Here is a 446,709-nt window from a genome sequence, read left to right as displayed (position 1 = left end):
GCGGATCGGTGTTGGTTGCGCGTTTGGTGCGCGAGTGCCGCGCGGTTGGCGGTGGCGATTGCCCGGTAGTGGGCGTTGCTGCGGATCGGTGTTGGTTGCGCGTTTGGTGCGCGAGTGCCGCGCGGTTAGCTGTGACGATTGCCCGATAGTGAGCGTTCCTGCAGATCGGCGTTGGTTGCGCGGTGGTGCGCACGTATCGCGCGTTGCGCGGGAGTGGGCATGGCTGCGCGTTGTGCTGGTTGCGCGCCGGCTCTTGTTCGGGTGCTGCGGCGGACCGGTTTCGCCCAGCTGGCGTGATTGCGCGGGAATGCGCGGGCTTGGCACGTTGCGCGGGAGTGGGCGTGCCTGCGTTTTGGTCGTGGTTGCACGACGTCGCGTGGGAGTGAGTGCCCCGCACGTCGGCCGCGGTTGCGCGATGGTGCGTGAAAGTGCGCGTATTGGCGACTGGTGCGCGGGGGTGGCCGTTCGTCTGCGCCGGGGATTAGGCGGTGCTCGCCCGGCTTGTGCGTGGCCGGTCGTGCAGTGCGCGACGGTCGTGCGTTTGCGGGGTTGAGCGAAGTCGCGCGCAGCGGTCGTTCACGTTTGCGGGGTTGAGCGAAGTTGCGCGCAGCGGTCGTTCACGTGTGCGTGGAGTTGCGCGTATGCGCAGTGAACGGCGTTCGCCGGTCGAACGGTGAGGCGATCTTCGCGGGTGGGTGCGTGGGCAAGGTGAGCAAAGGTGCGCATGTTGGTCGTTGCGGTGCGCGCCGGGTACGGGGGTGAGTGTGCGGGTGCGGTGCTGTCGGGCGACAGTTTGCGGTTGTTCGCGCTTGGCGGAGGTCGGGTCGCTCGGGGTGCGTACGGGGGAAGCGGGCTACGGGTTTGCGGGGCCGGGCAGCGGGGCGGGGGCTTGAGGGGCGGGGGAGGGGGCCTGGTCGACGGCGCGGGCGATCAGATACAGGGTTACGGCGTTGAGGCAGTGCCAGAGCCAGTGGGTGCCGAGGGGCAGCGTCGAGCAGAGGGGCTCGTCCAAGGTGCGGGCGGTCAGGGAGACCGTGAACACGGCCGTGGCCAAGGTCAGCGGGCGGGAGCGCAGGGTGACGGCGAAGAAGGCCAGCACCAGCAGGGCGGGCAGGTAGCCGCCGAGCGACCAGGGCAGGGCGAAGTTGACTGCCACGGTGAAAAGGACGAACGCGGGCGCGGCGAGCCAGGCGCGCTGAAGGCGTACGTGGAAACCGCGGTGAACGAGCAGGACGATGGCCACCAGCTCGTAGACCAGGATCGACAGGGAGTCGAGGGCGGCCGTCGGGATTGTGGCGAACGTGTGGAAGGCCAGGCTGCACAGGCCGACCACCGCGAGCAGCACGGGCAGCGGGCGGAGGCCGCCGCGGAGCAGCAGGAGCAGGGCGGCGATCAGGAACGCCGCGTTGGAGACGGCGTTGACGGGCTCGCCCCACAGGCCGGGGCCCAGGCGCTCGCAGTAGGCATCCACCGGCGGGACGCTAACGGGCCCTGATGAACAGGGGGCGGCACCACTACGATCGCGGGGTGACGACGGTGACCGTGCTCGACGAAGCACCTCCGGACCAGCCCCCCAAAGGCGGCATTCCGGATATCGTGCGGCGGCGGCTGGCCACGCTCGACGACTGGCTCAACCCGTACTCGTGGCTGGTCACGGCCTTCGTCGTGGTGGTCGCGGCGCTGCTGCGGTTCCCGGGGCTGAGCGACCGCAAGGGCTACATCTTCGACGAGGTGTATTACCCGACCGACGCCTGGGACATGCTGCAGCACGGCGTGGAGTGGGACGAGAAGACCAACGGCCCGGCGTACGTCGTCCATCCCCCGCTGGGCAAATGGCTCATCGCCGCGGGGGAGGCGGTGTTCGGCAACAACGAGCTCGGCTGGCGGGTCCCGGTCGCGGTGGCCGGCACCCTGATGATCCTCATCCTCGTGCGGGTGGCGTATCGGCTGTTTCGCTCGGTGTTGCTGGCCGGGGCGGCCGGGCTGCTCATGGCGTTCGACGGCTTCCAGCTCGTGCTGTCGCGCACCTCGCTGCTCGACATCTTCCTCGGCCTGTTCATTCTTGCGTCTTTCGCCGCGATGGTGCTCGACCGTGACCACTACCGGCGGCGTCTGCTGCGCGCGCTCGAGAACGGCTACGACCCGGCGATGGCGTTCCGCGCGCCCCGGATCGTGCCGTGGTGGCTGTTCGGCTCGGGCGTGCTGTTCGGGCTGGCGCTCGGCGTGAAGTGGAGCGCGCTGTTCTTCCTGCCCTTCTTCGGCGGGCTCGTGCTGCTCTGGCGCTGGCAGGCCCGCCGCTCGGCCGGCATCAAGCGGCCGATCCTGACCGGGCTCGGCCAGGACATCGGCTGGGGCGTCACCAGCGTGGCCCTGACCTTCGTGTTCTATCTGGCCACTTGGACCGGCTGGTTCGTCACGAGCACGGGCTACTCCCGCCATTATCGGGAGGCGAACGGCCTCGGCGAGCCCCCGATCCTGGGCGCGCTGCTCAACCTGTGGCATTACCACCAGCAGGCGTACGGGTTCCACAGCGGCCTGACCAAGCCGCACCCTTATCAGTCCTGGCCGTGGCAGTGGCTGCTGCTCGGCCGGCCGGTCGCGTTCGACTGGAACACGCCGACCGGCTGCGGGGCGCCGAGCTGCGCCCGCGAGATCCTGCTGCTCGGCACGCCGCTGCTGTGGTGGTCGTTCCTGCCCGCGCTGGTCGGCCTGGTCTGGTTCGGCCTGGCCCGGCGCGACTGGCGGGCGTGGGCGATCTTCGTCCCGGCGTTCGCGGGCCTCGCACCCTGGTTCTACTACGCGGTCAAGGACAGCCGGACGATGTTCTCGTTCTATGTGCTGCCCGCGCTGCCGTTCCTGATCCTGGCCGTCGTCTACGTGCTCGGCGCGATCATGACCCCGCCCGAAGGGATGGCCACCGGCAACGCCCGCAGTGACCGCCAGCTCGTCGGCACGGTCGTCGCCGGGGCCTACGTCATTCTGGTGGCGCTGTGCTTCGCCTACTTCTTCCCGATCTTCACCAACCAGACCATCCCGTATGAGGATTGGTCCGCCCGCATGTGGCTGGGGAGCCGCTGGATCTGAGGCGGGGGAGCGCCCCGGTCACGGCCGCGCCCGCCAGCCGGCCGCCCCCTCGTTGTCCGAGGCGCTCCACAATGGCCATTGTCGGCCGGTGATCGCCGCTTGTCCGCAGCACCGAGCGCACAGCCCTATGCAGCTGGCGCACGCATGACACCCTCGGGGCATGCGCACGCTGTTCGACAGCGCCACCCTGTCCGCCCCGGACCGCCTGCAAGCTTGGGAGAGCGCGACCTCGGCGTCGCTGATCCCGACCGAGATCGGCAGCGTGAACCCGCTGGCCTTCACGGCCCGGCTCGGCGCCGTCGCGCTGGGCGAGGTGCAGGTCACGGCGATGTCGTACACGTCGCTGACGTCGCGGCGGTCCCCGCGCACGATCCGCATCTCCGATCCCGAGTTCTATCAGATCGCCCTCATCCAGGCCGGGCCGCAATGCATCGATCAGGAGGGCGTGCGGGCGGTGCTGGACGGCGGCGAGTTCGTGCTCTACGACAGCTCGCGGCCGTTCGAGGCGGTCACCGGCGACGGCGTCTCGAAGTCGCTCATCCTGCAGTTCCCGCGGCGGCTGCTGCCCCTGGCGCCGGCACAGGTCGCCCGGCTCTGCGCGATTTCGCTGCCCGGCACGAGCGGCCTCGGCCGGCTGCTGGCCCAGTTCCTGCTGACCGTGCGCGACGACCACGACGACTACACCACCCGCGACGCGAAACGGCTCGGGCACACCGCCGTCGACCTCACCACGGCCCTGGTCGCCCACCACCTCGAACGGGACGACCCGCCGCTGCGATCGCCTTCGCACGTGCTTTATCTGCAGACCATGGCGTACGTGGAAACGCATTTGACCTGGACCGGCCTGACGCCCGCGGAGGTCGCCGCCGCGCACCGGATCTCGCTGCGCTACCTGCACCGGATCTTCCAGCAGCACCACCACGCCGGCATCGGCGCGCACATTCGCACCCGCCGCCTCGAACGCGCCGCCCGCGACCTGATCGACCCGCGCTTCGCCCAGCACACGGTCGCCTCGATCGCCACGCGCTGGGGTTTCGACCGGCCGTCCGACTTCAGCCGCGCGTTCCGGCGGCACACGGGCATGTCACCGCACGAATACCGCAGGGGTTGATATGCAGTGGACCAATGACGATATCGTCGCCTACATCCGCCGGTGCTACGCGGACGACAACCACGCGTACGCGGAGGTCGTGGAGAATTTCGGCGGGGATGTGCTGCTCGACAGCCACCTGCCGATGCTGGACCTGGTCGACGAGCTCGCCCGGGATTGGCAGGCCATGGACCCCGCCGACGAGCGCTACGCCGGGCTGACCTACGCGCTGCGGAGGCTGGTGCGGGCCTGGCTGCACCCGAACATCGAGATCTGACGGCCCACCGCATTTGCCCGGGGTCCGCCCGAGCTGTTAGACAGAGCCCGCCAACCGGCTCGGGCTCGAACAGCAAAGGTGATTGATGCAGCGCAACACGGGTGACGCCGGGCGGATCGCGCCGGTTTATCGGGTGGTCATGGCGGCGGCGGGGCCGGTTGTCCGGTGGTGGGGGCGGCTCGAGGTGGAGGGCCTGGAGGTCTTTCCGGCGCACGGGGCGACGATCGTGGCGGCCAACCACGACAGCTCGTGGGATCCGGTGGTCATCGCGTACGCCGCCCGCCGGCGCCGGCAGATTCAGGCGCTGGCCAAGGCCTCGCTGTGGAAGAACCCGGTGCTGCGCCGCATCCTCGACGGGATGGGGCAGATCCCCGTACGGCGGGGTCAGGCCGACACGGACGCGCTCGATGCCGCGATCCAGTGCCTCACCGACGGCGGCTGCCTCGGCATCTTCCCCGAGGGCACACGCTCGCAGGGCCGGCAGTTGCGGGCCCGGAGCGGGGCCGGACGGCTCGCTCAGGCAGTGCCGCAGGCCCGCATCGTCTGCGCGGCGGTCTCCGGCACCGTGGACATCGCTCGTTTCCCGCGGCGGCCCCGGCTGAAGGTGACGTTCTTCGAGCCCACCCCGACGTCGCCGGCGGAATCGGCGCTGGAATTGTCGACGAGGCTGACGGCCGAGCTTCGCGCCGTCGCGCCGGTTGCCGTGGCGGGCGGCCGCGCCCGAGTGTGACGCGGCCGCCCCAGTGCGGCGGTCAGGAACGCCAGGTGTCGTTCACGGTCAGGGTGCAGGCGGAGCCGGTGTTGAGGGTTCGGTTGGCGCCGGTCTCCCAGGTTGTGGTGGAGCCGTTCTTCTTGACGTACTTGTATTCGACGGCCGTGTTGGCGGGCAGGTTGACCGTGCCGCGCCAGACCGGGTAGGCCGCCGACGACAGGGCTACGCCGGCGGCAGTGTTCCAGTTCGAGAGCTCGGCCCGGTTACCCAGCAGGAACACGTTCTCGCCCCACACGGTCGTGGCGTTCGCCGCGAAGGTGACGGCCACGGTCGTGCAACCCGTCGGGGGCGGGGTGGTGCCACCCGTCGTACGGGCGTTGATGTGCAGCGCGAGCATGCTGCCGGTGGCGACGTTCGCGGTGAACTGGCCCGAGGAGTTGACGGTGTACGTCGTACCGGAACAGGTGTTGTTGCTGAAGTCACCGTTGGCGACGTCGCAGTAGGTGCCGGCCGGAAGTGACGTCTGGAACGTGCGGCTGAGCGCGCCGCCGCGGTTGAAGACGGCGTACGCGTTGGCGCCGCGGCCGAAGGCGATCTGGTTGCCGCCGTTGGACCACCAGTTGCTCACGCCCGTGCCGTACGAGGCGTTGTGGAAGCCGACCATGTTGGCGGTCGTGCGCCAGCGGTGCTCACAGGCCCAGCCCGACGAGCAGTTGACCGCGCTGGTCGTGCCGTTCGACGACGCCGGCGGGCCCGCGTCCACGTTGCTGAACGTGAAGGACGACATCACGGACGGGGTCCCGTACGGGTAGGCCAGCATGAACGCCTCGGACAGCGCGTAGTTGGTGCCGTCCTTGTAGGTCAGCTTGGCCCGGCCGTTGCGCTGCGTGTCGTGGTTGTCGATGAACGCCACCGCGTCACCGCTGGACAGGAGCATTTGCGAGGGCAGGTTCTGCAGGCCGGACAGGTTGCCGTCACGGAACGCGTTGCCGACCACATCGCCGTACCGGAATTCGGTCACGTCGCCGATCCCGGTGTATTCCGACGGTGACGGCTCACCCGCGCCGCCCTCGATCGTCTCCTGGAAGAAATACGGATTGCCGTTCAGCCGGGAGTAAATGTTTTGCAGGTCGGCCACCGGCACGTGCTTCGCGGCGTCGACCCGGAATCCGTCCACGCCGAGCGAGATCAGGTCGTTCAGATAAGCGACAAGCTTTCCCCGTACGTATTCCGCCTCGGTCTTGAGGTCCGAGAGGTCGACCAGTTCGCAGTTCTGAACTTCCCAGCGGTCCCCGTAGTTGGCGATGTCGTCGTTGCCGTTGCGGCCGCAGTGGTGGAAGTCGTCGTTGCCGTAAGGCACGGCCGGGTACGCGTAGTGGCTGTATGTCGAGCCCGCCGACCCGGTGCCGGTGGACCCGCCGCCCGCCATGTGGTTGAGCACCGCGTCGACGTAGATCTTGACGCCGGCCGCGTGACACGTGCTGACCATATTGGCGAACGCCGCCGGGTCACCGCGCCGGGTCTGCAGCTTGTAGCTGACCGGCTGATAATCCTGCCACCACGGGTAGCCCGAGCCCGGCAGCACCACGTGCTCCTGCGGCGGCGACACCTGCACACCGCCGAAGCCCTTGGGCCCGAGCACATTCGTGCATTCTGAGGCGATCGACGCCCATGGCCATTCGAAGAGGTGGACGATGACGTCGCGCGGGCCGGGATTCGCGTCGGCTTTGGCGTCGGCCTGCTGCGGCCGGCCGACGACCACGACCGCGACAATGGCCGCCATCAGGGCCACTATCAGCGGGGCGATCCGTTTCGTCGTCATGGGGACTCCTTACTTGAGGTACGGGCCGTCGGACCCGACCTTGCCGGGGGCGGAACTGCCGAGGACGTACGCGCGGAGGTTGCCCTTGCCGCTGACGGCCGCGGTGAGGGTGCCGTTGGTGACGGTCTTGACGTCACCGGTGACGGCATCGGTGTAGGTGCCGTTGGGGATGCCGGTGAAGGTGGCGTTGCCCGAGATGGTGACCAGCACAAAACTGTCGCTGCTGCCATTCGTGTAGCGGCGCTTGAAGGCCATGTTTCCGTTGACACCGTCGGTCGAGTATTGGCCCATTTGCAGGGCCGGAATCGCGCGGCGGATCTGGTTGAGGCGTTGCACGTGCTTGACCAAGGGCTTGGCCAGGGTGGTGGCCACCGCGCCGCTGGCGTTGCTGACCACGCCGTAGTCGCCCGCGGTGACCGAGCCCGCGACGTGGTCGCCGTAATACGCGCGGCCCGTGGTGGCGAGGGGGCAGGTCGGGCCGCAGTCGATGCGCTTGCCGGCCTGGAACTCGATCTCCGAGCCGTAATACAGCGTCGGAATGCCGCGGAACGTCCACATCAGGGCCATGTTCTCGGCCCAGGCGTCGGTGCCGCCGTCATAGCGTACGGAGGACTTGTTGGGGCCGTAGTCGTGCGAGTCGACATAGACCGCGTTGTAGGTCGCGTCGTTGACCGAGTCGTCGGAGTCCTTGCCGTTGTGGAACGCGTTCGAGGCCTCCCCGAAGTTCATGTGCATGCGCATGTCGATGATGTTCATGCCGCTGAACTGGCTGCGATCGGGCGCGTGATACGTGTTGCCGTTCAGGAACGCGTTGGCCGACGTCGGCTGGTTCGCCGTGCCCTGTCCGTTCTCGTAGTCGTACTGCTCCAGCGCGGCTTGCGTGTCGTTCGCGCTGTACTCCTTGCGCTCCTTCCACGTGAAGAACTGGGCCGAATGGTTGACCGAGCCGCGGTTCCACTTGTCGTGCACGAAGGCGGCCACTTCGCCGAACACGTAGAAGTCGTTGGCCTTCGTGGCGCCGTACTTCTGGGTCAGCTTCTGCTTGATGGCGGGCAGAAAACGGCGGTTCCAGGTGACGCGCGGAATGTGTACGGCGGTGTCGATGCGGAAACCGTCGACGCCCATCTCGATGTACCGGTTGTAGACGTCGATCAGGTATTGCTGGACTGTCGCGTTCTCGGTGTTGAAGTCGGCCAGGTCGTCGGCGAGCCAGCAGGAACGCGAGTCCTCGCCCTCCCAGTTGCCGATCCAGCACTGGTGATAAAGGCTCGCCGGGAACATGCCGCTGGTGGGCGAGGGCCACTGGCAGTTGTGCAGTGAGTAGCCCTCGGGGCTCTTCTGACCGGTCGGCGTGCCCCAGTTGCGGCAGGTGTTGCCGGCCGGTTCCTCGGTGCTCCACAGATCCCCGTTGTACGCCCGTCCGGCGCTGTTCTCCTCCATCGGGTCGTACGTCTTGCCTTCGGTTTTCGGGCTGTACATCCAGTCCCATTGGCCGTCGCGCGCGCCCCACACCTTGGGGACGTAAAGGCCGTTGGCGCCCCACCGGGAACTGTGGTTGTAGACGACGTCCTGATAGATCTTGATGCCCTTGGCGTGGGCCTTGTCGATCAGATCCTGATAGGTCGCGCCGGGCGACTCGAGGCGGGTGTCGACGCGGTGGAAGTCCCAGCCGTGATAACCGTGGAAGTCATAGTCCGAGCGGTTGAGCACAACCGGGGTTATCCACAGGGCGGAGAAGCCGAGACCCTTGACGTAGTCGAGCTTGTCGATCAGGCCCTTGAAGTCGCCGCGGAACATCGGGTCGTTGTTGGCCTGGTTCCCGGAGGTCGCATGCTGGCTGCCGCCGCGGTTGTTGGACGCGTCGCCGTCGGCGAATCGGGCCGTCATGACGAAGTAGATGCTCTCCTTGCGGGGGTCGCCGCCGAGCATCTCGCCGCTGGTGGCCGGGGTCGTCGGTGGTGGGCTGGTCGGCGGGGGCGTGGTCGGAGCCGGAGTAGTCGGGGCCGGAGTAGTCGGTGTCGGCGTCGGCTGTGTGTTCGTGCACGGGTTGACAGACGAAACGGCTCCGTTGTCGATGACGACGGTTCCGGCGCCGGTGGAGTAGTTGCGGCCGCCGTTGTTGTCCCAGGTGCCGGCGCCGTTGTTGAAGGTGATCTGCAAGCCGGTGGTGGCGGTGAGGTCCTTCTTGCGCCAGCCGGTGCAGGCTGCATCCATCGCGACGCCGGGAACCGTGGTCCAGGCGCCGTTGTCCGCGGCGTAGTGGATGTTGACTGTCGACCAGCTCGCGGGTGCCTTGTAGTAGACGGTTGTGGCGGCGGGCGCGGCGGCGGGGACCGCCGGAGCCAGGAGTATCAGGGCGGCCGGGGCGGCCCATCGGGGTGGGGGCACGGGTTCTCCAATTTCTTCCAACGACAGGTATCGCTGCATGGGGAACCGGGGCACCTCCACTACCAGGGGCGGAACCGGTAGCAGGGACGTAATCCCGCGTTCACATTGGAACGGACGATAGCAAGGGCTTGCAGTGGTTGGAAGTGCTTGCAGATACTTGCGGCCATAAATCTCTGCCAGGATGCCCCTCATGGCATACATCGATCTGGGTGTGGACGAGACCCGCGAGCCGGGCATCCGCGGGCTGCTGCGCTACCGCCCGTCCACCGGCAAACCCCTGAGCGACCTGGCCGAGGCGCTGCTCCGCGGCGACAGCCCCCTGACCCGGGGCGAACGCGAATACATCGCCGCGTACGTCTCCGCTCTCAACGACTGCGCCTACTGCACCGGCTCACACGGCGCGGTCGCGGCCGCCCAAGGCATGCCTTCCGACGCACCCGTCTCCGACAAGCTGCGGGCCTTGCTGGCCATCGCCGCGGCGGCGGCGTCCGGTGGCCACGCGGTCACCCCGGCCTTGATCGCGGACGCCCGCGCAACCGACGCGACCGACCTCGAGATCCACGACACCGTCCTGCTCGCGGCAGCCTTCAGCATGTTCAACCGCTACGTCGACGGCCTCGGCACTGTCGCGCCCAGCAACCCGAAGACGTACGAAATGGGCGCGGCCCGCATCGTCGCACACGGATACTCGTCCTGACCCGTTCTTGCCAGTCGTGTGGTCGCTTCGCCGGGTGTGGTAGCTCGACGCCCTGCCCGGCCGCACACTGACCGGCCACGACGGCGCTTGGCAAATCTGCGGCGACGCCTTCGCCCGGTCAGTAGAGCCGGCGGTCCAGCAGGGCTACCGTCGCCGATGGCTGGTGGTGGTATGCCTGAAGGCCGCCGGGTTTGCGGGTCAGGGGGAGGGCCGTCGGGTGCACGCGCGGATCCTGGGGGCCCGCCGGCCGGTCGGGGAGGGGACCCGGCCGGCCGGCGAGAGATCAGGCGTCGTAGTCGGGGTCGGCGGCCTCGTCGCGGACCCAGTCGCGCATGGCGCGGAAACGGTCGAGGGTGCGCCAGGGCTGCAGGCGGACGAAGTCGTCGCCGATGTCGTCGAACAGGCCGGCGGACTCGCGGAAGTAGCGGCCCCCGGCCAGGGCGTAGGCGAAGTGGTTCCACAGCTCGGGGGTCAGGATCGTGTTCTCGTAGTCGTCGTGCCAGACGGACTGCTGGGCGGCGGCCACGATCTCGGCGGAGACCTCGGGGCGTTCCAGGTAGTTCTCGTCGGGGTTGTCCGCCGACGCCCGGAAGTTCAGGTGGGCCATCGCGGTCAGCAGGGGCACGTGCGTGCCGGGGCAGGCGGCGGTGCGGTCGCGGGCGAACTGGAAGGCCGCCTCCCAGCTGCCGCTCCACTTGGGCAGCAGGCCCTCGAACATGCTCTTGTGCCCGTTGAAGTGGGCCGGGTCGAGCGCGACCAGGTGGTGGAAGCGCCGCCGGCGCTCCTCGGCCGGGAGCTGGCGGGCCCGGCCCAGGGTGATCTTGTAGTACCACGGCTCGGCCAGGCCGCGATCGCGTTCCAGGGCCATGTCCAGGCAGTCCTCGGCCAGCGCGAGCCGCTGGAACCACACGTCCCACGTCTCGCGGGCCACGGTGTCGGCCCGGCCGGTGCCCCGCGCCTCCCAGGCCCAGCTGACCGCGCGGGCGCCCCGGAGCAGGTGGGGCAGCGGGTCGCCGGGATCGTGCCGGATCACCTCGGGCAGCCACTGCTCCAGGCCGGGGACGTCGGCGGCGGTGCGGACGTAATACGAGAACTCTTCCCGGTCGGCCGCCGCGAGAAGTTTGCGGGCGACTCCCCAGTCACGCTCGCGCAGGGCCTGGTCCAGCTCCTCGGCCTCGTCGTCGAAGAACTCCATGATCTCGATGTCGTCGGCGGCGGGGGGCTTCTTCTTGAAGAACGGCACAGCGGGGGAGCGTAGGGCATCCCGCACCCGTACGGATCATGAGATCGGTCAGTCGCAGGCGATCCCGTTCCGGTCCGGGTCGAGGCGGTGACGGTCGGTTCCCCGTACGGGCAGCGCCTCGAAGCCCTGGGCGGCCAGCCAGGCGCACTTGTGGGTGACCGCGGACGGGAAGGTCCACGGCACGCACTGGGTGCGCGTGCCGTAACCGTGGTCGCAGCCGTCGACGTTGGCCGGCACCGAGACGGGCGCGGTCGGCGAGGCGAGCGGCGGCAACGGCTTGGCCCCGGGCTGGGCGGCGAAGGTCTGGACGAAAGGGGCCGGAGCCACGGGGGTGGCCGGCGGCGGAGCGGCCGAGGGGGTGGCCGAGGTGGCGGCCGCGACCACCCCCTCGGGAGGAAGGGCCGCCGGGGCCGACGGCGAGGCGACCGGCGGGACGATCGGCACGACGGGCGAAACGACGGCGGCGGGCCCGGGACCGGCCGAACCGGTCGGCCCCGGGCGGAGCGCCAGCAAAGTCACCACAGCCGCGACGACAACCAGGAAACCGGCAAGCGCGGCACCACGGCGGGCCGTCATCCGACCTTCACCCACTTCGCGACGGAGGGGACGCCGTTGGCGCCGACCACGAACAGCATGTACCAGCCCGGCGGGGCCAGATTGGGGTTGCTGGTCACGTTCAGGTCGATCGTGGTGCCGGTGACCGTCATCGGCAGGTCGACGAAGCGCTGGTTGGGGTCGCTCGAGTGGGTCACGGCGGCCGGCCGGATCAGTTCGGCCTTCACGATCGGCCCGTCGACGGTGATCGTGTTCGAGCTCCCGTACGCCCAGGTGTTGTCGGGCATCGACAGGATCTGCGGCCGTGCCCCTTTGAACAGGTACGGCGGCGAGTACACCGAGACGCGCGTGTCGAAGCTGCCGTCGCCCGGGTTGTTGCCGACCGCCATCACGCGCCCGTCGGGCAGCAGGAACGCCGACGAGTGGTAGCCGCGCGGCACCGGGTCGGTGGCCAGCCCGGCCGTGAACGTGTTGGTCACCGGGTCGAACATCGACGCCTCGTACACGGGGTCGGCCCGGTTGTGCAGCGCGCCGCCGGTCTCGAAGACCTTGCCGTCGGGCAGCAGCACCGCCGAGACGTACATCTTGCCCTGGCTCGGAGTCTGGCCGGCGCCGGTGGGCAGCAGCGGGCCGGCGGTGTAGACGGGCGCCGCCTGCTTGAGGTCGATCAGGTCGGTCAGCCGGTTCGCGTCCGGGTTGGTGTCGATGTTGCCGCCGCCGAGGGTGAGCACCCGCTGGTCCTGCGCGGGTGGCAGCAGCACGCTCATCGACTGGTCCCGCTCGTCCTTGCGTTGCAGGCCCGGTACGGGCGTGATGGTGTTCGCGTCGTAGTTGTAGATCGACGCGCCCGTGCCGGGCAGCCCGTTGCCGAAGACGTGGCTGCCCGTGTAGAAGAGCCGCCCGTCCTGCATGAGGATCATCGAGGGGTACAGGCCCCAGAAGCTCCACGTCTGGTTGGCCTCGTTGAGCCCGAGCCAGCGCTCCTGACTGGCGTCGAAGTATTGCGTGGCCACCATGCCGGACGAGTTCTCGTTGAGCCCGCCGAGCGAGATCACGTCGCCGTTGCCCAGGATCGTGGCCGACGGATACCAGGAGCCCGCGGTCATGTCGTTGACGCGCGAATAGCTGGTGGTGGCCGGGTCGAAGATGAACGAGTCGGGCATCCCCTTGTAGCCGACCGTCCCGTCGGCCGACGGATAGTCCTTGTTGCCGCCCATCACCAGCACCCGCCCGTCGGCCAGCTGCACGTGCCCGGCGCAGAACAGGTCGGCCGGCGTCGGCACGTTGACGAAGGTGCCGGTCGACGGTTTGTAGACGGCGGTCTTGAAGGTGCCGGCCGCGAAGTCGTCGAGGTTGTTGCCCGACCCGGCCACCAGCAGCACGTCCCCGTTGTGCAGAACAACGGCGTGAATTGCCCGCACGGGGGTGTCGAACGGCATCACCTGCCACGCGCCCTTGGTGCAGGCCGCCCCGGCCGTACAGGCGGTCGTGCCGGGGCTGGGCTGGGTGACGTCCTCCATCCGGTAGTCGTCGGTGCGCAGCGTGCCCGCGCCGTAGATGGTGACGCCCCAGACGATCTGGTCGGTGCCCGGCGGGACGACGGGGGTGCGTACGGTCTGCTGTTGATAGGTCGTGGTGATCGGCATGGTGGCCAGGTCGGTCCAGTAGACCCAGCCCTGCGCGACGTCGTGCCGGAAGACCGTCATCACCGTGTTGGGCGTGGTCGTCGTGTACCAGGCGCTGAGGTCGTACTGGTGGCCCGGCGTGACGTTGGGCGCGCACGACGGGTTCTCGAGCATCATCGCCTTGCGGTCGCCGGGGGTCGTCTGCGCGAGGGTGATCTGCATGGCCTTGGTGCCGGTGTGGGCCTGCGTGGTCACGTCGAACGTGTACGGCGAGTCGCCCCACCCGGAGCGTTCCCAGCACACCGGGAAGCCGTCCGCGCCGACCGCTTCCAGGCCCCCGTTCGCCACGAGGTTGGCTCCCGCGGCGGCCGGCGGGGTGGGGAGGAACAAAACAATTAAAAGCGACAAAACCAGGGTGATGCCGAGGTCGCGCCGGTTACGGCGGCTGAGCCAGGGGCGCGGCGTCGAGCGCTCCGGGCCGAAGTGGCGGGCCGTGCCGAACGGCGGGCCGGAATGGCCGGCCGTTCCGGGGGCCGCGCCCGAGAACCGGGCGGTGTCGTGCGCCGCGTGAGAGGGCCGGGTCGTCATGGGCGGCGCGCCTTGTAGATGACCCCGTCGAGGATCAGGAAGCGGACGACGAAGGAGATCAGCAGCGTGATCAGGTTGGCGATGAGCACCCCGACGTGCAGGCCGGAGACGAGCAGGGCCAGCAACGGCACGCGCAGCAGCAGGTCGGCGTTGCCGAGCAGGAAGAAGCGCGTGATCCGCCCGGTGAAGCTGCGATGCTGCCGCCGGTCGCGATAGAGCAGCGTGTCGGTCAGCGCGAAGTTCCACCCGACGGCGACCAGGTTGGCGATGATCGCGGCGGCCAGGTAGTGCACGCTCGCCACCTCGTGCAGGAACCACAGCGTGCCCTGGTTGGGCAGCAGCCCCGAGACGCCGATCAACGCGAACACGAGCATCCGGGCCCGCTTCGCCCCGAACCGCAGAATCGCCAGATGCTTGAGGAACCGTACGCCCTCGGCCAGGCTCGACTTGCTCTCGCCGGCGTGCCGCGGCTGGAACGCGTACGGGACCTCGACGATGCGGCCGGGCCGGTTGCGCACGATCAGCTCGAGCAGGATCTTGTAGCCCAGCGGGCGCAGCTCTTCGGTTTCCAGCGAACTGGCCCGGATCGCGAACAGCCCGCTCATCGGGTCGCTCACCTGGATCAGGTTGTTCCGGAAGATGACCTTGGTGACCAGCGTGGAGCCGCCCGAGACGAGCCGCCGGTAGCCGCCGTCGAGCCCCGACTTGCTGCTGCCCCCGACCGCGTAGCGGCTGCCCACCACCAGGTCGGCCCCGTCGCGCCGCCCGGCCGCGACCAGCGTGGGCACGACCTCGGGCGGGTGCTGCAGGTCGGCGTCCATCACGACGATCCACTCGCCGCGGGCCGCCTTCAACCCCTCGACCACCGCGCCGCCGAGCCCGCCGGTCGCATGCTCGCGGTGCACGACGGTGACCGGGATCGGGCAGCCGGCCACGGCCGCGCGGATCACGTCGGGGGTGTCGTCGGTGCTGTCGTCCACGAAGACGACCTCGGTGCCGTCGTGGGGCAGCGCCGCCGCCAGCCGTTCGAGCAGGGTGCTGATGTTGTCGCGCTCGTTGTAGGTGGGCACGACGATCGTCTGCTTGAGCGCCGTGGCTACCGGCAACTCGCCGATCGTCCCGCGCAGGGCCGCCCGCACCGAAGCAGGCGCCGGAATCCCGGCCGTCGCCGAAGAGCCGGCCGTCGCCGCAGAGCCGGTCGCGGTGGGGGAGCCGTGCGGGGCTGCGGTGGCATCCAAGGGAGCGATAGTGGCGGCCGGGGACGCATCCGGAGGAGCGGCAGTCGCGGTCGGAGAGGTGGATGGGGTCGACGAAGAGTCGGCGGTGATGGTCATGAGGGCTCCTTGACGACCTTGCGGATCTCGATGACGCCGTCGGCCGAGCCGAACGACTCGATCACGGTGCTGTTTCTGAGCAGGGCGGTGACGGTCGGCAGGGTGCCCGGGTCCTGACGCAGGGCCGGCGACGAGACGATGTAGTCGACGTCGCGCCACCCGCCGGGCAGCCGGGCCGCGACCTCCGAGTCCAGGTCGAGCTTGTAGAACCAGAGCACCCGGTCCTCGGCGTAGCCGGCGTTGACGCAGTCGAGCCACAGCACGTCGTCGACGACGATCGTGGACGGCGGCTGGGCCCGCAGATAGTGCGCGGCTTGCACGTACGCGGCGTTGTCGTTGGCGGTCAGCGCCCGGCGATCCCCGACGTACCACCGCGGCGCGACGACCACCGCGGCCAGCACGACCGCAAGGGCAATCGCCGTCCATTTCCACCAATGCTGAAGGCGAGAGAGCGCGTAAAAGAGCACCCCCGCGATGGCAAGGGCGAAGAACGGCAGCACCTGCACCACGTACATGGCCGGCAGATAGCCCCCGGGCCGCAACGCCACCAGGATCAGGATCGCCCCGGCCACGGTGACCGGCCGCAGCCGCCGCAGGGCCAGCCCCGCGATCGTCGCGACCGCCCCGGCGATCAGGAGCACGCTGTCGTAATACATCCACGAGTGCAGCAGCGAGTTGGCGCCCGACCCGCCCTCGAAGATGCTGCCCGAGCCCGACCGCGAGCCGAGCTGGAACTGGATCGCGCCGAACAGCGACACGTGCCCCTCGCCCGGGAACAGCTCGCCGCGCAGCAGCGCGTACAGCGGATAGAAGCAGCCGACCAGCACCAGCCCGCTCGCGAACGAGCCGAAGGCCCACGTGCGGGTGGTGCTGCGGGCGGTGTTCTGCCACAGCGCGACCAGCACGGCGGGCAGGATGACCAGGATCGTCTCCTTGGAGAGCACCCCGATCGCGGCGGCGGCCCCGGCCGCGGCGTAGTGCCACAGGTGTTTGCTCGGCGACAGCGCGAGGGCCAGGGCGGCCAGGATCCACACGACCGCGAAGCTGTCCAGATAGATCTGCCGGCCCATCGTCAGGAAGAGCGGCGAGAGCCCGTACGTGAGCAGGCCGAGCGCGGCGGCCCAGCGGGGCAGCCCGATCCGCCGCCCGATCACGTAGACGAGCAGCAGCCCGGCCGCCTGCAGGGGCAGCATGGCGATCCGGCCCGCGGCCACCGCGAGCAGGCTCGGCGCGATCAGGCCGGGCAGCCACGCGCCCACGGCCAGCTGGATCCAGGCCAGCGGCGGGTGGTCGTACCAGTAGGTGTAGTGGGCCAGTCCCTTGCCGTTCTGCACGGCCCAGGCCTGCGCGAGGTAGGTGCCCTCGTCGTCGCTGGCGGTCGGGAAGCCGGTGATGTTCCAGGCCAGCAGGGCCAGCACGACGGTCGTGAGGCTGACCGCGACGTAGAAGTCGGTGCGGTTCTTCGGCCGCTCGACCGGAACCGGAGCGGGCGCGGGCGGCTTGACGAGTTCGAGGACGGTCATGCCGCAGCCCCCTCAACAGCGGGGAGGTGCGCGCCGACGTGGGCGGTCAGTTCCCAGTTGCGGCGGCCCGTGTACTCCCGCCAGACCGCGCGCAGCGCCGCCGTCGACAGGACCAGGGCGTACGGGAAGGCTCCGAGCACCAGTTTCGCGTAGTGGTGCCAGCGGATGCGCAGCTCGTACTCGCGGCCGAAGTCGTGCAGGCCGACGATCTGGAACATCAGCGTGGCCGCCATCGGCAGCACCGGCAGGAACGTGAACAACGCGACCAGCACGGGCAGCTGGGCCCAGATCGCGATGGCCACGCCGACCGGGATGACCACGCCCGAGAACGCCTGCAGGAACGGGCTGGTCAGCGTGTACCGCGCGAGCATGCGGGACCGCCAGTTCGGCAGCCGGCGCCACTCGCCCTTGCGCAGCACCTGCAGGAAGCCCTGGTGCCAGCGGGTGCGCTGCTTGAGCAGGGCGCCCACCGAGCCCGGCGTCTCCTCGCGGGTGACGATCGTCGAGTCGTACGCGACCACGACCTTCTTGCCCCGGCTGGAGAGCCGCACGCCCAGGTCGCAGTCCTCGGCCAGGCACGTGCCGTCCCAGCCGTTGGCCTCGCGCAGCACGTCGGAGCGGACGAACACGGTGTTGCCGCCGAGCGGGATGAAGCCCTTCTTGGCGTGCAGGTGCAGCCGGCTGCGGAACCAGAAGAAGTATTCGAGGCAGTTGTGCAGGCTGTACCAGCTGGAATGGAAGTTGATCAGCTGGACGCCGCCCTGCACGACGTCGGCCCCGGTGGCCCGGAACGCGTGGTCGACGTGCTCGAGCAGCAGCGGATGCACCTGATCCTCGGCGTCGAAGACCCCTACCACATCCCCCCGTACGTAGGGCAGGGCCGTGTTGAGGGCGCGCGGCTTGTTCTTCTGCTCGTTGTGGTCGGTCACGACCAGGATCCGCGCGGGCGCCGTGGCCGCCACCCGATGCGCGACCTCGGTCGTCTCGGGGTCGTCGTGCCCGACGATGATGATGATCTCGAAGGCCTCGTGCGTGGAGCGCAGGAGCCGCTCGACGGTGTGCTCGAGCACGGCTTTCTCGTGCCGGGCGGGCAGCAGCAACGAGAAGGTCAGGTGCTGTTCCCCGTCGGGCGGGGCGAACCGCGTGCCGGCCAGGGTCTCCGGCGTGCGCCAGGCATGCATGGTCCACCACAGCGTGACCGCGGCGAACGCGGCCAGCACCAGGGACACGAAAATCATGATTGCGGCAGCCAATGTCATGGCCTCTTCCCGAGTTTCTCTGGCAGGCCCCACTCCCGCCGGACGGAAAGAGCCTAACGAGATTCGCCTCGTACCTATCAAGAGGACTGTCGGGGGTTTTACAGCTCGCCGGAAAGCGTTATCCGACCAGAAACAAAGGCGCAACGCCAAGTCGGGCATGTCCGGTCGTTCCCGGCTCATCGGTCGCCGAGATCCCTTAGCGCACAACGGGATCCCGGCGCAACGGTCCGTTTCGCCGAAGCATTGATTCCGGCGTGTTAACGCATTGCCGCAATTGTGGCTCCACGATGGACCGCTAAATGTCGGACGATTGGCCGCGGTCGAAAAGCAGTTGTGCGGCTCACAAACCGCGGCCAACATCCGGCGAATAACGCGGGCTAAGAGGCGACGAGTCGCAACGCGAAGCGACGATATCCGAGCCGTTCGAAGGTTGCCACCATCGGCGTGTTCGTGCTGTCGGTGTCGGCCCGGATCACGGTCGCCCCGCCGGCGGCCAGGATCCACGTTGTCTCGGCCAGCAGGTCGGCCGCGTAGCCGTGGCCGCGCTGCTCCGGCACCACGGCCACATAGCCGACCACCGGCCCGCCCGCGTTGGCCGACGGCAGTGCCACCCCGACCAACTTGCCTGAGAAGTCGAACGCGAGCCGCCACAGCTCCCGCGGGCCGGGCATCATCTTGTAGTCCTCGAGATCCTCGAGGGCCTGGGCCCGGGCGCCCTGCCGGGCGACGCCCTCGCGGGTGGCCACGTCGAGGCTGCCCACCGAGACCCGCTCGAAGGCGTCGGCGAACTCGTCGTCGGTGGCGGGCGCGAACCGCAGGCGGGCCGAGCGGTCCGGCAGCGGCGTCGCGCTCGTCCATTCGTACCGGAAACGCTCGTTGAACGTGGTCAGCCCCGCGTCGGCCGCGGCGCGCAGCCTGAGCACGATCTCGGGATCGTCGCGCGACTCGGGGATCGTGAAGATGTGATACTCGGCGGGTTTGGGCACCTGCCGGATGAGCTCGGCCCACATCGGCACGGGGTCGGCGACCGCGGGGGCCGCCCACAGGGCGTCGAGGGCGAGCGGGCGGTCACCGGCGGGGAAGCCCCACCAGACGGCCAGGCCGGCCAGAGAGTCGCCGTCGAAGGCGAGCCAGGTCCACTCGTGGCGATAGCTGTGCGCGGCCAGGTGGTCGAGAAAGCGGGCGTCGGTGGTCGTGTTGACCGACGGCTCGGACAGGCAGGTCAGGACAAGGTCGAGATCGGACTCGGCCATGGTGCGGAACAACAACGAAGCCTCCATGTGGGCACCGATGAGCGTGACGTGAGCATCTGAACCCTCCTTTCGTTGTCGGCTGCCCGGGATCATGCCCGGTCCGGCCGCCCCGCGCACCCCATTTAGCGGCCGTGTAGTGACCGTGTGGCGCCGGCTCCGAACGTGGGTCCCGCACCGCCGGAACGGCCGGCGGGGACGGAAGGGACACACCATGACCGACACCACGAACGACCTGATGGGCAACTGGGACGACGTCCGCAAGGAGCTCGAGACCATCGTCGGGGGCGAGCCGGGGATGATCGCCGCGGCCTCCACGACGGCCGCCGTGGCCTTCTTCGGCGAGGAGGCGCCCGGCCAGACCGCCGCCCTCTTCTCCGGCAGCACGGTCGTCCGCGCCTTCTGGTGGGGCTTCCACGTGCAGTTCAGCCACGAGGACGTGGTGAACATCCTGGACGCCGCCGACAAGGTCAACGCGACCGTGGCGGCGATCGACGGCAACATCCCGAGCCCGGCCGCGCCCTGGATCAAGCTGCTGGCGCCGTTCGTGGCCGCCCTGCATCAGGCGCTGCGGGCGATCGACCGCGGCAACGGCATCTACGTGAGCATGAGCTGGTTCGCGCCGGGCGTGTTCGTCCCGACCTCCGTCTGACCGCCATGACCCCCGTCGTGGTCCCGGCCTGGTGGGACCACCAGGCCAGGAGAGTCATCTTCAACGACGACACGATCGTCTGCGGCGTCCTGGTGGCCGGCGACAGCGGGGTGGCCTTCGCGAGCCCGGCCCGTCTCGAGTTCGAGGCGGGCCCGGCCGGCCTGCGGGCCACCTGGTCGCGGATCCCCGGCCGCTGCGAGCTGCACACCCTCGATGCGACCTACCGCCTCTATCTGGCCCCGCCCACCGACGGCTCGCCGCGGCTGAGCCGGGACGCGCTCCGCAGCGTCGCGGGCCACCTGACGACGGCCGGCGACCTCGCCGGGCTGGCCGGCCTGGTGGCCGGCCTCGGTGTCCTCGGCGACGTGCTCGGCGCAGGCGGGCACCTCGGCAACTCGATCAAGTTCGTGCACAGCGTCGCCGCCCTGCGCCGCGCCAAACGCAGCCGGGCCGCCCTCATCGAGCAATTCGCCGTTCTGGCCGGAAGGACATAGTCATGGAGATCCTCGCCGTCGTCACTGGCCTGCTCGCCGTTCTCGTCAGTTTCCTGCCCGGATTGACCCCGGGCCGCCGAGCCTTCGGCATTCTTGGCGGGGCCGGCTTCGCGATTTACGGCATCTATGTGCTGAATCAGGATTCCGGCACCTGGTACTTCCCGATCTGGCTCTTCCTGCTGCCGGTCGTCACGATCGCCGGTGCGGCCCGTGCCAGCGCCCGGCACGAGTGACCGGCCGCGGCTGACCCCGCGCGAGCACGCTCTGGTACGTCCGCCGCGGCCCGGCGCCGATGGAGAAGTACTCGCCGTCGGCCATCTTGCCGGTCCAGCCGGCCGGGCCCTTGTCGCCGGTGGCCCAGAATCGGGGAAGAAACAATTACGCGGTATCAGCAGGATTGCGTAGTGCCGCAGATATGGGTGACGGCCGCGTCCACGGTCAGCGGTGGGGCCACATCCCAGAGCCGTACGGTGTTGAGGTCCTCGGTGTCGCCGGCGGCCAGCGTGCGCCCGTCGGGGCTGAGCGCGACCGAGTCGACCGATTCGGTGCGCCCGGGCAGCATCGAGCGCTGTTGCCCGGCGGCCACGTCCCACAGCCGTACGGTGCCGTCCTCCCCGCCGCTGACCAGGGTCGCGCCGTCGTCGCTGAAGTCCAGGTCGTAGACGGCCTCGGTGTGCCCGGTGAGCGTGGCCCGGGCCCGGCCGGTGGCGGGGTCCCACAGCCGTACGGTGTGGTCGTCGCCCGCCGTGGCCAGGGTGCGCCCGTCCGGGCTGAACGCGACTGTGTACACGAACCGGCCGGTCGCCGCCGAGATCACCCGGCCGCTGCTCGTGTCCCAGACCCGCCACGTGTTGTCGCCGTGTCCCTCGGCCAGCATCCTGCCGTCGGGACTGAACGCCAGCGCGTAGACGAACTCCGAGTCGAGCACCTGGCGCACCCGGCCCGTGGTGACGTCGTACAGGCGGATCGGCCGGCCGCGGATCCCGGTGGCCACGGTGCGGCCGTCCGGGCTGTAGGCGAGGGCGAAGATCTCCTCGCCGGGCGTGCCGAGGGTCGTGAGCGTGCGCCCCGAGCCCACGTCCCAGAGCCGTACGGTCCCGTCCAGGCTGCCCGTGGCCAGTGTCCGCCCGTCCGGGCTGAACGCGACCTCCCGGACGGCGCCGGTGTGACCGGTCAGCTGACGGCGGACCCGGCCGGTGGCCGCGTCCCACAGCCGTGCCGACCCGTCCCGGCTGCCGGTGGCCAGGAGGCGGCCGTCGGGACTGAACGCCACAGTGGTGCCCTCGCCCGCCCGGCCGGTCAGCGTCGCCCGGATCTGCCCGGCGCCGACGTCCCACAGCCGGGCCGTGTGATCGGCGCTGCCGGTGGCCAGGGTGCGCCCGTCGGGGCTGTACGTGATCGTGGTGACCGAGCCGGTGTGCCCGGTCAGCGTGGTGCGGATCTGACCGGTTCTCGCGTCGTAGACCCGCACGAGCCCGTCCGCGCCGGCGGTGGCGAGCGTGCCGCCGTCCGGCCCGAACGCCACGTCGAGCACGGCGTTGGTGTTGCCGGCCAGGGTGGACCGCAGCCGTCCGGTGCCGGCGTCCCACAACCGGACCTTGGAGTCGGTGCCCGCGGTCGCCACCGTGCGGCCGTCCGGGCCGAACCTGACCGAGGTCACGTCGCCCGGCTGCCCGGCCAGCTTGCGGCGCGCGTTCCCCGTCCACAGCTCGGCCAGGCCCGACGGGCCGCCGACGGCCAGCGTCCGCCCGTCCGGGCTGATCGCCACGGTCGTGAAGTCACCGCCCACGGTCCGGCTCGCCCGCAGCCGCCCGGTGGCCGGGTCCCACAGCCGTACGGTCCGGTCGCCGCCGCCGGTGGCCAGGGTGCGGCCGTCCGGGCCGAAGGCGAGCGTGCTGACCGCGAGCGAGGGGTCGGTCCAGGTCGGGCCGGGTCGGCCGGACGGGATTTCGTAGAGCCGGACCCGCCCGTTCACGCTGCCGGTGGCGACCGTGCGGCCGTCCGGGCTGAACCCGAGGGTCTGCACCTGGGCGTCGTGCCCGGTCAGGGTGGCCCGGGGCGCCCCGGTGGCCAGGTCCCACAGCCGTACGGTCTGATCGTCGCCCCCGGTGGCCAGCAGCCGCCCGGCTGGATCGATGGCGATGGTGTAGATGGGGGCGGTGTGCCCGGTCAGCCGGTGCCGCAGGGGCAGCGCGGCCGCGGCGTGCACCGCGGCGGCGGCCTCGACAGTCGGGTTCTGCCGATAGGCGCGCACGGCCAGGGTGCCCGCCGTGTCCGGGTCGGTGGCGAGCAACGCGCCCGACTGCGCGGCGAGCTGACGGGACAGTGCCGTCCGCCCGGCTTCGACCGCGCTCTGCCGCTGCCACGCGGCGATCCCCGTGGTCACCAGCGCCGTCACCAGCAGCCCGGCCAGCACCGCGATGACCCGCCGGGACCGCCGCCGCCCGGCCTGCTCGTGACGGCGGCTCGCGGCCAGGAACGCGGCGAGCCGGTCGGGCAGGTCGCGCTGCCGCGACCAGGTGATGCCCTCGGCCAGGTCGGTGCCGAGCAGCAGATCCGCCGGCTGCCCGCGCTCGGACCAGCGGTGCTCCCGGTCGCCGGCCCGGCTCAGCCAGTCGGAGAACCGGTGGTCCTGCTCGACCCAGTCGCGCAGCGTGGCCCAGTCCCGGATCAGGGCCTCGTGCACGAGCTCGGCGACCGGCTCCGGCGACGCCCCGGTCGAGCGCGTGGTGACGATCCGCCGCTCGGTCAGCACGGCCAGCACCTCGTCGGCGCCGGGGCCGGCCAGCGCGCGCAGGTCCGTCAGGGCGACCTGCTGCCGTACGGCGGGCACGTCGAGCCGGGTGTCGGCCGGGCGCACGAGCGCGGTCAGCAGCCGCTGCGCGACCAGGCGGCGCTCGCCGGTCAGCTCGTCCACGGCCGTGTCGCACCACGAGGTGACCGCGCCCGTGACGCCGCCGATGCGCTGGTAGGCGGCGTGGGTCAGGCGGCCCTGCTCGCGGCGGTGCCACAACTGGTGCAGGGCCAGCTCGAGCAGCGGCAGGACCGTGACCGGCGCGGCCGCGGACCCGGCGGGCAGCACGTCGGTGACGATCCGCTCGGCCAGCCCCTCCTGCAGCTCGAGCCCGACCGCGGCGGCCGGCTCGGCGATGATGTCGCGCAGGTCGTCCGCGGTCAGCCCGGCCGGCACGTTGACCAGGCCCGGGGCGAGCTCGCGAAGCAGGCCGGGGGCGTGGGCGGCCAGCCGGGGATAGAAGTCGTCGCGCATCACCACGACCACGGTCAGGCCCGGCTCGCCGAGCTCGGGCGGCTCGGCCGCGGACTGGGTCAGCAGCTCCTCGAACTGGTCGAACACCAGCAGCACCCGGATGCCGGAGGGGACCTCGTCCAGGCCGGCCCCGGCCAGCTCGGCGGACAGGTCCTTGCCGGGACGCACGACCACCGTCCGCCAGCGGTCGCTGCCGGGCAGCGCGCCCCCGGCCAGGGCGGGCAGCACCCCGGCCTGGATCAGTGAGCTCTTGCCGGAGCCGGACGGGCCGAGCAGGAGCAGCCCGCGCCGGTGTGTGGCCAGGGCCGCGAGCACCTCGCGGACGGCGGCGGCCCGGCCGTGGAACCAGCGGGCGTGCTCGGCCGTGAAGGCCTCGAGGCCGCGATAGGGGCAGACGTCGCTGCGGGCGGGCCGCCTCCGGGTGCGTACGGCCGCAAGCTCTTGATCCATCTCGGCGTGCCAGGCCCGCCAGTCACTGAGGTCGGACGGCCTCGAGGCACCACTGTGCACGGCGCAGGCTTTGACGAACGCGGCCACGAACTCCCACGGCGCGGCCGAGCGCCCGGACAGCTTGTCGTGGATGGTGCCTCGCGTGTACGGGGTGCCGGCCTTCTCGGTCAGCCGCACCAGCTCGCGCACCGACGGCCCGCCCGACGCCACCTGCAGGGCGCGCAGCCGCTCGGCGAACGCGCGGATCGGGTCGGGGCGCTCGTCGTCCAACTCGGCCTCCGGTGTCCGCGGACCGTCCGGGAAACGCCCCCGACACCCGGCCGGACGGCTGCCCTGAGCCTGACAGCCGGCCCGCTCCGGGGCTATCGGCTGCATGACCCACCTCAGGGGGACTCCATGCGTATCGAGGTGCTGGGTGAGCTGCGGTTGTCCACCGGGCCGCTGCGGGGCCGGGCGGCCGAGCTGCTGCGGCTGCTCGTCACCGGGCAGGGGCGGCCGGTCGCCGTCCACACGATCACCGAGGTGCTGTGGGGCGATCATCCGCCGCGCTCGGCGGGGGCCAACCTGCACACGTACGCCTCCCGGGTGCGCGCGGTGCTGGACGATGACGCGCGGCTGGTGCACGCGGGCGGCGGCTACCGGCTGCTCGGGGGCGACCGCGACCTGACGTCCTTCGTCGCGCTGGCCGCGAGCGGGGATCCGGTGTGCCTGCGCGAGGCGCTGGTGCTGTGGCAGGGGCCGCCGATCACCGCGGCCATGCGGGAACGGTCGGTCGTGGCCGAGGGGATCGCCTGCCGGTTCGAGGAGCTGCGGCTGCAGGCGTACGCCCGGCTGGCCGCGGCCGTCGAGCCCGCGAGCATCGTCGGCGAGCTGCGGCAGTTGGTGGCCGAGCACCCGCGTCGCGAGAGTGTGCATGCCCTGTTGGTGCGGGCGCTGTACGAGGCGGGGGACGCTGCGGCCGCCCTGCTGGAGTATCACCGGTTGCGCCGCGCGCTGGCCGACGAGCTGGGGGTCGAGCCGAGCGCGCCGCTGCGGGCGCTCTACCGGTCGGTGCTTCGCAACGCCGCCTGAACGCCCCGGCCTGCCCGCTCCCCGGCGGGGCCCACCAACGCGCTGTGCAGCGCCTCGGGCGTACAGCCGGACACCGGGCGGGCCGCGAGCCAAGCCGCGGCGGCTGCGGGGTCGCGGCTGGGGACACATTCGACGTCGCGGCCGCGCAGAATCGCCCGCACGCCGTCGCGGACGGGGGTGTCGGTGGCCAGCAACCCGCCGGCCAGGACGACCGGGCCCGCCACCTTCAGCTCGTCGAGGGTGCGGATCAGCTCGGCGGCGGCCTCGGTGGTGATCGCGCGGGCGTGCGGGTCGGCCTCGCGGGCCAGGGCGCAGACTAGCGGCGCGAGGGCATCGATCTCGGCGAACGGCAGCGCCTGGGCCCAGCGGATCAGGTCGTCGGCGTGGGCGCAGCCGACGCGAGCGGCGATCGCGGCGGCAAAAGGCGACGACCATTCCCGTACGGTGGTACGCAGCGCGGCCAGTCCGATCCAGCGGCCCGAACCGAGATCGCCCAGCAGCCACCCGTTGCCGTCCACAGTGCGCACGACCGTCTCGTCGCGCACCTCGGCCGCGATCGCGCCGGTGCCGGCGATCAGCACCACGCCGGCCGCCGCCGGGCTGCCCGCGGCGAACGCCGTCACCGCATCCCCGACCACCACCATCGGGCAGGTCAGCCCCAGAGTCCGCCAGACCTTCTCGTACGCCGCGAGCCCGTCACCGGAGGCCAGCACGCTCGCCCCGGCCACGCCGAGCACGCCCCGCACCACACTGGACGGCGGCGCAGCGCCGAGGGCCGCCCGCAACGCCGCCTCGGTCGAAGCGGCCGCGGCCGCGGCACCGGCCGACAGGGGGTTACCCGGACCGGCCGCTCCCCGCCCGACGATCACACCGTCCACAGTCGCGACGACGGCCTTCGAGGCGGTGCCGCCCGCGTCCAAGCCCACGACCAGTCCTGGCTCCATGGTGGAAATCGAAACATAGGCAACAGTTATTGACTAGAGGCGGCGGCGGTCGTAATTTTCATCGGCAACAGCACTCGATGAAAAGGATGTCCGACGTGACCGGTGAGAGCGGAGGCCTTCTCGGCCGGCTGCGCATCGAAGGCCAGCAGATGCCCGAGGCGCTGGCCCGCATCGCCGAGACGATCCTGGCCGACCCCGAGACGGCGGCCCACGCCAGCATCGTCGACCTGGCCGAGCGCTCCGGCACCTCGACCGCCACGGTCACCCGGTTCAGCCGCACGCTGGGCTTCAAGGGCTACGCCAACCTTCGGGTCGCGATCGCCACCGAGACCGGCCGGGCCGAGCAGGCCCGCTGGGAGACCGACATCAGCGGCGACATCGCCCCCGGCGACCCGCTGACCGACGTGCTCGGCGTGGTCACCGCGGCCGACACCCGGGCCATCCAGGGCACCGCGGCCGGGCTCGACGTGACCGCGGTCGAGCGGGTGGCCGAGGCGATCGCCGGGGCCAAGCGGGTCGAGATCTTCGGGCTCGGGTCCAGCGGCACGGCGGCCCGCGAGATGGCCTTCCGGCTCGAGCGCATCCGGGTGCCGGTCTGGTTCCGCACCGACTCGCACACCGCACTTACGAACGCCGCGCTCACGCTGCCCGGGGACGTGGCCATCGGGCTCAGCCACTCCGGCCGTACGAGGGAAGTCATCGAGACGCTGGCCGAGGCGGCCGACCACGGCGCGCTCACCGTGGCCGTGACGAGCTTCAGCCGCTCGCCCCTCGCGGAGGTGGCCGACGTCGTGTTCACCACGGCCGTGCAGGAGACCACGTTCCGGCTGGCCGCGCTGTCCGCCCTGCACTCGCAGCTGCTGATCCTCGACCTGATCTACGTCGCGGTCGCGCAGCGCACCTTCGAGCGGACGGCCGACGCGCTGGAGCTGACCGTGCGCGCGGTCGACGCCCACCGGCTGCCCGAGAAGATTCCGTCCCGCAAGCGCGGGCGTGCGAAAGGACAGTCGTGACGAGTAGCTCTCAATTCCTGTCGGTCGTGCGGGAGGTCGTCGACCGCGTCGGCGGCGGCCAGCACGACGCCAAACAGGCGGCCGCCGATCTCCTGGCCGAGGCCCTGCGGAACGGGGGAGTGATCCAGGCCTTCGGCTGCGGGCACTCCGAGGCCCTGGCCATGGAGATCGCCGGTCGCGCGGGGGGACTGGTGCCCACCAACCGGATCGCCCTGCGCGACATCGTCCTCTACGGCGGCGCGCCCATGGCGGAGCTGGCCGACCCGGGGGTCGAGCGGCGCACCGAGATCGCGCACCGGCTCTACGAGCTGGCCCCGATCAAGCCGGACGACGTGTTCGTGATCGCCTCCAACTCCGGCATCAACGGCGCCGTCGTCGAGATGGCGCTGCTGGTCAAGGAGCGCGGCCACAAGCTCGTCGCGATCACCTCGGCCGCGCACTCGGCGGGGGTCGAGTCGCGGCACCCGAGCGGGCGCAAGCTCGGCGAGATCGCCGACGTGGTGCTCGACAACGGCGCCCCGTACGGCGACGCCACCATCGCGCTGCCCGGCGGGGGAGCAGTCGGCGCCGTCTCGTCGATCACCGCGGCCCTGCTGGCCCAGCAGCTCGTGGCCGAGGTCGTCGCACGCCTGCTCGCGGCGGGGATCACCCCGCCCGTCTACCTGTCGGACAACGTGCCCGGCGGCAAGGAACACAACGCAGAGATCGAGGCGCGGTACGCCGGGCGCATCCGGCGCACCGCATAGGAAGAGAGCCCTGTGATGAACCCTGAATCCCAGCTCACACGATATCCCACCCGGCGAACACTGCTCCGTACGGCCGCGGTGGCGGCGGTCACCGTCCCGGCGCTGGCCGGCTGTGTCACCTCCGGTTCCGACGACGAACCGGCTGCGGAGAGCGGCGTCGAGAAGACGGCCGACAATCCCCTGGGGGTGAAGACCGACGCCCCGCTCGAGGTGGTCGTCTTCAAGGGCGGCTACGGCGACGACTACGCGATCAAGGCCGAGGCGGCGTACACCGCGAAATACCCGCAGGCCAAGGTCGACCACAAGGGCCTGCAGAAGGTCGGCGAGGCCATGCAGCCCCGCTTCGTCGGCGGCAACCCGCCCGACGTCGTCGACAACACCGGCGCGGGCCGCCTCGACATCGGCACCCTGGTCACCGCGGGCCAGGTGAGCGACCTGGCCGACCTGCTCGACGCGCCCAGCCTCGACCAGCCCGGCAAGAAGGTGCGCGACACGCTGCTGCCCGGCGTGATCGACGACGGCACGTTCGCCGGCAAGACCGTCGCGCTCAATTTCACGTACACGGTCTGGGGTCTCTGGTACTCGAAGTCGTTCTTCGCCTCGCGCCAGTGGCAGTATCCGAAGACCTGGGCCGAGATGCTGACCCTGTGCGCCGAGATCAAGAAAACCGGCGTCGCCCCCTGGACCTACCAGGGCAAATACCCGGAATACATCAACGACCCGCTGCTCACCATGGCGGCCAAGGCGGGCGGGCTCGACCTGATCAAGGCGGTCGACAACCTGCAGCCCGGCGCGTGGAAGCAGGAGGGCCTGGTGCAGGCGGCCACCGCGTTCGCCGAGCTGGCCGGGCAGGGCTACCTGATGAGCGGCTCCGAGGCGCTCTCGCACACCGAGTCGCAGGCCGCGTGGTGCCAGAAGAAGGCGGCCCTCATCCCGTGCGGGTCGTGGCTCGAGAGCGAGCAGAAGGGTGTCGCGCCGGCCGGGTTCGACATGGTGATGGGCACCGTCCCGTCCCTGACCGCGAGCGACAAGCTGCCGGGGGCCGCCATCCAGGCCGCCAGCAGCGAGTCGTTCTTGGTGCCGGCCAAGGCCAAGAACGTGGCCGGGGGCAAGGAATACCTGCGGTACCTGTTCTCGAAGGAGTCGGCCACCGCGTTCGCCCAGGCCAACAGCACGCTGCCCGCCGTGGAAGGCGCGACCGACGGGCTCACGCTGTCGTCCGGGCTGGGCTCGGTGCGCGACGCGGTGACGGCGGCCAAGACCGACACGCTGACCTACCGCTTCCGTACGTGGTACGGCCCGCTCGCCAAGGCCGTCGACGACGCCACCGGTGAACTGGTCAACAAGCGCATCTCGCCCGCCGACTGGTCGACGCGCATCCAGAAGGCGGCCGACGCGCTGGCCAAGGACACCACCGTCACGAAGTACACGCGCTGATGCGGCACGGCCGCTGGCGGTTCCTGCTCGGCGCGCTGGTGCCGGCCCTGGTGCTGCACGTCGTCTTCGTGCTGTCGCCGTACGCGCAGGCCTTCTACCTGTCGCTGACCGACTGGACCGGAGTGGCCGGCCAGGCGTCGTTCGTCGGGGTGGACAACTACGTCCGCCTCGGCGGCGACTCCCTGTTCCTCGACGCCGTCCGCAACAACCTGGTGCTGCTGGCCGTGGTGCCGCTGGTGACGATCGGGATCGGGCTGTTCCTGGCCTCGATGCTGCGGCACTCGCCCGCGCGGCTCGGGCAGGGCTACCGGATCGTCTACTTCTTCCCGCAGCTGCTGTCGCTCGTCGTGATCGCGGTGCTGTGGAGCTTCGTCTACAACCCGAACACCGGGCTGCTCAACTCGGGGCTGCGCGCGATCGGGCTGGACGGGCTGACCCGGTCGTGGCTGGCCGAACCGGCGTGGGCGCTGGTGGCCGTGATGGCGGTGCTGGTGTGGTCGTCGGTCGGCTTCTACGTCGTGCTGTTCAGCGCGGCCATCGAGGGGATCCCGGCCGAGCTGTTCGAGGCGGCCAAGCTCGACGGGGCCGGGCGGTGGGCGACGTTCTGGAAGGTCACGCTGCCCCTCGTACGGGAATCGGTGCAGGTCGCCTTTGTCTACCTCGGGATCGCAGCGCTGGACGCCTTCGCCGTCGTGCAGATCATGACGGTGGGGCCGGGCGGGCCGGACGGGGCCACCGAGGTGATCGGGATGTCGCTCTATCGGACCGCCTTCTCGTACGGGAAATTTGGTTACGCGTCGGCCATGGGGGTGGCGCTGTTCTTCGCCACTTTGACGCTGGCCGTGCTCGCTCTGCGGGCGGGTCGCAAAGAACGGCTGGAGCTGGCATGAATCTGCATTTGCTTCGCGGCTCTCGTTCGGCCGTCGTCTCTTCTGGAGGCCCCGCATGACACTCCTCCGCGAGCGGCCCACCCTTGAAACGACCACCCCACCCGCTCGGACAAATCGGAAATTCCCGAATCCTCTCCCGCAGTTGGCGATGTTCTGCTGGGCCGTCGTCACCGCGTTGCCGCTGCTCTGGGCCGTCGTCAGCTCGTTCAAATCCGACAAAGAGATCCTCAACGAGCCGTGGTCGCCACCGTCCACCCTGCACTTCGAGAATTGGGAACGGGCCTGGACCGCGGCCAGCATCGGGCGCTACTTCCTCAACAGCCTGATCGTCGTCGGCGGCGCGCTGATCCTCACGATGCTGCTCGGCGCGCTGGTGGCGTACGCGCTGGCTCGTTATGAATTCCGCGGCAACCGGGTCATCTATTACATTTTCGTCGCCGCGATGTTCTTCCCCGTGTTTCTCGCGCTCGTCCCGCTCTTCTTCGTCGTGCAGCAACTGGGACTGCTGGGCACCTATCCCGGGCTGATCCTCGTCTACACGGCGTACGCGGTGCCTTTCACGGTTTTCTTCCTGCATTCCTTCTTCCGTACGCTCCCCAGCGAGATCGCCGAGGCCGCTTTTCTCGACGGCTGCTCGCACGGCGCGGTGTTCTTCCGCGTGATGCTGCCTTTGGCCCGGCCCGGGCTGTTCGCGGTCGGCATCTTCAATTTCCTCGGGCTCTGGAACCAGTATCTGCTGCCGCTGGTTCTCAATCCCGACCCGGACCGGTACGTCCTGGCGCAGGGTCTGGCCGCCCTGTCGGTCAGCCAGGGGTATCGCAGCGACTGGAGCGGTCTGTTCGCCGGTTTGACCATCGCCATGCTGCCGGTGCTGATCGCCTACGTCGCGTTCCAACGGCACATCCGCGCCGGAATGACCGCCGGCGCGGTCAAGTAACCCCCATCCCCTTCTTTCTCCCCTGGGAGGAGTCTGCTCTTGAAGATCGACAGACGTCAATTGGCGGCCCTCATGGTGGCCGCGCTGGCCGGAACGGGCGCCGTGGCTCTCTCCACCGCCCAGCCCGCCGCGGCCGCCGACTGCGGCTACCTGTTCGACGACTTCCACTACAACTCATCCGCCGACCCCGCACTGACCGCCAACGGCTGGACCCCGCGCAGCTACCAGGGCGGACCGGGCGTGCCCGGCGCGAACTGGTCGCCCAGCAACATCACGTTCCCGACCAGCGGCGGCCAGAAGGTGCTGCAGCTGACCGCCTCCACCGACGGCACCGGCGCCGGCACCAACCACGCCGAGCTCTACTCGACCCAGAAGCGCTACCTGGAAGGCACCTACGCCAGCCGGGTGCGCTTCACCGACACCCCCGTCAGCGGCAACGACGGGGACCACATCAACCAGACGTTCTTCACGATCAGCCCGCTCAACGGGGACCTGGACCCCACCTACAGCGAGCTCGACATCAGCGAATATCTGCCCAACGGCGGCTGGGGCGAGCAGGGGCCGATCAACTACCAGACGACCTGGTACACGTATCGCAACGAGCCCTGGTACGCCGACAACGTGCACTCCGAGCAGCGCAGCTCGCTGGACGGCTGGCACGACCTGGTCGCGCAGGTCGCCAACGGACACGTCGTCTACTACATCGACGGCGTCCAGGTCGGCGACCACGGCGGCAAGTTCTTCCCCCGCCAGACGATGACCATCAACTGGAACCTGTGGTTCATCGACACGGCGACCCACACGGGCGGCCTCTCGACATACATCGAGCAGGTCGACTGGGTGCTGTTCGCCAAGAACCAGGTGCTGTCACCGTCCCAGGTCTCGTCGCAGACGGCGGGGTATCGGACGGCCGGCAGCCGCTTCGTCGACACGGTGGCCTCCACCGGCGGCTGCACCACCAACCCGCCGACCACACCCCCGACAACCCCGCCCACCACGCCGCCGACGTCACCGCCGACCACCCCACCCCCCGGCACGGGCTGCGCCGACTCCCCGAACTGGGCCTTCAGCCAGGTCTACACGGGCGGCAACCTGGTCAAACACGAAAAGAGCAAATACGGCGACCCGAACGGCCCCAAGTCCGGCGAGGGCGTCCACCTGTGGAAGGCCCGCTACTGGACCCAGGGCTCAGAACCAGGCTGGACCGAACAGTGGCAGGACCTAGGCCGCTGCTAACCACCCCGATCGTGGCTAGCCACCCCAGCGGTGGCTAGCCACTCGGCCGCCCGCCATCTCGAGCCCACCGCCGCGCACCCGGCCCCAGCCATCGCCGATCCGGCCGCGGGTACAGCCCGATCCATCGACCGCCCGTCGCCGTCCCCCTTTGTGAGTGAGTCCTTACATACCGCGGGCTCGCGCAGTCGTTGGTGAGTGAGTACTTACTGACTTGGTCGGACGCGGCTGGCCCGCCCGCCGCGTCCGCCGTCGTCCGTCCGCCGCCGCCGCGTCCGCCGTCGTCCGTCCGCCGCCGCCGCGTCCGCCGTCGTCCGTCCGCCGCCGCCGCGTCCGCCGTCGTCCGTCCGCCGCCGCGTCCGCCGTCGTCCGTCCGCCGCCGCCGCGTCCGCCGTCGTCCGTCCGCCGCCGCGTCCGCCGTCGTCCGTCCGCCGCCGCCGCGTCCGCCGCCGTCCGTCCGCCGTCCGCCGTCCGCGGCGCTCCGCCGTCCCCTTCGTGAGTGAGTCCTTACATACCGCGGGCTCGCGCAGACGTCGGTGAGTGAGTAGTTACTGAGTTGGTCCGCCGCGGCTGGCCACCCGGGCCGCGTCCGCCGCCGCCCGTCGCCCGCCCGTCCGCCCGTCGCTCGCCGCCCGGCCGTCCGCCGCCGGCCGCCCGGCCGTCCGCCCGTCGCCCGCCCGGCCGTCCGCCGCCGGCCGCCGTCGCCAGTCCGCCGGCCGCCGTCGCCCGTCCTCCGCCGTCCCCTTTGTGAGTGAGTCCTTACTTACCTCGGGCTCGTGCGGTCGTCGGTGAGTGGGTGCTTGTGGACGTGGGTCTGGTTAACCTGGGGGGAGGTGGGGCGCTCATGTCCCGCTTCCCCGCAGGATCTTGACCGGTTCGGGCGGGGCTCGTTACGTTGCGACCACAACTGCAGACCGCTTTGGCCAGGGCGGGAGAGTCCCCAGGTGGGACGCCGAAGGAGCAACTTCTCCCTCAGAATCTCTCAGGCACCCGTACCGCTCCGGCCGGCAACTCTGGAAAGCCGGGAATCGTCCCGCGCCCAAGGTGCAAATCTGCCGCCTGCCGGCCGATGAAGCTCTCAGGCCCCATGACAGAGCGAGGGAGGCCTACCTACCGCTGGGATTAGGGAGCCTCTCCATGGCTGTGTCCGTTTTCGATCTGTTCTCGGTGGGCATCGGCCCGTCGAGCTCTCATACGGTCGGCCCGATGCGCGCCGCCCGTATGTTCGCCGATCAGCTCGCCACGCTCGACGGCGCCTCGCCGTCGGAGTCGTCCGTCGCCGGCGCCGCGATGACTCTCGTACGGGCCGAGCTTTTCGGGTCGCTCGGGGCGACCGGGCATGGGCACGGCACCCCGAAGGCGGTTCTGCTCGGGCTCGAGGGCTCGGAGCCGGAGACCGTTGACGTGTCGACCGCCGATGCGCGGGCCGCGGCGATTCATGCGCGCGCGGCGCTTCGGCTGCCGTCGGGCTCCGACGTGGCCGTGGATCTGGTGCTGCATCGGCGGCGGACGCTCCCGGGGCATCCCAACGGCATGACCTTTTCCGCGTACGGCGGGGACGGGGCGGAATTGCTGCGCAGGACCTACTACTCCGTGGGCGGCGGGTTCGTGCTCGACGAGAACGGGATTGTGCGCGCCGACAGCACGCCGTTGAAGTATCCGTTCGCGAACGGGGCTGACCTGCTCGGGTTGACGTCGGCGACCGGGTTGTCGATCTCGCGGCTGATGCTGGAGAACGAGGGCGCTTGGCGTTCGGCGGCCGAGACCCGTACGGGGTTGTTGGAGATCTGGCGGGTCATGCGGGAGTGCGTGGCGGCCGGGCTCGAGGCCGAAGGGGTGCTGCCGGGCGGGCTCAAGGTGCGGCGGCGGGCGGCGGCGACGGCTCGTCAGCTGCGGGCGGCCGGGAAGCCGGGCGAGCATGCGATGGAGTGGCTCACCTCGTACGCGATGGCGGTGAACGAGGAGAACGCGGCCGGCGGGCGGGTCGTCACCGCCCCGACCAACGGCGCGGCCGGGATCATCCCCGCGGTCCTGCATTACTACGTCAACTTCGTGCCGGGCGCGGACGACGAGGGTGTGGTCCGGTTTCTGCTCACGGCGGGCGCGATCGGGCTGCTGTTCAAGGAGAACGCCTCGATCTCGGGGGCCGAGGTCGGCTGTCAGGGCGAGGTCGGCAGCGCCTGTGCGATGGCCGCGGCCGGGCTGGCCGAGGTGCTGGGTGGCACCCCCGAGCAGGTGGAGAACGCGGCCGAGATCGGCATGGAGCACAACCTGGGCCTGACCTGCGACCCGGTCGGCGGGCTGGTGCAGATCCCGTGCATCGAGCGTAACGGCATGGCCGCGGTCAAGGCGGTCACGGCGGCCCGCATGGCCCTGCGCGGCGACGGCCGCCACCACGTCTCGCTCGACAAGGTCATCAAGACGATGAAGGAGACGGGGGCCGACATGAAGGTCAAATACAAGGAGACGGCCCGGGGCGGCCTGGCCGTCAATGTCATCGAATGCTGACCTGCTGTTGGTGGCCGGGTTGTTTGAGTTTGCCAATATCACCGAGTGCCTGGTCTCCGGTCTGAGCTGCGGTCCGCCCCGCGCCGCGGCCGGCGAACGTCCGCCGGCTCGCTGATCCCGCGCCCGCGCGCCCGTACGGCCGAGGCGCCCGCCCCCGAGCGGCGCGCCGCGCGGTGGGCCCGGTGGCGCATGCCGCTGCTCGTCGTGGCCGCCCTGGCGCTGGCCGCGTTCGGTCTGCACGGCCGCTTCCCCGACCCGCGCGACTTCCTCGGCGCTCTGACCGGCGCCGACTACTGGTGGATCACCCTCGCCGTGGCGCTGCAGGCGGTCTCGCTGGCCGCCTTCGCCTGGCAGCAGAGGCAGATTCTCAAAGCCTTCGGCGTACGCATCGGGGCCGGCTTCACCATGGCGGTCACCCTAGCCCGCACCGCGATCTCGATCTCGATGCCGGCCGGCTCCGCGGTCTCGGCCGGATACGCCGGACGCCAGTACGTGCGGGCCGGCACCGCCAAGGAGATCGCCGCCGCCTCGCTGATCGTCTCGGGCCTGACCTCGATCGGCGGCCTGACCCTGCTCTACGTGGCCGGGGGCGCCGCCGTGCTGACCCGCGACCCGCGCCTGCTGACCAGCCCGCAGCCCCTGGCCGTGGTGGCCGGCCTGGCCCTGCTGACCGCCGCCGCGGTGGTCACCGGCCGCCGCCTGATGCGCCGCTCGGCCGGCAAATCCGCCGGCCCGGCCCGGCCCCGCTCCGGCAACCGCGTCGCCGCCTTTGCCCGCCGCACGCTGACCTCGGCCCGCGAGGCCTGGCACGCCGGGGCCGCGCTGAGGGCCCGCGAGTGGATCGTCGGAACCCTGTACTACGCCGTCAACTGGCTGACCGACCTGCTCTGCCTGGCCGCCACGTGCCACGCCGTGGGCCTGCCGGTCGGCCTGATCACGCTGTCCGGCATCTACCTGGGCGTCCAGATCGTCCGCCAGGTCCCGCTGACCCCCGGCGGCGTCGGCGTGGTCGACACGGCCCTGGTCGCCGGCCTGACCGCCGCCGGCGCCACCGCCGCCACGGCCGCCGCCGCAGTAGTCATCTACCGCGTGATCTCCTGCTGGATGCTCCTCCCGATCGGCGGCGCGGCCGCCCTCTGGCTACGCCGCCCCCTCACCGCGGCCCGCACCACGCCCTGACCCTGGTCCATGTCGGGCCTGACCCCGGTCCATGTGCTGGCCCCGGCCCGGCCGTGCCGCCGTGACCCGGCCTGATCGCGCCGCGGCCCGACCACGTTCTCGCGTCGATCCGTCCCTCGGCTTGTGCTGGGACCTGACCTGCGGCACCTGCCTCGACCGCACGCGGTACCCAGTGGCGACCCACCTTGCGGGCTGACCTGGACACCGGCGGGGTTGGCGCAGGGGCGATGGAGCTGCGGGGAAGGCGCCGTGGGGAGGGGGCGGTGGGCGGGGCGGCTGGGGACGGACGCTGTGGTGAGAGGTGCGGTTGAAGAGCGCCTCGGAGAAGTCGCCGCGAGGAGGGCGCCGATGGGAGGGCGCGGTGGCTAGCGCGGGTGATAGAGCGCCGTGGGGAGGGCGCGCATAGGGGCGGGTGATTGAGCGCCGTGGGGAGGGTGCCGTGGGCAGGGCGCCTTCGGCCGGGCGCCCCGGCAAGGCTGCGGTGGTGAGGTGCGGGGTGAAAGGCGTCATGGGGAGGGCCATGGGCACGCCGCAGGGAGGGTGTGGTGTGAGGCGCGGGTGGAAGAACGCGATGGAGGAGGCGCGGTTGGGAGGATTCGGGTGACAGCGCGCCTTGAGAGGACGGGGGTGTGAGGAGGGTGCGGTGAAGGCGTTGCGGGGGTCAGGGGTGTTTTCGGCGGCGGTGAGCGGGCTTGGTGCGGGTGGAGTCGGGGCGGGGCATGCCGCCCATGCGGAGCAGGACGCCGCGGCGGGTTTCGGCGGCTACTCGGGTTTGGGGGTGGGTGGTGCCCAGGGTGGCGACCAGGCGGGTGACTGTGTCGTCGAGCAGTTTGCGGGCCGGCAGTAAGGCTCCGGCCGCCACCAGGGAGCGGGCCAGTTCGTGGGCGCAGCGCAGGGTGTCGGGGTGGTCGGGGCCCAGGGTCTCGCGCCAGCCCGTGTGCAGCTCGGCGGCGATCGTGCGGGCGGGGCGGGCCTTGCCGCGGTGCAGCAGGCTCACCACCAGGCTGCAGGCGGCGGCTCGGAGCACGGGGTCGGCGCTGTGGGCGGCGTCGGAGGCGATCAGGTGCGGGGCCAGGGCGGCCCAGCGCGGCCATGTCGACGGCTCGGCCACCTGGTCGGGGACGGCCGCGGCGACCAGAATTCCCGCGTACGCCCGGCAGACCCCGGCCGCCTCGTCGCCCAGGTCGTCGCGGACCGCCTCGCGCACCGGCTGCGGCACCCGTAGTCCCTGGCTGCCGCGGGTGACCAGGCCCGGCTCGACCAGCGCGGCGACCAGGCCGTTGAACTGCAGCGGGGCCACTCCGCCGAGCGGCCGCGGCAGGATCGGCAGCGAGCGGGTGAAGACGTCGACCGGCACCGGCGCCGCGTGCAGCACGGCGCACAGGCACAGCAGCTGCGCGGCGGCCGGATGCTCGTCGCCCAGCGTCTCGAGCGCGCCGCCGATGTCGCCGGGCCCGGCCGCGGGATCACGCTGCCGCGGCAGCCCACCCACGGCGGAAGGCAATCCGGGCGCGGTGGAGGGCAGACCGAGCGCGGCAAGGGAGGAGCCGAGGCCGGGGGAGTGCGGGCCGGGCGCGGGTGTGTCGGGTGGATGCCCGGGGGCCGGATCGGCGGCGTCGGCTGCGGGTCGCGGTGACGGCACGGCGGCCGGGGCCGGGGTGACGGGTTCGGGCTCGGTGAGCGGGACGGAATCGGGCGCCCCCATGACGGCAACCTCCTCGGCGGCGGGGATGCGCGTACGCCTTACGACATGGGTTATAGCCGCATCGCCGAACGGGTCCGGCCCTCAGGGCGTACGGGGGAAGGGTCTTGACTGTCGGCCCGGAAACGGGTGCTTGTGCTGGTCGGGCACGTGTCGGGCGTGATCGTCGACGAACCGGGCGGCCGCGGAAGCCGGGAGCGAGCGGGCGCGACACGGGGTCGCATCAATCGAACGAGTGACGAGAGTGATGCCCGGTCCGGCGGAGGTTATCCACAATTGACCGGGATCGATCGAGTTTATCCACAGGGGACTTCCCATCGGCGTTCGCTGATGGTTACGTGTGCCCATGAGACGGAGAGGCGCCTTCATCGCACTGTTGGTCGCCGCCATGGTCGGGGCCTCCGCAACCCCGGCCGGCGCGGCGGCTCCCGCGTACCGATATCAGTTCCTCACGCCCGGCGGTCAGCCCAAGCTCACCGAGACCGTGCCGGTGAACGTGGTCTTCGTCGGCTACGAGCAGCCGCAGGTGGGCAAGGCCGCCTTCGCCGGTGAGCTGCCCAAGACGTACGAGCCGGTGGTGCGCTCGCGCCTGACGTACGACGTGGTCGAGAAGCTCGGCATCACGTACAAGTACGACTACCGCCTCAAGTACGCCGACCGGTCGTACGAGGACAAGTTCTTCAAGCAGCTGAGCAAGCTGGCCAAGCCCGCGCCGCTGACGCAGTATCAGACGTCCTACAACGCGCAGGCCGGCGTCCTCGACATCACGGCCAACCACACGATCGACGCCCCCAGCGTGGAGAAGTATCTGGCGTTCCACCCGCCGTCGGGCATCGACACGCGGCGCAACACGGTCTACTTCATCAACTGGTACGGGCGGTCGGATTTCAAGTTCCACGTCTACACCAAGACCGGCGAGCCCGACCCCGACACCGGCTACGACTTCGGCGCCAACCGCGACAGCCGCAAGATGATCGCCTGGGGCGGCACGACCGCCGACGACGAGGAGACCGGGCTCGGCGCCACCCGCCGCGTGTGGTTCCACGACCTGTCGGCCGGGCCCGAGGCCAAGACCGCGAACTACGACGTGACCAACGCCGACGTCGACGGTGACGGCGAGGCCGACTACCGCATGCCCCCGATCTGGGAGTACGCGGCGGGCGGCAACCGGGCGCCGGGCGCGCTGGCCGGCGACCTGGGCAAGATCACGCGTTATGTGGCCCTGAATCTGCTGATGACGACCTCGCCGCTGTATCCGGTCGAGCTGCCGACGGCCGAGCCGCCGCGCTCCATCAACATCGACAGCAACACGTACGAGGGCTGGCCCGGCGTCGACGCCTCCGCGCAATACATCAAGCCCAAGCTGATCACCAAGGAGCTCGGCGAGCTGCGCTGGCGCAACAAGCTGGACTTCGACAACCAGGACTTCGCCCTCGACGCGAAGAACCGCGCCTGCTACGACGGGTTCGAGTCCGGCGAGAGCTGCTACCCCGAGAGCGGCCTGCCCTCCGACGCCAACCTGTTCCTCTACAACCGGGAAAACCTCGCCCGTACGAAGGACGACGGCGACAAGGTCGACTACGAGTTGCCGGTCTTCAACTACGTGCTCCCGCCCGACGTCGACCCGTCGCTGCTCGGGTTCGCCGACGACGACTGGGCGACCGGCGACCAGTCGTACGTGTTCAATTTCCTGTCGCAGAGCATCGTCGAGAGCGGCTACGGCCTGACCACGACGACGATCCACGAGGTGGGCCACCACCTGGGCATGTCGCACCCGCACGACGGCTACGACAGCGAGACCGGCGTCGACTACGGCCCGAGCGGCTCGACGTTCTACGCCTGGGCCGGCGACGAGAGCAACTCGATGATGAGCTACATCGACGTCAACTGGGACTTCTCGCAGTTCGACCGCGACAACAGCGACCGGTTCCTGACCGCCGCGTACTGGGAGGCCGCGAACCGGCTGGCCGCGACGATCCCGACCGGCAAGGCCCGCGGTGACCTGGCCGCCGCCGACGCGCTGCTGGGCCTGGCCAAGGCGGCGTTCGCCAAGCACGAGTACCGCGCGGCGTACGCGCTGGCCGACACCGCGTACGGGAAGGTCGTCGCGGCGGCCAAGAAGTCGGGGGTCGACCCGTCCTCGGCCGCGAAGGCGATGGCCGCGGAAGCCTCCGCCGAGCGGGCCAAGGCCGACCTGACCAGCCCGCACGAGTTCATCGACACGCTCGACGGGCCGCGTTCCCAGCCGTGACCCGTACGGCGCCCGGCCCGTCCCCGGTCAGCGATTCTCCGGGGCCGGGTCGGCCGCCGTCGTGCCCCGCGCCTTGGTCGGCACGGCGTTGACCAGGCGCTGCGCCCGCTGATCGAGGTAATGCGTGAACAGCTGCTGCGCGAAGCCGAACACCAGGGCGTACGCGAGGATCTGGATCGGCTTGTCGATGGCGCTGAAGCCCGGCACGAACTCGCCCGCGAGCAGGATGATGCCGGCCAGCCCGGTCAGCGCGCCGGCCGGCAGCTTGAGCAGGGCCAGCGGCACGGTCACGTTGTAGGGCGTGGCGTTCGCGTAGAGGTCACGGATGAACAACGCCGACGAGAGCGCGCCGCCGAGCAGCCCCAGGGCCGCCACCACCCCGAAATCCCAGCGGGTCGACGCGGTGTGCAGCAGGCTCAGATTCTCGTTGCGCAGCGCCCGCACCGGGCAGGCGATGTTGGGCAGCGGCGCGGCGGGCGGCGGATCCTGTACGAAACACAGCGGCGCCAGGTCGGGCCGGACGGCGGCCATCACGACGATCGCCAGCAGCAGCAGCGACGTCACGGCCATCCCGGTGATCAGCACGTTGCGGAAGGTGCGCAGCCGGGCCCGCTGCCGGTCGGCCGCGGCGTGCCCGGCCTCGATCACCTTGGACAGGTCGGCCGCGTCGATCCGGGTGCCGTTCTTGCGCGCCCGCGCGAGGTCGAGGGCCAGCACGTGCGTCGGGCTGCCGGCCGGGATCGACTCGTTGGCCCGCCGCACCGCCTCGGGCACCTCGGCCCGCAATTGGTCCTGGTCGTAGAGCAGCACGAGCACGGCCTCGGCGTTGTGCAGGTTGCGGAACGCGGCCTCGATGCAGCTGCCCGACCACCAGCTGGTCACGGCGTGATAGCGGGGTGAGATCCCGCAGGCCGCGTCCCGCGCGCACTTCAGCAGCCGCTCGACGGACTGGACCGTGGCCTCCCGCTCCGCCGACGGGTGCGCGGGCAGGGCACCGGCGGCCGCCGTGGACCGCGCCGCCACGAGGTGCAGCCGAGCCTTGAACAGCGCGATCTCGGCCATGGCGTCCTGGGCCCACAGCTTGTGGCGCGGGGTCTTCTCGGTGCTCGGTTCGTCGGTCACGGATCTCAGTAGACGGTGGAATCGGGTCAAACCCCTTCGTCCGTACGGACCGCGATTTGAACCGGACTATTGAGTGATTCCAGGTGCGACCGGACCTCGGCGGCCTCCGGGGTCACGCCGAGGGTGGTGAAGAGGGACAGGGCGCGCTGGAGGTGGGGGCGGGCCTGGTCGGGGTCGGGCAGGGCCTGGCCGATGCCGTGTTCGGCGCGGGCCTGCTGGTGGGGGTTGTCGCTCGTGGTGGCCAGGCGCAGCGCGGCCGTGTGGTGCTCGAGCGACTCGGGGGCGCGGCCGGCCGCGTGCAGCGCCTCGCCGAGGCCGTTGAGCGCGACGGCCTCGTACAGGTCGTTGCCCTCGTCGCGGAAGATGGCCAGGGCCTCCTCGTGGCAGGCGACCGCCTGGTCGGTCTCGCCGAGCCGGGTGTGCAGGACGCCCAGGCTGTCGAGCGCCCCGCCCGCGCCGGAGACGTTGCCGATCTGCCGGAACACCTCGAGCGCCGCGCGCAGATAGCGGCCCGAGGCCGGGTAGTCGCCGGAGTGCACGGCCAGCTCGCCCAGGCCGCTCAGCGCGTAACCCCGGCCCCACGAGTCGCCGGTCTCGTCGGCCAGGTCCAGCGCCTGCTGGTAGTAGTCGGTGGCCTCGGCGTAGCGGCCGGCCCGTTCCATCACCGAGCCCAGCCCGGCCAGGTCGCCCACCTCGCCGATCTTGTTGCCGGAGGCCCGGTCGAGCGCTAGTGACTGCCGCTTGAAATCGATCGACGCCGGGTAGTCGCCCTTCTTCTCGGCGAGCCGGCCCAGGTTGTACAGCGCCGTCGACTGGCCGTCGGAGTCGCCCAGCCGCCGGAACAGCTCGAGCGCCTGGCGCAGGTGCTCACCGGCCTGGCCGGGCAGGCCGACCTGCGACTCCAGGTCGCCCAGCCCGGTCAGCGCGAACGCCTGCGCCTCGACGTCGCCGGTGCCGCGGGCGGCCCGCACGGCATGGCCGTACACGTGCACCGCGTCCTGCTGGTGACCGCTGTGCAGATAGCGGGCCAGGGTGCGGACGAGCAGGGTGGTGTGGCCGGGCCAGCCCTCGGTCGCGGTGTGCGCGGCCACGGCGATCAGCGTCGGCCGCTCGGTGTCGAGCCAGGCCGGCGCCGCCGCGGGATCGCCGAAATCGGGCAGCGGCGACGTGGCCATCGGGATGCGGGCCCGCAGCTCCTTGAACTCGACCGGGTGCAGGCTGTCCATGGCGGCCGCGGCGGCGGCCAGGCAGTAGTCGAAGAACCTGGTCAGCGCGGCGTGCCGGTCGGAGGGCCGGTCCTCGTCGTGCGCCCGCGTGAGGGCGAAGGCGCGCACGAGGTCGTGCAGCGTGAACCGGCCGGGGGCCGGCTCCTGGATCAGGTGGTCGGTGCGCAGCGCGTCCAGCCGCTCGCGGGTGACGGTCAGCTCGTCGCCGATGAGCGCGGCCATCGCGTACGCGTCGAAATCCTGCCCCGGGTGCAGGGCGGCCAGCCGCAGCACCCGGCGCTGCTCGGCGGGCAGATGCCGGTACGACACGTCGAGCGCCAGCTCCACCCCGGAGTCGAGCCGGCGTTCGCGGTGCCGCTCGTCGAGCCGGTCGGCGTGGTCGGACAGGTTCCAGCCGGGCGTGTTGCGGATGTGCCCGGCGATCAGGCTCAACGCGAGGGGCAGATAACCGCAGGCGCGGGCGATCTGTGCCAGGGCCAGCGGTTCCGGGCCGACCGGCACGTCCCGCACCGTACGGGTCAGGAAGGCGACGGCCTCGTCGGGCGTGAACACGTCGACGACGACCCGGGTCACCGAAGGCAGGTCGTCCAGCCGGCGGCGGCTGGTGATCAGGGTGACGCCGTCCGGCGTGCCGGGCAGCAGGGGACGGACCTGCTCGGCGCTCGCGGCGTTGTCGAGCACGATCAGGGCCCGTACGCGGGAAAGCTCTTCCCGATAGGCCACGGCGAGCGCATGCAGGCCGTGCGGGATTTTGTGGCCCGGCACCCCGAGCAGGCGCAGGAACCCGTCGAGAACGGCCGCGGGATCGGCCGGCGGCTGCGCCGGGTCGGGATGGAAACCGCGCAGGTTGACGAACAAGACGCGCTCGAAACGCTCACTTTCGTGCAGTCGATGCGCGGCATGAACGGCCAGCTGGGTCTTGCCGACGCCGGCCATCCCCTCGATCGCCGAGATCAGGAACGCGCCGCCCCCGCCGAGCGTGCCCAGCTCCCCGGCCCGCCCGGTGAAGTCGGCCGTGTCGGGCGGCAACCGGTCGAGCACGCGCACCTGCGCGACGGCCTCGAGCTCGCCCGCCACCACCCGGAGCGCCTGCCGCCACTGCTCGACGTAGGTGTCGTCGGGGTGCAGCGCCCGCACGACGGCCAGCACCAGGTCGGTGTTGAACCGGCGGCGGCCGGTCGCGAACGCGTTGGCCACGGTCGAGCGGCGGGTCAGATCGGCGGCCGGGCGACCCTCGGCCGACCACGCGGCGTTCACCCGGTCCTTGAGGGTCTCGTACGACGGGTCGCCGGCCCACACCTTGAGCCGGCGCAGACACTCGGTGAGCTCGTCGAACGACCCCGCGGCGGCCGGATCGGGCAGCGGCGTCGACGGCATGACCGGCTCCTGGGGTCGAGGGGCAGAGGATCAGAGGCTAGGCCGTACGGTCTCCGGCGTCCAAAATCGTCCAGACTTCGGCCGTACGGGTCCCGCCGCCCCCACAATCGTCTGCGTGGAGTCACCGGTCACGGGGGTCAGGGGGTCGTCACCACGGCGCCCTGGCAGGCCGGTCGAACCCGAACTCCGGTCCCGCGCCGCCTGCCCCAGTCACGGCGCGGGACCGGTCTCCTTCGGCCGAGTCTCGGCTGAAGTGAGGACCATCTAACGGCTCCTTGTTCCGGATGAAACCTCGGTGAAACCCGCGATTCCTTGACTGTGAACCGTCACCAGCCGCCCTACCTGGGCGGACGGGCCGGATCAGGGGTAACGCCATGCCGGAACGGTACGTGTTGGTGCGCTGGCCGGACGGCGTGGCGCAACGGATCTACTCACCCTCGACAGTGGTCGAGGACTTCTTCTCGGCGGGGCAGCGGATGCCGGTCGTCGAGTTCGTCGCGACCAGCCGGCAGGCCCTGACGGAGGCCAGCGAGCGGGTGCGGCAGGCGTACGGGTTCCCCTGCGGGAACGCCGCGCGCAGCCTTGAACTGGTGCTGGCCCGGGCCCAGGCCCAGCCGTCCGGTGACGTGCTGGTCGAGGGGATCGAGTCGTGACTGCGCACACCGGTGTCGCCGTGATCGGTGGCGGGCAGGCCGGGCTGAGCATGAGCTGGTATCTGCGGGAGCGCGGGACCGACCACGTGGTGCTCGAGCGGGAGCGGGTCGGGCACGAGTGGCGCGACCGGCGGTGGGACTCGTTCTGCCTGGTCACGCCGAACTGGCAGTGCCGGCTGCCCGGCTACGACTACCGCGGGGACGACCCGGACGGGTTCATGAGCGGCGCCGAGGTGGTGACGTTCCTGGAGACGTACGCCCGGAGCTTCGACCCGCCCCTGCGCGAAGGGGTGGAGGTGACGCGGCTGCGGCGTACGGGGAACGTCTTCGAACTGCTCACCAGCGACGGGGCGCTGACCGCGGACCAGGTGGTGATCGCGACGGGCGGCTATCACCGGCCGGCGGTGCCGCGGCTGGCCGAGAAACTGCCCGCGCACATCGCGCAGGTGCACTCGTCGCAGTATCGGCGCGCCGATCAGTTGCCGGACGGCGATGTGCTGGTCGTCGGGACGGGGCAGTCGGGCTGCCAGATCGCCGAGGACCTGCACCTGGCCGGGCGGAAGGTGCACCTCGCGGTGGGCAGCGCGCCGCGGGCGGCCCGGCGCTATCGGGGTCGGGACACGCTCGCGTGGCTGTCGGAGATGGGTCATTACGACAAAAGCGTGCACGAGTTCGGCGACGCGGACGAGGTGCGGCTGCGCGCGAACCACTACATGACGGGCCGGGGTGGCGGCCGCGACATCGACCTGCGGCGGTTCGCGGTCGAGGGGATGGCGCTTCATGGCCGTTTGCTGAGCATCGACGGCGACACGATCACCTTCGCGCAGGATCTGGCGCGCAATCTCGACAACGCCGACGCGGTGGCCGAGGGGATCAAGGACGCGATCGACGCCTACATCGGGCGGGCCGGTATCTCGGCGCCTGCGGAGAGCCGATACGAGCCGGTGTGGACGCCCGGCGTGTCGTCACCTCTTCCGCTTGCCGATGTCGGTGCCGTCGTGTGGGCGACCGGGTTCCACCGTGATCACCGTTGGATAGAGGTGCCGGTCTTCGACGGCCGTGGCTATCCGACCCACGATCGCGGGGTCACGAGCTGCCCGGGGCTGTACTTCCTCGGGCTGCCGTGGCAGCACACGTGGGGGTCGGGGCGGTTCGCGGGGGTGGCGCGCGACGCCGAGCACCTGTGCGGGCAGATCACCCGGGCCCGGCGGCGGCAAGTCTCCGAGGGCGTGAGCTGGCTGGCCGGCACGCCGACGGAGACGTACCCGGACCTGGAGTGGGCGGCATGACCTACGACGCGCACCGGCACCTGGGCGTCCTGCCGGCCTATCCGTTCTACGGCGGGCCGCCGGTCAAGCCGGACGTGACCGCGCGGGCCACGATCGCCGCTTTGATCGCGGACCTGAACCGGGAGGGGACTTCGCGGGCGCTGATCCTGCCCAACTACGGCGTGCCGGACCCGGATGTGGCGTTCGGCTTCAACGACCTCGTCGTCGAGGCCACCCAGCGTGACGACCGGTTGCGGTGCGGGCTGTGGGTGAGCGCACTCGAAAGCGATCGGGCAAGGACGGCGCAGGCCTTGAGGCTGGCGGGCGAGCCGGGCGTACGGGCTCTGAAGATCAGTTTTCTGCTCGGCGGGAGCATCGACGACCCGGGTCTGGCGCCGATCTTCGACGCGGCGCGTGCGCACAACTTGGTCGTTCATGTGCACACCTCGCCGGGGGCGGCGTCCGACATCGACAAGGTCGGCCAGCTCGTGGACCGGCACGGCGACGATGTGCGCATCCATCTTGTTCATTTCGGTGGCGGGATGAGCGGTCACATCAAGCTGATCGGCGGCCGGTTCTTCGACTGGATCGCCGCGGGCAAGCAGGTCTACACCGACCTGTCGTGGGCGATCGGCTTCGCCCCGCGCTGGCTGGCCGACGAGATCGATCGGCGCGGCATCGGCCACGACCGGGTGTTGTTCGCCAGCGACGAGCCGTGGGGTGACCACGCCGGGGAGCTGGCCCGCCTGCAGGCCGCGGCGGCCGGACGCGAACTCGGCGAGGCCGTTTTCCACGGCAACTTCTCGAAGCTCTACGACTGACCGCTCGCCACCGTCTCTTAGCGCGTCACGCCCACCAGCTCCGACCCCACTCGGCACTAGCGACATTCGTACCGCTTCACCGCCACATCGACATTCGTACCGCTTCACCGCCACATCAAGAGGAGATCATCATGACCGACCTGACCGACCTCGAGCAGAAGAGCCTCAACGAGATCCCGCACCCGGCGCTGGCCGAGGGGTCGAGCATCTACGGCGGCACCAAGGTGTTCCCCGACTACAAGGCCGAGGAGGGCCAGAGCTACTTCACGCTCGTGCACGGCATCGCGCACGAGTCGTCGGTCAGCTTCGTGGCCGTGCTGCAGGCCACCCGCGCGCTGCGCAAGGGCTTCGAGTCGGCCATTTACTTCTACGGCCCGGGCTCGCTCAACTGCCTGGCCACCCGCGGCTTCCCGACCACCGGCACCAGCGCGTTCCCGGGCGAACACAACATCAACAACTCGCTCAAGACGTTCATGGCCGAGGGCGGCAAGGTCTACTGCTGCCGGTTCGGGCTGTCGCTGCACGGCGCCCGCGAGGAGGACCTGATCGAGGGGGTCATCCCGACGCACCCGCTCGACGTGCAGGACGCGCTCATCCACTACGCGCGCAAGGGCGCGATCATCAACTCGACGTACCAGCTCTGACATGTCCATCGACGTTCGAGCCGACCTCGCCGTGCGTGGCGTGCGGGTGCCCACACCCGTGCGCCGCCCGGCGGGGGCCGGTCCCAGCGACGACGGCCACCTGGTGATCGACGGGGGCAATGCGGCCCTCCCGATCAACCCGCAAAGCCCTTATTCCGTACGGGATGACAAGCTCTGGCTCGGCGAGTCGGACACCGGGCTGTCCCTGTCGGTCGTGCGCCGCCCGCGGTTCTACGACCTGACGACGGCGGACGGCGTCCCGTACGAACAGATCGCGCGCCTGCACGGCAAGGACGTCCTGGCGACCACGGTTGTGCAGACATGCATCCGGTACGCCGAGGACCAACGCTGCCGCTTCTGCACGATCGAGGAATCGCTGCGGGCCGGCGCGACGATCGCCGCCAAGACCCCCGCACAACTGGCCGAGGTCGCAGCGGCGGCGGTCGAACTCGACGGCGTGCGGCAGATGGTCATGACGACCGGGACGACCACCGGCCCCGATCGGGGCGCGCGCAACCTTGTGCGTTCGGTGCGCGCAGTGCTCGACCGGGTGCCCGGGCTGCCCATTCAGGTGCAGATCGAGCCGCCCGGGCACCTGACGGTGCTCGACGACCTGCGTTCGGCCGGGGCGGTGTCGATCGGCATCCACGCCGAGGCCCTTGACGACGAGATCCGCCTGAAGTGGATGCCCGGCAAAGGCTCGGTCCCGATGTCCGAATACGAGGCGGCGTGGGACTACGCGGTGTCGGTGTTCGGCCGCAACCAGGTCTCGACGTACGTGCTGATCGGCCTCGGCGAGGACCCGGACGCGTTGGTCGAAGGCTGCGCGAAGCTGATCGACCGTGGCGTGTATCCGTTCGTAGTGCCGTTCCGCCCGATGGCGGGCACGCTCGCTCGCCGCGACGGCATCCCCGGCCCGGCGCCGTCACTAGTGCGAGACGTGTCGTCGCGGGTCGCCGCCCTGCTACGCGAAGCCGGAATGCTCGGCGCCGACCAGTCCGCCGGCTGCGCATCCTGCGGCGCATGCGGCATCCTCCAGGCGGCCGGCGGATGACCCCGAACGCCCCACAAGCCCACCAGCGAATGAGTGAGCCCACGCAGTTGTGCAGTTCCGCGCAGTTGAGCGTTAGTGCGCAAGCGAACGACCTCGCGCAAGTGGACACTCCCGCGCAGGCGCACGTAGTTGCGCGAGTGGGCGGCGTCGCGCGGGTGCGCGGTATCGCGCGGGTGGACGGCGTCGCGCGGGTGCGCGGCATCGCGGAGTTGCGCGTTGGTGTGCGGGTGGACGGCGTCGCGCAAGTTGGTAGTCGCGCGCGGTTGCACGGTGCTGCGCGGGTGGGCGACCGCGCGGAGTTGCGCGTTGGTGCGCGAGAGGACGATCTCGTGCAATCGCATAACCGTTCTTGGCTGGTCGATTCGGTGGCCGCTCGCTGCTCGCGGTTGAGCGTTCGTGCGCGACTGGCCGAGCGTGCGCGGATGGACGAGCATGCGCGATCGAGCGGTCGTACGCGGCTGACTGATCGTGCGCGACTGAGTGATCGTTCGCGACCGGGTGGACATGTGCGGGGAGCGGTCGGGGGCGGACGGGTGCGGCGATCGGTGGGGGTGTCGGGTGAGTGATCTGGTTCCGGCTTTGCTGGGGGCGCCGCGGTTTTTGATTGAACCTGCGCGGACGCGCAGCGAGTATCACCGGTTGCGGCGGCGGGTGTTCGTGGATGAGCAGAAGTTGTTCGCGGTGAGCGATCTGGACGATCGGGATGATGATCCGCGGACGATTGTGCTTGAGGCGCGCGATTCGGGTGGGGAGTTGCTCGGGGGTGTGCGGTTGGGGCCGGCGACGGACGGGCCGGACATCGGGTGGTGGCAAGGCGGGCGGCTGGTCGTCGAGCCGGGGGTGCGCGGGGCGCAGCGGATCGGGCCGGCGCTCGTTCGGGCCGCGTGTGCGGCTGCCGAGCAGGCGGGGGCGTTGCGGTTCGATGCGACCGGGCAAAGCCGGTTCAAGCGCATGTTCGAGCGGCTCGGGTGGCACGCCGTACGGCCGGTGACTGTCGCAGGGCAGCCTCATCACCTGATGCGCTGGCCGATCGGGCGGATCGCGGGCCTGGCCGCGGCGACCAAGAATCCGCTGGGTGGGCTGCTCGAGGGGCTCAATCCGGGTGGGGCGGGGTTCGTCGGGGACGACGGGGCACCCGTACCGGGAACCGATCTTATTGCTGCTTGTGACGCGATCCTGCCGTCGATGGTCGAGCGTGATCCGGGCTGGGCGGGGTGGTGCGCGGTTCTGGTGAACGTGAACGACCTGGCGGCCATGGGGGCGGAGCCGGTCGGGCTGCTCAACGCGGTCGGGGCGCGGGATGCGGGGGCGGCGGCCAAGATTCTCGCGGGGTTGCGGGCCGGGGCCGAGGCTTATGGCATTCCGGTGCTGGGCGGGCATACGCAGCTGGGGGTGCCGGCGGCCTTGTCGGCGACCGCTCTCGGGCGGGCCGCGCATCCGGTGCCGGGCGGTGGTGGGCGGGCCGGGCATCGGATCCGGCTGACGGCCGACCTCGGCGGCGGGTGGCGGCCGGGTTATCAGGGGCGGCAGTGGGATTCCACGAGCCAGCGGACCGGGGCCGAGTTGCGGGCCATGCAGCGGTTCGTGGCGAGCGCGCGGCCGGCGGCAGCCAAGGACGTGTCGATGGCAGGCATCGCCGGGACGCTCGGGATGCTCGCCGAGGCCAGCGGGTGCGGGGCCGTGCTCGATGTGGCGGCGGTGCCCCGGCCGGGTGCGGCGGCGATGGGCGACTGGCTGACGTGCTTCCCCGGGTTCGCGATGCTGACGGCCGGGCCCCAGCGACCGGCCGCGGCCGGGCCGGCGGTGACCGCCGAATGCGGCGAACTGGTCGCCGGGAGCGGAGTCGGCCTGCGCTGGCCGGACGGCGAGACGACCGAGGTCCTGAGCGGCACCGTGACCGGGATGGGAGCCGCGGCATGAGGGGATGCGACTGCGATGGGAGCCGCGGCGTGAGGGGTGCGACTGGGATGGGAGCCGCGGCATGAGGGGACGCGACGCGGATGGGAGCCGCGGCGTGAGGGCGTGCGACCGGGACGAGGGCGGCGGCGTGAGGAGAAATGACCGGACGGGGCCGCGGGCGAAGGCACGCCGGTGGGAGGAACGGACAGGAGAGAACGGGGAGGTACGGCGTGATTAAAGTAGCTGCGGTCGCGGAGGCGTTCGACCGTGATCTCGACGAGGACTTCGCGCGCGTCGAGAAGCTGGTCGCGGCGGCGCGGGCGGAGGGCGTACGGCTGCTGGCTCTGCCCGAGGCCTGTCTCGGGGGCTATCTGGCCGACCTGGACGGCGACGCCGAACTGCCCCCGGCCCTGCGCGTCGACGGGCCGGAGATCGCCCGGCTGACCGAGCTCGCGGGTGACATGGTGGTGTGCGCGGGCTACTGCGAGGACGGCGGCGACGGCACCCGCTACAACAGCGTGGTCTGCGTCGGCGACGGGCGGGTGCTCGGCAACCACCGCAAAGTGCACCAGCCGCTGCGCGAGGACGCCAGCTACTCGTCGGGGGAGTCGTTCGCGGCGTTCGACACTCCGGTCGGGCGGGTCGGGCTGATGATCTGCTACGACAAGGCGTTCCCGGAATCGGCGCGCACGCTCGCCCTGGACGGCGCCCAGATCATCGTCTGCGTCTCGGCCTGGCCGGGATCCCGTACGAACGCACCCGACGACCTGGCCGAGGACAGGTGGACGCGGCGGTTCGACCTGTTCGACCGGGCCCGCGCGCTCGAGAACCAGGTCGTGTGGCTGTCGGCGAACCAGGCCGGCACGTTCGGGTCGTTGCGGTTCGTGTGCAGCGCGAAGATCGTCGACCCGGGCGGGGACGTGCTGGCCACCACCGGCTGCGCGCCCGGCGTGGCCGTCGCAACCGTCGACGTCGAGGGGTCGCTCGCCGCCGCGCGGCGCTACATGGGGCATCTGCGCGATCGCCGACCGGCCGCGTACCGCTGATGGTCAGGATCGCGGCCGCCGCGGCGCACTTCGGGCGGGACCTCGGGCACGACCTCGGGCGGATCGGCAAGCTGATCGGTGACGCCCGCGCCGCCGGGGCCGGCCTGCTCGTGCTGCCCGACGCGGCGCTCGGCGGCTACCTGGCCGACCTGCGCCACCCCGACCCGGCCGCGTTCCCACCCGCGCTCAAACCGGACGACCCGATCTTCGACGAGCTCGCCACGGCGGCCCGCGACATGGTCGTCTGTGTCGGTTTCTGCGAGGCCGACGGCGACGACCGCTACAACGCCGCGGTCTGCCTGACCGGCGACGGCGTGCTCGGCCGGCACCGCAAGGTCCACCTGCCCGCGGCCGAGGGCGTCGCCTACCGGGCCGGGGACACTTTCGCGGCGTTCGACACGCCCGTGGGCCGGATCGGCATGCTGATCGACTACGACAAGACCTTCCCCGAGTCGGCGCGCACCCTCGCGCAAGATGGCGCACAAATCGTCGCCTGCCTGTCGGCCTGGCCCGCCAGCATCACCAACGCCGCGCCGAAGATGTCGCAGGACCGCCAGTCCCGCCTGTTCGACCTGTACGACTGTGCCCGCGCCGCCGAGAACCAGGTCGTCGTGGTCTCGTCGAACCAGACGGGTGCGGCCGGCGGCATGCGCTTCCTCGGCCAGGCCAAGGTGGTCGGCCCCGGCGGCAACATCCTCGCCCGTACGTGGGCCAAGGCCGGACTGGCGGTCGCCGAGCTGGACGTCGCGCGCGAGATCGCCGCCGCCCGCCGCGTGCTGAGCCACCTCGACGAGCTGCGCCCCGAGGCGTACCGATGAGGATCGCCCTGCTCACGTACTCGACCCGCCCGCGCGGCGGCGTCGTGCACACCCTCGCGCTGGCCGAGGCCCTGGCCGCCCTCGGCCACGACGTCACCGTCTGGACCCTCGCCCGCGGCGGCGGCTTCTTCCGCCCCGTCGACCCGCGCGTGCGCCTCGCCCTGGTCCCGTTCCCCGACGTTCCCGGTGAGGAGGTCGGCCCCCGCATCCAGCGATCGATCACGCTGCTCAGAGAGGCCTTCACCCCTTCGGAGTACGACGTCGTGCACGCCCAGGACTGCATCAGCGCCAACGCCGTGGACCGTTGCGTGCGCACAGTGCACCACCTCGACCAGTTCACGACACCCGAGCTGGTCGCCTGTCACGAGCGAGCGATCGTCCGCCCGTACGCGCATCTCTGTGTCTCGTCGGCCGTAGCCGCGGAACTGAGGGACGGCTGGGGCCTGACCGCCACCGTCATCCCCAACGGCGTCGCCTACGACCGTTTCGCCACCGCCACCCCGCTGCCGGCCGAGACCCCGTACGTCCTGTCGGTCGGCGGCATCGAGCCGCGCAAGGGCTCCCTCGACCTGCTCCGCGCGTACGCCCTGCTCGACCCCGCCGTACGCCTGGTCATCGCGGGCGGCGAGACCCTGTTCGACTACCGCGCCTACCGTGCCGAGTGGGACAGCCTCGCCGCCTCCCTGCAGGTCACCCCGGAGGTGCTGGGCCCGGTCGCCCACGACGACCTGCCCTCCCTGGTGGCCGGCGCCGCCGCGTTCGCCTTCCCGTCCACGAAGGAGGGCTTCGGCCTGGCCGCGATGGAGGCCCTGGCCGCCGGCGTCCCCGTGGTGGCCCGCGACCTCCCGGTCCTCCGCGAGGTCTTCGGCGACGCCGTCCTGTACGGCACCGACCCGCCGTCCCTGGCCGAGGCCCTGACCACAGCCGTCAAGGAACCCGACCCGGCCCGGCAGGCCGCCGGCCGCACGCTGGCCGCCACCCACACGTGGGAAGCCGCCGCGCTGAGGCACGTGGCCTTCTACGAATCCCTCTGAGGCTGTCGGATCGAGGCCTCAGGCGTGGAGTCGTTCTTCGCACCGGAGTAGCGAAGTCCTTGAGAGACATGCGAAGGGGGAGAAGACCATGTCCTGGGAACTCGACGGCAATCAGGTCAACGGGAACAACACCTTCCTCGGTACGAGGAACAACGCGGCCCTGGTGATTCGGACCAACACGAACGGGGCGCCGGGGAATCTCGAGGAGGTCATGCGGGTGACCGCGTCCTCGGGCAGTGCGCGGGGGCGGGTCGGCATCGCCACCAGCAATCCTGGTCAGCAGCTCACATTGGGGGCCGGGAACGTGATGTTGCCGGACGCCAAGGCGGGTACGGACGGGAATCTGTACTTCGGCGGGCGGACGGACGGGGGGGAGAACGGGCTGCGGCTGTTCGGCGGGGACGTCAACGGCAACATCCCGGGCGGGTTCATCGACGTGAAGACGGACGACGAGGGAGAGGGGCTGCGGATCCGGGTCGACACCGCGAACGGGGGCACCGAGCGGGTGCGGGTGGCGGCCAACGGGAACGTGGGAATCGGGACTGACGCGCCGAGCGAGCGGCTGACGCTGGGGTCGGGCAACGTGCTGCTGCCGACCGCGGACGCGGGGGCCGACGGCAACCTGTACTTCGGCGGGCGGACCGACGACGGCGAGACGGGCATGCGGCTGTTCGGCGGGAACGTCAACGGCACCATCCCGGGCGGGTTCATCGACGTGAAGAGCACGGCCCCGGGTGAGGGGCTGCGGATCCGGGTCGACACCGGCAGCGGCGGGACCGAGCGGTTGCGGGTCACCTCGACCGAGGTGCGGGCGACGGTGCAGGTCAACGCGCCGAGCTTCTCGGACCTGCGGATGAAGGAGAACGTCCGGCCGCTGCGCGGGGTGCTCGAGCGGCTCGACCGCGTACGGGGGGTGGCCTTCGACTGGGCGGACACGCCGGACACGGGGGAGAGCCGCACGGGGCGGCCGGGCGTGGGGGTGATCGCGCAGGATGTCGAGGCGGTCTTCCCGGAGCTGGTGGAGGAGTTCGGTGAGCGGCGGATGAAGAGCGTCGACTACAACGGGCTGGTGGCCACGCTGCTGGCGGCGGCCCAGGAGCTGCGGGACGAGGTCACCGTGCTGCGGGCCCGGATCACGGCGCTCGAGGCGTCATAGGCGGGGCGCCACCGTGCTCGGCGTCGTCCGGGCGCGGTGGCGTGCTCGAAGCGCTAACACGACGACCGGCGGGATGATGCCCACGGCGTACCAGGCCAGGTCGGCCGGGTCGAACTGGATGCCCAGGGCCAGGCGGGCCAGGACGCTGCGGGCCGACAGGTCGGCGGGGATGCCGGTGAGCTGGAAGAGCTCGACGGCCCAGCAGAACCCGAGGGCGGCGGCGCCGGCGGTGAGCGGGCGGATCGCCGGGAGGAGCAGGTAGACGCCGGCGAGGATGAGCGTGCCGTACAGCGCGGTGCCGGAATACTGGGCCAGCGGGCCGGAGCTGTCGAGGACGCCGGCGTTGCTCGCGAGCAGGCGGACCGCGAACGCGAGGCCGAGGCAGAGCACGGCGGCGGCTAGGGCGGTGGCGCGGGTCCGCTGGTGGGTCACGGCTGTGAGCATAGGCATTTGTGTCCGGTTCGTTGACAGCGCGTCACGGTGGCTATCAATATGTCTCCATGTCTCTATGGGAGCGCTCCCGCAATGTGGCCGTGATCGGGGCGGCGGTACTGGTCGCGACGGGGCTGGCCGCGCCGGCCAGTGCGGCCGAGGTCGAACAAGTGGTCAACGGCGGGTTCGACGCGAGCACGGATCCGTTCTGGGCCAACGGCGGGATGACGCTCGCGCTGGACGACGGGCGCGGCTGCGTCGATGTGCCGGGCGGGACGGCGAACAAGTGGGACGCGATCGTCGGGCAGAACGACATCGACCTGGTCGCGGGGGAGAGCTACCGGTTCGCGTTCGACGCCAGTGGCAGTGCGGCCAGATCCGTACGGGCGGTGGTCGGGCTGGCGGTGGACCCGTACGACACCTACTTCGAGCAGTCGCCCGTGCTGGGCGAGACGCAGCATTACGAGTGGACGTTCACCGCGAGCACCAGCACCGCGCAGGGGCAGGTGGCGTTCCAGCTCGGCGGCAGCCCGGATCCGTGGAGGTTCTGCGTGGACAACGTGTCGCTCGTCGGTGGCGTGCCGCCCGAGGTGTACGAGCCGGACACCGGGCCGCGGGTGCGGGTCAACCAGGTCGCCTATCTTCCGCAGGGCCCCAAGGTGGCGACGCTCGTGACGGACAAAACGACCCCAGTCGCCTGGGAGCTGAGGAACAAATCGGGTAAAACGCTGCGAAACGGCAGGTCGCAGCCGCGTGGCGTCGACGTCTCGAGCGGCCAGAACGTCCACACGATCGACTTCAGCGCCGTGAAAGCGAAGGGCACAGGATTCACCCTGACGGCGGACGGCGAGACCAGCCGCCCCTTCGACATCAACGCGGACGCGTACGCGAAACTGCGCACCGACGCCCTGAAGTTCTACTACACCCAGCGCAGCGGCATCGCGATCGACGAGGCCCTGCGCCCCGGCTACGGCCGCCCGGCCGGGCACGTCGACGTCGCCCCCAACCAGGGTGACGGTGACGTCCCGTGCCAGGCCGGCGTGTGCGACTACAAGCTGGACGTGCGCGGCGGCTGGTACGACGCGGGCGACCACGGCAAGTACGTCGTCAACGGCGGCATCTCGGTGTGGGAGCTGCTCAACGCGTACGAGCGCACTCCGGGCCTGCGCAAGGTCGGCCTGGCCATCCCGGAGAGCGGCAACGGCACCCCCGACCTGCTCAACGAGGTCCGCTGGGAGCTCGACTTCCTGCTCAAGATGCAGGTCCCGGCGGGCAAGCCGTACGCGGGGATGGCCCACCACAAGATCCACGACCAGAACTGGACGGGGCTGCCGCTGCTGCCGCACCTCGACCCGCAACCGCGCGAGCTGCACCCGGTGTCCACGGCGGCCACGCTCAACCTGGCCGCCACCGCCGCGCAGGCCGCGCGCATCTACGCCAAGCACGACCGCGCATTCGCGCAGAAAGCGCTCACTGCCGCGCGGACCGCGTACGCCGCCGCCAAGGCCAACCCGGCCCTGCTCGCCCCGGAGTCCGACGGCGTGGGCGGCGGCGCCTACAACGACGCGAAGGTGAGCGACGACTTCTACTGGGCGGCCGCGGAGCTGTTCCTCACCACGGGGGAGAAGCAGTACTCCGCGGACGTGCTCGCGTCGCCCGAGCACACCGCCGACGTGTTCGGTGCCGGCGCCTTCGACTGGGGGAACACGGCCGCGGCCGGTCGCCTCGACCTGGCGCTGGTGCCGAACCGTCTGCCCGGCCTGGCCCAGGTCAAGGCGTCGGTGATCGCCGGGGCCGACAAGTACCTGGCGATTCAGAAGCAGCACCCGTACGGGGTTCCGTACGCGCCCGCGAACAACATGTGGGACTGGGGCTCGAACAGCATCATCCTCAACAACATGGTGGTCATCGCGGCCGCGCACGAGCTGACCGGCCGCGACCGGTATCGCGACGGCGTGCTGACCGGGCTCGACTACATCTTCGGCCGCAACGCGCTCAACATGTCCTACGTGACCGGCTACGGCGAGGTGAACTCGCACAACCAGCACAGCCGCTGGTATGCCAAGCAGCTCGACCCGGCCCTGCCCAACCCGCCCGCCGGCACGCTCGCGGGCGGGGCCAACTCGTCGATCCAGGACCCGTACGCCCAGAGCAAGCTCACCGGGTGCGTCGGCCAGTTCTGCTACATCGACGACATCCAGTCCTGGTCCACGAACGAGCTGACGATCAACTGGAACGCGCCGCTGGCGTGGATCGCGGCTTACGTGGCGGCCCTGTAAAACGGGTCGCGTCGACGGCGCGGGTGAGCCTAGGTTGACTGAGTGTCTGCCGAAGCCGCCCGCGCCGCCGAGATCCTGAGCCAGCTCGCCACTCCGCTACGTCTCCGGGCGTACGCGGAACTGGTGCACCGCGGTCAGGAAGGCGCGACGATCGCCGAGCTGGCGTACATCCTCGACGTGCCCGTGCAGACCGCCGGTGAGACCCTGGCCCGGCTGGTCGGCGCGGAGCTGGCCACCGGCACGGGCAACGGCGTCTATCGCGCGTCGGGTGGCGAGTTGCGTGAGGCCGCGCAAGCGCTCGACCGGGTGCAGCCGATCGCGTCCTACCTGGGCGACTATCCGCAGCTGCGGGGCAACTTCACGCACGGCCGCCTGTCGACGATGCCGCCGACGATGAGCGAGCGCTACACGATGCTGGGGGAGCTGCTGTCCCGCTTCCTGGCGCTCGAGGGCCTGCACACCGAGCACGAGATCAACCACCGGCTGGCCGAGGTGACCGACGACGTGGCCGCGGCCCGCCGCATGCTGGTCGAGACGGGCTGGTTGGAGAGAGACCAGGCCGGTTCCACGTACGGGGTGGGGCGGCTGGTGCCGGGGCAGCGCTAGCGGGCAGAGTCGGCTTGCTTCGGACGCGCTAGCCGGGAGCGTCCCGAAACGCGTCGCGGTAGTGGCGGGGCGACGAGCCGACCACGCGGCGGAACGCGGTGCTGAAGGCGCTCTCGGATTCGTACCCGGTCGCGGCGGTGAGCTCGGAGATCGTCCGGGTGTTGCGGCGCAGGGCGTCACGGGCCAGGCTCATCCGCCACTCGATCAGGTAGTCCATCGGGGCCGCGCCGATCTGGCGCTTGAACGCGGCCGCGAACGCCGAACGCGACATGCGGCTCAGGCCGGCCAGCTCGCCGAGGGTCCAGCGATGGGCGACGTCGGCGTGCATGGCCCGCAGCGCGACACCGACGCCGTCGTCGCCCAGCGCGGCCAGCCAGCCGGTGCAGCCGCCGGCCTCGGCGTGCGCGCGCAGCATGTGAACGAGCAGGATCTGGGCGAGGTGGCTCATCACCAGGGAGCCGCCCAGGGCGTCGCTCTCCACCTCCGAGCTCAGCATCTCCTTCACGTGGGCCAGGAACCGGTGGCGCGGGTCCGACGTCCGCACGTGCACCAGCCGCGGCAGCACGTCGATCAGCATCGACGCGTTCGTGTCGTCCAGCCGGAAGTAGCCGAGGCAGAGGTGTGTGTCTTCCTCGGCGGGCCCGATCTGCACCGCGCCCCCGGTGGCGCCGCGCCACAGCGGTTCCGCGGCCTGCGGTTCGGCCGTCCGGCGGCCGGTCAGCTCGTGCGATGGCGGGTTGACCAGCAGATACATGTCGCCCTCGCGCAGCACCACGGGCTCGTTGCCGTCGATGACCAGCCGGCACTCGCCCCGCACCACGCCGCCCATCTTGACGTGCGGAAACGGCTCGAACCGGACGGCCCACGGCCCGCCCGCGTGCAGGCTCGGCTCGACCACGCTGTGCGGGCGCAGCAGGCCCACGGCGTCGGCGATCGGATCGTCCGACCCCAGCGGCTTCACCCGGCTGGACGATGCGTAATGAATCTCGGATGACACGTTATGGATCGTACGTCCGTCGGCTCGCAAGATCGAGTGCATGACCACTACGAAGCAGGCGGCGCTCGTCACCGGCGCCAACAAGGGAATCGGGTTCGAGACCGCGCGGCAGCTCGCGCAGCAGGGTTACACGGTCTGGCTGGCCGCCCGCGACCAGCAGCGCGGGGAGAACGCGGCCAAGGAGCTGGCCGCGGACGGCGACGTGCGGTTCGTCGCGCTCGACGTGACCGACGACGCGAGCGTCCAGGCGGCGGCCGCCCGGGTCGGGGTGGAGACCGGTCCGCTCGACGTGCTCGTCAACAACGCCGGCATCGGCATCGCGGCAGAGGAGGGCGCGCCCAGCACCATCCGGCTCGACACGATCGAACGCACCCTGGCCGTCAACCTCTACGGCGCGCTGCGCGTCACCCAGGCGTTCCTTCCCCTCGTACGCCGGGCGGCCGCCGGACGGATCGTCAACGTGAGCAGCACGATGGGTTCGGTCACGACGCTGGTGGCCCCCGGCAACCCGCTCGGCGCGTACGGGACGAGCTACGCCTACTCCACGTCGAAGACGGCGCTGAACGCGCTCACCGGCGCCCTCGCGGTCGAGCTGGCCGGCACACCGATCAAGGTGAACTCGGTGTGCCCCGGCTTCAACGCCACCGACATGAACGACCACCAGGGCGTCAAGCACCCGTCCGAGGGCGCCGCGACCGTGGTCCGGGCGGCCACCCTGCCGGCGGACGGCCCCACGGGCACCTTCTTCGACGACGCGGGGCCGGTCACCTGGTGACAGGCGGCCCGCCCGGGCCGTCCTGACCACCATCCCGTGCGGGCGCTACGGGCCGTTCGCCCCGCCTGGGCCGGCCGGCGACCTCGGTTCTGCCCCGATGCTCTTGTGACAGCCGCTGATTCGTACGTTATGGATCTTGGTTTGTTCCTGAGCGGGCGGGTAAACACTGAGGTTATGGCGCTGCCGATCGAGGATTACGCGATCATCGCGGACACGCAGACCTCCGCTCTCGTCGGACGCAACGGGTCGATCGACTGGCTCTGCGTCCCGCGCTTCGACTCCGGGGCGATCTTCGCGTCGCTGCTGGGTGACGAGGAGAACGGGCATTGGACGATCGCGCCCTCCGCCGACTTCGTGGCCAAGCGTTCGTATCGCGACGAGACGATGGTGCTCGAAACCGAGTTCGAGACCGACGGCGGCGTCGTCCGGGTGATCGACTTCATGCCGCCCCGGACGGAGTCGCCGACGGTCGTGCGGATCGTCGAGGGGGTGCGCGGCGAGGTCGAGATGAGCTCGGTGCTGCGGCTGCGCTTCGACTACGGCAGCGTGGTGCCCTGGGTCTATCAGGAGCAGGGCGCGCTGGTGGCGGTGGCCGGCCCGGACGCGGTGTGGCTGCGGACGCCCGTCTCGTCTCACGGCGAGAACATGTCCACGCAGTCGGACTTCTCGGTGCGCGCGGGTGATCAGGTGCCGTTCACGCTGACCTGGCGCCCGTCGCATCTGACCCCGCCCGCCGCCGTGGACCCGGTGCACCAGCTGGGCGTGACCGAGGGCTACTGGCGCGGCTGGGTGTCGGCCTGCACCTACGAGGGCGAGTGGCGGGACGCGGTCGTCCGCTCGCTGCTGACCCTCAAAGCGCTCACGTACGCCCCCACGGGCGGCATCGTCGCGGCGGCCACCACCAGCCTGCCCGAGAAGCTCGGCGGCGTCCGCAACTGGGACTACCGCTTCTGCTGGCTCCGCGACGCCACGATCACGCTGCAATCCCTGCTCTTCAGCGGCTTCCAGTCCGAGGCCACGGCGTGGCGCAAGTGGCTGCTGCGGGCGATCGCCGGCAACCCCGCAGAACTCCAGATCATGTACGGCGTGGCCGGCGAGCGCCGCCTCGACGAGTACATCGCGCACTGGCTGACCGGCTACGACGGCAACCCCGTACGCATCGGCAACGCCGCCGCCGGCCAGTTCCAGCTCGACGTCTACGGCGAGGTCATGGACGCCCTGCACCAGGGCCGCCGCGCGGGCCTCAAAGCCGACGACCCGGCATGGGGCCTGCAGTGCAAACTGATGGAATTCGTCGAAGAACACTGGCAGGACCCGGACGAGGGCATCTGGGAAGTCCGCGGCGGCCCCCAACAGTTCGTCCACTCGAAGTTGATGGCCTGGGTCGCGGCGGACCGCGCGGTCAAGGCTGTCGAGGAATTCGACTTGGACGGCCCGGTCGACCGCTGGCGTTCTCTTCGCACTGCCATCTCCGACGAGATCCTTTCCCGCGGCTACGACGCTTCTCGCAAGACGTTCACGCAGTATTACGGCTCCTCCGAATTGGACGCGGCGCTGCTGATGGTCCCGCTGGTCGGCTTCCTCCCCGCCGACGACGAACGCGTGGTCGGCACGGTCGCGGCCATCGAGCGCGAGCTGATGGTGGACGGCTTCGTGCAACGCTATACGCAACACCCGGACACCGATGTGGACGGGCTGCCGCCGGGGGAGGGCGCTTTCCTGGCATGCACATTCTGGCTGGCCGACAACTACGCCCTGATGGGCCGCCACGACGAGGCCCGCGAAACCTTCGAACGCCTGCTCGCCCTACGCAACGACGTCGGCCTGCTGTCGGAGGAGTACGACACCGAAGCTGGGCGTCTGGTGGGCAACTTCCCACAGGCCTTCAGCCACGTCCCACTGATCGACACCGCGCGGACTTTGACCGCGGCGCTGGCCCCGACCGAGGCCCGCGTCGCGGAAGGGCTGCGCTGAACCGAGCCGCACCGAGCGTTTCATGTTTGATAGAAGCTCTCGCGCCCGTAGGCCTACCCATTAGGGGCATGTCTTGTTCAAGCCCTGACGCCGACACTGGGTAGTACCTAGGGCCGGGGGTATTCATGCGGACACGGAAGACCCGGCTGGTAGCGCTGATTGTCATCCCAGTAGCCCTCGCGGTCATTCTCATATCCCCGCTCTTCTTCTGGTTGCTGCTGCACCGAGACGGAACTTCTTGGTCCGAACTCGCAGACATCGGCGAGACCTACGGCGCAGCGTCAGCAATTCTGAGTGCACTCGCGGTCGCCGGCGTGGCGGCGGGTCTGCTGTTCCAGAGCCAGCAGTTACGTCTCTCGCGTCTGCACCACGTCCGCTCGGTCCAGAGGGAACTTATGATGAAGCTGGTTGACAGGCCGGATATCGCTGAGGCCATCAACTACTTTGGAAACACGACTGCCGATCGAGGGCGGCGGGCGTTCATCGTTTCGCTGTTTCATTACGCCTATTTGACCTACGAAGCTGGCCTGGCGCCGATGGCAAACCTTACGAACGAAGTGTTCCCGGCCCTCTTCGGCAGTGAGGAAATAAGGCACTTCTGGCACGATCACCGACTTGCCTGGCTCGAGCCCGACGGTGACGCCGGCATGCGCGAGTTTGCACTCTTGGCTGATGAGTTCTGGCGCAAAACCCAAGCCGAGGAAGACGTGGCCCCGCAGTCGTCCACGCGAGATGCAATGCGTTCCATTACGCCTTTGGCTGGCATCTTGACCGCAGGTGCGGTGGTGACCGGGCTTGGCTGGTGGCTGGGGCGTCGTCGGGCTGCCGCGAATGTCACGCCGCCCTCTTACGAGCCGAAACGGTGCCGCAGGTAGGAAAGTTACCCATCAGCGTTCGACTCGCGCGTCGTCCGGCTCCAAGTCACCGTCTGTCGCGCTTTGCGATGAAGTCGGGGCGCTGGCGGAGGAGTGCAATACCGCGGCGGGCCGACTGGTCTGCAACTCCCCAGGCGTTCAGTCATCTCCCTCTGATCGACGCCGCCCGAACGCTGAGGGCCACCCTGGCGCCTACCGAGGCTCGGGCGACTGAAGGGCTACGCTGACGCTTGCGGTGTATGCCTCCGATGACCGAGTCGGCAACGGCTCAACGGGTATTCAGCCCCGTATGCGGCCCGCGCGGCGCTGAGGCCGGCCGGGCTCTGCGTCGCGTCCTCGCGTCAGCCTTGATCGTGGCGGCGCCACGTCACGGCGGTAGGAACCGCTGACTCCGCGGCTGCGATCGCCTCCTCCAGCGTGGCGAAGCCTTGGGAGTCGGGCCAGAAGTGCTCGCTTTCGTCCGACCAGCCCGGACGGTGCCGCACGTAGAACAGGTAGCCGTCGGCGTTCAACCGTGGCGATTCGTCGGGGTCCAGGTCGCCGTTCGCCTCGCCGACGGCGTACCAGAAGTCGTAGTCGAGCCGGACGATGCGCACTGTCATCGGAGCGGTGCCGTCGTAGAGCCACCGGCCGGTCGCGATGACGACGCTGTCCATAGCGACTCACGATACGGTGCCGCGATCGACACCACCCTTGAGCGCAGAGGGCTGCGGGGTCGCGCTCGAGCAGTCGGCCTGTCTAAGATGCCCACGCGGTTGAACGCGTTCAAAACGAGCCTTGCGTTGGTGGATCTTAGCCACCGTCTTCGTCGCCGTGATCGTGCGGATGCTGGTTTGCCTGGGCTCCTTCTTCCTGGCCGGGCCGCTGCTGGGCCTGGTCTCGCTGCCGCTCTGGGAGGTCTTCGACGCCCCGGCGCCCGTGTTCGAGTTGCTCGCCACCCTGGCCGCCGTGCTGGCCGGCCTGGTGATCGCCGTTCAGGTCGCCGGCGGGCAGCCCGACCCCGTACGGCGGGCACGCCGGCTGGGAATCGTCGTCATCGCGGACACCGTGTTCTACCTGGCCTCGTTCGTCGTGGGTTTCAAGGTCCTCGACATGGAGGAATCGTTCGACGCGACGTTCGCCTTCATCGTGGTCACGAACGTTGCCGTGCTCCTGGGCGGGATCGTCATCGTGCGCCAGGCGAAAACAGTCGTGCCCCAGCTATAAGTCGGGTTCGGCCGGCGCGTCGAGGACGGCCACCATCAACTCGATGGGCAAGTTCGGGTTGGCGGTGGCGGCCCCCGCGGTTTCCGGATCCTCGAACAACTCGAGCAGCCGTCGCGCCGGCAGTCGCGAGTCCGAGGCGACCGAGAATCGCACGCCGGGATGCTCGTCATGGCTGAGACGTTCGATCAGTTCGGCCGGCGCCGCGCGGTCGCGGACGACGAGCGCGCGCGCCTCCCACCGCGGCGACTCCGCATATCCGGTCAGGTCCGCTCGGGCGAGCGCCGGATGCGACAACAGTTGACCCCGGGTAATGACTCGGGCCTCCAGATAGGTGCGTACGACGAGCTCGGCCGGCACGGCCACTTGGCTCTCGCAGAGCAGCAGCCGGACCGGGAAGTCGTCGTCGGCGGCGAGCGTCGCGATCTGGTCCGCGTTCAGCCTCCCGTGGCCCGCGGCACTGCGGCGCAACCCCGGATGCGCCGACGACACGCAATCCTGCAGAACCTCACCGTCGGCCTCGAGGACCCACGCGAGCCGGGGCAGGCGGTCATCCTCCGACACGTGATAGCCGATCGCCTCGCGTTGCCGTTCGCTCAGCCCGGGCCGCATCGAGACGTACGTGCGGACGTCCGGATCGGGATCCACCGCCAGGATGGCGACCAGGTCGGCCGGCAGGTCCGGCTCGAGCGCGAGAGCCGCCCGCTGGTACGCCGCACCGCTGGCCACGATTGCGCGCGCGTCTTCAACGTCCAACGGCGTAACTACGGGTGTGCTCCGGGCCCAGGTGGCGATCTCCTCGTCGTCCATGCCGGCGAACGTGGCCAGGGCAGCCGACGACACTTCCCGGGGATGCAGGAGCGGCAGCAACCGCCGCACCCGGGGTCGTCCGGCCAGCTTGCGATACGCCCACGCCGGCAGTGGCTCCTCAAGCAGCGCCACCACGACATTCAGGTTCGGATCGCCGAGCATCCTGACCCGCTGCTCCACGGTCACCGAGCGACTGCGGGCCAGCATCTCCCGGATGTCGGCATCGGGATGAGCGGCGACGACGTCGAACACTTCGTCCGACCACTCGCGGCCGTAGACCACCTCTCTGAGGCGAGCCGCGGGGTGATTCAGCAGCCGCAAGACCAGGACATCCGGAAGGGCGGGGTTACGGGCCAGACCGCGCAGACGATCCTGCAGGGCGTTCCTCCTAGCTCGAACCGATCACGGGCAGCCACGCTACGGCCCGATTCCGTTGCCGGGTAACGGCTCTTCGCCGGAGCGACACGAGGCGGCCGGCGCCCTAGGGTGGAAGTGGCGTCCGGGATCGTCCGGGGTTGCCGTGCGCCGGTAGATGCGCGCCTAACGTCGGACCCGTTCGATCAGTCGTTCGGGGGTGTTCCGATGCGTGTTTCGTTGCAGCGCGCCGTGCTCGTGGCGGCCGCGGTGATGGCCGGCCTGGTGCTGTCGGCTCAGAAGTGCCCACATGTGAGCACCGGCGCGGCGTCCGACATGTATATCGACCATACGCCGGGCCGTTGAGTCTGCCGGGTCCGGTGGCGGCCGGACCCGGCCAATCACGGGCATAAATGCCTGGTCAGTGCCCTTGTGAAGCAGTCTTCAAGATCAACGGGTGAATGTCGCTCGGGCGTTGCTTGCGGGACGCTTTTTCTTCGTCAAGCAACTTCATGATCTCCCAGCGCCACCGGTTCGGTGTGCGTAGAGGGAGGAACCACAGTGCGTCACATCACCCGCACGATCGCCGTCGCTCTGGCGGCCACCACCGTTGCCGCGGTCGCGGCCTGCTCGCCGCCCGAGAAGGAGGCCGAGGCCTCGGGCTCCGGCGCCGCGAGCGCGACCAGCGCGGCCGACCTGGGCGGGATCGACAAGCTCGTCGAGGCGGCCAAGGCCGAGGGCCAGCTCAACGTCATCGCGCTGCCCCCGAACTGGGCCAACTACGGCGAGCTGATCAAGACGTTCGGCGACAAGTACGGCATCAAGGTCAACTCGGCGCAGCCCGACGCGTCGAGCCAGGACGAGATCAACGCGGCCAACCAGCTCAAGGGCCAGGACGGCGCGCCCGACGTGTTCGACCTGGGCGCCTCGGTCGCCGCGGCCAACACCGCCATGTTCGCGCCGTACAAGGTCGCGACGTTCGGCGACATCCCGGACAACCTCAAGGACGCCAACGGCACCTGGGTCAACGACTACGGCGGCTACATGTCGGTCGGCTACGACAGCGCCAAGGTGCCCGCCCCGGCCAGCCTCGAGGACCTGCTCAAGCCCGAGTACAAGGGCAAGGTCGCGCTCAACGGCGATCCGACCCAGGCCGGTTCCGCGTTCGGCGCCGTGCAGGCCGCGTCGCTCGGCAACGGCGGCACGGTCGCCGACATCGCCCCCGGCGTCGAATACTTCGGCAAGCTCAAGAAGGCCGGCAACCTGCTGCCCGTCGACCCCGACTCGGCCTCCATCCAGTCCGGCCAGACCCCGGTCGTCTTCGACTGGGACTACCTGAACGCGGCCGAGGCCACCAAGCTCAAGACCTGGAAGACCTTCGTCCCCAGCGGCTCGGTGCTCGGCTCGTACTACGTCCAGGCGATCAGCAAGGACGCCCCGCACCCGGCCGCCGCGCGCCTGTGGCAGGAGTTCCTCTACTCCGACGAGGGCCAGAACCTGTGGCTCAAGGGTGGCGCCCGGCCCGTGCGGCAGGACGCCATGGCCAAGGCCGGCACGATCGACAAGGCCCTGTTCGACGCCCTGCCCAAGGTCGACGGCACCCCGGTCGTCCCGACCGAGGAGGAGACCGGCAAGGCCAAGGAGTACCTGTCGGCCAACTGGGCCAAGACCGTTGGCTGAGGTAGCCGCCTCCGTCCCGCAGCGCGTGGCCCGGCGGCCGCGCCTGCGGGGCGTCACCTCCCTGCTCGGGACGGTGCCGTTCTTCGCGTACGTGGCGATCTTCCTGATCGTCCCGACGCTCGTCGTCGTGATCGGCGCGTTCGCGGGCAACGACGGCGGCGTCACGCTGGCCAACCTGCGCGCGCTCGGCACCGAGGTCGTGCTCGACGCCTTCGGCCGCAGCATCGCGCTCTCGGCGATCAGCGCGCTGGTCGGCGCGGTCCTGGGAGCACTGCTCGCGTACGCCTTGGCCACCGCCAACCCGGAGGGCGTGCTGCGCCGGACCGTGACCGCGGCGGCGGGTGTGCTGGCCCAGTTCGGCGGCGTCACCCTGGCGTTCGCCTTCCTGGCCACGATCGGCCTGTCCGGCTTCGTCACCGTGTGGCTGCAGGACACGTTCGACATCAACCTGTTCGAGAACGGCGTCTGGCTGTTCGAGCTGCCCGGCCTCGCCCTGGTCTACACGTACTTCCAGATCCCGCTCATGGTCATCGTGTTCCTGCCCGCGCTCGACGGCATCCGCCCGCAGTGGCGCGAGGCGACCGAGAGCCTGGGCGGCACCACGTGGCAATACTGGACCCGGGTCGCCGGCCCGCTGCTGGCACCGGCGTTCCTCGGCTCGGCCCTGCTGCTTTTCGCCAACAGCTTTTCCGCGTACGCCACCGCGGCGGCCCTGGTCAGCCAGGGCAGCCCGCTCGTGCCGTTGCAGATCCGCGGCGCGCTGACCAGCGAGGTGCTGCTCGGCCAGCAGAACGTCGGCAAGGCGATGGCGCTCGGCATGGTCGTCGTCGTGGCCGTGGTGATGGCGCTCTACTCCCTGCTGCAGAAGAGGACGTCCAAGTGGCTGGGGTGATCGCACGTCGCGTGCGCAAACAACGTGCGTTTCGGTGGACGGTGTTGCTCGTTCTCGGCGTCTTCTTCGTGCTGCCGTTCGTCGCGATGGTCGAGTTCTCCACGCGTGACGCCGAAACTTGGCCGTTGTTGTTCGATTGGCCGCAGCTGAGCGAGCGGTATCCGGCGCTGGCCGAGGGCATCACGAACTCGCTGCTGCAGGCCGCGCTCACCGCCGTCCTGATGCTCGTTCTGCTCGTTCCGACGGCCGTCTGGGTTCGGTTGCGGCTGCCTCAGTTGCGCAGGCTGGTCGAGTTCATCTGCCTGCTGCCGCTGACGATCCCGGCCATCGTGCTGGTCGTCGGGCTGGCGCCGGTGTACGCGTGGGTCACGTACTTCCTGGGCGGCTCGTCGCTGACGCTCGTCTTCGCGTACACAGTGCTCGTTCTGCCGTACGCGTATCGCGCGATCGACGCCGGCCTGTCGGCGATCGACGTGAAGACTTTGGCCGAAGCTGCGCGTTCGCTGGGCGCCGGCTGGGGCACGGTGATGTGGCGGGTCGTGCTGCCCAACATCCGCTCGGCGGTGCTGTCCGCGGCGTTCCTGACCGTGGCCCTCGTGCTCGGTGAGTTCACCATCGCGTCCCTGCTCAACCGCACGAACCTGCAGGTCGCGATCAACTTCCTGGGCAAGAGCAGCGCGACCATGTCGGTGGCCGTGTCGCTCACCGCGCTGCTGCTCGCCTTCGTCCTGCTGCTGCTTCTGTCCCTGCTCGGCGGGCGCCGCCGCTCCTCGGCCGCCGTCGCCCCCGTCTCGCCCAAGGAGACCACCACATGAGCGGCGTCGCCGTCCATCTGCAAGGGTTGCGCCGCTCGTTCGGCACCACGCACGCCCTCGACAACCTCGACCTGTCCATCGAGCCCGGCGAGTTCATCGCGCTGCTCGGCCCGTCGGGTTGCGGCAAGACCACGGCGCTGCGCGTGCTGGCCGGTCTCGAGGACGCCGACAGCGGGCAGGTGCTCGTGGGCGGCAAGGACGTGACCGCACTGCCCGCGAACCGGCGGGACATGGGCATGGTCTTCCAGGCGTACAGCCTCTTCCCGCATTTGACCGCCCTGGCCAACGTGACGTTCGGGTTGTCGCTGCGCGGCCGCAAACGCTCAGAAACGCGCGCCCGGGAGATGCTCGAACTCGTCGGTATCGCGCAGTTCGCCGACCGCTACCCGCATCAGCTGTCGGGCGGGCAGCAGCAGCGCGTCGCCCTGGCCCGCGCCCTCGCGATCGAGCCGAGCGTGCTGCTGCTCGACGAGCCGCTGTCGGCGCTCGACGCCAAGGTGCGCGTGCAGCTGCGCGACGAGATCCGCCGCATCCAGACCGAGGTCGGCACGACGACGCTGTTCGTCACGCACGACCAGGAGGAGGCGCTCGCCGTCGCCGACCGGGTGGGTGTGATGCGGGCCGGCAAGCTCGAGCAACTGGCCGCGCCCGCGGATATTTATCTGACCCCCGCGACGCCGTTCGTGGCCGAGTTCGTGGGCCTGAGCAACCGCCTGCCCGGCGTCGTCACCGACGACGAGGTCGAAGTTCTGGGCACCCGGCTGCCACTGCTCGCACCCGCCTCGGCGGCGTCGGTCACGGCCCTCGTACGCCCGGAGTCTGTGCAGGTCACGCCGGACGCGGGCGGCACCGGCAAGGTCCTCACGACCAGCTTCCTGGGCCCGATCAGCAAGGTCACCGTCACGGTCGGCGACCAGCTCGTGGTGGCCCAGGTCGCGACCGACCGCTTGACGACGCTCGCACCAGGCACGCCCGTACGGGTAACGCTGTCGCCCCATCCCGTCGCGCTGGCCTGATTTTCGCGTTTCGCTGCGACTCGCCCGGGACGCTTCGTACGGTCTGTAGCCGTGCGCAAACGTCTGATCGCGGTCGTCACCGCCCTGCTGCTCCTGCCGGTTCTCGCCCCCGCCCCGGCCGGAGCAGCAGGCACGGTGTGGCATGTGGTCCGCCCCGGCGAGACGCTGGCCTACATCGCCGCGCTGCGCGGGGTCAGCATGCAGCAACTGGCCGCCTGGAACGGCATCTCGTCGGCCGCCCCCGTGCAGGTCGACGCCGTGCTGCGGCTCAACGCCCCCGCGGTCCCACTGCCGGCCTTCCGTACGCGCATCGAGCCCGTCACCGCCGCCTCGGTCAACTGGCAGCCGCTCAAGAAATGCCCCGTCCTGCCGACCAACCTGCGCCGCGTATGGGTCTCCTACATCGACTTCAACGGCGCCTACCACGACGGCAGCGTGATCGTCCGCAAGGACGTGGCCGCCCGCGCCCAACAGGTCTTCGGCACCCTGTATCGCTGGCGCTTCCGCATCATGGGCATGGCCCCCATGAAGGTCAACAACCCCACCGAGTCGAACATGGCCACGGTCACGGCCGGCTACAACTGCCGAGCCGTCGGCGGAACGACGACGTGGTCCGAACACGCCACCGGCACCGCGATCGACATCAACCCGTTCCAGAACCCGATGATCCGCGGCCGCTCGATCTCCCCCGCGGGCAGCCAGTTCTACCTCCAACGCAGCCGCTACCTCATCGGCATGGTCCACCCCGAGGGCGCGGCCCGAGCCTTCACGTGGAACGACTTCCACTGGGGCGGGCGCTGGACCTCGCTGAAGGACTATATGCACTTCAGCCTGTCCAACAAGTGAAAGCGCATCCGTGCTTTTCTCTACTTCGGACGATCGAGAAAGCCTCGCGCTCGTGGACACTGCGAACTTCAAGACAGCACTCGCTCAGGATCGCCGAGCTATCTCCGTCGGCCCCCGCGAACTGGATTGCGGCTCGTTGCTGAGAGCAATGCCCGGTTGATCACCAGTTGCATGGCTACGTCTTGGCAAAACCTCAAGGATGGGCAAGGAAAGACGCGACGCCTCTGGCGCTGCCCAGGTGAATTGGGTTCACTGGACGGCATGGCGGATTGGCTTCCGATTGCCGGCACGTTACTCGGCACCGTCGTTGGTTCGACGTCTACGCTGCTGTCCCAACGGATGGCGTTCAAGCGAGACCGCGCGGCAAAAATCGCTGACCTCAGGCGAGAGGCCGTCGCGCGCTTTCTGGCCGAAGCGCACAAACACTATCGAGAGCTCTTTGCCCGGCACCAGGAAAACGTCGACGCCGAATCCCGGGAGCGCGCGATCAAGCACGTATCTCCCGTGGAGGCGCAAGTAGCTCTGGACAACGTCAGGTTTTTGATTTCGGGAGAGCCGACCGAAAAGGCCGAGGCGCTGTGGCTACACCTCCGAAGGTCGGATTTCGCGCGAAGCGACGCCAAGGGTCGCGGGAATTGGCGAAGGGATTATTGGCGCGTCCGGAAAGAGTTGGTCTCGTCTTTCCGGATATACCTGATCTGACGTGGATATAGCCGCCGACCGGATCGCGAGTTCCACAGGGGAGTAGGCGCCGTCGGGGCGGTCGAGTTCGTACGGTGCGGCCGGCAGCAGTGGGGGCTGGGCCATGAAGCGGGGCCGGGTGCCGTGGTGGGGCTGGGCCGCGTGCACCAGGAACGGGTGGCACAGGAAGACGTCGCCGGGGGAGCCGGTGGCCAGGGCGAGCGGGCGGTGAGCCGAGGCCGTCTCCAAGCCGGGGGCCAGGGTCAAGCCGCTTGCACCGGCCTCGCCGTACGGGGTCAGGAGCTTCGGCACGTCGAGGTGGGAGCCGACGCGGATGCGGGTCGGGGCGTCGCCGGGGCCGACCTCGGTGAACAGGAACAGCATGAGCAGGGCCCGATCGCGGGAGCGCAGGTTGGTGAAATACCAGCTCTCGCCCTCCGGCAGGTAGCTGCCCTCGATGTGCCAGCCCGCGTCGTCCGGTTCCTCGACGTGCGGGAAACGCAGCGGAAAAGTGCCCAGCGAATACCGCGGCGCCCACCGTCCCGCGCCGACGAGCAGGTCGTACACGTGATGCAGCTCCGGCGAGTTCGGCGCGGCGGCGAACGGCCCGTCGGCCCGCCCGGCCACCCAGTGCACGGGCTTCGTCCACGTCGTCGGATCGTCCGGGTCGCAGCCCGTCTCCCGCCACAACAGCCGCGCACAATCCGCGGCCACCCGCGGCGCCACGGCTCCCTCCAGCTTGACGAAGCCGTCGCTCAAGAACCGGGATACCAAGGTGGCGTCATCCATGCCCGCCATCTTGCGGCGCCCGCGGCCCGTCGGCCCGACACTTTCCGCGCAGCTTCGGTCAGACGCCGAGGCCGCCCACGATGCGGGTTTCCTGGCTGGTGAACTCGCCGGTCAGCATGGGCATGGCCTGGGCGATCGCGGCGCGGGTCTCGGGGAGTTGGAGGGAGGCGTCGTGGGCCTCCTTGGAGTCCCAGGCCTCCGTGACCCAGATCGTGACGTCGTCGGTGGCGTCGAGGGCGACCGCATAAAGGTGGCACCCCGCGGCCTTGAGACCGTCGGCGCCGGAGGTGAGGATGGCGGCCACCTCGTCGCGGTGGCCGGGCTTCGTTCTCATCGAACCCAGATATCCGTAGAGCATTCGATCATCCTGGCACGTTAGGTTGCAGGCATGGACGTTGACGCCCGGGTGCTGGTGATCGGGCTCGATCCGTATCGGGTGCCCGGTCCGTGGGATCCCACGCCGGTGGCCGAGGGGATCGCGGTCGGGATGGCCCGCTTCGAGGAGGCGGGGGTGGGCGCGCGGGCCTGCCTGGTCGGGCTGGACGGCAGCGACGACATCGAGGCGGTCGTGAGCGCGGCGCTGCGGGAACGGGCGTGGGAAGTGGTCGTCGTCGGCGGAGGTGTGCGCGGCGACGTCGAGCTGTTCGAGCGGATCATCAACCTGGTGCACCGGCACGCGCCGGGGGCGGCGATCGCTTTCAACAACACCCCTGACGACACGTACGCCGCCGCGTCACGCTGGTTGAGTTGAGAGCTAGACCCGGCCCGCTTTCTCGGCGTACATGGCGGCGTCGGCGGCCAGGCTCAACGCCTCCAGGCCGGTCGGGTCGCCGGCCGTGCGGGCGGCCACGCCGATGCTGACGCCGACGGTCACCGGGCGGCCGCCGACGTCGATGGGCTCGCAGACGGCCGTGCGCAGGCGCGCGGCCAGTTCCGAGGCCGTGTCGAAGCCGGCGTCGGCCAGCACCACCACGAACTCGTCGCCGCCGATGCGGCCGGCCAGGTCGCCGTCGCGCAGGCCGGTGCCCAGGCGGGCGCCGACCGCGCGCAGCACCTCGTCGCCGGCCGCGTGGCCGCGGGTGTCGTTGACGGCCTTGAAGCCGTTCAGGTCGAGCAGCAACACGGCCATCGCGCGGCCGTCGAGCGAGGCGGCGTGCGCGTCCAGCTCGGCCCGGTTGGGCAGCCCGGTCAGCCCGTCGTGGGCCGCCTGGTAGTGCAGCTGACGGCGGGCCTCGTCGAGCTCGCACACCTGCCGCCCGTACGCGCGGGCCTGCGTGCCGCTCAGGATGGCGACCAGCAGGTGGCACAGCACGGCCACGCTGAGGTCGCCGGGCCGCATCGCGTCGTCGCCGTGCAGCAGCACCGCGACGCCCAGGATGCCGCTGGTGCCGGCCCACGTCAGCAGCGCGCCGCCGAGCTGGGCGCGCAGGGCGGCCGTCAGGATGGACAGGACGAGAACGGGCCACACCGTCTGCCCGGTCGACTGGATCGCGGCGACCAGGCCGGCGATCGCCACGGTGTCGCTGACTACGCCCCACCGGCTGATCCGCTCGTAGTGGCGTCCGCCCGGCCGCCGCAGGTTGACCAGGGCGAGCAGCAGCGAGAAGGTGATCTCGACGAGGCCGCCGATTCCGGCCAGGAGCACCCACGGCGCCTGCAGGGTCGTCGCCGGCATGCCGAGCGAGCCGGTCAGGAACAGCGTGATGCACAGCACGCCACCGGCGCGGGTCACCAGTGAGCTGGCCTCGACGGTGCGGCGCCGGCGCAGCACCGAGGGGTCCAAGTTCGTGTCCATCCGACCTCGCATCGGCCGGTGGTCCGCCTACTTGAGGGACCAGCCCGACAAAACCGATTCCACGGTCACGGCCGTGGGTGGTTGCGGCCGGCTTGCCCCCGTACGCGCGAAGCGCGGCGCCGGCGCGGGCTGGGTCACCCCGTCCACGTCGACGAACGCCGTACGGGCCCGGTTGTGCGGATGCGTGGGCGCCTCGGTGGGGGAGAGCACCGGCGCGACACAGGCGTCCAGCCCCTCGAACACGGCCGTCCACTCGTCGCGCGTACGGGTGCGGAAGCGCTCGGCGAAGCGCGTCCGCAACGCCGCCCAGCCCGAGGGATCGTACGGGGAAGGAAGGTCTTGATCGTCGAGGCCGAGCCCGCCCAGCAGGGCCTGGTAGAACGGCGGCTCGATCGCCCCGACGGCCATGAACCCGCCGTCGGCCGTCTCGTACGTGTCGTAGAAGGGCGCCCCGCCGTCGAGCAGGTTCTCGCCGCGCCCGCCGGGCCAGGCCCCGTTCGCGATCATGCCGTGCAGGAACGTCGTCAGCAGGGCCGACCCGTCGACCATGGCCGCGTCGACCACCTGCCCGAGCCCGGAGCGGGACCGTTCGACCAGCGCCGCCAGCACGCCCACGGCCAGCAGCATGCCGCCCCCGGCGAAGTCGGCGAGCAGGTTGATCGGCGCGTGCGGCCGCTCCCCGGCCCGGCCCAGGGGTTCGAGGGCGCCCGCCACGGCCAGGTAGTCGATGTCGTGCCCGGCCCGCGCGGCGAGCGGCCCGTCCTGCCCCCAGCCCGTCATCCGGGCGTACACCAGACCGGGGTTGACCTGGTGGCAGTCGGCGGGACCGATGCCCAGCCGCTCGGCGACGCCCGGCCGGTAGCCCTCCACCAACACGTCGGCCCGCTCGACCAGGCTCAGCAACGCGGCCGAGTCTGAGGGGTTCTTGAGGTCGAGCGTCACCGTCCGGCGGTTGCGGTCGAGGGGCCCCGGCGGCATCCCCGAACCGCCGGGACGATCCACCCGCACCACGTCGGCGCCCAGGTCGGCCAGCAGCATGCAGCCGAACGGCCCCGGCGCCAGCCCGGCCAGCTCGAGCACCCGGACGCCGGTCAGCGCCGTCACGCGGGCTCGAACCGGGAGCCGTAGCGGGCCGCCAGCTCACGCGCCCGGCCCGCGAAGTCGTCGTGCTGCTCGGCGAAGCGCAGCACCCCGCCCGTCCAGGCCGGGTAGCCGATGCCCAGGATCGAGCCGACGTTGCCGTCCTCGGCCGTCCGCAGCACCCCCTCGGCCAGGCAGCGGCGGGCGTCGAGGGCCTCCACGAACAGGAACCGGTCCTTCAGGTCGGCCAGCGGCACGGCCCGGCCCTCCGGCGTCGCCATGTCGACCAGGCCCTCCCACAGCGGGCCCCTCTTCGGTTCGTAGGAGTAGAACCCGCGCCCCGCGGACCGGCCCGGACGGTCGTGCCGGTCGACCATCGCGTCGATCACCTCGTGCGACGGCAGGCGTACGGGTGCGGAAACCGCGATCCGCTGCGCGAGCGTCAGGCTGACCTCGTCGGCCAGGGCCAGCGGACCGGTCGGATAGCCGGCCTGCAGCGCGGCGTGCTCGATCGACGGTGCCGGCACCCCCTCGGCCAGCATCCCGATCGCCTCGTCGAGGAACGTGCCGATCACCCGGCTGGTGAAGAAGCCCCGCCCGTCGTTGACCACGATCGGGGTCTTGCCGATCAGCCGGCCGAGGTCGAACGCCCGCGCCACCGCCGCCTCCGACGTCCGCGCGCCGACGACGATCTCGAGCAGCGGCATCTTGGCCACGGGGGAGAAGAAGTGCATGCCGATGAAGTCGCCCGGCCGGTCCACCCCCTGCGCGAGCCCGGTGATCGGCAGCGTCGACGTGTTCGAGGCGAGCAGCGCGTCCGGGGCCAGCACCGGCAGCACCTCGGCGAAGACCCGCTGCTTGAGCGCCGGGTCCTCGAAGACGGCCTCGATCACCACGTCGCAGCCGGCCAGCGCGGCGACGTCGGCGGTGGTGGTGATGCCCGGCCCGGCAGCGCGGGCGGCCAGCTCGGGTGACACGTCCTTGACCACGACCTCGAGCCCGGCCTTGGCGCAGGCCTGGGCGATGCCGGCGCCCATCATGCCCGCGCCCAGCACGGCCACCCGCCGCGGCGGCGTCACCTCGACGCGGGGGCGGGCCAGGCCGCCGTTGACCGCGCGCATGTCGAAGAAGAGCGCGCCGATCATGTTTTTCGCGATCCGCCCGGTGAGCAGCGTGATCAGGTGGCGGGTCTCGATCACCTGGGCCGTCTCGAAGTCGACCTGGGCGCCCTCGACCGCGGTGGCCAGGATCTTTTCGGGCGCCGGGAGCGAGGCGCCCTTGAGCTGCTGGCGCAGGGTGGCCGGGAACGCGGGCAGCTGCGCCGCGGGCAGGCCGCCGGGGATGCGGTAGCCGTCGCGGTCCCACGGCTGGGCCGCGTCGGGGTTGGCCAGGATCCATTCGCGGGCCTGCGAGAGCAGCTCGGCCGGGGTGGCCGCGAGCGCGTCGACCAGGCCGTTCGCGAGCGCGCCGGCCGGGCGCAGGCGGCGGCCGCTGAGCAGCCAGGTGGTCAGCGCGGGGGCCAGGCCGAGCATCCGGACCGTACGGGTGACGCCGCCCGCGCCGGGCAGCAGGCCCAGCGTGACCTCGGGGAAGCCGAGCCGGGTGCCCGGCGTGTCCAGCGCGATCCGGTGGTGACAGGCCAGGGCCACCTCGAGCCCGCCGCCCAGCGCGGCGCCGTTGATCGCGGCGACGACCGGCCGCCCGTACGTCTCGAGCCGCCGGAAGTCCCATTTGATCGTGCTGAGCAGGGTGAACAGGGCGGGGGCGTCCGCGGCCGTGGCGCGGGCCATCGAGGGCAGGTCGCCCCCGGCGAAGAACGTCTTCTTGGCGCTGGTCACGATCACGCCGGTGACCTGCTCGCGCTCGGCGTACAGGCGGTCGACGGCGGCCGACATGGCGGTCACGTACGTCTGGTTCATGGTGTTGGCCGACTGCGCCGGGTCGTCCAGGGTGAGCGTGACGATGCCGTCGTCGTCGCGGGAGTAGTCGATCATCAGAGCCTCTCGAGGACGGTCGCGACGCCCATGCCGCCGCCGATGCACAGGGTGACCACGGCCCGGCGCTGGTCGCGGCGTTCGAGCTCGTCGAGCGCGGTGCCGAGCAGCATCGCGCCGGTCGCGCCGAGCGGGTGGCCGAGGGCGATCGCGCCGCCGTTGACGTTGACCGTCTCGGGGTCGAGGTCGAGGTCGCGGATGTATTTGAGGACCACCGCGGCGAACGCCTCGTTGATCTCGTACAGGTCGATGTCGCTGGTGGTGAGACCGGCGACGGCCAGGGCTTTGCGGGTGGCGGGGGCGGGGCCGGTGAGCATCAGCGTGGGGTCGGCGCCCGTGACCGCCGCACCGGCGATCCGGGCCCTCGGGGTCAGACCCAGCTCCCGACCGGCTGCCGCCGAGCCGATGAGGACAATTCCGGCGCCGTCCACGATGCCCGAGGAGTTGCCGGCGTGGTGGACGTGGTCGAGGCGTTCGAGCCAGTGGAACTTGCGCAGGGCGACGGCGTCGAAGAATTCCGTACGGGCAAAGGAGGGACGCAGCCTGCCCAGCCCCTCGACCGTGGTGTCGGGCCGGGGATGCTCGTCGGCGGTGAGGATGTCGAGGCCGTTGGCGTCGCGCACCGGCACGATCGACCGCGCGAAGTGCCCGCCGGCCCACGCCTTGGCCGCCCTGTCCTGCGACCGGACCGCGTACGTGTCGACGTCCTGCCGGGTGAAGCCCTCGAGCGTGGCGATCAGGTCGGCGCTGATGCCCTGCGGCACGAAGTCGGTGGCGAACGATGTCTCGGGGTCGAGGAACCAGGCCCCGCCGTCGGAGCCCATCGGGTTGCGCGACATCGACTCGACCCCGCCCGCGACGATCAGGTGCTCCCAGCCCGATCGGATGCGCGCGGCCGCCTGGTTGACCGCCTCGAGTCCCGAGCCGCAGAAGCGGTTGAGCTGGACGCCGGCCACGGTGTCGGGCAGCCCGGCCAGCAGCGCGGCGGCGCGGGAGAGGTCGCCGCCCTGCTCGCCGATCGGGGTGACGATGCCGAGCACGAGGTCGTCGATGCGGGCCGGGTCGAGATCGGGCAGCCGGGTCCGCAGGGCGTCGATCAGGCCGGTGACCAGCGAGATCGGCTTGACGCCGTGCAGCGCACCGTTCTCTTTGCCGCGGCCGCGTGGGGTGCGGACCGCGTCGTACACGAAGGCCTCAGAGGACACGGGCGATCAGCTCCTTCATGATCTCGTTGGTGCCGCCGTAGATCTTTTGGACGCGGGCGTCGGCGTACATCTGCGCGATCGGGTACTCCTTGGTGTACCCGTAGCCCCCGAAGATCTGCAGGCAGCGATCCACCACCTCGCACTGTCCCTCGGTCAGCCACGCCTTGGCCATCGCCGCCGTGGCCACATCGAGCTCGCCGCGCACGTGCCGCGCGATGCAGTCGTCCAGGAAGACCCGCGAGACCCTCGTACGGGTGGCGCACTCGGCCAGCACCATCCGCGTGTTCTGGTGGCCGATGAGCGGCTTGCCGAAAGCGGTCCGTTCTTTCGCGTACGCGGTGGCCAGCTCGACGGCCCGCTGCATCGCGGCCACCGCGCCCACGCCGATGACCAGCCGCTCCTGGGGGAGTTGCCGCATCATCTGGAAGAAGCCTCGGCCCTCCTCCTCGAGCAGGTTGTCCGCGGGCACCCGGAACTCGTCGAAGAACAGCTCGGCCGTGTCGTTCGAGTGCAGCCCGATCTTCTCCAGCAGCCGCCCGCGCCGGAACCCGGGAGCGTCGTCGCTGAGCTCGCAGACGATCAGGCTGATGCCGGTGGCCTTCTGCGCCGGGTCGGTCTTGACCGCCAGGATCAGCAGGTCGGCCAGGCCGCCGTTGGTGATGAACGTCTTGGACCCGCTGATCACGTAGTCGTCGCCGTCACGGACCGCTCGGGTCGTGAGCTCCTGCAGGTCGGAGCCGCCGCCGGGCTCGGTCATGCCGATCGCGCCGACCAGGTCGCCGGAGCAGAGGCGGGGCAGCCAGCGCCGTTTCTGCTCCTCGTTCCCGTACGCCATGAGGTAGCCGGTCACGATGCCGCTGTGCACGGCCAGGCCCAGGCTGCCCTCCCCGGTGCGGGTCTGCTCGTGCAGCAGCATCGCCTCGTGGGTGAAGTCGCCGCCCCCGCCGCCGTACTCCTCGGCGACGCTCAGGCCCAGCAACCCGAGCGAGCCCGCCAGCCGATAGTGCTCGCGGTCGGGGTGGCCCTGCTGTTCGTGGCGCGCCGCGTGCGGCAGCACCTCTTTGGTGAAGAAGGACCGGGCCAGCTCGGCGAGGTCGTCGTGCTCGGGCTCGAGCCACGCCGGCGTGTACCCGTCCAGTCCTGGGGTGGGCATGGTCTTACCTTTTCGAGTTATTGGCAGACTGTCAACAAGGCTGTGGCGTAAGGTCCACACGATGAGTGTGGAGGCCGGACCGCGCCGGCGCCTCGAACCCGACGCCCGGCGCGCGCAGATCCTGTCGGTGGCGGTGCGCCTGTTCGGCGAGCGGGGCTACGCCGACGTGTCGACCACCGACGTCGCGCGCGAGGCCGGGGTGGCCCGAGGTCTGGTCAACCACTACTTCGGCACCAAGAAAGAGCTCTACCTCGAGGTCATCCGGGTCATGCTGACCGTGCCCGGGGTGGCCATCGCGGGGCTGCCCGACGGCGACCTGCCGACCCGTGTCGACGCGATCGTGAGCTGGTTCCTCGACGTCGTCTCCCGGCACAGCCGCTCCTGGCTGGCCGCGATCACCGCGGGCGGCATGGCCGGCGACACCGACGTCGACCGGGTGATCGCCGAGGCCATCGACGCCGCGGCCGACGCCGTGCTGACCGCCGTCGGCCGGGACGCCGGGGGCCCGGCCCGGCACGCGATGGCCCGCTCGTACGTGGGGCTGGCCGTCTCGACCGCCCGCGAATGGCTGCAGCGCGACGTGCTCACCCGGGCCCAGGTGCACCGGCTGCTCACCGCCACCCTGCTGACCATGGTGGAGCAAGTTTTCCAGGACGCTTAGCCGCCCGCGCTTGTCCGTTCGGAGGGGTGTGTTCCGACCGGCCGATGGCCACGATTGAGGTATCTGCGCGCCCCACGCGGACCCCTCACCGGTGCCCATCCCTCTGCACGGCGGAGACCGAAATGGATACGGAACGGTACAGCGCGGACACACTGACCTTCGACCACCGGGACGCGTCCGACGGGTTGAAGGAGCTCAACGACTTCCTGGACGGACGGGGCCGCCGGCGCCCCCTCGTGACCACCGGACGCGTCGCCGGCGGGCGGGCCGTCGTCGAGGTCCGGGACGCCGACGCCCGGGAGGTTCACGAATTCCTGGAGACGGAACGGCCCGGCGCCGGCGGACGAAGGGTCCCGCAGCTGCTCGCCGGCACCCTGCAGCTCATGGGCCGGCACTGGGGGCACGGCACCTCGTGGTCCGAGATGCCCGACCTGCCCGCCGAGCTGGCGCCCCCGGCGTTCCGCCACACCGCCCCGCAGGGCAGCCTGCGCCGCCCGGTGGTCGCCCTGATCGACAGCGGCGTGCGGGACCACCCGTGGTTCGCGGCCGAGAAGGATGACCCGTTCGTGCTGCTCCCGGAGGATCTGGCCGCCCCCGAACGCTGGGACGGCCGGGTGCACGACGTCCACTCCGGCGACGTCTCGCTGGCCGGGCACGGCACCTTCATCGCCGGCCTGATCCGCAAGGCCGCGCCCAGCGCCCGGGTGCTGTCGCTGCGGGCGATGGACGAGGAGGGCCGGCTCGAGGAGACCAACGTGATCCACGCGCTGGAGTGGCTGGCGAGCTACTACGACCGCAGGGAACGGCCGGTCGACGTGGTGTGCATGGCCTTCGGCCGCGAGGACGACCCGGTCGACGACGTGCAGCCGCTGCGCAAGGCCCTGGAGAGGCTGGCCGACCTCGGGATCGCGCTGGTCGCCTCGGCCGGCAACGACCACCAGACGGAGTCGGAGATCTTCCCGGCCGCCTTCGAGTTCGTCACCGGGGTCGGGGCCGGGTTCGGCCGCTACCACGCCGAGTTCAGCAACTACGGCGACTGGGTCGACCGGTATCGCGACGGCGTCGACGTGATCAGCTCGATGCCGGACGGCAAATACGCGAAGTGGAGCGGCACCTCGTTCTCGGCGGCCAACTTCGCGGGCGACCTGGCCCGTCCCCATGTCCGCTGACGTCCATCTCGGCGCCCTGCTGCAACGGGCCCGCGACGGTGATCGGGAGTCGTTGCGCGAACTCGTGCACGAGCTCAACCCGGTGCTGTGGCGGGTGGCCCGCGGGCAGGGCCTGTCGGCCGACGACGCGGCCGACGTGGTGCAGACGACGTGGCTCGAGCTGCTGCGCCGCATCCACGAGATCCGTACGCCCCGGGCGGTGACGGCCTGGCTGATCACCGCCACCCGCCGCGAGTCGTGGCACCGCCGCCGGCGCGACCGCCGCGACGTGCCCGACTCCGACGGGGTGCTCGACGCCGCCGTCGACCCCGGGCCCGCGCCCGATCAGCGGGTGCTCACCGACGAGCGCGACCGGGTGTTGTGGCGGCACTTCGCGAAGCTGTCCGACCGTTGCCGCGAGCTGCTGAGCATCGTGGCCGAGGTGCGCCGGCCCGACTACGGGGCGATCGCCGCCGGGCTGGGCATGCCGCACGGCAGCATCGGGCCGACCCGCGCCCGCTGCCTGGCCAAGCTGCGCACCATGCTGCTCGCGGATCCCGGTTGGGGGCGTCATGACTGACTCTGTGGACGCCGAGATTCTCGAGGGCATCGCCCGTCTCGACCCCGCCCCGCCCGACCTGGACGAGCGCGTGCTCTTCGCGATCGAGCTCGACCAGGTCGACGCCGAGGTGGCCAGGCTGACCGAGACCGCGTACGCCGGGTCGGGCGCGCGGGCGGCCGAACGCACCCGCACGATCACGTTCGAGGCCGACAGCCGCACGGTCATGATCACCGTGGTCGAGCGCTCGGACAACCTCGTCCGGATCGACGGCTGGCTCGCCCCCGGCGCCGCCCTGCGGGTCGAGCTGCGCCTGCCCGAGCCCACAGCCTCCCGTACGGTCGTGGCCGACCCCGCCGGCCGTTTCGTGTTCGACGAGGTCCCGCACGGCCTGGCCCAGCTGCTCGTCGACGGCGGCACCGGAACCGGGCGGGTGGTGACGCCATCGCTGGTGCTCTGACCGGACGCGCGGGCGACCTCTTCGCGGCCGGGCTGGCCGCCAGCGACGACGGCCGCCCCGCCCTGGCCGTGCGCCGCCTGCGGGCCGCCCTGCGCCTGACCGACGACCCCGCCGCCCGCGGCCGGGTGCTGGTCACGCTGGCCTGGGCCGAGGCCGAACGCGGCCGGGTCGACCTGGGCCACCGCCTGCTCGACGAGGCCGAGCCGCTCACCCCGCCCGACGGCCGCCCGGTGCTGCACGCCCAGCGGGCCGCCCTGTTCAACCGCAACGGCCGGGCCGACCTGGCGATGCCGTGGTTCGACCGGGCCATCGCCGGGCTGACCGACCCGCTGGACCTGGCCAAGGCCCTCAACAACCGCAGCATGCTCCACCTGGACTCGGGCCGGGTAGGTCCGGCCCGGGAGGACATGACCCGCGCCCTCCGCTTGTGCCGCCGTCACGGTATCGAGCTGGGTATCGCGTTGATCGAGGTCAACTTGGCCTGCTTGGACGTCGTCCGGGGTGACCTGCCGGCCGCACTGGGCTCGTTCGCGGCGTCGCGGGCCACCTATTCGCGGGTGGTGCCGGGACGACTGCCGACCCTGGCCGTCGAGCGGTCCCGGGCGCTGGTCGCGGCCGGGCTGTTCCAGGCGGCGGACCGGGAGCTGGCCTTCGCGGTCGAGCAGGCCCGGGCGCAAGGGCAGGACAACACGGTGGCCGAGGCCTTGCACGTCCGGGCGGAGGCCGCGCTGCTGGCCGGACGCCCGTCGGCCGCCGCAGCCTGGGCGGCGGAGGCCCGGACGGCCTTCCTCCGCCGCGGCAATCCCCGGCGCGCGGCCCTCGCAGCTTTGCTGGGTCTGCGCGCTGCGCCCGCCGCTTTCTCCCGGGCTCGGCGGCTCGCCACCGAACTGCGTCGCCTGGGCCTGGCCGAGGACGCCCGCGTCGCGATCCTGATCGCCGTGCGCGCGCTGGCCGCCCGAGCCGACACCACTCTCACGGCGTCAACTCAACCCGTGCCGTCCAGTCAACCCGTGCCGTCCAGTCAACCCGTGCCGTCCAGTCAACCCGTGCCGTCCAGTCAACCCGTGCCGTCCAGTCAACATGGGGTGCCCCATCAACATGTGGCGTCAACTCAACATGTACCGCTGAGTCAACATGTGGCGTCCAGTCAACATGTGGCGTCCACTCGAGTCGTGGCGGGTGGGCGGTCGGATCTGCGGGCGGCGGAGCGGCTTCTGACTCAATACGGGCGGCCGGGGCGACACGACCGGCTCGACACGCGGCTGCTCGGGCGCCTCGCCCGCGCCGAACTGGCCCGGGCCGCAGGACTGCACGAGGAAGCGGGACGGGAACTGGCGGCCGGGATGGTCGCGTTGCACCGGCATCGGGCCCGGTTCGGGTGCCTGGACCTGCAGACCGGAGCCTCGGCGCACGGGCATGACCTGGCCGCGGCCGGGCTGGCGGCGGCGTTGGAGACCGGCTCGCCGGCGGCGGTGCACCGGTGGTCGGAGCGGGCGCGGGCCCAGGCGCTGTTGCTGCCGCCGGTTCGGCCGCCCGACGATCCGGTCGTGGCGGCTGCCCTGGAGGATCTGCGGCAGACCCGGTTCGCGTTGCGGGCGGCCGAGGTGGAGGGGCGGGCCGGGGTGTCGTTGCGGGTGGGTGAGCCGGGCGGGCGGGCCGGGGTGTCGGGGCGGGTGGGTGAGCCGGGCGGGCGGGGCGCGATGTCGTTGCGGGCGCGGGCCGGGGAGCTGGAACGGCGGATCCGGGAGAGTGCGTGGTCCGTGCGGGGCGCGGGCACGGGCGTGGCAGCGGTGGCGACGCTCGGGGCCGTGCGCGCGGGTCTCGGTGGGGCGGCGCTGGTGGCGTACGTGCGCAATCGAGATGAGCTGCGAGCGCTTGTGGTGACCCGGGAGCGTGTCGTCGTGGCCGGGCTGGGGGAGTGGGCAGTGGCCGAGGAAGCCGTTCTGCGGCTGCGGGCTGATCTTGATACCGCCGCCGGGCGGGCTCTGCCGAAGCGACTGGCCGTCGCCGTGGCCGAGGCCACCCGGCGGGATGCCGACGCGCTGCAGGCGGCGGTGCTCGGCCCGCTGTGGACGCTGATCGGTGACCAGGAATTGGTGGTGGTGCCGACCGGGGTTCTGATGACCGCGCCGTGGGCCCTGCTGCCGGGGTGCGCGGGACGGCCGGTCACCGTCGCGCCGTCGGCTTCGGCATGGCTGGCCCGCCGCCGTGCGGGGAAGACGGACGGCCCGGTCGCTCTTGTCGCGGGGCCGGGCAACGAGCGGGGCGCCGACGAGATTGCTGCGATCGCCGCGCTGTATCCCCGGGCCACCGTGCTGACCGGGGATGGCGCCGGGCCGGCGGCCACGCTGGGGGCGCTCGACGGGGCGGGGCTGGCCCACATCGCCGCGCACGGGCGGCACGAAGCCGAGAACGCGCTCTTCTCGGCTCTGGAGCTCGCCGGCGGCCCGGTGCTCGGCTACGACGTGCAGCGCCTCGACCGGCCGCCCGCGCTGGTGGTGCTGTCCAGTTGTGAACTGGGGCTGAGCGAGGTGCGGCCGGGTGACGAGTCGTTCGGGATGGCGTCGGCGCTGCTGGCCGCGGGCACGGCCACCGTTGTGGCCAGCGTGGCCCGAGTTGCCGATGAGGATGCCCGTGACGTCATGGTCCGCTTCCACCGGGCTCTGTGCGCGGGGCAGACCCCGGCTGCAGCCCTGGGCGGCGCCGCTGCGGGAACCGGGTTCGTCTGTTTCGGCAGTTCTTAGCTCGCGGCCAGCGCCGATGTCACGTATGCCTCGATCTGGCGCTGGGCCGACGGCTCGACCGATGTCAGGCGCATGCCCAGTTCGCGTCCGTCGGAGCGGTCGGCCCGCCGGACGACGTCGCCGGTTACCTCGAACGTCGCGCCGGCCAGGGTGACCGTGGCGGTGACCTTGTCGCCCACCGAGACGGCCGCGTTGAGCGGGAGCAGGCAGCCCAGACCGTCGGAGCTCAGGTCGACCAGTTGCCCGGTCGCCGGGGACCGGCCGGCCACCCGTACGGTCAGCGGGCCGGCCGCGGCCATTCGCTCGTTGCGGCGGCGTTCGAGGCGGTCGGCCACCTCCGACAAGTCCTGGATCTGCTCCATCGTCGCGCCGACGGTGCTGTTGAGGCGTTCGACGATCTGGTGCTGGTCGTCGGCGATCCCGCCGAGCAGGCCCATCGCCTCCTCGATCTCGCCGATCCCGCCCACGATGGCCGACAGCGTGCCGCCCATCTCGGCCACGTCGGCCTCCAGCGCCGCGACCGTGGCCGCGATCTGCTCGGTCGACTCGGCCGTCGTATCGGCCAGCTTCTTGACCTCGTCGGCGACCACCGCGAAGCCCTTGCCGGCCGCACCGGCCCGGGCCGCCTCGATCGTGGCGTTGAGGGCCAGCATCCGGGTCTGCGACGCGATCTCCCCGATCACGCCGGCGATTCCGGCCACCTGGTGCAGGCTGGCGTTGAGCTTGGTCGCGGCCTCGTCGGCCGAGCGCGCCCGCCGCACCATGACGGCCGCCGCCTCGCTGGTCTCGGTGACCCGGCCGTGCGTGGCGGTGGCCGCCTCCCGGGCCGCGCCGACCTGCACGACCACGTCCTGCAGGCGTTCGGTGATCACCGTGCCGGACTCGTCGATGGCCTCGCGGGCCCGGCGCCGCAGCCGGTGGTTGTTCTTCTGCTGCTCCTGCTGCGCGTCCAGCAGCCGGTGCTCGCGCTCGGCCCGCGCCGCTTCGAGCTCCTGTTCCCGCTCCGCCCCGACCGCGGCCAGGGCGGCGCGCACCTCGTCCAGTTCGTGCTGGTCGCGCCTCCGGCGCCGGGCCAAGCCGAGCCCGTACGCCCCGACGGCCGCACCGACCACGGCCAGAACCCACAGCACGATCACGGGCACGGCACTCCTGTCTGAGGGGCGAATTCGTGGCCCCCAGAATCGGCCGCCCAGCAAGGCAGTTGAGATATCAGCCGGTGTAGTCGGCCGGTGTCGTGAAGACCCCCACCACCGTGGCCTCCTGGACGTCGAAGCTCAGGGTCAGGAATTTGCCCGGGGACACTTCGACGCTCGACGGGTTGGCCTGGTCGGGATGCCCGGAGTCGTAGAGCTGCACGTCCGGATAGCCGTCCCACGTCTTGGCGGGGTCGCGCACCAGCCGGCCCACGGTGTCGCGGTGGGCCGAGAAGCGCTTCGAGAGATCCCCGTACGTGACCAGGACCTCGCCGCTGCTCAGCGGGAGCGCGTGGTGGGAGGAGGCGGGCATGTCGGTCGGCTGGGCCTCGCTCCACGTGTGGCCGCCGTCGGTGGAGCGGCACATCCAGGCCTGGTCGGCCGTGGTGCGGATCAGGGCGACCACCGTGCCGTCATCGAGCACGGTCAGCGTGGGCTCCTGGTAGTGCATGTCGGGACCCGAGGCCAGCAGCACCTCGGACGACGCGGGCCACGTGCGCCCGCCGTCCGTGCTGCGGACCACCGTCGCCTGCTGCCACTGCTCGCCCGGAAGCCGGCCGTACAGCGGGAGCAGCACGTCGCCGTTCGGCAGCTCGGCCGCGCCGCCATGGGAGGCGGCCCAGGTCGGCACGGCGGGGGTCAGCCGGCCGCCCTCGTCGATCATGGCGGTGCCGACCGGGATCGGGTCGCTCCACGTGCGGCCGCCGTCGGTGCTGCGATGCACATATGTGCCGTGGGTGGTGTGCAGCGGCGTGGTGCTCCAGTCGATCACGAAGTAGCTCAGCAGCACGGTTCCGTCGGCGAGGCGGCCCAGCTTCGGGTCGCGGTCGTCGAACTCGCCGTCGACCGCCACCCACGGCGACGACCACGTCTCGCCGCCGTCGTCGCTCTCGACCAGGACGATCCGCCCGTCCGAGCGGACGTGGCCCGCACCCTCCCGATAGGTCGCCAGCAGGCGCCCGTCGAGCAACTGCACGATGTCGGGAAAATGGGCCAGCTGCCCGGCTTCGGCTCGTGCGACGGTGAACGGCGTCGGCACGGTGTACCCCCTCAGGTGTCGGCTCGGAGTCCATCTAACCGCGCCGCCAGCCGGGCGGCCGACCCCGGGTCGAACCCCGGCCCGCTCACCGGAAGCGGCTCGCCGCGCCGGAACGCGCTGAGGCCGTGGGGCACCGGACCGTCGATCAGCGTGACCAGGCGTTCCGCGGCCGCCGCCGGAGTCTCGCCCCACCACGCGGCGGCCCGGCCGACGACCGTACGCCAGGGTTGGCCGAGATAGAGGTGCATGCCGCTGTCGACCAGCAGCGGGTTGTAGAGGACATAACGCAAGCCACGGCCGGCGAAGTGCACCCCTTGCAGATCGAGGGCCCGCGCACCCTGCATCGTGGCCCGCATCAGCGAGTAGCGGCGGGTGAGCTGCAGGTCGTCCCAGTGGATCCGGCCCAGCGGGATGCCGCCGACGCCGCACAGGCTGACCACGAGCGGGGGAAGCAGCCGGTCGACCAGCAGATAACGGCTCAGGACGGTGATCGCGAAACTCTGCTCCAGCCCCTCGGCGGTCACCACCCGGCGCTGGGAGAACCGCCCGGCCGCCAGCACGAGCGCGTCGATCCGCTCGGGCAGCCGCTCGGCCAGCTCGACCGTCTGCCGGGCCGACGACAGATCGGCGTCGGCGCTGCCCAGCGCCACCACCCGATCGCCCCGAGCCCGCAGCCGTGCCGCCAGCGCCCCGCCGATTCCCCGCGTCCCACCCGTGATCACCACTGTCCGCATGCCCCATGCTGGACGGACCACCACGGCCGCCGAAAGAAGGCACATAGATGTCACCGCTGTTGCCGCTGCCCGTGACCGCCGCCGACCGCGAGACCTGCGCGGCCACCGACGTGCTGCGTCGGGTGGGCGAGAAATGGAGCGTGCTGATCCTGGCCCTGCTGTCCGAGCGCCCGTACGGCTTCAACGAGCTCGACCGCACGGTGGTGCCGGTCAGCCGCCGCATCCTGACCCGCACCCTGCGAACGCTGGAGGCCGACGGCCTGATCAAGCGCGGGGAGAAGTACGAGCTGACCGGCCTCGGCCGCTCGCTGTTGCCCCTGGTCGTGGCGCTCGGGGAGTGGGCCGTGGCGCACGCCGACGAGATCGCGGACGCCCGCATGGCGGCTCGCGGCTAACCTGGCCCGAATGCTGCCCCTGCCACCCGAGGCCACAGCCCTCCTCGACGACCTCGAAGCGCCCCCGCGCCTGACAGCCCACCTGCTCCTGGTCCACGACGTGGCGGCCTCGATCCTGGACTGGTTGAGCAGCGAATACCCTGGCCTGCCCGTAGACAAGAGCGCCGTCCTCTTCGGCGCGGCCACCCACGACATCGGCAAGACAGTGCACGTGGAAGAGCTGTCGGCCCCCGGCACCCGGCACGAGCCCGCCGGCCACGAGCTGCTGCTGTCCCGCGGCGTACCGGAAAGGCTGGCCAGGTTCGCCGGCACTCACGGCTCCTGGCCCGCCGAGGGTGTCGAGCTGGAGGATCTGCTGGTCAGCCTGGCCGACAAGGTCTGGAAGGCCAAGCGCGTCGACGACCTGGAGCGGCTGATCGTCGGCCGGCTGGCCGCGTTCTCCGGGCGCGAGCCGTGGGAGGTCTTCCTGGCCCTGGACGACCGTTTGACGGCGCTGGGCGACAAAGCCGACGAACGCCTGGCTTTCCAGAACAACCACCCGATCCGGAGGTAATGTCGGGCGTATCGACACTGTCACGCTTTGGCGTCCCACCAGTCAGGCCGAACTCGACCTCGTGGCCGGGGCGGGCTGGCGTGCCTGGCCGTCCGACCTCGGCGAGCGCCCGCTGGTCGGCCGGGACGAGGCCACCAAGATCGTCCGTGAGTCGCTCGTGCCCGCCGAGGGTGTCGGCTACGTGACCCGCGTCGAGGTCGACCGCACCGACGGCCACCTGGCGAGCGCGATCAACGAGGAGGCCGACTTCCGCGGCCCGATCGGCGACGACGAGTTCGCCGAGGCCGAGGCCGCGCTGGGTCACCCGCTGCCCGCGGCCTGGCGCGAATACCTGCAGAGCGACTCGTGGCTGCACAGCGGCTGGCTGGAGAAGAGCGGCACCTACATCTCGCTGCATTCGCCGCGCGAGATGGTCGAGCTGCACGACGCCTGGCGGGACACGGTCGCGGCCCACCCGGGCATCGCGATCATCGGCGGCGACGGCTCCCGCGAGCAGCTGGTGCTCGACCTGCGCCAGGATCCGGCCCCGGTGCTGCTGGCCGACCTGGCCAGCGAGGGCTGGGAGACCACGTTCCCGCAGGCCGCCGACGTCGGCGAGCTGATCACCCGGGTCGAGGCGGGCACGTTCACCATCAACTTCGGCACCGACAGCCTTTAGCGGCGGTTGCTGAGGAGGCGCTTGGTGAAGAACACGCGGTCTTCAGAGGCGCTTGCTGAAGAACACGCGGTCGAAGCCCTCCTCCGTGGACCGGTGGGTCTCGACGTAGCCGCGCCGCGGGTAGTAGGCGATGTTCTCGACCATGGCGACGTTGGTGCACAGCCGCACCTCCGGCCGCCCCAGTTCGCGGGCGCGGGATTCGGCCAGCGCCAGCAGGAGGACGCCGACGCCCCGGCCCTGCGCGGCGGGGGAGACGGCGATCGTCTCGACCTCCACGTGCCCGGCCTCGGTCTCGAGGTGGATCATGCCGACGATCTCGCCCGCGTCGACGGCCACCCAGCAGCGCCCGGCGGCCACGATCGCGTCGTAGTCGGCGTTCATCGGCCGCGGCTTCATCCCGATCCGCGCGATGTAGACGGTGAAGGCGCGATCGACCAGATCCCGTACGAGGGAAGCGTCTTGCGCCCCCGAGGCGAGCCGCAGCTCCACGCTCACGCCCTCCGCTTGAGGCCGGCGACGAGCACGATCAGCCCGGCCACCAGCGCGCTCAGACCCACAACCATTCCCGCGTACGGGGAAAGAAGCCACCACCCTATGCCGGCGACCGCCAGGGCCGCGCCCGTCGTGATGAGCCCGATCGAGGCCCGGCGCGGCGCCTCGACGCCCTTGGTGGAGGCCGGCGAGGCGGAAAAAGGCGGCGAAGCGGAAGTCGGTTCCAGAAAAGTGAGGCTGGTCTTGCCGACGCCGATCACGTCGCCGGGCCGCAGCGGCTCGCGCCCGGTGACCCGGCGGCCGTTGAGCGTCGTGCCGTTCGTGCTGCCGAGATCGTCGACCAGGAACCGGCCGCCGGACGGGGTGATCTCGGCGTGGCGGCGGCTCGCGTACGAGTCCGTGAGCCGCAGATCGGAGTTGACCGCCGTCCCGATGACCGTGGCGCGCTGGCGGGGCAGGGCGAACGTGGCCGGCTCGCCGGTGGCCGGGACGACCCGCAGACACGCCGCCGGCGCCGAAACGGGGGCCGGCGCCGGCGACCGTGGAGCAACAGGGGATGGCTGGCTCCACGCTGGGGTGCCCGGGGCGGACGGCGCGTGGGCGCTCCCAGCGGACGTGGTCGGATCCGGGGCCGCCACGGCGATGGGCACTCTCGCGAAGTGCAGGCGGCGCAGATCGGCCGGGGGCAGCCCCAGATGGGGCGCCTCGGGCAGCGGATCCTCCCAGTAGAGCGGCCGGACGAACGACGGCCGCCCCAGGCGCAACGCGCATTCCCATTCGGCGCGGCAGTAATCCGAGATCATGGAATTGCTCGACCAGAAAAGCTGGAAGACGTCCGCCTCCTCGATCAGCTCGAGCAGGCGCGGGCTCCATTCCTCGCCGGAGCGCAGCGTCACCACGTCTTGCAGGTATTGGTCGCCGAGGGCGCGGGCGGCCGCCGCGAACTCCTCGACCACCGCCCGGTCGCGGCTCGAGTAGGACGGGAAGATCTTGCGGTACCGGCGGATCGGCTCGGGGGTGCGCTCGACCGGCACGTCGCCGAGGGTGATCGGCAGCGCGAGCGAGACCTCGCCGATGACGATCGGGCCGCACCAGACCCGCACGAAGCCGCGCACCACCTCGGGCGCGGTCGGCGCCACCCGCAGGCGGAAGGCCAGCTCGTGCACCGGTTCGTGCCAGTCCAGGACGTGCTCGGGCGGGTTGCACTCCACCCCGGGCAGCTCGGGGACGATCCGGATCCGGGCGCCGCGGGCCAGCGGCCGACGGGCGTCCACCGTACGGGGGGAAGGGTTTTCGCCGCCGAAGAAGCGCTCGGCCCGGGCCCGCACCTCGCGAATCGGGTCGAGCGGGCCGGTCACCGGGTCGACGACCGGGCCCGACTTGTGCGCGAAGACCAGCATCGACTCCCACCGGTTGGGCGGCAGCCGCAGCGGGCGGTAGACGGTGAACTGCACGTCGTCGTCGATCAGCGGGGCCTGCTTGCGGGCCAGCAGCGTGCAGCCCTCGGCCACCACCAGGTCGGGATCCTTGACGGTGATCGGCTCGCGGCCGGTGAGCTCGGTCAGCAGCCGGCCGATCAGCGGGATGCGGCTCGACCCGCCGATCAGGAAGACCGCGGCCACGCTCGCCGGGCCGAGAACGTCGCGGGTGACCCGCAGGGCCCGGTCGAGCACCGGGCGGGCCAGCGTCTCGAACTCCTCGCGGGTGACGGTGAGGACGGTGTCGGCCAGCGGCACGGTCAGGGTCGTCTCGTCCTGCTCGGACAGCCGCTGCTTGAGGGCGCGCACCTCCTCCCAGAGCAGCAGGCGGGCGGCCCGGTCGACGGGGGTCAGCGGATCCTTCAGGCGCTGCCAGACGGCCCTGTTCCCGGCGGCGATGCGGGCGCCGATGAACTCGACCAGGTCGGTGTCGAGCCGGATGCCGCCGGAGTCGCCCACCGTCTCGAACGCCACCGTCTCGAACCCGCCGGGCGTGCGGCGCAGCAGGCCCGCGTCGCAGCTGCTGGCGCCGGCGTCGAAGACCAGCAGCAGGCCGCCGGGCGGCACCGCCTTGTCGTCGAGCCCGGTTAGGTAGGCCGCGGCCGCAGTGGCCTCGCCGACCACCTCGACCCCGCTCAGCCCGGCCCGGGTGACGGCCTCGGCCAGCGCGGCGCGCCGCGAGTTCTCCCACTCGGGCGGGCAGGCGACGGTGGTCTCGACGAACTCGGTGCCCGCGGCCCGATGCACCTCGTGGGCGATCCGGGCCAGGTGCTGCGGCAGCATCGAGCCCGCCTGCAGCGGGTCGCGGTGACCGGGATAGACCGGGTCGGCCGACGACGGCATGCGGGGGGAGCCGCCGGCCAGGATCGGCCGCGGCCGCATCCCGGGGGCACGCAGCATCGCCACCGTGGCGGCGGATCCGATGCCGATCCCGACCCGCCAGCCCCGCGCCGACACCGTCATGCCTGGCATAGTGCCACGTGATCACCTCGTTGCGGAGCGCCACAAAATCTCGCCGTCCGCGCATAGCGGGTCCGGGCCCGGGTACCCGGTATCCGATATGTGAGGGAGGCCCGAAATGTTCCGTACAACCGTGGCCACCGCCGCGCTGGTCGGGGCGCTACTGCCCGCCCCGGCCGCGGCCCTGGCCAGTGTCGCCGACCGGGACGCCACGTTCCTGCGTGTCGCCCATCAGACCAATCTGGCCGAGATCGCCGGCGGCCGGCTCGCCGGGCAGAAGTCGCCCAGCCCCGGCATCCGCGCCCTGGCGGCCACGCTCGTGCGCGACCACATGGCGATGGACGCCGAGGTCATCCGGGTCGCGGCCCTCGTGCGGGTGCGCCTGCCCGACGAGCCGAGCAAGAAGCAGCAGGCGATCGGGGCCCGGTACGAGGTGACGCCGCCCAGCCTGTTCGACCCGCTCTACGTCTCGACCCAGATGGCCGGGCACGCCAAGGCCCTCAAGGGCGCCCGCCAGGAGGCCGTGAGCGGCGCCGACGCCCGGGTCCGCGAGGTCGCCGCGGCCGCCGTCCCGGTCATCGCGTCGCACCACCGGGCCTTCGACGACGTGGGCTACGGCCACCGCTAACGGGTCAGCTGGAACTGGTCGACGATCTCGCGCAGCTCGTGCGACATCGTCTCGAGGCGCTCGGCCGTCTCCTGCGCCTCGGCCACCCCGGCCGACGTCACCTGGGCCGCCGTGGCCACGCCGGAGACGTTCTGGGCGATCTCGCCCGAGCCGGTGGCCGCCTCGACGATGTTGCGGCTCATCTCGGCCGTCGTCGCGGTCTGCTCCTCGACCGCGGCGGCGATCGTCGTCGAGTGCTCGTTGACCGAGCCGATGATGCCGCTGATCCGGTCGATCGCGCTGATCGCGGCCGTTGTGTCGGCCTGGATGGCCTGTACCCGGCCCGCGATCTCCTCGGTGGCCTTGGCCGTCTCCTGGGCCAGGTCCTTGACCTCGCTGGCCACGACCGCGAAGCCCTTGCCGGACTCGCCCGCCCGGGCCGCCTCGATCGTCGCGTTCAGCGCGAGCAGGTTGGTCTGCTCGGCGATCGCGGTGATCAGCTTGACGACCTCGCCGATCTCGGCGCTGGACCGGCCGAGCTGGCCGATCGTCTCGCCGGCCTCGCGGGCGCTGTCCACGCCGCTGGCCGCGACGGCCGCCGCCTGGCTGGCGCTGCCCGAGATCTCGCGGATGGCCGCGTTCATCTGCTCGGTGCCCGCGGCCACGGTCTGCACGCTGCGCGAGACCTCCTCGGCCGACGACGCCACCCGGTCGGACTGGCCGGACGCGTCGGACGCGGCCTCGGCGATCCGGGTCGAGGTGGTGCTGAGCTCGGTGGAGGCGCCCGAGAGCGTACGGCTGTGGTCGCTGATCCGGCTGAACGCGTGCAGCAGCACCTCGAGCGTGCTGTTGAGCGCCCGCCCCATGACCCCGAGCTCGTCGCGCCCGCCGTCGGGGGCCCGTACGGTCAGGTTCTTGTCCGCGACCTGACGCAGGGTCTCGACCGTGGCCCCGAGCGGGCCGGTGATGCTTCGCGTGACCAGATAGGCCAGCAGGGCGGCCAGGGCCAGGGCGATCAGCCCGGCCACGAGCATGAAGTCGCGGGCGGTGGCGGCGGCCGACCGCGCGTCGGACCGGGCGGCGGCGGCCTGCTCGACGGCGAGCTTCGTGAGCGTGTCGATGGCCGTGATGATGGCGCGCATCTGCTCGGTCGACTCGCCCGCGGCCAGCTCGCCGGCCTGCTTCACGGCGCTCGGCGTGCCCGCCCGGAACAACCGGATGACCTCGTCGTCGACCGACATGTACTGCTTGAAAGCGTTCTCGGCGACGGCCAGGGCGGCATCCTGATCGGCGGAGAGGTCGGCGTCGCGGAGGGCGGTCAGGCTCTGCTGGAAGGTCTCGCTCGCCGCGACGAAGTTCTTGCGCTGCCCGACGGCGTCCGAGGCCGCGTCGGGCACGCCGCGCAGGATGTCGAAGGCGTAGCCGTTCTGCCAGCCGTTGAGGTCGGCGGTGCGGTATTCGGCCGTGATGGCCTGGCCGCGCATGTCGCTCGCGACCGCGAGGCGTTCGGTGGCCGCCGAGGCGCTGCTCTGCCCCCACAGCCCGATCCCGAGCGCGATCACCATGCACAGGCACACGCCGACGAACGCGCCCGCCAGCCGCACCCCGATGCCCAAGCTGCTCAAGAACCGCACGCTCCGAAGCTAAGGCGTCGTCCCCCTCATCCGGATGAAAACCCGCGAAACGCCCAGTGTTTCCCCTGTGTTAACGCGGAGCGTGGTGATCCTCTCACGGGCCGGGAGCACTCAGAGTGACCGTCCGTCGGTAGCCTTCTGCGGGTCCGGAACGCCCTCACGCAAGGAGACCGCTTTGCCGTTCAAGGCTGAATACATCTGGGTCGACGGCACGCAGCCGACCGCCAAGCTGCGCTCGAAGACCAAGATCGTCGAGGACGGCGCGGAGCTGCCGATCTGGGGCTTCGACGGCTCCAGCACCAACCAGGCGCCCGGCGACAAGTCCGACTGCGTGCTCAAGCCGGTCTTCACCTGCCCCGACCCGATCCGCGGGGGCAAGAACGTGCTGGTCATGTGTGAGGTGCTGCTGATCGACGGCACCCCGCACCCGACGAACACCCGCGCCGCGTGCGCCGAGGTCGCGGAGAAGTTCGCCGGCCAGGAGCCGATCTTCGGCATCGAGCAGGAATACACGTTCTTCAAGGACGGCCGCCCGCTCGGCTTCCCGATCGGCGGCGGCTACCCGGCCCCGCAGGGCGGCTACTACTGCGGCGTCGGCGCGGACGAGGTCTTCGGCCGCGCGATCGTCGAGGCCCACATGGACCTGTGCCTGGAGGCCGGCCTGCACCTGTCCGGCATCAACGCCGAGGTCATGCCCGGCCAGTGGGAGTTCCAGGTCGGCCCGGTGGCCGCCCCGCAGGTCGCCGACGAGCTGTGGATCGCCCGGTGGCTGCTCTACCGCGTCGCCGAGGACTACAACGTCTCCGCGACCCTCGACCCCAAGCCGGTCAAGGGCGACTGGAACGGCGCCGGCGCGCACACCAACTTCTCGACCAAGGCCATGCGCGAGGACTACAAGGCGATCATCGCGGCCTGCGAGTCGATGGGCGCCCCGGGCAAGCTCGAGGAGCACGTCGCCGGGTACGGCGCCGGCATCGACGAGCGGCTGACCGGCATGCACGAGACCGCGCCGTGGAGCAAGTACAGCTACGGCGTCTCCGACCGCGGCGCCTCGGTGCGCATCCCGTGGCAGGTGGAGAAGGACGGCAAGGGTTACATCGAGGACCGCCGGCCCAACGCCAACTGCGACCCGTACGTCGTGACCCGCCTGATCGTCAACACGGTGTGCTCGGCCCTGGCCGAGTAAGTCCCCGTGTTCCATGTGTTGCCCGGCGACCCGGGCTCGCCGGTGATCCTCCACGTGCCGCACGCGTCACGGGAGCTCACCGAGCGGGCCCGGGCCGGCCTGCTGCCCGACGACGCCGAGCTGACCGACGAGCTCGACAACCTGACCGACGCGCACACCGACCTGATCGCGCTGCGGGCCGCCGACACCGCCCCCGTACGGCCGTGGATCTTCGCCAACGGGCTGTCGCGCCTGGTCGTGGATCCGGAACGGTTCCCCGACGAGCGCGAGGAGATGCGCGCCGTGGGGATGGGGGCCGTCTACACGCACGGCTACGCGGGCCGGCGCTTGCGCCCCGACGGCGAGCATCGTGACCTGCTCGACGAGCACTTCCACCCGTACGGGGAAGGAATTGAGGCTCTGGTGACCGAGCGGCTGGCCGCCACGGGACGCGCCCTGATCGTCGACGTGCACTCCTACCCGACGGTGGCGCTGCCCTACGAGCTGCACGGCGACGGCCCGCGCCCGCCGGTCTGCCTGGGCACCGACGACTTCCACACCCCGGCGTCGCTGGTGATTGCGGCCCGCAAGGCGTTCGGCGGCTACGAGACGGCCGTCGACACCCCGTTCGCCGGCGCCTACGTGCCGCTGACCTATTACGGCAAGGACCAGCGGGTCTCGGCGCTGATGGTCGAGATCCGCCGCGACACCTACATGACCGAGCCCGGCGGCGACCCGCACGAGGGCCTCGGCGACCTGGCCGACGTCCTCGCCACGCTGATCTCTAGCTGACGCAGGCCCGCAGGCCCTTGAGCACGCCCTCGCGATAGGCGGCGATCCGGTCGAAAGCGGTCGGGCCGCCGCCCTCGGTGGCCCGGCCGAAGGCCAGCAGCGCCGTCACGGCCTCGTCGAGGTCGCCGGGGGAGAGCGTGAGCGAGGCGCCCCGCTCCCGCCGCAGGATGTCGTTCGTCCACGAGCCGGCCAGGCAGTCCACGGTCAGCTGGCCCTGCTCCGACCGGGTGGACTCGCCGCGGCGGTCCTGCGCGGCCCGGGCGAACAGGTCACCCATCAGCATGCCGATCGCGTAGTCGCCGATCCGCTGGTGCAGGGCCGGGCCGAGCTCGCTGCTGTCGAACGCCACGAAGTCGCCGTCGCGGCAGTAGAACGCCCGGCCCTCGGCCGACGCGTCGGGCTGCGGGCAGCCGGGCGGGTTGCCGGCCCGGAACGGCTGCACCGCCAGGTCGGCCCACTGCGCCCCGGCCAGGCTCGGGTACGCCCGCTGCCAGTACTCCTGGGCGTCGTCGGCGAGGGCCGAGACCGCCTGGTCGTAGGGCAGGTTGCCACCCGTCGCGGCGTCCTCGCGGCTGGTGAACGGCACCTCGGTGACGGGCAGGTTGCGCGCGTTGTAGCCGGCGCAGGTGGTCACGCCCTCCTCGACGCCGTCCTGGAGCGCGCGGACGCGGTCGAACGCGTTGCCGTGCGCGCCCTCGGCCTGGGCCGGGGTGCCGGGCTGGTCGCGCAGCGTCAGCACGCCCGCCACGGCGTCGTCGAGCTGCGCGGGCGTCACGTCCTTGAACGCCGTCGACTTGCCCGCCAGCACCTCGGCCAGCCAGGCCCCGGCGTAGCAGTCGGCCTGCTGCTCGAGCACGACCGTGGGCTGCTCGGTGTCGCCGAGCCGGGTCTGGATGGCGTGCCCGTACTCGTGGGCCATCACCACGCCGACCAGCAGCGGGCCGTAGTCGTCCTCGAGCTGGGGGATGAGCTGCTGCGCGTCCCACGCGATGAAGTCGTCGGGCGGGCAGTAGAAGGCGTTCGGCTCGTACGAGGCCTGCTGGCCCCCGCACGCCGGCGGCGGGTCGGCCTGCGAGTAGGGGAAGTAGCCGCCCTGCACCTTGGTGAACTTGTCGCCGCCGGCGACGCTGCCGAACTGCGCCGTCCAGAACCGCTCCACATCGGTCAGGGCCGCGGTGACCGTGTCGTTGCCGGAGCCCCGGCGCGCCGGACGTTCCTCCTCGAGCGGGACGATGCTGCACCCGGTCAGCCCCACCACCGCGACCAGCGCGGACACGAAAAGGCGCTTCGCCGCCATCGGCATCTCCTCATCAGGCCTACCTCGCCGACGGTAGTTCCCCAAGTCGAGAGAACATGAACCGCGCGCCGGGTACTACGGTGTGCGCATGCTGCCAGACGCGCTCCTGGGGGTGCCGGCGCACCGCGCTGGGCTGCTCGTTCGTGACCCGGCGCTGACCGTCGGCGTGGTTCAGATCATCGCGCGTCCGTCCGGCCTGGAGGTCGAGCTGATCGCCCGGCGCGGCGTCCCCGGCCCGCGGGCGGCCAGACACTTCCTTCCCCCGTACGACGAAGGGGTCGACCTGCGGGTGGGCCGGCTCGACGACACCGGCCGCGCCCGCTGGGAGTACGGCGCGGTCTCCTCCGACGGCGCGATGTGGCGCACCCGGACCCGGTTCCCCGCCTGCTACGACGAGTTCCGGCTGGTGCTGGCCTGGCCCGAGATCGGCTTCCCGGAGTTCACGACCGTGCTGCCGCTGCCCGCCCGCGACGAGGTCGAGCAGGGGTGCGCGTCGGTCTGGGAGGCGCCGGTCTTCATGGCCCCGGTTCCCGTGGGGGTACGCCACCTGCCGGCCACCGATTTCCTCGACGAGCCGCCGCTGGAGACCGGCCGGATCTGTGCCCGGCCCCGGGTGCTGGCCCGCGACCAGGACGGCGTGGTGGTGCTCAGCCGTCTCACCGATGTGGACGGCGTCCTGTCGATGGTGGTGCAGAGCCACGCCCGGATCCGGTTGCCGGTCGACACCCACGGGCCGTGGGGCGCCACGATCGCCGTGCTGCGCGACCGCGAGGCGGTGCACCTCGACCCGTATCAGGGTGAGGCGGGCGACTTCTTCGCCTCCTCGGAGTTCGCCCTGCTCCGCCCGCCCGGCGAGGTGCTCGACCTGGTCGTGACGTGGCCCGCCGTCGGGCTGAGCGGCGTGCGGGCGACGATCCCGCTCGACTAGTGCGGTGTCCACGAACGTTGACCGGGTTGGGTCCGGTGGTGTTGTGGATCCTCGTTCACGGGTGTGAGCGAGCGACTCCCCACCGGTAAGGGTGGGGCGGGCCTCCGCCGGCCAAGGGACCCTAATGCTGCCGGCCGAGGCGGTCGGCGGCGTGGGTCACGCCGTGCCGGGCCGGCACCGGGCAGGTGCCGTCCGGCTCGACGGTGCGTGACCACCCCGGAACACGGGTTTGCGGGGGTGGTGGTGGCGCCGCCCTGGGTGCGGGTGGCGATGGTGAACGCCGCGGCGAGATCGCGATGCCCGGCGAACCGACAGTGCGGGCAGGTCATGGTCCTGCCGCGGGGTTTGCTGATCTTCTGGTGGCAGGCGGGGCAGGTCGACGACGTGCCGCGTTCGTCGACCAGATGGACGCGGATCCCGGCCAGGGCAGCTTTGTCCTGCAGGATGTGCAGGGTGCGGCCGAGCTGCCATTGCCGTAGCCGCAGGTTGTGCCGCCGCCCGGCGGGTTTGTCCAGGACCCCGCGGGGGTCACCGACGGTCAGGGTGCCGATCCGCTGCTCGACGGCCCAGCTGATCAGGGTGGTGGTGGCTTCGTGCAGGGCTTGGCGGGTGCGGCGGTGGTGCCGGGCTTCGACCAGCCGGGCCCGGCGCCGCATCTTGCGCCACCGCCGTGACCCGCGTTGGCCTGGGCTGGGGGCGCGACGGGCGGTCGCGCGGCGGCGTGCTTTGGTGTCGGCCAGGTGCAGGCGGTGTTCGGCCCGGATGGCTCGTCCGGAGATGAGCAGGCCGGTGCCGTCGGCCGGGTTGGCGGCCGCGTAAGGATGGATGATTCCCAGGTCTACTCCGGCCACCCGGCCGGGGTCGGGTCCGGTGCCGGGTGGATAGGTGGCGACCGGGAGTTCGGCGGTGACATCCAGCCATAACCGGCCGGCGTCGAACAGCAGGGTGACCGACCGTACGGTGCCGGGCGGGTAGGGCACGGTGCGGTCCAGGCGGACCAGCACCGGCGGGCAGCCCCGCGCGGCGGGGAGGCGTACCTGCCGCCGGCACACCGTGAACGTGCCGTGATACCAGCGGATCGGCATCAGGGCCCGCCGGCGTCGCGGGTAGCGGACCTCGTGGTGGCCGGCTCTGCGGCGGGCGGCCGCAGAAAACCAGGCGTCGGAATATCGGCGCAGCACCGACCGCGCCCCGGCGCTGTCAAGTTCGCCGAACGTGCCCGGCCCCGACGCCGACAGCAGCCCGCACAACTCCGGGAAACCGGCGACCGGTTTGTCACCACGCCTGCGGTGCCAGGCGTTGATCTCCAGCACGCACGCCCACACGTCACCGCCCGCCCGCAGCAACCCGAAACAACGTTGCCGTTGAGCCCGCGTCAGTCGCAGGCCGATCCGAGCGGTGCGGTGCACGACCGGGCCGGTGGCAACGTTACGACGTCCAGGCATACGACCATCATGTCACACGACCACTGAACACGCGACCACCCATGAACCTGGCGAACGTCGGTGGTCACCGCACCAATGTGTCGCGCCGGAAAATTCGCCTCATAACTCGAACACCGGCGTGAGCGTTCCCAGCCGGTGCTACCGATGATGCCGGGCATGCCCGAACGGCGAACCCGTGACTACCACCGTAATGGCATCACCAGCCTGTCCGCCGCATTCGACATCGCTGACGTTCACCCAACCAGTTCGTCCTGGATCAACCAGGTCGAACGCTGGTTCGGATTCTCACCGGCCAAGACACTCACCGGCCAAGACCGCCGACGAAATCCTCGAATCACTCGCCCGATTTTGTAGCCAATTTGTCGCAAAACATCAACCGGTGACCTTGCCGTCGGCCACTTCGAGGTGCCGGGTGGTGGTGACCGCCTCCAGCATCCGCCGGTCGTGGGTGACGAGGAGAAGCGTTCCCGCGTACGAGGTCAGGGCCGATTCGAGCTGCTCGATGGCGGCCAGGTCGAGGTGGTTGGTCGGCTCGTCGAGCACGAGCAGGTTGACGCCGCGGGCCTGCAACAGCGCCAGGGCGGCCCGGGTGCGCTCGCCCGGCGACAGGCTCGCGGCCGGCCGGGGCACGTGCGCGGCGCGCAGGCCGAACTTCGCCAGCAGCGTGCGCACGTCGGCGTCGCTCATCTCCGGCACCGCCTCGCCGAAGGCCGTCATCAGCGACTTGTCGCCCAGGAAGAGCCCGCGCGCCTGATCGATCTCGCCGACCACGACGCCCGACCCTAGATGAGCTGACCCCTCGTCGAGCTTGAGCCTCTGGAGCAGCGCCGCCAGCAGGGTCGACTTGCCGGAGCCGTTGGCGCCCGTGATCGCGACCCGGTCGGCCCAGTCGATCTGCAGCGTGACCGGGCCGAGCCGGAAGTCGCCGCGGCGCACGACCGCGTCGCGCAGGGTCGCCACGACCGAGCCCGAGCGGGGTGCGGCGGCGATCTCCATCCGCAGCTCCCACTCCTTGCGCGGCTCCTCGACGACCTCCAGCCGCTCGATCATCTTTTCGGTCTGCCGGGCCTTGGCCGCCTGCTTCTCGCTCGACTCGGCCCGGTACGCCTTGCCGATCTTGTCGTTGTCGGGGGACTTGCGCCGCGCGTTCTTGACGCCCTTCTCCATCCAGGCCCGCTGCATCCGGGCCCGTTCGAGCAGGTCGTCCTTCTTGTCCGCGTACTCCTCGTAGTCCTCCCGGGCCTGCCGCCGGGCCCGGTCACGCTCCTCGAGGTAGGACGCGTAGCCGCCGCCGAACAGGTTGACCTGCTGCTGCGCCAGATCCAGTTCGAGGACCTTGGTGACCGTACGGGTGAGGAACTCGCGGTCGTGGCTGACCAGCAGGGTGCCCTTCTTGATGCGCTCGACGAATGCCTCGAGGCGGCGCAGGCCGTCCAGGTCGAGGTCGTTGGTCGGCTCGTCGAGCAGGAAGATGTCGTAGCGGCTCAAGAGCAGCGACGCCATGCCCGCGCGGGCCGCCTGGCCGCCCGAGAGCGCGGTCATCGGATGGTCGAGCCCGACGGCCAGTCCCAGCTCGGCGGCCACCTGCTCGGCCCGCTCGTCAAGGTCGGCCCCGCCCAGGTCGAGCCAGCGTTCCAGGGCCGCCGAGTATTCGTCGTCGGCGCCCTTGAGCCCCTCGGTCAGCCGCTCGGTCGCGACGTCGAGCGCGGCCTGGGCCGGACCCACCCCCGTGCGGCGGGCCAGGAAGTCGCGCACCGTCTCGCCCTCACGGCGCTCCCGCTCCTGCGGCAGATAGCCGACGTTCGCCGTGGGCGGGCTGAGCGAGACCGTGCCGCTCTCGACCGGCACGAGCCCGGCCAGCGTGCGCAGCAGGGTCGTCTTGCCGGCCCCGTTGACCCCGACCAGGCCGATCACGTCGCCCGGCGCGACCACCAGGTCGAGCCCCGAGAACAGGACGCGGTCGCCGTGCCCGGCGGCGAGATCACGGGCAATCAGGGTGGCACTCATCGTCTGGTGAGTTTAGGAGTCGAGCCGGACCGCGTTCCCGCTGACCCGCACCTTCGGGTCGCCCGCCCACATGGCGACGGTCAGGCGGCTGGGCCGGCCCAGGTCGTCGCCCTGCCGCAGCTCGAGGGTGACGGCCTCGGGCACCAGATCGAGCGCGCGCAGATAGCCGCCCAGCGCGGCCGCCGCGGCCCCGGTCGCCGGATCCTCGACCACCCCGCCGACCGGGAACGGGTTGCGGACGTCGAAGGTCGTCTCGCCCGTCCGGAAGACGAGCTGGATCGTGGTCCAGTCCTGCGCCAGCATCAGCCCCTGGAGCGCCTCGAAGTCGTAGTCGAGTTCGGCCAGCCGCTGCCGGGTCCGCGCGGCCAGTACGGGGTGATGCGCCCCCGCGTACGCCACCTGCGGCTCGAAGGCCGGGTCGAGGTCGTCCGCGCCCCAGCGCAGGCCGTGAGCAGCGCCTGGAGCGCCGGCGTGGGCAGCTCCCGAATCGTCGGCGGCACGCTGGTCAGGGTTGCCCGCCCGTTGTCGTCGACGGTGACAGGCACCTCACCGGCGTTGGTCGTGAACGAATACTGACCCGGCCCGAGCGCAACCGCCGTGGCGACCGTGGCGTGCCCGCAGAACGGCACCTCGGCCAGCGGGCTGAAGTAACGCACCCGATAGTTGCCGTCACCCTGGTCGGCGGTGACGAACGCGGTCTCCGAGTAGCCGACGTCGGCCGCGATCTTCTGCATGGCCGCGTCGTCCAGGTCGAACGCGTCCCGCACCACCCCGGCCGGGTTGCCGCCCGCGGGGTCGCCGGTGAAGGCCGCGTATCGCTCGATGGTCGCCATGCCGGCCAGCCTGCCCTGCGCCCGGCCCCGGACGCCACCCCGTTTCGCCTGGCGGCGGCCGGTGGCACCCAGTTGTCACAACCGCGGAGTAGCGTTCTTCCGGTGACAGACGCACCAACCGCGATCACACCCCCATCCGACCTTCCGCGCACCCTCGGCGAGCTGCGGGCCTCCGGGCACGAGTTCAAGACCGTGAAGCAGGAACTGCGCGACAATCTGCTGGCCCGCCTGCGTGACGGCGGTCCGCGCTTCCCCGGCATCGTGGGCTACGACGACACCGTCCTGCCCGAGGTCGAGCGGGCCCTGCTGGCCGGGCACGACATGGTGCTGCTCGGCGAGCGCGGCCAGGGCAAGACCCGGCTCATCCGCGGGCTGATCGACCTGCTCGACGAGTGGACGCCGGTCATCTCGGGCTCCGAGCTGCACGAACACCCCTATCAGCCGCTGACCCCGGCGTCCCGCCGGCTGGTGGCCGAGACAGGTGACCTGCTGCCCGTCGGGTGGCTGCACCGCTCCGAGCGGTACGGCGAGAAGCTCGCCACCCCCGACACCAGCGTCGGCGACCTGATCGGCGACGTCGACCCGATCAAGGTGGCCGAGGGGCGTGCCCTGGGCGACCCCGACACGATTCACTTCGGCCTGGTGCCGCGGACCAATCGGGGCATCTTCGCCGTCAACGAGCTGCCCGACCTGGCCGAGCGCATCCAGGTCTCGCTGCTCAACGTGCTCGAGGAGCGCGACATCCAGGTCCGCGGCTATCAGCTCCGGTTGCCGCTCGACCTGCTGCTGGTGGCGTCGGCCAACCCGGAGGACTACACCAACCGCGGCCGCATCATCACGCCGCTCAAGGACAGGTTCGGCGCCGAGATCCGCACGCACTACCCGGTCGACCTGGCCCTCGAGACCGAGCTCATCCGGCAGGAGGCCGATCTGGTCGCGGCCGTGCCCGAGCATCTGCTCGACGTGCTGGCCCGCTACACGCGCGCGGTCCGCGAGTCGCCGTCGGTCGACGCCCGCTCGGGCATCTCGGCCCGGTTCGCCATCGCCGCCGCCGAGACGGTCGCGGCCAGCGCCCTGCGGCGCAGCGGCCTGCGGCAGGAGCGGGAGGCCGTGGCCCGCATCGGTGACACCGTCTCGGTCACCTCGACGCTGCGCGGCAAGGTCGAGTTCGAGAGCGGCGAGGAGGGCCGCGAGACCGAGGTGCTGAGCCACCTGCTGCGGGTCGCCACCGCCGAGACGTTCCGCGACCGGCTGGGCGGGCTCGACCTGTCCGGCTTCACCGAGCTGGTCGCCGAGGGCGCCATCATCGAGACCGGCGACCTGGTCAGCGCGGACGAGCTGCTCGGCCAGATCGGCACCGTGCCGGGCCTGGCCAAGGTGCTCGACCGGCTCGGCCTCGGCGACGCGCCCAGCCCCGGGCAGGCCGCCTCCGGCATCGAGTTCGTGCTGGAGGGGCTGCATCTGACCAGACGGCTGGCCAAGGAACTGACCGACGACGGCCGCACCCTCTACGGGAGCTGACATGGCCGGCAACAGGTTCAGGTACGGCGCGTGGCGGGACGGGCCCGACCCGCTCGCCCCGCCGTACGACGTGCGCGCCGCCGTCGACGAGGTCGGCGAGCGCGTGCTGGAGGGTGACAACCTGCGCGACGTGCTCCGCGACCTGATCCGCCGGGGTCCCCGGGCCGGTCGCGGGCTCGACGAGCTGCGCGACCGGGCCCGCCGCATGCGTCGGGACGCGCTGCGCCGGGGCAACCTCGACGGCGCCGTCACCCGGGCCCAGCAGCTGCTCGACCAGGCCGTGGCCACCGAGCGCGACGAGCTGCGGAGCCGCGACGACGACGAGTCCCGTTTCGCCGAGGCGGTGCTCGACAACCTGCCCCGCTCCACGTCGCGGGCCGTCGAGGAGCTCTCCGACTACAACTGGGCGTCCGACGAGGCCCGGCAGCTCTATCAGCAGATCCTCGACGGGCTGCGCCGCGAGGTGGTCGAGCAGCGGTTCGCGGGCATGAAACAGGCCCTCGAACAGGGCGACTTCGACGGCGTCAACGAGATGGTGTCCGACCTCAACGACCTGCTCGAGAAGCACGCCCGCGGCGAGGACACCGACGACGCGTTCCAGCAGTTCATGGCCAAGCACGGCCAGTTCTTCCCGGAAAATCCGCAGAACGTCGAGGAGCTGATCGACTCCCTGGCCCGGCGGGCCGCGGCGGCCGAGCGGCTCATGCGCTCGCTCAGCCCGCAGCAGCAGGAGGAGCTGTCCCGGCTGATGGATCAGGCCCTCGGCGACGGCCCGCTCCGGGGCCAGCTGGGCCGGATGACCGACAACCTGCGCGCGCTGCGCCCCAACCTCAACTGGGGCCGGGGCGAGCGCATGAAGGGCCCGAACGACCTCGGCTACGGCGAGGCGGCCTCGGCCCTGGGCGAGATCGGCGACCTCGACGAGCTGCTCGACCAGCTCGGCCAGGAACACCCGGGGGCCACCCTCGACGACGTCGACGTCGAGATGGTCGAACGGCAGCTGGGCCGGGGCGCGGCCGACGACGTCCGCCGGCTGCGCGAGCTCGAACGCGAGCTGACCCGTCAGGGCTGGGTGACCCGCGACGCCGAGGGCCTCACGCTCTCGCCCAAGGCGCTGCGCCGGCTCGGGCGTACGGCGCTGGCTCAGGTCTTCGACGACCTGTCCGGCCGCAAGCAGGGCCAGCACGACCTGCGCGACGCCGGGGCTGCGGGCGACCTGATCGGCTCGTCGCGGCGCTGGGAGTTCGGCGACGAGCAGCCGCTCGACGTCGTCCGCACGATCGGCAACGCCGTGCGGCGGCGGGCCGGGGCCGGCGGGGTGGGCGTCCTGCCCGTCCGGCTCGAACCCGACGACTTCGAGGTCGCCGAGACCGAACGGCGGGCCTCCGCGGCCGTCGCGCTGCTGGTGGACCTGTCATATTCGATGTTCGCCGACGGCCGCTGGGGCCCGATGAAGCAGACCGCGCTCGCGCTGTCCCACCTCGTCGAGACCCAGTTCCCGCAGGACTCGCTGCAGATCATCGGCTTCGGCCCGTACGCGTCGACCCTCTCGCAGGGCCAGCTCGCCGCGATCGAGCCGTCGATGGAGAAGGGCACCAACCTGCAACACGCCCTCAATTTGGCCGGCCGGCATCTACGTCGGCATCCGGGCGCCGAGCCGGTAGTCCTGGTCGTCACCGACGGCGAGCCGACAGCGCACCTGGAGGACGGCGAGGCGATGTTCTGGTGGCCCCCGACCCCCGAAACGATCCGCGCCACCATCCACGAGGTTGATCATTTGACCCGATTCGGGGCGACGCTCAACTTCTTCATGCTCGGCGAGGATCCGGGGTTGCAACGGTTCGTAGGCAAGGTGGCCGAACGCAACGGCGGCCGCGTCTTCAGCCCGGACATCGGGGAGTTGGGCAGCTACGTCGTGGACGACTACGTGAGGGCGCGTCGGGGGAGGCGCTGATCAACAGTCAGAGGATCAAGGTCAAGATCTAGAAGCAGATGTCCTAGCGGGGTGGTGGGTGACAGACCGTCGCTCCCGCGGGGACCCGGGCGGGCTGAGCAGGGCGCTGGCGCGCCCAGAACGCTCAGCCCACCCGGGCGACGTGAGTAAATGGTTGCGCCCAAAAGCCCCGAGCGTGGACGGTCGCATCGCGGCGAGCTGCGTGGTCTGTCCATAGCAGGATGGGTTGCGCTTCGGAGGCCTGAGCGCGGGCCGTTGCGTCGCGGCGGGCTGTCCGGCTTGGTCATCGCGTAGGTGGTCTGGGCCTGCCCCGTTTTCGCGGCACGCCCGGAAACGGATCGCGACCGGATCACGCTGATCATGATGCCGGAGAACTCGGGCACGTACGCGGCCCGGGACTGAACTCGTCCATCGCCAGACCTGGCCCACCCGCACCACCGCCCGGCAGGCCATATTCGAGTACATCGAAGGCTGGTGCAACACCCGACGACGACACTCCGGCCCCGGCTACCTCAGCCCGGCCGCCTACGAAACCGCAGCTTGAACAACCCAGCACATCGACCACGTCCGCGGAAACGGGTCAAGCCCAGGGCGTGGGTGTGGGCGGCCGGCTTGTTCATAGCAGGAGCGGTTGCAGCCGGAACAGGCGATCAGGCTGGGAGTTTGGGGTCGTCGAGGACTGTGGGTAGCGCCTGGGTCAGCATTTTGGCGCGGACCGAGCGTAGGAGGCGGCACATGAAGAAGCCGCCGATGCCGGTGAAGCCGGTGTGTTCCCAGGTGAGGCGGGTGCCGGCGGGGAGTGGCTGGAGGCGGTAGGCGACGAAGCTGGGCGCGGCCCCCTCGTCGCCGATCCACGAGTAGCGCAGCAGTGCCGGGGCGGCGACCTCCAGGACCTCGCAGTCGACGATGCCGCGCCAGCCCGCGACCGGCTTGGCGACGAAGCGGAACTTCGTGCCCACGACCGGCGCGAAACCCTCGGGGCGGCCGCCCTGGCCGGTTGTGGTCCAGCGGGGGACCAGCTCGGGGTCGGTGAGCACGCGCCAGACGCGCTCGATCGGGTGCGGGTACTCGTGGGTGATCCGGAACTCGCTCATCACTCTCCCCAATTTACTGTGACTGTAAAAATACTGTAGCAGTAAGATTGGGCCGTGAGCTTGCGTGAGGAGAAGAAGCGGCAGATGCGGCAGCAGCTGTCCGACACGGCGACCCGCATGTTCGTGGAGCGCGGGTTCGACGGCGTCCGGGTGGCCGAGGTGGCCCGGGCGTGCGGGGTGTCGGAGAAGACGGTGTTCAACTACTTCCCGACCAAGGAGGCGCTGCTGCTCGACCGGCTCGAGGGCACGGCGACGGCCCTGCGGGAAGCGTTCGCGGCGGCCGGGGACACGCCGATCGAGGCCGCGCTGCGCCTGCTCGACGCCGAGCTCGACGGGTTCGCCGGCGATCCGGAGGGCTACCGGCGCTTCGGCGAGCGGCTGGCGGCGGCGCCGTCGCTGCGGGCCTATCGCAACGACATGATGGACCGGTTCGTCGCCGTGGCGGCCGAGGCGCTGGCGGCCCGCGACGGGGCCGACCCGGCCGATCCGGAACCGCAGATCAGGGCGGCCGCGCTGCTCGGGCTGTGGCGGGTGCAGTACGAGAGCCTGCGCCGCCATCCCGGCGAACCGGCGACGGTGCGCGCGGAGGTGCGGCGGGCGGCGGAGGTGCTGCGGAACGGTCTCTAGAAAGGAACGGGCTCTAGAAAGGAACGGGCTCCAGAAAGGAACGGGCTCTGGAAACCGGGCACAATGCGGAGGTGCGGGCGGCCCGGCTGATCAACCTCGTTCTGTTGTTGCAGGCGCGGGGGACGATGACCGCTGCTGAGCTGGCCGCTGAGCTCGAGGTGTCCGAGCGGACGGTCTATCGGGACGTGGTCGCCCTGTCCGCGGCGGGCGTGCCGGTCTACGCCGAGCAGGGCCGGGTCGGCGGGTATCGGCTGGTCGACGGGTATCGGACGCGGCTCACCGGGTTGTCGCGGGCCGAGGCGGAGGCGCTGTTCCTGGCCGGGTTGCCGGGGCCGGCCCGCGAGATGGGGATGACCGAGGCGGCGCAGACGGCCCGGCTCAAGATCCTGGCCGCGCTGCCGCCGGGGCTGCAGGAGGCGTCGGAACGGGCGGGGCAGCGGTTTCACCTGGATGCGCCGGGCTGGTTCCAGGATCCGGAGACGCCGCCCGTGCTGGCCGAGTTGACGCAGGCCGTGTGGCACGACCAGGAGTTGACGATCACCTACCAGCGGCACGACGAGGTGTCGCGGACGGTCTCGCCGTACGGGCTCGTGCTCAAGAACGGGGTCTGGTATCTGGTCGGGAAGGTGGGGGAGGACCTGCGCACCTACCGCGTCGACCGGATCACCGGGGTGGCCGCGACGGGGCTGACGTTCGTACGGGAAACCGGGTTTGACCTTGCCGGGTTCTGGGGTGAACGGGCGGTCGAGTTCGTGCGGCAGATGTTGCGGGAGGTCGTCACGATCCGGCTCAGTCCGGAGGGCGTACGGGCGCTGCGGTTTGTTGCCGAGACTGTGGCGCTGGACGAAGCGATCGCCGGGGCGGGGCAGCCGGATCCGGAGGGATGGGTCCGGACCCGGCTGCGGGTGGAGTCGCTCGACGTCGCCTACTCGTACATGTTGCGGCTCGGCCCGCACGTGGAAGTGCTCGAACCTGCGGCCCTCAGGAGAAGGATGCGAGAAGCGGTGGCGCAGACGGCGGACCTCTACCGATAGCCGGTGACGTCGGCGGGTTTGCCGGGATCCTGCACCTCGACCAGGTAGCGCCAGGCGTCGGGGCGGCTGCCGTCGAGGTCGGTGAACCCGTAGACCTTGGCCAGGTCGCCGCTCGAGGTCGACTTGCCGTTCCAGCGGGCCTTGTCGGGGTCGGCGGCCAGGGCGGCCACGGCCCGGCCCACGTACGCGGGGGATTCCGAGATGGCGAAGTGGGGATCCGTTTTCGTGCCGTCGAGCCAGTTGTCCTCGGTCACGCCGAAGTGCTCCAGCATCATCTCGGAGCGCAGCCAGCCGGGGGTGAGCGCGACCGCCGTGGCGCCGTGCGGGGCGAGCTCCTGCGCCCAGGAGAACGCGAGCCGGTTCACCGACACCTTGGCCAGGTCGTAGAAGACCGACAGCCGGTAGTTGGTCTCGTTGTACGCCGTGGTGCCGTCGCCCATCTCGACGACCAGGCCGCCCGGGTTGCGGATCAGCAGCGGCATCGCGTGGTGCGCGGTGGTGATGTGGGTGTCGACGGCCAGGCGGAGCAGCCGGAACCCGTTGCCGAGCGACTGCTCCCACACCGGCTTGTCCCACGTCGCCAGGGGGTCGCCGCCCCAGATGTCGTTGACCAGCACGTCGAGCCGGCCCTGCTCGTCGTCGATCCGCCGCGCCAGGCCGGCGACCTGATCGGGCACGAGGTGGTCGACGGCGACCGCGATGCCCGTGCCGCCGGCCGCGGTGACCAGCTCCGCCGTCTCCTCGATCGTCTCGGGCCGGTCCATCTCCGACCGTTTGCCCCGGGTGCTGCGGCCGGTCGCGTAGACGGTGGCGCCGGCCGCGCCCAGCTGCACCGCGATCTGCCGCCCGGCACCGCGGGTGGCCCCGGCGACGAGCGCGACTCTGCCTGCCAATGGTTGTTCTGCCATGCCGAGGACTCTGCCGCGAAAACCCGACAACCCGTGTCCGTCTTTCCCGGCCCCGCCTGCCGAGCCATAAAACTAGGTTCCTAGGATGGCGTACCGAGTGTGCGACACGTGACGGGTCCGCGACTCGGATTCTGAAGCTCGTTATAGTTGCTCGGCGAGTGGCCGGTGGGGGGCCCGGGCGTCGGGGGACGCGTCTATCCGGGCCGGCGTGTGCGCCGGGGTCATGCTGGGCTTTGCCGCCCGGCACCGGAGGGGGAGAGGAAGTCGCGATGTCGCAGCAGCCTGCGCCGTCCGTTGCCGCCCCGTCCAACCGGATCTGGACGATTCCGAACGTCATCAGCTTCATCCGCCTGCTCGGCGTCCCGCTCTTCCTCTATCTGCTGCTCGGCCCGCATCACGACGTGGCCGCGGTGATCGTGCTGGCGATCGGCGGCACCACCGACTGGGTCGACGGCTATGTGGCCCGCCGGATGAACTCGGTGAGCCGCCTCGGCGAGCTGCTCGACCCGTTCGCCGACCGGCTCTACATCCTGGCCACGCTGATCGGCTTCACCGTGCGCGGCGTCGTGCCGTACTGGCTGACCGGCGCCCTGCTGCTGCGCGAGGCCGTGCTCGCCGTCGCGCTGCTGATCCTGCGCCGCCACGGGTACGGTCCGCCGCCGGTGCACTACGTGGGCAAGACCGGCACGTTCGTGCTGCTGGCCGCGTTCCCGGTGATCCTGCTGGCCGCCGCCGTGCCCGCGATCGACTCGTGGGCGGGCCCGATCGGCTGGGGCCTCGCGTGGTGGGCGCTCGGGCTCTACTGGGCCGCCGGCGTTCTCTATCTGGCGCAGACCGCACAGCTGTTGCGGGCCGCCCGGACGGTCACGTGATGCCGGACGCCGAGGAGCAGCCCCCGAAGCGGACGTTCCAGCCCGACTTCCTGACGGAGCTGTTCCGCAACCCCCTCGACCCCGGGTACGCCGACGCGGCCGCCCGCAAGCAGCGCGACGGCGAGCCGACGGGCCTGCGCAAACAGCTCTCCGGCAGCGCGCTCGTGGTCACCCTCGTCGTGCTCGGGTTCCTGCTGGTGATCGCGTACAAGCAGACGGTCAAGGACGAGCCGGCCCGGACGACCGCGCGCGCCGAGCTGATCCAGCAGGTCCAGAACCGCCGCGAGACCACGACCGAGCTGCAGGACCGGGCCGACAAGCTGGCCGACGAGGTGGCCGGGCTGCGCGAGGCCGAGCTCAGCGACGACGAGGTGCAGAAGCTGCGCGACACCGAGGCGGCGACCGGCCTGGCCGCCGTACGGGGGTCGGGTGCCACGATCACCGTAGGCGACGGCCCGACGCCGATCGACCCGGTGACCGGCGAGCGCAACACCGTGGCCCGGGTCAAGGACTCCGACCTGCAGCTGGCCACGAACGCGTTGTGGTCGCTGGGGGCCGAGGCGATCGCGATCAACGGGCAGCGGCTGACCGCGACGTCGACGATCCGCCAGGCCGGCGAGGCGATCCTGGTCGACCTCAGGCCGGTCACGACCCCGTACGAGGTGGTCGCGCTCGGCCCCGACGACCTGGCCGGCGACTTCCGGTCCGGGTACGCGGGCCGGTTCTTCGAGCAGCTCTCGGCCAAGTACGGCATGTCCTTCGACGCCCGGACGGCCGACGATGTGCGGCTCGACGCGGCGACCGAGCTCAAGCTGCGGGTGGCCCAGCCGTCCACGCCGCCGCCCGCGCCCTCCACCCTGACCTCCCCCGGCTCGGCCACCTCCCCGGCCGAACCGTCCCGCTCCACGTCGGAAGGCGGCCGATGATCGCCGTACTCGCCCTGATCGCCGGTGTCGCGCTGGGCATCGTGTTCGACCCCACCGTGCCGGTGGTCCTGCAGCCCTACCTGCCGATCGCGGTGGTGGCGGCGCTGGACGCGGTGTTCGGCGGGGTGCGGGCCCGGTTCGACGGCATCTTCGACGACAAGCAGTTCGTCGTCTCGTTCATCTCGAACGTGCTGGTGGCCGCGCTGATCGTCTATCTCGGCGACCAGCTCGGCGTGGGCACCCAGCTCTCCACGGGCGTCGTGGTCGTCCTCGGCGTGCGCATCTTCGGCAATGTGGCGGCGATCCGCCGGCACCTGTTCCGGGCCTGATCGGGGACGTGATGACCGACCAGAACGAGCCCGAGCCGGGCATGCCCACGGCGGGCCGCAAACCGCCGCCGAGCGAGGACGAGCCGACGGTCGAGCGGCCGTCGTCGCCGCCGTCGCCGCCTCCGTCGATGGACTCCAAGACCGTCGAGCTGGACGGGCCGACGCGGCCGTTGTCGGTGCCGCGCGAGCTGCCGCCGGCGCCGTCACCCGATCCAGCGACACCGGAGCGAACGGCACAGCCCGACCCGGGCGAGGCGACGCGGGTGCTGCAACCCAGGACGCCGGCCAAGACCGAGGATCAGCCTGAGCCCGTACGGGAAAAGGAAGCGGCCGGGTTTCTCCGCAAGCGCCCGAGCTCGGCGGGCGCGCTGATCCTGGTGTTGCTGGCGTTGTTCGGGTTCACGCTGGTGGTGCAGCTCAGGAGCAACGACAGCGACGAGGGCCTGGCCAGCGCGCGGCAGGAGGACCTCGTCCGGATCCTGAGCGACCTGGAGGCGCGCGACAGCCGGCTGCAGAGCGAGATCAGCGCCCTGGAGACCAGTCAGCGCCAGCTCACCTCGGGTGTGGCCGGGCGGCAGGCGGCGCTGGCCGAGGCGCAGAAGCGCTCCGACGAGCTGGGGCTGCTGGCCGGCACCCTGGCCGGGCGGGGCCCGGGGCTGCGGATCGTGATCGACGGGGTCAAGGCGAGCGCGATCCTCAACACGGTGCAGGAGTTGCGCGGCGCCGGCGGCGAGGTCATGCAGATCGCCGGCGCGGGCGGGCGGCCGGTCCGGATCGTGGCGTCGAGCTATTTCGTCGACGCCGAGGGCGGGGGCATCATGGCCGACGGTCAGGGCCTGTCCGGGCCCTATGTGCTGACCGTGATCGGGCAGCCCTCGGTCATGCAGACGGCGCTGCAGATCCCGGGCGGGGTGGTGGCGTCGGTGAACAGTGACGGCGGTAGCGTGACGTTGGAACAACGGACCTTGGTCGAAGTGACCGCGATCCGTGACGCCAAGTCGATGCAATACGCACGTCCGGCCTCCTGAAAGGGGCGCCGGGAATCGTGACAACGGGAGAGAACGCGTGATTCCTGAGGACCTGCGGTACACGGCTGAACACGAGTGGGTGGCCGGCGACGGCAGCGGGCCCGTGCGGGTGGGCATCACCCACTTCGCTCAGGATGCTCTGGGCGACATCGTGTTCGTGCAGCTGCCCGACGAGGGCACCGAGGTGGCGGCGGGCGATTCGCTCGGCGAGATCGAGTCGACGAAGAGCGTGTCGGAGATCTACGCGCCGATCGCGGGCACGATCGTGTCGAAGAACGCCTCGCTGACCGACGAGCCCGAGCTGATCAATGCCGAGCCCTATGCGGCGGGCTGGCTGGTGGAGATCGCGCCGGCCGATTCCGGCTCGATCGCGCAACTGCTCGACGCGGACGCATACAAAGCTTTGACGGAGAGCTGACTCCGGTCAGTGTGTCCGGTTGCCCCGCGATATTGGCCCTGACTAGGGTTGCGGGGCACAACCTTGTTATCTCTTTGAAACCGATAGTCGTGCGTCCCAGCCTTACGGCGCGGCGGGGGAGACCTTGGCCGCACGCCACGACCAACTGATCCGTGAGGTGGTCCGATGACGCGCCCAGACGACGAGTTCCCCCCACTCGACGTCACGTCCACGCTGAACCTCGGCGCCCTCGACGAGGTGCTCGAGGGTCCCGACACCGACGTGGTGCCGAGCCGCATGTCGGGCTCGCTCCCGCCCGGGATGGCGCTGCTGGTGGTGCGCCGGGGTCCCAACGCGGGCGCCCGCTTCCTGCTGGACCACGACGTGACGACCAGTGGACGTCACCCCGACAGTGACATCTTCCTCGACGACGTGACGGTCTCCCGCCGCCACGCCGAGTTCCACCGCGACGGCGGCACCTTCACGGTGCGCGACGTGGGCTCGCTCAACGGCACCTACGTCAACCGCGAGCGGGTCGAGGCGGCCACGCTCAGCAACGGCGACGAGGTGCAGATCGGCAAGTTCCGGCTGGTGTTCATCGCCGGCCCGCGGCCCGAGGGTGAGGGCAGCTAGGAGTGACTGCGTCGGGGGCGGCCGCGCGCGACCCGGGGGCCTCGCGTCCCCAGGGCGGGCGCGAGGCTGCGCTGATGAGCATCGGGGAGGTGCTGGCCCATCTGCGCACCGAGTTCCCCGACACCACCATCTCCAAGTTGCGGTTCCTGGAGGCGGAGGGGCTGGTCGATCCCCAGCGCACCGCCTCCGGGTATCGGAAGTACTCGTGGAACGACGTGGCGCGGCTCAGGTTCGTCCTGACCGCGCAGCGCGACCAATATCTGCCCCTGCGGGTGATCCGCGAGCAGCTCGACCGCATGGAGTCCGAGGAGCCGGTGGCGCCGAGCCGGCCGGCCCTGGTCGCCGTGGGCGCCGAGAAGGCGCCCGCCGATCCGTCCGACACCCGGGTCCCCCGGGAGGATGTGATGGAACGCACGGGCGTCTCCGGGGAGCTGCTCGACGAGCTGGAGCGCATGGGCCTGGTCACGGCGCGGCCCCCGGGGTGGTACGACGGCGATGCCGTGGTCATCGTCGAGGCCGTGGTCGGGCTGACGAAATACGGGCTGGAACTGCGCCATCTGCGGGGTTTCCGGGCCGCCTCGGACCGTGAGGTGGGCCTGTTCACGCAGCTCCTGGCGCCGCTGGTGCGGCAGAGCGACCCGGCCGCCCGGGCCCGGGCCAACGAGACGGCCCGGGATCTGCAGGCGCTCTCGCAGCGTCTGCATGCTGCATTGGTCCGGGCCGGACTGCGCGGCGAACTCGGGCGCTGAGCCGGATTCGCCTAGGCTTTCCGGGGTATGCGGCACCGGTGGGATCCGGACGGCGTGCGTGTACCGTGCAGGATAGGGGCAGCCGTTGCGGGCGGCGCGAAAACGACACGGAGGCGGGCGGTGCGCGAGCTGAGCGTGGTCGGGGTTCGGGTGGAGCTGCCGAGCAACCAGCCGATCGTCCTGCTGCGAGAAGTTGACGGTGATCGGTATCTGCCGATCTGGATCGGTGCGGTCGAGGCGACCGCGATCGCGTACGAGCAGCAGGGTGTCAAGCCCGCCCGTCCGCTGACCCACGATCTGCTGCGGGACATCCTGGCCGCCCTCGAGGCGCCGCTGACCGCGGTCGAGATCACCGAGCTGAAGGACAACGTCTTCTACGCCGACCTGCTGATCGGCGAGGAGGGGGTGCGGGTCTCGGCCCGCCCGAGCGACTCGATCGCGCTCGCCCTGCGGGTGGGGGCGCCGATCCGGTGCGCCGACGAGGTGCTGACCGAGGCCGGCATCGTCATCCCCGACGAGCAGGAGGACGAGGTCGAGAAGTTCCGCGAGTTCCTCGATCAGGTCCGCCCCGAGGATTTCGCGGGCTGAAGACGTCCCCGCGGCGGGGGAAAGATCGACATCTGCCTCGCTCGGTCGCGGCGTGTCGTCGCGTTACCTAGCTGTTTCCGCGGGCCCTGAGATATACGCTCGTGAAGTCCAGGTGAAGCGGCGGCACCGCGCAGCGGGGAGGTGGTCGCGTGCACGAGCAGCCCCTTGAACATGAGGGCCCTCTCGTCGGCGAGGACGGCTCGGTCGGTTATCGCGGGGTGACGGCGTGCCAGGCGGTCGGCATCAGCTACCGCCAGCTCGACTACTGGGCGCGCACGACCCTGGTCGTGCCCAGCATCCGTGACGCGTCCGGCTCGGGCACCCAGCGGCTCTACTCGTTCCGTGACCTGGTGGTCCTCAAGGTGGTCAAGCGCCTGCTCGACGCCGGGGTGTCGCTGCAGAACATCCGCCGGGCGATCGAGACGCTGCGCTCGCGGGGCGTGGAGGACCTGGCCGGTATCACCCTCATCTCCGACGGCACGACGGTCTACGAGTGCCGCTCGCCGGAGGAAGTGGTCGACCTGCTGCAGGGCGGCCAGGGCGTGTTCGGCATCGCCATCGGCGGCGCCTTCAAGGAGATCCAGGGCTCGCTGACCAACCTGCCGGCCGAGCCGGCCGGCGGCCCGGTCCCGGTCGGGTCCGACCCCGAGCCGTCCGCGGGCGACGAGCTGGCGGCCCGGCGGGCCCGCAAGCGGGCCGGCTGACGGGTTTGCTGATTCGGCAAGGTTTGTAGGCGTCCCGGCGGGCGCTGCCGCAGGCTGGGCGCATGAGCGACGAACAAGCGTGGGACGCCCGATACTCCGAGAGCGACCGGATCTGGAGCGGCAAGCCGAACGTGGTGCTGGTGCGCGAGGTGAGCGACCTGCCCGCCGGCCGGGCCCTCGATCTCGGGTGCGGCGAGGGCGGCGACGCGATCTGGCTGGCCGAGCGGGGCTGGCAGGTGACCGCGGTCGACATCTCCGGGGTGGCCGTCGAGCGGGCCCGGCAGCACGCCGCCGACCGGGGCGTGAGCACGATCGACTTCCAGCGGCGCAACCTCACGGCCGAGTTCCCCGGCGGCGAGTACGACCTGGTCAGCGCGCAGTTCCTGCACCACTGGGGCGAGTTCGACCGGGTGGGGATCCTGCGCCGGGCGGCGGCCGCCGTGGCACCCGGGGGAGTGCTGCTGATCGAGGGGCACATGGACACCGGGCCGGTGCACCGCCCCGAGCACGACGACATGCCGCCGCTGCCCGGCCCGGACGAGGTCGTCAAGAGCCTCGAGCTGGGCGCCGAGTGGGAGGTGCTGCTGGCCGAGGAGCACCCGCGTGAGCACGTCATCGACGGCGTCGCGCATCACCGCACCGACAACACGGTGAAGCTACGCCGGGGCGTCACCGGCCGGTAACCCGTACCGGGAAGACTGCGGGGATGGACGTCACGGCGCTGGCCCGCCGGCTGCTCGACCCGATCCCGGCCGACCGCACCGCCGGTCTCGAGATGGTGCGGGCCGCGGACGGCGTCGGGGTGGTCGCCGTCGGCTCAGCGGCCTGTACGCGGGGCAGGTGGCCAAGCTGCGGCTGACCACGACGGCGACGATCACCGACCGGTCCGGGACGACGGTCCGTGAGGGTCAATTTTCCTGGAGCATCCGCCGCGCGGGTTGACTCTCACACGGTGTCAGCGTCCACCCTGGACGTCATGATGACCGATCTGGGGCGGCACACGGCCGCCGTGAAGGACCTCCCGGCCGACCTCGCCACCATCGTGCGGACGGTGCAGGGCCTGCTCCTCCACGAGGGCTGGGCGGCCTCGTACGGGGTGGAACTGGACGACCCCGCGACAGTGCACCTGCGGCGGGCCGAGGAGCTCCTGGACGCGGCGGGGGACCGTCCACTGAGCGAGGCGCGCGAGCCGGGCGACCGGGTGCCGACCATGTGCCGCAGCTTCACCGTCCTGACCGTGGCCATGCTGCGCGCGCACGGATTCGACGCGCGGTCGCGGGCCGGGTTCGGCGCCTACTTCACCCCCGGGCGCTACGACGATCACTGGGTCGTCGAGGTCGGCGGCAGGCTGGTCGACGCGCAGCTCGACGCCCTGCAGGCCGAGGCGCTCAAGCTCGGCTTCGACCCGCTCGACGTGCCACGCGACCAGTTCCTGCCCGGCCCCGACGCGTGGCGGCTCGTGCGCGACGGCAAGGCCGACCCGGAGCTGTTCGGCCACCCGCCGGCGAACATGGCGGGGGAGTGGTTCATCGCCGGCAACGTGATCCGCGACCGGGCCGACGTCGAGGCCCTCCCGTGGGACTCGTGGGATCCCATGCCCGGCCCCGGCGACCCCGTCGACCGCGACCTGATCGACCGCATCGCCGCCGGTGACGAGGCGGTCAAGGTGCCCGGCGAGGTGTTCAACGTCCGCCGCGGCCGGAGGGAGCCGCTGGCCAGTGCGTGAAAGCCCGGCGGGGGCGCCCGGTCACCGCGTAGCGTCGGTAGCTGTGATCCCGCAGCACTTTCCGCTCTATCTGCGCGAGCCGGGCGCCACCGCCGGCGCCGACAAGGTCTGGCTGGTCGTCGGCTGGCTGCCGGACAAGGTTTCCGGCCTGCCCCGTCAGCCCGTTGCGCTGCTCTGCGACGGCGACGTCGAGGAGCCGCGGGTGCTGGAGCAGACCACCGTGTTCCGGGTGATCGGGCCGAATCGCCACTAGGTCGCGCACCGAGCGTGCCCGTGACATGACCTCAAGTGTTGTCTATGCTTCCAGATGCCTTGACCGGGATCTGGGGGAATTGTCGTGCCGTTGCCTACCGCGAAATCACCCGCTCCGCGCCCGCTCGACGAGGCTCGCCGGAGCCCCATCGACCGGATCGAACGGACGGCGTCCGCGACGATCGTGCGTCGCATCGTCCGCCACGTTCGGACGCGGGACCGATCCGACGTCACCCCCTTCAGCTCTGGCCTCTGACCGGGGGTGGAGACCCCGTGGCGCCCGCTGCGCCACTTCGTGCTGAAGGTCCACAGCCGCTGCGACCTCGCCTGCGACCACTGCTACATCTACGAGCACGCCGACCAGTCGTGGCGCGGCCGGCCCCTCGCGATGGAGCCGGAGACCGCGCGGGCGGCGGCGGGCCGCATCGCCCAGCACGCCGCGCGGCACGGCCTGGCCTCCGTCGGGGTGGTGCTGCACGGCGGTGAGCCCCTGCTGCTCGGGCCCCGGCGGCTGCGCGCGCTGCTGACCGAGCTGCGCGGCACCATCACCCGCGTCTGCGAGCTCGACCTGCGGATGCAGACCAACGCCGTACGGCTCGACGCGGCCACGTGCGAGCTGCTGCTCGAGTTCGGGGTCAAGATCGGCGTCTCGCTCGACGGCGGCCGGGCCGAGAACGACCGGCACCGGCGCTACCGCAACGGCGCGTCCAGCCACGACCGCGTGCGGGCCGCCCTGCGCCGGCTGCGCGAACCCCGCTACCGGCCGCTCTACGCCGGGCTGCTGTGCACGGTCGACGCGGCCAACGACCCGATCGCCGTCTACGAGGCCCTGCTGGCCGAGCAGCCGCCGCGGATCGACCTGCTGCTGCCCCACGCCACCTGGGACACCCCGCCGCCCGAGCCGCTCGGGGAGTGGCTGACCGCCTTCCACGACCGCTGGGCGGCCGACGACCGTCCGGTGCCCGTACGGCTCTTCGACTCGATCCGCTCGCTCGGCCTCGGTGGCCCCACGCAGACCGAGGCCGTGGGCGTCGACGCCGGCGACGTGGTGGTGATCGAGACCGACGGGGCGTGGGAGGAGCCCGACTCGATGAAGACGACCGGGCCGGGCGGCGGTGCGACCGGGCTGACCGTCTTCGACGCCTCGGCCGACGACGTCGCCGGGCTGCCCGCGATGCGCCGCCGCCGGGGCGGGCTGGCCGCGCTCTCGGCCACCTGCCGCTCCTGCGCGCTCGTCCGGCAGTGCGGCGGCGGGCTCACGGCGCACCGGTGGGCGCGGGCGTCCGGTTTCGACAACCCCTCCGTGTACTGCGACGACCTGAAGGAGCTCATCATCACGATCAACGAGCATCCCGGTCCGGTCGCGGGCGACCTCGGCGCGATCCCGGCGGACGCCTTCGACGGCCTCGGCTACGGCTACGGCGACGCCGCGGCGATCGCCCTGCTGGCCGAGGCCGAGCTGGCGGTCAACCGGGCCCTGGTCTCCGAGGTGGCGGGCGAGACCGCGGCCGGCAGCCGGCTGCTGGCCGAGCTGGAACGGCAGGCGCCCGCGGTCTTCGACGAGGTGCTGCGCCACCCGTTCGTCCGCTCGTGGGCGGTCAGCTGCCTCGACGGCGGCCGCGACTGCGACCCCGACTGGGCGGCCGCGATCGCCGCCGCCGTCGCCGTGCGGGCCGGGCTGGGCGTGGAGGTGCCGGTACGGGCCCACGGCGGGCGGATCCACCTGCCCACGGTCGGGTTCTTCGCCGCCCCCGCGGCCGAGGTGACCGTGCTCGCCGCGCCCGGCTCGTTCACGCTGCGCTGGCCGGGCGGCCGGGCCACGATCGTGGACGGCGGTGAGGCCCGCGGGTGGCACGCCGCGCGCTGGGTCACCGTCGACGGCGTCCGGATCCTGCTCGAGGACGCCGACCCCTATCGCGACCGGCTGGAGCATGCCGCCACCGGTCACCTCGACGCGGCGGCGGCCGGGGGCTGGTCGGCCGCGCTGGCCGGGGCGTGGGAGGTGCTCGGCCGCGACGCGCCCGACCAGCTCGACGGGCTGCGCGCGGGCCTGCGGGCGATCGTGCCGCTGACCCCGGCGACCGACGGCACCCGGCGCAGCGCCACCTCCCGGCACGCGTTCGGGGCGCTCGGCATCGCCCCCACCGACGCCGAGGAGCTGGCCGTGCTGCTCGTGCACGAGTTCCAGCACACCAAGCTGGGCGCGGTGCTCGACCTGATCGACCTGGTGCCCGACGACGCCGTGGGCGATCGGCTGCGGGTCGGCTGGCGACCCGACCCGCGCCCGGTCGAGGCGGCCCTGCAGGGGGCGTACGCGCATCTGGCCGTGGCCGACGTGTGGCGGCGCCGCGCCGAGCGCACCGGCGACGAGCAGAGCCGCAAGCTGTTCCGGATGTATCGCGACTGGACGGCCGAGGCGATCGACGCCCTGCGTACGGGCGACCGGCTGACCCCGGCCGGGGCGCGGTTCGTCCGCCGGATGGCCGACACCGTGGGCGGCTGGGCCGCCTAGCCGCGACCGTCCTGCATGGAGGTTGCGATCACGTGGTTGACTGATCGTCCTGTGGCAGAGGACGAGGGCATCTCCGAGGCGGCGGGGCGCGACGATCCGTCGGCCCCGGTGTTCTTCCTGAGCTACTGGCGGCCCGACCCGCCCGCCCACGGCGCCGGCCGGCCGCGCGAGCCCAACCGGTTCGTCATGCAGTTCTTCGACGAGCTCAGCGAGAACGTCAACAACCTGATCGGCTCGATGCCCGGCCGCGACCCGGGCTTCCTCGACGTGGCCCGCGGCGGCGGCGAGCTGTGGGAACGCCAGCTGCTGCACGCGGCCGGCACCTGCCAGGTCTTCATCAGCCTGCTCTCCACGCCCTACCTGACCGGCAGCGAGTGGTGCGCCCGCGAGTGGGATCTGTTCACCCGCCGCGAGGTCACACCCCGGCACAGCTTCGCCCAGCCGTACGAGACCGCGGTCGTGCCGGTGCTGTGGACACCGCTGAGCACCCCGCTGCCGCCCGTCGTGTCCGACGTCAACATCTTCGTGCCGACCCGGCTGCGCGACGACTACCGCGCCGAATACCAGGCCGAGGGGCTGCTCGGCCTGTTGCGTACGGGGCAGCGGGTGGTCTTCGACACGGTCGTGTGGCGGATCGCGCAGCGGGTCGTCGACATCCGGCACAACTACCGGGTCGAGCCGAAGATCATGCCCGGCTCGGGGGAGCTGCGCACCGACTTCGAGCGGGGGGAGGACGCATGACGCGGTACTACTTCTACCTCAGCTACGGCCACTCGGTGCGGCTGCGGCCCGGCGACCGGCCCGACACCGACCACTGGGCCGGGCAGCTGTTCACCGAGCTGTCGGCCGAGGTGGCCCGGCTGGTCGGCGCCGACCGCCGCACCCAGGTCGGCTACTACGACGACCTGGTGCAGCCGCTGACCGACTGGAAGGCCGCGCTGGCCGGCGTGCTGAGCAGCACCGACGTGTTCGTGGCGCTGTATTCGCCGGGCTACTTCAACAAGTCCTGGCCGCTGCGCGAGCGGGCCTCGTTCGCCAGCCGCTACGCCGACCCCCAGATGGCCGACCGCTTCCTGCTGCCGGTGCTGTGGGTGCCCTGGCCGCCGTGGGAGCACGAGGCCGAGCGGGCCGCGGCGCTGCGCCTGGGCGCGGGCGTCCCCGAGTACGCCGACGAGGGTCTGCAAGCCATGTCCCGGCTCGCGCTCTACAAGAAGCAGTACCGCACGATCGTGCGCCGCCTGGCGTACCGGATCGTCACCCTGGCCGCCGAGGCCCCCAAGCCGGCGCCCCTGGCCGTCGCCATCGACGAGGTCACGGCCGAGCCCACCGCCCCGACCGAGATCCTGTTCACCGTGGGGGTGCTGGCCCCGCAGCGCGCCGCCGTGCCGGCCGGCCGCTCGCCCGGCTCGTATGGCACGGCGCCGCGCGCCTGGACCCCGTACCGGGATCTGCAGCACTTTCCGATCGCCGAGTACGTGGCCAACGTGGCCGAGCGGCTCGGGCAGCCCGCCCGCATCGTCGACCGGCCCGGTGAGCTGGGCGTGCTGGCCCAGGGGGCGGCGCTGGTGCTGATCGACCCGTGGGTGGCGGCCACCCCCGACGGCCTGGAACGGCTCAGCGGGCTGGCGAGCCGGATCCCCGAATGGGCGACAGTGCTGCTGGTGGCCGACCGCTCCGATCCCGAGTACGCCGCGCGCGGCGCCACCCTGCACGCCACCGTGGCCGATACCCTGATCGCCGCCGGGATCGCCCGCAACCGCATCACGCTGCTGCGCGACGCCGACCGGCTCGTCGAGCGGATGCCGTCCATCATCGACCAGGCCTGCACGGCGTACCGCCGCACCGCCCCGGTGTTCCTGCCCAAGGGCGCCGACTCGACCCTGCCCAGGCTGACGGGGAGCACCGATGACCGAGAACCGTGACGGGAAGGTCGTCACGTTCTATTCGTACAAGGGCGGCACCGGCCGCACCATGGCGCTGGCCAACGTGGCCTGGATCCTGGCCGCCAGCGGCAAACGGGTGCTGGTGGCCGACTGGGATCTCGAGTCGCCCGGCCTGCACCGGTTCTTCCGGCCGTTCATCGACCCGCAGGCGCTGGCCGACTCGGGCGGCGTGATCGAGCTGGTCCGCGGCTACGAGCAGGCCACCCTGCAGGACGTCGAGCGCGACGACGACTGGCACCGCGACTACGCCCGGGTCAGCCGGCACGCCTTCACGATCGACTGGGACCACTTCCCCGAGGGCGGCACCCTCGACTTCCTCGGCGCGGGCAGCCAGAACCAGGACTACGCGCGCAGCGTCTACGAGCGCGACTGGGACGAGTTCTACGAGCGGCTCGGCGGCGGGCAGCTGTTCGACGCGCTGCGCGAGGACATGAAGAAGCGCTACGACTACGCGCTCATTGATTCCCGTACGGGGTGGAGCGACGTCGCCGGGATCTGCACGGTGCACATGCCCGACGTGCTGGTCGACTGCTTCACCTTCAGCGAGCAGGGCATCGACGGCGCCGCCACGGTGGCCGCCAACGTCTCGGCGCAGCAGGGCCGCCGGCAGATCCGGATCCTGCCCGTGCCCATGCGCGTCGACCTGGCCGAGCTGCAACGCGCCGACGCGGGCCGGCTGGCGGCCCGGCAACGCTTCACCGGGCTGCCGGCCGGGATGGCGGCCCGCGAACGCGACGCGTACTGGTCGACCGTCGAGGTGCCGTACGTGCCGTTCTACGCGTACGAGGAGACCCTGGCCACCTTCGGTGACCGGCCCGGCTCGCGCAGCTCGATGCTGGCCGCGTACGAGACCATCACGCACTACGTCACCGGCGGCGAGATCTCGGCCCTGCCGCCGATGGAGGAGTCGCTGCGCGAGCGCACGGCGGCCCGGTTCGTGCGCCCGGCGATCCTGCCCGAGACCACGATCGCGCTGCGGTACGCGCCCGACGACCGGCTCTGGGCCGAATGGATCACCAAGGTGCTCGAGTCGGCCGGGGTCACCGTCAACGTCGTCGCGGTCGATCCGGACGCCGACAGCGTGCCCACCCCCGAGGGCCGCCCGCTGACCGTGGTCTCCGGCTCCAACGCGCGGGCCGAGCAGGCCCGGGTGCCATCCGGCCGCGACCCCCGTACGCCCCTGGTCGCCTACGTCTCCGACGTCAGCGCGCTGCGCGGGCAGGCCGAGCGCGACTCCACGTTCCTGGTCGGCCAGCCCGAGGAGGTGGCCGTCGCGCGGCTGCTGCGCCTGGTCGGGCACCCGTCCGACGAGTTCGACCGGGCCCGCATCGGGCTGCGCTTCCCCGGCCGCTCGACGGTGCTGTTCAACGCCCCGATCCGCAACGTGCAGTTCACCGGGCGTGAGAAGGACCTGCTCGACCTGCGCAGCCAGCTGCAGACCAGCGGCAGCCCGGTCGTGCTGTCCGGCGCCTCCCCGGTGGCCCTGCAGGGCATGGGCGGCATCGGCAAGACCCAGGTCGCGATGGAGTACGCCCACCGCTTCCGCAACGCGTACGACTTCGTCTGGTGGATCGACGCCGACCCGGTCACCTTCGTCGACACCCAGCTCTCCGACCTGGCCCGCGAGCTCGGCCTGGCCCCCGACGGCGGGATCGCGGATCAGGCCCAGGCCGTGCTGGGCGCGCTGCGCCGGGGCCGCACCCTGAGCCGCTGGCTGGTCATCTTCGACAACGCCGAGGACATCGCCGCGGTCAGCCGGTTCCTGCCCAGCGGGCCCGGCGGCCACGTCATCGTCACCTCCCGAGACGCCGGGTGGAGCGAGCGGGCCCAGGTCGTGCAGGTCGACGTGTTCGACCGCCGCGAGAGCGTGGCCCACCTGCGCCGCCGCGTGCCCAGCCTGCGCGGCGAGGACGCGGCCCGGCTGGCCGAGCTGCTCGGTGACCTGCCGATCGCGGTCGCCGCGGCCGGGGCCTGGCTGGCCGACACCGGCGCCCCGATCGACGACTACCTCGAGCACATCGACCGGTTCGGCCCGGCCAACCTCGAATCGGTGTGGGACCTCTCGCTCAAGCGCCTCGAGGAGCGCTCCGCCGCGGCGTACCGGCTGCTGACGCTCTGCTCGGTGCTGGCGCCGCAGATCGCGCTCGACCTGATCTACAGCGACCGGATGGCCGAGCTGCTCAGCCCGCTCGACCCGATGGTCACCGACGCCATGTACCGCGGGGCGCTGATCCAGCAGATCAACCGGCTCGCCCTGCTCAAGCTCGACATCGGCGGCGGGCAGATCCACGTGCACCGGATCGTGCAGCACGTCGTCCGGCAGCGGCTTGCCCCCGAGCAGCTCGACGAGGCCCGCCGCCAGGTGCACCTGGTGCTGGCCGCGGCCCGCCCCACCGGCGAGGTCGACGACCCGGCCACCTGGCCCCGGTTCCGGCAGCTGTGGCCGCACCTGGAGGTGTCCCGGGCGTACGAGTCGCACGAGGAATCCGTCCGCCGGCTGATCATCGACCGGGTTCGGTACGTGTGGCAGTCCGGCGGCTACAACGACGGCCGCCGCCTGGCCGAGGAGTACGTACGCCGCTGGACCGCGCTGCGCGACGAGCTGGGTGACGAGTTCGCCCGCGCCTCGCTCAGCCGCCAGCTGCTGCAACTGCAGTTCCACCTGGCCAACATCCTGCGCGACCGGGCCGACTTCGCCGAGGCCCGCGCGCTCGACGAGAAGGTCCTGGCCGAGCAGCGCGAACTGCTCGGCGACTACCACCCCAACACGCTGACGACCGCGGGCGGGCTCGGCGCGTCACTGCGCGCGCTGGGCCTGTACGCCGACGCGCTGCGCCTCGACGAGCGCACCACGGCCGCCTGGACCGAGATCTTCGGCGAGGACGTGCTGCGCACCATGATGGCGATGAACAACCTGGCCAGCTCGCTGCGCCTGTCCGGGCGGGTGCGCGAGGCCCGCGACCGCGAACGCCACCTGTACGAGCGGTGCACGCTGGTGCTGGGCGAACACCACACGCTGACCCTGACCGTGGGCAGCAACCTCGGCCGTGACCTGCGCGAGGCCGGCGAGTACGTGGAGTCGATAGTGCTGCTCTCCGACGTGCTCAACCGCAACCGGCAGGCGCTGGGCGACAACTCACCCCGCACGTACAGCGTGATGGCCAACCTGGCCGTCAGCGAGCGCAGCGCCGGCCGCACCCGCGAGGCGGCGGCCCGGCTCGACACCGCCTACGACAACCTGAACCGGCTGCTCGGCCCGGACAGCCCCGAGACCCTGGCCTGCCGGCTGAGCCGCGCGGTCAGCCTGGCCGCGATCGGCGAACCCGACACCGCGGCCGACGAGATGGCCCGGGTCGAACGGTCGTACCGGACCAGCCTCGGCGCCTCCCACCCGCACACCCTGACCTGCCTGAGCAACCGCTCCACGGTGGCCCGCGCGACCGGCGACCTGGGCACCGCGCGCCGCCTGGCCGGCGAGGCGGCCGAGGGCTTCGAGCGGCGGCTGGGCGCCGACCACCCGTACACGCTGGCCGCCCGGATGAACCAGGCCATCTTCACCGCCGAGTGGGGCGCGGTGCCGGACGCGTACGCGATGATCGTGCCCATCGTCGAGCGCATCGAGGACGTGCTGGGCGCCCAGCACCCCGACACCGCCCGCGCGGTGGCCAACCTGACCCTGATCCGGGCCGACATCCAGGGCCGCAACGCCGGCGCCGAACGCGACGCGATCCGCCGCCTGCGCGACGCGCTGGGCGAGACCCACCCCGCCGTGGAGGCCATGCGCGAGGGCCGCTACCTGCACCGCACCCTCGACCCCCACCCGTTCTAGTCCGGGTCGTCCGTGGCGACCGGGGAGCCGATTTCCTTGCCGCTGGTGAAGCGGGTGCGGTATTCGGTGGCGGTCAGGCCGTAGTGGGCCCGGAAGCGGCGGGCGAAGTAGTTCTGGTCGGGCCAGCCGACGCTCTCGGCGATCGCACGGACCGTACGGTCGGTGTGCAGCAGCATCTCGGCCGCCAGCTCGACCCGGTGACGCGACAGGAAGGCCACCGGGGGCAGGCCGGTCACCGACTTGAACCGGCGGACCAGATAGCCCGGGGCCAGGTGCAGCCCGTCGGAGAGCTCGGCCAGCGTCCAGTTGCGGGCCGGGTCGCTCTCGATGCGCCGCATCACCTCGACCACGGCCGGATGCTGCGGCTCCTGGCGCACGTCGGCCCCGACGGCCCGGGCCACGCAGCCCAGGGCCAGCACGACCTGGGCGATCTGGTCGGCCCGGTGCAGATGCGGCGGCAGCGACCGCAGCTCGGCCAGCGCGTCCAGGTGGGCGAAGCAGGTGTCGCGCTCGGCGTCGTCCAGGTGCGTCGACAGGATGCCGCGGCGGCGTTCCGCGTACGGGCCCGTCCACAGCAAATGGCCCAGCAGCGGATCGTCACGGGTCCAGGCCAGTTCGCGGCGCAACAGCTCAGCCGAGAAGCAGAAGTTGTACAGCTCGAGGTCGCGGCACTCCTCGTAGCCGTGCCAGACGCCGGGCCGCAGCAGCACCGCGTCGCCCACCTGGAGGACCTGCCGGCCGTTCAGGCTGTGATGCACGCCGGTGCCGCCGGCCACGACCGCCACCTCGACGAAGCTGTGCGTGTGCACCCGCATCTCGTCCTCGTGCACATGCCGCCCCGCGTACGTGAACGAATCGTCCCCGAAATACACCAGGGTTGCTTTGTTCTCGATGGTGGCGCCCGACATCACCGCAGGGTAGCCGATCGCAACTCTACCTATATAGAGTTACGGTTGTGGCGCGCTCCCGACGGCCCTCCGCCCAGACCATCGCCGTGCTGCTGGCGCTTGAGGCCGAGCCCGCCACCTGGCGTTACGGCTACGACCTGGGCAAGCAACTGGGCATCAAGGCGGGCTCGCTCTACCCGATCCTGACCCGCCTGACCGACCGCGGCTTCCTCGACACGACGTGGGACACCGAGGTCCCGATCGGCCGCCCACCACGCCATCTCTACCGCCTCACCCCGTTCGGCCGCCTGCTGGCGGCCGACCTGGCCGCCTCACAGGTCGCGTAGGAGGCCCAGCACCCGCTCCGGGCCGTCGCGTAGCACGTTGTGCGTGGTCGGCCATTCCTCGTAGTGCCAGGCCGGGTCGTGGCGCAGGCGGTCCATTGTTGTCGGCGCCTGCGGGCCGCCCGGCGTGTCCAGGGCTGCGGCGTAGCGCTTGATCGGGACCTGGCGCCAGGCGCCGGTGAGGCGGCTCTTCTCGAGCAGCGTGGCGAACGGGTGCGGGCGGGCGCGCTCGTCGAAGAAGGGCAGCGGGGCCAGGCCCAGCCCGTCGCCGCCGACCGCTTCGAGGAAGTATTGGCGGTTGTCGGCGGTGGTGACGTCCCAGCACGACTCGCCGTCCTCGGTGACGTCCGTGTCGAGGTGGATCAGGGCGCTCACGCGGGCCGGGTCGTGGTCGGCGGCGCCGTTGATGACCTGGCCGGCGTAGCTGTGGCCGACCAGCACCACCTGGCCGCTGCCCGCCGTCAGGTCGGCCACCAGCTCGGTGACCTGCTCGACGTGGCTGGTCAGGTTGACCGGGCGCCGGGTGAGGTCGTCGCCGGGCCACAGGCCGGCCAGCGTCACGCACTCGGCGGTGTGGCCCTGCTTCTCCAGCTCGGCGGCGAGCGGTTCGTACCACCAGCCGCCGTGCCAGGCTCCGGGGACGAGGACGAAAGTGCTCATGGGGTCAGCTCCACCAGTTCCCGCAGGCCCAGCCGTACGTCGATCATCGCCAGTTCGCGGTCGAGGGCCCCGGCCGCCTCGTCCAGGGCCCGCCGCTGCTCACGCCGGGCCAGGGAGCGGACCAGGGTGGCTTCGAGGGGCAGGTCGGTGTCCTGGCCGCGGCGCAGGGCGGCCAGGGCGAGGGTCTGGTCGCGAACCAGGCCGATCGACCGGACGACCTCCCAGTGCAGCCCGCGGTCGATCGCGGCGCGGGCCCGGATGCAGTGATGCCAGCCAAGGCCGATCAGCCTGTCGCGGTCGGCGGGCGGGGCCGCAAGGAGCGGGCCGGCCTGGCCGAAGACCGTACGCCAGCTGTGGTCGCGCGGCGCGAACTCGGCGGCCGGCCGGAACGCCAGGTCGACCTCGTCGCCGCTGGGCAGCAGGAACAGCCGGCGTCCCGGCTCGATGCCGAAGGAGTGCAGGACGCCGAACCGGTCGTGCAGCACGCCCGTCCAGCGGGTCAGGACCGGGGCGGCGGGACCGCGTACGGCGAAAATGAGCACGTCGTCCGACCAGCGTTCCTGCTCGCCGGGGAGGATCCCGGAACGGATCGTGGCCGCGCCGGTGACGTCGGGGTCGTCCTGGGCCAGCGCGAGCAGGTCGGAACGGATCGGCACTAGACGAGCACGGCGGCCGGCTGGGCCAGCCACGACAGGATCTCGGGGAGGATCTCCATCGCGCCGAAGTGGGCCGTGCCCGACTGCACGGTCAGCTCGGCGTTGGGGATGCGTTCGGCCAGCCAGCGGGCATGGGCGGGCGGCACGCAGTTGTCCTCGGCGCCGTGCCACACCCGTACGGGCTGGGTGATGCTCTTGAGCCGGAAACCCCAGTCGCGGCGGTTGGCGAGCACGTCGTCGATCCACCCGTACGGCCCGCCGCGCATGGCCTCGGCGTACGTCTCGACGAGCAGTTGCTGCATCATCAGGTCACGCACGACCTGGCGGTCGGGGCCGGCGATCTCCTGCCGGAGCGAGTCGAGCAGGCTGACCGGGCTGCGCCGGGTGCGGTCGGCCTGTAAGCGCAGGCTCTCGACCAGGCGTGACTCGTCCTGGGCGGGGGTGCCGAACTCCTGCACGTTGGACGGCATCATGCCGCCGAACCAGTCGATCTCGGCGTCGTGCGGGGCCAGGCTGACCAGCACCGCGGCCCGGGTGACCCGCTCGGGCAGCAGCGCGGCCGCGGCCAGCGCGTGCGGGCCGCCGCCGGAGCGCCCGACGACGGTGAACTTGTCGAGGCCGAGGTCGTCGGCGATGGCAGCGATGTCGCCCGCGCAGTCGGCCACCGAGCGGCCGCGGTGCCGGTCGGAGCCGCCGTACCCGGGGCGGTCGTAGCTGATCAGCCGGATGCCCAGCCGGTAGAGCACGCCGGCGCGCGGCCGGGGCCCGACCCGGCTGCCGGGGGTGCCGTGGAGCAGGAACACGGGAACGCCGTCGCGGGCGCCCGACACCTCGTAGCGCAGGCGGCGGCCGCCGCTCGTGTACACGTCGCTGTACGACACGGTCACTCCTCGAGGCCACCGTCAATCGAGTGGTCACGTTACTGACGCCGGGGCGTCGAGACCAGTATCAGCGAGCGGCACCAGCCGGGTGTTGCGAATGGTGCCTCTTACGGCTGGAACCGGTAACCCATTCCGGGCTCGGTGATCAGGTGCGCGGGCCGGGCCGGATCGTCTTCGAGCTTACGCCGCAGCCGGGCCATGTATTGCCGCAGATAGTTCGTCTCGGTGTCGTACCGGGGACCCCAGACCTCGTGCAGCAGGCTGCGCTGGGTGATCAGCTTGCCGGGGTTGCGCAGCAGCCGCTCCAGCAGCTGCCACTCGGTCGGGGTGAGCCGCTGCTCCGGCGTGATCGTGTGGCCGGCCAGGTCGATCGTGTACTGCCCGATGCGTACCGGGCCGGCCGGGGCGTCGCCGGGCTGCACGCGCCGGGTGACCGCGCGGATGCGGGCCATCAGCTCGTCCACCCCGAACGGCTTGGTCACGTAGTCGTCGGCGCCGGCGTCGAGCGCGTCCACCTTGTCCGTGCCCTCGGCCCGCCCGGACAGCACGATGATCGGCACGGCGCTCCAGCCGCGCAGCCCGCGGATCACCTCGGCACCGTCCATGTCGGGCAGCCCGAGGTCGAGCACGACCAGGTCGGGGGTGTGGGCGGCGGCCGCCTTGAGCGCGCTCGCGCCGTCGGCCGCCACCTCCACGTCGTACTCGCGGGCGCGCAGGTTGATCCGCAGGGCCCGGAGGATCTGCGGGTCGTCGTCGACGACGAGGATGCGGGTCACGACGTGCCCCTCGGCAGGCGCAGGACCATGGTGAGGCCTCCTCCGGGTGTGTCCTCGGGCGTCAGGGTGCCGGCCATCGCCTCGGTCAGGCCGCGGGACAGGGCCAGCCCGAGCCCGACGCCGGTGTGGTTGTCATGGTCGCCGAGCCGCTGGAAGGGCTGGAAGACCCGGTCGCGGTCGGCGGGCGGGATGCCCGGGCCGTGGTCGACGACGCGCAGCTCGACGTGGTCACCGGCCGCGCCGGCGGTGATCTCGGCGGGGCCGTAGCGCACGGCGTTGCCGACGATGTTGACCAGCACCCGCTGCAGCAGCCCGGGATCGGCCCGTACGGCTTCACCCGACAGCCGTACGGGGATCTCGCACCCGAGCTCGTCGAGCGCGGGTGACACGACGTCCTCGAGGTCGATGTCGACGGGGTGCACGGCCAGAGCGCCGGCTCGCAGGCGGCTCAGGTCGAGCAGGTTGGCGAGCAGGGCGGCGAGGCGGTCCAGGGAGACATCGGCCGTTTCCAGGAGCTCGCGGCGGTCGTCCTCGTCGAAGTGGACGTCTTCGCTGCGCAGGCTGCCGACCGCGGCCTTGGCGGCGGCCAGGGGAGTGCGCAGGTCGTGGCTGACGGCGGCGAGCAGGGCACTGCGGACGCGGTCGCCCTCGGCCGCGGTGGTCAGGCGTTGCTGGCGCAGGGCGATGGCGGCCTGGGCCCCGAAGGCGGCGGCTATGCGTCGCTCGTTGACGTCGAGGTCGCGGCCCCGCAGTTCCAGGGTCAGGCCGCCACCGATGTCAAGCGACGTGCCGGCCGCCTGTGGATAGGGCGCCGCCTGTGGAAGACCCGCGGTGCCGCTTGACAGGGAGGTATTTTTTGCCTCACCCGGGCGGGAGGGGGAGGCGGTGGCCGTACCGCCTGCAAGATCGGATGTTTCACGTGAATCCGACTTGTCCGAAATGAGGGTGCCGGCCTCGAGCAAAGAGACCGACTCCAGGCCGAACAGATCGCGTAGCTCCGAGAGCAGCCCGGCCAGCGGGTCGGGGCCGGCCAGCACGCCCCCGGCCACGGCGGCCAGCACGTGCGCCTCGGCGGCGGCCGCGTCGGCCCGGCGCAGGCGGCGGGCGGCCAGGTCGACGATCCACGACACCGACAGGGCGACCAGCACGAAGACGGCCAGTGCGAGCGCGCCTTGCCCGGTGTTGACGTCCAGACTGCGTACGGGGTCGGTGAAGAAGTAATTGAGCAGCAGGAACCCGCCCACCGCGGCCAGCAGGGCGGGGAACAGGCCGCCGAGCAGCGCCACCCCGACCACCGCGGCCAGGAACAGCAGCACCCCGTCGGCCAGCTCCAGCCCGGCCGCATGGGCCCCCACGGTCAACGCCGGCAGCAGCATCACCGTCAGCAGGAAGCCGGCGGCGACCCGCCCCCGGGTCATCCGGAGTGCGGGCCGACCGCGGTGACGACGATGGCCGCCGCCCCGGTCTCGTCCGACGCGGCCAGGTCGACCGTGGCCTCGATGCCCCAGTCGTGGTCGCCCTCCGGGTCCTCGAAGACCTGCCGCACGATCCACGCGGTCGGGCCGGTCTCGATGTGCAGGAACGCGGGGCCGCGGGCGGCGGGGCCGGTGCCCAGCGAGGTGTATTCGTCGAAGTAGTCGAGGATGGCGTCCTCCCACCGGTCGGCGGTCCAGCCCGACTCGGCGTCCAGCTCGCCCAGCAGGTCCCAGCGGCGCAGCGCGGCCAGCTCGACCCGGCGGAACATGGCGTTGCGCACCAGCACCCGGAACGCCCGGGTGTTGCGCGTGACGGCGGGCGGCTTGTCGTCCAGGCGTACCTCTTCGACCTGCTCACCGGGGTTGCGCAGCCGCTCCCACTCGTCGAGCAGGCTCGAGTCGACCTGCCGGACGAGTTCGCCCAGCCATTCGATGAGGTCGGTCAGTTCCTCCGTACGGGCGTCCTCGGGCACGGTCTGCCGCAGTGCCCGGAACGCGTCGGCCAGGTAGCGCAGCACCAGGCCTTCCGAGCGTGACAGGCCGTAGAACGACACGTACTCGGTGAAGGACATCGCCCGCTCGTACATGTCCCGGACGACGCTCTTGGGCTTGAGCTCGTAGTCGGCGACCCACGGGTGGCCCTGCCGGTACGTCTCGTACGCGGCCTCGAGCAGCTCGAGCAGCGGCCGCGGGTGGGTCACGTCCTCGAGCAGCGTCATCCGCTCCTCGTACTCGATGCCCTCGGCCTTCATCGCGTTCACGGCCTCGCCACGCGCCTTCTGCCGCTGCGCCGAGAGCACCTGCCGCGGGTCCTCCAGCGTCGACTCGATCACCGACACCACGTCGAGCGGATAGTCCGGCGCCTCCCGGTCGAGCAGCTCCAGGCTGGCCAGCGCGAACGGCGACAAGGCCTGGTTGAGCGCGAAATCGAGCTGCAAGTCCTCGGTCAGGCGATAAGTTCCTTCCGCCGTACGCTCGATGACCCCGCCCGCCATCAGGGCGCGCGCGATGCCGATGGCCCGCCGGATGTGCCGGCGCTGGGCCGTGGGCTCCTCGTGGTTGTCGGTGAGCAGGTGCCGCATCGCCACGAACGGGTCGCCGCCGCGCGAGATGACGTTGAGCAGCATCGCGTGCGACACCTGGAACGAGCTGGTCAGCGGTTCGGGGTCGGCCGCCACGAGCCGGTCGAAGGTGGGCTGCCCCCAGCCGATCGACCCCTCCGGCGGCTTCTTGCGCACGACCTTGCGCCGCTTCTTGGGGTCGTCGCCCGCCTTCGCGAGGGCCCGCTCGTTGTCGATCACGTGCTCGGGGGCCTGCACGATCACCGTGCCCAGCGTGTCGAACCCGGCCCGTCCGGCGCGCCCGGCGATCTGGTGGAACTCGCGCGCCTTGAGCAGGCGGGTCTTGACCCCGTCGTACTTGGAAAGGCCCGTGAAAAGCACCGTACGGATCGGCACGTTGATGCCCACGCCCAGCGTGTCGGTGCCACAGATGACCTTGAGCAGGCCGGCCTGGGCCAGCGTCTCGACCAGGCGGCGGTATTTGGGCAGCATGCCCGCGTGGTGCACGCCGATGCCGTGCCGCACGAGCCGCGACAGCGCCTTGCCGAAACCGGCCGTGAACCGGAAGTTGCCGATGGCCGCCGCGATCTTGTCCTTCTCCTCGCGGGTGGCCATGTTGATGCTCATCAGCGACTGCGCCCGCTCGAGGGCGGCCGCCTGCGTGAAGTGCACGATGTAGACCGGCGCCTGCTTGGTCTGCAGCAGCTCCTCGATCGTCTCGTGCAACGGCGTCATCGCGTACGAGAAGATCAGCGGGACGGGTCGCTCGACGCTCGCCACCACGGCAGTTTCCCGGCCCGTACGGCGTGAGAGGTCGTCGACGAAGCGCGTGGTGTCGCCCAGCGTCGCCGACATGAGGATGAACTGGGCCTGCGGCAGCTCGATCAGCGGCACCTGCCAGGCCCAGCCGCGGTCGGGCTCGGCGTAGAAGTGGAACTCGTCCATCACGACCTGGCCGACGTCGGCGTCCGCGCCCTCGCGCAGGGCCAGGTTCGCCAGCACCTCGGCCGTGCAGCAGATGATCGGGGCGTCCGCGTTGACGCTGGCGTCGCCGGTCAGCATGCCGACGTTGTGCGCCCCGAAGACCGCGCACAGGGCGAAGAACTTCTCGCTGACCAGGGCCTTGATCGGCGCGGTGTAGAAGGTCGTGCGGCCGTCGGCCAGCGCCACGAAGTGGGCCCCGGTCGCGACCAGGCTCTTGCCCGAGCCGGTGGGGGTGTTGAGGATGACGTTCGCCCCGGTGGCGATCTCGATCAGCGCCTCTTCCTGATGGGTGTAGAGGGCCAGGCCCTGCTCGGTCGCCCATTTCTGGAAGGCGTCGAACACGGCGTCGGGATCGTTGTTACCGGGGAGGCGGTCAGTGAGAAGCATGAGGCCTTTAGTCTGGTTTTGGGCGGCGGGTGGGGTGGTGGACGTTCGTCAACTATATGGATTACGTACGAGGCCATTGCGCGAGGCTTTGCCGCAGCTCGGCGATTTGCTCCTTGCTGAGTCCGTAGAGCGTGAACCGGGCGTCGTGCAGCCGGTCCAGATAGCGGCCCGCGTCGGCGATGTCCTCCGGATCCAGGGCCGGGTCGGCCCGCCGCGCGAGCTCCAGCAGCTGGGGGAGTGAGTAGCGGTCGAGCGCGGCCGCGACGTCGATGTAGTCGCGCACCTCGCGCCGGTTGACCAGCGCCGCGACCTTGGTGGCGACCAGGTCGTCGAGGTGCATGACCGGCCCGACCTCCATCACCACCGGGGTCTGGTGGCGGTCGAGGCGGCACAGGGTCAGCCGCAGCGCCTTGTGCTTCCCGGCGACGAGAAACTCCTGCAGGTCCTCGTCCATCCCCTCGAAAAGCTCATCACCCTCTTCCCGTACGACCCGGTAGCCGGCCTCGCGCAGCGCGGTGCTCACTTCTCCCGCCGCCGCCGCGACACCCCCGGCCGTGTCGGTGAACAGGTCGACGTCCTCGGTCGGGCGCTCGACGAGCCCGTTGACCAGCCAGGCGAAGCCCCCGCCGAGCACGAACCCGTGCTTGGTCGCCACCGCCAGCGCGATGCGCGCGACGTCCGCGTAGAAGTCGTCGGCCATCAGTACTTCTCGCCGCAGGAGCCGGAGTCGGCGACCTTGGCCAGCAGGCCCTGCAACTGCTCCCGCTCGCTCGGGGACAGCGCGGCGAACAGGTTTTCGTCGGCCTTGTCGAGCACCTGGTCCGCCACGGTGAGAACGCGGGAGCCGGCGGCGGTGATGACGACGATATGCCGGCGGCGGTCGGCGGGGTCGCGTTGCCGGGACACCAGGCCCGCCGCCTCGAGCTCGTTGAGCACGGTGACGAGGGCGCTCGGGTCGACGCCGAGCAGGTCGATCAGGGTCTGCTGGTTGACCGGGCCGCCGGCCAGATGCGTCAGCGTGAACGCCGAGCGCATGGTCAGCCCGGCCCCCGCCAGCGCGTCGCGCACCTCGGCCCCGGCCACCGCCCCCCGCCCGGCGAGGAGCACGCCCAGCTTCGTCATCATCGCCCCACCCTAGCGGATGGTCGAAACCGCAAGACCGTTGTAGTGTTCCAACGATTTTACTTCTCTTACCGTCAGGAGAGACACATGTTTATTGCGTACGTGGTTGTGGCCGTCGTTCTCGCGCTGGCCGTCGCCGGCAGCGCCACCGCCAAGTTCCGCCACGACGAACGCGTCACCGCCGGCCTGAGCGGCGTCGGCGTCCCCGAGTCCTGGTTCAAGCGCCTGGCCCTGCTCAACTACGCCGGCGCTCTCGGCCTGCTGATCGGCATCGCCTGGCGCCCCCTGGGCATCGCCGCCGCGGCCGGGCTCACGCTCTACTTCCTCGGGGCGTTGGGCTTCCACATCCGCGCCAAGGACGCCAAGGGCATGCCGATGCCGGCGGCATTGTTCGTGTTCTCCGCCGTCGCCCTGGCGCTGGCGATCGCGTCAGCCTGACGTGGCCGATACCGGCCGGAGCCGAGCAGCGCGCGTCGCCCTCGCGCTGGCGCTGGCGATCGCGTCAGCCTGACGCGGCCGACGAGGTCCCGAAGCGACCAACACCGGCCGGAGCCGAGCAGCGCGTATCGCCTCAGCTGACGTGGCCGACGAGTTCCCGGAACGACCAACATTGGCCGGAGCCGAGCGGTGCGACTTGCTCGTCTTCAGAAAGCGCCGACCAGCTCGTCCGCGGCCCTGCGGGCGGCGGCCAGCCGGAGCCGGGGGTGCCGGGCCTCCCACCCGAGGCGGACGCCGCGGGGGAGGTTCAACTCCGGCCACACCCGGACGAGGGTCGGACCGTGCAGAAACGAACGCAGTTCCTCGACTCGAATGGCTTCGCGGAGAACGTTCTCGTACATCCATGTGAGCATCGTCGGCTCGGACAGATCGAACGCCCTTTGCGGACCCCACCAAAGGCGCAACGGCAACTCGACAAGGCCGTGCGTGGGTCCGTTCAATTCGCCCAGGGTGCCCGCCACCAGCACCGGCCGATGAGGCCGGGAGAGGTGAACGGCGGCACGAGCAGCGGTGGACATGTGATCAGCGTAAACCGACACACCGCCGAGAACACAAATCCTAGCTTCCTAGGATGCCCTAGAGGCAACGACCAGAACGACAAATTTGACGCCTTCGGCGACTGAGAGAAATGGACACCCGCCCGACTGCGAAACTGGCGTAAGGGCCAGGATCGTGGGTTGCGGTCCGGGCGCGACAACGACCAAGGCGACCGCCGGGATGTTGGGCGTTGCCGCCCACCCACGCCGACGCCGATGGTGCGGATCGGTGCGGCGGCGATGACGCTGCCTTGGCCGAGCGGAACGTCACACCGTAGCGAGGCCCGCTTCCACGACGAGACCGTGCGGGGCATCGACCGCAGCCGGCGGCACCAGGGCGGGCAGAGCGAATGCGTCACGGGCGGATTCGAGTTCAGCCCTCAGATCCGCCGCGTCAAAACGCAACTGCGTCTTCAGCTCGGCCGGGAACGACCCTCTCTCGGCGGTGCGCTTCTGCTCGATCAGGGCGAGCACATACGCGAAGCGGGCAGCACGTGAGCGGCGCGCAGATCGAGGTCGGAGTCGGCGGAGGCGAAACCGTAGAGGTGGGCGCCGCTGACTGTGGCGAAAACCACCGGGTACGGCAGTTCGGCCATGACGTCGGCCGACCAGGACGGGACCGTGATGGTCATTCCAGCCCCCTCTCGCGTACGCGGGAAAGCAGTTGATTGATGGCGTCGCGATCGGGCGACTCGGGCAGCTCGGTGGCCGCCAGAGCCTCGGCCAGGGCCGCCTGCAATTCGGCGGCCCGGGACACGACGGAATCCCACGGCACCGAGCCGTTCCTGATGGCGAGCAACGACGACCGTGCCGGGGTCACGTCGACCAGGACCGAGCCCGTACGCAGGACGTGGGCGCCCGCCATGAGCAGGCGGATCATGTGCATGGCCTGCTTCCAGTTGGTCTCGCCGGTGCGGGCGCGCCGGGCGGCGACCTTGGTGAGCTGGTCGCGCGCGTATTGGCCGTACGTGGCGGCGACCTTCTGCGACAGGAAGGCGTCGCGCACCGACAGCAGTTCGGAGCCGGCCCACGAAACGGTTTCGACGATCGGGGACCAGAGCACCTCGAGCACGGTCGGGTTGGCCTGCAGGGCGAGGGTGCAGAACCGTTCGATCTCCCACGAGAACTGCTCGTCGAGCGGCCCCTCGAAATGGGTCGGCGGCTTGTCGAGGGTCCAGAAGGAGCGGGTCGGGGCGACGAACACGCCGCGGCGGTCGTGGTCGGAGGCGGGCCCGGACAATCCGTAGGCCCGCGATCCGACCACGACCCCGAGAACCAGTTCGATCATGCAGCGAAAATAGCGGCGACCGGCGAGGGAAGCAGCCGGTTTACAGGTCGAGGACGGTGCCGTCGATGTCGCCGATCTCGGCCTCGGAGAGCGCGAGATCGGTGACCGTGGCGACGTTGTTCTCGAGCTGTTGCACGCTGCTGGCGCCGATGATGAGGCTGGTCATCCGCTCGTCGCGCAGTGCCCACGCGAGGGCCATCTGGGCCAGCGACTGGCCGCGCTTGCCGGCGATGTCGTTGAGCGCGTGCAGGCGCCCGAGCGTCTGGTTGTCCAGCGCGTCCTCGTTGAGGAACCGGCTCGTGCGGACCCGGGAATCGTCGGGAATGCCGTTGAGATAACGGTCGGTCAGCAGGCCCTGCTGCAGCGGGCTGAACGCGATGCAGCCGGCCCCGGCTTCTTCGAGGGTGTCGAGCAGATTGTCCTTCTCGATCCAGCGGTTGAGGATCGAGTACGACGGCTGGTGAATAAGCAACGGGGTGCCGAGTTCGCGCAGAATGGCCGCCGCGGCCGCCGTCTGCTGCGAGTTGTAGTTCGACAGGCCGACGTATTGGGCCTTGCCCGCGCGCACGATCGCGTCGAGCGCGCCCATGGTCTCCTCGAGCGGGGTCTCCGGGTCGGGCCGGTGGTGGTAGAAGATGTCGACGTAGTCGAGGCCGAGCCGCTTGAGCGACTGGTCGAGCGAGCTGACCAGGTATTTGCGCGAGCCGAAGTCGCCGTACGGGCCGGGCCACATGTCGTAGCCGGCCTTGGTCGACACGACGAGCTCGTCGCGGTGCGCCTTGAGGTCGGTGGCCAGGATGCGGCCGAAGTTCTCCTCGGCGCTGCCGGGCGGCGGGCCGTAGTTGTTGGCCAGGTCGAAGTGGGTGACGCCGAGGTCGAAGGCGCGGCGGACGATGTCGCGCTGGCGCTGCCAGGGGCGTTCGTGGCCGAAGTTGTGCCACAGCCCGAGCGAGATGACGGGCAGCTTGAGCCCGCTTCGCCCGGTCCGCCGGTAGGGCATGGTGTCGTAGCGGTCGCCCGCGGGGGTGTAGGTCACAACCCCACCCTAGAGATAGCGGCCCCGACCATGATCGCTGGTAGGTTGGGTGCCAGCCATGCGGGAGAGACCGAGGGTTCACCTCGGCGCCGAAGGGGCAAATCCTCCCCGGAACCTCTCAGGCAAAAGGACCGCGTGGGCTCGCGACTCTGAAGCATGTCTTCTCGCAAGACGGTGACAGAGGGGGAGGCCGCTTTGTCGACCTCTCTCTCAGGAGCCGTCTCATGACGTTCGCGAACCGGCACATCGGGCCGGACACCGACGAGCAGACCCACATGCTCAAGGCCATCGGGTACGCGTCGCTGGACGCCCTGATGGACGCCGCGATCCCCGAGGTCATCCGCTGGCACGGGTCGCTCAACCTGCCCGCGGCCGCCTCCGAGGAGGAGACGATCGCCGAGCTGCGCGCCATCGCGTCGCAGAACAGGGTGACGACCTCGATGATCGGGCTCGGCTACTACGGCACGCACACCCCGGCCGTGATCAAGCGGAACGTGCTGGAGAACCCGGCCTGGTACACCGCGTACACCCCGTACCAGCCGGAGATCAGCCAGGGCCGGCTCGAGGCGCTGCTCAACTTCCAGACCATGGTGACCGACCTCACCGGCCTGACCACGGCCAACGCGTCGATGCTGGACGAGGGCACGGCGGTCGCCGAGGCCATGACGCTCGCCAAGCGGGCCTCGAAAAGCAAGTCCATGACGTACGTGGTGGATGCCGACACGCTGCCGCAGACGCTCGCGATCCTGCGCACCCGGGCCGAGCCGCTGGGCATCGACTTGCAGCTCGTCGACCTCGACGCCGCCGAGGCGCTGCCCGGCGAGTATTTCGGCCTGCACCTGCAATATCCGGGCGCCTCCGGAGCCGTACGGGATCATGCGCAGTTGATCGAGGCGGCGCACGCGCAGGGCGCTCTCGTGACCGTGGCCGCCGATCTGCTCGCGTTGACGCTGCTGCGCGCGCCGGGCGAGATCGGGGCGGACATCGCGGCCGGCACCACCCAGCGGTTCGGGGTGCCGCTCGGCTTCGGCGGTCCCCACGCGGGATATCTGGCCGTCCGGGCCGGGCTCGAGCGGTCGCTGCCGGGCCGGCTGGTCGGGGTGTCGAAGGACGCGGACGGCGCTCCGGCGTACCGGCTCGCGCTGCAGACGCGTGAGCAGCACATCCGCCGCGAGAAGGCGACCAGCAACATCTGTACGGCCCAGGTCCTGCTCGCCGTCATGGCCAGCATGTACGCGGTCTATCACGGCCCGGCCGGCCTGCGCGAGATCGCGAAGCGGGTCCACAACCACGCCCTGACCCTCGCCGGCAGCCTGACCGCGGGGGGTGTCGAGGTGGCGCACAACGCGTTCTTCGACACCGTGACTGCCGTCGTCCCCGGACGGGCCACCGAGGTTGTCGCGGCCGCCGCCACCGCCGGCATCGACCTGCGGCTGGTCGACGGCGACCGGGTGTCGGTCGCGACCGACGAGACGACGACCGATGCGCACGTCGCCGCCGTTCTGCAAGCTTTCGGCGTACGGGGAACCGCTGTTGCCGATTGCGGGGCGAAGCCCCTGGCGCGCACGAGCGAATACCTGACCCACCCGGTGTTCAGCTCGCACCACTCCGAGACGAGCATGCTGCGCTACCTGCGCAAGCTCTCCGACCGTGACTACGCGCTGGACCGCGGCATGATCCCGCTCGGCTCGTGCACGATGAAGCTCAACGCGACCACCGAGATGGAGCCGGTCACCTGGCCCGAGTTCGCCAACATCCACCCGTACGCCCCGGCGGCCAACACGGCCGGCTACGAGCGGCTGGTGGCGACGCTGGAGGAGTGGCTGGCCGAGATCACCGGGTACGACGCCGTCAGCGTGCAGCCGAACGCGGGCTCGCAGGGTGAGCTGGCCGGGCTGCTCGCCATCCGGGGCTACCACCGCTCGCGCGGCGAGGCCCACCGGGACGTGTGCCTGATCCCGTCGAGCGCGCACGGCACGAACGCGGCCAGCGCCGTGATGGCCGGCATGCGCGTGGTCGTGGTGGCCTGCGACGACCTGGGCAACGTCGACATGACCGACCTGCACGCCAAGATCGATCGTTTTAAGGACCAGCTTGCCGCGATCATGGTGACCTACCCGTCGACCCACGGCGTGTACGAGACCTCGATCGCCGACCTGTGCGCGGCCGTGCACGAGGCGGGCGGGCAGGTCTACGTCGACGGGGCCAACCTGAACGCGCTGGTCGGGTTCGCCCGGCCCGGCAAGTTCGGCGCCGACGTGTCGCACCTCAACCTGCACAAGACGTTCTGCATCCCGCACGGCGGGGGCGGCCCCGGCGTCGGCCCGGTCGCCGTGCGCGCGCACCTCACCGAGTTCCTGCCCGGCGACCCGCTGGAGCCCGGCGAGCACCACGCGGTGTCGGCGGCGGCGCACGGCTCGGCCGGCATCCTGCCCATCTCGTGGGCGTACCTGCGGATGATGGGCCCGGACGGGCTGGCCGCGGCGACCGGCACGGCGGTGCTGACGGCCAACTACGTGGCGGCGCGGCTGCGCGAGCACTACCCGGTGCTCTACGCGGGCAACAACGGCCTGGTCGCGCACGAGTGCATCCTCGACCTTCGGCCGCTCACCAAGGCCACCGGCGTCTCGGTCGACGACGTGGCCAAGCGGCTCATCGACTACGGCTTCCACGCCCCGACGATGTCGTTCCCGGTGGCCGGCACGCTGATGGTGGAGCCGACCGAGAGCGAGGACCTGGCCGAGCTCGACCGGTTCGTCGCCGCGATGATCGCCATCAAGGGCGAGATCGACCAGGTGGCGGCGGGGGTGTGGCCCGCGAAGGACAACCCGCTGGCGAATGCACCGCACACCGCCTCGGCGGTCACGGCCGACGAGTGGGAGCACCCGTACCCGCGGTCGGTGGCCGGGTTCCCCGAGGGCGTCGACCGTACGGCGAAGTACTGGCCGCCGGTGCGCCGCATCGACGGGGCGTACGGGGATCGGAACCTGGTCTGCTCGTGCCCCTCGCCGGAGGCGTTCGAGGACTGACGCGGGCGCCGCGCCGGCTATCGTTCGGCTACTCTGAGTAGCCGAATCGCTCTGGCCGGCCGGCGTTCACAACGGCCTCTCAGGGGCCGTTCAGCTCACGCCGCGAGGGCGTGACGGGCGGGGCCCCGGTGCGGCTCGATCACGGCGCCGTCGGGCAGGATCTCGCCGGTGTCCTCGAAGACGATGACGCCGTTGCAGAGCAGGCTCCAACCTTGCTCTCGGCACGTCGAAACGGTGCGCGCGGCCTCACGGTCGATGGCCTCTGCGCTGGGACAGGGGGTCTGGTGCTGGCACATTGTGTGTTGCTCCGGTCGGGGGGTTGTGTGATGACTCACAACGACGGTGACGGACGTTACCTCAAATCGAACGAGGACGGCTCGAGCGGGTGACGGTGTCTCCATTGACAGAATCCTCGCTTCCGATGGTCCACGGAAGCCGGTCGATCGGCCACTATCCGACACCCCCTTCCGTCTTGCCTCCGGGCCGTCCGGCGTCCTGCCAGGGCCGTCACCGTGCGTCAACTTCGTTCCAGTGGTTCAGAAGTGACGGCGGTGACCCCGCAGAGCTTGTCGCCGACTACCTCGCGGACAACGGACTGCGCGTGCGAAACATTGGCCGAACGGATGAGCAGGTCTGCCCGACCGGCGCTGGCTCGATCTGCGGGGCGGCACTGTATGTGTCGGCCGATGCCGGATCCGTAATGTCCGGAGCGGCGCCCGGCGCCGCGACACCGGTGCCGGGCATTCCGGATGTGTACGCCGTCGTCTACGTACACGGTCCTTCGGGTGATCTCGCGCCGGGCGAGTTCGAGCTGGGGGAGTGGACCCCGTCCTGGACCCCGGCCGAGCACGCCGCCGCCGTGTCGTCGGCCCGCGAGGCCATCGGGCGCGGCGACGTTTATCAGGTCAACGTCGTCGGCCACACCAGCGCCCCGTACGCGGGTTCGCCGCTCGCCGCCCTGCACCGGGTGGCCGCGCTGCCCGGCGCGCGTTACGGCGGCGTTCTCACCGGCCCTGGCTGGGCGCTGGCCACCGCGTCGCCCGAGACGCTCGTCGAGGTGCGCGGCGGCCGGGTGATCACGCGGCCGATCAAGGGCACCCGCCCCGCCACCGCCGAGGGTCACCGCGAGCTGCTGGCCTCGGCCAAGGAACGCGCCGAGCACGTGATGATCGTCGACCTGTCCCGCAACGACCTGGCCCGGCTGCCCGGCGTGGGGCCGGTGACGGTCGACGAGCTTTTCGCCGTACGCCGGTGGTCCGGCCTCTGGCAGGCCGAGTCGGTCGTCTCGGCCCCCGTCACCGGCCGCCTCGACCTGACCGACGTGCTGCGGGCCCTGGTGCCCGGCGGCTCGGTCACCGGCGCCCCCAAGCTCGCCGCTCTGGCCGAGATCGCCCGCCTCGAGCCGGTCGGCCGCGGGGTGAGCATGGCCGCGGTCGGCTGGATCGGCCCCGCCTACCTCGACCTGGGCCTGACCATCCGCACGGTCGCGGCCGACGGCGAGCGCCTCCACGCCTGGGCCGGCGGCGGCATCGTCTGGGACAGCGACCCGACGGCCGAGGTCGCCGAGGCCGCGGCCAAACTGGCGCCGATCAAGGCCGCCCTTTTGTCGTACCCCGGTGGCAAGGTCTCGGCATGACGAAGACGCAGTATTACACGGCCACCACGATCGACGGCTACATCGCCGACGAGCACAACTCGCTCGACTGGCTGTTCGAGGCCGACGACGGGCGCGACAGCCCCTTCGCGTCCTTCTTCGAGCAGGTCGGCGCGTTCGCGATGGGCGCGACGACGTACGAGTGGGTCTTCGACCACGAGAAGCTCGGCGAGCAGCCAGAGAAATGGACCTCGTACTACGGCGACGTGCCGAGCTGGGTCTTCACCCACCGCTCGCTGCCGCCCCTGCAAGGCTCGACGGTGCATTTCGTGCAGGGCGACGTCCGCCCGGTGCACGAGGCGATGCGCGCCGCCGCGGGCGACCGCAACATCTGGATCACCGGCGGCGGCGAGCTGGCCGCCTCGTTCGCCGACGCCGGCCTGCTCGACGAGCTCATCCTGGGCGTCGCCCCGGTCACCCTGGGCGCCGGCGCCCCGCTTTTGCCCCGCCGCCTCACATCGGCCCGCCTGACCCTCACCGACGTCGAACGCGTCGGCCCGTTCGCCTACCTGACCTACGCCGTAGCACCCCCGACCTGATCCCCGCCCACTGTTCCACGTCGGCCTGCCCTGCGCTCCGGGCCCGGCGTTGGCCCGCTCTGTGCCGCGGGCCCGCTGCGGCCGGCTGCCGTTCCCTGCCCACTCTGTGCGGCGTTACCGTCCTCCTGGCGGTCGCTCGACCCGCATCCGCCCGGCCGGCTGCCGTTCCCCGGTCGGTCCGGTGGTCGAAAACGGGTGGGGCGGGCACCATAGGTCACGCTTTGGCTTCGGGGGTTGCAGGTGGTCACCTAACGGGTAGGCCGCCTCGTCTTTGCAACAGATGGGTGCGGAAAGGGTTTCGTCTGTGACCGAGGACCTCCGGGCGTTGATGCGGGCCGAGCTGAACAGTGAGCGGCCGCCGCCGCTGGGTGACGTGGTGGGCGCCGCCGTGCGGGACGGGCGGCGGATCCGGCGGCGCCGGCGTCGGCTGGGCACGCTCGGTGCAGGGGTGGCCGGGCTGGTGGCCGTCGTGCTTTTCGGGGGCATCGCCGCGCATTCGGAGCCGCGCCGTCCGGTGGTGGCCGATCCGGGCGGGGCGCAGCCGGCACTGCCCGCGACGGCCGTCTCGCCGAGCGTGTCCGCGTTGGCCCGGGCGGCGCAGAAGTCTCCCGGATCTGTGCCAGTCGCCCCAACGCCCCCCGCGACCACGGCCCCGGAGCGTAGTTTGGCGGTCCACAGCGGCATCGAACGGGCCGCCGGACCGCGGAAGAAAGCGACAACGGGGGCCATGCTTCACCTTTTGACCGAACTACTCCCGCCCGGAAAGACGAGTCACGCCGCCGTCGCGGCCGACGAAGATCTGCACGTGCAGATGTACCTCGATCGCGGTGACGGTCCGGGCATGCTCCGGCTGACCATGGGTCAGCTGCCCGCCGGCGGCACCCGCGGCGGCACCGCGAGCGTCTCGATCATTCCCGTGCCCGACAACTGCCGGCAGAGCTACGTCGTGATCTCGCGCTGGCCCGACGGCACGTCCGTGCAGATCGACGTCGCGTCCTGCCTGGCCGGCACCGGCCGGGTCGACCCGCCCGGCCGCGAGGTGCTCACCCCCGACGAGGCCGCCGCGATCGCCGCCGACCCGCGCTGGGGCCTGGTCATGGACGCCGACCTGGTCGACCGGGGCGACAAGGAGTTCGGCAAGGTGCCGGTGTTCGCCTCATGACCGACGACGAGCAGTTCGTCGAGTTCGCCAACGCGCACGCCGAGCGCCTGCGGACGACGGCGTTCATGCTGTGCCGCGACTGGCACCTCGCGCAGGACCTGACCCAGAACGCGCTGACCAAGCTGTTCCTGTCGTGGCGCCGGGCCGCGCAGAGCGACAATCTGATGGCGTACGCGCAAAAGATCCTGCTCCGGGTTTTTCTCGATCACCGGCGGCGCCGCTCGTCGTCGGAGTCGGCCACCGAGGTGCTGCTCGAACCGGCGTACCGGGAAAGTCACGAGCTGCGGCTGACGATGATGGACGCGCTGGGCTGCCTGCCCGAGCGCGACCGGGCCATCGTGATCCTGCGGTATTTCGAGGATTACAGCGTCGACCGGGTCGCCGACGTGCTCGAGCTGCCGGTGAGCGTGGTCAAGAGCCAGACCCGCCGGTCGCTGGCCAAGCTGCGGGAGCTGCTCGCGGAGGAACAACTGGCCCTGTTCGGCTGACCCGGTAACGAGCCGATAGCCTTTCAACCATGACAGTCCGGCCCATCAGGATCATCGGCGACGCTGTGCTGCGCACCGAGTGCGACCCGGTCAAGACGTTCGACGCCGAGCTGCGCGCGCTCATCGACGACCTGGAGGACACCGTACGGGAGCCGGGACGGGCCGGTGTCGCCGCGCCGCAGATCGGCGTGAGCGCCCGCGTCTTCTCGTACAACGTCGACGACGTGGTCGGTCACATGGTCAACCCGGTCCTGTCGGCCTTCGACGGCGAGCAGGACGACGACGAGGGCTGCCTGTCCATCCCCGGCCTGTACTTCCCGACCAAGCGGGCGATGACGGTCACCGCGAGCGGCTTCGACCGCCACGGCGAGCCGCTGGTCATCCACGGCACCGGGTTCCTGGCCCGCGCGTTGCAGCACGAGACCGACCACCTCAACGGCACCCTCTACATCGACACCCTGACCGGCGACGTGCGCCGCCAGGCCTTGCGCGAGGTCCGCCGCCTGCCCCGCGGCTGACTACATCGCCGGCGACCGCGGCTGCACCGGGGTGGCCACCACGAACGAGCTGTTCGTCTGGCCGTGCAGGAGAAACCTGTCCAGCAGCGGCTCGAGCTCCTCGATCGCCGGCACGTGCACCTTCATCAGGAAGCAGTCCTCGCCGGAGATCCGGTGACACTCGCTGACCTGCGGCGTCGCCTGCGCGAGGGCGGCCAGCTTGGGCAGCTGCCCCGGCCCCGGCCGGATGCGCACCCACGCGGCGACGGGCAGCCCCACGGCGGCCGGGTCGATGTCCACGCGATACCCGCGGATCACCCGCTCTGCTCCAGGCGCGACAACCTTTCCCGTACGGCCGGGGGTGACATCCCGATCCGTCGTGCCAGCTCGGCCGTGCTCGCCCGGGGATCGTCCTGCAGGGCGGCCAGCAACCGTCGATTCGCATCGTCCAACGTGCTCCGGCTTTCCGAAGTCGCCATATTCGCCCTCCTGCGCCGTCGATCGCTCATGGCCGTACGCGGGGTGCCTTTTCGAGACTAGAAGGCATGCCGCCGTACCTCTACTTCGTCGTCAGCGCGGTCTTCCACTACCTGGGCCCGGCGCTGGCCGTGCTGCTGTTCGCCCGCATCGACGCGCTCGGCGTGGCCTGGCTGCGCATCGCCACCGCCGCCGTCGTGCTCGTCGCGTGGCGCCGCCCCTGGCACCTGAGAGTGACCCGGGTGCTGGTCGCCTGGGCGGTCGTGCTGGCCGCCATGAACAGCGTCTTCTACCTGGCCATCGACCGGCTGCCGCTGGGCACGGTGGCCGCGATCGAGTTCCTGCCCGTGGTCGTGCTGGCCGCCTTCGCCGCCCGCACCCCGCGCAACCTGGCCGCGCTGGCGATCGCCGTGGCCGGCGTCTACCTGCTGACCGACGTACGGCTGGTCACCTCGCCGCTCGGGTTCGTGTTCGCCGCGGCCAACGCCGTCCTGTTCGCCCTCTACATCGTCCTGAGCCACCGGATGGCCGCCGACGCCGGCATCGACGCGCTGGCCCTGGCCATGCTGATCGCCGCCGCGCTCGCCCTGCCGTTCGGCGTCGTGCAGGCGGCCCCCGCGTTCACCGACCCTCTGCTGCTAGCGGCCGCGGCCGGGGTCGGGGTGTGCTCGTCGGTGATCCCGTACGTGACCGACCAGCTCGCCATGGCCCGCCTGCCCCGAGCCACGTACGCCCTGATGGTCTCGCTGCTGCCCGCGGTGGCCACGGTGATCGGCGTGATCGTGCTGGCCCAGCTGCCCTCCCTGCCCGAAGTGGCCGGGGTCGCCCTGGTCGTCGCCGGCGTGGCCTGGCACCGCCCGTCCCCATCACCGGCCCCAGCCGAACCCCACGACGCAGACTCCCCGAACTGAACTAGTATCCTAGGACGCCCCACACGCGGCGATCAAAGGCACAACAGCGGAGGATCGACCCTCCGGGCCGCTCCCAACTCCGCCGACAAACAAGAACCGAGCAGGGCGTGCTCCTGGCTGGCGCCGTTGTCAACGCGGAGGCTCGCGGGGCCGTTCTCCGCGCGTGGATGGCCGGCACCCGGCGGCCGGAGTTGTTCGGCATGCCCTGGCACGCGGCGCTGCCTCCCGTGGCGAATTCGTGGCGCCGGGGGCAGCGCTGTGCGGTGGGGCGGCGGTCGTCCTCCGCGCTGGAGATGACACGCAGCGCTGCCTCCCGTGGCGGATTCCTGGCGCCGGGGGCAGCGCTGCCTCCGCGCTGTAGATGAGCGGCACGCGGCGGCGGAGCAGTTTGGCGCTCCCCAGCACACAGCGCTGCCTCAGGTGGCGGGTTGCCGGCGCCGGGGCGGTGGTTCACGAAGGTCGGCGGCCGTTCTCCGCGCTGTGGATGAGCGGCACGCGGCGGCCACAGCTGTCGTCGGTGGAGAGGGTAGGCGGCGGCGGGGTTGATAGCGTGCGCCGATGGGCGAGCTGATCACCGTCCCCCAGGGGTTTCGGGCGATGCCTCGGTGGTGGGGTGGCGGGGCGGAGTGGCTGGAAGCGCTGCCCCGGCTCGTTGCGGATTACTGCACGCGTTGGGCGCTGACCCTTGACGGTGGCGTGATGCACGGTTCCAACGCCATGGTTGTCCCGGTCGTCCGGGGTGGTGAGCCGTTCGTGTTGCGGTTGACGCCGCCGGAGCCGGCCGTGGCCGAGCAGGTGGCGGCGCTGCGGTTCTGGGACGGGCGGGGGACCGTGCGGCTGGTCGACGCCGATGTCCAGGGCGGGGTGATGCTGCTCGAGCGGCTGGGAGCGTCCTCGGCGCGGGACCTGCCCCTCGCGGAGGCGATGCCGCTGCTCGGGCAAGTGATGCGCCGGCTCGCGGTGCCGGCGCCGGAGCAGGTGCCGGGCACCGCCGACGTGGTGGGGCGTCGGCTGGCCGAGTTGCCGGTGGAGTGGGAGCGCCAGGGTCGTCCGTTCCCTGAGGGTGTTCTGGGGCGGGCGCTCGAGGCGGGGGCCCGGCTGGCGCGGACCGAGTCGCAGCTGGCGGTCGACGCCGACCTGCATGCGGATCAGGTGCTGCGGGGTGGCCGGGAGCCGTGGCTGGTGGTCGATCCGGTGCTGATGCGCGGTGACATCGCGTACGACCTGGCCCGGGTCCTGTGGACGCGGATCGACGAGATGGCGGACGGCGGCGAGATCCTGGGCAGTTTCGAGTCGGTGGTGGCGGCGGCCGAGCTCGATCGTGACCATGGGCGGGACTGGGTGGTCTACCGCACTGCCGACTATTGGTTGTGGGGGCTGTCGGCCGGGCTCACCGAGGATCCGGAGCGGTGCCGGCGGCTGGTGGAGCCGTTCCTGTAGCGGGTTTCCCAGGTGGGCTGCCCGGGTTCGTCGTTGTGGACGACGATGTCGGCGTGGTCGAGCGGGCGGGCCGTGGCGTAGTAGAGCCGCTGGGCGGGGATGTAGCGCTCGCGCCAGCGCCGTTCGACGTCGGCCTGTTCGCGGAGCACGGCCCGCTCGACGGTTTTGTCGAAGTCGGTGGAGACGAAGATGCGTAGTTCCCAGCGGTCGACGAGCTCGGGGCGCAGGAGGAAGACTCCGTCGAACAGCAGGACGGCGTCGTGGTCGGCAGTAGTGGCGGGCGGGTGGTCGTCGATCGTGGGCCGGAAGCGCCGGTCTCCGCCGGGCCCGAGCGGGTCGAGCAGCGCCCGGGTCAGCGCGTTGTGGTCGTGGGCGTCGAAGTAGCAGCCTTCGGCCGAGTATTCGCCGCGCCGGTAGCGCCGGGCCCGCGGCACCAGGAAGTCGTCGATCGTGGCGCGAATGACCTCACGACCCTGTCCGCGCAGGACGGCGGCCAGTTCGTCGGCGAGGGTCGTCTTGCCCGCGGCGGGTGGCCCGTCGACGGCGACCCGCGTCGGGTGTCCACCCGCGGCTTTCGCGACGGCTTCGGCCAGGTGCCCGAGCAGGTCTGTGCGGCTTCCGCGATCCATGCGTCCTCGGCTTGTGCGGTCGGCTCCGACAGCCCGAGACGCTACCTCCCCGCCGCGCCCGGCTCGCAAAATCTCACACGTAAGCGGTGCTCACCAGCGCAGAAGAGCAGGGCCTCTCAACGAATTGGCCCGGTGACGGCGAGCGGCGCGACGGCGGAGTGCGCTGCCCGGGGAAGATGCCGAGCGGCTAGGCCAGGATCTGGCGGATGTCCCAGAGGTGGTGGTAGGCGTCGTGGCAGTTGTTGCGGGCGACGTCCGCCGCCGTTTGGGTGCCTCGGGTCGGATGCTGGAGGGAGACGTTCGCGTGCAGTGCACGGTTGACGACGCCGACCCAGGTGGTTGCGGCCAGCTCGCTTGACCAGGCGGCTACGGCGAGGGGCAGGGCGGCGTAGTTTCTGGCGGCCGCAAGGGCGTGTCGGGGTCGTAGCCGGCGACTTCGGTCCGGCCGGTGAGCAGGGCGATCTGCAGCCGCTCGGACCATTGGCGCAGGTTGTCGCCGACGTGGCAGACGTATTCGGCGACCGTCCAGCCGCCTCCGGGGCGGCGTTTCGTGCTGTCGGCGCCGGCAGTTGCCTGGGCGAGATGCTGCCGCCAGCCGGTGACCCACCCGACGGCGTCCTGTGGTGTCAGCGACCAGTCGAATCCGCACTCTCGACACGGGTCGCCGTACAGCGCTGCCCCGAATGCCTCCATGCGAGCGAATCTAGCGGCTACGCCTGTCGGGCCGCGTTGGCTGCTCTTTTCGCGGATGGGGCGGGTTGCGGCGGCAGACGAGCGGACGGGATGGAGGTCACGTGTCGAGGGTGAGGGGCTGGGTGGGTGGGCCGTCGGTGAGCAGGGTGGTGAGCAGGGCCGGCAGGGTGTGGGGGCCGAAGAGGTCGGGGCCCGCGTACGTCTGGATGTCGGTCGGGGACCACCAGCGGGCCCCGTGGGTGTTCTCGGCGGCGAGTTGTGTGGCGGTCAGGCTGCCGTGGGGGTCGAAGGCCGCCGTACGCACCAGGTAGTAGTCGTTGATGGCGACGTCCCAGCCGGGCAGGTAGGCGGGGGCGGTCACCTCGCGGTGCCAGATGTGGGCGGGCGGGTCGGTCAGCGCGAGCCCGATCTCTTCGTCGAGTTCGCGGGTGAGGGCTTGCAGGTGGGTCTCGCCGGGTTCGATTTTGCCGCCGGGCGGGGCCCAGACGGTGGTGTCGTCCAGGTGGTGGCTGAGGAGCAGCACGTGGTGGTGGTCGTCGAGGATGACGGCGCGGACGGCGTGGCGGCGTTTCACGGCGCTCATTGTGCCGCCAGGTTGCGGGCCCAGCGCCGGAAGCTGTTGTCGGGGCCGGCGTCGGCGTAGCGGCGGAACTGGTCGCGGGTCTCGGCCCGGCGCAGGCCGCCGAGCAGGTTCGGTGGGCGGTACCAGGGCAGGGTCGGGTCGGCGGGCCAGTCGGCGGCGATGCGGGCGCCGCCGTCGGCGGGGGATTCGAGGCCGTAGCAGACGTCGGCGACGACCAGGGCCATGGCGGCGCCCATGCACATCAGGCAGGGTTCGAGGTTGACGGCCAGGCGCAGCGGCCCGGGGCGTGGTCCCCATCCGAGGGCCTTGTCGGCTTCGGTCATGGCCAGCAGGTCGGCGTGGACGAGCCGGCGGCCGAGGCCCACATCACGGGTGTACGCGCGGGCGATGATCTTGCCGTTCAGCTCGACCACGGCGCCGATCGGCATTTCGCCGTGGGCCAGGCCCTCCTCGGCCACGTCGAGTGCGGCCAGCATCAGGTCGTCGGGGGTCATGCCGCCTAGAGGATCACAAACTGCGGTGGCGGGTGGCGCAGGAAGTCGTGGTGCGAGATGTCCCAGCCATAGGCTCCCGTACGCCCGAAGACCAGCAGATCCCCCGCACGCACCCGGGACACGTGCTGGCCGCGGCACAGGACGTCGCGGGGTGTGCACAGTTCGCCGACGGCGTCCACCTCGCCGTCAACAAGGGCGGGCCGGGGATATGCGTGTGGCCACTCGTCGACGGGGACGACGGTGAACGGGTGGGAGTACCCCCAGGCGGCGGGCAGCCGGAAGTGGTGGGTGCCGCCGCGCAGGACGGCGAACGTCCGGCCGTGGGTGGTCTTGACGTCGATCACGGTGGCGGCGTACCAGCCGGCGTCGGCGGCCAGGTAGCGTCCGGGCTCGAAGACGAGGTCGACGCCGCGGGGCACGGTGATGTCGCGCAGCGGGGTCAGGTCCATGCGGGTGTCGCCGAGGTAGTCGACGCCGAAGCCGCCGCCGACGTTGACCACGCGGGGGTTGATGCCGGTGGCCAGGGCCCAGTCGAGCGCGGACCGGACGAACGCCGCGTGCGCGTTTCCGTCGAGGTTGTTCGACACGGCGTGCAGGTGAAACCCGATGACCCGTATGCCGGGCACCGCGAGCGCCTCCCGCAGGTGTGCTTCGTCGATGCCGAACGGGGTGGGGGTGCCGGTCATGGTGTGGCTGCCGGTCAGCGCGTTGGCGGCCCGGTTGACGCGCAGCACCACTTCGGCGCCGGGGCGCAGGGCGGCGATGCGGTGCAGCTCGTGGATGCTCTCCGCGTTGATCTGCGCGCCGGCGTCGAGGGCGGCCGCCAGTTCGGCGTCGGTTTTCGCCGGGCCGCCGAAGACGATGCGCCGCGCGCCGGCCTTCAAGGCCAGGTCGAGCTCGCCGCCGGAGGCTACTTCGAGGCCGTCGCACTCGGCGGCCAGGGCGGCGAGCACCTGCGGGTGGCCGTTGGCTTTCACCGCGTACAGGAGGGAAGCTTCGGCCGGCAGGCTCTGCCGGACCGTGGTGGCCCGGCTGCGCAGCTCGGCGGTGTCGTAGATGTAGGCGCAGGCCGGCCGCTCCAGGGTGAGCAGGGCGCGGACGACGTGCTCAGGCGGGTGCATGCAGCGGATTGTGCACGGGCACGTAGAGGTCGCCGTCGCCGGCCAGCCGCATCCGTACGAGGGCCTTGTGCGGAACCTGGGGGGCGGTGAACGCGGCGTGGTCGTCGCCGGTGACGTGCTCGTCGATGATGCGGCGGATGATGCGCCAGGCGTCGGCCTCGTCCATGGGCAGCCGCAGGACGAGCTCGCCCAGGTGGGCCTGGAACAGCGTGTAGCCGATCTTGGCGCGGAACACGTCGAGGTCGTGGGTGCCGACGACCGAGCCGGGCCACAGGTCGATGGTGTGCCCGGCGGCGGCCAGGCGGGGCGGGTGCAGGCGCAGGCCGGCGAAGTCGCGCAGGGCCAGCCGGTGGGGGCGGCCGCCGACGAAGGTGGGCAGGCAGTTCTGCAGGTGGGCCTCGAGCGCGACCCCCTGGGCGGTCAGCTTCATCAGCGGGGGCACAACCATTTCCCCGTATGCCCGGAGCCAGTCGCCCGGGTCGCCGATGACCAGCTCGCTCAGCAGGAACGGCAGGGCCCCGCCGGGGATGGCGAGCTCGCCGGGTTCGAGGCGGGGGCCGAGCCCGTCGCGGCGGATGGCCGACAGGTCACGGCCCGACCCGGCCGGCACGGCGGAGCCCGCGGTCTCGGCCATCAGCAGCAGCCGGGGGTCGTCGACGAGGTCGTGCAGCAGTTTCGACACGGCGGGCCCGTTGCGGGTGCTGGCGACGCTGATGCTGCGCCGGGTCGAGGTGACCTGGATGTCCAGCGACACTTTCAGGTAGTCGCCGGTGCCGGGCAGCAGCAGGGTGCGCAGCGCCGCGGTGGGGATGGCCTCGCGCTCGTCGTCCAGGATGACCAGTGCCTTCGTACGCAGCAGGTCGGCGTAGCGGTCGGGGATCACGGTGTCGCGTTGCCACGCGTGGACGGGCTGCACCGCGTACCCGGAAGGCTTGTCGATCTCGGGGTAGACGTCGTCGCCGACGAGCAGGTCGGGCCGCACGGCGACGAAACCGATGCGGGTGCGGCCGGCTTCGAGGTCGTGGGCCAGCACGTCCCCGGTGTCCCAGCCCAGCCTCGTACGCCCGCAGGGGTGCAGGTTGTGCCCGGCCACGGCCAGCCGTTCCAGGGCGATCACTTGCTCGTCCGGGTTGTTGCCGACCTTGGGACGCGGCCGGGCCATGGCGACGGCGAGGTTCATGACGGCGTTGCGGATCTCGGTGGCGAACCCGGGCGCGTCCAGCCCGTCGAGCATGTCGATCGGGTCGTCGACGCCCGCGGTCGCGTATTCGACGCGCCCGAAGCCGTGCCTAGTCCCCGGCCCCATGTCCTTGATGCCTTCCCGTACGAGCGCCCCCCGCAGCCGCCTGCCGACGGTGTCCGCCGCCTCGGGCAGCGCCGCCAGAAAACCGGGCACGAGCTGCGGCGCGTGCACGGCCAGCGCGGCCTCGGTGTGCGCGATCCGTTCCGGGCGCAGAGTCTTGTTCATGCGTGTCCTGACATGGGGTTGTCGATCAGGGCCCACTGGTCGTCGAGCGGGTCGGGGGCGAGGCGCATGGCGGTGGTGGCCTTGAGGGGCAGCGGGTCCTTGAGCAGGGAGGGCACGTCTTCGGTGCCGGTGGCGCGGACGGCGCGGGCGACGATGGCCCACAGGCGGCCGGGGTCGGCGCCGTGGGTGCGGGTCAGGGCGGCGACGACTTCGGCGGCGACGGTGCCGAACGCGGCGGCGGCCAGTTTGGTGCGCAGCACCGCGGGGTCGTCGGTGGGCAGGTCGCCGTGCAGGGGCGGGGGTTCGACGCAGGCGTTGCGCAGGCGGCGGGCGCTGACCCGGACGCCGCCGAGGTCGCGGTAGAGGATGCGGCGGGGGCGGCCGTCGCGCAGGACGACGAGGGTGTTCTGGCCGTGGGCTTCCAGAGCGACGCCGCGGGCCAGCACGCACGTGACGGGGGCGAAGAAGATCTCGGCGAGGGCGGTCATCCACTCGTACGGGTCGCTGATCTTGATCGTGTGGATCGCGGCCAGGGGGACGGCGAGCTCGCCGGGATGCAGTTGCGGGGCCTCGCGGATGACGTGGGCGAGGTGACGCTGCGGGTGCCCGTCGACGATGACGGCGCCGGCGGCGATCTCGGCCAGGATGTCGATCGGCTGGTCGGCGGTGAGGCGGCGCAGCAGGCCGGAGAGCACGGGGCCGTTGTGGACGGCGGCCGGTGACACAGTGCGTACGGCGCTGGTCATCTGCACGTCCACCGCGGTCTTGATGTGCGGTCCTCCGCTCACCGGCGCGACGGTACGCAGCGACATCAACGGCCGTACGGGCTCGGTGTGGCCGTCCGGGGTGAGCCACGGGTGCTCGGCGAGGAGGCGCTCGGCCTGCCAGGGGTGGGCGTAGAGGATCGGCGGGGCGGTGCCGTACCAGCGGTCGGGCGGCACGCGGAGGCGGTGCAGGCGGATGACGGGGGAGTGTTCGGGCCCGTACGCGAGGACGTCGGCCACGGTCATGCCGCCGCGGGTGCGGCAACAGGGGTGCAGCGGGTGGCCGTCGGTGACCAGCTGCTCGATGCGGCCGAGGGCGTCGGGGTCGCCGGGCTCGGGCAGGCCGGTGCCGGCGGGGCGGTCGGCGCGGGCCAGGGCGAGGTTGGCGACGCTGTTGTCGATCTCGGCCGCGAACGGGATGTCACCCCAGAGGAGCCGGACCAGGTCGCCCGGGTCGGTGATCGTGGTGGCGCCGGCGGTGACCGTGAGCCCGGCCGCGGGACGAGCGAACGGCAGGGCGGACTCGATGGGGTAGCGAAGAGTCACCCGTCCGGGATTGGTGATGGCGGCTCGGGCGTCCTCAGCTTCGGCACGGGCTACGGAATCATCCGTGCGGGCTGCGGCGTCGCCCTCTGTGTGGGATCGGGCGTCCTCTTGGCGGGTCGCGGCGAACGCGGCCTCTCCCGGGTTCCGTGTGTGCAGGCCGGGCAGTTCTTCCCTGGCCACGGCACCGAGCAGTCGGGACAGGACAGCGGCCCGCGCGCCGGGCAGTTCGGCGTCGTAGCCCGCGATCAGGTCGGGGCGCAGGGACGCCAGCTCGGCCCGGGTCCGAAGGGGACCGGCGGTGTGGGCGCTTCCGGGTGATCGCGGCACAAACCTCATTCTCCGCACGCCCCCCACAAGATCCATCCGGGGCGGTCCGGCGTGAGCGAGAACGCAGTAACCAAACCACCATCCTAGGACGGCCTACACGGTGTGCGCCCATAGATAGGCGCACCACAAATTCAAAAACCAAGACCAAAAGGAATCAACGGCGCCCACAGCCTGCGGGTCTGGACGATCCTGCCGCCTCGCGGGGCAAGATCACCCGCGCCGTACAGCCCACCCTCCCGGGGGCCACCGCCTCGGAGCAGTGTGGCGCAAACTGCTGATCTTCGGGTGCGGCGCTGTGGACAACGCGACGATGTGGACAACGTGATGCGTCCGGCCGATCTGTGGTATCGGAGCGGGTTCCGGACCTAAATCGGTTGCGGCCGGAGCGGGCGGAGGGCAGAGTGGCGTGCGGACCTGTTGCCGGAAGCGAGGAGTGCCTTTCTCCATGTGAGAGCGACCCGACCCGTAAAAGCGCCCCGAGTGAGCGCTGTCCTGTCGGTGTAGTCGCCCCTTGGAGTGTGGCCCTTGTTGAAATCTGTCAATCTCAGCCGTTCCCACGACGGTGACCCGTTGTTCACCGGGTTCGATCTGGTGCTCAACGACGGCGACCGGGTGGGGATCGTCGGTCCTAACGGCGCCGGCAAGTCGACGTTGCTGCGGGTGCTGGCCGGCGAGTTGAAGCCGGACACCGGCGCGGTCACGTACGGCCCGTCGACGCGCATCGGTTATGTGGCGCAGCAGATGCCCGATCCCGAAGGCACAGTCGGGGCGTTCCTCATCGGCGGTCTCGGCGAGCTGGCCGGGGTGACCGCCGAGCTGCGCGAGCTGGAGCGCCGCCTGGAAAGCCAGGAGGACGTCCTGGCCGAGTTCGCGGCGGTGCAGGAGCGGTGGACGGCCCTGGAGGGCTGGAACGCGGAGAACCGGCTGGCCGAGATCCGCCAGCGCCTCGACATCTCCCACCTGCCCGACGGCCTGGCCCTCACGGCGGTCAGCGGCGGCGAGCAGGCCCGGTTGTTGCTGGCGCGGGCGCTGCTCGACGAGCCGGATGTGTTGCTGCTGGACGAGCCCACCAATCACCTGGACGCGGAGGGCATGGCGTGGTTGCAGGGCTGGCTCACCGCGTACGGGGGAGCGGTTTTGACTGTCAGCCACGATCGGGCGTTTCTCGATGCGGTGGTGACGCGGGTGCTGGAGCTCGACGGCATCGACACCGAGGTGCAGGACTATCCGGGTGGCGGTTATACGGCGTTCCGGGAGGAGAAGCAGCGGCGGTGGGAGCGGCTGTTGCTGGATTTCGAGGCGCAGGAGAAGGACCGCCGGCGGTGGGAGGCGGACATCGAGCGGACGAAGCAATATTCGATCGGGGTGGAGAACGCCAAGGGTCTGGGGGTGGCCGGTCCGCATCTGCGGCGGGTGGCCCGGTTGGTGGCGCGTAAGGCGAAGGTGCGGGAGCGGCGGTTGCGCCGGCAGATGGAGTCGGTGAAGTGGATCGCCCGGCCGCGGACGCGTCCGCCGTTGACGTTGGCTTTTCCGGCCGATCAGGCGGATCCGGGTGAGGTGGTGCTCAAGGCGCGTGACCTGACGGTGGCGGCGGGGCCGAAGGTGCTGCTCGAGCATGTGGATCTGGAGGTGCGCCGCGGTGACCGCATTTTGATCACGGGGCGTAACGGGGCGGGGAAGACGTCGTTGCTGAACGCCCTCGCAAGTGATGACACGGCGGTGTTGCCGCAGACGACCGACGGGTTGCGGACGAAGCAGTCGGTGATGGAGTTTTTCCGGTCGCGGGTGCCGGTGTATCTCGACGACGCGGAGAAGCTGCTCGAAGGTCACCAGTTCGGGGCGGATCAGTGGGATGCGCAGTTGCGGAGCCTGTCGGCCGGTGAGTTGCGGCGGTTGCTGCTGGCGGTTCTGGTGAACAGCCCGGCGCGGGTGTTGCTGCTGGACGAGCCGACGAACTTCCTCGATCTGGACGCGCTCGACGTGATCGAGGAGGCGTTGCGGCGGTACAAGGGGACGTTGCTGGTGGTGACGCATGACCGCTATTTCGCGGAGAAGACCGGGTTCGGGCGGCGCTGGCATGTCGCGGGCGGCGCGGTGATCGAAAGCTGACACGATGGTGTCATGCAGCTGGTGCCGAGGCAGGGTGGCGGGGAGCTGGCCGAGGTCGGCGCGGCCGAGCAAGTCACCGAGGTGTGGCTGGCGAACCGGCGGTTGTCGGAGCACACCCGGGCGGCGTACCGGCGGGATGTGCATGCGTGGCTGGCGTGGTGTGCCGGCTTTGACAGGGACCCGCTCAGGGCATCGTTCCTCGACGTGAACGCCTATGCGCGGGGGTTGGAGGATCAGCAGCTCGCGCCATCGACGGTGGCCCGCAAATTGTCCGGTTTATCCAGCTGGTATGACTTCCTCGTCAAGATCCGGGCGGTGGACGCGAACCCTGTCGCGGGGGCCGACCGGCCGAACGTTTCCCGGGATCATTCGGCCACGGTCGGGCTCACTCCGGAAGAGGTGGATGCGTTGCTGGCCCGGGCGGCGACCGCCAGCAAGCGGCATCACGCGGTGATGACCCTGCTCGCCGATCTGGGTCTGCGGGTCGGTGAGCTGGTGAGTCTCAACCTCGACGACGTCGGGTGGGAACGCGGCCACCGTACGGTCCGGTTCGTCGGCAAGGGCAACAAGGCCCGCCGCCGCGCGTTGACCCCGGCGGCCGCCGAGGCTTTGGACGCCTACCTCGAAACGCGGGGCGCCGACGACGGCCCGTTGTTCCAGACGTCGACCGGGGCGCGGCTGGACCGGCATGCGATCTTCCGGCTGATCCGGCGGCTGGCCGCGGAGGCGGGCATCCCGGCGGCGGACCGGTTGTCGCCGCACTCGTTGCGGCACGCGTTCGCGACGGCGGCGCGGGCCGAGGGGGTGCCGCTGGAGGATGTGCAGGACGCGATGGGGCACGCCGACCCGCGGACGACCCGCCGTTACGACCGGGACCGGCACAACCTGGATCGTGATCCTGCCTACACCCTGGCCGCAGCCAGGGCCCGTCGCGCCCAGCAGTGACGCGGCCCCCTATGCTCGTCCGCGGTAAAAAGCGGATCAAAGAGGCGGTCGGGTTTGAACATCTTCGAAGCGGTGCTGCTGGGCGCGGTTGAGGGCTTTACCGAGTTCCTGCCCGTGTCGAGCACCGGCCACCTGACGATCCTGGAGAAGCTGCTGGGGTATCGGATCGACGATCCGGCGATCACCGCGTTCACGGTGATCATCCAGTCGGGTGCGGTGCTGGCCACGATCATTTTCCTGTGGAAGGACATCGCCCGGGTGGTTCCGGCGTTCCTGGCCGGGTTGTTCAACAAGGCCAAGCGGGACAACCCGGATTTCCGGTTCGGGTGGGCGGTGCTGATCGGCGCGATCCCGATCGTGATCGTGGCCCTGCTGTTCAAGGATCAGATCGAGACGACCCTGCGCAGCCTGTGGTTCGTGGCGGGCGCGTTGATCCTGTGGTCGGGGGTGATGGCGTTCGCCGATCACGCGGCCACGCAGATCAAGCACGAGGACGACGTGACGTGGAAGGACTCGCTGATCATCGGCCTGGTGCAGTGCATGGCGCTGATCCCGGGGGTGTCGCGGTCGGGCGCGACGATGTCGGCCGGTCTGCTGCGTGACTTCGACCGGGTGACGGTGACGAAGTTGTCGTTCTTCCTGTCGATCCCGGCGCTGCTGGGCGCGTCGCTGCTGCAGGGCTATCAGGAGGCGGGCAACATCGCCGACGGGGTGGGCTGGACGAACACGCTGATCGCGACCGCGGTGAGTTTCGTGGTGGCCTACTTCAGCGTGAACTGGCTGCTCAAGTTCGTCTCGCGGCATTCGTACAGCATTTTCATCTGGTACCGGGTGGCGCTCGGGGTCGTCCTGATGGGGTTGCTGACCTTCAACGTGATCGAGCCGAAGTGAGCGCGGCGGCCGAGCGGGCTCTGGCGTACGTGCGGGAGCTTTTCCCGGCGGCGGGGCCGGTGCCGGCCGGGGCGCCGATCACGGTCAGTTTTCATCCGGACCGGTTGCTGGCCGACGGGCTGACGGTGGCCGAGCATCTGGCGGCCGAGGGGGTCTACCGCAGCCAGTTCGAGACCGGGATCTCCAACGGCGGGCTGACCGCGTACGCGGGTGGCGACCGTGACCTATGGGAGCAGCGCATGTTTCCCGGGGTGTACGCCGACGGGCGGGGCCGGCCGATCTACGGCGGGCTGAACCTGGCCGGGTATCCGGACGGGGCGTCGCCGCGGTTCGGCAGTTGTCATCTGGTGCTGAACGCGTCGGTGCTGCCGCGGGCCACGTTCAGTCACGGCGACAGCTTCACCGCGCCCACCGTGTTCGGCACCGCCGGCACGTTCAGTGCGGTGTGGGCGGCGCTGCTGGACGAGGTGGAGCGTACGGGGTCGGCGCTGAACCTGCCCGCGGCGTCGCCGGAGCAATGGGTGGCCGCGCTGACCGCGCCGCGTACGGGGCCGGGCCGGGCGATGGATCACTACGTCGAGGCGCAGGTGCACGGCGGGGTCACGCTGAGCGAGCACGTCACGGCCGTCGTGGCCGACCCTTCCTTCCGCCGTACGCCGGTGGAGCCGCTGCTGCGTTCCCTGGCGCCGGAGCTCAGGTGGTCGCCGGGCTTCGTGCTGCCCGCGGCCGAGTTCCCCGACGAGCTGCGCGGCCCGGAGGTGCCCCCGCTGGCCCGGGCGGTGGCCACGCACTACGGACTGGACGTGCTGGACGCCGCGGCGGTCGGCCGGGCCACCCGCGAGCCGGGCACGTGGTCGTCGTTCGGCACCCCGGCCGAGGTGTTGCAGCTGCTCAAGAAGGTGTGGCACATCCTCGTGCTGCGGGGTGTCACGCCCTGACGTGGTGACTCGTCCTTGGAGTCATGTACATCACTGTCACGATCATCGCTGCCGTGTTCACCGGGGCGGCCGCCGTCACCTACCTGGTCGGCCACGACTACCCGAAGACGCAGGCCGACATGAAGCGGATCCCGCGCTCGTGGGTGCCGGTGCTGGGGTCGCTGCTGGCGGCGGGCACGCTGGGACTGGTGGCCGGGTTCGTCGTGCCGTGGCTGGGGGTCCTCGCCGCGGCCGGGCTGGTGCTCTATTTCAGCGGGGCGCTGGTGGCGCATCTGCGGGTCGGTTCGCGCAACCTGATTGGGTGGGCGGTCTTCTTCGTCACCGAGGTCGCGGCGCTGATCGTCAACGTGGGGCACCTGTGAGCAGGCACGCTGAGCACCACCTATTTGCCGTGCGGCAAGCATTCAGTGATACTGGCCGCCGCTGGGGGGTGAAGACGTGTCGGAGGCCGGCATGCGGTGGGCCAAGGCCCTGCACCGCTTGTGGAGCGCCGTCGTCGTCATCCACTCGCGGGAGCAGCTGGCCGACCTCGTGCTGCCCCCGTTGCAGGAGCTGCCGGGCGTACGGGCGGTGTGGGGGTTGCGGCACGCCACCGCCGGGGACGGTGTTCTCGCGTACCGGTGGCAGGGTGTGCCGTTGACCGAGGACCGGCAGGCGGTGGCCGCCGGTCTCGCCCCGAAGCAGGCCGGGCCACCCCGGGTCGTCCCGGTCGACCTGCCGGGGATCACGACGATGGTGATCTGCCGGTTCGACGAGCCGGGCCAGGCCGCCGGCACGATCATGGTGGGGGTCGACGGCAGCGCCGACACCGCGTTCGTGGCCGAGTGCCTGCGCCAGGTCGTCGAGGTCAGTCAGGAGGCCGTGCGCCGGCTGGCCGCCATGCGCGACGAGCAGCAGCAACTGATGCGCGACGCGCTGCTGGCCGAGGCGTCGCTGCAGATGGACGCGGTGCTCGACACCACCCAGACGATGTACCGGGTGCCCCGCATGGCCGTCCCGGCGATCGCCGAGGGCTGCCTGGTGTTCGTGCACGAGGACGGCAAGCCGGTGCTGCGCAGCGCCGTGCACGTCGACATGCGCCGGCTCGACGCGATGCTGCGGGAACCGGGCGCGGTGGAGCGGCTGGCCACCCCGGGTGAGCATTCGCAGGTGCTGCGGGCCCGGGGCCGGGTGATCGGGCTGCTGGTGTTCCTGTTCGACCGCGACCCCGACCGGATCCCCCCGGCCACCTTCCTACGTGACCTGGCCGCGCGGGCCGCCCTGGCCATCGACAACAGCACCCTGTACGAGCAGCGCCGGCAGGAGGTGGTGCGGATGCAGCAGCACCTGCTGCCGACCCGGCTGCCGCACACCGCCGGGCTGGAACTGGCCGCCTCCTACACCGTCGGCGACCGGGTCCTGGAGGTCGGCGGCGACTTCTACGACGTGGTCGTACGCGGCGGCGGTGAGGTGGCCGCGGTCATCGGTGACGTGTGCGGGCGCGGGGTCGACGCGGCCGCGCTGACCGGGATGGCCCGGCACACCCTGGCCGCGCTGCTGCACGAGGGCCTGTCCCCGGCCCGCGCCCTGACGCGGCTCAACGCGCGGCTGCGGCTCGACGGGTCGTGGCGGTTCATCACGGCCGCGGTCGCCTTGATCCGCCCCGACGGCACGGTCGAGTGGACCTCGGCCGGTCATCCCGCCCCCGCGGTGCTGCCCGTGGACGGCGAACCGCGGCGGGGGGCCGGCGGCGGGGTGCCGCTGGGCATCCTCGACGAGCCGCGGCTCAAGCAGACCCGGCTCGAGCTGGCCGCCGGGGAAACGCTGCTGATGTTCACCGACGGGCTGACCGAGAGCCGCGACGCCGACGGGCGCATGTTCGAGGAGCGGGCCCTCGGCGCGGCCCTGCACCGGCTGCGCGGCACCGGCCTGCAGCAGCTGATCGACGAGCTGAGCAGCGCCGCCGAGGCCACCGACGACATCGCCCTGCTCGGAGTCCAACGGAGTGCGCATGAATGAGCTGGTGCTGGTCGTCGAGGACTCCGACGAGGACATCGAGGCGATCGCCCGCGCCATCGGCCGGTCCCACCCGGACGTGCGGCTGGAGTTCCTGCGCTCCGGTTCCGGGGTGCTGCCCCGGCTCGACGGCGCCGGCGCCGAGCCACCGCGGCTGGTGCTGCTCGACCTGAACATGCCCGGCGAGGGTGGCCTCGACGTGATCCGGCAGGTCCGCGCCCGCGCCGAGTTCGACGCGCTGCGGCTGGTCGTGTTCACCTCGTCGGAGAACCAGGCCGAGGCCGACGCCTGCTACGCGGCCGGCGCCGACAGCTACATCTACAAGCCGATCAACTTCGCGTTGTTCCAGAGCGTGCTCAGCCAGACCCTGGACTACTGGAGGTCACGGGAGCCGAACGTGACCCAGACGGTGGTGCCGCCGCCGGGGGACTCGTCGGCCCAGGCCTGACCGCCGTGCCGCTCGGCGATGCGGCGCACGATCGCCAGACCGGCGCCGGAGCCGTCCCGTACGGCGTCGGGGTGCAGCCGCCGGAACAGCTGGAACGCCTGTTCGCGCAGGTGGGGCGGCATCCCGATCCCGTTGTCGCGGACGAATAGCGCGTTTTGCTCCACGCCGACCTGCACGTGGCCGCCGTCCGGGCGCGCGTATTTGGCCGCGTTGACGAGCAGGTTGACGAGCACCTGGTCGAGGAGCACCGGGTCTGCCTCCACCGTGCCGGACAATCCGGAAATGTTAATTTCGACGGAGGCTTCCTCGAGCCGGGGGCCGGCGACGTCGAGGGCTCGCCCCACCGCGTCGGTCAGCAGGACCGGTGACCGGGCCAGCTCCGTACGGCCCAGCCGCGCGTAGGACAGCAGCGCGTTGAGCAGCTCGTCCATCCGCGTGGCCAGCCGCTGGATGCTCTCCAGCCGGCGCCGGGTGACCGGGTCCAGATCCCCGGCGGCGTCCTCGACGATGAACGTCGACGTGTTCGCGATCCCCCGCAGCGGCTCCTTCAAGTCGTGGGCGGCCGCGTGCGCGAACGAGTCCAGGTCGACGTTGAGCAGGGCCAGCTGCCGGGCCTGGGCCACCGCCACCCCCATGATCGCGCGGCCCAGCTCGACCGCCATGGCCAGGTCGGTGGTCGTCCAGCCGGTGCTGCGCCCGCGCACGGAGGCCAGGAACACGGCCGTGGAGCCGCGTGGGGTCAGCCGCTGCCCGTGCGGGCCCAGCACCACCGGCGTCCGGGGGTCGGCCGCCCACCGCCGGGCCACCGTCCGTTCGCGGCGCAGCCACACGATGCAGTCGTCGCCGGTGCCGAACGGCAGCACCAGCACCCCCGGGAACGGCCCGTCCACGGTGTCGGAGTGCCACACCTCGCCGGGCGGGGGCACGCTGAGCGCCCCCATCAGGTGCTCGGCCTCGGCCGGGCCGACCCCGTGCAACGACAACGCGCCGTCGGTGCGCACCACGACCGCGTCGCAGGCGATCACCTGGTCGAGGCCGGCCGGGTTCTGCGACCAGCGCATCGGCAGGTCCATCGAGTACCGCTCGAGCAGCCGGGCGATGACCGTGCGGGACTGCTCGCGGGCCGACGCCTCGTCGCGTTCGCGCAGGGCGGCCAGGTGCAGCGACAACGCCACCCCGAAGAACTCGCACGCGGCCCGGGTCTGCGGGCTCAGCGGTTTCGGGTCGCGGCCGTGGCAGGCGATCAGCCCCCACAGCCGGCCGCCGTCGAGCAGCGACACCGACATCGACGACGTGACCTCGATGTTGCGCAGGTATTCCAGGTGGAACGGGGACACCGTGCGCAGCACCGACAGCGACAGGTCCAGCGGCCGGCCCGTCTCGGGCAGCACGGCCGGGCTCAGCTGCGCGGTGGTGTCACCGGCGTCGGCGATCACCCGGATCCAGTTGCGTTCGTAGAGGCGGCGGGCCTGGGGCGGGATGTCGGTGGCGGGGAACCACAGCCCGAGCCACGGCTCCCAGTCGTCGACGACCTCCTCGGCGATCACCTCGCCGGGCCCGTCGGCCGACTCGAACCGGTAGGCCACCACCCGGTCGTAGCCGGTGATCTCGCGGATCTCCCGGACGGCGGCCCGGCACGCCTCGACGACGGTGGCCGCGCGTTGCAGCCGGGTCAGGGCCTGGCGGACCGGGGCGTACAGGGTGCCGAACTCGGGCGTGTCGGGGGCGGGCTCGAACTCGAGCACGACGTGGTCGTCGGCGTGGTGCACGGTGACGTCGAACCGGCGCCCGCCCAGTTCCAGGGGCATCATCGCGGTCTGCCCGGTGTCGGCGTCGGCCAGCGACCACAGGCCCGCGCGTTGCTCGGCGGTCAGGAACGAGTCGTCGCCGCCGATCTCGAAACCCAGCACCTCGGCCGCGTTCTCGCTGGCCACCGCGACCCGGCCGGCCTTGACGGCGAGCAGCGCCCCGTACGACTGGACGCCGCCGAGCCGGTGGATGGGCTCCCGCACGCAGGCCGTCAGGTCGAAGGTGGTGCCCGCCTCACGTTCGGCCGCGGCGAGGTGGTCCGGCAGCCACTCGGTCATGATCGCCAGCCTATCGGCCGGGCAGCTGATCGCCGGGGCTGACCAGGCCGCTCTGGTAGGCCAGGACGACCAGCTGGGCCCGGTCGCGGACCTCCAGCTTGGCCATGGCCCGGTTGACGTGGGTCTTGGCGGTCAGCGGGGACAGGAACAGCCGGGCGGCGATCTCGTCGTTGCTCAGCCCGTGCGCGACCAGGATCAGCACTTCGCGTTCCCGGTCGGTCAGCACTTTCAGCGCCTCGGTGGTCGCCGGTGGGCGCAGGTTTTCCAGGAACCGGCCGATCAGGCCGCGGGTGGCGGCCGGGGACAGCAGCGCCTCGCCGGTGGCGACCACGCGGATGGCCTGCAGCAAGTCGGCCGGGGCGACGTTCTTGCCGACGAACCCGCTGGCCCCGGCCTGCAGGGCCAGCAGCACGTTGTCGTCGTCCTCGAACGTGGTGACGACCAGCACCCGGACGCCGGCCAGGTTGTCGTCGGCCGAGATCCGGCGGGTGGCTTCCAGGCCGTCCATGACCGGCATGCGGATGTCCATCAGCACCACGTCGGCGCGCTGGGTGCGGGCCAGCTCGAGCGCCTCCTTGCCGTCGGAGGCCTCGGCGACCACCTGCATGCCCGGCTCCGCGTCGATGATCATTTTGAAGCCGGCGCGGATCAGGGCCTGGTCGTCGGCGAGCAGGACGCGGGTCGTCACGAGCTGGTCTCCAGGGCGTAGGTCGGGGCGGGCAGGGTGGCGTGCACACGGAACCGGCCGCCGGCGGGCCCGGCGGTGACGCTACCGCCCGCCGCGGCGGCCCGTTCCCGCATCCCGATCAGCCCGAACCCGGTGCCGTCGCCGCGGCCGGTGATCCGGTTGGTCACCTCGATGGTGACGTCGCTGCCGGTGTAGGCGATGGCGAGCTCGGCCCGGCCGTCGCCGTAGCGGTGGGCGTTGGTCAGGGCTTCCTGCACGATCCGGTACGCGGCCAGGTCGGCGATGGCCGGCACCTCCCGCGGCTCGCCGGTCTGGGTGAACGTCACGTCGAACCCGCCCAGGCCCGCCAGCAGGGCCGGCACCCGCGACAGGCCGGGGCTGGGCTCGGTCGTGCCCGCCTCCCCGGCCTCGCGCAGCACCCCGATCACCGATTTGATCTCCTGCAGGACGCTGTCGGAGGACTGCCGGATCACCTCCAGGACCGGGCCGGCCTGTTCGGGGTGCTGCTTGATGACGTGGGCGGCCGCGCCGGCCTGCACGGTGATGACCGCGATGTGGTGGGCGACCACGTCGTGCAGTTCCCGGGCGATGCGCAGCCGCTCGTCCATGACCCGGCGGTGGGCCTCCTGCTCGCGGGTCTGCTCGGCCTGGCGCAGCCGCTCGGTCAGCTCGGCCAGGTAGGCGCGCCGGTTGCGCACGGCTTCCCCGACCGCGCCGCCGCCGCCGACCCACGCGTACAGGCCGAGCGAGTTGAGCGACCACCATTCGGCCGGGTCGGCGATGATGCCCACCACGAACAGCAGCGTCGCGCAGGCCAGCCCGCACAGCCAGGGCCGGTGCATTTTCGTGCGCAGGGTGATCTCGTACATGGTCAGGCCGGTCAGCAGCAGCAGCACCTGCGACGGCCGCTGCACGGCGATGGTGACCGTCAGGCCCGCGGTGACCAGCAGCAGCGCCGGGATCGGCCAGCGGCGGCGGGAGTAGACGACGGCGACGCCGAGCACGGCGATCAGGACGGGGCGGGTCGCGTCGAAGTCGCTCTCCGCGGTCACCGCGAGGAGGATGACCAGGCCCGCGAACGCCAGGTCGACCAGCCGGGCTTTGATCTGCATCCTTAAGACCGTATGCGGTGCGGGCCGGGACCGGCCTCGTCCGGGTGCAGTAGCCGCGGCCCGGGCGGGTTACTGCGAACGCAGTACACACCGACCGCGCACGGACGACGCCGCGGCCGCCGCTGGCCGGGAGCGTGGAGCGCATGGCTACGTTCCTCTACCGGCTGGGCCGGTTCTCGTTCCGCCGCCGCTGGACGGTGCTGCTCGCGTGGGTGGCGCTGCTGATCGCCGCGGTCGCCGGGATGGCGCTGCTGTCCAAGCCGACCACCGCGTCGTTCAGCATCCCGGGCACCCCCGCCCAGCAGGCGATCGATCTGCTCGGCGAGCGGTTCCCGCAGGCCGCCGGGCAGACCGCGGCGGCCCGGGTCGTGTTCGCCGGCAGCCCGGTGGACCAGGGCGCCGTCGACCGGACCGTGGCCGCGCTGCGTACCGCGCCGCAGGTCGCCGCGGTCGGCGAGGTCACCCCCAACGCGGACAACACCGTCGCGTACACGCAGGTCACCTACAAGGTGGCGGCCACCGACCTGACCACGGCCGACCAGGACGCGCTGGTCGCCGCCGCGCAGGTGGGCCGTGACGCCGGGCTGACCGTGGAGATCAGCGGGGACGCGCTGACCGCGGGCGGGCACACCCCGATCGCCGAGATCATCGGCCTGGTCGTGGCCGCCGTGGTCCTGCTGATCACGTTCGGGTCGCTGGTCGCGGCGGGGCTGCCGCTGCTGACCGCGATCCTGGGGGTGGGCATCGGCGCGGCCGGGATCGGCATCGCGACCGCCTTCACCGACCTGTCGGCCACCACGTCGACGCTGGCCATGATGCTGGGCCTGGCCGTCGCCATCGACTACGCCCTGTTCATCGTCTCGCGCTACCGCCACGAGCTGGCCGCCGGGCACGACCGGGCCGAGGCGGCCGGACGGGCGGTGGGCACGGCCGGGTCCGCGGTCGTGTTCGCCGGGCTGACCGTGGTGATCGCGCTGGCCGGGCTGGCCGTCGTCGGGATCCCGTTCCTGACGCAGATGGGTGTGGCCGCGGCCGCCACCGTCGCCGTGTCCGTGATCATCGCGCTGACCCTGCTGCCCGCCCTGCTCGCGATCTCCGGCGGCAAGATCAAAGCGGTTCCCGTACGGGACCACGCGGCCCGGCCCGCCCTCGGGGTGCGCTGGGTGCGGGTCATCGCCCGCCGCCCGGTCGCGTTCCTGCTGGCCGCCGTGGTCGGTCTCGGCGTGATCGCCCTGCCCGCCGCGTCGCTGCGGCTGGGCCTGCCCACCGAGGGCAGCTCCGCGCCCGACACCACCCAGCGCAAGGCGTACGACCTGCTCGCCACCGGGTTCGGGCCGGGCTTCAACGGCCCGCTGACCGTCGTCACCGACGCCGGCGACGCCGGCCGCGTCACCAGTGAGATCCAGGGCCTGGGCAACGTCGCCCTGGTCACCCCGCCGGTCACCAACCAGGCCGGCGACACGTCGATCCTCACCGTGATCCCGAAGACCGCCCCGGACGACGCCGCCACCGAGGACCTGGTGCACGACCTGCGCGACGTCGGCGGCACCCTCGGCGTCACCGGCACCACCGCCATCAACGTCGACATCAGCGAGAAACTCGCGAGCGCCCTGCTGCCGTACCTGGCCCTGGTCGTGGGTCTGGCGTTCGTGCTGCTGGCCCTGGTGTTCCGCTCCCTGCTCGTGCCCTTGAAGGCGACCCTCGGGTTCCTGCTGTCGGTCGGGGCCACCTTCGGCGCGCTGGTCGCGGTGTTCCAGTGGGGGTGGCTGGCCGACCTGTTCGGGGTCAGCCAGACCGGGCCGATCATCAGCTTCCTGCCGATCCTGCTCATCGGCATCGTGTTCGGCCTGGCCATGGACTACCAGGTGTTCCTGGTGACCCGCATGCGCGAGGACTACGTGCACGGCGCCGACGCCAAGGACGCGGTCGTCAGCGGCTTCTCCCACGGCGCCCGGGTCGTCACCGCCGCCGCGCTGATCATGATGAGTGTGTTCTTCGGGTTCATGCTCGGCCCGGAAGCGATCATCAAGTCCGTCGGGTTCGGGCTCGGCGTGGCCATCCTGTTCGACGCCATCGTGGTCCGGATGATCCTCGTCCCGGCCGTGATGACCCTGCTCGGCCGCTCCGCGTGGTGGCTGCCGCGCTGGCTCGACCGGCTCCTGCCGAACGTCGACGTCGAGGGCGAGAAACTGACCCGCCACCTCGCGGCCGCCGGCACCGAGGAGCCGAAGGAGCTGGCCCTGCGCTAGCCCAGGGGGAACTCGTGCCGGGTCGTCCACGACGGGCCCGGCTCGGGGACCCCGGTGATCAGCCGCAGGGCGGTGACGCGGGCGTGGATCGGCAGCCGGGGGCCGACCGCGTCCGCGGCCGCGCGCAGATTGGCGACCGGATGGTCGTGACCGATTGTCAGGTGCGGGACGACCTCGTCGAACGCGCCCTCGTAGGGCCGCACGGCCGGGAACCGGGCCGTCACCGCGGCGGTCAGCGCCACGAACGGCTCGGCCGGCTGCGGGGCCAGCCACACCACCCGCTCGCCGAACCAGCGCACCGCGGCCAGGTCGAAGAAGAACGCGGGCACGCTCGCGGCGGCCTGCCCCACCGCGGCCAGCACCCGCTCGTCGAGGGCGGCCGGTGCCAGGAACGGGAACAGCACGGTGATGTGCGCGGGCACCCCCCACGACGCGGCCCGGTCGAACCGGTCGCGGTGCGCCGCCACCACCGGCTCGGCCTCGGCGACCGCGACGATCAACGCGCTGTGGGTCGGCTCCATCGGGGCAGTATGACCCCTGACGAATGTCATGGCTGCCTCGTGACGCGTGACAGCGTCGCCGTGGCGGGCCCGGGCCCACGATGAACGCATGACCCTCACCACTGCTCCCGAAGCGGCGCCGGGCACCGGCACGGCCGCGGTCGACCTGGACGGCGTGGTCAAGCGTTTCGGCGCGGTGACCGCCGTCGACGGCATCTCCCTGACGATCCGCCCCGGCGAGGTGGTCGCCCTGCTCGGCCCCAACGGCGCCGGCAAGACCACCACGGTCGACATGCTGCTCGGCCTGTCGCAGCCCAGCCAGGGCCGGGTCGCCGTCTACGGCAAACCGCCGGCCGACGCGGTCGCGCTCGGGCTGGTCTCGGCCGTCATGCAGACCGGCGGGCTGCTCAAGGACTACACCGTCGAGGAGACCGTCCGGCTGACCGCGGTGCTGTTCGGCAAGCCCCGCACCGCCGTGACCGAGGCCCTGCGCCGGGCCGGGCTCACCGACATCGGCAAACGGCTGGTCGGCAAGTGCTCCGGCGGGCAGCAGCAACGCCTGCGGTTCGCGATGGCGCTGCTGCCCGACCCGGAACTGCTGATCCTCGACGAGCCCACCACCGGCATGGACGTCGCCGGCCGGCACGAGTTCTGGTCGGCCATCCGCGACGACGCCGCCCGCGGCCGCACCGTCATCTTCGCCACCCACTACCTCGAAGAAGCCGACGCGTACGCCGACCGGGTCGTGTTCGTGCGCCGCGGCCGCATCGTCGCCGACGGCACCGCCGCCGAGGTCAAAGCCCTGGCCGCCGGGCGCACCGTGCGCGCCACCCTGCCCGGCGCCACCGAAGCCGCCCTGGCCGCGATCGGCGGGGTGGACCGGGCCGAGGTCCGCGGCGACACCGTCTACCTGCACGGCAACGACACCGACGAGATCGCCCGCCACCTGCTCACCCGCACCCCCGCCAAGGATCTGGAGATCACCAGCCGGAACCTGGAGGACGCGTTCCTGGCCCTGACGGCCGACGAGGAGACCCCCCGATGACCACCGTCGATCTGCAAGCCCGCAACCTGCCCAAGTTCGGCGGGTTCAGCCCCGGGATGATCCGGCTCGAGCTGCGCCGCATGGTCCGCAACAAACGCACCGTCATCTTCACCCTCGTCATGCCGGCCGTGTTCTTCCTGCTGTTCGGCACCGGCGGCGACTACAAGACCGAACGCGTCGGCGGCGGCAACGTCACCGGCTACATCCTGGTCAGCATGGCCGTCTACGGCGCGATGCTGGCCACCACCAGCGGCGGCGCGATGGTCTCGATCGAACGCGCCGCCGGGTGGAGCCGGCAGCTGCGGCTGACCCCGCTGCGCCCGATCGCCTACATCGCCGTGAAACTGGTCCTCGCCATGACCATCGGCGCGGTGTCGGTGGCCGTCGCGTTCGGGGTCGGCGCGCTCGCGGGGGCGCAGCTGCCGGTCTCCGCCTGGATCCTGTGCGGCCTGCTGGCCTGGGTGTGCGCGCTCGTGTTCGCCGCGTTCGGGCTGTTCATGGGCTACCTGCTGCCCAGCGAGAACGTCATGCAGATCCTCGGCCCGGTGCTGGCCGTCCTGTCGTTCGCGGGCGGGCTGTTCGTGCCCCTGGACGAGCTCGGCCCCACGTTCGCCACCATCGCCAAGTTCACCCCCGTGTACGGGGTGGGGGAGATCGCCCGCTACCCGCTGACCCACGACGGCAACCTGTGGCTGGCCGTGCTCAACGTGCTCGTCTGGACGACCCTGTTCGCGGCGGGCGCGATGTGGCGGTTCCGGCGCGACACGGCCCGCGTGTGACCCGTAAGTTCAGGGGAATGACGAGACCGGCGGGCGGCCCCCCGAGATACGGGTGGCTGTTCGCCGGGCTGTGGCTGTTCTACCTCGGCGGCAACGTCCAAGCCCTGCTCGACCAGCCCGTCATGTATTGGCGGGTGGCCGGGCTGATCGCGGTGGCCGGGTTCGCCGCCGGCTACCTGTACCTGGTCGCCGCGGCCCGGCACATCCGCCGCGGGGCCCGCCCGCCCCGGCACACCGTCCGCACCTGGCTCGGCATCGCCCTCCTACTGGCCCTGTTCGGGCTGCAGGTGCCCGGCGCCGGCGACCAGGCCCTGACCTGCCTCGTCTTCATCGCCGCCCTCGCCATGGTGAGCCTGCCCCTGACCCAGGCCGCACCCCTGGCCCTGATCCTGTTCGGCGTCGCCGAGGCCCTGCCGCCGCTGGTCGACGGGTGGACCGACGGCGGGTACGGGCTCGCCGTGCTGCTGGGCTCGCTTGCCTCGTACGGGTTCCGCGCCGCCTCCGAACGCCAGGCCCGCCTGGTCATCGCCCAGAAAGAGCTCAGTGACCGCGCCGTGGCCGACGAACGGGCCCGCATCGCCGCCGACCTGCACGACATCCTCGGGCACTCGCTGACCGTCGTCACCGTCAAGGCCGAACTGGCCCAGCGGCTGCTCGACGTCGACGTCGACCGGGCTCGCAAAGAGCTCAACGACCTCGAAGGCCTCGCCCGTGACGCGCTCGCCGACGTGCGGGCCACCGCCATGGGCGTACGGGGAATCTCTTTGCCCGGGGAGATCGCGGCCGCCCGCGAAGCCCTGGCCGCGGCGAACGTCGACGCCGACCTGCCCGGCGCCGCCGACGAGGTGCCCAGCCGCAACCGGGAACTGTTCGCCTGGACCCTGCGCGAGGCCGTCACCAACGTCGTGCGGCACAGCGGCGCCCGCCACGTGCGGGTGCGGCTCACCCCGGGCAGCATCGAGATCGCCGACGACGGCACATCTGCCCCCGGTGTCGCCCCGGCCGGTCAGGGCCTGGCCGGGCTGCGCCGGCGCGCCGAAGCCGCCGGAGGCCTGTTCACCGCGGGCGCCCGGGACGACCAGCCCGGCTTCCGGGTCCGCGTGGAGGTACCAACATGATCAAACTGCTGCTCGCCGACGACCAGGCCCTCGTCCGCGGGGCCATGGCCGCCCTGCTCGACATGGAACCCGACCTCAAAGTCGTCGCCGAAGTCGGCCGCGGCGACGAGGTCGTGGCCGCCGCGCTCGCCAGCGAACCCGACGTGGCCCTGCTCGACGTCGAGATGCCCGGCCTCGACGGGGTCGCCGCCGCCCGCGCCCTGCTCGCCGCCCGCCCTGCCGTCCGCGTCCTGATGGTCACCACGTTCGGCCGGGCCGGCTACCTGCGCCAGGCCATGGCCGCCGGCGCCGGCGGGTTCGTCGTCAAGGACACCCCCGCCCGCCAGCTCGCCGACGCCGTCCGCCGCGTCCACGACGGCCTGCGCGTCGTCGACCCCGCCCTGGCCGCCCAATCCCTGGCCCAGGGCGACTCACCCCTGACCGACCGCGAAACCGGCGTCCTGCGCGCCGCCCGCGACGGCGGCACCGTCGCCGACATCGCCCGCGAACTGCACCTGTCCGAAGGCACCGTCCGCAACCACCTGTCCGCCGCCATCGGCAAAACCGGCGCCCGCACCCGAGCCGAAGCCGTCCGCCTCGCCGTGGAGAACGGCTGGCTGCTCACCTAGGCGCCGCCAGGAAGTCGAGCAGCAGCCGGTTGACCGCCGGCGGGTCCTCCAGGCTGGGCAGGTGGCCCGCCCACTCCAGCTCCACGTGCCGCGCGGCGGGCAACCGTACTGCCAGGCCGGCGGCGACGGTGTGGAACTCGGGCAGGTCGTGGGCGCCGGTCAGCAGGAGCGTGGGGGCGGTGATCGAGTCCGGCGACCACTCGGTTTCGAGTTCCTCGACGTCGCCGGCGGCCAGTTGTACCTCGTACGCGTGCCGTTGCATCTCGCCGATGAACGCGCGCACCTCGTCGGTCGCCAGGGGGCCGACGAAAGACGCCAGCATCAGGGCGCTCGCGCCGTCGACGTCGCCGGCTTCGAGAAGCGCGTTCTCCTGGTCCCAGATGGAGCGCAGCCGGGACGTCGGAACGAGCGTCGGCGCGGCCGTGCACAGCAGGGCCAGGGCGGAGACCCGCGACGGCCACCGCGCGGCGATCTCCAGGGCCACCATGCCGCCGCCCGACGAGCCGATCAGCGTCACCGGGCCGTCGCCGGCCAGCTCGAGCGCCTCCGCCGCCACGTCCAGCGGGGACGACGGCACGGGGGAGTCACCGTAGCCGGGCAGATCACAGGCGATGGCCCGATGCGCGGGGAAGGTCAGCGGATCCCACATGCGGCGGTCGCACACCGTCGAATGCAGCAGCAGCAACGCCGGACCGGAACCGTGGGAAACATGGGATAGCGTCATCGACGGGCACGCTACGCGGACACGGCAACGAGGGGAAACGACTTATGGTCACCTTGCAGGACGTCCGGGACGCCGCGAAGCGCATCGAGGGGGCCGCCCACCGCACCCCGGTCCTGCGTTCGCGCACCCTGGACGCTCTGACCGGGGCCGAGGTCCACCTCAAGGCGGAAAACCTGCAACGCGTCGGCGCGTTCAAGTTCCGCGGCGCCTACAACGCCATCCGCAAACTCGCCCCCGACCAGCTGGCGAGGGGCATCGCCGCCTACTCCTCGGGCAACCACGCTCAGGCGGTCGCCCTGTCCGCCCGCGAGCTCGGCACCACCGCGGTGATCGTCATGCCGCAGGACACGCCCCGCTCCAAGCTCGACGCGGTCGCCGGGTACGGCGCCGAGATCCTCACCTACGACCGGTACACCGGCAACCGGGAGGAGATCGGCGCGCGGCTCGCCGCCGAGCGCGGGCTCACGCTGATCCCCCCGTACGAGCACCCCGACGTGATCGCCGGGCAGGGCACCGCCGCCCTCGAGCTGCTGGAGGAGGCCGGCGACCTCGACGCGATCGTCGTGCCGGTCGGCGGGGGCGGGCTGATCGCGGGCAGCGGGGTCGCCGCGAAGGGCCTGCAACCCGGCATCCGGGTCATCGGCGTCGAACCCGAGGCCGGCAACGACACCTACCTGTCCCTGCAGGCCGGTGAGCGGGTCAGCATCCCGGTGCCGCGCACCATCTGCGACGGGCAGGCCGCCCCCGTCCCCGGCGAGCTCACCTTCAGCATCAACCAGCGCCACGTCGACGAGATCGTGCTGGTCAGCGACGCCGAGGTCCGCGACGCGCTGCGCTTCGCCGTCGACCGGCTCAAACTCGTCATGGAACCCAGCGGCGCCACCGGCCTGGCCGCCCTGCTCACCGGCCGCGTCGCCAAGGGCCGCATCGGGGTCGTCATCTCCGGCGGCAACGTCGGCGCGGCCCGTCTGGCCGAGCTACTCGCCTAACACCTTCGCCTCCACCTGCGGGTCCAGCCCGACCTGCGGCCGGTCCGCGCGCTGCGGCACGTCGCCGGGCAGGCCGCGCATCCACGCCCACGTGTCCTCGACCGTCTCGCGCACCGGCCGGCAGACCAACCCTTGCCCGTACGCCTTGGTCACGTCGCCCTGATGCAGGAAGGTGTGCAGTTCGCCGGGCGGCAGATAGATCGGCAGCTGCGACCACGGCTCGATCCCGGCCGCCGCGATCACCGCCGGCTCCACCCACCGCAACTGCGCCCGCCCGCCGGTGACCTCGTTCGCCGTGTCGAGCAGCTCACCCATGGTGGTGTGCCCGGGCACGCTGACCAGATTGAACGCGCCCCCGAGCCGCGACGCCGCCGCGTCGAGCAGGAAGATCGCGAGGTCGCGGGCGTCGATGTACTGCAACCCCAGATCCCGCGGCCCCGGCGCCAGGGTGGGCCCGCCCCGGGCCAGCCGGCCGAGCCACCACGGCAACCGGCCGATGTCCTCGTACGGGCCCAGGATCAGCCCCGCCCGCCCCAGCAGCACCGGACCGTCGAACACGGCCGCACCCAGCTCCCCGCGCAGCTTGTCCCCGGCGTACCCCTCGTCGGCCACGTCGACCAGCGGCGCGTCCTCGGCCTTCTCGTGCTCGGTGCCGGCGTAGACCGACCGGCTCGACACGTACGTGTAATGACCGGCCCGGCCGCTGAGCAGCTCCGCCGTACGCCGGACCGCCTCACCCCGCGCCGACCAGGTGTCCACGACCGCGTCCCACGTGCCCGGCTCCAAAGCGCTCAGGTCACCGAGCCGGTCCCCGGTCAGCGTGGTCACCCCGGCCGGAACGGCGCGCAGGCCCCGGTTGAACACGGTCACGTCATGGCCACGATGCACAGCCTCGTCGGCGACGGCCCGCCCGACGAACCCGGACCCGCCCAGGATCAGCACTCTCATGCCGCGACACTGCCCCGGCCCGTACGGGGAAGGAAAGGTTTTCTCGCTAGGAGCGAAACGCGCGCAAGGCCTCCACGACCAGCGCGTGATCCTCGGCCTGGGGCAGACCCGACACCGTCACCACCCCCACGACCCCGACATCACGGATCCGGATCGGGAACGCACCCCCGTGCGCCGCATAGTCGGCCGGATCCACACCCATGCCCGCATCCAGCTCCTGCCCCTTCGCGGCCAGCCGCCGGCCCACCAGATACGACGACGCCCCGTAACGCTGCACCACGCGGACCTTGCGCTCGATCCACCGGTCGTTGTCGGCCACACTGCCCGCCAGCCCCGCATGGAACAGCTGCTGCTCCCCGCGCCGGATGTCGACCGCCACCGGCAACGCCCGCGCCGTCGCCAGCTCCACCAGCAGGCAGCCCAGCCGCCACGCGTCCGCGTTACTGAACCGGGCCAGCTCGAGCTCGGCCTCCTGGGCCTCCAGCTCGGCGATCAAATCCTGAGTCATGCCCGCATTATGGTCACCGGCGGCGCATCCGCTGCAGCCAGATCCCCAGCGCGGCCAGGGCGATGAAGACCAGCACCGAACAGCACAGCGCCTTGATGAACACGCGCACCCCCGTCTTGGCTAAGGTCGGTACTCGTGCGCCTGGCCACCTTCAACCTGCTGCACGGACGCTCCCTCTCCGACGGCACGGTACACGCCGACCGGCTCGCCGCGGCGATCGCCGACCTCGACGCCGACGTCATCGGCCTGCAGGAGGTCGACAAGGCCCAGCCCCGCAGCGGCCTGCTCGACCTCACCGCCATCGCCGCCGACGCCCTCGGCGCCCACGTCCACCGCTTCGCCGCCGCCGTCGTCGGCACACCGGGGGAGACGTGGCAGCCCTGGCGCAGCGACGACGACAACGAGCACCCCCTGTACGGCATCGCCCTGGTCAGCCGCTACCCGGTGACCCGCTGGCAGATCACCGCCCTGCCCGGCGCCCCCATGCGCTCACCCATCTACGACCCCGACAACGGCCTGCGGCTGCTCAAGGACGAACCCCGCGTGCTGCTCGCCGCCGTCCTCGACACCCCCCGCGGCCCGCTGACCGTGGCCACCACCCACCTGTCCTTCGTGCCCGGCTGGAACCTGCGGCAACTACGCCACGCCGTACGGGCCCTCAGGGGGTTGCCCGCGCCCAGGGTGCTGCTCGGCGACCTCAACATGCCGGCCCGGCCCGTACGGGCGGTCACCGGCTGGCGGCCCCTCGGCAGGGCAGCGACGTTCCCCAGCCCCATGCCCCGCGCGCAACTCGACCACATCCTGGCCGACCCGCGCGGCATCGACCGGCTCGGCCGCGTCGTGCAGGTCGCCACTACCCGCCCGCCGGTCTCCGACCACCTGCCCCTGGTCGTGCAGCTCGACCGTTCTTGAGGCGCAGGAACACGTCTTCGAGACCGTCCTCCGGATCCCACTGCTCGCCGATCTTGCGGAACCCGAACCCGGCGATCGTCGCCCGCGACCCCGCATTGTCGGGCCGGATGCTCGCCCGGACCGCAGTCACCCGCTCGTCGGCGTCGGCCCGCTCCAGCAGCGAACGCAGCATCGCCTTGGCATACCCCCGCCGCCGATACACCGGATCCACCGAATAGGCGACCTCGACCACCCCGTCCGCATCGGGCGGCCCATGAAACCCTCCGTGACCGACAGTTACACCCTCCGGTTCGGCCACCGCGGCCCGCGCGATCCACTCCGCCGCCGCCGGATCGGTTTGGATCTCGCCCAGGCGGACATGCCACAACCAGGCCTCATCCACGAGATACGGGCTCAGCGGGGCACCCGCCGCGGCACTCGCGGCGGCCAGATCACCGGCGATCAACGCGGACAGCGCGACGGGGGAGAGCTGCACGAAACGGATATCCGGCACATGGCAAGGATCACACAGAGTTGCGACCAGCGCCACACATCAGTTGCGCACAACTCAATTGCGCACTACCGTTCTCGGCATGGTCAACCCCAGCGCGCTCGAGCAGATGGTCTGCTTCCAGCTCTACGCCGCCAGCCGCGCCATGACCGGCATCTACCGGCCCCTCCTCGAACCCCACGGGCTGACCTACCCCCAACTGCTCGTCCTGGTCGCCCTCTGGGACAACGGACCCACCACCGTCCGCGACCTCGGCCACCAGCTCCACCTCGACAGCGGCACCCTCTCGCCACTGCTCAAACGCCTCGAAACCGCCGGCCACCTCACCCGCACCCGGGGCAGCGCCGACGAACGCACGGTTCTTATTGAGCTCACCACCTCCGGCCTTGGCCTCCGCGACACCCTGTCCTACATCCCGGCCCGCATCGCCTGCGCCGTCGACCTCACCGAAGCCGAATTCCACCAGCTCATCGACCTGCTCGGCCGCGTCCGCGGCGCCACCCACTAGTCGTTTCACGAAAGGACCACTTCATGTCCGCGCTCTACACCGCCTCCGCCACCGCCAGCGGCGACGGCCGCAACGGCCACGTCCGCTCCAGCGACGGCGTCCTCGACTTCGACCTCGCCGTCCCCAAGGAAATGGGCGGCCCCGGCGGCGCCCTCAGCAACCCCGAACAACTCTTCGCCGCCGGCTACGCCGCCTGCTTCCACAGCGCCCTGAAGCTCGTCGCCCGCAACGAGAAGGTCGACCTGACCGACACAGCCATCACCGTCGACGTCAGCATCAACCCCAAAACCGACGGCACCCCCGGCTTCCAGCTCGCCGCCACCATCGAAGCCGAACTCGCCGGCGTCGACGACGACAAAGCCCTCCAGCTCCTCGAAGCCGCCCACCAGGTCTGCCCCTACAGCAACGCCACCCGCGGCAACATCGAAGTCAAGCTCGCGGTCGCTTAACCCAGCTTGCCCAGCGCGCGGTTCGTACGGTTCGCCCGTACGGCCGCGCGTTGCTGTTCCGCCGTCACCTCGATGTAGTTCTGCGACGTGGCCAGGGAGGCGTGACCCAGCAGGCGCATGATCTCGCTCGCATTGGCGCCGTCCTCCGCCAGCCGCGTGGCGAACGTGTGCCGGAGCGCGTGCAGCTGGGCGCCCTTGGGGACCCGATCGTTGACCCCGGCCCGGCGGTAGCAGGAACTGACCAGGTATTGCAGGCCGCCGCGCTGCAGGGGAGCACCCTTGCGATCCACCATCAGCGCCTCATCAGGGCGCGCACGGCCGAACCGCACCCGCCGGCTGTCTACGTAACGCACCACTACGGCGTCCAGCTCGGGCTCGATCGGGACGGTGCGCGGGCGGCCACCCTTGCCGGCTACCTCTACGCGGCGCTCGCCGGGGCGGCCCAGGAACGAACCGACCCGGAGAGCGAGCAGCTCGGACAGCCTGAGGCCGGCGCACAGGGCCAGCGCCAGGACGGCTACGTCGCGTTCGGGCCAGGGGTCACGTTGGCGGTCGTCGGCCTTACTGACGGCTTCGAGCAGCTGTTCGGGGGTGTCCTCGCCGCGTAAGGGCTTAGGGGAGTGGGCGGCCAGGCGGGGCTTGTCGACTGCCGACATGGGGTTGCCTGCTACCACCTGCTCGGTCACCAGGAACGTGAAGAAGGCGTTCCAGCTCGTCCAGGCCCGGGCTACCGAAGCGGGGGCCCGGGAGCTCGCAAAACGGGCAAAGGCCGAACGCAGCAGCCTGGGGGAGAGGTCACCGAGAGTGACGGGCTCGGGGCCGATCAGGGCGACAATCAAGTTCAAATCCCGCTCGTACGCCTTCAGGGTGTGCACCGACGGCTTGCGGGTGGCGCGGGCCGCCAGAAAGTCCTGGATAAGCTCGCTGACCGAAAAGTCTTGATTGTCATGCATAGGAACTATTATGCATGAATCTGGCGTTCTGGTCGATACGTGGACTATCGTTTTGCCTGCTCAGCGCATAGCTCGCGACGCATCTTGCACTAGTTCGCCCGCAGCGGGCTGTGGACAAAACGCGCCGGTCGTTTCCGCGGCCGCGTGAGCCTGTGGACAACCAGAGCAGGGCCGCTTGACAACAACTAGGGTCGGCACCACGTTTTCCCCGTGGTGGGCGGGGGTTAGGGATGGCCGTACCGCGTCAGTTGATCTTCGGTGGTTGATCTTGGCGACGGGGAAATCCTGACAGGATCGCTCTGGAGAAACTCGAGCTCAAAGCGACTCCCGGTGACACGCGCCGGTGTCCATGAGTCCGCGCTGCGGCTCGCCGTCCCCGGCACGGGCGGCGCGCTTCGCTCGCGCAGCCCGGCGTCGCGTCCCCGAGGGCCGCCGTTCCGAAGATGCCACGCCAATCCAGCGCCGACACGCGAGCGAGGTCTCGGCCAAACCCCGGCACGACAAACCGGACGAATCGCATAACGACCAGAAATCACGTTCCTCGGACCGCCACCACTTCCACGATGATCACTACTACTTGTCATAACGTTGATTAACGACCTGGGATTTGGTCGATGGATCGCTGCAGCCAGACGTAGCCCGGCCATCCAGGATGCTCGCTGGGATCACGCCTTAGCTCCCGGAAACCGTGCGCCGCGTAGAACCGGCCCGCACGCTCGTTCCCGTCCGCGTAAGCCAGCCGCACCGGCTTGTCACCGGCGAGCGCCACCAGTTCCCGCAGCAACGCCGACCCCGCGCCAGACCCCTGCGCCCGCGGCAGCACGTACAGCTTCCACACCACAGCCGCCTCCGCCCGAAGATCAACGTTGCCCACACCCACGGGCCCGGCGTCGTCCTCGGCGATCAGCACCGACGTGAACTCCAGCATTCGCTCGGTGGCCTCCCGGGACCACCAGTTCGCCAGCCCGTGCGCGATGTACTCCGCTCCCGCGAACGCATAAGTCGCCGGCCACGTCTCGTGCCCGATCTGCATGATCGCCGGTACGTCACCCGGTACCGCTGCTCGGATCTTCATAGCCACCATTATCGATGTGACCTGCTCCACTCCCCCTTGTCCGCCACACGCGAGGCGGCGTTGGGTCGGCTCATGGCCCTCATCGCGTACGACAGCGCCGACGTGCGGGCGTTCGAGGCGACCCGGCACCTCCAGGACGACGATCTTGCGAGCTGGCGGGCGGCGATTGTCCGCTACTTCGAGCCCCGCCCGGCGGCCCGGCTGCTGGACCTCGGCTCCGGCACAGGCAGCTGGGCGCAGGCGTTCCGCAGTTGGTGGCCGCAGGTTGAGGTCTCAGCGGTCGAGCCGTCGCCGGCGATGCGGGAGCGGTCGACGGTCGAGCCGGTCCTGCCCGGTTCCGCGAGCGAAATCCCGTACGGGGATGCCAGTCTCGACGCGGTCTGGCTGTCCACGGTCGTTCATCACGTGCCGGACCTGCCCGCCGCGGCCCGTGAGGTCCGGCGGGTTCTCAAGCCGGGCGCCCCGGTGCTGATTCGTTCCGTGTTCGCCGGCCGTCATGAGTCGGTCAGCTTGTTCCGCTGGTTTCCCGAGGCGGTCGCGGTTCTCGACGACCGTTATCCGAGCATCGCCGACGTCGAGGCAGCGTTCGTCCCGGCCGGTTTTGTCGTGGTGGGTTGTGAGCCGGTGCCGCAGGTGACCGCGCCTTCGCTGGCCGACGCGGCGGCTGGTCTGCGGCGTGCGGCCCACACTCCCCTGCAGTTGATCAGTGATGCGGCGTACGCGGCCGGTGTCGCCCGCTTGTCCGAGGCTGCCCGTGCGGATTCGGGGCCGGTGGTCGACGCTTTGGATCTGCTGGTGCTGCGTTAGTGGCTGCCGAGTTCGACGAGCAGGACGCCGGTGATGACGAGGACGATGCCGCCGCCCATCATTTTCGTGAGGGGGTCTTTGAAGGCGGCCCGGGCGATCAGTGCGGTCCCCGCGATGCCGATGGCCGACCAGATCCCGTAGGCGATGCCGATGGGCATGCCTTCTTGCAGGCTGAACGACAGCATGGTGAACGACAGGATGTAGCCGGCGAGGATCGGGGCGATCCATTTCTTGTGGCGCAGGCCTTCGGAGACGCGCAGGGCCATGGTGGCGCTGATCTCGAGGGTGATGGCGAGGCCGAGAAAGAGCCATCTCATGCGGAGGTCTCCTGGTGGCGGGAGAGGAAAAGCTGTCTCATGCGGAGGTCTCCTGGTGGCGGGAGCCGAGTTCGATCATGAGGACGCCGCCGATGATGGCGACGAAGCCGGCGCCCATGAGCCAGGTGAGGGGGTCGTCGAAGACGAGGGCGGCGAGCAGGGCGGTGAGGGCGACGCCGATGGCGGCCCAGATGCCGTAGGCGACGCCGATGGGCATGCCGAGGCGCAGGACGACGGAGATGAGGACGAAGGAGAGGCTGTAGCCGGCGACGACGAGGATGTACCAGGCGGGGTGGTCGATGGCGGCGCGCAGGGCGAGGCTGGCGGTGACTTCGGAGGTGATGGCGGCGGCGAGGGCGGGCCACTTCAGGGCGGGGGCCATGCTCTTACCTTTCCGAACGGGGTCGTTTTCGCAAAGGGAGTGGATCGTGAAGGTGCGATGGATCACCGGGTTCCTGGATTCGCCGGGGCGGGAGGTCGAGGGTTTCTGGCTGGCGGTGACGGGGACGGTGTTGTCGCCGCGCAGGGGTGATTTCGCGACGTTGGTGCCGGCGGGCGGGGATGCGTATCTGCGTGTTCAGGTCCTGAGAGGCTTTCCACCGCGTACGCACCTGGATTTGCATGTCGAGGATGTGCGCTCGGCTGTGGCCGAGGTGGCCGGGTTCGGCGCCATGGTGGTGCTCGACGAGGGTGAGCTGGTGGTGCTGCGCTCCCCCGCCAGTGTGGTGTTCTGCCTGGTGGAGTGGCAGGGCGAGCGGGTGCGGCCGGAGCCGGTGACGTGGCCCGGTGGGCACGTGAGTGCGGTTGATCAGCTGTGTGTGGACGTACCGGGGGACGCTTTTGATCGTGAGGTGGCGTTCTGGTCGGCGGTGACCGGGTGGGAGCGGGCGCCGTCGGATCTGCCGCAGTTCGAGCATCTCGCACGGGGTTCCGGGCTGCCGTTGAAGCTGTTGTTGCAGCGTACGGGGTCGGGTCGGGCGGGTTTGCATGTGGATCTGGCCTGTACGGATGTGGCCGCGGAGGTGCACCGGCATGAGGCGCTGGGGGCGTCGGTGGTGCGGCGGGTGCCTGGTGATTGGACGACGTTGTGTGATCCTTCTGGCCGGGAGTATTGCGTCACCGCCCGGTCGCCTTTGGTTTGCTAGCGTAGGTGGCGGTACCGCAGCAGCGGCTATCCCGGACGAGGACGTGTCGTACCCGGCAGGCAAAGACGACCGCGTGTTAGGTGGTTTGTCGCCATGGCCTGGGCCGTTCTTGTTGTTTCCGGGGTGCTGGAGTCTGTGTGGGCGATCGCTTTGGGCCGGTCGCAGGGTTTCACCCGGCTGACCCCGAGTGTGATTTTCGGGGTGGCGCTGGTGCTGAGCATGGTCGGGCTGGCTTACAGCTTGAAGAGCATTCCCATCGGTACGGGTTATGCCGTGTGGGTCGGTATCGGCGCGGTGGGCACGGCCGTGGCCGGCATGGTGTTCCTGGGCGAGTCGTCGAATGTGCTGCGGATCCTGTCGTTGTTGCTGGTGGTGGCCGGGGTGATCGGTCTCAAGCTGTTCCACTGATCGCGTCGTGGATGACCTGGGCGGTTTCGGCTGGTCGTTCGAGGTGCACCTGGTGGCCGCTGTCGATCTCGATGGCGGTCACTCCGCACAGGTCGGCGTAGCCGGGTGGCACGGCTTTGGAGCGCCGGGCTTTGACCAGTGTCGTCGGGGTGCCGGCGGCGGGGGCGAGCGGTGGGCGGGCCAGTTCGGAGTAGGCGGCGACGGTCATCGGGGTGCTGTGCCGCCACGTCCACACCCCCTTTTCCCGTACGAGGTGTTGGCGCACTTCGTCGTCGATGAGGTCGTGGGCCTGGGGTGGCCAGCCGGCGGCGCGGTCGCGGGCGGCGTCCTCGGGTGTGGGGTAGGCCGGTGGGGTGAGCGCGGCGGTGGCGAGTTGTTCGGCCAGGGCCGGGGGCAGGCCGTGGCCGGGGTCGAGCAGGACGACGTGTTTGACCAGTTCGGGGGCGATCCGGGTGACGTGGACGGCGACGGTGGCGCCGAAGGAGTGGCCGACGAGCACGACCGGGGTGTCGAGGGTGGCGATGACGTCGCGGGCGTGTTGCTCGAGCGTCCACGGTGGGTGGCTGGTGGAGTGGCCGTGGCCGCGCAGGTCGGGTGCGTGGATGCGCAGGCCGTGTTCGGCGAGGCGGCGGAATCGGCGGCCGTGGCCTGTGAGACCGTGCAGCGCCACGATCGAGGGGCCGTCGCCGTAGTGATGGACGTGCAACACGCCGTCAGGGTAGCCCCGGTGTGTGGTTTTGTCGGGGGCACCTGATAGAAGAGTCATACAAATGTTCGAAGGCGTGGCGGAGGGTGGCGTGATGGCGGGGCTGAGCACCGACGAGCTCGAGGTGATCAAGGATGGGCTGGCCGCCGGGCGTAAGCCGCGGGTGCAGTTCACCGAGGCGGCCGGGCAGATGGCGGGGCAGATCGGGCAGGTGGTCGGTTTGACCGATCCGGCCGTGTCCGACGAGTGGGTGACGGTGCGGTTCGGCCGTGACGAGTTGCCCTTCTCCCCCGGTGACCTGCGGGTCGCGCCGCGGGGCGCGGCCGCGAAGAAGGTGGCTCCCCCGCCGCCCGAGCCTGAGCCGGTCGTGCCCGCGGGTCCGGCGTTCGTGCTCGACCAGCCGGCGCCGGCGAAGGCCGCCCGCAACGGCAAGGCCGCCGCCCCGGCTGCTGCGCCTGCGGAGGAGAACAAGGTCGGCGCGCCCGCGCCGCGAAAGGGTGGGGATGACGTGACGGCGCCTCGGAAACCGGCGGCGCGGGCGGCGAAACCGAAACCGCTGCCCGCGTTGACGGTGACGCTGGCCTACGGCGAGGGCGAGTGGACGGTGGCCGCCTCGCAGGGCGCCAAGTCGCTGGCCAAGCCTTATGTGATCCGCCCGGCCGAGGCGTTGCGGATGGTGGCGCTGGTCGACGTGCCCGGGGTGCACGAGGCGGTCGAGCAGATCATGGCGGCCGAGCGGTCCGAGGCCGAGGAGCAGGCCCGCAAGCTGCGTGAGCAGCTGGCCGAGGTGGAGGCCCGCCTGGCCGAGCTGGGTGAGAAGCCTTAGCGGCGGGGCCGCACCCGGGCCATGTCGATCGTGCGGGTGGTGTCGACGAAGCGCGGGGTCTCCAGTTCGCCCTCGCGCAGCGGCACCAGCGTGTCGTGGATGCCGTCCATGATCAGGCGGGTGCCTTTCATGGCTTGCGCGCCCGCCGTGCCCGAGAGGCTGGTCAGGTCGACCGGGTCGCCGAAGCGCACGTGCACGACCGGGCGGCGCAGCATCGCGCGCAGCAGCGACCGCAGCAGGTGCTTCGGGGTGGTGTAGGGCAGCACGGCGTGGGTGCCCCACTGGGCGACCGGCAGCACGGGCGCGCCTGACATGGCGGCCATGCGGGCGACGCCGGCCTTGCCGCGTTCGGGCCACATCCACGGGTCGAGCCCGATGCGTCCCTCGGGGTAGACGAGCACGAGCGCGCCGTCCTTGAGCGCGCTGACCGCCTCGGGCAGGGCGTCGGCGACCTGGGCGCTGCCGCGGCTGACCCGGATGTGCCCGGCCTTGCGCATGGCCGGCCCGGCGATCGGCGCGTCGAACAACCCGCCGGTGGCCATGATGCGGGGCGCGATCCGCGCCTTGTGGCAGGCGGCGGTCATCACGATGGGGTCGAACGGGCTGATGTGGTTGGCCGCCAGGATCAGCGGTCCCCGCCGCAGCTCGGCCGGGATGTCACCGGACACCCGCAGCCGGCACAGCGGGAACACGACCACCCGGGCCAGGGCGAGCATGAACCGCCACATCAAGGGCGTCGGCTGCGAGGTGCTTTCCATAAGCCGTCAATGATCGCACGACCACCCCGGCCGCCCGGATCGCCCGACCGGCCGGTCTGCGCCACCCGTTGGTAAGGTGACGCCACCTCCGGGAAAGAAGCGTCATGGACGACATCGTCGCCCGCATCCGAGCCAAACTGGCCGCCGCCTGCACAGAGCCTGTTCCCCGCCCGCGAACCGTCGTCCGGGCCCCCGGCGGCCGGCGCCTGGGGGCCGCGCTCAGCGAAGAACGAGTGGCCGCCTACGAGCACTGGCTCGACTCGCTGCCCGACGGCAAGCTGATCCCCGACTTCCGCCACCAGGCTCCCGGCAGCCCGGACGAGCTCGCCGACGTGCTGTCCACCTCCGGTAGTTCCTGCGAGCGGCAGGCCGCTGCCTACACCCTGGGCGGACGCCTCCCGCTCACCGATCGTGCCCGGGAGGCGCTGGTCCGGGCCGTGACCTGCGACCCCGACCGCGGGGTGCGGATGGACGCGATCCGGACCCTGGCCGAGCTCGACGCCGGGGCTGCGCCGGTGCTGGCGTCGGCCCTGAAGGATCCGGACAGTCTGGTCCGGCGCCGGGCGTTGGTCCACCTGCTGCGGGTCAGCGACGACGAGACCACGTACGGGCCGGCCGCCCGGGAACTGTTGCGCGACGAGCACCCGAACGTCCGGATGGCCGCGGCGGACCTGCTCACCCGGGCCGGCTGGGCGGGTGAGCAGTGTCAGGGCCCTCGCAGGATGAACTCTTTGCGGGAGCGGACCGCGGCGAGCACCTCGCGGGGTGCCTTGTCCGGTGAGCCGGCCTGATACGGCGGTTGCGGGTCGTATTCGTGGGCGAGCTGGATCGCCTGGGTCACCGTGTCCCCGGCGATGCGGCCGGCCAGGGTGAACGCCATGTCGAGGCCGGCGGACACCCCGGCCGCGGTCACGTATTTGCCGTCGGTGACGACGCGTTCGGTGACCGGGACGACGCCCAGCGGGGCGAGCTGGTCGTGGGCCAGCCAGTGGGTGGTGGCGCGGCGGCCGGTGAGCAGCCCGGCCGCGGCCAGCAGCAGCGAGCCGGTGCACACCGAGGTGGTCCACGTGCTGGTGGCGTCGACGGCGCGCAGCCAGTCGAGGATCGGGCTGTCGTGCATGTGGGCGCGCTGGCCGGGGCCGCCGGGCACCACCACGACGTCGGGCCGGGTCACCTCGGCCAGGGTGGCGTCGGCGGTCAGGGCCAGGCTGCCGACCTCCGTACGCACCGGTCCACGGCGTTCGGCGGTGAAGACGACCTGCGCTCGGGGCAGGTGGGCGAGGACCTCGTACGGGCCGACCGCGTCCAAGGCGGTGAGCCGGTCGAAGAGCAGCACAGCGATCTGCATGGAACCTCCGGTGGTGGTCGGTCAGCGGAAGCCGGGCTCGGCGACGTCGAGCCAGTGGTCGACGGCGGCCGCGTCGTGGTGGCGGATCGACCAGTCGACCATGCGCAGGCTCATGTGGGCCCAGTACGCGTTGTACCGGTGCGCGGAGACCCCGGCCAGGCGCTGGTCGAGGGGGCCGAGCAGGCCGGGGCCGCCGCCGGTGAGCACGAAGCGGAGGGTGACCAGGTCGAACAGGCGGTCGCCGCGGGTGGCGCCGTCCCAGTCGATCAGGCCGGTGACCCGGCCCTGGGTGTCGACGAGCACGTTGCCGGGGTGGAAGTCCATGTGCACGAGGTCGTCGCCGGCCAGGACCGGGCCGTCGGCGCCGATCCGGTGGATGCGCTCGAGCAGGGCCGCCGTGCGGGTGCTGTGCTCGGCGAGGGGCTGGTGCAGGCAGAAGCCGGGCCCGTCGGCGGTCAGGTGCAGCTCGCCGGGGGTGGGGGCGGGCACGTCGGCCAGCAGCCCGGCCATCCGGTCGTTGATGGCGATCATCTGCCGGACGAGGTGGGCGTCGGGTTTGTGCGGCGGGCTGCCGGGCAGGCGTTGCTGCACGATGACGCGCCGCCCGTCGACGTGGGCGGCCAGCTCGTGCCGGGCGGTCGGCACCCCCGCCTGGCGGGCCCGGTCGACCAGGGGGCCGCTGCGGGAACGGCCCTCGGTCAGCACGGACCGGCGGCCGTCGGGCCAGCGCACGTAGGCCGCGCCGACCTCACCCCCGGCGGCCGGGCCCTCCAGCACCAGCCGCACGCCAGTGATCTCGGCGATGCGTTCGAGGATCAGCGGCGCGTCCAGACGGGCCGATCGCGGCCAGGCGCGACGGACGGCTTCAGTCACTTCGGCCCCCGCCCGGTGACGGCATTTCGCATAGCGCGACGACCCTACCGCCTCGCCGTCACCCGGTGGTGTCAGGCATCCGTCAGCCCGAGCAGGCCGGCGACCCGGTCGGTCAGATCGGTTTCGGTCATCCCCGGCTCGACCTCGATCGCCGGCAGGCCCCGCTCGCGGGTCTCGGCGCGCAGCCGGTCGGTGAACATGCGGTCGCGTTCGAGCAGCCCGGCCAGGGCCCGCGGCGGGTCGGTCGTGCGGGCGGCGAGCTGCCACGTGGAGCCGCGGCTGTCGAACGCGGCCCGCCGGAACTCGGGTGTCGGCAGCAGCCAGACCGCTCTGGCCGGCTGCGGCACGAGGGCGGGCAGCAGCCGGAACCCCTCGGCGATCACCGGCTTCGGGTGGTCGCGGAGGTCGTCGAGGATCAGGTCGAAGCCTTCGCCGCGGAACCAGTGGAACGTCTCCAGCATGGTCGAAGGCGGTCGCAGCCACCGCTCGTCCATGGACATTCTCATGAATGCCGCGAGCTGGGGGCAACTACGCGGATCGGCCCGCGCGGCGTGCTCGCGCATCACGGCGTCGGTGTCGTACAGGCCCAGCCCGTGCCGGCCGGCCAGCGCCCGGGCGATGGTACTTTTGCCCGCGCCACTGCCACCGCCGATCCAGAACACCCCGTCGAGTCCCCTGTGGATAACTTCCGCGGGATTTGACAAGCCCGGCGTAGGGTGGTGGTCCCCCGGTGGGCGGGCCCGGTTCACGGTGTGTTTCACGTGATCACAGGGTAGTGCGGAACCTGTCGTACCCCCACGGCAAGATGGCCGGCATGAGTGCGATTCCCCCGAGACTGACCGTCGTGACCCTCGGCGCCCGTGACATGAGCAGCCTGCGCGCCTTCTACAGCCGGCTCGGCTGGCCCGAGCGGGAAGGCTCGAGCGACGAGTTCTCCTCGTTCCTGCTCGGCGGGGTGCTGCTGGCCCTCTATCCGATCGGTGAGCTGGCCGCCGAGGCCGTTCCCGGGCCACCGGGCGAGCTCGGCGCGTGGAACGGGATCAGCCTGGCCTGCAACGTGGACTCCCGCGACGACGTCGACCCGGCGTATCGGGCCGCCCTGATCGCCGGGGCGACCGCGGTGGCCGAGCCCGTCGACCGGCCCTGGGGCGGCCGTTCGGGCTACATCGCCGACCCCGAGGGCAACCGGTGGGAGATCGCCTGGAACGGTGACGCGGTCTTCGACGAGCGGGGCGCGCTAGTGAAGTTCTGAGGTCAGGAAGTCGTAGGCGCGGGCCCGCATCGCCGGGGTGAAGACGTGCCCGCCGTCGTAGAGGGCGAGCTCGGCCCGGTCCCCGGCGACCTCCCGCGCCCCGCGGCTCCACTTGTCGCCGGTGGTGGCCGAGATGAGCAGTGAGGTCGACGACGGGTAGGCGGCGAGCACGTCCTCCAGGTCGTGGGCGGCGGCGAAGCCGGGCACCACCGTCTCGGCCTGCACACCCGTGTCGTGGGTGGCCGACAGGCGGAACGGGATGCAGCCGCAGTTCGACACCGACGCCACGATCCGCGGGTCGAACGCCGGCGCCCACAGGGCCATCCGCCCGCCGTACGAGTGGCCGAGGAACCCGATCCGGGCCGCGTCGACCTCGACCCGGGTCTCGAGATAGTCCAGGGCGGTCGAGATGTCCCGCAGGCACGCCGCCAGCAGCGTCTCCCCGCGGACGAGCCGGGTCGACAGCTCCCACCACGACACGTTGCCCGCGCCGTCCGGGCTCCAGTTGCGTTCCTCGAACCCGAGAGCGTCGGGCGCGATCGTCACGAACCCGCGCCCGGCCAGCTCCGCCGCGTACGCCTGGTCCGGGTGGCCGCGCAGCCCCACCACCTCGCTCTTGCCCAGGTCGAACTGCCCGGCGTGCTGGTGATGGCAGAACACCGCCGGCGCCGGCCCGGTCAACCCCTTCGGCACACACACGTAGGCCGGGATCCCCGCGTAAACGACCTTCTCCCGCGTGTACGGTCCGCAGTCGACGCTCTCCAGCACGCGCGGCTCGAGCACAGGTCGGGGTGGCCACGGCCCGAGCAGCCGCTTCCAAGGTGCGTCCATGAGCGATCATGCTGGCATGCGCCTGCCACCCCTGCCCGCCCCCGCCCCGCCGCTGACCCCCGAGCAGATGGCGCACCGGGCCGTCGGCAACCGCCCCGCCGAGGTCACCAAACCCATCACGATCAGCCCGTACGATCCCCGCTGGCCCGCCCGCTACGACACGGAAGCGGCGAAGATCCGGAACGCGCTCGGCCCCCGCGCCCTGACCGTCGAACACATCGGCTCCACGGCCGTACCCGGGCTGCCCGCCAAGGACCGCGTCGACATCGACCTGATCGTGGCCGACCCCGCCGACGAGGACGCGTACGTGCCCGCCCTGGCCACAGCCGGGTACACGCTGCGCACCCGCGAACCCCACTGGTACGAGCACCGCGGCCTGTGGAACGACAATCACGACGTCACCCTGCACGTGTTCGGCCCCGGCTGCGACGAGCACCTGCGCCACCTGATCCTGCGCGACTGGCTGCGCACCCACCCCGCCGACCGGGACACGTACGCCGCCGCCAAGCACGCCGCGGCCGCCGCCCACCCGATGTCGATGGCCAACTACGTGCACGCCAAGGCCGCCGTCATCGTCGACATGCTGCGCCGGGCGGGCCTCCAAGCCGGGTAACGCCCGAGGCTCAGCTGCGGCTGCCCTCAAACCTCGATGACGTCCGGGAACCTCAGCGCCGCCCAGAACGAACCGGGGTCGGTGACCAACGCCCGCGACCATAGCCAGCACGTCATCGCCATCCCATGGGTGCCGACCACCAGCGCACGGCCCGCGGCCAGCTCGGCGTGGCGGGCGAGCGCGGCCTCGAAGCGGGCCACCACCGCGGCGTGCGGCTCCCAGCCCGGATGCGGCAACCCTTCCACGTACGCGCGGGCGCGCTCGCGGTGGTCGTCGCGCCACTCGTGCGGCCGGCGCACCTCGTCGAAACCCGCGTCCTGGGGCAGCGGCCGATCGAAGGACAGCGTCTGGGCGGCCTTGGTCTCGCTGCTGGCGACCAGGTAGGCGCCGCGCGGCAAGGCAGAAGAGCCGGGGCGAGCGGGATGGTCGCGGGGCGGCGAGGAGAGGGAGACCGGGGCGGCCAGGCGCCAGCGGTGGGGTGGGATCGCCGGGTCGGTGACCGGCATGGCGTGCCGCACGAGGATCAGCCGGACGGGCTCGGTGGCGGCCGAGCCGGAGCCGAGGCGGATCAATGGGAGCGGGGCGGGGCGCCGCGCTGACGCAGGTACGCCAGGACGGCCTCTCGGGTGGTGCGCACCCCGAACAGGGCCCGCGCCTCGGCGATGCGCCGGTTCGCGGTGCGCAGGGACAGGAATTCGGCGGCGGCGGCCGCGGCGATGGTGTCGCCCGCCGCGAGCCGGTCGAGCAGGGCCCGCTGCTCGGGCACCAGGTCGGCCACGGCGTTGTTGCCGTCGACCGGTTCGGCCGCGCCGTGCTGCACCGGGCCGAGCCGGGCCAGGTCGTCGATCAGGGCCCGGCCCAGCGGCGACTCGACGTCGCAGACGGCGACGATCCCGGCGCCGCGGGCCGCGGCCAGCACGGCCAGTTGCAGGGTGTCGGGGTCGCCGATACGGCCGTGCAGCACCAGGCGGCTGCCGGTGACGTCCCAGGCCGGGTCGGGCAGGGCGAAGCCGTCGCGGGCCACCCAGCCGTCGCGGGTGAGCCGTCTCAGCACGGTGTCGGCGTCGCCGGCGTTGGCGACGACGTGGCGGGGAGCGTCGGGCTGTCTGGTCACCGGCCATCCTTGAGCGTGTCAGACATGTCATCGGGTGAGAGATGGGTGAAGGCCAGGGCGGCGGCTTCCGTTCGGGTCCGGGCGCCGAGCTTGCGCATGCCGGCGCGAATGTGGGTGTCGACCGTCTCGGCGGAGATGCCGAGCTGGCCGGCGATCCGGCGAGTGGGTTCGCCGGCCGCGACCAGCCGCAGGACGTCGGTCTCACGGCGGGTCAGTTGCTGCCCGGAACGGGGGCTGCGGGTGTCGCGGTGCACGTTGTGGCGGCGCAACCCGCGGCGGGCCCGGCCGGCCAGCACGGTCAGCCCGGCCGCGTCGGCCAGTTGCTCGGCCGACAGCAGCGCCGCGACGGCCCGCGCCGCGTCGGTGTCGGTCACCCCGGCGGCGATCAGGCACCGGATGCGCTCGCGCAGGGCGATCGTCTTCCAGCCCTCGGCGGCGGCGGTGAAGCCGGTGCCGGTGGCCCAGGCGGTCAGCGTACGCCGGGCGGCCGCGGGAAGCCCGCCCGGAATCGGCGGCGCCGACAGGTCACCCAGGTCGTGCGCGGCCCACCGGGCGGTGATCGCGTGCAGCCCGGCCAGCAACCCGTCCACCTCGGACGGGCCACCCAGCGCCCGGTCCGGTTGCCCGTCGAGCCACGCCGTCTCCTGCGCCACCCACGCCGCCGCCGGATGCGCGGGCGCGGCATCCAGGTGGGCGCGGGCCGCGGCGAGCAGCCCGGTGTCGGCCTCGATCAGCGCCGTCGCGGCGATCGCATAGCCGCGAGCCTCGTCGGGCAGGGCCCGGTCGGCCAGGTTGGACGCCCGGCGCAGAACCCCGTCAGCCCCGTCCCAGGCGCCACCGCCGGAGGCAGCGGCCCCGGAGACGGCATCAGAGGGAGCAGCCGCGTAGAGGCCGGGCGAGGAAGCCGCGACCCCCGAGACGGCGCCCCCGGAGGCTGCGCCATGGGAGGCCGCAACGCCGGACGAAGTGGCCGCGGGGTCGACCACGGAGCCCTCGATCGAACCCCGCAACGCCAGCGCCCAATCGGCCGCCGCCGTGAACCGGGTCTGCCACCCATAAGCAAGGGCGTCCCCGCTCTCGCGCGCCGCGGCCAGCGCCACATCGGCCGACTCGCTCAGGCGCCCGTCCGCGGCCAGCTGCTCCACGAGCAGCCACGCCGACCACCGCCCTATCAGCGGGTCCGCCGACCGGGCCGCGTCGGCCAGGGCCGCATCCCACCCGGGCGCCCGCAGCCGGGCCTGCACCGCGGCGAGGGCGGCCGCCACTCCCGGCGACGGGTGCGGATGCCGCGCGGCGACCTTGCCCGCGAGGTCCTGCGCCCCTGACGGGTCCGAAGCCAGCTCGGCCAGCAGCAACACCCGGTCTCGCCCGGCGAGCACCGGCCCGGTCGCGGCGTCGGGCACTGCCCGTACGGCCGTACGGGCCGCCACATAGTCGCCGGCCTGCAGCAACGCCTCACCCCGGAGCACGTCGGCCTCGGGTCCCAGCGGCTCGGGCGCCACCAGCACCCGGGCCGCGGCCGAAGCCTGCCCAGCGGTCAGCAACGCGTCGGCCGCCGCCAGCCGCACCCGGGGGTCGATCGCCACGTCCAGCTCGCAGGCGAACAGCAGCAACGCCGCCCGGTCGCCACCGGAGGTCTGGTCCGCTGCCACCAGGGCCCGCCGGTGCGCCCCGACCAGGTCGCCGGCCGCGGCCAGATGCCGGGCCGCCTCCGCCGGTGGGGTCAGCTCGGCCAGCCGAGTGTGCAGCTCAACCCGGGCGGCCGCGTCGAGCAACCCGGCCGCTGTCTCCGCCACATACGTCGACACCGGCACCAGTTCATCTCCGCCGGGATAAGAAGCGCCAGGAGGGGAAGTGGCGGCGGAGGGGGTGGTGGTAAAGGGGGTGCCAGGAGAGGAAGTGCTAGTAGAGGCGCCGGCGAAGGAAGCGTCAGCGGAAGAAACGCCGGGAGAAGAGATGGCGGGAGAGGAAGCGCCCGCAGATGAAGCGCCGGCGGAGTGAGTGCTGGCGGAGGCGGTGGAAGAGACGCCGGTGACCAGGCCGGCCGCGAGCAGGTCGGTTGCGCCCGGCCCGAGCAGCGCCGCCGGGGCGGGCCGACCCAGCAACCCAAGCGCGGCCAGCGCCGTACGGGCCGGCCGAGGCAGATCGGCCAGCGCGGTCGCGATCGCGTACGCCACCTGGTCGATGCCCTGCCCCGCCGCCGGTTTCGCTGTGGCCGCCTGCCGGGCCAGCGCCGTCACCGCGAGCGGGTTGCCCCCGGCCCGGTCGACCACCGCTTCCAGCACGGCCTGCTCAAGGTTGCCCGCGCTGCGCCGGGCCAGCTCGAGCGCGGCGTCACGGGTCAGCGGCGGCACTTCCACCCACGCCGTGGCGGCGGCCCGCAGCGCGTCCTGCGCGGCGCCCGGCAGCCGGTGCGGGGTGCGCAGCGCGACCAGCACCCGGCAGTGCGCGGCCAGCAGCGGCAGCGCGGCCAGGGTGGCCGCGTCCGCGTACTGGATGTCGTCGAGGACCAGCAGCCCGGCCCGCACCCGCGAGCGCACGGCCTCGGCCAGCAGGTGCACGTCGTGGGCGGGCAGCCGGGCCCGCACCGCCCGCGACAACGCGAGCGCGGGCACGGTCTGCAGCATCGCCAGCCCGCCGCCGCTGTGCACCGGGCCCGGCGCGGCGGCCGCGAGCTCGCGCAGCGCCGTGCTGCGCCCGCAGCCGGGCGGGCCGGTCAGCACGACAAGACCGGGACGGTGCAGCATGGCGGCGGCCTGATGCAGCGCTTCCGCCACCTGGTCCCCTTCCCCCGAGATCACTTCGGTGTGCGTGGCACGAACACGGGATCCCCTGCTCGTGCGCTGTCCGTAGGCTGGACCCGCGGCGGGCGACCTTGAGGCCCGCCCCTTTTCGCGATGGGGAGGGTCTCAGTGACACCGGCCGTGGTCAGCACATTCTCCCCGACAGTGTGCCTGGCTGACGAGTCATGGTGAGCGGCCCGCTGAGCGCCAGCGTAGCGACGCTCTGTGACGAAATGGCATCGCGGGTCGGTTCAGAGGCCGGTGGCCAGCTCATTCAGATCCGTGACCGTCTCGGCGAGCCGTTACGCGTTGCGATCGCCGGCCGCCTGAAAGCCGGAAAGTCGACACTCGTCAACGCGTTGATCGGGCGCCGGGTGGCCCCGACCGCCGTCGGCGAGTGCACCCGGGTGGTCACCCGCTTCCGGTACGGGCCGGCCGACCGGGTCGACGTGGTGTGCCGCGACGGCGAGCGCAAGAGCCTGCCGCTCGACGACGACGGGATGATCCCGCAGCGGCTCGGGGTGCCCGCCTCCCGCGTCGCGTATGTCGACGTCACCCTGACCAGTGAGAAGCTGCGCGACCTGACCGTGGTCGACACCCCCGGCCTGGCCTCGACCGACACGGTGGTCAGCGCCCGCGCCGAGGAGGCCGTGGGCACCTCGACCGCCCCGTTCGACGCCGACATCGACGCCGACTCGGCCGGGGAGGTCGCCGCGGCCGAGGCCGTCGTCTACGTGTTCACCCAGGCGGTGCGGGCCGACGACGTACGGGCGCTGGAAGCTTTCCGCGACGCGTCGGCCCGGCTCGCGTCCACCCCGATCAACGCGCTCGGCGTGTTCGGCAAGGCCGACACCCTGGTCGGCGGGGCCGGCGACCCGTGGCCCGTCGCCGCGCCGCTGGCCGAGCAGCAGGCCGCGCTGCTGGCCCGTACGGTGTCCGACGTCGTGCCGGTGGTCGGGTTGCTGGCCGAGACCGGCGAGTCGGGGCGGCTCACCGGCGCCGACCGTGACGCCCTGCAGCGCCTGGCCGAGCTGCCCGCCGCCCAGCTGAAGATCATGCTGGCGTCGGTCGACCTGTTCCGCAGCCGGCCCGCCCCCGTCGACCCCGAGCACCGTGAGCGGCTGCTGCAGCTGCTCGACCTGTACGGCATCGGGTTCGCCCTGGCCCAGCTGGCCGCCGACCCGCGCGTGTCCACCGGCGAGCTGGTGCGCCGGCTGGTCGCCGCGTCCGGGTTCCCGCGGCTGCGGCACACCCTGGAGGAGACGTTCCGGTGGCGCTCCGACGCGATCAAGGCCGGGTGGGCGTTGTCGCGGCTCGAGCGCCTGGCCGGGCACACCCGCGACGAGGGCGACCGCGAGAGGCTGCGCGACGGGGTCGAGCGGCTGCTGCGCAACCCCGCCTACCACCGGCTGCGGCTGCTCGACGCCGCCCAGCGGGTCGCCACCGGCGCGGTGCCGCTGCCGAGGGAATGGGAGCAGGAACTGACCCGGCTGGCCACCTCGGAGGATCCGCGCTGGATCCTGCGGCTGCCCGAAGCCGGCGTCGACGAGCTGGCCACCGCCGCCGTCGCCGCGGCGAACCGGTGGCGGGTCTACGCGGTCGCCGGCGCCGGCCCCGCCCAGTCCCGCGTCGCCCAGGTCGCCCAGCGCGGCTTCCACATCCTGGCCCAGCAGGTGCGCGCATGAGCACAGACCTGACGCCGTTGCTTGACCGCACGGTGAACGACACGTTGGCGTACGTGCGCACCCACGACCCCGACGCCGGGGCCGAGCTGGCCGAGCTGCGCCGCCGCCGGCTCACCCGCCCCGAGGTCGTGGTGGTCGGCGAGACCAAACGCGGCAAGAGCTCCCTGATCAACGCCCTGCTCGGTGTGCCCGGCCTGTCCCCGGTCGACGCCGCCGTCGCCACCGCCACCTACCTGCAGTTCGTGCCCGGCGAGCAGCTGAGCGCGCGGGCGTGGCTGCCCGGCTCGGCCGACCCCGTCGTGATCGACAGCCTGGCCGAGTGGGCCACCGGCGCCCAGCGGGCCCGTCGCATCGAGGTCACCCACCCGGCGCCGATGCTGCGCTACGTCAGCCTGCTCGACACTCCCGGCGTGGGCGGGCTCGACCCGGCGCACACCGCCGTCGCCCTGGCCGCGGTCGACCGGGCCACGGCGCTGCTGTTCGTCGCCGACGCGTCGGCCCCGCTGTCGCAGCCCGAGCTCGATTTCCTGGTCGCCGCCAGCGAACGCGTCGACTCGGTGGTGTTCGCCCTCACCAAGATCGACGGGTTTCCGGGGTGGCGGCGCATCCTCGACGACAACCAGGCCCTGCTGCGCGCGCACGCCCCCCGGTTCGCCGAGGCGTCCTGGTTCGCGGTGTCGTCGGCGCTGGCCGAGCTGGCCGTGCAGGCGGGCCCCGACGATCAGGCCGCCCTGGTCGACGCGTCGAAGATCGCCGAGCTGCAGCACGCGCTGGTCGAGCTGGCCGGGCGGGGGCATCAGCTGCAGCTGGCCAACGTGCTGAGAGCTGCCCGCGGCGAGCTGGCCCGTCTGGAGGAGTCCGCCCAGGATTCCGTACGGGCGGTGGAGGCCGACCCGGTGCGCACCGCGCAGATCCGCGCCGAACGAGCCGCCCTGGCCGCCCGCAAGCGCACCGAGTCGCGGCAGTGGACGCTGCTGCTGTCCACCGAGACCCAGCGGGCCCGGGTCGAGACCGTCGGGCAGCTACGCACCCGGATCGCCGCCGTGCAGCAGGAGTTCAGCGAGCGCATCGACAAGGGCCGCGGTGAGGTGCTGGCCCAGCTGCCCGAGCATCTCGACGCCGAGCTGCAGGCCGTCGCCGTGCAGCTGTCCGAGCAGCTCGAGACCACGTTCGCCGCCGTCGGGGAGAAGGTCCTGGCGTCGGTGTTCGACGAGTCCGAGCGGGCCGCCATGCTGGGCCGGCTCAACGCGACCCTGCGCCACGCCATGGACGCCAGCCCGCCGCGCGACGGCTCCGCCGACAACCTGCTGATCGCCCTGTCCGCGGGCGGTATCGCCTTCATGGCCGGCCGGGGCGCGATGCTCGGCGCGTCCGTGCTGGCCGTCGGGGGCGGCCTGCTCATCCCGGTCGCCGGGATCGGGCTGGGCCTGGCCGCCGGCGGGTATGTGTTGTATCGCCGGCGGGTGCAGACCGACCGGCAGCAGGCCCGGATCTGGCTGCGGGACGTGCTCGGCGAGGCCCGGGCCGCGCTGGCCGACGAGATCGCCAACCGTTTCACCGACCTGCAATACGCCCTGTCCGTCGCCGTCGACGACGCCGTCGAGAAGCGGCTCAAAGACCTGGACGCGCACATCGCCGAGATCGACGCCGCCGCCGCCGAGGACGCGGCCGGCCGGTCGAAGCGGCGCGCCGGAGCCCAGCAGGAGCTGGACGCCGTACGCGCGAAGCTGCGCGCCGCCGATGCGGTGCTGGCCAAGGCCCGGGCGCTCACGCCCGTGCCGCACGACGAGGAGAACCGATGAGCGACCACCACGACTTCGGCGACCACGAAGACTTCCCGATCTTCGACACGCCCGACGGGCACGACACGCACGACGACTTCAGTCACCTGGTCGACCCCGTGTCGTACGAGGACCAGCACTTCGACACGCCGGAGTTCCACGTGCCCGAGGTGCACCACGAGGAGGTCGTGCCCGACGACCCGCTGCCGGTCGAGGACCACGCGGCGGCGCTCGACATCGCCGCCGACGACCCGCTCGACGTGTTCCCGCCCGCGGTCGACGTCGGTGAGCTGCCCGAACCCGTCGACGGTTTCCCCTGGATCGACACGGGCAGCCTCGGTGTGGTGCCCGCCGCCGCCCTGGCCGAGACCCCCGAGCCCGTACGGGCGGAGGAGCTCGCCGAGTACGCCGGTGTCGACCTGCCCCCGGCCCAGGACCCGTGGGCCGCCCTGGCCGACGCGGAGGACCCGGCCACCAGCACCCTGGCCCGCTGGTGGCAGGAAAACTGAGTATCCGGCCTCTCCCTTTCGGTCGGAGTCAGATGGCATAGTTCCGTCTCGCCACGCCACGAGACCTGGAGCCGACCACATGGCCGCACCCGGCACCGCCCTGCCTCCCGCCACCGCGCGCCGGGAGCGTACGGGCTGGTATTTCTACGACTGGGCCAACTCGGCCTTCTCCACGACCGTCCTGACCGTCTTCCTCGGCCCGTTCCTGACCACCACCGCCGAGATCGCCGCCGGCTGCCCCCTGGGCACCGACGACTGCACCGGCCGGGTCCACCCGTTCGGCCTCACCATCGCCGCGGGCTCCTTCTACCCGTACGTGGTCTCCTTGTCGGTGTTCCTGACGGTGTTCGTGCTGCCGATCATGGGGGCGATCGCCGACCGCGCCCCGCGCAAGAAGCCGCTGCTGGCCGGGGCGGCGTTCCTCGGCGCGGCCGCCACCATCGGCATGGTGTTCGTGACCGGCGACCGTTATCTGCTGGGCGGGCTGCTGTTCCTGATCGCCAACATCGCGTTCGGCGCCGCCGTGGTGGTCTACAACTCGTTCCTGCCGCAGCTGGCCGGCCCCGACGAACGCGACAAGGTGTCCAGCCGCGGCTGGGCGCTGGGCTATCTGGGTGGCGGGCTGCTGCTGGCCGCGAACCTGGTCGCCGTGATGATCCTGTCGATCGACGGCGACGATCAGCGCACCATGGACATCGCCCGGTTCTGCATCGTCAGCGCCGGTGTGTGGTGGGCCGTGTTCACCCTGATCCCGCTGCGCTGGCTGCGTGAGCACCCCGCCACCGGCGCCGCGGTCGACGCGCGCGGCAACGTGCTGACCGACGGGTTCAAACAGCTCGGCCACACGCTGCGCAACCTGCGGGCGTACCCGCTGACGTTGTTCTTCCTGCTGGCGTTCCTGGTCTACAACGACGGCATCCAGACCGTGATCGCCCTGGCCGCCCAGTTCGGCAGCGAGGAGCTCGACCTCACCCAGTCCACGCTGATCGTGACCATCCTGATCGTGCAGTTCCTCGCGTTCGGCGGGGCGCTGATGCTGGGCGCGCTGGCCGCGCGGATCGGCGCCCGCAAGACGATCCTGCTCAGCCTCGCCCTGTGGCTGGTCGTGATCGCCGCCGCGTACTGGCTGCCGGCCGGTCAGCCGCTGCCGTTCATGCTGCTCGGCGCGGGCATCGGCATCGTGCTCGGCGGCAGCCAGGCGCTCAGCCGCAGCCTGTTCTCCCAGCTCATCCCCGAGGGCAAGGAAGGCGAGTACTACGGCTTCTACGAGATCAGCGACAAGGGCACCAGCTGGCTCGGCCCGCTGCTGTTCGGTGTGATCTTCCAGCTCACCGACAGCTACCGGCTCGGCATCATCAGCCTGGTCGTGTTCTTCGTCGCCGGCGGCATCCTGCTGGCCCTGGTGCCGATCCGCCGCGCCATCACCGCCGCCGGCAACACACCCCCCACACTGATCTGATGCAGATCGTCATCGACCCCGGCTCGGCCACACCTCCGTACGAGCAGGTGCGGTTGCGCATCGCCGAGCTGGCCGCGGGCGGGCAGCTGGCGGCAGGTCAAAAGCTTCCCCCCGTACGGGTCCTGGCCGCCGAGCTGGGGCTGGCGGCGAACACGGTGGCTAGGGCGTACCGGGAGCTCGAACTGGCCGGTCTCGTGGAGACGCGGGGCCGGCTCGGGACGGTCGTCACCGCTCGCGCGGCGGGCACCTCGGCCCAGGCGCAGAAGGCCGCCGCCGCGTACGCGGAAAGGGTGAAGGCTCTGGGGGTGCCGCCCGAGACGGCGCTGGCGCTCGTGCGGGCGGCCCTGGAGCTTTAGAGGCCGTGGGTGTGGCCCAGCTCGGTGTGCACGTCGCCGGGCCGGGCGAACCACGGCGGGCCGTCCGGGTCGGCGGTCGTCTCGATCCGCAGCTTCGTCAGCCCGCCCACCTCGGGCAGCTCGTCCGGCGCGAACCAGCCCACCTCGAGCGACTCGTCACCGTCCGGGCGGGCCTCACCGCCGACGGCGCGGCAGCGGAACCAGACGGCCAGGTATTCGCACTGGTCGCCGTTCGGGTATTGCGCGGCGTGCATGGCGACCCCGCCGAGCCGCTCGATCTCCGCGACGACCCCGGTCTCCTCGAAGATCTCCCGCAGGGCCGCGTCGGCCGGCTGCTCCCCCGGGTCGATCATGCCCGCGGGCAGCGACCACCGGCCGTTGTCGGACCTCTTGAGCAGCAGGATCCGGCCGTCGGCGTCGCGTACGACCCCGCTGGCCCCGGGCAGCAGCAACAGGTCGTGACCGACGTGGGCGCGCAGCCCGGTGATGTAGGGAGAGATCGGCATGCGCCCACGCTGTCACAGAACCACAAGCCCCGGTGACGCAGGTGCATGACAGCGACCTCGAACGTGATCGTGATCGGTGGCGGCTACGCGGGTGTGATGGCCGCCAACCGCCTGACCCGCCGCGCCGGCGTGCGGATCACTTTGATCAACGCGCAGCCGGTGTTCGTCGAGCGGATCCGGCTGCACCAGCTCGTCGCGGGCACCGCCGCCGCGACCGTCGGCTTCGCGAAGATCCTTTCCCCCCGCGTACGGGTGGTGGTCGGCGACGTCACCACCGTCGACGCCGCCGCCAGGACCGTCACCCTGGCCACCGGCGCCACGCTCGGCTACGACTACCTGGTGTACGCCGCCGGCAGCACCGGCGCGGCCCCGCCCCACGCGTTCTGCGTCGCGTCGCTGGCCGAGGCGCAACGCCTGCGCGCGGCCGGGCCGGCGGCGGTGACCGTGGCCGGGGCGGGCCCGACCGGCATCGAGACCGCCGCCGAACTGGCCGAGCAGGGCCGCCCGGTGACGCTGATCGGCGAGCTCGGCCCCTACCTGCACGAGCGCGGGCGCCGCACGGTGGCCGCGACCCTGACCCGGCTCGGCGTGTCCCTGGTCGACGCCCGGGTCGCCGCGGTCGGCCCCGCCACGGTGGAGCTGGCCGACGGCCGGGTGCTGCCGAGCCCGGTCACCGTGTGGGCCGCCGGTTTCCGCGTGCCGGACCTGGCCACTCGCAGCGGCCTCGCCGTCGACCCCGGCGGCCGGTTGCTCACCGACGAGACCCTGACCAGCGTGACCTCGTCGCGCATCGTCGCCGCCGGGGACGCGGCGGCACCGTCCGGGCGGCCGCTGCGGATGAGCTGCCAGGCCGCGGGCCCGCTGGGCGTGGCCGCCGCGGACACCGTCCTGGCCCGCCTCGCCGGTGCGGACCCGCGCCCGTTCGTGGCCGGTTTCCTGGGCCAGTGCATCAGCCTGGGCCGCCGGTCCGGCATCTTCCAGTTCGCCCGCCGCGACGACCGGGCCGTCGGCGCGCACGTCGCGGGCCGCGCCGGGGCCGTCCTGAAGGAGTTCGTCTGCCGCGGCACGGTCTGGCAGCTCACCCTGGAGGCCCGCCACCCCGGCGCCTACCGCGTCCCGTCGTGGGCCGGTGACCCGGCCCGGGCCCGCCTGCTGGCCGCGGCGCAGCCCGCCTAGATCGGGCGGCTGCCGGCGGACTCGATCGTCTCCGGGGCCTCGCCGGTGCGGGTGAGGTCGCGCGGCTCGGCGTGGTCGTAGCGCAGCGGGTCGGCCGGGGGCGGGTGCTCGTCGAGGTGGCGGGCCAGTTTCTCGCCCTCGACGTCGACGTCGGGCAGCACCCGGTCGAGCCATCCCGGCAGCCACCACGCGGCCTTGCCGACCAGCAGCATCACGGCCGGCACGAGGATCATCCGGACCACGATCGCGTCGAACAGGATGGCCACGCCGAGCCCGAACCCGATCGACTTGATGATCGCCTCGGGGCCGAGCATGAACCCGAAGAACACACTCATCATGATCAGCGCGGCGGCGGTGACGACCCGGGCGCCGTGCCCGAAACCGGAGACCACGGCCTGCCGGGCCGGGGCGCCGTGCACGAAGTCCTCCCGCATGCGGGTCACCAGGAACACCTGGTAGTCCATGGCCAGGCCGAACACGATGCCGATGAGCAGGATCGGCAGGAAGCTGATGATCGGCCCGGTCTGAGTGATCCCGAGCAGCCACGCCTGCCACCCCCACTGGAACACCGCCACCAGCGCGCCGAACGTGGCCGCCACCGACAGCAGGAACCCGAGAGTCGCCTTCAGCGGGACCAGCAGGGAGCGGAACACCAGGGCCAGCAGCACGAACGCCAGCCCGACGACCAGGGCCAGATAGGGCAGCAACGCGCCGGACAGCTTCTCGCTGACGTCCACGTTGATCGCCGTGGTGCCGGTGACCCCGAGGACCCCGGAGGTGTTGCGGAGCCGGTGCACGAGGTCCTCGGTGGCGGCGTCCTGCGGCCCGGTCGTCGGGATGACGGTCAGGATCTCGGTGTCGCCGGCCTCGTTGGTGGCCGACGGGACGACCATGGCCACCCCGGCCAGGCCCTCGACCGAGGTGCCCGGGGTGGCCAGCACGGTCAGCGGCCCGTTGAACCCGGGCCCGAACCCGTCGGTGAGCAGGTCGTACGCGCGGCGGGGGCTGGTGTCGGCGGCCGCGCTGCCGTCGGTGGGCAGGCCCAGGCGCAGGTCGTGCGCGGGGATGGCGACGACGCCGAGCCCGATGACCGTGGCCAGCAGCGCCACGACCGGGCGGCGGGCGATCAGCCGCACCCACCACACCCCGAACGCGGGCTTGCCGAGCCGGTCCCGTACGGGCGCGGGGTTGATCCTGTGGCCGGCCACGGCGAGCAACGCCGGCAGCAGGGTGAGCGCGATGACGACGGCCACCGCCACGGTGCCGGCCGCGGCCACGCCCATCTGGGTCAGGAACGGGATGCCGGCCACGGCCAGCCCGGCCAGCGCGATGATCACGGTGAGGCCGGCGAACACGACGGCGTTGCCCGCGGTGCCGGCCGCCCGCCCGGCCGCGTCCATCCGGTCGCGGCCCAGCGCCAGCTCGATGCGGTAGCGCGACACGATGAACAGGGCGTAGTCGATGGCCACGGCCAGGCCCAGCATCATGGCCAGGGAGCTGGTGGTGCTGGACAGGTCGGCGAACCGGGTGGCGATGCCGATCCCGGCGAACCCCAGCGCCACCCCGATGATCGCGGTCAGCAGCGGCAGCCCGGCCGCGGCGGGCGAGCGGAACGTGGCGATCAGCACCAGGGCGGCCACGATGAGCCCGACGACCTCGCCGACCGGGGCGTGCCCGGAGCTCTGCACGGCGTCCCCGCCGACCTCGGCGATCAGCCCGTCCGCGCGGGCGAACATGAGCACGTCGTCCAGCCCCTGACGGGCCGCGCCGGTCAGCTCGGCCGCCGGGACGGTGAAGGTGACCTGGGTGTAGGCCACCGAGCCGTCCGCGTTGGGGGCCAGCCCGGTGACCGAGGCGACCTGCGGCAGTCCCTTGAGCGAGTTGACCGCCCGGTCGACGGCCTCCTGGTTCAGCCGGGTGTTGTTGCCGGGCTGGGAGAACACGACCCGCGCGGTGGCCCCCGACGCCTGCGCGCCGGCCTGCGGGAACCGCTCGGCCAGCAGGTCGATGGCCTGCTGGGCGGGCGTGCCGGGAATGCTGAACGCGTCGCTGGTCGGCTTCTGCAGCAGCGCCATGCCCGCCAGCGCGGCGACCAGCACACCGGCCCAGGCCCCCAGCACCGCCCAGCGGTGGCCGAAGCAGAACCGGCCGACCCGGTAGAGGAATGTAGCCATGGCTTCACGTTCCTCGACTTCGGCCCCGCTCACTGCCCGTTTGGCCGGTTCGGTCCGCCGCGGCCGCCGGGAACCTCCCAAACCGCCCCAAAGTCTCTTTGCCCCGGCCGGGTCTAACCGCCGCGGGTGACCAGGGTGGTGTGGTAGACCGAGCGTTTGGGCGGGGTGTCGGCGCCGGTCATCCGGGCGAACAGCAACTCCGCGGCGTGCGCGCCGAACGCGCCCGCGTCATAGGTGACCAGTGTGATCGGGTGCGGCAGCAGGTCGGCGAACTCGATGTCGTCGAAGGCGGCCACCCCGACCCGCACGCCCCGCACGGCGTGCAGCACTCCCACGCACATGCGGTTGTTGTCGGCGAAGAACGCGTCCGCGTCGCCGAGCAGGCCCGTGGCGGCGGCCCGGGCGTCGTCGACGGTGTGCGCGTTGAGCCGCACCAGCGCCGGGTCGTAGGGCAGCCCGGCCCGTTTGAGCGCCTGCTTGTAGCCGGCCAGCCGGGACTTGCCGGTGCCGACCGACGGATCCCCGCCGACGTAGGCGACGCGGCGGTGGCCCTGGGCGAGCAGGCTCTCCACGGCCCGGCGGGCGCCGCCCTGGTTGTCGAGCACCACCGCGTCGGCGGGCACCCCGGCCGGCGTCCGGTCCAGGAACACCATCGGCGCCCACCGGTTCAGCTCGGCGTGCAGGTCGCGCTGGGGGTGCGCGGTCGGCACCACCAGCACCCCGTCGACCCGGCGGCGCAGCACCAGGTCGCGCAGCAGGTCGCGTTCGCGGTCGTAGCTCTGCCGGGTGCTGGCCACTACGAGCATGTGCTGGTGGCGGCGGGCCACCTCCTCCGCGCCGTCGGTGACCGCCGACCAGAACGGGTTGACCGCGTCCTCGATGACCAGCGCGACGGTGTTGGTGGTCTGCCCGGGGCGCAGCGACCGGGCCGCCGCGTTGCGCTCGAAGCCGAGCTCGGCGATGGCCTGTTCGACGGCGGCGCGGGTCTCCTTCCGGATGTAGCGCTCGTTGTTGACCACGCGCGAGACCGTCGCGGGGCTCACCCCGGCCGCCCGCGCGACGTCGTGCATCGTGGGCCGCCGGTGCGCCAACGTCCGCTCCTTCAAGCTCGGGCCGTCATAACTGTTGCGCGGTGAAGGCTATCTGATTACGTTTTCAGAGAACGTTTACAGAGACGATACTCAATGGATCTTGTGATCGCGAGAGGAGTCCTGATGCGGCCCAAACTCGTTCTCGCCGCGCTCACGGCGCTGACCCTGACCGTGGCCTCGGCCGGCTGCGGCGGGTCGGACAGCGGCGGTGACGACGACAAGACGATCACCGTCGCCTACCAGAAGTTCGGCACGTTCATCCAGCTCGACCAGCAGTTGCAGGACGTCAAGAAGGAGTACGAGGCGGCCCACGCCGGGTACACGGTCGAGCTGGTGCCGATCGAGGCCTCCGAGAACGACTACTACACCAAGCTGTCGCTGATGAACCGCTCCCCCAAGACCGCCCCCGACGTCATGTACGAGGACACGTTCCTGATCAACACCGACATCCAGGCCGGGTTCCTCGCCCCCATCGACGAATACCTGAACGGCTGGGCCGACTGGGCCCAGTTCACCGACGCCGCCAAGGCCGCCGGCAAGGCCCAGGACGGCAAGACGTACGGGGTGCCGATGGGCACCGACACCCGCGCCCTCTGGTACGACAAGACGGTCTTCGCCAAGGCCGGCATCGCCGAGCCGTGGGAACCCAAGAGCTGGGACGACGTGCTCGCCGCGGCCCGCACCATCAAGCAGAAGGTGCCCGGGGTGACCCCGCTCAACGTCTACTCAGGCAAGGGCGCCGGCGAGGGCGCGACGATGCAGGGCTTCGAGATGCTGCTGTACGGCACCAAGCACACCCTCTACGACGACGCGCAGAAGAAGTGGATCGTCCAGAGCAAGGGCTTCACCGACGCGCTCACCTTCATCAAGACGATCTTCGACGAGAAGCTGGCGCCGGACCCGCAGGACGCCCTCGACCCGAACTGGGGCACGAAGGTCAACACCGAGCTGTTCCCCACCGGCAAGCTCGGCATCAGCCTCGACGGCTCCTGGGTCAGCAGCACCTGGATCGACAGCGGCAGCAAGCCGTGGCCGGACTGGAGCAAGAAGCTCGGCTACGCCGCGATGCCCACGCAGACCGGGGAGGCGCCCGGCAAGACCAGCATGTCCGGCGGCTGGCTGCTCTCGGTCGGCGCCAACGCCGGCGACAAGAAGGCCTCGTTCGACTTCGTCAGCACGATGCTGAACAAGGAGAACACGCTCAAGTACGACATCGCGGCCGGGCAGATCGCCGAGCGCAAGGACGTGGCCGCCGACCCGCGTTACCTGGAGTCCAACCCGTCGCTCGAGTTCTTCACCGACCTGGTCGAGGTCACCCATTTCCGGCCCGCCTACCCGGACTACCCGAACGTCTCCAACGCCATCCAAGTCGCCATGGAGGCCGTGATGACCGGTCAGGCCCCGGTCGACGAGGCCGCCAAGACGTTCGCCGAGCAGGTCACCTCGGCCGTCGGCGGGCCCGACAAGGTGACCAGCGCCTCATGACGACCGCCACCGCACCGCGGGCAGCCCGGATCGGGGCGTTCGCCCCGGCCCTGCTGCTGCTCGCGGTGTTCTTCGCCGGACCGCTGATCTGGGCCGTCTACAGCGCGTTCACCGACGTCGCGCTGACCGGCTCGGCCGACGTCAACTTCATCGGGGCCGACAACTTCGTCACGATGTGGAACGACGCCCAGTTCTGGAACTCGCTGTGGCTGACCCTGGTCTTCGTGGTCGGCTCGGCCGTCATCGGGCAGAACACGCTGGGCCTGCTCATCGCGCTGCTGCTGCGCGGCCGCAACCCGGTCGCCCGGGGCCTGGTCAGCGGCCTGGTGATCAGCGCCTGGACGGTGCCCGAGGTGGTGGCCGGCTTCTGCTGGTATTCCTACCTGCACCGCGACGGCACGCTCAACGGCATCCTGGGCTGGGGCGGGCTCGACCAGAACTGGCTCTACACCACGCCGATGCTGGCGGTCATCCTGGCCAACGTGTGGCGCGGCACCGCGTTCTCCATGCTGGTCTATCAGGCCGCCCTCAACGACGTGCCGCCCGAGCTGCACGAGGCCGCGGCCGTCGACGGGGCGTCGGCGTGGCAGCGGCTGCGGTCGGTGACCCTGCCGCTGATCCGCCGGTCCATCGTCACCAACCTGATGCTCATCACCCTGCAGACCCTGGCCGCGTTCGGCCTGATCTACGTGATGACCAAGGGCGGGCCCGGCACCAAGAGCTCGACCACGCCGATCTACATGTATCAGGAGTCGTTCCAGTTCTACCAGCTCGGCTACGGCACCGCGATGGCCCTGGTCCTGCTGGTCATCGGCGCGATCTTCTCGCTGATCTACGTCCGGCTCATCAAGGTGGACAACCTGTGACCGGCGCCCGCCGCGGCCCGATGCGGCTCGCTGTTTACCTCGTGCTGGCCCTGGTCGCCATCTCGTTCTTCCTGCCGTTCCTGTGGCTGGTCGTCGCGTCGATCCAGCCCGGCGCGGCCCTGTCGGCCGACATCACCTGGGAGTTCTCGTTCCGCAACTTCGCCGACGTGCTGACCGTCGACACCATCTTCCGGCCCGTGCTCAACTCACTGATCATCTCGGGCGGGACGGCCCTGCTCACGGTGTTCGCGGCGACCCTGGCGGCGTACCCGCTGTCGCGATACCGCTCCCGTTTCGGCCGGATCTTCCTGTATGGCATCCTGTTCTCCACCGGGCTGCCCATCACCGCGGTCATGGTGCCCGTCTACACCATGTACAGCCAGTTCGAGCTCACCGACTCGGTGCCCGCGCTGATCCTGTTCATGGCCGCGTCGTCGCTGCCGTTCGCGATCTGGATGATGAAGAACTTCATGGACTCGGTGCCGGTCGAACTGGAGGAGGCGGCCTGGACCGACGGCGCGGGCTGGCTGCAGTCGCTGCGCCGGATCATCCTGCCGCTGATGATCCCCGGCCTCACCGTCGTGTTCGTCTTCACCTTCGTCACCCAGTGGGGCAACTTCTTCGTCCCGTTCATCCTGCTGCAGAGCCCCGACAGCCAGCCCGCGTCGGTCACCATCTACACGTTCTTCTCCACCTACGGCCAGGTCGCCTACGGCCAGCTGGCCGCGTTCGCCATCCTCTACACCCTGCCGGTGGTGCTGCTCTACACCGCCATGTCCCGCGTCTTCGGCGGCGCGTTCAGCCTCACCGGAGCCGTCAAAGGCTGAGTGTCCGCGCGGCATTGGCCTCGAACTGGTCGTTGAGGGCGTCGGCGCGACCCTGGTTGATCACGTCGGCGTCCTGCTCCCACAACCGCGGCAACTCGACCGACACGGCGTGGTGGCGGGTCGCCCACGACGCGGTGGCGAAGACCGACCCCTGTACGTCATCCGCCCCCTCCTGGATCTTGGGGAGGGTCGCCGTCTGGAACTGCACCGGATGCCCCGCCTGGGCGGCTGTGGTCATGTGGTCGTACATCGACTGGTAGTCGGGCCGGTTCTGCGCCGGCTCGCTGCCCACCCAGTGCGCGCTCAAAGAGTTGTTCGCCCAGACCCCGTACGGGCCCATGGTGTCCTTCTGGTGATCCATGAGCTCGATCGTCGTGTCCGGGGAGACCTTCAACGCGCCGGAGCCGTCGAGCGTCTGCCACGGGTTGTACGCCACCGACGCCGTGATGCCATGCGGCGAGAGGACCCGGTCGTGGGCGGCCATCGCCCACTTCAACGCGTTCTGGTCCTTGGCGTCCGTGTAGCCGGCGCACCGTGCGGTGGTCCGGTTGGCCGCCACCCCGAACTGCTTGACGCACGGCTCCGCGAACAGGGTGCAGGTCGCCGACACCGTCACCTCGGCCCACCGCGGCCGCCCCGCCAGCTCCTCGGCGACCGCGGACAACCAGCCCTCGTACGCGGTGAGGAATTCAGGCTGCCACCACCGCGGGACGGTGTAGGTCTTGGTGGCGTCGTCCGGGTCCACCCAGCCGGTCATGGGACCCTCGCCGAGCTGCAACGCCCAGTCCGGCGACTCCACCCCGGCCACCAGGCGCAGCTTCAGGAACGGATAGTCCTCGGCGGGGGTGTCCGCCTGCGCCTCAGCCTGGTCGAGCGCGTCCGTGGCTGCTTCACTGAGGGCCGCGCCCTGCGCCAGCTGCGCTTCTTTCCAGTTCAGCCGCAGCACCAGCCCCCGCAGCCGATCCCTGTTGGCCTGCCGCACCAGATGATCCTCACGCGCCAGCAACCCGGCCACCCGCCCCCGCGGCGGCCCTGCGACAGCCGCGGCCCCGGCCGGCGCACCTCCCAGCCCGGCCCCCACGAACGGCAACCCCGCAGCAAGCATCAAAACCCCACGACGACGCATGCCCGGACGCTACCAGTCCACAGCAGACGGTGAGGGGCCCGGAATTGTCGGTGGGGCTGGCTAGCGTGACCCGATGAGATGCCCGCGCTGCGGCCATGACAGAACACCCGAGCAGTTCGTGTCCGCCGCGGGCCGGGCCACCCAGTCGTGCGGGGTGTGCCGGGAGCGCAGCCGCCTGACCAATCGCCGCCGCCGCGACGGCCTGGGCGCGGACGGGCGGCGGGCCGACAACCTGCGCCAGAAGTACGGCCTCACGCCGGCAGAGTACGACGCCCTGCGGACCGCCCAGGATTATCGGTGTGCCGTCTGCCGCGTCCACGAGAGCGACCTCAAGGTGGTGGCCGTGGGCCGTCCCCGCGCCGACGGCAGCCCCGCCACGGAAGCGTTCCGCCTGGTGGTCGACCACTGCCACACCGCGGGCCAGGTGCGGGGCCTGCTGCGTGCCGCCTGCAACGCCCTGATCGGACACGCCCGCGACTCCCCGGAGGTCCTGCACGCGGCGGCGGACTACGTGAGCCGCTTTCAGACGGCGCCCCCGAGCCGCCGGGCGGCGCTGACCCGCCTGCGCATCCTCGACTCGCAGCAGCCGGGACGCCCCGCGCAGACCGTCCGATTCCGCGGCGCCGTCACGGTTCTCATCGACGGCTACGAGATCCACATCCCGGAGGGCGCCGCGCGGACGGTGGTCTCACCCACTGGCATTTTCGAGCTGCTATGACTGGCTTTCGATCTAGCCATCGCCTAGATGCACCATAGCAGTGATTATGATGTAGCCGCGTTCGAGCCTGATCGGACATTAGTGGATTGCCGGTATTAATAATCCAGTAATTACGGGATGGCGTCCTCCGCACGGGAATGGCGGATAAGCGGCTGGCCTGCCGCGCAAGAAGTTTGTGAGTACTCACTTCAGCTCTGCGGAGGCGCCGGCCGCGCGGGCTATTGCTCATCCAACCTGGGTTTGTAAGTACTCACTCAACACTGGGAGGTCGGCCACAGGAGGAAGCGGCTCGGGGCATCAGGCCGCGGCCGGCGCCGGGCTCGCAGCCGTCCAACCTGGTATGTGAGTACTCACTTAGCTGTGTCCCGCCGGCTGAGCGGGGAGCGGCGTGGGCCAGGGTCTGCGGTTTGTGAGTACTCACTCAGCTATGACGCGTCGGTTGAGCGGGAGCGGCGTAGGCCTCGGGCTGCGGCTTGTGAGTACTCACTTACCTATGGGGTGTCGGCTGAGAGAACGCGGCGCGGGGTTCGGCTTCGGCGATGTGTGAGCACACCGCGGCGGGGCGGATGTGGTCGCGTACGGGGAAGGTGTGGTCCTTGTAGGGTGCGGCCCGTGGTGGATCTGCTAGCCGTGCTCGAGCCGTGGATTGCCGGGCTGCTGCGCCCGGGCGGCCGATGACCGTACGGGTCGCGGAAGTGGAGGTTCAGCGGCGGCGCATCTTGCTGTCCAGGTAGGCCTTCGGCATGCCCAGGTCCGCATACAGCTGGGCCGCGGTGGTGAGGTGTTCCTCGGCGGCCTGCTCGTCGCCGAGGTCGTGGTGGGCGTGGCCGAGGCCGGCGTGGGCGCGGGCCTGCTGGTCGCGTTGGCCCAGGGCGACGGCGGTGGTCAGGGCGGTCGTGTGGTGCTCGACGGCCTCGCCGGGGCGGCCGGCGGCGCGGGTGGCCTCGCCGAGCCCGTTGCAGGCGTCGGCTTCGCCGTGCCGTTCGCCGATGTCGTCGAGGATCTGCAGGGATTGCCGATGCAGCGTGATGGCGTGTCCGGGGTCGCCCAGCCGGGTGTGCAGGCTGCCCAGGCTGTCCAGCGACGACGCCTCGCCGGTGCGGTTGCCGAGGTCGCGGTACAGCTTCAGGGCGAGTTCGACGTGGTCGGTCCGCCCTTCGACGTCGCCGAGGCTGTTGAGTGCGGCGGCCTGCCCGACGGGGTAGCCGAGGCGGCGGAACAGGGCCAGGGCCTGCCGCAGGCTCTCGGCGGCGGGGCCGGGCCGGTCCAGGTATTGGTCGACCACGCCCAGGGTGAGCAGCGACGCGGCTTCCCCGAACGCGTCGTCGGCCTGCCGGTAGAGCTCGAAGGCCTGCCGGACGTGCTGGGCGGCCTGCGGGTAGCGGCCCTGCCGCTGGTCGATGATGCCCAGGTTGGCCAGCGCGCGGGCCTGCCCGGCCGGGTCGCCGGCCTGCTGGTAGAGCTCGCCGGCCCGGCGTAGCTGCTCGGCGGCCGGGCCGGGCCGGCCCAGCTGCAGGTGGGCGACGCCGAGGCCGAGCCGCGCGCCGGCGTGGGCGGCCACGTCCCCCGTACGCTCGGCGCTCTGGCACGCCTGCTCGTGCAGGGTCAGCGCGGCGAACGGGTAGCCGCCGTTGAGGTAGCGATACAGGATGCCCGACAGCCGAGTCGTGTGCGACGGCCAGCCGTGTTCGGCGGCGTACCCGGCCACGGCCAGCAGCGCCGGGAGTTCGCTGTCGAGCCACGCGCTCGCCGCGGCGGGCTCCGCCAGTGCCGGGTTCGCCACGAACGGCGCCGCGACCCGGGGCCGGCGGGCCGCCTCGGCGCGGAACAGGGTGTCCATCGCGACGGCCGCGGTCGCCAGGTAGTGGTCGAACAGGCGGGTCAGCGCGGCCCGGCGTTCCGGTGGCGGGTCCTCGTCGACGGCCCGGCTGATGGCGTGGGCCCGGACGAGGTCGTGCAGGGTGTAGCGGGCCGGGCCGGGTTGCTGCAGCAGGTGGTCGCGGTGCAGCTGGTCGAGCAGGTCGGCCGCGCCGTCCAGGTCGTTGCCGGTGAGCGCCGAGACCGCGTACGCGTCCAGGTCGGGCCCGGGGTGCAGGGCGAACAGGCGCAGCGCCCGTTGCCGGTCGGCGGGCAGGTGCTTGTAGGACAGGTCGAGGGTGATCTCCACGCCGCTGTCGAGCCGGCGGTCGCGGTGCCGTTCGTCGAGCCGGTCGGCGTGGTCGGTCAGCGTCCACGTCGGCTTGGCACGGATGTGCCCGGCCACCAGTTCCAGGGCCAGGGGCAGGTAGCCGCAGCGGGCGGCGATCCGGGCCGCGGCCGACGGGTCGGGACCGGCCGGGGTGCTCGCGGCCGTACGGGCGAGCAGGTCGAGCGCGTCGCCGGCGCCGAACACGTCGACCACGATGTGCTCCGCGCCGGGCAGATCGGTCAGGCCGCGGCGGCTGGTGACCACGGTCAGGCTGCCCGGCGCGTGCGGCAGCAGCGGGAGGACCTGGGCGGCGTCGGCGGCGTTGTCCAGCACCACGAGCGTACGGGCGGTGGCGAGCCGTTCCCGCAGGAGCGCGGAACGGGCCGGTACGTCGTACGGGATGCTCTGACCGGGCACGCCGAGCTGGCGCAGGAACCCTTCGAGGGTGGCGCCGGGGTCGGCCGGGGGCAGGGCCGGGTCGGGGTGGAAACCGCGCAGGTCGACGTAGAGCACCGTGTCGAACGGCTCGCGGCCGGCGAGCAGATGCCCGGCGTGCACGGCGAGCTGGGTCTTGCCCACCCCGGCCATGCCCTCGATCGTCACCACGGCGGGCCCCGCCTGTTCGGCGGCCCGGACGATCCGGTCGAGCTCGGCGGTGCGGCCGGTGAACGAGGCAAGATCGCCGGGCAGCCGGCCCTGCACGCGGACCTGCGACGCGGCCTGGGTCTCGCCGCCGATCACCCGCAACGCCTGCCGCCACTGCTGCGCGTAGTCGGCGCCGGGGTGCAGCACCTCGACGACGGCGACGACGAGGTCGGCGTTCAACCGGCGCCGGCCCAGCTGGAAACAGTCGGCCACCGTGTTCTTGCGGGCCAGCTCGCCGGGCGGGCGGCCCGCCGCGGCCCATGCCTGGTTGAGCCGGGCGGTGATGGTCTCGTACGACGGGTCGCCGGCCCACACCTTCAGCGAGCGCAGCCGTTCGACGAGCGCGTCGAGCGTGCCCGCCTCCCCCGGATCCGGCAACACGGCAAAGGCATCGACGGGCTTCAACGCACGGGGCACGCGTCGAGACTAGCCATCGAAGATGAACGTTTTGACAACAGGCTGGGAAGCCGCGTATAGGACCGTCCGAGACCATCCGGATTCCGCCGGACGGGCCGGACGGTGATCGACAGTCGTCGCAACCCCGACATGCGGGATGATCGACGAAGGGATCTCAGGATGAGGAAACTCGTTCAGCCAGGTGCGCGGGCGGCCACGATGGTCGCGCTGCTGTCCGCCACCATGCTGGCCGCGTTCGCCGCACCGTCCGCGGCCGGCGCCGCCGGCAACGACGCCGCGCGGGTCGGCACGGCGATCGACCGGGCCACCACGGCCCAGGCCGGCGCCGAGAAGACGCTGACCGCCACCGCCGAGTCGTTCAGCAGCACGGTGGGCGCGACGCAGGTGCAGGTGCCCCGGGCGGCGAACCGTCCGGTCACCATCACCGCGGGCGGCGCTCAGGTCGGGTTGGCGCTGCCGGCTGGGGGCAGCGCGGGCCGGGCCCAGCAGACCGGCACCGGCACGGTCGTCTACGCGAACAGCCGGTCGGCGGCCGACGTGGCCGTGCAGACCCTGACCGACGGAGCCGTACGGGCCCTGGTCACCATCGCCGACAGCAGCGCGCCCGCCGAATACCGGTTCCCGTTGACCCTGCCCGCCCGCACCCACCTGGCCGCGAACCCCGACGGGTCCCTCGACATCACCGACGGCACCCTCGTCTACGGCAAGGTCGCGGCCCCGTGGGCGACCGACGCCACCGGCGCGGCGGTGCCCACCTCGTACCGGCTCGAGGGCGACACGATCGTGCAGACCGTCGCGCACGGCAAGGCCACCGCGTACCCCGTGGTCGCCGACCCGAGCATCTCGTTCGGCCTGTTCGTCTACGTCCGGTTCAGCAAGGCCGAGATCCAGCGCATGCCGGCCTGGGCCTTCACCGCGGGCGCGGTCGGGTTCGCCGACTACGCCTGCAACCTCATCCCCAACCCGATCTACAAGTCGGCCTGCAAGGGCGCGGCGGCCGGCTACATCACCGGCTTCTACAACACGTTCCGCTCGGCCCGCAGCGCCAAGCAGTGCTTGGAACTGAAGTACAACTACGCCCCGCAGCTGCTCGTGGGGTACCGCCGCTACAACTGCTAGCCGTACCACCCCGATGCCCCCGGTCGCTTCAGCCGCGACCGGGGGCATCGGGCTAGGCTGACCCGATGCCGACCACGATCGTTTTCGAGACGCATTCGTGGAGCGAGGACAACGATCGTGGCATCGCCACAGGCTGGCGGCACGGCCGGCTGTCCGAGCGGGGACGGCACCTCGCGGCCGAGCTCGGCCGGCGGCGGCGCGACAACGGGATCACCGCGGTGTTCACGTCGGACCTGCGGCGAGCCGCCGAGACCGCCGAGATCGCGTTCACCGGCCACGACATCCCCGTCCTGCACGACTGGCGGCTCCGCGAATGCGACTACGGCTCGGCCAACGGCATGCCGGCCGCCGAACTGCACACGCACCGCGAGCGGCATCTCGACGAGCCGTACCCGGGCGGGGAGAGCTGGCGGCAGGCGGTCGAGCGGGCCGGGCGGTTCCTGACCGACGTCCCGGCCCGGTGGCAGGGCCGGCGCATCCTGGTCATCGGTCACGTCGCGACCCGCTGGGCACTGGACCACTTCCTCGACGGCGTCCCCCTCGAACAGCTGCTGACCGCCGACTTCGCCTGGCGTGAAGGCTGGGAGTATCACCTGTAGGGCGGCGGGCCCTCACCCGCCGGTACGCCTGACCACCCGCAGCAGATACTCCTTGCGGTCCAGCGGATTGTGGTCGGTGCGTGCCCGCGTCGGGAGCGGACCACCCCGTACGGGCTCGTAATGGTCGAACGCGCTCTCCAGCACACCCTCACCGCGGGTCAGGCCGGGCAGCCGCCGCTGGAAGTCGTGGACGCTGCCCGCCGGCAGGTGACCCTCCAGCAGCGGCGGGGTCGTGTTCAGCGGGATCCCGCCCAGCCGGGCCAGCACCGGCAGCACCTGCGGCAGCGTGTCGGCGGGCAGCTCGGCCCGGAACGCGTGCACCGGCTCCAGCACCGACGTCCCCGCCGCCCGCAACGCCGCCATCAGCACCAGCGGGGTGAGGCTGCGGAAGTCACCGGCCGTGCTGGACATGCTCTTGTCGAACACCGCGTGAGCGTGACTCTGCCGAGCCCAGTAACCGGACCGGGTCAGCGTCACGTGATAACCCGTCACCGGCCAGCCCCGCAAACCCTGCCGCAACGTCTCGTGCACGGTCTCCTCGACCGCCTTGAAGAACGCCGCCGGCATCGACCCCGGCTCCACCCCGAGACCGAACGTGCCCGCACCCGGCTCCACCCGCAGACCCACCGTGGCCAGGAACGGGTTCGGCGCCACCCCGATCACCTCGAACGCCTCCCCGCACCCGGCCGGGCGTTCCACACACACCGTGACCGTCGGCCGGAACACCACCTCGAGCCCGTACTGCTCGGCCAGCGTCGCCTGGATGACCTCCTTCTGCACCTCGCCGTAGAGCGACACGTGCAGCTCGTGACGGGCCTCGTCCTGACGCAACGCGATCAGCGGATCCTGCTCGGCCAGCTCCGTGAGCGCGGCATGCAACGCCCCGCGCTGCTGCGGCCGGGCCGCGACCACCGCGGTCTCCAGGCTGGGCGGGGCGAACTGCGCCTGGTGCGCCTTCCCACCCCGTACGCCGTCACCAATTTTGATCTTGGAAAGCCCGCGCACCCGGCCGATCTCACCCGCCCGCAGCACCGGCCGGACCACCGTGCCACCACCGTCGAACACCTCGACCCCGGTCACCCGCTCCCCGGCCACGACGTCACGCACCCGCAGCTCACCGGCGAACATCCGCACATACGCCAGCCTCTCCCCACCCGGCCCGCGCTCCACCTTGAAAACCGTGCCCCCGTCGCGGGTCTCCGGCGCCGGCCGCAGCGCGGTGATCCCGGAGATCAGGTCGTCGACGCCGGCACCGGTGATCGCCGACCCGAAATAGACCGGATGCACCCGGCCACGCACCTGAGGCGGGCGCGGCTCACGCTCGGCCACCAGTGCCCGCAGCACCGCGTCGTCGAGCACCCCCAGCACCCGCTCCACCTCGGCGATGAAATCCGGGTGACCGGGCGTATCGATCAGATTGACCGTCATGCCGCGCAACCGCAACGACACCACAGCCGACTTGATGGTGATCCCCCGGCGACGTTCCAGCTCGAGAGAATCCGTACGGGTGGAACCGGCATCCACACTGCCGAGCGTGTCGGTGACACCGGCCGCGAGCAGCAGACGCTCGGTCAGGCTGGTCTTACCGGCGTCGACATGCGCCACAATTCCGAGGTTGAGCAAAGCCATGCATTCGGTCCTTCGACAAAAGACGGAAGTCGGTCGTCAAAAACACGAATGCAGCTCGCATGCTCGATATCGCCTCGATCAGCTGTTCCGGGACGCCTCACGGCGGCCCCGCTTGCCCAACGGCACCTCGGCCATGTCGACCGCCTGCACCGTCACGTTCTTGATCGGATAACCGTGCCCGGCCATCCACTCCTCGGCCTTGATCTGCGCCCGCACCGCCGCCTGCGGCACCTCATCGGCCCCGGCCACCTCCTCGGCGAACCGGAACGTGAAGAACGGCCGCGCCGGCAAGTCATAGGCCAGATAACCCTCGGCCGTGTACTGCGTGTTCATGAAATCGTGCTCAGCCGACACCGCCACCAACGCGGCCACCTGCTCCGCGCTGAGACCGTCGAAACTGCCACGCACCGTGACCCGCACAGCCCGACCCATGACCAACCAACCCTTCGCCGCACCGATGCCGACGGCCAGTATCAACCCCGGCCCGCCCCCGCGAAACCGGATTACGGCCAGCCGATCTCGTCGAGGAACTCGTCGATCGCCACCACCACCCGCGCCAGCACCGCGATCGTGTCCGTCAACGGCCCCGGCACGAACATCCCATGATCCGCCGCCGGCACCTCCACCACATAAGGCGACAACCGCCGCGCCAACGCCCGATCCCAGAACTTGTCGGCCGTGCCACCCACCAGCAGAAACGGCGCCGTCGCCCGCTCCAGCGCCGCCGGCACCCACGGCACCGACAAGATCGGCGTCAACCACACCGCCGGCAAACTGCGCTCCGCCGCCAGCCCCGCCGCGAAACTGCCCAGCGACTTGCCGATCAGCAACGGCTGACCGGCCAGACCGTCGAGCACCGGCCGCACCTCGTCACACACCCACGACTCCACCACCGGCTCGAACAACTCCGGCGGCCGCGGCGCCGTCCAATCGTGACGGTGCACTGACGCACCCCGGAACGCCGGCACATCCCCCGCATACTCCAGCAGACCCGCGGCACTGCCGTTCCTGCTCCCCGGAATCACCAAAGCATCCGCCATGCGCAGACGCTAACCGGGCGCGAACCGGAATGCGATGCCCCGCGGATCGGCAACCTCCACCAACCCCGCCGGATCGACGAACTCCCCCAGCCGGGCCAGCGCCGCCCCCGCCGACGACACCTCGCTGAGCTGCACCGTGATGCCCGAGAAGACCAGCCACGACTCGACCGTGAACTCCTCCGGCCCCAATCCGTCAAGATCACCCGACAGGGTGGCCACCACCCGCACCCGCGCACCCCGCTGCTCGGCCACCCGCACCACCACCCGGTCGTACCGGAAATGACCACGGAACCGCACCGAAGCCTCCGCCGGCTCCGCGAACGAGTCGCTCACCACCTCGAGCCCCGCCACCGCCCGCCAATCCGACACCGCGAGCGGCAACCAATCCAGATCGAGCACCACCGGCTCACCCTCGACCGGCGCCAACGGCACCACACACGTCCACGTCAACGCCGAAGGCAGCCCCACCACCGGATTGTCGAACAGCAACCCGGACCAGGCACCGTCCTCACCAGCGATCAGCGCGCGGGCCTCCAGCCCACCCTTGTCGTCAGCCACGGCCGGGAGTTTGCCACAGCCCCCCGACACTTTCAGCGCACCGCCACCGTCAACACATGACTGCTCGCCCCCAGCAGACTCGGCTCCTCCTCCACCTCCCGCAACATCTCCAGCAGCAGCGCAGGCTCCTGAAGAAAACCGTCGAGCGCCGCCCCGCTCATCCACAGCGGACTCTCCACCGACACCAGCCGCCGCAACGACAACCCCGCCTCGGCCACCTCACCCACCGTCTCGTCCGGCCGATGAAAATACGCACTCGTGAACCACCGCGGCACCCCACCCGGATTCTCGTGCCGCCCCTGCGCCAAATCCTGCTCCACGATCGGCCGGAACGCCGGATCCCGGAAGAAACCCTTCACGAAACCGTCGAACAACGACGCGAACCGGCTGATCGTCGCCGCCACCACCAACCCACCCGGACGCACCACCCGCGCCGCGTCCCGCCACGCCGTCACCCGATCCACCCGCTCCTGCAAGTGATAAAGCGGACCGAACAACAACACGACATCCGCACTCGCATCCGCCGCCGGCAACGCCCGCGCATCACCCAGCACAGCCTCGACCCCGTCGAGCGAACCCGCCGCCGCCACATGCTCCGGCACCGGATCAACCACCGTCACCCGATAACCCGCCTCCGCCAACGACTTCGCATAAACCCCCGTCGCCCCACCCACATCAAGCACGACCGCGGGCGCCGGCGGCAAACTCCGCACCAGCACATCCCACGTCCGCAAGAACTCGAGCCGCCCGGTCCCGGCCGACAACCGATCCCGCTCGCCGCCCCGCAGGTAATAATCCAGAATCTCCCTCTGCAGCATGGCGTCGATGTTCCGTTCCCGGTCCGGCGCCCGACAACCCATTTCCCGTACGGGGGTCAGCCGCACATGCTCGAGCTAGGACAAGGCATGGAAGGCATCGTCCACGCCATCGACCACCAGCGGGTCGCCAAGAAATGGCATCACGCCCGGCGGCCTGAACTGGAACGCCTGGCCCGCTTCTACGACGAGCTCGGCACCAAGGACTTCACGTTCGCCGTGCCCGCCATTCTCGACATCACCGAGGAGGACGGGAAATACGTCACCGTCGAACGGCGGCTGCACGGCACACCCGGCGTGGCCGGGCCCGACACGATGGTCGACATCGTCGCCGAACTGGCCGACTCGGGGCCGCTGCCGTTTGCCCGGACGCTGGCAGTGCCGTTCTCTCCGGGCGAAGACTTTCCCGATGCCCTGGGGCGGCTCGCGACCGACCGAGTGACGCCGGTGCTGCACGCGGCGGTCGAGAACCTTGACGGGAAGGTCGAGGCGCTGCGACGGCGTCTGCACGAGGTCGACACCGGCCGCCGGGCGGTCATTCATGGCGACCTGATTGCGGGAAACGTCTTGGGGCGGGCTGTGGCCGTCCTCGACTGGGGCTTCCTCACCACCGAAGGCGACCCGGCATTCGAGGCGGCTATTACGGCGGCGATCTTCGACATGTACGGGCCGGCGGCTCTCGATACGGAGCTGGAACTGCTCGCCCGCATGGAAACGCGGCTCGGGTACGACCACACGACGCTGCTCGTGTATCGGGCCGCCTACTCGATCTTCACGGCTACGGCTTACGACCCGACGGGGCGGGACGGGCATTTTGCCTGGTGCGCGGCCGCCCTCAACCGAGACGACGTGACCCAAGCTCTTTTGTTCTAGTCGGGGTGAGGGCGGCCTGCAGGGTCGCTCTTCCTGTATGTCCTTGATCTCTGCGTGTAAGGCATCCTAGGAAGATAGGATGTTACGGTGAGTCAGGCGCGGCTGCCAATCGGCGCTGGCTGACCGTTCGCGGTGACCTACCTGCGGGGTGACACACGTGGGTCATACGGCGATGTCAAGCGTCGCCGCGTGGTCCTCGCCCGGCACGGGACCCGCACCGGGCGCATTACCACAGACGACGGGCCACACGAGGTGACGAACAACGCCCGTGGACAACGCCTTTCGAGGCTTGCGCGCGGCGTAAATTCACCCCATCTCCCGTGGTGGGCGGGGGAGGCGGTGGCCGTACAGGCGATCTTGAGAAACCGTCAGCTGTGGCCATGATCAAGTGGGGTGCGGTGGACATGGTGGCCCTGGTGCTCGTGGGTGGCTGCGCTCAGCAACAGGGTCTAGGGGCCGTCCCCGGGGGCTGCGAACCAACCACCGTCCAGTGGTCCGAACCCCGGACTGACGTCCAGCTCACCAAGGTCCGGCTCTTCGCTCGGAACGGGCAGGCGGGCGAACTCGAGCTCGATCAGCCGTTCACGGTTGAGGCCGCCTTCGAGGTGCCCTGCTCCCCCGCCGTACGGGGCAGCTTTCGCACCTGGACCGAGTCAGTGGCCGGCGGGGTGAGCTGCGCCGACGACAGAACGGATCGGGACGCCCGGCATGAGAAAGCCGCCAAGTGTGCCGAACCCGTCAACCGGAATCGCTTTGTTCCCAGGCCCTCCTGAGGCACCGTGAAGCGCATGAAGACCTTCAAGGAGGCGACCACGGTGGTCGCCGCGGACGGGGCCCTGGAGGCCGACCTCGACGCCGCCTGGGCGATCGGGGACAAGCTGCACGGCGGCTACCTGATGGCGATCCTCGGGCGCGCCGTGGCCACCGAGGCCGAGCTGCCGCACCTGGTGTCGATGACCACCACGTTCCTGCGCCCGCCGGCGCCCGGCCCGGCCCGGGTCACGGTCGACCTGCTGCGCGCCGGTCGCACCGCGGGGCAATATCGGGCCCGGCTCGAGCAGGACGGGCAGCCGTGCGCGGAGGCGCTGGTCACCCAGGGCGTGCTCGACTCGTCGGCGCCCTGGTGGGGCCGGGCCAAGCCACCCGCGTTGCCGGCCGAGGACGAGTGTTTCCGGCTGCCGGCGGAGGCCCCGGGCTCGCCGTTCCCCGTCCCCCTGCTCGACCTGGTGGAGCACCGGCTCGACCCGGCCGTGCTGGGGTTCGCCATGGGGCAGCCCTCGCAGGACGGGCAGAGCGCCGGCTGGCTGCGGTTCGCCGACGGCGCCGACTGGGATCCGCTGAGCCTGCTGATCGCGACCGACCCCGCTCCCCCGATCTCGCTCACCCTGGGCCTGACCGGCTGGGCGCCGACGCTGAGCCTGACCGCGTACGTGCGCCGTCTGCCCGCCCCGGGCCCGCTGCGCTTCACCATGCGGTCCAACGAGATCACCTCCAGCCGGATGGACGAGATCGTCGAGGTGTGGGACTCGGCCGACACGCTGGTGGCCCAGGCGACCCAACTAGCCGCCGTACGTGTCTAGGCTGTGACTCTGTGATCACTGTTGCCCGCCCCGAGGATCGCAAGGCCGTCGTCGACGCGCTGGTGGTCGCGTTCGAGCAGGATCCCGTGCTGCGCTACCTGTTCCCGGACGACGAAACGTACCCGCGGTACGCGGCGGCCTTCTTCGGCGTCTGTTTCGACAAGCGCGTGCACCAGCGCACCGTCTGGACGATCCACGACGGGGCGGCCACCGCGATGTGGGAGCCCCCGCAGGTCGAGCACCCCGACGACAACCTGGCCGGCGAGTTCCCCGAGGACGTGCTGAAGCGGGTCCGCGCGTACGACGAGGCCGTGCACGCCGCCCTGCCGAAGGAGCCGTTCTGGTATCTCGGCGTGCTCGGCACCCACCCGGACTTCGCGGGGCGGCGCTGGGCGCAGGCGGTCATGCACGCGGGTCTCGACCGGGCCGAGGCCGACGGGCTGCCGGCGATCCTCGAGACCAGCAAGCCGGCCAACGTCGAGTTCTACCGCAAGGCGGGCTGGCGGGTCGTCAACGAGATCGCCGACCCGCTGCCCGTCTGGGTCATGCGGCGCTGAGCAACCAGATCCGCGGGCTGAGCTTGCCCAGCATCCGATACACGTGCCACAGCGCGTCCCCCAAAGCGATCCCGTACGTGGCCCGCCCGAGCCGTTCCTGGTAAAGCGCGGGGGCGCGCAGCAGCCGGGCGGCGTGCATCAGGTGCCGACCGGCCACCGCCTCCCCCGCGTGCTCGCCCCACTGGCTGCCCGGTTCCAGGCATTCGTCGACGCGCAGGCCCGCGGCCGCGATCGCCGCCGCCGTACGGGAGACCGACGCGTTGGCGGGCACCACCCCCATGGCCGCGAACAGCGAGGACGCCTCGAACGGCGCCAGCGACGGGGTCGCGTACATCTGATAGACCAGGGCCCGCCCGCCGGGACGCAGCACCCGCCGGAACTCGGCGTAGGCCTCGTCGAGGTCCGGCTCGTGCACCAGCACGTCACGGCACCACACGAGGTCGGCCACCGCGGAGGCGACCGGCAGCCGCGAGGCCAGGCCGACGGCGTACCGGCCGGGGTGGGTGAAGGCGGGCACCGGGTCGATGCCGAGCACGTCGAAGCGGGCGCCCAGCCGGACGGTATGGGATCCGTCACCACAGCCCACGTCGAGCACCCGCGCACCGGTCGGCAACTCCATCGCTGTGACCAGGTCATACAGCTGGTCGGGGCCGTTCGTGGGCAGGCTCTCGCCGATCACGGACTGCACCGACTCCTCCACCCGTGGGTAGTCGTCGTAGAAGAAGCGCAGGTCGAAGGGGTCCACGGGTCCTCACCGGATCGCGAGATCGTTTAGGGTTTCCGGGCTGCACCGCACAACGGGGGTCATTGTGAAGCGCTACGCACCGGTTCTGCTCGTCGTCACCGCCCTGCTGGCCGGCTGTGCCCCCACCGTGGGCTTCCGCGCCGCCGGCGCCGGTGTGCCGGAAACCGCCACTCCGAAGGCCGGCGAGACGACGGAGGAGAAGGACACAGCGGCGATCGACACGTTCAAGGCTGCCCTGCGCAAGACCCACGGCGCCACCTATAAATTCAGCGTGAGCAGCGACCTGCCCGACAAGGCCCGGGTCACCGGCACCGGCGCGTTCGACCGGGCCGGCAAGAAGCTGCAGACCAGCCTGAAATACACCGGCGGCGTCAACCCGCACACGACCCAGTCGGTCGTGCTCGGCAACGACCTCTATCAGAAGCAGCCCGGCGACAGCCGCTGGGTGCACCTGAACATGGCCAGGCTCAAGAAGTTCAAGTCCATGAAGGTCAGCCTGGCCGACCCGGTCGGGCTGGCCGCGTTCAGCGGCGCGATCAAGACGGTGCGCCAGACCGCGCCGAACAGGTGGGCCGGCACGTTCGACCCCAACCCGGCCGACACCGACGAGTTCCTGCCTTTGGGCGCGCCCAGCATCATCGTGTTCAGCATCCTCGGCCCGGACGCCGAGTTCAGCGCGACCACCGACGCCAACGGCTGGGTCACGGTCATCAACGCCAAGGTCACCGCGGACGAGACGGTCAAGATGACCACCAAGTTCACCGGCCACGGCCAGTCCGCGGGCATCAAAAAGCCTTCCCGTACGGGCGAGGCCGCGGATTTCTACTACGAATGACCCGGATCCTGTCCGGATCGGCCGGGCGGCTCCGTTCGAAGAGTGAACTGACCGGACGAGGACTGGAGCCGACCGTGCCGAAGTACATCCTGATCGTCGACCACCGCCCCGGTGTCGTGACGACCCCCATGGACGAGTGGAAGCCCGACGACATCAAGGCCCACATGGACTATTACGGGGCGCTGCAGCGGGAGTTGCTCGACAGCGGCGAGCTCGTCGATCAGCAAGCGCTGACCGGACCCGAATTCGCCAAGGAGGTCACCAGCGACGGCGGCCCGCCCGTGGTCACCGACGGCGTGTTCCCCGAGTCGAAGGAGTTCCTGGCCGGCTTCCAGATCGTCGAGGTCGCCGACGAGCGGCGGGCCTTCGAGATCGCGGCCCGGGTGTCGGCCGTGCCCGGCCCCGGCGGGGTGCCGTTGCAGCAGCCCATCGGCGTACGCCGGGTGATGGACGCCGCCGACTTCGAGCGGCTGCACCCCGAGCTGTGAGCCCCGACGACCTGCTCCGGACGCTCGCGCCGCAGGTCGTGGGGGTGCTCACGCGCCGGTTCGGCGACTTCGAGGCGGCCGAGGACGCCGTGCAGGAGGCGCTGATCGCCGCGCACACCCACTGGACGGCCGGCGGTGTGCCGGAGCAGCCCCGCGGCTGGCTGATCCGGACGGCGTCGCGCAAGCTGCTCGACCAGGTGCGCGGCGATCAGGCCCGGCGGCGGCGCGAGATCCAGGCCGCGCTGCGCGAGCCGGGCGGTGCGGCGTACGACCGTGACGACACGCTCGACGTGCTGCTCCTGTGCTGCCATCCGGCGCTGGACGACGCGGCGGCGATCGCGCTGACCCTGCGCGCGGTGGGCGGCCTGACCACGGCCGAGATCGCCCGCGCGTTCCTGGTGTCCGAGCCGGCCATGGCCCGCCGGATCAGCCGGGCCAAGCAACGCATCCGCGGCATGCCGTTCGATTCGTCTTTCACAAAGGCGGCCCTGCGCGTCCTCTACCTGATCTTCAACGAGGGCTATGCGAGCAGCGGCGACGCGGTGCACCGGGTCGAGCTGTCGGCCGAGGCGATCCGGCTCACCCGGATGGTGCTCGCCCGGCTGCCCGAGGACCCCGAGGTGGCCGGCCTGCTGGCCCTGATGCTGCTCACCGACGCCCGGCGGCCCGCCCGTACGGGATCATCAGGCGAGCTGGTGCCGCTGGCCGAACAGGACCGCACGCGCTGGGACGACGAGCTGATCAAGGAGGGCACGACGATCCTCGACGCGGCGTTCCGGCGCGGACAGGTCGGCGAATATCAGCTGCAGGCGGCGATCGCGGCGCTGCACGACCGGGCCGCCTCGGTCGCCGCGACGGACTGGCCACAGATCCAGGCCCTGTACGGGATCCTCGAACGCGTCACCGACAGCCCGGTGGTCGCGCTGAACCGGGCGATCGCGGTCGCCATGGTGGACGGGCCGGCGGCCGGGCTGACGCTGGTCGACGCCGTGGAGCTGCGGCTGCCGGGGCACCACCGCGTTGCGGCCACCCGCGCGCACCTGCTCGAGCTGGCGGGCGACCACGCCGGGGCGGCCGAGCAATACAAGCGGGCCGCCGCGGCAACGACCAGCGAGCCGGAGCAGCGCTATCTGACCTTGCGGGCGGCGCGGCTGCACGACCGTACGGGGAACCGGGCTTGACCTTGACCTTGGGGGAAGGCCCAGCGTGGGTCGTGCCGGTCGCCGTGACCGGCACGAGGAGGATGTCGCTGTGGGGCTGCTGACCATCGGGGCGTTCGCGCGGGCGGCCGGGCTGACGGCCAAGGCGCTGCGGCTCTATGACGAGTCGGGGCTGCTGACGCCGGCCGCCGTGGACGCCGAGTCGGGCTACCGGTATTACGACGAGACGCAGCTGCCGCACGCCCGGCTGGTGGGGCGGCTGCGCGGGATCGGGATGCCGCTGGCCGAGATCCGGTCGATCTGCGCGCTGCCCCCGGAGTCGGCGGCGGCCGCTGTGACCGACTATTGGCAGCGGGTCCGCGCGGACACGGCGGCCCGGGCCCGGTTGACGTCCGACCTCGTTCAGCACCTGTCCGGAAGGGACACGAGCATGAACGACTTCCGTTTCGCGGCGGCCACCGACCCCGGCACCGCCCGCGACAGCAACGAGGACCGGGCTTATGCGGACGCCGGGCTGGCCGCCGTGGCCGACGGCACCCGTGGCCCGTACGGCGGGCAGGCGGCTGCGGCGGCCATCGACGCGCTGCGGGGTCTGACCGACGCCGCCCTCGGCGACGTCGCGGAGGCGCTCGGTGCCGCCGACCGGACGATTCGGGGCCTGTCGGGCGCGGTGACGACGCTGACCGCGCTGGTGCGGCACGAGACCCGGCTGATCCTCGTGCACATCGGCGACACGCGGGCCTACCTGCTCCGCAACGGCGAGTTGTCCCTGCTCACGCAGGATCACACGTGGGTGCAGAGGCAGGTCGACCAGGGCAAGCTGGACTCGGCCGACGCCGCCTCGCATCCCGAGCGGGCATTGCTCGTACGGGCTCTGGGCTGGGGTTCCGGCGTGGAGGCCGACCTGGCCCTGCGCACCGTGCTGCCCGGCGATCGGTATCTGTTCTGCTCCGACGGCTTGCACACGACGGTGCCACGCTCGGCCCTGCAGGCGGCGCTTGCTGGCGATCCTCAGGAGGCCGTCGACCAGCTCATCGCCGCCGCCCGTTCGGCGGGCGCCACCGACAACCTGGCCTGCGCGGCATACTTCAGCATCGCTTAACGGTCGCCCAGTAAAATTAAATAGACCTTACCCGTACGCGCTGAGACCGTGACCGTCATGACTCTCAGTGGCCTCTACGTCCCGTTGATCACCCCGTTCGCGCCCGGCGGTTCCGTCGACCTGGCCGCCCTCGAACAACTGGCCCACGACGTGCTCGACGCCGGCGCGACGGGGCTGGTCGCTCTGGGCACGACCGGCGAACCGTCCTCGCTTACCGAAACCGAGCGGTCATCGGTGCTCGACGTGCTCACAAAGGTCTCGGCCTCGCTCATTGTGGGCGGCCCCACGGTCCCCGACTCGGCCACCGCCGCGCTCACCCTGGTGCCGCCGTTCGTCCGACCGGGCGAGGACGGCGTGGTCGCCTACCTGACCTCGGTCGCCGCGCGCAGCCCGGTGCCGCTGATCGTCTACCACGTCCCGTATCGGACGGCGCAGCCCCTGTCCGTCGACGCCCTGCACCGGATCGCGGCCATCGACGGGGTCGCCGGCATCAAACTGGCCACGGGCAGCATCGACGCCGACGTGATCGCGCTGATGGCCGCACCACCACCCCACTTCGCGATCCTGGGCGGCGACGACGTCGTCATCTCCCCGCTGCTGGCCCTGGGCGCCCACGGCGCGATCCTCGCCTCGGCCCACATCGAAACCCAGTCGTACGCCACCCTGGTCGGCTCGTGGGAGCCCACCCTGGGGCATCGGCTGTCCCGGCTGTCGGCGGCCCTGTTCGCCGAGCCCAACCCGGCCGTCATCAAGGCCGTCCTGCACGCCCAGTGCCGCATCCCCACCCCGGACGTCCGCCTGCCGTTGCTGCCGGCGTCCAAGGAATCGCTGGTGGTCGCGCTGGAAACGGTGTCCGCCTGACGCGGCGACCAGCTCGCCCGCCGACCCGGCAAAGGCAGTCAGGACGGATCGCTTCACCGAACGCACCGGTCTCCGCCACTCAATACTGCTGCTTAGCGACGCTCTGACCAGTCTGCTTCGATGACCAGCAAACTACTACCTAGATCAACTAGCCAACAGGACCCGCCCTCCACCGGGGGCCGCCACCTCAGCCATTTTACGGAGCTGGGCTGATCTTCGCGGGGGCGCTTGTGGACAACCGGCAACTGTGGACAACGCCCTGAGCCGCCGAGGATCTGCTATGAGCGCGGCACAGACGACTACCGCGCACGCCGGCCACGACAACGCGATTCGCCGCGCTGCGGGGGCCAGACGTGGTGTAGTCGAAGCGCGGGAGAGCCGCCGCTTCCTGCGGACGCGATGCCAGACCGTCACGGCCGGGCGGGCCACGGCTTGCGGACGCGTCACCAAACCGTCCCCGGCGGGCGGGCCTCGGCTTGTGGACGCGACACCAGAACCGTCACGGCCCGGCGGGCCACAGCCTGCGGACCCGACACCAGAACCGTCACGGCCCGGCGGGCCACAGCCTGCGGACCCGACACCAGAACCGTCACGGCCCGGCGGGCGACTGCTTGCGGGCGCGATACCAGACCGTCACGGCCGGGCGAGGCGGGCCGACCGGCAGCTGTTGAGAGTCGGCCCGCCCAGTGCTGTTTCGCCGGCTACTTGCGGACGCGGTACCAGATCGTCGGCGTCGGGCCCGGCGTGGAGGAGATCTCTTCCAGGCCGGCGAACGTGCCGCCCGGGTGGCGGAACAGTGGGGTGCCGTCGCCCAGCAGGACCGGGGCGATGAAGACCAGGATCTCGTCGAGCAGGCCGGCGGCAAGGCACTGGGCGGCCACGTCGGCGCCGAGGACGTTGGCGTAGCGGTCGCCTGCGGCGGCGAGGGCCGCGTCCACACCCGTGCGGAGGTCGGTCACGAAGGTGTAGCCGGGGACGGGCGCGGCCGGCGGGTTGTGGGTGAGCACGAACTGCGGTCCCGACCACAGGCCGCCGAAGGCGCCCTCGGCTTCGGTGCCGGCGTTCGGGTCGTCGCCGCCGTAGGTGTTGGCGCCGATCAGCAGGGAGCCGACCTGTTGCCAGATGCCGTCGGCGACCTCGTGCGGGCCGGTGTCGGGGAGCTTGGTCATCCAGCTCATGTCGCCGCCGGGGCCGGTGATGAAGCCGTCGAGGGACATCGTCGCGGAGTACAGAAGTTTTGCCATGGTCATTGAGACGGTAGCGGGGCCGGAACCTCATCGGTCCAACGAGAGTGGGAGGCCGAAAACCTCGAACAGGGCCGGCGTGTGGAAGGCCGTGATCTCGGCGATCCGCCCGTCGACGACGCTCAGGACACCGATCCCGAAGCCCGCGTACGTGGTCTCGCCGGGCTGCCGCACGTAGGTGGCCGCGGCCAGCTGACCGTTGGCGGCGGTTTCGACGACCCGGAACTCGCCCACATAGTCGGGGCCGGTGGCGTCCCAGCTGAGCGACAGGGCCTCGAGCACCGCCGTGCGGCCGAGGAACCATTCCGCGTACGGGGGCATGGTGGTCCGCACCTCCGCGGCGAGCAGCTCGGCCATCGTGTCGAGGTCGCCGCGTTCGACGGCGGTCATGTAGCGCCGCAGCAGCCGCCGGTCGTCGTCGCTGGGCGGCCGCACCGGTTTCCAGTCGAGGCGGCCGGGCGGCAGGTGCGTGCGCAGGGTGGCCCGGGCCCGCTGCAGCGCGCTGTTGATCGACGCGTTCGTGCCGTCGAGCACCTCGGCGACTTCGCGGGCGGGGCGGCCGAGCACGTCGTGCAGGATGACGGCCGCGCGCTGCCGGGGCGGGAGGTGCTGGATCGCGGCCAGGAAGGCCAGCTCGAGCGTCTCCTTGGTGATCGCCGCCGCGTCGGGTTCCTGGTCGCGCGGGGCGACCCACAGGTCGTCCGGGAAGGGCTGCAGCCAGGCCACCTCGCCCGGGACCGCCCGCGTCTCGTGGAAGCGCGCGGGCGGCCCGACGTGGTGGGGCAGCACTCGGCGGGCCCGGCCGTCGAGGTGGTCGAGGCAGGCGTTGGTGGCGATCCGGTAGAGCCACGCGCGCAGCGACGAGCGGCCCTGGAAGCCGTCGCGGCCGCGCCACGCCCGCAGGAACACCTCTTGCACGAGATCCTCGGCTTCCTCGTACGAGCCGAGCATGCGATAGCAGTGCACGCGCAGCTCGCCGCGGTAGCGTTCGGCGTCCTCGGCCAGGTCCACCCGGCGACGCTACTTGACGCGGCTCCGGCGGGTCAGCAGCAGGGCCACTACGCCGATCACGAGCAGGGCGACGCCGCCGCCGGCGATCGCCAGGGTCGGGGTGCCGGTGATGGGCAGGCCGCCGCCCTCGCCGCCGCTGCCGTCACCGGGCGCGGGCGCCGCGGTGCCGCCGCCGGTCGCGGGCTTGCCGGTGAAGTCGAGCTCGAACCGGACCACGTTGTTGGCCGGGTCGCCGCCGGTGCCGGGCGGGTTGTCGAAGACCGACGCCGTCATCGTGACCTTGGTGCCCCACAGCTTGCTGCCGGCCGGGATCGCCAGTTCGCGAGTCGCGCGCGTTTCCTGCCCGGGGGCCAGCGCCGTGCCGGTACCGCAGGACATCGGGCCGGTCGTCTCCTGGAAGCAGCTCACCTTGGCCGGCTTGAACCCGTACAGGCCGAGGCCCTGCGGCTCGCCGGACTCCAGGAAGACGGCGTTGCCCGCGGCCACGGGCAGCGGGCCGTAGTTGTGCAGGACGTACGTGTACCTGACGACGTTGTCCGGGCCGGACGGGCCGGAGATCTTCTCGACCTTGATGCCGACGTCGCTCGACTGCACGATCCGTACGGTGGTCTCGCTGGTCGCGCTGACCTGCGTGCCGTCCTGCTTCTCGGCGGTGGCCTCCGTGCTGATGGTGGCCCGGCTGCCGACGGCTCCCTCGACGCGCACCGAGAAGTTGAAGACGTAGCTCGGCTCCGACGACGGCTTGGTGCCGGTCACCGTGCAGGTCACGGTCGACGCTGAGGCCTCGCAGGGGCCGTCCGGGCAGGCGGCGTTCCCGTCGGGCCCGCAGGCCGCGCGCTCGAACGTCACGCCGGTGGGCAGCGTGGTGACGACCTTGATGCTTTGCGGGACGATCGTCGGGTCGGCGCCGATCAGGATCGAGGCCGACAGGCTCTGGCCGCTCGGAATCTGGTCGGAGCTGGGGGTGATGAACGCCGTCAGCCCGTCGGCGGCGTACGCCGGGGCGGCCAGCCCGGTCAGGGTCAGCGCGAACGCGGCGACGAGGACGCTGAGGCGCCGCAGGACAGGTCCCCCGCTTTTCAAGATCATGGCGCCGGAGGTTAACAGAGTTGGACGGCAGGCCCGGTGCTACGTTCCGGCTTTGCCGGCCGCCGCGGAGGAGGGCCGGGCCCATGGAGAGGAGTGACGGCCGATGATCGTCGATCAGCGTCTGGTTGATGCGGTCAAGGCCGGCGACGCCGCGCAGGTCCGGGCCGCGCTGCGGGACGGGGCGCATCCCGATGCCAGGGACGGGTCCGGGCCGCACTCGCCCGCCGCACTGGTAATCGCGGCGCAGGCTGGGCGGCTGGACCTCATCGCCTTGCTGCTGGAGGGCGGGGCACAGCTCGGACCACTCAATCCCCACACCGCGTCGGCGTTGCGGGTGGCCGTCCTCAGGTCGCATGTCGAGGTGGTGCGTGACCTTGTCGCGCGTGAAGCGCTGGCCGCCGAAGCCGCCTCTCGCCGCGGCAGCGTGCTGACCAGCGCCCTGCAGATGGGGGCCTTCGAGCCGCAGCCGGCGGTGCCGGCCGTCCTGGAGGTGTTGCTGCGGGGTGGCGCCACGGCACGCCCGGGTGAGGAGGCCCCGCTGATCGCGGCCGTGATGTCGGGAAGCACGCCGGCGGTGCTACGGTTGCTGCTCGACCACGGCGCGGATGCCGACGTGCGGCGTTCCGATGGTGCCCCGGCGCTGGTCGTGGCCGCCCGGCGACGTGATCATGCCGCGGTGGACGTGCTTCTGCTGGCCGGCGCCGACCCCGATGCGGTTGACGGCCGGGGGCGGACCGCTCTCATGCACGCCGTCGAGCGGGGCGACAAGCGGGTGGCCGGCGTGCTGCTGACCGCCGGGGCCGATCGAGCGGTGCGGAGCCCGGACGGCATGACCGCGCTGCTGCTGGCCCAGGGCTGGCAGCGGCAGAACATCCAGTTCACGCTCGGTGAGCATGTTGTCGGCCAGGAGAACGTCCCGATCAGCCGGAGCCTCATCCGGGTCACGCCGACGAGCGTCCGGCTGTCCGGGGATCGGTCCATGTTCGAGTTCTGGGCGCGGGTCCTGCTCGCCGCCGTGGACGACCTGGGTGACGACGAGTGGGAGGACCGCACAAGTCGTGACGCCGATACCGCTCGCCGGGTCGCCGGGAAGTTGCGGGACGGCGGACGGGCGGCTCCTACGGCGTCGTGGTGGGAGGTCGAGCTCAGCGACGCCGAGTTCGCCGTCGGACGCAAGGGGCTGGTGGAGTCCGGCGTGGGCGAATTCAACCGTTTCGAGATCGTCGACCTGCTGGACGATCTCGACCGGCAGTGGCAGGTATGCGGGATTTGTAGCTAATCGCTGATGATGAATGCGTCGAGGTCCCCGGTTTCGGGGCTGTGACGCGCGGGTTACGTTCCCGTCCATGGCGATGAAAGCGCTTTCAAAGGCGACCATCTATCAGGTCGCTCAGCTTGCGGGCGTCTCGATCGCCACCGTGTCGCGTGCTCTGCGCGACTCCGAACTGGTCACGCCCGAGACCCGGGAACGGGTGCGGGCGGCGGCGCAAGAGTTGCAGTTCACGCCGAGCCGGCCCGCACGCTCGCTCGCCGAGGGGCGGCACGCGGCCAACGGCATCGTCTTCCCCGACCTGGTCGGGCCCTACTACGCCGAGGTGGTGCTCGGCTACGAGGCGACCGCGGCCGCGCTCGGCAGCAGTGTGCTGATCCTGGCCACCAACGGGCGGCGCGATCCGGCGGCGGCCGTGCGGGAGCTGGCGGGGCGGGTCGACGGGCTGACCGTCATGGGCCGCACCGTCGACGACGAGGTGGTCGCGGGGATCGCGAGCACGGGACTGCCCGTCGTGCTGCTGGCCCGCGACCCCGTCGACGGGGTGGACACCGTACGGGCGGGCAACACCAACACGGCCCGGGCCCTGGCCGAGCACCTGCTCGAACACGGGCACCGGACGATCACGTTTCTCGGCGATCCCGACGACTCGCCCGACGTCGCCGGGCGTTACGCCGGACTGAAAGCAGCGCTCCCGAGCAAGAAGGCCCGGCTGACCCTCGTACGGGGAAACGGGCTTGACCTTGACGCGGGGTGCGCGGCGGCGCCGGAGATCCTGGCGAGCGAGCCCGACGCCGTGGTGTGTGCGAACGACGAGGTGGCGCTGGGGGTGCTGCTCGCCGCGGAGGAGGCCGGGCTGCGGGTGCCGGAGGACCTGGCCGTGACCGGCTGGGACGACCTGCTCGCGGCGCGCTTCGCCGGGCTGACCACCGTACGCCAGCCGATGCGGGAACTCGGCGCCACCGCCGCCCGCTGGCTCGACAAGCGGATCAACGAATCACCGTCGGAAAGAACCGCGGCGCGCCGGCGGATCCTCGCCACCGAGGTGGTGACCCGGCGCAGCTGCGGAGTGCACGAGGAGGTGCATCCATGAGATATCGATGGCTGGCCGTCGCCACGAGCGCGGCCCTGGTTGCGAGCATGGCCGCGGGGTGCGGCCGCGACTCCGGCGGCGGTCAGGAAGCCGCCAAGGACGTCGCCGAGGGCAAGGCCAGCGGCGAGATCACCGTGTGGGCGATGGGCACCGAGGGCGAGAAGCTGGGCGAGTTCGCCAAGGCGTTCACCGCGGAGAACCCGGACGCCAAGGTCAGCGTGACCGCGGTGCCGTGGGACTCGGCCGGACAGAAGATCACCAGCGCGATCGCGGCCAAGGCGACCCCGGACGTGTCGATGATCGGCACGACGATGCAGGGCGAGATCGCCAAGACCGGCGCGCTCGACCCGACGCCGACCGACCTGTTCCAGAAGGACTCGTTCTTCCCGGGCGCGTGGGACACGACCGTTGTCGACGACACCGCGTACGGGGTGCCCTGGTATGTCGAGACGCGAGGGATCTTCTATCGCACCGATCTGGCGCAGAAGGCCGGCTTCCCGGACGGGCCGAAGACGTGGGACGACCTCAAGGCGATGGCCAAGGCGATGCAGACGAAGGCCGGCGCCAAGTGGGGAGTCAACCTGCAGCCCGGCAAGACCGGCAGCTGGCAGTCGATCCTGCCGTTCGGCTGGTCCAACGGCGCCGAGATCAACAGCGACGACAAGTACACCTTCGACACGCCGCAGATGACCGAGGCGCTGACCTATTACCAGTCGTTCTTCTCCGAGAAGCTGTCGCCGACCAACCTGCCCGAGGGCGCGCTCGAGCCCGCGTTCGCCAAGGGCGAGATCGGCGCCTTCATGTCCGGCCCGTGGCACGTCGGGATCCTCAACGAGCAGGGCGTCAAGGGCAAGTTCGCGGTCGCGCCGATGCCGTCGAAGCAGTCGTCGACGTCGTTCATCGGCGGCAGCAACATCGCCGTGTTCAAGGACGCCAAGAATCGCGACGCGGCCTGGAAGTTCCTGCAGTGGCTGAGCAAGCCCGACGTGCAGGCCAAGTGGTATCAGACGGTCAGCGACCTGCCGGCCGTGCAGTCGGCGTGGGACGACACGGCACTGAGCGGCGATCCGATGCTGAAGGTGTTCGGTGAGCAGCTCAAGTCGGCCAAGGCGCCGCCCGCGTTCCCGACCTGGACGCAGCTGGCCGCGACCTTCGACGTGGAGGCCGAGAAGGTGTGCGTCGGTGGGAGCGACCCCGCGGCCGCGTTGAAGGCGGTGCAGAGCCAGGCTGACTCCATCGGCACGGGATCGTGACCGCGGCCCTCCAAGAGCGGCCGCCGGTCCTTCCTAAATCGGACAAAACGCCCCGCCGGAGGAGCCGATTCGTCGGCTGGGCGTTCGCCGCTCCCTTCACGGTTCTGTTCCTGGTGTTCGCGCTGCTGCCGGTGATGGCCTCGCTGGTCATGAGCGTCACCGACATGCGAGCGACCGACCTCCGTACGCCCCTGGCCGTCAACTTCGTCGGCCTGGACAACTACACGAGGCTGTTCTCCGACGACCTGTTCCTGCGCTCGGCCGTCAACACGCTCGTCTTCGTCGTCATCGGGGTGCCGCTCACGATCGTGGCGGCCCTCGCCGCGGCGAACGGGCTCAACTCGGGCCTGATCCGGTTCCGGGCCGTGTTCCGGGTCGGCTTCTACCTGCCCGTGGTGACCAGCATCGTCGCCATCGCGGTGATCTGGCGGTTCCTGCTCGACCCCGAGGCCGGCCTGGTCGACAACCTGCTCGGCCTGGTCGGCATCGACGGCCCGAACTGGCTGGGCGACACCAGCACGTCGCTCGGCTCGATCATCGTGATGGCGGCGTGGCGCAACTTCGGTTCCCTCATGGTGATCTTCCTGGCGGCTTTGCAGAGCATTCCCCATGACCTGTACGAGGCGGCCACGCTCGACGGCGCGGGCCGGTGGCAGCAGTTCCGGCGGATCACGATCCCGCTGATGCGCCCGGCCCTGCTGTTCGGGGCGGTCATCACCGGGATCGGCTACCTGCAACTCTTCGAGGAGCCGCTGGTCATGACGCAGGGCGGGCCGCTCAGCTCGACCCTGTCGGTGAGTTACCACATCTACAACCAGTTCGGGTTCGGCAACTACGGCTACGCCGCCGCGGCCTCGTACGTGCTGTTCGTGGCCATCGTGGCGCTGTCCGTGATGCAGTTCCGGCTGCTGGGGAATCGCGATGACTAGAGATCGTGTGGCCAAGCTTTCCCTGTACGCCATCCTGTGCGCCGGGCTGCTCGTGGTGGTCGGGCCGTTCCTGTGGATGCTGCTGTCCTCGTTCAAGCCCGAGGCCGACATCCGCTCGGTCCCGCCCACCTGGTGGCCGTCGACGTGGACGCTCGACCACTACCGCGACCTGTTCGACCGGCTCGACTTCCCGCAGTACTTCGCCAACTCGGCGATCGTGGCCGTGCTGGTGACCGCGGGCAACCTGCTGTTCTGCTCGCTGCTCGGGTACGCCCTGGCCAAGCTGGACTTCCCCGGTCGTAAGGCGCTGTTCCTGACCGTGCTGGGCATGCTCATGGTGCCGGGCATGGTGACCTTCGTGCCGCAGTTCGTGCTCGTCAGCAACTTGGGGCTGGCCAACACGTACGCGGGCCTGGTGTTGCCGTTTTTGGCCGGGCCGTTCGGCGTGTTCCTGATGCGGCAGTTCCTCCTCGCGATCCCGGACGACCTGATCGAGGCCGCCCGCGTGGACGGCGCCGGCGAGTGGCGGATCTTCTGGCGGGTCGTGCTGCCGTTGTGCAAGCCGGCCCTGGCCACGCTGGGGATCCTGACGTTCCTGTCGTCGTGGAACAACTTCCTGTGGCCGCTCGTGGTGGCCACGACCGACGACAAGTACACGCTGCCGGTGGCGTTGGCCCTGTACGCCATCGGGCAGAACCGCATCTACTACGGGCTGCTGCTGGCGGGGGCCGTGGTCGTCGTCGTACCCGTCCTGATCGTCTTCCTGGCCCTGCAACGGCACTTCATGCGCGGCATCGCCACCACCGGCCTCAAGTGACGTCCTCACTCACCAACGACACCCCGAGGTGATCCCATGAGACGCATACTCGCTCCCCTGCTCGCCCTGGCCCTGATAGCGACCAGCGCCACCGTCGCCAACGCCGCCGCCCCCGCCGACCCACTGCGGACGTACGCGAAAGACACCTGGCGCTCCCTCACCGCCATGACCGACCCCAAGACCGGCCTGGTAGCCGACAACATCCCCGGCGACCTGTCCGCCCCCGCCGCCTACACCTCCCCCACCAACATCGGCGGCTACATGTGGTCGGCCCTCGTGGCCCGCGAGCTGGGCATCATCTCGCCCCGCGAGGCCTCCCAGCGCGTGGAACGCACCCTCGACACGCTGGCCACCCTCAAGCATCACAACCAGTCGGGCATGTTCTACAACTGGTACGACCCGCACACCGGCGCCGTCCTCACCGTCCTGCCCGACGGCACCCAGGTCACCCCGTTCCTGTCCAGCGTCGACAACGGCTGGCTCGCGGCCGGCCTGCAGGTCGTCCAGGGCGCCTTCCCCACCCTGAAGGCCAAGGCCGCGAAAGTCCTGGACCGGATGGACTTCGGCTTCTACTTCAACCCCGCCGCCACCTCGCCGATCGGGTCGCGCGGCCTGATCCGCGGCGGCTTCTGGGACACTCAGCCGCCGGGCTGCTCCGTCGCGCAGGACGGCGTGTGGTTCACCTGCAACCACTACGACATCACCGTCACCGAGCCGCGGATGGCCACCTACTTGGGCATCGCCGAGGGCACCATCCCGCGTACGGCGTATTTCGACACCATGCGCACGCTCCCCGACAACTGCGACTACTCGTGGCAGGAGATGCAGCCGCAGGGTTTCACCACCAGGCATCTGGGCCGGCAGGTCTATGAGGGCTCGTACCGGTATCGCGGCATCACCTTCGTGCCGTCGTGGGGCGGCGACATGTTCGAGGCGCTGATGCCCGACCTGTTCGTGCCCGAGGCGCAGTGGGGTCCGCGCAGCTGGGGCCGCAACCACCCGGCGACGGTGGCCGCGCAGATCGAGCACGGGCTCAACGACGCCAAGTACGGCTTCTGGGGCTTCTCGCCGGCGTCGAACCCGTTCGGCGGGTACGGCGTCTACGGCGTCGACGCGATGGGCATGGACACCGACGGCTACCCTTCCGACATCGAGGGCGGCAAGTACGACGCCGGGTTCGGTGATTGCCGCCCGCCGGGGCCGCCCGCGGTCTACGGCGACGGGGTGGTCACGCCGCACGCCGCGTTCCTGGCCCTGCCGTACGCGCGCAAGCCGGTGCTGTCCAACCTGGCCCGGCTCAGGAGCAACTTCGACGCGTACGGGCCGGGCGGGTTCTACGACGCCGTGGCGGTGCGCTCGAAGACGGTCGCCAAGCGGTATCTGTCGCTCGACCAGTCGATGATCATGGGCGCGATCGGGAACGAACTGTCGCATGACGTGCTCAAGAAGGCCTTCGTGACGCCGCGTTTCGAGCGGGCGGTGCGGCCCCTGCTCGCTCAGGAGACGTTCAACGTGCCGGCCGGGCAGCGGCTGCCGCAACTGGGAGGGAGCTGATGACGATCGAGGACCAGGCCCGTTCCAGCTGGGCGGCGCTGATGGGCGGCGGAGGCGCCCAGGACCGTACGGCCGGGGAACCGCAACGATCACGCCTGCCCGCACCCGCCGGGGTCACGGCGGTCACCGGTCAGGGCCAGGTCACCGTGAACTGGGAGCTGGTGCCGGGGGCCATCGGCTACGCGGTGCACCGCTCGGCCTCGCCCGACGGTCCGTTCGAGGTGGTCGATCACGGCGGCGGGGACGTTTTGGCCGTGCCGCACGGGCCCTACGCCGACACCACTGCCGGGCGTGGGGGCTGGTATGCCGTGGCAGCTCTGGAAACAGTGACGGCGATCGGTCCGCTATCAAAGCCCGTGGAATCCCGGCCCGGCGAAATGTCCGAATCAATCACCGTGGTCGTGGGCGACGGGGCCGCCCCACTCCCCCGCGTCTGGGAGGCGATGGTCGGCTCGGAGCACCTGTCCCACCTGCTGTCCACCGACGAGACCGGCGGCCAGGTGATCGGCCCCGACCTGACCGCGGCTCTACGACGCGTGGCCGGTGAGCTGGGTGTGAAGACTGTCCGCGCCCACCACATCCTCGGCGACGACAACGGCGTCTACCGGGAGGTCGACGGCGAGCCCGTCCACGACTTCACGAGAATCGATCAGATCTTCGACCTCGTACGGGACCTGGGTCTGACGCCCGTGGTCGAGTTCGGTTTCATGCCGCGCGACCTGGCCCGCGACCCGTCCCGGACGGTGTTCACGTATCGCGGCATCATCTCGCCGCCGCGCGACTGGGACCGCTGGGCCGACCTGATCCGCGCCTTCACCCAGCACGTGGTCGACCGCTACGGCCTCGACGAGGTGCGGGAACGCTGGTGGTTCGAGGTGTGGAACGAGGCCAACCTGTCGGTTTTCTGGTCGGGCACACCGGCCGAGTATTGGCGGCTCTACGAGGTCACGGCCGCGGCGGTACGCGACGTCGATCAGGCGCTGCGGGTGGGCGGGCCCGCCACCGCCGCGGTCGGCTGGGTCGAGGACACCCCCCGGGACGCGGATTTCCTGTCCACCCACGTCTACGGGACGCTGCCGCTCGACCTGCGCCCGATCGCCGACGGCCGGCCGTTGCTGTGGACCGAGTGGGGCGTCACCGCGACCCACGGCAGCCGGGTCAACGACAGCGTGTTCGCGGCCGCGTTCCTGCTCGACGGCATGCGGTCGGCCGCGGGCCGGACCGACGCGCTGGCGCCGTGGGTGGCCAGCGACCACTTCGAGGAGCTCGGGCGTCCGCAGCGGCTGCTGCACGGCGGGTTCGGTCTGCTCACCGTGGGCACCCTGGCCAAGCCGAAGTTCTGGGCGCTGTCGCTGGCCGCCCGGCTCGGCCCGCTCGAGCTGCCGGTGGAGCTGACCGGCGACGGCGCGGAAAGCCTGGTCTCGGCGTGGGCGTCGCGCTACGACGACGGCGGGCTCGGGCTTCTGCTCTGGAACAGCACGCTCGACCACGGCCAGATCAACGGCAACCCCCAACTGCTCCGTACGGTCGTCGTGCGCCCCGGCTTGGCCCGGCCCCACCTGATGCGGGTGTGGCGGGTCGACCGTACGCATGGGGTGATCGGTTTTGACGGCGAGTGGCCGACGCCGTCGCAGTGGGAGGCTCTGCGGGCGGCCGACCGGCTCGACGAGGCCGAACCCGCCCGCCGGGTCGCCCCCGGCAAGGACGTGACGATCGACCTGCCCCATCCCGGGATCGCGTTCCTGCAGTTCAAGCCGCTGTGAGCACCCGCCTGGCGCTCACTCCGTCCACGACAGGGTGAGCGTCAGGTGCTCCTGCCACGCTTTGCGGGCCGCCGCGGGCCCGTTGCGGAACCGCTCGACCATCGCCTCACACTTGGCCGCGGCCGCCTGCTGCCGCCGCGCCCACGACGGCCGTACGCCGTAACCCGCGAACAGGTCGTCAAGCGCGTCGACGTGCCGCGGGTGATGCCGGCGCACGATCCACTCGCACCACGCGACGTCCTCGATCCGGTCGCCCGGGTGCGCCCACTCCCAGTCGAGCAACGCCGTCACCCGGAACGTGTCCTGATCGAAGAGCATGTTGTTGGGCCCGTAGTCGCCGTGCACGACCACCCACCCCGTGCTCACCGCCGTGTCCGGGAAGACGGTGCTCACGTCGACCTGCTGCAGCCGCCGCAACAACTCCCCGCAGCTGCGCAGCACCGGCCGGGCCAGCCCCTCGTCGATCAGATCCTGCCCGTGCATGCCCCCGAGCTGCTCGAGCCGCAGCGCACCCTCCGGCACCCCCAGCACCCGCGGCACCGGAAACCCGGACGGAAGCCGCTCCAACGCCGCCAGCTCAGTCCCCCGGCGCAGCTGCTCATCGATGCCACCCTGATACCGCTTCACGACCACAGCCCCGTCCCCCCGGGTGTCATTCGTGTAGCCGTGCCGCAGTGGTCGCATCCCTGTCTCGCCGCCCGTCCCGTCTACGACACTCAGTCGTGGCCCACCGGGCCGCAGCGGTCACTGTAGCGCCGGGCAGCCGCTGCACCGCTCCGACTTCGCGTGGCCACAGCTCAGATCGCTGGTCGCGCCTGCTCGATGTGCCGCGTGACGGCGTGGGCTTCGTGCGCGGAGGCGATGGCCTGCGCCTCGTCGAAGATGGCGACAGCATCCGCACGCCGGTCCTGGCCGGCGGCGATGTACGCCAGCCCGATCATGTTGGAGGCCACGCCGGGCAAGTTCCCGGTCTCCCGGCGCAGGCGAGACGATTCCTCGAGCTGCTCGCGAGCCATGTCGAGCCGCCCGGCGGCGTGCGAGGCGATGCCCAGGTGCCGCAGCGCCTCGGACTGCGTCCCCTTGTCGCCGGTCTCGGCCGCCAGCCGGTATGACCGCTCGAGGTAAGGGACCGCGGTCTCGTTGTCACGCCGGATGAACTGGTGGACGCAGCCGATCCAGAACAAGGCTTCGGACTCGCCGCGTGAGTCACCCACTGCCCTGGACAACTCGAGGGCGCGCTGGAACAACGACATCTCTGCGCGATCCTCGACGGCCGGCGAATCGGCGTCGCCGGACGCGCTCTGATATCGCGCATGAAGGATCTTCCCGCGGGCCAGCGCCACGTCGGCTTCGACCGCGGTCAAGGCCTCCTCGGCGTCGGCGAGTGCGCTCGTGTCGCCTGTGTACACGGCTCGCACATACGCTTCGCCGGCTTGTTCGATTCGGTTCTCGGTGTTCATCGCCGCCCCCGTTGGCATAGCCCCTCGCTGCCCGTCCGTCAGCGTGCCACGGGGCCTTGCCCGATCCGTTGCTCGGCGAAGCTGACCCCGCCGCGCCAATAACCCAGCGCCTCGATCCACCAGGTCAACCCCAGTTCCCCGTACGGGCGGGTCTGCTCGACGGCCGTGGCAGGCGTGGTCGCGCCCTCCAGCACCAGGTCGAAGCCGTCACCGGCCCCCTCGGCCCGCACGAAGTCGGCGACTTGGGCGAACTCCTCGACCGGCACATTGCGTTCCCGCTGGTCGTGGAAGATCGGCATCGCGCCCTGATGACGCGCGGCCCGCCGCAACCCGGCCCGGTTCGGCCACAGCCCGCCGCACCAGATCGGGATCGGGCGCTTCCACAGCCGATGCAGTTGCTCGATGCGGTCGTCGAGAGCCTTCCCCCGTACGCGCATGTCCGCGTCCAGCCCGAAGTCGGTGAACTCGCGGTCGATCGACCCGATGATCGGCACCAGGGTGAGCCGCCCGCCCGACAGCTCGTTAAGGGCGGCGCTCTCCTGGGCTACGTCCTGGGCCTGCCGGCGGGGCAGCACGACAGTCAGGATGATCCGCACCCGCTCGGTCGCGGCGGCGATGGCCGAGGCCGCGACGACGGAGCTGGTGACCGGCCACTCCGGGTCGTGGTAGAGCAGGTGGTCCCAGAGGTGGACCCCGTCCCAGCCGTGCCGCTCGGCGCTGACGCCCAGCTCGACCAGCTTGCGAACGTCCCCGAACTCGCCCACCGTGGGCAGCCCGGCCGCGTACTTCACCGTCATGGCCGTACTCTACCGACAAGATCGACGAACGTTGAGCCGCGCTCGCGCCCAACGCGAGCCGGGGCCGGGCCCGATCTCGACCGAAGCAAGCCGGGCCGAGCGCGAGCCGGGCCGAGCGCGAGCCGGGGCCGGGGCCGGTCAGTCGGTGTGGCCTCCGGTGGCCGGGCTCCAGCCGCGGCGGCGGCCCTGCCGCACGATCGCCGCGATCAGCCCCAGCAACAGGACCAGCCCGACCCCGACGGCCGCGAAGATCATCGCCAGGTTCCGGGAGCGGTCACGGCGGGCCTCGAGCGCCGCCGCGGCCGGGTCGTTGAGGTTGACCACCTCGGGCGGCGGGGCCGGACCGGCCGCCGGGGCCAGATTCGCGGTGAGCGCCCGATACGGGTTGAGCGCGCCGAAGCCGTAGTCGAGGCTGCGGGGCCCGCCGCCCGGGGCCGGGTCGGCCGTGGCGGTCAGCCGCCGCTCGACGCCCTGCGGGGTGATGTTGGGGAAACGCTGCTTGAGCAGGGCGGCCGTGGCCGCGACGAACGGCGCCGAGAAGCTGGTGCCCTGCACCGGGGCGTGCCCGTCGGCCAGGGCGGCCGCCGTCACGGGGGCGCCCATCGCGACGATGTCGACGTAGTCGCCGCGCTGCGAGAACGGCGCCCGCACGCCGTTGGGCGTGGTCGCGCCGACCCCGATCACCCCGTCGTACTTCGCGGGGAACGGGGTGGGGTTGCCGTCCTGGGCCTTGTTGCCGGCCGCGGCCACCACCACGACGCCGCGGGCCACGGCGCGCTCGACCGCCCGCCGTACGGCGTCGTTGTCGTCGGTCATCACCAGCGAGAGGTTGATCACGTCGGCGTCGCCCTGGTCGACGGCCCAGTCGATCGCCTCGGCGAACTGGGCCGGGGTGCCGCGATCGCCCACCGCCTTACCGTCGATCTCCTGCTGCTCGCTGATCCGCACCGGCACGATGACCGCATCGGGGGCCAGGCCCTGGAAGCCCGTGTTGCGCGCCGGGATGGCCCCGATGATGCTGGCCACCGCCGTGCCGTGACCGTTGCAGTCCTGCCGGCCGGAGCGTTCGCCGTGCAGGAAGTCGGCGCCCTGGGTGACGTGTCCGCGCAGCTGGGGGTGGGTGGCGTCGACCCCGGAGTCGATCACGGCGACCCGCACGCCGGCCCCGGTGGCGAACGGCGCGAGCCGCTTCGGGTCGTACATCTGATCCTCGAGCGGCACCCCGGAGGCGACCGGTTTGGGCTGGGCGACGGTCTGGCAGACAACCTTGGCCTGGGCGGGCGCGGGCACCGTCAGCAGCGCGGCCGCCACCGCCGTCACTGCCACCAGCCGACGCCACACCATCACGACCCCCGTCTCAACGATTCGGATGGATGGTATCGGCAGGGTGCGACAACTCCTGTTGTGCGCCCAGGGACCTCACAGCTAGGTTGTGGGAACCATCTGCGGCGTCGTGAGGGAAACCGGTGAGATTCCGGTGCGGTCGCGCCACTGTGAACGGGCATCCCGGTGCCCGTGAGTCAGGACGCTCACGTGTCGCAGCCTGTCGGACGGGACGCGTCATCCCGCAAGGAGGTTCCGCACCATGCCCAAGGCCACCACAGCCGGCCCCCTGAGCACGCCTGCCGTTTCGGCGCGGCTGCTCTGGACGGCCCTCGCCGTCGTCGCGCTCATGCTGCTCATCACGTATCTGGTCGCGTTCGACCAGGGCGCGATCTCGCGCAGCGGCATGTATCTGCACGAGCTCATGCACGACGGCCGCCACCTGCTCGGCGTTCCGTGCCACTGACCTCAGGTCCGACCGCGCCGACATACGGCGCTCTGCTGCTCAGGGGCCTGCTCGCGGGTCTCGTCGCCGGTCTGCTGGCCGGCCTGTTCGCGTTCACCTTCGGCGAGCCCAAGGTGGACGCGGCGATCGCCATCGAGGAGGCCGCCTCCGCCGCCGCGGCCCCGGCCGGCGCTCCCGCCGAGGAGGAGGAGCCCCTGGTCTCGCGCGACGGCCAGAAGGGCGGCCTGTTCCTGGCGACCGGGCTCTACGGCATCGCGCTCGGCGGCATCCTGGCCACCGGTTACACGCTGCTGCGCCGCCGGCTGCGCACGCCCAGCGACACCCGGGCCGCGTGGAGCCTGGCCGGCGCCGCGCTGCTGGGGATCGGCCTGGTGCCGTACGTGAAATATCCGCCCAACCCGCCCGCGGTGGGTGACCCGGACACGATCAACCAGCGCACGATCAGCTACCTCGCGATCGTCGTGATCGGCCTGGTCGCCGTGTGGGCGGCGGTGGTGGCCAAACGGACCCAGCCCACCGAGTGGCGCCAGGCCGTGGCCGCGGTGCTCGGGTTCGTGGTGGTGGTCGTCATCGGCTACGCGCTGCTGCCCAACATCAACGAGGTGCCGTCCACGTTCCCGCCGGACCTGCTCTGGTCGTTCCGGCTGGCCTCGCTGGGCACCCAGGTGGTGCTCTGGACCGTGCTCGGCCTGGCCTTCGCGGCCCTGGTCGGGGCGGGCCGCCGAACCACCGAGCCCGTACGGGAGAAGGTCGCCTCCGCCTAGGCGGGGCTCAGAACACGGTGGCGGCCCAGCGGGCGACCACCCGAAGCACCGGCGCGCGGCCGGCCATGATCTCTTGCCGGCCGCGCCGGTCATAGGCCGCCTTGCGGCTCGACCCCTGGACGGCCGCGGTCACCATACGCGGGGCCAGCCAGAAATACTTGGCCGCGCCGCACGTCATGATCGCCTGGCGGACCGTGGCGTCGTCGACCGCGCCGTCCAGCCCGCGCCGATACTGCTCGGCCACCTCGGCCAGCACGTCGTCGAGCAGGTCGATCGGGATGAGCCCGTCGAAGAACGTGTCGAGGGCCAGGTTCGCCGCGTCCTCCCCGATCGCGCCCGGCCCGCAGTACGCCCAGTCGAGCAGCACCGGGCCGTCAGCCCCGAAGACCAGGTTCATCGGCCAGACGTCGTGGTGGCACAGCGTACGGGGAAGGGTGTCGGTGGCCGCGAGGATCTCCGCCCGCCGCTCCCACAGCCGGCGCAGCCCCGACCGCAGCGACGGCTCCCACACCGACGCCACCGCCGGATGGTCCCAGTCGAGCTCGGTCTCGAACCCGTTGGCCGTCGTGTAGTCCCGCAGCCAGTCGCGCGCCAGCCACGGCTCGACCGGCGGCCGCCCGAGCCACTGCGCGTGCGCACCACCCAGCCGGTACGCCACATCGCCGAGCTGCCGCACGCCCGCCGTCGTGCCGGCCGCGCCGATCACGTCCTCCAGCCACATCGCGACCGACCCGTCCGCCTGCTCGACCTCCTCATACAGCTCCGGCCCGGGCAGGCCGGGCAGACCCGTGGCGACAAGCCCCGACCCGTACGCCTCGGGCTCGCGCCGCCAATAGTTGAAGTGTCCCGGATCGTCGCTGGCCGCCAGGTGCGCGGCGGCCCCCTCCCGCTTCGGCGTCGCGATCTTGAGGATCGCGGAGCCGCCGTCACGATAGACCCGCCAGACGCCGCCCGTCACCTCGTTCGCCTTGCTGTGGACAAGTTCTTCGGCTGTCCACTCGGGACGGAGCAGGTTTTCCACAGGCCGACGATATCGGGAAGAAATTGTCGGTGCCGCCCGCTACCTTCTCGCCCATGACCGCATTCCTGCCCGGCGTCGAGCTGTCCCGCCACTTCTACGCCGAGGCCGTCCGCCCGCTGCTCGGCGATCTCCCCCACGCGGCCGCGCGCCTCGGCCCCGGTTCCGACGTGCTCGGTCTCGACACGCCGAGATCCACCGACCACGACTGGGGACCCCGGCTCGAGCTCTTCGTCGACACCGACATCGGCCCGCTGAGCGCCATGCTCAGCGCGAGACTGCCCAAACGCTTCCGCGGCTGGTCCACCCATTTCGAGCCACCCGGCGCGCGGGTCCGGTCGATGGCCGGCACCGACGGCCCGGTCGACCACTACGTCACGATCACCCCGTTCCCCGCCTGGTGCCACGCCCAGCTGGGTTTCGACCCCGCCGCGGGCGTCACGACCGGCGACTGGCTGTCCACCCCGTGGCAGCGGCTGGCCGAGTTCACCGGCGGGGCCGTCTTCCACGACCCCGATCAAACCCTCTCCCGCGTACGCGAGAGGCTGCGCTGGTATCCGGCGGACCTCTGGCGTTACGTGCTCGCCGCCCAGTGGCAGCGCATCGCCGAGGAGGAGGCGTTCCCGGCCCGCGCCGCCGAGGCCGGTGACGAACCGGGCGCCCGTGTGCTCACGGCCCGGCTCTGCCGTGAGGCCGCGCGACTGCTGTTGCTCCTGTCGCGCCGCTGGCCGCCGTATTCCAAATGGCTGCTGGCGAGCCTGCCGGCCGGCCCGGCCGCCTGGCAGCTGACCAGCGCGCTCAGGGCCCGCGATGCCCGCGAGCGGGAGGACGTGTTGTGCACGACGTTCGAGATGCTGGCCGAGCAGCAGAACGAGCTCGGCCTGGCCGCCGAGCTGCCCGCCACCCGGCGCGAGTTCTTCGACCGGGGTTATGGGGTGATCGGGGCGGGCCGGTTCGCCGAGGCGCTTCAAGCGGCCATCACCGATCCTGGCCTGCGGGACCGGCCGCTGATCGGGTCGATCGACCAGATCAGCGACAGCGTTGCCGTGCTGACCGACCCGACGATGTGCCGGGCCCTGTCCGCCTCACTGCACCGACCATGATTCCGCTCTAGACAGTTTTTCTTTTCGGTGGGAGGGTGTGCCCATGGAGGAAGTCGCCGTCATCGAGGACCCGGCCGCGGCCGAGATATCCCTCGACCCGATTCGCAGCCGGCTGCTCGCCGAACTCGCCCGGCCCGGCTCGGCCACCATGCTCGCCGCCGTGGTCGGCCTGCCCCGGCAAAAGGTCAACTACCACCTGCGCGCCCTCGAGCAGCACGGCCTGGTCGAGCTGGTCGAGGAGCGCCGCAAGGGCAACGTCACCGAGCGGATGATGCAGGCCACCGCCGCGTCGTACGTCATCTCGCCCAACGCGATGGCCGCCGTGGCCCCCGACCCCGACCGCGCCCCCGACCGGCTCTCCGCCCGCTGGCTGCTCGCCCTGGCCGCCCGCCTCGTCCGCGAGGTCGGCACCCTGATCACCGGCGGCACCCGGGCCCAGCAGCGGGTCGCCACATTCGCCCTCGACGGCGAGATCCGCTTCGCCTCCCCGGCCGACCGCGCCGCCTTCGCCGAGGAGCTGACCACCGCCGTCAGCGACCTGATCGCCCGCTACCACAGCGAAACCGGCCGCAAACACCGCCTCGTCGTCGCCGTCCACCCCGCCCTCGACTCGGCCGCCGCCCTCTCCTCCCCGCCGTCTTCCCCACCAGGCGCCTCCCCTCCGCGGTCTTCCCCACCGGGCGCCTCCCCTCAGCCGGGCGTCACCGGCCCGATCCACGAGGAGAGCTGAGCATGGGCAAGGACTACGAAGTCGGCTTCGAGGCCACCGTCCCCGCCGACCCCGACCAGGTCTGGGCGGCCATCACCACCGGCACCGGCGTCTCCTCGTGGTACATCGGCCGCACCGACATCACCGGCTCGACCGTGCGCACCGCCTTCGGCGAGGCCCAGTTCCCGCCGTCCACGGTCACCGCCGACACCCCCGGCCGCTTCGCCCACCGCACCGGCACCGCCCCCGACGGCCGCTTCCAGGCGTTCGAGTTCCTCGTCGAGGGCCGCGACCACTCGGCCACCGTGCTGCGCGCGGCCACCAGCGGCTTCCTGCCCGGCGACGACTGGGCCGACGAGTTCGAGGCGATGGGCCACGGCCTCACCCTGTTCTACGCCACCCTCGTGCAATACCTGACCCACTTCACCGGCCGCCCCGGCACCCCGATCACCGCCTTCGGCCCACCGGTCGGCGACTGGCCCGCCGCCTGGGACGCCCTGCACGACGCGCTCGGCCTGAGCGCCTCCCCCAAGCCCGGCGACCGCACCCGCGACGGCGGCGAGGTCTTCCACGTCAACCCCCACACCCTCGGCTTCCGTACGCCGGAGGGCCTGTTCCGCTACATCCGCGGCTTCCACGGCTCGATGGTCGCCGCCCACATCGTCTTCCCACCCGCCGACGCCGACGCCGCTCGCTGGGAATCCTTCCTGCACTCCGTTCACGCCCGCTGAGGAGCCCTTCGATGCCCACCGTCACCTCCGCCGACGGCACCACCATCGCCTACGAGACCACCGGCCGCGGCCCGGCCCTCATCCTGGTCGACGGCAGCCTGTGCCACCGCGGGTTCGGCCCCGCCCGCGACCTGGCCGCCCAGCTGTCCGACACCTTCACGGTCCACCTCTACGACCGGCGCCACCGCGGCGAGAGCGGCAACACCCCGCCGTGGTCACCCGACCGCGAGATCGACGACCTGGCCGCCCTGCTCGAGGCCGCCGGCGGCGAGGCCGCCCTGTTCGGCGCCTCCTCCGGCGCGGTGCTGGCCGCCGACGCCGCCAACCGCCTGCCCGGCTTCACCCGTCTCGCCCTCTACGAGCCGCCGTTCATCGTCGACGACACTCGCCCACCCCGCCCAGCCACCTTCACGCCCGACATCGAAGCGATGCTGGCCCGCGGCGACCAATCCACCGCCCTGAAGACCTTCTTCCGCGACGTCGGCGTGCCCGCCCCGATCATCGCGATCATGAAGCTCACGCCCAACTGGAAGAAACTCAAGGGCCTGGCCCACACCCTCCCGTACGACCTGCACATCCTCGGCAACACCAGCCGCGGCGTCCCGCTCGACACCACCCGCTGGTCGTCGGTCACCGCGCCGGCCCTGGTCATGGACGGCGGCAAGAGCCCGCAATACATGCGCAACGCCGCCCGCGCGCTCAGCGAGGCCCTGCCCAAGGCCGAATACCGCACCATCCCCGGCCAGACCCACATCATCAAGGCCGCCGCCCTGGCCCCCACGATCAAGACCTACCTGGCCGGCTAACGCCGGCAGCGACTCCAACATCGCGGCGCTGTCCCACCGCCCGGGAAACCGGCCCCACCCGGGTCAGGCCCAAAGCTAAGTTACGCCCATGACAACCCTCGCCGCGTTGTGGTCCTTCACCCTCGTCGTGGGCCTGCTCACCTTGACCCCCGGCGTCGACACCGCCCTGATCCTGCGAACCGCCACCATCCAGTCGACGCGCAGCGCCTGGGGCGTGGTCCTGGGCATCCAGACCGGCACCCTCGTGTGGGGCATCCTGGCCTCGGCCGGCATCACGGCCCTGCTCACCGCCTCGCACATCGCCTACGAGGTGGTCCGCTGGGCCGGCGTCGCCTACCTGCTGTGGATCGGCACCCGCATGCTCCTGTCCACGTGGCGCCGCTCCCCCGCCGCCCCTTCCGTGCGCCGAGTCAGCAGCGCTCCCCCGTCATCAGCCGCCGCCTCTACCGACCCCACCCCGGCCACTGCTTCGACCGACGCCACCCGGGCCGATGCTTCGACCGACCCCAACCCGGCCACCGCCTCTACCGACCCCACCCCGGCTGCGGCTTCGACCGACCCGGCCCCGGCCGCCGAAGACCGGACCGGCTTCCTGCCCGGTTGGCGCCGAGGCCTGCTGACCAACCTGCTCAACCCCAAGATGGGCGCCTTCTACGTAGCCCTGCTCCCCCAATTCATCCCGGCCGGCGCCAGCCCCCTGCTGTACGGGATCCTCCTGACCGGCGTCCACGTAGTGCTCGGCTTGGCCTGGTCCACAGTCCTGGTCACCACGGCCCGCCGTCTCAAAGACCTGCTCCGCCGCCCCCGAGCCCGCCGCCTGCTCGACCGCGTAACCGGCCTGGTGATCGTCGGCTTCGGAGTCCGCCTGGCCACCGAAGCCCGCTGATCCGACCGGCGCACTCCAACCGCCGCCCTCTATCGATCGGCCGCCACCGAAATCAATCAGGTGGATGCCGTTGATTCCTTTGGCTCTGATGTGCGCTGCCACGTACACGCCACCGCACACCCGCTAAGGCATCCTAGGATACTAGCTTGGCTCCGTTGTTCGGTCGCCCGACGAGCAGCCCGCAACGTCAGCAGCTAACGGCTTGGCGGGCGCGGCGGGTGATAGCGGCTCGTGAATGGCCGGTGCACGCGGCGGCGGTCGGTGGAGGCTCGTGGGGTAGCCGGCCCACGCTCGGCGGCGAACAGAGGTTTGTGGTGGCGGGCACGGTTCGGGGGTGGCTGACGCTCGCGGCGGCGGCGCACAGCGGGTGAACAGAGGTTTGTGGCGACAGGCGCGGTTCGGGGGTGGCTGACGCTCGCGGCGGCGGCGCACAGCGGGTGAACAGAGGTTTGTGGTGGCGGGCGCGGTTCGTAGGTGGCTGACGCTCGCGGCGGCGGCGCACAGCGGGTGAACAGAGGTTTGTGGCGACAGGCGCGGTTCGGGGGTGGCTGACGCTCGTGGCGGCGGCGCAGAGCGGTTCCTAGGTCGTGAGCGCATGCCGCGGCGGCAGGTGGGTGGCATACCTCGGTGGTGGAGGTCGTGTCGTGGCGGGGAAAAGTGGGGGTGCGCGCCTAGGGTTCGAGGCGATGAACGAGAACGACGTCACGAGCGAGACCAGGCCCTGTGCGCATTGTGGACGGCCGGTGCCGCAGCGGAACTCTGCCGGGCGGCCCTTCCGGTACTGCCGGGACAACGACGGGGAATGTCAGCGCGCCTCGCGGAACGTGCGGATGCGGCACCGGTCCTCCCCCGGGCTGGCGGGGCAGGTGGCCCGTACGTGGGAAGTGGTGGACCGGCTCGATCAGCTGGTCGGGTCGCTGACCGAGTCGTTGCACTCCGAGTTGTCGCCGACGGGGGTCGAGCGGCAGGTGGCCGAGATCCGGGCCGAGACGTCGGGGCAGATCGCGGCGGCGCATACCGAGCGTGATGATGCTCGTCGTGACGCGGAGCGGTCGGCGGCGGAGACGGCTACGGCGCAGCAGCTCGCGGTGGCGGCCGGGGCGGAGCGGGACGAGGCCTTGCACCGGGCCGAGGAGTCGGAGCGGGCGGCCCGGAACGCCGCGGCCCGGGCCGACGAGGCGACGGCCGCGCGGGAGGACGCGCGGCGGGAGGCTACGGCCGCGGCGGCCCTCAAGGAACGGGCCGAGGCCGACCGGGACGCGGCCCGCGACGAGCTGGCGACCGCACGAGCAGAGATCGCCGACGTACGGCGGGATCGGGAATCGACCGAGCGCGAGCTGGCGGCGGCCTTGCGAGACGCGGAGACGGTGGCCGCCCGCAACGAGGAGCTGCACCGCGAGCGCGACACCGCCCGGGAGGAAGCCCGGAAGAGCGGCGAGGACGCCCAAAGAAGTAGCGAGGACGCCCAAAGAAGCGGCGAGGAGGCGCAGAAGAGCCGCGACGAGGCCCGCCGGACGAAGGCTGAGCTGGCCGAACAGCGCGAGGCCGCCGAGACCGCCAAGCAAGAGCTGACGCGGCAACTGGAGACGGCGGTGTCCGAACGGGACGGCCTCCGGCGTACGCGGGAAGAGCTGGAACGCGCCCACCGCGACCGAGCCGACCTGGAACGCCGCCTGGCCGCCGCGCAGGCCGAGGCCGAGGCCGCCCAGACCCGCGCCGCGCAGCTGTCGTCGCAGGTCAGTGACCTCGCTTCGGCCTTGGCCAGCCTCGGCACCACGAGGCCGCCGGCCCAGCCGGGCCCGCCCGAGCACCTGACGCCGGAGCCGCGCCTTTCACCCTGACGGGCGACCGTCCACATCACCCACTGGTGGGATCCCACGGCGCCCGCGCACCGGTACATTGCTCGACGTCCACCGGATTCGAGGAGGTGCGCGGGTGCGTCTCGGCCTGCTGGCAGTAGCGATCGCCGTGCTGGCCGCGGGCTGTACGGCGAGCAGTCCCGCGCAGCCCCCGGCCGCGGTCCCGTCCCGGCCCCCGGCCGCCCTCCCCACCCTGGCCGCCGCCACGACCAGCTTCCCGCTCGACGCCTACATGCTGAAGCCGGCCGCGGCCAACGATCTCGACGTGGTCCTCGACCGGCTCACGATCGTCTGCCTGCGCCGCTTCGATCAGGCCTGGCCGGGCGACGACCGCAACGAGTTCGACCTGCTGCGCGCCGGCGTCAACCGGTTCGGCCTGGCCGACGACGACCTGGCCGCGAGCCTCGGCTATCACTGGGATTCCGTGCCCCCGGCCGAGCCGAGTCCGGAGCTGCGGCGCCATCTCGGCGGCTGCACCAGCGAGGCGGCCCGCAAGCTCGGCTGGGCGCCCGCCGAGTTCGCCTGGCTGCGGCAGCTCAACGACCAAACCCTCCAGCAGGCGTTCGCCGATCCGCGCGCGCTCGCGGTGACGGCTCGCTGGAGCTCCTGCATGGCCAAGACCGGTTCCCCGTACGCTCGTCCCGCCGACGCCGAATCCGACCCCCGCTGGCGCGGCTCAGCGGCCCCGTCAGCGGACGAACGACGCGTGGCCCGGGCCGACGTCGGGTGCAAGCAGCAGGTCGCGTTCACGGCCACGCTGAGCGCCGCGCTCGCCGCCGAGCAAGACAACGCCGTACGGGGAAATCGGACGCGGCTCGAGGCGTTCCGGTCGATGGCCGCCCGCGCGGTGGCCAAGGCCGACACGCTTCGCGGTGATCACCAGTCGCCCGCGCCCGGCGGTCAGCAGGCCATCCCGCCCGGCAACTGGCGCACCGAACACGCCCGGGCGTGACACGCCGGGCGTGGGATTGTCCTCAACTTCGGCGTCCAGTGGACGAACATCACTCGGCGCGGAGCCGAACAGGGCGGCGAAATGGGTCAATACTCGACCGAGTGACCGAGATCGCATCACCTGGAGAACTCGCATAAGGCCGTAAAGTGGACCAAGGTCCACTTCGGCGGGGGTGCGCGGTGCCGGGTAAGGGCCGTGGGCGGTTACGCTCGTAGCGTTAACAACGCCGTCACAACGGCAGAAGACAGTCTCGGCGACCGTAGGAATCCGACGGGCGCCCCTTTCGTTACATCAACGAGAGCAGCACCACGAGCGAGGGGAAAGCCACCATGGGCGAACGCATGCTGCGCGGCAGCCGTCTTGGCGCAGTCAGCTACGAGTCCGACCGCAACACCGAGCTGGCGCCCCGGCAGACCCGAGAGTACCTGTGCGTGAAGGGTCACCAGTTCGAGGTCCCGTTCGCCGTCGACGCCGAGGTGCCGGTCACCTGGGAGTGCAAGTTCGACGGCAGCGTCGCCCGGCTGGTCGACGGCAGCGAGCCGGAGCAGAAGAAGGCCAAGCCGCCGCGTACGCACTGGGACATGCTCCTCGAGCGGCGATCGATCTCGGAGCTGGAGGACATCCTCAACGAGCGGCTCCAAGAGGTCCGCACCCGCCGGGGCCGCTGACCCGGTCCGAGCAACCGAACGAGGAAGGCCGCCCCCAACGGAGGGGGCGGCCTTTTTGTGCGCCGGGCTTGGTATGTGAGTACTCACTCACAAGCTGGGGCGGGGCATGGCGCGGGAAGGGCCGAGGCGGGGCAGGACGGCCCGACCCGAGGATGGGAGAGGCGGGCCGGCGCGGCGCTGGATGGGCGAGGCGGCGGGGCGCCGGATGGGCGAGGCGGCGGGGCGGCGGGCGGCGGGGCGGCGGGGCGACGCTTCGGGGGGCCGCCACAAGCGAGGCGGAGGGTCAGCGGAGGACTTCGCCCTCGACGACCTCGCCCTCGATCGCGGCCGTGGGGGTGCGCTGGGCCGGCTTGACCGGCTCCTCGTCGATCACGACGATCGGGTCGCCCGCGTCGACGCGCACGTGGCGGGCGCCGAACAAATCACTGGCCACCGCCCCGCCGACGCGGCGCTCGGTGTAACGCTCCATCTGCCGGCGGGCCAGCTGACGCCCCGGGGGCAGCACCAGCAGCAGCCCCGCGACCGCCGTCACGAAGCCGGGGACGGCCAGCAGCAGGGCGCCGAGCAGGCCGACCAGCGAGTTCGACACCTGCTTGCCGGGCGGGCGGCCCTCGGCGGCGGCGGCCTGGAAGCGGCGCCACCCCTTGATGCCCTCACGGCGCAGCAGCACCATGCCGACGATGCTGGCCGTGCCGCCGAGCAGGATCGCCCACCCGAACCCGATGGCGTGGGCCACCGAGATGAAGGCGACGATCTCGGCGAACGCCAGCAGTGGTAGTGCCAGGGGAAGCAGGGCGAGCCCTCGTCGACGCATGTGGTCCCTCCGTGTCAGGTTGACCTTCCCCAGCATGACACGGCTTGACGGGATCACGGCCAGGTGGAACCCTCCGCGGCCCGCTTGCCGAACCGCTTGCGCACCGCCTCGCGGCGGGCCTGCACGCCCCACAGGGTGACCCTGAGCAGCTGTTCCTTGAAGATGTTGCCGCTCATCTTGCTCACGCCGTGTTCGCGCTCGGTGAACGTGATCGGCACCTCGGCGATCCGGAAGCCCGCCTGATAGGCCCGCCAGGCCAGCTCGACCTGGAACGAGTAGCCCGTCGAGGCCACCGTCTCGAAGTTGATGTCGTCGAGCACGTGCATCCGGTACGCCCGGTAGCCGCCGGTCGCGTCACGGAACGGCATGCGCAGCGCCATCCGGATGTAGATGTTGCCGCCGCGCGAGAGCAGCAGCCGGTGCACCGGCCAGTTGTGCACGCTGCCGCCGGGGATGTAGCGGGTGCCGAGCACCGCGTCGGTGTCACCCAGCGCGTCGAGCAGCTTGTGCAGCTCCTCGGGGGCGTGGGAGCCGTCCGCGTCCATCTCGACGACCGCGTCGTAGCCCTTGTTCTTGGCCCAGGCGAAACCGGCCTTGTACGCCGCCCCGAGCCCCTCTTTGCCCGCGCGGTGCAGGACGAAGATGTGGTCGTCGGCCTCGGACAGCTCGTCGGCGATCCGGCCGGTGCCGTCGGGAGAGTTGTCGTCGGCGACGAGGATGTCGACCGCCGGGACCGCGCGGCGGACCCGCTCGGTGATCAGGCGGATGTTGTCCGCCTCGTTGTAGGTCGGGATCACCACCAGCACCCGCCCCACCCCGGGGTAGCCGCCTTCCGCCTCGCTCACCGTGCCTCCGTCGTCCCGTCGTCGCCGGCCACCGGGCCGGCCTGCTGTGTGGTGCGCCGGCGGCGACGCAGCGGTAGCGCACCGGCCAGGGCGACGACCGCCAACGCGACCATCGCCATCTCGGGCCAATGACCCAAACGAGTCGCTAGCGTAGTCGTACCTCCGAGGCGCATGTCACGCACCATCACCGCCGCGACGTTGAAGCCGCTCGAATCGTGCACGCGGCCGTCCGTGCCGACGAATCCCGAGACGCCGACCGTGGACGACATCAGGGCCTCACGGCCGTGCTCGACCGCCCGCAGGCGCACCATGGCCAGCTGCTGACGGGCCTCGGCCTCGTTGAAGGTCGCGTTGTTGGTCTGCACCGCGAACACCTGCGCCCCCGCAGTCACAGTGTCGCGGACGATGTCGTCGTACGCCACCTCGAAGCAGATCACGTCGCCGATGGTCACCGCGTCCGAGTCGATGATGCCGACGCGGTCGCCCGAGAGCATGTTGCGGACCAGGTCGACCTTGTCGGTGACCAGCCGGGCGATCGAGCGCAGCGGCATGTACTCGGCGAACGGCACCGGGTGCCGCTTGACGTAGATCTGCTCGCGGTCGGGCCCGGTGACCGGGTTCCACAGGATGCCGGCGTTCTCGATGTCGCCCGGCTTGTCGGTGCGCAGCACCGTGCCGACCAGGATCGGGGCCTTGATCAGGTCGGCCGCGCGGGAGATCACGGAGGCGGCGTCGGTGTTGCGCAGCGGGTCGATGTCGCTGGAGTTCTCGGGCCAGATGACGATGTCGGGCTGCTTCTGCCGGCCCGCGGCGACCTCGGCCGCCAGCTTCTCGGTGCCGGCCACGTGGTTGTCGAGCACGGCCCGGCGCTGCGCGTTGAAGTCGAGGCCGAGGCGGGGCACGTTGCCCTGGACGATCGCGACCGTGGCCGTCTCGCTGCCGGGCTGGGCGACCGGGACCAGCAGCGGCCCGGCGATCAGCGCGGCCGCCACGAGGGCGAACCCGAGGACCGGGCCGAGCGGGCGCCGCACCCGCGGCGTGGGCCGCCACGCGCGCCAGGCCAGCGCGAGCAGGGCACCCCCGGCGGCGGCCACCGCGAACGTGACCAGCGGGGCTCCCCCGTACGCGGCCAGGCGCAGCGCGGGCCCGTCGTCCTGGCTGAAGGCGAGCCGCCCCCACGGGAACCCGCCGAACGGGGCCCGGTCGCGGCTCGCCTCCATCGTCACCCAGAACAGCCCGGTCACCAGCGGCCACGCCCACCGCCACCGGTCGACCAGCGGCGACACCCAGGCGAAGGCCAGACCCATAAGCCCCATGAAGACGGCCTCGGCGAACGACAGCAGCATCCAGGGCAGCCACCCGGCGGCGAAGCTGGTCCACACCAGCAGCGGCACGAACAGCACCAGCCCGGCCACGAAGCCGAGCCCGAACCCGGCCCGCAGCCGCCGCCGGTGCACGGCCGCGCCGGCCAGCGCGACGCCGACCGGGGAGAGCCACCACAGCCCGTACGGGGGGAGGGCGACGAGCAGCGCCAGGCCGGCCAGGACGGCCATCGGCAGGGCCACCTTCAGCGGCAGCGGCCGCGGGGCCGGAACCTCCGCCGTGACCTGCGGCGAAGAGGGGGGCTGCAACGTCATCTCCACTCGCGAGAGGCTACCTGGCGAGCGCTGGCCACAAACGGACAGAGCGGGCCGGGGCGGCATCGATAGCGAAACGATTCACCAAGCAGGAGAGGCGCGGCCCTCGCGGGCCACGCCTCTCATTGCTTCCACGTCTCCCGGGCACGGCCGGTGGGCCGTACGGACGTCGCGGGCGCCTTCGGACCGGCGTGCTCCGCGCCGGCTGCGCGGGTCACGCCGTTGTCTACTGGCGTCGCTCGATCCTCGGGCCCACCGCGGGCGCGACCGGTCCGCGCCGCCCCGCCGACCCCCACCCCCTGGACCTGGCTGAACGCGCGACCCCTGCGAGGACTGCGGGCCAGTGGGCGGAGGAACGGAGCGAACAGAGTCGCTCGCCGTGCTCAGGATTGGACGACGGTACGTCCGTGCCCCGCGGTCCTGTCAACCACCACCCCCGCTCCCGGGCGTGTCGCGTTGTTCGGCGTGTCATGTCGTGTACCCGTTCGGGCTACAGGCTGTTCACCAGGGCCACCGCGGCGTGACGATGATCAATGGACAACATGCCGGCCGCGGCCAGCACGTACCGGGAGTCGATCACCGTACGGGCCCGGGCCGGCGCGGCCCAGCCCCCGGCGTGATCCGACAGCACCGCGTCCAGCACATACGTCCCGCCGCCGTGCCGCAGCACCCCGCCCGAGCCGACCACGAGCCGCACGTCGCGCAGGTCGCGCCCGCCCGTACGGGGCTGACCAGGAGCGGACGCGTGACCGCGCGCGTGCCGACGCAGCGCCACCGTCGCCGCCGCCGCGGCTAACTGAAAGTCACCTGAACGCTGTCCGGAATCGGGTAGTGCCAATTTCTCGGCGGCCGCGGCGGCGCGCGTGCCGTCGGCACCCACCGCGACGCCGAGATCACCCTCCACGGTCCGCGACCGCCACAGCGTGCCCGCCACGTCGCGCCGCGGCCCCGACTCGGCCTCCGCGTCGGGCACCAGCGCCGAGTAGACGTCGGTGGTGGCCCCGCCCACGTCCACGACCAGCACGCCATAGCCCGTCAGGTCGGCCAGGAGCTCCACTCCGGCCAGCACGGCGTCCGGGGTGGCCGCGCGCACCAGCGACGCGAACCGCGGGCCCCTGGACAGTTTCTTGCCGCCGATCACGTGCCGCAGGAACACATCACGGATCGCGGCTCGCGCCGGGCCGGGGTCGAGCACGCCGATGCGGGGCAGCACGTTGCCCGTGACGGTCACCGGAACGCGGCGTTCGGTCAGGCGGGCGGCGGCCTCGTCGCGGACGTCGGCGTTGCCCGCCACCACCACCGGCACCCGCAGCCGCGAGGTGGCCAGCCGGTGCGCGTTGTGCAGCAGCACCTCGCCGTCGCCGCCGTCGGTCCCGCCGACCAGCAGGATCACGTCCGGACGGGATTCGCGCAGCGCCGTGACGCCCCGACCGTCCAGCGGCCCGGCCGCCACGTGCACCACGCGCGCCCCCGCCGACAGCCCGACCCGGTGCCCGGCCTCCGCGGTGACCAGCGACTCGTATCCGACGACGGCCAGCCGCAGCCCACCGCCGGCCGACGAGCACACGTACAGCTCGTCGCCCCCGCCGACCTCCGCGACCGCCTGATCGAGCCCGGTCAGCACGTCACCGCCCGACGTCGTCGGCACCTCGGCCCGCCGCACCAGTTCCCCGGCGTCCAGGTCGATCAAAGCCGCCTTCGTGTACGTGGAACCGACGTCCACGCACACCGCGGTGCTCACGGCGGTTTTCATTCAACTCTGCGCGGGTACGACGACTGTGCCCGTGGCGGTCACCGCGACGATCGGCTCGTCGAGAACGGAAGCGGCCGACGAACCCGTCCCCCGGCACACGACCCGCGACTGGAACTCGATCCTGCGGGACCGGGTGCCCATGTGCACGACCGTGGCCACCACCTCGAGCACGTCCCCGGCCTGCACGGGCGCCTTGAACTGCACGTCGTCGTACGAGGCGAACAGCCCCTCGTCGCCGTCGAGCTGGATGCACACCTCGGTGGCGACGTCGCCGAACAGCGCGAGGGAGTACGCCCCGTCGACCAGGTTGCCCGCGTAGTGCGCGTGCGAGTAGGGGACGTACCGGCGGTGGGTCACGGTGATCACGAGGGGCTCCCGGCTAGGGCGTGGACAAGATACGAGGCGACTTCGCGCGGGGTCGTCCCGCGCGTGAAGATCCGGTCGACGCCCAGGTCGGCCGCCATCAGCTCGTCGAAGCGCGGACCGCCGACGATCAGAAGCGGACGTTTCCCGGCCGGCAGGGCCTCGCGGAAGGCGGCCGACATGGCCCGGGTGTTCTGCAGGTGCGCGTCGCGCTGGGTGACGACCTGCGAGACGAGCACGGCGTCGGCCTTGCGTTCCCGCGCGGTCTCGACCAGATCCGGTACGGAGACCTGGGCGCCCATGTTCGTCACGGACAGCTCGCTGTAGTACTCCAGGCCCTTCTCCCCCGCGATCCCCTTGAGGTTGAGGATCGCGTCGATGCCGACCGTGTGCGCGTCGGTGCCGATGCACGCCCCGACCACGTTGAGCCGCCTGCGCAGCGTGCGCTTGATCGTCGCGTTGACCTCCTTGGCGCTCAGCAGCGGGAAGTCGCGCTCGACGACCTGCACCTTGTCGGTGTCGACGAGGTGGCTGACCTTGCCGTAGACGACGAAGAAGGTCAGCTCCCCCATCGGCTTGGCGTGCACGAGCAGGGCCGGGTCCATGCCCATCTTGTTGGCGAGCTGGATCGCGGCGCCCTCGGCCCGCTTGTCGTGCGGGATGGGCAGCGTGAACGAGAGCTGCACCATGCCGTCACCGGTGGTGTCCCCGTACGGGCGAACGATGCTCATGGTTCTAGAGCCTCCGTGACGGGGTTGTAGTAGTCCTCGTCGTGTTTCGCCACGCCGTCGAGGCCCTTGCCCCGGTCGGCGGGCCGTTTCATGATCCCGAACGTGCCGTCGGCGATCGCGTCGAGCAGCGAGTCGTCGACGATCTTCTCGAGCAGCGCGATCGCCTCGCCGAGCACTTCGTGGGCTCGGCTTTGGATGAACCCGCCCGGGGCCGGGACGAAGTCCTCGTGCAGCTTGCCGGCGCCCGTGAGCACGTACCGGACGTTCTGCAGGGCGATGTCACGGTCGCTGAGCCACGGCGTGACGACCGCCTCGGTCATCATGCCGACCAGCAGGATCCCCTGCCCGGTGAGCGCCCCGACCAGGTTGAAGAACCCGTCGAGCAGGTTCCCGCGAAACACGTCGCCGGTCATGTGCTTGGTCGGCGGCATCCACTTGAGCGGCGCGTCCGGGAACAGCTCGCGGGCCAGCAGCGCGTGCGCCAGTTCGAGCCGGAACGACTCGGGCAGATCCGGGTTGATCTCGAACGCGTGACCCAGGCCGAGCTGCCAGTTCTCGAGCCCGGCCTCGTGCGCGAAGAACTCGTTGAGCAGCTGCGACACCGTGACCGTGTGGGCCGCCTCGACGGCGTCGGCCGTGGTCAGGTAGTTGTCCTCGCCGGTGTTGATGATGATGCCGGCCCGGGCGTGGACCTGCCGCGAGAAGCGCTGGTCGACGAACGTTCGGATGGGGTTGATGTCGCGGAACAGGATGCCGTACATGCTGTCGTTGAGCATCATGTCGAGGCGTTCCATGCCGGCCAGCGCCGCGATCTCGGGCATGCACAGCCCCGAGGCGTAGTTGGTCAGCCGGACATATCGCCCGAGCTCCTTGGACGTCTCGTCCAGCGCCGCCCGCATCAGCCGGAAGTTCTCCTGCGTCGCGTACGTGCCGGCGAAGCCCTCCCGGGTGGCGCCCTCGGGCACGTAGTCGAGCAGCGACTGCCCGGTCGAGCGGATCACCGCGATCACGTCGGCCCCGGCCCGCGCGGCCGCCTGCGCCTGCGGGATGTCCTCGTAGATGTCACCGGTGGCCACGATCAGATAGATCCACGGCCGCTGCTTCGGGTCCCCGTGCCGCTTGATCAGCCGCTCTCGTTCGGCCCGCCGGCGGTCCACGATCTTCAGTCCGCCGCCGCCGGCCTTCTTGGCGGACCGCCGGGCCGCGGTCACCTCGGCCCGTACGGCAGGCATCTCGAACCGCACCGCGCCCGCGGCCGCCTTCTGCGCGAGCACGGTGATGTCGTCGACCCCAGCGCTCCGCATCGCGTGGAACACCGGGACCGCGACGCCGTGCCCCAGCCCGACATCGGCCCGCACCGCGTCGACCAGCCGGTTCACCCAGGGGATGCCGTCCTGGTCGGCCCCGCGCACCCCGGCCAGCCGCAGCACCGCCCGCTCCACCGACACCGTGGTGTGCGAGCGGGCCAGGTCGACCACCGGCTGCCCCGCCTTGGCCGCGAGCCGGCGCGCCGTGCGCACCACCCGCGGATCCAGATCAAGCTTGCCCGCCACCCCTGCTCCTCGCCTATGCCTCGTAGATCGTTTCGCCGTGCCCGACCGTCCGCCGGCAGATCGGGCGTTCCGGAGCCGCGCCGTCGACGTCGGGCAGCAGAGCGGGCAGACCTTCCCGTACGCCACCAGGCGTGTCCCACACCGCGAAGGACGCCGACTGCCCCGGGGCGAGCACACCCGCGTGGTCGACCAGCGCCGCCTTCCACCCGCCGCGGGTCGAGGCCGCGAACGCCGCCCGCACGCTCATCCGGTACACCGGGTTGCGCGGGGCCGCGGCCGCCACCACCACCGCCCACGGGTCGAGCGCCGTCACCGGCGAGTCCGACCCGAACGCCAGCTGCACCCCGGTCGCGTGCATGGCCCCGATCGGGTTCGACGCCATCGCCCGCTCCACACCGAGGCGCTGCGCGTACATCCGGTCCGGGCCGCCCCACAACGCGTCGAACACCGGCTGCACCGAGCCGATCACGCCGAACTCGACCATCCGCGCGATCATCGCCTTGTCGATCAGCTCGACGTGCTCGACGCGGTGCCGGCCGGCCCGGACGGCGTCGACCCCGACCGACTTGGCGGCCAGCGCGAACCCTTCCAGGACGGTCTCGATGGCGGCGTCGCCGATCGCGTGGAAGCCGCCCTGCACGCCGACCGTGATGCAGTCGAGCAGGTGCTCGGCGGCCTGCTCGACACTTACGAACGCCTCACCGCAGCCACCTGTCTTGAAGGGCTCGCGCACCGAAGCTGTGCTGGACCCGAGCGCGCCGTCGGCGTACAGGTCGCCGGCCGCGCCGACCGCGCCCAACTCCTTGGCCTTGAGGGCGCCACCCAGCTCACCCCAGTAGCCGAACACCTGCGGCAGCCCCTGCCCGCTCAGCTTGAGCACGGAGGTCAGGTCGGCCTCGCTGGACGTGCCGGGGCCGCCGCACTCGTGCACGGCCGCGATGCCCAGCGACGCCGCCTTGGCCAGGGCGGCCCGCTGCGCCGTGGTCCGCTGCTCGGGCGTCAGATCATTCAGAGCCAGAGCCCGTACGGCGTGATGGTCGGCTTCTTTGACGAGACTCTCGCCCGTCGGCAGTCCCGCCGCCGCGAGCAGCGCCGGCGACGCCAAAGCGGAGTGGACCGAGGCCTGGGACAGATAGACGCGGCGGCCCCCGGCGGCCCGGTCGAGCTCGGCGGCGCTCGGCACAGTCTGGTCGGCCCACGTCGACTCGTCCCAGCCGTGACCGTGCACGATGCTGCTCTCGGTCCTCGTCGCGGCGAACCGGTCGACGGCGGCCAGCAGCTCCTGCGCCGAGCGCACGCCGGAAAGCTCGAGGCCGTCGACGGCCAGGCCGGTGTCGGTGGTGTGCACGTGGGCGTCGACGAACGCGGGGGTGACCAGACCGTTGTCCAGGTCGACGGTCCGGTCGGCGGCGGGGGTGTCCGCGGAGTCGCCGAGCCAGGCGATCCGTCCGTCGCGCACCAGCATGGCGGTGGCCCGCGGGTCGGCGGCGGAGTAGAAGCGGCCGTGGGTGTAGAGCACCTCAGTCATAGGCGTCAGTGTCCCGCGATCCGCGCCTCGAAGAGGGACCGGACCGCCGGGACACGGCGAAGAAGATCGACGGCGAACTCGGCGTGCCCCGGCACATACCCGTTGCCGATCAGCATCGTGACGTCGGCGGCCAGGCCTTCCGCGCCCAGGGCGGCGGCCGGGAAGCTGGTCGCCATCGAGAAGAAGATCACTGTGCCGCCGGGGGCGGTGGCCAGGATCGCGCCGTGCTCACAGCCGGGGACGTCGACGCAGACGACCGTGATCGTGGCCGGGTCGCCTACCGCTCGGGCCACGTCGACCGGGTTGCGGGCGTCGGCGATCGCCACCTCGTCGGCCACTCCCGCTCCACGTAGGCTCTCCGCCTCCTGCTCGTTCCGGACGATTCCGATGGTTCTGGCGCCCGCCAGCCGGGCTGCTGCGAGAGCCAGGGATCCGCTCTTGCCGGCGCCGCCGAGCACCGCCACCCGCGGCACCCCGCCCGTTTCCGGCACCCCGCTGGGTGCCCCACCCGCGTCCCGCACCCCCTCTACGTCCCGCACCCCACCCCGCGCCTCTGCCGCATCCCGATATTTCCGGACAATGCGGTCGGTGAGGGCGGGGGCGCCACAGACGTCGTACACCGCGAGGGACAATTCGGGCGCCAGATCGTCGGGGAGGACGCCGACGATCGAGCGGCCGAACAGGATGGCGGTGCCCTCGGCGGGAACCTGCTCGGAGCGGCCGTCCCAGTTCGCGAGGCCGTCGGTGATCCGGAGTGGGGTCAGGGTGAGCGAGACGAGGGTGGCCACGCGGTCGCCCTTCTTCACGCCCAGCGGCGAACGCGGGCCGGCCTCGTCGACCACGCCGATCAGCATGCCGCCCGAGCCGGTGACCGGGTTGTGCATCTTGCCGCGCGTCGCCACGATCTCGAGCACCTCGGCCCGGATCGCCGCGCCGTCGCCGCCGTGCTTCTCGGCCAGCTGGCGATAACTCGCCGCATCAAGATTCAGGCGCTCCACCCGTACGCGAACCTCGTCGTCTTTGATCTCGGGGCTCGCATCCAGTCGCCAGGCCGCCTGCGGCAGCACCCCGGGCGGCTCCAGCACCCGGTCAAGTCCGACAGAAGTTGCCATTCACCCCACCCCTAACAAGAAATGAAGGGCCTTAGCCCGTGTCCACACCGTAAATCCTGCGGCTAACTGTTTACCAGACCGGAAATCCTCCAGTAGCGTTGATCCGGTCCGAACGATCGATCAGGGGAGGCTCCGTGACCCAGCCCGCCGGACAGCCGTACGAGTACCGCCGCCGCACCCTGGTCGAGCCCGACTGGACCCGGTTCCCCGGGTGGCGCGACGTGACCGAGGCGCAGTGGCAGTCCGCCCAGTGGCAGCGGGTCAACTGCGTCAAGAACGTCAAGCAGCTGCGCGCCGTCATGGGCGACCTGCTCGACGAGAGCTTCTACACCGACCTCGAGACCGACCAGCAGCGCCTGGCCACGATGTCGATGCTGATCCCGCCGCAGATGGTCAACACCATGGTCCCCGACCGGGTGCCCGACACGGAGTCGTTCTACGCCGACCCGATCCGCCGCTACATGCTGCCGGTGGCCACCGACCGCCACCTCGACTGGCCGTCGCACCCGCACGCCACCCGCGACTCGCTGCACGAACACGACATGTGGGTCGCCGAGGGCCTCACCCACCGCTACCCCACCAAGGTGCTGGCGGAGCTGCTCTCGACCTGCCCGCAGTATTGCGGCCACTGCACCCGGATGGACCTGGTCGGCAACAGCACCCCCACGGTCGACAAGCTCAAGCTGACCCTCAAGCCGGTCGACCGGTACGACGCGCACCTGACCTACCTGAAGGCCCACCCCGGCGTACGGGATGTGGTCGTCAGCGGCGGGGATGTCGCCAACGTGCCGTGGAAGCAGCTCGAGGCGTACCTGATGGGTCTGCTCTCCGTGCCCACCGTGCGCGACATCCGGCTGGCCACCAAGGCGCTGATGGGCCTGCCCCAGCACTGGCTGCAGCCCGACGTGGTCGAGGGCCTGCACCGGGTGGCCATCACCGCCCAGCGGCGCGGGGTCAACCTCGCCGTGCACACCCACGTCAACCACGTGAACTCGCTGACCCCGCTGGTCGCCCAGGCCGCGCAGACGCTGCTCGAGGTGGGCGTGCGCGACGTCCGCAACCAGGGCGTGCTGATGCGCGGCGTCAACGCGACGACGGCCGACCTGCTCGACCTGTGCTTCGGGCTGCAGGGCGAGGCCGGGATCCTGCCGTACTACTTCTACATGTGCGACATGATCCCGAACGCGGAGCACTGGCGGGTGCCGGTGTGGCACGCCCAGCAACTGCAACACGACATGATGGGCTACCTGCCCGGCTACGCAACCCCGCGGATCGTCTGCGACGTGCCGTTCGTCGGGAAGCGCTGGGTCCACATGGTCGCCGAGTACGACCGCGAGCACGGCATCTCGTACTGGACCAAGAACTACCGCACGTCGATCGAGCAGAACGACGACGAGGCCCTGTCGAAGCTGCACGCCTACTACGACCCGATCGACACCCTCCCCCAGACCGGCCAGGACTGGTGGCGCAAGCAGGAAGCCGCCGCCGCCTCGTGACACGGAAACGGCCGGCCCCCGGGTGTGGGGGCCGGCCGTATTTCCTTGGATTCCTCGCGCCGGGCCGAAGCCCGTGTCATCCTCGCGCTTGGAAGTCTTCGGTCTAGCTGAAGGCGTCGCGCACGTCCTTGCCCGCGTCCTTCACGTGCTCGCCGGCCTTCTTGGCGTGGGCGGCGGTCTCCTGAGCCTGCCCCTCGGCCACCAGGGACTCGTTGTCGGTGGCCCGTCCCACGGCCTGCTTGGCCTTGCCGGTCAGTTCCTCGGCCTCGTTCTTGACCTTGTCCGTGAAGCTCATCGCTCACAACCTCCGTGGTGTTTGGCTCGACGTTCTGATGCCCGTTCTGTCCGCCGCCAAAACCCGTGGCTTCCGTTCGTATCGCCGCGACGTCCAGTCGCCCCCGCCGCACCGCCTAGAGCATCCTAGGATCCTGGTTCGGTTGCTTCGCAACCATCGGCTGAGTGGGGAAGCGTCCAAGCGAACGGCCAGGCTGCGCGTCCGGAGCGAGTGTGGTCTTGCCCGACGCGGACAGGCAGGAGCGGACAAGCAGGCGCGGGCAGGCGGGCGCGGACAGAGCGCGGCAGCCGCTGGCAGACGGGCCGGTACAGCCAATCAGGCCAGCGCGAACTTGCGGGCGCACGCAAGCAAGCGCAGGCAAGGGCCAGCGCGCGGGCAAGGGCCAGCGCGCGGGCAAGGGCCAGCGCGATCTTGCGGGAGCGGGCAAGCAAGCGCGGGCAAGGACCAGCGCGAACCTGCGGGCGCGGGCAAGCGAAGCGGCGGGCAAGGGCCAGCGCGAACCTGCGGGCGCGGGCAAGCGAAGCGGCGGGCAAGGGCCAGCGCGAACTTGCGGGCGCAGACAAGCGAAGCGGCGGGCAAGGACCAGCGCGAACCTGCGGGCGCAGACAAGCGAAGCGGCGGGCGGATGCGAGGGCGGGGCGGCGACCCTACCCGGGCGGAGCGGCAGGTGGCTCGTCGGACTTCAGGTTGAGAGGGAGTCGGGCGGCGGGGCCGGTGAGGAACCACGTCGTGAGGTCGGTCGGCGGGGTGAGACCTGTGCGGGCCGTGGCGTTCCATTCGGGCCGCTCGAGGACTGTCAGGTACTGCCCGACGATGGTGTCTCTTTGTTCGGAGGTGCAGCCGGATCGGGCCGGGGGTTTGGTGATCAGTTCGTCGGCGATGGTCGCGGCGTTGACGTAGCGCGGGAAGGTGGGTGCCTGGCGGGATAGGTGGGTGGCGTGGGCGGCCAGGACTATTGCCGACGGTGGGTAGTGCTCGAGGGTCGTCCCCATGCCGCCGCAGTCGGTAATGGCCTTCAGGAGGCGGCCGGTGTGGTCGATCAGGGCGTCGTCCACATCGTCGCCGGTGATCGCTTCGTGCAGGTGGGCGGTGGTGGCGACCTGGCCGGCGAAGTAGCCGTTGAGGAAGTCGCCGTCGCAGGCGTGGCGCAGCATCCACGACCGGGTGCCGGCGGAACCGAGGCGGCACAGGGCCTCGATCACGTAGACCCTCCCCCAGCCGGTCGTCCGCTCGGCCAGCCACGTCAGCGCCTCCGCGCCATCGCGGCGGCGTTGCAGCGCCTCGGCCGCCAGCGGGCCGAACCAGTCCGCCAGCAGGCCGATCGTCTGGATCAACGGGATGTCGTCGTCGGCGTGGTCGGTGGCGAGCAGGGCCAGGCCGACCAGCGCGGCCCGGCGGTCGGTGGCGTGCCGAACCAACCAGCGTCCGGTCCGCCGCACCCGCTGCCGGTCGGCCCGCAGCGCCGCGGCGGCGATGTGCTCGTTGCGGTGAATCGGGACGTCGCAGTCGCGGAAAACGAGGTCGCTCGGGTGGGCAACAGAACCGAAGTGCCGGTCGAGGATCGCTGCGACATCGGCGCCCGCGAGCCGCGGATCGTTCCGCGAGCGCGGGCGGCGGATCTCGTCGTCCGGATAAGGTTTCCCGCCGTCAGGCAGCGGGCCGCCGGGATGCTGCCGATGCAGGCGCAGCGCGTGGTCGAACAGCGTGGCCGGACTCACCGGCGGACGGGGGACTCGATTCTCACGGTCATGGCCGACAGGGTGCCACGGCGGGACGGGCGATCTCAAGATCTCGTAAATGGAGCGACAGCGCGGCCGGGCCGGCATTAGCCTCCGCCGGATGCATGAGGCACTGGGAACTTTGACGTGGCGGCCGCTCGAGCGCAGGGATGCCAAGGCCTCCGCCGACCTGCTCAACGCCATGGAGGCCGCCGATCAGGCCGGTGAGTTCTACGACGAGGAAGACACGCTGCAGGAACTGGTCGACCCGTACACCGATCTGGAGCGGGGCAGCCTCGCGGTCTTCGACGGCGACGTCATGGTCGGCTTCATGAAGACCAGGTATCAGCCGGTCGGCGAGGGGGTCCAGCGGGTCGTCATGGACGGCGGTGTAGCCCCCGGCTATCGGCGCCGGGGCCTCGGCACCCGGTTGCTGACGGCCGGGGTCGAGGCGGCCAAGGAGCAGCACGCCCGGCACGGTTCGACGTTGAAACTCGCGATCGACGTGCACAAGCCCGAGAGCATGGCCGGGCTGGCCGAGCTCATGCGGGCCCAGAACTTCGAGCAGGTCAGCTACTACCAGCACCTGGAACACTCGCTGGGCGACGCGATCGGCGACACCACGGTCCCGGCCGGGCTGAGCATCGAGCCGTGGGCGGCGGAGAACGACGAAGACTTCCGGCTGGTGCGCAACGAGGCGTTCGCGGAGGACCGGCTGCGGGCGCCGATGACCGCGGAGTCCTGGCAGAGCAAGATCACCAATCAGACGTTCCGGCCCACGGTCAGCTTCCTGCTGCGCGACGAGGTTACCGGGGCGCCCGCGGGCATGCTGGTCACGATGTCGTGGGACGCGGACACGGCGGCGACCGGCATCCGCGACGCGCGTTTCCTGCTGATCGCGACGCAGCCGGGTTATCGCAAGCGGGGCGTCGCCGCCGCGCTGATCACGCACGCGCTGCGGGCCGCGGCCGCCGAGGGTTACGACCGGGCGCTGGTCGAGGCGGACTCGGACAACCCGTTCGGAGCGATCCGGGTCTACGAGAGGGCCGGGTTCACGCCCCGGCTCCGGTTCGTGAGCTGGGCCCTCGAGATCTGACCGGCGGTCGTTAAGATCGTGAATGTGAACGATCGCGCCGCGCACGCCAACTCGTTCGGACCGGCCGCCGACATCTACGAGCGGGGACGGCCTTCCTATCCGGCCGCCGCCCTCGACTGGCTGCTGCCGCCGGGCTCGCCCCGCGTGGTCGACCTCGGGGCGGGCACCGGCAAGCTGACCCGCCAGATCAAGGAGCGCGGCCTGAGCGTCACCGCCGTGGAGCCGTCGGAGGGCATGCTCGCGAAGCTCAAGCAGTCGGTGCCAGGTGTGCCGGCCGTGCTGGGCAGCGCCGAGCGGATCCCGCTGCCCGACGGGTCGGCCGAGGCCGTGCTGGTGGCGCAGGCCTGGCACTGGGTGGACCCGCAGCGGGCGGCGCCGGAGATTGCGCGGGTGCTGACCCCGGGCGGGCGGCTCGGGCTGCTGTGGAACCTGCGGGACGAGCGGGCCGACTGGGTGCGGCGGCTGGGCGAGATCATCGGCAGCCAGGAGTCCGAACGCGACACCGCCGTGGGGACGCCGTTCGGGCCGGTGGAGATCGCGCACTTCGAGTGGACCGAGACGCTGGGGCCGGAGCGGCTGATCGACATGGTGGCGTCGCGCAGCTACGTGATCCTGCTGGAGCCGGACGAGCGGGCCGCGCTGCTGATGGAGGTGCGCCGGCTGATGGCGACCCACCCGGATCTGGTCGGCCGCACGGAGTTCAAGCTGCCCTACATAACCGAGTGTGCGCGGGCCACGGTCTTGAGCTGAACCACCCACCACGGCCGGATGCCCGCGGCACGGAGCGGGACCACCGCGACGCGCGCGAGGGGAACCCCGGGACGGACCCGGCTGCGTTTGTCGACAGCCCTAGGACGTACGGGAATCAGATCTCGGCGGTGATGCGCGGCGGGCGATTCTCGTACGGGGTGGAGAGGACCACGGTCGTGCGGGTGGTGACGTTGGCCGCGGTGCGGATCTCCTGGAGGAGGCGTTCGAGGTCGGCGGGGCTGCCGACGCGGACGAGGAGCATGTAGAAGTCCTCGCCCGCGACCGAGTAGCAGGAGTCGATCTCGGGCAGGTGGGCCAGCCGGTCGGGGGCGTCGTCAGGCTGGGAGGGGTCGAACGGGCGGATCGCCACGAAGGCGGTCAACGGCAGTTCCAACGCCTCGTACGACACCTTGGCCGTGTAGCCCGCGATCACGCCGCGCTGCTCGAGCCGCCGGACCCGCTGGTGCACGGCGGAGACGCTCAGCCCGACCCGCTCGGCCAGGTCGGTGTACGACAGGCGGCCGTCAGCGGTGAGGGCGCCCACGATCGCCCGGTCGATCTCTTCCACGGGCGCCACCCTACCGGTTACTGCGCGTTCTTCTCCGCCTCGGCCAGCACGGCCCGGGCCTGCGCCTCGTCCTCGGCGTTGACCTGCACCGGAACCCCGTCGGTGACGGCCAGCGCGGGGTCGAGGCCGCCGGCGTCATCGGCCAGCGAGATCGCCCGCAGCCCGTTGCTGCGCAACAGCCCGACGATCAGGTCGGCCTCGATCTGAGACCCGGCGACGGCAACGGTGACAGCCTCGATGTTGTCCATGCTTGTCGGGATTTCCGAAGATCAGGCCGCTCAAACGTCCCGGACGAGGGAGCGGCTGATCACCAGGCGCTGGATCTGGTTGGTGCCCTCGACGATCTGCAGCACCTTGGCCTCGCGGAACCAGCGCTCGGCGGGGTGGTCGCTGACGTAGCCGGCGCCGCCCAGCACTTGGATCGCGTCGGTGGTCACCCGCATGGCCATGTCGGTCGCGAACAACTTGGCCTTGGCCGCCTCGATCGAGAACGGGCGGCCCGCGTCCTTGAGCCGGGCGGCGTGGAGCAGCAGGGCGCGGGCGGCGGAGATCTGGGTCGCCATGTCGGCCAGCAGGAAGCCGACGCCCTGGAAGTCGGCGATGGCCCGGCCGAACTGCTCGCGTTCACGGGCGTAACCGACCGCGTAGTCGAGGGCGGCCTGGGCCAGGCCGACAGCGCAGGCGGCGATGCCGAGCCGGCCCGCGTCGAGGGCCTCCATGGCGATGGTGAAGCCGGTGCCCTCCGCGCCCACCAGCCGGTCGGCGTCGACCTTGCAGTCGTCCAGCACGATCTGGGCCGGGGCCGACGCGCGCAGGCCCATCACCTTCTCGGCCTTCTGCGGTTCGAGGCCGGGGGTGCCGGCGTCGGCGAGCAGGCAGGAGATGCCGCGGGCGCCCGGACCCCCCGTACGGGCGAAGATGTTGTAGAAATCGGCGTCGCGCGCGTGGGTGATCCAGGCCTTGGTGCCGTTGACGACCCAGCGGCCGTCGCCGTCGCACACGGCCTTGGTCTGCAGCGACGCGGCATCGCTGCCCCCCTGCGGCTCGCTGAGGCAGTACGCGCCGAGCAGCTCGCCGCCGAGCATGTCGGGCAGCTGCTTGCGCAGTTTCTCGCTGCCGTGGGCGTAGACCGGATAGCAGGCCAGGGTGTGCACGCTGACCGCCTCGGCGATGGCCAGCCAGGTGCCCGCGAGGGTCTCGAGCACCTGCAGATACACCTCGTACGGCTGGGCGGCGCCGCCGTCGGACTCCGGATAGGGCAGGCCGAGCAGGCCGGAGCGCCCGAGCGTGCGCACCACCTCGCGGGGGAACTCGCCGCGCGCCTCGAACTCGGCGGCCTGGGGCGCCAGCTCGCGTTCGCACAGCTCACGGGTCAGATCGAGCAGGTCATGGGCTTCGGCGGTGGGGAGCATCCGATCTACCGTCACGACGCTTAGCTTAACGGTCGTTTGGGTAGCGATGCGACAGGCTGCCGTTAAGGTGGCACGGTGACCGCACAGCCGCTGCTCGCCGTCGACGCCCCCAGCCTCTATTTCCGCGCCTTCCACGGCATCCCCGAGAAGGCCGCGCAGACCAGCGTCGGCGAGCCGGTCAACGCGATCCGCGGCTTCCTGGACATGATCGCCCAGCTGGTCCGCACGCGGCGGCCCGACCGGCTGGTCTGCGCGCTCGACGCGAGCTGGCGGCCGGCGTGGCGGGTCGAGCTCGTGCCGTCGTACAAGAAGCACCGGGTCGCCCACGGCGACGTCGAGGTCGTGCCGCCGGCGCTCGAGAAGCAGGTCCCGATCCTGCTCGAGGTGCTGGCCGCGGTGGGCATCCCGGCCTTCGGCGTCGAGGGCTACGAGGCCGACGACGTGCTCGGCACCCTCGCGGCCACCCAGCCGGCTCCGGTTGAAGTGGTGTCGGGTGACCGTGACCTGTTCCAGCTGGTCGACGACGATCGCGGCACCCGGCTGCTCTACTGCGGACGCGGCGTGGCCAAGCTCGAGGACGCCGACAACGCCCTGGTCGAGACCAAATACGGGGTGCCCGCGAAGTGGTACGCGGACTTCGCGGCCATGCGCGGCGACGCCAGCGACGGCCTGCCGGGCGTGCCGGGCGTAGGCGAGAAGACGGCGGCCCGGCTGATCATGCGGTACGGCGGGGTGGAGGAGATCCTGGCCGCGCTGGACGACCCGGATGCCGGGTTCGCGCCGGGCGTGCGCACCAAGCTCGACGCGTCGCGGGACTATCTGGCGGCGGCGCTGCCCGTGTGCAAGGTCGCGCTCGACGTGAAGCTGCCCGATTTTGATCCGGCGATCCCGCGCTCCCCCAAGGACCCTGAGGCGCTGATCGCCCTGGCCGAGCGGTGGAACCTGGCCAACTCGGCCAAGCGGCTGGTGGACGCGCTCGCGGGTTAGAGCGTCAGCTCGTAGGTCTGGCCGATGACCTCGCCCGCGCCGAACCCGGCGTGCGGCTCCTCTTTGGCAAGCTCGAAACCGCGCGAGAGATAGAGGCGGCCTGCGATCGCTTGCCGATCCGTGGTCCACAGCCTGATTCGAACATATCCGTTTTTTCGTGCGAAGTTCAGGCACGTGTCGACCAGCTGAGCTCCTACCCTGCGGCCGCGGGCGGCGGGATCCACCAGCAGCACTCGCAGCACGGCCGTGTCATCACCGCCGTCAACGCAGAAGACACAGCCCACACGCAGGCCCTCGACTTCGGCGATCCAAGCGTTTTCCCGTACGGGGTCATGGCCGCTCGCGAAATCGGCCACGATCCGCGCCACCAGCGTCTCGAACGACGCGTCCCAGCCCCACTCCGACGCATAAAGCTCGCCGTGAGCCTTGATCACCCAGCCCAGGTCGCCGGGCCGGCCCAGTTCCCTGATCATCGCCACCCCCATCACCACTGAAACGGTCGTTTCAGTTGGGATACTATCCCCCTCGTGGCGCAGGGGCGGCGGTCGGAACTTCTGGAGAAGGCATACGCGTACGTCCGCGCGTCCGGCATCTCCGAGATGTCGCTCAGACCGTTGGCGGCGGCGATCGGGTCGAGCCCGCGGGTGCTGCTGTTCCTGTTCGAGAGCAAGGACGGCCTGATTCGCGCGCTGCTGGCCCGGGCCCGGGAGGACGAGTTGTCCGCGCTGCGGGGCACGCTCCCCCAAGGCGCCGGCGCGGCCGGGTGGGCCGTGTGGGAGTGGCTGGCCGATCCGGGTAACGCCTCCCTGCTGCGCCTGTGGGTCGAGGCCTACGCGCGCTCGCTCGGCGCCACCGACGGCCCCTGGGCGGGTTTCGCCGCCGAGACCGTGGCCGACTGGCTCGACGTCCTGGCCCGCGCCGACCCCGAGTCAACCCCGGCCCACCGTACGGCGGTGCTCGCGGTGCTGCGCGGGGCGTTGCTCGACGTCCTGGCCACCGGCGACGTCGAGCGCGTCACGGCCGGTGTCCGCCACGCGTTGCCGGCCTGACGCGTGTGCCGCCATCGCGGCTTCTCCGCCACGGGTTTGTCAGCCTGACGCGCGCGCCGACATCGCGCCTTCCTCCGCCCGGTGGTGGCGGCCCGAGAGCACGTCGGCCAGCGCCGCGACCAGGGCGACCGCCACGAAGCTGACGGTCAGCCACAGCGAGCCGCGGAAAGCACCGCCCCAATCGCCCTGACCGGCGGCCAGGCGGTTGAAGAAGAAGGAGCCCACCGCGGCGATCCCCATCGCCGTGCCGATGCGCTGGCCGGTCTGCAGCACGGCCCCGGCGCTGCCCGCCCGTTCCACCGGCACCTCCGAGAGGGTCAGTGTCTGGTTCGGGCTGATCACGAAGCCGCTGCCGAGCCCGGCCACCAGCAGCGGGAGCGCGGCCGCCCAGCCGCCACCCGAGCCGGGCACCAGCCGCAGGGCGATGTCGGCCGCGGCCAGCCCCACGATGACCGCGATCAGACCGCCGACGACCATGTGCCGGCCGAACCGCTGCACGAACCGGCCGCCGACCGCGGACGCGATGGCCGAGCCGACCGCGAACGGGGTGATGGCCAGTCCCGCCTCGAGAGCGCTGTAACCGAGGCCGCTCTGCAGGTAGAGCGTGTAGATGAAGAAGATCGTGGTGAACCCGGCGAAGTACAGCAGGCCGATGAGCGCGCCCAGCCCGTACGAGCGGACCTTGAACAGGCTCAGCTCGACCAGCGCGGTACCTTTGTATCGGCGTTCCCACGTCCAGAACGCCGCCAGCACCGCCGCTCCCGCCACCACCAGCAGCCACTTCCAGGAGCCGGTCCACTCGCGCTCCTGCACCAGCGGCAGCAGCACCAGCACCACGCCCAGGCCGAGCAGGACCACGCCGACCGGGTCGAGGCTCTCCCGGCGCTTGCCGTTCTGCGCGAGCGGGATCCAGCGCATCCCGAGGATCACGGCGACGATGCCGATCGGCACGTTGAGGTAGAAGATCCAGCGCCAGCCCTCGCTCGGCCCGAGCAGCGCGATGAGCAGGCCGCCGAGCAGCGGGCCGACCGCGGTGGAGACGCCGATGGTGGCGCCCAGCAGGCCGAACGGCTTGCCCCGCTCCTTGGGCGCGAACATCTGCTGGATCAGCCCGGAGACCTGCGGGTTGACGATGCCGGCGGCGGCGCCCTGCACGAGCCGGGCCACGACCAGCCACAGCGCCGACTGGGCGAGCCCGGCGGCCGCGCTGGCCAGGGTGAACAGGATCAGCCCGGCGACGAAGACGTTGCGCCGGCCGCGGGCGTCGCCGAAGCGGCCGGCCGGCACGAGCAGCAGGCCGAACGTCAGCGCGTAGCCGGAGAGCACCCACTGCAGCTCGGCCGAGCTGAGCTGAAGCTCGTCACGGATCGACGGCAGGGCGACGTTGACGATGCTCACATCGAGCAGGGTCATGAAGCCCGCGACCAGGGCAACGGTGAGCGCTTTCCAGCGCGTGGACTGTTCGGGTGTCACGGTCCGACCGATTCCCCGCTCGATCGGCGGCTAACCCGCGATCTAATGTGTGCCGCATGACGTCGTTCGCGGTGGTGGGTTCCGGGTGGCGGGCCGAGATGTTCTGGCGGTTGGCGGCGGCCCTGCCCGACGTCGAATGCCTGGGCGCGGTCGTGCGCACACCCCGCGAGCTGCCGGTGCCCACGTTCACCGCGCTCGACGAGATCCGGCCCGACTTCGTGGTGACGGCCGTGCCGTGGCCGGCGAACCCGTCCGTGATCGTCGAAGCGGTTGACCGGGGCCTGCCGGTGCTGGCCGAGACGCCGCCCGCGCCCGATGCGGACGGGCTGGCCGAGCTCTGGCAGCGCACCGGGCAGACCGGGCTGGTGCAGGTGGCCGAGCAATACCTGCTGGTCCCGGCACACGCCGCGCGGCTGGCCGCCGTACGGGCGGGGGTCGTCGGCAAGCCCACGCAGGTGCAGGTGTCGTCGACGCACATGTATCACGCGGTCTCGCTGATGCGCGGCTTCCTGGGCGCCGGCCGCGGCCCGGTGACCGTGCGGGCCACGCGCACCACGGCCCCGCTGGTCGATCCGCTGACGCGCGACGGCTGGACCGACGACCCCGAGCCGAAGCCGGCCACCACCACGATCGCGACCATCGACTTCGACGACGGCCTTTCCGGGCTGTACGACTTCACCGACAATCAGTGGCACAACCAGCTCCGGTTCCGCCGGATCGTCGTCCGCGGGACCCACGGCGAGCTGCGCGACGACGAGGTCGTGCGGCTCACCGAGCCCCGCACCGTCGTGCGCTCGCCCCTCACCCGCCGGCAGACCGGTTACGACCTCGACCTGGACGACTTCGACACCGACACGATCACGCTGGGCGACCGGGTGCTGTTCCGCAACCCGTTCCCCGGCCGCCGCTTCAACGACGAGGAGATCGCGATCGCCACCCTGCTGCGGCAGATGGCCGACTGGGTCCGCGGGGACGGCCCACCGCCGTATCCTCTGGCCGACGGCGCGCACGACCACCTCGTCGCGCTCGCCGTCGAGGAATCGGCCGATACCGACCGTACCGTGACGATCGACGCGCCGCCCTGGCGGTAGATCCGACCATTCACTCAGGCCGGGTCCCGGCCGCCCGATGGAAAGTCAGGACAGCTGGAGCGCGAACCGGAGGAGGGCCGATGACGACGCGAGCCGTTCGCGCCGCTTTCGGCGCGTGGATCGTGGTGCTGTCCGCGATCTACTACGCCTTCCCCGACGCCCACCTGATCACCTGGGCCCTGCTCGGCTACTCCAGCGCCGCGATGGTGCTGGTGGGCGTGCGGATGAACCGTCCCGCCCGCCCCCTGCCGTGGTATCTGATCTCGGCCGGGCTCGTGTTCTTCACGACGGGTGACTCGCTCTACAACTTCATCCTCTTCCTGGGCCAGGAGCCGTCCTTCCCCGGCCCCACCGACGTGCTCTACCTGCTCGTCTACCTGTTCCTGACCGCCGGCTTCCTGCTGTTCGTCCGCTACCGCGGCGGCGCCAGCAACCGGGCCGCCCTGCTCGACGCGCTGGTCCCCACCGTCGGCCTGGGCCTGCTCTCCTGGGTGTACTGGATCGCGCCGTTCACCCGCTCGCACGAGCTCAGCTTCCTGGAGAAGCTCGTCTCGATCGGCTACCCGTTCGGCGACGTGCTCGCCCTCGCGCTCACGCTGCGCATGCTGACCAGCCCCGGCCGCAAGCCCCGGGCGCTGGTCGCCGTCGTCATCGCCATGGCCGGCCTGCTGGTCAGCGACATCTTCTACGGCCAGAGCCAGCTCAACAGCGCCTGGTCGCTCGGCGGGCCGGTCGACCTCGGCTGGATCGTCTTCTACGCGGTCACGGGCTGGGCGGCGCTGATGCCGTCGATGACCCTGCTCACCGAAAAGCTGCCCCAGGCCGCCGCGACCGACCTGCGGAGCGGCCGGCTGGTGCTGATGGCCACGGCCGCCCTGATCGCCCCGGCCGTCCTCTACGCCGAGTGGATCAACGGTGCCGAGATCGAGTCGGCACGCGGCGGGGTCGTCGACGCGCCCGTCATCGCGGGCGCCGCGGCCCTGATGTTCCTGCTGGTGCTGGGCCGGGTCAACGGCCTGGCGGTGGCCCAGCGGCAGGCCCGGGCCCGCGAGCGCGCGTTGCACCAGGCCGGCGCGGCCGTGTTCGCGGCCACCACCGAGGCCGAGGCCGCGCAGGCGGTGCGGGACGCCGTCGCCAAGCTCATGCCCCCCGGCGAGCCGTTCCGCCTCAGCCTCACCGCCGGCTCCCGCGCGCCCCACGAGCCCGGCATCCGCGTGCTGTCCGCCGACGAGCTGCCCGAGGGCGCCCGTTCCGGCGATTTCGAGCATTTCCTGTACGCCACCATGCCGCTGCCCGGCGAGGGCCGCGTCGCCGCCGGGATGCTGGGCGGGCCGGGCGCGGTGCTGCGCGAGATGAAGCCGGCGTTCGAGGCGCTGCTGGGCCAGCTCGAGGTCGTCCTGCAGCGCATCGGGCTGACCGGCGAGGTCAACCGGCGCAACAGCGAAGCCTATTTCCGCACCCTGATCCAGAACGCGTCGGACGTCATCCTGATCGTCGACGGCGACGACACCATCTCGTACGCCTCCCCGTCGGCCGACACCGTGCTCGGCCACCCCGATCTGACCGGCACGCCGCTCTCGGCCCTGATCGCGATCAGTCACCACACCGCGCTGAGCGAGGCCCTGACCGCCGTGCGCACCGGGCGCGACCAGGCCGAGGCGACCGACCTGGCCGTGCTGTGCGGCGACGGCCGGCTGCTCCAGATCGAGTTCACCGGGCGCGACCTGCGCGACGACCCGACCGTACGGGGTCTGGTCCTGACCATGCGCGACGTGACCGAGCGCCGCCGCCTCGAGGACGACCTGTCCCACCTGGCCTTCCACGACGGCCTGACCGGGCTGGCCAACCGCGTGCTGTTCCGCAACCGGCTCGAGCAGGCCTACACCGTGGCCGAGCGCGACGACGAGATCATCGCGGTGCTCTTCGTCGACCTCGACGACTTCAAGGACGTCAACGACACCCTCGGGCACGCCGTCGGCGACCGGCTGCTGGTCAGCGTGGGCGAGCGGATCTCCGAGGTGATCGGGGTGGCGGACACGGCCGCGCGGATGGGCGGCGACGAGTTCGCCATCCTGATCGAGCAGAGCCACGACGCCACCCGGGCCGAGGAGCTGGCCGAACGCATCGTGCAGGCGCTCGCCGTGCCGGTGGAGGTCTCCGACGGCATCGGCGGCACCCACAACGTCAGCGGCGCGGCCAGCGTCGGCGTCGCCACCAACCGCGACGCGGGCTCGGCCACCGAGCTCCTGCGCCACGCCGACCTGGCCCTCTATCAGGCCAAGGGCGAGGCCAAGGGCACCTGGCAGCGCTACCAGAGCGATCTGCACACCGCGATGGTGCAGCGGCTCGAGACCCGCGCCGCGCTGCACGAGGCGATCGACAACGAGCAGTTTGCGGTCATGTACCAGCCGATCGTCGACCTGGGCAGCGCCGAGACCGTCGGCGTCGAGGCGCTGGTGCGCTGGCAGCACCCGGTCCGCGGCCTGCTCGGGCCGTACCACTTCATCGAGGTGGCCGAGGAGAGCGGCGCCATCGTCGAGATCGGCCGGTGGGTCCTGCGGGCCGCGCTGAGCGAGTTCGCGGGCCTGCGCGCCGCCGACCCCGAGAGCACGCTGCGCTACGTCAGCGTCAACGTGTCGGCCCGCCAGTTCCGGACGCCCGGGTTCGTCGACCAGGTGCGCGAGGCGCTCGCCGACAGCGGCGCGCAACCGCAGTGGCTGCTCCTGGAGATCACCGAGAGCCTGCTGCTGCGCGACGCCGACCAGGTCTGGCACGACCTGGGCGAGCTGCGTGAGCTCGGGGTGCGGATCGCGATCGACGACTTCGGCACCGGCTACTCGTCGCTGAGCTACCTGCGGCAGATGCCGGTCGACGTGCTCAAGGTCGACAAGTCGTTCATCGACGACATCCTCGGCAGCGAGCAGCAGCGCGCGCTGGTCGACGCGATCGTCACCCTGGCCCGCAACCTCGACCTGGCCGTGGTGGCCGAGGGCATCGAGGACGAGGGCCAGCGGGCCGAACTGGCCGCGATGGGCTGCCCGTACGGGCAGGGTTACCTCTTCTCGAAGCCGGTGTGGCCGCACGAGATCGTCGCCCGGCGGCGCCCGGCGGCGGAGCTCCGGGATCTCTCCGCAGCCTGAATTCGGGTTCATTCACTAGCGGTCATGGGCGCGAGACGGCAGGGTCGTAGGGGTGTTGGAGAATCCCGTGTGGGCCGCCCTCTCCGGGCCGCAAGCCTGCTTCGCCGAGGCGTCCGGTGACGCCGCCCGTTTCCCGTCCGACATCGGCCCCTGGTGCGCCGTCGCCGACTTCGCCGACCCGCGCGGCTGGGCCGACCTGGCCGAGCTGACCGATCGCGCGCTCATGTCGGCCCCGGCGATCCACGCGCCGGCGGGCTGGGAGCCCGTCTCGGTGACGCCCGGGGTGCAGATGGCCGGTCACACGATGACGGGCGTGCACGACCCCGAGACCGTACGGCTGGGCGAGACCGACGTGCCCGAGATGCTCGACCTGGTGGAGCGGGCCCAGCCCGGCCCGTTCGGCAAGCGCACCGTCGAGCTCGGCAACTATCTGGGCCTGCGGCACGAGGGCCGGCTGGTCGCGATGGCCGGCGAGCGGTTCCGGCTGCCGGGGTGGACGGAGGTCAGCGCGGTCTGCACCGACCCCGCCTTCCGGGGCCAGGGCCTGGCCGCGCGGCTGACGATGGCGGTCGCGGCGGGCATCCTCGAACGCGGCGACCTGCCGTTCCTGCACGTGGCGGCCGAGAACACGGCGGCCGTCCGGCTCTACGAGCGGCTCGGCTTCCAGATCGACCACGAGGTGGTGTTCGGGGCGTACCGCCGAGTCTGATCTCGCGTGCCATGCTGTCGCGCATGATTGACGACTCAGCGATCAAGGCCGATCTGGTGAAGTATCTGCAGTCCGCGCGGGATGCGCTGGTGTGGAAGCTCGACGGTCTCTCCGAGTACGACATTCGCCGCCCCCTGGTGCCGACCGGCACCAACCTGCTCGGGCTGATCAAACACTGCGCGATCATCGAGGCGGGCTACTTCGGCGACACGTTCGGGCGCCCGTTCCCCGAGCCGATGCCGTGGCTCGACGACGACGCCGAGCCCAACGCCGACATGTGGGCGACGGCGTCCGAGACCCGCGACGACATTGTGGGGCTCTACCAGCGGGTCTGGGCGCACGCGGCCGAGACGATCTCGGGCCGGGCACTCGACGGCCTGGGGGCGGTGCCGTGGTGGCCGGCCGAGACGCGGGAGGTTCCGCTGCACCGGGTGCTCGTGCACGTCACGGCCGAGGTGCAGCGGCACGCCGGACACGCCGACGTCGTGCGCGAACTGATCGACGGGGCGGCCGGGCTGAGCAGCAAGAACACCAACATGCCGGAGGCCGACGCCCAGTGGTGGGTGGCCTATCGCGACCGGCTCGAAGAGGTGGCCCGCAGCGTCTGAGGCTCTGTCTTTCTGGGGCGGCGGGCCCGGGGCGGGAGCTTGACGCCGGACAGGGTCCGCATGGCGGCCGGGCCGCGGGAGCGGGCCGGGCGGGTGCGGACCCTGGTGCGGGCGTCGGCGTAGGCCAGCAGGTCGATCGTGTCGCGCTGGCGGGTCGGGTCGGGCTCGGGGCGCTGGGCGTAGGCCGACTCGTCCACCGCTTCTTCGTAGACGACGACCTCCTCGGCCACCGGCTCGGGCGGCTCGGCCGCCTGGAAGATCGTGAAACGCTCGGTCATGGCCACGGCCCGCTCGGGGCTGGCCAGCACGAGCGCGGCGGCCAGGTTGGCCACGGCGAACGGCAACCCGATCACCACGAGGCTGGGCGAGGTGCGGATCGACACGACGGCCAGCACGGCGGCGGCAACCGCGGTGCTCAGGGCGGCCAGCGTGCCGGCCCGCCGGATCGAATAGGCCCCGAACCCGGACAGCCGGATCACCGCGGCGGCGCAGGCGGCGGCCAGCAGCACGGCGACCACCCAGCCCGCCGCGAACGGCCACAGCCGCTGCCACGTGCCGTCCTCGTCGCCGAACACGAACATCAGGAACGGCACGCCGATCACGGCCACCACGAGCAGCAGCACGGCGTCGACGGTGAGCACGATGGCGGCCGCCGCGATCGCGTCGATGCGGTGCCCCCGCGTCTCGCCCGCTTCCAGATCGACCATCGTCACGCCGCCCTCCCCAGAGCCCGCCGCCGTCACCGGTTCGTCGTGACGCTCGACGCTGCACCGTAACGCATGCCCCGGCTCAGGGCCGCAGGGCCTCGTAGTACACCTTCATCGACGGGTAGTAATCGTCGAACACCGGCTGCGCGGCGTCCTCACGGGCGGCGACCAGCATGTCGAGGTAATACTCCCAGCCCGGCCCGACCTCGCCGACACCCTCGGTGGTCGTCAGGTGGTGAATCAGCCGCAGCTCGGTGCGGTCCCCCGCCTCGGCCAGCAGCACCTCCAGCTGCCAGCCGCTCTCCTCCCCCTCCCCCAGGCTCACCACGGCCAGCCGCCGCGGCGCTTCACAGGCCTCGATCCGCATCTCCATCCACGGGGCGCCTTCCTCGTACGCCATCTGCACCTTGATCGTGCGCCCCGGCCCCGGCTCGTCGCCCGTCCACCGCCCGAACCACCGCGCGCTCCGCTCGGGCTCGGTCACGCTCGCCCAGACGTCGTCGATGGACGCCTTGAACGCCCGGCTCAACACCAGATCGGGCCCCCTGCTCGTCTGCTCAAGCCGTCCACTCGGCGGATTAGTCATGCCGTGTCCTCCAGTCGTGTGTCCTGCAAGTCATCCCGCCCCCGACGCACGTCTGCCTCTTCGACGCCACGCCCCCTGCCCGCCCGCCGCACACCGTCCCCTTCGCCACGCCCCTCATCGGCCCGGCGGGCGTCGACTTGCTCAGCGCGACGGGCGTCGAGTTGCTCGGCGCGACGGGCGCGACGGTCGCGGCGGGTCCGGTGCACCTCGGTCTCCAACGCGTCGAGCCGCTGATTCCAGAAGCCGGCCGCCGGCGCGAACCGCGCAATCCAGTCGCCGACCTCGGTCAGCGGCGCCGTGTCCAGCCGATACATCCGTTCGCGGCCGACCAGCGTGTCGTGGACCAGGCCACACTCGCGCAGCACCCGCAAGTGGCGGCTCACCGCGGGCCGACTGATCGGGAACCGCTCGGCAATGCGACGGGCAGGCAACGCACCCTCGCGTAACGCCTCCAGAATCTCGCGCCGCACCGGGTCCGCGATCGCCGCCGCCACCTCATCCACACCAGGAAGGGTAACCTACTGGTTACGCATTAGCCAGCCAGCCAGCGGGCGGGCAGCGGGCGGGCGGGCTGGCAGCGGGCGGGCAGCGGGCGGGCGGGCAGCGGGCGGGCAGCCAGCGGGCGGGCAGCGGGCGGGCGGGCAGCGGGCAGGCGGGCAGCGGGCGGGCAGCGGGCGGGCGGGCAGCGGGCAGGCAGCGGGCGGGCGGGCAGCGGGCAGGGCACCCGGCGTCGCCCGCCAACGACTTCGGCCTTTCGAGCGTCACCACTCACGCACGTCGCCGTGGTGGGTTTCGCGTTCTGGACGCGTAGCGGCCAGCGAAGCCCGCCGCGGTCCCCGCGGGAGCGACGGTCTGCAACCCCCCACCCCGCCGGGACATCTGCCCTTTGTTCTTCCGGATTTTCAACGAGCCAACCCCGACGGGACATCTGACTCTGGTGGATCTGGAGTCGTTGTCGCGGAACCTAAGATCGTCCTTATGAATACACGGTTTCGCTTGCTCCATGAATCCGGGACGTTCGTCATGCCGAATCCGTGGGATGCCGGGTCGGCGCGGATCCTGGAGGGGCTCGGCTTCGCGGCGCTGGCGACCACGTCGTCCGGGTTGGCGGCCGCGCTGGGCAAGGCCGATCAACAGGTCACCCGGGACGAGCTGGTCGCTCATGTTGACGTGTTGACAAGGGCGATCAACATTCCGCTCAACGTTGACGCCGAGCGCTGCTTCGACGACGTGGCCGAGACAGTCGAGTTACTTGCGGCGGCGGGTGCGGCGGGGGTGTCCATCGAGGACTACGACCCGGCTTCGAGCAAGATCGAAACGCTGGAGGCGGGCGCGCAAAGGGTGGCCACGGCCAAGGAGGCCTGCGCCCGGCACGGGGTGGTGCTGACGGCGCGGGCCGAGAATCTGCTCTACGGGCACGACGACCTGGACGACACGATTCGCCGGCTGCGGGCGTATCGGGAGGCGGGGGCCGACGTCGTCTACGCGCCGGGGCTGCGGGAGCCCGGCCACATTGCCCGGGTGGTGGCCGAGGTCGACGCGCCGGTGAACGTGCTGGCTGTGGCGGGGGCGCCGCCGGTAAGCGAGCTGGCGAAACTCGGCGTGCGGCGGGTGTCGACCGGTGGCGCGCTGGCCTGGGCGGCGTACGGGGCACTGCGTGACGCCGCCCGGGAACTGCTCGATCAGGGGACCACGACGTTCCGCTCGCGGTCCCTCACTTCCGACGAGATCGAGGCTATAGCTGACCGTGGTTAGGCGGCTGGACGTCGCCCAGCTCCCACGCGGCCAGGTGGTGATACTTCCAGTCGACGGGATCGTGCACGCTGTGGGTCCGGGCGTTGCGCCAGTGCCGGTCCAGGTCGTATTTGGCGGCGGCCGAGCTGGTGCCGCAGAGCGCGAACAGCTCCGAACCGGCCTCAACGGCGACCTCGCTGCCAAACGCCTTGGCGGCGGCCACGGCGAGCGAGCCCTCGGCGGCGGTCGCGGCGTCGGCGGGCACGCGGCCGATCTCGTCGAGCGTGCGGGCGGCGTCCTTGAGCAGTGCCTCGGCGGCACGGACGCGGGTGGCGAGGCGGCCGTAGCGATACATGACGTGCGGGTCGTCCACAGCCCGGGAAGCACCGGCCCGTACGGCCTCGGTGGACGGACGGGCCTTGTCGCGCAGGTAGGCGCGGGCGTCGGCCAGGGCGCCACCGGCGATGCCGACCTCGATCGCGGCGTGCACGAGCTGGGCGCGGGCGCCGAGCTGCTGCGGCACCTCGTACGCGCTGGTGTAGTCGAGCGAGAACTCGACCGGCACGTCGGTGAACGTCGCGGTGCCGCTGATCGTGGCGCGCTGGCCGATGACGTCCCAGTCGGTGTCGACCGTGACCCCCTCGGCGTCGCGCGGGACGAACGCGAGCACGAGCCGGCCGTCCTCGCCGAGCGCGCTGACGGCGATCCATGCGCTGGTCAGGGCGCCGGTGGTGTAGTACTTGACGCCGTCGAGCCGACCCCCGGCGACACGGGTCTTGAGGTCTTGGGCGTGTTTGCCGCCGCGCTCGGCGAGGGCGTTGCCGATGCGGCGGCCCGCGAGCACCTCGGCGTACAGGCGCTTGCGGAGGTCTTGACCGGCGTGCACGGCGAGGATGTCGAGCAGCAGGAAGTGGGCCTGCGGGACCTGGGCGATGGCCGGGTCGGCCGCGGCGATCAGGCGGGTGACCTCGGCCAGCGTGAACGGGCCGAGACCGGGGCCGCCGTCCTCGACCGGGATCGTGACGGCCAGCAGGCCCGAACGGTCGAGCAGGGCGAGGGCCTCGGTCGGAATGACGTCGGCGCCGTTGCGATCGCGTTCGGCCGCGCCCGGGGCGAGGGCGGCGGCCAGCTCGGTGGCGGCGGTGACGGCTTCGTCGTGGGTCGTCAGGAGGGGCACGCCGACGAGCCTAGTCAGCCCTTCAAGAGGTCGAGGGTGCGCTGGTCGGGGCCGTCGTAGAAGTGGTCGATGACCTGCTGGAACGGGGTCGGGTCGGCGGCCGCGGCGGCGAAGAGGGTCATCGACGACCGCAGCTTGAGGTCGTCGGGATAGCCGAAGACCTCACTGGCGCTTTTATCCGTCTTCAACAGGATTTGCGTGAGAGTGCGGAGGCGCTCGCCCAGCACTGGGTGGTCCAGGTACGCCTTCGCCTCGTCGAGGTCCTTGATGGCGTACAGCTGGGCTGTGGAACTGGAACCGAGACCGGCGAGCTGCGGAAAGACGAACCACATCCAGTGCGTGCGCTTGCGGCCCGACTCCAGTTCGGCCTTCGCGTCCTCGAAGACGCCCTCCTGGGCTTGCACGAACCGGTGAAGACTCATGCGGATCGGCGTTCCCGCTTCGGACGTGCGCAAACGCGCCTACTGTGAGTCGACCCCCCGCCCGCATCTTCGTGGAAGAAGGCTCTCATGCGCGCGGTATTCTCCGCATTCACCCTGGTCGCGGCCCTGGTCGGCCCGGCCGCACCGGCACAGGCGGCGCCGTCCCTGCTGTTCATCAGCAACCACGACGGCCGCTGCCTCGACGCCGACATCTCGACCGCCACCCACGACGGCACCAAGGTGCAGGCGTGGCAGTGCATCGACGGCAACCGCAACCAGCAATGGCGGCATTACAGCGACGGCACGATCCGCAGCCTGTGGGACGGCCGCTGCCTCGACGAGGACATCGCCGGTGGCGTCCGCAACGGCACGAAGGTGCAGCTCTGGGCCTGCAACGGCTGGCTCAACCAGAAGTGGAACGTCAACGCCGACGGCACGATCACGAACCGGCACGACGGCCGCTGCCTCGACGAGGACATCGCGGGCGGCACCCGGAACGGGACGAAGGTGCAGGTTTGGGACTGCAACGGGTGGCTCAATCAGAAATGGCACCGATAACCTCCCAAATCAGACGAGAATGGCCTGATGTCGGACGCCGAGTTTCTCGGGTACGCCGGGTCGCTGGCTGCCGCGGGACTGCTGTTCCTCATCCTCGCCGTGTTCGGGTTCGGCCAGGGCCTGGTGTTGCGCGCGCTCGACGTGCTGCTGGGCCTGGCCTTCCTCGGCTACGCGGGCTATCTCATGGTGGCCGCGCCCGACGAGCCGTTCATGACGTGGCTGGTCTTCCTCACGCCGGCGGTCGGCCTGGCGGTGGCCCTGACCGCGCGGCGGCGGGCCCGGAGCCGGCTCAAGCGCATGGAGGAAGAGCACAGTTCCAAGCCGTACGCGGGGCAGGAAGCGGCCGTCACGTCGGAGCGGCACCCTTATCCGTCGCCGCCGGCGCCGCTCGACCCGTCGGCGCCGGCCCCGAAGGCGTCCCGTGCCGCCGCCTCGGGCGGGCCGTCGCCGGGGATGCCTTCGGGGCTTCCGGAGGCGCCGCCGTCCGGGCTGGGTCAGAGCCCGGCGGAAGCAGCGCCCCGGCCGCCGCGGCCGTCCGGGTTGCCGCAACTGCAGACGCCGTCGCCTGCGCATGCTTCCGATGCGCCGCCCGCCTCGCATGCCGCGCCGTCACCGCCTCCTGCGCACGCCTCGCCGGGTTCCCACGTCTCGCCCCCTTCGCCCTCTCACCCCTCGGCGCCCGCTTCCCCTTCGCGGGCTTCGCATGCTGAGCCGGGGATGGCGTCGGCCGCGGAAGAGGAACGGGCGTATCGGGCGCGGCACGGAGCTGGCGCTGAGGACACGGCGCATCACGACTACACGGGTGGGCGTCACCGGGCTGATGGGGAGTCGTGACCCTGACTAGATTGTCGGGGTGGATTACCGCCGGACGTATCGCTCCGCCGCCGTCACCTTCGTCGACCTCGTCGGCCGGGTGCCCGCCGACCGCCTCGACGGCCCCGGCCTCGGCGACTGGTCCCTGCGCGCGCTGATCGGGCACACGCTGAGCTCCGCGCTCGTCCAGGTTCCCACGGTTCTGGGCACTCCCACGGCGCCGGTGAACGTCGCCGCTCCGGAGGGTTATTTCGCTTTCGTACGGGATGTGCCCGCCGAGGTCTACGCCGCGGCGCTCGCCGCCTCCGAGGTCGACGCGCACGACTCGGCCGCCTCGATCGACGACGCCGGTGCCCTGGCCGGCCGGGCGACCCAGGCCCTGGCCGCGGTCGGCGACGACGATGTGGTGTCCACACCGGTGGGCGGCATGCGGGTCCGCGACTGGCTCCCGACCCGGACGTTCGAGCTGGTCGTGCACGGGACGGATGTGGCGCTCGCGGCCGATGTGCCGGTCGAGTTCGACCCCGCTGCCGCCTCCGAGGCGACGCTGCTGGCCGCCAAGATCGCGGTGGCCCTGGGTGACGGCCCGGTGGTGCTGCGGGCGTTGACGGGCCGGGCGTCCCTTCCCGGCACGTTTTCGGTGGTTTGAACCTGAGGATTTCCGGCCGGTCTCACCGAACTGCAACCGTCTTGCACTCGGTCGCGCAACCCCTCACCCGAAGAGGGAGATATGACCGACACGATGATTATCGAGCTGGGTCTGGGAGCCATGACGATCGCGGCCAAGATGTGTGCCCCGGTTCTGCTCACGGCGCTGGCCATCGGTTTCGCCATCTCGCTGTTCCAGTCGGTGACCCAGATCCAGGAAGCCACCCTGTCCTTCGTCCCGAAAGCCGCCGCCGTCTGCGGCGCCCTGCTCTTCTCGGGCAACTGGATGCTCCACGAAATGGTCAACTACACGACCCAGCTCTTCGGCCGCATCCCCGAACTGATCGCCGCCTGACCCCACCCCGGACCTGACCCCGGCCGCGCTGGTCAGCGGCTGAGGATGAGTTCGCGCACCCTGTCGAGGGCGTCGGCCCGGGCGCCCGACAGCGACGGCTCGTTGTCCACAGCCGCCGCCCGCACCTGGACGTTTCGGGGCAGCCGCGCCGCCTCCTGGGCGATGTCGTCGACGAGGCCGATCCCCCAGCGTCCGCCGATGACAATGACTTCGGGGTCGATCAGCGTGCCGAGGGCCGCGATCAGCCCGCCGACCGCCGAGACCACTTCCGGCGGCCGCTTCTCCAGGAGCAGGTCGACATCGATGGCCGTCGCGCCACCGGCCCGCCGCAATCCGAGCAGCCCGAACACCTCGATCAACGGCATCGCCACCCCACCCGGCCCCACCGTGATGAGGTGCGCCACCTCGCCGGCCAGCCCGTGATGCCCGCGCCGCACCTCGCCGTCGCTGACGATCGCGCAACCGAGCCCCTCGTCGAGATAGACGTACGCGAAGTCGTCCAATGGATCGGCCTTGCGCTCGGCCTCGGCCGCCCAGTTGACGTCGTTATCAACATGAACAAGCCCGTCAACACGGCCCGCCAGCACCGCCACCGGGTCGATCTCCCCGAGCAGGAAGGGCGCATCCGGCAACTGCAGAAGCCGCCCACTGTGCCGATCCACCGGATCCGCCGCACTGACCACGGCCAGCCGAGGCCGCACCGCGTGGTCGGCACTCCAGCTTGCCGTCGCCGCTCCGGCGCCGCTTCCCACCGAGCCATCCCCCCGGCCCGCAAAGCCGTGGCCGCAGACCTCGTCCACTGCTTCGGCCAGGGCCTGAGCGACGTCGTCCGGGCGCGCGGGGCGGCCCACCGCGGCCTCGGCGCGGGCGATCAGGTCGCCGTAGGCGTCGATGTGCTCGGCCACTACGCCCTCGGGGGCGATACTCACGGCGAGCGCCGTCCCGATTCCGGGGGCCAGCGAGTAGTAGGTGCCGACGCGGCCCTTGCCCCGGCCGCCCGGTGTGCGCCGGCCGGTGTCCACAACCAGGCCGGCCTCGGTCAGGCGGCGCACACTCTCGCCGGCTGTGGGTTTCGAGATGCCGGTCTCTGTGGACAACTCCGCGCGCGTCAGCAGCCGATGGCGCATCAGGGCGCGCAGGACGTGCTCGTCGGTGAGCGTCCGCAAGATCTCCTGCGAGGGCCGGGCCGGATCCACGGTGCCATTCTAGTCAGGGCTCTTGCCTAGAAGGGCCGCGGGGCCTTACCGTCCTTCTAGTTAAGGGACGTGACTAGAAGGAGGCCCGCCATGCCACTCCCCCATTGGGAGGAGACGCCCGCCGATCTGACCGGGGCGATCCGCGAGATCAAGACCGCTCTGCGAGCCCAGATCAACGCCTCCGGCCGTACGGTGGAAGAGGTCTTCGCCGTCGCCGAGCGTGACGTGGCGGCCGAGGTGGCCGAGATCGCCGCGGCCAAGGCCCGGGGCGAGGCGGTGTGGCCGGTCATCTCCTACGCCGACATCGAGGCCGGCACGGTCAGCGCGGCCGACGTCGCCAAGCTGCGCAAGCGCGGCTGCCTGGTGGTGCGCGGCCACTTCCCGCGCGAGCAGGCCCTGGGCTGGGACGCCGGCATCGTGCGATACGTCGAGGAGAACGAGTTCTTCGAGAACTACCGCGGCCCCGGCGACGACTTCTTCGGCAGTGTCGGCTCGAAGCCCGAGATCTACCCGATCTATTGGTCGCACGCCCAGATGGAGGCCCGGCAGAGCGACCGCATGGCCCATGTGCAGGCGTTCCTCAACAGCCAGTGGAAGCACACCTCGGACGACGGCACCCAGTGGTTCGACCCCGGGCGCGACTCGCTCTACCCCGACCGCATCCGCCGCCGTCCCGAGGGCGCCGACTCGGCCGGGCTGGGCACCCACCTCGACCCGGGCACGCTCGACCTGTGGATGACACAGGCTTATCAACAGGCGTTCCGGCACCTGTTCGACGGCTCTGTGGAGAAGTACGACCCGTGGGACGCCGCCCACCGCACCTCCGGCCCGCAATATCCCGGGTCCACCATGTGCTCGGCCTTCCGTACGTTCCAGGGCTGGACGGCGCTCTCCGACATGGCCCACGACCAGGGCGTCCTGCACACCGTGCCGATCCCCGGCGCGATGGCCTACCTCATGTTGCGCCCGTTGCTCAGCGACGTCCCCGACGACGAGATGTGCGGGGTGACCGTCAACCAGGTCTTCCCGGCCACCGACAAGTGGCACGGCCTGTTGATGGAGGCCCTGGCCGGCATCCCCGACGTGCAGGCGGGCGACTCCGTCTGGTGGCACTGCGACATGATCCACAGCGTCGCCCCCGTCCAGGACCAGCAAGGCTGGGGCAATGTCATGTACATCCCCGCCGCCCCGTGGTGCCCCCGCAACGAGGCGTACGCGTCCTCGGTCCGCGAGGCCTTCCTGACCGGTTCGAGCCCCTCGGACTTCCCGGCCGAACACTACGAGCGCGACTGGAAGAACCGCTTCACCGAGGCCGACCTGAACACCACCGGCCGCCGCGGCCTCGGCCTGGCTTCCTGACCACGCCGCTTCTTGTGCTCGACGGTCTGGCCGGTCAGCCGCTGCCGATCACCTCGTCACCCGGCGATCGCCTGTCCGATGCCACGCTCCCCTGGCTGGGCCCGGGTGGGCGGCCGGGCCCGGTGGGCGGCCGGGCGTCGAGCGGTCGGAAATCGACTGTCAGTGTTTGGGTGTCGGCAATAGTGTCTCCGCATGATCAACGTGCGGCGGGCCACTGTCGAGGACGCGGCGGAGCTGGTGCGGCTGCGGGGATTGCTGTTCGGCATCCCTGCCGCGTCGAACGAGAACGGGTGGCGCGACGCCTCACGGCAAATCCTTGTCCGCCGGCTGTCCGCGGCGTCACCGACGATGGCCGGCTTCGTCGTGGACCAGCCCGAGCGGTCACTCCGCACCGGTGCCGCGCTCGCGGCGAGCGCTGTGGGCATCATCGAGGAGCGGCTGGGTGGGCCCGGTAACCCGCGGGGGCTGGTCGGGTACATGTTCAATGTGGCCACCGACCCGGCGCACCGACGTCACGGATACGCTCGCGCCTGCACTGCGGCGCTCCTCGCATGGTTCGCCGCCGAAGGGGCGTTCGTCGTCGATCTCAAAGCCACCTCCGCCGCGGAACCCCTCTACGTCTCTCAGGGGTTCGTCCGGACCGCCGACCCGGCGATGCGTCTGGCCCTCCCCCACGACTGAGCGGAACCGACGCGACCACGCATGGTCCGCACTCATCGAAGATCGATCGTCGGGGCCGGGATACGACATCCTGGGGTTGATCTTCCGTGGGTTGTCCACAGGAGCGGTCCGAGCGAGGAGGAGCTGTGACTCTCGAGGAGCAGCGCCGGCACATGTTGACGGGATCGATGTATGACGACTTGACTCCCGAACTGCTCGCCGCCCGGCAGCGGACAGTGCTGCTTACGACTGAGTACAACGCCAGTTTCGGGCAGGCGCAGGACGTGCGGGAGGCGATCCTGCGGCGGCTGCTGCGGGACGTGGGCAAGGGCTGTCACTTCGAGCCGACGTTCCGGTGCGAGTTCGGGTTCAACATCAGCGTGGGTGACCGCTTCTACGCGAACTTCGACTGCGTGATGCTGGACGGCGGCGGCATCACGATCGGTGACGACGTGTTGTTCGGGCCCCGGGTCGGGATCTATACGAGCAATCACGCGATCGACTCGTTCGAGCGGGCCGCCGGGGGCTGCTACGCCAAGCCGGTGGTGATCGGGGACCGGGTCTGGATCGGCGGTGACGTGACGATCAACCAGGGCGTGACCGTCGGGACCGGCTCGATCGTCGGGTCGGGAAGCGTCGTGACACGCTCGGTGCCGGCGGGCGTCATCGCCGTGGGTAATCCGGCTCGGGTCCTGCGCGAGATCACGGACGCGGACAAGACCGGTTTCACCCGCGGTTCGTAAGATCAACGAGGCAGCCACCGGGTCATGCGAAAGAGGCAGGCGCCGGCCAAGCGGCAGGCGAGGCGTCCGGAGCCGGTGGCGGCGTGGCCGCGTACGGGAAGGGTGTGTTGACGTGTCGCGTGTTGGGGTCATGTTGCCGCGGGATCTGCCTGTGGACGAGGTCTTGAGTTATGCACAGCGGGCCGACGAGCTCGGCTTCGACGAGCTGTGGGTGGTGGAGGACCTCGGGTTCCGGGGTGGGGTGGCGCAGGCGGGGGCGGTGCTGGCCCGCACGTCGCGGAGCACGGTGGGGATCGGGATTCTGCCGGCCGGTGCGCGGAATGCGGCGTTCGCGGCGATGGAGCTGGCGACGCTGGCCCAGCTGTTCCCGGGCCGGTTGGTCGCGGGGATCGGGCACGGCATGCCCGACTGGATGCGGCAGGTCGGTGCGTGGCCGGCGAGCCCGCTGACGCTGCTCGAGGAGTACACGGTCGCCGTGCGCACGCTGCTGCGCGGCGAGCCGGGGCCGGCGGCCGGGCGTTACGTCAACGTCGAGGGTGTGGTGATCGGCGAGCATCCACAGGTCGTGCCGCCGGTGGTGCTGGGTGTGCGCGGGCCGAAGTCGATCGCCGTGGCCGGGCGGGTGTCCGACGGCGTGCTGCTGGCCGAGCCGGCCGCGCCACCGTACATCGGATCCGCCATCCGGCAGATGGCCGACGGCTCGAACCCGCGCGACACGGTGACCGCCGCCGGGGCGCGTCTCGAGGTGATCACCTACGACGCGGCGGTGGTCGGCGATGACGGACGGGCCGCGCGTGATTTGGTGCGGCCGGGGCTGGCCTGGATCGGGGAGCCGGACTGGGCGCCGCATCTGGCCGACCTGCCGTTCGCGGGTGAGCTCGCCCGGCATCGCCAGGCGTCGGCGGGTCCGGAGGAGTTCGCGGCGACGATGCCTGACGAGTGGGTGCGGGAACTCGCGCTGGCGGGAACGGCCGATGACGTACGGGCTCAGATCGCGGCTCGGCACGCCGCCGGCGCGACCAGCGTGGTGATGATCCCGGCCGAGCCCGATCGCTTGGAGTCGCTGGCCAGGCTGGCCCGGGTGCTGAAGAGGTAACCTCGGCGCCCGCACGAACCGATCGCGCGAAAGCTGTTGCTCCAAGGTCGGCCCAGCCGCCTCCTAAGCGCACAAGATGGTGCAGTGGACGGCCCGGGTCGTGTGGAGGTCTAATCCGGCTGGGCAAGCGACCGCAGGGCCTTGATGTAGCGGTTGGTCGCATAATGCTGCCCGAGCCGGGCGAGCGGGCCGCCGAGGCGGGTCAGCAGCGTGGCCGGCCGGCTGAAGGCGCGGATCCGGAACCGGACCTCGTCGTCGGCGGTCAGGACGACGACCAATGCCTCCTCGCCCCGCTCGGGATGGCCGGGCAATGTGCCGTAGCCGAAGCCTCGCCGCGATGGCTCGTCGACCACGTAGACGACCCGGCACGGCACCGTCAGGCCGTAGAAGCGCAGCACGATATCCACACCCTCGGCGGCCCGTTCCCCACCGCGGACGATGCGGAATCCGGCGGCCCTGTGCATACGCCAGTCGAGCAGGCTGTCCACAGCCCGGTCGAACGCCGCCCGCCCGTGACCGATCAGTTCGTCGCGCACGACGTGGCCGTACCCGGGTGGCAGCGGCTCCTTGCGGGTGGCGCCCACCTCGGCGTACGTGAGGCTCATGGCGCGGCCCCGCGCAGGCGCAACAGCTCCTGGCGAGCGTGGGCGACCCGCGGGGTCTCCGTGCCGGCCGCCGCCGCGATCTCCTGGGCCAGATCGCCGGCGCTCTCGATCAGCAGGTCGGCCCGCCGGCGGTTGTGCACAAGCTTGCGGAAGTGCTTGCGGTCCCTGTGGAGACCGCTCACCGCGGCGAGCAGGTCGTTGTCCACAACCCCGGCCTCCACCTCGGGGGCCAGCAACTCCCGCATCCAGGCCCGCTCGGTGCGCGAGGCCAGCCTGCGCACGACCAGCAGCACGGCGATCGCCAGCGGCATGAGCAGCAGGTACGGCGCGGCGAACAGCAGGAAGTCGTTCCAGCCGAACAGGCCGGCAGCGTCGTCCCACGCGAAGTGCAGGAACATCGCGGCCAGGCACGCCGCCAGGCCGCGGCCGACGTGCCGTTCGCCGGGGGCGCGGCCCAGGATCCACATGAGGCCGGCGCAGAAGATGGCGCTGAACAGGGCATGCGAGGTGATCCCGACGAAGCCGCGCAGCGCGAGGATGTACAGCGACGACTCGACCTGGCCGACGCCGAACGTCGCGGTCGCGTTGTTGTAGGCGTACAGGATGTCCTCTGACACCTGGAAGCCGAGCCCGATGAACGCCCCGATGATGAACCCGTCGTAGCTGCTGCGGACCAGCCGCGGGGCCAGGCCGATGAGCAGGATCAGCCCGAGGCCCTTGCCCCACTCCTCGTTGATCGGCGCGGTCAGCCCGGCGCCCCAGGTGCTCGCCCCGGCCGGCCCGAGCAGCTTGGTCCAGATCTCCAGCATCGCGGTGTTGGCGGGCAGCGCGATCCAGAACGCCGCCGCGCAGAATCCCCAGGCGAACCCGGTCGCCAGCAACCCGCCGGGCTGCGCGGTGTAACGATTTTGGTGGCGCAGGAAGATCAGCCACGGGATCAGGTAGATGCCGAAGAACACGATGCCGCTGGTCACGGCGAGCCGGTAAGTGCCGAAGCCGGCGCCGAAGAACTTGACGATGCCGACCGAGCCGATGCCGACGCCGATCAGCCAGACCCAGAACGCGGCGTTGTGCGGCTGGACGAGCTTGAACGGCGCGCCCCAGCCGGACTGCTCGATGGCGGTGAGCTGGGCGTTCTTGGCGGGAGAACCGATGAGGGTCATGCGCCGCTCCCCGGGGTGATGCTGCGCAGCAGGGCCTCGATCTCGCCCGAGTACTGCTGGAAGGAGTTCGGCGCGGTGCTGACCTCGACCAGCAGGGCCGGGGCGCTGGCCGGCGACGTCACGGACATCTTGAATGCAGCCAGCAGTTCGTCGCCCGCCGGCCCGCTGGCCGTACGGACCACGCCGGCCAGGCCCGAGGTGGTGGTGAATGTGCCGGGCGCGCCCGAGATGTCGGCGTTCGCGTCTTGTGACTGGAGCACCTGGTCGAGGAACTGGGCCGCCGTGCCGTCGAACGCGGCACCCGTCATGTTGATGACCGCACCGGCCTTGGCCAGCTTGACCGTCTCGCGCGCCGGGCTCACGCCGGTGTTGTCGCTGACCAGCGTGCCGTCCTCCAGTTGCCAGCCCACCGGGGGCACCGCGGTCGCGCCGCCACCCAGATCGAGTACGTCACCCGCCTTGATCGGGTTGTCCCACGGCACCACCGCGTTGACGGCGGGCCAGCCGTAGATCAGCAGCAGCGCGACAACCAGGACGAAAAGGGCAGGCTTGAGCCGGCGGCGATCCAGGCCGAGCCACCGATGTTCGACCGGCACCCAGCCCGGTAAATCTGTACTCATGCGCACCCCCTGAGTCACAACCTAGTGCTAGACACAGTCGATCGCGCGGATTGACGGGAGTGGTTAGTGGGAAGCAACGCCCGCATGAAGATCTGGCCCGGGAACCCCTACCCGCTGGGTGCGACCTACGACGGAGGGGGAACGAACTTCGCCCTCTTCTCGGAGCTCGCCGAGCGGGTCGAACTGTGTCTCTTCGACGAGGACGGCAACGAGACACGAATCGACCTGCCGGAACGGGAGGCGCTCGTCTGGCACGGCTATCTGCCCCGGATCGTGCCGGGTCAGCGGTACGGATATCGCGTGCACGGGCCCTACGACCCGTCCCGCGGGCTGCGGTGCAACCCCAGCAAACTGCTCCTCGACCCGTACGCCAAGGCGATTGACGGGCGTAACGACTGGAACGAGGCGCTTTTCGCATACCGGTTCGGCGACCCCGGCTCGACCAACGAGGACGATTCCGCCCCGTACGCGCAGAAGTCGGTCGTTATCAACCCGTTCTTCGACTGGGGCAACGACCGCCCGTTGCGCATCCCGTTCCACCAGACGGTCATCTACGAGGCGCACGTCAAGGGCATGACCGAACGGCACCCGGACATTCCCGACGACGTTCGCGGCACGTATTCGGGCCTGGCGCACCCGGCCATGATCAAGTATCTGCAGCAGCTCGGCATCACCGCCGTCGAGTTGATGCCGGTGCACCAGTTCGTGCACGACAGCACGCTGATCGACCGCGGGCTGACGAACTATTGGGGCTATAACACCATCGGATTCTTCGCTCCCCATAACGGCTACGCCTCGTTCGGCGGGCACGGCGGGCAGGTGCAGGAATTCAAGTCGATGGTGAAAGCACTGCACCAGGCGGGCATCGAGGTCATTCTCGACGTGGTCTACAACCACACCGCCGAGGGCAACCATCTGGGGCCGACGCTGTCGTTCCGGGGCATCGACAATCCCGCCTATTACCGGCTGGTCGACGAGGACAAGCAGTACTACTACGACACCACCGGCACCGGAAACAGCCTCAACGTGCGCCACCACGAGTCGCTGCGGCTGATCATGGATTCGCTGCGCTACTGGGTGACCGAAATGCACGTGGACGGATTCCGGTTCGACCTGGCGGCCGCCCTGGCCCGCGAGTTCCACGCCGTCGACCGGCTGGCCGCCTTCTTCGACCTGGTCAACCAGGACCCGATCGTCTCGCAGGTCAAGCTGATCGCCGAGCCGTGGGACGTCGGCGACGGCGGCTACCAGGTCGGCGGCTTCCCGCCCCTGTGGACCGAATGGAACGGCCGCTACCGCGATTCCGTCCGCGATTTCTGGCGCGGCGAGCCGGCCTCCCTGGGCGAGTTCGCCTCACGCTTCACGGGCAGTTCCGACCTGTACGAGATCGACGGCCGCCGCCCGATCGCGTCCATCAACTTCGTCACCGCGCACGACGGCTTCACGCTCAACGATCTGGTGTCGTACAACGAGAAGCACAACGACGCCAACGGCGAGGGCAATCGCGACGGCGAGAGCCACAACCGGTCGTGGAACGCCGGCGTCGAGGGCCCCACCGACGACCCCGACATCGTGGCCCTGCGCGAGCGGCAGAAGCGCAATTTCCTGGCCACGTTGCTGCTGTCGCAGGGCGTGCCGATGATCTCGCACGGCGACGAGCTGGGCCGCACCCAGGGCGGCAACAACAACGTCTATTGCCAGGACAACGAGATCAGCTGGATCGACTGGCAGGACGCCCGCAATCAGGACGTGCTGACCGGATTCACCCGCCGCCTGACCGAACTGCGGGCCAAGCACCCCATCTTCCGGCGGCGCCGTTTCTTCACCGGCGACCCGCTCGGCGACGACAAGGTGCCCGACATCGCGTGGTTGCGCCGCGACGGTCAGCCGATGACCGAGGCCGACTGGAACACGCGCAGCGGCATGACGATGACGGTGTTCCTCAACGGGCACGGTATTCCGGAACGCGACGCGCTCGGCGAGCCCATCATCGACGACTCGTTCCTGCTGCTGTTCAACCCGCTCGGCGAGAACGTCGAATTCACGCTGCCCGACCGTGCCTTCGGGCGTACGTGGGAAATCGTGGTCAACACGGCCGATCCGCTTCTGGCCGTACGCCGCAAAACCGCGAAGGCGGCCTCGCAGGTCGCGGTCATGGGCCACACGCTGGTCGTACTGAGGTGCCGCTACTGAGGCTCGCGACGACGGCGGGGTTGCAGCCGGGCCGAGCCAGGTGGATCGTGGGCGCATGTGGCCGCCCCCGTCACCTTCGTGCTGGCTGCATCCCGCCGTGGAGGTGCGGTCGTCCCCGGTCGACGGTGACGGCTTGTTCGCTCGGGCCCCGATATCCACAGGGGCGACGGTGTCGCGGCTCGGTGGACTGTTGGTGTCGACGGCGGAGCTGAGCCGAATCCTGTCCGCAGCGGACGGCTATGTTGACGCGATCAATGTTGATGAAGACGCACATCTGGTGTTGCCTGCCGGGACTGCGAACGGCAAGGGGAACCACGGGTGCGATCCGAACCTGTGGTGGGGGCCGCCGTACACGCTCGTCGCGCGCCGGGAGATCGCGGCCGGCGAGGAGCTGACCAACGACTACGCCACGTCGACGGGCGTACGGGAATTTGAGATGTCTTGCCGGTGCGAGGCCGCCGGGTGCCGGGGTGTGGTCACCGGGGAGGACTGGCGGCGGCTCGACCTGCGCGAACGCTACGGGGACCACTGGACGCCCGCACTGCTGCGGCTGATCAGGGCCGACCAGCGATAGCGGGCCTGCGCGGTCAGGATCGGCGATTGCGGAGGTGTCGCAGCCGGCGCGGTCAGTGCCGGCGGTTGCGGGGATGGTTGCGGGCCACTCGCTCGTTGCCGTGCCGATAGTTGCCGGTGAGGCGGGCCATCAGCTCCTGCGGATCGCTCTCGTCCACCTCGGCGAGAAACCGCGCGGCGGTCGCCCCGCGCAGCACTCCCGCCGGCCGCCCATGGTGCAGCAGCTCGACGTCGCCGTTCTTGCGGACCCGATACGTGAATCCCTCCGGTGCACCTGCCACCGGTCCATGGTCTCCACGACGCACGGGTCCGCGCGACCGATTTTCGTCCCGCCCGCGTCAGATGTGCTGCGTCTCGGTGGTGTTCGGGTGCAGCTCAGCGGTGGTCTCCTTGACGAACTTGCCCGTCGTGGTGCTGCGGTGCACCTCGCGGTCGCCGTCCTTGTCCCCACCCACGTGTTCGGTGGTCGTCTCGCGCGGGTTGCGCTCGGTCGTGCTCTCCTTGACGAACCGCCCGCTCTTCGCGCTGCGGTTGATGTCGTGCTCGTTGCCGGCCATGAGAACTCCTCTCGCGGTCATCAGGTGTCCTCTTTGACCTGCCCGTCCCGGCGTGGCCCAAAACCTCCCGCGGCCGACGGGTGCTCAAGATGCGTGGCGTTTGACCGCGGCCTCCCACCCCGGCAGGTCGGCGGCCCGGCGCTCGGCCGGGCCCACGTAGTCGGCCGACGGGCGGATGATCTTGGCCAGGCGCTTCTGCTCGAGGATGTGGGCGCTCCACCCGGCCGTCCGGGCACAGGTGAACATCGCGGCGAGCATGTCCACGGGGACCTCGGCGAAGTCGAGCACGATGGCGGCCCAGAACTCCACGTTGGTCTCCAGCACGCGGTCGGGCTTGCGTTCGCGCAGCTCGGCCAGGGCGGCCTGCTCGAGCTCGAGCGCCACCTCGTAGCGTGGCGCGCCCAGCTCGCGCGCGGCGTCGCGCAGGATGTGGGCCCGCGGGTCCTCGGCGCGATAGATGGCGTGCCCGAAGCCCATCAGCCGCCGCCCGCTGTCCAAGACCTTTTTCACGTACGCCCGGGCGTCGCCGCTCTGCTCGACGTCGGCGACCATGCCGAGCGCGCGAGCGGGCGCCCCGCCGTGCAACGGTCCCGAGATGGCGGCCATCGCGGCGGACAGGCAGGCCCCGACGTCGGCGCCCGTGCTCGCCACGACGCGCGCGGTGAAGGTCGACGCGTTCATCCCGTGCTCGGCGGCGCAGACCCAGTATCGGTCGATGGCCGCCACGTGCCGCGGGTCGGGCTCGCCGCGCCACCGGATCATGAACTGTTCGGTGACGTTGTTGCCCAGGGCCACGACGTCCTCCGGCACCGGCGGCCGATCGCCCCGCGCCGACGCGGCCACGACGGTGAGCATCGCCGCCGATGCCCGGGCCACGTCGGCCCTTGCCGTGGCGTCGTCAACATCGATCAACGGCCGCAACCCGAGTACGGGGGCCAGGGTCGCCGCCGCGGCTTGCACGTCGACCCGCACGTCGCCGCTCCGGGGAGCCGAGACGGGGACAGGACCGGCCGGGATCAGCGGTGTGTCGAACGTGCCGTCGGTGAGCAGGCCGTGGACGTCACCGAACGACACCTGGCCGGCCAGGGAGCGGATGTCGACACCTCGGTAGCGCAGGGCACCGCCGTCGCGGTCGGGCTCGGCGATCTCGGTGTCGAACGCTACGACGCCGGCCAGCCCTGGATTCACAGTCAGCATGACTTGACGATGCGAGCCCGTACATATTGACGTCAACATTGATCCAGTCAATATGAGAGCATCTGCACATGCCCCGCCAGCCGCCTCCGCTCACTACCGCCGACGTCGCCCGCCTGCTCGGCGTCAAACCGGCGACCGTCTACGCCTACGTGAGCCGCGGCCTGCTGGGCAGCCGGCGCAACGCCGACGGCAAGCAGAGCCTCTTCGATCGGCGCGAGGTCGACGCCTTCCTGGCCTCGCGCAAGCGCCCCACCACGCCCGGCATCCAGACCGGCATCACGCTGATCAGCGACGGCGCTCTCCACTACCGCGGCCACGACGCCGTCGCGCTGGCCAGGGTAGCGAGTTTCGAGGAGGTCGTGGCCCTGCTGTGGACAGGCACCCGAAGGTACGAGACGTTCGACCCCGACCCGCAGCTGCTGGGCCTGGCCGAGGCCGTGATCGCCCCGCTCCCCCGCACGGCCCGGCACACCGACCGCCTGCGCGTCATCGCCGCCGCGGCCGCCGCCGGCGATCCCCTGCGCTTCGACACGAGCCCGGCCGCCGTCATCGCCACGGCCCGCTCCCTGATGGGCACGATGGTCGCCGCCCTGCCCTCCCCAGCCGGGGCCGCCCGACCGAACCGGCACCCGCGAAGGAAGCAGACGCCGGAAGGGGTTGGTGAGCGGGAGCTGGGAGCGGCTGGTGAACGGGTGCAGGAAGAGGCCCGTGAGCGGGAGCCGGGAGTCGAAAGCGACGCCGCCGCGGACAACGGGACGACGGATGCGGGCGGGCCTCGGATCGCGGAAGTGCTGTGGAGCCGGCTCACCGCTTGGGAGGCCACCCCGCGGGAGCACAACCTGCTCGAGGCGGCCCTGATCCTGCTGGCGGATCACGACATCGCGGCGTCCACACTGGCCGCACGCGTGGCCGCGTCGACCCGGGCCCACCCGTACGCGGTGGTGGGTGCGGGTCTGGCGGCGCTCGACGGGCCGCTGCACGGTGCCGCCAGCAGCCTCGCCCACCCCCTGCTGGCCGAGGTGCTCGAACGCCCCGACCCGGTCGACGCCATCGCGGATCGGCTGCGGGCCGGCGAGCCCGTCCCGGGTTTCGGGCATCGGCTCTATCCCGGCGGCGATCCCCGGGCCCGCGCCCTGCTCGACATGCTGGGTGACACGAGGGCGGGGGACGCCGCCGAGCGCCTCGCGGAGGTGGTGGGCGCCCGGTCCGGCGTACGGCCGAATGTCGATCTGGCTTTGGCCGCCCTCACACTGGAATATCAGATGCCGGCGGACGCCGGGGAAACGATCTTCGCCGTCGCGCGCACGGCCGGGTGGATCGCGCACGCGCTGGAGGAGTATGCCGACCGGCCATCGCGATTCCGGCCCTCGGGCGAGTATGCCCCCAAATCCAGCGGGTAAGGTCCGGGCATGCCGACCGAAGATCCGCGAAGCCTGTCCCTGCTCGATGGCCTGCACTCCACCCCCGCGCGGCGTTACCTGTCCGCCGAGCCGATCGCCGACGAGGTCATCACCGCCCTGCTCGACGCGGCCGTGCGCGGCCCGAGCGGCGGCAACAGCCAGCGCTGGGCCTGGATCGTCGTGCGCGACCCGGAGGTCAAGCGGCAGATCGCCGAGTGGTATCGGGAGGGCTGGGAGAAGAACTACGGGTCGCGGCGCGAGCAGATCCTCGGCGGGGCCGTCGACGGCGGCATGAGCGCGGCCACCTTCCGGGCCGCCGACAACCTCTCCGCCCGCTTGGAGCACGCCCCCGTCTGGATCTTCCCCGTGCTGCTCGGCGCGAAGCGGTCCAGCAATCCCCGGCTCGGTTCGTCCATCTACGGCGCCGTCCAGCAACTCATGCTGGCCGCGCGCGCCTACGGCATCGGCTCGACGCTGACCACGCTCTATACGGAGCACGAGGACGACGTACGGGAGCTTCTGGGTCTGCCCGAGGACGCGCTGACCATGGCGCTGATCCCGCTCGGGTATCCGGAGCGGGGCAAGTGGTCGCAGCCGAAACGGCGGCCGCTCGACGAGGTCGTCTTCTTCGACCGCTACACCACGTCATGACGTACATCAAGAGCCTCACGATCGACTGCCAGGACGCGCTCGTGGTCGCCAAGTTCTGGGCGGCCGCGCTGGGCGGCGAGCTCGACGAGACCGGCACGTCGGCCAAGGCCTTCGTCGAGGCGCCGGGCTGGGGCGGGCCGAACCTGTGGTTCCAGCGCGTGCCCGAGCCCAAGCAGGGCAAGATCCGCATGCACTTCGACCTGCGGGCGCCCGGCGGCGACATCCCGGCCGAGGTCGAGCGGCTCAAGGCGCTCGGCGCCACGTTCGCGTGGGAGGCCAACGGCCTGACCGTGCTGCGCGATCCGGAGGGCAACGAATTCTGCGTGGAGCAGTAAAGCGGGCGGGGCGGCGGCCGATAGCAGGGTCACCACACCCACGGAAGGGACCCCGCCATGCCGCAACGGACTCTGCCGGTCCGCGAAGATCGGTGGCAGCCGGAGGATCGGATCTATGACGGCCTGATCGCCCGGGCCGTCGACCACTCCGAGGACTCCGAGGCCCGCGACGGCACCGCCGAGATGATGGCGGGCGCTCTCATCCTGGTCGTCCTGTTCATCGTGGTGTTCAAGGGCACCGAGTCGGCCCAGGCCGCCCTGCTCACCTGTGGATTGCTGGGTGCGGGCGGCTTCGGTTGGATGGTGAACAACACCAAGCCGGCGAAGGCCGACCGCGCTCAGGCCCTGCGCGAGCTCGGCGGACCCGGTTCGCTCCCGGCCGGCTACCTGGTGCACGCCAAGGCGTGGGACGCGGGCATGTCGGACCACGTCGCCGGGGTGGCCGAGTCGCAGCTGCTGGCCGCGGCCGAGCTTTGCAACATCTTCCCCGGTACGGTCGACGACCTGCTCCGCTTCGTCGGCAACGTCGCGCTCCACGTCCCGGCCGGCCGCCACACCAGCGCCGACGACGTGCGCCGGCGGGCCCGCGAGCTGGTGCAGGTGGCCAAGCCGATCGTGGTCGACTACGCCAAGAGCGCGCCGAAGCTGCCCACGCCGCCGCCCGAGGGCAAAAAGGGCAAGCGTTAGTCGCCGAAATCCGAGGGCCGCAGGCGGGCGACCCGCTTGCGGTACTCCGCGGCCATGCCGGGCCAGTTGGTGACGACCCGGCCGGCCGCGTTGCGATACCAGCTCCGGCAGGACGTCCACACGCTGCGGGCCAGCCGCGCCTGGATCTCCTGGTCGTAGGCGGCGGCGACCGCCCGGCGTACGGCGAGCGGTTTTGACCCCGCGGCCAGCCGGCGCACGGCCTGGACCAGGTAGGCGGCCTGGTGCTCGATGAAGTAGAGCACCGAGGTGTTGCCGGTGTTGGTGTTGGGGCCGTAGATGAGGAAGAGGTTGGGGAAACCGGGAACCGTCATCCCCAGGTGTGCATAAGCCCCGGCCGCCCATTCGTCGGTCAGCGCCCGCCCGTCGCGGCCGGTGACCCGGATGCCGGCCAGGAAGTCGGTGGCGGCGAACCCGGTGGCGTGCACGAGCAGGTCGCATTCGTGCACCGTGCCGTCCGCCGTGCGTACGCCGGAAGGGGTTGTCTCGAGGATCTTCTCGGTGACGAGGGTGACGTCGGGGCGGCCCAGCGCGGGCAGCCAGGCGTTGGTGAACAGAACCCGTTTGCACCCCAGGGGATCCTCCGGCGTCACCTGCGCCCGCAGGGCCTTGTCGTGCACCTGCAGCCGGCGCTGGGCCCGCGAGACCGTGCGGATGAGCGCGCCCGCCACCCGGCCGCCGGTGATGGCCCGCCCGGTCACCACGGTCATCGCCCACACCCCGGCTCGCGGCAGGAGCAGCAGTCGCGGCAATTTCCCGTACGCATAACGGCGTCCGGCGCCGTAGCGGCGATCGGGGCGCGGCAGGGTCCACGGGGCCGTCCGCTGGAAGACGGTGATGTGCGCGGCCCGGCCGGCGAGGGCCGGGACGAGCTGGATCGCGCTGGCCCCGGTGCCGATGACCCCGATCCGGGCGCCGTCCACAGGCAGGTCGTCGCGCCACTGCGAGGTGTGGACAACCGGGCCGGCGAAGGTGCCCGGGATGGCGGGCGGCACCGCGTTGCCGAGTTGTCCACAGGCCGGCACGAGCACGTCGGCCTCGTACGGGGTGCCGCCGGCGGTCTCGATCAGCCAGCGGCTCCCGGTCCAGATGGCCGACGTGACCTCGGCGCCGAGCACGACGCGCCGGGTTATCCCCAGGGAATCGGCGGTGCGGCGCAGGTAAGCCAGGATCTCGTCGTGCGCCGGGAAGCGCCGGGACCAGCCCGGATTGGGTGCGAACGAGTACGAGTACAGCGGCGCGGGCACGTCGCAGGCGCACCCGGGGTACGTGTTGTCGCGCCACACGCCGCCGATCGACGCCGCCCGTTCGAGCAGGGTCACGTCGTCGAAGCCGGCCTCGAGCAGGGCGGCCGCGGCCGCGATCCCGCCGAACCCGGCCCCGATGACGACGACGCGCGGCTTCACGAGGCGTACAGCGCTTCCACTTCGGCCGCGTAGCGCCGCAGGACGGCGTGCCGGCGCACCTTCATGGTCGGCGTGACCAGCTCACCGCCGGGCACCCAGACGTCGGGCAGGATCTCGTACGCCCGGATCTGCTCGGGCCGGGACAGGGTGGCGTTGGCCTTGGCGACTCCGTCGGCCACCGCTTGCGCGACAGCCGGGTCGGCAGGGTCGGCCGCCGCCTCGGGGTCGAGCACGATCAGCGCCGTCAGGTGATCGCGGCCGTCGCCGATGACCACCACCTGGCCGATCAGCGGGCAGGCCGTGCGGACGGCGAGCTCGACGCCGGCCGGGGCGATGTTCTTGCCGCCGGTCGTGATGAGCAGCTCCTTCTTGCGGTCGACGAGCCGGAGATAGCCGTCCTCGTCCTGCCGGGCCACGTCGCCGGTGTGCAGCCAGCCGTCGGCGTCGATCGCGGCCGCCGTCTCCTCGGGCATGTCCCGGTAGCCGCGGGTGATCGACGGGCCACGGACGAGCAGTTCGCCGTCGTCGAGCAGACGGGTCTCGAGGCCGGGCAGGGGCAGGCCGATCGTGCCGGTGCGGAACTCGCCCGGCGGCACGAGGGTGCCCAGGCCGGCCACTTCGGACATGCCCCAGCCCTCGATCAGCGGAACGCCGATGGCGTTGACGAGCTCGATGGTCTCGGGCGGGGTGGGGGCGGCGGCGGTGATCGCCAGGCGGACCTGGTCGAGACCGAGCTGGGCGCGCAGCGGGGCGAGGACGCGTTGCTCCAGCTCCGCCGGCACCGCGCCGTGGGCCCGCAGCGACCGCACGGCCAGGTCGAGCGCGGGGGCGAGCTCGGGGATGCGCTTGATGCCGGCCACCAGGCGCAGCCACACCTGGGGCACCCCGCCGAACAGGGTCGGCCGCACCTCGGTCAGCGCGGCCAGGATCTGCCGGTGGTCGTCCAGGGTGGTCAGCTCGGTGCCCGCCCACAGGTGGATGTAGTGCGAGGCCCAGCGGTCGGCGATGTGCGCCGCGGGCAGGAACGAGATCATCCGGTCGCCGGGGCGGACGTCGAGCAGCGGGACGGTCGTGCCGACCATGGCCACCATGTTGGCGTGGGTGATCTCGACGCCCTTGGGCCGGCCGGTCGTGCCCGACGTGTAGACCAGGGTGAGCAGGTCGCCGGGGGTCACCTGGGCGCCGTCGAGATCGAGGCTGGGCCCGCCGAAGTCCTCGTCGGCCAGGATCAGCCGGTGCGGCTTGCTGGTCGCGAACGCGGGGGCCAGCCGCCGCTCGGTGACCGCGACGGTCGCGCCCGAGGCCGCCAGCAGATATTCGATCTGCTCCGGCGACGACGTGTTGTAGCAGGAGAACGGGACGGCGCCGAGGTGCTGGGCGGCGGTGTCGAAGAAGTGGAACTCGGGGCGGTTGGTCAGCAGCAGGGCGACCGGGTCGCCGTGCCGCACCCCGGCCTCGGCGAGCCCACCCGCGATGGCGGCGACGCGCTCGGCGTATTCGGACCAGGTGTAGGCCGGGCCGCCGCCGGCGGTGCGCAACGCGATCTCGTGCGGGCGGGTGGCGACGGTGCGCCGGAACGCGGCGACCATCGTGGACGGTGTTTCCTGGCTCATGGCTGACCGCCTTAGCCCGGGGATGTTCGCCCGAAGGTAGCAGCCTATTGACGGTGTGCCAATACGGGTTCAGCCCGCTTCGATCAGCAGTCTCGCGCAGGTCTCGGGGTCGTCGCTGAACGGCAGATGACCGCAGCCGGGCAGCCGTACGTGCCGGGCGCGGGGCAGCAACTGCCGGGCTCGAGCCGCCTGCCGGTAGGGCAGCACGATGTCGCGGGTGCCCCAGGCGATCGTCACCGGGATGTCGCCACCGCCGGCGAATCGCCAGCTGCCGAGCTCGCGGCAGGCGATGTCGAAGCCGGGCGCGGCCACCAGGGCCCGCGCGTCGGCCGCCGACTCCGCGGGATCCAGCCGCAGCGGCTTGGCGTAGAAGATCCCGCACAACGCGCCACGCCCGGCCCGGGTCCGCATCAAACCGGGCAGAACCGGGCCGAGGGCGGCCCCACCTCGCCGGGCCAGGCCCACCACTCCCTGGCACCACTTGGCGCCGCCGCGTCCGTAGAACCCGACCGGCGAGAAGGCGGTGACCGAGCGCGCGATCCCCCGCCGCCCCAGCTCGAGGGCCACTCCCCCGCCGAGCGAGCTCCCGCCCACGGCCGGGCGGACCACGCCGAGCTCGTCGAGCAGGGCGACGACCTGGTCCGCGAAGTGCGGCACGTCGCCGCGGCCGCCGTCGGGTGGCGACTCCCCGAACCCCGGCAGGTCGACGGCGATCACGTCGAAGTGCTCGGCCAGCGCCGGCAGAACGGGCCGCCAGACCTGCCACCGGCTGCCGAGCCCGTGCACGAGCACGAGCGGACTGCCGTGGCCCTCCCGATGGAATCGCATGCGCCCGCCCTTATTGACAGCACGTCAACAACGGTGCCACCGTACGCCATGGCGTACGACTACGACGTCCTCGTCGTCGGGTCCGGCTTCGGCGGCAGCGTCACCGCGCTGCGCCTGACCGAGAAGGGCTACCGCGTGGCCGTGCTCGAGGCCGGCCGCCGCTTCCCCGACGACCAGTTCCCGCGCACCTCGTGGCGCCTGCGCCGCTATCTCTACGCGCCCGCGCTGCGCTGCTTCGGCATCCTGCGGCTGACCCTGCTCGACAACGTGCTGATCATGTCGGGCGCGGGCGTCGGCGGCGGGTCCCTCGGCTACGCGAACACGCTCTACGAGCCGCCCGGCCGCTTCTTCGACGACCCGCGCTGGTCCGGCATCACCGATTGGAAAGCCGAACTGACCACCGCGTACGACCAGGCCAAGCGCATGCTGGGGGTGGCCGGGAACCCGTACGAGACGCCGTCCGACGTCGCCCTGCACGCGGTCGCCAAGCGCCTCGGGGCCGAGCAGACCTTCCGCCGTACGCCCGTGGGGGTCCACTTCGGCCCGCCCGGTGATCCGTACTTCGGCGGGGCCGGTCCGCGCCGCGAGACGTGCACCTTCTGCGGGTCGTGCATGACCGGGTGCCGCGTCGGCGCCAAGAACACGCTCGTCAAGAACTATCTGTACCTCGCCGAGCAGGCGGGCGCGACGGTCCTCCCGCTGACGACCGTCGACGACGTACGCCCCCTGGCGGCCGGCGGGTACGAGGTGCGCACTCACCGTACGGGCGGGGTACGCCGCCGCACGTACACCGCCGAGCAGGTCGTCTTCGCCGCCGGCGCGCTCGGCACCCAGCGCCTGCTGCACCGGCTGCGCGACAAGGGCAGCCTCCCGCACGTCTCCCCCCGCCTGGGCGAGCTGAGCCGCACGAACTCCGAGTCGATCCTGGGCGCCCGCACCCGCCGCCGGGACGCCGACTTCAGCCGCGGCGTCGCCATCACCTCGTCGATGCACGTCGACGCCGACACGCACATCGAGCCCGTCCGCTACGGCCGCGGCAGCAACCTGCTGGCCCTGCTGGCCACCGTGCTCGTCGACGACACGCCCGGCGCCCGCTGGAAGGCCGGGCTGCGCCAGCTCGTCCGCGACCGCCGCCACCTACGCCGGCTCGCCTGGCCCCGGCACTGGTCGGAACAGACGATCGTGCTGCTCGCCATGCAATCGCTCGACAACTCGATCACCGTCCGCCGCCGCCACGGCCGCCTGCGCACCAGCCAGGGCGTCGGCGCCCCCAACCCCGACTGGGTGCCGGCCGCCCACCGCGTCGCCCGCGCCCTCGCGGCCGAGATTGACGGCGTCCCCCTCGGCGCGATCACCGAGCTCGTCGGCCGCCCGGTCACCGGCCACTTCCTCGGCGGCTGCGCGATCGGCACCACCCCCGCCACAGGTGTGATCGACCCCTACCACCGCCTTTTCGGTCACCCCGGCCTGCACGTCGTCGACGGCTCGGCCGTGGCCGCCAACCTGGGCGTTAACCCCTCCCTCACGATCACCGCGATGGCCGAACGCGCCCTCGCCCTGTGGCCCAACGCCGGCACCCCCGACCCGCGCCCGCCGCTGGGCGCCGCCTACGAACGTCTCTCCCCGATCGCACCCCGCCACCCGGCCGTCCCGCCGTCTGCCCCTGGCGCGCTCCGACTCTAGGCCCTCCCGAACCGGCGGCTCGAGTTATCCACAATTCCGCTCTGTCCACAGGCACCCACCCCAAGATCGCCCCCGTCCGGAAGAATGGGGTCTGGGTGGGGGCACCCCCGGTAGGGTGGGCCCCTGTCCGGGTTCTACCGTGATCAGGCGTGACGGGTGTCAGCGAGGATCTGGTTCGTGCCCTGCTGCGGGAGCAGCAGCCCGACCTGGCCGAGCTGCCCCTCCGCGAGGTGCCGGGCGGCTGGGGCAACCAGATGTGGCGCCTGGGCGACGACCTGGCCGTCCGGATACAGCGGATGGACACCAGCCCCGGTCCGCAGCTCAAGGAGCGCCGCTGGCTCCCCCGGCTGGCCGCCCGCCTGCCGCTGCCCGTCCCGGCGCCGGTGCGGGACGGCACGCCGTCCGAGCGCTTCCCCAAGCTGTGGACGGTCATGACCTGGGTCCACGGCACACCCCTCGACCACGCGACGATCACCCGGAGCGACGACGCGGCCGACCGGCTGGCCGCATTCCTCGAGGCGCTGCACGTGGAAGCACCCGCCGACGCCCCCGGCGCCTCGGATTTCGGCACCCACCCGAAGGACTCCCGGGGCGGGTTCGAGCATTTCCTGGGGGCCGTCGACCTCGAGGCCTTCGACGCCGCCGAGAGCGACATCCGGGCCGTGTGGGACGAGGCGGCGGCGACCCCCGAGTGGCCGGGACCACGGGTGTGGGTGCACGGCGACCTGCATCCCGCGAACGTTGTCGTCGCCGACGGCACGCTCGCCGGCGTCGTCGACTTCGGCGCGCTCTTCGCGGGCGACCCGGCGTGGGACCTCGGGGCGGCGTGGTTGCTGCTGCCCGACGGCGGCGCGGCCCGGTTCTTCGACCGCTACCCCGCGGTGGACGAGGCGACGTTCCGGCGGGCGCGCGGGCTCGCCGCCATGAAGTGCCTGTTCCTCATGCTGATGGGTCAGAACGGGGAGCGCGGCCTGCCCGGCGGGAAGTCGCACTGGGGACCCGCCGGGCGGTCGGCCCTCGCGCGCGTCCTGAACGGCCGGTGACCGCGCGGTCAGGCGCAGTTGCGCAGGTCGGCCGGGGCCGGGCGGGTCAGGAACTCCGGGGCCAGGCCGAGCCGGTCCAGGGTCAGCCAGACGGCCGGGTGGGCCGCGACCACGTCGAGCAGGCAGCCGCGGGCCCGGACGGCCGCGTGCAGTTCGTACAGGGCCCGCACGCCGGCCACGTCGATGAAGTGGGTGCCGCCGAGGTCCAGGTTGAGCCCGGCCGGCTGCCAGCGGTCCACGGTGTCGACGATCCAGCCGCGCAGCCAGGCGCTGTTGCTCACGTCCAGTTCACCGGTCACGCTGACGTTCACTGCGGCGGCGCCGGCCGATGTCGTGCGCACGTGCAGCAGGCCGGGCGGGTTCTCGACGGTCATGCCGTTAATTGTCGCCGAGACAATAGCCGACGGTATCGGTCAAGTAACCGATTTAGCAGGTGAACCTGGCCGCCACCCAGGCCGCGATCTGCGTCCGCGCGTTGAAGTCCAGCTTGGTCAGGATGTGCTCGAGGTGCGTGTTGGCGGTGCGCCGGCTGATCACCAGGCGGTCGGCGATCTGCTGGTTGGTCATGCCCGCCGCGACCAGCTCGGCCACCTCGCGCTCGCGGCGGGTCAGCGGCGCCCAGTCGGTGGTGGCGTCCGCCTCGGCCGGGGCCGCCTCCTCCTCCAGCGCGTACGCCACCCCGGCCTCGAACGCGAACGCCATGCCCTCGGCCAGCAGTACGTCGAACCGCTGGTCGCCGAGCACGTCGCGAGACTTCTTCTCGGCCCATTCCTGGCTCGCGCTCAGGTCGGGCGAACCCATCTGCGGCAGCCCGACGGCCTCCCACAACCGGTGCGCGACGCCGAAGAGACGGGCCGCTCGCTCGCAGTCCCCGAGCGCCGACGCCGCCCGGGCCAGCGAGTCCATCGCCATCGCGTTGCCCCCGAGGTCGCAGAGCTGCCGTTTCACTCGCAAGGCGGACCGGGCGTGCACGACCGCCGCCGAAGGCCGGTCACGCATCAGCTCGATCACCGAGCGCACATACTCGGCGTACGACCGGGACCATTGCTCACCGTTCTGGTCGCAGAGCTCGAACTGCTCGTCGGTGACGGCCGCCGCGCGATCGAACTCCCCGAGAAACGCGAGCGCGATGGCCTGGGCCGACATCGCCACGAACAATCCGGTTCCCGGGTCGCCGCCGTTGGTGTGCAGCCGGACCGACTCCTGAGTGCTCTCCAGCGCTTTCGCCGGCTCGCCCCGCAGCGCCGCCGCGACCCCCATGACGTAGGTGATCCACCCTCGCGCCTCCACGTCGGCGTGCGGACGGCATTCGTCGGCGTAGTCAGCGGCCCTGAGCATGTCACCCTGAAGCGCGCAGATCCAGGCGCAAACCCACAGCGCATGCGTACGGGCCGGGGTCGGCGCCGGGGCCAGGGCCATCGCGCGTTCGAGATAGTGGCGGCCCTCGCGCGGGTGCCCGCAGGCGAACCAGAAGTAGTTCAGCGCCGCCGCCAGCTCCAGCCCGGCCCCGTACTCCTCCGGTTCGGACAAGCTGAAGTCCAACGCCGTACGCAGGTTGGGGTGCTCGAGGGTGAGCCGGCGGAACCACTCGGCCTGCCCCGGCCCGCACCACTCGGCGTCGAACCGGCGGGCCAGCCGCAGGTAGTGGTCGCGATGCCGGCGCCGCACCTCGCGTTCCTCGCCCGAGGCGCGCAGGATCTCCACCCCGTACTCGCGAATGGTGTCGAGCATCCGGTAACGGCCCTCGGAGCCGGGGCCGTCGAGCACCAGGATCGACTTGTCGACGAGCCCGGCCACCAGGTCGAGCGTCTCGCCGCAGACCTCCTGCACGGCCTCCAGGTCGAACCCGTCGGCGAACACCGAGGCCCGCGCCCACACCATCCGCTCGCCGGCGCTGCACAGGGCATAGCTGCCGTCGATGGCCTTGCGCAGCGACTCGTGCCGGCCCCCGCCGGCCCGGCTGAGCAGGCCGGATTCGTCGCTGTACCAGCCCTCGACCAGCTCCGCGATCCGTTCGACGGGCAGCGCCCGGGTGCGGACGGCGGCCAGTTCGATGCCGAGCGGGATCCCGTCCAGGCGGCGGCACAGCCGGGCCACGGCGTCCTGGTTGCCAGGGGTGAGCGTGAAGCCGGGGGCGGCCGCGGCGGCCCGCTCGGCGAACAGCATGACGGCGGCGTCGAGCTCGCGGTCGGCGGGTGAGACGGCCGGGTCGGGGACGGGCAGCGGCGGCAGCAGGAAGACGTGTTCGCCGTTCACCCCGAGCGGCTGGCGGCTGGTGGCCAGCACCTGCAGCCCGGGCGCGGCCCGCAGCAGCGTCTCCACGAGGGACGAGCACGCCCCGACCACGTGCTCGCAGGTGTCCAGCACGAGCAGCAGCCGGCGGGAGGCGAGATAACCGGCCAGGCCGTCGGACTGCGGGCGGGCCGACTGGTCCTGCACGCCGAGCGCCTGCCCGACGGCCTCGGCGATCAGGCACGGGTCGGCGATCACCGACAGGTCGACGAGCCACACCCCGTCCGGGAAGGCTCTTTGCACCTCGGCGGCCACCCGGATCGCCGTACGGGTCTTGCCGACGCCGCCGATGCCGGTGATCGTGACGAGTCGCGAGGTGGCCAGCAGGCGTTTGAGCTCGGCACGCTCGCGGTTGCGATCGACGAAACTGGACAGCTCGGCGGGCAGGTTCCCGCGAAGCCGCCGCGACTGCGCTGTGCGAGCGTCCATCGACGTACCGTAAGCACATCGGGGGTTGTCCGCCCACGCTCAATATCCGATCGAGTGATGTCGGATGCGCGGCAGGCGCCGGCCAAAAGTGTCGTACGGGGACGGTAGGTTCTCCGCGTGCTCGAAACCCTCGATGACGTGCCCTGGTCCGACCTCCATCACGCTTCCGGCTCCGCCGAGGATGTGCCTGCTCGGCTGCGGTCGCTGCTGTCCGGCGACGCCGAGGTTCGCCGGCAGGCCCGCCGGGCGTGCCACGACAACCTCGTCCACCAAGGCCTGCGCTACGAGGCCAGTGCCCGAGCGGTGCCGTTCCTGCTCGAGATGCTGGACAGCCCGTCCACGCCGGAGCGTGCCGAGCTGATCGAGCTGCTGGTGGCCCTGGCGATCGGCGACGAGGAGTCCTGGCTGTCGCACGGTGCCGAGCCGGCCGGGCCCGAGGCGCGCGCTCATGAGACCGTCGGCCGCGGGGTGCCGCTGTTCGCCCGCCTGCTCGACGACGACGAGGCCGGCGTCCGCCGGATGGCCGCGTTCGCGCTCGGCTGGTTCCCGGCGAGCGCCGCCACCAGCGTGCCCGCGCTGGCCTGGGCGCTGCTCGACGCCGACGAGTCCGTGGCCGCGACCGCCGCGCTCTCGCTCGGCCTGGCCGGCGAGGTGCACCGGCTGGCCGTCGAGGCGCTCGGGGCGTCCTTCGCCGGCCCGCGGGTGCTCCTGCGTGGCGCGTCGGCCATCGGCCTGGCCCGGCTGCAGGGCCGCGACGTGCCGGCCCCCGTGGTCGACGAGCTGCGGCGCTGGGCGGCCGGGGGCGAGCCGACCGGGGTGCCGTTCGCCGGGGGCGATCTCTCCGGCTATGCCGCGTCGGCGCTGCGGGAGGTGAAGATGCCGTAGCCGAAACCGTCCAGCTTCACCTCGCCGTCCTGCACGGTCACGCCGGAGGTCCAGATCGGCTCGCCCGCGTCGACCGTCAGCGTGGCCGGCTCGCGGCGCGGGTTGAGCACGACCAGGTGGCTCTCCCCGCGCACGTAGGCGAGGGGGTAGCCCTCCGAGATTACTCGCGTCGACGCCCGGGTGCCGAGCGCCGGGGTGGCATTTCGCAGGGCGATCAGCTTGCGGACGAAGGCGAGGGTCGATTCCGGGTCGTGCTCCTGCGCGGCGACGGTCGGCCGGTCGGGCGCGGGGTCGATCGGCAGATAGAGCCGCGACGGGTCGGCGGTCGAGAAGCCCGCGTTGGGGCCGGCGTCCCACTGCATCGGGGTGCGGCATCCGGCCCGGTTGTAGCCCGGGTTGCAGATCGAGCCCTCCACGTTCGGCAGCCCCGGCAGGTAGCGCATGCCGATCTCGTCGCCGTAGTACAGGCACGGCACGTTGCCCCAGGTGAACAGGAAGATCAGCGCCGTGCCGAGCTGATCGGCGGTGCGCGGCCCGCAGCAGAGCCGGTCGAAGTCGTGATCGGCGGTGGCCAGGATGATCGGCCGGTCGGGGTGCCCGTCGCGGGCGGCGGCCCACGCGTCGAGGAACGGCCGGGTGCTGCCCTTGCCCTCGGCGTCGAAGAACGGCTCGCGCGGCTCCTGGAACGGCAGCCGCCCCGCGTACTGGTTGTTGAACAGGCTCGCGTGCGCGTCCTTGATCACGAGGAAGAAGTCGGCGTCGAAGGCGAGCGACCCACCCGTACGGGGCTCGCCGCCCTCGGGAATCAGCACCGCGTCCGGATAGCCGGCCTCGAGCCAGGCCCGCAGCTCGCGCCACAGCTCGACCGTCTCGGCGTACCCCTGGGTCAGCTCCTCGTCCTTGACCAGCGAGAACGCCATGTCGACGCGGAAACCGGCCACCCCCAGATCGAGCCAGTACGCGATGATGTCGCGCAGCGCCTGCCGGTTGCGCAGCGGCCCCGGGCCGTCGATAGGGTCGCGCCACGGCTCGTCCGGCCCGGCGCCGACCCAGCCGAAGTTGAGCGCGGGCTGCTCGTCGTAGAAGTTCTTCAGGTAATAGCCCTTGCGCGGCCCCGGCGACCGCACCCAGGCCGGCGTGCCCGGCATGTCGCGCGTCCACGACCGTACGGGAAGCTCCTCGCACCAGATGTAACGGTCGCCCTCGGGGGCCGGGCCGTCGGCCGCGAGCTCCTTCTGGAACCACGGGTGCTCGATCGACGTGTGCCCCGCCACCAGGTCGAGCAGGACGCGAATGCCCCGCTCACGCGCCTTGCCGACCAGCTCGGCGAGGTCGTCGTTGCTGCCGTAGCGGGGCGCGATGCTCAGGTAGTCGGAGACGTCGTAGCCCGCGTCGACGAACGGCGAGGCGAAGCACGGGTTGAACCAGATGACGTTCACCCCGAGCGACGCGATGTGGTGGAGCCGGTCGATCACCCCGCGCAGGTCGCCGATCCCGTCGCCGTTCGAGTCGGCGAACGACTGCGGATAGATCTCGTACATGACCGCGTCGGCCAGCCATTCACGCCCCATGCCGCCAGCTAACCACGGCGCCGGGTGATCCGCCGGGCGACGGGAGGCCCGGGCCGTGGCTCGGGCCTCCCGTCGGTCAGCGGCTGGCCCCGGCCCGCCGCTTGGTCCACACGTCGAAGGCGACCGCGGCCAGCAGCACGGCCCCCTTCACCAGCAGCACCTGCTCGCTGGGGGCGCCGATCAGGCTCATCCCGTTGTTGATCACACCCATGATCAGGCCGCCGGTGATCGCGCCGATCACCTTGCCGACCCCGCCCTGCACGGCCGCGCCGCCGATGAAGGCCGCCGCGATCGCGTCCAGCTCGAACTGGTCGCCGCCGGTCGGGTTGGCCTGGTTGAGCCGGCCCGCGAAGATGATGCCCGCAAGTGCGGACAGCACGCCCATGTTCACGAAGATCCAGAACACCACGGACTTGACCTTGACGCCGGACAGCGTCGCCGCCTGCAGGTTGCCGCCGACGGCGTAGATCTGCCGGCCGAAGACGGCCCGGTTGGTCAGCAGCGAGTAGCCGAGCACGAGCGCGGCCAGCAGCACCAGCACCCACGGCACGTTGCGGAACCGGGCCAGCTGCACGATCACGAACATCACCACGAACCCGGCCAGGGCGATCTTCAGGACGAACAGCGGGAACGGCTCGACGGCCTGCCCGTACCTGACCCGCCCGGCCCGCGAGCGCCATTGGGTCACCACGATGCCGGCCACCGCGGCCACCCCGAGCAGCAGCGAGACCAGGTCGGCCCCGCCGAGTGCGCCGAGCCCGATGTTGCCCAGATAGCCGTCGGTGAAGCCGTTCGAGAGCGTCCGCACCTCGTCCGGGAACGGCCCGATGCCACGGTTGCCGAGGATGTTGTAGGTGACCGCGCGGAACAGCAGCATGCCGGCCAGCGTGACGATGAACGCCGGGATCCCGAAGTACGCCACCCAGTAGCCCTGCCACGCGCCGATCGCCGCCCCCACGAGCAGCGTGATCAGCAGGGCCAGGGGCCACGGCACGTCGTGGTTGACCATCAGGACGGCCGCGACCGCGCCGGTGGCCGCCACGATCGAGCCCACCGACAGGTCGATGTGCCCCGCGATGATCACCAGGATCATGCCGATGGCCAGGATCAGGATGTACGAGTTCTGCACGATGATGTTGCTGATGTTCTGCGGGGCGAGCATGTCGCCGCCGGTGAGGATCGTGAACAGCAGCACGATCGCGGCGAACGCGATGTAGATGCCGCTCTGCCGCAGGTTGATCTGGAAACGGCGCGGGCCACGGGGGGCGAAACCGGAGAGCTCGCGCTGCTTGGCGGGGGCGATGCTCATCGCGGGGCCTCCTGGGTCATCAGGGTCATGAGCCCCTCCTGGGTGGCCTCGGCCCGCGGCACCTCACCGGTGATCCGCCCGGCCGAGAGGGTGTAGATGCGGTCGCACAGCCCGAGCAGCTCGGGCAGCTCGCTGGAGATCAGCAGCACCGCCTTGCCGTCGTCGGCCAGCTTGTTGATGATCGTGTAGATCTCGTACTTGGCGCCGACGTCGATGCCGCGGGTGGGCTCGTCGAGGATCAGCACGTCGGGATCGGTGAAGATCCACTTGGACAGCACGACCTTCTGCTGGTTGCCGCCGGAGAGCTTGCCGGTGATGCTCGAGACGCTCGGGGCCTTGATGTTCAGGCTCTTCCGGTACGACTCGGCGACCTTGTACTCCTCGTTGTCGTCGACCCAGCCCCGCCGCGCGAGCTTGCCCAGCCCCGCGGCGGAGACGTTGCGCTTGATGTCCTCGATCAGGTTGAGCCCGTAGCGTTTGCGGTCCTCGGTGGCGTACGCGATGCCGTGCCGGATGGCCTCGCGCACCGACCGCAACCGGATCTCCCGGCCGTCCTTGAAGATCCGCCCGCTGATCCCGGTGCCGTACGACCGGCCGAAGATGCTCATGGCCAGCTCGGTGCGCCCGGCCCCCATCAGCCCGGCCAGCCCGACGATCTCGCCGCGGCGCACGCTCAGGCTCGCACCCGACACGAGCAGCCGGCCGTGCTGGGTCGGGCTGTGCACGGTCCAGTCCTCGACCCGCAGGATCTCGTCGCCGATGCGCGGCTCGTGCGGCGGGAACCGGTGGTCGAGGTCGCGCCCGACCATGCCGCTGATGATCCTGTCCTCGGTCAGGCCCTCGGCGTCGAGCGTGGTGATCGTCCTGCCGTCGCGCAGGATCGTCACCCGGTCGGCGATCTCGAGCACCTCGTTCAGCTTGTGCGAGATGATCACGCAGGTGATGCCCTCGTCGCGCAGGCCGCGCAGCAGCCCGAGCAGGTGCGCCGAGTCCTCGTCGTTGAGCGCCGCGGTCGGCTCGTCGAGAATCAGCAGCTTGACCCGCTTGGACAGCGCCTTGGCGATCTCGACCAGCTGCTGCTTGCCGACGCCGAGGTCGAGCACCTGCGTGACCGGATTCTCGCGCAGGCCGACCCGGCCCATCAGCTCGGCCGCGGCCGCGTTCGTCTTGTTCCAGTCGATCAGGCCGCGCGTGGACTGCTCGTTGCCGAGGAAGATGTTCTCGGCGATCGACAGGTTGGGCGCGAGCGCGAGCTCCTGATGGATGATCACGATGCCGCGGTGCTCGCTGTCGCGGATGCCGCCGAACCGGCACTCCTGCCCGTCGAACTCGATCCGGCCGGTGTAGTCGCCGTGCGGGTAGACGCCGGAGAGCACCTTCATCAGGGTGCTCTTGCCGGCGCCGTTCTCCCCGCAGATCGCGTGGATCTCGCCGCGGAGCACCTCCAGATTGACGTCGTCCAGGGCCCGTACGCCCGGGAAGGTCTTGGAGATGCCCCGCATGCGCAGGATGGAATCCGTCATCACTTGAGCTGGGACTCGGTGTAGTAGCCGGAGTCGACGAGTTCCTTCTTGTAGTTGCTCTTGTCGACGATGACCGACTCGAGCAGCATCGACGGGACGACCTTCTTGCCGTTGTCGTAGTCGGTCGTGTTGTTCGTCTGCGGCGTCTGCCCCTTGAGCACGGCGTCGGCCATCGCGACCGTGGTCTTGGCCAGCTCGCGGGTGTCCTTGTAGATCGTCGAGTACTGCTCGCCGCGCAGGATCGACTTGACCGAGGCCTGCTCGGCGTCCTGCCCGGTGACGATCGGCCAGGGCTGCGCCGCCGTGCCGTAGCCGTTGCTCTTCAGCGCCGACAGAATGCCGATCGAGAGACCGTCGTACGGGGAAAGGACCCCGTCGACCTTGGAACCGGTGCGATAGGTGGAGGTCAGCAGGTCCTCCATCCGGTCCTGGGCCCGCTTGGCCTGCCACCGCAGGATCGCGACGGTCTTGAAGTCGGTCTGCTTGCTCTTCACGACCAGGGTGCCGTCGTCGATCTTCGGCTTGAGCACGCTCATGGCGCCGTTGAAGAAGAACGTGGCGTTGTTGTCGTCCGGCGAGCCCGCGAACAGCTCGATGTTGAACGGGCCCTTGGCGTCGCCCGCCGAGCCGTCCGGCTTGAGCACCTTGAGCCCGGTGAGCAGCGAGGTGGCCTGCTGCACGCCGACCTTGAAGTTGTCGAACGTGGCGTAGTAGTCGACGTTCGGGCTCTCGCGGATGAGCCGGTCGTACGCGATGACCGGGATGTTGGCGGCCTTCGCGTTCTCGAGCTGGGTGGTGATGGCGGTGCCGTCGATCGAGGCGATGATCAGCAGCTTGGCGCCCTTGGTGATCTGGTTGTCGAGCTGCTGGGTCTGCGTCGGGATCTTGTCCTCGGCGTATTGGAGGTCGACCTTGTAGCCGAGCGCCTCGAGCTGCTTCTGCAGGTTGTCACCGTCGCTGATCCACCGCTCGCTGGAGCGGGTGGGCATGGTGACACCGATCAGGGCGCCGGTGTTGTCGCCGGGAGCGGCTTGCTGGTCGACGGTCTTCTCACTGGAACCACATGCGGCCAGGGAGGCGGCGAGCACGGTGGCGGAAAGCACCGCGCCCATCCTGGACAGTCTCATGCGGAACTCCTTGGGGTGCGTCGGAGCGGGAGTGCGGTCGAGTGTGAACGGTCACACGAACGGGTGTCAACCGCCCCGAGCAACGTTGCCGTCATTTGGCCGTTACTTTGTTATCGATAACAGAAGCGTCTCGGATCCGGTCGGCGCGTGGTCTGCTGAGCCCATGACGATCACGGTGGTGCCCCGGTTCGAGGTCGACGACGAGGCGTTGAGCGGCCTGCACGCCCGGGCGTTCGGCGGCGACCCGGCGGTGGTGACGCCCTGGGCCGCCCGGCTGGCCCGGCACGCGCTGACGTGGGTCGGCGCCTTCGACGGATCCCGCCTGGCCGGCTTCGTCCAGGTGGCCTGGGACGGGGGCGCCCACGCGTTCCTGCTCGACACCGCGGTCGAGCCGGGGCTGCAGCACGGCGGCATCGGCACGGCGCTGGTGTCGGCCGCCGTCGCCGAGGCGCGCGCCGCGGGCTGCGAGTGGGTGCACGTCGACTTCGAGCCGCACTTGGCGCACTTCTATCGGGACCGTTGCGGCTTCGCGCCGACCGTGGCCGGCCTGCGGCACTTCCCGACTAATCAGACTTAAGGCGCGGCATAACAGTTTTCGCTGGTGGGGCGGCGAAAGGGCAGCCTTTGTTGCCGAATATTGACGAGCGGCAACACCACCGTAACAATCCGAGAAAGCGCTTCCCGGAGGCGCCGCACGGTCCCCCGTTCCCGCCACGCGTCTGTCCCCACGGCCGCGCGGCACCCCGGCCGACTAGGCAGGCACATGACATCCCCGACCCTGTCATCTCCATCGACACCCACCCGTAGACGCCGCGGACAGGTCGCGCTGAGCGCGGCCCTCGCCGTGGGCCTCGGCATCACCGTCGCCGCGGTCACCACCAGCGCCAGCGCCGCCGAGATCCCCGTCTCGCAGGGCAAGCCGGCCACCGCCTCGTCCGTCGAGAGCGCCGCCTTCCCCGCGTCGGCCGCGGTCGACGGCAACACCGGCACCCGCTGGTCCAGCACGTTCGCCGATCCCCAGTGGCTGCGGGTCGACCTGGGCAGCACCCAGTCGATCAGCCAGATCGTGCTCAACTGGGAGGCGGCGTACGCCTCGGCCTTCACCATTCAGACCTCCGCCAACGGCACCACCTGGACGAACATCACCCCGGTGACCACGGGCCAGGCCGGCGTGCAGACCCTCAACGTCTCCGGCAGCGGCCGGTACGTGCGGATGAACGGCACGACCCGGGCCACGCCGTACGGCTATTCGCTCTGGGAGTTCCAAGTCTTCGGCCCCACCACCCAGCCGCCCACCACTCCGCCTACGACCCCGCCCGGCCTGCCGACCTCCGACACCCCGGACCTCGGCCCGAACGTACGGATCTTCGACCCGTCGACCCCGGCGGCGACCATCCAGTCGGCCGTGGACTCGGCGTTCAACGCGCAGCTGCGCAGCCCGAGCGCCCAGTTCGGCACCCAGCGCCACGTGTTCCTGTTCAAGCCGGGCACGTACGGGCGGGTCTGGGCCAACGTCGGCTTCTACACCACGGTCGCCGGTCTCGGCCTCAACCCCGACGACGTGACGATCAACGGCGCGGTCAACGTCGACTCCGGTTGGAACTACGGCGACGAGAAGAACGCGACCCAGAACTTCTGGCGCAGCATGGAGAACCTGTCGATCGTGCCCGAGGGCGGCACCAACCGGTGGGCCGTCTCGCAGGCCGCGCCGATGCGCCGCGTGCACATCAAGGGCAACCTGACCCTGGCCCCCTCCAACCAGGACAACGGGCAGGGCTACTCCAGTGGCGGCTACCTGGCCGACTCCGTGGTCGACGGCGTCGTGTCCTCCGGCTCCCAGCAGCAGTGGTACACCCGGGACAGCCGGATCGCCCGCTGGGACGGCGGCGTCTGGAACATGGTCTTCTCCGGCGTGCAAGGCGCCCCGGGAAACGCTTTCCCGAACCCGCCGCACACGACCCTGGCCACCACCCCGGTCACGCGGGAGAAGCCCTTCCTGTACGTCGACAGCGCCGGCAAGTACAGCGTCTTCGTCCCCAGCCTGCGGCGTAACTCCGCCGGCGCGAGCTGGCCGAACACCGCCGGCACCTCGATTCCGATGCGCCAGTTCTACGTCGCCAAGCCCGGTGACAGCGCCGCCCGCATCAACCAGGCGCTCGCCCAGGGCCTCAACCTGTTCTTCACCCCGGGCACCTACCAGCTCAACGACACCATCCGGGTCACCCGGGCCAACACCGTCGTGACCGGGATCGGCTACCCGACGCTGATCCCGACCAACGGCAACGAGGCGCTGAACATCGCCGACGTCGACGGGGTCAAGGTCAGCGGCATCACGTTCGACGCCGGCACGGTCAACAGCCCGACCCTGATGAGCGTCGGCCGGGCCGGCGTCCACACCGACCACGCCGCCAACCCGATCAGCCTGCAGGACGTCTTCTTCCGGATCGGCAGCAGCGTCCAGGGCAAGGCCACCACCACGCTGGCCGTGCACAGCGACGACACGATCATCGACCACATCTGGGCCTGGCGGGCCGACCACGGCGGTGCCCCGACCGGCTGGACGGTCAACCCCGGCGACACCGGCCTCATCGTGAACGGCGACGACGTGCTCGCGACCGGCCTGTTCGTCGAGCACTACCAGAAGTACGAGGTCATCTGGAACGGCAACCGCGGCAAGACGATCTTCTTCCAGAACGAGAAGCCGTACGACGTGCCCAACCAGGCGGCCTGGATCGGGCCCCGTGGCAACGGCTACGCCGCCTACAAGGTGGCCGACAACGTGACCGACCACGAGCTCTGGGGCGGCGGCTCCTACGCCTACTTCAACGTCAACCCGGCCGTACGGGTGGACCGGGCCTTCGAGGTGCCCAACCGGGCCGGCGTGCGGCTCCGCAGCGTCCTCACCGTCTCCCTCGGCGACGTCGGCACCATCGCCAACGTCGTCAACGACACCGGCGGCTCCGTCCCCAACCCCGCCGGCAACACCGTCCCCCGCAACGTCGTCGCCTATCCGTAAACCCTGGAACTGACCCGGCGGCCACCAGTGCGATCAGCACCGGTGGCCGCCGGCTTTTGTCAGACTCCGACGCCGCGGAAGCCGTCGGCCGTGTAGCGGACGATCATCCCGAGCTGGCCGCCGCGGACCGGGCGCTCGACCGGGCCCGGCGGGATCGGCACCCCGCCCGCGGAGACGAGTGGTGTGGCTCCGGCCGGTGGCGAGGGTGGTGGCAACGCCTTCACGGGGCGGAACAGGTAGTGACGGATCACGGCGGGGAAGCGGTCGAACAGGAGGTTGCGCGGCCGTTCCCACGTGATGCCGGCTTGCTCGCTCACCGCCCGTACGGTGGCCTCGGTCTTGAGGTTGGCGAAGCCGGACGCCTGGTAGGGCAGCACGTGGTGCACCCGGTGCGGGCTCAGGCCGGCGCTCAGCCACAGGTCGATCCAGCGGTTGCCGACGATGGTCAGGTCATAGCTGAGGCAGATCTGGTTGGCCGCCCAATCGTCACGCAGGGCGACCGGGATCACCGACAGGTCGTCGGGTGCGTCGTCCTCGAAGTCGTGGCTCGAGACGACCAGGAACGTGTTGAACCACAGCGTCAGGAAGAACTGCACGAGCCACGCCAGCCAATGACCGGTCGCTACGCACGCGACGAGCTCGACGAGCAGCCACGCCCGGACGATCCAGAAGTCGGCGCGAATCGCTGCGTTGCCGCCCCGCTGCTCGAATCGCGCAATCTCGCGCGCTCGCATCGACAATCCGAGCAGGCAGATGCCCAGCTTGTGCAGCGTGTAGCCGGGAACGCGCAACAACGGATGCAACCTGAGCATGCCGTCGAAGAACGTCTTCTTGACGTCGGCGCCGGAGCCCATGTACGGGTGGTGCAGCAGCACGTGCCCGTCGGTGCCGATCAGGCTCGTGCCCACGTAGTTGATGTCGAACAGGGCCTTGCCGAGCGGCGTCTGCAGCCGCTTCTTGTCGTTCCAGCGGCGGTGCAGGTGATAGTGGCCGGCGCCGGCGAGCGCGGTGCGGGTGAGCACCATGACGATCACGAAGGCCCAGGCCGGGGCCAGCCCGCCGACGAACAGCCCGAGCATCGCCACGTGGGCCAGGCCGATCGCCCAGGTGACCAGGTCGAACCGGCGGTCCAGACGCTTGAGGTCGCGTTTGGCGAAGCGGGCGTTGACGGCCGTACGGATCTCGGCGAGAAGACTGCCCTCGTCGGCGTAGTTCAGCCGCGGCAGATCGCGCGCGGCGTCGAAATCGGGCTCGAGCAGGAACGGCGGCACCCCGAGCTTGGGCAGCACGTCGCGCTCGGTGAACCCCTCGATCTCGTACCGGGAAAGGAATTTCCGCAGCCGTACGGGGTCACGGTGGTAGGTGTGGATGAGCGCGCTGATGTCGCGGCCCTGACTGGGGCCGAACCACGTCGCGCCGCCCGGATGGATCCGGGCCCACTCGGTGAAGTCGTAGGCGCGGCCGTCGACGATCCAGAACGGACGCCCCTCCGGCAGCACCGTGCCGGTGTGGGGTGAGCTGCGCACGTCGTCGGTCATCAGCGTTCCTTCCCCGCGGCGGCGAACTCGATCAGCGCCGTCTCGATCTGCGCGCCCGGCCCCATCGTGATCATCACGCCGCGCTCGCCGGGCCGGGCCGACCCCTCGTCGAGCAGGCGCTCCAGGCTGACCAGGAAACTGCCGCTGGAGATGTTGCCGAAGTCGCGGAGCACCGACCGGGTGTGCCGGACGGCGTGCTCGGTCAGGCCGAGGCTGCGCCGCGCGCTGTCGATCACCGCTCCGCCGCCGGTGTGCAGCACCCAATGACTGATCGATTCCGGTCGCAGGCCATTTCGCTCCAGCAATCGGCTCACCGGCTCGACCAGATTGGCGCCGATCACATAGGGAATGTCGCGGTCGAGATAGAAGCTCCACTTCCCCGCGTCGTCGTTCCAGTCGAAGCGCATGGCGTCCCACCGGCCGGGCAGGCAGAAGCTTTCAAAATCGCGCACGTACGGCCCTTCGGCGGTTTCGCTCGCGATCACAGCGGCCGCCGCACCGTCGCCGAAGAGGCTGTTGACTATTCCGGTACGCGCGGTTTCGTCGCGAACGTACATGGCCGAATTGATTTCGCAGCAGACGAGAAGAGCAACCCTCCCCGGATGGGTGCGCACCCATTGCACGAGCGCGTTGAGTCCGTTGAGGCCGGCGTTGCAGCCCATGCCGACGACGTCGGTGCGCACGAGATCGGTCCGGAAGCCGAGCTCGCGGGAGAAGAGCGAACTGACCCCCGGCACGAGGAAGCCGGTGGAGGTGACGCAGAGCAGATTTCCCACGTCGGACGGGGTGAGGGCCGCGGCCTTGAGCGCGGCGGCGATCGCCCGGCCGCCGATCTCGAGGGCGCCGTGGCGGAACTTGGCGTGCAGCTCGGCGGGCGTCTCGTCGGGGACGCGGCCGGTGACCGGGTCGGGCGGCGGCAGAAACAGCCGGCGCGTGCGGATGTGCGGGGCGGCGAGCAGTTTGCGGGCCACCCGATGCTCGAGACCGAGCAGCCGGCCCACCTCGTCCTGCGAATACGACGCGTCCGGAAAGGCGCTGCCGACCGAGACGATCGCCGCATCACCAGAACCAATATTGATCATTTAAGCGCCCCCGCTTGATTGGTCCGCCAGGGACGCTATCGGATTCCGCGCGGGCGCGCTGTCCCACCTTTCATACGGGCATTTTTCCGGATTATTGGCCGCCTGCTAATCTCCGGGCGTGCCGCGCTACGTCACTTCCGAAGAGGACAGCGCCCGCTGGCTGGGATTCCGTTTCCGCCCCGGCGACATCGTGATCAGCACTCGCCGCCGCACGGGCACGACCTGGCTGCAAATGATCTGTGGTCTGCTGATCTTCCAGACCCCCGAACTGCCCGCGCCGCTGTGGCACCTCTCCCCCTGGCTGGACCACCAGGTCGAGCCGGCCGCCCTGATGCACGCCCGGCTCGACGCGCAGCCGCACCGCCGCTTCATCAAGACCCACACACCTCTAGAGGCTTTGCCGTACGACCCCCGGGTGACCTATGTGGTGAGCGGGCGGCACCCCCTCGACACATACGTCTCGCTCTGTCACCACTGGTCCAACCTGCACGGCACGCCCCCGGTCGACCTGCGGGCCGCCCTGCTGCGCTGGCTCACCACCGACGACGACAGCACCGAGTCGCTGCCCGCGATGCTGCACCACGCCACCGACGCCTGGCAGCGCATCTGGCTGCCGAACGTAGTGCTCATCCACTACGACGACCTGACCGCCGACCTGCCCGGCCGGATGCGCTACCTGGCCGCCCGTCTCGGCATCACCGTCCCCGAACCGCTGCGGCCCGTCCTCACCTCATCGGCCACCCTGAACGGCATGCGGGCCCGCGCCACCCAGCTGGTCCCCGCCTTCTTCCGGGACCCGCGCTCGTTCTTCCCCCGCGGCACCCCTGGCGCCGGCACCGAGCTGCTCACCCCACCCGAGCTGGCCACCTACCACGCCCGAGCCGCCACCCTGGCCCCACCCGACGTCCTGACCTGGCTCCACGGCCACCACTCAACCACCGTCACCGAGTAGCCAACGGTTCGACCGACCTCTCCGCGAGCGCCGCCCGTAGCTTCTCCGCCCCCATCCGGATCAGAGTCCCGTAGTCGTCGTCGGGCAACAGGTCGAGATGCTCGAGCGCGGACGCCAGATGGACACCCGCTGTATCGAAGTGACCGGAGCGGCGGTGCGCGTCAGCCAGATTGAGCTGTAGTGACGGCAGCAACGCCCGTACCTGCCAGGCGGCGTCGTAGCTTCGGGCACGCTCGTCGGTGAGCGCGGTCGCCTCGGCCAAGGCACGCTTGTCCCACATCAGCTCATCGGCCACGGTCTCCTGCAGGTCGGCCGCATAGTGCGCGACGCTGCACCGATGCAGCGGGTCGGCGCTGCCTTCCCACAGCCGGGCCAGGGCCTGCCGCGCCCCGGCTCGATCACCGGCTCTCCCCTGCTCGACCGCGGCCGCGATCGCCGCCATCACGCCGTCGACGTCAGTCCTCGGGGACTCGGTCACATCTCACTCCAGCCAGTTGCGCCAACACGACGCCCGCGACCCTGCCCCCTCGACCAGCTCGAGAGTCAATCCGACCAGAACTGCCACGTCGGGGCTTCGACGGGTCTTTCCGCGTACGCCGGCAGCGGGCTCACCCCGGTGAGAGACGTTGCCGGGGCTGAGGGCGAAATGCTCGGCCGCCACACGCAGGGCCTCGGGTCGGTGGTGGATGGGCGGCGGGGCCGAAACCCGCAGCGCCGCCCCAGAGCCCGGTAGCGGGTGGGTCGTCGCTCGTCCACAGCACCGGGGCGCCGGCGTTGCTCAGCTTCGGGCCGCCCGGAGGCAGCTGACCGGCGAGGCCCGGCGGCAGGGGAAGGCTCATTGGGCCGCCCGTCTGATCGCGGCGGCCGCGGCCGCGCGCAATCTCGCTCGCCGGGCCCGGCGCGCACGCAGAGCGGCGGGCACCACGGGCGGGGAGACGGGACGAGTGACGGGCTTCGGGTCGGTCTTCATGGCCGAGAACCTAGCCTCCAGGTCTGACAAAAATGGGGAGGCCGGGAGGGCCGGAAGTGAGGCACACTCGCGGGCATGTCTGTCATGGCCCGCAGCGTCGACGACCTGTCCGAGTACGCCGCCCGCAACCGGGTGAAGTATCTGTTCTTCTGGGGTCACCAGGCCGAACGTGACGGGAGCGCGGGCGCCGGGTGCCTGAGTCAGTGGTGGCCGTCCCGGTTCACCACCGAGGGCCACAGCTTCGCCAGCGCCGAGCATTACATGATGTGGCGCAAGGCCGTCCTGTTCGGCGACGAGGCGATGGCCGAGCGCATTCTGGTGGCGCCGCACCCGAAGGTCGCGAAGGCGCTGGGCGGGCGCGTCGAGCACTTCCGGCAGGAGGAGTGGGACGCGCACCGCTACGAGATCGTCGTCGCGGGCAACCTGGCCAAGTTCGGGCAGGACGACGAGCTGCGCGACTATCTGCTGACGACCGGCGAGCGGGTGCTGGTCGAGGCGAGCCCGCTCGACCGCATCTGGGGCATCGGGCTCGGCCGCGACGATCCGCGGGCGGCCGATCCGCGCCGGTGGCGGGGCACCAACCTGCTCGGGTTCGCGCTCATGGACGTACGGGAAAGCCTGCGGCATCAGTCCTCGGCGGGGTAGCCCGACGTCACGAGCAGGCCCGGAATCTGCTCGGCGCCGTGGAAGAACAGGAGGCGGACCAGCACGGGTGAGCAGCCCACGACGTGCATGCGGCCCAGGGTGGCGGCGGCGTTGAGCAGCACCCGGGCCGCGGCGGTGTCGGCGAAGCGGAGCGCGGTGACGTCGAGCGTGACGACCGGCTCGCAGTCGCGGGTCAGGAACACCTCTTCGATCATCGACCGGAGCGCGTGCCGGTTCGACATGTCGGCCTCGCCGGCGAGCCACAACCCGTACGGCTGGTCGGTCCGCCGGATCCGCAGCGAGGTCTCGGGGTCGAACGGCAGCAGCGGCCCGGCCGCCCCGGGGTGCGCGAGCGCGAGCCGCCGCAGGTGCACAGGGTCGAAAAGCCTTCGGTCGTACGCGCAGACGCCCATCACGTAGCCGTCGGCGAACACGGTGTTGCATCTCGCCTCGTACCAGTCCAGCCGCTCGCTCCCCGGCACCTGCCCCTGCGCCCAGTTCATCTCGCCGACCACGCGCAGGCCCCGGTAGCCCTCGGCCCGGCTCCGGGCCTTCTCGACCTGCCAGTGCGCGAGGGTGCCCTCGGGGTCGAAGGAGCCGCCGGCCAGATAGCTGCCCTCGGGGGTCGCCGCGGTCAACTGCCCGGAGTCGAGGGCCGGCCGGATCTCGGCGCCGCGGCGGGCGAGCGCGGACAGGATCGTCTCCGGGGCGGCGCCGGAATAGACGACCTTGTGCTTCGCCAGCAGCCCTTCGTGCAGGACGGCGGCAATTTCGTCCCGCCGGACGTCGTCGTCGTCGACCGTCCAGCAGACGTGGTCCCCGAGCTCGAGGCGATCGAGCAGCGCCACGGCCCTCCCCTTTTCGCATGCGCCACTTGCCGCGCGGCCCGACTCACCTCCGCGCAAGGCGCCGTTCACCGTACGCTCCGAAGCGCTTCCGCCGCGTTACCTCGGACGAGTGACTTCGCCCCCGGAGCCAAGACACCTGGCGTTCACCTGCGGCGGCCCGGGACCGCGCCTGCACATTGCTGGTTCGCCTGCGCGTCGGGTTTCATTCACCGCCTCGCCGCCGGGGCCTCCTATTCTGCGGCGCAGTCATCGCACAAAAGCCCGGCAAAACGGTAAGCAGGTAACCAACACATGGACGTCAGCGTCGTCATTCCGACGTGCAACCGCCCGGAGCTGGCCACCCGCGCGGTGCACAGCGCGCTCGGGCAGACGCATCGCAGCCTCGAGGTCATCGTCGTGATCGACGGGCCGGACGACGCGACCGTCAGCGCGCTCAAGGAGATCGACGACGACCGGCTCCGGGTGCTCGTGCTGCCCGAGCGCGGCAAGGCGCCGAATGCCCGCAACCAGGGCGTCAAGGCGGCCGAGGGGCAGTGGGTGGCGCTGCTCGACGACGACGACGAGTGGATGCCCACCAAGATCGAGGCGCAGCTCGCGCTGGCGGCCACGGCGACCAAGGCGTCCCCGATCGTCGCCACCCGCATGATCAGCCGGACGCCGCGCTCCGACACCGTGATGCCGCGCCGGCTGCCCGAGCCCGGCGAGCCGCTCAGCGAATACTTGACCGTACGGCGGGGGCTGTTCTACGGCGACGGCTTCATCCAGACGTCCACGATCATGGCGCCGACCGAGCTGCTGCGCCGCGTCCCGTTCACCGTGGGGCTGCGCCGCCAGCAAGAGCTCGACTGGACGTTGCGCGCGCTGCAGCACGACGACGTGGAGCTGCTGTATGCGGCCGACGCGCTCGTGCTCTGGCACCAGGACGAGAACCGCGAGCGGATCAGCCTGCAGAACCCGTGGGAGGAGCAACTCGCCTGGGTTCGCGAGAGCCGCCACCTCTTCACGCCGCGGGCGTACGCTGCCGTCACGATGAGCGTGATCAGTTCGATGGCCGCCCCGACGCGCAGCCCCAAGGTCTTTCGTGAGCTGCTGAGCGAGGCGCGCACCCACGGCCGCCCGGGCGCGCTGGATTACGTCACTTTCCTGCAGATCTGGGCCCTGCCGCCCAACGTCCGTCACCGCGTACGGGATCTGGTTGTGGGAAAGAAGGCCCATGCCTAGGGTCGCCGTCTGGCGCAGCGCGATGCTCTCGGCCTCCGAGACGTTCATCCGCAACCAGGCCGACTCGCTGGGCCGCTGGGAACCGGTGTATCTCGGCGCGACGAAGACCGAGTCGACGCTCGCCCGCGACACCGACATCACGCTGTTCCGCGCGCAACGGGACAACGACTTCCTGCGCCTGCGGTTGCTCGGCAGCTCCCCCGTGCTCCGGCGGGCACTGACCGACCTCGAGCCGGATCTGGTGCACGCGCACTTCGGCGGCGACGGCTGGCTGGTCAGCGGCGAGGCCGCCCGGGCCGGGATCCCGCTGATCGTCACGCTGCACGGCCATGACGTCACGCGGCAGCCGCAGAGCACCGGCGCGAAAGGTGTGCGGTATCGGCGCAACTTGCGCACGGTGTTCACACGGGCGGCCGAGCTGATCGCGGTCTCTGAAGTCATCCGGCAACGCGCGATCGGCTGGGGTGCCGACCCGGCCAAGGTGCGCGTGCACCACACCGGCGTGCCGATCCCGGCCTCGGTGCCCGGCGGCCCCAAGCGCTGGGACGTGGCGTTCGTCGGCCGTTTCGTCGAGAAGAAGGGCGCCGACGACCTGCTGGCCGCGCTGGCCACCCTCGACGCGCCCAAGGCCCTGTTCATCGGGGACGGGCCGCGGCTCGACGAGATGCGCGAATATGCTCGTTCGCTGCGCGTCGATGCGACGTTCCTGGGCGCGCGGCCCGCCGACGAGGTGTATCGGCTGCTCGGCGAGTCGCGTTTGCTGGCCGCCCCGTCCCGTACGGCGGCCGACGGCGACAGCGAGGGCCTGCCGACCACGATCGTCGAGGCGATGGCGCTGGGCCTGCCCGTGGTCTCGACCCGGCACAGCGGCATCCCCGAGGCGGTCGAGGACGGAACGACGGGTCTGCTGGGCGCCGAGAGCGACCGGGAGGCGCTCGCCGCCAACCTGCGCAAACTTCTCGACGATCAAAACCTGCAAGCGTCCTTCGGTACGGCGGCACGGGCCCGCGCGGAGGCCGAGTTCGACGTCGTGAAGCAGAGCCACCGCCTCGAGGACGTGTACGACTCCGTCGTGGGGCGGCGCGGCTAGCGAGTCTTATGTAGGGTGCGCCGGTGGAGCGTCGGCGCAACGGGACGAACGGCTATTCGATCGCCGCGCTCATCCTCGCGTTCGTCGGGCTCGGGCTGCCGCTGAGCATCGTGGCCGGGGTCATCGGCCTGATCCAGAGCCGGCGCGACGGCGATCGGCTCGGCCGGGATCTGGCCGAAGTGGCGCTGGGCATCTGCGCCCTGTGGATCGCCGGAATCGCGGCGTTCGTGGCCTTCGCGGGCGAACCCGACGGCACCGATCGAGGGGGTTCTTCCTTTTCCCCGTACGACATCACGACGTCATCGGTCCGCGACTGACGGGGCAACGAATCCAGGTCCGTTTATGTAGGGTTCGGCGGTGAATCAGCAGAACTACCCAGCGCCCCCGTTCGTCCCGCCGCCGCCGACGAGGCCGCCCTGGAACGGCAAGACGAACGGCTTCTCGATCGCGGCGCTCACCCTGTCGCTGTTCGGCTGCACGGGTCTGCTCAGCATCGTGTTCGGTTTCATCGGGCTGACCCAGAGCCGGCGCAACGGCGACAAGCGCGGCCGGATCTTCGCCATCATCGCGCTGAGCATCTGCGCACTCTGGATCACCGCCATCGCCACGGCCATCGTCGTGGCCGTCGTCCGGGACGCGGCCGACGGCCCCGACCGCGACGCCACCGGCGCGATCCGCGGCGAACGGACGATCAGGCTGGCCGACCTGCGCGCCGGCGACTGCGCGAAGGACCTGGAGGACCAGCGCGGCTCCCGGGTCGACGTGCTGCCCTGCACGTCGGCCCACAGCAGCGAGGTTTTCGCGACTTTCGAGCTGCCCGCCGCCGGCGACACCCAGGAAGCGGCCGAGGCCGGGTGCGAGCAACGCTTCGCGGCGTACGCGGGCAAGAAGCGGCCGGACGGCGCGCCCTACTTCCTGTTCACCGCACGCCTGTCCGACGTGACCACCACAACCGGCCACGGCGTCCTCTGCTTCGCCCACCAGCTGCACGGCACCACCACCACTTCGATTCGCAAGTGACCGCTCCCTGAGCGCACGCGCAGCTGCCGCCATGAACGCGCGAACGCGACCGAGTGACCCTGAGCGAATGCGCAACAGGTTCACGACGCGGAGGCGGGTTCGATCGGAGACTGCTCGAAGATGCGCGAAGGTGTGCGGAATCCGTGGACGGCGAGCCAGCCACCCAGGACGAGCTCGTTGAGGCCGAGCGGGAGGCCGTAGAAGACCATGTCCAGGCTGCCGCCGCCCAGGCCGCCGACGTCGGCCAGCGCACCGGCGAGCAGGATGACCAGGCCGGCCAGGCCCCACCAGACGAGCCAGCGCGGCACCGCGCGGTGCTTGTGGAGCAGCGGATAGATGGTGGCGGCGCTGGCCGAGAAGGCGAAGATGGCCATGATCTGCGCCTGGTAGCGCTGGTCGAGCCATGCCTCGCGCAGTTCTCCGCTCAGCCCGAGGGCGGTCAGGGTGCTCACGATGATGAGCGCGTTGACCGCCGCCTCGAAGATGCGGGAGCTCAGGTGACCGGCCGCGAGCGCCGGGCTGTGGTGGCGGAACGTCGCCCAGACCACCGCCCCGATCCCGAGCACGGCGACCCCGCAGAGCATTTCGAGCAGTTCGCCGGCCAGGCTGGGCCCGCGGCCGAGGCCGGCCTCGGCGAGCTCGCTGCCGATGCCGTTGCAGAGGAGGGCGGCCAGGTAGAAGAGGCCGACGACACGTCCGGCCCGTCGAAAATCAGTCATGCCGGTCAGAGTGGGCGTCCGTACCGGCACGGCGCTTCGGACGCGAGTCGGCGTACGGGGCTCCTACCTTGGTCGGATGCCCGCCCCGGCCCGGCGGCCCTAGCGACTGTTTCGTGGCTGGGGTGGGTGCGAGGCCGGGTCCAGATTTCGTCTGGTGGTGGCCCGTGGAAGCCCGGCTCCCGGGGTTGGAACCGGGCTTTCGCGGGACGCCGCCAGGCGGGATCTGGGCCCTGCCGCAGCCCCGCCACAGCCACGAAACAGGCGCTAAGGTGTCGGCATGTCCCCCGACGCGCCGCCGTCCGAGCGGGACGCACCGCGGTGGGCCGGGCGCGTCGAGGTGCTGCCGGCTCGGGTGGTCGACGTCGGTCTGGGTGCGCTGGCCGTGGTCGGAGTCGGGCTGGCGGCCCTCGACGGCGTCGATGCCGGGCTCGGCGCAGGGTTGCTCGCGGCCGAGATCGCGGGCGGGGTGCTGAGCGTCCTCGCGTTGCCGTTGCGGCGTTCCCGTCCCGTGGTGTTCGCGGCTGTCACCGGGGTGTTGAGTGTTTGCTCGTTGGGCGCGGCGATCGTCTCGCTCATCGCGTTGTGCACTGTGGCCGCCCGCCGCCGCCTTCCGGTCGCGCTGGGCGTGGTGGCGAGCTATGCCGTTCTGGCCGGGGTTTCGGTTCCCGTACGGCCGGACATGTCCCATCCCGACCGGACAACCGTGGTCATCGGGGTGCTGGCGGTCGCGGTCGTGCTCGCGTGGGGCATGTATGTGCGCACCCGTCACGACCTGCTCGCGTCGTTGCGGGAGCGAGCCGAACACGCCGAGGCCGACCAGGAACGCCGCTTCGCGCAGGCCCGCCAGGCCGAACGCGCACGCATCGCGCATGAGATGCACGACGTGCTCGCCCACCGGATCTCGCTGCTGAGCCTGCACGCGGGCGCCCTGCAGCTGCGCCCGGACACGCCACCGGAGAAGATCGCCCAGGCCGCCGGGGTGATCCGGGACAGCGCGCATCAGGTGCTCGAAGACGTCCGCGAGGTGCTCGGAGTGCTGCGCCCGGATGCCGTGTCCGCACCGGCGCCGTCGTCCGCGCGAGAAGCGACATCGCCAAGCGGGCAGGAATCGTTTGATGGCTGGCCTGGTGGCACGGGGACCCCGGAGCCGCCTCAGCCTGATCTCCGGATGCTGCCGGCTCTCGTCGAGGAGTCTCGGCTGGCCGACATGAGCGTCGCGTTGCGGTTCGAGGTGCGTGGGGCGGACGCGGTTCCGGGCACGATCGGACGCGCGGTCTATCGAATCGTGCAGGAAGCGCTGACGAACGTGCGCAAACACGCACCCGGGCAGCCCGCGACGGTCACCGTCGATGGCGCTCAGGGACTGGGTTTGACGGTGACGGTCACCAATGCGGTGGCGACCGCCGGTGGGAGCGCAGCAGGCGGGGGTGGCGGTGTGCGGGCTGAAGCGGGAGATCACGGCGAGCCGGGGCGGGTGGGCGGCGGCGTTCCGGGGAGCGGGCTAGGGCTGATCGGGATGTCGGAGCGCGCGGCCGTTGCGGGTGGACGGCTGGAATACGGGTCGATTGAGGGCAGCTTCCGGCTCAGTGCATGGCTCCCGTGGTGAGCCTGTCGCGCGTGGATGGTGGCCTGGTGATTCGGATTCTGGTGGTTGACGACGATCCGCTGGTGCGGGCCGGATTGGGGCTGCTGCTCGATGAGCCGGGGGTGATGGGGGTCGTCGGCGAGGCGGGCGACGGCGGCGACGTGGGGGCGGCCGTGGCGGCTTGTTCGCCCGACGTGGTGCTCATGGACGTCCGGATGCCGACGGTGGATGGGCTCACCGCCACGGAAGCGTTGCGGCGACTGCCGAATCCGCCGGAGGTGGTGGTGCTCACGGCGTTCCATGTGGACGAATATGTGCTGCGGGCGCTTCGGGCCGGGGCGGCCGGGTTCCTGCTCAAGGACAGCGCGCCCGAGGAGATCGTCCGGGCCGTGCAACGGGTGGCGGCGGGGGAACCGTTCCTCTCCCCGGCGGTGCTGCGGCAGGTGCTCGCGCACGTCGGCGGGCCGGGCGGGGACGGCCGGCGGCAACACGCGCGGAACGTCCTGGGGCGGCTCACCCCGCGGGAACAGGCGGTGGCCGTCGCGGTCGGGCAGGGCCGGAGCAACGCGGAGATCGCGGCCGGCCTGTTCCTGAGCCTGGCCACCGTCAAGCAGCACGTATCGAGCGCGCTGCTGAAGCTCGGCCTCAACAACCGCACCCAGCTGGCCCTGTTGGCCCACGACGCGGACCTGGTCTGACCGCGTCACCTCGCCCCGGGACGCGGCGCACGCCCGGTAAGCCACGCCGCACCGACACCTGCCTCGGCCGCGGACGCCGCTGGGTCAGAGGCCGCGGGTGTGAGGCACGGCCGAAAGACGGCCCACTTGCCGACACGGGGTCAGTGGCCCAGGTGGGCGACGACCGAACGGACGGCCCGCTTGCCGGCGCAGGGTCAGTTGCCTCGAGTGCGGCGCACCACCGAACGGACGGCCCGCTTGCCGGCGCGCAAACCGCCGACCAGGCCGGCGGCGGCCTTGCCGGGGACAGTGGCGGAGAGCAGGGCGTTCATCTGGCGTACGCGCTTGAGTTCGGCCTCGCGGTGCAGCAGCATCTTCTCGTACCACTCGTGCTTGGCCCGGGCCTCGGACAGTTCGCGGGTCAGACGTTCGCGGTCGGCCAGCAGGTCGCCGACCGAGTGGGTGGCCGGCGTCGGCGAGGCGGGCACCTCGCCGGGCTCGAGCTCCCGGCCGGTCATCCCGGCCAGGACGGCGGTGAGCTCGGCCTCGTCGGCCTGGATCGGCCACAGGTGGGCGTAGCCGCCGGCGATGACCTCGGCGGCAAAGGCACGCAACGCCTGCAACGGCTCGCCTGCGGGTGCCAGCGGGCTGAGGGCCACCCGTCCGCCGGTCGGCGAACCAGCCGCCGGACCGGAAGACGCAGCCGAGGCGGGTGTCGGCGCGACCGGCGCGGTGTCCGGCAAGACGGAATCGGCCGTGTCGGGCGGTAGGAGGCCGGTTGGGGTGGGGATAGCGGCGACGATCTGGGTGGCGGGGACTCCGGCGGCGGGACCGGACTGCCAGGCCGTCAGCAGTTCGCGCAGGGCGGGCAGGTCGCGGCGCTGGGCGGCGGCCAGCAGGTGGTCGGCCAGGGTGCGGCCCTGCGGCAGCTCGGCCAGGTCAGCCGGCGCGGAATCGAGCACGGCGTCGGGTGTCGACGTCGGCTGCGGGGTGCCGCGTTCGGCGATGACGACCCAGGCCGGAGCGAGGGCGGCGCCCAAGTCGTGGCGGAAGGCCGCGGTCGCCATGCGTACGGGGTCGGCGAGGGTGTCGGCGGTGGGTGCGAGGGCCGTCGCCACCGCGGCCTGCAGGGCGCCGGTCACCGTGGGCGCGGCGAGGGCCTCCTCGCTCAGCAGCACGGTGGGTGCCGTCAGCGACGGATACGCGGCGTAGTCACGCGAGATCCGCAGGCCGGCCGCGGTAAGCCTGGCCAGCAGCCGAGGGTGACCGGCGGGGCGGGCCGGGTCGTGGTCGTCGGGGACGGTCCAGTCGGCGTCGGCCGGGGCGGGCGGCAGGGCGGTCAGCCGGTGCACGCCGAACAGGTTCTCGTGGCCCAGCAGCAGCCGGCCGTCGGGCTTGAGGAGGGCCAAGAGCTGGGTCAGGGTCTCGTCCCAGGTGAACGGGGGCGCCTCGGCGGAGTGCAGCCGGCCGAGGCCGTCGAGGGCGAGCACCGTGTCGTACGCGGGAAGGGTCTCCAGCTTTTCGAGGCTGCCGCACAGCACGGGGGTGTCGAAGGCGGGCGCGTCCAGGTCGCCGCGGATCAGGACCGTGACGTCGGTGGTGGGCAGCGCGGCCACCAACTGCGGGGAGTGCGGGCCGGCCACGAGCGTACGGCCGGAAACGGCAGGAAGGAGCGACCGCAAAGCGTCACCGCCGGCCGGGGCGGGGCCGTGGCTGCCGTCGAGGTCGGACCAGGCGAGCATCTCCCCGCCGATCAGGGTCGTCATCGGGGGATCACTCCGGTCAGCTCGAAATCGGGAACGTCTTGCGGCGCGGGCCACTGGAACAGGCGGCGCAGCTCGGCCGGGGGCAGCAGGCGGTCGGCGCCCAACTCGGCGGTGGCCAGCGCACGCGCGTAGTCGAGGTCGATCGACGTGCCGTGCATGGCCCCCCATTCGCGGACGATCCGGGCCTGCCCGCCGAACGCGGACTTCTCGCCCTCCAGTTGCATGGGGTCACCGTAGACGGCCGGCTCGCAGCCCGCGAGCGTGCCGTAGACGATCGCGCTGCTCAGCCTGTTCGACGCCACCCGGGAATGTTTGCGCTGCTCAGCCAATTGACGGTAGAGGAACCCGGGGTCCAGGTCCTTCCACCACCCGCCGCGGTAGCCGTGACTGATCACCCGGAAGCCGGCCCGCTCGTAGAGCGCCCGCACCCGCTTGTCGCGGAACTCCTGCCAATACAGGCACACCGTGACCGGGCCAGTCTCGGTGTCGCGGATCTCGCGGATCAGCCCGTTGTGATCGCCGACGATGTGCTGGCCCTCCCAGCCGTGGAACGGGTACCAGATGGTGCCCTCACGCTTCGGCGCATCGATCGGCTCGGGCGAAAGAGCCAGCAGGTAGGCCCAGGGCGCGCCGACCACGTACACCTCGCGGCGGCCCAGCGACCACGCGCGGCGCCGCACCCGTTCGGACCAGACGAACTTGGCGATGCCCGGCACGTACTCGTGATCGGGGGCCATGCCGTCGCCGATGTTCCAGCCGTGCTGCAGGTAGCCGTGGATGCGCGGCGGTTCGGCGTCGTCGAGGCCGCAGTAGCGCGCCAGGACGTGCGAATGCCCGTAGTAGTGGTTGGCGTGGTGCACGCCGAATTCCATACCGGGCAGACGACCGGTTGGCAAACCTACGGTGTCCGCAAGGTGTCGTGTCGCGTGCCGGTGCTGTGATCTTCGCCGGGATGGTGCTACCTTGGCCCCAGCCACCGGATGCGGCGCAGGCCCCCGGCAGCGAGACAGGCCGTGAAGACCAACCGGCCGCCGTACGGAATTCCGCCGCGAGCGCGCATTCACGCGCCGGCGGCGTCTCACCATCTTGACGCGCACCCAAGCCGCGTCACCTCTCCCTCTGGAGCACCACCATGACCGACATTACCGAAATCTCAGTCGATGCCCTGTTGGACATCGTCGACGACCGGGCCTGGCTCCGCCTCGACGGCTACCTGCCCGGCCCCAAGGACATCCAAGTCAACATGCAGGAGGTCCGCCGGCTCGGCCTGCGCCGGGGCGATCGCGTCACCGGCCTGGCCAAGGTGAACGGCCGCAAGCCGGCCACCCTGTGGCTGGACGAGCCGATCGGCCGCCGCCCGGCCTTCTACGACCTCACCGCGCTCCACCCCCAGGAGCGGCTGCGCCTCGAGACCGACCCCAAGCTGCTCACCACCCGCGTGATCGACCTGGCCATGCCGATCGGCAAGGGTCAGCGGGCGCTGGTCGTGGCCCCGCCCAAGGCCGGCAAGACCACCATCCTCAAACAGATCGCCAACGCCATCGCGGTCAACAACCCCGAGGTGCACCTGATGGTCCTGCTCGTCGACGAGCGGCCGGAGGAGGTCACCGACTTCACCCGTACGGTCGAGGGCGAGGTCATCGCGGCCACGTTCGACCGCCCGCCGCACGAGCACGCGGCCCTGGCCGAGCTGGCCATCGAGCGGGCCAAGCGCCTGGTCGAGCGGGGCCGGGACGTGGTCGTGCTGCTCGACTCGATCACCCGGCTGGGCCGCGCCTACAACCTGATGGCGCCGGGCCGCGGCCGTACGCTCTCGGGCGGCCTGGACGCGTCGGCGCTCTACCCGCCCAAGCGGTTCCTGGGTGCGGCCCGCAACATCGACGGCGGCGGCTCGCTCACGATCATCGCGACCGCGCTCGTCGAGAACGGCTCGGCCATGGACAACCTGATCTTCGAGGAGTTCAAGAGCACCGGCAACGCCGAGCTCAAGCTGGACCGCGGGCTGGCCGAGGGCCGCATCTTCCCGGCGATCGACCTGTCGTCGACCGGCACCCGGCACGACGAGACCCTGCTCTCCCCGGCCGAGCTCGCCATCGTCACCCAGGTGCGGCGCGTGCTGGGCACCCCCGACGCGATGCGCCAGCTGCTCGACCAGCTGCGCGGCACGGCGTCCAACAACGAGTTCCTGCGCCGCGTCGCCCATTCCCTGGCCGCGTGAGAACTCGGATGCCGCCGCTCCGTTGACCCGCCATCCTGGCCGGATGGAGATTCGCGAGTGCCGCGCCGAGGATGTGGCTCTCCTCGAAGAAGCGCTGCCCTCCCCCGGGCTGAGCCGATTTCACGAGAATCGCTATCACCGGCAGATCCAGGGAAAGGGCACCTATCTTGTGGCCTGGTCCCACGAAGGTGTGCTCCCGGCCGGGTCGGGCGAGATCCGGTGGGACGGCTGCGGGGCGGCCGAGGTGCAAGCCGCGTTTCCGGGGTGTCCCGAGTTGAGCGGCCTCGCCGTCCGCGCGGAGCTGCAGGGCCGGGGTCTCGGCACTGCCCTGATCCGTACGGCCGAGGGTTTGGTCGCGCGACGTGGCATCGACCGGCTCGGCATGGGCGTGGACGACACGAACCCGCGGGCGGCCGCGCTCTATCTGCGGCTGGGTTACGAGGAGACCGGCGTCCGCTATCTCGACCGCTACGCCGTGGTCGACGACGAAGGGGCCCGCCACGAGATCGCGGACCCCTGCCGGTTCCTGGTCACCTCGCCGGCTGGGCGTCCTTGACGACCCGGCCGTCGGTGAGCAGCAGATCGTAGGTGCGCGGCACGTCGCGCCACTGCCCGTTCCCGTCCTCCTTCACGGCCTGGCCCGGCCACCACGCGACCCAGCGGCCGTTGTGGACGGTCGCCCGCACGCTGAGCCCGCCCGTGTGGATGGTCAGTTCCGCGATGTCCGGCCCGGCGGCGCCCTCGGTGATCGAGGCCTGCGGAAAGGAGGCCAGCGCGCCCTCGGTGAACTCCCGCCCGGAGGCCGTGGCGGCCGGGCCCGAGCCACCCGCCAGGCCCGTCTTCACGTCGTCGACGTCGTCGCTGCCGGGCCGGTTGTGGGCCAGGCAGAACCCGCTCGACTCCGGGTTGTCGTGGCGGTAGAGCATCGCCACGTACTCGCCGCGGCGCTCGGCCAGCACCAGTTGGGCGCGGTCGAGGTCGAGCTGGGAGTAGGGGCGCATCTCGTCCTGGCAGGCGGGGCCGACCAGACCGGTCTCGGCCGGGCTCAGGGCCGCGGGGATCGGCGTCCAGGTGGCGTACGCGCGTCCGCTTTGACCCCAGGGCACGACGAGCAGCAGCACCGCAACCGTGGCGGCCAGCGCCGGAACCAATATCCAGGTCTTGAAGGGCCGCCGCCGCGGCGGGTCGGGCCGGGTGGCGACAATCCGATCGAGGGTGGCGGCCGCCCGCTCGTACTGCTCGAAGGTGGGCGGGGTGGCGACGTCCAAGGCGCGCAGCGACTTCACGACTGGGCCTCCATCAGGTCGGCGGGAAAGGCGTTGGGGGCGAGGTGGCCGCGCAAAGCCCGCCGGGCGCGCATCAGGCGGATCCGATAGCTCGCCGCACTGATGCCGAGCACCCGGGCGGCCCGGGCCGAGGTCAGATCCTCGAACACGGTCAGCGCGAGCACCTCCTGCTCGGCCGGCTTGAGCCGCTTCCACGCGGCGGCGAGGTCGATCAGGCCGGCGGACGGCTCACCCCCGTCGGCGGCCGGCTCCGACGCGATCCGGACCGCGAGCGCGTCCCGCCGGCCCTGCCCGCGCTGCGCGTTGAGCAGGCAGTGCCGGGCGATCCCGAACACCCAGGCGCGGGCGTCGCCGGGGCGGTGCGGCACCTCGTCGAAGCGCCGCCACACCACCAGGAAGGCCTCGGCCACCACGTCCTCGGCCTGGCTCGGGTGACCCCGGCGCTGGGCGAAGGCCAGCACATCGGCGTACGCGTCGGCGAAGAGCGCCCGGAAGCGCGCCTCCCGATCCGGTTTCTCTGTCCTCACACCCCTACCTGTCCGGCCGGCAGCACCCTGTTACACGCTCTCACGGAGTTTAGGAACAATCGTTCTTGACTGACCGTTCCTAAACTCGCTATTCTCGTAGGCATGGGACGGCCAAGAGCTTTCGACGAGAACGAAGTGGTGCGGGCGGCCGTGGCGCTGTTCGCCGGCCGGGCCTACGACAGCGTCTCGGTCGACGACCTGGTGCACCACCTGGGCGTGCATCGCAACAGTCTCTACAAGGTCTTCGGCAGCAAACGCGGGCTCTACCTGGCCGCGTTGCGCCGCGGTTTCGCCACCAGCGACCCCGACCTCGACCTGCTGCTGCTCGCGATGGTCGAGCGCGCGCCGGTCGACGCCGAGGTGGCCGCGCTCGTCCAGAACGTCCTGCACGACCTCGATCGGTCCCTGGGCAGCCCCGGGGCCACTTCCACCCTGCTCGGCGACCGCCTGCGGGCCCGCGCGACACCCTGAGGAGTTCCCATGGCAGACGTACGCATCGACGGCGCCGACCTGATCGTCGAGCTCTCCGGGCTCGACAAGCTGTGGGCCCTCAAGAGCAGCCTGACCATCCCGCTGGCCAACGTCCGCGGCGCCACCCTCGACCCCGGCATCACCCGCGAATTCAAGGGCGTCAAGACGGCTGGCACCCATGTCCCCGGGGTGATCACGGCGGGCTCGTTCCGGGTCGACGGCGAGCGGGTCTTCTGGGACGTCCGCAACCCGATGAAGGCGGTCGTCATCGAGCTGCGCGACGAGCACTACACGCGCCTGATCGTGCAGGTCGAGGACCCGCACGCCACCATCGGCCTGATCGAGAAGTCGCTGTTGTCGTAAAGCCGTCCCAGCCGTGGCTGTTCGGACAATGGCGCCCGGCCTGCGGAGGAGCACAATAGCGAACGGGACGGGTGCCTATCCCCGCCAGGAGGCATCCTTCCCCTTGACGGAAAGCGAACGGGCCGGAGTCGTGAGGACTCCGGCCCGTTGCGTCTGACCTGCCCTAGGAAGCCGGGTAGTCGGTGATGAAGACCGGGGTCCCCGTCGCCGACATCTCGGCCGGTCCACCCTCACCGTTGACGACGTGGTTGATCGTCCCGGCGCTGAGGTTGACGGTCATGATGTGGTGCAGCTTGACGCCGGGGCGCTTCGGGACCTCGAAACCGTTCTCGGTCACGATCGACGGGTTGTTCTGGTTGAAGACGTAGACCCCGGCCCCGTACAGGCTGTGGTTCTTGACCTTGTCTCCGACCTTGTAACCCGCGTACCCCTTGACCTTGCCGTTCATCCAGTCGGCCTGGGTCGGCGGGTCGTACGGCAGCTCGTTCTGGTAGAGCACCGTCGTGCCCTTCTCGCCGTTCCAGACGGTGTTGTACTTCTGGAAGTGCTCGACGAACAGGCCCGTCGCGGTCACGTTGTCGCCGTTGATCACGGCGCCGTAGCGACCGGTGTTGGTGCGCCACCGCTGGGTGTCACCGTTCACGCCCTCGGTGAAGCCCTCGACGCCGTGGTCACCGCGCCACACCCAGGTGTGGTCGATCAGCACGTTGTCGCTGTTGATCTCCAGAGCCGTGTCGACCTTGCCGATGTGCGGGCCGCCCACCCGGAAGTAGACGTCCGACAGCGTGGTCGGGTTCGACGCGGAGCTGAAGCCGATGCCGTTCTTGTTGCCGACCTGCAGCAGGTTCTTCGACTCCTTGGTGCCGGCGTCGATCGTGACACCCGCGATGATGACGCCGGGGACATCGGCGACCTTGAGCGGCGTGACCCCGTTGACCGCGGTCAGCGTCGCGTGCCCGATCCCGAGCACGACCTGGTTCGGCCGCAGCACGTGGATCGTCTGGTCGATGTTGTAGACACCCGGCGTGAACAGCAGGTTCTTGCCGAGCAGGAGCTGCGCGTTGATCAGCCACTCGGGGTCGGACGGCTTCGCGACGAAGAAGTCGCTCAGCGGGATCGTCCGGCCACTGGTCAGGTCCTCGCCCCAGGAGGTGCCGCTCGTGTTGCGGTGAGCGTTCGGCACCCGTACGGCGTACTTGCCCTTGGCGTCCACGAACAGGTAGGGCTTCTCCCGGCTGAGCGGGGTCTTCTCCAGCGTCGTGTACGGCGGGTCCGGGAACGTGGCGTCGGAGGGCGCGCCCTCGACACCGGCGAAGACCTGGTTCCACACCGCGTTCGACCAGGAGCCCACCTTGCTGTTGCGGGTGAGCCACTGCTGCTGCGAACCGTTGGTGACCGCGCCGAACTGCGAGTCGGCGATGAAACCACCGCTGGCGTACTGCGGGCCGGCGGTGCAGTAGTCCATCAGCGTGAAGCCGCCGTCGACGTTGAGCCGGCGCAGCGACACGGCCTGCGAGACGGCCCAGAAGTTGGCGCCGGCCCGGCACCCGTCCTGACCCGCTCCGTTGACCTTGATGGACAGGTTCGACAGCGTGCGCCAGAAGTTGACCAGCGCGAGGCAGTTCGCCGTGCCGTTCTCGGTCAGGCAGCGGTTGTAGACCTCCACCTTGCCGTTGATCACGACGTCGTTCGGTGACGCGCCGAGACCGGAGACCTCGGTGTAGTAGCCCACCTTGATCTGCAGCGGCTGGGCGTCGGTGCCATAGGTGCCCGGCTTGAACAGGAAGGCGTAGCGGTTGGTGCCCATCTCCGCGTTGACCTGCTGCGCGTGCGCCGCGTCGAGCTTCGCCTGAATCTCGGCGACGGGCATGCTCGGGTCGAAGATGGTGACGTTGGTGCCGAAATTAGGTGCGGCTGCGGCGGCCGCGGCGGGGGCTGCGGCGGCGGGCGCGCCGGTGAGCGCACCCACGGTGACCGCGGTAAGCCCAATAGCGAGAATCCGTCGCAGGTGCCGGCGACCGGCAGATTTCGTCATGCGCGAAAGTCCTTCCGTAATGGGGAAGCAACAAACTGGATCACAGGAAGCAATAGAGCGATGCGCATGTCAAGCGTCCGCTCGCCGGTCCGATGCGGCATTCGCACAGGCATCGGACATAGCGCCGCGGTTCCGGAACCGACGTTGCCCTTTCGCGTGGATCTTGCTGCCCCGAAACCGGTACCGGGCTATCCGGCCTTCTTGATCAAGAAGTCACGTTCCGTGTCCGTCGGGGCCAGCTCGGCGGCTCGCTCGAACTGCTCCCGGGCCGCTTCGGCGTCGCCGAGCCGGCGCAGCATCTCCCCGCGCGCGGCCGGCAGGTGATGGTTTCGCGGCAATCGCGCGTCGAGGCCGTCGAGCAGCCGCAGCGCCGCCTCGGGGCCCTCGGACTCGCCGACCGCGACGGCCCGGTTGAGCCGCACGACGGGCGAGCCGGTGACGGCTTCCAGCTGCGCGTAGAGGGCGGCGATGGCGGCCCAGTCGGTGTCCTCGGCGCGTTCGGCCACAGCGTGCCGGGCGGCGATCAACGCTTGCAGGCGATACGGGCCGTCGGGGGCGTCCACCGCGAGCAGGGTCAGCGCCTCGGCGATCTCGAGCGCGTTCCATCCCGTACGGTCCTGGTCGGCCAGCAGCACCAGCCGGCCGTCCCGCCGGCGCGAGTGCCGCCGGGAGTGCTGCAGCAGCATCAGCGCGAGCAGCGAGGTCGTCTCGGGGGCGCCCGGCAGCAGCCGCACGAGCCGGATCGCCTCGGCCGCGAGCTCGTCGCGATAGGACCGATAGCCCTCGGTGAACAGCAGATAGAGCACGGACAGGACGCCGGTGAGCCGCTCCGGCAGGTCCTGCGGCGACGGGAACCGCAGCGGGATGCCGGCCGTCCGGATCTTCTGCTTGGCCCGGGTGATCCGGGCCGCCATGGTCGCGTCGGGCACCAGGAACAGCCGGGCGATCTCGGGCACGGTCAGCCCGGCCACGAACCGCAGGGTCAGCGCGACCCGGGACTCGCGGCCCAGCGCCGGGTGGCAGCAGGCGAACAGCAGGGCGAGCGAGTCGTCCCGCTCCGACGCCTGGCCCGGCGACGTGATGAGCAGGGGCAGGTAGCGGGTCAGCGTCTCCTCGCGCCGCCGCCGGTCGGCCGCGCGGCGCCGGGCCACCGACAGCAGCCAGGCCGCCGGGCGCCGCGGGACGCCCTCGCCGGGCCACTGGCCGGTGGCGGCGGCGAAGGCGTCCTGCAGGGCCTCCTCGGCGAGGTCGAAGCTGCGCAGCTCGGCGACCAGCGTGGCCAGCAGCGGCCCGCGGTGCTCCCGGTACGCGGCCTCGACGACGCTCACGCGGCCGGGTGCTCCACGACCGGGCGCACCTCGATGATGTCCTCCACCGTGGCCAGCTGCCGGGCGAACTCGAGCGCCTCGTCCAGGTCGCGTGCCTCCACCAGGTAGAAGCCGCCCAGCTGTTCCGCGGTCTCGGCGTACGGGCCGTCGGTCAGCAGCGGCTCGCCGTCGCGGACCCGGACGGTGGTGGCGGTGTTCGACAGCGCCAGCTCCTCGCCGCCGCGCTCGGCGTCCCGCTCGCGCAGCAGCTCGGAGAAGCGGCCGTGCGCCGCGTAGACCTGCTCGCGGGTCGCCTCGTCGGCCTCGGCCCAGCTCTTCTCGACGCTGTACATCAGCAGTGCGTACTTCATGGCTCAATCCTCTCGTGGATCACTGTCGACCGGTCGTCGCGCGACGAGCCGCGGAATCGACAACCCCGCGCGGAAAGTTTCGAGGAATCTGTGCGGACGGGTGACGCAAGAGCTTCTTAGGTCGTTCTCAAGCGGACCACAAGTGCCGCTCGGCAGAGTCGTCGGTGTTGACCGCGGATGACCGAAGGGGACCACCATGACCACCGCCGTCGAGACCTTCGACACGCTGCGCGGCAAGCTCACCGGCACGCTGGCGCTGCCCGGCGACCCGCAGTACCCCGCCCTGGCCACCGGATTCAATGTCGCCGTGACCCCCAAGCCGCTCGCGGTCGTCGAGGCCGCGGACGAGCGGGACGTGGCCGAGACCGTACGCTTCGCCGCCGCCACCGGGCACGCGATCGCCGTGCAGGCCACCGGGCACGGCCTGGTCGACCCGCTCGAGGACGCGATCCTGGTGCTGACCGGCCGGCTCGGCGAGTGCGTCGTGCACCCGGAGGGCTGGGCCCGCGTCGGCGCCGGGGTGCGCTGGCAGCAGGTCATCGACGCGGCCGCCCCGCACGGGCTGGCCCCGCTCAGCGGCTCGGCCCCGGGCGTGGGCGTGGTCGGCTACACCACCGGCGGCGGGCTCGGCCCGGTCGCGCGCACGTTCGGGTGGGCGTCGGACCGCGTACGGGCCGTCGAGATCGTCACCGGCGACGGCGAGCTGCGCCGGGCCACCCCGGACGAGGAGCCCGACCTGTTCTGGGGCGTCCGCGGCGGCAAGGGCGCGCTCGGCATCGTCACCGCCATCGAGTTCGACCTGATCCCGCTGACCACCCTGTACGCCGGCGCCCTGTACTTCGCCGCCGCCGACGCCGCGACCGTGGTGCACACGTGGCGCGAATGGTCGGCCTCGCTGTCCCGGGCCGCCACCACGTCGCTCGCCTTCCTCCAGCTGCCCAACGCGCCCGGCGTGCCCGAGCCGCTCGCGGGCAAGTTCACCGTGGCCGTCCGCTTCGCGTGGACCGAGTCCGCCGAGTCGGGTCAGGCCGCGCTCACCCCGCTGCGGGCCGCGGCCACCCCGGTCGTCGACGCGGTGCAGACGATCCCGTACACGGCCATCGGCATGATCCACTCCGACCCGGCCGACCCGATGCCGTTCAGCGAGAAGGCCGGCCTGCTCTCGGCGTTCCCGGCCGAGGCGGCCGACGCGCTGCTGGCCGCGGCCGGCCCCGAGTCGGGGTCGCCGCAGGTCATCGTCGAGCTGCGGCAGCTGGGCGGGGCCCTGGCCGAGGCGGGCGAGCACCCCAGCGCGCTGTGCCACCGCGACGCCGGATACAGCCTGATCCTGATCGGCGTCCCGGTGCCGCCGGTCCTGCCGCTGCTCGGCCCGCACGCGGCGTCGGTCTTCACGGCCCTCGACCCGTGGGTGACCGGCGGGGCGCTGCCCAACGTCGGCTCGGGCACGGGCGCGGAGCGGATCGCCCGCTCCTACGACCCGGCCACGCTGGAGCGCCTGACCGCGATCGCCGACCGCTACGACCCGGCGAACGTCTTCCGGGCCGGTCAGGTGCCGGTGCGCCGGGCTTAGGCCCTGGTCAGCCGTTCGAGCCAGCGGTCGAGCAACGCGATCTCGGCCGGCTCGAGGGCGTCGGTGCCGGAGACGGCCAGCTGCGAGCGCAGGCGCAGGGCGGCTGCGGCCAGCGGGTCGGCCTCCGGCTCCGTGGCCGGCGAGGTCAGCACGGCGGCGAAGATGGCGTCCCGCGTACGGGTGGAGAGGCCGGGATCGTCGAACAGCTCGGGCTGGGCGATGCAGCTCAGCACGAGCCCGACGTTGGCCGGCAGGATCAGCTGCGCCGCCGCGTTGGGGCTGATCCGCAACGCCCCGACGGCCGCGCAGCGCAGCAGGGCCGCCTCCAGCAGGTCCATGATCTGGCGCCGGGCCCGGGCGTGCGAGCGCGGCCGCGGGGCGAACATCAGCTGGTAGAGCGCGGGGTTGCGGCGGCCGAAGTCGATGTGGTCGTCCCACCCCGCGACCAGGTCGGCCAGCGGGTCGTCGGTCTTGGCCTGGGCCGCCTTGTGCTCGGCGTAGCGCCGCAGCCCGTCGTCGGCCAGCGCGTCGAGCAGCCCGTTCTTGTCGCCGAAGAGCCGGTAGAGCACCGGCTGGGTGACGCCGACGGCCTCGCAGACGGCCCGGGTGGCGATGTCGCCGTCGGGCGAGGCCACCAGCTGCTGCTCGGCGGCGGCAATCATGGCGGCCCGCACGTCGGGGGTGATCGTCGTCATGAAATCAACGATACGCCACCACGCTAACGCCGCTAAGGCTTCGTGCTACGGTCGTCATATCAGCGCTACGGCGCAGCGATATCGACGCTAGGAGCACAGTCATGGCACGGGTAGCAATCGTCACCGGCGGCTCGCGGGGCATCGGCCGGGCCGCCGCCGTCAAGCTGGCCGCGCGCGGCGACGCGGTCGTCGTCGGCTACGCGGGCAACGCCGGCCTGGCCGACGAGGTGGTGCGCGAGATCGTCGAGGCGGGCGGGCAGGCCGTCGCGGGGCGGGCCGACGTGGCCGACGAGAAGGAGGTCGCGGCCCTGTTCGACCTGGCCGAGCGGACGTACGGCGGGGTCGACACGGTGGTCAACTCGGCCGGGATCATGACCCTCTCCCCCGTCGCCGAGATCGACCTCGACCAGCTCGACCGGATGCACCGCACCAACATCCGCGGCACGTTCGTCGTGACCCGCGAGGCGGCCCGCCGGGTGCGCGACGGCGGCTCGATCATCACGATCTCCACCTCGATCGTCGGCCTGCAACTTCCCACGTACGCCGGCTACGCCGCGAGCAAGGCCGCCGTCGAGGCGACAACCCTGATCCTGGCCCGCGAGCTGCGCGGCCGCGACATCACGGTCAACACGGTGGCCCCCGGCCCGACCGCGACCAGCTTCTTCCTCGACGGCAAGGACCAGGAGACGATCGACCGGATGGCCAAGCAGCCGCCCCTCGAGCGGCTCGGCACCCCGGAGGACGCGGCCGCGATGGTCGCCTTCCTGACCGGCCCCGAGGGTCACTGGATCAACGGCCAGACGATCCGCAGCAACGGCGGCATCATCTGACTTCGCCTGGAGTTCCACTCGCCGTGCACCTTCCCTCACTCTGCGGCTGCGGTCCCCGGTAAGCCTTGCTCGTGCGGGGTGGAGTTACCCCCACCCCGGACAGGCGGGCTCGCACCATCGAAGGCGGCCTCCGTGATCCGTACGGTCGAGGTGAGGGAGGCGAGAGAATTGCTTGACCACCTGCTGCCGTTGATCGCGTCGCCGTGGCTCTACGTCGTCGTCTTCGCGATCGTGGCCATCGACGGATTCATCCCGGCCATGCCGTCCGACCCCGTCGTGATCGGGCTGGCCGCGCTGTCGGCGAGCGGGCCGCCCGACGTGGTGATGCTGGCCGCGGTGGTGATCACGGGCGGGCTGGCCGGCGATCGGGTCGCCTACCTGCTGGGGCGCACGGCCGGGCATCGGGTGCGCAACCCCAAGCTGGTCATGGCCAAGCAGAAGGCCGAGCGGGCGCTGCGGCGGCACGGCGGCGGCGCGATCCTGGTCGGGCGGTTCCTCCCGTACGGGCGCACCGCCACCGCCATGACGGCGGGCTCGGCCGGGTTGCCGCCGAGCCGCTTCACGCTGCACACCACACTGGCCGCGGTGGCGTGGGCGACGTACGCGATCGGCCTGGGCCGGCTCGGCGGCGAGACGTTCGCCCGGTCTCCGCTGCTCGGGGCGGCCTTCGGCATCGCTCTCGGCATGGTCATCGGCGGCGCCTACACGCTGGTGGAGCGGCGCCGCGCCAAGACGGCGGCCGAGGAGCCCGAGCCAGAGCTGGTCGCTAGCGGCCGCCGGTGAGCTCGGCCGCGACCTGCTCCAACGTCTCGCGCAGGGCGCGGGTCGTCGGCGAGGCGGCGCCGGCCACGCGCTGGGCCGTGAAGATCGTGCGGCGCGGCCGGTCGGGCAGGTCGAGCAGGCGGCACGAGGTGTCGCGGCCGAGCCAGAGCAGGTCGGGAATCAGGGCGACCGCGTTGCCCGACTCGACCAGCCGGATGTGGGCCTGCAGGTCGGCGGTCTCGTAACGGACGTCGGGCTCGAAGCCGGTGGACCGGCACAGCTGCTCGGCGAAGTGACGGGAGGCCGTGCCGCGCGGCTCCATCACCCAGGGCATGTGCCGGGCCTCGTCGAGGGAGGCCACCGGGTGCAGGGCCGCCTCCACCGCGGGCAGGGCCAGCCGGATCGCGTCGGTGGTGAGCGGGTGGCGATCGAGGCCGGGGTGGTGTGGCGCGGCGTGAGCCGGGTACTGCTCTGCGATCACCATGTCGAAGTCGCGGGCCCAGGTTTCGCGCAGCGCCTCCTCCGGCTCACGTTGCACCATTTCGACCCGTACGTCGGGAAAGCGGGACGCCATGGCGAGGAGTGTCGCCGGCATCAGGGCGAGCGCGGCCGACTGGAACACGGCGACCCGGACCCGGCCGCTGACCCGGGTCACCGACGCCTGCAGCCCGGCCTCCGCGCGCTCGAGGCTGTCGAGGATCTCGCCGACCGACGCGACCAGCACCTCGGCCTGCGGGGTCAGCTGCACCCCGCGCCCCGACTTGCGCAGCAGCGTCCGGCCGGCCTCCTTCTCGAGCAGGCTGAGCTGCTGCGACACCGCCGACGGGGAGAAGTTGAGCGCCTCGGCCACGGCGGCGATCGTGCCGCGGATGGCGAGCTCGCGTAACAGCACCAAGCGCCTGATCTCCAACATTGGTCATCCCCCGGAAATGTTAAGCAGAACTGAAGAGTACTCGTCGGAAACCGTCGCTTTTCCTGAACGGATCGTGGAAGGACACTTTCGGCATGTCTGACGTCGTCCAGTCCCGGCCCCTGAACGTCGAGCGAGACGAACTCGCCGACGAGGCCATCGCCCTGGTCCGCCGGTGGCTCCACGAGGCCTCGGCGATCAAGACCACCGGTTCCGCCGCGCAACTGGCCGGCCTGCTGCGCGACCCGAAGGGGCTGGCCTTCGCGGTCGGCTTCGTCGACGGCGTGGTCCGGCCGGAGGACGTACGGGTCAGTGCCCGCGCCCTGGCCGCCCTCGCGCCGGACGTGCCGCGGTTCCTGCCCGCTCCCCTGCGTGCCGCGGTGCGCGCCGGTGGCCTGCTCGCGCCGGTCATGCCCGGGGTGGTCGTGCCGATCGCCCGCCGGGTGCTGCGCCGCATGGTCGGCCACCTGATCGTCGACGCGACCGACGCCAAGCTGGGCCGCGCGATCGCGAAGATCAAGCGCCGGGACGTACGGCTCAACGTGAACCTGCTCGGCGAGGCGGTGCTCGGCCGGGGCGAGGCGACGCGGCGGCTGCGCGAGACCGAACGGCTGCTGGGCCGCGACGACGTCGACTACGTATCGATCAAGGTGTCCTCGACCGTGGCCCCGCACAACCCATGGGCGTTCGACGAGGCCGTCACCGAGATCGTCGAGCAGCTCACGCCGCTGTTCACGCTGGCCGCCACCGCCCGTACGCGCAAGTTCGTCAACCTCGACATGGAGGAGTACAAGGACCTCGACCTGACGATCGCGGTCTTCACCCGGCTGCTCGACAAGCCCGAGCTGCACAACCTCGAGGCCGGGATCGTGCTGCAGGCCTACCTGCCGGACGCGCTGGCCGCGATGATCCGGCTGCAGGAGTGGGCCGCGGTGCGCCGGCAGACCGGTGGCGCGGGCATCAAGGTGCGCCTGGTCAAGGGCGCGAACCTGCCGATGGAGCAGGTCGAGGCGACGGTGCACGGGTGGCCGCTGGCGACGTGGGGCTCGAAGCAGGAGACGGACACCAACTACAAGCGGGTGCTCGACTACGCGCTCGACCCCGCACGGATCGGCAACGTGCGGCTCGGGGTGGCCGGGCACAACCTGTTCGACGTCGCGTATGCGTGGCTGCTCGCCGGGCGGCGCGGGGTGCGCGAGGGCATCGAGTTCGAGATGCTGCTGGGCATGGCCGAGGGACAGGCCGAAGTGGTGCGGCGTGAGGTGGGCGGGCTGCTGCTCTACACCCCGGTCGTACGGCCCGAGCAGTTCGACGTGGCGATCGCTTATCTGATCCGGCGGCTGGAGGAAGGCGCGTCGAGCGACAACTTCATGTCGGCGGTGTTCGAGCTGGACAGCAACTCCTCGCTTTTCGCGCGCGAGCGTGACCGCTTCCTGGCGTCGCTGGCCGCGCTGGACTCCGCCGTGCCTGCTCCGCATCGGGTCGCCGGCCGCTTTGCCGCCACCCCCACCTCCGCCGCCCTCGCCACCCCCGACTCCCTCGCCGGCTCCGCCTCCCCCGCCGGCTCCGCCGTTCCCTCCACCCCCTTCGCCTCCCCCGCCGCCTCCGCATCCCCCGCCGCCTCCGCATCCCCCGCCTCCCCCTCCACCTCCGCCGATCCCACTACCTCCTTCACCCCCGTCTTCCATGTCGGACATTTCGTAAATGCGGCTGACACTGATCCCTCGGTCGCGGCGAACCGCTCGGTGGTGCGCGAGGTGCTCGGGCGGGTGGCGTCCTCGACGCTCGGGGTGGCCACGATCGATGCCGCGCGGGTCATCGACGAACGCCGGCTGGATGATCGCCTGGGTGCCCCGGTGGCCGCTGCCGATGCGTGGGGTTCGCTCTCGGGAGCCGCCCGCGGTGAGGTGCTGCACCGGATCGGCGAGGCCCTCGAGGCCCACCGCGCCGACCTGATCGAGGTGATGGCGTCCGAGACGGGCAAGACCGCCGACCAGGCCGACCCGGAGGTGTCCGAGGCCGTCGACTTCGCGCACTACTACGCGGAGCTGGCCGCGCAATTGGACGACGTCGACGGCGCGGTGGCCGTGCCCGAGAAGCTGACCCTGGTCACGCCGCCATGGAACTTCCCGGTCGCGATCCCGGCCGGCTCGGTGCTGTCGGCCCTGGCCGCGGGTTCCGCCGTCGTGCTCAAGCCGGCCGGGCAGGCCGAACGCTGCGGCGCCCTGCTGGCCGAAATCATCAAGCCGGTGCTGCCCGACGCCGACCTGCTCACGCTCGTGCAGGTCGAGGAGAACGGGCTGGGCCGCCAGCTGATCGCCCACGCGCTGGTCGACCGGGTGATCCTGACCGGGGCGTACGAGACCGCGCAGCTGTTCCGGTCGTTCCGCGCCGACCTGCCGCTGCTGGCCGAGACGAGCGGCAAGAACGCGATCATCGTGACCCCCAGCGCCGACCTCGACCTGGCCGTCAAGGACGTGGTGCACTCCGCGTTCGGGCATGCCGGCCAGAAGTGCTCGGCCGCCTCGCTGGTCATCCTGGTCGGTTCGGTCGCCAGGTCCGAGCGGTTCCGCCACCAGCTGCTCGACGCGGCGTCGTCGCTGACCGTGGGCTGGCCGTCCGACGCACGCAGCCAGGTCGGCCCGGTCGTCGAGCCGGCCGCGGGCAAACTGCTGGACGGCCTGACCAAGCTCGGCCCCGGCGAGAAGTGGCTGCTCGAGCCGAAGTCGCTGGACGGCAGCGGCCGCCTGTGGAGCCCCGGCATCCGCGACGGCGTGACCCGCGGGTCCGAGTTCCACCGCACCGAATACTTCGGCCCGGTGCTGGGCGTGATGACCGCGGCAACCCTGGACGAGGCGATCGACCTGGTCAACGACGTCGACTTCGGGCTCACGTCCGGGCTGCACTCGCTCGACCCGGCCGAACTGCAGACGTGGCTCGACCGCGTGCAAGCCGGCAACCTCTACGTCAACCGCGGCATCACGGGCGCGATCGTCCGCCGCCAGCCCTTCGGCGGCTGGAAGAAGTCGGCCGTCGGACCGGGCACCAAGGCCGGCGGACCCAACTACCTGGTCGGCCTGACCGGGTGGCGGTCAGCGCCCGCTGTCGACTCGGGAGACACGCCCTCGGATGTACGCGCGCTCCTGGCCGCGCTTCCGGAATCGGACATGCTCGCCCGCGCCGTCCGCAGCGACGCTCGGGCCTGGTCGGAGCATTTCGGGCAGTCGGATGTCTCCGGCCTCTGGGCCGAGCGCAACGTGCTGCGCTACCTGCCCGTCTCCGTCACCGTGCGCCTGTCCGCCGGCGCCCCGGTGGCTTCGTTGCTGCGAGTGGTGGCCGCGGGCGTGCGGACCGGCGCTCCCGTCCAGGTCTCCGTAGCCGAAGCGCTGCCGGCCGACGTGGCCGCAGCCATCCCGTTCGACATCCGCGTGGAGGACGACGCCACGTTCGCGGCCGGCCTGCGCTCGGTGAACCGGGTGCGCCTGATCGGCGGTTCGTTCGAGGCCCTGGCCCGCGCCACCGAAGGCCGCCCCGACCTGGCCGTGTGGTCGGGCCCGGTGACCGAGGCGGGCCGGATCGAGCTGCTCCCGTTCCTGCACGAACAGGCCGTGAGCATCACCGCACACCGCTTCGGCAACCCCGACAAGCTCGCTCAGTCAGCCCTGTAGTCCGCTCATCAACGGCCGCGCGGTGATACCTGCCGCGCGGCCGTTCGCCATTCATCGAGGCCCCTCAAAGGGCGAGCCCGCCGCACGATCATGCTCAGCGAGCGGCGTTTGATGCTCGTTTCTCCCCCAGCTGGCCGGACCACCGCACAACCATGTCCACCGAATGGCGTTTGATGCTCGATTCGCCCCCAGCCCGACCGGACCACCGCACAACCATGTCCACCAAGTGGCGTTTGATGCTCGTTTCACGCGGGGGCGGCCAGGGCCGGGATGGCGGGCCTGCTCGTTGGGCGTCGTTGCGCGGTTGTTCAGCGTTCGACGACGTTGCGCAGTGAGTGTCCGTTCTGGAAGGCGAGCACGTTCGCGCTGATCAGGGTGTCGGCGCCGAGGGGGCGGCCGCCGGCCACGTGTGGCGTCAGGATGACGTTGGGCTCGTTCCACAGGCCGGAGTCGTCGGGCAGGGGCTCGGTCTCGAAGACGTCCAGCGCGGCCCCGCCGATGGTGCCCTCGCGCAAAGCGTCGAGCAGCGCCTCCTCGTCCAGGGTGGCGCCGCGGCCCACGTTGACCACCCAGGCGTGCGCGGGAAGTTGCGCGAAGATGTCCGCGTCGAGCGCGTGCTGCGTGGCCGGGGTGGCGGGCAGGATGCCGATGAGCACGTCGGCCGTGGGCAGAAGGTGCGCGAAGTCGTCCTCGGTGACCACCTCGACGCCGTGCCGGGTGCCGGCGCTGCGGGCCACCCCGGTCACCCGGGCCCCCAGCGCGGTCAGGTGCGGCGTGAGCGCGGCCGCAATGCCCCCGAAACCCCAGATCACCACATGCGCGTCCCGGAGCGTGTAGAACCGCGCGGTATCGGGCGCGGCCTGCAACTCGCGCATCTCCTCGGCCCAGTGGTGACCCATCTGCGCACGAACGAGCACGTGCAGATGCCGTACGGCGGCCAGGGTCAGCGCCAGGGTGTGCTCGGCGACCGTCTGATCGTGCAACCCGCGGCCGGAGGTGATGACGACCTCGGGCGCGAACCCGGCCGCCACCACGGCGTCGGGCCCGGCCGCCAGGGTCTGCACCCAGCGCAGCTGCTTGAGCCGCTGGGCCGCGTCGCGCATCTGGTCGCCCGGGTTGTTCCAGACGACCAGCGCCTCGGCGTCGGTGTGCTCGTCGGGGATCGGCCGGTTGACGGCGTAGCGCACGGCGGTCACGCCCGCGGGCAGCTCGGGGTTCAGGTCGACGCTGTCGGGCAGCAGAAGCTTCATGTCCCCCATTCTGGTTCAGTGACGATCGTTCAGTTCGAGCACCGCGACGGAATCCTCGATCTCGGCTGGGGGCATCCGCTGCCCTCGCTGCTGCCGACGGGCGCGTGGGCGGCGGCCGCGGCGAGCGCCCTGCAGACGTACGGGTGGAAAGCGCTCACTTACGGCCATGAACCGGGGCCCGCCCCGCTGCGCGAATGGATAGCTTCGCGCACAAACGTGCAGTCCGCGGAGTGCACGTTTGTGACCGCGGGCGCCTCGCACGGACTGTCGCTAGTTGCGCAGGTGCTGGCTGAACCGGGCAACACCGTCCTGGTCGACTCCCCCACCTATCACTACGCGTTCAAGATCCTGACCGATCGCGGTCTCGAGCTGATCCCCGTACGGGCGGAGGACGCCGACGAGGTGGGCCGGCTGGCGCGCCAGCACCGGGCCGCCTTCCTGTACGTCGTCCCCACGTTCGGCAACCCCACCGGGCGCAGCCTCTCCCTCGAGCAGCGTCACGCGCTGGCCGCCCAAGGCCTGCCGATCGTCGAGGACGACCCCTACCGCGAGCTGTACTACGAGAGCGCGCCACTGCCGTTCACCGCCGGCAACGTGATCAGCCTGGGCTCGTTCGCGAAAACGGTCGCCCCCGGGCTGCGGCTGGGCTGGATCAGCGCGACCCCGGAGCTCGTCGGGCGGCTGACCCGGATCGGGTCGGTGCACAGCGGCGGCGGCGTCAACCACACGACCGCGCTCACCATGGCGGAGTTCGCCGGCTCAGGGGCGTACGGGAAGCATGTCGCTCTTTTGCGCGAACGCTATCGAACACACCGGGACGCCCTGAGCGACGCGATGAACGCCGATCGACCCGACGGCGGCTGGTTCCTGTGGCTGCGGCTGCCCGACGGCGTCGACGCGGAGTCACTGCTGACCGTCGCGGAGCGTCACGGGACGAGCTTCGTGCCGGGCCCACGGTTCCACGTCGACCGGCGGGGTGGTTCTGACCGCGTACGGCTCAGCTTTTCGCATTTGCCCCCGGCCGAGCTGACCGAGGCGGCCCGTCGCCTGACCGTCGCCATTCGTTCCGTCTTAGGACAGTAACGAGATCTACTGCCGCCGCGGCCGGACCGACAGACTGATCGACATCTATCTGATGGATGTCGATAGGAGCAGGTCATGCGTCGTCTCGTTGCCCGGATCTCGCTGGTCGTCGCCGGGGCGGTGACCGTCGGCCTGGTCGCCGCCGCGCCGGCCTCGGCGACCCCGCCCAACATCCCGTCCGCCACCACCGCCCAGTCGCAGCTCAACTCGCTCACCGTCGCCGCGCAGGGTTCGAGCAGCGGATACTCCCGCGACCTCTTCCCGCACTGGATCACGATCAGCGGCGCCTGCAACACCCGCGAGACCGTGCTCAAGCGCGACGGCAGCAACGTCGTCACCAGCTCGGCCTGCGCGGCCACCTCGGGCAGCTGGTATTCCCCCTACGACGGCGCGACCTGGAGCGCCGCGTCCGACGTCGACATCGACCACGTGGTGCCGCTCGCCGAGGCGTGGCGCTCCGGGGCGAGCTCGTGGACGACGGCGAAGCGGCAGAGCTTCGCCAACGACCTGACCCGGCCGCAGCTGATCGCGGTCACCGACAACGTCAACCAGTCGAAGGGCGACCAGGACCCGTCGACGTGGCAGCCGTCGCGCACCGCGTACCGCTGCACCTATGCGCGCATGTGGATCGGCGTCAAGTACTACTGGAACCTGACGCTGCAGTCGTCGGAGAAGACGGCCCTGCAGAGCGCGCTCGATTCGTACTGCTAAATTCTTTTCCGTACGCCGTCTGAGCCCGGAAGGAGGTCGCACCGTGTCCCACGAACTGCGCCCCTTCCGCGGCCCGGCGTTTCCGCGGTTCTGACCGGGGCGCGCGCTCCGGAGGTTCCGATGATCTACCGCCAGCTGCTCCCCGGCGAGGAAGCCGTCTTCGACGCTCTCGGCCCGGTCACCCCGATCTCGTACGCCGACGGCCTCGCCGGCGGCGGTTTCCACCCCTCCCGTACGTGGGTCGCCCAGCGCGACGGCCAGGTCGTGGCGCGCGCCGCGTGGGTGCTCCCGCCCGGCGCGGCCGGCGACCCGTGGCTCGAGGTCTTCGACCTGGTCGACTCCCCCGCCGTCGGCGCCTCGCTGCTGGCCGCGGCCCATGCCGCGCTCGGCGGCGCCCACCCGTTCCACGTCACCCTGCCGGCCGACGAGCGCGTCCTCGAGGCGGCCCGCCTGGCCGGTCTGGCCCCGGCCGTCGAGCGCCGGCGTTTCCGTTGGTCCGGCGCCCCCGTCGAGAGTCCAGCCCTTCCCGTACGCCCGTCGACCGGCCCCGGCGAGGTGCGCGATCTGGTCTCCCGGATCGCCCGCCCCGACGTGCTCACCGGTTCCGAGACCGCGCTGACCGTGGCCGGTCTCGACCTGGCCCGCGACCCGCTCCCGTGGGTGACCGGCCCGGCCGCGGCCTGGCACGTGCTCGCCGACGGCACCGGCGTGGCCGGGACCGCGGGCGAGGCCTGCTGGCCGATGCTCGTCTACCTCGGCGTCCGGCCCGAAGCCGCCCCCGGGGCCCGGTCGTCGCTGCTCGCCGCGTCGCTCGGCGCACTGATCGCGGGCGGCGCCGAGGAGGTCGTCGCGGACGTCGAGTCCACCCTCACCGACGCGATGACCGATCTGGACCGGGCCGGATTCCGCCAGATCAGGGCCCGGATGACCCTCCAGCCGCCGCGCCAGGCAGCCACCAGCGCCCGGCTCCGGTCGATCGAGCGCTAGGCCTTCACCAACTCGCGATCCGATCGATCGTGCGCTAGGCCTTCACCAATTCGCGGATCCGGTCGATCGAGCGGCGGAAGTAGCGGTGCTCGACCGGCCGGGTCAGGAAGTCGGCCAGCGCGAACAGGTCGGCCGCCTGGCTGATCCGGCGCCAGTTCGGCGGAAGCTCGCCGCCGGCGTCGCGGAAGCCGCCCAGGAATCCGTCGAGAAACACCGGCGGCCGCGGGTCGCGCAGCATGTTGCCGATGTCGACCAGCGGCGTGCTGCTGAACGCGAACTCCCAGTCGAGCACGGCCGCCACCCGCCACCGGCCGGTCGACGACCGGGCCACAAGCAGGTTCTTCGGGTTGAAGTCGGAGTGCACCAGCCGCCGGGATCCCTTCACCGCGGCCAGGTCAGTGGCGGCTGCGACGGCGTACCGCCGAAGGGCTTCCTGCTCTTTCTCGGTCAGGTGACCGGCGGCGTTGCCCTCGCGGAGACAGCGGTCGACGAACTGGTCGAGGCCCACCGTCGGCTCCAGACCGTCGGGCTGCAGGCCGTCTTTGAAGAAGCCGGGCGCCTCGAACTCGATCGTCCCGATGGCGGCGAGGGCGGCCCCGACCTCACGCCCGAGGTCGACGTCGTCGCCCACCACCTCGTTGAGCGGCCGGCCCTCGACAAATGTCGACAGCAGCAAGGGCTCGCCCGCACTCGCGCCCGTCGGGTCGGCCGCCACCACCTCGGCCACCGGCACCGTGCCCTTGAGCCGGGCGGCGAGGGCGGACTCGAGCGCGCACTTGTTGTGCCGCAGATACCGCCGGAGCACATACCGGCCGCCGTCGTCGGTCGTGAGAGCCGTGTTCTCGTTGCTGTAGCCACCGGTCAGCCGCCGCGACTCGACGATCCGGCGGCCCGGCAGGGCGACGTTCTCGACCCAGTCCACAACGGACGGTTTCATACTCACTGCTCCTCGGTCCGGTTTCGCTGCGACTTGATCCAGCCGAGCGCCGCGCAGGCGATCGGCCACCAGTGGCGTTCCCCCAGCAATCCCGGCGCCTCGGCACGGCCGACCCAGGTGCCAAGCGTCTCGTCGGGCGGCGGCGTCTCCGCACGGGGCGTGAAGACCAGGACGTTGGCGACCGGGACGGGCAGCCGGTAGGCGTCGTCGGGCTCGGGCACGATGTTGCGCACGTAGCCGACGCACCGCGTCGCCACCTCCTCGCCGAGATGGACGCGACACAGGCTGGCGAGACCTGCCTGCCACTCGTGGGCGACGGTCAGGCAGGTGGTCGGGATGTCGAGGCCCTTGGCCGTCGGCACGCAGAAGATCTCGCCCGGCGCCCGGGTCAGCAGCAGCCGCACGATGACGGTGGGCCGGGGAATGTCGAGGTCGTCGCCGGCCCAGACCTCGGCGGTGCTCCCTGCCGGCAGCCACGACGCGCCGGGCACCGTACGAACGAGCCGCGGGAAGTCCATCACCGCACCCTCGTCTGGATCTTGGCTGTTACCGAGCACTTACCCACCTCCGAACCACCCCCGCCCTGGGGGTGTGCCGACCATACGTGGCGCGTGTGACGGGAATTGGGTTTTCCACAGGGCGGTGGCTCGGCGCGCGAAGCGGATCCGGAGTCGTCCACAGCCACGGGTGCGGGCTTGACACGGTGGATTGGCCCTACGATGTTCGCCATGCTGCGTGCCTTCTCGGTGGCGTACTGGGCGTTCATCGGGATCAGTTGTGTCGTCTTCTTCCTGGGCGCGGTCCTGGTGTGGCTGCTGACGCTGCCGTTCGACCGCCGACGCGTGGTGCTCCACCTGTATTCGTCGGCCTGGGCCTCGTTCTACGTCTACGTGAACCCGCTGTGGCGCCTCCGCGTGACCGGCCGGCGGCTGGTCCCGTGGCACGGCCCGGCGGTGCTGGTGGCCAACCACGCGTCGCTCATCGACATCCTGGTGCTGTTCGCGCTGTTCCGGCCGTTCAAGTGGGTGTCGAAACAGGAGATCTTCAGGGTTCCGCTGATCGGGTGGAACATGCGGCTCAACGATTACGTCCCGCTGGTGCGCGGCAGCGCCGAATCGATCCGCCGCATGATGGCCCACTGCGACCGGCTGCTGGCGGCCGGCTCGCCCGTCATCATGTTCCCGGAGGGCCGGCGCACCTCCGACGGCGAGCTTCAGCCCTTCAAGGACGGCGCTTTCGAGCTTGCCGTACGCCACCAGGTGCCGGTCATTCCGATCGCGGTCCACGGCACCCGGCGCGCCCTGCCCCGCCACGGTCTCGTGCTGCGCGACCACGTCGACGTGCACGTGGAAGTGCTGCCGCCGATCGAGCCGCACGACGACGTCTCGTCCCTGAAAGCGCTGGCCCGCAAGTCGATCGCGAGCGCACTGACCGCACCGTGAGGATCGCCCACTTCTGCGACAGCCACGCCGGCCGTCCCGACGGAGTGTCCCGATCCGCGGCCCTGACCGTCGCCCTGTTGCGCTCGGCCGGTCACGAAGTCGACTTCTACGACCCGGCGAGCGTTCCGTCCGTGCCCCTGCCCGGCCGCCAGCTGCGCATCGGATCGCCGTGGTTCCGCTGCCGCCCGGCCGACCTCGTGCACGCCCACACGACCGGCCCGATCGGCATGACCGGTTTCCGGATGGCCGCCGCGTGGCAGGTGCCGCTGGTCGTCACCTGGCACACCGACCTGGTCGCGTACGGCGACGCCTATCCCGAGGTCCCGGCCGGCGCGTCCTGGTGCGCGCTGCAGTTGCGGCTCGGCTGGTCGCCCCGGGAGTTCCTCGAGCTGACCCGGCCCGGCCCGCCCCGCCGGGCCCGCCTGGTCGTGCTGGGCCAGGGCATGTTCGCCCGGATGACCGCCGCGATCGCCCCGTCACCCAAGACCGCCGCCGGATTCCACGAGTTCGCCACCGCCGGCCGCCTGCCCCAGGTCTGCGTGCTGCCAACGCCGGTCGTCCTCCGCCCGCGAGCCCGTTCCCCACGGCAGGGCAGCGTCGTCCTGTCGGTCGGCCGCGCGACCGCCGAGAAGAACCCGGAGCTCCTGTTGAGCGCCTTCGCGCAGCTGCTGCCCGACAAGCCCGACGCCCGGCTGATCCTCCTCGGCGTCCGGCTGGGCCGCGCGAAACTGGCCCGCCGCATCTCCGCGCTCGGCCTCACCGATCACGTCGAGGTGCTGCCCCCGGTGCCGCCCGCACAAGTCGCCGCCTTCTACGACCGCGCCGACGTGCTGGCGTTCGCCTCCACCACCGACACCCAGAGCCTGGTGCTGGCCGAGGCAGAAGCGTCCGGCCTGCCCGCGGTGGTGGCCGACCCTGCCCTCGCCGACCGGCCCGGCGGCGCCCCACCCCGCTTCACCTGCGACCCGGCACCCTCGACGTTCGCCGCCGCCCTGCACCGCATGCTCACCGACGCCGCCTTACGCGCAACCGTGACAGCAGACGGCATGAAGGCAACCGAGGCGTACACCCCCGACGTCTACCTCGTCCGCCTCGTCGACCTCTATCAACGCCTCTGACTGGCGGCCGGCATCGCTGCGGTCGGGAAGTGACCGGAATCGCTGGTTGGCTCGGGACATGAGCATCTTGCACACACCCGAGCACGGCGCCGTCCTGAACCCGTTCGTCATGGTCGACGGCGCGGCCGGCCTCATCACGTTCGTGTCGGAGGTCTTCGGCGTCGAGGAGAACCCGGAGGCGCACACCGAGATGCCCGACGGCAGGCTCATCCACTCGGAGCTGCGCCTCGGCACCGTCGACCTGATGATCGTCGACCGGCTGGACGGCTGGCCGTCGCGACCGGGCCTGTTGCAGGTCTGGGTCACCGACGTCGCGGAAGTGCAGAAACGAGCAGCCGTAAGAGGCGCCACGGTCGTCACCGAGCCGACCCCGTTCTACGGCGAGACGACGCTGGGCCGCATGCTCGACCCGTGGCAGAACCTGTGGTGGCTCTACGCCCCGGCCCCCGGCCAGGCCGACCCGATCCCCCACTGGGACGACGAGGCCTCGGACACGATCTTCACCACGCTCGACGCCGCGCTGCGCACCCTCCGGTAGCGCTCACCGCGGATGGCGGGAAGCCTGGTCGAGTGCGCGCTTCAAGCGCACGACGGCCTCGTCCATCAGCTCGGGCGGGGACGCCGCGTAGGTGAGGCGGAGAAAGGAATCCGGGGGCTCCGCGGCGAACCAGGGCCGCCCAGGAAAGACGATCACGCCCTCGGTGGCCGCGGCGGCCGCCAGGGCCACGTCGTCGACGTCCGGGCCGAGACGCACCCACAAGTGCAGGCCGCCGTGGGGAACCTCGACCGCGTCGAGCGGCAGATGGCGGCGCAGGGCGGTCATGAGCGCATCGCGGCGGGCGCGTAGTTCCTTCTTGAGCGAGCGGAGATGGCGGTCCCACGCCGGGGAGGTCACCAGTTCGAGCGCGGCCTGTTGCAACGGTCCGGCCACGAACAGGTCGTCGAGGATGCGGGCCGCGCGCAGGCGGGCGCCGGCCTGACCGCGGGCGCCGACGGCGGCGATGCGCAGGCCCGGGGCGGCCGACTTGGTGAGGGAGCGCAGATAGACGACATGACCGTCCGGGTCGTCGGCTGCGAGCGGCCGTGGCGGGGTGCCGTCGATGGCCAGGTCGCGTGCGTAGTCGTCCTCGATCAGAAAAGAACCTGCTTCCCGTACGGCGTCGAGCACCTCGCTGCGGCGGTGCGGGGCGAGCGTGGCGCCGGTCGGGTTGGCGTACAGGGGCTGGCTGTAGAAGAGCCGGGCGCCGGTGCGGGTGAACGCCGCGCGCAGCTGGCCGGGCAGCACGCCGCCGGCGTCGGCCGGCACGGGGATCACGGTGAGCCCCGCGGCACGGGCCGCCGCCAGGGCGCCGAGGTAGGTCGGCGACTCGACGAGCAGGGTGTCGCCGGGGCCGGCCAGCGCGCGCAGCGTCGACGAGATCGCCGCCTGGCCGCCGGGGCTGATCACCATGTCGTCGGCCCGCAGCCCGAGGTCGCGGGCGAACCAGGCGCGCAGGTCGGCCCGGCCCTCGGCGGGTCCGCGCTGCCAGGCGGCGGGCTGGCGGGCGGCCCGGGCCAGCGCCGCGCCGAGGGCGGCCGCCGGCTGCAGGTCGGGGTCGAGGTAGCCACCGGACAACGCGATCGCCCCGGTGGGCGGTATCGCGAGTAACGCCTGGAGCTCCTCCTCGCCGGGGCGCCGCGCACCGAGCGCGACGGTCTGCCACGCCAAGTCGGGCCCGGCCTGGCGGCGCGCCTCGGCCTCGCGGTCCCGGACGAATGTTCCCTGACCGGGACGGGCCTCGACCAAGCCCTCACGAACCAGCGCGCGGATCGCGGCGGCCACCGTCACCGGCGAGGCGTGGTGCCGGGCGGTCAATTCCCGCACCGAGGGAAGGCGCGTCCCACCCGGGGCCGAACCGGCCCGGCCCCGCAGATCTTGGATAACGCGATCGGTTGCGTTACCGTCTCCCATGAGAGTGAAGAGTAGCGCTACCGACACCGAGACGGTAACAGCCGGCGGGCTGGTTCTGGGGGCGCTCGGTGTTCTCGCGTTCAGCATGTCGCTGCCGGCCACCCGGGTCGCCGTGGGTGAGCTCGACGCGTGGTTCGTGGCGTTCGGGCGGGCCGTCGGGGCGGCGATCCTGGCCGCCGCCTATCTGAGCATCACTCGCGCGCCCCGGCCGTCCGGCGCGCAGTGGCGGCGGCTCGCGGTCGTCGCCCTCGGGGTGGTGGTCGGGTTTCCGCTGTTCACCTCGCTGGCCCTGACCACCCAGACGTCGGCCCACGGCGCCGTGGTGGTGACCTTGCTGCCGGCCCTGACGGCGATCTTCGCCGTGCTGCGGGCCGGGGAACGCCCTCCCCCGCTGTTCTGGCTGGCCAGCCTGGCCGGCCTGGTCGCCGTCCTGACGTTCCTGATCGTGACCGGCTCGGCCGGCGGGGCGGTCGCCGCCTCCGATCTGTTCCTGCCGGCGGCCGTCGTCCTGTGCGGACTCGGGTACGCGGAGGGTGGCGCCCTCGCCCGCGAGCTCGGCGGCGCCCGCACGATCTGCTGGGCGCTGCTGCTCTCGCTGCCCGCGACCGCGTCGATCACCGTGGTCTCGATCGCCGTCGAACCCCCGCACGCCGGAACCGCGGCCTGGTTGGCGTTCGCCTACCTGACCGCGGTCTCGATGTTCCTCGGGTTCTTCGCCTGGTACGCCGGTCTGGCCCGGGGCGGGATCGCGCGGGTGGGCCAGATTCAGCTGACCCAGCCCGTGCTCACCCTGCTCTGGTCGGCCCTCCTGCTGGGCGAGACCGTCACCCCGGCCGCACTGGTGGCCGCCGTGGTCGTCCTAGCGTGTGTGGTCCTGATCCAGCGAACCCGGCGGCGATGAGTCACGGTCCAGCGCGGCCACTTCCCGTACGGCCGAGGAAACCGCCCCGAAGTCCTTGCGCAGGATCGCCCCGTGATTGCTGTTCACCTTGGCACTGATGGCCAGGTGCGGGTTGCGGGCGACCGCCGACTCCAGCCCGGCCCGGATCCGCTCCTGCTCGCCGCCCTTGCTGCCGAACGACTTTCCCGATGCCACCACATAGCGCGTCGGGACCGTGAGCGAGTCGAGCACCGGCCCGAGCGCCTCCGGCCGGGACAGCCGGCCGAGCTCGATGTTGCTCTCGGCCTGCTGCGCGGCGGTCATCCGGGGCATCATCCCGACCGTACGCAGCACCGGCGCGAGCACGGTGAGCCGGCGGAACAGCGTCCGGATCCGCTGTTCCATGGCCTCGTCGAGCCAGTCGTACGGGAAGGCGCCGTCGACCAGAACCGCGCCCACCGTACGCTCCGGGTGGCGCTCGGCCCAGTGCGCGGCCACGACCGCGCCGTAGGACCAGCCCACCAGCACGGCCCGCTGCACGCCCCGGGCCGCGAGGACCGCGTCCACATCCCGTACGGCGGCCTCGAACGAGTAATCCGCCGAGCGACGGGATTTGCGGCCACGGGCCCGCTCGTCGAAGGTGATGTGCCGCCACGCGGGTCCGAGATCGGCGAGCACCCGCCGCCAGTAGCCCTGAGTGGCGAACTGTCCGTTGAGGTAGAGCACCGGGACTCCGTCGCCGCCGGTGTCGGTGACGGCCAGGGCGGTGTCGTCCACCGGCACGAGGCCGGTCCACGGTGAGCCGGTCATCAGAGGCCCCGAGCGGTGATGTCACCACGGGCGGTGGTGGCGCGGATGGTGAGCTCGGCGGTGCCGTCGTTCTTGAGCGAGTTGCTGACCCGGCCGAAGGAGGTGCCGGCGTCCAGCGTGCCGGCCTTGGCGCCGACGGTGATGTCGCCGTCCTGGGTGGTCAGGATGACGGTGCCGCGGGTGGCCTCGTCGATCCGGATGGCGCCGCGGGCGGTGCTGATCTCGGCAGGACCGGTGAGCCGGCCCACCGAGACGTCGCCGTCGACCGCGGTCAGGCGCAGGCTCGCGGCCTCGTCCAGCTTGATGTTCCGGTACGCCCCCTCGAAGGCGACCTCGCCCAACCGGCCGACACCGCGCAGCTCGGCGGCGGCGCTGTGGCCCTCGACCCGCGAGCCGGCCGGCAGCTGGACGGTGACCTCGACCGAGCCCGCCTTGTCGTCCGACGGGGCCTCGATCCGCAGGACGCCGTCGGCGAAGGCGACCGTGGTCTCGGCCGCGCTGCGCTCGTCGCGGTCGCTGCCGGGCTGGACCGGCCGGACCTCGACGACCGTGTCGGCGCGCTCGGCGGCGATGAACTGGACGCGGCCGGCGGGGACGGTCAGCACGGCGGCGATCGGGGCGGGGGTGGCGAACTGGTTCATCGTTCTCTCCTAGGACTCGTCGTTTCCGATGCGACAAACGCTACGTTGCTTTCCAGGTTAGAGCAACACTGAAGTTGCAACGGCTACCCCTAGTGCCAGCTCAGAGCCGTTATTTCATTGCAACGGTTCGGAATTTAACGCAACATTGCATTGCAATGGCCGATGCTGAACGATAGGGTGAGGGCCGAACGAAAGGGGGCTGAGCATGCCGGGAGGCCGACTCACCCAGCAGGAACGCCACCAGATCGCGCTGGGCCTGACCGACGACCTGCCCTACGCCGAGATCGCGCGGCGGCTCGACCGTCCCACCTCGACGGTCACCCGCGAGGTGATGCGCAACGGCGGCCCCACCGCCTACCGCGCCGACCTCGCCCACCACGCCACCGAACGGCGCGCTCACCGAAGCCGGCCCGTCCAGAAAGGGCAGCAGCCGCCGCAAAGGCGGGAGCGAGCCGAATACGAGGAGACGCTGACCGGCGTGCTGATCGGCTCGGGCCTGCCCAAGATGACGGCCCGCGTGCTGACCTGCCTGTTCACCGTCGACGAGGGCAGCCTCACCGCCTCCGAGCTGGCCCGGCGCCTGCAGGTCAGCCCGGCCTCCATCTCCAAGGCGATCGCGTTCCTCGAGAGCCAGAGCCTCGTGCGGCGCGAGCGTGACGAGCGCCGCCGCGACCGTTACATCGTCGACGACGAGCTGTTCTATCAGGCCACGATCGCCAGCGCCCGCGCCAACGACCAGCTCATCGCCACCGCCCGGCAGGGTGTCGCTGTGCTCGGCCCCGGCACCCCCGCCGCCGAGCGGCTGGAGAAGATCGCCCGGTTCCTCGACTTCGTCAGCGAGAACATCCTGCGCGCCGCCGAGCAGGGCCGGGCCGTGCTGCACACGAAGCCGTCAACCGGCCAGCTTCTCGAGCGATCCGACGACGGAGTCCGGTGACGGCATGCCGGCGATCTCGTCGGCGACCTGCCGAGCCGCCACCCGCAGCCCCTCGTCGGTGACCAGCCGGTTCAGGTCGGCCGCGGTGATGGCGCCGGCCGCCACGGCCAGACCGGCGCCCCGCTGGGCCAGCAGCTCGGCGTTGAACCGCCGGTCGCCCGCGCCCGGGGTGGTCAGCTGCGGCACGCCGGCCGCCAGACCGCCGAGCACGCTGCCCGCCCCGGAGTGGTGCACGAAGCCCGCCGCGTACGGGAGCAGTTCGTTGAGCGGAACCCGCCCGGCCTCGCGCACATTGGCCGGCAGCGGACCGTGCTTGGCCGGGCGCACGAGCACGAACTCGGCGTCGACCTGAGCCGCGGCGGCGATGACGGCCGGGCCCGGGTTGCCGTCGTTGGGCCCGTCGAGGGTGCTGCGGCTGACCAGCACGCGGGGCTTGTCGCCGGGAGCGAGCAGCCAGGGCGGGATCTCGCCGCCGCCCGAGAACGGCACCGGGCGCAACAGCTGCGCACCCGCGGCGGGGGCACGCAGGCTCGGCGGCGTGACGGCCAGGGTCAGCACGGGCGCCGCGATGTCCATTCCGGACAGGGCGGAGCTGCCGGTGACCGCGCGATAGAGCTCGCCGGCCGGCCACAGCGTGTTCTCCTGCAGCACCGACGGAATGCCGAGACGACTGGCCACCACCGCGCCCGCCTCGCCCAGCGACTCGAAGACGATCAGGTCGGGCCGTTCCCGCTCGGCCAGCGCCTGCAACGGGCCGAGCAGCGCCAGGTTGGCCCGGCCGAACAGCTCGCCGACGAAGCCGTGCCCGGCGCGGCCCCGCATCTCGGCGCGGGCCAGCCCGGGGTGGCGCAGCGCCACGCGGATCGCGCTGCGCGGCAGGCTGAACCCGCCGCCGATGTCCTCGGTGCGCAGGCCCAGCACGTCGGGCGGGAAGCCCCCGGCGGCCAGGATCACGTCGTGCCCGGCATCGCGGCAGGCGGCGGCGAGCGGGACCAGCGGCAGCAGATGCCCCTGCAACGGCGAGGCCACGAAGACGATGCGCATAAATCGGTTCTACCATCCGTTACCTGGGACTAGCCTGAGCCGCTGTGACTCGTATCGTGCACCTCAGCGCCGAGGCTTTTCGCGCGCTGGCCGACGGCGACGTGGCCGCCGCCGGGAAGGCCGGTCCCGTCGCGGTGTCCGAGTGGCTGGCCGCCCCCGAGAACAGCGGCGTCTGGCGGATGCGGCTCGAGCAGGCGCGGAACGACCCCGGCAGCGAGGCCTGGACGACCGGGATCGTCTGGGACCCCGTACGGGGGAAGGCTGTTGGTCGTGCCGGTTTTCACGCCCCGCCCGACGCCGAGGGCATGGTCGAGATCGGCTACGCCATCGACCCCGAGTTCCGCCGGCAGGGCTACGCGCGGGCGGCCCTGGAGTCGCTGCTCGCCCGGGCCAAGGCCGACCCTTCCGTACGCCGGATCCGCGTCAGCATCAGCCCCGACAACCTCGCGTCGCGAAATCTCGCCCTGCCCTACGGTTTCGAGCAGGTCGGCGAGCAGTGGGACGAGGAGGACGGCCTCGAGATCGTCTACGAGCTAGCCTGCCCCTAGCTCGTCGAGCACGGCCGACAGGGCCTCGGCACTGAGCTCATGGGCCGTCTCGCCGGCGTGCGGGTCACGGGCGTGCAGGACGTGCAGCAACGGCGAGTGCGGGGTGCTCAGGTCGACCAGGGTCGCGGACGCCCCGCGTACGGCTCGCTCTGTGCCCGGAAGGCCGGTGAGGTCGATGCGCGTGATCACGCCGGGGGTCACCCACACCGGCACCGACTCGAGCAGGCCGAACAGCTGCAGGTGGAAGTGGCCGGTGAGGATCAGCCGGACGTCGCGGCCGCGGATCGCCTCGGCCAGCGCCTCCGGGTTGAGCAGGCCCAGCTTGTGCTGCACCTCGACGCCGGGCAGGCCGATCGGCGGGTGGTGGAAGGCCAGCACCGTGCCGTGGGGGGCGGGCGTCGACAGGGTGTCGCGCAGCCACGCGAGCTGGTCGTCGCCGAGCCACCCGTACGCCTTGCCCGGCACCAGCGTGTCCAGCGTGATCAGGCGGAACCCGTCGATCTCGGTCGCCGCGACCAGGTCGTCGCCGAGCACCGACGCGAAGGCCTTGCGCTCGTCGTGGTTGCCCGTGGTGTAGAGCGCCGGAATGCCCCGCGCCGCAGCGAACCCGCCGACCAGGGCCCGCACATCCTCGTACGCCTCGGGGCTGCCGTCGTCGGCCACGTCGCCGGTGACCAGGACCGCGCTCAGCCGGGTGAGCCGCTCGCAGCCGGCCAGCATGCGGCGCAGCGACTCGCGCGAGTCGATGCCGTCGGCGTTGGGGCCGGGCGCGGCGGTGAGATGGGTGTCCGACAGGTGCAGGATCCTCATCGGAGCAAGCTAGCGAGGATCCCGCGCCCGTGCGAAACGATTATCGGTTGAGCTTCGTACGCCAGTCGGCCGGCACGTTTTCGGCCGGGCCGGGCACCGACTGGTCGTCGGGGCGGCTGGTCGCCGGGGCGAGCTGCGGGCCGTTGCCCGCCTCCTGCGTGGTGAAGTCCCAATACCAGTCCTCGCCGGGCTCGAACGACTGGATGACGGGGTGGCCGGTCTCGCGCCAGTGGGCTGTCGCGTGCTGCGCCGGTGAGGTGTCGCAGCAGCCGATGTGCCCGCACTGGGCGCAGCGGCGCAGGTGGAACCACCATCCGCCGTTGTCGAGGCACTCGACGCAGCCGGTGCCGGAAGGGGGAACGTCGGGCTGGATCGCGTTTTCACTCGTCACGCGACGAAACTACCCCACCTCGTCGGTGACGTCCGCGAAGGTTCCGCCGAGCGCCTTGACGGCATCGTCGGCGGGCACCTGCAGCCCGACGCCGTGAGCGCCCGCGCCGAGGTTGATCGTCCGTCCCGCCGTACGGGAATCGGCGATGACGGGCCAGGCGCGGGCCGAACCGAACGGGGTGATGGTGCCGCGCTCGTAGCCGGTGGCCTGCTTGGCGGTGGCCGCGTCGGGCATCGAGAGCCGGTTGACGCCGAGCAGGGCGCGCAGCTTGGGCCACGAGATCGAGCGGTCGCCGGGCACCAGCACGAACACGTAGTCGTCGTCGGCGCGCCGGACGACCAGGGTCTTGACCAGGTCGCGGATCTCGACGCCCTGCGCCTCGGCGGCCTCGGCGACGCTGCCGACCGGGCCGTGCGTCAGGATCGTGGGCTGCAGGCCGAGGGCGAGGGCCGCGGCCTCGGCGGGGTTCGTCGACATGGGTCGAAAATAGCGTCAGGCCACACCCGGATCGGGTGTGGCCTGGCAATTCTGTGACGGATCAGTCGTCGTCGCCGCCGCGGTCACGGTCGTCGCCGCGGTTGCGGTCGTGATCCCGGTCGCGCCAGTCCCACGACTTCGAGACCTTCAGCTCCCAGTCCCCGCGGTGACGACCCCAGCGAACGAAGTCGCAGTCGTAGTCGTCCCACCGGTCCCGGCGCTCGCCGATCCGGCCGGCCCAGTCGCATTCGCGCCGGCTGTCGTAATACCCGGCCGTCCAGTCACGGTCGCGCCGCGGCTGGTCCGCCGTGGTCGTGGCCGTGCGGGCCGCCGAGTCTGGTGCGGATGTCGACGCCATGGCCGGAGCGGCCCCGAGCGTCGCGCCCGTCATCAGGCTCAGTCCGGCGAGTGTCAGAATCCGCGTTGCCGCTTTCATGGTTCACCCTTCCTCGAGCCGATTTGTGCACCCCCAGACCATCACGTCGTTTCGAGCGGTATGCGGCAACAGCGTCCTTTGGGCCGTTCGGTTGAGGTAGGGATGGATATAGGTTCCGAAAACCGTGGCGAGGCTGACGCCGCGCTCGCGGTATGCGCCACGCGCAGCGGGAATGGTGGTGTGTGAGAGCGGATTGAGTTCAGAGCAGACCGCAGAGACCTCAAGGAGTTGTCATGTCCGACCGTCCCGAGCTGGTTCCCGGTCCCGACCACCCCATCACCATCACGCCCAGCACCGCCCACATCGTGGTGAAGGTGGGCGGCAAGGTCGTCGCGGACACCCACAGCGCGCAGACGTTGCAGGAGTCGAACTATCCGCCGGTGCCGTACATCCCGATCGGCGACGTCGACCGGTCGCTGCTCGAGCGCACGTCCACCACGACCTACTGCCCGTACAAGGGTGACGCCAGCTACTACTCGATCCCGGCCGGCGGCGAGAAGTCCGTCGACGCCCTCTGGGTCTACGAGGATCCGCGCGAGGCCGTGGCGCAGATCAAGGACCACGTGGCGTTCTACCCCGACCGGGTCGACTCGATCGAGGTCACAGCCGCGCCACAGTGAAACCACAGCCCCGCGCGGCAGCGTGAGGCGAGTGCGTAGACGAACACTGTTGCTCAGCATGTCGGCGGCCGCGGCCGGAGGACTCGCGGTGAAGGCGGGGCAGGCCTCGGCCGCCGAACGGACCGTGCTCTCGTCGACCAAGAACTCGACGCTGCCGGCCCGGCCCGTGACCCCGTACGTGCCCCGGACCGGCCGGGCGCCCGGCGGGGTCAGGACCGTCGGGCGGCACGACTTCTCGTTCGCGCGTGACGGCCGGGCCCTGCCGACCCGCGTCTGGTATCCGGTCGGCCACGGCCCCTACCCCGTCGTGCTCTTCAGCCACGGCCTGCACTCCAAGCCCGACGACTACGCGGCGCTGCTGGTCAGCTGGGCCCTCGCCGGGTTCGTGGTGGCGGCCCCGAGCTACCCTCACACCTCGCTCGGCACGTCCAGTTTCAACGCGTACGACCTGGTCAACCAGCCCGAGGACGCGTCGGAGGTGCTCACCCGCATCGTCGAGCGCAACACCTCGGGCGGCGGGCCGCTGCGGGGCAAGCTCGACACCTCCCGGCTGGCCGCGGCCGGGCACTCGGGCGGCGGCATCACCACGGCCGGCCTGTTCAGTGCCCACCGCGACGAGCGGCTCTCGGCCGGCATCCTGATCGCCGGAACCGACTTCCTGGGTACGCCGTTCACCGGCCCCGCCGCGGCCGTGCTGCTCGTGCACGGCCGCGCGGACACCTCGGTCAAGTACTCCGCGGCGCGTACGGTCTACGAGGCGGTTCCCTGGTCACGGGCGATGCTGTCGATCACCGAGGGCGGCCACCAGACCACGAACGCCGATTTCGCCGCGGTCAGCGGGACCACGGCGGCGTTCCTGCGGTGGAGCTTCTACGGCGGCGCGCCCGCGCTGGAGGAGGCGGCGGCTCAGGGCTCGGTCGCGACGCTGGACGACGAGCTCGCCTTGACCGCGGGGTCGATCTCGTAGGGCGTGTAGAGCGAGATGCGGCCGACCAGCCCGGCGAACCGTTCGCGCAGCGCCGCCCCGCCGGTGACGGCGAACGTGTCGAGCACGTCGTCGCTGATCAGGGCGGTCATCTCGTCCCAGGCCTGCCTGCGGGACAGCTTGTTGAGCTGGTCGGCCAGCTCGCCCCAGCCGTGCATGTCGAGCACCGCTCGATAAGCGGGCGTGGAGGCGTAGAAGGCGATCTGGCCCTTGACCGCCTGCTCGGCCCGGGATCGCTCGGCCTCGGTCTCGCCCAGCACGACCATGGCCGACAGGCAGACCGTGAAGTCGTCGAGGCTGCCGCCGCGGGCCTCGCGCAGCGCCGGCAGGGTTCGCTGCCTGAGATAATCCGCGCTGGTCAACGGGTGCACGAGCAGCCCGTCGGCGACGCGCCCGGCGGTCCTGGTCATGTGCTCGCCCACCGCGGCCACCAGCACAGGCGGATTCCCGTACGGGTTGGGGCCGGGGTTGAAGAAATCGGTCATCAACGTGTGCCGGTAGAACTCGCCGCGAAAGGCCAGCCGCTCGCCGCCCCACGCCGCCCAGATGGCCCGCACCGCCCGCACGAACTCCTCCATGCGCGCGGCCGGCTTGCCCCACGGCATCGCGAACCGGCGCTCGATGTGCGCCTGCACCTGGGAACCGAGGCCCAGCTGGAAGCGGCCCTCGCTGATCAGCTGCAGGTCGTTGGCGAGCACGGACACATTCATCGGGTTGCGCGAGAAGGCGACCGCGATGGCCGACTGCAGGGTGATGCGCTCGGTGGCCCGGGCCGCCAGGGCGAGCGCCGGGAAGACGTCGTGCTTCGTCTCGGCGGCGGCGAAACCGTCGTACCCGTCCCGCTCGGCGGTCACCGCGGCCGACTCGACCTGGATCGGCGTGGCCGCGACATCGGCGGCGAAATCAACCAGCATGCCTCAGCTATAGCACCTGCTGCCGGACCCACTTCACACACGCCCGGTCGACCGTGGCGAAGGGGACCCCGTACGCGTCCCGGGCGGCCTGGTCGAGCTCGTTGTCCTGGGTCAGCACGAGCCGCACGAACGTGAAGAGCTTCTGATCGCCGTACTTCTCGGCCATGCAGTCGACGGCCAGGTGACTCAGTCCGTAGAACGCGTCACCTGCTCTGGCGGCCGCTTCGGGGCCGGGCTGGGCCGGGACCATGCTCTTTTGAGACTTCTTTTCCAGGGCCCACCGCACGCTTCCGCGCCGCAGCGTCTTGCCACCGCCGACCGGCCACCAGCCGATGTATTCGGCGATGCCCTCGCTCAGCCACGTGTCCTCGGCGGCGTCGGCCCGGTAGGCGCCGGACAGCGTCACGACGTGGCCGAGCTCGTGCTGCAGGGCCACCCGGAGCATGACCGGGTTGTCGTCCAGCTCCTTCATCCGCAGCATGACGTCGATGCCGTACATGTTGAGCGGGATGGCGAGGCCGATCGCCCAGTCGCTCTCCTCGCCGCCGTACCAGGAGCGCCACTGGGCCTCGCCGGCCAGATAGATACGGTAGCGGGACTGCTGCGTGCCGATCAGGGCCGCGTAACGGTCGTCGACCCGGGCCGCCGCCTCGGCCAGCGGCAGCACCCGCTCGAGATAGTCACGCTGCGAGGGCGCGGCGAACAGGGTCACCCGGCTGCCGCGCAACGCGACCAGCTCACCGTTCTCCCACGGCGCGGGCCGGCGCGGATCCTCGCTCGGGCCCGGGGCGGCGGTGCTGATCACGTAACGCCCGGCGACCTGACGCATGATGAGGCGCTGCTCGATGTGCGGCGGGCCCTGCCACTCGCTGCCCGGCTTGCCGGGGCACATGTCGGTGCCGAGGCAGTATTTGACCTCGGTGCGGAAGGAGACCGCCGTGGGGTTGCCCTTGACCGGCTGCCCCACGCCCGTCTCGTAGTCGAAGCGGGTCACCTCGAGGGCCCGCAACGAGCGGAACATGTTGCGGTAGCGGGTCTTCAGCGGCGTGTCGACGGCCGCCAGCCAGCCCTGCTCGTCCCCCGCGACCAGGGCCTCGGCGTGCTTCTCGAGGGCGGCCAGGGCCTGGTCGAAGGGGGTGGCCGGCTTGCTCGGCCCGGCCCCGGCGGCGATCGCGACCCGGGGACGCTCGGGCCGCGAGATCACCAACCCGACCGTGAGGAGCAGGACGCCGACAACGAGCGTGGCGGTGAAAGCGCGGCGCATGGACGTCCCGTCTCGTCAGGGGCTGAGAGGGCATCCAACCAAACACACCACGGTGGAATCCATCCCCATCACCACAATCCCTGACGGGCGCAACACGATCACGCTCCGTTGGTCTTGATCTTCCCTCCGCCTGTACGGCCATCCCCAACCCCCGCCCACCACGGGGAGTCGGCGCTGACGCTACCCCGCTGTCAAGCCGACGGGTGGGGTTGTCCACAGCCGCGGAGTTGTCCACAGGCGGCCGGGAAGCGACTTGCGAGCGCGGGAGCCACTTGTACGCGCGGGCGAATTTTGAACGCGCGGGCGGCTTTCGCTGGCGCGCGGCCACTTTGCGAGCGCAGGTGGGCTCGGCCACTTGCAAGCGCAGCCGGCTACTTGCCGGTGCGGGTTGTCCCGATGAAGGGCAGGCCGACGACGCGGACGGTCCAGCGGCGGGTGCCTTGGTTGCCGGCGCAGGAGTCCTGGACAGCCACGCCACTTTGGATCTGCAGGCACTTTCCCGTACGGGTGTTGACGACCTTGGCGGTGTCGCCGGGGGCGTCGCGCAGTTGCCAGCGGCGGGACGGGACGGCGGCGCACGGGGCCAGGCCGGCTCGGGCGCCGGGGGTGGTGGTGGCACCGGGCATCGTCAGGCAGCGGTTGGCTCGGACGCTGAGGATCTCGAACGTGCCGGTGGCGTCGGCGGGGCGGAAACGCCAGCGGTACGGGTCGGTGGTCGCGCAGGGCAGCTCGGTCAGCTCGGCGGTCAGGCACCAGCGGCTGGCCGCGTTGATCAGCTGGAAGTCGAGGCCGACGAGGTCGACGGGGGCGGCGTTCTCGGGCTTGCCTCGTACGACGTCGCCGCCGGGCGCTTTGCGGGCGGTCACCTCGCCGGCGGCCGGGGCGGGCAGCGGCAGGGAGGCCGGGGCGGGCCTATCGGTCAGCGGCGGGGAGGCCTGGGCGGGCGCGATCGGCATGAGCAGGGCGGGGAGGGTGGCGGTGACCAGGGCCGTGAGGAAGGCGGAGCTGCGACGCATGACCGCCACCCTATCCGATTTGTCGTTATTGTCGGTTAGCCGGGCGCGCCAGCAGCGTCCGCAGCTCCTTGGCGACCAGGTCAGGGGCTTCCTCGGCCATGAAGTGCCCGCAGGTGACCGGCACGTGCCGAAGGTCGGGCGCCCACGCCCGCCACAGGGCCGCGGCGTCGAAGCCCAGCTGAGAACCCCAGTCCTGTTGGAGAACGGTCACCGGCATCGTCAGGGTGCGGCCGGCGGCCCGGTCCGCCCGGTCGTGGTCGAGGTCGACGCCGGCCGAGGCCCGGTAGTCGGCCACGATCGACGGGACGGCGTTGCGGCAGGCCTCCAGATACCGGGCGCGCACGTCGGGCGGGATGGCGGCCGGGTCGCGGGTCCACAGGTCGAGGAAGTAGCCGAAGAAGTCGTCGGCCGACGCGGCGATCATGCGCTCGGGCAGGCCTGGCGGCTGGGCCATCAGATACAGGTGGAAGCCGACCGCCGCGGACTCGCCGTGCATGACGTTCCACATGTCCAGGGTCGGCAGCACGTCGAGCGAGGCCAGATGGGTGACGTGGGCCGGGTGGTCGAGGCCCGCCCGGATGGCGACCAGCGCACCCCGATCGTGCCCGGCCAGCGCGAACTGCTCGTGACCGAGCGCCTGGGCGAGCCGGACGATGTCGCGCGCCATCGTGCGCTTGGAGTAGTCGCCGGCCGGCTTGTCGCTGGCGCCGTAGCCGCGCAGGTCCGGGCAGATCACGGTGTGGTCGGCGGCCAGGTCGGCGGCCACGTGCCGCCACATCAGGTGGGTCTGGGGGAAACCGTGCAGCAGGACGATCGGGCGGCCGGAGCCGCGCACGGTCACGAACAGTTCGACGTCGTCGTCCACGCGCACTTTGTGCTGTTCAACCATGTCACCGAGCATGGGGTGCGCGAATGAGCAACCGATGAGCGTTACCGTTGCGCGGTGACTGTCGGTTTCGGGGTGCTGGGCCCGGTCACGGCCTGGGACGAGCAGGGACGGCCGATTCCGCTCAAGGGTCCCCGGCACCGCGCGGTGCTGGCCCGGCTGGTCGTCGCCAAGGGCCGGGTCGTCCCGGTCGGGCACCTGGTCGACGATCTCTGGCCGGTGCCGCCCGAGGGTGCGGTCTCCGCCGTACGGACGTTCGTCGCCGCCCTGCGCCGCGCGCTCGAACCCGATCGCCCGCCGCGCACTCCCCCGGCCCTGCTGGTCACCGAGGGGCCGGGCTACGCGTTGCGCGCGACGGACGTCGACTCCTGGCGGTTCGAGCAGTTGATGCGCACCAACGCGCAAGAAGCGCTCAGTTTGTGGCGCGGTCCCGCCTACGCCGAGTTCGCGACCGAGCCGTGGGCGCACGCCGAGCGCTCCCGGCTGACCGAACTGCGCCTCCGTACGGTCGAACTGCTCGCTGGTGAGCGACTCGCGCAGGGCCGGCCCGCCGAGGCGATCGCCGACCTGGACGCGCACGTGATCGAGCATCCGTGGCGCGAGGACGCGTGGCGCCTGCTCGCCCTGGCCCTGTATCGCGACGACCGCCAGGGTGACGCCCTCGCCGTCCTGCGCACCGCCCGCGACAAGCTGACCGGCCAGCTGGGCCTGGATCCCGGCCCGGCCCTGGCCCGGCTGGAGACCGACATCCTGCGCCGGGCCGGTCACCTGGACTTACCCCGGCCCGATCCGGCAACTCGCGAGCACGCCGCGGCACCCGGTCGACCGGCAGCGGGGGCCGAAGCTCTCTGGGCCTCGGCGGCGGCCGACTACGACCGGATCGTCGCGGCGGGGGCTCGGAAGCGGCTCGACTCGACCGTGGGGCTGCTGCGGGATCTGGCCGTGACCGGGGGCGGCGGCTTGGAGGCGGCGCGGCGGCATCGGGTGGCTGCCGTTGCCGCGGCCGAGGAGCTCGGCGACCCCGCGTTGACGGCTCGGGTGATCGGCGCCTACGACGTGCCGGCGATCTGGACGCGATCGGACGATCCCGAGCAGGCTGCGCTCATCGTGGCGGCGGCGAAACGCGCACTTCCGGGCCAGGAGGGGGCGGCGAAGGCTCGGCTGCTGACGACCGTCGCGCTCGAGTCGCGGGGCGCGGTCGGGGGTGCGTACGGGCGGGAATGTGCGCACCAAGCGATCAGGATCGCGCGCTCATTGGACGATCCGGGACTGCTCGCCTTTGCCCTGAACGGACAGTTCATGCAGAGCTGCTACCGCTGCGGGCTGGCACCGGAACGGGATGCGATCGGGGCCGAGTTGCTCGGGATCGCGCGGCGGCACGGCCTGACGACGTACGAGGTGCTCGGGCATTTGATCCGGATGCAGGCGCGCGCCGGGAGCGGGGACTTCGACGGCAGCGACGAGCACGCGCGGGCGGTCGACGGGCTGGCCGAGAAGCACGAGATCCCGCTGGTGGCGGTGTTCACCGGGTGGTATCGGGCGATGCGCGACCCGTCGGAGGCGGCCTATCGCGCGGCCGCGGCCAGGCTGGACGGCGCGGGGATGCCGGGGCTCGAGGACGGTCTGCTGCCGCTGGCCTTGCTCTGCCTGGGGATCGTGAGCGAAGAGCATTTCGGCCCGTACGAGCCGTGGGCGCGCCCGCATCTGCTGCTGGCGGCCGGGGATCGGGCCGGGGCGCGGGAGGCCCTGCGCACGGTTCCGGAGCCGCCGGCCGATCTGCTGTCCGAGGCGTTGTGGGCGCTCACCGCGCGGGCCGCGCTCAATGTGGACGACCGTTTGATGCTCGAACGTGCGCGAGTTGCGCTCGCACCCGCGCGCAGCCAGATCGCCGGCGCCGGCAGTGGGGTGCTCACCGCCGGGCCGGTCGACGACTATCTGTGACGCGTCAGCCCTCGGCGCCCGGGCCGGTTCCGGTGTAGAAGGCGTACGTGCGCTCGCCGGCCTCCTTGGCCGCCTGCTCGTCGGTGCCCGCGGCGATCGACGCTCGCACCCACAGGTCGCTCGACTGGCGCAGGAACGACTGCCCCTCCGGCGTCTCGTGCCAGGTCGCCATCACCACGGGATCGAGGACCGCCGACGGGTCGGTCAGGTGATTGGCCAGGCCGAGCAGCCCCATGTCCCAGCCCACGCCGGTCGCGCCGGGGCCGAACTGGTCCCACCACTCGTCGGCCACGTGCGCCACGTGCTCGAGCTCGAAGCGGGTGCCGTCGCCCTCGGGGGTCAGCCGCACCTCGATCCAGCTCACCTGGTCGGCGTATTCCCACGTGGCCGCGTACGCGGAAGGCTTGTCGCACTTGGTGATCGTGCCGCTCGCGTTGCCGGTGAGCTGATAGTGGCCGCCCTCCTTGAGCTCGCCCTCGACCGGCATGAACCAGCGGGAGATGCGCTCGGGGTTGGTGACCACGTCCCACAGGTCGTCGATGCCGGTCGGATAGACCTGGCTGATCGTGGAGACGCGGGCCTCGCCCGCCTCGAGCGTGCGGCTGCCCAGCTCGCGGCGGACCTGGCTGATCTGAGTGTCGACGTCAATCATCGGTTCTTCCCTCGTCTGCGAGTCGTCGCTGTCGTTTGCCCCGAGCCACCTCGGTGGCCATGGCGGCCAGGTGAGGAGCCCAGAAGCGCCGAAACCGTGCGAGCCACGCGTCCGCCTCGCGCAGCGCGGTGTCGTCGACCGCGTAGAGGCGGCGGGCCCCCTGCGGGCGCACGGTGGCGAAACCGTTGTCCCGCAACACCTTGAGATGCTGCGACACGGCCGGCTGCGAGATTCCGAACTCGGCGCGGATCACGTCGGTGACGGCCCCGGAGCTCTGCTCCCCCTCGGCGAGCAGCTCCAGAATCCTTCGCCGTACGGGATCCCCGAGTACATCGAACGCGTGCACGAGCCGTACGGTATCAGGTCGTGCTTATATAAGCTAGCGCTGATCCCGGTGGTTCCGCCGATGCCGAGTTCACCTTGATGCGGCATGCTGGGCACGAGCGAACGGGGAAGGGGACCACAGTGCCGGATGTGCGGGCCAACGGGATCGATGTGCGCTACGAGACGGTGGGGAGCCCGGACGACCCGGCGCTGCTGCTGATCATGGGGCTGGGGGCGCACCTCACCGACTGGCCCGCCGAGTTCTGCTCGCAACTGGCCGCGCGCGGGTTCCACCTGGTGCTCTTCGACAACCGGGACGCCGGGCTGTCGACGGCCTTCGACGAGCTGGGCCAGCCCGACCCCGCCGCGATCATGCGGGGCGACCTGACCACGGTTCCCTATCTGCTCGGCGACATGGCCGCCGACGCCGCGGGCCTGCTCAAGGAGCTGGGCATCGCGCGGGCTCACGTCGTCGGGGCGTCGATGGGCGGCATGGTGGCGCAGCAGCTGACGATCGACCACCCCGACCTGGTGGCCTCGCTCTGCTCGATCATGTCGACGACCGGCGACCGTACGGTGGGGCGGCCGACCCCGGAGGCGGCGGCCGCGCTCATGCGCCCGCCCGCCACCACGCGCGAGGAGATCCTGGCCGGCGCGATCGCCTCGTCCCGCGTGATCGGCTCCCCGGCGTACCCGGCCTCGGAGGAGTGGCTGCAGCAGCGGGCGGCCGCGAAGTTCGACCGCAGCTTCCGCCCGCAGGGCACACAACGCCAGTACGCGGCGATCCTCGCCTCCCCCGACCGCACGACCGCGCTGGCCGGGGTCAAAGTCCCGGCCGTCGTCATCCACGGCGAGGCCGACCCCCTGGTCGACGTGAGCGGCGGCCGGGCCACGGCGGCCGCCATCCCGGGCGCCGAGCTGCTGGTCATCCCGGGCATGGGCCACGACCTGCCGCAGGCTTTGTGGCCCACGATCATCGACGCCATCGTTGCCAACGCGGGCCGCGCCTGAGCAGGCTGGTCAGGCGGCCCCGGCCACCTCGTCCGGCGGCGAGCCCTCGAGCTTGGCGGCGGGCACCGGTGGGCTGAAGTGGTAGCCCTGGAGGAGGTCGACGCCGATGCCGGCCAGGGTGTGGGTGGTCCGGGCGCGGCCAGGTTGACCGCGACCGGCACCGGGCGGCCGTCCTCGTGCGAGCGGGCCGCCTGCCGGACGGCCCGGGCCAGCACGTCCTCGGTCAGCACCGAATCGAGGTAGGGCCGGTCGATCTCTCGAGGTGGCCCTTCTCCCCCGGTCCATCGGCCGGAGCGGGGCCCGGATGAGCGAACCCGGTCCGGCGGTGCGCCACACTCGCGGGCGCGGCAGAATCGGCGCATGTTTGTGATCCGAGAGAAGTTCTTCTCCATCGGCGGCGACTTCGACGTGCTCGACGAGCACGGCACCAAGGTGTTCCATGTCGACGGCAAGGTGCTCAGCGTCCGCGACAAGGTGGTGATCGAGGACGCGTCGGGCCAGGAGGTCGCGACGCTGCACCGGCATCTGGTGTCACTGCGCCCCACGTACGAGATCCGGATCGGCGGCGAGAAGGCGGCCGAGGTGCGCAAGAAGCTGTTCACGCCGTTCCGCGAGAAGTTCACGATCGACGTGCCCGGGCCGGACGACCTGGAGATGAAGGGCAACCTGCTCGACCACGAGTACGTGATCGAGCGCGGCGGCGAGGAGGTGGCCGCGGTCTCCAAGCGCTGGCTGACGATCCGGGACACGTACGCGGTGCAGATCACGGCCGGGGTGAAGCCGCTGCTGATCATCGGCGCCGTGCTCGCCCTGGACCTGGCCCTGGAGCGCGACAAGGAGAAGAAAGAGTCGTCGGATTAGCATGATCAGCTTATGGAGCTGTGGGAGATCTTCGCGCTGCTGGGTGGCGGGCTGGCCGCGGGCACGGTCAACGCCGTCGCCGGTGGCGGCTCGCTGATCACGTTCCCGCTGCTCGTGGGTCTGGGGCTGCCCGGCGTCGCGGCCAACGTGAGCAACGCGCTGTCGGTGGCGCCGGGCTACGCGGCCAGCGCCGTGGCCAGCCGGCCCGACCTGGTGGGGCAGGGCCGCCGGATCTGGACGATCGTGCCGACGATCATCGTGGGCACGCTCTGCGGCAGCGCGTTGCTGCTGTTCACGCCGCGGTCGGTGTTCGACGTCGTGGTGCCGTTCCTGCTGCTGCTCGCGGCCGCGATGATGGCCTTCCAGAACAGGCTGAAGGCGCTGGCCGGGCGGCGCGCGGGTGGCGGCTCCACCACATACGTGCAGGTGGCGGTGTTCTTGTGCGGCCTCTACGGGGGCTATTTCAACGCGGCGATGGGGTTGCTGCTGATCGCGGCGCTGGCGCTGGTGCTGGAGGAGCCGCTGCGCCGGATCAGCGCGCTCAAGAACGTGTTCTCGGCCGTGGTGGGCGCGACGACCGTGCTCACGTACAGCATCTTCGGGCCGGTGAACTGGGCGGTGGTGGGTGTGCTGGCCCCGGCCACGATCGTCGGCGGGGTCATCGGGGCCCGGATCGCCCGGCGCCTGCCGTCGGAAGTGCTGCGGTGGACGATCGTGGTGTTCGCTCTGATCGTGGCAGTCATCCTCTTCGTGGTGTGACCGTGCTGTCACCGGCCGCCCGCTAGGTTCGACGCATGCCCCACGCCGGGGCAGACGTTTCCGGCGCCGCGCTCGCCGGGATTCATCGTGCGCTACGCGATCGAGCGAGGGGTGGTGCCGGGCCGTGGGCAGAGTCGTCAGAAGCGCTCGTACGGGCGGTCATTGTCGAGTGCGGCCACGTCGAGGCGGACGCGGTTGCCGGTCAGGGCCGTGACCCGGCGCGCCATCGTGTGCCACTGCGCGCGGCTCAGGGCGTTGACGTCGAGCAGATGGCGGCGGTGGTCGCCCGGCACGTCGGCGTAGAGGGCGACGGCGCTGTCGTAGGTGGCGGTGTCCAGATACAAGGAGGTGATCGTGGGCCAGGGCAGGGAATGGAGCTCTCGCCAGCTCTGGGCGTAGCCGAAGCCGGGCAACTCCACGACGAGGCCGGCGGGGCTGAGCGTCACCCTCGGCGAGCTGGGACCGTTGCCGAACATCTCCGGCTGCGGTGGCGGAGCAGCGGTCGTCGTTGGGGGCGGCGGAGCAGCGGCCGTCGTTCGGGGCGGCGAAGCAGCAGTCGTCGTTCGGGGCGGCGGAACAGGGGTCGCTCTTCGGGGTGGCGGAACCGCGGTTGGTTGTCGAGCGGAGGTTGAGTTCTTGGTTCGCAAGGCGTAGAGCAGGCCGACGATCACGGTCGAGAGCAGGAGCGCTCCTGCCACCCAGATGAGGTCCATGTGTGCTCCCGCGGTGCGCTTGCCTCGAACGTCGCAGACGACGTCGCGGTTGGCAACCAGGGGAAGCGCTGTGCTCAGCCACCGGGAACATCCCGGCGGGCGGCGACGGCCTCGAGTGGCAGCGGCTGGGCCGCAGCGGCGGGGAGGGCACCGGTGCGGTTGTGGGAGGGGCTTCCTCGTACGGGGGCGTCGGGGGTTTATGGTTCTTGCTCGTCGCAAGCGGACTGGAGCAGCATGGATGACGACCGGTGGATGAGCCGCGCGGTGGAGCTGGCTCGTCGGTCGCCCCGGTCGTCGGCGGCGTTCGCGGTGGGGGCCGTGATCGTCGGGGCGGACGGGTCGGAGATCGCGTGCGGGTGGTCGCGGGACGTCGACCCGGTGGTGCACGCGGAGGAGTCGGCGCTGCTGCGGGCCCCGGGCGAGCTGACGGGGGCGACGCTTTACAGCAGCTTGGAGCCGTGTTCCAAGCGGGCGAGCCGGCCGGATGCCACGTGCACGAGCCTGATCATCGCGGCAGGGATCTCGCGGGTGGTCATCGCCTGGTACGAGCCTGATGTGTTCGTGACCTGTGAGGGTGTGGCGTTGCTGACGGCGGCGGGAGTCGACGTCGTGGAGCTGCCGGAGTATGCGGAGCGGGCGCGGGCCGTCAACAAGCATCTGTTGTGAGGCCCGCGCCGCATCGCGTTACTCGAAGAGCTTGGCTGCGGTGATGACGGTCTGGATGATGCCGTAGCCGAGCAGGATGGCCACCAGCAACCAGGACAGGACCAGGCGGGCGCTCATGCCGCGACCTCCTTTGCGCGAGACGGCTCGTGATAACGCTCTGGGACCGGGCGGATCAGCAGGTTGGCGATGAAGCCGACGGCCAGCACGCCGACCATCGTGAACAGGGCGGGCTGGTACGCCGACGAGGTCAGCGTGCCCGGTTTGCCCTCGGCGTCGAGGAAGCCGTTGATGATCAGGGGGCCGGCCACGCCGGCGGCGGACCACGCGGTGAGCAGGCGGCCGTGGATGGCGCCGACCTGGTAGGTGCCGAAGAGGTCGCGCAGGTAGGCCGGGACGGTGGCGAAACCGCCGCCGTAGAACGACAGGATGACGCCGGCCAGGAGGACGAACAGTGCCGTCGCGGCGTCGCCGACCACGGCCAGCAGCAGGTAGAGGACCATGCCGACGCCCAAATAGACCATGTAGATGGGCTTGCGGCCGATCACGTCGGAGGTGGACGACCAGGCGAACCGGCCGGCCATGTTGAACAGCGAGAGCACGCCGACGAAACCGCCCGCGGCGGCGACGCTGACGGTGGAGGTGCCGTTGTCGCGGAAGAAGTCCTGGATCATCGGGCTGGCCTGTTCGAGGATGCCGATGCCGGCCGTCACGTTGCAGAACAGCACGATCCAGAGCAGCCAGAACGACCGGGTCTTGATGGCGTTGGCGGCCGACACGCTCGCGGTGGTGACGAGCGGCTTCTCCTTGACCGAGGCCGGGTCCCAGCCGTCGGGCTTCCAGGTGTCGGCGGGCACGCGCATGTTGGCCACGCCGAACATCATGATGACGAAGTACGCGATGCCGAGCGTGAGGAACAGCGCCACGAGGGCCCCGCCGGAGGCGACCGACGTCGCGACGTTGGGGTCGTAGCCGTCGTCGTAGAACGAGAGCAGTTGGCGGGAGGCGGGGCTGGCGATCAGCGCGCCGCCGCCGAAGCCCATGATCGCCAGGCCGGTGGCCAGGCCGGGGCGGTCGGGGAACCACTTGATCAGGGTCGACACCGGCGAGATGTAGCCGATGCCGAGGCCGATGCCGCCGATCACGCCGTAGCCGAGATAGACCAGCCAGAGCTGCTTGGTGGCGATGCCGAGCGCGCCGACCAGGAAGCCGACGGCCCAGAAGCTGGCCGACACGAACATCGCCTTGCGCGGGCCGTTCTTCTCGACCCAGGTGCCGCCGACGGCCGCGGACAGGCCGAGCATGACGATGGCGATGCTGAAGATGATGCCGATCGCGGTTTGCGACGTTTCAAAGTGGGAGACGAACGAGTTCTTGTAAACGCTGGTCGCGTAGACCTGGCCGATGCACAGGTGCACCGACAGCGCGGCGGGCGGGATCAGCCAGCGGCTGAAGCCGGGCGGCGCCACGGAGTGTTCACGGTCGAGCCTGCTGAGGAGTGGCAAAGCGCCTCCCTACCCGGACGGGATGAATCGATCTTCATCGTCAACCCTGTCGAGTGGCCCGGCAAGTTGAGATTCAAACCTTTTGAGCGTCTCGACCACGAGCCGGCGCTGCCGAGGGTCGAGGGGGTCGAGCGCGGCCCGCCACGCGCGCGCCGACGGCGACAGCCATTCCTCGATCGCGGGGCGGCTGGCGGGAACGATGTCGACGATCCGGCGGCGGCGGTCGCGCTCGTCCGGGCGGCGCTCCAGCACGCCCTTGCGGCTCAGGTCGCCGACCAGCAGGCTTACCGTTGTCGGGGCCACGCCGAGGCGGCCGGCCAGCTCGGAGACGGTCTGCGGCCCGTCGAAGACAAGCAGCGCGAACAACGTCAGATGTCGGGGCGCGAGGTCAAGGGCGGCCAACTCCGCGGGCGGTGGGGTGCTCTTGGCCCGGCCGACGAGCCGCGGCATGAGCAGAAACAGCTCACGAACATCGTCGTCCGGCGTTGACACCCGCCCGCCTCCTAAATACCTTTGCTTGCAAAGCTATTTCACGGGGAGGCAAGACATGCCGCATCTGACCGTGTACGCCCGGGAGAACGATCTCGCCAGGCGTGAGGCCGAGCTTATCGGCGGTTTGATCGAGGCGGTCGTCGACGTCTACGGCGAGTGGGCCCGGGAGATCGCCGTCGTCATGCTGATCGGAGTGCCGGACAACCGATGGGGAGCGGCAACCCGCGCCCCGCGCGTGCAGTTCGGCATCAAGGAAGCCGCGTTCGAACAGCCCGACATGGTCGGACGGCTCGCCGCCGGGGTGACGGACGCGCTGGTCACCCAGTTCGGCGAGCAGACGCGGGCGGCCACCGAGATCGAGTTCGTCGGTACGCGCGACGAGCGCACCGCGACCGGCGGTGTTCTCAACGGTCGCGTCGGGACATGAAGCGGCGCCAGCCGTTGGTGCGCACTTCGACGCCGGGGGCGGCCCGGCCGACCGCGTCGGCGAAGTCGGTCATGCCGCGGCCGGACAGCACGGACCAGGAGCGGCCGTCGCGGCGGACGACCCGGATCATGTTGTCGCCCTCGGTGGCGCCGATCTCGGAGAGGTCGCCGAGTGGGATGTGATACCGCGCGAGCGGCGCCCGCAACCGCAGTTCGGTCTCGGTGAGGTCCATGCGCCAGATCAGGCGGGTCAGTACCCACAGCCACAGCAGCGGGATCGCGACCAGCAGGAACAGCAGCTCGACCCACCAGGCGGCGGCGTCGATGACGAACGCCATGACGATCCAGGTGACGCTGGCGATCAGCATCACCGGAACGACGAGCGCGGTCCACCGGTACCGGTAAGTCATAACGATCCACTACCCACAGAGGAGCGCTCTCAGTCCGGCTCGTCCTTGACGCGGGCCACGAGCTGGGTCGGGTTGACGAAGCGGAGGGCGGCCACCAGCAGCACCAGCATCGAGGACGTGTAGAGGACGGCCATCGCGTCGACCGACTGCTGGGCGCGGATCCCGGCGGCCGACATCGAGTAGTAGAGGGCCACCACCAGGGTCTGCGAGTCGGGGCCGGCGGTCAGGAACGTCAGCTCGAACATGCCGACCGTGCGCACCAGCACCAGGATCGAGGCGGCCAGGATGCCCGGCACGAGCAGGGGCGCAAGGATGCGGGCGAAGATCTGCCAGGTGCGGGCGCCGCACATGCGGGCGGCGCGTTCCACGGACTGGTCGATCTGCTCGATGAACGGGGTCATGGTCAGGATGACGAACGGGATCGACGGCACCAGGTTGGCCAGCACGACCCCGGCCAGGTGACCGGCGAAGCCGTATTTGTAGAGCACGGTGGCCAGCGGAATCCCGTACGTGATGGGTGGCATCAGGATCGGCAGCAGGAACAACAGGTAGACCAGGCGACGGCCGGGGAAGGATCTTCGCGCCAGCACGTACGAGGCGGGGACGCCGACCAGCACCGAGATGGCGACCACCAGCAGCGCGACCTCGAGCGTCACGACCAGCACCTGGAGCAGGCCGAACTCTTTCCAGGCGGAGGCGTACCAGTGGGTGGTCCAGCCCTGCGGCAGCCAGGTGTCGAACCAGCGGCGGCCGACCGAGTTGACCACGACCGCGCCGATCAGGGCGGCCAGGTTGATCAGGAAGAAGGCGACCGCGCCCCAGACGAGCCAGGCGCCCACGGTCAGGCGTCTCATCCCTTGCCTCCCGTCGAGCCGGTGTAGAACAGTGACCGCAGCCCCAGCACGACGGCCACCACCACGAGTTCGACCACGCCCATGATCACGGCGATGGCGCTGCCCAGCGGATAGTCGTAGGCCTCGTACGCGGCGTGGTAGGCGGCGATCGACACCACCCGCGTCGAGCCGGCCGGGTCGCCGACCAGCACCGCGGACGGGAACACGCTGAACGCCAGCACGAACGTGAGGCAGAACGTGGTGGCCAGGCCGGGCGCGAGCAACGGCAACGTGATTCGCGAGAACCGCTGCCACCGGCCCGCGCCCAGGGTCGCCGCCGCGCGTTCGAGGGTCGGGTCGATGCCGGACAGGTACGACAGGATCAGCAGGAACGCGAACGGGAACCCGGTGATGACGAGCGAGAAGAACACACCCCAGTAGTTGTTCGTCAGGCGTACGGGCTCATCGATCACCCCGATGGACATCAGCGCGCGGTTGAACCAGCCCGTCGGCCCGAGATAGTTGAGCAGCCCCTCGGCGGTCAGCACGGTGCCCAGCGTGATCGGCACGACGAGGATCGTGGTCAGGAACCGCTTGCCCCGGAACCGGCCGCGCATGAGATACGCGATCGGCACCGAGGCGGCCACGTTGAGGATCGCCGCGGGCAGGGCCAGCCCGAGCGTGGTGGCGATGGTGTCGCGCTGATACGCGTCGGTGAAGAACGCCCGATACGCCCCGAGCACTCCCCCGCTCGCCGGTTGGAAGGACAGCCCGATCCCGTACGCGAAGGGATAGACGAACAAAGCAAGCACGCAGGCCAGACCCGGTACGAGCAGCAGCAGTTGCCGGTCCACGCCGCGTTCGGCCAGCCGGTGCCGCAGCGCCGTGTCGCTCATGATGCGAACACCAGCACTCGGGAGGGCGCGGCCGTCACCGTGATCCGCTCCCCCACCGCCGGGCGTTCGAGGGCTCGCAAGTGCAGAGCAACCCCTTCCCCCGTACGGGCTTCGACCGCGAACTCCCGTCCCTGATACTCGACGACCTCGACCGTCACCGGCACTCCGTGCTCGCCGGCGAGCAGGTCCTCGGGCCGGATGCCCGCCACCACGTCGTCCCCGGGTGCGACGTCGCCGACCGCCGTGCCGTCGAGGGTCAGCCCCGCGCCGTCGACCGTGACCGTGGCCCCGTGCACCGCCTTCACCTTCATCGGCAGCAGGTTGCGGTAGCCCATGAAGTCGGCCACGTGCCGGTTCGCGGGCCGGTTGTGCAGCTCCTGCGGCGTGCCGATCTGCTCGACCCGCCCGTCGCGCAGCACGACGAGCCGGTCGGCCAGCGACAGCGCCTCCTCCTGGTCGTGTGTGACATACACGGTGGTCAGCCCGAGCGATTGATGCAGCCGGCGGATCTCCGTACGCATCTCCAGGCGCAGCTTGGCGTCCAGGTTGGACAGCGGCTCGTCCATCAGCACCAGCGCCGGTTCGAGCACGATCGCGCGGGCGATGGCGACCCGCTGCTGCTGGCCGCCGGAGAGCTGACCGGGCAGCTTGGCCGCGTGCTCCTCCAGGCGGACGAGCTTGATCGCCTCGTCGGTGCGGCGGCGCACCTCGTCGCGGGGCAGCCGGCGCATCTGCAGGCCGAACGAGACGTTCCGGCGTACGGAAAGGTGGGGGAAAAGCGCGTAGTTCTGGAACACCATGCCGAAGCCACGGCGCTCGGGCGGCACGGTGTCGAGCCGGGTCTCGTCCTGCCAGATGCTGCCCTCGCTCAACGGCAGCAGCCCGGCCAGGCAGTTCAGCGCGGTCGACTTGCCGCAGCCGGACGGGCCCAGCAGGGCGATGAACTCGCCCCGCCGGATCGTCAGGCTCAGCCCGGTCAGCGCGTCGCGGCCGCCGAAGCGCCGCCGCACCCCGTCCAGGCGCAGCTCGGCGAAGTCGCTCACTTCTTCACCTTCGCGCCGCCGATCTCGCGGTCCCACCGGTCGAACGCGGCCACCAGCGACTTCGCGTCGAGCGGCACCTCGAGCGGGTTGCTCGCGATGAGCTGCTCGTATTCGGGCCGCCCGTATTCGGCCAGCGCCTTCTGACTCTCCTCGGGCGCCATGCTCAGGGTGACGTCCTTGAGCGCGGGCCCCGGATAGAAATACCCCTGGTCGTACGCCTTGGCCTGTTGCTGCGGCGTGAGCATGTCCTTGAGCAGGTTGAGGATGGCGGCCTGCTTGCCGGTGGGCACCCCGCGCGGGATCACGGCGTAGTGGGCGTCGGTGACCCAGTGGAAGCCCTCCAGGGTCTGGACCTTGGCCTCCTTGGGCACCGTGCCGAGCACCCGCGGGTTGATGTCCCAGCCGGTCGTGCTGGCGATGATCTTCGCCGAGCCGTTGGCCAGGTTCTTCATCGTCTCCGAGGTGCTCGACGGGTAGAGCGTGACGTACTTGTTGAGTTCGGCCAGGTAGGCCCACGTCTTGGCCCAGCCGTTGACCGGGTCCTTGGGGTCGGAGTCGCCGAGCAGGTAGGGCAGGCCCATCAGGAACGTACGGCCGGGTCCGGAGTTGGACGGGCGGGCGTACTGGACGGCGCCGGGGTTGGCTTTCGCGTACGCGAGCAGTTCCTGCGCGCTCTTCGGCGGCGTCGGCACCTTGCCGGGCAGGTATTCGAGCAGCGGCCCGGACGGGTAGTAGGTGATCGTGACGCCGAAGTCCCCGGCCAGCTTCTGCATGGCCGCGGCGCCCTCCTGGTAGTCGTTCATGCCGGGCAGGCGCGCCGCGTGGGTGGGCAGCAGCGGCGTCCACAGGCTCTGGTCGATGCCCGCGGCCAGCCCGTCGACGCCGGTCAGCACGAGGTCGATGTCGACCCGGCCCGCGCTCTGCTGCGCCTTGATCTTGCCGACCAGCTCGGGGGCGGTGGCCTTGGAGTAGGTGACCTTGCTGATCTGGTCACCGTTCTTGCTGACGAAGTCGTCGATCATGCCCTGGGTGAGCTGAAGGTTGCCGGCCACGTCGAGGATGTTGATCGTGACGGCGTCGTCGGGTTTCTCGGGGACGGGGCCGTCGGTGGCGCCGCCACCGTTCGGGGCGTCAGGAGCGCCGCAGGCGGCGAGCAGGAGGACGGCGGCGGCGGTCGCGAAGCGGGTTCTGATCATGGCGGTTACCCTTCCGCGGGGCCGGTGGAGCCCCGGACGATCAGTTGGGTGGGGAGTTCTCGCTTTTCCTTCCGTTCTTGCAGCAGGAGGTCGACCGCGGCCCGGCCCGCCGGTCCCTTCGGGAGCGCGACGGTGGTCAGGGCGGGGTGAACCATCGCGCCGAGCGGGATGTCGTCGAAGCCGAGCACGCTGAGGTCGCCCGGCACCCGTACGCCGCGGGCCGCGCAGCGGTGCAGCAGGCCCAGTGCGACCAGGTCGTTGTACGCGATCACGGCGGTCACGCCGGCCGCCAGCACGCCGTCGGCCGCCGCGACCCCGCCCTCGAACGTGGGCGTGACGCTGCCCATTTCGACGAGTTCGCATTTCGCTGCCGCGCTGACTTTTCCTTCCGCGCTGGCCCTGCCTGCCGGGCTGCCGTTCCCTGCCACGTCCCGCCCTACTGCGCGGAGCGACTTCACCCTTTCGCGGTTGGCCCACGAGGAGCGCGGCCCGGCCACGTACGCGATGCGCTGGTGCCCGAGGGCGGTGAGGTGGCTGATCGCCTGGCGCATGCCGTCGAGGAACGCGGCCGTGACGCTCGGGGTGCCGGGGATGCGACGGTAGACGAGCACGATCGGGATGTCGGCGGCCAGCGCGCGCAGCTCGGCCTCCGGCATCCGGGGTGAGCAGAGCACGACGCCGTCGACTTGTTTGGCCAGCTTGCGCACGAGCCCGGCCTCGGCCGCCGGGTTCTCGTCGGTGTCGGCCAGGAAGACCGCGTGATCGGCCTCGTGGGCGCGGGCCTGCACGCCCTTGACGATGCCGGGAAAGAACGGATTGGCCAGGTCTGGAACGAGCAGACCCAGATTTCCCGTACGCCCGGTGATCAGCCCCCGGGCGGCGCGGTTGGGCTGATAGCCGAGGGTCTTCGCGGTCTCGAGAACGCGTTCACGGGTCGCGGCCCGCACCACGTCGGGCATGGACAGCGCCCGCGTCACCGTGGCCACCGAGACACCGGCCGCCCGCGCGACGTCCTTGATGGTCACTGCCACCGGGCCAGTCTTGATTTCCGGAGGATCGGCGGTCAAGACATAGACCATGATCATTGCGTATGGCGCTGAAAACCTTTACATCCGTGCTCATCGGGCCGGGCCTCATCTGGCCAGTAAGCGGCTCGACACCGAGCCGTAGGGCCGTTCGGGCGAGCAGAAGAACGACAGCGATGATCTACAAATAGGCATGCGTCGTCTCGTGGTCGTGGTCGTGCTGCTGGCACTGGGCGCCGGGATGGCGTACGGGTTGAATGCGGGACTGCGCCTGTCGTGGGAGCCGGTGCAGGTAATGCCGGAGCCGTCGGCCGTTGCGCCGGCGCGGCCGCTGGTCGAGCCCGCGGTCGGAGCGGTGACGATGAACCGGCGTACGGGAAGGCTTGACCTCGCGGCCCGCGCGGTGACGGCAGCCGGCGGCGGGGACGGCGTGCTCAAAGTCGTGGTCACCGGTGACGGCTCCGACGAGTCGTACCGGCTCGATGGGTTGACCCTGACAGCCGCGACCGAGGCCGGAGCTGCGGCCGGGCTTTACGACGTGGCCGACGCCCTGCGCTCCAAGCGCGCGCTACCGTCGGGCCGCGTGGCGCCCGCGCTCGGGTTGCGGCTGACCGACGCGGGCTCGGTCGGGCGGGAGCCGGAACCGTGGGACACCACTGACTATTCACTCAACACCGACATCGTGACCGGCGCGCTGCTCCCGTCCGCGCCCTGGGTCGACGCGGCGGCGGTCGAGCGGATCGGGGCGCAGTTCCGGCAGTTCATCGACCATTCGGCTGCGCAGGGCTACAACGGCGTGGTCATCCCCGGGTTCCTCGAATACGTGACGTTCGACGGCCACGGCGTCTACTCCCCCGGCGACCCGCATCTCGATCGCGCGCGGGCGATGGTGTCGGCGTTCCGGCCGGTCTTCGAGTACGCGGCACGGATGGGTATGCGGGTCTACTTCATGACCGACATGCTGGCGTTGTCGGAGCCGCTCGACGCCTATCTGGCCCGCCGGGACGACCCGTGGCCGATCTATCAGGCCGGGCTGCGCGAGCTGTTCGCGAGCATGCCGTTCGCGTCGGGCCTGATGATCCGCGTGGGCGAGGGCGGGTCGGCCTATCGCGCGCCCGGCTGGGACTACTTCTCACGGATCGCGGTGACCACGCCCGCCCAGGTGCGGGCGATGCTGCGCGCGTTCCTGGCCGTCGCGGCGGAGACGGATCGGGACATCATCTTCCGGACGTGGACCGTCGGCGTGGGCGCGGTCGGCGACCTGCACACGAACCCCGACTCGTACGGAGAAGTGCTCGGGGATCTCGACGACCCGCATCTGATCGTCTCGACGAAGTTCACGCTCGGCGACTTCTACAGCCATCTGCCGCTCAACTCGACCCTCTTCTCGGGCGGCCAGCGCCGCATCGTGGAGTTTCAGGGGCGGCGCGAGTTCGAGGGGTTCGGCTCGCTGCCCAACGATCTCACCGCCCTGCACGCGTACGCCCTCCGCGAGCTCATGGCCCGCAACCCGCGCATCGAGGGCGTGTGGCTGTGGACGCAGGACGGCGGGCCGCTGCGGGCCGGGCCCCGGACGTTGTATCTGCGGACGGGCTTCTGGCAGCTGTACGACCTCAACGCGTACGGGATGGGTCGTCTCGCCCGGAACCCTGCCACCGAACCCGCCTCGATCACGGCCGACTGGGTGCGCCGCACGTTCTCGGACGACCCGGCGACCGTGGCCGCGCTGTGCCGCATGTTCGCGCTGACCCGCGAGGCCGTCACGAAGGGCCTGTACCTCACCCCCTACGCCGACAACTCCGTCAAGGCCCTCGGTCTCGAACCCCCGCCCATGATGTGGATCTTCGAGTGGGACATCGTCACCGGCGACTCCGCCGTGCTGAACAGCATCTACGCCATCGGCCGCGACGCCGTCGACCACACCATCGCCGACGGCCACCGAGCCGTGACCCTGGCCCGATCCCAACGCGCGCTCGTCTCCGCGACCCCCGCTTCCCGCTGGTATGACCCAGCGCTGCGCACCCAGTTGCTGGACGCCCTCGACTTCCAGGCCGACCTCTACGGCACCCTCGCCTCCTACCGCGAGATGTTCCTGCGCCGCGCCCAATGGCTCGACACCGGCTCGTCCTCCGCCCGCGCCCGGTGGCAGTCCGCCGCCGCCGAGTTCTCGGCCGCCCGCGATGCCCACGTGGCCCGCTACGGTGACCGTCTCGACCTGCCGGCCTACAACTTCACCGCCGCCGACCTGGGCTCGGAACGCTTCGACCGCGACCCGCTGATGGCCTGGCTCGCCCGCGCCCTGCTGGCCCTGCTCCTCCTCTCGCTTCTCATCCCTTCCCTTCGCACCCTCTGGCGCGCCGCGCTCATGCCCTGGCGGGCCGCATCCGTTCCCCGCTACGCCCTCCTGTTGCCCGCCGGTGTCCTCGTGCTGAGCCGCGGCATCCTCACGTGGTTCGCCGCCCCCGCCCACCTGATCGTCACGCTGGGCTGCTGGGCGCTGTTCGCCCTCGCTTGCTTCATCCTGGTCAAACGTTCCCCGTACGCCCTCCTGACCGTCCTCGGCGGCGTCGCGCTCCTCCGCTGCGCCCTCCTGCTGGCCGTCCTCTCCGTACGCGGCCCCGGCTACTACTGGTTCGCCTTCTGGACCTCCCCCACCGCCCGAAGCCTCTACGTCACCATCGGCTTCGCCCTGTTCGCCTGGCTCTTCGTCGCCACCGCGGCCGTGCTGCGCACCGCCTACGACTGGTCCCGCCCCCGCGCCCTCGGCGCCGTCACCTTGGCGGCCGGCCTCCCGGTGCTCTTCCTCGGCGCGTTGCTGTGGTCGCTGGGCCTGGAACGCTCCCTCACCGTCTGGAACGACCAGCTGGCCCTGCTCCCCTGGGGCCTGCACCGCATCCTCGGCATCGTCACCTACCTCGACATCCCGACTTCCCTCCCGCTCTGGCTAACCGCCCTCGGCGCCACCCTGACCCTGCTGGGCACCGCCTTCATCACCACCCTGCGCCCATCGCTGACCCTGCCCAGCCGCCCGCCATCACCCTCCGCCCAACGCTGACCGACCCTGCCCCGCCGCCGCTGAGCTCCGGCGTGCGATGCGGGCCAAGGTAACCGATCCGGCGACCCCGATTCGGGTTATCCACAATGGCGGGTTATCCACAGGGGCGCACCTGAAGATCGCTCGGAGCTGCGATAATGGGAGTGGCGGGGGACCCCCTGGGAGGGCGGGTACTGCGGTTGGGGAGCTGTGGGGTGACCGCGCGACGCATCGCTGGACATGCTGCGGCGCGGGCTCGACAAAGCCGAAGCCCGCGCTGCGAGATGACAGCCGTCAGGAGCGGCTGATCGCCGCCACCTCGGCCGGGGTCAGTTTCAGGCCGGCCGCCGCCACGTTCTCCTCCAGGTGGGTGGCCGAGCCGGTGCCCGGGATCGGCAGGATCTGCGGCGAGCGAGCCAGCAGCCAGGCCAGCACAACCTGATGCGGCGTCACGCCGTACTTGGTCGCGGCCTCCTGCACGGCCGTATTGCTCTCGTGATTTTGGATCGGGGCCCACGGCAGGAAGACGATCTGTTCCTGCTCGCACAGGTCGACCAGCGATTCCGACTTGCGGTCGTCCACGTTGTAGCGGTTCTGCAGCGACACGATCGGCGTGATGCGCTGGGCCGCGCGCAGCTGGTTCTCGTCGAAGTTCGAGACGCCGACGTGGCGGATCTTGCCCTCGTTCTTGAGCTCGGCGATCGCGCCGATCGACTCCTCCAGCGGCACCTTCGGGTCGACCCGGTGGAACTGGTAGAGCGGGATCTGGTCGAGCCGCAACCGCCGCAGGCTGCCCTCGAGCGCCGACCGCAGATGCTCCGGCCGCCCGTCCGGCACCCACTGGCCCGGCCCGGGTCGCGTCAGCCCGCCCTTGGTCGCGACCACCAGATCTTCCCCGTACGGATACAACGCCTCGGCGATCAGCGTCTCGCTCACATCCGGCCCGTACGAGTCGGCCGTGTCGATGAAGTTGACGCCCAGCTCGACCACGCGCCGCAGCACCGCCTTGGCGTCGTCGCGGCTCTTCGGGTCGCCCCAGATGCCGTCCCCGGTGACCCGCATGGCTCCGTAGCCGAGGCGGTTGACCGTGATGTCCCCGCCGACGTCGATCGTTCCCGCCGTGCCCGCGTTCGGTGTGCTCACCACTGAGCTCCTCTCAAAGACCAAGCCCGACGGTACGCCGCAACTCTGACAACTTCCGCTCGGAGGAGCTGCCCGGCTCGGCGTGGAACAGGATCAGCAGCTGGTCGTCGTCCTCCGCCGGCCGCAGCACGGTGTCGCGAAGCAGCAGGTCACCGAGGCGAGGGTGAGCCAGCCGGACCAGGCCCAGCGAGCGTTCCCGTACGGGGTGAGCCGACCACAACGCGCCGAACTCGGGGCTGGCCGTGGACAACTCGCCGACGAGCGCCTCGATCTGCGGGTCGCCGGGGTGGCGGGCCTGCGACGTGCGGAGCCGGCCGACGATGTCGCGCGCCTGTACGGCCCACTCGGCGAACCGGCCACGCACCTTGTCGTCCAGGAACAGCAGTCGCGCCCAGTTGGCCGAGCCGTCCTCGGCCCACGGCGTCTCGAACGGCAGGTGGTCGGCGAACACGGCGTGGGCCAGCCGGTTCCAGCCGAGCAGGCTCATCGAGCGGCCGAGCACCCCGACCGGCGTCTCCTGGATGGTCCGGAGCACGAGCTGCAGGGTGTCGGCGAGCTGCTCGGGCTCGGTGGTCTCGCGCCCGGCCCGCGACAACCGATACATCTGGGCGCGGTCCTCCTGGTCGAGCCGCAGCGCGGTGGCGATCGCCTCCAGCACACTGGCCGAGGCGGTGACGGCGCCCTGCTCGATGCGCGTGTAGTAGGACACGCTCACCCCGGCCAGCAGGGCGAGCTCTTCGCGGCGGATGCCCGGCACCCGGCGCCGGCCGTAGCTCGGCATCGCCAGCAGCCCCGGGTCGAAGGCGCCGCGCCGGCTGCGCAGGAACTCCCCCAGCGCCACGTTTCTGTCCCGCGCGCTGACCACCGCTGCGCTCCTTCCGGCCGGGTGGCCGAAGTGTACGGCGGCGAGGCCCGGCCAGTCTTGTCCAGATCGGGCCGTGGATACCCAGAACTCAGTGCTGGCTGGGCCCGCGGGCGCCGTCCAGGCTGAACGGCATGACAAACGCACAGGGGCCCGTGCTGGTGACAGCCGCGACGGGCAAGACGGGGCGACGAGTGCTGGCCATGTTGAAGGACCGAGGGATCGACGCGCGCGGGGTGACCCGGGCGGACGGGTTCGACTGGGACGCGCCGGACACGTGGGCGCCGGTGATCGGCGGGGCGCGGGCGGCTTATCTCGCGTACGCGCCGGATCTGGCCCTGCCGGGCGCGGGGGCCAAGCTGGCCGGCTTCACCCGGGTCGCCCAGGAGCACGGGGTGGAACGGTTCGTGCTGCTCTCCGGGCGCGGGGAGGAGACGGCACTGGAGGCCGAGCAGGCCGTACGGGCGGTGCACCCGGCCACGACGGTCGTGCGCTGCTCGTTCTTCGCGCAGAACTTCGACGAGGGCTTCCTGGTCGACGCCGTCGCGGCCGGTGAGCTGGCCCTGCCCAAGATCGACACCCCGGAACCGTTCGTGGACGTCGAGGACGTGGCCGAGGTCGCGGCCACGGTGCTGGCCGAGGGCGGGCACGAGGGCGAGACGTACGTGGTGACCGGTTCCGAGTTGTTCACGTTCGAGCAGGCGGCGCAGCTGCTCGGCGCGAAGGCGGTCGCGGTGCCGGTCGAGGCGTGGCGGGCCGAACTGACCGGCGCGGGTCTGCCCCCGGAGCTCGTGGAGCTGCTGACCTACCTGTTCACCGAGGTGCTGGACGGCCGCAACAGCAGCGTGGCCGACGGCGTCGAGCGGGCGCTGGGACGCCGGGCCCGCTCGTTCGCCGAGTTCGCGGAGAGTCAGCGCCAATCGAAGGTGTAGAAGCCCTGCGGCCCCCACGCGCTCAACCCGGAGCCGTCGGGAAACCAGGCACAACCGCGCAGTGGCCCGTCGACCCGCATGGCCGTGACAACCTGCCCGGCCAGCGGGTCGACGATCCGTACGGCGCCTACGCCGCCTCCGTCGTCGGCTACAGCCAGCCACCGATCGTCAGGGGAGCCGACGATCGCGGTGATTGACGCCTGGCGTCCTCGGAGCTCGTGCCGCAGCCGCAGGTCGTGCCGGGACCAGAGGCGCAGGACACCAGCCGTGTCACCGGTAACCAGGTGGCGGCCGTCGGAGGACGCCGCGATCGCGGGGATCGCACCCCTGTGGCCGCCCAGTACGCCCAGCCGCGTCCCGCGGGTCAGGTCGAACAAGACAGCCCGGCAATCGTCGTCCTCCTCCATTCGCGCCTCCCCCGCGGCGAGCCAGCCACCGTCCGGCCCGCAAACGACGGCGCCCACGCCATCCCGCAGGCCGGACAGCCGATGCCGCCGGGTTCCGCCGGCCAGCTGCCAGACGTGGATGCCGGTGTCACGGCCACGAACGATCGAGCCGTCAGTGGTCACCAGCAGGTTGCCCGACGGGTCGGCAACGCAGTGCCGGACGCCGAGGTCGTGGCCGGCGAGCTCGAACCGCTGCTGCCCGGTCGTCAGGTCCCAGACGCGGGCGGCGTACTGACGTTGCCGGTTGGCGTCCCGGGCGTAGCTCGGTTGGGAGCACGTCACGATCGAGGAGTTGTCCGGAAGTGCGACCACCGAGGTCGGCCTGGCCTCAGTGGCCGGGAGGCGGAGCCGCACCGCCCCGTCGGCCAGATCGATCACCTTCACCCGGGTTCCGGCCACGACGAGCCAGGATCCGTCCGGGCCGAAGCAGGCCGAGTCGACATAGTCCTCGTTGGCCACCAGGGCCAGCGGCTCGTCCGCCTCGACGGCACCGAGCCAGACGCCGGATTGCCCGTGATGCGCCGCGAACCGCCCGTCCGGTGACACTGCGACGCAACGGCGCTGAGGACGCGCCGACCGGCGACCGCGGCCCTCCATGGTCCAGACACGGACGGCCCGGTCACCGTTCACGACGCCGGCCGGGAACCCGTCGCCGGTCAGCAGCAACGATCCCGCCGGGGTGGCCGCCATGGCCCGGACGCCGTGGCTGTGTCCCGGCAGCTCGTCGATCAGCCGACCGGACCGGCTCAGGATCCGTACAGCGGTGAGCCCACCCGGCTCCGCCTCCGCCACCGCGATCCACTCACCCGTCCGGGGCACGGCGATCGCGGGCGAGGCGACGTCGGGGGCCAGGACGTAGCGATTCCGAATGGCGGCCGTGTCGTGCACCTCGACCGGACCGGAGTCGGAGTACGTGATCACGTGGCCGCGTGCGGCGAAGGCGACTCGCGACCACGTGCTCTTCAGGATGGTGGAGTAGATCTGCTCGCCGTCTCGGCTCCGCCACACTTGCAACGAACCGCGATTGTCAGTGGCCGCCACCAGTTCGGAGTCCTCCGAGAAGGCTACGTCGCGCACCGCACCCGGTGCTTTGGTGAGGCTCCGCAGCAGCCGGCCCTTGCCGACATCCCAGAGGTGCACCCCGAACGGGTGGCTCTCGGTCCGCCAGTCGCCCGTGGCCAGGAGCCGGCCGTCCGGTGCGAAGGCGATCGCCCTCGTCTGGCCGCTCTTGAGCGCCGCCAGCAGCGTTCCGGTCACGAGGTCGTAGAGCCTGACCGCACCGTCGTCCGCGTCGACTGCCACGGCCAGCAGGTTGCCGGACGGCGCGACGGCGACCCGCTCCGAATCCGCCACCGAGGGGACCGGCGCGGTGGGGATGGTGCAGGCAGGCCGGCCCGTCCGCGCGTTCCAGACGCGAATCATGCCCGCGCCGGGCCATCCGGGCTGAGTGGTGATCAGCCAGCGGCTGTCGGCCGAACTGAACGCGGTGTCGAACGACGGGCCGCCGTGGCTGCGGACGTCGACGGTCCAGAGGCGTTGCCCGTCGCGGGCGTCCCACACGGAGACGGTCTCGAAGCCGTCGACCGTCGCGAACCAGCTTCCGTCCCCGGCCGCGACCACCTCCGAGACGCCGTTGGGGTGGCCCGGGAGCACCCGCCGCAGGGCGGGGTGGGGCAGGTCGGGCAGCGGGGTGCGAGCCCGCAGGTGCGGTTCTCGCACGCGCACGCCCACCGGCGTGCGGCTGAGCAGCACAGCCCCGACCGACCCCGGCGGGTCCAGCGGGTCCAGCAGATGACCGTTGCGCTGCACCACGCTCCGCAGGGCCTCCGTGGCCAGGTCGCCGAACCACCCCAGATCCGCCTCGTACGCGGCCACCCCGTCGCGCAGGATGCGCTCCTGCGCCCACCGCGGATCGGTGACGACCCGCAGACCCTCCGCGTTGCGCCCGGCCGCGCAGAGGTGCTGCATGAGATTGTCGCGCAGGTAGTGCTGGCCGGCCGGGAGCGTCCACCACGGACCCGGTGCGGCCGCCGTCACCAGCCGGTCGTTCAGCTGACGCAGCCATTCCCGGTCGTGCCCGCGCAGATGTTGCCGGAGCACGTCGTGCAGCTGGATCGTGCCGGTGTCCAGCCGCAGGTCGCCGACCAGCGACAGCTCGGCCAGTTCGAGGCAGGTGTCCGCCACGTCGGCCTGGTCGGTCGCCCAGAAAGCCGCCAGCAACGAGAACGGGATCCGCGCGTCCTCGGCGAACACGGCCAGGCTCTGGTAGCGCTCGGCGGCGCGGGCGCTGATCAGGGACAACCCGGCGTCGACGGTGGCTGCGACCGACTCCTCCCGGGCGGAGGCGCTGGCGATGTCGAGCGCCGCCGGCCCCCGCGCCTCGAGCTGGGAGATCAAGCCCTCAACGGCCCGGCCGGGGTCCGCCCCGAAGCGGATGCGGCGCCGCAACGCCCGGTTCGCGATGTTCAGCAGCACGGGCCAGCGCCCGGTGATGCGGCTGAGCCCGGCCAACGCGTACGGGGAAACGCCTTTGACCTCGCGGGCCAGGACGGCCTCGGACTCGGCCGGCTCCATCCGGTCGACGCGCAGCTCGGCCGAGGCCAGCGAGACCACGTCGAGGCTGCGGGTCGTGACGACCCGGGTGCAGCCGGCCCCGCCGCTGAGGAACGGGCGCAGCTGGGCCGGGCGCCAGACGTCGTCGATCACGAGCAGGGTGCGGCCGGGGTCGAGGGCACGGCCCAGCCGGAAGCCGGCCTGCTGCGGATCGGTCAGGGCGGGCCGCTCGCCGGTCACCTGCTCGACCACGTCGTTGAGGTGGGCGGCGAGCACCGCGCCCCGGGCCGCCTCGCCCAGCGTCACCCAGAGGACGGCGTCGAACTCACGCCTGATCTCGGGCCGATCGCAGAGCTGCCGCACCAGGGTCGTCTTGCCGAAGCCACCGGTGCCGTGCACGCCGGTGATCGCGGTGACCGTACCGCCCCGCATCGCCCGCAGGAGACGTGCCATCAGCTCGGGCCGTTCGACGGCCTCGTCGAGGTAGGGCAGGCTTCGCAGGCGCTCTCGCGCCTTCGACGAGCCGACCAGGTCGGTCAAGGCGGCCGCGTCGATCGACAACCGCTCCGAGGCCAGTTCCAGACCCTTGGTGATCAGCGCCGACCACACTGACGCGGAGCCGAGGGCGTTGGTCGCGGCCATCTCCAGGTCACCGCGCGCCCGCACGTCGAACACGACGACGTGGATCCGCCGCAGCAGCGCGTCCACGTCGGCCCATTTCGCGGCGAGCCCCCGGTAGACCCGGGTCTCCTCCTGAGTCAGCGGGTTGGCGGCCGGGCCGGACCGGTTGAGGCGGGCGGCCCGGGTCAGCTTGGCCAGGGTGACGGTCACCGCGCGCGAGGCCTTCGGCGAGGTGGCCAGCACGTACAGTTCGTCCGCGTCCGGCGCCTGGCGGAAGCGCTCGGCGAACTGCTCGACCGTCCGGGAGAACTCGCTGCCCGGTTTGGTCGAGAAGCTCAGGGAATGCTTGGCCTGGATCAACGCCGTGGGACCGGACGTGCGCACGACCAGGTCGTCCACGGCATCGCCGGTCTCGAAGTGGATCGACTCGACCCGGTGCGCGGACCAGGGCAACCGCTTGCCGGCGAAGGTGGCCAGGGCGTCGGCCATCACGAAGGCGCCCACCCGGGCCTGGAAGTCGATGCCGGCGTTGGTGGCCGCGCCACTCATCGGGCCAGGATAGTCATAGCGCTAGGTCCTGTTTCGTAGTGGGGGTGGGTGCGAGGCCGGGTCCAGATTTCGTCTGGTGGTGGCCCGGGGAAGCCTGGCTCCCGGTGTTGGAACCTGGCTTCCCCGGGACGCCGCCAGGCGGGATCTGGGCCCTGCCGCAGCCCCGCACCCACTGCGAAACAGGGCCTCGGGCCGGGACCACCGGTGGGTATCCACGATCGGGTCTGGTTCGCCCGGGGTGGGGCGGGCCAGCCTGGGCGGGTGGAGTCGACGCGCGCGGCCCGGGTCGTGGTCGACACGCTCATCGTCGCGACCTGTGTCAGCGCGGGCGCCTACGTGCTGATGGGGCACGAATGGCGGCCCGCGCTGGTGGCCGCCGTCCTGCTGCTGAGCGCGCTGGCCGCCGTGCAGTTGTGGTTCAGCCGCGCCTCGGAGCGGCTGCACACCCGCCGGGCGTACGGGCTGCTCGCCCTGCAGGCCGGGTTGTGCTGCCTGCCGGTGCTCTACTTCGGCTACTCGTGGCTCGCCCTGCCCAGCCTGACCGCGGCGACGGCCCTGCTGGTGCTGCGTCCCCGCTGGTCGGTTCCGCTGCTGCTCGTGGTGGGCTGCGGCACGATGGCCTACGCCTGGCACGTCCAGGGCGAGGTGCGGTGGAGCGACCCGCTGTCGATGGTCGTCTTCATGCTGCACGTGTACGGCTTCACCCGGCTCGGCCTGCTCGTGGCCGACCTGCACCGCACCCGCCGTGCGCTCGGCGAGGCGGCCGTGGCCGAGGAGCGGCTGCGGTTCGCCCGGGAGTTGCAGGCCCGGCTCGCGACCAGCCTGCGCACGATCGAGGCCCGCGCCCGGCAACGCCCCGCGGCGGTGGCCGAGCTGGTGACGATCGCCCGCACCGCGCTGGCCGGGATGCGCGAGTTCGCCCAGTCCTATCGCGAGCCCCCGCCCGCCGGCCCGCTGCTGACCGCCCCGCGGGTCTGGTTCGCCGACGGGCTGCTCTACGGCCTGCTCGGGCTGTGGCTGACCGGCATGATCGTCATCCTGCTGGAGCGGCGGGACTGGTCGGTCGCGACCGCGCTGGGCATCGCGTGCTCGGTCGCCTGCATCGGGTTGCAGGCGGGCTGGCTGAGCCGCCCCGACCGGGTCCGCCCGGCCCGGTTCGCCCTGGTGGCGCAGGCGGCGGTCGTGCTGATGCCGATGGTCGTGGTCGACGGGTGGGCGGTGAGCGGCCGGGGGCAGCTCGCCGGTTCGTGCCTGCTGGTGCTGCGGGGCGCGTACGGGTGGGCCGCCTTCGCCGCCGTCGTGGTGGTCGACGGCGTCTGGCGGCTGTCGCGGGGCCCGGCGCACCTGGGCGAGCAGGTCACGTTCTTCACCGGCACGATCGTCATCGGGCTGGCCGTCTACGCCATGACCTGGAACGCGCGGCTGGTCCGCGACCTCGTGCGGCTGCGCGCCGACCTGGCTCGGGCCGCGGTGGCCGCCGAACGGATGCGGTTCGCCCGCGACCTGCACGACCTGCTCGGGCTCAGCCTGTTCTCGATCTCGCTCAAGGCCCAGCTGGCCCGGCGCCTGCCCGCCGAGGCCGCGGACGCGGAGCTGGCCGAGATCGCCGGGATCGCCCGCACCGCCCGCGCCGAGATCGACCTGGTCACCGCGGGCGACCGGGAGCTCGACCTCGACGACGAGCTGCGGGCCGCCCGGGCCATGCTGCCGGCGGCCGACATCACCGCCGACCCGCCCCCGCTGCCGCCCGAGATCCAGACGGTGCTGGCCACGGTGCTGCGCGAAGGCGTGACCAACGTGATCCGGCACGGCGACGCCCGTACGTGCTCGATCCGCCTCTTCGAGAAGGACGGCGTGGCCACGCTGGACATCGTCAACGACGCCGCCCGCCCCGGCGGCGACCCGCCCGGCGCTGGGCTGACGAACCTGGCCGAACGGGTCGCCGCCCTCGACGGCACCTTCCAGGCGGGCCCGACCGCCGGCAGCAGATTCCGTCTGCACGTCTCGGTGGCCGTACCGTGAGCTCACGCCACCGCGATGACAAACGTCATTTCGCATCGGCGACAATGGCATCTACGGCGTCCGCACGCCCGTTGCGAGGCTCTCGGCATGAACACGAAATCAACGGCCCGGCCCTGGCGCGGGCTCGCGGTTCTGGCCCTGCCCACCCTGCTGCTGTCGCTGGACGTCAGCGTGCTCTATGTGGCGCTGCCCCGGATCGGTGCCGACCTCGGCGCGACCGGCACCGAGCAGCTCTGGATCCTCGACATCTACTCGTTCCTGCTGGCCGGCTTCCTGGTCACGATGGGCGCAGTCGGCGAGCGGGTCGGCCGGCGCCGGCTCCTGCTGATCGGTGCGGGCGCGTTCGGGGTGGCATCAGTGCTGGCCGCGTACGCCACCACGCCCGAGATGCTGATCGCAGCGCGCGCGGTGCTGGGCGTCGCCGGGGCCACCATCATGCCGTCGACGATGGCGCTGATCCGCACGATGTTCACCGAGCAGCGGCAGCTCAACCGGGCGCTGGGCATCTGGTTCGCCTGCTTCATGGGCGGCTCGATGCTGGGCCCGCTGGTCGGCGGGGCGCTGCTGGAGTCGTTCTGGTGGGGCTCGGCGTTCCTGCTCGGCGCGCCGATCATGGTGTTGCTGCTGATCGTGGGCCCGGCCTGGCTGCCCGAGTTCCGCGACCGCACCGCCCCGCGGCCCGACCTGCCCAGCCTGGCGCTGTCGCTGGCGGCGGTGCTGCCGATCATCCACGGCGGCAAGACCCTGGCCCACGACGGCTGGTCGCTGCTGCCCCTGGCCGAGATCGCGCTCGGCGTTCTGCTGGCGATCGCGTTCGTACGGCGTCAGGCCGTCCTGCCCCACCCGCTGCTGGAGCTGCGCCTGTTCCGCAACCGCACGGTCGCCACGTCGCTGGCGGCCATGCTCGGCGGCGGGATCGTGATGGCCGGGGTCGTGCTGGTGTCCTCGCTGTACCTGCAGTCGGTGCGCGGGCTGACTCCCCTCGAGACCGGGCTGTGGCTGGTGCCGCAGAACGTCGCGATGGTCGCCGGCTCGCTGCTGGCTCCCGCATTGGCCCAGCGGTTCCCGACCGTACGGGTGGCCGGGGGTGGTCTGGTGCTGGCCGCGGCCGGGCTGTCGCTGCTCGCCGGGGCCGGCCCTCAGGACGGGATCGGCTGGCTGGTCACGGGGGTGTCGGTGGCCTCGTTCGGGTTGTCGATGCCGATGACGCTGCTGCTCGGGCTGATGCTCGGTTCGGTGCCGCCGGCACGGGCGGGGTCGGTGGCGTCGGTCAACGAGACCGGTGGCGAGTTCGGCATCGCGGTCGGGGTCGCCCTGCTGGGCAGCCTGGCCACCGCCGTCTACCGTGACGGCCTTCCCGCAACAGCCTTCCCCGTACGGGAGGGGATCGCGGCCGCCGCGGGCACACCGTTCCTGGACGTCGCGCGGGTGGCGTTCACGGACGCGGTGCACGTGATCGGCCTGGTCGGGGCGGGCGGGTTCGCCTTGCTGGCGGCGCTGACGTTCCGCGTGCTGCGCCGGCCCGCTCCGGACGCGGCACCGGAACCGGCCCGGGTCGGCTGAGGGAGAACGATGACTGACGCCACGACCCCGGTAGTCCGGATCCTGGTCGCCGAGGACATGCCGATCATCCGGAAGGCGCTCGTCGCGCTGCTCGCGCTGGAGCCTGACCTCGAGGTCGTGGCGGACGTCGACCGGGGCGACGCGATCGTGCCCACCGCCCTCGACGTGCATCCCGACGTCGCGCTGCTCGACATCGACCTGCCCGGCCGCAGCGGGATCGACGCGGCCGAGGAGCTGCACCGCCGCCTGCCCGGCTGCCGGATCGTCATCCTGACCGGCCTGGGGCAGCCCGGCCACCTGCTGCGCGCCCTGAGCGCCCACGTGCGCGGGTTCGTGGTCAAGGACGCCCCGGTCGAGACCCTGATCGACGGCCTGCGCCGGGTCGCCGCGGGGGGCCGGGTGGTCGATCCCGAGCTGGTGACCGCCGCCCTGGAGACGGGGGCCAGCCCGCTCACCGCCCGCGAGGCCGACGTGTTGCGGGCCGCGGGCGACGGCCATTCCACCGGCGAGATCGGCCGGCTGCTGTCGCTGTCGCCCGCCACGGTGCGCAACTACCTGTCCAACGCCATCGCGAAGACCGGGGCCCGCAACCGGATCGGCGCGATCCGGGCCGCCCGCGACGCCGGGTGGATCTGAGGGGAAACGGCGAGACTGGCCCCGGCCGCCGGGACCGTTCGCGATGATGTTGAGCGTGTCGCAATCCCTGTTGAATCGCGCCGGCCGAGAACAGCCGGTCGACGTCGCGGCGATGCGCGCCGCCGACGTGGATTCGGACCCGGGGGACGAATTCGACGCCGTACGGCATGCCAGGGCGATCCGGCTGTGGCTGCTGTGGCTCGGCGGGGCTGTGGTGTTCGCCGCGGGCCAGGCCTTCACCGATCCGAACGGGCCCGTCGGCGGCCTGCTGTCCTTCTCGATGCCGGTGCTGTTCACGGTCGGGATCCTCGGTGGCGTGCTGGCGAACCGGCCGCGACCGCGCTGGCCGTGGCTCATGCTGGCGGCGGCCGGCCTGGTCACCGTCATCGGCTACGTCATCTGGACGTCCGGCGCGACCACCGTCGCGTTCTCGATCTTCATGACGGTGTATCCCCTCGAGGCGATCGCGCTGCTGCTGATCGTGCGGGGCGGCTCGTGGCGGCAGGACCGGGCCGGGCTGCTCGACACCGCGATGATCAGCGTCGGGCTCGGGCTGGCCTGCTGGCTGCTGGTGATCACGCCGTTGTTGCGGGTGAGCACCGACCTGCCGGGCGGGCCGCTGGTCGCGCTCTTCCCGCTGGGCGATGTGCTGCTGCTCAGCGTCCTGGTCCGCTTCTTCACCTCGCGCGGCCTGCGCAACGCGGCGTTCTGGCAGATCAGCGTGTCGCTGCTGTTTCAGGCGGTCACCCACATGGCGAGTCTGCTGCCGGCCATCTTCTCCGTCGGCACCACAGACGTCCGGGCGCTGTCATCGCTGTCGTCCTTCCTCATCGCCGCGGCCGCCTTCCACCCGTCGATGCACACCTTCGGCAGGCACGAGGCTCGTCCCGTGGCCGAGGTGTCGCCGCGGCGGGTGCTCCTGGTCAACCTGGCCTGCATGGCCGCCCCCGGGCTGCTCATCGTCCAAGGGGTGCTGCAGAACGGCAAGGTCGGCTGGCTCGCCGCCGGCATCGGATGCATCCTGCTTTTCGCCCTGGTCACCCTGCGAATGATCGATCTGGTCGGGCAGGTGCAGGACAAGGCCCGCCAGCTCGACGCGGTCGCGCACATCGACGCGCTGACCGCCCTGCCCAACCGCCGGGCCTGGGATCTGGAGCTGTACCGCCGGATCGCGTCGGCCCAGCGCCACGGCACCCCGGTCGTGGTGGCCATCCTCGACCTCGACCACTTCAAGCGGTTCAACGACGAGCACGGCCACCAGGGCGGCGACGCCCTGCTGAGCACGGCCGCGGCGGCCTGGCGGGCCCAGCTGCGGCCCGAGGACCTGCTGGCCCGCTACGGCGGCGAGGAGTTCGGGGCGATCTTCGACCACTCCCGGCTGGCCGACGCCGACCGCATCATCGAGCGGCTGCAGGCGGTCACCCCGCTCGGTCAGACGTTCTCGGCCGGCGCCGCCCAGTGGAACGGCACCGAGACCGCCGAGGTGCTGCTGGCCCGGGCCGACGCCGCCCTGTACGCGGCCAAGCGCGCCGGGCGCGACCGCGTCTACGTCTCGCCCACCCGCTAGACCACCTGTCTTCACATTCCGGGTATGCCGGGAAGTCCGTTGTGCGATTTTGAAACCGTGGGAAAGGTGTCGGCACGCGGGGCCTGGCTGTGGGCCGCATCGGCCGCCGCGGTGACGCTCGTCGTGCTGGCCCTGCCGGTGTCCACCCTCGGCCAGCTGGCCGGTCTCATGCTGGCCGGGGCGGTCCTGGCCATGACCGCCGTCGTGGCCGGGGTGCGGCTGCACCGGCCCCGCTTCGCCGGGCCCTGGTGGCTGATCCTCACGTCGGTCGGGCTGGCGCTGCTCGGCAACGTCATCTGGTCGACCGTGCTGCCCTCGTCGGTCACCAGCAACGCCGCCGCCATCAACGTCATCTACGGCATCACCTACCCGATCCTGTGCGCCGGGGTGGCGCTGCTGCCCGGCCACGGCCGGCCGGGCGCCCTCCGCGCGGGCATGACCGAGAGCGCGATCATCGCCTGCGGCACGGCGGTCGTGTGGTGGATGCTGTTCGTCGACCCGGCCCTGATCGACACCGGCAACATCAGCACGCACGCCTACCTGCTGGTCGAGCCGTTCCTCGACCTGGTGCTGCTGGGTCTCGGCGTCCGGCTGCTGCTGCTCAGCGACCGCGGGGCGCTCTCCTACCGGCTGGTCGCCGCCTCCTGCGCGGCCCGCCTGGTGGCCGACACCGCCTATCTGACCGTGGGCAGCCTCGAAGGCTTCCCGACCCTGGTGAGCATCGTCGGCTGGGTGTTGTGCAACGGCCTGCTCGCCGTCGCGGCCCTGCACCCGTCCATGGCCCGGACGGTGCCACTGACCGCCGCCGCGAGCACGCCCGGCGCCACCCGCATCTACGTCGGCACGGTGGTGGCCACCCCGGTCCTGACCGGGGTGTTCCTGCTGCACGAGGGCATCACCAACGAGCTGAGCAGCGTCGACGTCGTCGTCCCGTGCCTGGCCACCGCGTTCACCTCGGCCCTGGTCGTGCAGCGCATGCGCCAGCTCAACCGGATCGCCGACCGGCGCGCCACCGACCTCGAGGCCGCCCTGCACAAGGAGGCCGAGCTGCGGCAGGAGCTGCGGTTCCGCTCCCAGCACGACACCCTGACCGGCCTGCCCGGCCGCTCGGTGCTCTACGACCGGCTCACCACCGCCCTGGCCCGCGAGCGCCCGGGCGCCCTGCTGCTGCTCGACCTCGACGCCTTCAAGGAGGTGAACGACCGGTTCGGCGACACCGTCGGCGACGAGATGCTGGTGCAGGTGGCGGCCCGGCTCCGCATCCAGATCCAGGGGCAGCTGGTGGCCAAGCTGCACAGCGACGAGTTCGCCCTGCTGCTCGACGGGGTCACCGTGGCCGACGCCTGCGACACCGCCGAGCAGGTGCTGGAGGCGATGCGGCGGCCGATGCCGGTGCAGAACAACGAGCTGTTCGCGCCGGTCAGCATCGGGCTGCGCGAGCTCGAGGACGGGCTGCTGCCGGCCGACGTGGTCCGCGACGCGTATCTCGCCCTGCACGCGGCCAAGGAGGCCGGGCGCGACCAGTTGGTCTCGTTCGACCCCAGCCTGCGCGAGAAGCGCCTGGAGGCCGCCCGGACCACCGAACGGCTGCGCCGCGCGATCGCCCGCGACGAGCTGATCGTGCACTTCCAGCCGCTGATCCGGCTGGCCGACGAGCGCATCACCGGCGTCGAGGCGCTGATCCGGTGGCAGCCGCCCGGCGAGCGGATGGTGCCGCCCGACAAGTTCATCGGGATCGCCGAGGACAGCGGCCTGATCGTGCCGATCGGCACCTGGGTGCTGCGCGAGTCGTGCCGGGTGGTGGCGGCCTGGCATCGCGAGCACGGCACGGTCGTGTCGGTCAACGTGTCGCCCCGGCAGCTGCGCGAACCCGACTTCGGGGCCACCGTGCTCGACGCGCTGCGCGACTCCCGGCTGCCGCCGACGGCCCTGATCCTGGAGATCACCGAGGGCGTCCTGGTCGACTCGGGGGCCGTCACCGAGCAGGCCATCGGCCACCTGAGCCTGCTGCGCTCCCAGGGCGTACGGGTGGCGGTCGACGACTTCGGCACCGGCTACTCGTCGCTGGCCTACCTGCGCGACCTGCCGATCGACCACATCAAGATCGACCGGTCCTTCATGCCCGCACCCGGCGACACCGACCCGGCCGCCCGCACGATGGTCAAGGCGATCATCGACCTCGCCTCCGGCCTGCGCCTGGGCACGATCGCCGAGGGCGTGGAGACCGCCGAGCAGGTCGCCCTGCTGCGCGAGCTCGGCTGCGAACGCGCGCAGGGCTACTACTACTCCCGCCCGGTCCCCTCCGACGACGCCACCCGCCTGATCCTTCAGTCGGCCGCCGTCACGTCGTAAAGCCTCCACTGCCCCTCGGAGACGACCCTGACGTCGCCGTCACGCACCACCACCGCGGACTCGTCATCGAGCGCATACGTCGGGGCCGGGATGTGGGCGGCCCACTTCTCGGCGTTGACCGCCGACGCGTCGGGATGCCGCGGATTCTCGAAGTGCGGAATGATCGCGAAGTCGACCAGCCCGGCCCCCCGCCCGGTGACGAGGAGACGGTCGACGTCCCCGTCCGGGGTGGCGAAGACCGCCGGCTCCGACTTCAACGCCCCATCACTCGCGGGCGGCGGCTCCACGTACGTCTCGACGAACGTCGACGTGGCCGCGATGGCCCCCGCACTCACCCCGACATAGACCGCCTCCGGCCGCAGATGTTCGGTCACCGCCGACTGCCGCAGGAACCGGGCCAGAAACAGCGGATCGCCACCCCACACCAGCAGCGCGTCGGCCTCCCGCACGGCCGGCAACCAGGCCTCCTCGTCGATGTGCGGCAACGCGGTCAACTCGAGCAGCCCCACCGACTTCCACCCGAGACTGTGCATCCCGTCCCCGTGAACAGCCCGCCAGGCCGCCCCGGCCCCACCCGGAAACGGATAGATCCCCGACACGACGAACAAGGCGTGGCACTCCGCGATCGGCTTCCCCAACAGATCAACCAGCGCCGCCCGCACGCTGTCGTTCCGCACACCGGACGAAGTCAGAAGAGCTCGCATGCTCACTGTCTACCCGCTCCCCCGAGATCCCGCAGACCGCCGCAGGTCGAACTGATCTCACATTGACGGAATCGCTCGGTCGGAGGGCTCACAGCTTCGGCCGGTCGGCGGACCTCGTGCGACGGCGCCGGACGTAGCATCCGAGATATGCGGTGGAGAGCAGGAACCGCTCTTGTCAATGCGTCCAAGTCCGCCTTTGATCGCTTGCCGCTCGCGACTATCAGCCGCCGGTTCATGATCGCAGCATTGGGAGCGCTCGCCGTCCTGGCCGCCGCGGCCAGCCTTCCCATCGACCTCGGCCTGCCCGATTCGCTGCAATGGATCGCGCGGGGCCTGGTCGGCGTCGGCGTCCTCATAGGCCTGCTCGGCACGCTTACCGGATCATCGGTGATCGGTTCCGCCAAATGGGCGCAAGGCAAGCTCGAGAAAAGGTCACGCCTCGCACAGGCAGTGGCCGCCACCCTTTCCGCTCTCCTCCTCGTGGGCGTGGTCGCGATTCCCCTCGTCGTGATCCTGCAGCCGGACGAGAAACTCGCGCCCGTCGTCTTGCGGCAGACTGTCGAGCACCACCTGGACCAGAAGGTGCGCCCGACCAGAATCAGCCAGGATTCGAGCGGTGCGATCTGGTACGTGCACGAGGGTGGGCTCAAGGAGAGCGACGAGGTCGGCCGGGTGTCGAAGGAGCGAGCAACGATCTCCATGCGCTTTCCCGAGGCCGATCTGTATCCGGAATCGAAGTTCTCCATCAGAGATCTGGAGACCGTTGGCACGGATGCCTGGGTCGTCTTCGACAGCGTCGGCGAGCAGAGCATCGCGGTGCTCGACCAGGGCGGCCGAGCCAAGAAGTTGATGTACATCCCCGGCGCATCGGCGATCGAGGTCGACGACCGGGGTCATGTCGCACGACACCAAGGTGTTCCCACATTTTTTGCGGCTTACCGACACTCAGGCGGGCGCCCAGGGCGACGGCATGCCGGCCGCCATCGCCGGCGATGAGGCAGACGTCGTCGTCTCCATTCCCGACCGGCACGCCATCTACCGATTCCCGCAAAAGATGCTCAGCCCCTCGACTCTGACTTGCGGCTCCAAATCGATCGCAACGACCGATCAATTGACCCTGAGCTTCCTTCCGCCACCCGCCACCAGGCAGACGCTCGAGGCACCTTCGGACAAGCCGACCGTCGCCGAGTGGCAGGCAACCCTCGCGGAGGATCTGCGGAGGGCGCGGACAACGGAGGAAGGTCTCCGAGAGCTCGAACCGAGCCTTCCGCCGGAGGCAATGCCGGCCGCCGACAATCTGGCGGGTTCCCTGCGTGCGGCGAGGTCCGCCATCGAAACCCGTCGGAAGAGTCCCGGCACGCTGGACAGCGAACACTACATAGCCTCGTTCCGAGCCATGTACCTCTCCGACGCACTCGTTGCCGGTAACGAACTCCGAGGCGCCTGTGGACTCGCGCGGCTCGACTTCGACCGCCACACCACCTGGGGCGCCGCCCGAAACCCGACGGTCCAATAAATTTCGCCTCGCGGCGCAGTGGACGTTTGTCATCGGGAAGTGGCGACATCGGCTTCTGCCGGGGGCAGGACGGCGCCGCGAGGCTGGAGCGTATGACATTGGACGTGATCAGGCCGGGCGATGCGGGCTATGACGAGGCTCGGGCGGTGTTCTTGGGGCGGGTCGATCGGCGGCCCGCGATGATTGTGCGGGCTTGGGATGCCGGGGACGTGCAGGCGGCCGTCCGGATGGGGGTGCCGCTGGCTGTGCGTAGTGGGGGGCATGGGTGGCACGGGGTGCAGGACGACGCGGTCGTGCTGGATCTGTCGGGGATGCGGGGGCTCGAGGTCGACCCGGAGGGGCGTACGGCGTGGGCCGAGCCCGGGGTCACGGCGGCGCAGTACGCGACGGCGACCGGTGAGTTCGGGCTGACGACCGGGTTCGGGGACACCGGGTCGGTCGGGGTCGGCGGGCTCACCGTGGGCGGGGGCATCGGTTATCTCGTACGGAAGCATGGTCTGACGATCGATGCCCTGCTCGCCGCCGAGGTGGTGACTGCCGGCGGGGAGCTGGTGCGGGCCGACGCGCGGACCAACCCCGACTTGTTCTGGGCGATCCGCGGCGGTGGCGGCAACTTCGGCGTGATCACCAGGTTCCAGTTCCGCCTGTACGAGGTGGGCACCGTGCTCGGCGGCCTGCTGGTGCTGCCCGCGACCCCGGCCGTGCTCGCCGGGTATCTGGCCGCCTCCGACGCCGCGCCCGAGGAGTTGTCAAGCATCCTGACCGTGATGACCGCGCCGCCGCTGCCGTTCCTGCCCGCGGAGCTGCACGGCCGGCCGGTGGCGATGGCGATGGTCGTGCACGCGGGTGACCCGGTCGAGGGTGAGCGGGCGATCGCGCCGCTGCGCCGGCTGGCCACCCCGATCGCCGACTTCGTCCAGCCCGTCCCGTACGCGAGTCTCTACGACGGTGAGCCGGAGGACTATCACCCGCTCAGCGTGGGCCGCACCTGGTTCGCCGACGAGCTGACCGAGCAGGACCTGGTCGTCGCGCTGGGCCACCTGGAGGCCGCGACCGCCGACCCGGCCGTGCTGCAGTTGCGGGTGCTGGGCGGCGCGATGGCCCGGGTGCCGGTCGGCGCGACCGCCATGGCCCACCGGCAGCGCCGCCTGATGATCGCGGCCGCGGCCGTGTATCCCGGCCCCGCTCAGGCCGAGGAGCAGGCGGCGTGGCTGACGGGGCTGGTCGGCGAGCTCAAGCACACCCAGCACGGCGCGTACGTCAACTTCACGCACGAGGACGCCCAGGAGCGCATCCACGAGAGCTACCCCGCCGCCACATACGACCGGCTGGCCGCGATCAAGCGCCGCTACGACCCGGGCAACATGTTCCGCTTCAACGCCAACATCGCCCCCTGAGCGGATCGACAGTATTTGCGGACCGGCGCGACAATGCTGGTCATGGAGGTCTTCCTGCGGCGTCTGACCAGTGTGTCCGCCGGCTGTCGGAGCGGGCTGGGCGATATGTTGTGGTTCCTGGCCGTCCCCCTCGTCCTGCTGGTGATCCCGGCCGGGCGGTCGGTGGTCATCCCGATCCTGGCCGGCTATCTGGTCGCCGTGGCGATCCTCTTCGTCCGCCGGTGGGTGCTGTCGGCGCGCGCCCGCCGCCAGGAATACGTGGTGCCGCGGGAGCTGCCTCCGGCGCCGGCCCTCGTCGGACGCGATCCCGAGATCGCCGAGCTGGCCGAGCTGTTGTCGGCGGGACGGTCGAAAGTGGTCGGCATCCACGGCCCGGCCGGCATCGGCAAGACGGTGCTCGCCCTGCGGCTCGCGCATTCGGTGGCCGGGTCGTTCCCGGACGGTCAGCTGGTGGCCCAGCTCCGGGTGCCGCCCGGCGACACCGCGACCACCGTCCGCATCCTCAAGCAGTTCATCTGGTCGTTGCAGGGCCCGTGGGACGACGAGCCCGACGGCGACCTGGCCGAGCTGGTCGACCGCTATCGCAAGCTGACCCGGTTCCGCCGGGTGCTGGTGGTGCTCGACGACGCCGCCTCGGCCGAGACCGTCCGGCAGCTCCTGCCGGAGGGCGCCGACTGCGGGGTCATCGTCACCAGCCAGGAGCCGCTGGCCGTCGGCGCCGACGTGCACTGGCGCGAGCTGGGCAGCCTGGCCCCGCAGGACGGCCGCCAGCTGCTGGCCGCCGTGGTCGGGGGCGACCTGGCCAAGCAGGCCGAGCGGGGGCCGACCGACCTGGTCGTCGAGCGGGCCCGGCACCTGCCGCTCAACCTGCGGCTGGTCGGGACGGTGATCGCGGCCCGCTCGCCGGCCGACCTGACCACGTCGTTCCGGCTGCTGCAGCCGGTCGCGATCGGCCCCGGCCGCCCGCTCGACCTCGGCTTCGCCTTCCTCACCGCCGAGGAGCAACGGGCCGTACGGCTGCTCGGGCTGCTCGAGGCCGACGAGCCGCTCGCGCCGTGGATGCTGGCCGGCCTGGCCGGGTTGTCGGCCGAGGACGCCCGCGTGCTGATCAGCCGCCTCGTGCAGGCCGGGCTCGTCGAGCAGGTGCCGGGCCGGGAGCCGGGGCTGGTCGAGTTCCGGGTGCTCGACCACACCCGCCGGTACGCCCTGGCCCTGGCCGAGGACCCGCGCGACGCCCTCCAGCTCGGTGAGGCCCGGACGGCCCGGGCGCGGTCGTCACCGGTCGCGGGCCCGGCCGAGATCCGCCGGCTGCAGGAGACGGGCCGGCTGACCGAGGCGCTGACCGTGGTCGCCGACGCCATGTCGTGGGCGGCCGAGCACGACCGCGCGGCGGCCCTGCCGCTGATCCAGATCGTGGCGGCCGAGCTGCACATCGAGCTGGGCGACCTCGAGGCGGCGGAGGATCTGATCGAGGCGGCCGCGACCTCCGGCGACCCGCTGCTGCGGCTGCACGTGATGCGCGTCGCGGGCCTCATCCTGCGCCGGCAGGGCCAGCCCCGGCGGGCGGCCGACATCCTGTCCGAGGCATTGCGGCGGCTCGACGAGCTCGGGTCGCCGGTGGCTGAGCACACCGCGGAGAAGGCCCGGCTGCTGCGGCATCGCGCCGAGGCGCTGCGCGACGACGGCCGGCTCGAGGCGGCGACGGCCGACCTGGACGAGGCGACGAGGCTGGCCTCGGCGCTCGCCGACCGCGCGGCCGAGCCGCTGCGGATGAGCCTGGACTGGACCCGCGCCACGGTCAGTCGCGAGGCCGGCGCCTTCGCCGAGGCCGTCACCCGGTTCACCGGGGTGCGGGCGGGCGCCCAGCGGCAGGGGCGGCTGGCCTGGCACGCCTGGATCGCCCTCGACCTGGCCCGCACCCAGCTGCGGGTGACCCGCCCGGCCGCCGCGGCCCCGCTGATCGAGCTCGCCCAGCGCGACTTCGTCCAGATGGGTCACCGCTACGGCAAGGCCAAGGCCCGGGTGGCGCTCGCGGCCCTGCGCCTGAGCGAGAACCCGGCCGACACCCGGCTCGCGGTGACCGAGCTCGAGCGCGCCCTCGAGACCCTGCGCAACTGCGGTGACCGCTGGGCCGAGGCCGAGGTCGCGCAGGAGCTCGCCGTGCATCTGCCGGCGCTCGGCCGCGGCAGCGAGGCGCTCGTGCTGCTGCGGGCCGCGGCCGGCGGGTTCGCGGCGGTCGGCGACGTCGAGCGGGCGCGGGTGGCCCGGCGGCGGCTGCTCGTGCTGGCCTGGCGCCTGCTGCCCCGGACCACCGCGATCCGCCTGTCCGACCTGGTCAGTCTGCCCGCCACCCGGCCCCGGGTGCGCTGGACGGCGCTGATCGCGACGACGCTGGGCGCGGGCGACCGATGACCGACGGCGGGCAGAAGCCGTACCGGCGCCGGATCCTGCGCGCGCTCGGCCTGCTCGGCCTGTGCGCCGCGGCGTTCGCCGTCGCCTTCTTCGACCCGTCGAGCACCGCGCCCCGGGTCGTCCTGGCCACCAGCGCCACGGCCCTGTTCCTGCTGGACCGCACGCTGAGCCGGCGGGAACCGCGCGCCCCGGCCGGCCCGCCGCCGGTCGTCACCCCCGGCCCGGCCGGCCTCGGCCTGCGCTCGGAGATCCTGCGCCGGTGGCCGCGGATCGTCGGCTGGCTGCCCGGCTTCCGCCTGGCCCGGCCCGACCGGCTGCCCGAGCGGCTGTCGACGTTCCGCGGCCGCGGCGCCGAGCTGGACGAGCTGGCGTCGGCGCTGACCCGCACCCGCCGCGTGATCCTGCACGGCATGCCCGGCATCGGCAAATCCGCGCTGGCCCAGGAGCTCGCGCACCGGGTCCGCCACGAGTTCCCGGACGGTCAGCTCTACGACAACCTCGGCCTGGGCGAGGAGCGCAAGGAGCCCAGCTCCGTCCTCAAGGACTTCCTCAAGGAGCTCGGCTGGCCCGAGCGGGAGATCCCGAGCGACCCGATCAAGCGCGTCAACCTGTTCCGGACGCTGACCAGCAACCGCCGGATCCTCGTCGTGCTCGACGCGGCCCGCGACCGCGGCCAGCTCCGCGATCTGCTGCCCGGCGGCCCGGCGTGCGCGGTCGTCGTGACCAGCCGGCGCAAGCTGTCCCTGGACGTCGAAAGCCACTCGTATGCGGTGGAGGCGCCCTCGGTGGCCGACGCGACGGCGATCCTGCACGCGCACTCCGGACGCGACCCGTCGGCGGCCCCGACGCACGCCGCGTCGATCGTCTGGTCCTGCGGACGGCTCCCCCGGGCGCTCGTCGCGGCGGGCGCCCTCGTGCGCCGCAGCACGGCCACGGACGGCTTCGCCGAGCTGGCCGGCCGCCTGGCCGACCCGGAGCACCGCCTGCGCATCCTCAACTGCGAGGGCATCGACCTCGCGACCGACTTCAGCAGCGAGTTCCGGCAGCTGTCGGCGCAGGAGCAGCGGGCGCTGTTCCTGCTGACCCTGGTCGAGTCGCCCACCTTCGTGTCCTGGACGCTGGTCCCGATGATGGACATCGGCCTGGAGGAGGCCGAGAAGCTCGTCACCCGCCTGCGCGGCGTCCAGCTGCTCGAGACGGCGAGCCCGACGGGCCCCAGCCGCAGCCGGTTCCATCCCCTGGTGCGCGAGTTCGTGACCGCCCTGCGCGACGAGGAGCTGACCGCGGCCGAGCTCGACAAGGCCCGGGAGAGCCTGGCCGCGGCCTACCTCGTGGTGGTCCGCGAGGTGCTGGCGGGCGCCGAGGAGCAGGTGCGCCGGCCGGCCGGGACGGAGACGGCGCTGCTGCCCCCGGACTACGTGCTGCGGCACATCTCGTCGCAGCGCGAACGCTGGGTCCGCGACGAATACACCAACCTGCTGCAGAGCGCCGACGGCGCGGCCCCGGCCCTGGCCTGGCGGATCGCGCGCTGGCTGGGCGACCACGTGCCGCGCGGGGTGTCCCCGGCCAAGGTCCGCGACACCCTGGAGGGCATCGGCGCCCGGTCCGGCACGCCCGTGCAGGGCCGGCTCTGGGTCCTGCTCGCCCTGGCCGGCCACGCCACCGCGATCGGCGACTACCGGTACGCCCGCGAGAAGCTGACCTCGGTGATCGCGGACAGCCGGCGGCACCTCGTGGTCGCGGCCGTCGCCTATCGGCGGCTGGCCCAGCTTGAGCTGGCCGTGGGCGACCGGGCGGCGGCCGTCGAAGCCGCCGGGCACGCCGCCGAGAAGCTCCGCGCCGCCAAGGGCACCGCGAGCCGGTCGGCGTTCCAGCCCGCGGGCGAGGAGAGCCTGCTGCGGCTGGCCCTGCACCGGGGCCGGACGTGGGGCGACCCGGACCACTGGCTCGCGTCCGCGCCGACCCACGGGGTCAGCAGCTTCTCCGACATCCCGCAGTTCCTGCTCTCGCTGGCCGACGCGGAGCAGGCGCGCCGGGAGGAGCGCTGGGACGACGCCCGCGAGCTGCTCGGCAAGGCGTACGTCGATCAGCGCAACGACGCGTTCCGGGTGGCCGCGATCGACTACGAGCGGGCCCGGGTGGAGCTCAGCCAGGCCCGGCACGAGACCGGCGACGCCGCCCAGCAGCGGATCGTCGCGGCGATCGCCCTGGCCGCGCGGTCGATGCTCGTCTACAAGCAGATGGGCAGCGCGCCGGCCGAGATGCGCGGGCGGTGCCACCTGGCCCGGGCCCTGAACGCGGGCGGCTACTGCGCCGAGGCGGCCCGGCAGGCCGCACGGGTCGAAGCGGACCTGCGCCGGCTGACCCCGGACTCCCTCGGCGCCGGGTACGACCTGCTGCTGGCCCGGGTCAAGCGGGCCCGCGGGGAGGCGCTGCTCGGCACCATCCGGGGCCTGGCGCGGCTCCAGCCGACCGGCGAGGAGGAGCACGGCGAGGGCCTGCGCGACGCCGTCGCTCTGCTGCTCGAGGCGCGGCAACTCTTCCACTCGTACGAGGAATGGCGGGCCACGGCGGAGCTCGACCTGGAGCTGAGCCAGGCGCACCGGCTGGCCGAGGACCACGGGCCGGCGCTGCTGCGGGCCGCGAACGCCTACGCCGCCTTCGAGGCCGCGGGCGACACGGACAACTGCCGGCTGGCGCTCCGTGAGGTCAAGATGGCGACCGCGCAGCTCAACGGAAGCTTCCCCGATCGCTTCAAATATCGATAATCTTCTCTGCATGACATGGAAGAGGGTCGCGGCCGCCGCCACAACACTGCTTCTGCTCGCTCCCGCAGCCCCGGCCCACGCGGCCGGACCGCTGACCGAGATCCTGGTCTTCTCCAAGACGGCCGGCTTCCGCCACGGGTCGATCCCCGCGGGCATCGCCGCCATCCGGCAACTGGGCACGGCCAACGGCTTCGGCGTCACCGCCACCGAGGACGCCGGCCAGTTCACGACCGAGAATCTGGCCCGCTACCAGGCCGTGGTGTTCCTCTCCACCACCGGCGACGTGCTCGACCCGGCCCAGCAGAGCGCCTTCGAGGCGTACGTGACCGGGGGCGGCGGCTTCGCCGGGGTGCACGCGGCGGCCGACACCGAATATGACTGGCCGTGGTACGAGGACCTGGTCGGCGCGTACTTCCACTCGCACCCGGCCAACCAGACCGCCACCGTACGGGTGGAGGACCGCGGGAACGCCTCGACCGCGCACCTGCCGCAGGCCTGGCCCCGCTACGACGAGTGGTACAACTACCGCACGAACCCGCGCGACGAGGCCAAAGTGCTCGCCACCCTCGACGAGAGCACCTACTCGGGCGGCAATATGGGCGACGACCACCCGATCACGTGGTGCAAGACGGTCGGCGCGGGCCGAGCCTGGTATACGGGACTGGGCCACACCGACGAGTCGTACGGGGAAGCGAATTTCCTGCGTCAGCTGCTCGGCGGCATCCAGATCGCGTCGGGCCACCGGCCCGCCGACTGCCGGCCCGAGACCGGATACACCGCGCTGTTCGACGGCAGCCAGGCCAGCCTCGACCAGTGGCGGCAGGCCGGGCCGGGCGGCTTCACGCTGGCCGACGGCACGATCAGCTCGCAGGGCGGCATGGGCCTGCTGTGGTATCCGGTGCGCACGTTCGAGAACTACTCGCTCAAGCTCGACTGGATGATGCCCGGCGACGACAACGGCGGCGTGTTCATCGGCTTCCCGGATCCCCAGGGCGACCCGTGGAAACCGGTCGACCAGGGCCACGAGATCCAGATCGACGCCACCGACGCCGACCCGTCCCGCACGACCGGCAGCGTCTACAGCTTCGCGGCCCCCGATGCCGCCGTGCGCGACGCCGCCCTCAACCCGCCCGGCTCGTGGAACACGTACGAGATCGGGGTGCACGGGCAGCGGGTCGAGATCTGGCTGAACGGCGTGAAGGTCAACGACTATCTGAGCAACCGGGCCATCGCCAACGGCTACATCGGCGTGCAGAACGACGGCGCCGGGCTCGACATCAACTACCGCAACATCCGGATCAAGACCGACGGCCCCGGCCAGCCGCCGGGCGTCGACCTGGCCCGGGGCGTACGCGGGGTGGCCTCCAGCGTGGAGCCCGGCAGCCTGTACCTGGCCGCGAACGCGACCGACGGCGACCCGGCCACCCGCTGGGGCAGCGCCTACAGCGACCCGCAATGGCTGCGCCTCGACCTGGGCCGCAGTCAGCCGATCAACCGGGTCAAGCTGACCTGGGAGGCCGCCTACGCCCGGTCCTACCAGATCCAGACCTCCCCCAACGGCCGTACGTGGACCACTGTCTACGCCACCACGACCGGCAACGGCGGCGTCGACGACATCCCGCTCACCGCCACCGGCCGGTTCGTCCGCGTCCTGGGCACGCAACGCGCCACCCAGTGGGGCTACTCGCTCTACGACGTCAACGTGTTCGGGCCAGCTCCCGCAGCTCGCTGACCAGCTCGTCGATCCACGTGCGGGAGATCGGCACCGCGTCGGCGCCGATCTCCACCACCCAGCGCAGCGCGCTCATCGTCCAGCACAACCCGCCCGTCACGAGCTGGTCCGGCACCGTACGGACATCGGTGCCGGACTCCTGCGCGAACAGCTCGGGCAGGCCGTCCATGCTCACCACGCCCTGCTTACGCCCCTCGCGCAGCAATGTGTAGAGATCGCCGAGGTGGGAGTGCACGTAGGCATCCGACCAGTCGAGGGTGACGATCCCGCCGCCCGGCCGGTGCAGCAGGTTCTTGGCCACGAAGTCGCCGTGCACGACCCTGGCCGGTTCGCCCTCGAGGCGCTCCAGGCGGCCGATGAGTGCGCGAGCCGGCTCGTCCAGGGCACCGGCCAGATCCGGTCGCAGCTCCGTCATGGCCTTGTCGGCCCGCTCCGCCAGATCGGCGTAGTCGGCAGTCGAGCGGCGCAGGCCGGCGGCGGCCGCGGGCGCCATTGCCGCGCGCATCCGGGCCAGCACCCGTACGGCTTCCTCGTAGCCGGCCCTGGTGGGCTGTTCCTCCAGGTTGTCGCCGCCGAGGTCCTCGAGCACGATCACGCCCGGGACGCCCTCGGCGAGCAGCTCCGGCGCCTCGATCCCGAGCGGGACGACCAGCTCGCGGTAGCGCCGGGCCTCGCCGGTCAGCTCGCCGACGCCGCGCTTGGCGATCACCGACGTCCGCGCCGCGCCGTCGAGCCGGATCCGCCACACCTCCGACAGTTGCCAGCGGCGCAGCAGCTCACCGCCGACGATCGTGCCTTCGAGTTCGGGAAGCCAGCCGGGCATCGAGGTCTCGGTCACCGAAGCATCCTGCCCGATCGCGGGGTGGCGGTGGGGCCGGCCCGGTGCTGTACGTTCGTGCCGTGACCGCGAAAGAGCTGGCCGAGACCCCGGAGTCGCGCTTCACGGCCCTGCTGGCCGGCGCGGCGCGGCTGCCCGGGGTGCGGATCGATCGGGCGGCCTATCTCCGCAGCGCGTTGACGCGGTATTGCGCCGACGACGAGATCCGCCAGGCGATCGACGAGTCCCCCGCCGCCGCGGGCATTCCGCTCGACATCCTCGACCGGGTGGCCAACGAGTCGATCCGCTACGAGACGGCCAAGGTCAGCGCGCTGTCGGCCGCCGCCGGGGTGCCCGGCCTGCTGTTCCTGCCGGCCACCGTGCCGGCCGACATGGCACAGTACTGCGGGCACATGCTGCGGGTCGCGCAGAAGCTGGCCTATCTCTACAGCTGGCCCGATCTGCTGGCCGACGAGGGCGAGCTCGACGACGCGACCAAGGGCGTGCTCACCCTGTTCGTCGGGGTGATGTTCGGGACGCAGTCGGCCAACGCCGCGGTCGGGAAGGTCGCCACCGAGGTCTCGAAGACGGTGGCCCGCAAGCTGCCGCAGAAGGCGCTGACCCAGGGCGTCGTCTATCCGGTGGTGAAGAAGGTCGCCGGCTATCTCGGCGTGCAGATGACCAAGCAGACCTTCGCCAAGACCGTCTCCAAGGCGATCCCGCTGGTCGGGGCGGTCGTCTCGGGCGGGCTCACCCTGGCCACGTTCCTGCCGATGGCCAACCGGCTCAAGAACCACCTCGCGAGCCTCGACCTGACACGACCCAAGCCCGTCTTCGCCGAGTCCGAGATCATCGAGGGCGACGTCGTCTGAGCGGCCTCAGCGGCCCGGGGTGATCACCTCGACCTCGGCCGCGTCGAGGGCGTCGCGCAGCTCGGGCGGGGGCATCGTGTCGGTCACCAGATAGTCGGCCGCGGCCAGCTCGGAGACCTGGGCGAACAGCCGGCGGCCGAACTTGGACGAGTCGGCCAGGATGGCCACCCGCTCGGCCCGCGAGATCATCTCTTGCATCATGGCCGCCTCGGCCAGGTTGCTCGTCGTGTAGCCGGCGTCGGCCGAGACCGCGCCCACGCCGATCAGGGCCAGGTCGCAGCGGATGTCGAGGTCGGCCCCGCCGTTGGCCCGGAAGCTGACCGGGCCGATCGTGGCCAGCGTGAGCGCGCGGACGGCCCCGCCGAAGACGTAGATGTCGCGGATCGCGCTCGACGGCAGCGCCGCCGGCACCAGCAGGTTGTTGGTCGCCACGGTCAGCTCGCGATGCTGGCTGAGCCCGCGGGCCAGCGCGAGCGTGGTCGTGCCGCCGTTGATCATGATGGTCGAGCCGTCGGCGACCAGGGCCGCGGCCAGCTCGGCGATCTGCTCCTTCTCGCCCTCCTGAATGCTCAGCCGCTGGTCGACCGCGCGGTCGGTGCGCTGCAGGGTGGACCGGCTGACCGCTCCCCCGTACGTGCGCACGAGCACCCCGTCGGCGCTGAGCTGATCGAGATCGCGCCGCACGGTGTCGATCGAGACGCCGAACCGTTCGGCCAGCGCGCTCACCGTGACCTGCCCGGTCTCCGCGACGTATGCGGCCAGCTGCGCCTTGCGCCCGGCCGGCAGATGACGTTGCCGCTCGTCCTTATCGACGCTCACCGCTCCCCCTCGGTTTGTGCGGCAGTATGCCACAACCTCGCGTTAACAACGCGCACCGCCGCGAAGAGCCGCGAAGAGCCGCAGAGTCACGCAACCAGGTTGCACATACTGCACCACCAGGGAAACTCCCGGCAAGAGGCCGAGGGCTTCGGACGACAACCTTGCCGCATCCTGCAAGACTTCGCAGGATTCTGCTGTTCTTGCCCTTGTTAACGGCCGTAACACGTTGCTAACGTGACGCTCACCTCGCAGAGAACAGAAAGATCTCTCTATAGAAGGAGCTCCACATGGCCATTCGGAAGGCGTCTCGGACGCGGCTGATAGGCGCCCTCACGGCCGCCACGGTCGCGCTCGCACTGGGTGCCTGCGGTGGTGGTGACTCGGACGACGTCGCGTCGGACGGGACCGTGACCCTCGAATTCGCCCAGTGGTGGGCCCCCGAGCTCCCCGCCGGGTCGTTCGACAAAATCATCAACGAGTTCCAGACGGCCAACCCGACCATCAAGGTCAAGCTGCTCAGCGGCCCGTACGCGTCGACCAAGCAGCAGCTGGTGACCGGGGCCGCCTCGAAGACGCTGCCCGACGTGGTCGGCCTCGACGGCGCCTGGGTCAACGACTTCGCCAAGCAGGGCGCGATCGCCGACCTGACCGAGCTGATGGGCGACGCCAACTACGACGCGAGCCAGCTGGCCAGCCAGATCCAGCTCGAGGGCAAGACGTACATGATCCCGGTGGTCAACTTCGTCTACCCGCTGTTCGTCAACCAGGACCTGCTGACCAAGGCCGGCGTGGACAAGGTGCCGAGCACGCGCACCGAGTTCGCCGACGCGGCCAAGAAGATCACCGCGACCGGCGGCAACGTCAAGGGCTGGGCGCTCCCGCTCGACACCGCCGTGCCCAACGGCATCCAGAACGACGTGATGTCGTGGCTGTGGGCCTCGGGCGGCAGCATGCTCGCCGACGGCAAGCCCGCGCTGACCACCCCGCAGGTCAAGAGCGTGGTCGAGTACGTCAAGAGCCTCAACGACGCCGGCGTCATCGCCGAGGGCTCGCTGACCATGAAGGAGCAGGACAAGGTCGAGAAGTTCACGACCGGCCAGGTCGGCATGATGATCGACTCGCTCGCGCACATCAACCTGGTCAAGGAGAACGCGCCCGACCTGAAGTTCGCCATCGCGCCGGTGCCGGCCGAGGACGGCTTCACCGGCAAGCGCGGCATCCCGTACGCGTCCTGGGGCATCGGGGTCGCGAACTCCTCGAAGCACAAGGCCGAGGCGTTCAAGCTCGTGCAGTTCCTGATGGACGCGAAGGCCAACGCCGAGCTGGCCACGCTGGCCAACGGCTTCCCCGGCAACAAGACCGCGAAGCCCGATTTCAGCAAGAGCGACCCGATGTTCGAGGAGGCCTTCAAGATCTACCAGGAGGGCTTCCCGGCCAACGAGTTCGTCGGCCTGCCCAAGTCGGAGGACCTGATGCGCAGCTTCGACGAGCAGCTCCAGCTCGTGCTGACCGGTAAGAGCAGCGTCGACGACGCGCTCAGCAAGTCGCAGGACTCCTGGTCCTCGGTTATCGAATAGCCCGCCCGGGCGCCGCGTCCCACCAGGCGCGGCGCCCGACCAAGGAGACAGCGATGACTTCCCTGACCGTGGAAAAGCCGCCGCCGGCCGAGCCCGAGGCGCCCACGCGCACCAAGAACACCCTGGCCAAGCGGCTCGTCCCGTGGGGCTACCTGTCCCCGACCGTCGTGCTGATCGTGCTGCTGATGGTGGTCCCCATCATCATGGTGATCAGCTACTCGTTCCGGGACAACGTGATCGTCCAGGAGAACTCGGTCTTCGCCGGGTTCGCGAACTACACCGAGGTGCTCACCGACCCGGACTTCCTGGCCGCGCTGAAGAACACGTTCATCTTCATCACGGTCAGCATGGTGGCCCACCTGCTCCTCGGCCTGGGCTTCGCCATGATGCTCAACTCCGGAATGCTCAGCGGCGTCACCAAGGCGATCTTCCGGGTCGTCTACGTGCTGCCCTGGCTGTTCACGATCGCGGTCATCGCCGTCATCTGGCGCCTGCTGCTCGATCCCTCCGGCGTCGTCAACTACGTGCTGCAGACCCTCGGCGTCATCTCCGACGGGGTGAACTGGCTCGGCGACCCGGGCTCGGCGCTCTGGGTCGTGACGTTCGTGAACATCTGGTCCGGCTACCCGTTCTTCATGATCAGCCTGCTGGCCGGCCTGCAGGGCATCCCCGGCGAGCTGTACGAGGCGGCGTCGGTCGACGGGGCCAACCCGTGGCAGAAGTTCTGGAACGTGACGATCCCCCAGCTGCGCCCGGTCATCATCAGCATGGCCGTGCTCGACCTGATCTGGACGTCCCAGCAGTTCGCGCTGATCTGGATGATGACCGGCGGCGGCCCGCTGAACTCGACCGAGATGCTCAGCACCTTCACCTACAAGCTGGCGTTCAGCGAGTACGAGTTCGCGACCGCGTCCGCCAGCGCCGTGGTCGTCCTGCTGCTGACGATGATCCTGGCCTTCTTCTACGTCCGTCAGCAACGGGAGCGGTGATGACGACAGCGACCCTCAAGCCGCGGCGGCGCCTCGTCGCCAAGACCGGCCTGATCATCGGGCTCACGCTGGGCGGCCTGTTCGCCGGCCTGCCGGTGCTGTGGATGCTCTCCACCTCGTTCAAGCCCAACGGCGAGGTGTTCGCGAACCCGCCCAAGCTGATCTCGGAGAACTTCTCGTTCGACGCCTACACCGCGATCCTCGGCAACGGCGCCCAGCTCCGGTTCTTCCTCAACAGCTACATCGTCGCGATCGCGGTGACGATCCTGACCCTGCTCGTGGCCGTGCTGGCCTCGTACGCGTTCAGCCGCTTCACGTTCCCGTTCGCCAAGACGATCAACGCCGTCATCGTCAGCGTGCAGGCGGTGCCGCCGATCACGCTGGTCATTCCGTACTTCGGGCTCGTCGTCGCGCTCGGCCTCTACAACACCTACCCGGGCCTGATCCTCACCCACATGGTGTTCACCCTGCCCTACGCGATCATCATGATGACCGCCTACTTCAACACGCTCCCGAAAGAGCTGGACGAATCCGTCAAGGTCGACGGAGGCAACAGCTGGACCGCGTTGTGGCGCATCCTCGTGCCGATCTCGGTCCCGGGTCTCATCGCCGTCGGCGTCTACACGTTCATGATCTCGTGGAACGAGTACCTGTTCGCGCTGGCGCTGACGCGCACCGACGACATGCGCACTGTCCCGATCGGCATCCAGCTGCTCATGGGCCAGCACTCGTACGAGTGGAACCAGATGATGGCGATGAGCATCCTCGGCTCCATCCCCGTTCTCGTCCTCTTCCTCATCTTCCAGCGACGGTTCATCGGGGGACTCACCTCCGGTGCCGTCAAAGCCTGACCCCCCTCGCAAAAGGAGAAACCAAGCAATGCTGACGACCGGCAAGGCGATCCTCGACGTCGCTAACGAGCACAACTTCGCCGTGCCCGCCTTCAACATCAGCGACTGGGCGATGTTCAAGGGCATCGTGGAGATCAGCGAGGAGACGAACGCCCCCCTCATCGTGGCCATCCACCCCGACGAGGTGGCGCACATCGGCCGCGACATGGTGGCCGGCATCATCGAGCGCGCGCACCGCTCGAGCGTGCCGATCGCCATCCACTGGGACCACGGCGCCACCTACCAGCAGGCGCTGCAGGCGATCCAGTTCGGCTTCACCTCGGTGATGATCGACGCGTCGATGAAGCCGTTCGACGAGAACCTCGCGATCACCAAGAAGGTCACCGAGTCCGCGCACATCCTGGGCGTGTCGGTCGAGGGCGAGCTGGGCACGATCGGCGGCAACGACACGTACGCCGAGGGCGGCTCGGACACCATCATCTACACCGACCCGGACGACGCGGTCACCTACGTCGAGCAGACCGGCGTGGACAGCCTGGCCATCGCGATCGGCACGTTCCACGGCATGTACCCGGCGAACATGAAGCCGGAGCTCAAGCTCGACCTGCTCAAGGAGATCAAGGGCCGGGTCGGCATCCCGCTGGTGCTGCACGGCGGCTCGGGCAACCCGGACGACGAGATCCGCGAGGCCGCGCGGATCGGCATCAACAAGATCAACATCTCGACGGACATCAAGGTCGCCTATCACAAAAAGATGCGCGAGGTGCTCGGCAACGACCCCAAGACCCGCGAGCCCAACGCCATCCAGCCCGCCTGCATCGCGGCCATGAACGAGGTCGCCGCGCAGAAGATCGAGCTGTTCGGCGCTGCCGGCAAGGCCTCGCTGTACTGACATGAGCGACGCGTCCCGTGTACTCCTGGGCCTCGGCGGCTGCGTGGACTACGAGCTCAAGCTCACCGCCGTCGTCCTGGAAGAGCTGATTTCCTCGTACGGCATCCGCAGCGCGGAGCTCACGTCGCCGCCGGCCGTCGTGGGCAGCGAACGGGACCTGGTCGTGTCGATCCTGGGCTACGTGGCCCGGGGCGGGGGCGGCGAGCACTTCGTCGCCTCGGCCCCGGCCCTGTCCACCTTCGCCGGCCGCTTTCCCCACCGTACGACCCTCGGTGGCACCTCCGTGCGGGCCGGGCTGCTGCTCGACCGGCTCGGCATCCCGTCCACCCTGCACCTGGTCACCGTCAACGACGACTTCCGCCGCCTGCTGCCGGCCGACGGCGACTGGTTCAACTCCGGCACCGAGGACACGTTCTACCCGCACCTGATCGTCCAGTTCGACCAGGGGCTGCACGTCGAGGCGGGCGACATCGCGCTCACGTCGCCGTTCCCGAACCGGCTGATCTATGTCAACGACCCGGCCAACGACACCATGCTGCTCGACGACGAGCTCGGCGCGCGGCTGGCCCGGACCGAGGTCTTCCTGATCTCCGGGTTCAACGCCATGCGCGACGCCGGCCTGCTCGACGAGCGGCTCCGCGTTCTCCGTACGCACATGGCCCAGCTGCCGCCGAGCGCCGTGACCTACTTCGAGGACGCGGCGTACCACGAGCCCGCGTTCAGCGCGCGGGTCCGGGCGGCGCTGCTCGACCGGATCGACGTCTACGGGCTGAACGAGGACGAACTGCAGACCTACCTCGGCCGTACGGTGGATCTGTTGTCGCCGCCGGAGGTGGCCGCGGCCGTCACCGAGCTGTTCACGCTGATCCCGGCGCCGGCCATCGTGCTGCACACCAAATACTGGGCCGCCGTATTCGGGCCGCGAGCCGCCGACTACGCCGAGGCGGTCGACGCCGGCATCGTCATGGCCGCGACCCGGTACGTGCACGGCGACGCCATGACCATCGAGGACGTCGAGCAGACGCGGCGGCGTCCCCGGCGACCGGCCGCCTTCACCGAGGCGCTCGAGCAGCAGTTCGACGGCGCGGCGCGGGTCGTCCCCGGTTTCGTGCTCGATGTGGGCAACCCGACCACTGTCGGTCTCGGCGACACTTTTGTTGGCGGCTTTCTCTCTGCGATCGCTGGAGCTCACCGATGACCGTAATCCCCCTGCCCGCGAACCAGCCGGAGACCTTCTATCGGGGCGCCGGGCGGATCGCCGCGTTCCGCACCGTGCCCGCGCTCGACGACCGCCCCGAGGACTGGGTGGGCTCGACGACCGACCGCTTCGGGCTCGGGCCCTCGGGCCAGTCGACGCTGCCCGACGGCCGGCTGCTGGCCGAGGCGATCGCGGCCGACTCACAGTTCTGGCTGGGGCCGGACCGGGCCGACACCGGCGTGCTGGTCAAGCTGCTCGACGCGGGCCAGCGCCTGCCCCTGCACGTGCACCCGGACCGCAGCTACGCCCATCAACACCTCAGTTCCCCGTACGGGAAGACGGAAGCTTGGGTGATCGTCGAGGCGCGCCCGGACGCGTTCGTCCACCTCGGCTTCGCGCGCGACGTGGAGGCCGGCGAGCTGGCAGCGTGGGTCGGCGGGCAGAAGATCGACGACATGCTGGCCGCGACCAACCGCGTGCCGGTCGCCGCCGGGGACGCCATCCTGTGCCCGGCCGGGCTGCCGCACGCCATCGGCGACGGCATCCTGCTGGTCGAGGTGCAGGAGCCGACCGACTTCTCGGTGCTGCTCGAATACGAGGGGTTCGGGCCGGCCGACGGGCACCTGGGGCTCGGCTACGAACTGGCCCTGCAGTGCGTCGACCGGACGGCCTGGTCGCCGGCCCGCATCTCGGAGCTGCGCGGCACGGACCGGCTGCTGCCCGCGGCGGCCGACGAGTTCTTCTCGGCCACCCGCCAGCACGGCGGCGACCGGCTGCCGCAGGGCTTCAGCATTCTCGTCACCGTGGGCGGATCGGGCGCGGTCGCGGGCGAGCACGACCAGATCCCCACCCGCCGCGGCGACACCCTCCTGGTCCCGTACGGGGCGGGGCCGCTTTACCTGGAGGGCGAGCTGGAGGTAATCCGCCTGTCCGCCTAGATCACGTCGCCCTCGTGTCGTAAGTTGCGTGAGGTTCCGGTATAACAAGGAGCCTTTACCGACGGGGGTTCGACAATGACGAGTGCGCCGGTGCCCGGCGACGGCGCACTGATCGAGTGCGAGAGCCTCGTCCGCATCTATCAGACCGGCCCGATCGAGGTCCAGGCGCTGCAGGGCCTCGACCTGGTCGTCGAGCGCGGCGAGATGGTGGCCGTCGTCGGCGCGTCCGGCTCCGGCAAGTCGACCCTGCTGTCGATCCTGGCCGGCACCGATGCGCCGACCGCCGGCCGGGCCCGGGTCGACCGGTGGGACCTGCTGGCGATGTCGCGGGCCGACCGGGTGCGCTACCGCCGCCACACCGTCGGCTTCGTGCGGCAGCAGACGGCCAGCAACCTGATCCCCTACCTGACCGCCCAGCAGATGGTCGACCTGCCGATGACGGTCGCCGGCGTCCCCGCCCGGGAGCGTCGCGAGCGCAGCGGCGAGCTGCTCGACGCGCTGGGGGTCGGCGCACTGGCCCACCGCCGCCCCGGCCAGCTCTCCGGCGGGCAGCAGATGCGGGTCGCCATCGCCGTCGCCCTGGCCAACAAGCCGCACGTGCTGCTGGCCGACGAGCCGACCGGCGAGCTCGACACCGCCACCTCGGCCGAGGTCTTCGCCGGGCTGCGTGACGTCAACCGCGACCTCGGCGTCACCGTTGTCGTCGTCACCCACGACCCCGCCGTCAGCGGCCAGGTCGAGCGCACGGTGGCCATCCGCGACGGGCGCACCAGCAGCGAGGTGCTGCGCCGCACGACCACCGCCGACGACGGCGGCACCCACGTCATCGCCGAGGAGTACGCCGTGATGGACCGGGCCGGGCGCATCCAGGTGCCCCGCGACTATCGCGAGGCGCTCGCGCTCACCCGGCGGGTCCGGCTCGCGCTCGAGCCCGACCACATCACGATCCGGCCCGACGCATGAGCGAGGCGCTGCTCTCGGTCCGGGGCGTCAACCGTACGTTCGGCGCCGGCCCGGCCGCCGTGCACGCCCTGCGCGACGTGTCGTTCGACGTCGAGCCGGGCACGATGGTGGCCCTGGTCGGCCGGTCCGGCTCGGGCAAGACCACGCTGCTCAACGTGATCGGCGGCCTCGACCGGCCCGACTCCGGCACGGTCGTCGTCGACGGGCTCGACCTCGGCGGCCTCGACGAGGACGGCCTGTCCCGGCTGCGGCGCGAGCGGGTCTCGTACATCTTCCAGACCTTCGGCCTGATCCCGGTGCTGTCGGCGGCCGAGAACGTCGGCGTGCCGCTGCGCCTGGCCCGGGCCGCCCCGGCCGAGCGCGAGCAACGGGTGGCCCTGCTGCTCGACCTGGTCGGGCTGGCCGACCACGCCCAGCAGCGGCCGGGCGAGCTCTCCGGCGGCCAGCAGCAGCGGGTGGCGATCGCCCGCGCCCTGGCCGCCTCGCCCCGCCTGCTCATCGCCGACGAGCCCACCGGCCAGCTCGACGCCGAGACCGGCCTGGCGGTGATGGCGCTGCTGCGCGGGGTGGTCGAGTCGGAGGGCGTGACGGCCGTCGTCGCCACGCACGACCCGGTCATGATGGCGTTGGCCGACCGGGTCGTCCACATCGCCGACGGCCACGTGACGCCGTAGTGCTCACCCTAGTCACCCGCCGGGCCCGGGCCCAGTGGCCGCTGCTGCTGTCGCTGCTGGCCACTCTCGTCGTCGGCACGACCCTGCTCGGCACGAGCACGCTGCTGATCACCCGCACCTCCGAGCGGTCGGTCGAGGTCGCGGCCTCGCGGGCCGACCCGGACGACGTCGCCGTCACCGCGTACGTGGCGGGCGTGTCGGCGGGCAACGCGCGGTCGGTCGCGGCGGACACCCGCGCAGTGCTGACCTCGGCCGTCGCGCCGTTCGAGGCGACCACCGTGAGCCGGGCGTCGTCGGTGATGCGCGAGCTGCCCGTGGGCGGCAAGGACGGCGGCGGCTACCTGGCCGCGATCGAGGACCTGCCGTCGCGGGCCACGCTGGTGTCCGGGCGCTGGCCGCGCGCCGGGGCGGCGATCCGGGAGGCGGCCGTCCTGCAGAGCACCGCCCGGCTGCTCGGGCTCAAGACCGGCGACCGGGTCCGGCTCGGCACCGAGTTCGGCCGGTCACCCAACGGGCCGGTCGACGTGCGGGTGGTGGCCGTCGTCCGGCCGCGGCAGGACGCGGGCTGGGAACGCGACCCGCTCGGCGGGGCCGGCTTCGCGGCCGACCCGCCCGAGAGCACGTCGGCCCGCCCCGTCCGGGCGTACGGGCCGTTCCTGGTCGACCTGGGCGATCTGCTGTCGGGCGGGTCGGCGCTGGGCCGGCTCGAGGTCTCGGCCCGCCCCGACCTGTCCGACCCGACCAGCCGCGAGCTCGACCGGATCACCGCCGCGCTGCTGCGGGCCGACCGCAAGCTGAGCGGCACGCTGGGCGACCGCATCGAGATCGAGCGCGTCGCGTCGCCGCTGCCCCAGGTGCTGATCGGCGCGCGCAACCAGCGGCAGCTCACCTCGGGCGCGGTCCTCGCCCTGGCGCTGATCGGGCTGCTGCTCACGGCGATCGCGCTCGCCCTGGCCGGCCGGTTGACGACCGCCGTCCGTACGGGGGAAACGGATCTGCTCGGCGCCCTCGGCACCAGCCGTCGCCAGCTCCTCGCGAGCGCGGCGGTCGAGGCGGGTGGCATCGCGGTCGTCGCCTTCGTGCTCGCGGTGCCGGCCTCGTCGCTGCTCTTCGCGGGCGTGACCCACCTGCCCCCGCTGGCCGGGGCCGGGCTCGAGGCCGCCTTCACCGTGACCGGCACGCAGCTGCTCGTGGTGGCCTGCGCGGCGGTCGCCCTGGCCGGGTTGCACATCCTGCTCGCGGCGGCCCGGCCCGCGAACGGCGGCCGCGATCGTCGCGAACTGCTCGCCCGCTCGGGCCTCGACCTGCTGCTCGTGGCCCTGGCCGGGGTGGGCTGGTGGCAGCTGCGGGCCCAGCCCGCCGGGGCCGGCTATCAGGCGGACACCGTACGGGTCCTGGCCCCCGCCCTGATCCTGGCGGCCGGGGCGGCGGTCGCGCTCCGCCTGCTGCCGCCCCTGCTGCGCGGGGCCGAACGGTTCGCCGGACGGGCCCGCGGCCTCACCTGGTCGCTGGCCGCCGCCGGGGCCGCGCGCCGCCCACAGGCCATGGCGGCCGGGCTGCTGATCTGCCTGGGCTGCGCGGCCGCCACGTTCGGGACGGCGTTCGACTCGACCTGGCACTCCTCGCAGCGCGACCAGGCCGACCTGTCCGTCGGCGCCGACCTCGCCCTCACCCTCACCTCGGTGCCGGTGGCCGGGCAGAGCGCGGCGGTGGGGGCGGCCACCGGGGGCACGGTCAGCCCGGTGGCCCGGCAGAACATCGTGGTCGGCCAGTGGCTCGGCGGCCCCGACACCACCCCGCAGGTCGTCGCCGTCGACACCCGTACGGCCGGGGATTTGATGCGCGGCCGTGGTCCCGACTGGGCTTCGGAGACGGGTCCGCTGCGGCCCCCGGCGCCGATCACCGGAGCGCCGCTGCCCCGCAACGCTGCCTTGGCCCTCACCGGGTCGGCCACCGGTGACAGTCCGGTCCTCGTGACCCCCCAGTTGCTGCTGCAGGACCCGAGCGGACTTCGGACGAGTTGCGCCGCCGACCCGGCCCCGCTGGACGGCCGCCCGCACGCCGTCACCGGCTGCGCGCCCGTCGACGGGCTGCGGCTGATCGGGGTCGCGCTGCCGATCATCGGCGAGTCCGGCGTGCAGCGCGTGAGCGGCATCGACGCCACGCTGACCCTGCCCGCCGCCGGACCGGCCGGTCCGCCGTGGACGGTGCGGTCCGCCTCCCCCGCCACGAACCAGCTGACCGGCGAGAAGGTCACGTTCGACGGCCGGCGGCTCCACCTGAGTGTCGCCGCGAGCTTCGCCAACCCCACCCCGTCGAGCCGGGTGCTGGTGGCCACCGCGTTCCCCGACCCCGGCCCGATGCCGGTCGTCGTCTCGGCCCAGCTGGCCGCCAACGTGGGCGCCACCCGCGGCGCCGAACTGACCTTCGCCGTCGACCAGACCGCGGTGGACGCGGTTGTCAGCGACATCGTGCCGCAGGTGCCGTCGGCGCCCGGGGCCCCGGTCGTGCTGGCCGACATCGACTGGCTCACCCGGATCCTCGCGGTCAAGGGCAACGTGAACTCGCCGGTGACCGCGTGGTGGGCCGCCGACCCGGCCCCCGGCGCGACCGCCCGGCTCGGCGACCTGCGGCTGGGGACGGTCGTGACCCGCGACGGGGAGGCCGACCGCCTCATCGGCAGCCCGTTGCGCGCCTCCTACCCGGCCGTGCTGCGGGTGCTGGTCGTGGCCGCGGCCCTCCTGCTGCTGGGCGGGGTGCTGCTGCACGTGGTGACCGACATGCAGGCCCGGGCGGTCGAGGTGGCCCGGCTGCGCGGTCTCGGGGTGTCCCGGCACGGCATCCGCACCGCGCTGATCGGCGAGCAGGCCGCGGTCGTGCTGCCCCTGCTCGTGGCCGGGGCCGGGGTCGGCGCGCTGGCCTCCTACTTGGTGGCGCCGCTGCTGATCCGCTCCGAGACGGGCGCGGCGGCCGTCCCGCCGGCCACCGCGTACTGGCCTTGGGGCGCCGAGTTGCTGCTGCTGGCCGTGCTGATCGCCGCCTGCGCCCTGACCGTCGGCGTCGCCGTCTTCGTCCAGGCCCGCCGGGCCGACGCCGCGCACCTGCGAGTCGCGTCGTGATCGCCCTGCACTGGCCCAGCATCCGCGGGCGGGCCCGGGCCGACCTGGGTCCGCTGCTGCTGGTCGCCCTGGTGGTCGCGGCCGTCGTGCTGCTGGCCGGGGCGACGCCGCCGCTGATCCGGTCGACCTCGGACGACGCCACCCGCGAGGCGGTCCGGCGGGCGGCCGACGACGCCGCCGTCCGGGTCGAGGCCGAGTGGCCCGACGACTACGGGCCCACCGGCGGCCGCCTGCGCACCCCCGAACTGGCCATCGACGTCGCCAACGTAGGCACGCGGGCCGAGGGCGAGCTCGACGAGAGCCTGCGGTCGGCGCTCCAACCCCCGGTCACGTCCGTCTCGAGCATCTCGCTGGCCATCACCGACGGCAGCGTCCAGCGGCGGCTCCAGCTCGAATACCTCAGCACGGCCACCGGCGAACCCGCGGTCACCTGGGTCGCCGGGCGCGCGCCGGGCGCCTCGACCGACGACGAGTTCCGCGAGATCCCGCTCAACGGCCCGCCCTGGCCCGTACAGGTGGGGTTGTCGGAGACCGACGCCGCCGCGCTGGGCGTGAAGCCGGGCGACCGGATCCCGGTCCAGGACGAGCAGCGCAACCCCTACGACGTACGGGTGACCGGGGTCTTCCGGCCCGCCGACGTCAACGATCCCGTGTGGGGCCCGGCGCCCTGGGTGCTGCAACCGGCCGCCAACCGCGACGGCTTCGGCAGCACCCGCTTCGGCGCCCTGCTCACGGCCGAGTCCGTGCCCGACGCCCGGCTCGCCTTCCGCACCGACCAGCTGCGCCGCGTGGTCCGCTTCGACGCCGACCCGGCCGGGCTGACGTGGGAGAAGGCGCAGGCCCTGGCCGCCTCGGTCGCCCGGTTGAAGGGCGGCTCGGCCGTCTCGGCGGAACGCGACCCGTCGCTCAAGTGGTCGACCCAGCTCGACAACGTGCTGAGCGACCTGCGCGACCAGATCGCCTCCACCACCGCCCAGGCGTCGGTGCTGCTGATCGCGGTGCTGGCGGTGGCCCTGCTGGTGATCGCGCTCGCCGCCGACCTGCTGACCCACCGCCGTACGGGGGCCCTGACCACGGCCCGCCACCGGGGCGCCTCCCTGCCTGGCCTCGCCACCGAACTGGCCGTCGAGTCGCTGGCCGTGACCGTGCCCGCCGCCCTGCTCGGCCTCGCCCTGGCCTTCGTGCTGGCCGGCGGCGCCGCCCTGACCTGGGTCGTGCCGTTCGTGGTGGTCGTGGTGTGCGCCCTCCCCGCCTTCGGCACCCTCGCCGCCGCCCGCGCCACCCGCGACCGCCGGGCCCCCGCCAACCGCAGCGCCCGCCACTGGATCCGCCGCACCGAGGTGATCCGCCGCTTCGCCGTCGACGCCGCCGTGGTCGCCCTCGCGGCCGCCTCGCTCGTCGCGCTGCGCCAGCGTGGCGTCGGCTCCACGGTCGACCTGCCCGCCGCCGCGCCCGCCCTCGGCGCGCTGGCCGTCACCCTGCTCGTCGCCCGCCTGCTGCCGCTCGGCACCGGCCTGGCGCTGCGGCTGGCCCTGCGCTCCCGGCGCCCGCTGGCCCTCTTCGGCGCCGCGCGGGCCGCCGCCGCCTCGTCGCGGGCCCTGCCCGCGCTGACTCTGACCGCCGCGCTCGCCCTGGGTTCGTTCGCCCTGACCCTGTACGCCACCGCCGATCGCGGGCTGGCCGAGGGCGCCTGGCAGACCACCGGGGCCGACGCCCGCCTGGACCTGAGTTCCGGCTCCGGTTCCGGCTCTGCGGACGACGTCGCGGCCCGGGCCGCCGCCGCGCCCGGCGTCCGGCACGTGGTCGCGGCCCAGGTGACCGAGAACGCCCAGTTCATCGCCGACAACACCGCCGTGCCGGCCCGGCTGATCGTCGTGGACACCGCGGCCTTCCGCGAGCTGCTGGCCGACACCCCACTACCCGGCCTGCCCGCATTGCCCACCGCGACCGACGGCGGCCCGGTGCCGGCCCTGGTCCGTACGGGCGACGGCAGCCTCTCCCCCGGCGTGCGGTTCAGCCTGCCCGTGGTGACCAACCAGGCGATCGCCCTGACCGCCGCCGGCACCGCACCCGCCCTGGGCTCCGGCGACGACGTGGTCGTGATCGACGCCGGGGCGGCCGGCCCGGAATACGAGCCCAACACGATCTGGGCCACCGGCCCCGGCGCCGCCGACGCGCTGCGGAAAGCCGCCCCCGGTGATCGGGTGACCGTCCGCGCCGACCTGCTGCACGACCGCCGGACGGCCCCGCTGACCGAGGGCCTGTCCCGCCTGTGCCTGCTGACGGCCGGAATCCTGCTGGCCCTGGGCCTGCTCGGCTTCGCCTTGGCCGCGGCGGCGAGCGCCCCGCAACGGTGGGAGACGTTGGCCCGGCTGCGCACCCTGGGGCTGCGCCCCCGCGACACCCGCCGGGTGGCCGTGGGTGAACTGCTGCCGCCGGTGGTGGTCGCGGCCCTTTGCGCCCCGCCGCTGGGGGCCCTGCTGGGGTGGCTCACTCTCGGCCCGCTGGCGCTGCGCCTGCTGACAGCCCAAGCGACCGACCCGGTCACGGTCACCCCGTGGTGGACGATCACCGTCGTCACCGTCGTCGCCCTCGCCGTGGCCCTGCCCGCGATCGTCGCCGTCGAAGCGTCATCGCGCCGCCGGCGCCGCCTCAGTGAGGTCCTACGAGTCGGCGGCTGACCGGCAGCCTCCCCCTCATACTTTCTCCTCCACCGGCACGAGGAACTCCCCGGCCGGCGCGGGCTCGCCGGTGACCGTGGAGACGATCAGCTCGGCAACCCTCTCCGGCGCGGCGGCGTGCGCCAGCAGCTGAGGCGGCAGGACCGCCTTGTTGGCCGCGGTCGCGATGAGGCTCGGCAGGACGACCGCCACCCGGATTCCCTGCGGGCGCAATTCCAGGTCGAGAACGCGCCCGAGGTGAGCCAGGGCTGCCTTCGTGCTGCCGTAGGCGGCGCTGCCCGCGGCGGGTTCGATACCCGCCCGAGCTCCGACATGGACGATGGCCCCCTCGCCCCGGCCGATCATGTGCGGGGCGACGGCCTGGGTCAACCAGAGCGCCGGGCCGACGTTCACGCTCATCAGGGCGGCCAGGCTCTCCGGAGTCACCGACATGAAGTCGCCAAGGGCGTGCGCACCAACGGTGTTGACCAGAACGTCGGGCACGCCGAACCGGGCCACGATCCGATCGATGAGCGGTTTGGCCGCCGCCGGATCCGTGACGTCGGCGACCTCGGCCGCCAGGTCGCCCACCTTGCCGGCGCTACGGTCCACCGCGACCACCTCGAAGCCCGCCTCACGCAGGGCGACCACGGTGGCCCGGCCGAGCCCGCCACCCGCCCCCGCGACGACGGCGCGCCGCGTGCTCATCGCCCCTCCGGCAGCATGATGTCGCCGGTGCGCTCGACGATGTCCGTCAGCCGGGCGAAGCGTTCCGGAGTCCAGTTCTCGGGCCGCTGCCCCGGGATCGGATCGTCCGCACCCTCCAGAAACAGGTCTTCGGGCCCGGCCGGCGTGAAGAGGAAGACCAGGCGGGCATCCGTCTTCTCCAGATTCTTGAACCGGTGCCGATGGTTGCGCGGAATGTAGACGAACGACCCCGGCTCCGCGATGAACGTCCGCTCGCCGTCGAGAAACTCGAGCGCCCCGTCGATCAGATAGAAGGCCTCATCCGAATGCGGGTGCAGGTGGGCCACCGGCCCGCCACCCGGGGGAACGAGCGCCTCCATGAACGCCAGCGAGCCGTTGGTCTCGGCCTTGGTCGCCTTGAACGTGAGGACGTCCCCCGACATCCACTTGACCAGCCCCTCGCCGGCAGGAACGTGCAGCACCCCGGACTCGCTACTCACCACTGTCATACCGTGTATGTTTGTACAAACAAACAGATCATGCAAGATTGAAAGCTGAAGCCCGTGCCCCTCTACCGCCTTGATAGCCTGCAAAACGTGACGGCGGACGCGGCAGACCCTCAGCCGCTGAGTCCGGACGAGGACGCCGCGTGGCGGGCGCTCACCCGCATCATCGTGGCGCTCCCCCGCATCATGGACGCCGACCTGCTCGACCGGGCCAAGCTGACGCTCAACGAATACCTCGTGCTGATGTTCCTCTCCGAGGCGCCCGGACGCGCCCTGCGCATGTCGGAGCTGGCCGACCTGGTGCAGATCAGCTTCAGCGGCCTCACCCGCCTGATCGAACGCCTGGAACGCGACAACACCGTCCGCCGCGAGAAAATCGCCCAGGACGGCCGAGGCAGCCGCGCAGTCCTGACCGACGCCGGCTTCGCCCGCCTCCAGTCCGCCTGGCCGGCCCACCTCGAAAGCGTCCGCCGCATCGTCATGGACCACCTCACCGGCGTCGACCTCCCGGCCCTGACCGCCGCCCTCACCGCCATCATCGACGACAACCCACCCAGCAACCGCCGCTCCCGCTGACTCCGGCCCACCAACCGCCGCCCCCCGCTGATCCCGGCCCACCAACCGCCGCCGTCGCGGTCAACGGCCCAGCAACCGCCGCCCCGCCCACCAACCGTCGCCCCCGCTGACCCCGGCCCACCAACTGCCGCGGCCACCAGCGGGACCGGCGCGGCTCCTACTTCTCGGGTGACCGCCGCATCGTCAAGTACGCCGGGCCGCCCGGAAACAGCTCCCCGAACGGACGGGTCACCACGAACCCGAAGCGCGTGTAGAAGTCGACGTTGGCCGGGTCGGAGGTGTGCAGCCCGACCGCCGCACCCTCGGCGTCGGCCCGCACCAACGCCGGCTCGACCAGGCGACGTCCCACGCCCCGCCGCTGGGCCGACGGCTCGATGCCCAGGGCGATCAGATACCACCCGTCGGGGATGTCCGCGTCCAGCGCGGCCCCGGTGCGCAACCACGAACGGGCCCGGCCCCCGGCGGCCAGCAACGCGACCGTGAGCGCGGGCGTCATCCGCGCCCTGCGCCCGGCCGAGGCGGGCCAGGCCCCCGGCGGCATCCAAAGGGCCGTCCCGACGACGCGGTCGCCGATCAGCGCGACGTCGAGGCGACCGTGGCGCGCCGTGTCCCGAACCGTCGTCTCGAGGAAGGGCCGCAGCACCCGCCGGCGCTGCCCGGGACGCGGGAACAGGTGCCGGAACGCCGGATACTCGGCGTGGCTCCGGACGAGCACACGAGCCGCCGCCCGGGCCGACGCCGTGCCCGCCGTCTCGATCCGCACCGCCTGGTCCACCGGCCTCAGCGTAGGCGACGGAGGACCCCACGTATGCCCTACCTCGGCGACGGCTATGGCGGGTCACCGCGCAGGTAGGTGAGTGCGGCCAGCACGCGGCGGTTGGTGTCGTCGTCGGGTGGGAGGGCGAACTTGGCCAGGATGTTCCCGACGTGCTTGCCGATGGAGGCCTCCGACAGTGAAAGCCGCCGCGCGATCGCCGCATTGGACTGCCCCTCCGCCACCAGGGCAAGCACCTCTCGCTCCCGCGTGGACAGCAGCGACACCGGATCGTTGCGCCGGGCCAGCAGTCGCTTCACCACCTCGGGATCGATCACCGTCTCGCCCGCGACAACCCGCCGCAGCGAGTTCACGAAATCCTCGACGTCGACCACGCGATCTTTCAGCAAGTAGCCGACATGCCCGCCCGACTCGATCAGCTCGGTCGCGTAGCCCTCCTGCACGAACTGGCTGAGCGCCACGACCGCCAGCCCCGGATGAGCACGCCTCAGTCGTACGGCGGCCCGCAGCCCCTCATCGGTGAAGCTCGGCGGCATCCGGATGTCGGTGATCACAAGATCGGGACCGACTTCAGCCACCGCGGCTTGCAACGCCTCGCCGTCGCCGACCGCGGCCACCACCTCGAACCCGAATCGCCCCAGCAGCCCGGCCAAACCCTCCCGCAGAAGAACACCGTCCTCCGCGAGCACTACTCTCACCGGCTTCAGCTCGTCCATGGCAACTCCACTCGGACCTTGGTCGGGCCGCCGGGCGGGCTGGCGAGCAACATGCGGCCCTCGGCGACGGCAGCCCGGTCGGCCAGGCCGGTCAACCCCGTGCCGCGGTCCGGATCGGCTCCGCCACGACCGTCGTCGCGCACCTCGACGATCAGCCTCCCCTTGCTCTCTCGGGCCTCGACGACGGCGGTGGTGGCTCCGCTGTGCTTGGCCACATTGGCCAGGGCCTCGGCCACGACGAAGTAGGCCGTGGCCTCCACATGCTCGGGCGGCCGGGACGGCAACTCGGCGTGGACCTGCACCGGGATCGGCGCCTGCCCCGCGAGATCGCGCAGGGCGGCCGGCAGCCCGAGGTCGGTGAGCACCTGGGGGCGGATGCCGTGGATGAGCTCGCGCAACTCCTCCATCAGCTCCTTGGCCTGTTTGTGGGCGGTGGCCACCGGTCCCGAGGCCGGCGAGTCGTCGGGCAGGTCGAGCTGGGCCAGGCCGAGCTGCAGCGTGAGGCCGACCAGCTTCTGCTGCGCGCCGTCGTGCAGGTCGCGCTCGATGCGGCGGCGCTCGGCCTCGAAGGCGTCGGCCAGCCGGGCCCGCGACTGCGACACCTCGACGAGCTCCGCGCGCAGCTCCTCTCCCGATCCCGTGTGCAGCAAGGCACGAGCTGCCGCCGCATGGGCCCCGGCCGTGGCCACGATCAGGTAGGGCATCGCGACGAGGGCCACGACGCCGACGATCGCATAAGGCACCGCCTGGCCGGGGCTGGCGATGGTGAGCACGGCGAACGAGATCGGGCCGTCGTCGACCAGCAGCGGGCTGAGCGCGAGCACCACGACCAGGATCTCGATGACGGCCAGCACGCCGTAGACCACAGGGACCGCGGTCACGAGCAGGACCGCGTAGGCGAATCGCCGCCACCGTGAGGGGCTGAGTCGCAGCAGCCGGCTGTCGGCGATGCGCAGCCGCCGCTGCTCGAGCCGGGCCAGCGGCCAGGCGACATAGGGGCCGAGACCGACCAGCAGAATCGCGCCCGCGATCAGAAGAAGGAGTGCTTCCAGGGCGTCGGTGCGCCCGGTGGTCAGCCGGCGGATCAGGATGATCCACGGCGCCGCGAACAACCCGAGCGGCACCGCCGTCACCACGATGAGGGGGACGCTGGTCACGAGGAAGGCGAGCGATCGCCACGGCCACGAGGTGGTGAGGAAGCGACGACTTCGCATTGCGGTGAGTGCGGACACGGGGGCCAAGCTAGCCGGGCCTCGCCGGCCCGCCCAAGGGGTTTGGCCATACATCTGGGGTATGCCTAGCTATACCTCAAGACGGTGCCTAGACGTAGTGCTGCGGCCCTGTCCACCGTGGTCTGCTTCCGGCCATGACTTTCCCGCAACGACGTCCACTCGTCACCTTCTTTCTGCTCGCGTTCGGCCTGACCTGGCTGTTCTGGCTGCCCTATGTGCTGTCGGCCAACGGATTGGGCGTCCTGCCCTGGCGGTTCCCGGCCGTGCTCGGCAGCTCGCAGACGCTGGGCGTGCTGCCGGGCGCCTATCTGGGCCCGATCACCTCGGCCCTGCTCGTCACGGCATTAACCGAGGGCCGGTCGGGCCTGCGCCGGTGGGCGCGACGCCTGGTCCGATGGCGAGTCGGCCTCCGGTGGTATGCGGGGGTGCTGCTGGTCGTGCCGGCCGCCGCCGTCGCGTCGACGTTCCTGCTGCCCGGTGCCGTGGACGCGGCGGCCTGGCCCGCCCTGTCCGTGTTAGCCGGCTACCTGCCGCTGCTGGTTCTTCAGGTGCTGACCACCGGGCTGGCCGAGGAGCCGGGCTGGCGTGACTTCGCCCAGCCGCGGATCCAGGCGCGGTTCGGCCCGCTGCCGGGCTCGCTGCTGCTCGGCCCGCTGTGGGGCGCCTGGCATCTGCCGCTGTTCTTCTCCGAGTGGGCGGGCTGGCCCGACGTCGACTGGTCGATGCCGGCCGAGTTCGTGCTCGGCTCGACCCTGCTGAGCATCGTGCTGACGTGGGTGTTCAACCGCAGCGAAAGCCTGCCGCTGGTCATGCTGGTGCACGCGAATGTCAACACGGTGTTCTCGCTGCTCTGGCCGGAGGTCTTCCCGCGTCTCGACCTGTTCCGCGATTCGCTGCACGCCATGGTCCTCAGCGCCGGCCTGGCTGCCCTGGTCCTGATCGTGGCGACGCGAGGCAGGCTCGGCCTGGCGCGCGCCGACGTCATCGAGCCACGGATGACGCCGGCGATGAACGGATAGCAGGTTCAGACCGCGTCGACCGTGAACAGCGCAGCCTGTTGCGGGGTCAGCAGGCCCGGTGGCAAGCCGGCCTCGATCAGCAGCCGGCCCGGCAGGGTGACCGAGCCGGTGGCCAGCCACGGGGGCGGGGCGTCCTGCAGGGTGCGCGGCGGGCCGCCGAGCTCGAGCGGCCGCACGGTGTAGCGGCGGTCGGGGTCGAGACCCGGAAAGCGTACGGGCTCAGGAACAGCGGAACGGGGGGCGCGCAACGTGACCAGGGCGAAGAGGGCCGTTCGCTGGTCGGGTGAGACAACCCCGTGGACAAGGCGACTCGGGTCGTCACCGTCGGAGCGGACCACCGTGCCGCTGTGGAGCAGGGAGCGACGTTGTTTGTATTCATGAACCCAGGCCGCGATCTGGGCTTGTTCGTCGGGCGCGGCCGTGGTCAGGTCCCATTCGATGCCCGCGTGGCCGAAGAGCGACGTGGCCAGGCGGAAGCCGAGCGCGCCGGTGCGGCCGGTGATGTGGGCCGTGGGCGCGCCGACATGAGAGCCGAGCAGCTCGGGCGGCATGAGAACGCTCGTCCACCGCTGGATCTGCTGGCGTTCCAGGGCGTCGTTGGTGTCGGAGGTCCAGAAGCGGTCGACGTGCTCGAGGATGCCCAGGTCGATGCGGGCCCCGCCGGAGGCACAGCTCTCGATCTCGACCGCGGGGAAGCGCCGCCGCAGCTCGGCCAGCAGCCGATACAGGGCGGTCGTCTGCCGGTGGGCCGAGCCTTCCTGCAGCAGATCCCGGTTGTGGTCCCACTTCACAAAGGCGATCTCGTACGTCGTGAGCAGCGCGCTGATGCTGTCGAGCAGGTAGTCGTAGGCGGCGGGCACGGCCAGATCGAGCACGAGCTGGTGCCGCCAGGTCGCTGCTTCGGGACCGCCCAGGATCCAGTCGGGGTGGGCGCGGGCCAGCTCGGAGTCGGGCGAGACCATCTCGGGCTCGAGCCACAGGCCGAACTCCATGCCGCGCTCGTGCACGACGTCGATCAGCGGGCCCAGGCCGTCGGGCCAGCGGGTGGGGTCGACCGTCCAGTCCCCCAGGGCACGCTTGTCGTCGGTGCGGCCCAGAAACCAGCCGTCGTCGAGCACGAACCGTTCGACGCCCACTGCCGCGGCGGCGTCGGCCAGCGCGGTCAGGCGGTCCAGCGAGTGGTCGAAATAGACGGCCTCCCAGGTGTTGAGCACCACCGGGCGGGGTTTGAGCGGCGCACGGCGCGACCGGATCCAGTCGTGCAGCCGCCGGGAGAGCCCGTCGATGCCGTCGGCCGAATACACCGCGACTGTCCACGGCGTCGTGTACTCGCCGCCCGGCGCGAGCCGCACCTCGCCCGGCGCCAGCAGCTCGCCCGCGCCAAGCACTGTCGCGCCGAGGGTCTGGCGTTCGGCCCAGAGTTCCTTGTCGCCGCTCCACGCCAGGTGCACGGCCCAGACCTCGCCCGAGCCGAAGGCGAACCCGGGCGTGCCCAGCATCATCGCGTACGGGTCGTCGTGCCCGGGCCGGCCGTGCCGGGTCTCACGCGACCACACCCCGTGGCCCAGCGGGGTGCGCTGCGGTTGCCGCTCGTAGGCCCACAGGCCCGCGAAGTCGAGCACCTCGGCGGCGCGCGACGGCACCGGCAGCACCACCCCGAGCGAGCCGAGGTCGAAGTCCGCCGCATCGGCGTTGGCCAGGGTGTGCCGCAACCGCAGGACGCCCTGCGGGCTCAGTTCGATCTCGGTGGTGACGCTCAGCGGGCCGGCCGACAGCGTCAGGATCGCCGAGCCCGGCGAGGGCTGGGCGGACGAGGTCAGCTCCCAGCGCGGGCGGCCGGGCGAGCCGGCGAAGGCGGGCCGCCCGCTCCAGCCGTCGCCCAGCGTGGGCAGCAGCGACAGCCGGGGCGGCGAGTCGAGCGAGCTGGGCGGCACGGCGGGCACGGCCGCGTCGGCGTACGCGGTCAGGTCGCCGTCGGTCAGGTCGCCCAGGGCGGCCCCCCAGTGCAGGACGGCGGGCGGCCGCGAGCCGCGGGCGTCCAGCACGAAACTGGTGCCCGCGGCCTGCAGGTGGATCAACAACGCGTGTTACTCCTTGACGGGAATGGCCTGCGACTTGAGCGTGTCGATGGTCGACGTCTGGGCCTTGGTGAGGGCGTCGTTCAGGGTGCCCTGGCCCGACACCGCCGCCTTGAAGCCGTCCGAGGCGCTGGTGTAGGTCGAGGTCATCGTCGGTCCCCACGTGAAGTCGGGCGTCACCTGGGTGGCGGCCTCGGCGAACAGCTCGTAGATCTTCTGGTCACCATAGAACTCGACCGGGTTGGCCAGGTACGAATACTTGGTTCCGGCGGTGGTGGCCGGGTAGAGCTGGGCCTCCTTGTTGAGCAGCGCGAGCGCCTCCTCGCTGGTGTTCAGCCACAGGGCGAACTGCGCGGCCTCGTACGGGTGCTTGCTGTTCTTGAAGATCGCGGTGGCCGAGCCGCCCCAGTTGCCCGCGACGTTCTCACCGGCGCTCCACTGCGGCATCGGCGCGACCCGCCACTTACCGGCGGTCTTCGGAGCGCCGCTCATGATCGAGTTGGCCCCCCACACCGCGGAGACCCAGGTCCACGCCGAGCTGGAGTTGTAGGCGTTGTCCCACTCGGTGGTCCACGGTGGCACGGTCGAGACCAGCTTCTTGCTGATCAGGTCCTGCCAGTAGTCGGCGACCTTCTTGGTGTTGTCGTCGGTCAGGTTGACGGTCCACTGCTGGCCGTCGTTGGCGAACCAGCGGCCGCCGGCCTGCCACGCGAAGCCCGCGAACTGGTTGATGTCGCTCTGCGAGAAGTTGGTGATGTAGCCGCCGGCCGCCTTCACCTTCACGGCCGCTGCGGCGTATTCCTCCCAGGTCTTCGGGATGGCGATGCCGTTCTTCTCGAACAGGTCGGCCCGGTAGAACAGCGCCATCGGCCCCGAGTCCTGCGGGATGCCCCAGGCCGTCTTCTCCTCGCCGAAGCTGACCTGGTTCCACGTCCAGGGGATGAACTGGTCCTTGGCCTTCGCCACGATGTCGCAGGAGGCCACGTCGAACAGGCCGTCCTGCACGCGGAAGCTGGGCAGCGCGTCGTATTCGATGTGCCCGAGGTCCGGCGTGTTGCCCGCCTTGAGCTGGTTGAAGAAGTTCTGGTAGGTGCCGCCGTTGCCGTTGGGGCCGGTCTGCACCTTGACCTGGATGTTCGGGTTCTTGTCGTTCCAGGCCTTGACCACGTTCTCGATCCCGGGGATCCAGGTCGTGTAGGTCAGCGAAACCGGCCCGGACGACGGGGCGCAGGAGGCGGCCGACGCGCCGTCGGAAGAGGAGTCGTCGCCGGAACCGCACGCGGACAGCGCCAGGACCGATATCAGGGCAGCGGCAAGGGATTTGCGCATGTTGTGTCCTTTACTTGACGGCGCCGGCACCGAGGCCGTTGCGCCAGAACCGTTGGAGGAGAAGGAACGCGATCACGAGGGGCGTGATCGAGAGCAGGGCGCCGATGATCACCAGTCCACGCAGCTCGGGGATCTGGTTGACCTGGGTGTTCCAGGTGTAGAGGCCGAGGGTGACCGGGAACAGCCGCTCGTCGCTGAGCATGATCAGCGGGAGCAGGAAGTTGTTCCAGACCGCGACGAAGTGGAACAGGAAGATGGTGACCAGGGCCGGGAACATGAGCCGGGTGGCGACCTTGAAGAACGTGCGGATCTCGCCCGAGCCGTCGATGCGGGCCGCCTCGAGCAGCTCGTCGGGCACGCTGGCGGTGGCATAGATCCGGGCCAGATAGACGCCGAACGGGTTGACCAGGCTGGGCAGGAACACCGCCCAGAACGTGTTGGTCGCGTCCACCTTGCTGAACATCAGGAACAGCGGCAGCGCGAGCGCGGTGGCCGGCACGAGCACACCGCTCAGCACGACGTTGAAGAGCAGCTCGCGGCCGCGGAACCGATACTTGGCCAGCGCGTAGCCGCACATCGCGGCGAGCACGGTGCCGAGCAGGGCCGCCCCGCCGGTGTAGAGGATGCTGTTGAGCATCCAGCGCAGGAAGACCCCGTCCCGATACGCGAGCAGGTCGCCGATGTTGGTGAACAGGTCGAAGTCGGCGAACCACAGCGGGTTGGTGCTGGTGAACTGGTCGGCGTTCTTGCTCGCCCCGACGAAGAGCCACCAGATCGGCGTCAGGAAGTACAGCGTGCAGACGGCCATCACGAGCGTGGGCAGCGCGCGCTGCTTGATGAGAACCGGCGCGGTCATGCGTCACCCCTGCGCTGTGTGATCCGGAGGAAAACGAAGGAGAGAACAAAGGTCGTCAGCGCGAGAACGACCGAGAACGCCGCCGCGAGGTTGAAGTTCGGAATCGAGGACGTCGAGTACACGGTCAGGTTCGGCGTGTACGTGCTCGACACCGCCGACGAGAAGCTGCGGAACACCTGCGGCTCGGCCAGCAGCTGCAACGTGCCGATGATCGAGAAGACGGTGGTCAGCACGATCGCCGGCATGACCAGCGGGATCTTGATCGACCAGGCGATGCGCCACGGCCCGGCCCCGTCGAGCCGCGCCGCCTCGTACACCTCGGCCGGGATGGCCAGCAGGGCCGAATAGATGATCAGCATGTTGTAGCCGACGTAGACCCAGGTCACGACGTTAGCCATGGCCCACAGCACGAGGTCGGCCGAGAGGAAGTCGATCGCGCTCGTCACTGGCTTGAGGGGAGACAGGTTGGGCGAGTAGAGGAAGCCCCACATGATCGCGGCGATGACTCCCGGCACCGCGTACGGGACGAAGAAGGCCAGCCGGAAGAACCGCCGCCCCTTGACCAGGCCCGAGTCGAGCAGCAGGGCCAGCAGCAACGCGAGCCCGAGCATGACCGGCACCTGCACGACGCCGAAGACGAGCACCCGCCCGATCGACGTCCAGAACGCGCCGTCCTGAAAGACGCGCTCATATTGCGTGAGGCCGCCGAAGACCTCGCGAGCCGGCCCGAACGTGCCGGTGCGTTCGACGGTGTAGAGCGACTGCACGATCGCGTAGCCGATCGGCAGCAGATAGAACAGGACGAACAGAATGCCGAAGGGGACTACGAAGAAGGGAACGGCCCGGCCGTGCCGCACGGCCCTGCCCGTCGATGCGGGTACAGGGGCCGGTTTCTCCGGAGCAGCAGTGAGTGTCTGCGTCATGCTTCCTCCCGGACGACCCGGACCGCACCGGCCGGCACGAGCACCGACCCGGTCACGGACTGACCGGTCACCAGCTCGGTGCCGGTGATCGGGTGCTCGATGTCCTTGCCGCCGTGGTTGACCACAAAGACGTAGTCGCGCCCGTCGCCGCGACGGCGGACGATTTCGATGTCGCTGGTGCCGCCGGTGCGGTCGCCGACGGCCTGCCGCAGCACGTTCTGCAGGTCGCCCGGCTCGAGCACGGTGGCGACGTACCAGGCGAGCCCGGCGCCGTAGTGGTTACGCGTCACGGCGGGCATCCCGTCCGCGTACGCCTCCACCACCTCGGCGGTCGTGGTGCGCAGCCGCTCCGTCCAGACCGTGGCCCGCCCCCCGCTCACCAGCGGGACGGACTGTCCCGGCAGCAGCGGCGCGAACTCCTCGCTGATCACGCCGAGCAGCTCGCGGAAGGCCCCCGGGTAGCCGCCGAGGCGTACGCGGTCGTCGGGGTCCACGATCCCGCTGTAGAACGTGATCACCGCCCGCCCGCCGCCCTCGACGTAGCCGGCGATCGCGGCCGCCGACGCGTCGGAGACCATGTGCAGGCAGGGCACGATCACCGCCCGATAGCGCGCGAGGTCGCTGCCCGGCGCCACGATGTCCGCGGTCACGCCCAGCCCGCGCAGCGCCCGATAGACCGCGTGCACCTGGTCGAGGTAGCGCACGTCCTGCGACGGCCGGGCCTCGGTCTCGGTCGCCCACCACGATTCCCAGCTGAAGACGATCGCGGTGTCGGCCTCGACGGTCGTCCCGGCCACCTCGCCCAGCGAGTCGAGCACGGCGGACAGGTCGAGCACCTCGCGCCAGGTCGCCGAGTCGGCGCCGGCGTGGGGCAGCATCGCCGAGTGGAACTTCTCCGCGCCCTGGGCCGAGGCCCGCCACTGGAAGAAGCAGATCGTGTCGGCGCCGCGGGCCACGTGGGTCAGCGTGTTGCGCAGCAGCTGCCCGGGCTCCTTGGCCAGGTTGTACGGCTGCCAGTTGACCGCGCCGGTGGCCGACTCCATCAGCATCCACGGCCGCCCGCCGGCCAGTCCGCGGGTCAGGTCGGCCGCGAAGGCCAGCTCGGCCGCCGGGTCGGACAGGCGGTGATCCAGGTAGTGGTCGTTGGCCACCACGTCCATGTCCGCGGCCCACGACCAGTAGTCCTGGTTGCGGATGTGCGCAGTGACCATGAAGTTGGTGGTGATCGGCGCGTCGGAGAAGCGGCGCAGAACGGCGGCCTCGGCCCGGTAGTAGTCGAGCAACTCGTCCGACGAGAACCGCTGAAAGTCGACGAGCTGGGCCGGGTTGCGCACCGACAGGGCCAGGCGCGGCGGCTGCACCTCGTCGAAGCTGTCGTAGCGCTGGCTCCAGAACGCGGTGCCCCAGGCCTTGTTCAGCGCCTCCACAGTGCCGTACCGGGTGGCCAGCCAGACCCGGAACGCCTCGGCGCTGGCCTCGCAGTAGCAGAGGGCGTTGTGACAGCCGAGCTCGTTGGACACGTGCCAGAGGGCGAGCGCGGGGTGGCCGCCGTACCGGGTGGCGATCTGCTCGACCAGCCGCAGCGCGTGCTCGCGGAAGATCGGCGAGCTGGGGCAGAAGGCCTGGCGGCCGCCCGGGTAGCGGGTGGTGCCGTCCGCGGTCACCGGCAAGACGTCCGGGTGCCGGCGGGTCAGCCAGGGCGGGGCCGACGCGGTGCCGGTGCCGAGGTTGAGCTTGATCCCGCTGTCGTGCAGCAGCCCGACGATCTCGTCGAGCGCGGCGAAGTCGTACTCCCCCGGCCGCGGCTCGACGCTCGACCAGCCGAAGACGTTGACGGCGGCGAGGTCGACGCCGGCCTCGCGCATGAGGGCCATGTCCTCACGCCAGACAGTCGGCGACCACTGTTCGTAGTTGTAGTCGCAGCCCAATCGCAGCATCGCTTACCTCTCATGTGTGCACGTGCACACATTTCGCCGCGCGAACTCGCCGATGTCGAATGTGTGAACGGGCACACACTAGGCACGGCCCGCTCAGCGGGTCAATAGGGAAGTTCGATCAGCCGTCGTAGAGTGTTTGCCGTGACCGGGCCCAGGAAAGCGCGCCGCGCCACCGTGCACGACGTGGCCGCGGCCGCCGGCGTGTCCCGGGGCACGGTCAACCGGGTGCTCAACGGTGGCTACGTGTCGAGCGACGCCCGCGCGGCCATCGAGGCGGCGATCGCCCAGGTCGGCTATGTGCCCAACCGCGCGGCCAGCCAGCTCGCCCGGCAGCGCTCGCAGGCCGTCGGCTTCCTCGCCCTCGAGCCGCATTCGCTGCTGCTGGAGGATCCCAACATCGGCTCGATCATGCTGGGCGCCAACGCGGTGCTGTCGCTGGCCGATCATCAGATGGTCAGCCTGGTCATCGACTCCGACCGCGACATGCAGCGGGTCGGGCGCTACCTCAGCGGCGGCTTCGTCGACGGCGCGATCATCGTCTCGGCCCGCTCGCACGACCCGATCACCCGGCTGATCGCCGA

Annotated in this window: 425 protein-coding genes, 4 pseudogenes and 4 riboswitches (1 of these 433 cut by a window edge); of the genes and pseudogenes, 234 read left to right on the top strand and 195 right to left on the bottom strand. The window is 71.4% G+C overall.

Annotated elements, in window-relative coordinates; translation table 11 throughout:
- Positions 1 to 853: 853 nt before the first annotated feature.
- Positions 854 to 1,471 carry a hypothetical protein gene (locus tag JKJ07_RS27220; RefSeq protein ID WP_202994599.1) on the bottom strand — a complete coding sequence of 206 codons (618 nt, stop codon included), beginning with the start codon at positions 1,469 to 1,471 and terminating at the stop codon, positions 854 to 856.
- 23 nt (positions 1,472 to 1,494) lie between these two features.
- Here JKJ07_RS27220 and JKJ07_RS27215 point away from each other — a divergent pair, with 23 nt between their 5' ends.
- The 4 genes from JKJ07_RS27215 to JKJ07_RS27200 all read left to right on the top strand — a co-directional run bounded on the left by JKJ07_RS27215 (position 1,495) and on the right by JKJ07_RS27200 (position 5,181).
- Complete coding sequence (locus JKJ07_RS27215) at positions 1,495 to 3,084, top strand: dolichyl-phosphate-mannose--protein mannosyltransferase (RefSeq protein WP_202994598.1); 1,590 nt, start codon at positions 1,495 to 1,497, stop codon at positions 3,082 to 3,084.
- Positions 3,085 to 3,244: 160 nt separating this feature from the next.
- Positions 3,245 to 4,195 carry an AraC-like ligand-binding domain-containing protein gene (locus tag JKJ07_RS27210; RefSeq protein WP_202994597.1) on the top strand — a complete coding sequence of 317 codons (951 nt, stop codon included), beginning with the start codon at positions 3,245 to 3,247 and terminating at the stop codon, positions 4,193 to 4,195.
- Between the two features lies 1 nt (position 4,196).
- Complete coding sequence (locus JKJ07_RS27205) at positions 4,197 to 4,451, top strand: hypothetical protein (protein WP_202994596.1); 255 nt, start codon at positions 4,197 to 4,199, stop codon at positions 4,449 to 4,451.
- Between the two features lie 85 nt (positions 4,452 to 4,536).
- A complete protein-coding gene (locus JKJ07_RS27200) occupies positions 4,537 to 5,181 on the top strand; it encodes a lysophospholipid acyltransferase family protein (RefSeq protein WP_202994595.1) in 645 nt (214 codons plus the stop codon).
- A 22-nt stretch (positions 5,182 to 5,203) separates the two neighbouring features.
- Here JKJ07_RS27200 and JKJ07_RS27195 read toward each other — a convergent pair whose 3' ends face one another.
- Positions 5,204 to 6,985, bottom strand: a complete 1,782-nt coding sequence (locus tag JKJ07_RS27195; protein ID WP_236029887.1) for a carbohydrate-binding module family 20 domain-containing protein — start codon at positions 6,983 to 6,985, stop codon at positions 5,204 to 5,206.
- A 9-nt stretch (positions 6,986 to 6,994) separates the two neighbouring features.
- The gene (locus JKJ07_RS27190) at positions 6,995 to 9,373 is read right to left on the bottom strand and encodes an alpha-amylase family glycosyl hydrolase (RefSeq protein WP_307834427.1); all 2,379 of its coding nucleotides are present in this window, start codon (positions 9,371 to 9,373) and stop codon (positions 6,995 to 6,997) included.
- A gap of 190 nt (positions 9,374 to 9,563) precedes the next feature.
- On the opposite strand from JKJ07_RS27190, the gene JKJ07_RS27185 reads away from it, so the two are divergent.
- Complete coding sequence (locus JKJ07_RS27185) at positions 9,564 to 10,070, top strand: carboxymuconolactone decarboxylase family protein (protein ID WP_202994593.1); 507 nt, start codon at positions 9,564 to 9,566, stop codon at positions 10,068 to 10,070.
- Positions 10,071 to 10,353: 283 nt separating this feature from the next.
- On the opposite strand, the gene JKJ07_RS27180 is transcribed toward JKJ07_RS27185, so the two are convergent.
- The 7 genes from JKJ07_RS27180 to JKJ07_RS27150 all read right to left on the bottom strand — a co-directional run bounded on the left by JKJ07_RS27180 (position 10,354) and on the right by JKJ07_RS27150 (position 19,477).
- Positions 10,354 to 11,313, bottom strand: a complete 960-nt coding sequence (locus JKJ07_RS27180; RefSeq protein WP_202994592.1) for a hypothetical protein — start codon at positions 11,311 to 11,313, stop codon at positions 10,354 to 10,356.
- Between the two features lie 48 nt (positions 11,314 to 11,361).
- Positions 11,362 to 11,889, bottom strand: a complete 528-nt coding sequence (locus tag JKJ07_RS27175; protein WP_202994591.1) for a hypothetical protein — start codon at positions 11,887 to 11,889, stop codon at positions 11,362 to 11,364.
- Entirely contained in the window at positions 11,886 to 14,081 is a 2,196-nt protein-coding gene (locus JKJ07_RS27170) for a galactose oxidase early set domain-containing protein (protein WP_202994590.1), read from the bottom strand. The genes JKJ07_RS27175 and JKJ07_RS27170 overlap by 4 nt, the downstream gene beginning before the upstream one ends.
- Entirely contained in the window at positions 14,078 to 15,319 is a 1,242-nt protein-coding gene (locus tag JKJ07_RS27165) for a glycosyltransferase (protein ID WP_236029886.1), read from the bottom strand. The genes JKJ07_RS27170 and JKJ07_RS27165 overlap by 4 nt, the downstream gene beginning before the upstream one ends.
- Before the next feature lie 92 nt (positions 15,320 to 15,411).
- A complete protein-coding gene (locus JKJ07_RS27160) occupies positions 15,412 to 16,938 on the bottom strand; it encodes an ArnT family glycosyltransferase (RefSeq protein WP_202994588.1) in 1,527 nt (508 codons plus the stop codon).
- Entirely contained in the window at positions 16,935 to 18,197 is a 1,263-nt protein-coding gene (locus tag JKJ07_RS27155) for a glycosyltransferase (protein ID WP_236029885.1), read from the bottom strand. Before JKJ07_RS27155 ends, JKJ07_RS27160 begins: the two co-directional genes overlap by 4 nt.
- Positions 18,198 to 18,574: 377 nt before the next feature.
- Entirely contained in the window at positions 18,575 to 19,477 is a 903-nt protein-coding gene (locus JKJ07_RS27150) for a GNAT family N-acetyltransferase (RefSeq protein WP_202994587.1), read from the bottom strand.
- A gap of 184 nt (positions 19,478 to 19,661) precedes the next feature.
- Between JKJ07_RS27150 and JKJ07_RS27145 the strand changes: the two genes are divergently transcribed.
- From JKJ07_RS27145 to JKJ07_RS27135, 3 genes are read left to right on the top strand one after another with little or no spacing between them, the layout of a single operon-like run.
- Positions 19,662 to 20,099, top strand: a complete 438-nt coding sequence (locus JKJ07_RS27145; protein ID WP_202994586.1) for a hypothetical protein — start codon at positions 19,662 to 19,664, stop codon at positions 20,097 to 20,099.
- A gap of 5 nt (positions 20,100 to 20,104) precedes the next feature.
- Positions 20,105 to 20,593: a hypothetical protein gene (locus JKJ07_RS27140; RefSeq protein WP_202994585.1), complete on the top strand. Its 489-nt coding sequence runs from the start codon at positions 20,105 to 20,107 to the stop codon at positions 20,591 to 20,593.
- Positions 20,594 to 20,595: 2 nt separating this feature from the next.
- On the top strand, positions 20,596 to 20,826 hold the full coding sequence (locus JKJ07_RS27135; protein WP_202994584.1) for a hypothetical protein: 231 nt from the start codon (positions 20,596 to 20,598) through the stop codon (positions 20,824 to 20,826).
- Positions 20,827 to 20,981: 155 nt separating this feature from the next.
- Here the strand turns inward: JKJ07_RS27135 and JKJ07_RS27130 are convergent, their stop codons facing one another.
- Positions 20,982 to 24,581, bottom strand: a complete 3,600-nt coding sequence (locus JKJ07_RS27130) for a WD40 repeat domain-containing protein (protein WP_202994583.1) — start codon at positions 24,579 to 24,581, stop codon at positions 20,982 to 20,984.
- Between the two features lie 126 nt (positions 24,582 to 24,707).
- Between JKJ07_RS27130 and JKJ07_RS27125 the strand changes: the two genes are divergently transcribed.
- Positions 24,708 to 25,382 carry an AfsR/SARP family transcriptional regulator gene (locus JKJ07_RS27125; protein ID WP_202994582.1) on the top strand — a complete coding sequence of 225 codons (675 nt, stop codon included), beginning with the start codon at positions 24,708 to 24,710 and terminating at the stop codon, positions 25,380 to 25,382.
- Here JKJ07_RS27125 and JKJ07_RS27120 read toward each other — a convergent pair.
- Positions 25,352 to 26,326, bottom strand: a complete 975-nt coding sequence (locus JKJ07_RS27120) for an N-acetylglucosamine kinase (protein ID WP_202994581.1) — start codon at positions 26,324 to 26,326, stop codon at positions 25,352 to 25,354. The genes JKJ07_RS27125 and JKJ07_RS27120 overlap by 31 nt on opposite strands.
- A gap of 86 nt (positions 26,327 to 26,412) precedes the next feature.
- Here JKJ07_RS27120 and JKJ07_RS27115 point away from each other — a divergent pair, with 86 nt between their 5' ends.
- The 8 genes from JKJ07_RS27115 to JKJ07_RS27080 all read left to right on the top strand — a co-directional run bounded on the left by JKJ07_RS27115 (position 26,413) and on the right by JKJ07_RS27080 (position 36,269).
- The gene (locus tag JKJ07_RS27115; RefSeq protein ID WP_236029884.1) at positions 26,413 to 27,339 is read left to right on the top strand and encodes a MurR/RpiR family transcriptional regulator; all 927 of its coding nucleotides are present in this window, start codon (positions 26,413 to 26,415) and stop codon (positions 27,337 to 27,339) included.
- The gene (locus tag JKJ07_RS27110) at positions 27,336 to 28,085 is read left to right on the top strand and encodes a sugar isomerase domain-containing protein (RefSeq protein WP_202994579.1); all 750 of its coding nucleotides are present in this window, start codon (positions 27,336 to 27,338) and stop codon (positions 28,083 to 28,085) included. The genes JKJ07_RS27115 and JKJ07_RS27110 overlap by 4 nt, the downstream gene beginning before the upstream one ends.
- Positions 28,086 to 28,100: 15 nt before the next feature.
- Complete coding sequence (ngcE, locus tag JKJ07_RS27105) at positions 28,101 to 29,522, top strand: N-acetylglucosamine/diacetylchitobiose ABC transporter substrate-binding protein (protein ID WP_202994578.1); 1,422 nt, start codon at positions 28,101 to 28,103, stop codon at positions 29,520 to 29,522.
- Positions 29,522 to 30,412 (top strand): carbohydrate ABC transporter permease, encoded by an 891-nt coding sequence (locus JKJ07_RS27100; protein WP_202994577.1) that lies wholly within the window; start codon positions 29,522 to 29,524, stop codon positions 30,410 to 30,412. The genes ngcE and JKJ07_RS27100 overlap by 1 nt, the downstream gene beginning before the upstream one ends.
- A gap of 148 nt (positions 30,413 to 30,560) precedes the next feature.
- The gene (locus tag JKJ07_RS27095; protein ID WP_202994648.1) at positions 30,561 to 31,349 is read left to right on the top strand and encodes a carbohydrate ABC transporter permease; all 789 of its coding nucleotides are present in this window, start codon (positions 30,561 to 30,563) and stop codon (positions 31,347 to 31,349) included.
- A gap of 39 nt (positions 31,350 to 31,388) precedes the next feature.
- Positions 31,389 to 32,585 (top strand): glycosyl hydrolase, encoded by a 1,197-nt coding sequence (locus JKJ07_RS27090; RefSeq protein WP_202994576.1) that lies wholly within the window; start codon positions 31,389 to 31,391, stop codon positions 32,583 to 32,585.
- Positions 32,586 to 33,501: 916 nt separating this feature from the next.
- A riboswitch (glycine riboswitch) is annotated at positions 33,502 to 33,590 on the top strand.
- Positions 33,591 to 33,593: 3 nt separating this feature from the next.
- A riboswitch (glycine riboswitch) is annotated at positions 33,594 to 33,678 on the top strand.
- Positions 33,679 to 33,719: 41 nt separating this feature from the next.
- Positions 33,720 to 35,090 (top strand): L-serine ammonia-lyase, encoded by a 1,371-nt coding sequence (locus tag JKJ07_RS27085; RefSeq protein WP_202994575.1) that lies wholly within the window; start codon positions 33,720 to 33,722, stop codon positions 35,088 to 35,090.
- Positions 35,091 to 35,135: 45 nt separating this feature from the next.
- On the top strand, positions 35,136 to 36,269 hold the full coding sequence (locus tag JKJ07_RS27080) for a lysylphosphatidylglycerol synthase transmembrane domain-containing protein (protein WP_307834425.1): 1,134 nt from the start codon (positions 35,136 to 35,138) through the stop codon (positions 36,267 to 36,269).
- 661 nt (positions 36,270 to 36,930) lie between these two features.
- Here the strand turns inward: JKJ07_RS27080 and JKJ07_RS27075 are convergent.
- Positions 36,931 to 37,974, bottom strand: coding sequence for a tetratricopeptide repeat protein (locus tag JKJ07_RS27075; protein ID WP_202994574.1), 1,044 nt, complete (start codon positions 37,972 to 37,974; stop codon positions 36,931 to 36,933).
- A 343-nt stretch (positions 37,975 to 38,317) separates the two neighbouring features.
- Here JKJ07_RS27075 and JKJ07_RS27070 point away from each other — a divergent pair, with 343 nt between their 5' ends.
- Complete coding sequence (locus tag JKJ07_RS27070; protein ID WP_202994573.1) at positions 38,318 to 40,222, top strand: zinc metalloprotease; 1,905 nt, start codon at positions 38,318 to 38,320, stop codon at positions 40,220 to 40,222.
- Positions 40,223 to 40,249: 27 nt separating this feature from the next.
- On the opposite strand, the gene JKJ07_RS27065 is transcribed toward JKJ07_RS27070, so the two are convergent.
- Positions 40,250 to 41,344 carry a hypothetical protein gene (locus JKJ07_RS27065; protein WP_202994572.1) on the bottom strand — a complete coding sequence of 365 codons (1,095 nt, stop codon included), beginning with the start codon at positions 41,342 to 41,344 and terminating at the stop codon, positions 40,250 to 40,252.
- 26 nt (positions 41,345 to 41,370) lie between these two features.
- On the bottom strand, positions 41,371 to 43,947 hold the full coding sequence (locus JKJ07_RS27060; RefSeq protein WP_202994571.1) for a tetratricopeptide repeat protein: 2,577 nt from the start codon (positions 43,945 to 43,947) through the stop codon (positions 41,371 to 41,373).
- Positions 43,948 to 44,321: 374 nt separating this feature from the next.
- Between JKJ07_RS27060 and JKJ07_RS27055 the strand changes: the two genes are divergently transcribed.
- The 10 genes from JKJ07_RS27055 to JKJ07_RS27010 all read left to right on the top strand — a co-directional run bounded on the left by JKJ07_RS27055 (position 44,322) and on the right by JKJ07_RS27010 (position 54,340).
- Positions 44,322 to 44,600: an MSMEG_0570 family nitrogen starvation response protein gene (locus JKJ07_RS27055; protein WP_202994570.1), complete on the top strand. Its 279-nt coding sequence runs from the start codon at positions 44,322 to 44,324 to the stop codon at positions 44,598 to 44,600.
- On the top strand, positions 44,597 to 45,889 hold the full coding sequence (locus JKJ07_RS27050) for an MSMEG_0569 family flavin-dependent oxidoreductase (RefSeq protein ID WP_202994569.1): 1,293 nt from the start codon (positions 44,597 to 44,599) through the stop codon (positions 45,887 to 45,889). Before JKJ07_RS27055 ends, JKJ07_RS27050 begins: the two co-directional genes overlap by 4 nt.
- Positions 45,886 to 46,689 carry an amidohydrolase family protein gene (locus JKJ07_RS27045; protein ID WP_202994568.1) on the top strand — a complete coding sequence of 268 codons (804 nt, stop codon included), beginning with the start codon at positions 45,886 to 45,888 and terminating at the stop codon, positions 46,687 to 46,689. The genes JKJ07_RS27050 and JKJ07_RS27045 overlap by 4 nt, the downstream gene beginning before the upstream one ends.
- Before the next feature lie 131 nt (positions 46,690 to 46,820).
- Entirely contained in the window at positions 46,821 to 47,333 is a 513-nt protein-coding gene (locus JKJ07_RS27040) for an MSMEG_0572/Sll0783 family nitrogen starvation response protein (RefSeq protein WP_133878133.1), read from the top strand.
- 1 nt (position 47,334) lies between these two features.
- On the top strand, positions 47,335 to 48,387 hold the full coding sequence (locus tag JKJ07_RS27035) for an MSMEG_0568 family radical SAM protein (RefSeq protein WP_202994567.1): 1,053 nt from the start codon (positions 47,335 to 47,337) through the stop codon (positions 48,385 to 48,387).
- A 504-nt stretch (positions 48,388 to 48,891) separates the two neighbouring features.
- Positions 48,892 to 50,307: an MSMEG_0567/sll0787 family protein gene (locus JKJ07_RS27030; RefSeq protein WP_202994646.1), complete on the top strand. Its 1,416-nt coding sequence runs from the start codon at positions 48,892 to 48,894 to the stop codon at positions 50,305 to 50,307.
- A 209-nt stretch (positions 50,308 to 50,516) separates the two neighbouring features.
- Positions 50,517 to 51,332, top strand: coding sequence for a carbon-nitrogen hydrolase family protein (locus JKJ07_RS27025; protein WP_307834424.1), 816 nt, complete (start codon positions 50,517 to 50,519; stop codon positions 51,330 to 51,332).
- Complete coding sequence (locus tag JKJ07_RS27020; RefSeq protein WP_236029883.1) at positions 51,332 to 52,150, top strand: carbon-nitrogen hydrolase family protein; 819 nt, start codon at positions 51,332 to 51,334, stop codon at positions 52,148 to 52,150. The genes JKJ07_RS27025 and JKJ07_RS27020 overlap by 1 nt, the downstream gene beginning before the upstream one ends.
- Positions 52,147 to 53,184, top strand: a complete 1,038-nt coding sequence (locus tag JKJ07_RS27015; RefSeq protein ID WP_202994565.1) for an MSMEG_0565 family glycosyltransferase — start codon at positions 52,147 to 52,149, stop codon at positions 53,182 to 53,184. Before JKJ07_RS27020 ends, JKJ07_RS27015 begins: the two co-directional genes overlap by 4 nt.
- A gap of 88 nt (positions 53,185 to 53,272) precedes the next feature.
- Positions 53,273 to 54,340 (top strand): tail fiber domain-containing protein, encoded by a 1,068-nt coding sequence (locus JKJ07_RS27010; RefSeq protein ID WP_202994564.1) that lies wholly within the window; start codon positions 53,273 to 53,275, stop codon positions 54,338 to 54,340.
- On the opposite strand, the gene JKJ07_RS27005 is transcribed toward JKJ07_RS27010, so the two are convergent.
- Positions 54,335 to 54,772: a ribosomal maturation YjgA family protein gene (locus JKJ07_RS27005; protein ID WP_307834423.1), complete on the bottom strand. Its 438-nt coding sequence runs from the start codon at positions 54,770 to 54,772 to the stop codon at positions 54,335 to 54,337. The genes JKJ07_RS27010 and JKJ07_RS27005 overlap by 6 nt on opposite strands.
- A 68-nt stretch (positions 54,773 to 54,840) precedes the next feature.
- Here JKJ07_RS27005 and JKJ07_RS27000 point away from each other — a divergent pair, with 68 nt between their 5' ends.
- Both JKJ07_RS27000 and JKJ07_RS26995 read left to right on the top strand, forming a co-directional pair.
- Positions 54,841 to 57,051 carry a glycoside hydrolase family 9 protein gene (locus tag JKJ07_RS27000; protein WP_202994562.1) on the top strand — a complete coding sequence of 737 codons (2,211 nt, stop codon included), beginning with the start codon at positions 54,841 to 54,843 and terminating at the stop codon, positions 57,049 to 57,051.
- Between the two features lie 42 nt (positions 57,052 to 57,093).
- Positions 57,094 to 57,657 carry a DUF2087 domain-containing protein gene (locus tag JKJ07_RS26995; protein ID WP_202994561.1) on the top strand — a complete coding sequence of 188 codons (564 nt, stop codon included), beginning with the start codon at positions 57,094 to 57,096 and terminating at the stop codon, positions 57,655 to 57,657.
- 28 nt (positions 57,658 to 57,685) lie between these two features.
- Here the strand turns inward: JKJ07_RS26995 and JKJ07_RS26990 are convergent, their stop codons facing one another.
- Positions 57,686 to 58,654 carry an AraC family transcriptional regulator gene (locus tag JKJ07_RS26990; RefSeq protein ID WP_202994560.1) on the bottom strand — a complete coding sequence of 323 codons (969 nt, stop codon included), beginning with the start codon at positions 58,652 to 58,654 and terminating at the stop codon, positions 57,686 to 57,688.
- 40 nt (positions 58,655 to 58,694) lie between these two features.
- On the opposite strand from JKJ07_RS26990, the gene JKJ07_RS26985 reads away from it, so the two are divergent.
- The 3 genes from JKJ07_RS26985 to JKJ07_RS26975 all read left to right on the top strand — a co-directional run bounded on the left by JKJ07_RS26985 (position 58,695) and on the right by JKJ07_RS26975 (position 62,278).
- On the top strand, positions 58,695 to 59,429 hold the full coding sequence (locus JKJ07_RS26985) for an SDR family oxidoreductase (RefSeq protein ID WP_202994559.1): 735 nt from the start codon (positions 58,695 to 58,697) through the stop codon (positions 59,427 to 59,429).
- A 174-nt stretch (positions 59,430 to 59,603) separates the two neighbouring features.
- Complete coding sequence (locus JKJ07_RS26980) at positions 59,604 to 61,403, top strand: glycoside hydrolase family 15 protein (RefSeq protein WP_202994558.1); 1,800 nt, start codon at positions 59,604 to 59,606, stop codon at positions 61,401 to 61,403.
- 125 nt (positions 61,404 to 61,528) lie between these two features.
- Positions 61,529 to 62,278, top strand: coding sequence for a DUF6082 family protein (locus tag JKJ07_RS26975; RefSeq protein WP_202994557.1), 750 nt, complete (start codon positions 61,529 to 61,531; stop codon positions 62,276 to 62,278).
- A gap of 341 nt (positions 62,279 to 62,619) precedes the next feature.
- Here the strand turns inward: JKJ07_RS26975 and JKJ07_RS26970 are convergent, their stop codons facing one another.
- On the bottom strand, positions 62,620 to 62,934 hold the full coding sequence (locus tag JKJ07_RS26970) for a hypothetical protein (RefSeq protein WP_202994556.1): 315 nt from the start codon (positions 62,932 to 62,934) through the stop codon (positions 62,620 to 62,622).
- 121 nt (positions 62,935 to 63,055) lie between these two features.
- Between JKJ07_RS26970 and JKJ07_RS26965 the strand changes: the two genes are divergently transcribed.
- Positions 63,056 to 63,484: a hypothetical protein gene (locus JKJ07_RS26965; RefSeq protein WP_202994555.1), complete on the top strand. Its 429-nt coding sequence runs from the start codon at positions 63,056 to 63,058 to the stop codon at positions 63,482 to 63,484.
- Here the strand turns inward: JKJ07_RS26965 and JKJ07_RS26960 are convergent.
- Complete coding sequence (locus tag JKJ07_RS26960) at positions 63,479 to 64,612, bottom strand: hypothetical protein (protein WP_202994554.1); 1,134 nt, start codon at positions 64,610 to 64,612, stop codon at positions 63,479 to 63,481. The two genes, JKJ07_RS26965 and JKJ07_RS26960, sit on opposite strands and share 6 nt — an antisense overlap.
- A gap of 261 nt (positions 64,613 to 64,873) precedes the next feature.
- Between JKJ07_RS26960 and JKJ07_RS26955 the strand changes: the two genes are divergently transcribed.
- The 6 genes from JKJ07_RS26955 to JKJ07_RS26930 all read left to right on the top strand — a co-directional run bounded on the left by JKJ07_RS26955 (position 64,874) and on the right by JKJ07_RS26930 (position 69,894).
- On the top strand, positions 64,874 to 65,011 hold the full coding sequence (locus tag JKJ07_RS26955) for a hypothetical protein (RefSeq protein ID WP_202994553.1): 138 nt from the start codon (positions 64,874 to 64,876) through the stop codon (positions 65,009 to 65,011).
- 195 nt (positions 65,012 to 65,206) lie between these two features.
- A complete protein-coding gene (locus JKJ07_RS26950; RefSeq protein WP_307834422.1) occupies positions 65,207 to 66,325 on the top strand; it encodes an ABC transporter substrate-binding protein in 1,119 nt (372 codons plus the stop codon).
- Positions 66,318 to 67,217, top strand: a complete 900-nt coding sequence (locus JKJ07_RS26945; RefSeq protein WP_202994552.1) for an ABC transporter permease — start codon at positions 66,318 to 66,320, stop codon at positions 67,215 to 67,217. The genes JKJ07_RS26950 and JKJ07_RS26945 overlap by 8 nt, the downstream gene beginning before the upstream one ends.
- A 41-nt stretch (positions 67,218 to 67,258) precedes the next feature.
- On the top strand, positions 67,259 to 68,032 hold the full coding sequence (locus JKJ07_RS26940; RefSeq protein WP_202994551.1) for an ABC transporter permease: 774 nt from the start codon (positions 67,259 to 67,261) through the stop codon (positions 68,030 to 68,032).
- Positions 68,029 to 69,048, top strand: a complete 1,020-nt coding sequence (locus tag JKJ07_RS26935; protein WP_202994550.1) for an ABC transporter ATP-binding protein — start codon at positions 68,029 to 68,031, stop codon at positions 69,046 to 69,048. Before JKJ07_RS26940 ends, JKJ07_RS26935 begins: the two co-directional genes overlap by 4 nt.
- 51 nt (positions 69,049 to 69,099) lie before the next feature.
- Entirely contained in the window at positions 69,100 to 69,894 is a 795-nt protein-coding gene (locus JKJ07_RS26930) for a M15 family metallopeptidase (protein ID WP_202994549.1), read from the top strand.
- A gap of 582 nt (positions 69,895 to 70,476) precedes the next feature.
- On the opposite strand, the gene JKJ07_RS26925 is transcribed toward JKJ07_RS26930, so the two are convergent.
- Complete coding sequence (locus JKJ07_RS26925; protein WP_202994548.1) at positions 70,477 to 71,364, bottom strand: phytanoyl-CoA dioxygenase family protein; 888 nt, start codon at positions 71,362 to 71,364, stop codon at positions 70,477 to 70,479.
- Between the two features lie 58 nt (positions 71,365 to 71,422).
- Positions 71,423 to 71,698 carry a putative quinol monooxygenase gene (locus tag JKJ07_RS26920; RefSeq protein WP_236029881.1) on the bottom strand — a complete coding sequence of 92 codons (276 nt, stop codon included), beginning with the start codon at positions 71,696 to 71,698 and terminating at the stop codon, positions 71,423 to 71,425.
- A gap of 54 nt (positions 71,699 to 71,752) precedes the next feature.
- On the opposite strand from JKJ07_RS26920, the gene JKJ07_RS26915 reads away from it, so the two are divergent.
- Positions 71,753 to 72,115, top strand: a complete 363-nt coding sequence (locus tag JKJ07_RS26915) for a hypothetical protein (protein ID WP_202994546.1) — start codon at positions 71,753 to 71,755, stop codon at positions 72,113 to 72,115.
- Positions 72,116 to 72,118: 3 nt separating this feature from the next.
- Here JKJ07_RS26915 and JKJ07_RS26910 read toward each other — a convergent pair whose 3' ends face one another.
- Genes JKJ07_RS26910 through JKJ07_RS26890 form a run of 5 tightly spaced genes read right to left on the bottom strand, consistent with a single transcriptional unit; the run spans position 72,119 to position 78,591 of the window.
- Complete coding sequence (locus JKJ07_RS26910) at positions 72,119 to 73,159, bottom strand: GGDEF domain-containing protein (protein WP_202994545.1); 1,041 nt, start codon at positions 73,157 to 73,159, stop codon at positions 72,119 to 72,121.
- 27 nt (positions 73,160 to 73,186) lie between these two features.
- Positions 73,187 to 74,263 carry a CaiB/BaiF CoA transferase family protein gene (locus JKJ07_RS26905; RefSeq protein ID WP_202994544.1) on the bottom strand — a complete coding sequence of 359 codons (1,077 nt, stop codon included), beginning with the start codon at positions 74,261 to 74,263 and terminating at the stop codon, positions 73,187 to 73,189.
- Positions 74,260 to 76,233 carry a 3-hydroxyacyl-CoA dehydrogenase NAD-binding domain-containing protein gene (locus JKJ07_RS26900; protein WP_202994543.1) on the bottom strand — a complete coding sequence of 658 codons (1,974 nt, stop codon included), beginning with the start codon at positions 76,231 to 76,233 and terminating at the stop codon, positions 74,260 to 74,262. The genes JKJ07_RS26905 and JKJ07_RS26900 overlap by 4 nt, the downstream gene beginning before the upstream one ends.
- Positions 76,233 to 77,438: an acetyl-CoA C-acetyltransferase gene (locus JKJ07_RS26895; protein ID WP_202994542.1), complete on the bottom strand. Its 1,206-nt coding sequence runs from the start codon at positions 77,436 to 77,438 to the stop codon at positions 76,233 to 76,235. Before JKJ07_RS26895 ends, JKJ07_RS26900 begins: the two co-directional genes overlap by 1 nt.
- Entirely contained in the window at positions 77,428 to 78,591 is a 1,164-nt protein-coding gene (locus JKJ07_RS26890; RefSeq protein ID WP_202994541.1) for an acyl-CoA dehydrogenase family protein, read from the bottom strand. The genes JKJ07_RS26895 and JKJ07_RS26890 overlap by 11 nt, the downstream gene beginning before the upstream one ends.
- Before the next feature lie 61 nt (positions 78,592 to 78,652).
- On the opposite strand from JKJ07_RS26890, the gene JKJ07_RS26885 reads away from it, so the two are divergent.
- The 5 genes from JKJ07_RS26885 to JKJ07_RS26865 all read left to right on the top strand — a co-directional run bounded on the left by JKJ07_RS26885 (position 78,653) and on the right by JKJ07_RS26865 (position 84,163).
- The gene (locus JKJ07_RS26885; protein ID WP_202994540.1) at positions 78,653 to 79,252 is read left to right on the top strand and encodes a TetR/AcrR family transcriptional regulator; all 600 of its coding nucleotides are present in this window, start codon (positions 78,653 to 78,655) and stop codon (positions 79,250 to 79,252) included.
- A gap of 122 nt (positions 79,253 to 79,374) precedes the next feature.
- Positions 79,375 to 80,421 (top strand): S8 family peptidase, encoded by a 1,047-nt coding sequence (locus JKJ07_RS26880; protein ID WP_202994539.1) that lies wholly within the window; start codon positions 79,375 to 79,377, stop codon positions 80,419 to 80,421.
- The gene (locus tag JKJ07_RS26875) at positions 80,411 to 80,980 is read left to right on the top strand and encodes an RNA polymerase sigma factor (protein WP_202994538.1); all 570 of its coding nucleotides are present in this window, start codon (positions 80,411 to 80,413) and stop codon (positions 80,978 to 80,980) included. The genes JKJ07_RS26880 and JKJ07_RS26875 overlap by 11 nt, the downstream gene beginning before the upstream one ends.
- On the top strand, positions 80,973 to 81,419 hold the full coding sequence (locus JKJ07_RS26870; RefSeq protein WP_202994537.1) for a carboxypeptidase regulatory-like domain-containing protein: 447 nt from the start codon (positions 80,973 to 80,975) through the stop codon (positions 81,417 to 81,419). The genes JKJ07_RS26875 and JKJ07_RS26870 overlap by 8 nt, the downstream gene beginning before the upstream one ends.
- A gap of 68 nt (positions 81,420 to 81,487) precedes the next feature.
- Positions 81,488 to 84,163 carry a CHAT domain-containing protein gene (locus tag JKJ07_RS26865; RefSeq protein WP_202994536.1) on the top strand — a complete coding sequence of 892 codons (2,676 nt, stop codon included), beginning with the start codon at positions 81,488 to 81,490 and terminating at the stop codon, positions 84,161 to 84,163.
- Here the strand turns inward: JKJ07_RS26865 and JKJ07_RS26860 are convergent.
- From JKJ07_RS26860 to JKJ07_RS26850, 3 genes are all read right to left on the bottom strand, one after another.
- Complete coding sequence (locus tag JKJ07_RS26860; RefSeq protein ID WP_307834421.1) at positions 84,160 to 85,305, bottom strand: methyl-accepting chemotaxis protein; 1,146 nt, start codon at positions 85,303 to 85,305, stop codon at positions 84,160 to 84,162. The genes JKJ07_RS26865 and JKJ07_RS26860 overlap by 4 nt on opposite strands.
- A 67-nt stretch (positions 85,306 to 85,372) precedes the next feature.
- Complete coding sequence (locus tag JKJ07_RS26855) at positions 85,373 to 86,395, bottom strand: sialidase family protein (protein ID WP_202994535.1); 1,023 nt, start codon at positions 86,393 to 86,395, stop codon at positions 85,373 to 85,375.
- A gap of 11 nt (positions 86,396 to 86,406) precedes the next feature.
- Entirely contained in the window at positions 86,407 to 87,129 is a 723-nt protein-coding gene (locus tag JKJ07_RS26850) for a Rossmann-fold NAD(P)-binding domain-containing protein (RefSeq protein ID WP_202994534.1), read from the bottom strand.
- Positions 87,130 to 87,176: 47 nt separating this feature from the next.
- On the opposite strand from JKJ07_RS26850, the gene JKJ07_RS26845 reads away from it, so the two are divergent.
- The 3 genes from JKJ07_RS26845 (at position 87,177) to JKJ07_RS26835 (ending at position 88,735) form a co-directional block, all read left to right on the top strand.
- Positions 87,177 to 87,524 carry a winged helix-turn-helix transcriptional regulator gene (locus JKJ07_RS26845; RefSeq protein ID WP_202994533.1) on the top strand — a complete coding sequence of 116 codons (348 nt, stop codon included), beginning with the start codon at positions 87,177 to 87,179 and terminating at the stop codon, positions 87,522 to 87,524.
- A 10-nt stretch (positions 87,525 to 87,534) separates the two neighbouring features.
- On the top strand, positions 87,535 to 88,077 hold the full coding sequence (locus JKJ07_RS26840; protein WP_202994532.1) for an HD domain-containing protein: 543 nt from the start codon (positions 87,535 to 87,537) through the stop codon (positions 88,075 to 88,077).
- A gap of 61 nt (positions 88,078 to 88,138) precedes the next feature.
- Positions 88,139 to 88,735, top strand: coding sequence for an SMI1/KNR4 family protein (locus JKJ07_RS26835; protein ID WP_202994531.1), 597 nt, complete (start codon positions 88,139 to 88,141; stop codon positions 88,733 to 88,735).
- 42 nt (positions 88,736 to 88,777) lie between these two features.
- On the opposite strand, the gene JKJ07_RS26830 is transcribed toward JKJ07_RS26835, so the two are convergent.
- Together JKJ07_RS26830 and JKJ07_RS26825 are read right to left on the bottom strand one after the other, a co-directional pair.
- Entirely contained in the window at positions 88,778 to 89,230 is a 453-nt protein-coding gene (locus tag JKJ07_RS26830; protein WP_202994530.1) for a GNAT family N-acetyltransferase, read from the bottom strand.
- Positions 89,227 to 91,668 (bottom strand): Hsp70 family protein, encoded by a 2,442-nt coding sequence (locus tag JKJ07_RS26825; protein ID WP_202994529.1) that lies wholly within the window; start codon positions 91,666 to 91,668, stop codon positions 89,227 to 89,229. The genes JKJ07_RS26830 and JKJ07_RS26825 overlap by 4 nt, the downstream gene beginning before the upstream one ends.
- Before the next feature lie 115 nt (positions 91,669 to 91,783).
- Between JKJ07_RS26825 and JKJ07_RS26820 the strand changes: the two genes are divergently transcribed.
- Positions 91,784 to 92,293, top strand: coding sequence for a DUF4142 domain-containing protein (locus tag JKJ07_RS26820; protein WP_202994528.1), 510 nt, complete (start codon positions 91,784 to 91,786; stop codon positions 92,291 to 92,293).
- Here the strand turns inward: JKJ07_RS26820 and JKJ07_RS26815 are convergent.
- Positions 92,290 to 93,906, bottom strand: coding sequence for a methyl-accepting chemotaxis protein (locus JKJ07_RS26815; protein ID WP_202994527.1), 1,617 nt, complete (start codon positions 93,904 to 93,906; stop codon positions 92,290 to 92,292). The genes JKJ07_RS26820 and JKJ07_RS26815 overlap by 4 nt on opposite strands.
- A 175-nt stretch (positions 93,907 to 94,081) precedes the next feature.
- Here JKJ07_RS26815 and glnII point away from each other — a divergent pair, with 175 nt between their 5' ends.
- Complete coding sequence (gene glnII, locus JKJ07_RS26810) at positions 94,082 to 95,092, top strand: glutamine synthetase (protein ID WP_202994526.1); 1,011 nt, start codon at positions 94,082 to 94,084, stop codon at positions 95,090 to 95,092.
- A gap of 6 nt (positions 95,093 to 95,098) precedes the next feature.
- On the top strand, positions 95,099 to 95,863 hold the full coding sequence (locus tag JKJ07_RS26805; protein WP_202994525.1) for an N-formylglutamate amidohydrolase: 765 nt from the start codon (positions 95,099 to 95,101) through the stop codon (positions 95,861 to 95,863).
- Here JKJ07_RS26805 and JKJ07_RS26800 read toward each other — a convergent pair.
- The gene (locus JKJ07_RS26800; RefSeq protein ID WP_236029880.1) at positions 95,856 to 97,160 is read right to left on the bottom strand and encodes a neutral zinc metallopeptidase; all 1,305 of its coding nucleotides are present in this window, start codon (positions 97,158 to 97,160) and stop codon (positions 95,856 to 95,858) included. The genes JKJ07_RS26805 and JKJ07_RS26800 overlap by 8 nt on opposite strands.
- An 88-nt stretch (positions 97,161 to 97,248) precedes the next feature.
- Here JKJ07_RS26800 and JKJ07_RS26795 point away from each other — a divergent pair, with 88 nt between their 5' ends.
- On the top strand, positions 97,249 to 98,088 hold the full coding sequence (locus JKJ07_RS26795; RefSeq protein WP_202994523.1) for a hypothetical protein: 840 nt from the start codon (positions 97,249 to 97,251) through the stop codon (positions 98,086 to 98,088).
- On the opposite strand, the gene JKJ07_RS26790 is transcribed toward JKJ07_RS26795, so the two are convergent.
- From JKJ07_RS26790 to JKJ07_RS26780, 3 genes and pseudogenes are all read right to left on the bottom strand, one after another.
- The gene (locus JKJ07_RS26790) at positions 98,085 to 99,533 is read right to left on the bottom strand and encodes an RNA-guided endonuclease InsQ/TnpB family protein (protein ID WP_202994522.1); all 1,449 of its coding nucleotides are present in this window, start codon (positions 99,531 to 99,533) and stop codon (positions 98,085 to 98,087) included. The two genes, JKJ07_RS26795 and JKJ07_RS26790, sit on opposite strands and share 4 nt — an antisense overlap.
- A 372-nt stretch (positions 99,534 to 99,905) precedes the next feature.
- Positions 99,906 to 101,540, bottom strand: coding sequence for a ribosomal protection-like ABC-F family protein (gene abc-f, locus JKJ07_RS26785; protein ID WP_202994521.1), 1,635 nt, complete (start codon positions 101,538 to 101,540; stop codon positions 99,906 to 99,908).
- A 12-nt stretch (positions 101,541 to 101,552) separates the two neighbouring features.
- Positions 101,553 to 102,373: pseudogene (locus JKJ07_RS26780) on the bottom strand (PhzF family phenazine biosynthesis protein).
- A gap of 102 nt (positions 102,374 to 102,475) precedes the next feature.
- Here JKJ07_RS26780 and JKJ07_RS26775 point away from each other — a divergent pair.
- From JKJ07_RS26775 to JKJ07_RS52270, 3 genes and pseudogenes are all read left to right on the top strand, one after another.
- Complete coding sequence (locus JKJ07_RS26775; RefSeq protein ID WP_202994520.1) at positions 102,476 to 103,894, top strand: sigma 54-interacting transcriptional regulator; 1,419 nt, start codon at positions 102,476 to 102,478, stop codon at positions 103,892 to 103,894.
- 1 nt (position 103,895) lies between these two features.
- Positions 103,896 to 105,848, top strand: coding sequence for a vWA domain-containing protein (locus JKJ07_RS26770; protein ID WP_202994519.1), 1,953 nt, complete (start codon positions 103,896 to 103,898; stop codon positions 105,846 to 105,848).
- Between the two features lie 409 nt (positions 105,849 to 106,257).
- A pseudogene (locus tag JKJ07_RS52270) lies at positions 106,258 to 106,392 on the top strand (IS3 family transposase); the annotation flags it as partial.
- A gap of 106 nt (positions 106,393 to 106,498) precedes the next feature.
- On the opposite strand, the gene JKJ07_RS26760 reads toward JKJ07_RS52270, so the two are convergent.
- Positions 106,499 to 106,942, bottom strand: coding sequence for an SRPBCC family protein (locus JKJ07_RS26760; protein WP_202994518.1), 444 nt, complete (start codon positions 106,940 to 106,942; stop codon positions 106,499 to 106,501).
- A gap of 54 nt (positions 106,943 to 106,996) precedes the next feature.
- Between JKJ07_RS26760 and JKJ07_RS26755 the strand changes: the two genes are divergently transcribed.
- On the top strand, positions 106,997 to 107,569 hold the full coding sequence (locus tag JKJ07_RS26755) for a TetR/AcrR family transcriptional regulator (protein ID WP_307834420.1): 573 nt from the start codon (positions 106,997 to 106,999) through the stop codon (positions 107,567 to 107,569).
- A gap of 71 nt (positions 107,570 to 107,640) precedes the next feature.
- Positions 107,641 to 108,603, top strand: a complete 963-nt coding sequence (locus JKJ07_RS26750; RefSeq protein ID WP_202994517.1) for a helix-turn-helix transcriptional regulator — start codon at positions 107,641 to 107,643, stop codon at positions 108,601 to 108,603.
- Here JKJ07_RS26750 and JKJ07_RS26745 read toward each other — a convergent pair.
- Positions 108,594 to 109,511, bottom strand: coding sequence for an SDR family oxidoreductase (locus tag JKJ07_RS26745; protein ID WP_202994516.1), 918 nt, complete (start codon positions 109,509 to 109,511; stop codon positions 108,594 to 108,596). The two genes, JKJ07_RS26750 and JKJ07_RS26745, sit on opposite strands and share 10 nt — an antisense overlap.
- A 269-nt stretch (positions 109,512 to 109,780) precedes the next feature.
- On the opposite strand from JKJ07_RS26745, the gene clsA reads away from it, so the two are divergent.
- From clsA to fxsT, 17 genes are all read left to right on the top strand, one after another.
- Positions 109,781 to 110,383 (top strand): cardiolipin synthase ClsA, encoded by a 603-nt coding sequence (clsA, locus tag JKJ07_RS26740; protein ID WP_202994515.1) that lies wholly within the window; start codon positions 109,781 to 109,783, stop codon positions 110,381 to 110,383.
- Positions 110,383 to 111,309: a DUF881 domain-containing protein gene (locus JKJ07_RS26735; protein ID WP_202994514.1), complete on the top strand. Its 927-nt coding sequence runs from the start codon at positions 110,383 to 110,385 to the stop codon at positions 111,307 to 111,309. The genes clsA and JKJ07_RS26735 overlap by 1 nt, the downstream gene beginning before the upstream one ends.
- Complete coding sequence (locus JKJ07_RS26730) at positions 111,306 to 111,638, top strand: small basic family protein (RefSeq protein ID WP_202994513.1); 333 nt, start codon at positions 111,306 to 111,308, stop codon at positions 111,636 to 111,638. Before JKJ07_RS26735 ends, JKJ07_RS26730 begins: the two co-directional genes overlap by 4 nt.
- Positions 111,639 to 111,649: 11 nt before the next feature.
- Positions 111,650 to 112,666 (top strand): DUF881 domain-containing protein, encoded by a 1,017-nt coding sequence (locus JKJ07_RS26725; protein WP_202994512.1) that lies wholly within the window; start codon positions 111,650 to 111,652, stop codon positions 112,664 to 112,666.
- 37 nt (positions 112,667 to 112,703) lie between these two features.
- A complete protein-coding gene (gcvH, locus tag JKJ07_RS26720) occupies positions 112,704 to 113,084 on the top strand; it encodes a glycine cleavage system protein GcvH (RefSeq protein ID WP_202994511.1) in 381 nt (126 codons plus the stop codon).
- 165 nt (positions 113,085 to 113,249) lie between these two features.
- Positions 113,250 to 113,696 (top strand): oxoglutarate dehydrogenase inhibitor Odhl, encoded by a 447-nt coding sequence (odhI, locus tag JKJ07_RS26715; protein WP_202994510.1) that lies wholly within the window; start codon positions 113,250 to 113,252, stop codon positions 113,694 to 113,696.
- A 74-nt stretch (positions 113,697 to 113,770) separates the two neighbouring features.
- Positions 113,771 to 114,445 carry a transcriptional regulator FtsR gene (gene ftsR / locus JKJ07_RS26710; RefSeq protein WP_202994509.1) on the top strand — a complete coding sequence of 225 codons (675 nt, stop codon included), beginning with the start codon at positions 113,771 to 113,773 and terminating at the stop codon, positions 114,443 to 114,445.
- A gap of 120 nt (positions 114,446 to 114,565) precedes the next feature.
- Positions 114,566 to 115,033 (top strand): bifunctional nuclease family protein, encoded by a 468-nt coding sequence (locus JKJ07_RS26705; RefSeq protein ID WP_202994508.1) that lies wholly within the window; start codon positions 114,566 to 114,568, stop codon positions 115,031 to 115,033.
- A gap of 149 nt (positions 115,034 to 115,182) precedes the next feature.
- Positions 115,183 to 115,737: a MerR family transcriptional regulator gene (locus JKJ07_RS26700; RefSeq protein WP_202994507.1), complete on the top strand. Its 555-nt coding sequence runs from the start codon at positions 115,183 to 115,185 to the stop codon at positions 115,735 to 115,737.
- Between the two features lie 62 nt (positions 115,738 to 115,799).
- The gene (locus JKJ07_RS26695; RefSeq protein ID WP_202994506.1) at positions 115,800 to 116,420 is read left to right on the top strand and encodes a class I SAM-dependent methyltransferase; all 621 of its coding nucleotides are present in this window, start codon (positions 115,800 to 115,802) and stop codon (positions 116,418 to 116,420) included.
- Between the two features lie 23 nt (positions 116,421 to 116,443).
- Positions 116,444 to 116,596 carry a hypothetical protein gene (locus JKJ07_RS26690; RefSeq protein ID WP_202994505.1) on the top strand — a complete coding sequence of 51 codons (153 nt, stop codon included), beginning with the start codon at positions 116,444 to 116,446 and terminating at the stop codon, positions 116,594 to 116,596.
- Positions 116,597 to 116,689: 93 nt separating this feature from the next.
- A complete protein-coding gene (locus tag JKJ07_RS26685) occupies positions 116,690 to 117,463 on the top strand; it encodes a transglutaminase-like domain-containing protein (RefSeq protein WP_202994504.1) in 774 nt (257 codons plus the stop codon).
- A 43-nt stretch (positions 117,464 to 117,506) separates the two neighbouring features.
- Positions 117,507 to 117,716: a hypothetical protein gene (locus tag JKJ07_RS26680; RefSeq protein WP_202994503.1), complete on the top strand. Its 210-nt coding sequence runs from the start codon at positions 117,507 to 117,509 to the stop codon at positions 117,714 to 117,716.
- A gap of 261 nt (positions 117,717 to 117,977) precedes the next feature.
- Complete coding sequence (locus JKJ07_RS26675; protein WP_202994502.1) at positions 117,978 to 120,227, top strand: FxsB family cyclophane-forming radical SAM/SPASM peptide maturase; 2,250 nt, start codon at positions 117,978 to 117,980, stop codon at positions 120,225 to 120,227.
- A gap of 51 nt (positions 120,228 to 120,278) precedes the next feature.
- Complete coding sequence (locus JKJ07_RS26670) at positions 120,279 to 120,968, top strand: TIR-like protein FxsC (protein ID WP_202994501.1); 690 nt, start codon at positions 120,279 to 120,281, stop codon at positions 120,966 to 120,968.
- Positions 120,965 to 122,149: an FxsC protein gene (fsxC, locus tag JKJ07_RS26665; RefSeq protein ID WP_202994500.1), complete on the top strand. Its 1,185-nt coding sequence runs from the start codon at positions 120,965 to 120,967 to the stop codon at positions 122,147 to 122,149. The genes JKJ07_RS26670 and fsxC overlap by 4 nt, the downstream gene beginning before the upstream one ends.
- Complete coding sequence (gene fxsT / locus JKJ07_RS26660) at positions 122,133 to 125,999, top strand: FxSxx-COOH system tetratricopeptide repeat protein (RefSeq protein WP_202994499.1); 3,867 nt, start codon at positions 122,133 to 122,135, stop codon at positions 125,997 to 125,999. The genes fsxC and fxsT overlap by 17 nt, the downstream gene beginning before the upstream one ends.
- On the opposite strand, the gene JKJ07_RS26655 is transcribed toward fxsT, so the two are convergent.
- The gene (locus tag JKJ07_RS26655; RefSeq protein ID WP_202994498.1) at positions 125,996 to 126,907 is read right to left on the bottom strand and encodes a helix-turn-helix transcriptional regulator; all 912 of its coding nucleotides are present in this window, start codon (positions 126,905 to 126,907) and stop codon (positions 125,996 to 125,998) included. The two genes, fxsT and JKJ07_RS26655, sit on opposite strands and share 4 nt — an antisense overlap.
- Before the next feature lie 47 nt (positions 126,908 to 126,954).
- Between JKJ07_RS26655 and JKJ07_RS26650 the strand changes: the two genes are divergently transcribed.
- On the top strand, positions 126,955 to 127,233 hold the full coding sequence (locus JKJ07_RS26650; protein WP_307834419.1) for a PadR family transcriptional regulator: 279 nt from the start codon (positions 126,955 to 126,957) through the stop codon (positions 127,231 to 127,233).
- Here the strand turns inward: JKJ07_RS26650 and JKJ07_RS26645 are convergent.
- From JKJ07_RS26645 to JKJ07_RS26610, 8 genes are all read right to left on the bottom strand, one after another.
- Positions 127,219 to 127,890, bottom strand: a complete 672-nt coding sequence (locus tag JKJ07_RS26645) for an alpha/beta hydrolase (protein WP_202994497.1) — start codon at positions 127,888 to 127,890, stop codon at positions 127,219 to 127,221. The genes JKJ07_RS26650 and JKJ07_RS26645 overlap by 15 nt on opposite strands.
- A complete protein-coding gene (locus JKJ07_RS26640; RefSeq protein ID WP_202994496.1) occupies positions 127,887 to 128,546 on the bottom strand; it encodes a hypothetical protein in 660 nt (219 codons plus the stop codon). Before JKJ07_RS26640 ends, JKJ07_RS26645 begins: the two co-directional genes overlap by 4 nt.
- A complete protein-coding gene (locus JKJ07_RS26635) occupies positions 128,546 to 129,427 on the bottom strand; it encodes an alpha/beta fold hydrolase (RefSeq protein ID WP_307834418.1) in 882 nt (293 codons plus the stop codon). Before JKJ07_RS26635 ends, JKJ07_RS26640 begins: the two co-directional genes overlap by 1 nt.
- A gap of 107 nt (positions 129,428 to 129,534) precedes the next feature.
- Complete coding sequence (locus tag JKJ07_RS26630) at positions 129,535 to 130,203, bottom strand: response regulator (protein WP_202994494.1); 669 nt, start codon at positions 130,201 to 130,203, stop codon at positions 129,535 to 129,537.
- Positions 130,200 to 131,621, bottom strand: a complete 1,422-nt coding sequence (locus JKJ07_RS26625; RefSeq protein ID WP_236029878.1) for a sensor histidine kinase — start codon at positions 131,619 to 131,621, stop codon at positions 130,200 to 130,202. Before JKJ07_RS26625 ends, JKJ07_RS26630 begins: the two co-directional genes overlap by 4 nt.
- Positions 131,618 to 134,110, bottom strand: coding sequence for a DEAD/DEAH box helicase (locus tag JKJ07_RS26620; protein WP_202994493.1), 2,493 nt, complete (start codon positions 134,108 to 134,110; stop codon positions 131,618 to 131,620). Before JKJ07_RS26620 ends, JKJ07_RS26625 begins: the two co-directional genes overlap by 4 nt.
- A gap of 61 nt (positions 134,111 to 134,171) precedes the next feature.
- Positions 134,172 to 134,810, bottom strand: coding sequence for a nucleotidyl transferase AbiEii/AbiGii toxin family protein (locus JKJ07_RS26615; RefSeq protein ID WP_202994492.1), 639 nt, complete (start codon positions 134,808 to 134,810; stop codon positions 134,172 to 134,174).
- Positions 134,810 to 135,235, bottom strand: coding sequence for a MarR family winged helix-turn-helix transcriptional regulator (locus JKJ07_RS26610; protein ID WP_202994491.1), 426 nt, complete (start codon positions 135,233 to 135,235; stop codon positions 134,810 to 134,812). Before JKJ07_RS26610 ends, JKJ07_RS26615 begins: the two co-directional genes overlap by 1 nt.
- Positions 135,236 to 135,319: 84 nt before the next feature.
- Between JKJ07_RS26610 and JKJ07_RS26605 the strand changes: the two genes are divergently transcribed.
- Complete coding sequence (locus JKJ07_RS26605; RefSeq protein ID WP_202994490.1) at positions 135,320 to 135,670, top strand: DoxX family protein; 351 nt, start codon at positions 135,320 to 135,322, stop codon at positions 135,668 to 135,670.
- Between the two features lie 206 nt (positions 135,671 to 135,876).
- Here the strand turns inward: JKJ07_RS26605 and JKJ07_RS26600 are convergent, their stop codons facing one another.
- The 5 genes and pseudogenes from JKJ07_RS26600 to mgrA all read right to left on the bottom strand — a co-directional run bounded on the left by JKJ07_RS26600 (position 135,877) and on the right by mgrA (position 138,590).
- On the bottom strand, positions 135,877 to 136,248 hold the full coding sequence (locus JKJ07_RS26600) for a hypothetical protein (RefSeq protein ID WP_202994489.1): 372 nt from the start codon (positions 136,246 to 136,248) through the stop codon (positions 135,877 to 135,879).
- Positions 136,249 to 136,533: 285 nt separating this feature from the next.
- Positions 136,534 to 136,740 (bottom strand): hypothetical protein, encoded by a 207-nt coding sequence (locus tag JKJ07_RS50150; protein WP_236029877.1) that lies wholly within the window; start codon positions 136,738 to 136,740, stop codon positions 136,534 to 136,536.
- Positions 136,740 to 136,898, bottom strand: a pseudogene (locus JKJ07_RS50145) (DNA polymerase beta superfamily protein); the annotation flags it as partial. The pseudogene JKJ07_RS50145 and the gene JKJ07_RS50150, both read right to left, overlap by 1 nt.
- Positions 136,895 to 137,554 (bottom strand): nucleotidyltransferase domain-containing protein, encoded by a 660-nt coding sequence (locus tag JKJ07_RS26590; RefSeq protein ID WP_202994488.1) that lies wholly within the window; start codon positions 137,552 to 137,554, stop codon positions 136,895 to 136,897. The gene JKJ07_RS26590 and the pseudogene JKJ07_RS50145, both read right to left, overlap by 4 nt.
- Positions 137,555 to 137,594: 40 nt before the next feature.
- A complete protein-coding gene (mgrA, locus tag JKJ07_RS26585) occupies positions 137,595 to 138,590 on the bottom strand; it encodes an L-glyceraldehyde 3-phosphate reductase (RefSeq protein WP_202994487.1) in 996 nt (331 codons plus the stop codon).
- Between the two features lie 51 nt (positions 138,591 to 138,641).
- Positions 138,642 to 138,734: riboswitch (glycine riboswitch) on the top strand.
- Between the two features lie 80 nt (positions 138,735 to 138,814).
- On the opposite strand from mgrA, the gene gcvP reads away from it, so the two are divergent.
- A complete protein-coding gene (gene gcvP / locus JKJ07_RS26580) occupies positions 138,815 to 141,619 on the top strand; it encodes an aminomethyl-transferring glycine dehydrogenase (protein ID WP_202994486.1) in 2,805 nt (934 codons plus the stop codon).
- A gap of 95 nt (positions 141,620 to 141,714) precedes the next feature.
- Here the strand turns inward: gcvP and JKJ07_RS26575 are convergent, their stop codons facing one another.
- On the bottom strand, positions 141,715 to 141,915 hold the full coding sequence (locus tag JKJ07_RS26575) for a DUF5999 family protein (protein WP_202994485.1): 201 nt from the start codon (positions 141,913 to 141,915) through the stop codon (positions 141,715 to 141,717).
- A 125-nt stretch (positions 141,916 to 142,040) separates the two neighbouring features.
- Between JKJ07_RS26575 and JKJ07_RS26570 the strand changes: the two genes are divergently transcribed.
- The 5 genes from JKJ07_RS26570 to def all read left to right on the top strand — a co-directional run bounded on the left by JKJ07_RS26570 (position 142,041) and on the right by def (position 145,980).
- Positions 142,041 to 143,255 carry a chorismate-binding protein gene (locus JKJ07_RS26570; RefSeq protein WP_202994484.1) on the top strand — a complete coding sequence of 405 codons (1,215 nt, stop codon included), beginning with the start codon at positions 142,041 to 142,043 and terminating at the stop codon, positions 143,253 to 143,255.
- A complete protein-coding gene (locus tag JKJ07_RS26565) occupies positions 143,252 to 143,812 on the top strand; it encodes a dihydrofolate reductase family protein (protein ID WP_202994483.1) in 561 nt (186 codons plus the stop codon). Before JKJ07_RS26570 ends, JKJ07_RS26565 begins: the two co-directional genes overlap by 4 nt.
- A 304-nt stretch (positions 143,813 to 144,116) precedes the next feature.
- Positions 144,117 to 144,974 (top strand): hypothetical protein, encoded by an 858-nt coding sequence (locus tag JKJ07_RS26560; RefSeq protein WP_202994482.1) that lies wholly within the window; start codon positions 144,117 to 144,119, stop codon positions 144,972 to 144,974.
- On the top strand, positions 144,971 to 145,462 hold the full coding sequence (locus tag JKJ07_RS26555) for a SigE family RNA polymerase sigma factor (RefSeq protein WP_202994481.1): 492 nt from the start codon (positions 144,971 to 144,973) through the stop codon (positions 145,460 to 145,462). Before JKJ07_RS26560 ends, JKJ07_RS26555 begins: the two co-directional genes overlap by 4 nt.
- 29 nt (positions 145,463 to 145,491) lie before the next feature.
- Positions 145,492 to 145,980 carry a peptide deformylase gene (gene def, locus JKJ07_RS26550; protein WP_202994480.1) on the top strand — a complete coding sequence of 163 codons (489 nt, stop codon included), beginning with the start codon at positions 145,492 to 145,494 and terminating at the stop codon, positions 145,978 to 145,980.
- Here def and JKJ07_RS26545 read toward each other — a convergent pair.
- Positions 145,981 to 146,438, bottom strand: a pseudogene (locus tag JKJ07_RS26545) (Lrp/AsnC family transcriptional regulator).
- Positions 146,439 to 146,504: 66 nt separating this feature from the next.
- Between JKJ07_RS26545 and JKJ07_RS26540 the strand changes: the two are divergent.
- Positions 146,505 to 147,347 carry an EamA family transporter gene (locus JKJ07_RS26540; protein WP_202994479.1) on the top strand — a complete coding sequence of 281 codons (843 nt, stop codon included), beginning with the start codon at positions 146,505 to 146,507 and terminating at the stop codon, positions 147,345 to 147,347.
- 558 nt (positions 147,348 to 147,905) lie between these two features.
- Positions 147,906 to 148,787, top strand: a complete 882-nt coding sequence (locus tag JKJ07_RS26535) for an aminoglycoside phosphotransferase family protein (RefSeq protein ID WP_202994478.1) — start codon at positions 147,906 to 147,908, stop codon at positions 148,785 to 148,787.
- Here the strand turns inward: JKJ07_RS26535 and JKJ07_RS26530 are convergent.
- From JKJ07_RS26530 to JKJ07_RS26500, 7 genes are all read right to left on the bottom strand, one after another.
- Positions 148,709 to 149,416, bottom strand: a complete 708-nt coding sequence (locus JKJ07_RS26530) for a nucleoside/nucleotide kinase family protein (RefSeq protein WP_236029875.1) — start codon at positions 149,414 to 149,416, stop codon at positions 148,709 to 148,711. The genes JKJ07_RS26535 and JKJ07_RS26530 overlap by 79 nt on opposite strands.
- 366 nt (positions 149,417 to 149,782) lie before the next feature.
- On the bottom strand, positions 149,783 to 150,109 hold the full coding sequence (locus tag JKJ07_RS26525) for a DinB family protein (protein ID WP_202994477.1): 327 nt from the start codon (positions 150,107 to 150,109) through the stop codon (positions 149,783 to 149,785).
- A gap of 97 nt (positions 150,110 to 150,206) precedes the next feature.
- The gene (locus JKJ07_RS26520) at positions 150,207 to 150,683 is read right to left on the bottom strand and encodes an NUDIX domain-containing protein (protein ID WP_307834417.1); all 477 of its coding nucleotides are present in this window, start codon (positions 150,681 to 150,683) and stop codon (positions 150,207 to 150,209) included.
- Positions 150,684 to 150,688: 5 nt separating this feature from the next.
- On the bottom strand, positions 150,689 to 151,186 hold the full coding sequence (locus JKJ07_RS26515) for a nucleoside deaminase (protein ID WP_202994475.1): 498 nt from the start codon (positions 151,184 to 151,186) through the stop codon (positions 150,689 to 150,691).
- Positions 151,187 to 151,191: 5 nt separating this feature from the next.
- Entirely contained in the window at positions 151,192 to 152,307 is a 1,116-nt protein-coding gene (locus tag JKJ07_RS26510) for an alanine racemase (protein ID WP_202994474.1), read from the bottom strand.
- Positions 152,294 to 153,775 (bottom strand): IucA/IucC family protein, encoded by a 1,482-nt coding sequence (locus JKJ07_RS26505; RefSeq protein WP_202994473.1) that lies wholly within the window; start codon positions 153,773 to 153,775, stop codon positions 152,294 to 152,296. The genes JKJ07_RS26510 and JKJ07_RS26505 overlap by 14 nt, the downstream gene beginning before the upstream one ends.
- Positions 153,772 to 155,421 (bottom strand): IucA/IucC family protein, encoded by a 1,650-nt coding sequence (locus JKJ07_RS26500; RefSeq protein WP_202994472.1) that lies wholly within the window; start codon positions 155,419 to 155,421, stop codon positions 153,772 to 153,774. Before JKJ07_RS26500 ends, JKJ07_RS26505 begins: the two co-directional genes overlap by 4 nt.
- Positions 155,422 to 155,940: 519 nt before the next feature.
- On the opposite strand from JKJ07_RS26500, the gene JKJ07_RS26495 reads away from it, so the two are divergent.
- From JKJ07_RS26495 to JKJ07_RS26465, 7 genes are all read left to right on the top strand, one after another.
- On the top strand, positions 155,941 to 157,521 hold the full coding sequence (locus JKJ07_RS26495; RefSeq protein WP_236029874.1) for an ABC-F family ATP-binding cassette domain-containing protein: 1,581 nt from the start codon (positions 155,941 to 155,943) through the stop codon (positions 157,519 to 157,521).
- Positions 157,522 to 157,533: 12 nt separating this feature from the next.
- Positions 157,534 to 158,466, top strand: coding sequence for a tyrosine-type recombinase/integrase (locus tag JKJ07_RS26490; protein ID WP_202994470.1), 933 nt, complete (start codon positions 157,534 to 157,536; stop codon positions 158,464 to 158,466).
- Positions 158,467 to 158,520: 54 nt separating this feature from the next.
- Positions 158,521 to 159,357 carry an undecaprenyl-diphosphate phosphatase gene (locus JKJ07_RS26485; protein ID WP_202994469.1) on the top strand — a complete coding sequence of 279 codons (837 nt, stop codon included), beginning with the start codon at positions 158,521 to 158,523 and terminating at the stop codon, positions 159,355 to 159,357.
- A complete protein-coding gene (locus JKJ07_RS26480; RefSeq protein WP_202994468.1) occupies positions 159,354 to 160,295 on the top strand; it encodes a DUF3626 domain-containing protein in 942 nt (313 codons plus the stop codon). Before JKJ07_RS26485 ends, JKJ07_RS26480 begins: the two co-directional genes overlap by 4 nt.
- 23 nt (positions 160,296 to 160,318) lie before the next feature.
- The gene (locus JKJ07_RS26475; protein WP_202994467.1) at positions 160,319 to 160,657 is read left to right on the top strand and encodes a DoxX family protein; all 339 of its coding nucleotides are present in this window, start codon (positions 160,319 to 160,321) and stop codon (positions 160,655 to 160,657) included.
- Between the two features lie 76 nt (positions 160,658 to 160,733).
- Complete coding sequence (locus JKJ07_RS51860) at positions 160,734 to 162,293, top strand: PP2C family protein-serine/threonine phosphatase (RefSeq protein ID WP_202994466.1); 1,560 nt, start codon at positions 160,734 to 160,736, stop codon at positions 162,291 to 162,293.
- On the top strand, positions 162,286 to 162,738 hold the full coding sequence (locus JKJ07_RS26465; RefSeq protein WP_236029873.1) for a response regulator: 453 nt from the start codon (positions 162,286 to 162,288) through the stop codon (positions 162,736 to 162,738). Before JKJ07_RS51860 ends, JKJ07_RS26465 begins: the two co-directional genes overlap by 8 nt.
- Here the strand turns inward: JKJ07_RS26465 and JKJ07_RS26460 are convergent.
- From JKJ07_RS26460 to JKJ07_RS26450, 3 genes are read right to left on the bottom strand one after another with little or no spacing between them, the layout of a single operon-like run.
- Positions 162,663 to 164,825, bottom strand: a complete 2,163-nt coding sequence (locus JKJ07_RS26460; protein ID WP_202994464.1) for an ATP-binding protein — start codon at positions 164,823 to 164,825, stop codon at positions 162,663 to 162,665. The two genes, JKJ07_RS26465 and JKJ07_RS26460, sit on opposite strands and share 76 nt — an antisense overlap.
- 10 nt (positions 164,826 to 164,835) lie before the next feature.
- Positions 164,836 to 165,513 (bottom strand): response regulator, encoded by a 678-nt coding sequence (locus JKJ07_RS26455; RefSeq protein ID WP_202994463.1) that lies wholly within the window; start codon positions 165,511 to 165,513, stop codon positions 164,836 to 164,838.
- Positions 165,510 to 166,625, bottom strand: coding sequence for a sensor histidine kinase (locus JKJ07_RS26450; RefSeq protein WP_202994462.1), 1,116 nt, complete (start codon positions 166,623 to 166,625; stop codon positions 165,510 to 165,512). Before JKJ07_RS26450 ends, JKJ07_RS26455 begins: the two co-directional genes overlap by 4 nt.
- A 143-nt stretch (positions 166,626 to 166,768) precedes the next feature.
- Between JKJ07_RS26450 and JKJ07_RS26445 the strand changes: the two genes are divergently transcribed.
- Positions 166,769 to 168,874, top strand: coding sequence for an MMPL family transporter (locus JKJ07_RS26445; RefSeq protein WP_202994461.1), 2,106 nt, complete (start codon positions 166,769 to 166,771; stop codon positions 168,872 to 168,874).
- Here JKJ07_RS26445 and JKJ07_RS26440 read toward each other — a convergent pair.
- Positions 168,871 to 169,395, bottom strand: a complete 525-nt coding sequence (locus JKJ07_RS26440; RefSeq protein WP_202994460.1) for a 2'-5' RNA ligase family protein — start codon at positions 169,393 to 169,395, stop codon at positions 168,871 to 168,873. The genes JKJ07_RS26445 and JKJ07_RS26440 overlap by 4 nt on opposite strands.
- A gap of 88 nt (positions 169,396 to 169,483) precedes the next feature.
- Between JKJ07_RS26440 and JKJ07_RS26435 the strand changes: the two genes are divergently transcribed.
- Genes JKJ07_RS26435 through JKJ07_RS26420 form a run of 4 tightly spaced genes read left to right on the top strand, consistent with a single transcriptional unit; the run spans position 169,484 to position 172,924 of the window.
- Entirely contained in the window at positions 169,484 to 170,419 is a 936-nt protein-coding gene (locus JKJ07_RS26435; RefSeq protein WP_202994459.1) for an ABC transporter ATP-binding protein, read from the top strand.
- Positions 170,416 to 171,198, top strand: a complete 783-nt coding sequence (locus JKJ07_RS26430; protein WP_202994458.1) for an ABC transporter permease — start codon at positions 170,416 to 170,418, stop codon at positions 171,196 to 171,198. The genes JKJ07_RS26435 and JKJ07_RS26430 overlap by 4 nt, the downstream gene beginning before the upstream one ends.
- Positions 171,199 to 171,215: 17 nt before the next feature.
- Entirely contained in the window at positions 171,216 to 172,316 is a 1,101-nt protein-coding gene (locus JKJ07_RS26425; protein ID WP_202994457.1) for a sensor histidine kinase, read from the top strand.
- Positions 172,313 to 172,924: a response regulator transcription factor gene (locus JKJ07_RS26420; RefSeq protein ID WP_202994456.1), complete on the top strand. Its 612-nt coding sequence runs from the start codon at positions 172,313 to 172,315 to the stop codon at positions 172,922 to 172,924. The genes JKJ07_RS26425 and JKJ07_RS26420 overlap by 4 nt, the downstream gene beginning before the upstream one ends.
- Here JKJ07_RS26420 and JKJ07_RS26415 read toward each other — a convergent pair.
- Complete coding sequence (locus tag JKJ07_RS26415; protein WP_202994455.1) at positions 172,917 to 173,648, bottom strand: alpha/beta fold hydrolase; 732 nt, start codon at positions 173,646 to 173,648, stop codon at positions 172,917 to 172,919. The two genes, JKJ07_RS26420 and JKJ07_RS26415, sit on opposite strands and share 8 nt — an antisense overlap.
- Before the next feature lie 44 nt (positions 173,649 to 173,692).
- Here JKJ07_RS26415 and JKJ07_RS26410 point away from each other — a divergent pair, with 44 nt between their 5' ends.
- Entirely contained in the window at positions 173,693 to 174,637 is a 945-nt protein-coding gene (locus JKJ07_RS26410) for a pyridoxal-phosphate dependent enzyme (RefSeq protein WP_202994454.1), read from the top strand.
- Here JKJ07_RS26410 and JKJ07_RS26405 read toward each other — a convergent pair.
- Together JKJ07_RS26405 and JKJ07_RS26400 are read right to left on the bottom strand one after the other, a co-directional pair.
- On the bottom strand, positions 174,626 to 175,585 hold the full coding sequence (locus tag JKJ07_RS26405) for an NAD-dependent epimerase/dehydratase family protein (RefSeq protein ID WP_202994453.1): 960 nt from the start codon (positions 175,583 to 175,585) through the stop codon (positions 174,626 to 174,628). The genes JKJ07_RS26410 and JKJ07_RS26405 overlap by 12 nt on opposite strands.
- A gap of 46 nt (positions 175,586 to 175,631) precedes the next feature.
- A complete protein-coding gene (locus tag JKJ07_RS26400) occupies positions 175,632 to 176,093 on the bottom strand; it encodes a heme-degrading domain-containing protein (protein WP_202994452.1) in 462 nt (153 codons plus the stop codon).
- Positions 176,094 to 176,228: 135 nt separating this feature from the next.
- Here JKJ07_RS26400 and JKJ07_RS26395 point away from each other — a divergent pair, with 135 nt between their 5' ends.
- Positions 176,229 to 177,005, top strand: a complete 777-nt coding sequence (locus JKJ07_RS26395) for an endonuclease/exonuclease/phosphatase family protein (RefSeq protein WP_202994451.1) — start codon at positions 176,229 to 176,231, stop codon at positions 177,003 to 177,005.
- On the opposite strand, the gene JKJ07_RS26390 is transcribed toward JKJ07_RS26395, so the two are convergent.
- Positions 176,947 to 177,498 (bottom strand): GNAT family N-acetyltransferase, encoded by a 552-nt coding sequence (locus JKJ07_RS26390; RefSeq protein ID WP_202994450.1) that lies wholly within the window; start codon positions 177,496 to 177,498, stop codon positions 176,947 to 176,949. The two genes, JKJ07_RS26395 and JKJ07_RS26390, sit on opposite strands and share 59 nt — an antisense overlap.
- Before the next feature lie 79 nt (positions 177,499 to 177,577).
- Between JKJ07_RS26390 and JKJ07_RS26385 the strand changes: the two genes are divergently transcribed.
- Complete coding sequence (locus tag JKJ07_RS26385; protein WP_202994449.1) at positions 177,578 to 178,003, top strand: MarR family winged helix-turn-helix transcriptional regulator; 426 nt, start codon at positions 177,578 to 177,580, stop codon at positions 178,001 to 178,003.
- 23 nt (positions 178,004 to 178,026) lie between these two features.
- Positions 178,027 to 178,452 carry an organic hydroperoxide resistance protein gene (locus JKJ07_RS26380; protein WP_202994448.1) on the top strand — a complete coding sequence of 142 codons (426 nt, stop codon included), beginning with the start codon at positions 178,027 to 178,029 and terminating at the stop codon, positions 178,450 to 178,452.
- Here JKJ07_RS26380 and JKJ07_RS26375 read toward each other — a convergent pair.
- Entirely contained in the window at positions 178,449 to 179,405 is a 957-nt protein-coding gene (locus JKJ07_RS26375) for a tyrosine-type recombinase/integrase (protein WP_202994447.1), read from the bottom strand. The genes JKJ07_RS26380 and JKJ07_RS26375 overlap by 4 nt on opposite strands.
- 592 nt (positions 179,406 to 179,997) lie before the next feature.
- Positions 179,998 to 180,480 (bottom strand): GNAT family N-acetyltransferase, encoded by a 483-nt coding sequence (locus tag JKJ07_RS26370; RefSeq protein WP_202994446.1) that lies wholly within the window; start codon positions 180,478 to 180,480, stop codon positions 179,998 to 180,000.
- Positions 180,481 to 180,552: 72 nt separating this feature from the next.
- Between JKJ07_RS26370 and JKJ07_RS26365 the strand changes: the two genes are divergently transcribed.
- Entirely contained in the window at positions 180,553 to 181,287 is a 735-nt protein-coding gene (locus JKJ07_RS26365) for a class I SAM-dependent methyltransferase (RefSeq protein ID WP_202994445.1), read from the top strand.
- Here JKJ07_RS26365 and JKJ07_RS26360 read toward each other — a convergent pair.
- Positions 181,284 to 181,604 (bottom strand): DMT family transporter, encoded by a 321-nt coding sequence (locus tag JKJ07_RS26360; protein WP_202994444.1) that lies wholly within the window; start codon positions 181,602 to 181,604, stop codon positions 181,284 to 181,286. The genes JKJ07_RS26365 and JKJ07_RS26360 overlap by 4 nt on opposite strands.
- 37 nt (positions 181,605 to 181,641) lie before the next feature.
- Positions 181,642 to 181,986, bottom strand: a complete 345-nt coding sequence (locus JKJ07_RS26355; protein ID WP_202994443.1) for a DMT family transporter — start codon at positions 181,984 to 181,986, stop codon at positions 181,642 to 181,644.
- Positions 181,987 to 182,032: 46 nt separating this feature from the next.
- Here JKJ07_RS26355 and JKJ07_RS26350 point away from each other — a divergent pair, with 46 nt between their 5' ends.
- On the top strand, positions 182,033 to 182,749 hold the full coding sequence (locus JKJ07_RS26350; RefSeq protein ID WP_202994442.1) for a VOC family protein: 717 nt from the start codon (positions 182,033 to 182,035) through the stop codon (positions 182,747 to 182,749).
- A 93-nt stretch (positions 182,750 to 182,842) separates the two neighbouring features.
- Positions 182,843 to 183,157 carry a quaternary ammonium compound efflux SMR transporter SugE gene (gene sugE / locus JKJ07_RS26345; protein ID WP_202994441.1) on the top strand — a complete coding sequence of 105 codons (315 nt, stop codon included), beginning with the start codon at positions 182,843 to 182,845 and terminating at the stop codon, positions 183,155 to 183,157.
- On the opposite strand, the gene JKJ07_RS26340 is transcribed toward sugE, so the two are convergent.
- Positions 183,141 to 183,866 (bottom strand): alpha/beta fold hydrolase, encoded by a 726-nt coding sequence (locus tag JKJ07_RS26340; protein ID WP_202994440.1) that lies wholly within the window; start codon positions 183,864 to 183,866, stop codon positions 183,141 to 183,143. The two genes, sugE and JKJ07_RS26340, sit on opposite strands and share 17 nt — an antisense overlap.
- 61 nt (positions 183,867 to 183,927) lie before the next feature.
- Here JKJ07_RS26340 and JKJ07_RS26335 point away from each other — a divergent pair, with 61 nt between their 5' ends.
- Positions 183,928 to 184,689 (top strand): hypothetical protein, encoded by a 762-nt coding sequence (locus tag JKJ07_RS26335; RefSeq protein WP_438871443.1) that lies wholly within the window; start codon positions 183,928 to 183,930, stop codon positions 184,687 to 184,689.
- On the opposite strand, the gene JKJ07_RS26330 is transcribed toward JKJ07_RS26335, so the two are convergent.
- A complete protein-coding gene (locus JKJ07_RS26330; RefSeq protein ID WP_236029872.1) occupies positions 184,686 to 185,447 on the bottom strand; it encodes a lysophospholipid acyltransferase family protein in 762 nt (253 codons plus the stop codon). The genes JKJ07_RS26335 and JKJ07_RS26330 overlap by 4 nt on opposite strands.
- A gap of 104 nt (positions 185,448 to 185,551) precedes the next feature.
- Between JKJ07_RS26330 and JKJ07_RS26325 the strand changes: the two genes are divergently transcribed.
- A complete protein-coding gene (locus JKJ07_RS26325) occupies positions 185,552 to 186,238 on the top strand; it encodes a HEAT repeat domain-containing protein (RefSeq protein ID WP_202994439.1) in 687 nt (228 codons plus the stop codon).
- On the opposite strand, the gene JKJ07_RS26320 is transcribed toward JKJ07_RS26325, so the two are convergent.
- From JKJ07_RS26320 to JKJ07_RS26310, 3 genes are all read right to left on the bottom strand, one after another.
- Positions 186,154 to 186,795: a DJ-1/PfpI family protein gene (locus JKJ07_RS26320; protein ID WP_202994438.1), complete on the bottom strand. Its 642-nt coding sequence runs from the start codon at positions 186,793 to 186,795 to the stop codon at positions 186,154 to 186,156. The two genes, JKJ07_RS26325 and JKJ07_RS26320, sit on opposite strands and share 85 nt — an antisense overlap.
- Positions 186,796 to 186,816: 21 nt before the next feature.
- Positions 186,817 to 187,668, bottom strand: a complete 852-nt coding sequence (locus tag JKJ07_RS26315) for a phosphotransferase family protein (protein WP_202994437.1) — start codon at positions 187,666 to 187,668, stop codon at positions 186,817 to 186,819.
- Positions 187,669 to 187,739: 71 nt separating this feature from the next.
- A complete protein-coding gene (locus tag JKJ07_RS26310; RefSeq protein ID WP_307834414.1) occupies positions 187,740 to 188,330 on the bottom strand; it encodes a hypothetical protein in 591 nt (196 codons plus the stop codon).
- Positions 188,331 to 188,482: 152 nt separating this feature from the next.
- On the opposite strand from JKJ07_RS26310, the gene JKJ07_RS26305 reads away from it, so the two are divergent.
- Entirely contained in the window at positions 188,483 to 188,920 is a 438-nt protein-coding gene (locus JKJ07_RS26305) for a VOC family protein (RefSeq protein ID WP_202994436.1), read from the top strand.
- On the opposite strand, the gene JKJ07_RS26300 is transcribed toward JKJ07_RS26305, so the two are convergent.
- Complete coding sequence (locus JKJ07_RS26300; protein WP_202994435.1) at positions 188,906 to 189,751, bottom strand: dienelactone hydrolase family protein; 846 nt, start codon at positions 189,749 to 189,751, stop codon at positions 188,906 to 188,908. The two genes, JKJ07_RS26305 and JKJ07_RS26300, sit on opposite strands and share 15 nt — an antisense overlap.
- On the opposite strand from JKJ07_RS26300, the gene JKJ07_RS26295 reads away from it, so the two are divergent.
- Positions 189,750 to 190,364: a GrpB family protein gene (locus JKJ07_RS26295; RefSeq protein WP_202994434.1), complete on the top strand. Its 615-nt coding sequence runs from the start codon at positions 189,750 to 189,752 to the stop codon at positions 190,362 to 190,364. The two genes, JKJ07_RS26300 and JKJ07_RS26295, sit on opposite strands and share 2 nt — an antisense overlap.
- Positions 190,365 to 190,390: 26 nt before the next feature.
- Here the strand turns inward: JKJ07_RS26295 and JKJ07_RS26290 are convergent, their stop codons facing one another.
- From JKJ07_RS26290 to JKJ07_RS26280, 3 genes are read right to left on the bottom strand one after another with little or no spacing between them, the layout of a single operon-like run.
- A complete protein-coding gene (locus tag JKJ07_RS26290) occupies positions 190,391 to 190,936 on the bottom strand; it encodes a histidine phosphatase family protein (RefSeq protein ID WP_202994433.1) in 546 nt (181 codons plus the stop codon).
- Complete coding sequence (locus JKJ07_RS26285; RefSeq protein WP_202994432.1) at positions 190,933 to 191,478, bottom strand: LuxR family transcriptional regulator; 546 nt, start codon at positions 191,476 to 191,478, stop codon at positions 190,933 to 190,935. Before JKJ07_RS26285 ends, JKJ07_RS26290 begins: the two co-directional genes overlap by 4 nt.
- Entirely contained in the window at positions 191,475 to 194,255 is a 2,781-nt protein-coding gene (locus JKJ07_RS26280) for a LuxR C-terminal-related transcriptional regulator (RefSeq protein ID WP_307834413.1), read from the bottom strand. The genes JKJ07_RS26285 and JKJ07_RS26280 overlap by 4 nt, the downstream gene beginning before the upstream one ends.
- Before the next feature lie 239 nt (positions 194,256 to 194,494).
- Here JKJ07_RS26280 and JKJ07_RS26275 point away from each other — a divergent pair, with 239 nt between their 5' ends.
- The 5 genes from JKJ07_RS26275 to JKJ07_RS26255 all read left to right on the top strand — a co-directional run bounded on the left by JKJ07_RS26275 (position 194,495) and on the right by JKJ07_RS26255 (position 200,051).
- Positions 194,495 to 195,946, top strand: a complete 1,452-nt coding sequence (locus tag JKJ07_RS26275; protein ID WP_236029871.1) for a dynamin family protein — start codon at positions 194,495 to 194,497, stop codon at positions 195,944 to 195,946.
- Positions 195,943 to 197,748 carry a dynamin family protein gene (locus tag JKJ07_RS26270; RefSeq protein ID WP_202994430.1) on the top strand — a complete coding sequence of 602 codons (1,806 nt, stop codon included), beginning with the start codon at positions 195,943 to 195,945 and terminating at the stop codon, positions 197,746 to 197,748. The genes JKJ07_RS26275 and JKJ07_RS26270 overlap by 4 nt, the downstream gene beginning before the upstream one ends.
- Positions 197,745 to 198,236, top strand: coding sequence for a hypothetical protein (locus JKJ07_RS26265; RefSeq protein WP_202994429.1), 492 nt, complete (start codon positions 197,745 to 197,747; stop codon positions 198,234 to 198,236). Before JKJ07_RS26270 ends, JKJ07_RS26265 begins: the two co-directional genes overlap by 4 nt.
- Positions 198,237 to 198,315: 79 nt before the next feature.
- Positions 198,316 to 199,695 (top strand): MFS transporter, encoded by a 1,380-nt coding sequence (locus JKJ07_RS26260; RefSeq protein ID WP_202994428.1) that lies wholly within the window; start codon positions 198,316 to 198,318, stop codon positions 199,693 to 199,695.
- Entirely contained in the window at positions 199,695 to 200,051 is a 357-nt protein-coding gene (locus tag JKJ07_RS26255) for a GntR family transcriptional regulator (RefSeq protein ID WP_202994427.1), read from the top strand. The genes JKJ07_RS26260 and JKJ07_RS26255 overlap by 1 nt, the downstream gene beginning before the upstream one ends.
- On the opposite strand, the gene JKJ07_RS26250 is transcribed toward JKJ07_RS26255, so the two are convergent.
- The gene (locus JKJ07_RS26250) at positions 200,048 to 200,557 is read right to left on the bottom strand and encodes an NUDIX hydrolase (RefSeq protein ID WP_202994426.1); all 510 of its coding nucleotides are present in this window, start codon (positions 200,555 to 200,557) and stop codon (positions 200,048 to 200,050) included. The two genes, JKJ07_RS26255 and JKJ07_RS26250, sit on opposite strands and share 4 nt — an antisense overlap.
- A 45-nt stretch (positions 200,558 to 200,602) precedes the next feature.
- Here JKJ07_RS26250 and JKJ07_RS26245 point away from each other — a divergent pair, with 45 nt between their 5' ends.
- Positions 200,603 to 201,733: an NAD(P)/FAD-dependent oxidoreductase gene (locus JKJ07_RS26245; protein ID WP_202994425.1), complete on the top strand. Its 1,131-nt coding sequence runs from the start codon at positions 200,603 to 200,605 to the stop codon at positions 201,731 to 201,733.
- On the opposite strand, the gene JKJ07_RS26240 is transcribed toward JKJ07_RS26245, so the two are convergent.
- On the bottom strand, positions 201,730 to 203,907 hold the full coding sequence (locus tag JKJ07_RS26240) for an MMPL family transporter (protein WP_202994424.1): 2,178 nt from the start codon (positions 203,905 to 203,907) through the stop codon (positions 201,730 to 201,732). The two genes, JKJ07_RS26245 and JKJ07_RS26240, sit on opposite strands and share 4 nt — an antisense overlap.
- Positions 203,908 to 204,020: 113 nt before the next feature.
- The gene (locus JKJ07_RS26235) at positions 204,021 to 204,998 is read right to left on the bottom strand and encodes a LacI family DNA-binding transcriptional regulator (protein WP_202994423.1); all 978 of its coding nucleotides are present in this window, start codon (positions 204,996 to 204,998) and stop codon (positions 204,021 to 204,023) included.
- Positions 204,999 to 205,121: 123 nt separating this feature from the next.
- Between JKJ07_RS26235 and JKJ07_RS26230 the strand changes: the two genes are divergently transcribed.
- From JKJ07_RS26230 to JKJ07_RS26220, 3 genes are read left to right on the top strand one after another with little or no spacing between them, the layout of a single operon-like run.
- Positions 205,122 to 206,483 carry an extracellular solute-binding protein gene (locus JKJ07_RS26230; protein ID WP_202994422.1) on the top strand — a complete coding sequence of 454 codons (1,362 nt, stop codon included), beginning with the start codon at positions 205,122 to 205,124 and terminating at the stop codon, positions 206,481 to 206,483.
- A complete protein-coding gene (locus JKJ07_RS26225; protein ID WP_202994421.1) occupies positions 206,480 to 207,349 on the top strand; it encodes a carbohydrate ABC transporter permease in 870 nt (289 codons plus the stop codon). Before JKJ07_RS26230 ends, JKJ07_RS26225 begins: the two co-directional genes overlap by 4 nt.
- A complete protein-coding gene (locus JKJ07_RS26220; RefSeq protein ID WP_202994420.1) occupies positions 207,346 to 208,176 on the top strand; it encodes a carbohydrate ABC transporter permease in 831 nt (276 codons plus the stop codon). Before JKJ07_RS26225 ends, JKJ07_RS26220 begins: the two co-directional genes overlap by 4 nt.
- On the opposite strand, the gene JKJ07_RS26215 is transcribed toward JKJ07_RS26220, so the two are convergent.
- Positions 208,166 to 209,302: a hypothetical protein gene (locus JKJ07_RS26215; protein WP_202994419.1), complete on the bottom strand. Its 1,137-nt coding sequence runs from the start codon at positions 209,300 to 209,302 to the stop codon at positions 208,166 to 208,168. The genes JKJ07_RS26220 and JKJ07_RS26215 overlap by 11 nt on opposite strands.
- Before the next feature lie 73 nt (positions 209,303 to 209,375).
- Between JKJ07_RS26215 and JKJ07_RS26210 the strand changes: the two genes are divergently transcribed.
- Positions 209,376 to 210,020, top strand: coding sequence for an endonuclease VII domain-containing protein (locus JKJ07_RS26210; protein ID WP_202994418.1), 645 nt, complete (start codon positions 209,376 to 209,378; stop codon positions 210,018 to 210,020).
- Positions 210,021 to 210,723: 703 nt separating this feature from the next.
- On the opposite strand, the gene JKJ07_RS26205 is transcribed toward JKJ07_RS26210, so the two are convergent.
- Positions 210,724 to 213,270 carry an ATP-binding protein gene (locus JKJ07_RS26205; protein ID WP_202994417.1) on the bottom strand — a complete coding sequence of 849 codons (2,547 nt, stop codon included), beginning with the start codon at positions 213,268 to 213,270 and terminating at the stop codon, positions 210,724 to 210,726.
- 159 nt (positions 213,271 to 213,429) lie between these two features.
- Between JKJ07_RS26205 and JKJ07_RS26200 the strand changes: the two genes are divergently transcribed.
- Together JKJ07_RS26200 and JKJ07_RS26195 are read left to right on the top strand one after the other, a co-directional pair.
- On the top strand, positions 213,430 to 214,389 hold the full coding sequence (locus JKJ07_RS26200; protein WP_202994416.1) for a hypothetical protein: 960 nt from the start codon (positions 213,430 to 213,432) through the stop codon (positions 214,387 to 214,389).
- 65 nt (positions 214,390 to 214,454) lie between these two features.
- Entirely contained in the window at positions 214,455 to 214,988 is a 534-nt protein-coding gene (locus JKJ07_RS26195; protein ID WP_202994415.1) for a histidine phosphatase family protein, read from the top strand.
- A 12-nt stretch (positions 214,989 to 215,000) separates the two neighbouring features.
- Here JKJ07_RS26195 and JKJ07_RS26190 read toward each other — a convergent pair whose 3' ends face one another.
- The 5 genes from JKJ07_RS26190 to JKJ07_RS26170 form a co-directional block, all read right to left on the bottom strand.
- Positions 215,001 to 216,617: a GTP-binding protein gene (locus tag JKJ07_RS26190; RefSeq protein ID WP_202994414.1), complete on the bottom strand. Its 1,617-nt coding sequence runs from the start codon at positions 216,615 to 216,617 to the stop codon at positions 215,001 to 215,003.
- Between the two features lie 78 nt (positions 216,618 to 216,695).
- Positions 216,696 to 217,049 (bottom strand): DUF6204 family protein, encoded by a 354-nt coding sequence (locus tag JKJ07_RS26185; RefSeq protein ID WP_202994413.1) that lies wholly within the window; start codon positions 217,047 to 217,049, stop codon positions 216,696 to 216,698.
- Between the two features lie 71 nt (positions 217,050 to 217,120).
- Positions 217,121 to 217,474 (bottom strand): alpha/beta fold hydrolase, encoded by a 354-nt coding sequence (locus JKJ07_RS50135; RefSeq protein ID WP_307834412.1) that lies wholly within the window; start codon positions 217,472 to 217,474, stop codon positions 217,121 to 217,123.
- Positions 217,475 to 217,666: 192 nt separating this feature from the next.
- Positions 217,667 to 218,215, bottom strand: a complete 549-nt coding sequence (locus JKJ07_RS26175) for a hypothetical protein (protein ID WP_202994411.1) — start codon at positions 218,213 to 218,215, stop codon at positions 217,667 to 217,669.
- 32 nt (positions 218,216 to 218,247) lie between these two features.
- Entirely contained in the window at positions 218,248 to 219,033 is a 786-nt protein-coding gene (locus JKJ07_RS26170) for a class I SAM-dependent methyltransferase (RefSeq protein WP_202994410.1), read from the bottom strand.
- Positions 219,034 to 219,120: 87 nt separating this feature from the next.
- On the opposite strand from JKJ07_RS26170, the gene JKJ07_RS26165 reads away from it, so the two are divergent.
- From JKJ07_RS26165 to JKJ07_RS26155, 3 genes are all read left to right on the top strand, one after another.
- A complete protein-coding gene (locus tag JKJ07_RS26165) occupies positions 219,121 to 219,903 on the top strand; it encodes a phosphotransferase family protein (protein ID WP_202994409.1) in 783 nt (260 codons plus the stop codon).
- A 788-nt stretch (positions 219,904 to 220,691) separates the two neighbouring features.
- The gene (locus JKJ07_RS26160) at positions 220,692 to 221,483 is read left to right on the top strand and encodes a thioesterase family protein (protein WP_202994408.1); all 792 of its coding nucleotides are present in this window, start codon (positions 220,692 to 220,694) and stop codon (positions 221,481 to 221,483) included.
- An 11-nt stretch (positions 221,484 to 221,494) separates the two neighbouring features.
- The gene (locus tag JKJ07_RS26155; protein WP_202994407.1) at positions 221,495 to 222,040 is read left to right on the top strand and encodes a GNAT family N-acetyltransferase; all 546 of its coding nucleotides are present in this window, start codon (positions 221,495 to 221,497) and stop codon (positions 222,038 to 222,040) included.
- On the opposite strand, the gene JKJ07_RS26150 is transcribed toward JKJ07_RS26155, so the two are convergent.
- Positions 222,027 to 222,785, bottom strand: a complete 759-nt coding sequence (locus JKJ07_RS26150) for a class I SAM-dependent methyltransferase (RefSeq protein WP_202994406.1) — start codon at positions 222,783 to 222,785, stop codon at positions 222,027 to 222,029. The genes JKJ07_RS26155 and JKJ07_RS26150 overlap by 14 nt on opposite strands.
- A gap of 64 nt (positions 222,786 to 222,849) precedes the next feature.
- Between JKJ07_RS26150 and JKJ07_RS26145 the strand changes: the two genes are divergently transcribed.
- From JKJ07_RS26145 to JKJ07_RS26125, 5 genes are all read left to right on the top strand, one after another.
- Positions 222,850 to 223,620 carry a hypothetical protein gene (locus JKJ07_RS26145; protein ID WP_202994405.1) on the top strand — a complete coding sequence of 257 codons (771 nt, stop codon included), beginning with the start codon at positions 222,850 to 222,852 and terminating at the stop codon, positions 223,618 to 223,620.
- Positions 223,621 to 223,694: 74 nt separating this feature from the next.
- The gene (locus JKJ07_RS26140) at positions 223,695 to 224,108 is read left to right on the top strand and encodes a YciI family protein (protein ID WP_202994404.1); all 414 of its coding nucleotides are present in this window, start codon (positions 223,695 to 223,697) and stop codon (positions 224,106 to 224,108) included.
- On the top strand, positions 224,105 to 225,289 hold the full coding sequence (locus tag JKJ07_RS26135) for an RNA polymerase sigma factor (RefSeq protein WP_202994403.1): 1,185 nt from the start codon (positions 224,105 to 224,107) through the stop codon (positions 225,287 to 225,289). Before JKJ07_RS26140 ends, JKJ07_RS26135 begins: the two co-directional genes overlap by 4 nt.
- Before the next feature lie 70 nt (positions 225,290 to 225,359).
- Positions 225,360 to 226,370 carry a MerR family transcriptional regulator gene (locus JKJ07_RS26130; protein WP_202994402.1) on the top strand — a complete coding sequence of 337 codons (1,011 nt, stop codon included), beginning with the start codon at positions 225,360 to 225,362 and terminating at the stop codon, positions 226,368 to 226,370.
- Positions 226,371 to 226,427: 57 nt separating this feature from the next.
- The gene (locus tag JKJ07_RS26125; protein WP_202994401.1) at positions 226,428 to 227,231 is read left to right on the top strand and encodes a dihydrodipicolinate synthase family protein; all 804 of its coding nucleotides are present in this window, start codon (positions 226,428 to 226,430) and stop codon (positions 227,229 to 227,231) included.
- A 701-nt stretch (positions 227,232 to 227,932) separates the two neighbouring features.
- Here the strand turns inward: JKJ07_RS26125 and JKJ07_RS26120 are convergent.
- From JKJ07_RS26120 to JKJ07_RS26110, 3 genes are read right to left on the bottom strand one after another with little or no spacing between them, the layout of a single operon-like run.
- Complete coding sequence (locus JKJ07_RS26120; RefSeq protein ID WP_202994400.1) at positions 227,933 to 228,475, bottom strand: dihydrofolate reductase family protein; 543 nt, start codon at positions 228,473 to 228,475, stop codon at positions 227,933 to 227,935.
- A gap of 30 nt (positions 228,476 to 228,505) precedes the next feature.
- Positions 228,506 to 229,486, bottom strand: coding sequence for an RNA polymerase subunit sigma-70 (locus JKJ07_RS26115; RefSeq protein ID WP_202994399.1), 981 nt, complete (start codon positions 229,484 to 229,486; stop codon positions 228,506 to 228,508).
- Between the two features lie 9 nt (positions 229,487 to 229,495).
- Complete coding sequence (locus tag JKJ07_RS26110; RefSeq protein ID WP_202994398.1) at positions 229,496 to 230,575, bottom strand: hypothetical protein; 1,080 nt, start codon at positions 230,573 to 230,575, stop codon at positions 229,496 to 229,498.
- A 103-nt stretch (positions 230,576 to 230,678) separates the two neighbouring features.
- On the opposite strand from JKJ07_RS26110, the gene JKJ07_RS26105 reads away from it, so the two are divergent.
- From JKJ07_RS26105 to JKJ07_RS26075, 7 genes are all read left to right on the top strand, one after another.
- Positions 230,679 to 231,854, top strand: a complete 1,176-nt coding sequence (locus JKJ07_RS26105; RefSeq protein WP_202994397.1) for an ankyrin repeat domain-containing protein — start codon at positions 230,679 to 230,681, stop codon at positions 231,852 to 231,854.
- Between the two features lie 67 nt (positions 231,855 to 231,921).
- Positions 231,922 to 232,938, top strand: a complete 1,017-nt coding sequence (locus JKJ07_RS26100; RefSeq protein ID WP_202994396.1) for a LacI family DNA-binding transcriptional regulator — start codon at positions 231,922 to 231,924, stop codon at positions 232,936 to 232,938.
- Positions 232,935 to 234,191, top strand: coding sequence for a sugar ABC transporter substrate-binding protein (locus JKJ07_RS26095; protein WP_202994395.1), 1,257 nt, complete (start codon positions 232,935 to 232,937; stop codon positions 234,189 to 234,191). The genes JKJ07_RS26100 and JKJ07_RS26095 overlap by 4 nt, the downstream gene beginning before the upstream one ends.
- 113 nt (positions 234,192 to 234,304) lie before the next feature.
- Complete coding sequence (locus JKJ07_RS26090) at positions 234,305 to 235,120, top strand: carbohydrate ABC transporter permease (RefSeq protein ID WP_307834411.1); 816 nt, start codon at positions 234,305 to 234,307, stop codon at positions 235,118 to 235,120.
- The gene (locus tag JKJ07_RS26085) at positions 235,113 to 235,937 is read left to right on the top strand and encodes a carbohydrate ABC transporter permease (protein ID WP_236029870.1); all 825 of its coding nucleotides are present in this window, start codon (positions 235,113 to 235,115) and stop codon (positions 235,935 to 235,937) included. Before JKJ07_RS26090 ends, JKJ07_RS26085 begins: the two co-directional genes overlap by 8 nt.
- 36 nt (positions 235,938 to 235,973) lie before the next feature.
- Positions 235,974 to 237,491: a glucoamylase family protein gene (locus JKJ07_RS26080; protein ID WP_202994394.1), complete on the top strand. Its 1,518-nt coding sequence runs from the start codon at positions 235,974 to 235,976 to the stop codon at positions 237,489 to 237,491.
- A complete protein-coding gene (locus JKJ07_RS26075; RefSeq protein WP_202994393.1) occupies positions 237,491 to 239,254 on the top strand; it encodes a GH39 family glycosyl hydrolase in 1,764 nt (587 codons plus the stop codon). Before JKJ07_RS26080 ends, JKJ07_RS26075 begins: the two co-directional genes overlap by 1 nt.
- Positions 239,255 to 239,269: 15 nt before the next feature.
- Here JKJ07_RS26075 and JKJ07_RS51240 read toward each other — a convergent pair whose 3' ends face one another.
- The 4 genes from JKJ07_RS51240 to mycP all read right to left on the bottom strand — a co-directional run bounded on the left by JKJ07_RS51240 (position 239,270) and on the right by mycP (position 242,855).
- Entirely contained in the window at positions 239,270 to 239,881 is a 612-nt protein-coding gene (locus tag JKJ07_RS51240) for a phosphotransferase family protein (protein ID WP_202994392.1), read from the bottom strand.
- A 170-nt stretch (positions 239,882 to 240,051) separates the two neighbouring features.
- On the bottom strand, positions 240,052 to 240,663 hold the full coding sequence (locus tag JKJ07_RS26065) for a tetratricopeptide repeat protein (RefSeq protein WP_307834410.1): 612 nt from the start codon (positions 240,661 to 240,663) through the stop codon (positions 240,052 to 240,054).
- 89 nt (positions 240,664 to 240,752) lie between these two features.
- Entirely contained in the window at positions 240,753 to 241,511 is a 759-nt protein-coding gene (locus JKJ07_RS26060) for an LLM class flavin-dependent oxidoreductase (RefSeq protein ID WP_202994390.1), read from the bottom strand.
- Positions 241,512 to 241,649: 138 nt separating this feature from the next.
- Positions 241,650 to 242,855 (bottom strand): type VII secretion-associated serine protease mycosin, encoded by a 1,206-nt coding sequence (gene mycP, locus JKJ07_RS26055; protein WP_202994389.1) that lies wholly within the window; start codon positions 242,853 to 242,855, stop codon positions 241,650 to 241,652.
- Positions 242,856 to 242,941: 86 nt separating this feature from the next.
- Positions 242,942 to 243,090, top strand: a riboswitch (adenosylcobalamin (AdoCbl) riboswitch).
- Positions 243,091 to 243,096: 6 nt separating this feature from the next.
- Between mycP and JKJ07_RS26050 the strand changes: the two genes are divergently transcribed.
- Both JKJ07_RS26050 and JKJ07_RS26045 read left to right on the top strand, forming a co-directional pair.
- Positions 243,097 to 243,300: a CbtB domain-containing protein gene (locus tag JKJ07_RS26050; protein ID WP_202994388.1), complete on the top strand. Its 204-nt coding sequence runs from the start codon at positions 243,097 to 243,099 to the stop codon at positions 243,298 to 243,300.
- Complete coding sequence (locus tag JKJ07_RS26045) at positions 243,291 to 244,064, top strand: CbtA family protein (RefSeq protein ID WP_202994387.1); 774 nt, start codon at positions 243,291 to 243,293, stop codon at positions 244,062 to 244,064. The genes JKJ07_RS26050 and JKJ07_RS26045 overlap by 10 nt, the downstream gene beginning before the upstream one ends.
- Positions 244,065 to 244,071: 7 nt before the next feature.
- Here JKJ07_RS26045 and JKJ07_RS26040 read toward each other — a convergent pair whose 3' ends face one another.
- Positions 244,072 to 245,085, bottom strand: coding sequence for a phosphotransferase (locus tag JKJ07_RS26040; RefSeq protein WP_307834409.1), 1,014 nt, complete (start codon positions 245,083 to 245,085; stop codon positions 244,072 to 244,074).
- A gap of 53 nt (positions 245,086 to 245,138) precedes the next feature.
- Between JKJ07_RS26040 and JKJ07_RS26035 the strand changes: the two genes are divergently transcribed.
- The 8 genes from JKJ07_RS26035 to JKJ07_RS26000 all read left to right on the top strand — a co-directional run bounded on the left by JKJ07_RS26035 (position 245,139) and on the right by JKJ07_RS26000 (position 252,796).
- Complete coding sequence (locus tag JKJ07_RS26035; protein ID WP_202994386.1) at positions 245,139 to 246,185, top strand: DUF4037 domain-containing protein; 1,047 nt, start codon at positions 245,139 to 245,141, stop codon at positions 246,183 to 246,185.
- Between the two features lie 43 nt (positions 246,186 to 246,228).
- The gene (locus JKJ07_RS26030) at positions 246,229 to 246,915 is read left to right on the top strand and encodes an ArsR/SmtB family transcription factor (RefSeq protein ID WP_202994385.1); all 687 of its coding nucleotides are present in this window, start codon (positions 246,229 to 246,231) and stop codon (positions 246,913 to 246,915) included.
- Positions 246,916 to 246,917: 2 nt separating this feature from the next.
- A complete protein-coding gene (locus tag JKJ07_RS26025; RefSeq protein ID WP_202994384.1) occupies positions 246,918 to 247,625 on the top strand; it encodes an SRPBCC family protein in 708 nt (235 codons plus the stop codon).
- Positions 247,626 to 247,636: 11 nt separating this feature from the next.
- Complete coding sequence (locus tag JKJ07_RS26020; protein ID WP_202994383.1) at positions 247,637 to 248,431, top strand: alpha/beta fold hydrolase; 795 nt, start codon at positions 247,637 to 247,639, stop codon at positions 248,429 to 248,431.
- An 88-nt stretch (positions 248,432 to 248,519) separates the two neighbouring features.
- Positions 248,520 to 249,317, top strand: a complete 798-nt coding sequence (locus tag JKJ07_RS26015) for a LysE family translocator (RefSeq protein WP_202994382.1) — start codon at positions 248,520 to 248,522, stop codon at positions 249,315 to 249,317.
- Between the two features lie 830 nt (positions 249,318 to 250,147).
- Entirely contained in the window at positions 250,148 to 251,158 is a 1,011-nt protein-coding gene (locus JKJ07_RS26010; protein ID WP_438871442.1) for a coiled-coil domain-containing protein, read from the top strand.
- Positions 251,159 to 251,252: 94 nt separating this feature from the next.
- Entirely contained in the window at positions 251,253 to 252,128 is an 876-nt protein-coding gene (locus JKJ07_RS26005; RefSeq protein ID WP_202994380.1) for a hypothetical protein, read from the top strand.
- A gap of 329 nt (positions 252,129 to 252,457) precedes the next feature.
- Positions 252,458 to 252,796, top strand: a complete 339-nt coding sequence (locus JKJ07_RS26000) for an RNA polymerase-binding protein RbpA (RefSeq protein WP_202994379.1) — start codon at positions 252,458 to 252,460, stop codon at positions 252,794 to 252,796.
- Between the two features lie 283 nt (positions 252,797 to 253,079).
- Here JKJ07_RS26000 and JKJ07_RS25995 read toward each other — a convergent pair whose 3' ends face one another.
- The 9 genes from JKJ07_RS25995 to kdd form a co-directional block, all read right to left on the bottom strand.
- Positions 253,080 to 253,610 carry an FxsA family protein gene (locus tag JKJ07_RS25995; RefSeq protein WP_202994378.1) on the bottom strand — a complete coding sequence of 177 codons (531 nt, stop codon included), beginning with the start codon at positions 253,608 to 253,610 and terminating at the stop codon, positions 253,080 to 253,082.
- 53 nt (positions 253,611 to 253,663) lie between these two features.
- The gene (locus tag JKJ07_RS25990) at positions 253,664 to 254,455 is read right to left on the bottom strand and encodes a polyprenol monophosphomannose synthase (RefSeq protein WP_202994377.1); all 792 of its coding nucleotides are present in this window, start codon (positions 254,453 to 254,455) and stop codon (positions 253,664 to 253,666) included.
- Positions 254,452 to 256,092, bottom strand: coding sequence for an apolipoprotein N-acyltransferase (gene lnt, locus JKJ07_RS25985; protein ID WP_202994376.1), 1,641 nt, complete (start codon positions 256,090 to 256,092; stop codon positions 254,452 to 254,454). Before lnt ends, JKJ07_RS25990 begins: the two co-directional genes overlap by 4 nt.
- Before the next feature lie 490 nt (positions 256,093 to 256,582).
- Positions 256,583 to 257,833, bottom strand: a complete 1,251-nt coding sequence (locus JKJ07_RS25980; RefSeq protein ID WP_202994632.1) for a glutamate mutase L — start codon at positions 257,831 to 257,833, stop codon at positions 256,583 to 256,585.
- Between the two features lie 12 nt (positions 257,834 to 257,845).
- Complete coding sequence (gene kal / locus JKJ07_RS25975; RefSeq protein WP_202994375.1) at positions 257,846 to 258,211, bottom strand: 3-aminobutyryl-CoA ammonia lyase; 366 nt, start codon at positions 258,209 to 258,211, stop codon at positions 257,846 to 257,848.
- Entirely contained in the window at positions 258,208 to 258,939 is a 732-nt protein-coding gene (kamE, locus tag JKJ07_RS25970) for a lysine 5,6-aminomutase subunit beta (RefSeq protein WP_202994374.1), read from the bottom strand. The genes kal and kamE overlap by 4 nt, the downstream gene beginning before the upstream one ends.
- The gene (gene kamD, locus JKJ07_RS25965) at positions 258,936 to 260,492 is read right to left on the bottom strand and encodes a lysine 5,6-aminomutase subunit alpha (RefSeq protein WP_202994373.1); all 1,557 of its coding nucleotides are present in this window, start codon (positions 260,490 to 260,492) and stop codon (positions 258,936 to 258,938) included. Before kamD ends, kamE begins: the two co-directional genes overlap by 4 nt.
- 13 nt (positions 260,493 to 260,505) lie before the next feature.
- On the bottom strand, positions 260,506 to 262,020 hold the full coding sequence (locus JKJ07_RS25960; protein WP_236029868.1) for an amidohydrolase: 1,515 nt from the start codon (positions 262,018 to 262,020) through the stop codon (positions 260,506 to 260,508).
- Between the two features lie 5 nt (positions 262,021 to 262,025).
- Positions 262,026 to 263,132: an L-erythro-3,5-diaminohexanoate dehydrogenase gene (gene kdd / locus JKJ07_RS25955; RefSeq protein ID WP_202994372.1), complete on the bottom strand. Its 1,107-nt coding sequence runs from the start codon at positions 263,130 to 263,132 to the stop codon at positions 262,026 to 262,028.
- Between the two features lie 134 nt (positions 263,133 to 263,266).
- Between kdd and JKJ07_RS25950 the strand changes: the two genes are divergently transcribed.
- Positions 263,267 to 264,628: a KamA family radical SAM protein gene (locus tag JKJ07_RS25950; protein WP_202994371.1), complete on the top strand. Its 1,362-nt coding sequence runs from the start codon at positions 263,267 to 263,269 to the stop codon at positions 264,626 to 264,628.
- 103 nt (positions 264,629 to 264,731) lie between these two features.
- Here JKJ07_RS25950 and JKJ07_RS25945 read toward each other — a convergent pair whose 3' ends face one another.
- Both JKJ07_RS25945 and JKJ07_RS25940 read right to left on the bottom strand, forming a co-directional pair.
- Complete coding sequence (locus tag JKJ07_RS25945; RefSeq protein ID WP_202994370.1) at positions 264,732 to 264,923, bottom strand: CsbD family protein; 192 nt, start codon at positions 264,921 to 264,923, stop codon at positions 264,732 to 264,734.
- A gap of 647 nt (positions 264,924 to 265,570) precedes the next feature.
- Entirely contained in the window at positions 265,571 to 266,641 is a 1,071-nt protein-coding gene (locus tag JKJ07_RS25940; protein WP_202994369.1) for a hypothetical protein, read from the bottom strand.
- A 121-nt stretch (positions 266,642 to 266,762) separates the two neighbouring features.
- Here JKJ07_RS25940 and JKJ07_RS25935 point away from each other — a divergent pair, with 121 nt between their 5' ends.
- Together JKJ07_RS25935 and JKJ07_RS25930 are read left to right on the top strand one after the other, a co-directional pair.
- A complete protein-coding gene (locus JKJ07_RS25935) occupies positions 266,763 to 267,737 on the top strand; it encodes a GNAT family N-acetyltransferase (protein ID WP_202994368.1) in 975 nt (324 codons plus the stop codon).
- Between the two features lie 24 nt (positions 267,738 to 267,761).
- Positions 267,762 to 268,487, top strand: a complete 726-nt coding sequence (locus JKJ07_RS25930; RefSeq protein ID WP_307834408.1) for a class I SAM-dependent methyltransferase — start codon at positions 267,762 to 267,764, stop codon at positions 268,485 to 268,487.
- A gap of 115 nt (positions 268,488 to 268,602) precedes the next feature.
- Here JKJ07_RS25930 and JKJ07_RS25925 read toward each other — a convergent pair whose 3' ends face one another.
- Genes JKJ07_RS25925 through JKJ07_RS25915 form a run of 3 tightly spaced genes read right to left on the bottom strand, consistent with a single transcriptional unit; the run spans position 268,603 to position 270,482 of the window.
- Complete coding sequence (locus JKJ07_RS25925) at positions 268,603 to 269,055, bottom strand: Lrp/AsnC family transcriptional regulator (RefSeq protein ID WP_202994366.1); 453 nt, start codon at positions 269,053 to 269,055, stop codon at positions 268,603 to 268,605.
- A gap of 17 nt (positions 269,056 to 269,072) precedes the next feature.
- Positions 269,073 to 269,303, bottom strand: coding sequence for a putative signal transducing protein (locus tag JKJ07_RS25920; protein ID WP_202994365.1), 231 nt, complete (start codon positions 269,301 to 269,303; stop codon positions 269,073 to 269,075).
- Positions 269,304 to 269,333: 30 nt separating this feature from the next.
- Complete coding sequence (locus tag JKJ07_RS25915; protein WP_202994364.1) at positions 269,334 to 270,482, bottom strand: acyl-CoA dehydrogenase family protein; 1,149 nt, start codon at positions 270,480 to 270,482, stop codon at positions 269,334 to 269,336.
- Positions 270,483 to 270,542: 60 nt separating this feature from the next.
- On the opposite strand from JKJ07_RS25915, the gene JKJ07_RS25910 reads away from it, so the two are divergent.
- The gene (locus JKJ07_RS25910) at positions 270,543 to 271,454 is read left to right on the top strand and encodes a 5'-3' exonuclease (RefSeq protein WP_307834407.1); all 912 of its coding nucleotides are present in this window, start codon (positions 270,543 to 270,545) and stop codon (positions 271,452 to 271,454) included.
- Here the strand turns inward: JKJ07_RS25910 and JKJ07_RS25905 are convergent.
- On the bottom strand, positions 271,451 to 271,927 hold the full coding sequence (locus JKJ07_RS25905; RefSeq protein WP_236029867.1) for a GNAT family N-acetyltransferase: 477 nt from the start codon (positions 271,925 to 271,927) through the stop codon (positions 271,451 to 271,453). The two genes, JKJ07_RS25910 and JKJ07_RS25905, sit on opposite strands and share 4 nt — an antisense overlap.
- 54 nt (positions 271,928 to 271,981) lie before the next feature.
- On the opposite strand from JKJ07_RS25905, the gene JKJ07_RS25900 reads away from it, so the two are divergent.
- A complete protein-coding gene (locus JKJ07_RS25900) occupies positions 271,982 to 272,503 on the top strand; it encodes a TetR/AcrR family transcriptional regulator (protein WP_307834406.1) in 522 nt (173 codons plus the stop codon).
- A 39-nt stretch (positions 272,504 to 272,542) separates the two neighbouring features.
- Here the strand turns inward: JKJ07_RS25900 and JKJ07_RS25895 are convergent, their stop codons facing one another.
- Positions 272,543 to 274,000: an MFS transporter gene (locus JKJ07_RS25895; protein ID WP_438871444.1), complete on the bottom strand. Its 1,458-nt coding sequence runs from the start codon at positions 273,998 to 274,000 to the stop codon at positions 272,543 to 272,545.
- Between the two features lie 32 nt (positions 274,001 to 274,032).
- Here JKJ07_RS25895 and JKJ07_RS25890 point away from each other — a divergent pair, with 32 nt between their 5' ends.
- The 4 genes from JKJ07_RS25890 to JKJ07_RS25875 all read left to right on the top strand — a co-directional run bounded on the left by JKJ07_RS25890 (position 274,033) and on the right by JKJ07_RS25875 (position 279,524).
- Entirely contained in the window at positions 274,033 to 275,067 is a 1,035-nt protein-coding gene (locus JKJ07_RS25890; RefSeq protein WP_202994362.1) for a Gfo/Idh/MocA family protein, read from the top strand.
- Positions 275,068 to 275,147: 80 nt separating this feature from the next.
- A complete protein-coding gene (locus tag JKJ07_RS25885) occupies positions 275,148 to 278,207 on the top strand; it encodes a putative bifunctional diguanylate cyclase/phosphodiesterase (RefSeq protein WP_202994361.1) in 3,060 nt (1,019 codons plus the stop codon).
- 52 nt (positions 278,208 to 278,259) lie between these two features.
- Entirely contained in the window at positions 278,260 to 278,916 is a 657-nt protein-coding gene (locus tag JKJ07_RS25880) for a GNAT family N-acetyltransferase (RefSeq protein ID WP_202994360.1), read from the top strand.
- A 23-nt stretch (positions 278,917 to 278,939) separates the two neighbouring features.
- Positions 278,940 to 279,524 (top strand): DinB family protein, encoded by a 585-nt coding sequence (locus JKJ07_RS25875; protein WP_202994359.1) that lies wholly within the window; start codon positions 278,940 to 278,942, stop codon positions 279,522 to 279,524.
- Here the strand turns inward: JKJ07_RS25875 and JKJ07_RS25870 are convergent.
- From JKJ07_RS25870 to JKJ07_RS50125, 3 genes are all read right to left on the bottom strand, one after another.
- Entirely contained in the window at positions 279,485 to 280,237 is a 753-nt protein-coding gene (locus JKJ07_RS25870; protein ID WP_202994358.1) for a hypothetical protein, read from the bottom strand. The two genes, JKJ07_RS25875 and JKJ07_RS25870, sit on opposite strands and share 40 nt — an antisense overlap.
- A gap of 76 nt (positions 280,238 to 280,313) precedes the next feature.
- Positions 280,314 to 280,817, bottom strand: coding sequence for an SRPBCC family protein (locus tag JKJ07_RS25865; RefSeq protein WP_202994357.1), 504 nt, complete (start codon positions 280,815 to 280,817; stop codon positions 280,314 to 280,316).
- A complete protein-coding gene (locus JKJ07_RS50125) occupies positions 280,814 to 281,320 on the bottom strand; it encodes an ArsR/SmtB family transcription factor (RefSeq protein WP_202994356.1) in 507 nt (168 codons plus the stop codon). The genes JKJ07_RS25865 and JKJ07_RS50125 overlap by 4 nt, the downstream gene beginning before the upstream one ends.
- 475 nt (positions 281,321 to 281,795) lie before the next feature.
- Between JKJ07_RS50125 and JKJ07_RS25855 the strand changes: the two genes are divergently transcribed.
- Entirely contained in the window at positions 281,796 to 282,572 is a 777-nt protein-coding gene (locus JKJ07_RS25855) for an isocitrate lyase/PEP mutase family protein (protein WP_202994355.1), read from the top strand.
- On the opposite strand, the gene JKJ07_RS25850 is transcribed toward JKJ07_RS25855, so the two are convergent.
- Together JKJ07_RS25850 and JKJ07_RS25845 are read right to left on the bottom strand one after the other, a co-directional pair.
- Positions 282,553 to 283,728, bottom strand: a complete 1,176-nt coding sequence (locus JKJ07_RS25850) for an acyl-CoA dehydrogenase family protein (protein WP_202994354.1) — start codon at positions 283,726 to 283,728, stop codon at positions 282,553 to 282,555. The two genes, JKJ07_RS25855 and JKJ07_RS25850, sit on opposite strands and share 20 nt — an antisense overlap.
- A gap of 14 nt (positions 283,729 to 283,742) precedes the next feature.
- Positions 283,743 to 284,150: a DUF1810 domain-containing protein gene (locus JKJ07_RS25845; RefSeq protein WP_202994353.1), complete on the bottom strand. Its 408-nt coding sequence runs from the start codon at positions 284,148 to 284,150 to the stop codon at positions 283,743 to 283,745.
- Positions 284,151 to 284,237: 87 nt separating this feature from the next.
- Here JKJ07_RS25845 and JKJ07_RS25840 point away from each other — a divergent pair, with 87 nt between their 5' ends.
- The 4 genes from JKJ07_RS25840 (at position 284,238) to fliQ (ending at position 286,524) form a co-directional block, all read left to right on the top strand.
- The gene (locus JKJ07_RS25840) at positions 284,238 to 284,708 is read left to right on the top strand and encodes a ricin-type beta-trefoil lectin domain protein (protein ID WP_202994352.1); all 471 of its coding nucleotides are present in this window, start codon (positions 284,238 to 284,240) and stop codon (positions 284,706 to 284,708) included.
- 27 nt (positions 284,709 to 284,735) lie between these two features.
- Complete coding sequence (locus JKJ07_RS25835; RefSeq protein WP_202994351.1) at positions 284,736 to 285,542, top strand: hypothetical protein; 807 nt, start codon at positions 284,736 to 284,738, stop codon at positions 285,540 to 285,542.
- A 19-nt stretch (positions 285,543 to 285,561) separates the two neighbouring features.
- Positions 285,562 to 286,170, top strand: coding sequence for a maleylpyruvate isomerase N-terminal domain-containing protein (locus JKJ07_RS25830; protein WP_202994350.1), 609 nt, complete (start codon positions 285,562 to 285,564; stop codon positions 286,168 to 286,170).
- Positions 286,171 to 286,251: 81 nt separating this feature from the next.
- Entirely contained in the window at positions 286,252 to 286,524 is a 273-nt protein-coding gene (fliQ, locus tag JKJ07_RS25825) for a flagellar biosynthesis protein FliQ (protein ID WP_202994349.1), read from the top strand.
- Between the two features lie 32 nt (positions 286,525 to 286,556).
- Here the strand turns inward: fliQ and JKJ07_RS25820 are convergent, their stop codons facing one another.
- A complete protein-coding gene (locus JKJ07_RS25820; protein ID WP_202994348.1) occupies positions 286,557 to 287,720 on the bottom strand; it encodes an ROK family transcriptional regulator in 1,164 nt (387 codons plus the stop codon).
- A gap of 90 nt (positions 287,721 to 287,810) precedes the next feature.
- Between JKJ07_RS25820 and JKJ07_RS25815 the strand changes: the two genes are divergently transcribed.
- The 4 genes from JKJ07_RS25815 (at position 287,811) to JKJ07_RS25800 (ending at position 291,578) form a co-directional block, all read left to right on the top strand.
- Positions 287,811 to 289,079, top strand: coding sequence for a DUF1479 domain-containing protein (locus JKJ07_RS25815; protein WP_202994347.1), 1,269 nt, complete (start codon positions 287,811 to 287,813; stop codon positions 289,077 to 289,079).
- A 192-nt stretch (positions 289,080 to 289,271) separates the two neighbouring features.
- Positions 289,272 to 289,760, top strand: coding sequence for a GNAT family N-acetyltransferase (locus tag JKJ07_RS25810; protein WP_202994346.1), 489 nt, complete (start codon positions 289,272 to 289,274; stop codon positions 289,758 to 289,760).
- Between the two features lie 125 nt (positions 289,761 to 289,885).
- Complete coding sequence (locus tag JKJ07_RS25805; RefSeq protein ID WP_202994345.1) at positions 289,886 to 290,482, top strand: sugar O-acetyltransferase; 597 nt, start codon at positions 289,886 to 289,888, stop codon at positions 290,480 to 290,482.
- 112 nt (positions 290,483 to 290,594) lie between these two features.
- Entirely contained in the window at positions 290,595 to 291,578 is a 984-nt protein-coding gene (locus tag JKJ07_RS25800; RefSeq protein WP_202994344.1) for an LLM class flavin-dependent oxidoreductase, read from the top strand.
- 110 nt (positions 291,579 to 291,688) lie between these two features.
- On the opposite strand, the gene JKJ07_RS25795 is transcribed toward JKJ07_RS25800, so the two are convergent.
- Genes JKJ07_RS25795 through JKJ07_RS25785 form a run of 3 tightly spaced genes read right to left on the bottom strand, consistent with a single transcriptional unit; the run spans position 291,689 to position 293,966 of the window.
- Complete coding sequence (locus tag JKJ07_RS25795) at positions 291,689 to 292,183, bottom strand: DUF1990 domain-containing protein (RefSeq protein WP_202994343.1); 495 nt, start codon at positions 292,181 to 292,183, stop codon at positions 291,689 to 291,691.
- On the bottom strand, positions 292,180 to 293,346 hold the full coding sequence (locus JKJ07_RS25790; protein WP_202994342.1) for a PrsW family intramembrane metalloprotease: 1,167 nt from the start codon (positions 293,344 to 293,346) through the stop codon (positions 292,180 to 292,182). Before JKJ07_RS25790 ends, JKJ07_RS25795 begins: the two co-directional genes overlap by 4 nt.
- A complete protein-coding gene (locus JKJ07_RS25785; RefSeq protein WP_202994341.1) occupies positions 293,343 to 293,966 on the bottom strand; it encodes a hypothetical protein in 624 nt (207 codons plus the stop codon). The genes JKJ07_RS25790 and JKJ07_RS25785 overlap by 4 nt, the downstream gene beginning before the upstream one ends.
- Before the next feature lie 84 nt (positions 293,967 to 294,050).
- On the opposite strand from JKJ07_RS25785, the gene glgX reads away from it, so the two are divergent.
- Entirely contained in the window at positions 294,051 to 296,159 is a 2,109-nt protein-coding gene (gene glgX, locus JKJ07_RS25780) for a glycogen debranching protein GlgX (protein ID WP_202994340.1), read from the top strand.
- A gap of 55 nt (positions 296,160 to 296,214) precedes the next feature.
- Complete coding sequence (locus JKJ07_RS25775; protein WP_236029865.1) at positions 296,215 to 296,733, top strand: SET domain-containing protein; 519 nt, start codon at positions 296,215 to 296,217, stop codon at positions 296,731 to 296,733.
- A 52-nt stretch (positions 296,734 to 296,785) separates the two neighbouring features.
- Here the strand turns inward: JKJ07_RS25775 and JKJ07_RS25770 are convergent, their stop codons facing one another.
- From JKJ07_RS25770 to JKJ07_RS25760, 3 genes are all read right to left on the bottom strand, one after another.
- A complete protein-coding gene (locus JKJ07_RS25770; protein ID WP_202994338.1) occupies positions 296,786 to 297,013 on the bottom strand; it encodes a hypothetical protein in 228 nt (75 codons plus the stop codon).
- A gap of 57 nt (positions 297,014 to 297,070) precedes the next feature.
- On the bottom strand, positions 297,071 to 297,310 hold the full coding sequence (locus JKJ07_RS25765; RefSeq protein WP_236029864.1) for a hypothetical protein: 240 nt from the start codon (positions 297,308 to 297,310) through the stop codon (positions 297,071 to 297,073).
- A 63-nt stretch (positions 297,311 to 297,373) separates the two neighbouring features.
- Entirely contained in the window at positions 297,374 to 298,486 is a 1,113-nt protein-coding gene (locus tag JKJ07_RS25760; RefSeq protein WP_202994337.1) for a citrate synthase 2, read from the bottom strand.
- Positions 298,487 to 298,554: 68 nt separating this feature from the next.
- Between JKJ07_RS25760 and JKJ07_RS25755 the strand changes: the two genes are divergently transcribed.
- The 4 genes from JKJ07_RS25755 to JKJ07_RS25740 are packed head-to-tail and all read left to right on the top strand — an operon-like array spanning position 298,555 to position 301,559.
- Positions 298,555 to 299,886, top strand: coding sequence for a citrate synthase (locus JKJ07_RS25755; protein WP_202994336.1), 1,332 nt, complete (start codon positions 298,555 to 298,557; stop codon positions 299,884 to 299,886).
- A 9-nt stretch (positions 299,887 to 299,895) separates the two neighbouring features.
- On the top strand, positions 299,896 to 300,537 hold the full coding sequence (locus tag JKJ07_RS25750; RefSeq protein ID WP_202994335.1) for a nitroreductase family protein: 642 nt from the start codon (positions 299,896 to 299,898) through the stop codon (positions 300,535 to 300,537).
- On the top strand, positions 300,534 to 300,872 hold the full coding sequence (locus tag JKJ07_RS25745) for a VOC family protein (RefSeq protein WP_202994334.1): 339 nt from the start codon (positions 300,534 to 300,536) through the stop codon (positions 300,870 to 300,872). The genes JKJ07_RS25750 and JKJ07_RS25745 overlap by 4 nt, the downstream gene beginning before the upstream one ends.
- A 57-nt stretch (positions 300,873 to 300,929) precedes the next feature.
- Positions 300,930 to 301,559 carry a hypothetical protein gene (locus JKJ07_RS25740; protein ID WP_202994333.1) on the top strand — a complete coding sequence of 210 codons (630 nt, stop codon included), beginning with the start codon at positions 300,930 to 300,932 and terminating at the stop codon, positions 301,557 to 301,559.
- Here the strand turns inward: JKJ07_RS25740 and JKJ07_RS25735 are convergent.
- The 3 genes from JKJ07_RS25735 to JKJ07_RS25725 form a co-directional block, all read right to left on the bottom strand.
- A complete protein-coding gene (locus JKJ07_RS25735) occupies positions 301,556 to 302,983 on the bottom strand; it encodes a flavin-containing monooxygenase (protein ID WP_202994332.1) in 1,428 nt (475 codons plus the stop codon). The two genes, JKJ07_RS25740 and JKJ07_RS25735, sit on opposite strands and share 4 nt — an antisense overlap.
- Entirely contained in the window at positions 302,980 to 304,596 is a 1,617-nt protein-coding gene (locus JKJ07_RS25730) for an AMP-dependent synthetase/ligase (RefSeq protein WP_202994331.1), read from the bottom strand. Before JKJ07_RS25730 ends, JKJ07_RS25735 begins: the two co-directional genes overlap by 4 nt.
- 69 nt (positions 304,597 to 304,665) lie before the next feature.
- Positions 304,666 to 305,424 carry an alpha/beta fold hydrolase gene (locus tag JKJ07_RS25725; RefSeq protein ID WP_202994330.1) on the bottom strand — a complete coding sequence of 253 codons (759 nt, stop codon included), beginning with the start codon at positions 305,422 to 305,424 and terminating at the stop codon, positions 304,666 to 304,668.
- Between the two features lie 48 nt (positions 305,425 to 305,472).
- Between JKJ07_RS25725 and JKJ07_RS25720 the strand changes: the two genes are divergently transcribed.
- Both JKJ07_RS25720 and JKJ07_RS25715 read left to right on the top strand, forming a co-directional pair.
- Complete coding sequence (locus tag JKJ07_RS25720) at positions 305,473 to 307,107, top strand: GMC oxidoreductase (RefSeq protein ID WP_202994626.1); 1,635 nt, start codon at positions 305,473 to 305,475, stop codon at positions 307,105 to 307,107.
- A gap of 149 nt (positions 307,108 to 307,256) precedes the next feature.
- The gene (locus JKJ07_RS25715) at positions 307,257 to 308,150 is read left to right on the top strand and encodes an aminoglycoside phosphotransferase family protein (RefSeq protein WP_202994329.1); all 894 of its coding nucleotides are present in this window, start codon (positions 307,257 to 307,259) and stop codon (positions 308,148 to 308,150) included.
- An 8-nt stretch (positions 308,151 to 308,158) separates the two neighbouring features.
- Here the strand turns inward: JKJ07_RS25715 and JKJ07_RS25710 are convergent, their stop codons facing one another.
- Positions 308,159 to 308,524 carry an STAS domain-containing protein gene (locus JKJ07_RS25710; protein WP_202994328.1) on the bottom strand — a complete coding sequence of 122 codons (366 nt, stop codon included), beginning with the start codon at positions 308,522 to 308,524 and terminating at the stop codon, positions 308,159 to 308,161.
- Positions 308,525 to 308,576: 52 nt separating this feature from the next.
- Complete coding sequence (locus JKJ07_RS25705; protein ID WP_202994327.1) at positions 308,577 to 310,871, bottom strand: ATP-binding protein; 2,295 nt, start codon at positions 310,869 to 310,871, stop codon at positions 308,577 to 308,579.
- 117 nt (positions 310,872 to 310,988) lie between these two features.
- On the opposite strand from JKJ07_RS25705, the gene JKJ07_RS51235 reads away from it, so the two are divergent.
- A complete protein-coding gene (locus JKJ07_RS51235; RefSeq protein ID WP_202994326.1) occupies positions 310,989 to 311,756 on the top strand; it encodes a HEAT repeat domain-containing protein in 768 nt (255 codons plus the stop codon).
- Here JKJ07_RS51235 and JKJ07_RS25695 read toward each other — a convergent pair.
- The 4 genes from JKJ07_RS25695 to chvE all read right to left on the bottom strand — a co-directional run bounded on the left by JKJ07_RS25695 (position 311,717) and on the right by chvE (position 317,286).
- Entirely contained in the window at positions 311,717 to 313,327 is a 1,611-nt protein-coding gene (locus JKJ07_RS25695) for an alpha-amylase family glycosyl hydrolase (RefSeq protein WP_202994325.1), read from the bottom strand. The genes JKJ07_RS51235 and JKJ07_RS25695 overlap by 40 nt on opposite strands.
- Before the next feature lie 76 nt (positions 313,328 to 313,403).
- Complete coding sequence (mmsB, locus tag JKJ07_RS25690) at positions 313,404 to 314,636, bottom strand: multiple monosaccharide ABC transporter permease (protein ID WP_202994324.1); 1,233 nt, start codon at positions 314,634 to 314,636, stop codon at positions 313,404 to 313,406.
- The gene (mmsA, locus tag JKJ07_RS25685; protein WP_202994323.1) at positions 314,633 to 316,159 is read right to left on the bottom strand and encodes a multiple monosaccharide ABC transporter ATP-binding protein; all 1,527 of its coding nucleotides are present in this window, start codon (positions 316,157 to 316,159) and stop codon (positions 314,633 to 314,635) included. Before mmsA ends, mmsB begins: the two co-directional genes overlap by 4 nt.
- Entirely contained in the window at positions 316,159 to 317,286 is a 1,128-nt protein-coding gene (gene chvE, locus JKJ07_RS25680) for a multiple monosaccharide ABC transporter substrate-binding protein (RefSeq protein WP_202994322.1), read from the bottom strand. The genes mmsA and chvE overlap by 1 nt, the downstream gene beginning before the upstream one ends.
- Before the next feature lie 163 nt (positions 317,287 to 317,449).
- Here chvE and JKJ07_RS25675 point away from each other — a divergent pair, with 163 nt between their 5' ends.
- Both JKJ07_RS25675 and JKJ07_RS25670 read left to right on the top strand, forming a co-directional pair.
- Complete coding sequence (locus JKJ07_RS25675) at positions 317,450 to 317,863, top strand: GNAT family N-acetyltransferase (protein WP_202994321.1); 414 nt, start codon at positions 317,450 to 317,452, stop codon at positions 317,861 to 317,863.
- Positions 317,864 to 318,049: 186 nt separating this feature from the next.
- The gene (locus JKJ07_RS25670; RefSeq protein WP_202994320.1) at positions 318,050 to 320,302 is read left to right on the top strand and encodes a discoidin domain-containing protein; all 2,253 of its coding nucleotides are present in this window, start codon (positions 318,050 to 318,052) and stop codon (positions 320,300 to 320,302) included.
- Positions 320,303 to 320,361: 59 nt separating this feature from the next.
- On the opposite strand, the gene JKJ07_RS25665 is transcribed toward JKJ07_RS25670, so the two are convergent.
- Both JKJ07_RS25665 and JKJ07_RS25660 read right to left on the bottom strand, forming a co-directional pair.
- Positions 320,362 to 321,840 (bottom strand): fatty acid desaturase, encoded by a 1,479-nt coding sequence (locus tag JKJ07_RS25665; RefSeq protein WP_202994319.1) that lies wholly within the window; start codon positions 321,838 to 321,840, stop codon positions 320,362 to 320,364.
- Entirely contained in the window at positions 321,840 to 322,922 is a 1,083-nt protein-coding gene (locus tag JKJ07_RS25660) for a type III polyketide synthase (protein WP_202994318.1), read from the bottom strand. The genes JKJ07_RS25665 and JKJ07_RS25660 overlap by 1 nt, the downstream gene beginning before the upstream one ends.
- A gap of 118 nt (positions 322,923 to 323,040) precedes the next feature.
- On the opposite strand from JKJ07_RS25660, the gene JKJ07_RS25655 reads away from it, so the two are divergent.
- Positions 323,041 to 323,874: a sulfotransferase domain-containing protein gene (locus JKJ07_RS25655; RefSeq protein WP_202994317.1), complete on the top strand. Its 834-nt coding sequence runs from the start codon at positions 323,041 to 323,043 to the stop codon at positions 323,872 to 323,874.
- On the opposite strand, the gene JKJ07_RS25650 is transcribed toward JKJ07_RS25655, so the two are convergent.
- On the bottom strand, positions 323,864 to 324,352 hold the full coding sequence (locus JKJ07_RS25650) for a hypothetical protein (RefSeq protein WP_438871441.1): 489 nt from the start codon (positions 324,350 to 324,352) through the stop codon (positions 323,864 to 323,866). The two genes, JKJ07_RS25655 and JKJ07_RS25650, sit on opposite strands and share 11 nt — an antisense overlap.
- A gap of 567 nt (positions 324,353 to 324,919) precedes the next feature.
- Here JKJ07_RS25650 and ybiA point away from each other — a divergent pair.
- Positions 324,920 to 325,489, top strand: coding sequence for a riboflavin biosynthesis intermediates N-glycosidase (ybiA, locus tag JKJ07_RS25645; RefSeq protein WP_202994316.1), 570 nt, complete (start codon positions 324,920 to 324,922; stop codon positions 325,487 to 325,489).
- Here the strand turns inward: ybiA and JKJ07_RS25640 are convergent.
- Positions 325,471 to 326,337 (bottom strand): MEDS domain-containing protein, encoded by an 867-nt coding sequence (locus JKJ07_RS25640; RefSeq protein WP_202994315.1) that lies wholly within the window; start codon positions 326,335 to 326,337, stop codon positions 325,471 to 325,473. The two genes, ybiA and JKJ07_RS25640, sit on opposite strands and share 19 nt — an antisense overlap.
- Before the next feature lie 291 nt (positions 326,338 to 326,628).
- Here JKJ07_RS25640 and JKJ07_RS25635 point away from each other — a divergent pair, with 291 nt between their 5' ends.
- Genes JKJ07_RS25635 through JKJ07_RS25620 form a run of 4 tightly spaced genes read left to right on the top strand, consistent with a single transcriptional unit; the run spans position 326,629 to position 329,668 of the window.
- A complete protein-coding gene (locus tag JKJ07_RS25635) occupies positions 326,629 to 327,558 on the top strand; it encodes a glycosyltransferase family 2 protein (protein WP_202994314.1) in 930 nt (309 codons plus the stop codon).
- Positions 327,551 to 328,648, top strand: coding sequence for a glycosyltransferase (locus JKJ07_RS25630; RefSeq protein ID WP_202994313.1), 1,098 nt, complete (start codon positions 327,551 to 327,553; stop codon positions 328,646 to 328,648). Before JKJ07_RS25635 ends, JKJ07_RS25630 begins: the two co-directional genes overlap by 8 nt.
- A 23-nt stretch (positions 328,649 to 328,671) precedes the next feature.
- Positions 328,672 to 328,965: a hypothetical protein gene (locus JKJ07_RS25625; protein ID WP_202994312.1), complete on the top strand. Its 294-nt coding sequence runs from the start codon at positions 328,672 to 328,674 to the stop codon at positions 328,963 to 328,965.
- Positions 328,966 to 329,005: 40 nt separating this feature from the next.
- The gene (locus JKJ07_RS25620) at positions 329,006 to 329,668 is read left to right on the top strand and encodes a DUF4190 domain-containing protein (protein ID WP_202994311.1); all 663 of its coding nucleotides are present in this window, start codon (positions 329,006 to 329,008) and stop codon (positions 329,666 to 329,668) included.
- An 80-nt stretch (positions 329,669 to 329,748) separates the two neighbouring features.
- On the opposite strand, the gene JKJ07_RS25615 is transcribed toward JKJ07_RS25620, so the two are convergent.
- Positions 329,749 to 330,387, bottom strand: a complete 639-nt coding sequence (locus JKJ07_RS25615; RefSeq protein ID WP_202994310.1) for a DUF4386 domain-containing protein — start codon at positions 330,385 to 330,387, stop codon at positions 329,749 to 329,751.
- A gap of 277 nt (positions 330,388 to 330,664) precedes the next feature.
- On the opposite strand from JKJ07_RS25615, the gene JKJ07_RS25610 reads away from it, so the two are divergent.
- A complete protein-coding gene (locus tag JKJ07_RS25610; protein WP_202994309.1) occupies positions 330,665 to 331,993 on the top strand; it encodes a sensor histidine kinase in 1,329 nt (442 codons plus the stop codon).
- Between the two features lie 26 nt (positions 331,994 to 332,019).
- A complete protein-coding gene (locus JKJ07_RS25605; protein ID WP_307834404.1) occupies positions 332,020 to 332,670 on the top strand; it encodes a response regulator transcription factor in 651 nt (216 codons plus the stop codon).
- A 194-nt stretch (positions 332,671 to 332,864) separates the two neighbouring features.
- On the opposite strand, the gene JKJ07_RS25600 is transcribed toward JKJ07_RS25605, so the two are convergent.
- Both JKJ07_RS25600 and JKJ07_RS25595 read right to left on the bottom strand, forming a co-directional pair.
- Positions 332,865 to 334,415, bottom strand: coding sequence for a serine/threonine-protein kinase (locus JKJ07_RS25600; protein ID WP_202994307.1), 1,551 nt, complete (start codon positions 334,413 to 334,415; stop codon positions 332,865 to 332,867).
- Positions 334,412 to 335,275: a hypothetical protein gene (locus tag JKJ07_RS25595; protein WP_202994624.1), complete on the bottom strand. Its 864-nt coding sequence runs from the start codon at positions 335,273 to 335,275 to the stop codon at positions 334,412 to 334,414. Before JKJ07_RS25595 ends, JKJ07_RS25600 begins: the two co-directional genes overlap by 4 nt.
- Before the next feature lie 272 nt (positions 335,276 to 335,547).
- Between JKJ07_RS25595 and rho the strand changes: the two genes are divergently transcribed.
- Both rho and JKJ07_RS25585 read left to right on the top strand, forming a co-directional pair.
- Entirely contained in the window at positions 335,548 to 336,633 is a 1,086-nt protein-coding gene (gene rho / locus JKJ07_RS25590; protein WP_202994306.1) for a transcription termination factor Rho, read from the top strand.
- A 43-nt stretch (positions 336,634 to 336,676) separates the two neighbouring features.
- Positions 336,677 to 337,189 (top strand): GNAT family N-acetyltransferase, encoded by a 513-nt coding sequence (locus tag JKJ07_RS25585; RefSeq protein WP_202994305.1) that lies wholly within the window; start codon positions 336,677 to 336,679, stop codon positions 337,187 to 337,189.
- Here JKJ07_RS25585 and JKJ07_RS25580 read toward each other — a convergent pair.
- Both JKJ07_RS25580 and JKJ07_RS25575 read right to left on the bottom strand, forming a co-directional pair.
- Positions 337,164 to 337,919, bottom strand: a complete 756-nt coding sequence (locus tag JKJ07_RS25580; protein WP_202994304.1) for a hypothetical protein — start codon at positions 337,917 to 337,919, stop codon at positions 337,164 to 337,166. The two genes, JKJ07_RS25585 and JKJ07_RS25580, sit on opposite strands and share 26 nt — an antisense overlap.
- Positions 337,916 to 338,446 (bottom strand): RNA polymerase sigma factor, encoded by a 531-nt coding sequence (locus JKJ07_RS25575; RefSeq protein ID WP_202994303.1) that lies wholly within the window; start codon positions 338,444 to 338,446, stop codon positions 337,916 to 337,918. Before JKJ07_RS25575 ends, JKJ07_RS25580 begins: the two co-directional genes overlap by 4 nt.
- Before the next feature lie 102 nt (positions 338,447 to 338,548).
- On the opposite strand from JKJ07_RS25575, the gene JKJ07_RS25570 reads away from it, so the two are divergent.
- Together JKJ07_RS25570 and JKJ07_RS25565 are read left to right on the top strand one after the other, a co-directional pair.
- Positions 338,549 to 338,917: a TetR/AcrR family transcriptional regulator gene (locus tag JKJ07_RS25570; RefSeq protein WP_202994302.1), complete on the top strand. Its 369-nt coding sequence runs from the start codon at positions 338,549 to 338,551 to the stop codon at positions 338,915 to 338,917.
- 9 nt (positions 338,918 to 338,926) lie between these two features.
- Positions 338,927 to 339,280: a hypothetical protein gene (locus JKJ07_RS25565; RefSeq protein ID WP_202994301.1), complete on the top strand. Its 354-nt coding sequence runs from the start codon at positions 338,927 to 338,929 to the stop codon at positions 339,278 to 339,280.
- Between the two features lie 163 nt (positions 339,281 to 339,443).
- Here the strand turns inward: JKJ07_RS25565 and JKJ07_RS25560 are convergent, their stop codons facing one another.
- From JKJ07_RS25560 to JKJ07_RS25550, 3 genes are all read right to left on the bottom strand, one after another.
- Positions 339,444 to 341,315, bottom strand: a complete 1,872-nt coding sequence (locus JKJ07_RS25560; protein ID WP_202994300.1) for a pectate lyase-like domain-containing protein — start codon at positions 341,313 to 341,315, stop codon at positions 339,444 to 339,446.
- Between the two features lie 188 nt (positions 341,316 to 341,503).
- Entirely contained in the window at positions 341,504 to 342,643 is a 1,140-nt protein-coding gene (locus tag JKJ07_RS25555; RefSeq protein WP_202994299.1) for an RNA polymerase sigma factor, read from the bottom strand.
- On the bottom strand, positions 342,640 to 342,993 hold the full coding sequence (locus tag JKJ07_RS25550) for a YciI family protein (protein ID WP_202994298.1): 354 nt from the start codon (positions 342,991 to 342,993) through the stop codon (positions 342,640 to 342,642). The genes JKJ07_RS25555 and JKJ07_RS25550 overlap by 4 nt, the downstream gene beginning before the upstream one ends.
- A gap of 196 nt (positions 342,994 to 343,189) precedes the next feature.
- Between JKJ07_RS25550 and JKJ07_RS25545 the strand changes: the two genes are divergently transcribed.
- Positions 343,190 to 344,563 carry an FAD-binding oxidoreductase gene (locus JKJ07_RS25545; protein WP_202994297.1) on the top strand — a complete coding sequence of 458 codons (1,374 nt, stop codon included), beginning with the start codon at positions 343,190 to 343,192 and terminating at the stop codon, positions 344,561 to 344,563.
- On the opposite strand, the gene JKJ07_RS25540 is transcribed toward JKJ07_RS25545, so the two are convergent.
- Entirely contained in the window at positions 344,560 to 345,258 is a 699-nt protein-coding gene (locus tag JKJ07_RS25540) for a TetR/AcrR family transcriptional regulator (protein ID WP_202994296.1), read from the bottom strand. The two genes, JKJ07_RS25545 and JKJ07_RS25540, sit on opposite strands and share 4 nt — an antisense overlap.
- A gap of 101 nt (positions 345,259 to 345,359) precedes the next feature.
- On the opposite strand from JKJ07_RS25540, the gene JKJ07_RS25535 reads away from it, so the two are divergent.
- On the top strand, positions 345,360 to 346,088 hold the full coding sequence (locus JKJ07_RS25535) for an SDR family oxidoreductase (RefSeq protein ID WP_202994295.1): 729 nt from the start codon (positions 345,360 to 345,362) through the stop codon (positions 346,086 to 346,088).
- Positions 346,089 to 346,220: 132 nt separating this feature from the next.
- Positions 346,221 to 346,871, top strand: coding sequence for a DedA family protein (locus JKJ07_RS25530; protein WP_202994294.1), 651 nt, complete (start codon positions 346,221 to 346,223; stop codon positions 346,869 to 346,871).
- Here JKJ07_RS25530 and JKJ07_RS25525 read toward each other — a convergent pair.
- Positions 346,855 to 347,763, bottom strand: coding sequence for a LysR family transcriptional regulator (locus tag JKJ07_RS25525; RefSeq protein WP_202994293.1), 909 nt, complete (start codon positions 347,761 to 347,763; stop codon positions 346,855 to 346,857). The two genes, JKJ07_RS25530 and JKJ07_RS25525, sit on opposite strands and share 17 nt — an antisense overlap.
- 92 nt (positions 347,764 to 347,855) lie before the next feature.
- Here JKJ07_RS25525 and JKJ07_RS50115 point away from each other — a divergent pair, with 92 nt between their 5' ends.
- Complete coding sequence (locus tag JKJ07_RS50115; RefSeq protein ID WP_236029862.1) at positions 347,856 to 351,428, top strand: proline dehydrogenase family protein; 3,573 nt, start codon at positions 347,856 to 347,858, stop codon at positions 351,426 to 351,428.
- Positions 351,429 to 351,736: 308 nt separating this feature from the next.
- Here the strand turns inward: JKJ07_RS50115 and JKJ07_RS25515 are convergent, their stop codons facing one another.
- Complete coding sequence (locus JKJ07_RS25515) at positions 351,737 to 352,678, bottom strand: phosphoglycerate dehydrogenase (RefSeq protein ID WP_202994292.1); 942 nt, start codon at positions 352,676 to 352,678, stop codon at positions 351,737 to 351,739.
- 18 nt (positions 352,679 to 352,696) lie between these two features.
- Between JKJ07_RS25515 and JKJ07_RS25510 the strand changes: the two genes are divergently transcribed.
- The 3 genes from JKJ07_RS25510 (at position 352,697) to JKJ07_RS25500 (ending at position 355,459) form a co-directional block, all read left to right on the top strand.
- Complete coding sequence (locus tag JKJ07_RS25510) at positions 352,697 to 353,761, top strand: aminotransferase-like domain-containing protein (RefSeq protein WP_202994291.1); 1,065 nt, start codon at positions 352,697 to 352,699, stop codon at positions 353,759 to 353,761.
- Positions 353,762 to 353,836: 75 nt separating this feature from the next.
- Positions 353,837 to 354,472, top strand: coding sequence for an HNH endonuclease family protein (locus JKJ07_RS25505; protein WP_202994290.1), 636 nt, complete (start codon positions 353,837 to 353,839; stop codon positions 354,470 to 354,472).
- Between the two features lie 120 nt (positions 354,473 to 354,592).
- Positions 354,593 to 355,459, top strand: coding sequence for an acetyltransferase (locus tag JKJ07_RS25500; RefSeq protein ID WP_202994289.1), 867 nt, complete (start codon positions 354,593 to 354,595; stop codon positions 355,457 to 355,459).
- A 34-nt stretch (positions 355,460 to 355,493) separates the two neighbouring features.
- Here JKJ07_RS25500 and JKJ07_RS25495 read toward each other — a convergent pair whose 3' ends face one another.
- Together JKJ07_RS25495 and JKJ07_RS25490 are read right to left on the bottom strand one after the other, a co-directional pair.
- Complete coding sequence (locus tag JKJ07_RS25495; RefSeq protein WP_202994288.1) at positions 355,494 to 356,396, bottom strand: phosphotransferase family protein; 903 nt, start codon at positions 356,394 to 356,396, stop codon at positions 355,494 to 355,496.
- Positions 356,397 to 356,398: 2 nt separating this feature from the next.
- Positions 356,399 to 356,914: a hypothetical protein gene (locus JKJ07_RS25490; RefSeq protein ID WP_202994287.1), complete on the bottom strand. Its 516-nt coding sequence runs from the start codon at positions 356,912 to 356,914 to the stop codon at positions 356,399 to 356,401.
- A gap of 210 nt (positions 356,915 to 357,124) precedes the next feature.
- On the opposite strand from JKJ07_RS25490, the gene JKJ07_RS25485 reads away from it, so the two are divergent.
- Genes JKJ07_RS25485 through JKJ07_RS25475 form a run of 3 tightly spaced genes read left to right on the top strand, consistent with a single transcriptional unit; the run spans position 357,125 to position 359,494 of the window.
- Entirely contained in the window at positions 357,125 to 357,838 is a 714-nt protein-coding gene (locus JKJ07_RS25485) for a lysophospholipid acyltransferase family protein (protein ID WP_202994286.1), read from the top strand.
- Positions 357,835 to 358,956: a glycosyltransferase gene (locus tag JKJ07_RS51855; protein ID WP_202994285.1), complete on the top strand. Its 1,122-nt coding sequence runs from the start codon at positions 357,835 to 357,837 to the stop codon at positions 358,954 to 358,956. Before JKJ07_RS25485 ends, JKJ07_RS51855 begins: the two co-directional genes overlap by 4 nt.
- 58 nt (positions 358,957 to 359,014) lie before the next feature.
- Complete coding sequence (locus JKJ07_RS25475; RefSeq protein WP_202994284.1) at positions 359,015 to 359,494, top strand: VOC family protein; 480 nt, start codon at positions 359,015 to 359,017, stop codon at positions 359,492 to 359,494.
- Between the two features lie 3 nt (positions 359,495 to 359,497).
- Here the strand turns inward: JKJ07_RS25475 and JKJ07_RS25470 are convergent, their stop codons facing one another.
- A complete protein-coding gene (locus JKJ07_RS25470) occupies positions 359,498 to 360,907 on the bottom strand; it encodes an aminotransferase-like domain-containing protein (protein ID WP_202994283.1) in 1,410 nt (469 codons plus the stop codon).
- Between JKJ07_RS25470 and JKJ07_RS25465 the strand changes: the two genes are divergently transcribed.
- Positions 360,906 to 361,808 (top strand): DMT family transporter, encoded by a 903-nt coding sequence (locus JKJ07_RS25465; RefSeq protein WP_202994282.1) that lies wholly within the window; start codon positions 360,906 to 360,908, stop codon positions 361,806 to 361,808. The genes JKJ07_RS25470 and JKJ07_RS25465 overlap by 2 nt on opposite strands.
- On the opposite strand, the gene JKJ07_RS25460 is transcribed toward JKJ07_RS25465, so the two are convergent.
- Positions 361,767 to 362,597, bottom strand: coding sequence for an alpha/beta fold hydrolase (locus tag JKJ07_RS25460; protein WP_202994281.1), 831 nt, complete (start codon positions 362,595 to 362,597; stop codon positions 361,767 to 361,769). The genes JKJ07_RS25465 and JKJ07_RS25460 overlap by 42 nt on opposite strands.
- On the bottom strand, positions 362,597 to 363,238 hold the full coding sequence (locus JKJ07_RS25455; protein WP_202994280.1) for a DUF4097 family beta strand repeat-containing protein: 642 nt from the start codon (positions 363,236 to 363,238) through the stop codon (positions 362,597 to 362,599). Before JKJ07_RS25455 ends, JKJ07_RS25460 begins: the two co-directional genes overlap by 1 nt.
- A gap of 205 nt (positions 363,239 to 363,443) precedes the next feature.
- Here JKJ07_RS25455 and JKJ07_RS25450 point away from each other — a divergent pair, with 205 nt between their 5' ends.
- The gene (locus JKJ07_RS25450) at positions 363,444 to 364,175 is read left to right on the top strand and encodes a helix-turn-helix domain-containing protein (RefSeq protein ID WP_202994279.1); all 732 of its coding nucleotides are present in this window, start codon (positions 363,444 to 363,446) and stop codon (positions 364,173 to 364,175) included.
- On the opposite strand, the gene JKJ07_RS25445 is transcribed toward JKJ07_RS25450, so the two are convergent.
- Positions 364,131 to 365,219 (bottom strand): glycosyltransferase, encoded by a 1,089-nt coding sequence (locus JKJ07_RS25445; RefSeq protein ID WP_202994278.1) that lies wholly within the window; start codon positions 365,217 to 365,219, stop codon positions 364,131 to 364,133. The genes JKJ07_RS25450 and JKJ07_RS25445 overlap by 45 nt on opposite strands.
- Positions 365,220 to 365,263: 44 nt before the next feature.
- Between JKJ07_RS25445 and JKJ07_RS25440 the strand changes: the two genes are divergently transcribed.
- Complete coding sequence (locus JKJ07_RS25440; RefSeq protein WP_307834403.1) at positions 365,264 to 365,767, top strand: GNAT family N-acetyltransferase; 504 nt, start codon at positions 365,264 to 365,266, stop codon at positions 365,765 to 365,767.
- On the opposite strand, the gene JKJ07_RS25435 is transcribed toward JKJ07_RS25440, so the two are convergent.
- The 4 genes from JKJ07_RS25435 to JKJ07_RS25420 all read right to left on the bottom strand — a co-directional run bounded on the left by JKJ07_RS25435 (position 365,753) and on the right by JKJ07_RS25420 (position 367,881).
- Complete coding sequence (locus JKJ07_RS25435; RefSeq protein WP_202994277.1) at positions 365,753 to 366,577, bottom strand: metallophosphoesterase family protein; 825 nt, start codon at positions 366,575 to 366,577, stop codon at positions 365,753 to 365,755. The genes JKJ07_RS25440 and JKJ07_RS25435 overlap by 15 nt on opposite strands.
- 40 nt (positions 366,578 to 366,617) lie before the next feature.
- Positions 366,618 to 366,968: a UBP-type zinc finger domain-containing protein gene (locus tag JKJ07_RS51850; RefSeq protein WP_202994276.1), complete on the bottom strand. Its 351-nt coding sequence runs from the start codon at positions 366,966 to 366,968 to the stop codon at positions 366,618 to 366,620.
- Between the two features lie 9 nt (positions 366,969 to 366,977).
- The gene (locus JKJ07_RS25425) at positions 366,978 to 367,445 is read right to left on the bottom strand and encodes an aminoacyl-tRNA deacylase (protein ID WP_202994275.1); all 468 of its coding nucleotides are present in this window, start codon (positions 367,443 to 367,445) and stop codon (positions 366,978 to 366,980) included.
- Between the two features lie 61 nt (positions 367,446 to 367,506).
- The gene (locus JKJ07_RS25420) at positions 367,507 to 367,881 is read right to left on the bottom strand and encodes a hypothetical protein (RefSeq protein ID WP_202994274.1); all 375 of its coding nucleotides are present in this window, start codon (positions 367,879 to 367,881) and stop codon (positions 367,507 to 367,509) included.
- 233 nt (positions 367,882 to 368,114) lie between these two features.
- Here JKJ07_RS25420 and JKJ07_RS25415 point away from each other — a divergent pair, with 233 nt between their 5' ends.
- Positions 368,115 to 368,501, top strand: coding sequence for a DUF427 domain-containing protein (locus JKJ07_RS25415; RefSeq protein WP_202994273.1), 387 nt, complete (start codon positions 368,115 to 368,117; stop codon positions 368,499 to 368,501).
- A gap of 31 nt (positions 368,502 to 368,532) precedes the next feature.
- The gene (locus tag JKJ07_RS25410) at positions 368,533 to 369,468 is read left to right on the top strand and encodes an alpha/beta hydrolase family protein (RefSeq protein ID WP_202994272.1); all 936 of its coding nucleotides are present in this window, start codon (positions 368,533 to 368,535) and stop codon (positions 369,466 to 369,468) included.
- Here JKJ07_RS25410 and JKJ07_RS25405 read toward each other — a convergent pair.
- The 4 genes from JKJ07_RS25405 to JKJ07_RS25390 all read right to left on the bottom strand — a co-directional run bounded on the left by JKJ07_RS25405 (position 369,408) and on the right by JKJ07_RS25390 (position 373,569).
- The gene (locus JKJ07_RS25405; protein ID WP_202994271.1) at positions 369,408 to 370,400 is read right to left on the bottom strand and encodes a TIGR03617 family F420-dependent LLM class oxidoreductase; all 993 of its coding nucleotides are present in this window, start codon (positions 370,398 to 370,400) and stop codon (positions 369,408 to 369,410) included. The two genes, JKJ07_RS25410 and JKJ07_RS25405, sit on opposite strands and share 61 nt — an antisense overlap.
- 7 nt (positions 370,401 to 370,407) lie before the next feature.
- Positions 370,408 to 371,664: a hypothetical protein gene (locus tag JKJ07_RS25400; protein WP_202994270.1), complete on the bottom strand. Its 1,257-nt coding sequence runs from the start codon at positions 371,662 to 371,664 to the stop codon at positions 370,408 to 370,410.
- A gap of 371 nt (positions 371,665 to 372,035) precedes the next feature.
- Entirely contained in the window at positions 372,036 to 372,680 is a 645-nt protein-coding gene (locus JKJ07_RS25395) for an RICIN domain-containing protein (protein ID WP_202994269.1), read from the bottom strand.
- A gap of 25 nt (positions 372,681 to 372,705) precedes the next feature.
- On the bottom strand, positions 372,706 to 373,569 hold the full coding sequence (locus JKJ07_RS25390; protein WP_236029861.1) for an alpha/beta fold hydrolase: 864 nt from the start codon (positions 373,567 to 373,569) through the stop codon (positions 372,706 to 372,708).
- Positions 373,570 to 373,623: 54 nt separating this feature from the next.
- Between JKJ07_RS25390 and JKJ07_RS25385 the strand changes: the two genes are divergently transcribed.
- Positions 373,624 to 375,507, top strand: a complete 1,884-nt coding sequence (locus tag JKJ07_RS25385) for an AfsR/SARP family transcriptional regulator (RefSeq protein ID WP_202994267.1) — start codon at positions 373,624 to 373,626, stop codon at positions 375,505 to 375,507.
- Positions 375,508 to 375,511: 4 nt separating this feature from the next.
- On the opposite strand, the gene JKJ07_RS25380 is transcribed toward JKJ07_RS25385, so the two are convergent.
- Both JKJ07_RS25380 and JKJ07_RS25375 read right to left on the bottom strand, forming a co-directional pair.
- Positions 375,512 to 376,159 (bottom strand): SRPBCC family protein, encoded by a 648-nt coding sequence (locus tag JKJ07_RS25380; protein WP_202994266.1) that lies wholly within the window; start codon positions 376,157 to 376,159, stop codon positions 375,512 to 375,514.
- A complete protein-coding gene (locus JKJ07_RS25375; protein ID WP_202994265.1) occupies positions 376,152 to 376,505 on the bottom strand; it encodes an ArsR/SmtB family transcription factor in 354 nt (117 codons plus the stop codon). The genes JKJ07_RS25380 and JKJ07_RS25375 overlap by 8 nt, the downstream gene beginning before the upstream one ends.
- 119 nt (positions 376,506 to 376,624) lie before the next feature.
- On the opposite strand from JKJ07_RS25375, the gene JKJ07_RS25370 reads away from it, so the two are divergent.
- The 3 genes from JKJ07_RS25370 to JKJ07_RS25360 all read left to right on the top strand — a co-directional run bounded on the left by JKJ07_RS25370 (position 376,625) and on the right by JKJ07_RS25360 (position 379,114).
- Positions 376,625 to 377,494 carry an alpha/beta fold hydrolase gene (locus tag JKJ07_RS25370; RefSeq protein WP_202994264.1) on the top strand — a complete coding sequence of 290 codons (870 nt, stop codon included), beginning with the start codon at positions 376,625 to 376,627 and terminating at the stop codon, positions 377,492 to 377,494.
- A gap of 360 nt (positions 377,495 to 377,854) precedes the next feature.
- The gene (locus JKJ07_RS25365) at positions 377,855 to 378,355 is read left to right on the top strand and encodes an LURP-one-related family protein (protein WP_202994263.1); all 501 of its coding nucleotides are present in this window, start codon (positions 377,855 to 377,857) and stop codon (positions 378,353 to 378,355) included.
- Positions 378,356 to 378,367: 12 nt separating this feature from the next.
- Positions 378,368 to 379,114: a sulfite exporter TauE/SafE family protein gene (locus tag JKJ07_RS25360; RefSeq protein ID WP_202994262.1), complete on the top strand. Its 747-nt coding sequence runs from the start codon at positions 378,368 to 378,370 to the stop codon at positions 379,112 to 379,114.
- 137 nt (positions 379,115 to 379,251) lie between these two features.
- On the opposite strand, the gene JKJ07_RS25355 is transcribed toward JKJ07_RS25360, so the two are convergent.
- Positions 379,252 to 379,560, bottom strand: a complete 309-nt coding sequence (locus JKJ07_RS25355) for a hypothetical protein (protein WP_202994261.1) — start codon at positions 379,558 to 379,560, stop codon at positions 379,252 to 379,254.
- Between the two features lie 501 nt (positions 379,561 to 380,061).
- On the opposite strand from JKJ07_RS25355, the gene JKJ07_RS25350 reads away from it, so the two are divergent.
- Complete coding sequence (locus JKJ07_RS25350) at positions 380,062 to 380,493, top strand: cytidine/deoxycytidylate deaminase family protein (protein ID WP_202994260.1); 432 nt, start codon at positions 380,062 to 380,064, stop codon at positions 380,491 to 380,493.
- A gap of 18 nt (positions 380,494 to 380,511) precedes the next feature.
- Here the strand turns inward: JKJ07_RS25350 and JKJ07_RS52450 are convergent, their stop codons facing one another.
- Genes JKJ07_RS52450 through JKJ07_RS25340 form a run of 3 tightly spaced genes read right to left on the bottom strand, consistent with a single transcriptional unit; the run spans position 380,512 to position 382,487 of the window.
- Positions 380,512 to 380,610 (bottom strand): MFS transporter small subunit, encoded by a 99-nt coding sequence (locus JKJ07_RS52450; RefSeq protein WP_438871440.1) that lies wholly within the window; start codon positions 380,608 to 380,610, stop codon positions 380,512 to 380,514.
- Entirely contained in the window at positions 380,607 to 381,995 is a 1,389-nt protein-coding gene (locus JKJ07_RS25345; protein WP_202994259.1) for an OFA family MFS transporter, read from the bottom strand. Before JKJ07_RS25345 ends, JKJ07_RS52450 begins: the two co-directional genes overlap by 4 nt.
- 9 nt (positions 381,996 to 382,004) lie before the next feature.
- Positions 382,005 to 382,487, bottom strand: a complete 483-nt coding sequence (locus tag JKJ07_RS25340; protein WP_307834402.1) for a MarR family transcriptional regulator — start codon at positions 382,485 to 382,487, stop codon at positions 382,005 to 382,007.
- Positions 382,488 to 382,557: 70 nt separating this feature from the next.
- On the opposite strand from JKJ07_RS25340, the gene JKJ07_RS25335 reads away from it, so the two are divergent.
- Positions 382,558 to 382,914 (top strand): hypothetical protein, encoded by a 357-nt coding sequence (locus JKJ07_RS25335; RefSeq protein WP_307834401.1) that lies wholly within the window; start codon positions 382,558 to 382,560, stop codon positions 382,912 to 382,914.
- Here the strand turns inward: JKJ07_RS25335 and JKJ07_RS25330 are convergent.
- Genes JKJ07_RS25330 through JKJ07_RS25305 form a run of 6 tightly spaced genes read right to left on the bottom strand, consistent with a single transcriptional unit; the run spans position 382,892 to position 388,322 of the window.
- A complete protein-coding gene (locus JKJ07_RS25330) occupies positions 382,892 to 383,323 on the bottom strand; it encodes a hypothetical protein (protein ID WP_202994257.1) in 432 nt (143 codons plus the stop codon). The two genes, JKJ07_RS25335 and JKJ07_RS25330, sit on opposite strands and share 23 nt — an antisense overlap.
- A gap of 29 nt (positions 383,324 to 383,352) precedes the next feature.
- On the bottom strand, positions 383,353 to 384,177 hold the full coding sequence (locus JKJ07_RS25325) for an ABC transporter permease (protein WP_202994256.1): 825 nt from the start codon (positions 384,175 to 384,177) through the stop codon (positions 383,353 to 383,355).
- Positions 384,174 to 385,052 carry an ABC transporter permease gene (locus JKJ07_RS25320; RefSeq protein ID WP_202994255.1) on the bottom strand — a complete coding sequence of 293 codons (879 nt, stop codon included), beginning with the start codon at positions 385,050 to 385,052 and terminating at the stop codon, positions 384,174 to 384,176. Before JKJ07_RS25320 ends, JKJ07_RS25325 begins: the two co-directional genes overlap by 4 nt.
- Positions 385,049 to 386,095, bottom strand: a complete 1,047-nt coding sequence (locus JKJ07_RS25315) for an ABC transporter ATP-binding protein (protein ID WP_202994254.1) — start codon at positions 386,093 to 386,095, stop codon at positions 385,049 to 385,051. The genes JKJ07_RS25320 and JKJ07_RS25315 overlap by 4 nt, the downstream gene beginning before the upstream one ends.
- Positions 386,092 to 387,291, bottom strand: coding sequence for an extracellular solute-binding protein (locus JKJ07_RS25310; RefSeq protein WP_202994253.1), 1,200 nt, complete (start codon positions 387,289 to 387,291; stop codon positions 386,092 to 386,094). Before JKJ07_RS25310 ends, JKJ07_RS25315 begins: the two co-directional genes overlap by 4 nt.
- 5 nt (positions 387,292 to 387,296) lie before the next feature.
- The gene (locus tag JKJ07_RS25305) at positions 387,297 to 388,322 is read right to left on the bottom strand and encodes a LacI family DNA-binding transcriptional regulator (protein WP_202994252.1); all 1,026 of its coding nucleotides are present in this window, start codon (positions 388,320 to 388,322) and stop codon (positions 387,297 to 387,299) included.
- Between the two features lie 187 nt (positions 388,323 to 388,509).
- Here JKJ07_RS25305 and JKJ07_RS25300 point away from each other — a divergent pair, with 187 nt between their 5' ends.
- Complete coding sequence (locus tag JKJ07_RS25300) at positions 388,510 to 391,371, top strand: hypothetical protein (RefSeq protein WP_202994251.1); 2,862 nt, start codon at positions 388,510 to 388,512, stop codon at positions 391,369 to 391,371.
- A gap of 273 nt (positions 391,372 to 391,644) precedes the next feature.
- Here the strand turns inward: JKJ07_RS25300 and JKJ07_RS25295 are convergent, their stop codons facing one another.
- Together JKJ07_RS25295 and JKJ07_RS25290 are read right to left on the bottom strand one after the other, a co-directional pair.
- On the bottom strand, positions 391,645 to 392,496 hold the full coding sequence (locus JKJ07_RS25295) for an aldo/keto reductase (protein ID WP_438871439.1): 852 nt from the start codon (positions 392,494 to 392,496) through the stop codon (positions 391,645 to 391,647).
- 10 nt (positions 392,497 to 392,506) lie between these two features.
- On the bottom strand, positions 392,507 to 393,358 hold the full coding sequence (locus JKJ07_RS25290) for a helix-turn-helix domain-containing protein (RefSeq protein ID WP_202994250.1): 852 nt from the start codon (positions 393,356 to 393,358) through the stop codon (positions 392,507 to 392,509).
- Positions 393,359 to 393,489: 131 nt separating this feature from the next.
- Here JKJ07_RS25290 and JKJ07_RS25285 point away from each other — a divergent pair, with 131 nt between their 5' ends.
- A complete protein-coding gene (locus JKJ07_RS25285) occupies positions 393,490 to 394,287 on the top strand; it encodes an SDR family oxidoreductase (RefSeq protein WP_202994249.1) in 798 nt (265 codons plus the stop codon).
- Here the strand turns inward: JKJ07_RS25285 and JKJ07_RS25280 are convergent.
- Positions 394,266 to 398,456, bottom strand: a complete 4,191-nt coding sequence (locus JKJ07_RS25280; RefSeq protein WP_202994248.1) for an NB-ARC domain-containing protein — start codon at positions 398,454 to 398,456, stop codon at positions 394,266 to 394,268. The two genes, JKJ07_RS25285 and JKJ07_RS25280, sit on opposite strands and share 22 nt — an antisense overlap.
- A 261-nt stretch (positions 398,457 to 398,717) precedes the next feature.
- Between JKJ07_RS25280 and JKJ07_RS51845 the strand changes: the two genes are divergently transcribed.
- From JKJ07_RS51845 to JKJ07_RS51835, 5 genes are all read left to right on the top strand, one after another.
- Entirely contained in the window at positions 398,718 to 400,478 is a 1,761-nt protein-coding gene (locus JKJ07_RS51845) for a sensor histidine kinase (protein WP_202994247.1), read from the top strand.
- An 87-nt stretch (positions 400,479 to 400,565) separates the two neighbouring features.
- Complete coding sequence (locus JKJ07_RS25270; RefSeq protein WP_202994246.1) at positions 400,566 to 402,041, top strand: MFS transporter; 1,476 nt, start codon at positions 400,566 to 400,568, stop codon at positions 402,039 to 402,041.
- A gap of 9 nt (positions 402,042 to 402,050) precedes the next feature.
- Positions 402,051 to 402,677 (top strand): response regulator transcription factor, encoded by a 627-nt coding sequence (locus JKJ07_RS25265; RefSeq protein ID WP_202994245.1) that lies wholly within the window; start codon positions 402,051 to 402,053, stop codon positions 402,675 to 402,677.
- A 55-nt stretch (positions 402,678 to 402,732) separates the two neighbouring features.
- Entirely contained in the window at positions 402,733 to 404,244 is a 1,512-nt protein-coding gene (locus JKJ07_RS51840; RefSeq protein ID WP_202994244.1) for a GGDEF domain-containing protein, read from the top strand.
- 66 nt (positions 404,245 to 404,310) lie between these two features.
- Positions 404,311 to 406,596, top strand: coding sequence for a putative bifunctional diguanylate cyclase/phosphodiesterase (locus JKJ07_RS51835; protein WP_202994243.1), 2,286 nt, complete (start codon positions 404,311 to 404,313; stop codon positions 406,594 to 406,596).
- Here JKJ07_RS51835 and JKJ07_RS25250 read toward each other — a convergent pair.
- Positions 406,572 to 407,300 carry a Type 1 glutamine amidotransferase-like domain-containing protein gene (locus JKJ07_RS25250; protein WP_202994242.1) on the bottom strand — a complete coding sequence of 243 codons (729 nt, stop codon included), beginning with the start codon at positions 407,298 to 407,300 and terminating at the stop codon, positions 406,572 to 406,574. The two genes, JKJ07_RS51835 and JKJ07_RS25250, sit on opposite strands and share 25 nt — an antisense overlap.
- 147 nt (positions 407,301 to 407,447) lie before the next feature.
- Here JKJ07_RS25250 and JKJ07_RS25245 point away from each other — a divergent pair, with 147 nt between their 5' ends.
- From JKJ07_RS25245 to JKJ07_RS25220, 6 genes are all read left to right on the top strand, one after another.
- Positions 407,448 to 408,296 (top strand): hypothetical protein, encoded by an 849-nt coding sequence (locus tag JKJ07_RS25245; RefSeq protein ID WP_202994241.1) that lies wholly within the window; start codon positions 407,448 to 407,450, stop codon positions 408,294 to 408,296.
- Positions 408,271 to 408,816 (top strand): hypothetical protein, encoded by a 546-nt coding sequence (locus tag JKJ07_RS25240; RefSeq protein ID WP_202994240.1) that lies wholly within the window; start codon positions 408,271 to 408,273, stop codon positions 408,814 to 408,816. The genes JKJ07_RS25245 and JKJ07_RS25240 overlap by 26 nt, the downstream gene beginning before the upstream one ends.
- Before the next feature lie 92 nt (positions 408,817 to 408,908).
- Positions 408,909 to 410,213 (top strand): FAD-binding oxidoreductase, encoded by a 1,305-nt coding sequence (locus tag JKJ07_RS25235; protein WP_202994239.1) that lies wholly within the window; start codon positions 408,909 to 408,911, stop codon positions 410,211 to 410,213.
- Positions 410,214 to 410,255: 42 nt separating this feature from the next.
- Entirely contained in the window at positions 410,256 to 412,625 is a 2,370-nt protein-coding gene (locus tag JKJ07_RS25230; protein ID WP_202994238.1) for an NB-ARC domain-containing protein, read from the top strand.
- Entirely contained in the window at positions 412,622 to 415,393 is a 2,772-nt protein-coding gene (locus tag JKJ07_RS25225; RefSeq protein WP_202994237.1) for an NB-ARC domain-containing protein, read from the top strand. Before JKJ07_RS25230 ends, JKJ07_RS25225 begins: the two co-directional genes overlap by 4 nt.
- A 10-nt stretch (positions 415,394 to 415,403) precedes the next feature.
- Positions 415,404 to 417,125 carry a ThuA domain-containing protein gene (locus JKJ07_RS25220; protein WP_236029860.1) on the top strand — a complete coding sequence of 574 codons (1,722 nt, stop codon included), beginning with the start codon at positions 415,404 to 415,406 and terminating at the stop codon, positions 417,123 to 417,125.
- On the opposite strand, the gene JKJ07_RS25215 is transcribed toward JKJ07_RS25220, so the two are convergent.
- Positions 417,091 to 417,963 carry a phosphotransferase gene (locus JKJ07_RS25215; protein ID WP_202994236.1) on the bottom strand — a complete coding sequence of 291 codons (873 nt, stop codon included), beginning with the start codon at positions 417,961 to 417,963 and terminating at the stop codon, positions 417,091 to 417,093. The two genes, JKJ07_RS25220 and JKJ07_RS25215, sit on opposite strands and share 35 nt — an antisense overlap.
- A 62-nt stretch (positions 417,964 to 418,025) precedes the next feature.
- Between JKJ07_RS25215 and JKJ07_RS25210 the strand changes: the two genes are divergently transcribed.
- Complete coding sequence (locus JKJ07_RS25210) at positions 418,026 to 418,814, top strand: hypothetical protein (RefSeq protein WP_202994235.1); 789 nt, start codon at positions 418,026 to 418,028, stop codon at positions 418,812 to 418,814.
- A gap of 6 nt (positions 418,815 to 418,820) precedes the next feature.
- Here JKJ07_RS25210 and JKJ07_RS25205 read toward each other — a convergent pair whose 3' ends face one another.
- Positions 418,821 to 419,633 carry a DeoR/GlpR family DNA-binding transcription regulator gene (locus JKJ07_RS25205; protein WP_307834399.1) on the bottom strand — a complete coding sequence of 271 codons (813 nt, stop codon included), beginning with the start codon at positions 419,631 to 419,633 and terminating at the stop codon, positions 418,821 to 418,823.
- Between the two features lie 287 nt (positions 419,634 to 419,920).
- Between JKJ07_RS25205 and JKJ07_RS25200 the strand changes: the two genes are divergently transcribed.
- From JKJ07_RS25200 to JKJ07_RS25155, 10 genes are all read left to right on the top strand, one after another.
- Positions 419,921 to 421,210 (top strand): ABC transporter substrate-binding protein, encoded by a 1,290-nt coding sequence (locus tag JKJ07_RS25200; RefSeq protein WP_236029859.1) that lies wholly within the window; start codon positions 419,921 to 419,923, stop codon positions 421,208 to 421,210.
- Between the two features lie 53 nt (positions 421,211 to 421,263).
- On the top strand, positions 421,264 to 422,199 hold the full coding sequence (locus tag JKJ07_RS25195) for a carbohydrate ABC transporter permease (protein WP_202994234.1): 936 nt from the start codon (positions 421,264 to 421,266) through the stop codon (positions 422,197 to 422,199).
- Positions 422,199 to 423,050 carry a carbohydrate ABC transporter permease gene (locus JKJ07_RS25190; RefSeq protein WP_202994233.1) on the top strand — a complete coding sequence of 284 codons (852 nt, stop codon included), beginning with the start codon at positions 422,199 to 422,201 and terminating at the stop codon, positions 423,048 to 423,050. The genes JKJ07_RS25195 and JKJ07_RS25190 overlap by 1 nt, the downstream gene beginning before the upstream one ends.
- Before the next feature lie 28 nt (positions 423,051 to 423,078).
- Entirely contained in the window at positions 423,079 to 423,942 is an 864-nt protein-coding gene (locus tag JKJ07_RS25185) for a ketose-bisphosphate aldolase (protein ID WP_202994232.1), read from the top strand.
- A 1-nt stretch (position 423,943) separates the two neighbouring features.
- Entirely contained in the window at positions 423,944 to 425,140 is a 1,197-nt protein-coding gene (locus JKJ07_RS25180) for an ADP-dependent glucokinase/phosphofructokinase (protein WP_202994231.1), read from the top strand.
- Entirely contained in the window at positions 425,137 to 426,078 is a 942-nt protein-coding gene (locus JKJ07_RS25175; RefSeq protein WP_202994230.1) for a class I mannose-6-phosphate isomerase, read from the top strand. The genes JKJ07_RS25180 and JKJ07_RS25175 overlap by 4 nt, the downstream gene beginning before the upstream one ends.
- Positions 426,079 to 426,153: 75 nt before the next feature.
- Positions 426,154 to 427,041 carry an ABC transporter ATP-binding protein gene (locus JKJ07_RS25170; RefSeq protein ID WP_202994229.1) on the top strand — a complete coding sequence of 296 codons (888 nt, stop codon included), beginning with the start codon at positions 426,154 to 426,156 and terminating at the stop codon, positions 427,039 to 427,041.
- Positions 427,038 to 427,715: an ABC transporter ATP-binding protein gene (locus JKJ07_RS25165; RefSeq protein WP_202994228.1), complete on the top strand. Its 678-nt coding sequence runs from the start codon at positions 427,038 to 427,040 to the stop codon at positions 427,713 to 427,715. The genes JKJ07_RS25170 and JKJ07_RS25165 overlap by 4 nt, the downstream gene beginning before the upstream one ends.
- Positions 427,715 to 430,834 carry an FtsX-like permease family protein gene (locus tag JKJ07_RS25160; RefSeq protein ID WP_202994227.1) on the top strand — a complete coding sequence of 1,040 codons (3,120 nt, stop codon included), beginning with the start codon at positions 427,715 to 427,717 and terminating at the stop codon, positions 430,832 to 430,834. Before JKJ07_RS25165 ends, JKJ07_RS25160 begins: the two co-directional genes overlap by 1 nt.
- On the top strand, positions 430,831 to 433,515 hold the full coding sequence (locus tag JKJ07_RS25155) for an FtsX-like permease family protein (protein WP_202994226.1): 2,685 nt from the start codon (positions 430,831 to 430,833) through the stop codon (positions 433,513 to 433,515). The genes JKJ07_RS25160 and JKJ07_RS25155 overlap by 4 nt, the downstream gene beginning before the upstream one ends.
- A gap of 15 nt (positions 433,516 to 433,530) precedes the next feature.
- Here the strand turns inward: JKJ07_RS25155 and JKJ07_RS25150 are convergent, their stop codons facing one another.
- Together JKJ07_RS25150 and JKJ07_RS25145 are read right to left on the bottom strand one after the other, a co-directional pair.
- Positions 433,531 to 434,202: an SDR family NAD(P)-dependent oxidoreductase gene (locus JKJ07_RS25150; protein ID WP_202994225.1), complete on the bottom strand. Its 672-nt coding sequence runs from the start codon at positions 434,200 to 434,202 to the stop codon at positions 433,531 to 433,533.
- Positions 434,199 to 434,690 carry a cupin domain-containing protein gene (locus JKJ07_RS25145; protein ID WP_202994224.1) on the bottom strand — a complete coding sequence of 164 codons (492 nt, stop codon included), beginning with the start codon at positions 434,688 to 434,690 and terminating at the stop codon, positions 434,199 to 434,201. The genes JKJ07_RS25150 and JKJ07_RS25145 overlap by 4 nt, the downstream gene beginning before the upstream one ends.
- A gap of 87 nt (positions 434,691 to 434,777) precedes the next feature.
- Here JKJ07_RS25145 and JKJ07_RS25140 point away from each other — a divergent pair, with 87 nt between their 5' ends.
- Entirely contained in the window at positions 434,778 to 435,263 is a 486-nt protein-coding gene (locus JKJ07_RS25140; protein WP_307834398.1) for a MarR family winged helix-turn-helix transcriptional regulator, read from the top strand.
- Positions 435,264 to 435,420: 157 nt separating this feature from the next.
- Here the strand turns inward: JKJ07_RS25140 and JKJ07_RS25135 are convergent, their stop codons facing one another.
- From JKJ07_RS25135 to JKJ07_RS25125, 3 genes are read right to left on the bottom strand one after another with little or no spacing between them, the layout of a single operon-like run.
- A complete protein-coding gene (locus JKJ07_RS25135) occupies positions 435,421 to 436,038 on the bottom strand; it encodes a GNAT family N-acetyltransferase (RefSeq protein WP_202994223.1) in 618 nt (205 codons plus the stop codon).
- A 53-nt stretch (positions 436,039 to 436,091) separates the two neighbouring features.
- Positions 436,092 to 436,754 carry a response regulator transcription factor gene (locus JKJ07_RS25130; protein WP_236029858.1) on the bottom strand — a complete coding sequence of 221 codons (663 nt, stop codon included), beginning with the start codon at positions 436,752 to 436,754 and terminating at the stop codon, positions 436,092 to 436,094.
- Positions 436,742 to 437,986 (bottom strand): sensor histidine kinase, encoded by a 1,245-nt coding sequence (locus tag JKJ07_RS25125; RefSeq protein WP_307834397.1) that lies wholly within the window; start codon positions 437,984 to 437,986, stop codon positions 436,742 to 436,744. Before JKJ07_RS25125 ends, JKJ07_RS25130 begins: the two co-directional genes overlap by 13 nt.
- A 134-nt stretch (positions 437,987 to 438,120) precedes the next feature.
- On the opposite strand from JKJ07_RS25125, the gene JKJ07_RS25120 reads away from it, so the two are divergent.
- Positions 438,121 to 439,005 (top strand): CPBP family intramembrane glutamic endopeptidase, encoded by an 885-nt coding sequence (locus JKJ07_RS25120; RefSeq protein ID WP_202994221.1) that lies wholly within the window; start codon positions 438,121 to 438,123, stop codon positions 439,003 to 439,005.
- Between the two features lie 5 nt (positions 439,006 to 439,010).
- On the opposite strand, the gene JKJ07_RS25115 is transcribed toward JKJ07_RS25120, so the two are convergent.
- The 5 genes from JKJ07_RS25115 to JKJ07_RS25095 are packed head-to-tail and all read right to left on the bottom strand — an operon-like array spanning position 439,011 to position 446,128.
- Positions 439,011 to 441,086, bottom strand: a complete 2,076-nt coding sequence (locus tag JKJ07_RS25115) for an alpha-galactosidase (RefSeq protein WP_202994220.1) — start codon at positions 441,084 to 441,086, stop codon at positions 439,011 to 439,013.
- A gap of 6 nt (positions 441,087 to 441,092) precedes the next feature.
- Positions 441,093 to 442,412: an ABC transporter substrate-binding protein gene (locus JKJ07_RS25110; protein ID WP_202994219.1), complete on the bottom strand. Its 1,320-nt coding sequence runs from the start codon at positions 442,410 to 442,412 to the stop codon at positions 441,093 to 441,095.
- Between the two features lie 10 nt (positions 442,413 to 442,422).
- A complete protein-coding gene (locus JKJ07_RS25105; RefSeq protein ID WP_202994218.1) occupies positions 442,423 to 443,268 on the bottom strand; it encodes a carbohydrate ABC transporter permease in 846 nt (281 codons plus the stop codon).
- Complete coding sequence (locus JKJ07_RS25100; RefSeq protein ID WP_202994217.1) at positions 443,265 to 444,191, bottom strand: carbohydrate ABC transporter permease; 927 nt, start codon at positions 444,189 to 444,191, stop codon at positions 443,265 to 443,267. The genes JKJ07_RS25105 and JKJ07_RS25100 overlap by 4 nt, the downstream gene beginning before the upstream one ends.
- Positions 444,188 to 446,128 (bottom strand): beta-galactosidase, encoded by a 1,941-nt coding sequence (locus JKJ07_RS25095; RefSeq protein WP_202994216.1) that lies wholly within the window; start codon positions 446,126 to 446,128, stop codon positions 444,188 to 444,190. The genes JKJ07_RS25100 and JKJ07_RS25095 overlap by 4 nt, the downstream gene beginning before the upstream one ends.
- 141 nt (positions 446,129 to 446,269) lie before the next feature.
- On the opposite strand from JKJ07_RS25095, the gene JKJ07_RS25090 reads away from it, so the two are divergent.
- On the top strand, positions 446,270 to 446,709 hold the 5' end (the start) of the coding sequence (locus JKJ07_RS25090; RefSeq protein ID WP_202994215.1) for a LacI family DNA-binding transcriptional regulator. Its footprint extends 577 nt past the window's final position; only the first 440 of its 1,017 coding nucleotides appear in the window; the start codon lies at positions 446,270 to 446,272; the stop codon falls past the right edge of the window.

The sequence above is a fragment of the Paractinoplanes lichenicola genome, from assembly GCF_016785085.1.
GTDB classification, from domain to species: domain Bacteria; phylum Actinomycetota; class Actinomycetes; order Mycobacteriales; family Micromonosporaceae; genus Actinoplanes; species Actinoplanes lichenicola.
Note: the sequence above shows the minus strand (reverse complement) of the source record. Positions and strands in the feature narration are given on the sequence as shown.

What these genes read in the sequence shown, in the direction of transcription:
- JKJ07_RS26760 (WP_202994518.1), bottom strand. Translation starts at nt 106,942, where the DNA reads ATGAGCGAGTTCCGGATCACCCACGAGTACCCGCACCCGATCGAGCGC.
- JKJ07_RS27010 (WP_202994564.1), top strand. Translation starts at nt 53,273, where the DNA reads ATGTCCTGGGAACTCGACGGCAATCAGGTCAACGGGAACAACACCTTC.
- JKJ07_RS27055 (WP_202994570.1), top strand. Translation starts at nt 44,322, where the DNA reads ATGCCGGAACGGTACGTGTTGGTGCGCTGGCCGGACGGCGTGGCGCAA.
- JKJ07_RS26185 (WP_202994413.1), bottom strand. Translation starts at nt 217,049, where the DNA reads ATGGGTCGGGCTGTGCGGGTCACGGTGCGTGGCAGTTTCGACGGTCTC.
- JKJ07_RS25600 (WP_202994307.1), bottom strand. Translation starts at nt 334,415, where the DNA reads ATGACGACCCTGATCGGCGGGGAGATGCTCGCCTGGTCCGACCTCGAC.
- JKJ07_RS25840 (WP_202994352.1), top strand. Translation starts at nt 284,238, where the DNA reads ATGCGCGCGGTATTCTCCGCATTCACCCTGGTCGCGGCCCTGGTCGGC.
- fsxC (WP_202994500.1), top strand. Translation starts at nt 120,965, where the DNA reads ATGACGCGGTACTACTTCTACCTCAGCTACGGCCACTCGGTGCGGCTG.
- JKJ07_RS26230 (WP_202994422.1), top strand. Translation starts at nt 205,122, where the DNA reads ATGCGGCCCAAACTCGTTCTCGCCGCGCTCACGGCGCTGACCCTGACC.
- JKJ07_RS25675 (WP_202994321.1), top strand. Translation starts at nt 317,450, where the DNA reads ATGACGATCACGGTGGTGCCCCGGTTCGAGGTCGACGACGAGGCGTTG.
- JKJ07_RS25195 (WP_202994234.1), top strand. Translation starts at nt 421,264, where the DNA reads ATGACTTCCCTGACCGTGGAAAAGCCGCCGCCGGCCGAGCCCGAGGCG.
- JKJ07_RS26035 (WP_202994386.1), top strand. Translation starts at nt 245,139, where the DNA reads ATGACCGCATTCCTGCCCGGCGTCGAGCTGTCCCGCCACTTCTACGCC.
- JKJ07_RS27155 (WP_236029885.1), bottom strand. Translation starts at nt 18,197, where the DNA reads ATGACATTGGCTGCCGCAATCATGATTTTCGTGTCCCTGGTGCTGGCC.
- JKJ07_RS26160 (WP_202994408.1), top strand. Translation starts at nt 220,692, where the DNA reads ATGAAGACCTTCAAGGAGGCGACCACGGTGGTCGCCGCGGACGGGGCC.
- JKJ07_RS26575 (WP_202994485.1), bottom strand. Translation starts at nt 141,915, where the DNA reads ATGTGCCAGCACCAGACCCCCTGTCCCAGCGCAGAGGCCATCGACCGT.
- JKJ07_RS25855 (WP_202994355.1), top strand. Translation starts at nt 281,796, where the DNA reads ATGAATACACGGTTTCGCTTGCTCCATGAATCCGGGACGTTCGTCATG.
- JKJ07_RS26655 (WP_202994498.1), bottom strand. Translation starts at nt 126,907, where the DNA reads ATGTCGGGCGCCACCATCGAGAACAAAGCAACCCTGGTGTATTTCGGG.
- JKJ07_RS25325 (WP_202994256.1), bottom strand. Translation starts at nt 384,177, where the DNA reads ATGAGACGCCTGACCGTGGGCGCCTGGCTCGTCTGGGGCGCGGTCGCC.
- JKJ07_RS25225 (WP_202994237.1), top strand. Translation starts at nt 412,622, where the DNA reads ATGACCGACGGCGGGCAGAAGCCGTACCGGCGCCGGATCCTGCGCGCG.
- JKJ07_RS27150 (WP_202994587.1), bottom strand. Translation starts at nt 19,477, where the DNA reads ATGGAGGCTTCGTTGTTGTTCCGCACCATGGCCGAGTCCGATCTCGAC.
- JKJ07_RS26370 (WP_202994446.1), bottom strand. Translation starts at nt 180,480, where the DNA reads ATGAAGATCCGAGCAGCGGTACCGGGTGACGTACCGGCGATCATGCAG.
- JKJ07_RS25150 (WP_202994225.1), bottom strand. Translation starts at nt 434,202, where the DNA reads ATGAGCACGCGGCGCGCCGTCGTCGCGGGGGCGGGTGGCGGGCTCGGC.
- JKJ07_RS27175 (WP_202994591.1), bottom strand. Translation starts at nt 11,889, where the DNA reads ATGACGGCCCGCCGTGGTGCCGCGCTTGCCGGTTTCCTGGTTGTCGTC.
- JKJ07_RS26000 (WP_202994379.1), top strand. Translation starts at nt 252,458, where the DNA reads ATGGGCGAACGCATGCTGCGCGGCAGCCGTCTTGGCGCAGTCAGCTAC.
- JKJ07_RS26530 (WP_236029875.1), bottom strand. Translation starts at nt 149,416, where the DNA reads ATGGATCGCGGAAGCCGCACAGACCTGCTCGGGCACCTGGCCGAAGCC.
- JKJ07_RS26820 (WP_202994528.1), top strand. Translation starts at nt 91,784, where the DNA reads ATGTTCCGTACAACCGTGGCCACCGCCGCGCTGGTCGGGGCGCTACTG.
- JKJ07_RS26505 (WP_202994473.1), bottom strand. Translation starts at nt 153,775, where the DNA reads ATGAACAAGACTCTGCGCCCGGAACGGATCGCGCACACCGAGGCCGCG.
- JKJ07_RS26975 (WP_202994557.1), top strand. Translation starts at nt 61,529, where the DNA reads ATGCGGACACGGAAGACCCGGCTGGTAGCGCTGATTGTCATCCCAGTA.
- JKJ07_RS26515 (WP_202994475.1), bottom strand. Translation starts at nt 151,186, where the DNA reads ATGACCCCCGACGACCTGATGCTGGCCGCACTCGACGTGGCCGAGGAG.
- JKJ07_RS25945 (WP_202994370.1), bottom strand. Translation starts at nt 264,923, where the DNA reads ATGAGCTTCACGGACAAGGTCAAGAACGAGGCCGAGGAACTGACCGGC.
- JKJ07_RS26625 (WP_236029878.1), bottom strand. Translation starts at nt 131,621, where the DNA reads ATGACCCGGGGGCGGGTCGCCGCCGGCTTCCTGCTGACGGTGATGCTG.
- JKJ07_RS26475 (WP_202994467.1), top strand. Translation starts at nt 160,319, where the DNA reads ATGTACATCACTGTCACGATCATCGCTGCCGTGTTCACCGGGGCGGCC.
- JKJ07_RS25705 (WP_202994327.1), bottom strand. Translation starts at nt 310,871, where the DNA reads ATGGACGCTCGCACAGCGCAGTCGCGGCGGCTTCGCGGGAACCTGCCC.
- JKJ07_RS25270 (WP_202994246.1), top strand. Translation starts at nt 400,566, where the DNA reads ATGAACACGAAATCAACGGCCCGGCCCTGGCGCGGGCTCGCGGTTCTG.
- JKJ07_RS26795 (WP_202994523.1), top strand. Translation starts at nt 97,249, where the DNA reads ATGCTGCCAGACGCGCTCCTGGGGGTGCCGGCGCACCGCGCTGGGCTG.
- JKJ07_RS25635 (WP_202994314.1), top strand. Translation starts at nt 326,629, where the DNA reads ATGGACGTCAGCGTCGTCATTCCGACGTGCAACCGCCCGGAGCTGGCC.
- JKJ07_RS25765 (WP_236029864.1), bottom strand. Translation starts at nt 297,310, where the DNA reads ATGACCGCGAGAGGAGTTCTCATGGCCGGCAACGAGCACGACATCAAC.
- JKJ07_RS26925 (WP_202994548.1), bottom strand. Translation starts at nt 71,364, where the DNA reads ATGGATGACGCCACCTTGGTATCCCGGTTCTTGAGCGACGGCTTCGTC.
- JKJ07_RS26690 (WP_202994505.1), top strand. Translation starts at nt 116,444, where the DNA reads ATGGACGTCACGGCGCTGGCCCGCCGGCTGCTCGACCCGATCCCGGCC.
- JKJ07_RS25330 (WP_202994257.1), bottom strand. Translation starts at nt 383,323, where the DNA reads ATGACTTACCGGTACCGGTGGACCGCGCTCGTCGTTCCGGTGATGCTG.
- JKJ07_RS26400 (WP_202994452.1), bottom strand. Translation starts at nt 176,093, where the DNA reads ATGACTCAGGATTTGATCGCCGAGCTGGAGGCCCAGGAGGCCGAGCTC.
- JKJ07_RS27035 (WP_202994567.1), top strand. Translation starts at nt 47,335, where the DNA reads ATGTCCATCGACGTTCGAGCCGACCTCGCCGTGCGTGGCGTGCGGGTG.
- JKJ07_RS25810 (WP_202994346.1), top strand. Translation starts at nt 289,272, where the DNA reads ATGATCAACGTGCGGCGGGCCACTGTCGAGGACGCGGCGGAGCTGGTG.
- JKJ07_RS25995 (WP_202994378.1), bottom strand. Translation starts at nt 253,610, where the DNA reads ATGCGTCGACGAGGGCTCGCCCTGCTTCCCCTGGCACTACCACTGCTG.
- JKJ07_RS26330 (WP_236029872.1), bottom strand. Translation starts at nt 185,447, where the DNA reads ATGGAAAGCACCTCGCAGCCGACGCCCTTGATGTGGCGGTTCATGCTC.
- JKJ07_RS25380 (WP_202994266.1), bottom strand. Translation starts at nt 376,159, where the DNA reads ATGATTGACGTCGACACTCAGATCAGCCAGGTCCGCCGCGAGCTGGGC.
- JKJ07_RS25845 (WP_202994353.1), bottom strand. Translation starts at nt 284,150, where the DNA reads ATGAGTCTTCACCGGTTCGTGCAAGCCCAGGAGGGCGTCTTCGAGGAC.
- JKJ07_RS26735 (WP_202994514.1), top strand. Translation starts at nt 110,383, where the DNA reads ATGCCGGACGCCGAGGAGCAGCCCCCGAAGCGGACGTTCCAGCCCGAC.
- JKJ07_RS27020 (WP_236029883.1), top strand. Translation starts at nt 51,332, where the DNA reads ATGGTCAGGATCGCGGCCGCCGCGGCGCACTTCGGGCGGGACCTCGGG.
- JKJ07_RS27185 (WP_202994593.1), top strand. Translation starts at nt 9,564, where the DNA reads ATGGCATACATCGATCTGGGTGTGGACGAGACCCGCGAGCCGGGCATC.
- JKJ07_RS25670 (WP_202994320.1), top strand. Translation starts at nt 318,050, where the DNA reads ATGACATCCCCGACCCTGTCATCTCCATCGACACCCACCCGTAGACGC.
- JKJ07_RS26875 (WP_202994538.1), top strand. Translation starts at nt 80,411, where the DNA reads ATGTCCGCTGACGTCCATCTCGGCGCCCTGCTGCAACGGGCCCGCGAC.
- JKJ07_RS26410 (WP_202994454.1), top strand. Translation starts at nt 173,693, where the DNA reads ATGGTCACCTTGCAGGACGTCCGGGACGCCGCGAAGCGCATCGAGGGG.
- abc-f (WP_202994521.1), bottom strand. Translation starts at nt 101,540, where the DNA reads ATGAGTGCCACCCTGATTGCCCGTGATCTCGCCGCCGGGCACGGCGAC.
- JKJ07_RS26165 (WP_202994409.1), top strand. Translation starts at nt 219,121, where the DNA reads ATGGAAGGCATCGTCCACGCCATCGACCACCAGCGGGTCGCCAAGAAA.
- JKJ07_RS25755 (WP_202994336.1), top strand. Translation starts at nt 298,555, where the DNA reads ATGCCCCGCCAGCCGCCTCCGCTCACTACCGCCGACGTCGCCCGCCTG.
- JKJ07_RS25360 (WP_202994262.1), top strand. Translation starts at nt 378,368, where the DNA reads ATGGAGCTGTGGGAGATCTTCGCGCTGCTGGGTGGCGGGCTGGCCGCG.
- JKJ07_RS26435 (WP_202994459.1), top strand. Translation starts at nt 169,484, where the DNA reads ATGACCCTCACCACTGCTCCCGAAGCGGCGCCGGGCACCGGCACGGCC.
- JKJ07_RS26415 (WP_202994455.1), bottom strand. Translation starts at nt 173,648, where the DNA reads ATGACGCTATCCCATGTTTCCCACGGTTCCGGTCCGGCGTTGCTGCTG.
- JKJ07_RS25240 (WP_202994240.1), top strand. Translation starts at nt 408,271, where the DNA reads ATGCCGGCCGCCATCGCCGGCGATGAGGCAGACGTCGTCGTCTCCATT.
- JKJ07_RS25720 (WP_202994626.1), top strand. Translation starts at nt 305,473, where the DNA reads ATGGCGTACGACTACGACGTCCTCGTCGTCGGGTCCGGCTTCGGCGGC.
- JKJ07_RS26890 (WP_202994541.1), bottom strand. Translation starts at nt 78,591, where the DNA reads ATGCCCACCCCAGGACTGGACGGGTACACGCCGGCGTGGCTCGAGCCC.
- JKJ07_RS26255 (WP_202994427.1), top strand. Translation starts at nt 199,695, where the DNA reads ATGCAGATCGTCATCGACCCCGGCTCGGCCACACCTCCGTACGAGCAG.
- JKJ07_RS26260 (WP_202994428.1), top strand. Translation starts at nt 198,316, where the DNA reads ATGGCCGCACCCGGCACCGCCCTGCCTCCCGCCACCGCGCGCCGGGAG.
- JKJ07_RS27045 (WP_202994568.1), top strand. Translation starts at nt 45,886, where the DNA reads ATGACCTACGACGCGCACCGGCACCTGGGCGTCCTGCCGGCCTATCCG.
- JKJ07_RS25180 (WP_202994231.1), top strand. Translation starts at nt 423,944, where the DNA reads ATGAGCGACGCGTCCCGTGTACTCCTGGGCCTCGGCGGCTGCGTGGAC.
- JKJ07_RS26300 (WP_202994435.1), bottom strand. Translation starts at nt 189,751, where the DNA reads ATGGACGCACCTTGGAAGCGGCTGCTCGGGCCGTGGCCACCCCGACCT.
- JKJ07_RS25365 (WP_202994263.1), top strand. Translation starts at nt 377,855, where the DNA reads ATGTTTGTGATCCGAGAGAAGTTCTTCTCCATCGGCGGCGACTTCGAC.
- JKJ07_RS26060 (WP_202994390.1), bottom strand. Translation starts at nt 241,511, where the DNA reads ATGACGGTGAAGTACGCGGCCGGGCTGCCCACGGTGGGCGAGTTCGGG.
- JKJ07_RS26100 (WP_202994396.1), top strand. Translation starts at nt 231,922, where the DNA reads ATGGCGATGAAAGCGCTTTCAAAGGCGACCATCTATCAGGTCGCTCAG.
- JKJ07_RS25835 (WP_202994351.1), top strand. Translation starts at nt 284,736, where the DNA reads ATGTCGGACGCCGAGTTTCTCGGGTACGCCGGGTCGCTGGCTGCCGCG.
- JKJ07_RS26020 (WP_202994383.1), top strand. Translation starts at nt 247,637, where the DNA reads ATGCCCACCGTCACCTCCGCCGACGGCACCACCATCGCCTACGAGACC.
- JKJ07_RS26730 (WP_202994513.1), top strand. Translation starts at nt 111,306, where the DNA reads ATGATCGCCGTACTCGCCCTGATCGCCGGTGTCGCGCTGGGCATCGTG.
- def (WP_202994480.1), top strand. Translation starts at nt 145,492, where the DNA reads ATGACAGTCCGGCCCATCAGGATCATCGGCGACGCTGTGCTGCGCACC.
- JKJ07_RS26225 (WP_202994421.1), top strand. Translation starts at nt 206,480, where the DNA reads ATGACGACCGCCACCGCACCGCGGGCAGCCCGGATCGGGGCGTTCGCC.
- JKJ07_RS26170 (WP_202994410.1), bottom strand. Translation starts at nt 219,033, where the DNA reads ATGCTGCAGAGGGAGATTCTGGATTATTACCTGCGGGGCGGCGAGCGG.
- JKJ07_RS25400 (WP_202994270.1), bottom strand. Translation starts at nt 371,664, where the DNA reads ATGCGCCGCGCTTTCACCGCCACGCTCGTTGTCGGCGTCCTGCTCCTC.
- JKJ07_RS26450 (WP_202994462.1), bottom strand. Translation starts at nt 166,625, where the DNA reads ATGCAGATCAAAGCCCGGCTGGTCGACCTGGCGTTCGCGGGCCTGGTC.
- JKJ07_RS26540 (WP_202994479.1), top strand. Translation starts at nt 146,505, where the DNA reads ATGCCGCCGTACCTCTACTTCGTCGTCAGCGCGGTCTTCCACTACCTG.
- JKJ07_RS26110 (WP_202994398.1), bottom strand. Translation starts at nt 230,575, where the DNA reads ATGATCTTGAAAAGCGGGGGACCTGTCCTGCGGCGCCTCAGCGTCCTC.
- JKJ07_RS25535 (WP_202994295.1), top strand. Translation starts at nt 345,360, where the DNA reads ATGGCACGGGTAGCAATCGTCACCGGCGGCTCGCGGGGCATCGGCCGG.
- JKJ07_RS25710 (WP_202994328.1), bottom strand. Translation starts at nt 308,524, where the DNA reads ATGACCGTCGAGAACCCGCCCGGCCTGCTGCACGTGCGCACGACATCG.
- fliQ (WP_202994349.1), top strand. Translation starts at nt 286,252, where the DNA reads ATGACCGACACGATGATTATCGAGCTGGGTCTGGGAGCCATGACGATC.
- JKJ07_RS25545 (WP_202994297.1), top strand. Translation starts at nt 343,190, where the DNA reads ATGACCACCGCCGTCGAGACCTTCGACACGCTGCGCGGCAAGCTCACC.
- JKJ07_RS26215 (WP_202994419.1), bottom strand. Translation starts at nt 209,302, where the DNA reads ATGCGTCGTCGTGGGGTTTTGATGCTTGCTGCGGGGTTGCCGTTCGTG.
- JKJ07_RS26565 (WP_202994483.1), top strand. Translation starts at nt 143,252, where the DNA reads ATGACGAAGACGCAGTATTACACGGCCACCACGATCGACGGCTACATC.
- JKJ07_RS25560 (WP_202994300.1), bottom strand. Translation starts at nt 341,315, where the DNA reads ATGACGAAATCTGCCGGTCGCCGGCACCTGCGACGGATTCTCGCTATT.
- JKJ07_RS25815 (WP_202994347.1), top strand. Translation starts at nt 287,811, where the DNA reads ATGCCACTCCCCCATTGGGAGGAGACGCCCGCCGATCTGACCGGGGCG.
- JKJ07_RS52450 (WP_438871440.1), bottom strand. Translation starts at nt 380,610, where the DNA reads ATGAGCGCCCGCCTGGTCCTGTCCTGGTTGCTGGTGGCCATCCTGCTC.
- JKJ07_RS25250 (WP_202994242.1), bottom strand. Translation starts at nt 407,300, where the DNA reads ATGCGAGCTCTTCTGACTTCGTCCGGTGTGCGGAACGACAGCGTGCGG.
- JKJ07_RS26325 (WP_202994439.1), top strand. Translation starts at nt 185,552, where the DNA reads ATGGACGACATCGTCGCCCGCATCCGAGCCAAACTGGCCGCCGCCTGC.
- JKJ07_RS26880 (WP_202994539.1), top strand. Translation starts at nt 79,375, where the DNA reads ATGGATACGGAACGGTACAGCGCGGACACACTGACCTTCGACCACCGG.
- JKJ07_RS26295 (WP_202994434.1), top strand. Translation starts at nt 189,750, where the DNA reads ATGAGCGATCATGCTGGCATGCGCCTGCCACCCCTGCCCGCCCCCGCC.
- JKJ07_RS25110 (WP_202994219.1), bottom strand. Translation starts at nt 442,412, where the DNA reads ATGCGCAAATCCCTTGCCGCTGCCCTGATATCGGTCCTGGCGCTGTCC.
- JKJ07_RS26845 (WP_202994533.1), top strand. Translation starts at nt 87,177, where the DNA reads ATGTCACCGCTGTTGCCGCTGCCCGTGACCGCCGCCGACCGCGAGACC.
- JKJ07_RS26265 (WP_202994429.1), top strand. Translation starts at nt 197,745, where the DNA reads ATGAGCGACCACCACGACTTCGGCGACCACGAAGACTTCCCGATCTTC.
- JKJ07_RS25475 (WP_202994284.1), top strand. Translation starts at nt 359,015, where the DNA reads ATGAGCATCTTGCACACACCCGAGCACGGCGCCGTCCTGAACCCGTTC.
- JKJ07_RS26200 (WP_202994416.1), top strand. Translation starts at nt 213,430, where the DNA reads ATGAGGAAACTCGTTCAGCCAGGTGCGCGGGCGGCCACGATGGTCGCG.
- JKJ07_RS25565 (WP_202994301.1), top strand. Translation starts at nt 338,927, where the DNA reads ATGGCAGACGTACGCATCGACGGCGCCGACCTGATCGTCGAGCTCTCC.
- JKJ07_RS26525 (WP_202994477.1), bottom strand. Translation starts at nt 150,109, where the DNA reads ATGGAGGCATTCGGGGCAGCGCTGTACGGCGACCCGTGTCGAGAGTGC.
- chvE (WP_202994322.1), bottom strand. Translation starts at nt 317,286, where the DNA reads ATGAGACTGTCCAGGATGGGCGCGGTGCTTTCCGCCACCGTGCTCGCC.
- JKJ07_RS25495 (WP_202994288.1), bottom strand. Translation starts at nt 356,396, where the DNA reads ATGAAACCGTCCGTTGTGGACTGGGTCGAGAACGTCGCCCTGCCGGGC.
- JKJ07_RS26335 (WP_438871443.1), top strand. Translation starts at nt 183,928, where the DNA reads ATGTTCGAAGGCGTGGCGGAGGGTGGCGTGATGGCGGGGCTGAGCACC.
- JKJ07_RS25245 (WP_202994241.1), top strand. Translation starts at nt 407,448, where the DNA reads ATGCGGTGGAGAGCAGGAACCGCTCTTGTCAATGCGTCCAAGTCCGCC.
- JKJ07_RS25465 (WP_202994282.1), top strand. Translation starts at nt 360,906, where the DNA reads ATGAGAGTGAAGAGTAGCGCTACCGACACCGAGACGGTAACAGCCGGC.
- JKJ07_RS26910 (WP_202994545.1), bottom strand. Translation starts at nt 73,159, where the DNA reads ATGGACACGAACTTGGACCCCTCGGTGCTGCGCCGGCGCCGCACCGTC.
- JKJ07_RS26790 (WP_202994522.1), bottom strand. Translation starts at nt 99,533, where the DNA reads ATGCCTGGACGTCGTAACGTTGCCACCGGCCCGGTCGTGCACCGCACC.
- JKJ07_RS25890 (WP_202994362.1), top strand. Translation starts at nt 274,033, where the DNA reads ATGACGTCGTTCGCGGTGGTGGGTTCCGGGTGGCGGGCCGAGATGTTC.
- gcvP (WP_202994486.1), top strand. Translation starts at nt 138,815, where the DNA reads ATGACGTTCGCGAACCGGCACATCGGGCCGGACACCGACGAGCAGACC.
- JKJ07_RS27095 (WP_202994648.1), top strand. Translation starts at nt 30,561, where the DNA reads ATGTTCTGCTGGGCCGTCGTCACCGCGTTGCCGCTGCTCTGGGCCGTC.
- JKJ07_RS25435 (WP_202994277.1), bottom strand. Translation starts at nt 366,577, where the DNA reads ATGAGGATCCTGCACCTGTCGGACACCCATCTCACCGCCGCGCCCGGC.
- JKJ07_RS26305 (WP_202994436.1), top strand. Translation starts at nt 188,483, where the DNA reads ATGAGTGCGATTCCCCCGAGACTGACCGTCGTGACCCTCGGCGCCCGT.
- JKJ07_RS26320 (WP_202994438.1), bottom strand. Translation starts at nt 186,795, where the DNA reads ATGCAGATCGCTGTGCTGCTCTTCGACCGGCTCACCGCCTTGGACGCG.
- JKJ07_RS25415 (WP_202994273.1), top strand. Translation starts at nt 368,115, where the DNA reads ATGTCCGACCGTCCCGAGCTGGTTCCCGGTCCCGACCACCCCATCACC.
- JKJ07_RS25505 (WP_202994290.1), top strand. Translation starts at nt 353,837, where the DNA reads ATGCGTCGTCTCGTTGCCCGGATCTCGCTGGTCGTCGCCGGGGCGGTG.
- JKJ07_RS27115 (WP_236029884.1), top strand. Translation starts at nt 26,413, where the DNA reads ATGTCCGACGTGACCGGTGAGAGCGGAGGCCTTCTCGGCCGGCTGCGC.
- JKJ07_RS25695 (WP_202994325.1), bottom strand. Translation starts at nt 313,327, where the DNA reads ATGGGGCGTGAATGGCTGGCCGACGCGGTCATGTACGAGATCTATCCG.
- odhI (WP_202994510.1), top strand. Translation starts at nt 113,250, where the DNA reads ATGACGCGCCCAGACGACGAGTTCCCCCCACTCGACGTCACGTCCACG.
- JKJ07_RS25395 (WP_202994269.1), bottom strand. Translation starts at nt 372,680, where the DNA reads ATGCGTCGCAGCTCCGCCTTCCTCACGGCCCTGGTCACCGCCACCCTC.
- JKJ07_RS26125 (WP_202994401.1), top strand. Translation starts at nt 226,428, where the DNA reads ATGACTCTCAGTGGCCTCTACGTCCCGTTGATCACCCCGTTCGCGCCC.
- ngcE (WP_202994578.1), top strand. Translation starts at nt 28,101, where the DNA reads ATGAACCCTGAATCCCAGCTCACACGATATCCCACCCGGCGAACACTG.
- glgX (WP_202994340.1), top strand. Translation starts at nt 294,051, where the DNA reads ATGAAGATCTGGCCCGGGAACCCCTACCCGCTGGGTGCGACCTACGAC.
- JKJ07_RS25095 (WP_202994216.1), bottom strand. Translation starts at nt 446,128, where the DNA reads ATGCTGCGATTGGGCTGCGACTACAACTACGAACAGTGGTCGCCGACT.
- JKJ07_RS26275 (WP_236029871.1), top strand. Translation starts at nt 194,495, where the DNA reads ATGGCATCGCGGGTCGGTTCAGAGGCCGGTGGCCAGCTCATTCAGATC.
- ftsR (WP_202994509.1), top strand. Translation starts at nt 113,771, where the DNA reads ATGAGCATCGGGGAGGTGCTGGCCCATCTGCGCACCGAGTTCCCCGAC.
- JKJ07_RS27100 (WP_202994577.1), top strand. Translation starts at nt 29,522, where the DNA reads ATGCGGCACGGCCGCTGGCGGTTCCTGCTCGGCGCGCTGGTGCCGGCC.
- JKJ07_RS27200 (WP_202994595.1), top strand. Translation starts at nt 4,537, where the DNA reads ATGCAGCGCAACACGGGTGACGCCGGGCGGATCGCGCCGGTTTATCGG.
- JKJ07_RS25100 (WP_202994217.1), bottom strand. Translation starts at nt 444,191, where the DNA reads ATGACGCAGACACTCACTGCTGCTCCGGAGAAACCGGCCCCTGTACCC.
- JKJ07_RS25500 (WP_202994289.1), top strand. Translation starts at nt 354,593, where the DNA reads ATGATCTACCGCCAGCTGCTCCCCGGCGAGGAAGCCGTCTTCGACGCT.
- JKJ07_RS26555 (WP_202994481.1), top strand. Translation starts at nt 144,971, where the DNA reads ATGACCGACGACGAGCAGTTCGTCGAGTTCGCCAACGCGCACGCCGAG.
- JKJ07_RS25300 (WP_202994251.1), top strand. Translation starts at nt 388,510, where the DNA reads ATGCGTCGTCTCGTGGTCGTGGTCGTGCTGCTGGCACTGGGCGCCGGG.
- JKJ07_RS26955 (WP_202994553.1), top strand. Translation starts at nt 64,874, where the DNA reads ATGCGTGTTTCGTTGCAGCGCGCCGTGCTCGTGGCGGCCGCGGTGATG.
- JKJ07_RS27125 (WP_202994582.1), top strand. Translation starts at nt 24,708, where the DNA reads ATGCGTATCGAGGTGCTGGGTGAGCTGCGGTTGTCCACCGGGCCGCTG.
- JKJ07_RS26770 (WP_202994519.1), top strand. Translation starts at nt 103,896, where the DNA reads ATGGCCGGCAACAGGTTCAGGTACGGCGCGTGGCGGGACGGGCCCGAC.
- JKJ07_RS26025 (WP_202994384.1), top strand. Translation starts at nt 246,918, where the DNA reads ATGGGCAAGGACTACGAAGTCGGCTTCGAGGCCACCGTCCCCGCCGAC.
- mmsA (WP_202994323.1), bottom strand. Translation starts at nt 316,159, where the DNA reads ATGACGGATTCCATCCTGCGCATGCGGGGCATCTCCAAGACCTTCCCG.
- JKJ07_RS26120 (WP_202994400.1), bottom strand. Translation starts at nt 228,475, where the DNA reads ATGGCAAAACTTCTGTACTCCGCGACGATGTCCCTCGACGGCTTCATC.
- JKJ07_RS26935 (WP_202994550.1), top strand. Translation starts at nt 68,029, where the DNA reads ATGAGCGGCGTCGCCGTCCATCTGCAAGGGTTGCGCCGCTCGTTCGGC.
- JKJ07_RS25615 (WP_202994310.1), bottom strand. Translation starts at nt 330,387, where the DNA reads ATGACTGATTTTCGACGGGCCGGACGTGTCGTCGGCCTCTTCTACCTG.
- JKJ07_RS26840 (WP_202994532.1), top strand. Translation starts at nt 87,535, where the DNA reads ATGCTGCCCCTGCCACCCGAGGCCACAGCCCTCCTCGACGACCTCGAA.
- JKJ07_RS25730 (WP_202994331.1), bottom strand. Translation starts at nt 304,596, where the DNA reads ATGAGCCAGGAAACACCGTCCACGATGGTCGCCGCGTTCCGGCGCACC.
- JKJ07_RS25310 (WP_202994253.1), bottom strand. Translation starts at nt 387,291, where the DNA reads ATGATCAGAACCCGCTTCGCGACCGCCGCCGCCGTCCTCCTGCTCGCC.
- lnt (WP_202994376.1), bottom strand. Translation starts at nt 256,092, where the DNA reads ATGACGTTGCAGCCCCCCTCTTCGCCGCAGGTCACGGCGGAGGTTCCG.
- JKJ07_RS26375 (WP_202994447.1), bottom strand. Translation starts at nt 179,405, where the DNA reads ATGCATGACAATCAAGACTTTTCGGTCAGCGAGCTTATCCAGGACTTT.
- JKJ07_RS26190 (WP_202994414.1), bottom strand. Translation starts at nt 216,617, where the DNA reads ATGGCTTTGCTCAACCTCGGAATTGTGGCGCATGTCGACGCCGGTAAG.
- JKJ07_RS27195 (WP_236029887.1), bottom strand. Translation starts at nt 6,985, where the DNA reads ATGACGACGAAACGGATCGCCCCGCTGATAGTGGCCCTGATGGCGGCC.
- JKJ07_RS26270 (WP_202994430.1), top strand. Translation starts at nt 195,943, where the DNA reads ATGAGCACAGACCTGACGCCGTTGCTTGACCGCACGGTGAACGACACG.
- JKJ07_RS25550 (WP_202994298.1), bottom strand. Translation starts at nt 342,993, where the DNA reads ATGAAGTACGCACTGCTGATGTACAGCGTCGAGAAGAGCTGGGCCGAG.
- JKJ07_RS25610 (WP_202994309.1), top strand. Translation starts at nt 330,665, where the DNA reads ATGTCCCCCGACGCGCCGCCGTCCGAGCGGGACGCACCGCGGTGGGCC.
- JKJ07_RS27205 (WP_202994596.1), top strand. Translation starts at nt 4,197, where the DNA reads ATGCAGTGGACCAATGACGATATCGTCGCCTACATCCGCCGGTGCTAC.
- clsA (WP_202994515.1), top strand. Translation starts at nt 109,781, where the DNA reads ATGTCGCAGCAGCCTGCGCCGTCCGTTGCCGCCCCGTCCAACCGGATC.
- JKJ07_RS25885 (WP_202994361.1), top strand. Translation starts at nt 275,148, where the DNA reads ATGACGACGCGAGCCGTTCGCGCCGCTTTCGGCGCGTGGATCGTGGTG.
- JKJ07_RS26615 (WP_202994492.1), bottom strand. Translation starts at nt 134,810, where the DNA reads ATGGCCGACGACTTCTACGCGGACGTCGCGCGCATCGCGCTGGCGGTG.
- JKJ07_RS26420 (WP_202994456.1), top strand. Translation starts at nt 172,313, where the DNA reads ATGATCAAACTGCTGCTCGCCGACGACCAGGCCCTCGTCCGCGGGGCC.
- JKJ07_RS25390 (WP_236029861.1), bottom strand. Translation starts at nt 373,569, where the DNA reads ATGGTTGAACAGCACAAAGTGCGCGTGGACGACGACGTCGAACTGTTC.
- JKJ07_RS26095 (WP_202994395.1), top strand. Translation starts at nt 232,935, where the DNA reads ATGAGATATCGATGGCTGGCCGTCGCCACGAGCGCGGCCCTGGTTGCG.
- JKJ07_RS27170 (WP_202994590.1), bottom strand. Translation starts at nt 14,081, where the DNA reads ATGACGACCCGGCCCTCTCACGCGGCGCACGACACCGCCCGGTTCTCG.
- JKJ07_RS25285 (WP_202994249.1), top strand. Translation starts at nt 393,490, where the DNA reads ATGACAAACGCACAGGGGCCCGTGCTGGTGACAGCCGCGACGGGCAAG.
- JKJ07_RS25745 (WP_202994334.1), top strand. Translation starts at nt 300,534, where the DNA reads ATGACGTACATCAAGAGCCTCACGATCGACTGCCAGGACGCGCTCGTG.
- JKJ07_RS26920 (WP_236029881.1), bottom strand. Translation starts at nt 71,698, where the DNA reads ATGAGAACGAAGCCCGGCCACCGCGACGAGGTGGCCGCCATCCTCACC.
- JKJ07_RS25490 (WP_202994287.1), bottom strand. Translation starts at nt 356,914, where the DNA reads ATGGACTTCCCGCGGCTCGTTCGTACGGTGCCCGGCGCGTCGTGGCTG.
- JKJ07_RS26210 (WP_202994418.1), top strand. Translation starts at nt 209,376, where the DNA reads ATGAGATGCCCGCGCTGCGGCCATGACAGAACACCCGAGCAGTTCGTG.
- JKJ07_RS25320 (WP_202994255.1), bottom strand. Translation starts at nt 385,052, where the DNA reads ATGAGCGACACGGCGCTGCGGCACCGGCTGGCCGAACGCGGCGTGGAC.
- JKJ07_RS26535 (WP_202994478.1), top strand. Translation starts at nt 147,906, where the DNA reads ATGGGCGAGCTGATCACCGTCCCCCAGGGGTTTCGGGCGATGCCTCGG.
- JKJ07_RS26620 (WP_202994493.1), bottom strand. Translation starts at nt 134,110, where the DNA reads ATGCTTCTCACTGACCGCCTCCCCGGTAACAACGATCCCGACGCCGTG.
- JKJ07_RS25455 (WP_202994280.1), bottom strand. Translation starts at nt 363,238, where the DNA reads ATGAACCAGTTCGCCACCCCCGCCCCGATCGCCGCCGTGCTGACCGTC.
- JKJ07_RS26570 (WP_202994484.1), top strand. Translation starts at nt 142,041, where the DNA reads ATGGTCCACGGAAGCCGGTCGATCGGCCACTATCCGACACCCCCTTCC.
- kamE (WP_202994374.1), bottom strand. Translation starts at nt 258,939, where the DNA reads ATGAGCATCGTTCGCCCGTACGGGGACACCACCGGTGACGGCATGGTG.
- JKJ07_RS26085 (WP_236029870.1), top strand. Translation starts at nt 235,113, where the DNA reads ATGACTAGAGATCGTGTGGCCAAGCTTTCCCTGTACGCCATCCTGTGC.
- JKJ07_RS25230 (WP_202994238.1), top strand. Translation starts at nt 410,256, where the DNA reads ATGGAGGTCTTCCTGCGGCGTCTGACCAGTGTGTCCGCCGGCTGTCGG.
- JKJ07_RS27210 (WP_202994597.1), top strand. Translation starts at nt 3,245, where the DNA reads ATGCGCACGCTGTTCGACAGCGCCACCCTGTCCGCCCCGGACCGCCTG.
- JKJ07_RS25865 (WP_202994357.1), bottom strand. Translation starts at nt 280,817, where the DNA reads ATGACTAATCCGCCGAGTGGACGGCTTGAGCAGACGAGCAGGGGGCCC.
- JKJ07_RS26365 (WP_202994445.1), top strand. Translation starts at nt 180,553, where the DNA reads ATGGCCCTCATCGCGTACGACAGCGCCGACGTGCGGGCGTTCGAGGCG.
- JKJ07_RS26425 (WP_202994457.1), top strand. Translation starts at nt 171,216, where the DNA reads ATGACGAGACCGGCGGGCGGCCCCCCGAGATACGGGTGGCTGTTCGCC.
- JKJ07_RS26600 (WP_202994489.1), bottom strand. Translation starts at nt 136,248, where the DNA reads ATGTCCACCGCTGCTCGTGCCGCCGTTCACCTCTCCCGGCCTCATCGG.
- JKJ07_RS25470 (WP_202994283.1), bottom strand. Translation starts at nt 360,907, where the DNA reads ATGGGAGACGGTAACGCAACCGATCGCGTTATCCAAGATCTGCGGGGC.
- JKJ07_RS26510 (WP_202994474.1), bottom strand. Translation starts at nt 152,307, where the DNA reads ATGCACCCGCCTGAGCACGTCGTCCGCGCCCTGCTCACCCTGGAGCGG.
- JKJ07_RS25665 (WP_202994319.1), bottom strand. Translation starts at nt 321,840, where the DNA reads ATGACCGACGACGTGCGCAGCTCACCCCACACCGGCACGGTGCTGCCG.
- JKJ07_RS26245 (WP_202994425.1), top strand. Translation starts at nt 200,603, where the DNA reads ATGACAGCGACCTCGAACGTGATCGTGATCGGTGGCGGCTACGCGGGT.
- JKJ07_RS25420 (WP_202994274.1), bottom strand. Translation starts at nt 367,881, where the DNA reads ATGAAAGCGGCAACGCGGATTCTGACACTCGCCGGACTGAGCCTGATG.
- JKJ07_RS26105 (WP_202994397.1), top strand. Translation starts at nt 230,679, where the DNA reads ATGATCGTCGATCAGCGTCTGGTTGATGCGGTCAAGGCCGGCGACGCC.
- JKJ07_RS26405 (WP_202994453.1), bottom strand. Translation starts at nt 175,585, where the DNA reads ATGAGAGTGCTGATCCTGGGCGGGTCCGGGTTCGTCGGGCGGGCCGTC.
- JKJ07_RS26385 (WP_202994449.1), top strand. Translation starts at nt 177,578, where the DNA reads ATGGTCAACCCCAGCGCGCTCGAGCAGATGGTCTGCTTCCAGCTCTAC.
- JKJ07_RS25350 (WP_202994260.1), top strand. Translation starts at nt 380,062, where the DNA reads ATGGATGACGACCGGTGGATGAGCCGCGCGGTGGAGCTGGCTCGTCGG.
- JKJ07_RS25450 (WP_202994279.1), top strand. Translation starts at nt 363,444, where the DNA reads ATGCCGGGAGGCCGACTCACCCAGCAGGAACGCCACCAGATCGCGCTG.
- JKJ07_RS26850 (WP_202994534.1), bottom strand. Translation starts at nt 87,129, where the DNA reads ATGCGGACAGTGGTGATCACGGGTGGGACGCGGGGAATCGGCGGGGCG.
- JKJ07_RS26440 (WP_202994460.1), bottom strand. Translation starts at nt 169,395, where the DNA reads ATGGAGCCGACCCACAGCGCGTTGATCGTCGCGGTCGCCGAGGCCGAG.
- JKJ07_RS26430 (WP_202994458.1), top strand. Translation starts at nt 170,416, where the DNA reads ATGACCACCGTCGATCTGCAAGCCCGCAACCTGCCCAAGTTCGGCGGG.
- JKJ07_RS26050 (WP_202994388.1), top strand. Translation starts at nt 243,097, where the DNA reads ATGCCCAAGGCCACCACAGCCGGCCCCCTGAGCACGCCTGCCGTTTCG.
- JKJ07_RS26915 (WP_202994546.1), top strand. Translation starts at nt 71,753, where the DNA reads ATGGACGTTGACGCCCGGGTGCTGGTGATCGGGCTCGATCCGTATCGG.
- JKJ07_RS27030 (WP_202994646.1), top strand. Translation starts at nt 48,892, where the DNA reads ATGTGCGGGGAGCGGTCGGGGGCGGACGGGTGCGGCGATCGGTGGGGG.
- JKJ07_RS25515 (WP_202994292.1), bottom strand. Translation starts at nt 352,678, where the DNA reads ATGAAGCTTCTGCTGCCCGACAGCGTCGACCTGAACCCCGAGCTGCCC.
- JKJ07_RS26725 (WP_202994512.1), top strand. Translation starts at nt 111,650, where the DNA reads ATGACCGACCAGAACGAGCCCGAGCCGGGCATGCCCACGGCGGGCCGC.
- JKJ07_RS25760 (WP_202994337.1), bottom strand. Translation starts at nt 298,486, where the DNA reads ATGCTGACTGTGAATCCAGGGCTGGCCGGCGTCGTAGCGTTCGACACC.
- JKJ07_RS25875 (WP_202994359.1), top strand. Translation starts at nt 278,940, where the DNA reads ATGATTGACGACTCAGCGATCAAGGCCGATCTGGTGAAGTATCTGCAG.
- JKJ07_RS26250 (WP_202994426.1), bottom strand. Translation starts at nt 200,557, where the DNA reads ATGCCGATCTCTCCCTACATCACCGGGCTGCGCGCCCACGTCGGTCAC.
- JKJ07_RS26800 (WP_236029880.1), bottom strand. Translation starts at nt 97,160, where the DNA reads ATGGCGGCGAAGCGCCTTTTCGTGTCCGCGCTGGTCGCGGTGGTGGGG.
- JKJ07_RS50115 (WP_236029862.1), top strand. Translation starts at nt 347,856, where the DNA reads ATGTCTGACGTCGTCCAGTCCCGGCCCCTGAACGTCGAGCGAGACGAA.
- JKJ07_RS26075 (WP_202994393.1), top strand. Translation starts at nt 237,491, where the DNA reads ATGACGATCGAGGACCAGGCCCGTTCCAGCTGGGCGGCGCTGATGGGC.
- JKJ07_RS27145 (WP_202994586.1), top strand. Translation starts at nt 19,662, where the DNA reads ATGACCGACACCACGAACGACCTGATGGGCAACTGGGACGACGTCCGC.
- JKJ07_RS26010 (WP_438871442.1), top strand. Translation starts at nt 250,148, where the DNA reads ATGCGGCACCGGTCCTCCCCCGGGCTGGCGGGGCAGGTGGCCCGTACG.
- JKJ07_RS25920 (WP_202994365.1), bottom strand. Translation starts at nt 269,303, where the DNA reads ATGGACAACATCGAGGCTGTCACCGTTGCCGTCGCCGGGTCTCAGATC.
- JKJ07_RS25280 (WP_202994248.1), bottom strand. Translation starts at nt 398,456, where the DNA reads ATGAGTGGCGCGGCCACCAACGCCGGCATCGACTTCCAGGCCCGGGTG.
- JKJ07_RS25790 (WP_202994342.1), bottom strand. Translation starts at nt 293,346, where the DNA reads ATGACCCTCATCGGTTCTCCCGCCAAGAACGCCCAGCTCACCGCCATC.
- JKJ07_RS25785 (WP_202994341.1), bottom strand. Translation starts at nt 293,966, where the DNA reads ATGAGTACAGATTTACCGGGCTGGGTGCCGGTCGAACATCGGTGGCTC.
- JKJ07_RS27000 (WP_202994562.1), top strand. Translation starts at nt 54,841, where the DNA reads ATGTCTCTATGGGAGCGCTCCCGCAATGTGGCCGTGATCGGGGCGGCG.
- JKJ07_RS27085 (WP_202994575.1), top strand. Translation starts at nt 33,720, where the DNA reads ATGGCTGTGTCCGTTTTCGATCTGTTCTCGGTGGGCATCGGCCCGTCG.
- JKJ07_RS26985 (WP_202994559.1), top strand. Translation starts at nt 58,695, where the DNA reads ATGACCACTACGAAGCAGGCGGCGCTCGTCACCGGCGCCAACAAGGGA.
- JKJ07_RS26590 (WP_202994488.1), bottom strand. Translation starts at nt 137,554, where the DNA reads ATGATCGAACTGGTTCTCGGGGTCGTGGTCGGATCGCGGGCCTACGGA.
- JKJ07_RS25220 (WP_236029860.1), top strand. Translation starts at nt 415,404, where the DNA reads ATGACATGGAAGAGGGTCGCGGCCGCCGCCACAACACTGCTTCTGCTC.
- JKJ07_RS25265 (WP_202994245.1), top strand. Translation starts at nt 402,051, where the DNA reads ATGACTGACGCCACGACCCCGGTAGTCCGGATCCTGGTCGCCGAGGAC.
- JKJ07_RS26465 (WP_236029873.1), top strand. Translation starts at nt 162,286, where the DNA reads ATGAATGAGCTGGTGCTGGTCGTCGAGGACTCCGACGAGGACATCGAG.
- sugE (WP_202994441.1), top strand. Translation starts at nt 182,843, where the DNA reads ATGGCCTGGGCCGTTCTTGTTGTTTCCGGGGTGCTGGAGTCTGTGTGG.
- JKJ07_RS25725 (WP_202994330.1), bottom strand. Translation starts at nt 305,424, where the DNA reads ATGCGATTCCATCGGGAGGGCCACGGCAGTCCGCTCGTGCTCGTGCAC.
- JKJ07_RS25130 (WP_236029858.1), bottom strand. Translation starts at nt 436,754, where the DNA reads ATGGACGAGCTGAAGCCGGTGAGAGTAGTGCTCGCGGAGGACGGTGTT.
- JKJ07_RS27015 (WP_202994565.1), top strand. Translation starts at nt 52,147, where the DNA reads ATGAGGATCGCCCTGCTCACGTACTCGACCCGCCCGCGCGGCGGCGTC.
- JKJ07_RS27160 (WP_202994588.1), bottom strand. Translation starts at nt 16,938, where the DNA reads ATGACCGTCCTCGAACTCGTCAAGCCGCCCGCGCCCGCTCCGGTTCCG.
- JKJ07_RS25525 (WP_202994293.1), bottom strand. Translation starts at nt 347,763, where the DNA reads ATGTTGGAGATCAGGCGCTTGGTGCTGTTACGCGAGCTCGCCATCCGC.
- JKJ07_RS25540 (WP_202994296.1), bottom strand. Translation starts at nt 345,258, where the DNA reads ATGACGACGATCACCCCCGACGTGCGGGCCGCCATGATTGCCGCCGCC.
- JKJ07_RS27135 (WP_202994584.1), top strand. Translation starts at nt 20,596, where the DNA reads ATGGAGATCCTCGCCGTCGTCACTGGCCTGCTCGCCGTTCTCGTCAGT.
- JKJ07_RS26490 (WP_202994470.1), top strand. Translation starts at nt 157,534, where the DNA reads ATGCAGCTGGTGCCGAGGCAGGGTGGCGGGGAGCTGGCCGAGGTCGGC.
- JKJ07_RS26240 (WP_202994424.1), bottom strand. Translation starts at nt 203,907, where the DNA reads ATGGCTACATTCCTCTACCGGGTCGGCCGGTTCTGCTTCGGCCACCGC.
- JKJ07_RS27070 (WP_202994573.1), top strand. Translation starts at nt 38,318, where the DNA reads ATGAGACGGAGAGGCGCCTTCATCGCACTGTTGGTCGCCGCCATGGTC.
- JKJ07_RS27040 (WP_133878133.1), top strand. Translation starts at nt 46,821, where the DNA reads ATGACCGACCTGACCGACCTCGAGCAGAAGAGCCTCAACGAGATCCCG.
- JKJ07_RS26885 (WP_202994540.1), top strand. Translation starts at nt 78,653, where the DNA reads ATGAGTGTGGAGGCCGGACCGCGCCGGCGCCTCGAACCCGACGCCCGG.
- JKJ07_RS25935 (WP_202994368.1), top strand. Translation starts at nt 266,763, where the DNA reads ATGCATGAGGCACTGGGAACTTTGACGTGGCGGCCGCTCGAGCGCAGG.
- fxsT (WP_202994499.1), top strand. Translation starts at nt 122,133, where the DNA reads ATGACCGAGAACCGTGACGGGAAGGTCGTCACGTTCTATTCGTACAAG.
- JKJ07_RS26970 (WP_202994556.1), bottom strand. Translation starts at nt 62,934, where the DNA reads ATGGACAGCGTCGTCATCGCGACCGGCCGGTGGCTCTACGACGGCACC.
- JKJ07_RS26380 (WP_202994448.1), top strand. Translation starts at nt 178,027, where the DNA reads ATGTCCGCGCTCTACACCGCCTCCGCCACCGCCAGCGGCGACGGCCGC.
- JKJ07_RS26825 (WP_202994529.1), bottom strand. Translation starts at nt 91,668, where the DNA reads ATGACGGTGTCGGCGCGGGGCTGGCGGGTCGGGATCGGCATCGGATCC.
- JKJ07_RS25660 (WP_202994318.1), bottom strand. Translation starts at nt 322,922, where the DNA reads ATGATCAATATTGGTTCTGGTGATGCGGCGATCGTCTCGGTCGGCAGC.
- JKJ07_RS25185 (WP_202994232.1), top strand. Translation starts at nt 423,079, where the DNA reads ATGCTGACGACCGGCAAGGCGATCCTCGACGTCGCTAACGAGCACAAC.
- JKJ07_RS25200 (WP_236029859.1), top strand. Translation starts at nt 419,921, where the DNA reads ATGGCCATTCGGAAGGCGTCTCGGACGCGGCTGATAGGCGCCCTCACG.
- ybiA (WP_202994316.1), top strand. Translation starts at nt 324,920, where the DNA reads ATGTCTGTCATGGCCCGCAGCGTCGACGACCTGTCCGAGTACGCCGCC.
- JKJ07_RS26030 (WP_202994385.1), top strand. Translation starts at nt 246,229, where the DNA reads ATGGAGGAAGTCGCCGTCATCGAGGACCCGGCCGCGGCCGAGATATCC.
- JKJ07_RS27075 (WP_202994574.1), bottom strand. Translation starts at nt 37,974, where the DNA reads ATGGGGGCGCCCGATTCCGTCCCGCTCACCGAGCCCGAACCCGTCACC.
- JKJ07_RS27120 (WP_202994581.1), bottom strand. Translation starts at nt 26,326, where the DNA reads ATGGAGCCAGGACTGGTCGTGGGCTTGGACGCGGGCGGCACCGCCTCG.
- JKJ07_RS25445 (WP_202994278.1), bottom strand. Translation starts at nt 365,219, where the DNA reads ATGCGCATCGTCTTCGTGGCCTCGCCGTTGCAGGGGCATCTGCTGCCG.
- JKJ07_RS27215 (WP_202994598.1), top strand. Translation starts at nt 1,495, where the DNA reads ATGAACAGGGGGCGGCACCACTACGATCGCGGGGTGACGACGGTGACC.
- JKJ07_RS25750 (WP_202994335.1), top strand. Translation starts at nt 299,896, where the DNA reads ATGCCGACCGAAGATCCGCGAAGCCTGTCCCTGCTCGATGGCCTGCAC.
- JKJ07_RS26355 (WP_202994443.1), bottom strand. Translation starts at nt 181,986, where the DNA reads ATGGCCCCCGCCCTGAAGTGGCCCGCCCTCGCCGCCGCCATCACCTCC.
- JKJ07_RS25460 (WP_202994281.1), bottom strand. Translation starts at nt 362,597, where the DNA reads ATGACCGGCTCACCGTGGACCGGCCTCGTGCCGGTGGACGACACCGCC.
- JKJ07_RS25775 (WP_236029865.1), top strand. Translation starts at nt 296,215, where the DNA reads ATGTGGCCGCCCCCGTCACCTTCGTGCTGGCTGCATCCCGCCGTGGAG.
- JKJ07_RS25570 (WP_202994302.1), top strand. Translation starts at nt 338,549, where the DNA reads ATGGGACGGCCAAGAGCTTTCGACGAGAACGAAGTGGTGCGGGCGGCC.
- mmsB (WP_202994324.1), bottom strand. Translation starts at nt 314,636, where the DNA reads ATGAGCATCGCCCCCGCCAAGCAGCGCGAGCTCTCCGGTTTCGCCCCC.
- mycP (WP_202994389.1), bottom strand. Translation starts at nt 242,855, where the DNA reads ATGGTGTGGCGTCGGCTGGTGGCAGTGACGGCGGTGGCGGCCGCGCTG.
- JKJ07_RS26870 (WP_202994537.1), top strand. Translation starts at nt 80,973, where the DNA reads ATGACTGACTCTGTGGACGCCGAGATTCTCGAGGGCATCGCCCGTCTC.
- JKJ07_RS26605 (WP_202994490.1), top strand. Translation starts at nt 135,320, where the DNA reads ATGTTTATTGCGTACGTGGTTGTGGCCGTCGTTCTCGCGCTGGCCGTC.
- JKJ07_RS26460 (WP_202994464.1), bottom strand. Translation starts at nt 164,825, where the DNA reads ATGACCGAGTGGCTGCCGGACCACCTCGCCGCGGCCGAACGTGAGGCG.
- JKJ07_RS25960 (WP_236029868.1), bottom strand. Translation starts at nt 262,020, where the DNA reads ATGACTGAGGTGCTCTACACCCACGGCCGCTTCTACTCCGCCGCCGAC.
- JKJ07_RS26695 (WP_202994506.1), top strand. Translation starts at nt 115,800, where the DNA reads ATGAGCGACGAACAAGCGTGGGACGCCCGATACTCCGAGAGCGACCGG.
- JKJ07_RS26080 (WP_202994394.1), top strand. Translation starts at nt 235,974, where the DNA reads ATGAGACGCATACTCGCTCCCCTGCTCGCCCTGGCCCTGATAGCGACC.
- JKJ07_RS25120 (WP_202994221.1), top strand. Translation starts at nt 438,121, where the DNA reads ATGACTTTCCCGCAACGACGTCCACTCGTCACCTTCTTTCTGCTCGCG.
- JKJ07_RS25630 (WP_202994313.1), top strand. Translation starts at nt 327,551, where the DNA reads ATGCCTAGGGTCGCCGTCTGGCGCAGCGCGATGCTCTCGGCCTCCGAG.
- JKJ07_RS25145 (WP_202994224.1), bottom strand. Translation starts at nt 434,690, where the DNA reads ATGACAGTGGTGAGTAGCGAGTCCGGGGTGCTGCACGTTCCTGCCGGC.
- JKJ07_RS25175 (WP_202994230.1), top strand. Translation starts at nt 425,137, where the DNA reads ATGACCGTAATCCCCCTGCCCGCGAACCAGCCGGAGACCTTCTATCGG.
- JKJ07_RS25485 (WP_202994286.1), top strand. Translation starts at nt 357,125, where the DNA reads ATGCTGCGTGCCTTCTCGGTGGCGTACTGGGCGTTCATCGGGATCAGT.
- JKJ07_RS26745 (WP_202994516.1), bottom strand. Translation starts at nt 109,511, where the DNA reads ATGGCAGAACAACCATTGGCAGGCAGAGTCGCGCTCGTCGCCGGGGCC.
- JKJ07_RS26015 (WP_202994382.1), top strand. Translation starts at nt 248,520, where the DNA reads ATGACAACCCTCGCCGCGTTGTGGTCCTTCACCCTCGTCGTGGGCCTG.
- JKJ07_RS27060 (WP_202994571.1), bottom strand. Translation starts at nt 43,947, where the DNA reads ATGCCGTCGACGCCGCTGCCCGATCCGGCCGCCGCGGGGTCGTTCGAC.
- JKJ07_RS27140 (WP_202994585.1), top strand. Translation starts at nt 20,105, where the DNA reads ATGACCCCCGTCGTGGTCCCGGCCTGGTGGGACCACCAGGCCAGGAGA.
- JKJ07_RS25795 (WP_202994343.1), bottom strand. Translation starts at nt 292,183, where the DNA reads ATGAGCCTCACGTACGCCGAGGTGGGCGCCACCCGCAAGGAGCCGCTG.
- JKJ07_RS25905 (WP_236029867.1), bottom strand. Translation starts at nt 271,927, where the DNA reads ATGATCAGGGAACTGGGCCGGCCCGGCGACCTGGGCTGGGTGATCAAG.
- JKJ07_RS26610 (WP_202994491.1), bottom strand. Translation starts at nt 135,235, where the DNA reads ATGATGACGAAGCTGGGCGTGCTCCTCGCCGGGCGGGGGGCGGTGGCC.
- JKJ07_RS26645 (WP_202994497.1), bottom strand. Translation starts at nt 127,890, where the DNA reads ATGAGCACTTTCGTCCTCGTCCCCGGAGCCTGGCACGGCGGCTGGTGG.
- JKJ07_RS26980 (WP_202994558.1), top strand. Translation starts at nt 59,604, where the DNA reads ATGGCGCTGCCGATCGAGGATTACGCGATCATCGCGGACACGCAGACC.
- kdd (WP_202994372.1), bottom strand. Translation starts at nt 263,132, where the DNA reads ATGGCAACTTCTGTCGGACTTGACCGGGTGCTGGAGCCGCCCGGGGTG.
- JKJ07_RS26500 (WP_202994472.1), bottom strand. Translation starts at nt 155,421, where the DNA reads ATGAGGTTTGTGCCGCGATCACCCGGAAGCGCCCACACCGCCGGTCCC.
- JKJ07_RS25740 (WP_202994333.1), top strand. Translation starts at nt 300,930, where the DNA reads ATGCCGCAACGGACTCTGCCGGTCCGCGAAGATCGGTGGCAGCCGGAG.
- JKJ07_RS26360 (WP_202994444.1), bottom strand. Translation starts at nt 181,604, where the DNA reads ATGAGATGGCTCTTTCTCGGCCTCGCCATCACCCTCGAGATCAGCGCC.
- JKJ07_RS25105 (WP_202994218.1), bottom strand. Translation starts at nt 443,268, where the DNA reads ATGACCGCGCCGGTTCTCATCAAGCAGCGCGCGCTGCCCACGCTCGTG.
- JKJ07_RS26445 (WP_202994461.1), top strand. Translation starts at nt 166,769, where the DNA reads ATGGCTACGTTCCTCTACCGGCTGGGCCGGTTCTCGTTCCGCCGCCGC.
- JKJ07_RS25405 (WP_202994271.1), bottom strand. Translation starts at nt 370,400, where the DNA reads ATGCTGGTTGATTTCGCCGCCGATGTCGCGGCCACGCCGATCCAGGTC.
- JKJ07_RS25425 (WP_202994275.1), bottom strand. Translation starts at nt 367,445, where the DNA reads ATGTCGACGAACCCCGCCGAGGCCGCGGCCCTCGCCCTCGGCCTGCAG.
- JKJ07_RS26900 (WP_202994543.1), bottom strand. Translation starts at nt 76,233, where the DNA reads ATGATCGACTACTCCCGCGACGACGACGGCATCGTCACGCTCACCCTG.
- rho (WP_202994306.1), top strand. Translation starts at nt 335,548, where the DNA reads ATGACCGACATTACCGAAATCTCAGTCGATGCCCTGTTGGACATCGTC.
- JKJ07_RS25165 (WP_202994228.1), top strand. Translation starts at nt 427,038, where the DNA reads ATGAGCGAGGCGCTGCTCTCGGTCCGGGGCGTCAACCGTACGTTCGGC.
- JKJ07_RS25190 (WP_202994233.1), top strand. Translation starts at nt 422,199, where the DNA reads ATGACGACAGCGACCCTCAAGCCGCGGCGGCGCCTCGTCGCCAAGACC.
- JKJ07_RS26195 (WP_202994415.1), top strand. Translation starts at nt 214,455, where the DNA reads ATGCCGACCACGATCGTTTTCGAGACGCATTCGTGGAGCGAGGACAAC.
- JKJ07_RS25170 (WP_202994229.1), top strand. Translation starts at nt 426,154, where the DNA reads ATGACGAGTGCGCCGGTGCCCGGCGACGGCGCACTGATCGAGTGCGAG.
- JKJ07_RS25585 (WP_202994305.1), top strand. Translation starts at nt 336,677, where the DNA reads ATGGAGATTCGCGAGTGCCGCGCCGAGGATGTGGCTCTCCTCGAAGAA.
- JKJ07_RS25235 (WP_202994239.1), top strand. Translation starts at nt 408,909, where the DNA reads ATGACATTGGACGTGATCAGGCCGGGCGATGCGGGCTATGACGAGGCT.